This window comes from Streptomyces sp. NPDC030814, assembly GCF_055572155.1.
Genome location: NZ_JBVIDX010000002.1, coordinates 339,488 through 791,311 on the forward strand (window position 1 = coordinate 339,488; position 451,824 = coordinate 791,311).

Annotated in this window: 354 protein-coding genes, 3 tRNA genes, 15 pseudogenes and 1 riboswitch (1 of these 373 running past the window's edge); of the genes and pseudogenes, 214 read left to right on the forward strand and 158 right to left on the reverse strand. The window is 71.2% G+C overall.

What is annotated here, in order from left to right:
• The 4 genes from ACZ43N_RS04970 to mmpA all read left to right on the forward strand — a co-directional run.
• On the forward strand, window positions 1-163 hold the end of the coding sequence (locus tag ACZ43N_RS04970) for a WD40/YVTN/BNR-like repeat-containing protein (RefSeq protein WP_468095020.1). 884 nt of this gene lie to the left of the window's left edge; the window shows 163 of its 1,047 coding nt (coding positions 885-1,047); its start codon lies beyond the left edge, outside the window; the stop codon is at window positions 161-163.
• Window positions 164-254: 91 nt separating this feature from the next.
• Complete coding sequence (locus ACZ43N_RS04975; RefSeq protein ID WP_099966426.1) at window positions 255-578, forward strand: plasmid stabilization protein; 324 nt, start codon at window positions 255-257, stop codon at window positions 576-578.
• Between the two features lie 54 nt (window positions 579-632).
• Window positions 633-1,358 (forward strand): endonuclease V, encoded by a 726-nt coding sequence (locus ACZ43N_RS04980; protein ID WP_468095022.1) that lies wholly within the window; start codon window positions 633-635, stop codon window positions 1,356-1,358.
• 265 nt (window positions 1,359-1,623) lie between these two features.
• A complete protein-coding gene (gene mmpA, locus ACZ43N_RS04985) occupies window positions 1,624-1,767 on the forward strand; it encodes a morphogenic membrane protein MmpA (RefSeq protein ID WP_468095024.1) in 144 nt (47 codons plus the stop codon).
• A 61-nt stretch (window positions 1,768-1,828) separates the two neighbouring features.
• Here the strand turns inward: mmpA and ACZ43N_RS04990 are convergent, their stop codons facing one another.
• Window positions 1,829-3,007 (reverse strand): saccharopine dehydrogenase family protein, encoded by a 1,179-nt coding sequence (locus ACZ43N_RS04990; RefSeq protein WP_468095026.1) that lies wholly within the window; start codon window positions 3,005-3,007, stop codon window positions 1,829-1,831.
• A 92-nt stretch (window positions 3,008-3,099) separates the two neighbouring features.
• On the opposite strand from ACZ43N_RS04990, the gene ACZ43N_RS04995 reads away from it, so the two are divergent.
• From ACZ43N_RS04995 to ACZ43N_RS05010, 4 genes are all read left to right on the forward strand, one after another.
• Window positions 3,100-3,480, forward strand: a complete 381-nt coding sequence (locus ACZ43N_RS04995) for an MmcQ/YjbR family DNA-binding protein (RefSeq protein ID WP_468095512.1) — start codon at window positions 3,100-3,102, stop codon at window positions 3,478-3,480.
• A gap of 145 nt (window positions 3,481-3,625) precedes the next feature.
• Window positions 3,626-4,822 carry a CaiB/BaiF CoA transferase family protein gene (locus ACZ43N_RS05000; protein ID WP_468095027.1) on the forward strand — a complete coding sequence of 399 codons (1,197 nt, stop codon included), beginning with the start codon at window positions 3,626-3,628 and terminating at the stop codon, window positions 4,820-4,822.
• A gap of 62 nt (window positions 4,823-4,884) precedes the next feature.
• A complete protein-coding gene (locus ACZ43N_RS05005) occupies window positions 4,885-6,099 on the forward strand; it encodes an acetyl-CoA C-acetyltransferase (protein ID WP_468095028.1) in 1,215 nt (404 codons plus the stop codon).
• A 39-nt stretch (window positions 6,100-6,138) separates the two neighbouring features.
• Window positions 6,139-8,313 (forward strand): 3-hydroxyacyl-CoA dehydrogenase NAD-binding domain-containing protein, encoded by a 2,175-nt coding sequence (locus tag ACZ43N_RS05010; protein WP_468095030.1) that lies wholly within the window; start codon window positions 6,139-6,141, stop codon window positions 8,311-8,313.
• Between the two features lie 220 nt (window positions 8,314-8,533).
• On the opposite strand, the gene ACZ43N_RS05015 is transcribed toward ACZ43N_RS05010, so the two are convergent.
• On the reverse strand, window positions 8,534-9,259 hold the full coding sequence (locus ACZ43N_RS05015) for a MerR family transcriptional regulator (protein ID WP_468095032.1): 726 nt from the start codon (window positions 9,257-9,259) through the stop codon (window positions 8,534-8,536).
• 89 nt (window positions 9,260-9,348) lie between these two features.
• Here ACZ43N_RS05015 and ACZ43N_RS05020 point away from each other — a divergent pair, with 89 nt between their 5' ends.
• Both ACZ43N_RS05020 and ACZ43N_RS05025 read left to right on the forward strand, forming a co-directional pair.
• Entirely contained in the window at window positions 9,349-9,828 is a 480-nt protein-coding gene (locus ACZ43N_RS05020) for a macro domain-containing protein (protein ID WP_468095033.1), read from the forward strand.
• Between the two features lie 117 nt (window positions 9,829-9,945).
• Entirely contained in the window at window positions 9,946-10,422 is a 477-nt protein-coding gene (locus ACZ43N_RS05025; RefSeq protein ID WP_468095035.1) for a F0F1 ATP synthase subunit B family protein, read from the forward strand.
• 146 nt (window positions 10,423-10,568) lie between these two features.
• Here ACZ43N_RS05025 and ACZ43N_RS05030 read toward each other — a convergent pair whose 3' ends face one another.
• Window positions 10,569-12,095 carry a M1 family metallopeptidase gene (locus ACZ43N_RS05030; protein WP_468095036.1) on the reverse strand — a complete coding sequence of 509 codons (1,527 nt, stop codon included), beginning with the start codon at window positions 12,093-12,095 and terminating at the stop codon, window positions 10,569-10,571.
• 224 nt (window positions 12,096-12,319) lie between these two features.
• Here ACZ43N_RS05030 and ACZ43N_RS05035 point away from each other — a divergent pair, with 224 nt between their 5' ends.
• The 3 genes from ACZ43N_RS05035 (at window position 12,320) to ACZ43N_RS05045 (ending at window position 17,357) form a co-directional block, all read left to right on the forward strand.
• A complete protein-coding gene (locus ACZ43N_RS05035) occupies window positions 12,320-14,284 on the forward strand; it encodes a Xaa-Pro dipeptidyl-peptidase (protein ID WP_468095038.1) in 1,965 nt (654 codons plus the stop codon).
• Window positions 14,281-15,549, forward strand: coding sequence for a M14 family metallopeptidase (locus tag ACZ43N_RS05040; protein WP_468095040.1), 1,269 nt, complete (start codon window positions 14,281-14,283; stop codon window positions 15,547-15,549). Before ACZ43N_RS05035 ends, ACZ43N_RS05040 begins: the two co-directional genes overlap by 4 nt.
• A gap of 83 nt (window positions 15,550-15,632) precedes the next feature.
• Window positions 15,633-17,357 carry a BCCT family transporter gene (locus ACZ43N_RS05045; RefSeq protein ID WP_468095042.1) on the forward strand — a complete coding sequence of 575 codons (1,725 nt, stop codon included), beginning with the start codon at window positions 15,633-15,635 and terminating at the stop codon, window positions 17,355-17,357.
• Window positions 17,358-17,436: 79 nt separating this feature from the next.
• On the opposite strand, the gene ACZ43N_RS05050 is transcribed toward ACZ43N_RS05045, so the two are convergent.
• Window positions 17,437-18,387: an NAD(P)/FAD-dependent oxidoreductase gene (locus ACZ43N_RS05050; RefSeq protein ID WP_468095044.1), complete on the reverse strand. Its 951-nt coding sequence runs from the start codon at window positions 18,385-18,387 to the stop codon at window positions 17,437-17,439.
• Between the two features lie 66 nt (window positions 18,388-18,453).
• On the opposite strand from ACZ43N_RS05050, the gene ACZ43N_RS05055 reads away from it, so the two are divergent.
• Window positions 18,454-19,482: an oxidoreductase gene (locus ACZ43N_RS05055; protein WP_468095045.1), complete on the forward strand. Its 1,029-nt coding sequence runs from the start codon at window positions 18,454-18,456 to the stop codon at window positions 19,480-19,482.
• A gap of 130 nt (window positions 19,483-19,612) precedes the next feature.
• Window positions 19,613-21,253, forward strand: a complete 1,641-nt coding sequence (locus ACZ43N_RS05060) for an ABC-F family ATP-binding cassette domain-containing protein (RefSeq protein WP_468095047.1) — start codon at window positions 19,613-19,615, stop codon at window positions 21,251-21,253.
• 78 nt (window positions 21,254-21,331) lie between these two features.
• On the opposite strand, the gene ACZ43N_RS05065 is transcribed toward ACZ43N_RS05060, so the two are convergent.
• The 3 genes from ACZ43N_RS05065 to ACZ43N_RS05075 form a co-directional block, all read right to left on the reverse strand.
• Entirely contained in the window at window positions 21,332-23,704 is a 2,373-nt protein-coding gene (locus ACZ43N_RS05065) for a Tex family protein (RefSeq protein WP_468095049.1), read from the reverse strand.
• Window positions 23,705-23,883: 179 nt separating this feature from the next.
• Window positions 23,884-24,027 (reverse strand): LPFR motif small protein, encoded by a 144-nt coding sequence (locus ACZ43N_RS05070; protein ID WP_169800313.1) that lies wholly within the window; start codon window positions 24,025-24,027, stop codon window positions 23,884-23,886.
• Window positions 24,028-24,260: 233 nt separating this feature from the next.
• Window positions 24,261-25,130 carry an SCO6745 family protein gene (locus ACZ43N_RS05075; protein WP_468095050.1) on the reverse strand — a complete coding sequence of 290 codons (870 nt, stop codon included), beginning with the start codon at window positions 25,128-25,130 and terminating at the stop codon, window positions 24,261-24,263.
• Between the two features lie 149 nt (window positions 25,131-25,279).
• Between ACZ43N_RS05075 and ACZ43N_RS05080 the strand changes: the two genes are divergently transcribed.
• On the forward strand, window positions 25,280-26,239 hold the full coding sequence (locus ACZ43N_RS05080) for a GlxA family transcriptional regulator (RefSeq protein ID WP_468095053.1): 960 nt from the start codon (window positions 25,280-25,282) through the stop codon (window positions 26,237-26,239).
• A gap of 10 nt (window positions 26,240-26,249) precedes the next feature.
• Window positions 26,250-26,885 carry a DJ-1/PfpI family protein gene (locus ACZ43N_RS05085; RefSeq protein ID WP_468095054.1) on the forward strand — a complete coding sequence of 212 codons (636 nt, stop codon included), beginning with the start codon at window positions 26,250-26,252 and terminating at the stop codon, window positions 26,883-26,885.
• A 33-nt stretch (window positions 26,886-26,918) separates the two neighbouring features.
• Here the strand turns inward: ACZ43N_RS05085 and ACZ43N_RS05090 are convergent, their stop codons facing one another.
• Window positions 26,919-27,662 (reverse strand): enoyl-CoA hydratase/isomerase family protein, encoded by a 744-nt coding sequence (locus ACZ43N_RS05090; RefSeq protein ID WP_468095056.1) that lies wholly within the window; start codon window positions 27,660-27,662, stop codon window positions 26,919-26,921.
• Window positions 27,663-27,732: 70 nt separating this feature from the next.
• On the opposite strand from ACZ43N_RS05090, the gene ACZ43N_RS05095 reads away from it, so the two are divergent.
• Both ACZ43N_RS05095 and ACZ43N_RS05100 read left to right on the forward strand, forming a co-directional pair.
• Window positions 27,733-28,428, forward strand: coding sequence for an HdeD family acid-resistance protein (locus ACZ43N_RS05095; RefSeq protein ID WP_468095058.1), 696 nt, complete (start codon window positions 27,733-27,735; stop codon window positions 28,426-28,428).
• A gap of 173 nt (window positions 28,429-28,601) precedes the next feature.
• Window positions 28,602-29,108, forward strand: a complete 507-nt coding sequence (locus ACZ43N_RS05100; protein WP_468095514.1) for an ATP-binding protein — start codon at window positions 28,602-28,604, stop codon at window positions 29,106-29,108.
• Between the two features lie 9 nt (window positions 29,109-29,117).
• Here ACZ43N_RS05100 and idi read toward each other — a convergent pair whose 3' ends face one another.
• From idi to galE, 3 genes are all read right to left on the reverse strand, one after another.
• A complete protein-coding gene (gene idi, locus ACZ43N_RS05105) occupies window positions 29,118-29,711 on the reverse strand; it encodes an isopentenyl-diphosphate Delta-isomerase (protein ID WP_468095059.1) in 594 nt (197 codons plus the stop codon).
• A gap of 330 nt (window positions 29,712-30,041) precedes the next feature.
• A complete protein-coding gene (locus ACZ43N_RS05110) occupies window positions 30,042-30,980 on the reverse strand; it encodes a cation diffusion facilitator family transporter (protein WP_468095061.1) in 939 nt (312 codons plus the stop codon).
• A 138-nt stretch (window positions 30,981-31,118) separates the two neighbouring features.
• On the reverse strand, window positions 31,119-32,108 hold the full coding sequence (galE, locus tag ACZ43N_RS05115) for a UDP-glucose 4-epimerase GalE (RefSeq protein ID WP_468095062.1): 990 nt from the start codon (window positions 32,106-32,108) through the stop codon (window positions 31,119-31,121).
• A gap of 340 nt (window positions 32,109-32,448) precedes the next feature.
• On the opposite strand from galE, the gene ACZ43N_RS05120 reads away from it, so the two are divergent.
• The 20 genes from ACZ43N_RS05120 (at window position 32,449) to ACZ43N_RS05215 (ending at window position 53,704) form a co-directional block, all read left to right on the forward strand.
• Entirely contained in the window at window positions 32,449-34,254 is a 1,806-nt protein-coding gene (locus ACZ43N_RS05120) for a DUF5941 domain-containing protein (RefSeq protein ID WP_468095515.1), read from the forward strand.
• Window positions 34,251-35,003, forward strand: coding sequence for a phosphocholine cytidylyltransferase family protein (locus ACZ43N_RS05125; RefSeq protein WP_009339281.1), 753 nt, complete (start codon window positions 34,251-34,253; stop codon window positions 35,001-35,003). Before ACZ43N_RS05120 ends, ACZ43N_RS05125 begins: the two co-directional genes overlap by 4 nt.
• Window positions 34,991-36,055 carry an iron-containing alcohol dehydrogenase family protein gene (locus tag ACZ43N_RS05130; protein ID WP_107461799.1) on the forward strand — a complete coding sequence of 355 codons (1,065 nt, stop codon included), beginning with the start codon at window positions 34,991-34,993 and terminating at the stop codon, window positions 36,053-36,055. The genes ACZ43N_RS05125 and ACZ43N_RS05130 overlap by 13 nt, the downstream gene beginning before the upstream one ends.
• Before the next feature lie 28 nt (window positions 36,056-36,083).
• Window positions 36,084-36,812, forward strand: a complete 729-nt coding sequence (locus tag ACZ43N_RS05135; protein WP_468095064.1) for a CDP-alcohol phosphatidyltransferase family protein — start codon at window positions 36,084-36,086, stop codon at window positions 36,810-36,812.
• Between the two features lie 8 nt (window positions 36,813-36,820).
• Window positions 36,821-37,693, forward strand: a complete 873-nt coding sequence (locus ACZ43N_RS05140; protein ID WP_468095065.1) for a glycosyltransferase family 2 protein — start codon at window positions 36,821-36,823, stop codon at window positions 37,691-37,693.
• A 96-nt stretch (window positions 37,694-37,789) separates the two neighbouring features.
• Window positions 37,790-38,719 (forward strand): ABC transporter permease, encoded by a 930-nt coding sequence (locus ACZ43N_RS05145; RefSeq protein WP_468095066.1) that lies wholly within the window; start codon window positions 37,790-37,792, stop codon window positions 38,717-38,719.
• A complete protein-coding gene (locus ACZ43N_RS05150) occupies window positions 38,712-39,479 on the forward strand; it encodes an ABC transporter ATP-binding protein (RefSeq protein WP_468095067.1) in 768 nt (255 codons plus the stop codon). Before ACZ43N_RS05145 ends, ACZ43N_RS05150 begins: the two co-directional genes overlap by 8 nt.
• Window positions 39,480-39,885: 406 nt before the next feature.
• Window positions 39,886-40,788, forward strand: a complete 903-nt coding sequence (gene hpnC, locus ACZ43N_RS05155) for a squalene synthase HpnC (protein ID WP_468095069.1) — start codon at window positions 39,886-39,888, stop codon at window positions 40,786-40,788.
• Complete coding sequence (gene hpnD / locus ACZ43N_RS05160) at window positions 40,785-41,735, forward strand: presqualene diphosphate synthase HpnD (RefSeq protein WP_468095070.1); 951 nt, start codon at window positions 40,785-40,787, stop codon at window positions 41,733-41,735. Before hpnC ends, hpnD begins: the two co-directional genes overlap by 4 nt.
• Window positions 41,735-41,875 carry a DUF6380 family protein gene (locus ACZ43N_RS05165; protein ID WP_468095071.1) on the forward strand — a complete coding sequence of 47 codons (141 nt, stop codon included), beginning with the start codon at window positions 41,735-41,737 and terminating at the stop codon, window positions 41,873-41,875. Before hpnD ends, ACZ43N_RS05165 begins: the two co-directional genes overlap by 1 nt.
• On the forward strand, window positions 41,872-43,299 hold the full coding sequence (hpnE, locus tag ACZ43N_RS05170) for a hydroxysqualene dehydroxylase HpnE (protein ID WP_468095073.1): 1,428 nt from the start codon (window positions 41,872-41,874) through the stop codon (window positions 43,297-43,299). The genes ACZ43N_RS05165 and hpnE overlap by 4 nt, the downstream gene beginning before the upstream one ends.
• 59 nt (window positions 43,300-43,358) lie before the next feature.
• On the forward strand, window positions 43,359-44,426 hold the full coding sequence (locus ACZ43N_RS05175; protein ID WP_468095075.1) for a polyprenyl synthetase family protein: 1,068 nt from the start codon (window positions 43,359-43,361) through the stop codon (window positions 44,424-44,426).
• A gap of 136 nt (window positions 44,427-44,562) precedes the next feature.
• Window positions 44,563-46,557, forward strand: coding sequence for a squalene--hopene cyclase (shc, locus tag ACZ43N_RS05180; RefSeq protein ID WP_468095076.1), 1,995 nt, complete (start codon window positions 44,563-44,565; stop codon window positions 46,555-46,557).
• Window positions 46,557-47,204 carry a phosphorylase family protein gene (locus ACZ43N_RS05185; RefSeq protein ID WP_468095078.1) on the forward strand — a complete coding sequence of 216 codons (648 nt, stop codon included), beginning with the start codon at window positions 46,557-46,559 and terminating at the stop codon, window positions 47,202-47,204. The genes shc and ACZ43N_RS05185 overlap by 1 nt, the downstream gene beginning before the upstream one ends.
• A gap of 5 nt (window positions 47,205-47,209) precedes the next feature.
• Window positions 47,210-48,232: an adenosyl-hopene transferase HpnH gene (gene hpnH, locus ACZ43N_RS05190; protein ID WP_468095079.1), complete on the forward strand. Its 1,023-nt coding sequence runs from the start codon at window positions 47,210-47,212 to the stop codon at window positions 48,230-48,232.
• 4 nt (window positions 48,233-48,236) lie between these two features.
• The gene (ispG, locus tag ACZ43N_RS05195; protein ID WP_468095081.1) at window positions 48,237-49,394 is read left to right on the forward strand and encodes a flavodoxin-dependent (E)-4-hydroxy-3-methylbut-2-enyl-diphosphate synthase; all 1,158 of its coding nucleotides are present in this window, start codon (window positions 48,237-48,239) and stop codon (window positions 49,392-49,394) included.
• 40 nt (window positions 49,395-49,434) lie between these two features.
• Window positions 49,435-51,444, forward strand: a complete 2,010-nt coding sequence (gene dxs / locus ACZ43N_RS05200; RefSeq protein ID WP_468095083.1) for a 1-deoxy-D-xylulose-5-phosphate synthase — start codon at window positions 49,435-49,437, stop codon at window positions 51,442-51,444.
• Window positions 51,441-52,850, forward strand: a complete 1,410-nt coding sequence (locus tag ACZ43N_RS05205; protein ID WP_468095084.1) for an aspartate aminotransferase family protein — start codon at window positions 51,441-51,443, stop codon at window positions 52,848-52,850. Before dxs ends, ACZ43N_RS05205 begins: the two co-directional genes overlap by 4 nt.
• 103 nt (window positions 52,851-52,953) lie before the next feature.
• Window positions 52,954-53,589 carry a helix-turn-helix domain-containing protein gene (locus ACZ43N_RS05210; RefSeq protein WP_468095085.1) on the forward strand — a complete coding sequence of 212 codons (636 nt, stop codon included), beginning with the start codon at window positions 52,954-52,956 and terminating at the stop codon, window positions 53,587-53,589.
• Window positions 53,582-53,704: a DUF6126 family protein gene (locus ACZ43N_RS05215; RefSeq protein WP_468095086.1), complete on the forward strand. Its 123-nt coding sequence runs from the start codon at window positions 53,582-53,584 to the stop codon at window positions 53,702-53,704. The genes ACZ43N_RS05210 and ACZ43N_RS05215 overlap by 8 nt, the downstream gene beginning before the upstream one ends.
• A gap of 85 nt (window positions 53,705-53,789) precedes the next feature.
• Here the strand turns inward: ACZ43N_RS05215 and ACZ43N_RS05220 are convergent, their stop codons facing one another.
• On the reverse strand, window positions 53,790-54,590 hold the full coding sequence (locus ACZ43N_RS05220) for a tyrosine-protein phosphatase (RefSeq protein WP_468095088.1): 801 nt from the start codon (window positions 54,588-54,590) through the stop codon (window positions 53,790-53,792).
• 222 nt (window positions 54,591-54,812) lie between these two features.
• Between ACZ43N_RS05220 and ACZ43N_RS05225 the strand changes: the two genes are divergently transcribed.
• The 3 genes from ACZ43N_RS05225 to ACZ43N_RS05235 all read left to right on the forward strand — a co-directional run bounded on the left by ACZ43N_RS05225 (window position 54,813) and on the right by ACZ43N_RS05235 (window position 59,446).
• Entirely contained in the window at window positions 54,813-56,885 is a 2,073-nt protein-coding gene (locus ACZ43N_RS05225; RefSeq protein WP_468095089.1) for an alpha-galactosidase, read from the forward strand.
• A gap of 302 nt (window positions 56,886-57,187) precedes the next feature.
• A riboswitch (cyclic di-AMP (ydaO/yuaA leader) is annotated at window positions 57,188-57,346 on the forward strand.
• 4 nt (window positions 57,347-57,350) lie between these two features.
• Window positions 57,351-58,313 carry a M23 family metallopeptidase gene (locus ACZ43N_RS05230; protein WP_468095091.1) on the forward strand — a complete coding sequence of 321 codons (963 nt, stop codon included), beginning with the start codon at window positions 57,351-57,353 and terminating at the stop codon, window positions 58,311-58,313.
• Window positions 58,314-58,660: 347 nt separating this feature from the next.
• Window positions 58,661-59,446 carry an SGNH/GDSL hydrolase family protein gene (locus ACZ43N_RS05235; RefSeq protein ID WP_468095517.1) on the forward strand — a complete coding sequence of 262 codons (786 nt, stop codon included), beginning with the start codon at window positions 58,661-58,663 and terminating at the stop codon, window positions 59,444-59,446.
• Window positions 59,447-59,681: 235 nt separating this feature from the next.
• On the opposite strand, the gene ACZ43N_RS05240 is transcribed toward ACZ43N_RS05235, so the two are convergent.
• Window positions 59,682-60,290 (reverse strand): TetR/AcrR family transcriptional regulator, encoded by a 609-nt coding sequence (locus tag ACZ43N_RS05240; protein WP_468095093.1) that lies wholly within the window; start codon window positions 60,288-60,290, stop codon window positions 59,682-59,684.
• Between the two features lie 20 nt (window positions 60,291-60,310).
• Window positions 60,311-61,495, reverse strand: a complete 1,185-nt coding sequence (locus ACZ43N_RS05245; protein WP_468095094.1) for a glutamate dehydrogenase — start codon at window positions 61,493-61,495, stop codon at window positions 60,311-60,313.
• A 227-nt stretch (window positions 61,496-61,722) separates the two neighbouring features.
• Between ACZ43N_RS05245 and ACZ43N_RS05250 the strand changes: the two genes are divergently transcribed.
• From ACZ43N_RS05250 to ACZ43N_RS05265, 4 genes and pseudogenes are all read left to right on the forward strand, one after another.
• On the forward strand, window positions 61,723-62,946 hold the full coding sequence (locus ACZ43N_RS05250) for an MBL fold metallo-hydrolase (RefSeq protein WP_468095095.1): 1,224 nt from the start codon (window positions 61,723-61,725) through the stop codon (window positions 62,944-62,946).
• A gap of 118 nt (window positions 62,947-63,064) precedes the next feature.
• Window positions 63,065-63,304 (forward strand): annotated as a pseudogene (locus ACZ43N_RS05255) (IS630 family transposase); the annotation flags it as partial.
• A 167-nt stretch (window positions 63,305-63,471) separates the two neighbouring features.
• Window positions 63,472-63,702, forward strand: a complete 231-nt coding sequence (locus ACZ43N_RS05260; RefSeq protein WP_468095097.1) for a hypothetical protein — start codon at window positions 63,472-63,474, stop codon at window positions 63,700-63,702.
• 75 nt (window positions 63,703-63,777) lie between these two features.
• Window positions 63,778-66,093 (forward strand): ATP-binding cassette domain-containing protein, encoded by a 2,316-nt coding sequence (locus ACZ43N_RS05265; RefSeq protein WP_468095099.1) that lies wholly within the window; start codon window positions 63,778-63,780, stop codon window positions 66,091-66,093.
• A gap of 45 nt (window positions 66,094-66,138) precedes the next feature.
• Here ACZ43N_RS05265 and ACZ43N_RS05270 read toward each other — a convergent pair whose 3' ends face one another.
• Entirely contained in the window at window positions 66,139-66,900 is a 762-nt protein-coding gene (locus ACZ43N_RS05270; RefSeq protein ID WP_468095100.1) for a thioesterase II family protein, read from the reverse strand.
• A 435-nt stretch (window positions 66,901-67,335) separates the two neighbouring features.
• Between ACZ43N_RS05270 and ACZ43N_RS05275 the strand changes: the two genes are divergently transcribed.
• Genes ACZ43N_RS05275 through ACZ43N_RS05285 form a run of 3 tightly spaced genes read left to right on the forward strand, consistent with a single transcriptional unit; the run spans window position 67,336 to window position 69,919 of the window.
• Window positions 67,336-67,980: a DUF6875 domain-containing protein gene (locus ACZ43N_RS05275; protein ID WP_468095102.1), complete on the forward strand. Its 645-nt coding sequence runs from the start codon at window positions 67,336-67,338 to the stop codon at window positions 67,978-67,980.
• The gene (locus tag ACZ43N_RS05280; RefSeq protein ID WP_468095104.1) at window positions 67,958-68,818 is read left to right on the forward strand and encodes a tryptophan 2,3-dioxygenase; all 861 of its coding nucleotides are present in this window, start codon (window positions 67,958-67,960) and stop codon (window positions 68,816-68,818) included. The genes ACZ43N_RS05275 and ACZ43N_RS05280 overlap by 23 nt, the downstream gene beginning before the upstream one ends.
• Before the next feature lie 60 nt (window positions 68,819-68,878).
• Entirely contained in the window at window positions 68,879-69,919 is a 1,041-nt protein-coding gene (locus ACZ43N_RS05285) for a methyltransferase (RefSeq protein ID WP_468095105.1), read from the forward strand.
• A 50-nt stretch (window positions 69,920-69,969) separates the two neighbouring features.
• Here ACZ43N_RS05285 and ACZ43N_RS05290 read toward each other — a convergent pair whose 3' ends face one another.
• The 4 genes from ACZ43N_RS05290 to ACZ43N_RS05305 all read right to left on the reverse strand — a co-directional run bounded on the left by ACZ43N_RS05290 (window position 69,970) and on the right by ACZ43N_RS05305 (window position 92,778).
• A complete protein-coding gene (locus ACZ43N_RS05290) occupies window positions 69,970-70,521 on the reverse strand; it encodes an LmbU family transcriptional regulator (protein ID WP_468095106.1) in 552 nt (183 codons plus the stop codon).
• Window positions 70,522-71,148: 627 nt separating this feature from the next.
• Window positions 71,149-72,030 carry a siderophore-interacting protein gene (locus tag ACZ43N_RS05295; RefSeq protein ID WP_468095108.1) on the reverse strand — a complete coding sequence of 294 codons (882 nt, stop codon included), beginning with the start codon at window positions 72,028-72,030 and terminating at the stop codon, window positions 71,149-71,151.
• Window positions 72,031-72,178: 148 nt separating this feature from the next.
• Window positions 72,179-84,913 carry an amino acid adenylation domain-containing protein gene (locus ACZ43N_RS05300; protein ID WP_468095109.1) on the reverse strand — a complete coding sequence of 4,245 codons (12,735 nt, stop codon included), beginning with the start codon at window positions 84,911-84,913 and terminating at the stop codon, window positions 72,179-72,181.
• Window positions 84,913-92,778, reverse strand: a complete 7,866-nt coding sequence (locus ACZ43N_RS05305; RefSeq protein ID WP_468095111.1) for an amino acid adenylation domain-containing protein — start codon at window positions 92,776-92,778, stop codon at window positions 84,913-84,915. Before ACZ43N_RS05305 ends, ACZ43N_RS05300 begins: the two co-directional genes overlap by 1 nt.
• Before the next feature lie 254 nt (window positions 92,779-93,032).
• On the opposite strand from ACZ43N_RS05305, the gene ACZ43N_RS05310 reads away from it, so the two are divergent.
• From ACZ43N_RS05310 to ACZ43N_RS05330, 5 genes are all read left to right on the forward strand, one after another.
• Window positions 93,033-94,400, forward strand: a complete 1,368-nt coding sequence (locus ACZ43N_RS05310) for a class I adenylate-forming enzyme family protein (RefSeq protein ID WP_468095113.1) — start codon at window positions 93,033-93,035, stop codon at window positions 94,398-94,400.
• 23 nt (window positions 94,401-94,423) lie between these two features.
• Window positions 94,424-94,669, forward strand: coding sequence for an acyl carrier protein (locus ACZ43N_RS05315; RefSeq protein ID WP_468095115.1), 246 nt, complete (start codon window positions 94,424-94,426; stop codon window positions 94,667-94,669).
• A gap of 115 nt (window positions 94,670-94,784) precedes the next feature.
• On the forward strand, window positions 94,785-95,750 hold the full coding sequence (locus ACZ43N_RS05320; RefSeq protein WP_468095117.1) for an ABC transporter ATP-binding protein: 966 nt from the start codon (window positions 94,785-94,787) through the stop codon (window positions 95,748-95,750).
• Window positions 95,747-96,595: an ABC transporter permease gene (locus tag ACZ43N_RS05325; protein ID WP_468095118.1), complete on the forward strand. Its 849-nt coding sequence runs from the start codon at window positions 95,747-95,749 to the stop codon at window positions 96,593-96,595. The genes ACZ43N_RS05320 and ACZ43N_RS05325 overlap by 4 nt, the downstream gene beginning before the upstream one ends.
• Window positions 96,596-96,707: 112 nt before the next feature.
• Complete coding sequence (locus ACZ43N_RS05330) at window positions 96,708-97,547, forward strand: TetR/AcrR family transcriptional regulator (RefSeq protein ID WP_468095518.1); 840 nt, start codon at window positions 96,708-96,710, stop codon at window positions 97,545-97,547.
• Window positions 97,548-97,613: 66 nt separating this feature from the next.
• Here ACZ43N_RS05330 and ACZ43N_RS05335 read toward each other — a convergent pair whose 3' ends face one another.
• The 4 genes from ACZ43N_RS05335 to ACZ43N_RS05350 form a co-directional block, all read right to left on the reverse strand.
• The gene (locus tag ACZ43N_RS05335) at window positions 97,614-98,729 is read right to left on the reverse strand and encodes an SIS domain-containing protein (RefSeq protein ID WP_468095119.1); all 1,116 of its coding nucleotides are present in this window, start codon (window positions 98,727-98,729) and stop codon (window positions 97,614-97,616) included.
• A 35-nt stretch (window positions 98,730-98,764) separates the two neighbouring features.
• The gene (locus ACZ43N_RS05340) at window positions 98,765-99,508 is read right to left on the reverse strand and encodes an SDR family NAD(P)-dependent oxidoreductase (protein WP_468095120.1); all 744 of its coding nucleotides are present in this window, start codon (window positions 99,506-99,508) and stop codon (window positions 98,765-98,767) included.
• A gap of 62 nt (window positions 99,509-99,570) precedes the next feature.
• Window positions 99,571-100,800: a cytochrome P450 family protein gene (locus tag ACZ43N_RS05345; protein ID WP_468095122.1), complete on the reverse strand. Its 1,230-nt coding sequence runs from the start codon at window positions 100,798-100,800 to the stop codon at window positions 99,571-99,573.
• Between the two features lie 99 nt (window positions 100,801-100,899).
• Window positions 100,900-101,853, reverse strand: coding sequence for a chlorinating enzyme (locus ACZ43N_RS05350; RefSeq protein ID WP_468095124.1), 954 nt, complete (start codon window positions 101,851-101,853; stop codon window positions 100,900-100,902).
• A 451-nt stretch (window positions 101,854-102,304) separates the two neighbouring features.
• Here ACZ43N_RS05350 and ACZ43N_RS05355 point away from each other — a divergent pair, with 451 nt between their 5' ends.
• From ACZ43N_RS05355 to ACZ43N_RS05385, 7 genes are all read left to right on the forward strand, one after another.
• On the forward strand, window positions 102,305-110,101 hold the full coding sequence (locus ACZ43N_RS05355; protein WP_468095125.1) for an amino acid adenylation domain-containing protein: 7,797 nt from the start codon (window positions 102,305-102,307) through the stop codon (window positions 110,099-110,101).
• Window positions 110,102-110,103: 2 nt separating this feature from the next.
• Entirely contained in the window at window positions 110,104-122,913 is a 12,810-nt protein-coding gene (locus ACZ43N_RS05360; RefSeq protein ID WP_468095127.1) for an amino acid adenylation domain-containing protein, read from the forward strand.
• A complete protein-coding gene (locus tag ACZ43N_RS05365; RefSeq protein ID WP_468095128.1) occupies window positions 122,910-123,812 on the forward strand; it encodes an alpha/beta hydrolase in 903 nt (300 codons plus the stop codon). The genes ACZ43N_RS05360 and ACZ43N_RS05365 overlap by 4 nt, the downstream gene beginning before the upstream one ends.
• Entirely contained in the window at window positions 123,809-125,101 is a 1,293-nt protein-coding gene (gene kynU, locus ACZ43N_RS05370; RefSeq protein ID WP_468095129.1) for a kynureninase, read from the forward strand. The genes ACZ43N_RS05365 and kynU overlap by 4 nt, the downstream gene beginning before the upstream one ends.
• Before the next feature lie 80 nt (window positions 125,102-125,181).
• A complete protein-coding gene (locus ACZ43N_RS05375; RefSeq protein ID WP_468095131.1) occupies window positions 125,182-126,522 on the forward strand; it encodes a cation:proton antiporter domain-containing protein in 1,341 nt (446 codons plus the stop codon).
• An 86-nt stretch (window positions 126,523-126,608) separates the two neighbouring features.
• Entirely contained in the window at window positions 126,609-126,821 is a 213-nt protein-coding gene (locus ACZ43N_RS05380; protein WP_468095133.1) for an MbtH family protein, read from the forward strand.
• Complete coding sequence (locus ACZ43N_RS05385; protein ID WP_468095134.1) at window positions 126,821-127,381, forward strand: hypothetical protein; 561 nt, start codon at window positions 126,821-126,823, stop codon at window positions 127,379-127,381. Before ACZ43N_RS05380 ends, ACZ43N_RS05385 begins: the two co-directional genes overlap by 1 nt.
• Window positions 127,382-127,485: 104 nt before the next feature.
• Here ACZ43N_RS05385 and ACZ43N_RS05390 read toward each other — a convergent pair whose 3' ends face one another.
• Window positions 127,486-128,121: a DUF6875 domain-containing protein gene (locus tag ACZ43N_RS05390; protein WP_468095136.1), complete on the reverse strand. Its 636-nt coding sequence runs from the start codon at window positions 128,119-128,121 to the stop codon at window positions 127,486-127,488.
• Window positions 128,122-128,330: 209 nt separating this feature from the next.
• Between ACZ43N_RS05390 and ACZ43N_RS05395 the strand changes: the two genes are divergently transcribed.
• The 15 genes from ACZ43N_RS05395 to ACZ43N_RS05465 all read left to right on the forward strand — a co-directional run bounded on the left by ACZ43N_RS05395 (window position 128,331) and on the right by ACZ43N_RS05465 (window position 140,622).
• On the forward strand, window positions 128,331-128,525 hold the full coding sequence (locus ACZ43N_RS05395; RefSeq protein WP_358283414.1) for a ferredoxin: 195 nt from the start codon (window positions 128,331-128,333) through the stop codon (window positions 128,523-128,525).
• Between the two features lie 24 nt (window positions 128,526-128,549).
• Entirely contained in the window at window positions 128,550-129,845 is a 1,296-nt protein-coding gene (locus ACZ43N_RS05400; RefSeq protein ID WP_468095138.1) for a cytochrome P450 family protein, read from the forward strand.
• 114 nt (window positions 129,846-129,959) lie between these two features.
• A complete protein-coding gene (locus ACZ43N_RS05405; RefSeq protein ID WP_468095139.1) occupies window positions 129,960-130,289 on the forward strand; it encodes a transposase in 330 nt (109 codons plus the stop codon).
• A complete protein-coding gene (locus ACZ43N_RS05410; protein ID WP_468095140.1) occupies window positions 130,289-130,873 on the forward strand; it encodes an IS3 family transposase in 585 nt (194 codons plus the stop codon). Before ACZ43N_RS05405 ends, ACZ43N_RS05410 begins: the two co-directional genes overlap by 1 nt.
• A 355-nt stretch (window positions 130,874-131,228) precedes the next feature.
• A complete protein-coding gene (locus tag ACZ43N_RS05415; RefSeq protein WP_468095142.1) occupies window positions 131,229-133,436 on the forward strand; it encodes a sensor histidine kinase in 2,208 nt (735 codons plus the stop codon).
• An 80-nt stretch (window positions 133,437-133,516) separates the two neighbouring features.
• Window positions 133,517-133,948: a roadblock/LC7 domain-containing protein gene (locus ACZ43N_RS05420; RefSeq protein WP_468095143.1), complete on the forward strand. Its 432-nt coding sequence runs from the start codon at window positions 133,517-133,519 to the stop codon at window positions 133,946-133,948.
• Window positions 133,945-134,322: a DUF742 domain-containing protein gene (locus ACZ43N_RS05425; RefSeq protein WP_468095144.1), complete on the forward strand. Its 378-nt coding sequence runs from the start codon at window positions 133,945-133,947 to the stop codon at window positions 134,320-134,322. Before ACZ43N_RS05420 ends, ACZ43N_RS05425 begins: the two co-directional genes overlap by 4 nt.
• On the forward strand, window positions 134,300-134,899 hold the full coding sequence (locus tag ACZ43N_RS05430; RefSeq protein ID WP_468095146.1) for a GTP-binding protein: 600 nt from the start codon (window positions 134,300-134,302) through the stop codon (window positions 134,897-134,899). Before ACZ43N_RS05425 ends, ACZ43N_RS05430 begins: the two co-directional genes overlap by 23 nt.
• Window positions 134,896-135,453: a GAF domain-containing protein gene (locus ACZ43N_RS05435; RefSeq protein ID WP_468095148.1), complete on the forward strand. Its 558-nt coding sequence runs from the start codon at window positions 134,896-134,898 to the stop codon at window positions 135,451-135,453. Before ACZ43N_RS05430 ends, ACZ43N_RS05435 begins: the two co-directional genes overlap by 4 nt.
• Window positions 135,454-135,634: 181 nt before the next feature.
• Complete coding sequence (gene tdh, locus ACZ43N_RS05440; protein ID WP_468095519.1) at window positions 135,635-136,663, forward strand: L-threonine 3-dehydrogenase; 1,029 nt, start codon at window positions 135,635-135,637, stop codon at window positions 136,661-136,663.
• Between the two features lie 138 nt (window positions 136,664-136,801).
• Window positions 136,802-138,001 carry a glycine C-acetyltransferase gene (locus ACZ43N_RS05445; protein ID WP_468095149.1) on the forward strand — a complete coding sequence of 400 codons (1,200 nt, stop codon included), beginning with the start codon at window positions 136,802-136,804 and terminating at the stop codon, window positions 137,999-138,001.
• Between the two features lie 47 nt (window positions 138,002-138,048).
• Window positions 138,049-138,948, forward strand: coding sequence for a LysR family transcriptional regulator (locus ACZ43N_RS05450; RefSeq protein ID WP_468095150.1), 900 nt, complete (start codon window positions 138,049-138,051; stop codon window positions 138,946-138,948).
• A gap of 133 nt (window positions 138,949-139,081) precedes the next feature.
• Window positions 139,082-139,660: a helix-turn-helix domain-containing protein gene (locus ACZ43N_RS05455; protein WP_468095151.1), complete on the forward strand. Its 579-nt coding sequence runs from the start codon at window positions 139,082-139,084 to the stop codon at window positions 139,658-139,660.
• On the forward strand, window positions 139,660-140,217 hold the full coding sequence (locus ACZ43N_RS05460; protein WP_468095521.1) for a GNAT family N-acetyltransferase: 558 nt from the start codon (window positions 139,660-139,662) through the stop codon (window positions 140,215-140,217). Before ACZ43N_RS05455 ends, ACZ43N_RS05460 begins: the two co-directional genes overlap by 1 nt.
• A gap of 30 nt (window positions 140,218-140,247) precedes the next feature.
• Window positions 140,248-140,622 (forward strand): MmcQ/YjbR family DNA-binding protein, encoded by a 375-nt coding sequence (locus tag ACZ43N_RS05465; protein ID WP_468095153.1) that lies wholly within the window; start codon window positions 140,248-140,250, stop codon window positions 140,620-140,622.
• A gap of 187 nt (window positions 140,623-140,809) precedes the next feature.
• Here the strand turns inward: ACZ43N_RS05465 and ACZ43N_RS05470 are convergent, their stop codons facing one another.
• Window positions 140,810-141,730, reverse strand: coding sequence for a transketolase family protein (locus ACZ43N_RS05470; protein ID WP_468095155.1), 921 nt, complete (start codon window positions 141,728-141,730; stop codon window positions 140,810-140,812).
• Between the two features lie 64 nt (window positions 141,731-141,794).
• Window positions 141,795-142,514, reverse strand: coding sequence for a transketolase (locus ACZ43N_RS05475; protein ID WP_468095156.1), 720 nt, complete (start codon window positions 142,512-142,514; stop codon window positions 141,795-141,797).
• A gap of 186 nt (window positions 142,515-142,700) precedes the next feature.
• Here ACZ43N_RS05475 and ACZ43N_RS05480 point away from each other — a divergent pair.
• Both ACZ43N_RS05480 and ACZ43N_RS05485 read left to right on the forward strand, forming a co-directional pair.
• Window positions 142,701-142,774 (forward strand) — tRNA-Pro (locus tag ACZ43N_RS05480).
• A gap of 287 nt (window positions 142,775-143,061) precedes the next feature.
• Complete coding sequence (locus ACZ43N_RS05485; RefSeq protein ID WP_468095157.1) at window positions 143,062-144,093, forward strand: hypothetical protein; 1,032 nt, start codon at window positions 143,062-143,064, stop codon at window positions 144,091-144,093.
• Window positions 144,094-144,408: 315 nt separating this feature from the next.
• Here ACZ43N_RS05485 and ACZ43N_RS05490 read toward each other — a convergent pair whose 3' ends face one another.
• The 5 genes from ACZ43N_RS05490 to ACZ43N_RS05510 form a co-directional block, all read right to left on the reverse strand.
• A complete protein-coding gene (locus ACZ43N_RS05490; protein WP_468095158.1) occupies window positions 144,409-145,179 on the reverse strand; it encodes a class I SAM-dependent methyltransferase in 771 nt (256 codons plus the stop codon).
• Window positions 145,180-145,286: 107 nt separating this feature from the next.
• Complete coding sequence (locus ACZ43N_RS05495) at window positions 145,287-145,646, reverse strand: hypothetical protein (protein ID WP_468095159.1); 360 nt, start codon at window positions 145,644-145,646, stop codon at window positions 145,287-145,289.
• A gap of 6 nt (window positions 145,647-145,652) precedes the next feature.
• Window positions 145,653-146,852, reverse strand: coding sequence for an aminotransferase class V-fold PLP-dependent enzyme (locus tag ACZ43N_RS05500; RefSeq protein WP_468095161.1), 1,200 nt, complete (start codon window positions 146,850-146,852; stop codon window positions 145,653-145,655).
• A 4-nt stretch (window positions 146,853-146,856) separates the two neighbouring features.
• Window positions 146,857-148,191 (reverse strand): pyridoxal-phosphate dependent enzyme, encoded by a 1,335-nt coding sequence (locus tag ACZ43N_RS05505; RefSeq protein ID WP_468095162.1) that lies wholly within the window; start codon window positions 148,189-148,191, stop codon window positions 146,857-146,859.
• Window positions 148,188-149,687, reverse strand: coding sequence for a Y4yA family PLP-dependent enzyme (locus tag ACZ43N_RS05510; RefSeq protein WP_468095163.1), 1,500 nt, complete (start codon window positions 149,685-149,687; stop codon window positions 148,188-148,190). The genes ACZ43N_RS05505 and ACZ43N_RS05510 overlap by 4 nt, the downstream gene beginning before the upstream one ends.
• A 622-nt stretch (window positions 149,688-150,309) precedes the next feature.
• Between ACZ43N_RS05510 and ACZ43N_RS05515 the strand changes: the two genes are divergently transcribed.
• Window positions 150,310-151,764, forward strand: a complete 1,455-nt coding sequence (locus ACZ43N_RS05515) for a tetratricopeptide repeat protein (protein WP_468095164.1) — start codon at window positions 150,310-150,312, stop codon at window positions 151,762-151,764.
• 12 nt (window positions 151,765-151,776) lie between these two features.
• Here ACZ43N_RS05515 and ACZ43N_RS05520 read toward each other — a convergent pair whose 3' ends face one another.
• The 9 genes from ACZ43N_RS05520 to ACZ43N_RS05560 all read right to left on the reverse strand — a co-directional run bounded on the left by ACZ43N_RS05520 (window position 151,777) and on the right by ACZ43N_RS05560 (window position 168,862).
• A complete protein-coding gene (locus tag ACZ43N_RS05520) occupies window positions 151,777-153,279 on the reverse strand; it encodes a tryptophan 7-halogenase (protein ID WP_468095165.1) in 1,503 nt (500 codons plus the stop codon).
• Complete coding sequence (locus tag ACZ43N_RS05525) at window positions 153,276-162,356, reverse strand: type I polyketide synthase (protein WP_468095166.1); 9,081 nt, start codon at window positions 162,354-162,356, stop codon at window positions 153,276-153,278. Before ACZ43N_RS05525 ends, ACZ43N_RS05520 begins: the two co-directional genes overlap by 4 nt.
• Window positions 162,357-162,521: 165 nt before the next feature.
• Window positions 162,522-163,049, reverse strand: a complete 528-nt coding sequence (locus ACZ43N_RS05530; protein WP_468095522.1) for an NUDIX hydrolase family protein — start codon at window positions 163,047-163,049, stop codon at window positions 162,522-162,524.
• A gap of 86 nt (window positions 163,050-163,135) precedes the next feature.
• Window positions 163,136-163,876, reverse strand: a complete 741-nt coding sequence (locus ACZ43N_RS05535) for a GntR family transcriptional regulator (protein ID WP_468095167.1) — start codon at window positions 163,874-163,876, stop codon at window positions 163,136-163,138.
• A 33-nt stretch (window positions 163,877-163,909) separates the two neighbouring features.
• Entirely contained in the window at window positions 163,910-164,911 is a 1,002-nt protein-coding gene (locus ACZ43N_RS05540) for a proline racemase family protein (protein ID WP_468095168.1), read from the reverse strand.
• A gap of 23 nt (window positions 164,912-164,934) precedes the next feature.
• Window positions 164,935-165,849 carry a dihydrodipicolinate synthase family protein gene (locus tag ACZ43N_RS05545; protein ID WP_468095169.1) on the reverse strand — a complete coding sequence of 305 codons (915 nt, stop codon included), beginning with the start codon at window positions 165,847-165,849 and terminating at the stop codon, window positions 164,935-164,937.
• A gap of 70 nt (window positions 165,850-165,919) precedes the next feature.
• Entirely contained in the window at window positions 165,920-167,407 is a 1,488-nt protein-coding gene (locus ACZ43N_RS05550; RefSeq protein WP_468095170.1) for an FAD-dependent oxidoreductase, read from the reverse strand.
• On the reverse strand, window positions 167,397-167,696 hold the full coding sequence (locus tag ACZ43N_RS05555; protein WP_468095172.1) for a (2Fe-2S)-binding protein: 300 nt from the start codon (window positions 167,694-167,696) through the stop codon (window positions 167,397-167,399). The genes ACZ43N_RS05550 and ACZ43N_RS05555 overlap by 11 nt, the downstream gene beginning before the upstream one ends.
• Window positions 167,693-168,862 carry an NAD(P)/FAD-dependent oxidoreductase gene (locus tag ACZ43N_RS05560; protein WP_468095173.1) on the reverse strand — a complete coding sequence of 390 codons (1,170 nt, stop codon included), beginning with the start codon at window positions 168,860-168,862 and terminating at the stop codon, window positions 167,693-167,695. Before ACZ43N_RS05560 ends, ACZ43N_RS05555 begins: the two co-directional genes overlap by 4 nt.
• 194 nt (window positions 168,863-169,056) lie before the next feature.
• On the opposite strand from ACZ43N_RS05560, the gene ACZ43N_RS05565 reads away from it, so the two are divergent.
• Window positions 169,057-170,913, forward strand: coding sequence for a glycoside hydrolase family 15 protein (locus ACZ43N_RS05565; RefSeq protein ID WP_468095174.1), 1,857 nt, complete (start codon window positions 169,057-169,059; stop codon window positions 170,911-170,913).
• A 2-nt stretch (window positions 170,914-170,915) separates the two neighbouring features.
• Complete coding sequence (locus ACZ43N_RS05570) at window positions 170,916-171,386, forward strand: potassium channel family protein (protein ID WP_468095523.1); 471 nt, start codon at window positions 170,916-170,918, stop codon at window positions 171,384-171,386.
• A gap of 265 nt (window positions 171,387-171,651) precedes the next feature.
• On the opposite strand, the gene ACZ43N_RS05575 is transcribed toward ACZ43N_RS05570, so the two are convergent.
• The 4 genes from ACZ43N_RS05575 to ACZ43N_RS05590 form a co-directional block, all read right to left on the reverse strand.
• A complete protein-coding gene (locus ACZ43N_RS05575) occupies window positions 171,652-171,978 on the reverse strand; it encodes a DUF3140 domain-containing protein (RefSeq protein WP_468095175.1) in 327 nt (108 codons plus the stop codon).
• 50 nt (window positions 171,979-172,028) lie between these two features.
• Window positions 172,029-172,514 carry a Dps family protein gene (locus tag ACZ43N_RS05580; protein ID WP_468095176.1) on the reverse strand — a complete coding sequence of 162 codons (486 nt, stop codon included), beginning with the start codon at window positions 172,512-172,514 and terminating at the stop codon, window positions 172,029-172,031.
• 21 nt (window positions 172,515-172,535) lie between these two features.
• Window positions 172,536-172,838: a WhiB family transcriptional regulator gene (locus ACZ43N_RS05585; protein ID WP_055717376.1), complete on the reverse strand. Its 303-nt coding sequence runs from the start codon at window positions 172,836-172,838 to the stop codon at window positions 172,536-172,538.
• A gap of 107 nt (window positions 172,839-172,945) precedes the next feature.
• The gene (locus tag ACZ43N_RS05590) at window positions 172,946-173,755 is read right to left on the reverse strand and encodes an alpha/beta hydrolase (RefSeq protein WP_468095178.1); all 810 of its coding nucleotides are present in this window, start codon (window positions 173,753-173,755) and stop codon (window positions 172,946-172,948) included.
• Between the two features lie 207 nt (window positions 173,756-173,962).
• Here ACZ43N_RS05590 and ACZ43N_RS05595 point away from each other — a divergent pair, with 207 nt between their 5' ends.
• Window positions 173,963-174,736, forward strand: coding sequence for a sulfite exporter TauE/SafE family protein (locus ACZ43N_RS05595; RefSeq protein ID WP_468095179.1), 774 nt, complete (start codon window positions 173,963-173,965; stop codon window positions 174,734-174,736).
• Here ACZ43N_RS05595 and ACZ43N_RS05600 read toward each other — a convergent pair.
• The 3 genes from ACZ43N_RS05600 to ACZ43N_RS05610 form a co-directional block, all read right to left on the reverse strand.
• The gene (locus ACZ43N_RS05600; protein WP_468095181.1) at window positions 174,722-175,534 is read right to left on the reverse strand and encodes an HAD-IIA family hydrolase; all 813 of its coding nucleotides are present in this window, start codon (window positions 175,532-175,534) and stop codon (window positions 174,722-174,724) included. The two genes, ACZ43N_RS05595 and ACZ43N_RS05600, sit on opposite strands and share 15 nt — an antisense overlap.
• A gap of 154 nt (window positions 175,535-175,688) precedes the next feature.
• Window positions 175,689-176,459: a precorrin-6A synthase (deacetylating) gene (cobF, locus tag ACZ43N_RS05605; protein ID WP_468095182.1), complete on the reverse strand. Its 771-nt coding sequence runs from the start codon at window positions 176,457-176,459 to the stop codon at window positions 175,689-175,691.
• A gap of 175 nt (window positions 176,460-176,634) precedes the next feature.
• Window positions 176,635-177,162, reverse strand: coding sequence for a DUF309 domain-containing protein (locus tag ACZ43N_RS05610; protein ID WP_468095183.1), 528 nt, complete (start codon window positions 177,160-177,162; stop codon window positions 176,635-176,637).
• 100 nt (window positions 177,163-177,262) lie between these two features.
• Between ACZ43N_RS05610 and ACZ43N_RS05615 the strand changes: the two genes are divergently transcribed.
• The 3 genes from ACZ43N_RS05615 (at window position 177,263) to ACZ43N_RS05625 (ending at window position 178,419) form a co-directional block, all read left to right on the forward strand.
• Window positions 177,263-177,336: transfer RNA gene (locus ACZ43N_RS05615), tRNA-Pro, on the forward strand.
• 185 nt (window positions 177,337-177,521) lie between these two features.
• Window positions 177,522-177,662 (forward strand): hypothetical protein, encoded by a 141-nt coding sequence (locus ACZ43N_RS05620; RefSeq protein ID WP_468095184.1) that lies wholly within the window; start codon window positions 177,522-177,524, stop codon window positions 177,660-177,662.
• Window positions 177,663-178,032: 370 nt separating this feature from the next.
• Window positions 178,033-178,419, forward strand: coding sequence for a hypothetical protein (locus tag ACZ43N_RS05625; RefSeq protein WP_468095185.1), 387 nt, complete (start codon window positions 178,033-178,035; stop codon window positions 178,417-178,419).
• 145 nt (window positions 178,420-178,564) lie between these two features.
• Here ACZ43N_RS05625 and ACZ43N_RS05630 read toward each other — a convergent pair whose 3' ends face one another.
• The 3 genes and pseudogenes from ACZ43N_RS05630 to ACZ43N_RS05640 all read right to left on the reverse strand — a co-directional run.
• Window positions 178,565-178,792 carry a hypothetical protein gene (locus tag ACZ43N_RS05630; protein WP_468095186.1) on the reverse strand — a complete coding sequence of 76 codons (228 nt, stop codon included), beginning with the start codon at window positions 178,790-178,792 and terminating at the stop codon, window positions 178,565-178,567.
• 36 nt (window positions 178,793-178,828) lie between these two features.
• On the reverse strand, window positions 178,829-179,857 hold the full coding sequence (locus ACZ43N_RS05635; protein ID WP_468095188.1) for a trypsin-like serine peptidase: 1,029 nt from the start codon (window positions 179,855-179,857) through the stop codon (window positions 178,829-178,831).
• 872 nt (window positions 179,858-180,729) lie between these two features.
• Window positions 180,730-181,088, reverse strand: a pseudogene (locus ACZ43N_RS05640) (ISL3 family transposase); the annotation flags it as partial.
• An 855-nt stretch (window positions 181,089-181,943) separates the two neighbouring features.
• Between ACZ43N_RS05640 and ACZ43N_RS05645 the strand changes: the two are divergent.
• Window positions 181,944-183,941 (forward strand): ABC transporter ATP-binding protein, encoded by a 1,998-nt coding sequence (locus ACZ43N_RS05645; protein ID WP_468095189.1) that lies wholly within the window; start codon window positions 181,944-181,946, stop codon window positions 183,939-183,941.
• On the opposite strand, the gene ACZ43N_RS05650 is transcribed toward ACZ43N_RS05645, so the two are convergent.
• Window positions 183,929-185,794 carry a helix-turn-helix domain-containing protein gene (locus ACZ43N_RS05650; protein WP_468095191.1) on the reverse strand — a complete coding sequence of 622 codons (1,866 nt, stop codon included), beginning with the start codon at window positions 185,792-185,794 and terminating at the stop codon, window positions 183,929-183,931. The two genes, ACZ43N_RS05645 and ACZ43N_RS05650, sit on opposite strands and share 13 nt — an antisense overlap.
• Window positions 185,795-185,975: 181 nt before the next feature.
• Between ACZ43N_RS05650 and ACZ43N_RS05655 the strand changes: the two genes are divergently transcribed.
• From ACZ43N_RS05655 to ACZ43N_RS05705, 11 genes are all read left to right on the forward strand, one after another.
• Entirely contained in the window at window positions 185,976-187,730 is a 1,755-nt protein-coding gene (locus ACZ43N_RS05655) for an FAD-dependent oxidoreductase (protein WP_468095192.1), read from the forward strand.
• Window positions 187,731-187,748: 18 nt separating this feature from the next.
• A complete protein-coding gene (locus ACZ43N_RS05660; RefSeq protein ID WP_468095193.1) occupies window positions 187,749-188,693 on the forward strand; it encodes a dioxygenase family protein in 945 nt (314 codons plus the stop codon).
• On the forward strand, window positions 188,693-189,757 hold the full coding sequence (locus tag ACZ43N_RS05665; protein ID WP_468095525.1) for a maleylacetate reductase: 1,065 nt from the start codon (window positions 188,693-188,695) through the stop codon (window positions 189,755-189,757). The genes ACZ43N_RS05660 and ACZ43N_RS05665 overlap by 1 nt, the downstream gene beginning before the upstream one ends.
• A gap of 40 nt (window positions 189,758-189,797) precedes the next feature.
• Window positions 189,798-190,709, forward strand: a complete 912-nt coding sequence (locus ACZ43N_RS05670; protein ID WP_468095194.1) for a YceI family protein — start codon at window positions 189,798-189,800, stop codon at window positions 190,707-190,709.
• A 621-nt stretch (window positions 190,710-191,330) separates the two neighbouring features.
• Window positions 191,331-191,519 carry a hypothetical protein gene (locus ACZ43N_RS05675; RefSeq protein ID WP_468095195.1) on the forward strand — a complete coding sequence of 63 codons (189 nt, stop codon included), beginning with the start codon at window positions 191,331-191,333 and terminating at the stop codon, window positions 191,517-191,519.
• Window positions 191,520-191,672: 153 nt separating this feature from the next.
• On the forward strand, window positions 191,673-192,107 hold the full coding sequence (locus ACZ43N_RS05680; RefSeq protein WP_468095197.1) for a hypothetical protein: 435 nt from the start codon (window positions 191,673-191,675) through the stop codon (window positions 192,105-192,107).
• Between the two features lie 83 nt (window positions 192,108-192,190).
• A tRNA-Pro gene (locus ACZ43N_RS05685) sits at window positions 192,191-192,264 on the forward strand.
• A 293-nt stretch (window positions 192,265-192,557) separates the two neighbouring features.
• Window positions 192,558-193,868, forward strand: a complete 1,311-nt coding sequence (locus ACZ43N_RS05690; RefSeq protein ID WP_468095198.1) for an ABC transporter substrate-binding protein — start codon at window positions 192,558-192,560, stop codon at window positions 193,866-193,868.
• 70 nt (window positions 193,869-193,938) lie between these two features.
• The gene (locus ACZ43N_RS05695) at window positions 193,939-194,898 is read left to right on the forward strand and encodes a carbohydrate ABC transporter permease (protein WP_468095199.1); all 960 of its coding nucleotides are present in this window, start codon (window positions 193,939-193,941) and stop codon (window positions 194,896-194,898) included.
• Window positions 194,898-195,731, forward strand: a complete 834-nt coding sequence (locus ACZ43N_RS05700) for a carbohydrate ABC transporter permease (RefSeq protein ID WP_468095200.1) — start codon at window positions 194,898-194,900, stop codon at window positions 195,729-195,731. The genes ACZ43N_RS05695 and ACZ43N_RS05700 overlap by 1 nt, the downstream gene beginning before the upstream one ends.
• Window positions 195,732-195,829: 98 nt before the next feature.
• Window positions 195,830-197,017: an ABC transporter ATP-binding protein gene (locus tag ACZ43N_RS05705; protein WP_468095202.1), complete on the forward strand. Its 1,188-nt coding sequence runs from the start codon at window positions 195,830-195,832 to the stop codon at window positions 197,015-197,017.
• Window positions 197,018-197,164: 147 nt separating this feature from the next.
• Here the strand turns inward: ACZ43N_RS05705 and ACZ43N_RS05710 are convergent, their stop codons facing one another.
• The 5 genes from ACZ43N_RS05710 to ACZ43N_RS05730 all read right to left on the reverse strand — a co-directional run bounded on the left by ACZ43N_RS05710 (window position 197,165) and on the right by ACZ43N_RS05730 (window position 212,124).
• Window positions 197,165-198,223 carry an MDR family NADP-dependent oxidoreductase gene (locus tag ACZ43N_RS05710; protein WP_468095203.1) on the reverse strand — a complete coding sequence of 353 codons (1,059 nt, stop codon included), beginning with the start codon at window positions 198,221-198,223 and terminating at the stop codon, window positions 197,165-197,167.
• Entirely contained in the window at window positions 198,220-199,935 is a 1,716-nt protein-coding gene (locus ACZ43N_RS05715) for a phytoene desaturase family protein (protein ID WP_468095205.1), read from the reverse strand. The genes ACZ43N_RS05710 and ACZ43N_RS05715 overlap by 4 nt, the downstream gene beginning before the upstream one ends.
• A gap of 140 nt (window positions 199,936-200,075) precedes the next feature.
• The gene (locus ACZ43N_RS05720) at window positions 200,076-201,266 is read right to left on the reverse strand and encodes a cytochrome P450 (RefSeq protein ID WP_468095206.1); all 1,191 of its coding nucleotides are present in this window, start codon (window positions 201,264-201,266) and stop codon (window positions 200,076-200,078) included.
• Between the two features lie 83 nt (window positions 201,267-201,349).
• Window positions 201,350-210,871 (reverse strand): non-ribosomal peptide synthetase/type I polyketide synthase, encoded by a 9,522-nt coding sequence (locus tag ACZ43N_RS05725; protein WP_468095527.1) that lies wholly within the window; start codon window positions 210,869-210,871, stop codon window positions 201,350-201,352.
• A gap of 329 nt (window positions 210,872-211,200) precedes the next feature.
• The gene (locus tag ACZ43N_RS05730) at window positions 211,201-212,124 is read right to left on the reverse strand and encodes a sterol desaturase family protein (RefSeq protein ID WP_468095207.1); all 924 of its coding nucleotides are present in this window, start codon (window positions 212,122-212,124) and stop codon (window positions 211,201-211,203) included.
• 140 nt (window positions 212,125-212,264) lie between these two features.
• Between ACZ43N_RS05730 and ACZ43N_RS05735 the strand changes: the two genes are divergently transcribed.
• The gene (locus ACZ43N_RS05735; RefSeq protein ID WP_468095209.1) at window positions 212,265-213,293 is read left to right on the forward strand and encodes a hypothetical protein; all 1,029 of its coding nucleotides are present in this window, start codon (window positions 212,265-212,267) and stop codon (window positions 213,291-213,293) included.
• A 197-nt stretch (window positions 213,294-213,490) separates the two neighbouring features.
• Here the strand turns inward: ACZ43N_RS05735 and ACZ43N_RS05740 are convergent, their stop codons facing one another.
• The gene (locus ACZ43N_RS05740) at window positions 213,491-213,910 is read right to left on the reverse strand and encodes a MarR family winged helix-turn-helix transcriptional regulator (protein WP_468095529.1); all 420 of its coding nucleotides are present in this window, start codon (window positions 213,908-213,910) and stop codon (window positions 213,491-213,493) included.
• Window positions 213,911-214,184: 274 nt separating this feature from the next.
• Between ACZ43N_RS05740 and ACZ43N_RS05745 the strand changes: the two genes are divergently transcribed.
• Window positions 214,185-215,153, forward strand: a complete 969-nt coding sequence (locus ACZ43N_RS05745; RefSeq protein ID WP_468095210.1) for an alpha/beta hydrolase — start codon at window positions 214,185-214,187, stop codon at window positions 215,151-215,153.
• A gap of 163 nt (window positions 215,154-215,316) precedes the next feature.
• Here the strand turns inward: ACZ43N_RS05745 and ACZ43N_RS05750 are convergent, their stop codons facing one another.
• The 3 genes from ACZ43N_RS05750 to ACZ43N_RS05760 all read right to left on the reverse strand — a co-directional run bounded on the left by ACZ43N_RS05750 (window position 215,317) and on the right by ACZ43N_RS05760 (window position 220,148).
• Window positions 215,317-217,536, reverse strand: a complete 2,220-nt coding sequence (locus tag ACZ43N_RS05750) for an NADP-dependent isocitrate dehydrogenase (RefSeq protein ID WP_468095212.1) — start codon at window positions 217,534-217,536, stop codon at window positions 215,317-215,319.
• Between the two features lie 289 nt (window positions 217,537-217,825).
• Window positions 217,826-218,923, reverse strand: a complete 1,098-nt coding sequence (locus tag ACZ43N_RS05755; protein WP_468095213.1) for a mechanosensitive ion channel family protein — start codon at window positions 218,921-218,923, stop codon at window positions 217,826-217,828.
• A 274-nt stretch (window positions 218,924-219,197) separates the two neighbouring features.
• On the reverse strand, window positions 219,198-220,148 hold the full coding sequence (locus ACZ43N_RS05760) for a lysylphosphatidylglycerol synthase transmembrane domain-containing protein (RefSeq protein WP_468095214.1): 951 nt from the start codon (window positions 220,146-220,148) through the stop codon (window positions 219,198-219,200).
• Between the two features lie 147 nt (window positions 220,149-220,295).
• Between ACZ43N_RS05760 and ACZ43N_RS05765 the strand changes: the two genes are divergently transcribed.
• Window positions 220,296-222,173 (forward strand): ABC transporter ATP-binding protein, encoded by a 1,878-nt coding sequence (locus ACZ43N_RS05765; protein WP_468095530.1) that lies wholly within the window; start codon window positions 220,296-220,298, stop codon window positions 222,171-222,173.
• Window positions 222,174-222,412: 239 nt separating this feature from the next.
• Here ACZ43N_RS05765 and ACZ43N_RS05770 read toward each other — a convergent pair whose 3' ends face one another.
• From ACZ43N_RS05770 to ACZ43N_RS05790, 5 genes are all read right to left on the reverse strand, one after another.
• A complete protein-coding gene (locus ACZ43N_RS05770) occupies window positions 222,413-223,099 on the reverse strand; it encodes a DUF6766 family protein (protein WP_468095215.1) in 687 nt (228 codons plus the stop codon).
• A gap of 87 nt (window positions 223,100-223,186) precedes the next feature.
• Complete coding sequence (locus ACZ43N_RS05775) at window positions 223,187-223,615, reverse strand: hypothetical protein (protein ID WP_468095217.1); 429 nt, start codon at window positions 223,613-223,615, stop codon at window positions 223,187-223,189.
• A gap of 121 nt (window positions 223,616-223,736) precedes the next feature.
• Window positions 223,737-224,483: a metallophosphoesterase family protein gene (locus tag ACZ43N_RS05780; RefSeq protein ID WP_468095219.1), complete on the reverse strand. Its 747-nt coding sequence runs from the start codon at window positions 224,481-224,483 to the stop codon at window positions 223,737-223,739.
• Window positions 224,480-224,863: a BON domain-containing protein gene (locus ACZ43N_RS05785; RefSeq protein ID WP_468095221.1), complete on the reverse strand. Its 384-nt coding sequence runs from the start codon at window positions 224,861-224,863 to the stop codon at window positions 224,480-224,482. The genes ACZ43N_RS05780 and ACZ43N_RS05785 overlap by 4 nt, the downstream gene beginning before the upstream one ends.
• On the reverse strand, window positions 224,847-225,494 hold the full coding sequence (locus tag ACZ43N_RS05790) for a nucleotidyltransferase family protein (RefSeq protein WP_468095222.1): 648 nt from the start codon (window positions 225,492-225,494) through the stop codon (window positions 224,847-224,849). The genes ACZ43N_RS05785 and ACZ43N_RS05790 overlap by 17 nt, the downstream gene beginning before the upstream one ends.
• Window positions 225,495-225,830: 336 nt before the next feature.
• Here ACZ43N_RS05790 and ACZ43N_RS05795 point away from each other — a divergent pair, with 336 nt between their 5' ends.
• Window positions 225,831-227,165: a cytochrome P450 gene (locus ACZ43N_RS05795; protein ID WP_468095223.1), complete on the forward strand. Its 1,335-nt coding sequence runs from the start codon at window positions 225,831-225,833 to the stop codon at window positions 227,163-227,165.
• Between the two features lie 3 nt (window positions 227,166-227,168).
• Here ACZ43N_RS05795 and ACZ43N_RS05800 read toward each other — a convergent pair whose 3' ends face one another.
• Window positions 227,169-227,753 (reverse strand): GNAT family N-acetyltransferase, encoded by a 585-nt coding sequence (locus ACZ43N_RS05800; protein ID WP_468095224.1) that lies wholly within the window; start codon window positions 227,751-227,753, stop codon window positions 227,169-227,171.
• Window positions 227,754-227,803: 50 nt separating this feature from the next.
• Here ACZ43N_RS05800 and ACZ43N_RS05805 point away from each other — a divergent pair, with 50 nt between their 5' ends.
• From ACZ43N_RS05805 to ACZ43N_RS05820, 4 genes and pseudogenes are all read left to right on the forward strand, one after another.
• Window positions 227,804-227,959 (forward strand): hypothetical protein, encoded by a 156-nt coding sequence (locus ACZ43N_RS05805; RefSeq protein ID WP_468095225.1) that lies wholly within the window; start codon window positions 227,804-227,806, stop codon window positions 227,957-227,959.
• A gap of 332 nt (window positions 227,960-228,291) precedes the next feature.
• Window positions 228,292-228,612: a hypothetical protein gene (locus ACZ43N_RS05810; RefSeq protein WP_468095226.1), complete on the forward strand. Its 321-nt coding sequence runs from the start codon at window positions 228,292-228,294 to the stop codon at window positions 228,610-228,612.
• Window positions 228,613-229,122: 510 nt separating this feature from the next.
• A pseudogene (locus ACZ43N_RS05815) lies at window positions 229,123-230,025 on the forward strand (non-reducing end alpha-L-arabinofuranosidase family hydrolase); the annotation flags it as partial.
• 244 nt (window positions 230,026-230,269) lie between these two features.
• A complete protein-coding gene (locus ACZ43N_RS05820; RefSeq protein ID WP_468095227.1) occupies window positions 230,270-231,685 on the forward strand; it encodes a DEAD/DEAH box helicase in 1,416 nt (471 codons plus the stop codon).
• A 137-nt stretch (window positions 231,686-231,822) separates the two neighbouring features.
• Here ACZ43N_RS05820 and ACZ43N_RS05825 read toward each other — a convergent pair whose 3' ends face one another.
• Genes ACZ43N_RS05825 through ACZ43N_RS05835 form a run of 3 tightly spaced genes read right to left on the reverse strand, consistent with a single transcriptional unit; the run spans window position 231,823 to window position 232,975 of the window.
• Window positions 231,823-232,308 (reverse strand): DUF1360 domain-containing protein, encoded by a 486-nt coding sequence (locus tag ACZ43N_RS05825; protein ID WP_468095228.1) that lies wholly within the window; start codon window positions 232,306-232,308, stop codon window positions 231,823-231,825.
• A 26-nt stretch (window positions 232,309-232,334) separates the two neighbouring features.
• Window positions 232,335-232,439, reverse strand: coding sequence for a hypothetical protein (locus tag ACZ43N_RS05830; RefSeq protein ID WP_468095230.1), 105 nt, complete (start codon window positions 232,437-232,439; stop codon window positions 232,335-232,337).
• Complete coding sequence (locus ACZ43N_RS05835; protein ID WP_468095232.1) at window positions 232,439-232,975, reverse strand: RecQ family zinc-binding domain-containing protein; 537 nt, start codon at window positions 232,973-232,975, stop codon at window positions 232,439-232,441. The genes ACZ43N_RS05830 and ACZ43N_RS05835 overlap by 1 nt, the downstream gene beginning before the upstream one ends.
• A gap of 210 nt (window positions 232,976-233,185) precedes the next feature.
• Here ACZ43N_RS05835 and ACZ43N_RS05840 point away from each other — a divergent pair, with 210 nt between their 5' ends.
• From ACZ43N_RS05840 to ACZ43N_RS05860, 5 genes are all read left to right on the forward strand, one after another.
• Window positions 233,186-233,770 (forward strand): ArsR/SmtB family transcription factor, encoded by a 585-nt coding sequence (locus tag ACZ43N_RS05840; protein WP_468095233.1) that lies wholly within the window; start codon window positions 233,186-233,188, stop codon window positions 233,768-233,770.
• A 309-nt stretch (window positions 233,771-234,079) separates the two neighbouring features.
• Window positions 234,080-234,226: a hypothetical protein gene (locus tag ACZ43N_RS05845; protein ID WP_468095235.1), complete on the forward strand. Its 147-nt coding sequence runs from the start codon at window positions 234,080-234,082 to the stop codon at window positions 234,224-234,226.
• Window positions 234,227-234,879: 653 nt separating this feature from the next.
• Window positions 234,880-235,299, forward strand: coding sequence for an aspartate 1-decarboxylase (panD, locus tag ACZ43N_RS05850; RefSeq protein ID WP_468095236.1), 420 nt, complete (start codon window positions 234,880-234,882; stop codon window positions 235,297-235,299).
• A 49-nt stretch (window positions 235,300-235,348) separates the two neighbouring features.
• A complete protein-coding gene (locus ACZ43N_RS05855; RefSeq protein ID WP_468095237.1) occupies window positions 235,349-235,693 on the forward strand; it encodes a GNAT family N-acetyltransferase in 345 nt (114 codons plus the stop codon).
• A gap of 8 nt (window positions 235,694-235,701) precedes the next feature.
• Complete coding sequence (locus tag ACZ43N_RS05860; RefSeq protein ID WP_468095532.1) at window positions 235,702-236,328, forward strand: aspartate/glutamate racemase family protein; 627 nt, start codon at window positions 235,702-235,704, stop codon at window positions 236,326-236,328.
• A gap of 935 nt (window positions 236,329-237,263) precedes the next feature.
• Here ACZ43N_RS05860 and gndA read toward each other — a convergent pair.
• Window positions 237,264-238,703, reverse strand: coding sequence for an NADP-dependent phosphogluconate dehydrogenase (gene gndA / locus ACZ43N_RS05865; protein WP_468095238.1), 1,440 nt, complete (start codon window positions 238,701-238,703; stop codon window positions 237,264-237,266).
• A 399-nt stretch (window positions 238,704-239,102) separates the two neighbouring features.
• On the opposite strand from gndA, the gene ACZ43N_RS05870 reads away from it, so the two are divergent.
• The gene (locus tag ACZ43N_RS05870; RefSeq protein ID WP_468095239.1) at window positions 239,103-240,248 is read left to right on the forward strand and encodes a transglycosylase family protein; all 1,146 of its coding nucleotides are present in this window, start codon (window positions 239,103-239,105) and stop codon (window positions 240,246-240,248) included.
• Between the two features lie 41 nt (window positions 240,249-240,289).
• On the opposite strand, the gene ACZ43N_RS05875 is transcribed toward ACZ43N_RS05870, so the two are convergent.
• Window positions 240,290-241,426, reverse strand: coding sequence for a DMT family transporter (locus ACZ43N_RS05875; protein WP_468095240.1), 1,137 nt, complete (start codon window positions 241,424-241,426; stop codon window positions 240,290-240,292).
• Between the two features lie 228 nt (window positions 241,427-241,654).
• Between ACZ43N_RS05875 and ACZ43N_RS05880 the strand changes: the two genes are divergently transcribed.
• The 5 genes from ACZ43N_RS05880 (at window position 241,655) to ACZ43N_RS05900 (ending at window position 248,303) form a co-directional block, all read left to right on the forward strand.
• A complete protein-coding gene (locus ACZ43N_RS05880; RefSeq protein WP_468095242.1) occupies window positions 241,655-242,398 on the forward strand; it encodes a (2Fe-2S)-binding protein in 744 nt (247 codons plus the stop codon).
• A gap of 84 nt (window positions 242,399-242,482) precedes the next feature.
• Window positions 242,483-243,634, forward strand: a complete 1,152-nt coding sequence (glgA, locus tag ACZ43N_RS05885) for a glycogen synthase (protein ID WP_468095243.1) — start codon at window positions 242,483-242,485, stop codon at window positions 243,632-243,634.
• Between the two features lie 47 nt (window positions 243,635-243,681).
• Window positions 243,682-244,902: a glucose-1-phosphate adenylyltransferase gene (glgC, locus tag ACZ43N_RS05890; protein WP_468095245.1), complete on the forward strand. Its 1,221-nt coding sequence runs from the start codon at window positions 243,682-243,684 to the stop codon at window positions 244,900-244,902.
• A 224-nt stretch (window positions 244,903-245,126) separates the two neighbouring features.
• Window positions 245,127-246,473: a wax ester/triacylglycerol synthase family O-acyltransferase gene (locus ACZ43N_RS05895; protein WP_468095246.1), complete on the forward strand. Its 1,347-nt coding sequence runs from the start codon at window positions 245,127-245,129 to the stop codon at window positions 246,471-246,473.
• Window positions 246,474-246,800: 327 nt separating this feature from the next.
• Window positions 246,801-248,303 (forward strand): SDR family NAD(P)-dependent oxidoreductase, encoded by a 1,503-nt coding sequence (locus ACZ43N_RS05900; protein WP_468095247.1) that lies wholly within the window; start codon window positions 246,801-246,803, stop codon window positions 248,301-248,303.
• Here the strand turns inward: ACZ43N_RS05900 and ACZ43N_RS05905 are convergent.
• Complete coding sequence (locus ACZ43N_RS05905) at window positions 248,282-248,776, reverse strand: hypothetical protein (RefSeq protein WP_468095249.1); 495 nt, start codon at window positions 248,774-248,776, stop codon at window positions 248,282-248,284. The two genes, ACZ43N_RS05900 and ACZ43N_RS05905, sit on opposite strands and share 22 nt — an antisense overlap.
• Before the next feature lie 493 nt (window positions 248,777-249,269).
• Here ACZ43N_RS05905 and ACZ43N_RS05910 point away from each other — a divergent pair, with 493 nt between their 5' ends.
• A complete protein-coding gene (locus ACZ43N_RS05910; protein WP_468095251.1) occupies window positions 249,270-249,443 on the forward strand; it encodes a hypothetical protein in 174 nt (57 codons plus the stop codon).
• 53 nt (window positions 249,444-249,496) lie between these two features.
• A complete protein-coding gene (locus tag ACZ43N_RS05915) occupies window positions 249,497-249,979 on the forward strand; it encodes a GNAT family N-acetyltransferase (protein WP_468095252.1) in 483 nt (160 codons plus the stop codon).
• A 12-nt stretch (window positions 249,980-249,991) separates the two neighbouring features.
• Here the strand turns inward: ACZ43N_RS05915 and ACZ43N_RS05920 are convergent, their stop codons facing one another.
• Together ACZ43N_RS05920 and ACZ43N_RS05925 are read right to left on the reverse strand one after the other, a co-directional pair.
• Complete coding sequence (locus ACZ43N_RS05920; RefSeq protein ID WP_468095254.1) at window positions 249,992-251,338, reverse strand: amidase; 1,347 nt, start codon at window positions 251,336-251,338, stop codon at window positions 249,992-249,994.
• A gap of 156 nt (window positions 251,339-251,494) precedes the next feature.
• Entirely contained in the window at window positions 251,495-252,919 is a 1,425-nt protein-coding gene (locus tag ACZ43N_RS05925; RefSeq protein ID WP_468095255.1) for a lipase maturation factor family protein, read from the reverse strand.
• Between the two features lie 326 nt (window positions 252,920-253,245).
• Between ACZ43N_RS05925 and ACZ43N_RS05930 the strand changes: the two genes are divergently transcribed.
• On the forward strand, window positions 253,246-255,324 hold the full coding sequence (locus tag ACZ43N_RS05930; RefSeq protein WP_468095256.1) for a SpoIIE family protein phosphatase: 2,079 nt from the start codon (window positions 253,246-253,248) through the stop codon (window positions 255,322-255,324).
• 175 nt (window positions 255,325-255,499) lie between these two features.
• Window positions 255,500-256,369, forward strand: coding sequence for an Fpg/Nei family DNA glycosylase (locus ACZ43N_RS05935; protein ID WP_468095257.1), 870 nt, complete (start codon window positions 255,500-255,502; stop codon window positions 256,367-256,369).
• A gap of 93 nt (window positions 256,370-256,462) precedes the next feature.
• Here ACZ43N_RS05935 and ACZ43N_RS05940 read toward each other — a convergent pair whose 3' ends face one another.
• From ACZ43N_RS05940 to ACZ43N_RS05955, 4 genes are all read right to left on the reverse strand, one after another.
• Window positions 256,463-257,122 carry a hypothetical protein gene (locus tag ACZ43N_RS05940; protein ID WP_468095259.1) on the reverse strand — a complete coding sequence of 220 codons (660 nt, stop codon included), beginning with the start codon at window positions 257,120-257,122 and terminating at the stop codon, window positions 256,463-256,465.
• A 227-nt stretch (window positions 257,123-257,349) separates the two neighbouring features.
• Window positions 257,350-257,865, reverse strand: a complete 516-nt coding sequence (locus tag ACZ43N_RS05945; RefSeq protein WP_468095261.1) for a hypothetical protein — start codon at window positions 257,863-257,865, stop codon at window positions 257,350-257,352.
• Between the two features lie 147 nt (window positions 257,866-258,012).
• Window positions 258,013-258,558 (reverse strand): sigma-70 family RNA polymerase sigma factor, encoded by a 546-nt coding sequence (locus ACZ43N_RS05950; RefSeq protein WP_272170442.1) that lies wholly within the window; start codon window positions 258,556-258,558, stop codon window positions 258,013-258,015.
• 454 nt (window positions 258,559-259,012) lie between these two features.
• The gene (locus ACZ43N_RS05955; protein WP_468095263.1) at window positions 259,013-259,474 is read right to left on the reverse strand and encodes a universal stress protein; all 462 of its coding nucleotides are present in this window, start codon (window positions 259,472-259,474) and stop codon (window positions 259,013-259,015) included.
• Window positions 259,475-259,620: 146 nt separating this feature from the next.
• Here ACZ43N_RS05955 and ACZ43N_RS05960 point away from each other — a divergent pair, with 146 nt between their 5' ends.
• Entirely contained in the window at window positions 259,621-260,475 is an 855-nt protein-coding gene (locus ACZ43N_RS05960; RefSeq protein ID WP_468095265.1) for a polysaccharide deacetylase family protein, read from the forward strand.
• 60 nt (window positions 260,476-260,535) lie between these two features.
• Here ACZ43N_RS05960 and ACZ43N_RS05965 read toward each other — a convergent pair whose 3' ends face one another.
• Window positions 260,536-261,207: a class F sortase gene (locus ACZ43N_RS05965; RefSeq protein WP_468095267.1), complete on the reverse strand. Its 672-nt coding sequence runs from the start codon at window positions 261,205-261,207 to the stop codon at window positions 260,536-260,538.
• A 333-nt stretch (window positions 261,208-261,540) separates the two neighbouring features.
• On the opposite strand from ACZ43N_RS05965, the gene ACZ43N_RS05970 reads away from it, so the two are divergent.
• A complete protein-coding gene (locus ACZ43N_RS05970) occupies window positions 261,541-262,035 on the forward strand; it encodes a hypothetical protein (RefSeq protein ID WP_468095268.1) in 495 nt (164 codons plus the stop codon).
• A gap of 133 nt (window positions 262,036-262,168) precedes the next feature.
• Here ACZ43N_RS05970 and ACZ43N_RS05975 read toward each other — a convergent pair whose 3' ends face one another.
• The 3 genes from ACZ43N_RS05975 to ACZ43N_RS05985 all read right to left on the reverse strand — a co-directional run bounded on the left by ACZ43N_RS05975 (window position 262,169) and on the right by ACZ43N_RS05985 (window position 263,890).
• The gene (locus ACZ43N_RS05975; protein ID WP_468095270.1) at window positions 262,169-262,693 is read right to left on the reverse strand and encodes a hypothetical protein; all 525 of its coding nucleotides are present in this window, start codon (window positions 262,691-262,693) and stop codon (window positions 262,169-262,171) included.
• Window positions 262,694-262,980: 287 nt separating this feature from the next.
• Window positions 262,981-263,745 carry a bestrophin-like domain gene (locus ACZ43N_RS05980; RefSeq protein ID WP_468095272.1) on the reverse strand — a complete coding sequence of 255 codons (765 nt, stop codon included), beginning with the start codon at window positions 263,743-263,745 and terminating at the stop codon, window positions 262,981-262,983.
• A 16-nt stretch (window positions 263,746-263,761) separates the two neighbouring features.
• Window positions 263,762-263,890 (reverse strand): hypothetical protein, encoded by a 129-nt coding sequence (locus ACZ43N_RS05985; protein ID WP_468095273.1) that lies wholly within the window; start codon window positions 263,888-263,890, stop codon window positions 263,762-263,764.
• 10 nt (window positions 263,891-263,900) lie between these two features.
• Between ACZ43N_RS05985 and ACZ43N_RS05990 the strand changes: the two genes are divergently transcribed.
• The 4 genes from ACZ43N_RS05990 (at window position 263,901) to ACZ43N_RS06005 (ending at window position 268,978) form a co-directional block, all read left to right on the forward strand.
• Window positions 263,901-264,458: a hypothetical protein gene (locus tag ACZ43N_RS05990; RefSeq protein ID WP_468095275.1), complete on the forward strand. Its 558-nt coding sequence runs from the start codon at window positions 263,901-263,903 to the stop codon at window positions 264,456-264,458.
• 215 nt (window positions 264,459-264,673) lie between these two features.
• Window positions 264,674-265,669, forward strand: a complete 996-nt coding sequence (locus ACZ43N_RS05995; RefSeq protein WP_468095276.1) for an SCO0930 family lipoprotein — start codon at window positions 264,674-264,676, stop codon at window positions 265,667-265,669.
• A 364-nt stretch (window positions 265,670-266,033) separates the two neighbouring features.
• Window positions 266,034-266,846: an SAM-dependent methyltransferase gene (locus ACZ43N_RS06000; protein ID WP_468095277.1), complete on the forward strand. Its 813-nt coding sequence runs from the start codon at window positions 266,034-266,036 to the stop codon at window positions 266,844-266,846.
• Window positions 266,843-268,978, forward strand: coding sequence for a putative bifunctional diguanylate cyclase/phosphodiesterase (locus tag ACZ43N_RS06005; protein WP_468095279.1), 2,136 nt, complete (start codon window positions 266,843-266,845; stop codon window positions 268,976-268,978). The genes ACZ43N_RS06000 and ACZ43N_RS06005 overlap by 4 nt, the downstream gene beginning before the upstream one ends.
• 311 nt (window positions 268,979-269,289) lie before the next feature.
• Here ACZ43N_RS06005 and ACZ43N_RS06010 read toward each other — a convergent pair whose 3' ends face one another.
• Window positions 269,290-270,174 (reverse strand): LysR family transcriptional regulator, encoded by an 885-nt coding sequence (locus ACZ43N_RS06010; protein WP_468095281.1) that lies wholly within the window; start codon window positions 270,172-270,174, stop codon window positions 269,290-269,292.
• A 94-nt stretch (window positions 270,175-270,268) separates the two neighbouring features.
• Here ACZ43N_RS06010 and ACZ43N_RS06015 point away from each other — a divergent pair, with 94 nt between their 5' ends.
• The 5 genes from ACZ43N_RS06015 to ACZ43N_RS06035 all read left to right on the forward strand — a co-directional run bounded on the left by ACZ43N_RS06015 (window position 270,269) and on the right by ACZ43N_RS06035 (window position 275,570).
• Window positions 270,269-270,976 carry a succinate dehydrogenase gene (locus ACZ43N_RS06015; RefSeq protein WP_468095283.1) on the forward strand — a complete coding sequence of 236 codons (708 nt, stop codon included), beginning with the start codon at window positions 270,269-270,271 and terminating at the stop codon, window positions 270,974-270,976.
• A gap of 2 nt (window positions 270,977-270,978) precedes the next feature.
• A complete protein-coding gene (locus tag ACZ43N_RS06020; RefSeq protein WP_468095284.1) occupies window positions 270,979-272,937 on the forward strand; it encodes a fumarate reductase/succinate dehydrogenase flavoprotein subunit in 1,959 nt (652 codons plus the stop codon).
• Window positions 272,934-273,683 (forward strand): succinate dehydrogenase/fumarate reductase iron-sulfur subunit, encoded by a 750-nt coding sequence (locus tag ACZ43N_RS06025; RefSeq protein WP_468095286.1) that lies wholly within the window; start codon window positions 272,934-272,936, stop codon window positions 273,681-273,683. Before ACZ43N_RS06020 ends, ACZ43N_RS06025 begins: the two co-directional genes overlap by 4 nt.
• Before the next feature lie 236 nt (window positions 273,684-273,919).
• Window positions 273,920-274,702 (forward strand): GNAT family N-acetyltransferase, encoded by a 783-nt coding sequence (locus ACZ43N_RS06030; protein WP_468095287.1) that lies wholly within the window; start codon window positions 273,920-273,922, stop codon window positions 274,700-274,702.
• 4 nt (window positions 274,703-274,706) lie between these two features.
• Window positions 274,707-275,570 (forward strand): lysophospholipid acyltransferase family protein, encoded by an 864-nt coding sequence (locus tag ACZ43N_RS06035; RefSeq protein ID WP_468095289.1) that lies wholly within the window; start codon window positions 274,707-274,709, stop codon window positions 275,568-275,570.
• On the opposite strand, the gene ACZ43N_RS06040 is transcribed toward ACZ43N_RS06035, so the two are convergent.
• From ACZ43N_RS06040 to ACZ43N_RS06065, 6 genes are all read right to left on the reverse strand, one after another.
• Window positions 275,525-276,541: an LLM class flavin-dependent oxidoreductase gene (locus ACZ43N_RS06040; protein WP_468095290.1), complete on the reverse strand. Its 1,017-nt coding sequence runs from the start codon at window positions 276,539-276,541 to the stop codon at window positions 275,525-275,527. The genes ACZ43N_RS06035 and ACZ43N_RS06040 overlap by 46 nt on opposite strands.
• A 138-nt stretch (window positions 276,542-276,679) precedes the next feature.
• A complete protein-coding gene (locus ACZ43N_RS06045; protein ID WP_468095291.1) occupies window positions 276,680-281,875 on the reverse strand; it encodes a family 43 glycosylhydrolase in 5,196 nt (1,731 codons plus the stop codon).
• A 285-nt stretch (window positions 281,876-282,160) separates the two neighbouring features.
• Window positions 282,161-283,120 carry a GNAT family N-acetyltransferase gene (locus ACZ43N_RS06050; protein ID WP_468095293.1) on the reverse strand — a complete coding sequence of 320 codons (960 nt, stop codon included), beginning with the start codon at window positions 283,118-283,120 and terminating at the stop codon, window positions 282,161-282,163.
• A 540-nt stretch (window positions 283,121-283,660) separates the two neighbouring features.
• Window positions 283,661-284,389: an FAD:protein FMN transferase gene (locus ACZ43N_RS06055; protein ID WP_468095294.1), complete on the reverse strand. Its 729-nt coding sequence runs from the start codon at window positions 284,387-284,389 to the stop codon at window positions 283,661-283,663.
• Window positions 284,390-284,391: 2 nt separating this feature from the next.
• Window positions 284,392-285,114 carry an FMN-binding protein gene (locus ACZ43N_RS06060; RefSeq protein ID WP_468095295.1) on the reverse strand — a complete coding sequence of 241 codons (723 nt, stop codon included), beginning with the start codon at window positions 285,112-285,114 and terminating at the stop codon, window positions 284,392-284,394.
• A 10-nt stretch (window positions 285,115-285,124) separates the two neighbouring features.
• Window positions 285,125-286,468: a ferredoxin reductase family protein gene (locus tag ACZ43N_RS06065; RefSeq protein ID WP_468095297.1), complete on the reverse strand. Its 1,344-nt coding sequence runs from the start codon at window positions 286,466-286,468 to the stop codon at window positions 285,125-285,127.
• A 148-nt stretch (window positions 286,469-286,616) separates the two neighbouring features.
• On the opposite strand from ACZ43N_RS06065, the gene ACZ43N_RS06070 reads away from it, so the two are divergent.
• Window positions 286,617-287,306, forward strand: coding sequence for a response regulator transcription factor (locus ACZ43N_RS06070; protein ID WP_468095299.1), 690 nt, complete (start codon window positions 286,617-286,619; stop codon window positions 287,304-287,306).
• Window positions 287,303-288,748 (forward strand): sensor histidine kinase, encoded by a 1,446-nt coding sequence (locus ACZ43N_RS06075; RefSeq protein WP_468095301.1) that lies wholly within the window; start codon window positions 287,303-287,305, stop codon window positions 288,746-288,748. Before ACZ43N_RS06070 ends, ACZ43N_RS06075 begins: the two co-directional genes overlap by 4 nt.
• 8 nt (window positions 288,749-288,756) lie before the next feature.
• Here ACZ43N_RS06075 and ACZ43N_RS06080 read toward each other — a convergent pair whose 3' ends face one another.
• A complete protein-coding gene (locus ACZ43N_RS06080) occupies window positions 288,757-288,957 on the reverse strand; it encodes an SDR family oxidoreductase (protein WP_468095302.1) in 201 nt (66 codons plus the stop codon).
• Between the two features lie 36 nt (window positions 288,958-288,993).
• Between ACZ43N_RS06080 and ACZ43N_RS06085 the strand changes: the two genes are divergently transcribed.
• Window positions 288,994-289,374, forward strand: coding sequence for an SMP-30/gluconolactonase/LRE family protein (locus ACZ43N_RS06085; RefSeq protein ID WP_468095303.1), 381 nt, complete (start codon window positions 288,994-288,996; stop codon window positions 289,372-289,374).
• 174 nt (window positions 289,375-289,548) lie between these two features.
• Here the strand turns inward: ACZ43N_RS06085 and ACZ43N_RS06090 are convergent, their stop codons facing one another.
• Window positions 289,549-290,691 (reverse strand): hypothetical protein, encoded by a 1,143-nt coding sequence (locus tag ACZ43N_RS06090; protein WP_468095305.1) that lies wholly within the window; start codon window positions 290,689-290,691, stop codon window positions 289,549-289,551.
• A 116-nt stretch (window positions 290,692-290,807) separates the two neighbouring features.
• A complete protein-coding gene (locus tag ACZ43N_RS06095; RefSeq protein WP_468095307.1) occupies window positions 290,808-291,131 on the reverse strand; it encodes a hypothetical protein in 324 nt (107 codons plus the stop codon).
• A gap of 84 nt (window positions 291,132-291,215) precedes the next feature.
• Between ACZ43N_RS06095 and ACZ43N_RS06100 the strand changes: the two are divergent.
• Together ACZ43N_RS06100 and ACZ43N_RS06105 are read left to right on the forward strand one after the other, a co-directional pair.
• A pseudogene (locus ACZ43N_RS06100) lies at window positions 291,216-291,347 on the forward strand (MarR family transcriptional regulator); the annotation flags it as partial.
• 63 nt (window positions 291,348-291,410) lie between these two features.
• Window positions 291,411-292,109, forward strand: coding sequence for a 2-phosphosulfolactate phosphatase (locus ACZ43N_RS06105; protein WP_468095308.1), 699 nt, complete (start codon window positions 291,411-291,413; stop codon window positions 292,107-292,109).
• An 86-nt stretch (window positions 292,110-292,195) separates the two neighbouring features.
• Here the strand turns inward: ACZ43N_RS06105 and ACZ43N_RS06110 are convergent, their stop codons facing one another.
• Window positions 292,196-293,299, reverse strand: coding sequence for an NAD(P)/FAD-dependent oxidoreductase (locus tag ACZ43N_RS06110; RefSeq protein ID WP_468095309.1), 1,104 nt, complete (start codon window positions 293,297-293,299; stop codon window positions 292,196-292,198).
• Window positions 293,300-293,436: 137 nt separating this feature from the next.
• Here ACZ43N_RS06110 and ACZ43N_RS06115 point away from each other — a divergent pair, with 137 nt between their 5' ends.
• Window positions 293,437-293,925, forward strand: a complete 489-nt coding sequence (locus ACZ43N_RS06115) for a phosphatase domain-containing protein (protein ID WP_468095311.1) — start codon at window positions 293,437-293,439, stop codon at window positions 293,923-293,925.
• Window positions 293,926-293,931: 6 nt separating this feature from the next.
• Here the strand turns inward: ACZ43N_RS06115 and ACZ43N_RS06120 are convergent, their stop codons facing one another.
• From ACZ43N_RS06120 to egtA, 5 genes are all read right to left on the reverse strand, one after another.
• Complete coding sequence (locus ACZ43N_RS06120; RefSeq protein ID WP_055541560.1) at window positions 293,932-294,147, reverse strand: dodecin; 216 nt, start codon at window positions 294,145-294,147, stop codon at window positions 293,932-293,934.
• Between the two features lie 207 nt (window positions 294,148-294,354).
• Complete coding sequence (gene egtD / locus ACZ43N_RS06125; protein WP_468095312.1) at window positions 294,355-295,317, reverse strand: L-histidine N(alpha)-methyltransferase; 963 nt, start codon at window positions 295,315-295,317, stop codon at window positions 294,355-294,357.
• Window positions 295,314-296,123 carry an ergothioneine biosynthesis protein EgtC gene (gene egtC / locus ACZ43N_RS06130; protein WP_468095313.1) on the reverse strand — a complete coding sequence of 270 codons (810 nt, stop codon included), beginning with the start codon at window positions 296,121-296,123 and terminating at the stop codon, window positions 295,314-295,316. Before egtC ends, egtD begins: the two co-directional genes overlap by 4 nt.
• Window positions 296,123-297,469: an ergothioneine biosynthesis protein EgtB gene (egtB, locus tag ACZ43N_RS06135; RefSeq protein WP_468095314.1), complete on the reverse strand. Its 1,347-nt coding sequence runs from the start codon at window positions 297,467-297,469 to the stop codon at window positions 296,123-296,125. Before egtB ends, egtC begins: the two co-directional genes overlap by 1 nt.
• Window positions 297,466-298,740, reverse strand: coding sequence for an ergothioneine biosynthesis glutamate--cysteine ligase EgtA (egtA, locus tag ACZ43N_RS06140; RefSeq protein ID WP_468095315.1), 1,275 nt, complete (start codon window positions 298,738-298,740; stop codon window positions 297,466-297,468). Before egtA ends, egtB begins: the two co-directional genes overlap by 4 nt.
• 300 nt (window positions 298,741-299,040) lie before the next feature.
• Between egtA and ACZ43N_RS06145 the strand changes: the two genes are divergently transcribed.
• Window positions 299,041-299,889 (forward strand): TIGR02452 family protein, encoded by an 849-nt coding sequence (locus ACZ43N_RS06145; RefSeq protein WP_468095317.1) that lies wholly within the window; start codon window positions 299,041-299,043, stop codon window positions 299,887-299,889.
• 425 nt (window positions 299,890-300,314) lie between these two features.
• On the opposite strand, the gene ACZ43N_RS06150 is transcribed toward ACZ43N_RS06145, so the two are convergent.
• From ACZ43N_RS06150 to ACZ43N_RS06175, 6 genes are all read right to left on the reverse strand, one after another.
• Complete coding sequence (locus tag ACZ43N_RS06150; protein ID WP_468095318.1) at window positions 300,315-300,761, reverse strand: type II toxin-antitoxin system PemK/MazF family toxin; 447 nt, start codon at window positions 300,759-300,761, stop codon at window positions 300,315-300,317.
• 88 nt (window positions 300,762-300,849) lie between these two features.
• The gene (locus ACZ43N_RS06155) at window positions 300,850-302,253 is read right to left on the reverse strand and encodes a flotillin family protein (RefSeq protein ID WP_468095320.1); all 1,404 of its coding nucleotides are present in this window, start codon (window positions 302,251-302,253) and stop codon (window positions 300,850-300,852) included.
• 150 nt (window positions 302,254-302,403) lie between these two features.
• Window positions 302,404-302,628: a hypothetical protein gene (locus tag ACZ43N_RS06160; protein ID WP_468095321.1), complete on the reverse strand. Its 225-nt coding sequence runs from the start codon at window positions 302,626-302,628 to the stop codon at window positions 302,404-302,406.
• A gap of 43 nt (window positions 302,629-302,671) precedes the next feature.
• On the reverse strand, window positions 302,672-304,099 hold the full coding sequence (locus ACZ43N_RS06165) for an amidase (RefSeq protein WP_468095322.1): 1,428 nt from the start codon (window positions 304,097-304,099) through the stop codon (window positions 302,672-302,674).
• A gap of 190 nt (window positions 304,100-304,289) precedes the next feature.
• A complete protein-coding gene (locus ACZ43N_RS06170; protein ID WP_468095324.1) occupies window positions 304,290-305,333 on the reverse strand; it encodes a PucR family transcriptional regulator in 1,044 nt (347 codons plus the stop codon).
• Between the two features lie 245 nt (window positions 305,334-305,578).
• Complete coding sequence (locus ACZ43N_RS06175; protein WP_468095325.1) at window positions 305,579-306,556, reverse strand: alpha/beta hydrolase; 978 nt, start codon at window positions 306,554-306,556, stop codon at window positions 305,579-305,581.
• A 779-nt stretch (window positions 306,557-307,335) separates the two neighbouring features.
• On the opposite strand from ACZ43N_RS06175, the gene ACZ43N_RS06180 reads away from it, so the two are divergent.
• A complete protein-coding gene (locus ACZ43N_RS06180) occupies window positions 307,336-308,370 on the forward strand; it encodes a LacI family DNA-binding transcriptional regulator (protein WP_468095326.1) in 1,035 nt (344 codons plus the stop codon).
• A gap of 122 nt (window positions 308,371-308,492) precedes the next feature.
• Here the strand turns inward: ACZ43N_RS06180 and trxA are convergent, their stop codons facing one another.
• Window positions 308,493-308,879: a thioredoxin gene (gene trxA, locus ACZ43N_RS06185; protein WP_468095328.1), complete on the reverse strand. Its 387-nt coding sequence runs from the start codon at window positions 308,877-308,879 to the stop codon at window positions 308,493-308,495.
• A 129-nt stretch (window positions 308,880-309,008) separates the two neighbouring features.
• Between trxA and ACZ43N_RS06190 the strand changes: the two genes are divergently transcribed.
• On the forward strand, window positions 309,009-310,466 hold the full coding sequence (locus ACZ43N_RS06190) for a dihydrolipoyl dehydrogenase family protein (protein ID WP_468095330.1): 1,458 nt from the start codon (window positions 309,009-309,011) through the stop codon (window positions 310,464-310,466).
• A gap of 183 nt (window positions 310,467-310,649) precedes the next feature.
• Here the strand turns inward: ACZ43N_RS06190 and ACZ43N_RS06195 are convergent, their stop codons facing one another.
• Window positions 310,650-311,306, reverse strand: a complete 657-nt coding sequence (locus tag ACZ43N_RS06195; protein ID WP_468095331.1) for a peptide deformylase — start codon at window positions 311,304-311,306, stop codon at window positions 310,650-310,652.
• 188 nt (window positions 311,307-311,494) lie between these two features.
• On the opposite strand from ACZ43N_RS06195, the gene ACZ43N_RS06200 reads away from it, so the two are divergent.
• Window positions 311,495-312,904 (forward strand): PepSY-associated TM helix domain-containing protein, encoded by a 1,410-nt coding sequence (locus ACZ43N_RS06200; protein WP_468095333.1) that lies wholly within the window; start codon window positions 311,495-311,497, stop codon window positions 312,902-312,904.
• A 140-nt stretch (window positions 312,905-313,044) separates the two neighbouring features.
• Here the strand turns inward: ACZ43N_RS06200 and ACZ43N_RS06205 are convergent, their stop codons facing one another.
• The 3 genes from ACZ43N_RS06205 to ACZ43N_RS06215 all read right to left on the reverse strand — a co-directional run bounded on the left by ACZ43N_RS06205 (window position 313,045) and on the right by ACZ43N_RS06215 (window position 314,434).
• The gene (locus tag ACZ43N_RS06205) at window positions 313,045-313,392 is read right to left on the reverse strand and encodes a tetratricopeptide repeat protein (protein WP_468095334.1); all 348 of its coding nucleotides are present in this window, start codon (window positions 313,390-313,392) and stop codon (window positions 313,045-313,047) included.
• Between the two features lie 86 nt (window positions 313,393-313,478).
• The gene (locus tag ACZ43N_RS06210) at window positions 313,479-313,949 is read right to left on the reverse strand and encodes a MarR family transcriptional regulator (RefSeq protein WP_468095336.1); all 471 of its coding nucleotides are present in this window, start codon (window positions 313,947-313,949) and stop codon (window positions 313,479-313,481) included.
• On the reverse strand, window positions 313,946-314,434 hold the full coding sequence (locus tag ACZ43N_RS06215) for a MarR family winged helix-turn-helix transcriptional regulator (RefSeq protein ID WP_468095337.1): 489 nt from the start codon (window positions 314,432-314,434) through the stop codon (window positions 313,946-313,948). The genes ACZ43N_RS06210 and ACZ43N_RS06215 overlap by 4 nt, the downstream gene beginning before the upstream one ends.
• Window positions 314,435-314,619: 185 nt before the next feature.
• Here ACZ43N_RS06215 and ACZ43N_RS06220 point away from each other — a divergent pair, with 185 nt between their 5' ends.
• Window positions 314,620-315,585 (forward strand): pirin family protein, encoded by a 966-nt coding sequence (locus ACZ43N_RS06220; protein ID WP_468095338.1) that lies wholly within the window; start codon window positions 314,620-314,622, stop codon window positions 315,583-315,585.
• A 561-nt stretch (window positions 315,586-316,146) separates the two neighbouring features.
• A pseudogene (locus ACZ43N_RS06225) lies at window positions 316,147-316,773 on the forward strand (DNRLRE domain-containing protein); the annotation flags it as partial.
• Between the two features lie 105 nt (window positions 316,774-316,878).
• On the opposite strand, the gene ACZ43N_RS06230 reads toward ACZ43N_RS06225, so the two are convergent.
• Window positions 316,879-317,793 carry a glycoside hydrolase N-terminal domain-containing protein gene (locus tag ACZ43N_RS06230; RefSeq protein WP_468095533.1) on the reverse strand — a complete coding sequence of 305 codons (915 nt, stop codon included), beginning with the start codon at window positions 317,791-317,793 and terminating at the stop codon, window positions 316,879-316,881.
• Window positions 317,794-317,870: 77 nt separating this feature from the next.
• Complete coding sequence (locus tag ACZ43N_RS06235) at window positions 317,871-320,174, reverse strand: alpha-L-fucosidase (RefSeq protein WP_468095339.1); 2,304 nt, start codon at window positions 320,172-320,174, stop codon at window positions 317,871-317,873.
• A gap of 38 nt (window positions 320,175-320,212) precedes the next feature.
• Between ACZ43N_RS06235 and ACZ43N_RS06240 the strand changes: the two genes are divergently transcribed.
• Both ACZ43N_RS06240 and ACZ43N_RS06245 read left to right on the forward strand, forming a co-directional pair.
• The gene (locus ACZ43N_RS06240) at window positions 320,213-321,613 is read left to right on the forward strand and encodes an RICIN domain-containing protein (RefSeq protein WP_468095535.1); all 1,401 of its coding nucleotides are present in this window, start codon (window positions 320,213-320,215) and stop codon (window positions 321,611-321,613) included.
• A gap of 578 nt (window positions 321,614-322,191) precedes the next feature.
• The gene (locus ACZ43N_RS06245) at window positions 322,192-323,631 is read left to right on the forward strand and encodes a glycoside hydrolase family 43 protein (RefSeq protein ID WP_468095341.1); all 1,440 of its coding nucleotides are present in this window, start codon (window positions 322,192-322,194) and stop codon (window positions 323,629-323,631) included.
• 341 nt (window positions 323,632-323,972) lie between these two features.
• On the opposite strand, the gene ACZ43N_RS06250 is transcribed toward ACZ43N_RS06245, so the two are convergent.
• Together ACZ43N_RS06250 and ACZ43N_RS06255 are read right to left on the reverse strand one after the other, a co-directional pair.
• Window positions 323,973-325,481 carry an MFS transporter gene (locus ACZ43N_RS06250; protein ID WP_468095342.1) on the reverse strand — a complete coding sequence of 503 codons (1,509 nt, stop codon included), beginning with the start codon at window positions 325,479-325,481 and terminating at the stop codon, window positions 323,973-323,975.
• Between the two features lie 108 nt (window positions 325,482-325,589).
• Window positions 325,590-326,768 (reverse strand): oxygenase MpaB family protein, encoded by a 1,179-nt coding sequence (locus tag ACZ43N_RS06255; RefSeq protein ID WP_468095343.1) that lies wholly within the window; start codon window positions 326,766-326,768, stop codon window positions 325,590-325,592.
• A gap of 329 nt (window positions 326,769-327,097) precedes the next feature.
• Here ACZ43N_RS06255 and ACZ43N_RS06260 point away from each other — a divergent pair, with 329 nt between their 5' ends.
• Window positions 327,098-327,763, forward strand: a complete 666-nt coding sequence (locus tag ACZ43N_RS06260; protein WP_468095344.1) for a TetR/AcrR family transcriptional regulator — start codon at window positions 327,098-327,100, stop codon at window positions 327,761-327,763.
• Between the two features lie 432 nt (window positions 327,764-328,195).
• On the opposite strand, the gene ACZ43N_RS06265 is transcribed toward ACZ43N_RS06260, so the two are convergent.
• The 4 genes from ACZ43N_RS06265 to ACZ43N_RS06280 are packed head-to-tail and all read right to left on the reverse strand — an operon-like array spanning window position 328,196 to window position 331,967.
• On the reverse strand, window positions 328,196-328,864 hold the full coding sequence (locus ACZ43N_RS06265) for a response regulator (RefSeq protein WP_468095345.1): 669 nt from the start codon (window positions 328,862-328,864) through the stop codon (window positions 328,196-328,198).
• Complete coding sequence (locus ACZ43N_RS06270; RefSeq protein WP_468095346.1) at window positions 328,861-330,180, reverse strand: sensor histidine kinase; 1,320 nt, start codon at window positions 330,178-330,180, stop codon at window positions 328,861-328,863. The genes ACZ43N_RS06265 and ACZ43N_RS06270 overlap by 4 nt, the downstream gene beginning before the upstream one ends.
• A 24-nt stretch (window positions 330,181-330,204) precedes the next feature.
• Window positions 330,205-331,038 (reverse strand): ABC transporter permease, encoded by an 834-nt coding sequence (locus ACZ43N_RS06275; protein WP_468095348.1) that lies wholly within the window; start codon window positions 331,036-331,038, stop codon window positions 330,205-330,207.
• On the reverse strand, window positions 331,038-331,967 hold the full coding sequence (locus ACZ43N_RS06280; protein WP_468095350.1) for an ABC transporter ATP-binding protein: 930 nt from the start codon (window positions 331,965-331,967) through the stop codon (window positions 331,038-331,040). The genes ACZ43N_RS06275 and ACZ43N_RS06280 overlap by 1 nt, the downstream gene beginning before the upstream one ends.
• 329 nt (window positions 331,968-332,296) lie before the next feature.
• Between ACZ43N_RS06280 and ACZ43N_RS06285 the strand changes: the two genes are divergently transcribed.
• The 4 genes from ACZ43N_RS06285 to ACZ43N_RS06300 all read left to right on the forward strand — a co-directional run bounded on the left by ACZ43N_RS06285 (window position 332,297) and on the right by ACZ43N_RS06300 (window position 336,688).
• The gene (locus ACZ43N_RS06285) at window positions 332,297-332,830 is read left to right on the forward strand and encodes a 2,4'-dihydroxyacetophenone dioxygenase family protein (protein WP_436949512.1); all 534 of its coding nucleotides are present in this window, start codon (window positions 332,297-332,299) and stop codon (window positions 332,828-332,830) included.
• Between the two features lie 31 nt (window positions 332,831-332,861).
• Window positions 332,862-334,211: an MFS transporter gene (locus tag ACZ43N_RS06290; RefSeq protein ID WP_468095351.1), complete on the forward strand. Its 1,350-nt coding sequence runs from the start codon at window positions 332,862-332,864 to the stop codon at window positions 334,209-334,211.
• Window positions 334,208-335,371 (forward strand): 2,3-butanediol dehydrogenase, encoded by a 1,164-nt coding sequence (locus tag ACZ43N_RS06295; protein ID WP_468095352.1) that lies wholly within the window; start codon window positions 334,208-334,210, stop codon window positions 335,369-335,371. Before ACZ43N_RS06290 ends, ACZ43N_RS06295 begins: the two co-directional genes overlap by 4 nt.
• Window positions 335,372-335,731: 360 nt before the next feature.
• Entirely contained in the window at window positions 335,732-336,688 is a 957-nt protein-coding gene (locus ACZ43N_RS06300; RefSeq protein WP_468095354.1) for a helix-turn-helix domain-containing protein, read from the forward strand.
• Between the two features lie 191 nt (window positions 336,689-336,879).
• Here ACZ43N_RS06300 and ACZ43N_RS06305 read toward each other — a convergent pair whose 3' ends face one another.
• Window positions 336,880-337,503 carry a hypothetical protein gene (locus ACZ43N_RS06305; protein ID WP_468095355.1) on the reverse strand — a complete coding sequence of 208 codons (624 nt, stop codon included), beginning with the start codon at window positions 337,501-337,503 and terminating at the stop codon, window positions 336,880-336,882.
• A gap of 330 nt (window positions 337,504-337,833) precedes the next feature.
• On the opposite strand from ACZ43N_RS06305, the gene ACZ43N_RS06310 reads away from it, so the two are divergent.
• From ACZ43N_RS06310 to ACZ43N_RS06345, 8 genes and pseudogenes are all read left to right on the forward strand, one after another.
• A complete protein-coding gene (locus ACZ43N_RS06310; RefSeq protein WP_468095356.1) occupies window positions 337,834-339,177 on the forward strand; it encodes an enolase C-terminal domain-like protein in 1,344 nt (447 codons plus the stop codon).
• A 322-nt stretch (window positions 339,178-339,499) separates the two neighbouring features.
• Complete coding sequence (locus tag ACZ43N_RS06315) at window positions 339,500-339,937, forward strand: RbsD/FucU domain-containing protein (RefSeq protein WP_468095357.1); 438 nt, start codon at window positions 339,500-339,502, stop codon at window positions 339,935-339,937.
• Window positions 339,934-340,976, forward strand: a pseudogene (locus ACZ43N_RS06320) (zinc-dependent alcohol dehydrogenase). Before ACZ43N_RS06315 ends, ACZ43N_RS06320 begins: the two are co-directional and overlap by 4 nt.
• Before the next feature lie 24 nt (window positions 340,977-341,000).
• A pseudogene (locus tag ACZ43N_RS06325) lies at window positions 341,001-341,633 on the forward strand (SDR family oxidoreductase); the annotation flags it as partial.
• Window positions 341,630-341,914, forward strand: coding sequence for a hypothetical protein (locus ACZ43N_RS06330; protein ID WP_468095358.1), 285 nt, complete (start codon window positions 341,630-341,632; stop codon window positions 341,912-341,914). The pseudogene ACZ43N_RS06325 and the gene ACZ43N_RS06330, both read left to right, overlap by 4 nt.
• Window positions 341,863-341,991, forward strand: a pseudogene (locus tag ACZ43N_RS06335) (sugar kinase); the annotation flags it as partial. The gene ACZ43N_RS06330 and the pseudogene ACZ43N_RS06335, both read left to right, overlap by 52 nt.
• A gap of 222 nt (window positions 341,992-342,213) precedes the next feature.
• Window positions 342,214-343,107, forward strand: a complete 894-nt coding sequence (locus ACZ43N_RS06340; protein ID WP_468095360.1) for an amidohydrolase family protein — start codon at window positions 342,214-342,216, stop codon at window positions 343,105-343,107.
• A gap of 159 nt (window positions 343,108-343,266) precedes the next feature.
• Window positions 343,267-344,718, forward strand: a complete 1,452-nt coding sequence (locus tag ACZ43N_RS06345) for an MMPL family transporter (RefSeq protein ID WP_468095536.1) — start codon at window positions 343,267-343,269, stop codon at window positions 344,716-344,718.
• Between the two features lie 176 nt (window positions 344,719-344,894).
• On the opposite strand, the gene ACZ43N_RS06350 is transcribed toward ACZ43N_RS06345, so the two are convergent.
• A complete protein-coding gene (locus ACZ43N_RS06350) occupies window positions 344,895-345,845 on the reverse strand; it encodes an expansin EXLX1 family cellulose-binding protein (protein WP_468095362.1) in 951 nt (316 codons plus the stop codon).
• A 128-nt stretch (window positions 345,846-345,973) separates the two neighbouring features.
• On the opposite strand from ACZ43N_RS06350, the gene ACZ43N_RS06355 reads away from it, so the two are divergent.
• Window positions 345,974-346,357, forward strand: coding sequence for an RICIN domain-containing protein (locus ACZ43N_RS06355; protein WP_468095363.1), 384 nt, complete (start codon window positions 345,974-345,976; stop codon window positions 346,355-346,357).
• A gap of 275 nt (window positions 346,358-346,632) precedes the next feature.
• Here the strand turns inward: ACZ43N_RS06355 and ACZ43N_RS06360 are convergent, their stop codons facing one another.
• The 4 genes from ACZ43N_RS06360 to ACZ43N_RS06375 form a co-directional block, all read right to left on the reverse strand.
• Complete coding sequence (locus tag ACZ43N_RS06360; protein WP_468095364.1) at window positions 346,633-347,334, reverse strand: FadR/GntR family transcriptional regulator; 702 nt, start codon at window positions 347,332-347,334, stop codon at window positions 346,633-346,635.
• 78 nt (window positions 347,335-347,412) lie between these two features.
• Complete coding sequence (locus ACZ43N_RS06365) at window positions 347,413-348,456, reverse strand: ABC transporter permease (protein ID WP_468095366.1); 1,044 nt, start codon at window positions 348,454-348,456, stop codon at window positions 347,413-347,415.
• A gap of 2 nt (window positions 348,457-348,458) precedes the next feature.
• Window positions 348,459-350,054, reverse strand: coding sequence for a sugar ABC transporter ATP-binding protein (locus ACZ43N_RS06370; RefSeq protein ID WP_468095368.1), 1,596 nt, complete (start codon window positions 350,052-350,054; stop codon window positions 348,459-348,461).
• 147 nt (window positions 350,055-350,201) lie between these two features.
• Window positions 350,202-351,251 carry a sugar ABC transporter substrate-binding protein gene (locus ACZ43N_RS06375; RefSeq protein WP_468095370.1) on the reverse strand — a complete coding sequence of 350 codons (1,050 nt, stop codon included), beginning with the start codon at window positions 351,249-351,251 and terminating at the stop codon, window positions 350,202-350,204.
• Between the two features lie 867 nt (window positions 351,252-352,118).
• Here ACZ43N_RS06375 and ACZ43N_RS06380 point away from each other — a divergent pair.
• From ACZ43N_RS06380 to ACZ43N_RS06415, 8 genes and pseudogenes are all read left to right on the forward strand, one after another.
• A complete protein-coding gene (locus ACZ43N_RS06380; RefSeq protein ID WP_468095372.1) occupies window positions 352,119-352,970 on the forward strand; it encodes a fumarylacetoacetate hydrolase family protein in 852 nt (283 codons plus the stop codon).
• A gap of 11 nt (window positions 352,971-352,981) precedes the next feature.
• Entirely contained in the window at window positions 352,982-354,319 is a 1,338-nt protein-coding gene (locus tag ACZ43N_RS06385) for an L-fuconate dehydratase (protein ID WP_468095373.1), read from the forward strand.
• Window positions 354,316-355,089 carry an SDR family NAD(P)-dependent oxidoreductase gene (locus ACZ43N_RS06390; protein ID WP_468095374.1) on the forward strand — a complete coding sequence of 258 codons (774 nt, stop codon included), beginning with the start codon at window positions 354,316-354,318 and terminating at the stop codon, window positions 355,087-355,089. Before ACZ43N_RS06385 ends, ACZ43N_RS06390 begins: the two co-directional genes overlap by 4 nt.
• A complete protein-coding gene (locus ACZ43N_RS06395) occupies window positions 355,086-356,096 on the forward strand; it encodes an aldo/keto reductase (protein WP_468095376.1) in 1,011 nt (336 codons plus the stop codon). The genes ACZ43N_RS06390 and ACZ43N_RS06395 overlap by 4 nt, the downstream gene beginning before the upstream one ends.
• The gene (locus tag ACZ43N_RS06400) at window positions 356,093-356,404 is read left to right on the forward strand and encodes an L-rhamnose mutarotase (RefSeq protein ID WP_468095377.1); all 312 of its coding nucleotides are present in this window, start codon (window positions 356,093-356,095) and stop codon (window positions 356,402-356,404) included. Before ACZ43N_RS06395 ends, ACZ43N_RS06400 begins: the two co-directional genes overlap by 4 nt.
• A gap of 13 nt (window positions 356,405-356,417) precedes the next feature.
• Window positions 356,418-357,086: pseudogene (locus ACZ43N_RS06405) on the forward strand ((Fe-S)-binding protein); the annotation flags it as partial.
• A gap of 68 nt (window positions 357,087-357,154) precedes the next feature.
• Window positions 357,155-358,654 (forward strand): LutB/LldF family L-lactate oxidation iron-sulfur protein, encoded by a 1,500-nt coding sequence (locus tag ACZ43N_RS06410; RefSeq protein WP_468095379.1) that lies wholly within the window; start codon window positions 357,155-357,157, stop codon window positions 358,652-358,654.
• The gene (locus ACZ43N_RS06415) at window positions 358,651-359,286 is read left to right on the forward strand and encodes a LutC/YkgG family protein (protein ID WP_468095381.1); all 636 of its coding nucleotides are present in this window, start codon (window positions 358,651-358,653) and stop codon (window positions 359,284-359,286) included. The genes ACZ43N_RS06410 and ACZ43N_RS06415 overlap by 4 nt, the downstream gene beginning before the upstream one ends.
• Window positions 359,287-359,429: 143 nt before the next feature.
• Here ACZ43N_RS06415 and ACZ43N_RS06420 read toward each other — a convergent pair whose 3' ends face one another.
• A complete protein-coding gene (locus ACZ43N_RS06420; RefSeq protein ID WP_468095382.1) occupies window positions 359,430-360,452 on the reverse strand; it encodes a LacI family DNA-binding transcriptional regulator in 1,023 nt (340 codons plus the stop codon).
• A 210-nt stretch (window positions 360,453-360,662) separates the two neighbouring features.
• On the opposite strand from ACZ43N_RS06420, the gene ACZ43N_RS06425 reads away from it, so the two are divergent.
• On the forward strand, window positions 360,663-361,484 hold the full coding sequence (locus ACZ43N_RS06425) for a glycoside hydrolase family 16 protein (RefSeq protein ID WP_468095383.1): 822 nt from the start codon (window positions 360,663-360,665) through the stop codon (window positions 361,482-361,484).
• 140 nt (window positions 361,485-361,624) lie between these two features.
• Here ACZ43N_RS06425 and ACZ43N_RS06430 read toward each other — a convergent pair whose 3' ends face one another.
• Together ACZ43N_RS06430 and ACZ43N_RS06435 are read right to left on the reverse strand one after the other, a co-directional pair.
• Window positions 361,625-362,761 carry a glycoside hydrolase family 12 protein gene (locus tag ACZ43N_RS06430; protein WP_468095385.1) on the reverse strand — a complete coding sequence of 379 codons (1,137 nt, stop codon included), beginning with the start codon at window positions 362,759-362,761 and terminating at the stop codon, window positions 361,625-361,627.
• A 298-nt stretch (window positions 362,762-363,059) separates the two neighbouring features.
• The gene (locus ACZ43N_RS06435) at window positions 363,060-365,975 is read right to left on the reverse strand and encodes a glycoside hydrolase family 48 protein (RefSeq protein WP_468095387.1); all 2,916 of its coding nucleotides are present in this window, start codon (window positions 365,973-365,975) and stop codon (window positions 363,060-363,062) included.
• Window positions 365,976-366,655: 680 nt separating this feature from the next.
• Between ACZ43N_RS06435 and ACZ43N_RS06440 the strand changes: the two genes are divergently transcribed.
• Complete coding sequence (locus tag ACZ43N_RS06440; protein WP_468095389.1) at window positions 366,656-366,841, forward strand: hypothetical protein; 186 nt, start codon at window positions 366,656-366,658, stop codon at window positions 366,839-366,841.
• Between the two features lie 31 nt (window positions 366,842-366,872).
• Window positions 366,873-368,624 (forward strand): glycoside hydrolase family 6 protein, encoded by a 1,752-nt coding sequence (locus ACZ43N_RS06445; protein ID WP_468095391.1) that lies wholly within the window; start codon window positions 366,873-366,875, stop codon window positions 368,622-368,624.
• 269 nt (window positions 368,625-368,893) lie between these two features.
• On the opposite strand, the pseudogene ACZ43N_RS06450 reads toward ACZ43N_RS06445, so the two are convergent.
• The 6 genes and pseudogenes from ACZ43N_RS06450 to ACZ43N_RS06475 all read right to left on the reverse strand — a co-directional run.
• Window positions 368,894-369,508, reverse strand: a pseudogene (locus tag ACZ43N_RS06450) (TetR/AcrR family transcriptional regulator); the annotation flags it as partial.
• A 184-nt stretch (window positions 369,509-369,692) separates the two neighbouring features.
• A complete protein-coding gene (locus tag ACZ43N_RS06455; RefSeq protein ID WP_468095392.1) occupies window positions 369,693-371,357 on the reverse strand; it encodes a cellulase family glycosylhydrolase in 1,665 nt (554 codons plus the stop codon).
• A 237-nt stretch (window positions 371,358-371,594) separates the two neighbouring features.
• Window positions 371,595-371,837, reverse strand: coding sequence for a family 43 glycosylhydrolase (locus ACZ43N_RS06460; protein ID WP_468095393.1), 243 nt, complete (start codon window positions 371,835-371,837; stop codon window positions 371,595-371,597).
• A 723-nt stretch (window positions 371,838-372,560) separates the two neighbouring features.
• Complete coding sequence (locus ACZ43N_RS06465; RefSeq protein WP_468095395.1) at window positions 372,561-373,820, reverse strand: EthD domain-containing protein; 1,260 nt, start codon at window positions 373,818-373,820, stop codon at window positions 372,561-372,563.
• 100 nt (window positions 373,821-373,920) lie between these two features.
• A complete protein-coding gene (locus ACZ43N_RS06470; RefSeq protein ID WP_468095397.1) occupies window positions 373,921-375,207 on the reverse strand; it encodes an MFS transporter in 1,287 nt (428 codons plus the stop codon).
• A 314-nt stretch (window positions 375,208-375,521) separates the two neighbouring features.
• Window positions 375,522-376,463 carry a LysR family transcriptional regulator gene (locus tag ACZ43N_RS06475; RefSeq protein ID WP_468095399.1) on the reverse strand — a complete coding sequence of 314 codons (942 nt, stop codon included), beginning with the start codon at window positions 376,461-376,463 and terminating at the stop codon, window positions 375,522-375,524.
• A 130-nt stretch (window positions 376,464-376,593) separates the two neighbouring features.
• Between ACZ43N_RS06475 and ACZ43N_RS06480 the strand changes: the two genes are divergently transcribed.
• From ACZ43N_RS06480 to ACZ43N_RS06520, 9 genes are all read left to right on the forward strand, one after another.
• Window positions 376,594-377,589: a fumarylacetoacetate hydrolase family protein gene (locus ACZ43N_RS06480; protein WP_468095400.1), complete on the forward strand. Its 996-nt coding sequence runs from the start codon at window positions 376,594-376,596 to the stop codon at window positions 377,587-377,589.
• On the forward strand, window positions 377,586-378,551 hold the full coding sequence (locus tag ACZ43N_RS06485) for a cyclase family protein (RefSeq protein WP_468095401.1): 966 nt from the start codon (window positions 377,586-377,588) through the stop codon (window positions 378,549-378,551). Before ACZ43N_RS06480 ends, ACZ43N_RS06485 begins: the two co-directional genes overlap by 4 nt.
• 23 nt (window positions 378,552-378,574) lie before the next feature.
• Window positions 378,575-379,696 (forward strand): FAD-dependent oxidoreductase, encoded by a 1,122-nt coding sequence (locus tag ACZ43N_RS06490; protein WP_468095403.1) that lies wholly within the window; start codon window positions 378,575-378,577, stop codon window positions 379,694-379,696.
• Window positions 379,693-380,769, forward strand: a complete 1,077-nt coding sequence (locus tag ACZ43N_RS06495; protein WP_468095405.1) for an amidohydrolase family protein — start codon at window positions 379,693-379,695, stop codon at window positions 380,767-380,769. The genes ACZ43N_RS06490 and ACZ43N_RS06495 overlap by 4 nt, the downstream gene beginning before the upstream one ends.
• Window positions 380,770-380,795: 26 nt before the next feature.
• On the forward strand, window positions 380,796-381,734 hold the full coding sequence (locus ACZ43N_RS06500; protein WP_468095407.1) for a VOC family protein: 939 nt from the start codon (window positions 380,796-380,798) through the stop codon (window positions 381,732-381,734).
• A 113-nt stretch (window positions 381,735-381,847) separates the two neighbouring features.
• Window positions 381,848-382,819, forward strand: coding sequence for a fumarylacetoacetate hydrolase family protein (locus tag ACZ43N_RS06505; RefSeq protein ID WP_468095409.1), 972 nt, complete (start codon window positions 381,848-381,850; stop codon window positions 382,817-382,819).
• Entirely contained in the window at window positions 382,816-383,583 is a 768-nt protein-coding gene (locus ACZ43N_RS06510) for an SDR family NAD(P)-dependent oxidoreductase (protein ID WP_468095410.1), read from the forward strand. The genes ACZ43N_RS06505 and ACZ43N_RS06510 overlap by 4 nt, the downstream gene beginning before the upstream one ends.
• Before the next feature lie 955 nt (window positions 383,584-384,538).
• Window positions 384,539-386,836: a ricin-type beta-trefoil lectin domain protein gene (locus tag ACZ43N_RS06515; RefSeq protein WP_468095412.1), complete on the forward strand. Its 2,298-nt coding sequence runs from the start codon at window positions 384,539-384,541 to the stop codon at window positions 386,834-386,836.
• A gap of 314 nt (window positions 386,837-387,150) precedes the next feature.
• Window positions 387,151-388,746: an RICIN domain-containing protein gene (locus tag ACZ43N_RS06520; RefSeq protein ID WP_468095414.1), complete on the forward strand. Its 1,596-nt coding sequence runs from the start codon at window positions 387,151-387,153 to the stop codon at window positions 388,744-388,746.
• A 225-nt stretch (window positions 388,747-388,971) separates the two neighbouring features.
• On the opposite strand, the gene ACZ43N_RS06525 is transcribed toward ACZ43N_RS06520, so the two are convergent.
• Complete coding sequence (locus ACZ43N_RS06525; protein WP_468095415.1) at window positions 388,972-392,334, reverse strand: alpha-L-rhamnosidase-related protein; 3,363 nt, start codon at window positions 392,332-392,334, stop codon at window positions 388,972-388,974.
• A 402-nt stretch (window positions 392,335-392,736) separates the two neighbouring features.
• On the opposite strand from ACZ43N_RS06525, the gene ACZ43N_RS06530 reads away from it, so the two are divergent.
• The 3 genes from ACZ43N_RS06530 to ACZ43N_RS06540 all read left to right on the forward strand — a co-directional run bounded on the left by ACZ43N_RS06530 (window position 392,737) and on the right by ACZ43N_RS06540 (window position 395,754).
• The gene (locus ACZ43N_RS06530) at window positions 392,737-392,991 is read left to right on the forward strand and encodes a hypothetical protein (RefSeq protein ID WP_468095416.1); all 255 of its coding nucleotides are present in this window, start codon (window positions 392,737-392,739) and stop codon (window positions 392,989-392,991) included.
• Window positions 392,992-393,375: 384 nt separating this feature from the next.
• Complete coding sequence (locus tag ACZ43N_RS06535) at window positions 393,376-393,507, forward strand: hypothetical protein (RefSeq protein ID WP_468095417.1); 132 nt, start codon at window positions 393,376-393,378, stop codon at window positions 393,505-393,507.
• A 426-nt stretch (window positions 393,508-393,933) separates the two neighbouring features.
• Window positions 393,934-395,754 (forward strand): alpha-L-fucosidase, encoded by a 1,821-nt coding sequence (locus tag ACZ43N_RS06540; RefSeq protein WP_468095419.1) that lies wholly within the window; start codon window positions 393,934-393,936, stop codon window positions 395,752-395,754.
• Between the two features lie 527 nt (window positions 395,755-396,281).
• On the opposite strand, the gene ACZ43N_RS06545 is transcribed toward ACZ43N_RS06540, so the two are convergent.
• The gene (locus ACZ43N_RS06545; RefSeq protein WP_468095421.1) at window positions 396,282-397,190 is read right to left on the reverse strand and encodes a LysR family transcriptional regulator; all 909 of its coding nucleotides are present in this window, start codon (window positions 397,188-397,190) and stop codon (window positions 396,282-396,284) included.
• Between the two features lie 189 nt (window positions 397,191-397,379).
• Between ACZ43N_RS06545 and ACZ43N_RS06550 the strand changes: the two genes are divergently transcribed.
• The 10 genes and pseudogenes from ACZ43N_RS06550 to ACZ43N_RS06595 all read left to right on the forward strand — a co-directional run bounded on the left by ACZ43N_RS06550 (window position 397,380) and on the right by ACZ43N_RS06595 (window position 406,822).
• Window positions 397,380-398,915: a carotenoid oxygenase family protein gene (locus tag ACZ43N_RS06550; RefSeq protein ID WP_468095422.1), complete on the forward strand. Its 1,536-nt coding sequence runs from the start codon at window positions 397,380-397,382 to the stop codon at window positions 398,913-398,915.
• 8 nt (window positions 398,916-398,923) lie between these two features.
• Window positions 398,924-399,580 carry an MBL fold metallo-hydrolase gene (locus tag ACZ43N_RS06555; RefSeq protein ID WP_468095424.1) on the forward strand — a complete coding sequence of 219 codons (657 nt, stop codon included), beginning with the start codon at window positions 398,924-398,926 and terminating at the stop codon, window positions 399,578-399,580.
• Window positions 399,580-400,368 carry an SDR family NAD(P)-dependent oxidoreductase gene (locus ACZ43N_RS06560; RefSeq protein WP_468095425.1) on the forward strand — a complete coding sequence of 263 codons (789 nt, stop codon included), beginning with the start codon at window positions 399,580-399,582 and terminating at the stop codon, window positions 400,366-400,368. The genes ACZ43N_RS06555 and ACZ43N_RS06560 overlap by 1 nt, the downstream gene beginning before the upstream one ends.
• Window positions 400,369-400,417: 49 nt before the next feature.
• Complete coding sequence (locus ACZ43N_RS06565; protein WP_468095426.1) at window positions 400,418-401,035, forward strand: carboxymuconolactone decarboxylase family protein; 618 nt, start codon at window positions 400,418-400,420, stop codon at window positions 401,033-401,035.
• The gene (locus ACZ43N_RS06570) at window positions 401,032-401,904 is read left to right on the forward strand and encodes a fumarylacetoacetate hydrolase family protein (RefSeq protein WP_468095427.1); all 873 of its coding nucleotides are present in this window, start codon (window positions 401,032-401,034) and stop codon (window positions 401,902-401,904) included. Before ACZ43N_RS06565 ends, ACZ43N_RS06570 begins: the two co-directional genes overlap by 4 nt.
• Window positions 401,901-402,749, forward strand: a complete 849-nt coding sequence (locus ACZ43N_RS06575; protein WP_468095428.1) for a fumarylacetoacetate hydrolase family protein — start codon at window positions 401,901-401,903, stop codon at window positions 402,747-402,749. Before ACZ43N_RS06570 ends, ACZ43N_RS06575 begins: the two co-directional genes overlap by 4 nt.
• Window positions 402,750-402,760: 11 nt before the next feature.
• Window positions 402,761-403,546 carry an SDR family NAD(P)-dependent oxidoreductase gene (locus tag ACZ43N_RS06580; protein ID WP_468095430.1) on the forward strand — a complete coding sequence of 262 codons (786 nt, stop codon included), beginning with the start codon at window positions 402,761-402,763 and terminating at the stop codon, window positions 403,544-403,546.
• 44 nt (window positions 403,547-403,590) lie between these two features.
• The gene (locus tag ACZ43N_RS06585) at window positions 403,591-405,051 is read left to right on the forward strand and encodes an aldehyde dehydrogenase family protein (RefSeq protein WP_468095432.1); all 1,461 of its coding nucleotides are present in this window, start codon (window positions 403,591-403,593) and stop codon (window positions 405,049-405,051) included.
• A 56-nt stretch (window positions 405,052-405,107) separates the two neighbouring features.
• Window positions 405,108-405,503 (forward strand): SRPBCC family protein, encoded by a 396-nt coding sequence (locus ACZ43N_RS06590; RefSeq protein WP_468095434.1) that lies wholly within the window; start codon window positions 405,108-405,110, stop codon window positions 405,501-405,503.
• A 513-nt stretch (window positions 405,504-406,016) separates the two neighbouring features.
• A pseudogene (locus ACZ43N_RS06595) lies at window positions 406,017-406,822 on the forward strand (SGNH/GDSL hydrolase family protein).
• 224 nt (window positions 406,823-407,046) lie between these two features.
• Here the strand turns inward: ACZ43N_RS06595 and ACZ43N_RS06600 are convergent.
• On the reverse strand, window positions 407,047-407,622 hold the full coding sequence (locus tag ACZ43N_RS06600; protein ID WP_468095435.1) for a PadR family transcriptional regulator: 576 nt from the start codon (window positions 407,620-407,622) through the stop codon (window positions 407,047-407,049).
• Between the two features lie 118 nt (window positions 407,623-407,740).
• Between ACZ43N_RS06600 and ACZ43N_RS06605 the strand changes: the two genes are divergently transcribed.
• From ACZ43N_RS06605 to ACZ43N_RS06615, 3 genes and pseudogenes are all read left to right on the forward strand, one after another.
• Window positions 407,741-408,133: a nuclear transport factor 2 family protein gene (locus ACZ43N_RS06605; RefSeq protein WP_468095537.1), complete on the forward strand. Its 393-nt coding sequence runs from the start codon at window positions 407,741-407,743 to the stop codon at window positions 408,131-408,133.
• A 9-nt stretch (window positions 408,134-408,142) separates the two neighbouring features.
• Window positions 408,143-408,340, forward strand: a pseudogene (locus ACZ43N_RS06610) (transporter); the annotation flags it as partial.
• Between the two features lie 15 nt (window positions 408,341-408,355).
• Window positions 408,356-408,655: an FAD-dependent oxidoreductase gene (locus ACZ43N_RS06615; RefSeq protein ID WP_468095538.1), complete on the forward strand. Its 300-nt coding sequence runs from the start codon at window positions 408,356-408,358 to the stop codon at window positions 408,653-408,655.
• On the opposite strand, the gene ACZ43N_RS06620 is transcribed toward ACZ43N_RS06615, so the two are convergent.
• From ACZ43N_RS06620 to ACZ43N_RS06630, 3 genes are all read right to left on the reverse strand, one after another.
• Window positions 408,544-409,482, reverse strand: coding sequence for an NAD(P)H-dependent oxidoreductase (locus ACZ43N_RS06620; RefSeq protein ID WP_468095436.1), 939 nt, complete (start codon window positions 409,480-409,482; stop codon window positions 408,544-408,546). The genes ACZ43N_RS06615 and ACZ43N_RS06620 overlap by 112 nt on opposite strands.
• Before the next feature lie 90 nt (window positions 409,483-409,572).
• Complete coding sequence (locus tag ACZ43N_RS06625; protein WP_468095438.1) at window positions 409,573-410,466, reverse strand: alpha/beta hydrolase; 894 nt, start codon at window positions 410,464-410,466, stop codon at window positions 409,573-409,575.
• Between the two features lie 38 nt (window positions 410,467-410,504).
• Window positions 410,505-411,725: an FAD-dependent oxidoreductase gene (locus ACZ43N_RS06630; protein ID WP_468095440.1), complete on the reverse strand. Its 1,221-nt coding sequence runs from the start codon at window positions 411,723-411,725 to the stop codon at window positions 410,505-410,507.
• 201 nt (window positions 411,726-411,926) lie between these two features.
• Between ACZ43N_RS06630 and ACZ43N_RS06635 the strand changes: the two genes are divergently transcribed.
• The 3 genes and pseudogenes from ACZ43N_RS06635 to ACZ43N_RS06645 form a co-directional block, all read left to right on the forward strand.
• Window positions 411,927-412,835 carry a LysR family transcriptional regulator gene (locus ACZ43N_RS06635; protein ID WP_468095441.1) on the forward strand — a complete coding sequence of 303 codons (909 nt, stop codon included), beginning with the start codon at window positions 411,927-411,929 and terminating at the stop codon, window positions 412,833-412,835.
• A 46-nt stretch (window positions 412,836-412,881) separates the two neighbouring features.
• Window positions 412,882-413,207: pseudogene (cutA, locus tag ACZ43N_RS06640) on the forward strand (divalent-cation tolerance protein CutA).
• Window positions 413,208-414,212: 1,005 nt separating this feature from the next.
• Window positions 414,213-414,482 (forward strand): annotated as a pseudogene (locus ACZ43N_RS06645) (flavodoxin domain-containing protein); the annotation flags it as partial.
• 182 nt (window positions 414,483-414,664) lie between these two features.
• Here the strand turns inward: ACZ43N_RS06645 and ACZ43N_RS06650 are convergent.
• Window positions 414,665-415,792 carry a tyrosine-type recombinase/integrase gene (locus ACZ43N_RS06650; RefSeq protein ID WP_468095442.1) on the reverse strand — a complete coding sequence of 376 codons (1,128 nt, stop codon included), beginning with the start codon at window positions 415,790-415,792 and terminating at the stop codon, window positions 414,665-414,667.
• 121 nt (window positions 415,793-415,913) lie between these two features.
• Here ACZ43N_RS06650 and ACZ43N_RS06655 point away from each other — a divergent pair.
• A pseudogene (locus tag ACZ43N_RS06655) lies at window positions 415,914-416,078 on the forward strand (pirin family protein); the annotation flags it as partial.
• Window positions 416,079-416,267: 189 nt separating this feature from the next.
• Here the strand turns inward: ACZ43N_RS06655 and ACZ43N_RS06660 are convergent.
• The 9 genes from ACZ43N_RS06660 to ACZ43N_RS06700 all read right to left on the reverse strand — a co-directional run bounded on the left by ACZ43N_RS06660 (window position 416,268) and on the right by ACZ43N_RS06700 (window position 427,406).
• Window positions 416,268-417,458: a type III PLP-dependent enzyme gene (locus ACZ43N_RS06660; RefSeq protein WP_468095444.1), complete on the reverse strand. Its 1,191-nt coding sequence runs from the start codon at window positions 417,456-417,458 to the stop codon at window positions 416,268-416,270.
• Window positions 417,455-419,158 carry an IucA/IucC family protein gene (locus ACZ43N_RS06665; RefSeq protein WP_468095446.1) on the reverse strand — a complete coding sequence of 568 codons (1,704 nt, stop codon included), beginning with the start codon at window positions 419,156-419,158 and terminating at the stop codon, window positions 417,455-417,457. The genes ACZ43N_RS06660 and ACZ43N_RS06665 overlap by 4 nt, the downstream gene beginning before the upstream one ends.
• Complete coding sequence (locus ACZ43N_RS06670) at window positions 419,159-420,355, reverse strand: MFS transporter (RefSeq protein WP_468095447.1); 1,197 nt, start codon at window positions 420,353-420,355, stop codon at window positions 419,159-419,161.
• Window positions 420,352-422,091 carry an IucA/IucC family protein gene (locus tag ACZ43N_RS06675; RefSeq protein WP_468095539.1) on the reverse strand — a complete coding sequence of 580 codons (1,740 nt, stop codon included), beginning with the start codon at window positions 422,089-422,091 and terminating at the stop codon, window positions 420,352-420,354. Before ACZ43N_RS06675 ends, ACZ43N_RS06670 begins: the two co-directional genes overlap by 4 nt.
• Before the next feature lie 14 nt (window positions 422,092-422,105).
• Window positions 422,106-423,305 carry an ATP-grasp domain-containing protein gene (locus ACZ43N_RS06680; RefSeq protein ID WP_468095448.1) on the reverse strand — a complete coding sequence of 400 codons (1,200 nt, stop codon included), beginning with the start codon at window positions 423,303-423,305 and terminating at the stop codon, window positions 422,106-422,108.
• Window positions 423,306-423,391: 86 nt separating this feature from the next.
• Entirely contained in the window at window positions 423,392-424,411 is a 1,020-nt protein-coding gene (locus tag ACZ43N_RS06685; RefSeq protein WP_468095449.1) for an ABC transporter substrate-binding protein, read from the reverse strand.
• 87 nt (window positions 424,412-424,498) lie between these two features.
• Window positions 424,499-425,320: an ABC transporter ATP-binding protein gene (locus ACZ43N_RS06690; RefSeq protein ID WP_468095451.1), complete on the reverse strand. Its 822-nt coding sequence runs from the start codon at window positions 425,318-425,320 to the stop codon at window positions 424,499-424,501.
• Window positions 425,321-425,391: 71 nt separating this feature from the next.
• Window positions 425,392-426,441 (reverse strand): FecCD family ABC transporter permease, encoded by a 1,050-nt coding sequence (locus ACZ43N_RS06695; RefSeq protein ID WP_468095452.1) that lies wholly within the window; start codon window positions 426,439-426,441, stop codon window positions 425,392-425,394.
• Window positions 426,438-427,406: a FecCD family ABC transporter permease gene (locus ACZ43N_RS06700; RefSeq protein ID WP_468095541.1), complete on the reverse strand. Its 969-nt coding sequence runs from the start codon at window positions 427,404-427,406 to the stop codon at window positions 426,438-426,440. The genes ACZ43N_RS06695 and ACZ43N_RS06700 overlap by 4 nt, the downstream gene beginning before the upstream one ends.
• A 270-nt stretch (window positions 427,407-427,676) precedes the next feature.
• On the opposite strand from ACZ43N_RS06700, the gene ACZ43N_RS06705 reads away from it, so the two are divergent.
• A complete protein-coding gene (locus ACZ43N_RS06705) occupies window positions 427,677-428,546 on the forward strand; it encodes a (2Fe-2S)-binding protein (RefSeq protein WP_468095453.1) in 870 nt (289 codons plus the stop codon).
• A 3-nt stretch (window positions 428,547-428,549) separates the two neighbouring features.
• On the opposite strand, the gene ACZ43N_RS06710 is transcribed toward ACZ43N_RS06705, so the two are convergent.
• A complete protein-coding gene (locus ACZ43N_RS06710; RefSeq protein ID WP_468095454.1) occupies window positions 428,550-428,816 on the reverse strand; it encodes a hypothetical protein in 267 nt (88 codons plus the stop codon).
• A 245-nt stretch (window positions 428,817-429,061) separates the two neighbouring features.
• The gene (locus ACZ43N_RS06715; protein WP_468095455.1) at window positions 429,062-430,204 is read right to left on the reverse strand and encodes a substrate-binding domain-containing protein; all 1,143 of its coding nucleotides are present in this window, start codon (window positions 430,202-430,204) and stop codon (window positions 429,062-429,064) included.
• A 424-nt stretch (window positions 430,205-430,628) separates the two neighbouring features.
• Between ACZ43N_RS06715 and ACZ43N_RS06720 the strand changes: the two genes are divergently transcribed.
• The 7 genes from ACZ43N_RS06720 to ACZ43N_RS06750 all read left to right on the forward strand — a co-directional run bounded on the left by ACZ43N_RS06720 (window position 430,629) and on the right by ACZ43N_RS06750 (window position 437,120).
• A complete protein-coding gene (locus ACZ43N_RS06720; protein ID WP_468095456.1) occupies window positions 430,629-433,046 on the forward strand; it encodes a sensor histidine kinase in 2,418 nt (805 codons plus the stop codon).
• Entirely contained in the window at window positions 433,043-433,519 is a 477-nt protein-coding gene (locus ACZ43N_RS06725; RefSeq protein WP_468095457.1) for a roadblock/LC7 domain-containing protein, read from the forward strand. Before ACZ43N_RS06720 ends, ACZ43N_RS06725 begins: the two co-directional genes overlap by 4 nt.
• Before the next feature lie 25 nt (window positions 433,520-433,544).
• Window positions 433,545-433,988 carry a DUF742 domain-containing protein gene (locus ACZ43N_RS06730; RefSeq protein WP_468095459.1) on the forward strand — a complete coding sequence of 148 codons (444 nt, stop codon included), beginning with the start codon at window positions 433,545-433,547 and terminating at the stop codon, window positions 433,986-433,988.
• Entirely contained in the window at window positions 433,936-434,550 is a 615-nt protein-coding gene (locus tag ACZ43N_RS06735) for a GTP-binding protein (protein WP_468095461.1), read from the forward strand. Before ACZ43N_RS06730 ends, ACZ43N_RS06735 begins: the two co-directional genes overlap by 53 nt.
• Before the next feature lie 109 nt (window positions 434,551-434,659).
• The gene (locus tag ACZ43N_RS06740) at window positions 434,660-435,196 is read left to right on the forward strand and encodes a MarR family winged helix-turn-helix transcriptional regulator (RefSeq protein WP_468095463.1); all 537 of its coding nucleotides are present in this window, start codon (window positions 434,660-434,662) and stop codon (window positions 435,194-435,196) included.
• A 146-nt stretch (window positions 435,197-435,342) separates the two neighbouring features.
• Window positions 435,343-436,623: a molybdopterin-dependent oxidoreductase gene (locus ACZ43N_RS06745; protein ID WP_468095464.1), complete on the forward strand. Its 1,281-nt coding sequence runs from the start codon at window positions 435,343-435,345 to the stop codon at window positions 436,621-436,623.
• On the forward strand, window positions 436,623-437,120 hold the full coding sequence (locus ACZ43N_RS06750) for a hypothetical protein (protein WP_468095465.1): 498 nt from the start codon (window positions 436,623-436,625) through the stop codon (window positions 437,118-437,120). The genes ACZ43N_RS06745 and ACZ43N_RS06750 overlap by 1 nt, the downstream gene beginning before the upstream one ends.
• Before the next feature lie 196 nt (window positions 437,121-437,316).
• Here the strand turns inward: ACZ43N_RS06750 and ACZ43N_RS06755 are convergent, their stop codons facing one another.
• Window positions 437,317-437,934 (reverse strand): TIGR04282 family arsenosugar biosynthesis glycosyltransferase, encoded by a 618-nt coding sequence (locus ACZ43N_RS06755; RefSeq protein WP_468095466.1) that lies wholly within the window; start codon window positions 437,932-437,934, stop codon window positions 437,317-437,319.
• On the reverse strand, window positions 437,931-438,647 hold the full coding sequence (locus ACZ43N_RS06760) for a glycosyltransferase family 2 protein (protein WP_468095467.1): 717 nt from the start codon (window positions 438,645-438,647) through the stop codon (window positions 437,931-437,933). The genes ACZ43N_RS06755 and ACZ43N_RS06760 overlap by 4 nt, the downstream gene beginning before the upstream one ends.
• A 194-nt stretch (window positions 438,648-438,841) precedes the next feature.
• Between ACZ43N_RS06760 and ACZ43N_RS06765 the strand changes: the two genes are divergently transcribed.
• Window positions 438,842-439,429: a DM13 domain-containing protein gene (locus ACZ43N_RS06765; RefSeq protein WP_468095468.1), complete on the forward strand. Its 588-nt coding sequence runs from the start codon at window positions 438,842-438,844 to the stop codon at window positions 439,427-439,429.
• 87 nt (window positions 439,430-439,516) lie between these two features.
• A complete protein-coding gene (locus tag ACZ43N_RS06770) occupies window positions 439,517-440,647 on the forward strand; it encodes a sulfite oxidase (protein ID WP_468095469.1) in 1,131 nt (376 codons plus the stop codon).
• Between the two features lie 370 nt (window positions 440,648-441,017).
• Here the strand turns inward: ACZ43N_RS06770 and ACZ43N_RS06775 are convergent, their stop codons facing one another.
• Complete coding sequence (locus ACZ43N_RS06775; protein WP_468095471.1) at window positions 441,018-441,722, reverse strand: DUF4142 domain-containing protein; 705 nt, start codon at window positions 441,720-441,722, stop codon at window positions 441,018-441,020.
• A 240-nt stretch (window positions 441,723-441,962) separates the two neighbouring features.
• Here ACZ43N_RS06775 and ACZ43N_RS06780 point away from each other — a divergent pair, with 240 nt between their 5' ends.
• A complete protein-coding gene (locus ACZ43N_RS06780; protein ID WP_468095472.1) occupies window positions 441,963-442,298 on the forward strand; it encodes a YnfA family protein in 336 nt (111 codons plus the stop codon).
• Window positions 442,299-442,557: 259 nt separating this feature from the next.
• Here the strand turns inward: ACZ43N_RS06780 and ACZ43N_RS06785 are convergent, their stop codons facing one another.
• The gene (locus ACZ43N_RS06785; protein ID WP_468095473.1) at window positions 442,558-444,453 is read right to left on the reverse strand and encodes an SMI1/KNR4 family protein; all 1,896 of its coding nucleotides are present in this window, start codon (window positions 444,451-444,453) and stop codon (window positions 442,558-442,560) included.
• A gap of 298 nt (window positions 444,454-444,751) precedes the next feature.
• On the opposite strand from ACZ43N_RS06785, the gene ACZ43N_RS06790 reads away from it, so the two are divergent.
• Window positions 444,752-445,414, forward strand: coding sequence for a GAF and ANTAR domain-containing protein (locus ACZ43N_RS06790; RefSeq protein WP_468095542.1), 663 nt, complete (start codon window positions 444,752-444,754; stop codon window positions 445,412-445,414).
• A gap of 545 nt (window positions 445,415-445,959) precedes the next feature.
• Here ACZ43N_RS06790 and ACZ43N_RS06795 read toward each other — a convergent pair.
• The gene (locus ACZ43N_RS06795) at window positions 445,960-446,475 is read right to left on the reverse strand and encodes a YceI family protein (RefSeq protein WP_468095475.1); all 516 of its coding nucleotides are present in this window, start codon (window positions 446,473-446,475) and stop codon (window positions 445,960-445,962) included.
• A gap of 133 nt (window positions 446,476-446,608) precedes the next feature.
• Between ACZ43N_RS06795 and ACZ43N_RS06800 the strand changes: the two genes are divergently transcribed.
• On the forward strand, window positions 446,609-447,136 hold the full coding sequence (locus ACZ43N_RS06800; RefSeq protein WP_468095477.1) for a MarR family winged helix-turn-helix transcriptional regulator: 528 nt from the start codon (window positions 446,609-446,611) through the stop codon (window positions 447,134-447,136).
• A gap of 476 nt (window positions 447,137-447,612) precedes the next feature.
• Here the strand turns inward: ACZ43N_RS06800 and ACZ43N_RS06805 are convergent, their stop codons facing one another.
• Window positions 447,613-448,599, reverse strand: a complete 987-nt coding sequence (locus ACZ43N_RS06805; protein WP_468095478.1) for a zinc-binding dehydrogenase — start codon at window positions 448,597-448,599, stop codon at window positions 447,613-447,615.
• Window positions 448,600-448,676: 77 nt separating this feature from the next.
• Here ACZ43N_RS06805 and ACZ43N_RS06810 point away from each other — a divergent pair, with 77 nt between their 5' ends.
• Entirely contained in the window at window positions 448,677-449,075 is a 399-nt protein-coding gene (locus tag ACZ43N_RS06810; RefSeq protein ID WP_468095479.1) for a winged helix-turn-helix transcriptional regulator, read from the forward strand.
• Between the two features lie 55 nt (window positions 449,076-449,130).
• Window positions 449,131-449,421 (forward strand): GNAT family N-acetyltransferase, encoded by a 291-nt coding sequence (locus tag ACZ43N_RS06815; RefSeq protein WP_468095480.1) that lies wholly within the window; start codon window positions 449,131-449,133, stop codon window positions 449,419-449,421.
• A gap of 68 nt (window positions 449,422-449,489) precedes the next feature.
• On the opposite strand, the gene ACZ43N_RS06820 is transcribed toward ACZ43N_RS06815, so the two are convergent.
• Window positions 449,490-450,698, reverse strand: a complete 1,209-nt coding sequence (locus ACZ43N_RS06820) for a globin domain-containing protein (protein WP_468095482.1) — start codon at window positions 450,696-450,698, stop codon at window positions 449,490-449,492.
• 235 nt (window positions 450,699-450,933) lie between these two features.
• A complete protein-coding gene (locus ACZ43N_RS06825) occupies window positions 450,934-451,344 on the reverse strand; it encodes a pyridoxamine 5'-phosphate oxidase family protein (protein ID WP_468095483.1) in 411 nt (136 codons plus the stop codon).
• Window positions 451,345-451,824: the final 480 nt, after the last annotated feature.

Below are 451,824 nucleotides of genomic sequence, written 5' to 3' on the forward strand. Positions count from 1 at the left end.
GACCGCCCTCGCCGTCGGCCCCACCGGAACCGATCTCACCACCGACGGCGGCCGCACCTGGCGCACCGTCGACACGGGCTCGTACGACACCGTCGGCTGCACCCCGGACCGCGGCTGCTGGGCCGCCGGGGAGAAGGGACGCGTCGCCCGGCTGGAGAACTGAGGGAAGCGCCGGTGAACAGGTGGCGGCCGGGACTGGATCCCGCGCACCGGGATACCCGTGGGGCGTTCGCATCACGAAGGGAGTGATCGGCATGCCACGTGGTTCGAGCCCCAAGCGGGAACGTCAGTACGAGCACATCAAGGAGAGTGCCGAGGACCGGGGTGAGAGCGAGTCGCGCGCCAAGGAGATCGCCGCACGCACGGTCAACAAGGAGCGCGCCCGGTCCGGTGAGTCCAAGACCGCGAGCCGTACGTCCACGCAGGACATGTCGTCCGGCAAGCGCGGCGGACAGCGCTCCCACAGCGGGTCCGAGGGACCCACGTACGACCAGCTGTACGAGGAGGCCAAGCGGCGCAACATCCGCGGCCGTTCCGACATGAACAAGAGCCAGCTGAAGCGCGCCCTCGACAAATAGACGCGCAGCCCCGGGAGGCGTGCTCGCAGCGGGGATGCGTACGCTCGTCGGACCATGACGACCGTACGCATCCCCGCGGGCTGGCCCGCCACAGACGATCAAGCCCGAGCCGTGCAGGACGAGTTGCGCGGCAAGGTGATCCTCGACGAGACCGGGCCGCCGCCCGGCACCGGACATGTCACCGGCGTGGACGTCGCGTACGACGACGAGCGGGACGTGGTCGCGGCGGCGGCCGTCGTACTGGACGCGGCGACCCTCGCCGTGGTCGCCGAGGCCACGGCGATCGGGCAGGTGTCCTTCCCGTACGTCCCCGGGCTGCTGGCCTTCCGCGAGATCCCGACCGTCCTGGCGGCCCTGGACGCGCTGCCGTGCGACCCCGGAGTCGTCGTCTGTGACGGCTACGGCCTCGCCCACCCGCGCCGCTTCGGCCTCGCCAGCCACCTCGGAGTCCTCACCGGGCTCCCCACGATCGGCGTCGCCAAGAACCCGTTCACCTTCACCTACGACGACCCGGGCACCCCGCGCGGCAGCGCCTCACCGCTCCTCGCGCCCGGCGGATCGGGCCCCGAGGAAGTGGGCTGCGCCCTGCGCACCCGTGACGGGGTCAAACCGGTGTTCGTCTCCGTCGGTCATCGCATGACCCTCGACAACGCCTGCGCCCACACCCTCGCCCTCACCCCGGCCTACCGCGTCCCGGAAACCACCCGGCGTGCCGACACGCTCTGCCGCCGGGCCCTGCGGGAGACGGCGGGCCGGGCCCTCGGGGGCGCACATGACTAAGGGCTGTCCCGTAATCCCCGGCGGGCGCACGACGCCGGCTACGGCACCTCGCCGCGTTGTCGGAACGCCCGCATACATCCGATATGCGGACGCCCCTCCGCCTTGCGATGCTCCCCCACTGCCTGAACGGCGTGGGAGGTGCCCCCGGCATCCGACGCCGTGGGCTGATCCACCGCGGATCACGGGGCAGCCCTTAGGTGCGGGCTTCGTACCTGAGTACGAGTACGGATAGCGGCGCGTCGCCATGATCGGCAGGCTGGACCGCATGACGACGCACCGCGCCCCGAAGCCCGCCGCCAGCCCCAGCCAGCCCGTCGAGCGTGCTGTCACGGCCGGCCTGCTCCTCGCGCTGATCGCCGGAATCGCCTGGATCGGCGGGATGGTCTACACGCTGACGGGATGGGCCTGAGCAGCCCGAGGGCGGCGAGGGCGGTGTGCGCACGGCCGCCCCTGGGGGGCCGGATCCCGCGTCACCGGGAGGCGGCGACCCGGAACGTGATGCCCGCCGCGCGCAGCCGTTCGATCAGCGCGTCGCCCATCGCCACCGCCGTCGTGACCTGGCCCGCGGTGGCGGGAAGCTCGTCGAAGGCCAGGCAGAGCGCCGACTCGGCGAACATCTTCGCCGTCTCGCCGTAGCCGGGGTCGCCGCCCGCGACCTCCGTGAAGACCCGCCGTCCGCCCCCCTCGCCCACGAACCGCACCGAGAACCAGCTCTTGGCCCGCTTCTCCGCGCCCGGCCCCTCGCCGGGCTTGTGCAGGTTGCCCAACCAGCGCCGGGCGGGCGGCACTTGCGCGGCGGCGACGACCGCACCCACGAACGCGACACCGCCCACCGCGAACGGCAGGGTCCTGACGGCCGCGTAGTGGCGGTAGCGGAAGTCCGGTCCGTAGCGCCGCAGGGCGCGCGCCGATCGCTGCACCACCCGCGCGTCGATGGTCGGCAGCGGCAGCGCCCACGCACCGACCTCCTTGGCGAAGCGGGGCGCGCTCACCGGCGCGTGCGCTCGCCGCCCCACTGTCCGCGGCTCGTGCCGCTTGCGGTCCCGCGTGGCGGCGGCCATCTGCCGGGGCCGCGAAAAGATGGTCAGCGCGGAGTTGAACGTGCCGCCCGAGAACATCCCCGACGCCCGCACGAAGCCGTCGACGGTGATCGGCACGTCCTCCGGGAGTTGCTGCACCGTGAAGTACGCCCCAAGATCGTGCGGGATCGAGTCGAAGCCCGCCGCGTGCACGATCCGCGCCCCGGTCTCACGCGCGCGTGCGTCGTGCCGGACGAACATCAGGTCCACGAACTCGGGCTCGCCGGTGAGGTCCAGGTAGTCGGTGCCCTCGTCGGCGCAGGCGGCCACCAGTTCTTCGCCGTACGTGATGTACGGGCCGACCGTCGTGGCCACCACCCGTGCCTGCCGGGCGAGTTCACGCAGGGAAGCCGGATCCGACACGTCCGCGCGGAGCACGCCGATCCCCGCCCCGCCGGGCAGCCGCTCCCGCAGCGCGGCCAGCTTCTCGGCGTTACGGCCGGCCAGCGCCCAGCGCAGCCCCTCGGGCGCGTGCTCGGCGAGATACTCCGCGGTGAGCTCGCCGACGAACCCCGTCGCTCCGAAGAGCACGATGTCGTACGCCCGATCCGCCCTGCTCTGCGTGCTCATTGAACCCCTCAGCCCTCGCCCCCGCGCCGTTGTCGGTGGGTGAGGCTAGCGTGAGGGACGAGCAGTCGAACGCGCGGGATCCGGAGGTGGCCGTGGCCGTGCCCAGGAACGCCCTGAAAAAGTGGGGGACGGTACGTGAGTTCGCTCTCGGGATGCCCGGCGCGGCCGAGGAGTTCCCCTGGGGCGAGAGCGTCGCCAAGGTCAACAGGAAGGTGTTCGTGTTCCTCGGCGTGGACGACGGCAGCCACCCGCTGGGCGTCACCGTGAAGCTCAAGGACGAGGAGACCCACGCCCACGCCCTGACCTGCCCAGGAGCCGAACCCGCCGGATACGGCCTCGGCAAGGCAGGCTGGGTGCGCGTCCCGCTGGAGGAGCCGGGCGCCCCGGGCACGGACCTGCTCTGCGACTGGATCGAGGAGAGCTACCGCGTGATCGCCCCGAAGTACCTGATAGCGGAGCTGGACACCCACTGAGCCCGGCCGACGCGCGCCGGGACATCCGGCACGACCTTGGGCACAATGGCTAAGCGTTTGCTCACCCAAGACCTTGTGTGCGGTGGAACACGTTCTTAACATCACTGGTGTTACATCATCGGTGTCACAGAGCTGGGGGCTCCAGATGGCAGTGGCGAAGACGCCCGGGCACGGCCCGCTCGCCGGTGTGCGCGTGGTCGAACTCGCGGGCATCGGCCCCGGACCGTTCGCCGCCATGCTCCTCGGCGACCTCGGCGCCGACGTCGTCCGCGTCGACCGGCCCGGCGGCGCCGGCCTCGCCGTGAATCCCCTGTACGACATCACCAACCGCAACAAACGGTCCGTGATCGTCGACCTCAAGTCCGGCGACGGCCCGGACACCGTCCTCGCCCTCGCCGAACGGGCCGACGTCCTGATCGAGGGCTACCGCCCCGGGGTCGCCGAGCGCCTCGGCGTCGGCCCCGACACCTGCCACGCCCGCAACCCGGCCCTCGTCTACGGCCGGATGACCGGCTGGGGCCAGCAGGGCCCCCTCGTCCAGCGCGCCGGCCACGACATCGCCTACATCGCCCTGACCGGCACCCTCGGCATGATCGGCACCCCGGACCTCCCGCCCGTCGCCCCCGCCAACCTCCTCGGCGACTACGCGGGCGGCTCGCTCTACCTCGTCGTCGGCGTCCTCGCCGCCCTGCACCACGCCCGCGCCACCGGCACCGGACAGGTCGTGGACGCGGCCATCGTCGACGGCACCGCGCACCTCTCCACGATGATCCACGGCATGCTCGCCGCCGGCGGCTGGCAGGACCGCCGCGCCGCCAACCTCCTCGACGGCGGCTGCCCCTTCTACGGCACCTACGAGACCGCCGACGGCCGGTACATGGCCGTGGGTGCCCTGGAGCAGCAGTTCTACGAGGAGTTCATCGACCTCCTCGGTATCAAGGACCGTGCCCCGGCCCGCAAGGACGTCGCCGCCTGGGGCGAACTGCGCGAGACGGTCGCGGCCCGCTTCAGGACGCGTACGCGCGACGAGTGGACGGCGGTCTTCGAGGGCTCCGACGCCTGCGTGGCGCCCGTGCTGTCGCTGCGCGAGGCCCCGGACCACCCACACCTCGCGGCCCGCGGCACCTTCACCGACTTCGGCGGCATCACCCAGCCCGCCCCCGCACCCCGATTCTCCGCCACCCACACCTCCGTGCGCGGCGGCCCCGCGCAGCCGGGCGCCGACACCACGGACGTGGCCCGCGACTGGGACATACCCGGGCTCCTCGCGGATCGCTCCCCGGCCGCCGCCATGAATGTCTCCCTGACGGAAGGCATACCCGACGGCCAGGTCGGCGCCTGACGCCCGACCGACGCGCCCCCGACCGACACCGGCTCTCCACCGCCACCCGAAAGGCCAGACCCGTGAGCACCGAAGCGTACGTGTACGAGGCGATCCGCACCCCGCGCGGACGCGGCAAGGCGAACGGCGCCCTGCACGGCACCAAGCCCATCGACCTCGTCGTCGGGCTGATCCACGAGGTCCGGCGGCGGCACCCCGGCCTCGACCCGGCCGCCGTCGACGACATCGTGCTCGGCGTCGTGGGCCCCGTGGGCGACCAGGGCTCCGACATCGCCCGGATCGCCGCGATCGCCGCCGGACTGCCGGACACCGTGGCCGGTGTACAGGAGAACCGCTTCTGTGCCTCCGGCCTGGAGGCCGTCAACCTGGCCGCCGCAAAGGTCCGCAGCGGCTGGGAGGACCTGGTGCTCGCCGGCGGCGTCGAGTCGATGTCGCGGGTACCGATGGCCTCGGACGGCGGCGCCTGGTTCAACGACCCGATGACCAATCTGGCCGTCAACTTCGTGCCGCAGGGCATCGGCGCCGACCTCATCGCCACGATCGAGGGATTCTCCCGCCGGGACGTCGACGAGTACGCCGCCCTCTCCCAGGAGCGGGCCGCGGCGGCCTGGAAGGACGACCGATTCGGCGCCTCCGTCGTCCCCGTGAAGGACCGCGCGGGCCTCGTCGTCCTCGACCACGACGAGCACCTGCGGCCCGGCACCACCGTCGACTCCCTAGCCAAGCTGAAGCCGTCGTTCGCCGACATCGGCGAGCTGGGCGGCTTCGACGCGGTGGCCCTGCAGAAGTACCACTGGGTCGAGGAGATCGACCACGTCCACCACGCGGGCAACTCCTCCGGCATCGTCGACGGCGCGGCGCTCGTCGCCATCGGTTCCCGCGAGATCGGCGACCGCTACGGCCTGCGTCCGCGCGCGCGGATCGTGTCCGCCGCAGTCTCCGGCTCCGAGCCCACCATCATGCTCACCGGCCCCGCGCCCGCCACCCGCAAGGCCCTCGCCAGGGCCGGACTGACCATCGACGACATCGACCTCGTCGAGATCAACGAGGCGTTCGCGGCCGTCGTCCTGCGCTTCGTGAAGGACATGGGGATCTCCCTGGACAAGGTCAACGTCAACGGCGGCGCCATCGCCCTCGGCCACCCGCTGGGCGCCACCGGCGCGATGATCCTCGGCACGCTCATCGACGAGCTGGAGCGCCAGGACAAGCGGTACGGACTGGCCACGCTGTGCGTGGGCGGCGGCATGGGCATCGCGACGATCGTCGAACGCGTCTGACACCCGGCGGAACCACCAGACTTCTACGGAGACCCCCTCATGACCGAGAGCACCACCATCCGCTGGGAACAGGACCGCTCGGGCCTCGTCACCCTCGTCCTCGACGACCCCCACCAGTCCGCGAACACCATGAACCAGGCGTTCCGCGACTCCCTCGCCGTGATCACCGACCGGCTGGAGGCCGAGAAGGACTCCATCCGCGGCGTCATCATCACCTCCGCCAAGAAGACCTTCTTCGCCGGCGGCGATCTGCGCGACCTCATCCGGGTCACGCCCGACACCGCGCAGCAGCTGTTCGACGGCGGCCTGGAGATCAAGCGCCATCTGCGCCGCATCGAGACCCTGGGCAAGCCCGTCGTCGCCGCGATCAACGGCGCCGCCCTCGGCGGCGGCTTCGAACTCGCCCTCGCCTGCCACCACCGCGTCGCCCTCGACGCCCCCGGCTCCAAGATCGGCTGCCCCGAGGTCACCCTCGGCCTGCTCCCCGGAGGCGGCGGCGTCGTCCGCACCGTACGGCTCCTCGGCATCGCCGACGCCCTCCTGAAGGTCCTTCTCCAGGGCACCCAGTACAGCCCGCGGCGGGCCTTGGACAACGGCCTCATCCACGAGGTGGCCGGCACGCACGACGAGCTGATGGCCAGGGCGCGCGCCTTCATCGACGCCAACCCCGAGTCCCAGCAGCCCTGGGACAAGCCGGGCTACCGCATCCCCGGAGGCACGCCCGCCCACCCCAAGTTCGCGGCGAACCTGCCCGCCTTCCCCGCCACCCTGCGCAAGCAGACGGCCGGCGCCCCCTACCCGGCCCCGCGGAACATCCTCGCCGCCGCCGTCGAGGGCGCCCAGGTCGACTTCGAGACCGCCCAGGTCATCGAGGCCCGCTACTTCGTGGAGCTGGCCGCCGGCCAGACCTCGAAGAACATGATCCAGGCCTTCTTCTTCGACCTCCAGGCCGTCAACTCCGGCGCCAACCGCCCCAAGGGGATCGAACCGCGCCCGGTCCGCAAGGTGGCCGTTCTCGGTGCCGGGATGATGGGCGCCGGCATCGCGTACTCCTGCGCCCGCGCCGGCATCGACGTCGTCCTGAAGGACGTGTCCGCGGAAGCAGCCGAGAAGGGCAAGGGCTACTCGGAGAAACTCTGCGCGAAGGCCGTCGCCAAGGGCCGTACGACCCAGGAGAAGGCCGACGCGCTGCTCGCCCGGATCACCCCCACCGGCGACCCGGCCGACCTGGCCGGCTGCGACGCGGTCATCGAGGCCGTCTTCGAGGACACCGCCCTCAAGCACAAGGTGTTCCAGGAGATCGAGAGTGTCGTGGCCCCGGACGCGCTGCTGTGCTCCAACACCTCCACCCTTCCCATCACCACCCTCGCCGAAGGCGTGGAGCGCCAGTCCGACTTCATCGGCCTGCACTTCTTCTCGCCCGTCGACAAGATGCCGCTCGTCGAGATCATCAAGGGGGAGCGGACCGGTGACGAGGCCCTCGCCCGCGCCTTCGACCTGGTCCGGCAGATCAAGAAGACCCCGATCGTCGTCAACGACTCGCGTGGCTTCTTCACCTCCCGTGTCATCGGCCACTTCATCAACGAGGGCGTCGCGATGGTCGGCGAGGGCATCGAGCCCGCGTCGGTCGAGCAGGCGGCGGCCCAGGCGGGCTACCCGGCGAAGGTCCTCTCCCTGATGGACGAGCTGACGCTGACCCTGCCCCGCAAGATCCGCGCGGAGACGCGGCGGGCCGTCGAGGAGGCGGGCGGCACCTGGGAGGAGCACCCCGCGGAAGCGGTCATCGACCGCATGGTCGACGAGTTCGGCCGCACCGGGCGCAGCGGCGGCGGGGGTTTCTACGACTACGGTCCCGACGGCCGCCGCACCAAGCTCTGGCCCGGCCTTCGCGAGCACTTCACCCGGCCCGGCCACCGGATCCCCTTCGAGGACATGCAGGAACGCATGCTGTTCTCCGAGGCGCTCGACACCGTGCGCCTCCTTGAGGAGGGCGTCCTCACCTCGGTCGCCGACGCCAACATCGGCTCGATCTTCGGCATCGGCTTCCCCGGCTGGACCGGTGGAGTCCTCCAGTACATCAACGGCTACGAAGGCGGCCTGCCGGGCTTCGTGGCCCGGGCGAGGGAGCTGGCCGACCGCTACGGTGCCCGCTTCACTCCGCCGGCTCTGCTGGTGGAGAAGGCGGAGCGGGGGGAGAGGTTCGCCGACGCCTGACCGTCCCGGGGGTGCGGGGTTCGTTGCCGGCCGCGGGTTCGTTGCGGCTGGTCGCGCAGTTCCCCGCGCCCCTTGAGGGGTGGGGCTGGCGGCCAGGCCTTCATCCTGAAAAGCCCCTGAAAAGCACGGGGCGCAGCCCCGGCCGCTTTTCAGGGGCGCGGGGAACTGCGCGACCAGCCCCCACCCACCGGCGGACGAATCACACAGCCCGCGGGAGGGTTCACCCCTCCTTCAGCCACTCCCGCAGCTCTTCCCGCAGCGAGCGCTGGAAGGTCGTCAGCAGGGCCTGGACCACCAGGGGCTGCATATGGGCCGACAGGGACTTCACCGCCTGGGGATCGCGCTCGGCCACCGCGTCGCGGAAGAGGCCCGACAACTCGTGGGCCGCCGCCCGGGCGTGCTCGATCAGGACGTTCCGCGCGGCCAGGATCGACTCCTGGGACAGGGGTACGTCGAGGAGCTCCGCCCCCAGCCGCAGCAGACCGGGGTCCACCCGGAACCCGTCGCCGTCCCGTTCGACCAGGCCCATCGCCGTGAGCCGCTGCACATCCTCCTCGTCCAGGGGCCGACCGGCCCGCGGCTCCAGCTCCTCCCGGGTCACCGTCTCCACCGCGTCCGGCGCCCAGGAGGCCACGACGGCCCGCTGCAGGGCCAGATCACGCGGGGACAGGTCCGGCGGCAGCTGCCGCAGATACCGCTCGATGGCGGCCAGGGTCATGCCCTGTCGCTGGAGCTCCTCGATCAGGGCGAGCCGGGCCAGATGACCCCGGCCGTACCGGCCGACCCGACGCGGACCGATCACCGGCGGCGGCAGCAGCCCCTTGGTGCTGTAGAAGCGGACCGTGCGCACCGTGACCCCGGCCCGCGCGGCCAGCTCGTCCACGGTCAGGGCCCCCTCCTCGGTGTCCTCGGCCGTGTCGGCGCCTTCCCCGGTCCCGGTCGTCATGCACAGCAGTATCGCTGTCCCACCAGTACTGTGAAACCTTCAACGGCTGCTCGGGGCGACTGTCAGTGGTGGCCCGTACGGTGGGGGCCATGTCAGGGATCACCTACGTCAGGGGAGACGCCACGGTGCCGCTGGGCAAGGGCGTCAAGGTCATCGCCCATGTCAGCAACGACCTCGGCGGCTGGGGCAAGGGCTTCGTCCTCGCCATCTCCCGCCGCTGGCCGGAACCGGAAGCGGCCTACCGGGCCTGGCACCGCAACCGCGCGCACAACGACTTCGGACTCGGCGCCGCCCAGTTCGTCCAGGTCGGCCCGTACACCTGGGTCGCCAACCTGGTTGGCCAGCGGGGCATCCGCACGGGCAGCAAGGGCGTCCCCGTCCGGTACGAGGCCATCGACTCCGCCCTCGCCCTGCTCGCCGACAAGGCTCTGGAGCTCGACGCCTCCGTGCACATGCCGCGCATCGGCTGCGGCCTCGCCGGCGGCACGTGGTCACGAGTGGAGCCCTTGATCACCGAGCGGCTCGTCCGGCGGGGGATAGCGGTGACGGTGTACGACCACGGGGACTGACGGCCCGGCAGCGGACCGGGCCGAGCGACGGCTGTTGGGGTGAACAGCCGTCGATTACCGGTCAACTCTGGCGCAGACGTGCGATGCCTCGCGCGTGTGAACGGGTAAGCCATCGGTATGGACCTTCTCCCGGTGGACATCGGCCCGTTGAACCCCCCGGTTCCGGAACTCGTCGTCGCGGCGGTGCTGTTCGCGCTGGTCTTCCTCTTCTTCGTCCGGCTGGCGCCCCGGGTGCAGCGCGTACTTGACGAGCGGGAAGCGGCCACCGACGGAGCCGAGGCGCAGGCCGAGGCCGTCCGGCGGGAGGCGGAGAGCAAGCGGGCGGAAGCGGCCGCGACCCTGGCCGAAGCCCGCCACGACGCCGCCCGCATCCGCCAGCAGGCGTTCGAGGAGGGCACGACCCTGGTGGCCGAGGCCCGCGCGGAGGCCCAACGCGAGTACGCGACGATCCTCACCCGGGGTCAGGCCCGCATTGCCTCCGACCGCGCCGCGGCGGAGGCCGAACTCCGCGTCTACGTCTCGGAGCTGGCCTCGAACCTGGCGAGCAGGGTCCTTGGCGAACAGATCGAGGCAAGTGCCGAACCGCGCCTGTGACAGCGGGGGAGCGCAGCCCCCGCCGCCACAGGGGCGCGGGGAACCGCGCGGACGGCCACGCCGAACCCGCCGCCCCCACCCGACGACAGGACCCACTGCCGTGCCGGGCGTCGTGAGCTGTCCGGCAGACCTCTCCGGTCACAGCACTAGCGACCGTTACCGTGCCCGCCCTCACGCTCGTGCGCGTGCACGGAGTTCGTCGCCGCGATCTTCTTCCAGGACTTCGGTGCCTTCACCACCCCGGCCGCACGTGAAGCGATCCCCGCCCGCCCGGCCGCGGCGGCCCCCGGCTTCACCGGCCGGTACAGCCACGTGTCGAACAGCGTGTCCAGTGCCCGCCCCGACACCTCCTCCGCGTACGCGACGAAGTCGCCCACCGTCGCGTTGCCGTACGCGTACCTCGTGGGCCACCCCTTCAAGATCTCGAAGAACGCCGCGTCACCGATCTCGTTCCGCAGCGCCTGCAACGCCAGAGCTCCCCGGTCGTAGACGGCGATGTGGAACTGGTTCTCCGGGCCGGGATCACCCGGCCTGACCGTCCAGAAGGGATCGTCGGCCGCACGCGAGGCGTACACATGGTCGGCGATCTCCTGCGCCGTGCCCTCGTTCTCGTGCTCGGACCACAGCCACTGCGCGTACCGGGCGAAGCCCTCGTTGATCCAGATGTCCTTCCACCCGGCGACGGAGACGAGGTCGCCGTACCACTGGTGGGCCAGCTCGTGCACCACCACCGACACGTTCGAGCCGTTCGCGAACTGCCGGGGGCTGTAGAACGGCCGGGTCTGTGTCTCCAGGGCGTACCCCACCTCCGGGGTGTTGGGCACGTATCCGCCGAGGCCGCTGTACGGATACGGCCCGAAGTACTCGGACAGCCATGTGGCGACCTCGCCGGTCCGCTCGACGCTCACCCGGGCCGCGCCGTAGTCGTCGCCGAGGTCCTTGCTGTAGGCGTTGACGATCGGGATGCCGTTCTCGGTCCGCCCGGTCGTGATGTCGAACTTCCCGAGGGCGAGCGTGGCGAGATACGTGGCCTGGGGTTTGTTGGAGCGCCAGTTGTAGCGGGTCCAGCCCGCGCGGGACGAGGTCGACCGGAGCGTGCCGTTGGAGAGGGCCTGCGTGCCGTCCGGGACCAGTACCGAGACGTCGTACGTGGCCTTGTCGAGCGGGTGGTCGTTGCTGGGGAACCACCACCAGGCCGCCTCGGGCTCGCCCGCCGCGACACCGCCGTCCGGGGTGCGCAGCCAGCTGGTGAAGCCGTACGCCTTCTTGGACGACGGCACCCCGGAGTAGCGCACCACGACGCTGATCTCCGTGCCCTTGGGCAGCGGGTTCCTCGGCGCGATCTCCAGTTCGTGCTCGCCGGAGGTGGCGAAGGCCGCCTTGGTGCCGTCGACCCGTACCTCGCTCACGTCGAGCAGGAAGTCCAGGTTGAAGCGGGACAGGTTCTCGGTGGTGCGGGCCAGAAGGGTCGCGGTGCCCTCCAGCCGGTCCGTTTCCGGCTGGTACTTGAGCCGGAGGTCGTAGTGGGAGACGTCGTAGCCGCCGTTGCCGTAGGCCGGGTAGTAGGGGTCGCCGATCCCCGGCGCACCGGGCTCGTACGAGGCCGCCGATGCCGGGATCGCCAGCAGGAGGGAGGCCACGAACGCGCCCGGGGCGATGAGTCTGCGGTGCACGAATCACTCCAAGTCGTCGGTGAACGGTTCCGCTTGTCTGTCCGGAGCCTATTGAGTCCCGGTGAGCCCACCCGTGTCCATGACCCCCGCTGTCACACGATCGCCATTCGGCCGACATGAGTCACCCCTCCCGACGCTCCTTTCCGGCCAACCGTGTGGCCGAACTCCCGAGCGCCCCAAGCGGCCCTCTTTTGAGCGGGAGTTGACAGTTGTACCGTCCGCGCATGCCGATACCTGCGCGACGCACACGCCTTTCGACCTGGAGACCGCTCGCGACGGTCGCCACGTCCGCCGCCCTGATGGCCGTCTTCGTCACCCCGGCGGTCGCCGGCACCACGACGCCCCAGAAGAGCCGGCCCGTCTACGCGTACGACAAGGCGATACGCGAGGCCGTCTGGGTGGACACCGGACTCGACGGCGACCGCGACGGGAGGAAGGACCGCGTCGCCGTCGACATCGTCCGCCCGAGCGAACCGGCCCAGCGGGGCCGGAAGATACCCGTGATCATGGACGCCAGCCCGTACTACTCCTGCTGCGGCCGCGGCAACGAGAGCCAGCGCAAGACGTACGACGCGAACGGGAACGTCGTCCAGATGCCGCTGTTCTACGACAACTACTTCGTGCCCCGCGGCTACGCCTTCGTCGCCGTCGACCTCGCCGGAACCAACCGCTCCGACGGCTGTGTGGACGTCGGCGGCCGTTCCGACATCCAGTCGGCCAAGGCGGTCGTCGACTGGCTCAACGGCCGCGCGAAGGCGTACACCACCCGCACCGGCACCACCAAGGCCAACGCAGGCTGGACCAACGGCAGAACCGGCATGATCGGCAAGAGCTACGACGGCACCGTCGCCAACGGCGTCGCCGCCACCGGCGTCGAGGGCCTGGAGACCATCGTCCCGATCGGCGCCATCTCCTCCTGGTACGACTACTACTTCGCCAAGGGCGCCCCCCTCTACAACTCGGGCCCCGACTGGCTGTCCGACGCCGTCGAGAGCCCCGAGGCCCGCGCCAAGTGCGCCCACGTCCAGCAGGCGCTCGTGGACGGCGCCCCGCGCACCGGCGACTGGACACGGCTGTGGACCGAACGCGACTACGTCAAGGACGTCCGCAAGATCGACGCCAGCGTCTTCGTCATCCATGGCCGGCAGGACCTCAACGTCCGGCCCAAGCACTTCGGCCAGTGGTGGGACGCCCTCGCGAAACACGGCGTCGAGCGCAAGATCTGGCTCTCCCAGACCGGCCACGTCGACCCCTTCGACTTCCGCCGCGCCGCCTGGGTCGACACCCTGCACCGCTGGTTCGACCACGAACTCCTCGACTACGACAACGGCATCGACGACGAGCCCATGGCCGACATCGAACGCCATCCCGACCAGTGGGTGAAGACGAAGGTCTGGCCGCCGCGCACGACGAAGACCACGACCCTGCGCCCCGCCAAGGGCACTCAGGCCGGTGTCGGCGCCCTCGGCCTGCGCCAGCGCCCCGGCACCGAGACATTCACCGACAACCCCGCCCTCGACGAGACCGACTGGGCGGCGCACATCGACCGGTCCACCCCTGACAAGGCGGGCTTCGTCACCGCGCCGCTCACCAAGGACCTACGGCTGTCCGGCTCCGCCAAGGTGACCGTCACCGCCACGCCCACCACCTCCACCGCGCATCTCTCGGCGATCCTCGTGGACCTCGGCCCGGACACCATCCGCGACTACGCCACGGCGGGGGAGGGCATCACCACCCTCACCGACCGCACCTGCTGGGGCCCGAGCACCACCGGTGACAGCTCCTGCTACCGGGAGACCCGGGCGAAGACCGCCGCCGTCGACTACACGATCTTCAGCCGCGGGTGGGCCGACCTCGGCAACCACTCCTCCGGCACCGGCGCCCCGCTCACCCCCGGCACCCCGTACACCCTCACCCTCGACCTGCACGCGAGCGACCACGTCGTCCCCGCCGGCCACCGGCTCGCCCTCATCGTCGCGGGCACCGACAAGGACCTCATCGACCCGCCGTCGACGACCCCCACCCTGACCCTCGACCTCAAGCGCACCTACGTCAAGGTGCCGTTGGTCGGTGGACCCGCCGCCTTCAAGAAGGCGACCTCGGGCGCCACCCCCGCACCGAAGGGCGCCGTCCTCGACGGCGTCGGCGATCCGACCGGGCCCGCACGCCTCCCCGGTGACGGCGCATGAGGGCCTGGACCGCCGCGCTGATCGCCACCGTGCTCGCCGCGCCCCTGGTGTCGACCCCCGCGTACGCGGCGGACACCACGCCCCTGCCGCGTACGGGATTCGAGCAGTCGGGCGGCGCCCGGTGGACGAGCCAGCCGGAGGAACTGGAGTTCCTCGCCGCCGTGGACCGGGCGAGCGACCGGGTGTCGGTCAGCCGTATCGGCACCACCGCGCAGGACCGCCCGCTCCACCTCGTCCGTGTCGGCACCCGCCCCACCTCGCGGGCGGTGCTCCTCGTGTGCAGCCAGCACGGCGACGAGCCCGCCGGCCGCGAGGCGTGCCTCACCACCATCCGGGACCTCGCCCGGCCAGCGGACCGGCGGACCGAGCGATTACTGAAAACCACCACCGTGCTCGTCGTGCCCACCGCCAACCCCGACGGCAGGGCCGCCGACACCCGGGGCAACGGCGACGGCATCGACATCAACCGCGACCATCTGGCCCTGCGCACCGCCGAGGCAAGGGCGCTCGCCGCCGTCGTCCGCGACCGCAAACCGGACATCGTCTACGACCTGCACGAGTACGGGGCTGCACCCCCCTATTACGACAAGGACCTGTTCGACCTCTGGCCACGCAACCTCAACACGGACGCGGCCGTCCACACCGAGGCACGCACCCTGTCGCTGAACCACGTACGGCCGGCGGCGCGGACGGCGGGCTACTCGACCGGTACCTACGGCATCTGGACCGACCCGGTCACCGGCGAACCGATCCGGCAGGTCGCGGGCGACGGCCAGGAACGCATCCTGAGGAACATGTCCGGTGTGAAGCACTCCGTCGGCCTGCTCATCGAGAGCCGTGTCGAACCGCCGACGCAGGACACTCCTGAAGCGGTCAACAACCGGCGTCGTGTGGACTCCCAACGCGCCGCTCTCCGGGGCCTGTCCGGGTTCGCGGGGGAGCGGGGCCGCCAGGTCGACGCGGCGACCCGCGCGGCCCGCCTCGCCGGTCTGCGCGACAACGGACCGGTCTATCTCGGCGGCGCCGACAACGACCCCGCCGAACCCGCCGAGGTACTCCAGGACCCGCCCTGCGGCTACCGGCTCACCGCGCAGCAGTACGCGGAGGTCGGGGACGAGCTGGCCCTGCACGGCGTCCGTGCGCGCTCCGAGGGCGACGGTGCGATCGTTCCGTTGCGCCAGCAACTGCGTGCGCTCGTCCCGTTGCTCCTCGACGAGCGGGCGCCGTACCACCTGACGGAGGGAGAGCCCGAAACCACCTGTTGAAGAAGAAAGCACCGGGGTCACATGTGGTGGGGCTCGCTGGGCAGGAGTAGCTCAGTTCCAGCCACTCTCGAAAGGTTCCACCTGTGACGCAGGATCACACCACCACCCACCACGGGGGAGGCGTGCTTCCCGGCTCGGAAGCGGGTCTCCCCGGCGGCGGGCGGCCCCGGACCGATCGCGTCGTGTTCGGCGTGACGGCAGCACTGACGCTGGCATTCGTGCTCTGGGGCGCCCTCGCCACCGACTCGCTCGAAGACGTCTCCGGCAAGATGCTGAGCGGTCTCATCCACAACGGTGGCTGGGCGTTCATGCTGGCCGCCTCCTGTTTCGTGGTCTTCGCCCTGTGGCTGGCCGCCAGCCGCTACGGCCGTATCCACCTCGGCGTCGAGGGCGAGCAGCCCGAGTTCCGCACCGTCTCGTGGGTCGCCATGATGTTCAGCGCGGGCATGGGCATAGGCCTGATGTTCTACGGCGTCAGTGAACCCCTGGCGCACTTCACCACGCCTCCGCCGGGCACCACCCCGCAGGGTGCCGGTGAGCGCATGGAGACGGCGATGGCGACCACGCTGTTCCACTGGACACTGCACCCCTGGGCGATCTACGCGGTGGTCGGTCTCGCCATCGCCTACAGCACGTTCCGCAAGCGCCGCCGTCAGACGATCAGCGCCGTCTTCACCCCGCTGATCGGCGAGAAGCACGCCAACGGCACCGGCGGCCGGGTCATCGACATCCTCGCCATCGTCGCCACCATCTTCGGCTCGGCGGCCTCCCTCGGTCTCGGAGCGCTCCAGATCGGCTCCGGCGCACGGCAGCTGGACTGGATGGACAAGGTGAGCACCGGGCTGCTCGTCGGCATCATCGCCGTCCTGACCCTGGCCTTCGTCGCCTCCGCGGTGTCCGGGGTGGAGAAGGGAATCCAGTGGCTGTCCAACACCAACATGGTGCTGGCCCTGGCGCTGCTCCTCTTCGTCTTCGTGGCCGGCCCGACGATCCTGGTCCTCGACCTCCTGCCCACCTCGGTCTTCTCCTACCTCGGCGACCTGCCGCAGCTCGGCGGCCGCACCGAGGCGTCCGGCGGCCAGGGCGTGGCGGACTGGCTCAGCAGCTGGACGGTCTTCTACTGGGCGTGGTGGATCTCCTGGACGCCCTTCGTCGGCATGTTCATCGCGCGCATCAGCCGCGGCCGCACCATCCGCCAGTTCATCGGCGGTGTCATCCTTGTCCCCAGCTCCGTCAGCCTCGTGTGGTTCGCGGTGTTCGGCGGCACGGCCATGAAACTCCAGGACCAGGGCCGGCTCGGCGACGAGTCCACCCCCGAGGGCCAGCTGTTCGCGGTCCTCAACCAGTTCCCGGCGGCCACCGTCAGCTGTCTGCTGGTGATGGTGCTGGTCGGCATCTTCTTCGTCTCCGGCGCCGACGCCGCCTCCATCGTCATGGGCACGCTCTCCCAGCGCGGCGCGCTGGAACCCGGGCGCTTCGTCGTCGTCTTCTGGGGCGTCCTGACCGGAGCCGTAGCCGCGATCATGCTCCTCGTCGGCAGCGGCCAGGGTGACGCTCTCACCGGCCTGCAGAACCTCACGATCCTGGCGGCCGCCCCGTTCGTCCTCGTCATGATCGGCATGTGCGTGGCGCTGATGCGCGACCTGCGCCGCGACGCGGTGATCGTGCGCGAGGAGATGGCCTCCGAGGCCGTCGAACTCGCCGTCATCGAGGGCCACAAGCGCTACGACGGAGAGTTCGAGATCAGGGTCGGGCCGGGTCAGGGAACGGAGGTCGAGGGCGACCCCATCGGGCACCGGCAGGAATGAGTTCCGCGAGGAGGGGGCGGCGGAGCGCGGCCGAGGATGCGCTCGTGAGCCGCTCGCTCAGCCCCGCGCCCCCTCACGGTCACCCGGCGGCGAGTCGCGCGGCCTCCCGGGCGCATCCCCAGGCCACCGTCACGCCCGCCCCGCCGTGCCCGTAGTTGTGCACCAACAGCCGCCCGGCCCCCAACCGCTCACTCTCCAGCCGCACGACGGGCCGGGACGGCCGCAGCCCCACCCGGTGCTCGATCACCCGCGCCCCAGCGATCTCCGGCCGCACGCCCGCACACCGTCGCACGATCTCCTCGGCGGTCGCGGGATCGGGTGTCATCGACCACGCGTCCTCCTCGGCCGTGCCGCCGAGGATCAACCCGCCCGGCTGCGGGATGAAGTACGTGCTCGTGGCGCCGGCGTGGTCCACCGACGTCATCCACGTGGTGACACCCGGGTTCTCCACCACGACCAACTGCCCCCGCACCGGACGCACGGACGGGTCCGGCACCAGGTCGCGGGCGCCGAGCCCCGTGCAGTTGACGACGACGCGGGCGTCGACCACGGTCAGGTCCGTGACCGCGCGCTCCTCGACCGTGCCGCCCGCCGCGACGAACCGCTCGCGCAGCCACCGCAGATGGACCGGCATGTCGATCACCGGCAGCCGAGCCCACAACCCCGTCCCCGCGTACTCCTCCGCCGTCGCGGCCCGCAGCCCCGCCACCCGCGCGGCCCAGGCACCGAGTCCGTCCAGTGTGGTCTCGCCGTGTACCCCCTCGACCAGGCGTACGCCTGTCTCGTCGGGCCGCGCCGCCAACTCCTCGTACACCGCGAGCGAGGCGAGCGCCCATGCGCCGACGAGCGCCTCCGGCTCGATGCGGTACGGCCACCACAGCCCGCCCGCGACGGCGGACGTGGTCCGCTCCGCGGGCTCCCGCGCCCAGAGGCGGACCTGTTGGCCGCTCTCCGCCAGGGCGACGGCGGTCGTCAGACCGACGATGCCGCCACCGACCACGATCACATCGCTGTTCGATTCCTTGCTCACGCAGGGACGTTAACGGAATATGTCATGCCGTGCTCACAAGTCTGCCTTTGTGGGGATACTCACACCATGTCTGCCGAGTACGCGACCTTCGGCCTGGCGCCGGCGATCCGAGCCGGTGGCGTCCTCGCCGACGGTGCCTACCAAGCCCACCGGGACTTCGTGGACTTCATCGTCGACGGACGCCCGCTGCTGTTCCAGCTCTCCGACCTCGACGCCGTCTCCCCGCTCGCCTCCGACATCCCTCCCTCGATCTTCACGGCGCAGGTGCGCAGCCTGCTGCTGGACGCCGACGCGCCCCTGCCCGGCGGCCGGTACGTCATCTACGGCTGCCCCGAGTGCGCGGATCTCGCCTGCGGAGCCGTGACGGCGGTGATCGAGCGGGACGGCGACGACTATGTGTGGCGGGACTTCGCCTGGCAGACGGAGGAGGAGGCCGACCTCAAGCTGAACGCCTACACCGGCATAGGCCCCTTCCGGTTCCACGGCTCCGAGTACCGGAGCGCCCTGCAGTCGCTGTTGCGCGAGTCCGCTGACGAGGTGCCGCCGCGCCGACGGGTCCTCCTCATCGGTGCCCGCGTCGCGGTCCTGACCAAACTCGCCGCCGCCCTGCGGGCCGTCGGGATCGGCGCCGACCTGGCGCACGACGCCGCCGGCGTGCCGGACGAGGAACTGCGCGGTTACGGCGCGGTCGTCTTCGGCCGGGCCGTCGGTGAGGCGGACCGTGCCGCGGTGCGGCGGGCCTTCGACCGGGCGGGGGTGCGGGTCGCGTACGTCGACGGGCTCGCCCCGATCATTCCGCTCCTCGTCGCACAGATCGAGAACGCGCTCGACCGCAGTCCGGCGGAGCAGCGCCGGCTCACCCGGCTGATCGCGGCGGACGGGCAGGCCGGTGTCGAGATCACCTCCACCTGCCGGGTGGAGCTGATCGCGTACCGCCTCGACCGGTTGTCCCGGACGCGCACGTACAGGTTCTTCGACGGGATCCTGCCGGCGGGACGGCACCGGATCGGGCTGGACGCGAAGTCGGTGAAGGGCGAGTCGTTCATCGTGGCCCGGACCGCGGGGACGGTGTTGGTGGAGCCGATGGGGCGGTGACCGGCCGCGGGCTCGGCGGGGGCCGCCGGACGCCCGGCCCCCCGCGCCCCTTCGCGGCGCTTCACCGGCGCCGGCCGGATGGCGGCTCGGCGTGAAGGACATGGTGTGCGGGTCGTTAGGATCGCACCCTGTGACCGCCACCCTCGTCGTCAAGAACCTCGCCGCCGGCCACGGCGACCGCTCGCTCTTCTCCGGGCTCGATCTCGTGGTCGCGCCCGGAGATGTGATCGGGCTGGTCGGTGCCAACGGCGCGGGCAAGTCCACGCTGCTGCGGCTGCTCGCGGGGCTGCTCCCGCCGGAACAGGGGGAGCTGCGGCTGTCCCCGCCCACGGCCACCGTCGGACACCTCCCCCAGGAGCCGGAGCGTCGTGAGGGAGAGACGGTCCGGGAGTTCCTCGCCCGGCGCACGGGGGTCGCCCAGGCCCAGAGAGTGATGGACGAGGCCACCCAGGCCCTGGTGGACGGGGCGCCCGGCGCGGACGACGCGTACTCGACCGCCCTGGAGCGCTGGCTCGACCTCGGCGGCGCCGATCTGGACGAGCGGGCGGCGGAGGTCGTCGACTCCCTCGGCCTGGCCGTCGATCTGGACCAGCCGATGACCGGCCTCTCCGGCGGTCAGGCGGCCCGCGCCGGCCTCGCCTCCCTCCTGCTCTCCCGCTACGACGTCTTCCTCCTCGACGAACCCACCAACGACCTCGACCTGGACGGCCTCGAACGGCTCGAACGCTTTGTGCGCGGCCTGCGCGCCGGCACGGTCGTCGTCAGTCACGACCGCGAGTTCCTCACCCGCACGGTCACCAAGGTCCTCGAACTCGATCTGGCGCAGCAGCAGATCAACCTCTACGGCGGTGGCTACGAGGCCTACCTGGAGGAGCGCGAGACGGCCCGCAGGCACGCCCGCGAGGACTACGAGGAATACGCCGACAAGAGGGCCGCGCTCCAGGACCGCGCCCAGATGCAGCGCTCATGGATGGACAAGGGCGTCAAGAACGCCCGGCGCAAGGCGGGCAACGACAACGACAAGATCGGCCGCAAGTTCCGCAGCGAGGCGAGCGAGAAGCAGGCCGCCAAGGCGCGGCAGACCCAGCGCATGATCGAGCGGCTCGACGTCGTGGAGGAGCCGCGCAAGGAGTGGGAGCTGCGCATGGAGATCGCGGCGGCCCCGCGCTCCGGCGCCGTCGTCGCCACACTGCGCGACGCGCAGGTCACACGGGGCGACTTCGCCTTCGGCCCGGTGTCGCTCCAGATCGACTGGGCCGACCGCATCGCCATCACCGGTGCGAACGGCGCGGGCAAGTCCACGCTCCTCGGCGCCCTGCTGGGCCGGATCCCGCTGGACTCGGGCCACGCCTCGCTCGGTTCCGGAGTCCTCGTCGGCGAGGTCGACCAGGCCCGTGCGCTCTTCCACGGCCCCGAGTCCCTCCTCGACGCCTTCTGCGCGGCCGTGCCCGACACCGAGCCGGTCGAGGTACGTACTCTCCTTGCCAAGTTCGGCCTGAAGTCCCACCACGTCCTGCGCCCGGCCGTGACCCTGTCACCCGGTGAACGCACCCGCGCCGCCCTCGCCCTCCTCCAGGGCCGGGGCGTCAACCTGCTGGTCCTGGACGAACCCACCAACCACCTCGACCTGCCCGCCATCGAGCAGTTGGAGTCCGCCCTCGACGCCTACGAGGGCACGCTGCTTCTCGTCACCCACGACCGCCGCATGCTGGACGCGGTACGGGTCACCAGACGCTTCGCGGTGGCATCGGGCAAGGTCACGGAGAGCTGAGCCGCGGGCCCACGGCCTCGCGGTACACCGGTGCCGGACACCCCCACGACCGGGGCGCCCGGCACCGGCACGATCACCTCAGCGCCGCTTGGGGTCCAGCAGCCCCGCCTTGCGCAGCGCATCCGCCATCGCGCTGTTCGACGGAGCCGGCGCCGAGCCCTGCTGCCGGGAACCGCCGCCACCGCCACGGCCCTGCCGCTGCTGAGGCGCCCGAGCACCCCGCTGCGGCCGCGCACCCCCGCCGGACTGCGCCTGAGGCGCGGCCTCGTCGTCCAGCCGCAGCGTCAGCGAGATCCGCTTGCGCGGAATGTCGACGTCGAGCACCTTCACCTTGACGATGTCGCCGGGCTTGACCACATCGCGGGGATCCTTCACGAACGTCCTGGACATCGCGGACACGTGCACGAGCCCGTCCTGGTGCACCCCGACGTCCACGAAGGCCCCGAAGGCCGCCACATTCGTCACGACCCCTTCCAGCACCATCCCGGAGACCAGGTCGGAGATCTTCTCGACGCCCTCCTTGAACGTGGCCGTCTTGAAGGCCGGTCGAGGGTCGCGCCCCGGCTTCTCCAGCTCCTTCAGGATGTCCGTCACGGTCGGCAGACCGAACGTCTCGTCCACGAAGTCACCGGGCCTCAGTGACCGCAGCACACTCGTGTTGCCGATGAGCGACGCGACCTCGCTGCCCGCCGCCTTCACCATCCGCCGCACCACGGGGTACGCCTCGGGGTGCACGCTGGAGGTGTCCAGCGGGTCGTCGCCGCCCCGGATGCGCAGGAAGCCCGCACACTGCTCGTAGGCCTTCGGGCCGAGCCGCGCCACGCCCTTGAGCTGGGAACGGGACGTGAACGGACCGTTGGCGTCCCGGTGGGCCACGATGTTCTCGGCGAGGCCGGAGGAGATGCCGGACACCCGGGCGAGCAGCGGCGCGGAGGCCGTGTTCACGTCGACGCCGACGCCGTTCACACAGTCCTCGACGACCGCGTCCAGCGAGCGTGAGAGCTTCACCTCGGACAGGTCGTGCTGGTACTGGCCGACGCCGATCGACTTCGGGTCGATCTTCACCAGCTCGGCGAGAGGGTCCTGCAGCCGCCGCGCGATCGACACGGCACCGCGCAGCGAGACGTCCATCCCGGGCAGCTCCTGCGAGGCGAACGCCGACGCCGAATACACCGAAGCGCCTGCCTCCGACACCATCACCTTGGTGAGCTTCAGCTCCGGGTGTCTGTTGATCAGCTCACCGGCGAGCTTGTCGGTCTCCCGGGACGCCGTGCCGTTGCCGATGGCGATCAGCTCGACCGCGTGCTCCTTGGCGAGACGGGCCAGCTTGGCGATGGCCTCGTCCCACTTGTTGGCCGGAACGTGCGGGTAGATGACGTCGGTCGCGACCACCTTGCCGGTCGCGTCGACCACGGCGACCTTCACGCCCGTACGGAAACCGGGGTCGAGGCCCAGCGTCGCGCGGGTACCGGCGGGGGCGGCGAGCAGCAGGTCGCGCAGGTTCGCCGCGAAGACGTTCACCGCCTCGTCCTCGGCGGCCGTGCGCAGCCGCAGCCGCAGGTCGATGCCGAGGTGCACGAGAATGCGGGTCCGCCAGGCCCAGCGGACGGTGTCCGTGAGCCATTTGTCGGCGGGGCGCCCACGGTCGGCGATCCCGAACCTGTGGGCGACGATCCCCTCGTACGACGACGGGCCGTCCGTCGGCTCCTCCGGCTCCAGGACGAGGTCGAGGACGTCCTCCTTCTCGCCCCGCAGCATCGCGAGGATGCGGTGGGAGGGCAGTTCGGTGAACGGCTCCGCGAAGTCGAAGTAGTCGGCGAACTTGGCGCCCGCCTCCTCCTTGCCCTCCTTCACCTTGGCCGCCAGCCGGCCCCGCACCCACATGCGCTCGCGCAGCTCGCCGATCAGGTCGGCGTCCTCCGAGAACCGCTCGGTGAGGATCGCCCGCGCGCCGTCCAGCGCGGCCTGCGCGTCGGCGACACCCTTGTCGGCGTCGACGAAGGCCGCGGCGGCGGCCAGTGGCTCCACGGTCGGATCGCCCAGCAGCCCCTCGGCGAGCGGTTCGAGCCCCGCCTCGCGGGCGATCTGCGCCTTGGTGCGCCGCTTCGGCTTGAACGGCAGGTAGATGTCCTCCAGCCGCGCCTTGGTCTCGGCGCCGCGGATCTGCGCCTCCACCTCGGGCGTCAGCTTGCCCTGCTCACGGACCGAGTCGAGGATCGCCGCACGCCGGTCCTCCAGCTCGCGCAGATACCGCAGCCGCTCCTCGATCGTGCGCAGCTGCGCGTCGTCGAGCATCTCGGTCGCTTCCTTGCGGTAGCGGGCGATGAAGGGAACGGTCGAACCGCCGTCGAGCAGTTCCACCGCGGCCTTCACCTGCCGCTCCCGTACGCCGAGTTCCTCGGCGATCCTGCCTTCGATGGACCCTACTTCGATGGATCCGGGTGTCGTCACGATCCCGTACCGCCTTCTCCACTGAGGTTGCGCGGCAATTGTGGCAGGTGACGCCGACAACGGGGGATCAGGGCGGCGCGTGCCGGTCATCCGACCCGGACGGGTGGGAGCCGGATCCGGACGGACGAGGAGCCGGACGCGCCCGCGTCCGGCTCCCTCGGTCAGCGGCTCGGCCGGGATCAGGCCCGACGGGCGCGTCCGGTGCGGCGCGTGGAACTCGAGGCGCCGCCGAACAGCCGGGCCACAGCCCGGAACGGCAGGGTCACCACCGTGGCGACGGCCCCTCCGATCTGCCGCAACACATCTGCGATCGCACGGAACACGTACTTCCCCTTTCCTCTCCCGGCCGACCGGGCCGGGAGAGGACGGGTACCGCGTCCGGCTTCCTTCATGCGTGAACGGGGCGGCCGCCTGCGTGAACCGCCCGCTCGGCCGGCGCGAGGACCAGATCGGCCGACGCGCCGCCCCCGGCCTGCCCCGGCCCGCTGCGCCCGCCCGCGCCGATCACGCGCCGGTCCCCCGCCGATCAAGCGCCGGCCCGCAGGTCACCCGCCGGTCACTTCTTGCCGATCATGCCCGCCGGGAACGCCCCCGCGCCGAGCATCGTCGTCACGATGCCGCCCATCAGTTCGGTGAGTCGTTCCACGCCGGCCGCGCCCAGATGCTCGTACGGGGCCCGGTCGAGGCGGTCCGTCGCTGTCTCGATCTCCTCGCGCAGTGCGACACCGGCCTGCGTCAACTCGCCCTCGCCGTCGATCAGCCCGCGCTCCTGGAGCCGCCCCTGGGCCGCCTCCCAGTCGGCCCGCGTCCAGCCGCGGGTGCCGAGCATCCACTTCGGGGACATGCCCTTGCCGGTGGCGGTGTGGCTGACCAGGGCCTCGACCGGGTCGAGACCGGCGCCGAGGAGGACCGTGAGGTGCCCGTCGCCACGGTGCTCGCGCAGCAGCGTGGCCGCGTGCCACAGCGCGAGGTGCGGGGGCTCGGGCACCGGCAGGTCGGCGTGCGCGGCGTACAGGGGGCGTGCCGTCCGCACGCACGCCTCGGTGGCGCGCAGGGCCAGCTCGGCCGCCTCCGCGACCTCCTTGGAGCCGATCAGCTCCTCGCCGAGCAGCCGCCGCATCGTGGCGTCGGCGACGCGCTCGCGGGCCGCCAGTACCACCGAGGGCGAGGCGGTCTCCCACACGGCGGGCACATGCCTCGCCACCAGCTCGTGCCGGAAGTTGAAGAACGTCGCCGTCACCACGCCCGGTCCGACCGGGCCCATGGCGGCGGCCCGCACCGCGAAGTACGCCGCGCTCGGGTGCTCGACCCCCACCGCGCCCAGCTCCTGCCCGAGTTCCGGGGAGAAGTAGTGCGCGGAGTGGAACGGGTTGAGCAGGTTGTGGCAGCGCCGTTCGGCGCGCTCCGGCAGGGAGGTAGACGTCATGCCCCGCAGGTTACCGACTGGTCGGTTCGTGAGGTGGGGGCGACCCCACGTGCCTCTGCTCACATCGCGTCGGCCGGGCCGTCACCCATGGCAGGAAAGGTGGGGAACTCGTCATTGCGGCCATCACCGGCTCTCCCAAGAATCGAGGCATGCGAACAGTCCTGGTCGTCCTCTTCGACGGCGTGCAGAGCCTCGACGTCACGGGTCCCCTGGAGGTCTTCCAGGGCGGTGAGCTGCACGCCCCGGGCTCGTACCGCATCCGCACGGCCTCCCTCGACGGCGGCCCCGTGCGCACCTCCAGCGGCCTGACGATCGTCCCCGACCAGGCGCTGACGGCAGCGGTGGTCCCGCACACCCTGCTCGTCCCCGGCGGTCAGGGCACCCGGCACCCGGCCCCGGACGTCGTCGCCTGGCTGCGGGAGCACGGACCGCGCGCGGAGCGCCTGGTGTCGGTCTGCACCGGCGCGATCCTGCTCGCCGAGGCGGGCCTCCTGGACGGCCGCCGGGCCACGACCCACTGGGCGTACTGCGACAAGCTGGCCCGCGACCACCCGTCGGTCGACGTCGACCCGGACCCCATCTACGTCCGCGACGGCCAGGTCGCCACCTCCGCGGGTGTCACGGCCGGCATCGACCTGGCCCTGGCCCTCGTCGAGGAGGACCTCGGCCGCGAGGTCGCCCTCGGCGTAGCCCGCCACCTGGTCGTCTTTCTGCGCCGCCCCGGCAACCAGGCCCAGTTCAGCGCCCAGCTGGCCGCGCAGACCGCGCGCAGGGAGCCACTGCGCGAGGTGCAGCAGTGGATCACCGAGCACCCCGGCGGCGATCTGAGCGTCGAGACCCTGGCCGCCCGGGCCCGCCTCTCACCCCGGCACTTCGCCCGCGCCTTCCACGCCGAGACCGGCATGACCCCGGGCCGCTATGTCGACCGGATCCGCCTCGAACACGCCCGCCGACTGCTGGAGGACACCTCCGACGGCGTCGAGGAGATCTCGCGCGCCTGTGGCTACGGCACCTCCGAGGCCATGCGCCGGGCCTTCGTCAAGGCCCTCGGAACGGCCCCCGCGGAGTACCGCCGCCGCTTTCGACCGGCTTCCGCGCCCACCCACTGAAGGGAAACCCATGCAGATCGCCATCGTCCTCTTCGACCGCTTCACCGCACTCGACGCCGTCGGCCCCTACGAGACCCTCGGCCGTCTCCCCGACGCCGACCTGGTCCTCGTCGCCGAGGAGACCGGTCCCGTCCGTGCCGACACCGGCGCCCTCGCGATCACGGCGGACAGGACGCTCGCCGAGGTCCCGGCTCCGGACGTCGTCGTGGTCCCGGGCGGCCCCGGCCAGTTCGCGCAGATGGAGAACGAGACCCTCTTCGCGTGGCTGCGCGCGGCCGACCGCACGAGCACCTGGACGACCTCCGTCTGCACCGGCTCCCTGATCCTGGCCGGCGCCGGTCTCCTCGAAGGCCGCCGGGCCACCTCGCACTGGCTGGCGCTGGACTTCCTCAAGCAGTACGGGGCCGAGCCGACGGGGGAGCGGGTCGTGACCGACGGCAAGTACGTCACCGCGGCCGGGGTCTCCTCCGGCATCGACATGGGCCTCACCCTGATCGGCCGGATCGCGGGCGACGAGCACGCCCAGGCCGTCCAGCTGATGACCGAGTACGACCCGCAGCCGCCGTACGACGCCGGCGCCCCGCACAAGGCGCCCGCCCACCTCGTGGAGGAGTTCCGCACCAACAGCCGCTTCGCCCTGATGTGACCCCCGCCCGCCCCGGGCCTCATGTCACGGCTCTCACACCGTCCAGGTGAACCGGGGCTGACGGCGCTCCAGGAACGCGGCGACACCCTCCGCGGCGTCGCCGCTCCCGCGTGCCTGCTCGGCCCAGTGGGCGTCCCGGTCCGTCCGGCCGGCGGCGAACTCCTTCGCCGCCGCCTGGGTCAGCCGGGAGCGCGAGACCAGCACCCGGGTGAACTCCGCGACCCGCTCGGCCAGCCCGCCGCCGGGAAGCACCTCGTCCACCAGCCCCGTACGCAGCGCCCGCTCGCTGTCGATCAACTCACCCGAGAACAGGAGGTACTTGGCGGTGCCGGGTCCGACCAGCGACACCAACCGCCGGGTGGAGGACGACGGATAGACCAGCCCCAGCTTCGCGGGGGTGATCCCGAACAGCGACCCCTCCTCCGCGAACCGCAGATCACACGCCGCCGCGAGCTGCGACCCCCCGCCCACACAGTGCCCCCGGATCGCCGCGAGCGTCGGCTTGGGAAAGGCCGCGAGCGCCTCCTCGGCGCACAGCGCAAGACCCTGGGCCTCGCCGGGGGACTGCCGTAGCGTGGAGATGTCGGCCCCCGCGCAGAACGTCCCGCCCTCCCCGGTCAGCACCAGCGCTCGTACGGAGGGATCGGTGGCCAGCCGGTCGAGCAGCGGCGGCAGCGAACGCCACATCCCGGCCGTCATGGCGTTGCGCTTGGCCGGGTGGTGGATCACGACCGTCGCGACCCCGTCGGCGGTGGAGTGCAGCAGTTGAGGGTCCATGCACGGGATGCTAGCCACCCCCCGCACCCATACGATCAAGAAGGGGGCCCGAACGCGAGGGAGGCCCCGCATGCCCAGATCCAGGCACTCCAAGGACACGCACACCACGCGAGGCACGAACCCCGCCACGGGCGGGCGCAAGGACGCGGAAGCCGAGACGGCCAGGCTCGGAAGGGACTTCGGCTGGATCGCCGCCCTCGGGGTGATCCTGGTGATCGCGGGTCTCGTCGGGCTGCTCTACGCGGGAGTCGCCACCCTGACCACCATGATCCTCTTCGGCTGGCTGCTGCTGATCGGCGGCGTGATCGGCCTGCTGCACGCGGTGCAGGCCCGCGGCACCAACTTCTTCTGGCTCGGTGTCGTGGTCGCCGCGCTGAACATCGCGGCCGGCGTGGTCGTGCTCAAGACCCCGGAGGCGGGGGCCGAGGCGCTCACCATGTTCGCCGCGCTGCTGTTCCTCACCGGCGGACTGTTCCGGCTGGTCGGCAGCCTCGTCGTGCGCGGCCCCCAGTTCGGCTGGTCATTGCTCCAGGGAGCCTTCGACCTGCTCCTCGGCATCCTGGTGCTCGCCGCCTGGCCGAGCAGCAGCAAGTACGTCATCGGCACCTTCGTCTCGCTCGCCCTGCTCTTCGACGGCCTCGGGCTGATCGCCACCGGGTTCGGCGGACGGCGCATCGTGGGGCTGGTCTCCGAGAAACTCACGGAGAGTCACCGGCCGGCCGGCGGGAAGAGCGGGCACGGCGCCGAACCCGTACAACCCGAATAGTGCCCAAAGCGGCATGCGCCCGCCAGGACCGGTCATTCCATCAATGGATCCGAACGCAATCAGTTGCAAACTCGTCGATACGTGACGACTTGCGTGCAGGCAGTCGTGGACGGCGCCGAGTCGCCAACACTTAACGTGTGGTGACAATCGAGCGCAAGGGCGGCGACCGGACCATGGATGACCCAGGGCGCGGGAGCGACCCACGCCCTGGCGGCGGGCACGCTCCCGACGACCAGGGGCCGCCGAAGCCGCTGCCGTACGAAGGGGTCTGGCGGTTCACCGCGGCCGCCGTCGACGCCTCGGTGCCGCATGCGCGGCGCGCCGTCCGGGAGTTACTCGCCCGCCAGGGCGTGCCGATCTCGGACGGCCTCGTCCACGGGGTACTGGTGATCGTCTCCGAGCTGGTGACGAACGCCGTCAAACACGCGGCGGTGCTCTCGCCCACGCTCGCCGTGGAGGTCGCGGTCGGAGCGGAGTGGGTGCGTGTCGCGGTGGAGGACAACCACCCCTACCGCCCGACCGCCCTGGAGACCGACCACGGCCGACTGGGCGGCCGGGGGCTGCTGCTGGTGCGTGAGATCACCAGGGAGGCCGGCGGGGTCTGCGATGTCGAGCACACCGCGAGCGGTGGCAAGGTGATCTGGGCCGCCCTGCCGCTCAAATCCGCGCATCCCCTGTGACGGTCGCGGTCACCAGCCCGCGGACGGGCCCGTCAGTTCCCTGACCGCGGGACGAGCCGCGTCCAGCACCGTCATGAACCATGCCGAGAAGGTGTCCTTGGCGTGCCGCTCCGCCAGCTCCGCCGGGGTCACGAAGGCCGTGGCCCCGACCTCCTCCGGGTCCGGCCGCAGCGGGGACCGCACCAGCCCGACGAAGAGATGGTTGAACTCCTGCTCCACCAGTCCCGAGGCCGGGTCGGGGTGGTTGTAGCGGACCGTGCCCGCCTCGCCGAGCAGCGCCGGGGACGCCCCGAGCTCCTCGTACGTCCGCCGCGCGGCCGCCGCGAAGGGGGACTCGCCGGGGTAGGGGTGGCCGCAGCAGGTGTTCGACCAGACCCCGGGGGAGTGGTACTTGCCGAGGGCGCGCTGCTGGAGCAGCAGCCGGCCGCGCTCGTCGAAGAGGAACACGGAGAACGCCCGGTGCAGCCGCCCGGGCGGCTGGTGCGCGGAGAGCTTCTCCGCCGTGCCGATCGTCGTGCCCTCCTCGTCGACCAGCTCCAGCAGGATCGCTTCCGTGGTGCTGTCCGGTGAATCGTGCATCGCGGTGGCAGGTGTGATCGGCATGCCCATCCTTCGCTTCGTTCCTCGAGCCCCAAGTCTGCCGCAGGCGAGCGGCACACCTGGCACTTCACGCCAACCCGCATGTCCTACCCCCGCACCCCCCGCGGGGACACCCACGGATCGCGGGCCGGCCTTCAGGAGCGGACGAACACCTGGTCGTCCGGGGTTCGGGCGTCCGGTGAGGGCTCGGTTCCAGATCCCGTACGGCCGGGCGCGACCGTCGAAACCCGGCCGGATGGCGTACCCGGATGCACCTACGAAGCAGGCAGGCGGACCCGTGGCGCACCGCGTGTCCGACGGCGGAGGCCGGCTGCGGAGGCCGGTGGCCGGTGATCAGTGGCAGAGCTTCGCCTCGTGCGCCGCGTGTCCGCCGGGCTCCAGCTGGAAGGTGCAGTGCTCGACGTCGAAGTGGTCGCCGATACAGCCCTGGAGTTCGTGGAGCATCTTCTCGTTGCCGATGGAGTCGAGCGTCTCGGAACCGACCACGACATGGGCGGACAGGACGGGCATGCCGGAGGTGATGGTCCAGGCGTGCAGGTCGTGGACGTCCTCGACGCCGGGCAGGGCGAGGATGTGGGCCCGGACCTCCGCCATGTCGACGTTCTTGGGGGCCGCCTCAAGCAGGACGTCCAGGGTCTCGCGCAGCAGCTTCACCGTGCGCGGCACGATCATCACTCCGATGATCAGCGAGGCGATCGGGTCGGCGGCCTGCCAGCCGGTGAGCAGGATGACCAGGGCAGAGACGATGACCGCCAGCGAGCCGAGCGCGTCCGCGGCCACCTCCAGGAAGGCGCCCCGTACGTTCAGGCTCTCCTTCTGGCCCCGCATCAGCAGCGTCAGCGAGATCATGTTGGCGACCAGGCCGATCGCGCCGAACACGACGGTCAGACCGCCCTCGGTGCCGACCGGGGTGATGAAGCGCTGGATCGCCTCGAAGAGCACATAGCCACCGACGCCGAGCAGCAGCAGGCAGTTGGCGAGTGCCGCGAGGATCTCGGCGCGGGCGTAACCGAAGGTGCGGTTGCCGCTGGGCGGGCGGTTGGCGAAGTGGATCGCGAGGAGCGCCATGCCGAGGCCCACCGCGTCCGTCGCCATGTGCGCCGCGTCCGCGACGAGTGCGAGCGAGTCGGCGAGGACCCCACCGACGATCTCGACCACCATGACGGTGAGCGTGATCGACAACGCGATCCGCAGCCTCCCGCGGTACGCCGCTGCCGCCGTACCACTGGTCGGCGCATGATGCGCGTGCCCGTGATCGTGCCCAGCCCCCATGGAGTCCGCCCTTCCGTGTCCGTGTGTCCGGCTCCGGGACCACAGTCAACTACGGGCGGGGGGTATACGGCAACGCGGCACTGAACACCGTTGTCATGTGCTCTGACCTGCGGAAACGATACGCAGGTCAGAGTGGTGTCATGATCGGGAACCGGGCTGGAGACCGCGGTGCAGGCGCCAGCCCGCCCATGCCGACTCGACCATCTCGCGCACCCCGCGCCGGGCCGTCCAGCCCAGCTCCCGCTCGGCCAGCGCGGCGCACGCGACGGCGCGCGGCGCGTCACCGGGGCGGCGCGCTTCGACGAGCGCGGGCCGGCGGTCGCCGGTCACCTCACCGACCAGCGTGACCAGTTCGCGCACCGAGACGCCCTCGCCACGGCCGATGTTCACGGTCAGGTGGTCGGTCGTGTCCAGCGCGGCGAGCCGTCGGACCGCGGCGAGGTGCGCCTCGGCGAGGTCGGCGACATGGATGTAGTCGCGGACGCAGGTGCCGTCCGGGGTCGGGTAGTCGTCGCCGAAGATCCGGGGTGCCTCGTCGCGGGTGAGGCGGTCGAAGACCATCGGGATCACATTGAAGACGCCGGTGTCGGCGAGCTCGGGCTCGGCGGTGCCCGCCACGTTGAAGTACCGCAGACACACGGTGGCCATGCCGTGTGCCCGGCCCGCCGCGCGGACGAGCCACTCCCCGGCGAGCTTGGTCTCGCCGTAGGGACTCATCGGGGCGCACGGGGTCTCCTCTGTGATGAGGTCCACGTCCGGGTTGCCGTACACGGCGGCGGAGGACGAGAACAGGAACCGTCTCACTCCCGCACCGGCCGCAGCGTCGAGCAAGGTGGCCAGTGCGCCCACGTTCTCCTGGTAGTAGCGGATCGGCTGGGCCACCGACTCGCCGACCTGCTTGCGGGCCGCCAGATGCACCACACCGGTCACGGCGTGCTCGGCGAGAGTCCGCTTGAGGAGGTCGCCGTCCAGGGCGGAGCCGTGGACGAGCGGGATGCGGTCGGGGAGGCGGCCGGGGACGCCGGTCGAGAGGTCGTCCAGGGCGACCACCTGTTCTCCGGCATCGGCCAGGGTCCTCGCCACGTGTGCGCCGATATATCCGGCTCCGCCTGTGATCAGCCAAGTCATGGGCACCTACCTTAACGGTGCCGCCCTGGCCTCGTTGATAGTTTCTGTTGGTTGATGTTGAAGATTGTTGACTCTGTGGCAGTCGGTCGCGGGCTTCGTCGTATATCGCCTATGAGCCGATATGCGAACCGGAGTTTGTGGCGTGGCCCCCGAATCCCCGATGATGATCGCGGCGGAGCCCCAGCAGGCCCACCTGATCGGGCCGTGAACGGGCGGTGAATCCTCGTTTCCCTTCATCCGATAACCTCTGCCGACACGCCGCCGGACCGTAGCGGGCCGGGGTCTCTCCACCACGCACATGCCCGGCGCGGTCGCGTCGGCACCCAGGGAGTGAGTTCGTCTGTCGACCGCCATCCTCACCGGTCAGCCGGTCCCCGGATCGTCGCTGGAGGGCGATCTGCGGTCGCTCGGCTTCGACGTGCGGGTCGCCTCCGACGCCGGTGACGCCGAAACGCTCCTGGCCACCGTTCCCGCCGGTCAGCGGGTCGCGATCGTCGACGCCCGGTTCGTGGGACACGTCCACGCGCTGCGCCTGGGCCTCACCGACCCCCGGTTCGAGGCCGCCGCCCTGCCGGGCGCCGTGACCGTGCAGGCCGCCGCACGCCAGGCCCTCGACCGGGCGCTGGCCCGCGAGAACTCCGACGCGGGCGGCACCACCGCCGTCGCCGTGGACAGCATCGCCGACCGGGTGGTCGCCGCGCTCGATGCCGACGGCGTCCCCCTGTACCGGCCCGACCTCGGCACCCTGGTCGCCGTGGTCCCCGCCGACCCGCAGACCCGCGACGAGGCCCGCCAGGCGGTCGCCGCCGTCGACGACGAGGCAGTCCGGCTGCGGACGGCCGTGAAATCCCGCGACGGCTTCTTCACCACGCACTTCATCAGCCCCTACTCCCGCTACATCGCCCGCTGGTGCGCCCGCCGCGGTCTCACCCCGAACCAGGTCACCACGGCCTCACTCGTCACCGCCCTGATCGCGGCGGGCTGCGCGGCCACCGGCACCCGCGGCGGGTTCGTCGCGGCCGGCCTGCTGCTGATCTTCTCCTTCGTCCTGGACTGCACCGACGGTCAGCTGGCCCGCTACTCGCTGCAGTACTCGACGCTCGGCGCCTGGCTCGACGCCACCTTCGACCGCGCCAAGGAGTACGCCTACTACGCGGGCCTCGCGCTCGGCGCCGCCCGGGGTGGTGACGACGTGTGGGCGCTCGCCCTCGGCGCGATGGTCCTGCAGACCTGCCGCCACGTCGTCGACTTCTCCTTCAACGAGGCGAACCACGACGCCACCGCCAACACCAGCCCCACCGCCGCCCTCTCCGGCAAGCTCGACAGCGTCGGCTGGACGGTGTGGGTACGGCGCATGATCGTGCTGCCGATCGGCGAACGCTGGGCGATGATCGCGGTCCTGACGGCGGCCACCACGCCCCGTATCACCTTCTACGCGCTCCTCATCGGCTGCGCGTTCGCTGCGACCTACACCACGGCGGGCCGTGTGCTGCGCTCGCTGACCCGCAAGGCACAGCGGACGGACCGGGCGGCACGGGCACTGGCCGACCTCGCCGACAGCGGCCCTCTGGCCGAGGCTCTCTCCCGCGTCATGCCGAGCCGCTACCCGGTCCTCGCCAAGCTCCTGGCCCTCGCGGGCGCCGCCGTCCTGGTGCTCGCTGCCTGGATCGACGGGCCCGGCTGGTCGGTCGTCCTCGCCGCCGCCGTGTACGTCCTGGTCTCGGCGGACGCCGTCGCACGTCCCCTCAAGGGGGCCCTGGACTGGCTGATTCCCCCGCTGTTCCGCGCCGCCGAGTACGGCACCGTTCTTGTACTGGCGGCCAAAGCCGAGGTGAACGGAGCCCTCCCCGCGGCATTCGGGCTGGTGGCGGCTGTCGCCTACCATCACTACGACACGGTGTACCGCATCCGCGGTGACGCCGGCGCGCCGCCGCGGTGGCTGGTGCGGGCGATCGGCGGTCACGAAGGCAGGACGCTGCTGGTCACCGTCCTGGCCGCGCTGCTCGCGCCCACAGAGTTCACAGTCGCGCTCACGGTTCTCGCCGTGGCCGTGGCGCTCGTGGTGCTCCTCGAGAGCATCCGCTTCTGGGTGACCGCCCATAAAACCGGCGCACCCGCCGTACACGATGAAGGAGAACCCGCATGATCGGCCTCGTGCTGGCGGCCGGCGCCGGACGGCGTCTGCGCCCCTACACCGACACCCTGCCCAAGGCTCTGGTGCCGGTCGGCCCGGAGGGGAACGAGGACAGCCTCACCGTTCTCGACCTCACGCTCGGCAACTTCGCCGAGATCGGCCTGACCGAGGTCGCGATCATCGTCGGGTACCGCAAGGAGGCCGTCTACGAGCGCCGTGAGGCGCTGGAGCAGAAGTACGGCCTGAAGATCACCCTGATCGACAACGACAAGGCCGAGGAGTGGAACAACGCCTACTCCCTGTGGTGCGGCCGTGACGCCATCAAGCACTCGGTGATCCTCGCCAACGGCGACACCGTGCACCCGGTCTCCGTCGAGAAGACCCTGCTCGCCGCGCGCGGCGGCGACAAGAAGATCATCCTCGCCATCGACACCGTGAAGTCGCTGGCCGACGAGGAGATGAAGGTCGTCGTCGACCCCGAGAAGGGCATGACGAAGATCACCAAGCTGATGGACCCGGCGGAGGCCTCCGGCGAGTACATCGGCGTCACCCTCATCGAGGGCGAGGCCGCCGACGAGCTGGCCGACGCGCTGAAGACGGTCTTCGAGACCGACCCGCAGCAGTTCTACGAGCACGGCTACCAGGAGCTCGTGAACCGCGGCTTCAAGATCGACGTGGCGCCCATCGGTGACGTCAAGTGGGTCGAGATCGACAACCACGACGACCTCGCCAAGGGACGTGAGATCGCGTGCCAGTACTGACGAGGCTCATCCCCTCGCCGGTCGTCGTGGACATCCGTCCCGGCGCGCTCGATGACCTGGCGACGATTCTGTCGGACCAGCGCATCGCGCCGTCGGGCCGGATGGCCTTCGCCATCAGCGGCGGCTCCGGCCAGGCGCTGCGCGAGAGGTTCGCCCCCGCGCTGCCGGAGGCGGACTGGTTCTGCGACGCCGACGGCACCATCGACGGCGCCGTACGGCTCGCCGACTCGATCAAGAAGGGCGGTCACTACGACGCCGTGATCGGGCTCGGCGGCGGCAAGGTCATCGACTGCGCCAAGTACGCCGCGGCCCGGGTGGGCCTGCCGCTGGTCGCGGTGGCCACCAACCTCGCCAACGACGGCCTGTGCTCCCCGGTCGCCACGCTCGACAACGACGCGGGCCGCGGCTCGTACGGTGTGCCGAACCCCATCGGGATCGTCATCGACCTCGATGTCATCCGTGAGGCCCCGGTGCGCTTCGTGCGGGCCGGCATCGGCGATGTGATCTGCAAGATCTCCGCCGTGGCCGACTGGGAGCTGTCCAGCCGCGAGACCGGCGAGAAGGTCGACGGACTGGCCGCCGCGATGGCCCGCCAGGCCGCCGAGGCCGTGCTCCGCCACCCCGGCGGCATCGGCGACGACGACTTCCTGACGACCCTGTCCGAGTCCCTCGTGCTGTGCGGGATCTCCATGTCCGTGGCCGGCGACAGCCGTCCCGCCTCGGGCGCCTGCCACGAGATCAGCCACGCCTTCGACCTCAGCTTCCCCAAGCGCAACGCCCTCCACGGCGAGCAGTGCGGACTGGGTGGCGCCTTCGCCACGTTCCTGCGGGGTGACAAGGAGATCGCCGGTCAGATGACCGAGGTCCTGCGCCACCACGGGCTGCCCGTCCTCCCGGAGGAGATCGGCTTCACCATCGACGAGTTCGTCAAGGTCGTGGAGTTCGCGCCGCAGACCCGGCCGGGCCGCTACACCATCCTCGAACACCTCGAACTGAGCACCGAGCAGATCAAGGACGCATACGCCGACTATGCCAAAGCCATCGGTAGCTGAGCTCCGACCGGTCGTTCACCCCCCGGGGGTGAAGGACCGGCGGAGCGGCGAGCACTGGGCCGGCCGGCTCTACATGCGCGAAATCTCCCTGCGCATCGACCGGCACCTGGTGAACACCCGGGTCACGCCCAACCAGCTGACCTACCTGATGACCGTCTTCGGCGTCCTCGCCGCCCCGGCCCTGCTCGTTCCGGGCATCTGGGGCGCCGTCCTCGGTGTGCTGATGGTCCAGCTGTACCTGCTGTTCGACTGCGTCGACGGGGAGATCGCCCGCTGGCGCAAGCAGTACTCGATCGCCGGCGTCTACGTCGACCGGGTCGGCGCGTACCTCTGCGACGCGGCCGTGCTCGTCGGCTTCGGCCTGCGCGCCGCCGACCTGTGGGGCACCGGCCGGATCGACTGGCTGTGGGCCTTCCTCGGCACCCTCGCCGCTCTCGGCGCCATCCTGATCAAGGCGGAGACCGACCTCGTCGGAGTCGCCCGGCACCAGACCGGGAAGCCGCCGGTCCAGGAGTCGGCGTCGGTGCCGCGCTCCTCCGGCATGGCACTGGCCCGCCGGGCCGCCGCCGCGCTCAAGTTCCACCGGCTGATCCTCGGTGTCGAGGCGTCCCTGCTGGTCCTGGTCCTCGCGATCGTCGACCAGGCCCGGGGCGACCTCTTCTACTCCCGGCTCGGAGTGGCCGTCCTCGCGGGCATCGCCCTGCTGCAGACCCTGCTGCACCTGGTGTCCATCCTCGCCTCCAGCAGGCTGAAGTGAGCGGCGGCATGAAGGTCGGCGCGGTCATCATCACCATGGGCAACCGCCCCGACGAACTCCGCGCCCTCCTCGACTCGGTCGCCAAGCAGGAGGGCGACCGGGTCGAGGTGGTCGTCGTCGGCAACGGCTCACCCGTCCCGGACGTCCCCGAGGGCGTCAGGACCGTCGAGCTGCCCGAGAACCTCGGCATCCCCGGCGGCCGCAACGTCGGCATCGAGGCGTTCGGCCCCGGCGGCCGGGACGTCGACGTCCTCCTCTTCCTGGACGACGACGGTCTGCTCGCCCACCACGACACTGCCGAGCTGTGCCGCAAGGCCTTCGAGGCCGACCCGCGGCTCGGCATCATCAGCTTCCGCATCGCCGACCCCGACACCGGTGAGACCCAGCGGCGCCATGTGCCCCGGTTGCGTGCCTCCGACCCGATGCGCTCCTCCCGGGTCACCACCTTCCTCGGCGGCGCCAACGCCGTACGGACCCGCGTCTTGGCCGAAGTCGGCGGGCTCCCGGACGAGTTCTTCTATGCACACGAGGAAACCGACCTGGCATGGCGGGCCCTCGACGCGGGCTGGATGATCGACTACCGGTCCGACATGGTGCTCTACCACCCGACGACCGCGCCCTCCCGGCACGCGGTCTACCACCGCATGGTCGCGCGCAACCGCGTCTGGCTCGCGCGCCGCAACCTCCCCGCCCTGCTCGTGCCCGTCTACCTGGGCGTCTGGCTGCTGCTGACCCTGCTGCGCAAGCCCTCGGGCCCGGCCCTGAAGGCGTGGTTCGGCGGTTTCAAGGAGGGCTGGACGAGCGCCTGCGGTCCCCGCCGGCCCATGAAGTGGCGTACGGTGTGGCGCCTGACCCGACTGGGCCGACCTCCCGTCATCTGACAAGCTCGATATCTGAGAGCATGCGGCGGTACCCGGTCCCAGGTTTCGGCCTCGGCCCGACCAGGCTGCGCACTTTGAGGACGAAAGTATCCATTTGTGAGTGAGACAACGCATGACGGCAGGCTCGCGGTGAGCGACCGCCCGTCGCCCGATGACGGGCTCTCCGCGGCGGAACTGGCCGCCAAGTACGGGCTGTCCGTGAGCGGTGCCCGTCCCGGACTCGCCGAGTACGTCCGCCAGATGTGGGGGCGGCGTCACTTCATCCTCGCCTTCTCCCAGGCGAAGCTCACCGCGCAGTACAGCCAGGCCAAGCTCGGCCAGCTGTGGCAGGTGGCCACCCCGCTGCTGAACGCGCTGGTGTACTTCCTGATCTTCGGCCTGATCCTCGACGCCGACCGCGGCATGTCCCGCGAGGTCTACATCCCGTTCCTGGTCACGGGTGTGTTCGTCTTCACCTTCACCCAGAGCTCGGTGATGGCGGGCGTCCGCGCGATCTCCGGCAACCTCGGGCTGGTGCGCGCGCTGCACTTCCCCCGGGCCTCCCTGCCCATCTCCTTCGCGCTGCAGCAGCTCCAGCAGCTGCTGTTCTCGATGATCGTGATGTTCGCCGTGGCGATCGGCTTCGGCAGCTACCCCAAGCTGTCCTGGCTGCTGATCCTCCCGGTGCTGGCGCTCCAGTTCTGCTTCAACACCGGCCTGGCCCTCGTCTTCGCCCGCATGGGAGCCAAGACCCCGGACCTCGCCCAGCTGATGCCGTTCGTCATGCGCACCTGGATGTACGCCTCCGGCGTCATGTTCTCCATCCCGGTGATGCTGGCCAAACATCCCCAGTGGATCAGCGACGTCCTCCAGTGGAACCCGGCCGCCATCTACATGGACCTGATGCGCTTCGCGCTCATCGACGGCTACGGCTCGGAGAACCTGCCCCCGCACGTGTGGGCGGTCGCGAGCGGCTGGGCCGTGCTGGTCGCGCTCGGCGGTTTCGTGTACTTCTGGAAGGCGGAGGAGAGGTACGGCCGTGGCTGACACCCGAGTCCCCACCGTCATCGCGGACGAGCTGCACATCGTCTACCGCGTCAACGGCGCCAAGACCGGCAAGGGCAGCGCCACCGCCGCACTCAGCCGCATCCTGAAGCGCGGCGAGGAACGGGGTGTCCGCAAGGTGCACGCCGTCAAGGGCGTCTCCTTCGTCGCCTACCGCGGCGAGGCCATCGGCCTCATCGGCTCCAACGGCTCCGGCAAGTCCACCCTGCTGCGCGCCATCGCCGGTCTGCTCCCCGCGGAGAAGGGCAAGGTCTACACCGACGGCCAGCCCTCCCTCCTCGGCGTCAACGCCGCCCTGATGAACGACCTCACGGGCGAGCGGAACGTCATATTGGGCGGCCTCGCGATGGGCATGTCCCGCGAGCAGATCAAGGCGCGCTACCAGGAGATCGTCGACTTCTCCGGCATCAACGAGAAGGGCGACTTCATCACCCTGCCGATGCGCACCTACTCCTCCGGCATGGCGGCGCGGCTGCGCTTCTCCATCGCGGCGGCCAAGGACCACGACGTCCTGATGATCGACGAGGCCCTCGCCACGGGTGACCGCAAGTTCCAGAAGCGCTCCGAGGCCCGCATCCGCGAGCTGCGCAAGGAGGCCGGTACGGTCTTCCTCGTCAGCCACAACAACAAGTCGATCCGGGACACCTGCGACCGGGTCCTGTGGCTGGAACGCGGCGAGCTGCGCATGGACGGTCCGACCGAAGAGGTCCTGAAGGAGTACGAGAAGTTCACGGGCAAGTAGCCCGTCACGACGCCGGGCCCCGCCGGAACTGCTCCGGTGGGGCCCGGCGTCTGCTGAGGAGACGGGAGCCGGGCGTCCGCAAAGGAACGGCCAAGTCCGGCAAGGAACAGTCAACTCCGGCCACCCAGAGGAACCTTGGGGGCAATCGGTGCTTTCTTGTGATGCGCGGGACACCCCGACGGAGCACGGTGCGTTGTAGAACGTAAGCTGTACCGGTGCCGAATCGCGGCAAGTGGGTCCATAATGCGCGACACCCGGCATCCGTCGCACACGCTGACTATCGGGCGGCGTGTCCGAAATAGTGCGTATTGGGTCGGCAGTGTAGAACGGGAGATGTGACGGCCATGGCTTCGGAAACTCCCCAGCTCAACAACGCTTCCGCCGTCCCCGCGCCGGGTGACGGGCGGTGACCGATAGCGGGACGGCGCGCACCGGCGACCCGGAGCGCGACACCCTCCACAAAGCCGCGGCCGAGAACTTCCCCGTCGCGCCGTTCTTCCTGCCCAGGGCCTGGCGTGACGACCTGACGGCGCTCTACGGCTTCGCCCGCCTCGTCGACGACATCGGCGACGGCGATCTCGCCCCCGGTGGTGCCGACGCCCGCCTCCTGGGAGTCTCCCCCGAGGACGCCGACGACCGGCTCCTCCTCCTCGACGCCTTCGAGGCCGACCTTCGCAAGGTCTTCGACGCCACCCCGAGCCACCCGCTGCTGCGCGGCCTCCAGCGCACGGTCCGCCGCCACTGCCTCAGCCCCGAGCCCTTCCTCGGCCTGATCGCCGCCAATCGCCAGGACCAGCTGGTCAAGCGGTACGAGACCTACGACGACCTGCTCGCCTACTGCGAACTGTCCGCCAACCCCGTGGGTCACCTGGTGCTCGCCGTGACGGGCACCACCACCCCCGAACGGACGCGCCTCTCCGACGCCATCTGCACCGCGCTCCAGATCATCGAACACCTCCAGGACGTGGCCGAGGACCTCCGCCGCGACCGCGTCTATCTGCCCGCCGAGGACCTGAAACGCTTCCATGTCCAGGAAGCGGACCTCGCCGCACCCGTCGCGGGCGCATCGGTGCGCGCACTGGTCGCGTACGAAGCGGAACGCGCCCGGAACCTCCTGGACGAGGGCACCCCGCTGGTGGGGAGCGTCCACGGCAGGCTGAGGCTGCTCCTCGCGGGATTCGTGGCGGGAGGAAGGGCGGCCGTCCATGCGATCGCCGCCGCCGGATTCGACGTACTTCCCGGCCCACCCAAGCCCGGCAGGCTCCGGTTGCTGCGGGAAGTGGGCGCGGCCCTGCGAGGAGAGGGGTGATCCGGACCGTGGAGTCGGAACCACACGCGTCCGCGCCGGTACTCGCCGCCTACAGTTACTGCGAGGCCGTCACCGGACAACAGGCCCGCAACTTCGCCTACGGCATCCGGCTGCTGCCGACGCCCAAGCGCCGTGCGATGTCCGCTCTCTACGCGTTCTCACGACGCGTCGACGACATCGGTGACGGCGCGCTCGCCGCCGAGGTCAAGACGGCCCGGCTGGAGGAGACCCGGTCGCTGCTCGACCGCGTCCGCGCGGGCACCGTCGACGAGGACGACACCGACCCCGTGGTGGTGGCCCTCGCCCACACCGCGAGCCGCTTTCCCGTCCCGCTCGACGCCCTCGACGAACTCATCGACGGCGTCCTGATGGACGTACGCGGCGAGACCTACGAGACCTGGGACGATCTGAAGGCCTACTGCCGTTGCGTCGCCGGCGCCATCGGACGGCTCTCGCTCGGCGTCTTCGGCACCGAACCCGGGGCGCGGGGAGCGGAGCGCGCGCCGGAGTACGCCGACACCCTCGGACTCGCCCTGCAACTCACCAACATCCTCCGGGACGTTCGCGAGGACGCCCAGGGCGGCAGGACCTATCTGCCGAGCGACGACCTCGCGAAGTTCGGCTGCTCGGCGGGGTTCGCCGGGCCGCTCCCGCCGGCCGACTCCGACTTCGCGGGTCTGGTGCACTTCGAGGTGCGCCGGGCCCGCGCCCTCTTCGCGGAGGGCTACCGACTCCTGCCGATGCTGGACCGGCGCAGCGGAGCCTGTGTCGCCGCCATGGCCGGTATCTACCGGCGGCTGCTCGACCGCATCGAGCGCGAGCCCGGGGCGGTGCTGCGCGGTCGTGTCTCGTTGCCCGGCCGCGAGAAGGCCTATGTCGCGGTGCGCGGCCTCTCCGGTCTGGACACCCGCCATGTGTCCCGGCGTACCGTCAGGAGGCGCGTCTGATGGACAATGCAGGCAAAGGTGAACTCATCGTGGACAAGGGGTACGCAACCCTCCGCACCGCGAGGGCGTCCCTGACTGCGACGGCCTGTCGCGGACCGATCCCTGGCCCCGGCCGGCCGGCAGGGGAGGGTGCGCGATGACCGACGGAGCACAGTCCTCAGGACTCCCGGGCGAGGACCGGACGGGCCGGCCCCGCAGCACGGCCGTAGTGGTCGGCGGGGGACTGGCGGGCGTCACGACCGCGCTCGCACTCGCCGACGCCGGTGTGCGGGTCACCCTGCTGGAGGGGCGGCCGCGCCTCGGCGGACTGGCCTTCTCCTTCCAGCGCGGCACCCTGACCGTCGACAACGGCCAGCATGTGTACCTGCGCTGCTGCACCGCCTACCGCTGGTTCCTCGACCGGATCGACGCGGCGGCGCTGGCTCCGCTGCAGAACCGTCTCGACGTGCCGGTCCTCGACGCGCGGGGCAGACCCGGCCGGCGGCTCGGCCGCCTGCGGCGCGACCCGCTGCCCGTCCCCCTGCACCTCGGGCGCAGCCTGGCCACGTACCCGCACCTCTCGCTCGCCGAACGCGCCAAGGTGGGGCGTGCCGCGCTGGCGCTCCGGACACTCGACCTCGACGACCCGGCACTGGACGAGCGGGACTTCGGCGGCTGGCTCGCCGCACACGGCCAGTCCGCGCGGGCCGTCGAGGCACTGTGGGACCTCGTGGGCGTCGCCACCCTCAACGCGGTGGCCCGGGACGCCTCCCTCGGCCTCGCCGCGATGGTCTTCAAGACGGGCCTGCTGTCCGACCCCGGCGCGGCCGACATCGGCTGGGCCCACGTCCCGCTGGGCGAGCTCCACGACCGCCTGGCCCGCAAGGCCCTCGACTCGGCGGGCGTCCGTACCGAACTGCGGACCCGCGTCACCGGCGTCGCCGCCGGCGAGAACGGCGGCTGGCAGGTCGAGGTGGTCGGCGAGAGCCTGCACGCCGACGCGGTCGTCCTCGCCGTACCGCAGCGCGAGGCGTACGACCTGCTTCCGCAGGGTGCGCTCGACCACCCCGAGCGACTGCTGGACCTCGGCACCGCGCCGATCCTCAACGTCCATGTGGTGTACGACCGGAAGGTGCTGAGCCGCCCCTTCTTCGCGGCGCTCGGCTCGCCAGTGCAGTGGGTCTTCGACCGCACCGAGGCGTCCGGGCTGGGCGAGGGCCAGTACCTGGCGCTGTCCCAGTCGGCCGCGCACGACGAGATCGACGAGCCGGTGGCGGTGCTCCGCGAGCGTTATCTGCCCGAACTGGAGCACCTGTTGCCCGGCGTGCGCGGCGCGCGGGTGAAGGACTTCTTCGTGACCCGGGAGCGCACCGCGACCTTCGCTCCCACCCCCGGCGTCGGACGGCTCAGGCCCGGCGCCCGCACCAAGGCACCCGGCCTGTACCTGGCCGGAGCGTGGACCGCCACCGGGTGGCCCGCGACCATGGAGAGTGCGGTCCGCAGCGGCGTCGGCGCGGCGGACGCCGCCCTCGCCGCACTGGGCCGGCCCCGGGACCATCTCTTCGACTACGAGGAGGCAGCGTGACGCTCCAAGCGCACCCGAACGGTTCCCGCACTCTCGGCACCGCAACTAGAGGAGAGACTGTGCCCACTGTGCCCCCGGCCGCGACGGCAGCCGACGCGGTGGACGTGACCGCGCTCCTGGAGCGCGGGCGGACCCTGGCCACGCCCGTGCTGCGGGCGGCGATCGAGCGGCTGGCGCCCCCCATGAACACCGTCGCGGCCTATCACTTCGGCTGGATCGACACCCACGGCAACCCGGCCGACGGCGACGGCGGCAAGGCCGTGCGCCCCGCACTGGCCGTCATGTCCGCGGAGGTCACCGGCGCCGCCCCCGAGGTCGGCATCCCCGGCGCGGTCGCGGTGGAGCTGGTGCACAACTTCTCGCTGCTGCACGACGACCTGATGGACGGCGACGAACAGCGCCGCCACCGGGACACCGTCTGGAAGGCGTACGACCCCGCCCAGGCCATCCTCGTCGGCGACGCCCTGATGGTCCTCGCCAACGAGATCCTCCTCGAACTCGGCACCGCCGAGGCGGCCCGCGCCACCCGCCGGGTCACCACGGCCACCCGTGCGCTCATCGACGGACAGGCCCAGGACATCTCCTACGAGCACCGTGAGCGGGTCACCGTCGAGGAGTGCCTGGAGATGGAGGGCAACAAGACCGGCGCCCTGCTCGCCTGCGCCTGCTCCATCGGCGCGGTCCTCGGTGGCGCGGACGACCACACCGCCGACACGCTGGAGAAGTACGGCTACCACCTCGGGCTCGCCTTCCAGGCCGTCGACGACCTGCTGGGCATCTGGGGCGACCCGGTCTCCACGGGCAAGCAGACCTGGAGCGACCTGCGCCAGCGCAAGAAGTCCCTGCCGGTGGTGGCCGCGCTCGCGGCGGGCGGCCCCGCCTCCGAGCGGCTCGGTGAACTCCTCTCCGCCGACGCCAAGAGCAGCGACTTCGAGAACTTCTCCGAGGAGGAGTTCGCCGCCCGCGCCGCCCTCATCGAGGAGGCCGGCGGCCGGGCGTGGACCGCCGAGGAAGCGCGCCGCCAGCACGCCATTGCCATCGAGGCGCTCGACTCGATCCGGATGCCCGAGCACGTACGCGACCAGTTCGCGGCGCTCGCCGACTTCGTCGTCGTGCGGCAGAGATGACCGCCATCGACCGACCGCCGACCGCCATCGGTCGCATAGCCCCCGCGTAGTCGCCGGCCGGTGCCTGTTCACCGGACACGCACCGGCCGACGGCCGACCCACCGCAGAGATCCGTCCACTGCACGAAGGGGAAGCCATGACAGCGACGACCGACGGAAGCACCGGGGCACTGCCGCCCCGCGCTGCCTCGGCCAGCGAAACCGACACCGACACCCCGGTGGCGGCAGGGGTCCAGGACGCCGCCGAGCGCGCCCTGCGGCGTGCCACCGAGTTCCTTCTCGCGCGTCAGGACGCCCGGGGCTGGTGGAAGGGCGACCTGGAGACCAACGTCACCATGGACGCGGAGGACCTGCTGCTCCGTCAGTTCCTCGGCATCCGCGACGAGGAGACGACCCGGGCCGCCGCCCTCTTCATCCGGGGCGAGCAGCGCGAGGACGGCACCTGGGCGACCTTCCACGGCGGTCCGCCCGAACTCTCCGCGACCGTCGAGGCGTATGTCGCGCTGAGACTGGCCGGTGACGATCCGTCGGAGCCGCACATGGCGAAGGCGTCCGCGTGGATCCGGGAGCGCGGAGGGATCGCCTCGTCCCGGGTCTTCACCCGGATCTGGCTCGCCCTCTTCGGCTGGTGGAAGTGGGACGACCTGCCGGAGATGCCTCCGGAGATCATCTACTTCCCGAAGTGGATGCCGCTGAACATCTACGACTTCGGCTGCTGGGCACGGCAGACCATCGTGCCGCTCACGATCGTCTCCGCCAAGCGCCCGGTCCGGCCCGCGCCGTTCCCGCTCGACGAACTGCACACCGACCCCGTCCGGCCCAACCCGCCGAAGCCCCTCGACCCGGTGGGCACCTGGGAGGGCGCGTTCCAGCGGCTCGACAAGGTGCTGCACGGCTACCACAAGGTGGCGCTGAAGCGGCTGCGCAGGGCGGCGATGAACAGCGCGGCCCGCTGGATCATCGAGCGACAGGAGAACGACGGCTGCTGGGGCGGCATCCAGCCACCGGCCGTGTACTCGGTCATCGCGCTCCATCTGCTCGGCTACGACCTCCAGCACCCGGTGCTGCGGGCCGGCCTGGAGTCACTGGACCGGTTCGCCGTGTGGCGCGAGGACGGCGCCCGCATGATCGAGGCCTGCCAGTCGCCCGTGTGGGACACCTGCCTCGCGACCATCGCGCTCGCCGACGCCGGTCTGCCGGCCGACCACCCCCAACTGGTCAAGGCCGCCGACTGGATGCTCGGCGAGGAGATCGTCCGCCCCGGCGACTGGTCGGTCAGACGCCCCCAACTGCCGCCGGGCGGCTGGGCCTTCGAGTTCCACAACGACAACTACCCCGACATCGACGACACCGCCGAGGTCGTGCTCGCCCTGCGCAGGGTGAGGCACCACGACCCCGAGCGCGTCGAGAAGGCCGTCGCGCGCGGGGTGCGCTGGACCCTCGGCATGCAGTCGAGGAACGGCGCCTGGGGCGCCTTCGACGTCGACAACACCAGCATGTTCCCCAACAAGCTGCCGTTCTGCGACTTCGGCGAGGTCATCGACCCGCCCTCCGCCGACGTCACCGCCCACGTCGTGGAGATGCTCGCGGTCGAGGGCCTCGCGCACGACCCGCGCACCCGGCGCGGCATCGAGTGGCTGCTCGCCGAACAGGAGCCGTGCGGAGCCTGGTTCGGCCGCTGGGGCGTCAACTACGTCTACGGTACGGGGTCCGTGGTCCCCGCGCTGGTGGCCGCCGGGCTGCCCGCCGCGCACCCGGCGATCCGCCGGGCCGTGGGCTGGCTGGAGACCGTACAGAACGCCGACGGCGGCTGGGGCGAGGACCTGCGCTCCTACCCCGACCCCGCCGAATGGGCGGGCAAGGGCGCCTCCACCGCCTCCCAGACCGCCTGGGCGCTCCTCGCGCTGCTGGCCGCGGGGGAGCGGGACGCCAAGGCCGTGGAGCGCGGCGTCGCATGGCTCGCACAGACCCAGCGCGACGACGGCGGCTGGGACGAGCCCCACTTCACGGGGACCGGCTTCCCTTGGGACTTCTCCATCAACTACCACCTCTACCGGCAGGTCTTCCCGCTCACCGCCCTCGGCCGGTACGTCCACGGCGAACCGGGCGTACTGCAGGCCGGGGCGAGCTGATGGACGCGGCCGCCGCCCCGGCCCCGCTGCTGATCGCCTGCGCGCTCGGCATCGAGCAGTTCGCCCTGCGCAGCGGCGGCGACCGGGGCGGCGCCGGCGGACCGGTCACCGTGCTGCGCACCGGCATGGGCCCGAAGGCCGCCGAGCGCGCCGTCACCCGGCTCCTCGCCGACCCGGCGCTGGCCGGGGCCGCCGTACTGGCCACGGGGTTCTGCGCCGGGCTCGCCCCCGGTATGCACCCCGGTGACCTCGTCGTCGCCGAGGAGACACGCGGCCCCGGCGGCGCCGTCACGCCGTGCTCGGGCATCGAACGACTGGTCAAGGAGCTGGAAAGGGGAGTACCCGGGCGCACGGTCCACACCGGCCCGCTCACCGGATCCGATCACGTCGTACGCGGTCAGGAGCGGTCGGACCTGTTCGCGACCGGAGCGATCGCCGTCGACATGGAATCCGCGGTCACGCTCCACTGCGCCGTGCGATCGGGCGCACGCCCGGTTGCGGCCGTCCGAGTGGTCGTGGACGCTCCAGAACATGAACTGGTCCGGATCGGCACGGTACGCGGTGGAATATCGGCTTTCCGCGTTCTCCGTGCCGCCCTCCCCGCTTACTACGAATGGCACCGTTCCTTGCTGCTCCCCAGGAGGTGAGCCAGATGGCCATGCCGCTCCGCCAGTCCATCAAGGTGGCGACGTATCTCGCTGAACAGAAGCTCCGCAGGCGCGACAAGTTTCCGCTGATCGTCGAATTGGAACCGCTCTACGCCTGCAACCTGAAGTGCGAGGGCTGCGGCAAGATCCAGCATCCGGCCGGGGTGCTCAAGCAGCGCATGCCGGTGGCCCAGGCCGTGGGCGCCGTTCTCGAATCGGGCGCGCCGATGGTGTCCATCGCCGGCGGTGAGCCGCTGATGCATCCGCACATCGACGAGATCGTGCGGCAGTTGGTGGCCCGCCGGAAGTACGTCTTCCTCTGCACCAACGCGCTGCTGCTGCGCAAGAAGATGGACACCTTCAAGCCCTCGCCGTACTTCGCGTTCGCCGTGCACATCGACGGGCTGCGGGAGCGGCACGACGAGTCGGTGGCCAAGGAGGGCGTGTTCGACGAGGCCGTGGCCGCCATCAAGGAGGCCAAGCGGCGGGGCTTCCGGGTGACCACCAACTCGACCTTCTTCAACACCGACACCCCGCAGACCATCATCGAGGTCCTCAACTTCCTCAACGACGACCTGAAGGTCGACGAGATGATGATCTCGCCCGCCTACGCCTACGAGAAGGCCCCCGACCAGGAGCACTTCCTCGGTGTGGAACAGACCCGCGAACTGTTCAGGAAGGCGTTCGCGGGCGGCAACCGGCGCCGCTGGCGCCTGAACCACTCGCCCCTGTTCCTCGACTTCCTGGAGGGCAGGGTCGACTTTCCGTGCACCGCGTGGGCGATCCCCAACTACTCGCTCTTCGGCTGGCAGAGGCCCTGCTACCTGATGAGCGACGGCTACGTCCCTACCTACCGCGAGCTGATCGAGGACACCGACTGGGACGCGTACGGCCGCGGCAAGGACCCGCGGTGCGCCAACTGCATGGCCCACTGCGGCTACGAGCCCACCGCGGTCCTCGCCACCATGGGGTCGCTGAAGGAGTCGCTGCGCGCCCTGCGCGAGACGGTCTCCGGGAAACAGGGGTGATGTCATGACCGCCGTGCCCCTCGGCGTTCCCGAGATGCCCGTCCGGCCGGTCGCCGAGCGCCGCCCCTCGCGGCGTATCCAGGTCGGGTCGGTGGCCGTGGGCGGCGGGGCCCCGGTGTCGGTGCAGTCGATGACGACCACCCGTACGTCGGACATCGGTGCCACCTTGCAGCAGATCGCGGAACTCACCGCGTCCGGCTGCCAGATCGTGCGCGTCGCCTGCCCCACACAGGACGACGCGGACGCCCTCGCCGTCATCGCCCGCAAGTCGCAGATCCCGGTGATCGCGGACATCCACTTCCAGCCGAAGTACGTCTTCGCCGCGATCGAGGCCGGGTGCGCGGCCGTACGGGTCAACCCCGGCAACATCAAGCAGTTCGACGACAAGGTGAAGGAGATCGCGCGGGCGGCGAAGGACCACGGGACGCCGATCCGCATCGGGGTCAACGCCGGGTCGCTCGACCGGCGGCTCCTCCAGAAGTACGGCAGGGCGACCCCCGAGGCGCTGGTGGAGTCCGCGCTGTGGGAGGCGTCCCTGTTCGAGGAGCACGACTTCCGGGACATCAAGATCTCCGTCAAGCACAACGACCCGGTCGTGATGGTCGAGGCGTACCGGCAGCTCGCCGCCCGCTGCGACTACCCGCTGCACCTGGGCGTCACCGAGGCCGGGCCCGCCTTCCAGGGGACCATCAAGTCCGCCGTGGCCTTCGGGGCGCTGCTCGGTGAGGGCATCGGCGACACGATCCGTGTCTCGCTGAGCGCGCCGCCGGCCGAGGAGGTCAAGGTCGGCATCCAGATCCTCCAGTCGCTGAACCTGCGGCCGCGGCGGCTGGAGATCGTGTCCTGTCCGTCGTGCGGACGGGCGCAGGTCGACGTCTACCGGCTGGCGGACGAGGTGACCGCCGGGCTGGAAGGCATGGAGGTGCCGTTGCGCGTCGCGGTCATGGGCTGTGTCGTCAACGGGCCCGGGGAGGCGCGGGAGGCGGACCTCGGGGTCGCCTCCGGCAACGGCAAGGGGCAGATCTTCGTGAAGGGCGAGGTCATCAAGACCGTCCCCGAGTCGAAGATCGTGGAGACCCTCATCGACGAGGCGATGAAGATCGCCGAGCAGATGGAGAAGGACGGCGTCGCGTCGGGGGAACCGGCGGTCACCGTGAGTTGACGACACGGGCTGAAGAGCACGGATCGAGAGGGGGCCCGACGTGACGATTCTGGAGAACATCCGGCAACCGCGCGATGTGAAGGCGCTGACCGAGGCGGAACTCGGTGCACTGGCCGAGGAGATCCGGGAGTTCCTGGTGCACGCGGTCGCCAGGACCGGCGGTCACCTGGGGCCCAACCTGGGAGTGGTGGAGCTGACCATCGCGCTCCACCGGGTCTTCGAGTCACCCGTCGATCGCATCCTGTGGGACACCGGTCACCAGAGCTACGTCCACAAGCTGCTGACGGGGCGACAGGACTTCTCCAAGCTGCGCGGAAAGGGCGGCCTGTCCGGCTATCCCTCGCGCGAGGAGTCCGAGCACGACGTCATCGAGAACAGTCACGCCTCCACCGCCCTCGGCTGGGCCGACGGCCTCGCCAAGGCCCGCCAGGTCCAGGCGGAGAGGGGCCACGTCGTCGCCGTCATCGGTGACGGGGCGCTGACCGGCGGCATGGCCTGGGAGGCGCTCAACAACATCGCCGCCGCCAAGGACCGGCCGCTGATCATCGTCGTCAACGACAACGAGCGCTCCTACTCACCGACCATCGGCGGCCTCGCGAACCACCTCGCCGCTCTGCGGACCACCGACGGCTACGAGCAGTTCCTCGCCTGGGGCAAGGACGTCCTGCTGCGCACCCCCGTCGTCGGCCACCATGTCTACGAGGCGCTGCACGGGGCGAAGAAGGGCTTCAAGGACGCGTTCGCACCCCAGGGCATGTTCGAGGATCTGGGTCTGAAGTACGTGGGACCGATCGACGGCCACGACACCATGGCGGTCGAGTCGGCGCTGCGCCGCGCCAAACGGTTCCACGGACCCGTCCTCGTCCACTGTCTGACCCAGAAGGGCCGGGGGTACGAGCCCGCCCTCGCCGACGAGGAGGACCACTTCCACACGGTCGGCGTCATGGACCCGCTCACCTGCGAGCCGCTCGGTCCCATCGGCGGACCGTCCTGGACCTCGGTCTTCGGTGACGAGATCGTCCGGATCGCCGACGAGCGCGAGGACGTCGTGGCGATCACGGCCGCGATGCTGCACCCGGTGGGCCTCGGCAGGTTCGCCGAGAAGTTCCCCGACCGGGTCTGGGACGTCGGGATCGCCGAGCAGCATGCGGCGGTGTCGGCGGCCGGCCTCGCCACCGGCGGCCTCCACCCGGTCGTCGCCGTCTACGCCACCTTCCTGAACCGGGCCTTCGACCAGCTGCTGATGGATGTCGCCCTGCACCGGTGCGGGGTGACCTTCGTCCTGGACCGGGCCGGGGTCACGGGCGTCGACGGGCCGTCGCACAACGGCATGTGGGACATGTCCGTCCTGCAGGTCGTACCCGGGCTGCGGATCGCCGCGCCGCGCGACGCGGAACAGCTGCGGGCACAGCTGCGGGAGGCGGTCGCCGTGGACGACGCGCCGACAGTGATCCGGTTCCCGAAGGAGTCGGTGGGGCCCGAGATCCCGGCCCTGGAGCGGGTCGGCGGCATGGACGTCCTGCACCGCCCCCCGGCCTCCGGGGAACCCGGGGTGCTGCTGGTCGCCGTCGGCGTCATGGCGCGGGTGTGCCTCCAGGCCGCCGAGCTGCTGGAAGCGCGCGGCATCGGCTGCACCGTCGTCGACCCCCGCTGGGTCAAGCCGGTCGATCCGGCGCTGCCCTGGCTCGCCGACGAGCACCGGCTGGTGGCGGTCGTGGAGGACAACAGCCGTGCGGCCGGGGTCGGTTCGGCGGTCGCCCTGGCCCTGGGGGACGCCGACGTGGACGTACCCGTACGGCGGTTCGGCATTCCCGAGCAGTTCCTCGCGCACGCCAAGCGGGGCGAGGTGCTGGCCGACATCGGGCTGACGCCGGTCGACATCGCCGGACGGATCAGCGCGACTCTGGCCGGGAAGGACGCGTTCGAAAAGGGGGCGGTCGCGAAGGACGCGCTCCAGGGGGAGGAGTCCGCGCAGAGGGCGCCGGCGAGGGGCGCACCGTCGACGGCAGACCCGACCGACGCCGAACCCGCCGAGGAGACACCGTCATGACCACCGCCGAACCCGCCGCCGGAGCCAGGGAGTTCGACCTCGGCAGACTGCTCGCCGAGCGCGGCGCCGAGCGCTACGAACTCCACTCCCGGCACCTCAACCACCAGCTGCCGCGCATGTTGCACACCATCGGCTTCGACAAGGTCTACGAGCGGGCCGAGGGCGCGTACTTCTGGGACTCCGACGGCCTCGACTACCTGGACATGCTCGCCGGGTTCGGGGTGATGGGCCTCGGCCGCCACCACCCCGTGGTCCGCAAGGCGCTGCACGACGTCCTCGACGCGCAGCTCGCCGACCTCACCCGCTTCGACTGCCAGCCCCTGCCCGGACTGCTCGCCGAACGGCTGCTCGCCCACAGCCCGCACCTGGACCGGGTGTTCTTCGGCAACAGCGGCACGGAGGCCGTCGAGACCGCCCTGAAGTTCGCCAGGTACGCCACCGGCCGGCCCCGCGTCCTCTACTGCGACCACGCCTTCCACGGGCTCACCACCGGCTCGCTCTCCGTGAACGGCGAGAACGGCTTCCGGGACGGCTTCGCCCCGCTGCTGCCCGACACCGCCGTACCGCTCGGTGATGTCGACGCACTGGCGAAGGAGCTGAAGAAGGGTGACGTCGCCGCGCTGATCGTGGAGCCCATCCAGGGCAAGGGGGTGCACGAGGCACCGCCCGGCTATCTGCGCGCCGCCCAGGAACTGCTGCGCGGTCACAAGGCGCTGCTCATCGCCGACGAGGTGCAGACCGGGCTCGGGCGGACCGGTGACTTCTACGCCTACCAGCACGAGGAGGGCGTGGAGCCGGACCTGGTGTGTGTGGCCAAGGCGCTCTCCGGCGGATATGTACCGGTGGGCGCTACCCTCGGCAAGGAGTGGATCTTCAAGAAGGTCTACTCGTCGATGGAGCGTGTCCTCGTCCACTCGGCGAGCTTCGGCTCCAACGCCCAGGCCATGGCCGCCGGGCTCGCCGTCCTGGCGGTGATGGAGAACGAGGAGCTCGTGGCGAACGCCCGCGCCACGGGAGAGCTGCTCAAGAGCCGGCTCATGGCGCTGGTCGACACGTACGAGCTGCTCAGTGACGTGCGCGGCCGGGGTCTGATGATCGGCATCGAGTTCGGCAGGCCGAGGTCGTTGAAGCTGCGCGGCCGGTGGACAATGCTCCAGGCGGCGCGCAAGGGGCTCTTCGCGCAGATGGTCGTCGTGCCGTTGCTGCAACGGCACCGCATCCTCACCCAGGTCTCCGGCGACCATCTGGAGGTGATCAAGCTGATCCCGCCGCTGATCATCGGGGAGCGGGAAGTGGACCGGTTCGTTGCGGCCTTCACCGAGGTGATGGACGACGCGCACAGCGGCGGCGGGCTGATGTGGGACTTCGGCAAGACCCTGGTGAAGCAGGCGGTGGCCAACAGGTAGGGCCCGCCGAGCGGCTCTTGGCCCGCAGGCAGGAGCGGAAGAGTTGCTTTGCCTCTGAGGCAAGAAATTTGCCCCCAAGGCAAAGTCGCGGCTGAATGGGGGCATGAGCCCTTCCGAGGGTACGGCCCCTCCCGAGCCCACGGCGGACGCGGACCTGCCCGTCGTCGCCCCCCAGCTGCGCGCCCTGCGCCGCCGCGCCTCCCTGACACTGGAGGCGGCGGCCCGGGCCGCCGGGCTGTCGCCCGCGCACCTCTCCCGGCTGGAGACCGGGCAGCGTCAGCCCTCGTTGCCGATGCTGCTGGCCCTGGCCCGGATCTACGGTACGACCGTCTCCGAACTGCTCGGCGAGACGGTCGCCGGACGGGACGCCGTCGTGCGGGCCGACGACATGGAACCCACTGGGGCCGGCGGCTGGACCTACTGGCAGGCGGGCGCCCCAGGACGCGGGATGCAGGCGTTGCGCGTCCATGTGCCGTACGGCTCGCAGGGCGACATCGTGCGGGTCCACCCGGGCGAGGAGTGGCTGTACGTCCTGAAGGGGCGGCTGCGGCTGCGCCTCGGGGACACCGCGCATCTGCTCGCGCCCGGGGACAGCGCGCACTTCGACTCGCTGACCCCGCACCGTATCGCCGCCGCCGATCATGACGGCGCCGACCTGCTGTTCGTCCACACCCTGCTGCAGAGCCCGACCGCCGCGCTGTGCCTCGGGCCGACCACCCCGGAGACTTCCCATGAGTGACCTGGAAGAGAAGTTCCCCCGCGCCCTGTGGGTGCGTCTGATCATCTACATCGCCGTCGGGCACCTCTTCGCGGCCTTCATCTATCTGCTGTTCGAGGTGGGCGCCAAGCAGTGAGCGACGGACCGGCGCCGGCGGACCTGCGACCCGGCGATCTCCTCCCGTGGGGGCTCCCGGCCAGGGCCGGGAGCCCCCACGGGGTTCAGTTGTCGAGCAGTCGCTCGCGCAGCCGCTCGCGGTTCTCCGGGCTCAGCTTCAGGCCCTGCTCCAGATAGGTGTCCACGTCGCCCCAGGTCTCCTCGACCGTGTCGAAGGCCGCCTGGAGATACTCGGCGCGGGCGTCGAACAGGGGGCTCAGGAGCTCCATGACCTCGGGGGAGTAGGCGCTCGGGGAGCTGCTGCTGCGGCGTACCTTGTAGCGGCGGTGCTTGGCGTTCGACTCCAGGTAGTCGGAGACGATGGCCTCGTGCTCCACGCCGACGGCGAGAAGCGTCACGGCTATGGAGAGGCCCGCGCGGTCCTTGCCCGCCGCGCAGTGCATCAGCGCGGGCACGCTGTCCTCGGCCAGCGCGTGCAGCACATGGGAGTGCTCGGCCGTGCGCTGCCTGATGATCGTGCGGTAGGAGGCGATCATCCGGCCGGCGGCCTTGCCGTCGTCCAGCAGCGCGCGCAGCTGGTCCACATCGCCGTCGCGGACCATCTTCCAGAACTCGGCGCCGTCCGCCGGGTCGGACAGCGGCAGGTTCACATTCCGCACGCCGGGCAGCTCGACGTCCGGGCCCTCCAGCTTCTGGTCTGCGGCATTGCGGAAGTCGAAGATCGTGTGCAGACCCAGGGAACCCAGAAACGCGGCGTCCTCGTCGGTGGCGTGCGCGAGATGCCCGCTGCGGAACAGCACTCCCTGACGCACCCGACGGCCGTCCACGGTCGGCAGGCCACCCACATCGCGGAAGTTGCGCACTCCGGTCAGCTCGGGCTCGGTCGACGGGATCTGCTGCGTCACGGGGGCTCCTCCCATCCGGCCGTCGGCGCCGATCGTCGACGGACACGCGCTCGGCATCGAGACGCCCCATGACGATACGACATGGGTGCGTACCGCAATGAGTTGTCCACAGGCGCTCACGGCGGGGCCGGAGGCGGTTTTCCACAGGCGGCGGGGCGCCCGCGCGGCGACCTGCAATGATGTTGGAGCACGATCGCGCCTGTTCGAATTTGTGAGGCCTTGATGTTGGACATCGCCACGGACGGCCGGACCTGGCTTCTCGCGGGCCCCCGGAGCAGCTACGCCCTGCGGCTCACCCAGAACGACGAGCTGTTGCACCTGCACTGGGGTCCGAGGATCACCCTCGCCGAGGCCGAGGAGCTGGGCGGCCGGCAGGAGTTGCCCTACTGGCCTTTCGAGGCCCCCGTCGACGGACATGAGGAGTACCCCGTCGAAGGCGGCCCCCGCTTCACCCGCCCTGCCCTCTCGGTCCGCACCGAGGAGCGGCGCGGTACCGAGTGGACCTTCCAGGAGTACGAGGCGGACGGTGACGAGCTGCGCCTGCGGTTCGCCGACGACGGTCTGCGGATCACGCTGCACTACCGGATGCGCGACGACATCGTGGAACGCTGGGTGACCCTCGCCAACGAGGGGCCGGCCGTGGAGCTGCTGAGGGCCGACTCGGCGACCTGGACGCTGCCCCGCCGCGAGGAGAGCTGGCGACTGTCCCAGCTGCACGGCCGGTGGGCGGCTGAGTCCCGGCTGGTGCGCGGCGAGCTCACCTACGGCGAGAAGGTCATCGGCAGCCGCCGCGGCCACACCGGGCACCAGCACCTGCCCTGGGTCGCCCTCGACACCGACGCCACCGAGGAGCACGGCGAGGTCTACGGCTGCGCCCTCGGCTGGTCGGGCTCCTGGCGGATCGCCGTGGCCCAGTTGCCGGACGCGCGGGTGCAGATCACCGGCGGCGCCGGGTACGACGAGGCGGGCCTGCTGCGGCTGGAGCCGGGGGAGACGTTCACCGCGCCCGTCTTCGCCGGACTGTGGAGCGACCGCGGCCACGGCGGGGCGAGCCGGGCCTGGCACGCCTACCAGCGGGCGTACGTCATCCCGGACGCCGACCAGGACCGGCCGGTGCTGTTCAACTCGTGGGAGGCCACCGAGTTCGACATCTCGGAGGAGCAGCAGAGGGCGCTCGCGCAGCGGGCGGCGGCCATCGGTGTCGAGCTGTTCGTGGTCGACGACGGCTGGTTCGGGGCGCGCACCAGCGACCGGGCCGGACTCGGTGACTGGACGCCCAACCCGGACCGCTTCCCCGCGGGCCTGAAGCCGCTCGCCGACCAGGTGCACGCCCTCGGGATGCAGTTCGGTATCTGGGTCGAGCCCGAAATGGTCAACCCGGACAGCGAGCTGTACCGGGCGCACCCCGACTGGGCACAGTTCCAACCGGGACGAAAGCGGACGGAATTCCGCAATCAGCTGGTGCTCAACCTCGCTCGGCCGGACGTCCAGGAGTATCTGTGGGAGAAGCTGGACACCCTGCTCTCCAGTGCCCCGATCGACTATGTGAAGTGGGACTTCAACCGCTGCTTCACGGACGCGGGCTGGCCCGGTGAGCCGTACCCGCAGAAGCTGTGGGTCGAGCACGTGCACGCCTTCTACGCCCTGCTGGACCGGCTGCGGGCCGCTCACCCCGGCGTCGCCTTCGAGTCGTGCTCGGGTGGGGGCGGCCGGATCGACTTCGGGGTCATGTCGCGGACCGACCAGGTGTGGACCTCCGACAACACCGACCCGCTGGACCGGCTCGCCATCCAGCACGGGTTCAGCCACATCCATCCGGCGCGGGTCATGGCCGCCTGGGTGACGGACAGTCCGAACAACCAGCTCAACGGCCGGGTCAGCTCCCTGCGTTTCCGCTTCGTCAGCGCCATGGCGGGTGTGCTCGGCGTCGGCGGCGACCTGACGAAATGGAGCGAGGAGGAGCTGGCCGAGGCGCGCGAGTGGGTGGAGCTGTACAAGGAGATCAAGCCCGTCGTGCAGCGCGGCGACCTCTACCGGCTGCGCCCGCCGAGCGGAGGGCTGAGCGCCGTGCAGTACGTCCACGGTGACGAGGTGGTCGTCCTCGCATGTCTCCAGGCCCAGCACTACGGCGAGCCGTTGCCGCCGCTCCGGCTGCGCGGCCTCGACCCCGCGAAAACCTATGAATGCCGTGAAACGGGCGAAACGTACGGAGGGGCGGTGCTGTTGCACCACGGTCTGCGGACGGGGCTGCGCGGTGACCTCGACGCGACGGTTGTCCGTCTGCGTCGCACTTGAGCGACTTGTCCGAAATGATGCCGTTAATCCAACTAGCCCTGGAATAAAGACTACTGAGGCGTAGGCGCGTGAGCAGCGTCATACCCGTGACGCACTGTCGCCGCCATGTTCATGTAATCTGCACGCTTTTTCAGGGCGGTTGGAAATGGAGATACGGCACTCCTTTACGGAGCGTAATCGGGATTCGGTGTAAGGATCACGCAGGGAGACGCCCGGGAAATGCCGATGGTTGTCTCTGTGGGGACAAGTCGCTTACGTTCAGCCTCGATCCGGACGGACGCCCAATCCTGCCGCCGACCGGAGCCGCGTACCGACCCGATCCACGGCAGGAGCGGGGGACCCACAGGAAGTACCGCCTGTTCCGGTCTCCGGAACGGCTAGGGGTAAAGCCGGGCGCAAGCCCGGCCGGGCATCTCCAGTCCGCACCCGACAGCTCACCTCGCAGGCGCCGGAGAGGAATTCGCCATGCCCGCGAAGGGTAAGCATCGCCGTCCCAAGTCCCAGCGCTTCACCCGCTCGATCGCCGTCGCCGGAACCGGTGGAGCCGCGCTCGCACTGCCCCTGATGGGGGCCGCCGGCGCCCATGCCGCGACCCCCACGGCCGCCGTTTCCGGGGTTTCCGAGAAGACGGTCACGGCCGCCCCCGAGAAGGCCGTCGGCAAGCAGTCCGCCGCCAAGAAGAAGACGACCAGGACCTACACGGTGAAGGCCGGCGACTACCTCGCCAAGATCGCGGACGAGCAGGACGTCCGGGGCGGCTGGAAGCGGCTCTACTCGGACAACCGTTCCGCGATCGGCTCCGACCCCTCGCTCATCCACCCGGGTCTGAAGCTCGTCATCGGCGGCAAGTCCGCTTCGGGCGCGCCGTCGCACTCGTCGACGAAGACACGGTCGTCACAGTCGTCGACGAAGACCCGGTCGTCGCAGCCGTCCAAGCCCTCCACGGCGTCGAAGACCTCCCAGTCCACGACGAAGGAGACGACGGGTACGTCCGCCGGTCAGGCCGCCGAGTCCAGCAGCTCCGGCTTCACCCTGCCCATCCAGGGCGCCACCGTCGGTACCGCTTACAAGACCGCAGGCAGCATGTGGTCCAGTGGCTACCACACCGGTGTCGACTTCGTGGCCCCGACCGGCACAAGCCTCAAGGCCGTGGGCGCGGGCACCGTCGTCTCGGCCGGCTGGGGCGGCGCGTACGGCAACCAGGTCGTCATCAGGCTCGCCGACGGCTACTACGCCCAGTACGCCCACCTGTCCTCGATCGGCGTCTCCGCCGGCCAGTCCGTCAGCGGCGGTCAGCAGATCGGCCTCTCGGGTGCCACCGGCAATGTCACCGGCCCGCACCTGCACTTCGAGATCCGTACGACGCCCGACTACGGCTCGGACATCGACCCGCTGGCCTACCTGCGGTCGAAGGGCGTCAGCGTCTGACGAGCAGCGCACCCCCGGCTCAGTGCCGACGAAGGCCGGACCCCGCGGTTGGGGTCCGGCCTTCGTCGTGCCCGGGCTGGGCGAGAAGCCGGGCCGCGCAGCCGGAGCGGCGGCGACGGTCCGCCGCGGGCATTTCGCCTTCCGGACGACCTGGAGTCACTTCCGGATCCAGGACTTCCGGGTATGGAGGTATGGAGGCTGTCCTGACCTGGCGTATTCCTGGATTGATCGATTCTTGAAGCGTGGTCTATCTCACCGCCCGTCAACCCCTTATTACGGTCGCGTAGGTCACATACGAAGGTGAATCATGTGCCGATGTGGCAGACGATTCGAAGAACAGCAGATCAGTGATCGGGTCGTACGTGGCGGTGGGGGACAGCTTCACCGAGGGCGTCGGCGACCCCGGCCCCGACGGGGCGTTCGTCGGTTGGGCGGACCGGTTCGCGGTGCTTCTCGCGGACCGGGTGCCCGAGGGCGACTTCAAGTACACCAATCTCGCGGTGCGGGGAAAGCTCCTCGACCAGATCGTCGAGGACCAGGTGCCGAGGGCTCTCGACCTCGCGCCCGATCTCATGTCCTTCTGCGCGGGCGGGAACGACATCATCCGGCCCGGCACCGACCCCGACGAGGTCGCCGAACGGTTCGAGCGGGCGGTGGCCCGGCTCACCTCGGCGATCGGCACCGTGATGGTGACCACCGGGTTCGACACGCGTGATGTGCCGGTGCTCAGGCATCTGCGGGGCAGGATCGCGACATACAACGGGCATGTGCGGGCGATCGCCGACCGGTACGGGTGCCCTGTGCTCGACCTGTGGTCGCTCAGGACCGTGCAGGACCGGCGCGCGTGGGACGACGACCGGTTGCACCTGTCGCCCGAGGGACACACGCGGGTCGCTCTGAGGGCCGGGCAGGTGCTCGGCCTGGAGGTGCCGGCGGACCCCGAGCAGCCGTGGCCGCCGCTGCCGCCGCGGGGGACGTTCGAGGTGCGCCGGGACAACATCCACTGGGCCCGGGAGTATCTCGTGCCGTGGATCGGACGGCGGTTGCGCGGGGAGTCGTCCGGTGACCATGTGTCGGCGAAGGGGGCACTGTCGCCCGACGACATCAGGATGCGGATCGGGTCCGTGGCCTGACGGTTCCTGACGGTTCCTGACGGCGCCTGCGGCCTGCGGCGCGTGGCGGCAGGGGTCGTGCCGGTGCGTCAGCCCGTCGCCCGGTGCCCTACTGCTCGGGGGAGAGTAGGGACATGGGGCGCGGTCCCCGGGCCGCCGTACCACGGGCTCGACGCACTGGCACGAACCCTTCCGCTCGGGCTCGACGCACTGGCACGAACCCTTCCGCTCGGGGGCGGCTGACGGGCCGTCGTGGTCAGTTCGTCGGCGACTGCGGCAGGTTCAGTTCGCGGGCCAAGGCCTCGTCGGCCCATTGCTGGGCCTTCGTGTGGGAGACCGCTCCGCCGTAGGACGTCAGTTGGACGGCCAGGCCGTCCAGGAGCGCGGTGAGACGCAGGGCCGAGGCCTGGGGGTCGGGGCAGTGGAACTCGGCGGCGGCCACGCCCTCCTGGATGAGGCCGGTCAGCGCGGCCTTCCACCGGAGGTCGAGGTCACGGGTGACCTCGCGGAGGGCGGGGTCCCGGAGGGAGACCGCCCAGCCCTCGATCCACAGGCGCCAGCCCTTGGCCTGACCGGTGGGGGCATACCAGCGGACGGCTGCCCGCAGGCGGCGCAGTGCCGTCGTACGGCGGGCGAGCAGCCGGCGGAGGTGGGCGAGGTCGTCCTCGGCGGCGTAGCGGAAGGCCTCGGCGACCAGCTTCTCCTTGGTCGAGAAGTGGTACAGCACCAAGGCGTTGCTCACGCCGAGGGACGAGGCCACATCGGCGATCCGTACCGCCGCCACACCCCGTGACTCGATCTGTTCGATGGCCGCCCGCAGCAGCTCCTCGCGCCGCTCGGCCACGCTCAACCTGACCCTGCCCACACGGCAACCCTACCCAGGGGTCAGATCGGGCGGCGGCGCCCATGGCGTGCCTCGATGACGGGGAGGCGGTCGGTGGCGATCGCGTGGGCGGCCGCCCGGGGAGTCGTGCCGTCACTCTCGGCGCGGGACAGCGTCAGGTCGACCAGGGCACGCATGGAGCGGCGGATGTGCTCGAAAGCGCTGTGTGCCTCCGGAGCGATGTCGCCGAACAGGGTCCACCACCACCAGGCGTTCGTGGCGGAGTTGACCACCACGTCGGGGAGGACCGTCACCCCGCGGGCGGCGAGCAGGGCCTCAGCCTCGGGGAGGACCGGCATGTTGGCCGCCTCGACGATCAGGCGGGCGGTGATCAGCGCATGGTTGGCCGCGTCGATCGCGTACGAGACGGCCGCGGGGATCAGGACGTCGGCGTCCGCGGTCAGCCAGGCGTCCGAGGAGGTCTCCCGGTCTTCCGGGCGGAGGGCCGAGCGGTCGACCGTGCCGTGGGCGTCGCGGGCGGCCAGCAGCGCCTCCACGTCCAGGCCGGCGGGGTTCGAGACCGTGCCCTTGATGTCGGCCACGGCGACGATCGTGAGGCCCGCGCGGGCGAGGAAGCGGGCGGTGGCGCCGCCCATGGTGCCCAGTCCCTGCACGGCAACTCTGGTGCCGGCGTACGGCCTGCCGGTCCGGTCCAGGGCCGTCAGGACGGATTCGGCGACACCGCAGCCGCCCACCAGTTCGTTGAGTCCGATGCCGTCCACCTGGACGGTGAACGCGTCCGCCAGCCGTCGCCGGGCGGCCCGCTCGTCGTCTAGGAGGGGGTAGACGGCCTGGACGGTCGAGACGAGGCCCGCCTCCGCGGCCGCCCGGTCCACCAGGTCCTGGGTGAGCCCGAGGTCCTCACCGGTGGTCCAGAAGGCCTCGATGTACGGGCGGGTCGCGCGCAGGTAACGCACCAGGACGCCGTACGCCTCCGGGTGCCGGGGGTCGCAGTCGATACCGCCCTTGGCGCCGCCGAGCGGGACGTAGCGGCCCTCGGGGTCGTAGTGCAGCGCTTCCTTCATGGACATGCCGCGGGCCAGACCGGCGACCTCGTCGAGCGTGCAGCCCGGCCGCATCCGCAGACCACCGCTGGCCACGCCGCGCACCAGCCGGTCCACCACGAGGAAGCCGAGACGCCCCGTGACGTGATCGGTCCAGGTGAGCGAGAGATAGGGGGTGGTCATGCGGGGCTCCTGAAGGACGGCAGGGGGAAGTGGCGGTGGCGGGCGGGAACGGATCGGGGGCGGATCGGGTTGTAGGAAGCAGGCGCCCGATCGGTGGTCCCCGGGGGGGAACAGACGGTTCTACTGAACCGTTGGTCAGTATGTCACCGTGCCCGACGGATCGGGCGCGGTGCTGTCAGAGGGGCGGACCATAATGGAATGCCTCAGCGAATCCACCAGGAGGTGCCGTGTCCGGTTCCCGTTCGCAGAGCTCGGGGCTGCGCGTCCAGCCAGCCGCCTTCGGTGCGGTTCCGACCGGCGCCAGGCTGGAGCGGATCCGCCGGTCCCCGCATTTCGCGAACGGCGCGTTCGTGAACCCGGAGGGAGCCCGCATCGGCCCCTCGCGCGGTGTCGCGCTCGAGATGGCCAAGGGGTACTTCCGCAAGGACGAGCGTGTCCGCCGCGCCCCCGCCGGTCTGATCCCCGTGCACTCCACGACCCTCGCCGACCTGGCCAGACCCCCGGCGAGCGGTCTGCGCATCACATGGATGGGCCACTCCAGCGTGCTTGCCGAGATCGACGGACACCGGGTGCTCTTCGACCCCGTCTGGGGTGAGCGCTGCTCCCCGTTCGCCTTCGCCGGGCCCAAGCGGCTGCATCCCGCGCCGCTGCCCCTGGCCGCGCTCGGCCCGGTCGACGTCGTCGTCATCTCACACGACCACTACGACCACCTCGACATGCCCACGATCAAGGCGCTGGCCAGCACGGACACGGTCTTCGCGGTCCCCCTCGGTGTCGGCGCCCACCTGGAGCACTGGGGTGTCTCCGAGAGCCGCATCCGCGAGCTGGACTGGAACGAGGCGACGCAGGTCGGCGGCCTCACCCTGACCGCCACCCCCGCCCGGCACTTCTGCGGCCGCGGCCTGCGCAACGCCCAGCAGACTCTGTGGGCGTCCTGGGTCGTCGCCGGTGACGAGCACCGGATCTACCACAGCGGCGACACCGGCTATTTCCAGGGCTTCAAGGACATCGGCGGCGAGCACGGCCCGTTCGACGTCACCATGATCCAGATCGGCGCCTACAGCGAGTTCTGGCCCAGGAACCACACGGATTCCACGCCGCTGCCGGGGGCGTGGCCGGACATTCACATGAACCCCTCGCAAGGGGTCCAGAGCCACCTTGACCTGCAGCAAGGCCGACCGGGCGGTGTCATGCTGCCGATCCACTGGGGAACATTCAACCTCTCGATGCATCCCTGGGCCGAGCCGGGGGAGTGGACGCTGGCCGCAGCCGGCGCGGTCGGACAGGCCGTCGCCGCCCCTGTTCCGGGCCAGCCCTTCGAGCCCGCTGGAGACCTCCCCACGCGCCCGTGGTGGCGGGATGTGTCCGCGCCACTGAACCGCAAGTGGCCTGTTCCGGAGATCAGGCCGGAGGCGTCTCGTGAGGATCTCGACCTTGTGGGTGAGGGCTGACCGTGGATGAGCTGAGGCGCGTGACGGAAGTCTTTGCAGCCATGTCGGAGGCCGAGCGAGAGCAGGTCCTGCGGCTCATCGATGGGCCGCCGCGTCGGCATAGCCAGGAACGGGTGTTGGAGTGCTCGCGGCGGCCCGTGGAGCCTGGCTCGTCTTCGAGGAGGAAGCCGGCTTCTCCATGACGCCGCCGCAGGCGAAGACCTGGTCGCAGCGCGGCCGAACCCCCGTGGTGCGGGTCCGGGGCCGTTCCCGCAGACGAGTGTCGATTGCCGCGCTGACCTGCTCCAAGCCGGGCCACCGGTCCCGGATGATCTACCGGCCGCGCCGGGACGACGGCCGGCGTGACGGCCGCAGTGCGGGCTGACCTCGCCGCGCTGCTCTTTCTGGGCGCGTTCTTCGGCTTCCAGTTCATCATCACCACAGGCGTACGTGTTGGCGGCGACTTCCGCCCGAGCCGCCGCATGGTCCCAGCTGGTGTACCGTCCACCGACACAGCACTGGTCGTAGGGAAGTTGGGGCCGCTCGGTGATCGCACTGAAGATCCCGGAGATCTACTGGGACGACGAGAAGGCTGTGCGCCTGCTGGTCGAGTACTTCACCCGGCGACGCTCAAGCGGTGACCTGTTCTACACCCGCGCGTTTCAGGCGCTCAACCGGCTCCACTCGGCGGGACACGATCCACCTGGCCGTTGTGGTTTCACCTGCCACAAGCGGTACCGGCGCCTCGCCGACTCCCTTCTAGGCGCGTGCTTCTGAGAACTGGTTAGATCGGTCCGGGCGAACGGGGGATGAGGACGTGACGGCGGCCCGGGCGTGACAGAGGGAGACAGAATGAGCATGGCCGCGAGGACGGACACGACGTCGAGCGCGCCGCGTTGTATCGCCGACAGCCACGACATGATCCGCGTGCAGGGCGCGCGGGTGAACAACCTCAAGGACGTCAGCGTACAGATCCCGAAGCGGCGGCTGACGGTGCTGACCGGCGTCTCCGGATCCGGTAAGAGTTCGCTGGTGTTCGACACGATCGCCGCGGAGTCGCAGCGGCTGATCAACGAGACGTACAGCGCCTTCTTACAGACCTTCATGCCGACGCTGGCGCGGCCTGAGGTCGACGTGCTGGAGGGGCTGACCACGGCGATCATCGTCGACCAGGAGCGGCTGGGCGCCAACGTCCGCTCCACCGTCGGCACCGCGACCGACGCCAACGCCATGCTGCGGATCCTCTTCAGCCGGCTCGGCGAGCCGAGCGCCGGGCCTGCGTTCCACTACAGCTTCAACGTGCCTGCCGGCGCGTGCCCCCGGTGCGAGGGCACGGGCCATGTGACCGACCTCGATCTGACGCAGTTCTACGACGACAGCAAGTCGCTCAACGAGGGCGCGATCACCGTCCCCGGCTACAAGGCGGGCAGCTGGTTCGTGCGGATCTTCGCCGGGTCGGGTTTCGTCGACCCCGACAAGCCGGTCCGTGACTACACGGAGACGGAACTGCACGACTTCCTGCACCGCGAGCCGACCAAGGTGAAGGTCGACGGCATCAACGTCACCTACGAGGGACTGATCCCCAAGGTGCGCAGGTCGATGCTGGCCAAGGACAAGGACGGGTTGCAGCCGCACGTCCGGGCGTTCGTGGAGCGGGCGGTCACATTCGTCATCTGCCCCGACTGCGACGGGACCCGGCTGGGCGAGGCGGCCCGGGCGTCCAGGATCAAGGGGATCAACATCGCCGACGCGTGCGCAATGGAGGTCCGGGACCTGGCCGCGTGGGTGGGCGGGCTGGACGAGCCGTCAGTCGCACCCCTGCTGGCGACACTGCGGCAGACCCTCGACTCGTTCGTCGAGATCGGGCTCGGCTATCTGTCGCTGGAGCGGCCCGCCGGCACACTGTCGGGCGGTGAGGCGCAGCGCGTGAAGATGGTGCGCCATCTCGGCTCCTCGCTCACCGACGTCACCTATGTCTTCGACGAGCCCAGCACTGGTCTGCACCCCCATGACATCCAGCGGATGAACGGCCTGCTGCTGCGGCTGCGGGACAAGGGCAACACCGTGCTCGTGGTGGAGCACAAGCCCGAAGTCGTCGCCATCGCCGACCATGTGATCGATCTGGGACCCGGCGCCGGGACGGCCGGTGGCACCGTCTGCTTCGAGGGCACCGTCGAAGGGCTGCGCACCAGCGGAACGCTGACCGGCCGTCACTTCGACGACCGGACGTCGCTGAAGGAGTCGGTGCGCAAGCCGGACGGTGCGCTGGAGATCCGCGGGGCGCGGGCGAACAACCTCCAGGGTGTCGACGTCGACGTCCCGCTCGGGGTGCTGACCGTGGTGACCGGGGTCGCCGGGTCCGGAAAGAGTTCGCTGCTGCACGGGTCGATCCCGGCGGGCGCGGGTGTGGTGTCGGTCGACCAGGCGCCCATCCGCGGCTCGCGGCGCAGCAACCCGGCCACCTACACCGGTCTGCTGGAGCCGATCCGCAAGGCCTTCGCCAAGGCCAACGGCGTCAAGCCCGCCCTGTTCAGCGCCAACTCCGAGGGCGCCTGCCCCACCTGCAACGGCGCAGGTGTGATCTACACCGACCTGGCGATGATGGCCGGAGTCGCCACCACCTGCGAGGAGTGCGGGGGCAAGCGGTTCCAGGCTGCGGTGCTGGAGTACCGGCTCGGCGGGCGGGACATCAGCGAGGTGCTGGCGATGCCAGTCAAAGAAGCGGAGGAGTTCTTCCGCGCCGGCGAGGCGCGCGTCCCCGCCGCCCATGCCATCCTCGGCCGGCTCGCGGACGTCGGGCTCGGCTACCTGACCCTGGGCCAGCCGCTGACCACGCTCTCCGGCGGTGAGCGGCAGCGGCTGAAGCTGGCCACGCACATGGCGGACAAGGGCGGGATCTACGTCCTGGACGAGCCGACCACCGGTCTGCACCTCGCCGACGTCGAGCAGTTGCTCGGGCTGCTGGACCGGCTGGTCGACTCCGGCAAGTCGGTCATCGTCATCGAGCACCACCAGGCGGTGATGGCGCACGCGGACTGGATCATCGACCTCGGCCCCGGCGCCGGCCACGACGGCGGCCGTATCGTCTTCGAGGGCACCCCGGCCGACCTCGTCGCCGCCCGCTCCACCCTCACCGGCGAGCACCTGGCCGCCTACGTCGGCGCCTGATCCGTCGGTCTCTCCCGTGCGTCTCCGTGCGGGCCGCCGTCGGCATCAGCGGCGGTCCGCCGTGGGGGAGGGGGTGAGGTGCCTGCGCAGGATCTCGCACACGCGGTCCCGCTCGGTGTCCAGGAAGAAGTGGTCGCCGGGCAGTTCGTGGAACGCGAAGTCGTGGCGGGTGAGGCGGGACCAGGCGGCTGCCTCCGAGGGCCGTACATACGGGTCGGCGGTACCGATGAGGCTCACGATCGGGCAGTCGAGGGTGGGCTCGTCGCTCCGGCCGTACGTCTCGATGGCCCGGTAGTCGGCCCGAATTGCGGGCAGCAGGACGCCGAGCAGTTCACGGTCGGCGAGGATGGCCGGATCCGTCGCGCCCAGGCGCTCCAGTTCCGCGGCCAGCAGGCCGTCGGGCAGGGAGTGGACCCCGCGGTCGCGGCGGGCCGCGGGAGTGCTCTGGCCCGAGACGAACAAGGTCCGCAGCCGGTGGCCGCGGGCCTGGAGCCGGAGCGCCACCTCGTAGGCCACGGCGGCTCCCATGCTGTGCCCGAAGAAGGACAGGGGCTGGTACAGGAGCGGACACACCGCGTCGGCCACGCGGTCGGCCAGCTCGCCGACCGTGTCGACGAGCCGCTCCCGGAAGCGTTCTTGTCGGCCCGGGTACTGCACGGCGAGGATGTCGACGTCCGGAGCGAGCGCCGTCGCCAACGGACGGTAGTAGGCCGCGGTGCCGCCGGCGTGAGGGAAGCACAGGAGTCGCACGGGCGCGGTAGGCGCGAGGCCGAAGCCGCGGATCCAGGAATCGACCGGGAAGAGCACGTGTTCTCCGAGGTGTTTCGGGGCATGGTGGGCATCGCATTTCCATGATTGCGGCCGGGGCATTCCGTGTCCCGCCGGCGGGACACCCAACTGCATTTCCGCTCGCCAGGCCGGGGGTGTGCCCGGTGGCGCTTCCCTTGATGCGTCTTTCCGTCCGCCGATATGGTTTCGCGAGCCAATAAGAGCTCCGAACAAAAGGGGAGTCCGATCAGCTTGCGGCGTGTGGTGCGTGCGATCGCAAGGCGCCGGAAGCTCCTCGTAGCGGAGCTACTAGGGGCTTTCGGCAACGCGGCGAGCGTGCGTGCCAGACGCCGCGAGCCGGGCTCCCCTTTTGTTCGGAGCTCTAAGTCGGTGCGGGACACGTCGGCGAACGCCTGCGTTCATTTCTTGATGGTGCCGTCGGAGGGGAAATCGACAATAATGTCAATCGATGTGTTGGCAGTCGACGTGGGGAAAGCCCTCGACAGCGTCGACGAATGGCTGAACTCCTATATCTCCCAGCCCCATGAGCAGCTCGGTCGGTCCGGCGCGGTGTGTCCGTTCGTGGCGCCCGCCCGGCGGGTCCACGCGGTCGAGACGGCGGTGCGGCTGGTGGGTCCCGTCGCCAGTCTGTCGTTGATCAAAGAGGTCATCCGCTGCGGTCTGGACGAGTTCGAGCAGCTCGACTGGCAGACGTCGAACCCGACCCTGCGGTCGCTGCTCATCGTGCTGCCGGATCTGCCGCCCGATGCGTTCGTGCTGCTCGACGAGGCGCACGCGCAGGTCAAGACCGAGAGCGTGGAACGCGGCCTGATGATCGGCCAGTTCCATCCGGACTGTGACGAACCAGCGGCCCGCAACCCGGCCTTCAAGGTCAGCCGGTCCCCCGTCCCGCTGGTCGCGGTGCGGGCGATGGCGGTGCACGACATCCTCTTCCTCGGTGAGCGGGCGGACTGGTTCGCCGAGTACCACCGCCGCTTCGGCGAGCGGTACCGGTCCCGGCCGCACGGCATCGCCCCCCTGCTGACGACGCTGTACCACAAGGCCCTGACCCTGCACGGACCCGGAGGGACGCCGGATGACCGCCGCGCGACCGGGTGACGGGCAGGACGACGCGGCGGTGACGCGCTGCCCCTACGGCGGGGCGGCGGACGCGCCCCCGACGGCGTACGCCGAGTACGCGGAGATGGACGCCCTCCTCGCGTTGCAGCATCCCCGCACGGCGGCGGCCACGGAGCCCGGCTTCATCATCATGAGCCAGGTCATGGAACTCCTCTTCAAGCTGCTGCACATCGAATTCACGACGGCCCGCGACCGGCTTGCCGACGACGACGTGGACGCCGCGTTGTGGGCGTTGCGCCGGGCCGCTCGGGTGCAGCAGGTGGCCTTGTCGTCGTGGGATTTCTTCAGCGCGATGACGCCCGGGGAATTCGCCGAGTTCCGCGAGGTGCTGGGCACCGCCTCGGGTTTCCAGTCCGCCTCGTACCGGCGGCTGGAATTCCTGCTAGGGAACAAGAATCCGCGCATGGTGCTGCCGCACCGAGATGCGTCGAGCCATGAGGCGGTGTCCCGGCAACTGCACGAGCCGAGCCTCTACGACACCGCGCTGGCCCTGCTGCACCGCCGCGGCCTTCCGGTTGCGGACGCCGTGCTGGCGCGCCCGTACGAGGCGCCGTACGAACCCCACGACAGTGTCGAGCGGGCCTGGCGCGAGGTGTACGAGAACTGCGCCGCCAACCGGCCGCTGTTCCTCCTCGCAGAGGCGCTGACCGATGTCGCCGACTCCTTCGCCCGATGGCGCTACACCCACCTGACGGTGGTGCAGCGCGTGCTCGGGGGCAAACCCGGCACGGGCGGCACGGACGGCGTGTCGTGGCTGGAGCGGATCAGTGGGCACCGGTTCTTCCCGGAGCTGTGGTCCGTGCGGTCGCTCCTGTAGGGCGGGCTGCCCGCCAATCCCGCTGTCACCCATCGATCACCGACCCACGAGGGAGCCCATATGGCCAAGGCTGGCCCCGTCGACCACGAAGACCTGACCCGGATCCTCTTCGGCGCCTCCGCCTTCCACCTGCTGCATGCCGGCTGCGAACTCGGCCTGTTCACCAGGCTGTACGAGGATGGGCCGCTGACCGCGGAGCAGATATGCGCCACGCTGAAGCTGGAACCGCGGGCGACGCAGATCCTGCTGCTGGGCACGACCTCGCTCGGTCTGACCGTCCGCCACAGTCGCCGCTATCGCAACGCCGAGCTGATTGACTCGATGCTCTCCGACGACACCTGGAGCATCATCGAGGACATCGTGCGGTTCGAGGACCGGATCGCGATGCCGGCCGCCGCCGACCTGGTGGAGGCGCTGCGGCAGAACACCAACGTCGGCCTGCGCCGCATCCCGGGCGAGGGCGGCGACCTGTACCACCGGCTGGCGTCTCAGCCGGAACTGGAAGCGCTGTTCTACCGCTGCATGCGCTCGTGGTCGCGCCTGTCCAACCCGGTCCTGGTGGACCGGGCCGATCTGAGCGGGGTGTCCCGGGTGCTGGACGTCGGCGGCGGCGACGGGGTGAACGCGATCGCGCTGGCGGAGGCGAACCCGGAGACGTCCTTCACGGTGGTCGACATGCCCGGCGCGCTCGACATCGCGAGCCGGAGGATCGCCGAGCGCGGTCTGGACGACCGTATCTCCGTACGGGCGGGGGACATCTTCGCCGACGAATTCCCGTCGGGACACGACTGTGTGTTGTTCGCCAACCAGCTCGTCATCTGGTCGCCCGAGCAGAACGCGGCCCTGCTGCGCAAGGCGTTCGACTGCCTGCTGCCGGGCGGGCAGGTACTCATCTTCAACGCGTTCTCCGACGACACAGAGGACGGGCCGCTGTACGCCGCGCTCGACAACGTCTACTTCGCCACGCTGCCGGCGCCGGACAGCACCCTCTACCACTGGGGGCAGTACGAGGAGTGGCTGCGCGAAGCCGGGTTCCAGCGGGTCGAACGGCTGCCGGGTGAGACGTGGACGCCGCACGGAGTGCTGCGCGCCTGGAAGTAGGGCAGACGGGGGGGAGACAGGCGGGCGCCTGCCTCCCCCCCCGGCGGGTGTCACCCGGGAAGGCTGGCCAGCGCCGCCTCGTCGAGAGCCCGGAGCACCCACTGCTCGAACTTGTCACCGGAGAGTTCGGCGGCCTTGCGCCACCGCTGCACCCGCTCGGCCGGGGCGCTGAGCTTGGGCAGGTAGTCCTTGGGCGGTTCGCCCTTGCCGTTGCTCTGCCGATGGGAGCGGATGTTGCGGCGCAGTTCGTTGCGTGACCAGTTGAACTCGTCGGCCAGGTCAAGCCACTTGTCCTGCTCGCAGGGCGGCAGCGAACTCACCTCGGCGTGGTGTTGGAAGCTCAGCGTCTCACGCCGGCGACTCAGTTCGAACTTGCGGGCGACCCACGCGTAGTTGCGCAGCGTCTGGTAGTCGAGGCCGCAGGCCTCGATCGCCCGCAGATACCGGTCGGAGAACTCCTCCTGGCCGTACACCAGCCAGTCGCCGAGGCACCAGGACGAGGAGTCGACGATGCGTGAGATCTGCGAACCGGCATGCTGCCATCGTTCGAATGTGAGGGCGGCGGGGATCCTCAGTCCGACGCGCGTCGTGAGGACGTCCATGCCTTGCTGTCCTCTGTCGGTTCCGTTCCTCCGAAGGGGCGCGCTGGTACGCGGGCGGTTTCGCTGAGCGCGGTCCACGGAGTGCTGCATACGAACCTCTCTTCCGGCGTCGGTCATGCCTCTGGGCGTGCAGAGGCCGCATGGTTGAGGTGATTCGGCGACGGACGCGGCGAAGCGCTGGTGGGCGCCGGATGCCGACCGCGGCCGTGCACTGGAGTGGCCGAGCGCTGAACAGCGGTCGGCTTTTTGGGTGGGTCTTCGCGATGGCAGCTGTCAGGAGGCGTGGAGAGGTCGAAGCCCGCCCGCTGCGAAATGCGCGCCAAAGGGCGCGATATATGGGATGGGTCTGATTGCCCGCGATGATCGAACCAAAGGAAATACCCCCGTTGAAATAGCGGCCTGTCGACAAACCGCGTCGCCGCCCGGTTGGCTGACGCCAACTGGCTTTGCCATGCACATATTATCGGATCAATGCCGACGATGGGGCTGAGCGTAGCAAGAAGTTCCGCTCTCCAGCAGGGGGCGTTGATCGGTTGGCTTGATAGTGATTCACGGTCATGACCGCGCCGGAAAACGAACGACCGGGACGCGCCGGCGGACGGCGCGTCCCGGTCGGGGAACGGCGGGTCAGGAGGCCTGGGCCTGCGCCTCCGCGAGGCGCTCCTGCGCCTCCGCGAGGTCCTCCGCGGTAGGGGCGTCGTCCTGGGTGAGCTTCAGGCGCCAGTAGCCGGAGAACTCGATCCGGCTCTTCGGCATGCCGCGGTCGTCCACCAGGTGCCGCCGCATCCGGCGCACCAGACCGGCTTCGCCGGCGATCCAGGCGAACCCCTCGCCGTCGGGCAGCGCGGCCGCCCGCAGCGCGTCGGCCAGCGCCTCGCTGTGTCCCGGCTCGATGGTGCCGCGGTGCAGCCACGTGGTGGTCAGATCGGCCTCGGTATGCAGCGGCTGCTCGTCGGCCGAGGCCTGGACCTCGACGAACGCCAGCGCCCGCTTGCCGGGCGGCAGGCTCTCGACGATCGTCGCCATCCCGGGGACGGCGGCGTCGTCACCGGCCAGCAGCACCCAGTCGGCTTCCGTGAGCGACGCGGACAGCGGCTTGGGGCGCGCGAAGTAGTCGCTGGGCCCGAACACGCCGAGGCAGTCGCCCTCCGTGGCATCCATCGCCCATCGTGTGGCCGGTCCGGCGTGCCGGTGCAGGACGAAGTCGAACGTGAGGGAGTTCGTGGCCGGGTCGTGCGCGCGGATCGTGTAGCTGCGCATCCACGGCCGCTCATCCTCCGGGATGGCGCTGTACGCCTGGTACCACGTCGTGAGGTCGGTGGTCTCGGTGACCTCAGGCAGGACCGGCCGGGGCTGGCCGGGGCGCGGAAAGTAGAGCTTGACCTGTTGGTCGGGTTCTGTGAGGGAAAAGCCCCGGACATCGTCGCCGGTGAGAGTGATGCGTGCCATATGTGGGGTGATCTGCTCTGTCCGGCTGACGTGCAGGAGCCAGATCGGCAAGCTGTTCATGGATTCCTTCGCGCGATAGGGGCGGATGGCGAGCGGGTGTCGCCCGGCCGGTGCCGCCGCCCCGGCCGTGACATCTCCCGCGACCCTCTTGCCCACAACACTTTACGGCATAAGGAGCTGTTGGCGCAGGACTGCGAGGCGGCACCGGTCACCCCTGGCCATCGGTGTACGCGGCGAGTTTCTCCCCGACCAGCCGGCCGATCGCCTCCAGCGAGGCCTCCCGGTTCAGCAGGGTGCCGTGCTCGCCCGGCAGGGCGTGCCGCTCGATGCGCCCCTCCACGTACGGCGTCCACGCGCGGTGGGTCCGCGACGGCTCCTGCTGGTCGTCGGCGGTCAGCAGCAGCAGGTCGGCGGCCAGACGCTCGGGGCGGTAATCGATGAGCAGCCGGGTGTTGTTGGCGGAAATCTCCATGATCGCCCGCAGCTGCTCCTCCCCGAGGTTCGCCAGCGCGCTGCCCCGCTGCCGCAGGATCTCCTTGGTGCGTTCGAACGTCAGCCGTTCCCCCTCGCCCAGTGCGAACGACTCGTCGACCAGCCCCACGAGGTAGGTGAGATGCTCGTGCAGATCCTCCTCGTCCAGTTCGGGGACGTCGTCATGGGTCAGCCCCTTCCAGCCCGGGCAGGCGTCCACGACGGCGAGCACCCCTACGCGCTCCCCGCGGCGCCGCAGCTCCACGGCCACCGCGTAGGCCGCCACCCCGCCGAACGACCAACCGAGCAGGTGATAGGGGCCCGCGGGCTGGACCCGCTGGATCTCGTCGGCGTAGTCGGCCGCCATCGCCTCCAGCGTGTCCGGGCGGGGCCCGGGCTTGCCCAGACCGCGCGCCTGGAGCCCGTAGACCGGCCGCTCGGGGTCGAGATGCTTCAGCAGACCGGCGTAGGACCAGCTGATGCCGCCGCCGGGATGCACACAGAACAGAGCCTCGCGCTCACCCCGCGGGCGCAGCGGCAGCATCACCTCGTAGCCGTCGCCCGTATCGGCGGTCCGGAGGCGTCCGGCCATGCCGGACGGGGTCGGCGTCTCGAACAGCGCGCGCAGTCCCACGTCCACGCCGAAGGCCGCGCGGATCCGGGCCTTGAGCCGGGCCGCCAGCAGCGAGTGGCCGCCCAACTGGAAGAAGTCGTCGTCGACCTGGACCCGGGGCAGGCCGAGCACCTCGGCGAACAGCTCGCACATCAGCTCTTCCTGCGGCAGCCGCGGAGCACGGCCGTCCAGGCCGGAGTCGAGCTCGAGGGCGGGCAGCGCCGACAGGTCCAGTTTGCCGTTGCGGGTCAGCGGCAGCCCGCTGAGCGGCACCACCGCGCTGGGCACCATGTACTCCGGCAGCTGCCGCCGGGCGTGCTCGAGCACACTGCCCACCAGCGCGCCCGCCGCCCGCGCGGTCAGCGGCGCCCGTACCCAGCGGGTCAGCGGCGTGCCGGCGGCCAGCGGGGACCGCGGCCGGTACAGGTCGACCAACGGATACGCGGGATCCGGCTCGGTGAACACCACGTCCAGGCGGCAGGGGTCGGCCGACCAGGTCACGTGCGCGGCGAGGCCGAGCCGGGCGGCCAGCTCGTCCACCCCCGCGAGCGGCGGAGCGTCCTGCGGCACCTCCGGGTCGTGTTCGTGGATCGCCGCCTCGACGGCCGCGTCCTCGGCCAGGCGCTCGTTCGGCACCCCCGTGACCCGCAGCGGCGAGCGCGCTCGGCGGAGCGCCTCGTCCAGACCTGCCAGCCCGGTCGCGTCGTCCCACCCGACGACGGGCATCTCGCGCGCCGAGGTGAGCGGCGTACCGCCGTCCTTGAAGAGGGTGACGTCGTAGCGGTACCGCGTCAGCTCGTTGGCGAAGGTGCCCCGCTTCACCTCGACCCGGGCACCCGCGAGGCCGTCGACGTGCTCGCCCAGCACGGTGAACAGCTCGGGTGCGACCAGCAGTTCCTTCTCCATCACCAAGGCGCGCTCGACGGCCTGCCGCAAACTCGCGCGGTCGTGCCGGTCGTGCACCTTGCGGGCCAGCGCCGCGGAGGTGAGCATGCGGTGCAGACGCAGATCGCGTACGTCGCCGAGGAACAGGGCACCGCCCGGAGCCAGCAGCCGCATGGCCGACTCGATCACCCGCAGCAGATACTCGGCGCTCGGGAAGTACTGCACGATCGAGTTGAGCACGACGGTGTCGAAGTGACCCTCCGGCAGATCCCCGGTCTCGTGGGCGGCCAGGACCTGCAGCCGCACCCGCTCGCGCAGCTGCGGATCGCACGCCACGTGACCGCGCAGCGTCTCGACGACCGCCGGGGAGAAGTCCGTGGCCCAGTACTCCCGGGCGTCCCGGGCGAGCCGCGACAGCAGCAGACCCGTACCGGCGCCGATCTCCAGCACCCGGCGCGGCCGCAGCCGTCGGACGCGGGCCACCGTCTCGCGACGCCACTCGCGCATCTCCTCCAAGGGGATGGGTGCGGAGTCGTAGCTGCTGTTCCAGCCGGAGAAGTCCTCGCCGAACGCGGCCGTCGGCGCGGCGTACAAGGACTCGTAAATCCCCTGCCAGGCCTGAACCTGGTCCTGCTCGGCGGTCTCGTCGTGCCCCGCGGCCTCCGGGTCGGCGACCACGTACGCCACCAGGCGCGGATCGCCCGGCCGGTCCTCGCGGACCAGCACCGCCGCCTGCCCCACGGCCGGGTGGCGCAGCAGCACGCTCTCCACCTCTCCCGGCTCGACACGGAAGCCACGCAGCTTGACCTGGTCGTCGCCGCGCCCGACGTAGTCCAGGGCGCCGTCCGCCGTCCACCGCACCAGGTCCCCGGTCCGGTACATGCGCGTGCCCGGCTTGCCGAACGGATCGGCGACGAAACGCCGCGCGGTCAGACCGGCCCGGCCCGGATAGCCCCGGGCGAGTCCGGTACCGGCGATGTACAGCTCGCCGACCACCCCGGGCGGGACCGGGCGCAGGTCCGGATCCAGGAGGTACAGCCGGGTGTTGGCCATCGGGCGCCCGATCGGCACCGACGTGGCGTCGGCGGGCAGCACGTCGACCGGCCAGCTCGCCGCGAAGGTGGTCGTCTCGGTCGGCCCGTACCCGTTGACGACGAGCAGTCCGGGGCAGGCCGCCAGCACGGTGCGCACCGCGTGCGGCGACACCGCCTCACCGCCCGTCCACACCTGCCGGACCGCGGACAGGCACGCGGGCATGCTCTCGGCGACCAGCGTGAACAACGAACTGGTCAGCCACAGACCGGTGACCCGCTGCCGCACGATCGTGTCGGCGAGCGCGTGCAGGTCGAGATCCCCGTCCGGGCCGATCACCACGGTGCCACCGGTGAGCAGTGGCACCCACAGCTCGTACGTCGACGCGTCGAACGCCGGTGACGAGTGCAGCAGCACCCGCCGCTGGGCGTCGGTGCGCCAGCGCGGGTCGGCCGCCAGCTCGGCCACGTTGCGGTGGGTGACCCCGATGCCCTTGGGGCTGCCTGTGGAGCCGGAGGTGTACATGATGTACGCCAGATCGTCCGGACCCGGCCGCTCGGCCGGGGCGGGGCCGGGAGTGCCCTTCGCCGAGAGGAAGCCGTCACCGAGGTCGGTGCCGGCGAGGACGACCGTGGTGCCCTCCGGGAGCGACTCCGGCGCCGGTGCCCGGTCGGTGATCAGCACCCGGGCCCCCGTCTCGGCCAGTACCGTCCGCGTCCGGGCCGCCGGGTAGCGCGGGTCCAGCGGCACATAGGCGGCGCCGGCCTTGAGGATGCCGAGGACCGCGGCGACCATGCCGGGGGAGCGCGGCATGAGCAGCGCCACCGTGCCCGCCCGGCGCACACCGCGGCGCGCCAGCACCGCCGCGACGTGCTCGGCGGCGTCGCGCAGTGCCCGGTAGCCGATCTCGCGGTCGCCGTGCACCAGGGCCGGCGCGTCGGGGCGCTCGGCCACTTGCGCGTCGAACAGCTCCGGCAGACCGGCCTCGACCGCGGGCCGGTCGGTGTCGTTGTGCCGCTCCAGCAGCAGGCTCTCCCGCGCGGTGAGCAGATCGGCCGAACCGATCGTCCGGTGCGGCGCCGTGACCAAGGACGTCAGCAGCCGCACCCAGCGGTCGAACAGGTCGGTGACCGTGCCGGCGTCGTACAGGTCGCTCGCGTACTCGACCACACCGGTGATGCCCTGCGCGCCACCCGTGTCGTCGAGGTGTTCCGACAGGCTGAAGAACAGGTCGAACTTGGCCGAGCCGGTGCGCCCCGGCTCGATGTCGACGCGCAGCCCGGGCAGCTGGAAGGAGCCGGCCGGCGCGTTCTGGAGCGCCAGCATCGTCTGGAACAGCGGATGCCGGCCGAGCGAACGCGGCGGGTTCAGCTTCTCCACCAGGTACTCGAACGGCACGTCCTGATGGGCGTACGCGCCCAGCGCGGTGTCGCGCACCCGGGCGATCAGCTGGCGGAAGCTGGGCCGCCCAGAGGTGTCGGTGCGCAGCACCAGCGTGTTGACGAAGAAGCCCACCAGGTCGTCGAGTTCCTGGTCGGTGCGTCCGGCGATCGGACTGCCGACGGGGATGTCCGTGCTGCCGCTCAGCCGTGACAGCAGCGCCGCCAGCCCCGCCTGGAGCACCATGAACACCGTCGCGCCGGACTCCCGGGCCAGTTCCGCGATCCGCCGGTGCAGCTCCGCGTCGATGCCGACCCTGACGTAGTCGCCCCGGTAGGAGGCCACCGTCGGCCGCGGACGGTCGGTGGGCAGCCGCAGTTCCTCCGGCAGGTCGCGCAGCCGCCGCACCCAGTAGTCGAGCTGCGTGGCGAAGAGGCTGTCCGCGTTGCCCTGGTCGCCCAGCAGGTCGTTCTGCCACAGCGTGTAGTCGGCGTACTGCACCGGCAGCGCCGCCCAGGACGGGGCCTCACCCCGGCACCGCGCCTCGTACGCCCGGGCCAGGTCGCGGGCCAGCGGGCTCAGCGACCATCCGTCACCGGCGATGTGGTGCACCACCAGCAGCAGCACGTGCTCCTCGGCGGACAGCGCGAACAGACGTACCCGAAGCGGCGGTTCGGCGGCCAGGTGGAAGCCCTGGCGGGCGGCGGCGTCCAGCCGCGCGGACAGGCCCTCCTGGTCCGTGGCCACCACATCCACCGCCGGGATCGCCTCCGCGGGATCCAGCACCCGCTGCCACGGCACCCCGCCGCTCTCCGGGAAGACCGTGCGCAGGCTCTCGTGGCGCGTCACCACATCGGCGAGGGCCGCCCGCAGCGCCTCATGGTCCAAGGACCCGGTCAGGCGCAGCGCGAGAGGGATGTTGTACGTCGGGCTGGGCCCCTCCAGCTTGTGGATGAACCACAGCCTGCGCTGGGCGAACGACAACGGCAGCCGCTCGGGCCGGTCCCGGCGGGCGAGCCGCAGCCGGCTCGGCGCGGCGCTGTCGAGTCTCGCGGCCACCGCCGCCGGGGTGGCGTCCTCGAACAGCGCCCGCAGGGCCAGCTCGACGCCGAACGTGGCGCGGATCGCGGCGATCAGCCGGGTGGCGAGCAGCGAGTGCCCGCCCAGCTCGAAGAAGCTGTCGTCGGCACCGACCCGGGGCAGGCCCAGGACCTGTGCGAACAGATCGCACACGATCTGCTCCTGCGGGGTGCGCGGTTCGCGTCCGGTGCCGCCCGCGGTCAGCATCGGCGCGGGCAGCGCGGCCCGGTTCAGCTTGCCGTTGGCGGTCAGCGGCAGTGCGCTGATCGGTACGAAGGCGCTGGGCACCATGGAGGCCGGCAGGGTCCGCTCCACGTGCCGGCGCAGCCGACCCATCAGCGTGCCACTGGTGCGCGGCACCATCGGGTCGCTGGTGAGGGCCGACAGCACGGTGCGTGGACCGGACGCGGACGCCGACGGGCAGGTGCCGGTGAGCGGGGCGTCCCCGCGGGCCAGCACGAAGTCGACCAGGCCGGGATCCGGCGACCAGGCCGCCGCCGTGCGGTAGCCCAGCTCCGCACCCAGCCGGTGCAGGTCCGCCAGGTCCACGGTGGGCGCAGGCACCACCTGGCTGTCCCCGGTGCGGACAGCCTCGGCCAATGCCAGTTCGGCCGCGACCCGGTCGTTCGGGACACCGGTCAACCGCAGCCGCTCCGGGCGCCGCTCGGCCAGATGCGCGCGGACCGCCGCCAGGTCGCCGAGGTCGTCCCAGGGCTCCGCGGGGGCGTCCCGGACGTCGGTCGTGCGCGCGCCCCGGTGGTGCAACGTCACGTCGTAGCGGTAGCGGCTCAGCTCGTTGTCGTAGGAACCCTCCTTCAGCGACACGCCCACCCCACCGATGTCCGGGAGGCGCTCGGCGAGCGCGGTGAAGAAGTCCGGGTCGACGAGGAGTTCCTTCTCCGTCATCAGATCGTGCTCGACCTCTCGGCGCAGCGCGGCGAGGTCCGGCGGCGCGGACATCCGGTGCGCGTGGACACCGGCCTTCAGCGCCCGCAGCAGCCGCACGTTGCGCACGTCGCCGACGAACAGCGTGCCGCCGGGCGCCAGCAGGCGGGTCGCGGCGGCGAGGACCTCGATCAGGTAGTCGGCGCTGGGGAAGTACTGGACGACGGAGTTCAGCACGATCGTGTCGAAGTGCCCGGCGGGCAGCCCGCTCGGGTCGTGCGCCGCCTGCACCCGCAGCGTGACCCGCTCGCGCAGCGCCGCGTCGGCCGCCACGTGTCGGTCCAGCTCCCCGATGACGTGCTCGGAGAAGTCGGTGCCCCAGTACTCCGCGCAGTGCGGCGCGACCCGGGACAGCAGCAGGCCCGTGCCCACACCGAGCTCCAGGACGCGGCGAGGCCGCAGGTCCAGGATCCGCCGCACCGTGTGCGCCCGCCACTCCCGCATCTCGGGCAGCGGGATGGGCTCGCCGGTGTAACTGCTGTTCCAGCTGGCGAAGTCCTCGCCGAACGGCGCTTTCGCGGCCCCCGCGTACACCGAGTCGTACAGCAGCCGCCAGTCCTCCAGCTGATGCCGCTCCGCGCCCTCTTCCCGCGCGTCCGGCGTGGCACCGGGCACGACGTACGCCACCAGCCGCCGGTCGCCGGGCCGGTCCTCGCGCACGGTGACGGCGGCCTGCCGCACCCCGGGCTGCCCGTCGAGGACGCGTTCGATCTCGCCGAGCTCGATCCGGAAGCCGCGCAGCTTGACCTGGTCGTCGGCGCGGCCGGCGAACTCCAGCTGCCCGTCGCCGGTCCAGCGGGCCAGGTCCCCGGTGCGGTACATCCGCTCACCGGGCGCCCCGTGCCGGCAGGCCACGAAACGGGAGGCCGTCAGGCCCGCCCGGCGCAGATAGCCCTGGGCCAGTCCGGTCCCGGCGAGATACAGGTCCCCGACGACACCGGGCGGTACCGGTCGCAGACGCGCGTCGAGCACATACGCCCGGGTGTTGTCGATCGGCGTGCCGATCAGCGGGGGCCGCGTCCCCGGCTCCCGGCTTGCGGTCGACCAGATCGTCGTCTCGGTTGGCCCGTACAGGTTCAGCACCTCGCCCAGCCCGGCCAGGTCCGCCGCCAGCCGCTCGGGCAGCGCCTCGCCGCCGGTCAGCACCCGCAGCCCGCGCAGCGGCGCCGGGTCGTGCGCCACCAGCGTCCGCCACAGGGAGGGGGTCGCCTGCATGACGGTGACCCCTTGCGTGGACACCCACTCCAGCAGCGCCGACGGCTGCCGCACCACGTCCCGGGGAGCGAGGACGACTCGGGCGCCCCGCAGCAGCGGCAGCCAGATCTCCAGGGCGGCGATGTCGAACGAGACCGTGGTGACGGCCAGCAGCCGGTCCTCCGGGGTGAGCGGAACCAGCCGCCCCATCGCGTGCAGGAAGTTCGTCAGCGCCTCGTGTGGTACGACCACGCCCTTGGGGGTGCCGGTCGACCCCGAGGTGTAGAGGACGTACGCCGACTGCCGCGGCGCGATCCGGATCCGCGGTGGGGTCTCCGGGCGGGCCGACAGGGCCTCCACCGTCCTCGGGTCGTCCAGCGTGATCCGCGCCAGGCCCTCGACATCGGGCACCAGCTTGCCGGTGGCCTGGGTGGTCAGCAGCACCGCGGGCCGGGCGTCGCGCAGCATGAAGTCCAGCCGGGACGCCGGGTACTCGGAGTCGAGCGGCAGATAGGCCGCGCCGGTCCGCAGTACCGCCAGCAGCGCGACGGGCAGCACCTCCGTGCGCGGCAGCGCCAGGGCGACCACCGTGCCCGGCCCGCCGCCGTGCGCCAGGATCTCCCCGGCCAGCCGGTTCGCCCGCTCGTCCAGCTCGCGGTACGTCAGCGTGGCGCCGTCGGCCACCACGGCGACGGCGTCGGGCGTCGCCGCCACCCGCTCCGTCAGCAGCGTCGGCAGCGGCTGCGGCGCGACCGGCACCGAGGTGTCGTTCCACGCGCGCAAGACCTGCTCGCGCTCGGCGGCCGTCAGCACGTCGACGTCCGCGATCGGCCGGTCCGGGGCGTCGGCGACGGCGGCCAGCAGCCGCTGCCAGCGGGTGAACAGGGCGCGGACCGTGGCCGGTTCGTACAGGTCGCCGGAGTACTCCACCGCGCCTTCGATGCCGTCCGGCGCCCCGTCGTCCGTCGTGCGTTCCACCAGGCTGAAGAACAGGTCGAACTTGGCGGTGCCGGTGCGCGCCTGGGAGACGGTGACCTCCACACCGGGCAGCTCGAACCGGCCCTCCGGCGCGTTCTGCAACGCCAGCATCACCTGGAACAGCGGGTGATGGGCCAGCGAGCGGGCCGGGTTGAGCACCTCCACCAGGTACTCGAACGGCACGTCCTGATGGGCGTAGGCGTTCAGCGCAGTCTCCCGCACCCGCCGCAGCAGCTGGGTGAACGTCGGGTTGCCGGACGTGTCGGTGCGCAGCACCAGGGTGTTGACGAAGAACCCGATCAGATCGTCCATGGCCTGGTCGGTGCGCCCGGCGATCGGGCTGCCGATCGGGATGTCCGTGCCGCAGCCCATCCGCGTCATCAGCGCGGCCAGACCGGCCTGGAGCACCATGAACACCGTGGTGCCGTTGCGCCGGGCCAGCCCGGCGAGGGCGCGGTGCAGGTCCGCGTCCAGCCCCACCTCGACATAGTCGCCGGCGTACGAGGCGGCTGCCGGGCGCGGCCGGTCGCCCGGCATCGTCACCTGCTCGGGCAGGCCCTCCAGCGTGGCCCGCCAGTAGGCGACCTGCCGGGCGAGCAGGCTGTCGTCGTTGTCGTGCTCGCCGAGCAGGTCGTTCTGCCACAGCGTGTAGTCGGCGTACTGGACGGGCAGCGGCGGCCAGGCGGGTTCGGTCCCCTCGGCGCGCGCGGCGTAGGCGTGGGTGAGGTCGGCCGCCAGCGGGCTCAGCGACCAGCCGTCGCCGGCGATGTGGTGCAGGACCAGCAGCAGGACGTGCTCGTCGGGCGCGAGAGCGAACAGCTCGGCCCGCACCGGGCATTCGGAGTCCAGCACAAACGCGTGCCGGGCCGCCGCGGCGAGAAGGTCCGGCAGGGTCTTCGCGGTGGCCGGGGTGACGGGCAGCGGCGGGACGGCCTGCTCGGGGGCGAGGACGCGCTGGGTGGGGACGCCGCCGGTCTGCGGGAAGACGGTGTGCAGGCTCTCGTGGCGGGCGACGACGTCACCGAGAGCGGCTCGGAGGGCGGCGTGGTCGAGAGTGCCGGTGAAGCGCAGCGCGAGCGGGATGTTGTACGTCGCGCTCGGTCCCTCCAACTGGTGCAGGAACCACAGCCGCCGCTGGGCGAACGACAGCGGCAGCACTTCCGGGCGCGCCCGCCGGGTCAGCGCCGGGCGGGCCGGGCCGCTGTCGTCCAGCCGCTGCGCCAGCGCGGCCGGGGTGCGAGCCTCGAAGACGGCGCGCACCCCGGTCTCGGCGCCGAAGGTGGCGCGGATCCGGGCGGCGAGCCGGGTGGCGAGCAGGGAGTGGCCGCCCAGGTCGAAGAAGTCGTCGTCGGCACCGACCCGGGGAAGGCCCAGGACCTGCGCGAACAGATCGCACAGGATCTGCTCCTGCGGGGTGTGCGGGTCCCGGCCGGTGCCGCCCCGGGTGAGGTCGGGTGCGGGCAGGGCGGCGCGGTCGAGCTTGCCGTTGGGGGTGAGGGGGAGGGCGGGGAGGGGCACGACGGCCGCGGGGACCATGTAGTCGGGCAGCCGGTCCCGCAGGAAGCCGCGCAGGACGTGCGGGTCCGGCGCGCGGTCCGCGACGGGCACGACATAGGCGACCAGCCGCTGATCGCCGGGCTGGTCCCGGCGCACGAGGACGGCGGCCTGCGCCACCTCGGCGTGCTCGGTCAGCGCCGCCTCGATCTCGCCGGGCTCGATGCGGAAGCCGCGGACCTTGAGCTGGTCGTCGGCGCGGCCCAGGAATTCCAGCTGCCCGTCCGGCGTCCAGCGGGCGAGGTCGCCGGTGCGGTACATGCGGTCGCCGGGCCGGCCGTAGGGGTCGGCGACGAACCGCTGGGCCGTCAGCGCGGGCCGGTCGAGGTAGCCGCGGGCCAGGCCGACCGTGTTGGTGTACAGCTCGCCGGTCGCGCCGGGCGGCACTGGGCGCAGGGCGTCGTCCAGGAGGTAGACGCGCACGTTGTCGATGGGCCGTCCCAGGGGCGCGACGGCGGGCCATCCGGCCGGGTCGGCGGGCAGGGTGTGGGCGGTGAGGACCTGGGCCTCGGTGGGCCCGTAGTGGTTGTGCAGGTGGCGCGGAGTGTGCTCGTGGAAGGCACGCAGCTGCCGGCTCAGCGTGAGCGCCTCACCGGCCTGGGCGATCTGCCCCAGTGACGGGATGCGCAGGCCCGCCTCGGTGGCCGCCTCGGCGAGGGACTCGAGGACGGTGCTGGGGGCGAAGATCTCGTCCACCCGGTGCTCGGTGAGCCAGGCGGCGAAGCGCCGCGGATCGCGGCGGGTGTCCTCGTCGGGCACCACCAGCGTCTTGCCGAACAGCAGCGCGGAGAGCACCTCCTGCACGGACACGTCGAAGCTGATTGCGGTGAACTGCGCGGTGCGGGTGCCGGGGCCGCCGCCGAGCTGGTCGTGGTGCCAGCGCAGCATGTTCGCCACGCCCAGCCCGGTCATCTGCACCGCCTTCGGCCGGCCCGTCGACCCCGAGGTGTAGATGACGTACGCCGGGCTCGCGAGCGTCAGCGGCCGCGGCCGCTCGGCGGGGGAGGGGTCGGTGTCCGGGCAGTCGCCGATCCGGGCGGCGGTGTGCGGATCGTCCACGACCAGCAGGGGAGTCGGGTCGTCGTCCGGTATCGCGGCCCGGGTCCCGACGCCGGTGAGCAGGACGGCCGGGCGGGCGTCCGCGAGCATGTACCGGATGCGCGCGGCTGGATGGTCCGGGTCGAGCGGCAGGTGCGCGGCGCCGGCCTTGACGACGGCCAGCAGGGCGACGATGTGTGCGGACGAGCGGGGCAGGGCGAGCGCGACGATGCTCTCCGGTCCGACCCCGCGCCGGATCAGGGCGTGCGCGAGCCGGTTGGCGCGCCGGTTCAGCTCCGCGTACGACAGGGTCTCGTCGCCGAAGCGGACGGCGAGCGCGTCCGGAGTGGCGGCGACCTGCGCCTGGAACCAGTCCGGCAGCAGCGGCAGTTCCCCCTCGCGCCGGGTGTCGTTCCAGGTCTCCAGCAGCAGACGGCGCTCCTCGGGGCTGGTCACGTCGACCCGCCCGGTGAGCGTGCCGGGGTCCTCGGCCACGGCGGTGAGGACCAGGCGCAGCCGGTCCAGCAGAGCCTGCGCGGTCGCCCGGTCGAAGAGGTCGTCGCGGTAGTCCAGCCGCAGGTACAACCGCCGGCCCGGGGCGGCGACGAGGGTCAGCGGAAAGTGGGTGGCGTCCCGGCCCCGTTCCAGGGCCGGAGCCACCCGCACCTCGGTGCCCAGACCGGTGGCGACGTCCTGTGCGGGCCCGTCCCACGGGTAGTTCTCGAACACCATCATCGTGTCGAACAGCTCCGGCACACCCGCCGCCCGCTGGATGTCCGACAGCCCCAGATGGTGGTGCGCGGTCAGTGCGGACTGGCTGCGCTGCACCTCGCCGATCAGCTCCGACAGCGACCGCTCCGGCGCGACCCGCACCCGCACCGGGACGATGTTGATGAACAGGCCCACCATCGACTCGACGCCGGGCAACTGCGGAGTACGGCCGGAGACGATGGCGCCGAACACCACGTCCCGGTGCCCGGTCGTACGGCTCAGCACCAGCCCCCACGCGGCCTGGAGCAGGGTGTTCACCGTCACCCCGAGTCCCTGCGCCCTCGTTCGCAGCGCCGCGGTCAGCTCCTCCGGCGCCTCGGTCACCACCCGCTCGGGCAGCCGGGGAACGCGCGCCGGATCGGCCGGGGCCAGCCGGGTCGCCTGGTCCACCCCGGCCAGCTCCCGCCGCCACGCCTCCTCGGCAGCCGCCCGGTCCTGCCGGCCCAGCCAGGCCAGATAGTCCCGGAACGGCGTCACCTTCGGCAGGGCGCCGGCGTCCCCGTCACCGGCGTACAGGGTGAGCAGCTCCCGCACCACGATCGGCGTCGACCAGCCGTCCAGCAGGATGTGATGGCTGGTCAGCATCAGGCAGTGCCGCTCCGCCGCGAGCCGGACCAGCGTGAACCGCAGCAGCGGGGGCTGCGCCAGGTCGAAGCGGCGCCGGTGGTCCTCCCGGCCCAGCCGGTCCAGCTCCTCACGCGCCTCCGCCTCTGGCAGCCCGCTCAAGTCCACCTCGGTCCACGGCACGGTCACCTCGGCCGGGATCACCTGTACCGGCTGACCGTCCGTCACCTGCGGAAAGGCCGCGCGCAGATTGGGATGCCGGGCCACCAGCGCCTGCGCCGCGGCGCGCAGCCGCCTTGGGTCCAGCGGACCCGTGAGGTCGAAGACCTGCTGCACCATGTACACATCGGGGCCGTCCAGGTCGTACAGCGAGTGGAAGAGCATGCCCTCCTGCATGGGTGTCAGCGGGAGGATGTCGACCAGATTGCCGCGGGTCATTACCGAGTCCTCCACATGTCCTCGAGCTGTTCGACATCGTGCTGAGCGAGTCCGACGAGCGGGAAGTCGGACGGGGTGAAGCCGCCGCCCCCCGGTTCGGAGCCGTTGCGTGCCAGGCCGCGCAGGGCCTGGAACCAGTACTCCGCGACCGTCCGTGCGTCCGTCTCGGGCCACATCCCGGGCGCCCACCGCCACGTGGCCGTCAGGCGCGGCCCGTCCGGGTGGTCGCGCACCGCCGCGTCGACCTCCAGGCCGTGCGCCAGCGGGAGGGCGGCGTCGCTGCCGCCGACCAGCCCGATCTCGTCCGCCACCCGCCAATCGGGGTGCTCCCGGACGATCGCGGTGCCGGGCGCCGGGAACCGGCCCACGTAGTTGAAGCCGACCTGCGGGACGGCTGCCGTGGCCAGCTCGGCCGCGGTGCCGGGATTCAGGTAGCGCAGCAGGCCGAAGCCCCGGCCGTGCGCGGGGACGGCGCGCATCTGCTCCTTGACCCGTTTGACCGCGGCCGCCGTGACGGGCGCACCGGCGGTCACGTCCTCCCACGCGTGCGCGCCGGGGTCCAGCCGGACCGGATACAGGCTGGTGAACCAGCCCACCGTGCGGGAGAGATCGAGCCCGCTGCCGTCCTCGTCGCGGCCGTGCCCCTCCACGTCGATCAGGACGGCGCTGCCCTCGTCGCGTCCCCGCTCGCGGCGGAAGTGGCCGAGCGCCAGGGACAGTGCGGCCAGCAGCACGTCCTGCACCCCGGCGTGGAACGCGGTCGGCACGCTGGTGAGCAGGGGTTCGGTGACGTCGGGCGGCAGGGTGGCGGTGAACTGGGCGGCGGTGCCGGTGAGGTCCCGTGCCGGGTCCAGTGCGCGTGCGGTCAGCAGGGGGTCCGGTTCGCGCACGATCCGGGCCCACCACGCCAGTTCGCCGACCGTCTCGGGCTGCCGGGCCCGGGCGTGCAGACTCCGCGACCAGGTGCGCACGGAGGCACCGACCGGGGGCGGCGGGGTCCCGTCCAGCGCGGCCAGCAGGTCGGGCACCAGGACGCGCCAGGAGACCCCGTCGACCGCAAGGTGGTGGATCACCATCAGCAGCCTGCTCTCCCGGCCGGGCCCGGCGTCCAGCCAGACGAACTGGGCCATCCGTCCCTCCTGGGGGGAGAGCCGGTCCGTCGCGGCCTCGGCCTCCCGCTCGACGGCCGCCCGCAGGACGTCCGCGGTCCGCTCCGGTACGTCGCCCGCGTGGCCGGGGCCGGCGGACGGCAGCTCCGCCACGTGGACCAGATCGGCCGGGTCGACGGCGTCCGCGGGGCGGATGTCCAGGGCCCAGCGGTCCCCGTCCGGCTCCCGCGTCAGGCGGGCGCGCAGGGCGGCGTGACGGTCGGTCAGGGCGGCCACGGCGGCGGTGAGCCGGTTCCCGTCCAACCGGTGGGGTGCCCGCAGCAACAGGGACTGGGAGAACCGGTCGATCGGGCCGCCGCGGTCCTGGAGCCAGCACATGATCGGGCTGGGCGGGACGAGTCCGTTGCCGGATCCGGAGTCCTCGGCCGGGGCTGGCGCCGTCAGGTCGCCGACGGCCTCCGCCAGACGGGCGGCCGTACGGTGCTCGAAGACGTCCCGCACGCCGGCGTCCAGGCCGGCGGCGCGGGCCTGGGAGACCAGCCGGATCGAGAGGATGCTGTCGCCGCCGAGGGCGAAGAAGTCGTCGTCGGCACCCACCGGGTCCCGGCCGAGCACCTGGGAGAACAGCTCGCACAGCAGCTTCTCCCGGGGTGTGCGGGGCTCCCGGTGGTCCGTCACGGGCAGGGCCGGTTCCGGCAGGGCGGCCCGGTCGACCTTGCCGTTGGGCGTCAGGGGGAGTGCGGGCAGCGGGACGAAGGCGGCGGGGACCATGTAGTCGGGCAGCCGCTCGGCGGCGTACGCCCGCAGCGCGGCGGGGTCGGCCGTCGTACCCAGATAGGCGACCAGCCGCGCACCGCCGGTGTGGTCCGGGCGGGCGAGCACGGCGGAGCGGACCACGTCCGGATGCCCGGTGAGCACCGCCTCGATCTCGCCCGGCTCGATCCGGAACCCACGGATCTTGACCTGGTCGTCCGAGCGCCCCGCGAACTCCAGCACCCCCGCGCTGCTCCAGCGCACCAGGTCGCCGGTGCGGTACATGCGGGCGCCGGGCGGGCCGAACGGGTCGGCGACGAACCGCTGGGCGGTCAGCGCGGGCTGCCCGAGGTAGCCGCGGGCCGGCCCCGAACCGGCGATGTACAGCTCGCCGACGACTCCCTCGGGCACCAGGTGCAGACCGGCGTCCAGGACGTAGGTCCGGGTCCCGGCCAGCGGCCGGCCGATCGGCACGGCCGGGGCGTCGGCCACGAGGTCGCGCACGGCGTGGCTGGTGGCGAAGGTGGTGGTCTCCGTGGGGCCGTAGCCGTTGACCACCACCGTCCCGGGGCAGGCGGCCAGCACCCGGCCGACCGCGGCCGGGGACAGCGCCTCGCCGCCCGCCCACACCTGCCGGACAGCGGCGAAGCTGCCGGGGTCGTGCTCGGCCATCACGTCGAACAGCGCGGCGGTCAGCCACAGACCGGTGATCCCCGACCCCGTGATCAGCCCGGCCAGCGTGGGCACATCCAGGTCGCCGGGCGGCGCCACCACCACCTGGCCGCCGCGCAGCAGGGGCACCCATAGTTCGTAGGTGGATGCGTCGAACGCCAGCGGCGAGTGGAGCAGCACCCGGTCGTGCGCGGCGCCCGACCAGCAGGGATCCGAGGCGAGCGCGGCGACGTTCGCGTGGGTGACGGTGATCCCCTTGGGCCGGCCCGTCGAACCCGAGGTGTACATGACGTAAGCGGCGTCGGCGGGTGACGCCGGGAGGCGGAGGTCCGCCGCCGGTCCGGCCGCCGGCTCGGCGGCCGTGGCCGGGTCGTCGAGCTCGAGGCGGGGGACGCCGTCGAGCGAGGGCGCGCCCCGCGTGGTGAGCAGCAGGGCGGGCCGGGTGTCGCGCAGGATCAGCTCGGTCCGCGCCGCGGGCTGCCGGGGGTCGAGGGGCACGTAGGTGCCGCCCGCCTTCAGTACCGCCAGGATCGCCACGACCGCGTCGACGGACCGCTCCAGGCGCAGGAGGACCGCGTCGCCCCGCCGGACACCGCGGGCCCGCAGCACGCGGGCGAGCCGGTTGGCCCGGGAGTTCACATCGGAGCGGGTCAGCCGGGTGTCCCCGGCGACCAGCGCCACCGCGTCCGGATCGGCCGCGGCACGCGCCTCGAACAGCGCGGGCAAGGGGAGGTCCGGGGCCGGCTGGTCGGGGCCGGTGCCGTGGCGGAGGATGCGCTCCCGCTGCGCCGGGGTGAGCAGGTCGATACCGGCGACGGGGGCGCCGGGGTCGGTGACCGCGGCGTCGAGCAGCCGCATCCAGCGCTCCCACAGCGTCAGCACCGACTCCGGGTCGAACAGGTCGTCGGCGTACTCGACGAGCCCGTGGATCCCGGCGGGCCGCCCGTCGCCGTCGTACTCCTCGCTGAGGCTGAGGAACAGGTCGAACTTGGCGGTGCCGGTGCGGCCCAGCTCCGAGCGCACCTGGAGACCGGGCAGATCGAAGGAGGCGTCCGCGGCGTTCTGGAGGGCCAGCACGACCTGGAAGAGCGGATGGTGGGCCAGGGAGCGCGACGGGCTGAGAACGTCGACCAGATGCTCGAACGGCACGTCCTGGTGGGCGTGGGCGGCCAGCGCCGTCTCCCGCACCCTGGCCACCAGCTCGGTGAACGACGGGGTGCCGGAGGTGTCGGTGCGGATCACTTGGGTGTTGACGAAGAGGCCCACCAGGTCGTCGAGCGCCTGGTCGGTGCGCCCGGCGATCGGTGTGCCGACGGGGATGTCGGTGCCGGCGCCGAGCCGGGTCAGCAGGGCCGCGAGGCCCGCCATGAGCACCATGAACAGGCTGGCGTTCGCGGCCCGTGCCGTCTCCAGCAGCCGCCGGTGCAGGTCCGCGTCGATCTCGGCGGCGAGGTAGTCCCCGCGGTGCGAGGCGACGGCGGGCCGCGGTCGGTCGGTGGGCAGATCCAGGCATTCCGGCAGCCCCGCCAACTGCCGTCGCCAATAGGCGACCTGAGCGGCGAACACGCTGTCGGCGTCCTCGGGGTCGCCGAGCAGGTCGCGCTGCCACAGGGTGTAGTCGGCGTACTGCGCCGGCAGGTCGGGCAGCTCGGGCCGCTCACCCCGGCTGCGGGCGCCGTAGGCGGTCGCCAGGTCGCGGGAGAGCGGCCCGATCGACCAGCCGTCCGCGGCGATGTGGTGCAGGACGAGCAGCAGGACGTGCTCGTCGGCCGAGAGATTGACCAGCTCGGCCCGCAGCGGCGGCTCGGCGGCGAGGTCGAACCGGCGCCGGGCCGCCTCGGCCACCCGGTCGGACAGCTCCGCCGGGTCGCTGTCCCGCGCGGTGAACGGCGTCTTCACGCCCGACAGCACGACCTGGTACGGGACGCCGTCCCGCTCGCGGATCACGGTGCGCAGGCTCTCGTGCCGGGCCACGACGTCATCGAGGGCGGCGCGCAGCGCGGCCCGGTCCACCGGGCCGGACAGCCGCAGCACGAACGGGGTGTTGTAGGTGGCGTCCGGCCCGTCCAGCCGGTGCAGGAACCACAGCCGCTGCTGCGCGAACGACAGCGGCAGCACCTGCGGACGGTCCCGCCGCGTCAGCGCCGGGCGGGCCGGTGCCGCGTCGTCCAGCAGCCGGGCCAGCGCGGCCGGTGTCGCCGCCTCGAACAGGGCGCGCAGGCTCAGCTCGACGCCGTACGCCGTGCGCAGCCGCGCGGTCAGCCGGGTCGCCAGGACCGAGTGACCGCCGAGGTCGAAGAAGTTGTCGTCCGCCCCGACCCGGTCCACGCCGAGGACCTCGGCGAACAGATCACACACGGCCTGCTCGCGCGGCGTCCGGGCGGGCTGGTGCGGGCCGCGCGCCGACACCCCGTCCGGGGCGGGCAGCGCGGCCCGGTCCAGCTTGCCGTTGGGGGTGAGGGGGAGCCGGCCGAGCAGGACCACCGCGGCCGGCACCATGTGCTCCGGCAACCGGTCACGGGCGAACGCGCGCAGCTCCTGCGGCCGCACCACGGCTCCGGCGGCGGGCACCACGTAGGCGACCAGCCGGTCGTCGTCGAGTCGGCCCCGCCGGACCAGGACGGCGACCTGGGCGACGCCCTCGTGCTCGGCGAGGGCCGCCTCGATCTCACCGGGTTCGATGCGGAACCCGCGGATCTTCACCTGGTCGTCGGACCGGCCCAGATACTCCAGCAGCCCGTCGGCGGTCCAGCGGGCCACGTCCCCGGTGCGGTACATCCGCGTGCCGGGCGGCCCGTAGGGGTCGGCGACGAACCGCTGCGCGGTCAGCTCCGGACGGCCCAGATAGCCGCGGGCCAGTCCGGCCCCGGCGACGTGGAGTTCGCCGGGGACGCCGGGCGGCACGGGGCGCAGCCCCGCGTCCAGGACGTAGGTGCGCAGGTCGCTCAGGCCCGTGCCGATCACGCTCGTCTCGGCGGTGGCCGCCTGGTCGCGGTCCAGGTCGAGCCGGGTGACGTGGACGGTGGTCTCGGTGATGCCGTACATGTTGACCAGGCTCGGCGCGGTGTCCGGGTGGCGCTCGTACCAGGGGCGCAGCCGGTCCGGGCGCAGCGCCTCACCACCGAAGACGACCGTGCGCAGCGCGAGGCGGTCGCCGTGCGCGGGCTCCTCGCGGTCGGCCTGTATCAGCTGGTAGAAGGCGGACGGCGTCTGGTTGAGCACCGTCACGCCCTCGTCGGCCAGCAGCCGCAGCAAGCGCGCGGGGGTACGGCTCACGTCGTACGGCACGACGACCAGGCGGGCCCCGTGCAGCAGCGCACCCCAGATCTCCCAGGTGGAGAAGTCGAACGCGGCGGAGTGGAACAGGGTCCACACGTCCCGCTCGTCGAAGGCGAACCGCTCCCGGGTGGCGTCGAACAGGCGGACCACGTTGTGGTGGGTGACGAGGACGCCCTTGGGCCGGCCGGTGGAGCCGGAGGTGTAGATGACGTAGGCGGGATGGTCCGGCCTCAGCGGGCGGGTCCGGTCGCCGTCGGCGGGGTCGGTCGCCGGCTGCGCGTCGAGCAGGCGGGTGGTGGCGCCCTCGTCCAGGACGAGCGTGGGAGCGCCGGACGGCAGCGACGGCGCGGTGTCCCGGTCGGTGACCACCAGCACCGGGGCGGCGTCCGCCAGCATGAACTCCAGCCGGGAGCGCGGATAGGCCGGGTCCAGCGGCAGATAGGCCGCGCCCGTCTTGGTGACGGCGAGCAGGGCGACGATCAGTTCGACGCACCGGGGCAGCGCCACCGCGACGATCTTCTCCGGCCCGGCGCCGTGGGCGACCAGCAGGCGCGCGAGCCGGTTGGCCCGGGTGTTCAGCTCCGCGTAGGACAGCCGGATGCCGCCGAGGGAGACGGCGGGCGCGTCCGGGGAGGCCTGTGCCCGCGCCTGGAACAGCCCCGGCAGGGTGGCGCGGCGCGCGGGGACCACGGCGGCCGGGGCCGGCAGGAGCCGGCGGCGTTCCGCCGCGGTCAGCAGGTCGATCCGGCCGATCGGGGAGTCCGGGTCGGCCTCGGTGACCGCGTTCAGCAGGGCCACGAACCGGTTCTGATGGTCCGTCAGTGTCTGCCGGTCGCAGACCTCGGGGTGGGCGGTGAGGTCGATCTGGAGGCCGGATCCGTCCCGCCGGTCCCACACGGCGATCGCCAGGTCGCCGACCAGGCCGGAGGAGAGGTTGTGCACGGTCGCGGGGTGCTCGCCGAACCGCAGGTCGTAGTCGAACGACATGACGTTGACCAGCGGCGCGTACCGGGCGGCGGCCGTGTCCGGCAGCGCGATGTCCCGGTGCAGGTCCTCACCCCGGTACCGCTGGTGGGCCACCACGTCACGGACCCGGTCGCTCACCTCGCGCAGCAGCCCGGCGACGCTCAGGTCCGGCCGTACCGGCACCCGCAGCGGCAGAACGTTGGAGGTCATGCCCGGGGTCTGGCGCACCACGACGTCCGTGCGCGCCGCGACGGGCAGGCCGACCACCACGTCGTCGGCGCCCGTCATCCGGTGCACGTACGCCGCGGCCGCCGTGATCGCCAACTGGGACCAGGGCACCCGGGCCCGGCGGGTGATCTCGCGGATGCGCTCCAGACGGTCCTGGCCGAGTCGGGTGGTGCTGCGCAGCAGCTCCGCCGGCGTGCTCCGCGACGGCACCACGAGCCGGGGCGTCGGCGGCCGGTCGGCGAACAGGCCGGTCCAGAACGCCCGGTCCCGGGCGAACTGTTCGGAGGAGCGGTAGGCGGTGTCGCTGTGGACCAGCCGGCGCAGGGACCCGAACGGCGACGCCTCGCACGGCCGTCCCTCGGCGAGCGCCGTGTACACCGCCGCCACCCGCCGGGCGATGAGCTGGGCGCCGAACGCGTCCATGACGATGTGGTGGTAACTGTGGTACCAGATGTGGCAGTCGTCCCCGAGGCCGATCAGCGCGTGCCGGAACAGCGGCCCGCGGGCGAGGTCCATCGACCTGCGGAGGTCCCGCTCCATCCACGCGGTCGCCGCCGCAGACGGGTCCGGCCGGTCGCCGACGTCCACGTACGGCAGCGGCCAGTCGGCCACCTGCCGTACGGACTGCCGGGCGTCGTCGCCGGACTCGGCGAACCGGACGTGCAGCGCGTCGGCTTCACCGACCGTCTGTCGCAGCGCCCGTTCGAACAGCGCGGTGTCGAGCGGGCCGTCGATCCGCACGTACTCCCCGACCCGGTAGACACTGTTCGCCGATTCCAGGCGCTGTTCCGCGAACCAGATCTCACGCTGTGCGGCCGACAGGGGCAGAATCGCACCCTCGGGCTCACGACCAGACAATCTTCAGCCTCCGGTTGCGTAGCGCCGCCTGATTTCGATATGTCGGCGGGAAGAATGCAAGCGGTTGTTGTGCGAGCCGGTTTCCCGTTGTCCGGGCACCGCCCGAACCTAACACGGCGGTTCATGGAGTCAATGTCGTGAGCAGGCCCGCGGGCAGCGTCGGTTGTCCCGCCGGCGGGACAGTGAATTTCCGTCTGGTGCGCCCATAATCACCCTGTTGACTTCCCGATTCTTCCAGCCGGTGAGGGAGAGGCATGGCAATCGCGTCCTGGTGGGGTGAATCATTGCTGGACGCCGGTGCGGACCGGCAGCCCTGGGCAATTTCACGCACTGCGGAATCCAGATCCGAACTGCGTTCCGCGGTGGCCGAACTCGGTCGCGCCTTCCGCGAACAGGGAATAGGTGAGAACAGTACCGTTCTGCTCCGCATGAGGCCGAGCCTCAGCTATGTGCGGGTGCTGCTCGCCCTGTGGAGCCGGGGCGCGCAGGTCCTCCTGGTCGACTTCCGGGCGACACCCGCCGAGTACGAGCCACTGGCCGAACTGCTCCAGCCCCAGTACGTGATCGACTCCGACGGGCATCCGGGACCGGCGACCGGCTTCGAGGAGGAGGTCGCCTTCCGTGTCGGCGCCAGGCCGTCCGGGCGCCCCGCCGCGTCCGACGCCTGCCTCGTCCAGTTCAGCTCCGGCTCGACCGGCCGGCCCAAGGTGATCGGCCGCACCCCCGCGTCGCTCCTCGCCGAACTCGACCGTCACGCCGCCCTGCCGGAACTGCCCGGCGCCGGCGACCGCCTGGTGCTGCTCAACTCCCTCGTGCACACGATGGGCCTGGTCACCGGCGTGCTGCACGCCCTGCGGCAGGGCGCGACGGTGGTGCTGCCGCCCCTGCCGACGCCGGCCGAGGTGCTGCGGACGGCCCGGGAGGCCGGGGCGATGGCGATCTACGGGGTGCCGGCTCACTTCGAACTGCTGACCAAGACCCCGCAGGTGCCCCCGCTGCCCGCGCTCCGGCTGGCCGTCACCGGCGGCGAACGGCTGCCCGTCGAGGTGTACGAGGAGTTCCACCGCAGGTACGGGGTCCGGGTGAGCCAGGTGTACGGCGTGACCGAGACCGGCCTGCTCGCGGCCGGGCTGCACGGGCCGCGGCCGCCGGTGCTGGGCAGCACGGTGCCCGGGGTCGAGACAAAGATCGTCGACCAGGAGCTGTACGTACGCCTGGACCGGTCGCCGTATCCGCTCGACGACCAGCCGGACCGCTACGTCGACGGGTGGCTGCGCACCTTCGACCGTTTCGCCGCGGATGACGTCACCGGCGAGCTGAGCATCCTCGGCCGGCTGGACTCGCTCGTCACCATCGGCGGCCTCAAGGTCGACCTCGCCGAGGTGGAGACCGTGCTGCGGGCGCACCCCGCGGTCGCCGAGGCGGTGGTCCTCCACCACGAGGTGATCGAGGCGTACGTCGGGGGCGAGCCGGCACCGGAGGCGGGCGAGTTGATCGCCTGGTGCCGGGAACGGCTGAGCGCCGTCAAGGTCCCCAAGCGGTTCTTCGTCGCCCGCGCCCTGCCCCGCAACAAGACCGGAAAGCTCGTCCGCGACCGGAACGCGATCCGCGCCGGTCTGTGACCCCACCCGGAGGGAAAACGTCAGTGATCAGCAAGGATGAGATCAGAGAGATCCTCTCCCAGAGCCGCTCGTTGGCGCTGTCCGCCGACGTCGGCGACGACGCGGAGTTCGTCATGGACTCCTTCACCCTGGTCACCCTCCAGGCCTCCCTGGAGGACCGGTACGGCATCCGTCTCGACCCCCGGTTCGAAGAGCTCCAGACGCTGAACTCGGTCGACGACATCCACGCGTACCTGCTCGACCGCTTCCCCGGACAGGTGGCCGGCTGAGGCGGCCGGCCGCGCCCCTCTTCCCCTCCCCGGTCCCGGCGCCGCGCCGGGACCGGGGAGGGGCGCGTGCTAATGTTTTACGCCGTAATGAGATAGCGGAAGGAGGGGGAGTGACATGAGTGCGGACACGGCGGCAGAGCCCGCCATCGAGGTCACCGACCTGCGCATGAGCTACGGATCCACGACCGTCCTGCACGGGGTGACCTTCCGGGTCGCCAGGGGTGAGGTCGTCGCACTGCTAGGCCCCAACGGCGCCGGGAAGACGACGACGATCGAGATCCTCGAGGGCTTCCGGATGCGCTCCGCCGGTGAGGCGCGGGTGCTCGGCACCGATCCGGCGCACGGCGACGAAAGCTGGCGGGCCCGCCTCGGCGTGGTCCTCCAGTCCTGGCGGGACCACGCCAAGTGGCCCGTCCGCGAGTTCCTGGCGCACTACGGCTCCCTGTACGCGCCCTACTCCACCGAGCGGATCACCCGCCCGCGTGACGTGGACGAACTGCTGGAGGCCGTCGGGCTCACCGAGCAGGCCGGCCGACGCGTCGGACAGCTCTCCGGCGGCCAGCGGCGGCGGATGGACGTGGCGATCGGCATCGTCGGCCGCCCCGAGGTGCTCTTCCTCGACGAGCCGACCGTGGGCTTCGACCCGGAGGCCCGCCAGGAGTTTCACGCGCTGGTGCGCCGGCTCGCCGAGGTCGAGGACACCACGATCCTGCTGACCACCCACGACCTGGACGAGGCCGAGAGGCTGGCCGACCGCATCGTGATCCTGGCCAGGGGACGGATCGTGGCCGATGCCACCCCCGAGGAACTGGCCCGGCAGGTGGAGACCGGCGCCGAGGTGCGCTGGATCCGCGACGGCGAACGGTTCACCACCTCGACCCGGACCCCGACCCGGTTCGTGCGTGAGCTGTTCGCCGCGCACGGCGCCGACGTCGACAAGCTCGAGGTCCGCCGGGCCACCCTGGAGGACACCTACCTGGCCATGGTGCACGCCGCCGAGTCCGGCCGGGACGGCGCCGGACTCCCGGAGCTGGGCGCATCCCGGGCGGCTGTCGAGCGGGTGGCGGAGGTGTCGTCATGAGCGTGACCGCGACCGCGACCGCCGTCCGCAGCGGACTGGCGGCGGGCCGGATCGAGACCCGCCAGTCGCTCTCCAGCGTCCAGGACGTCCTCGGCATGCTGTTCATCCCGATCGTCCTGCTCGTTGTCGCCCTGCTGCGGCGCGGCTCCGACATCGGCGGCACCGGCTTCTCGCTCGGTTCCACCACCCTGGCCGGCCTGCTGGGTCTGACGCTCGCCTTCAACGGCTTCCAGGCCGTGGCCTTCAACCTGCTGATGGAACGGGAGGACGGCACGCTGCTGCGGGCGAAGGCCGCCCCGAATGGCATGGTCGCCTATCTGATCGGCAAGATCATCCACTCGGCGGCGACGACCCTGATCACCACCGCCCTGCTGCTGGTGCCCGGCCTCCTCCTCTTCGACGGGGTGCGCCTGGACAGCGTCGGCGCCTGGTTCACGCTGGCCTGGGTGCTCGTGCTCGGGATGCTCGCGACGATGCCGATCGGCGCCGTCCTGGGGTCGGTGCTCACCAGCCCGCGCAACATCGGCGTCGTCATGTTCCCGCTGCTGGCGCTCTTCGGCGTCTCGGGCATTTTCTTCCCGGTCACCGAGGCGCCGGAATGGCTCCAGTGGATCGCCCAGGTGTTCCCCGTCTACTGGCTCGGTCTCGGAATGCGTTCCGCCCTGCTGCCGGACGAGTTCGTCGCCGTGGAGATCGGCAATTCCTGGCGATATGTCGAAACATTCTGCGCACTCGGCGCGTGGGCCGCCCTCGGTCTTTTGCTGGCACCCGTGGTACTGCGGCGAATGGCGCGCAAGGAATCCGGCTCGGCCGTCGAAGAGCGCCGGAAAGCGGCCATGCAGTGAAAGCCGTCGCGGGGCCGTCAGGTGTTTTCGCGGCCCCGCACGAAGGACGGCCGCCGAGTGGCCGTGCGGTAAGGTAATGACCGTCCAGTCCGGCGCCAGTCAAGGGGATGTGGTGGTGGTTTTCGCCGGCCAGGGGGATTTCCGTCGTTCCTTGGCCCTGCTGTGGCGCACCCCCGGTGAGGCGGTCCCACGGAGCGGTCCGGGACCCCGGCCCGGACTGACCGTGGACGCGATCGTGGACGCCGGGATCGGCATCGCCGACGCCTCTGGGATCTCCGCGGTCTCCATGCGCGAGGTGGGCAAGCGCGTCGGGCGGACCGGAATGGCGCTGTACACCTACGTGCCCAGCAAGGACGAGCTGGTCGACCTCATGTACGATCGCGCCCTCGCCGAACTGCCCACCGGCTACGACCTCACGGACGGCTGGCGCGCGGCGCTCTCGGCCTGGACGCACGACTACTGGGCGTTCTGCCTGCGCCACCCCTGGACCCTCCAGGTCTCCCAGGCGCGTCCCGTGCTGGGGCCGAACGAGAACGCCATGCTGGAGACCGTCCTGCGCATTCTCTTCGCGACCGGGCTCAGCGCGCAGGTGCTGCGGCGGGTCGTCGGCACGCTGATCAACCACGTCCGGGGCGCCGCGCAGACGGTGGTCGACTCCCGGCAGGCCGCCGCCGCGACGGGTGTGTCCGACGAGGACTGGTGGGCCGCCCGCTCCGCGGCCTTCGAGGAGGTCGTGCCCGACTTCGCCGAGCGCTTCCCGACGGTCGTCCGGCTCGCCGAGGAGGCCGCCGCGGCTCCGCCCGAACCGGAACTGCCGTATCTGGAACGGGAGGCGACCGAGACATTCGACGCCGGACTGGCGGTCCTGCTGGACGGGATCGAGGCCATCGTCCGCCGCAGCGCGCAGGACGTGCCGGACGCCCGGGGCACGCGGGTGGCGGAGGGCGCGTAAGGCCCGCCGTCCGGATCGCGCCGGTGTAGCGGGCCCTGACACGGGGGCCTCGGTTCCTTCCAGGGGTCAGCCGGACGTCTTCGCCATTCCGGCCTCGGCCAGGATGGCGGTCGTGTGGTACCACGGGTTGCCGGCGGACTCGGAGATCAGGTCGCGGGACTTGGTGTCGTAGAGGCGGCCCAGCTGCAGCGCCGTGTGCTGGACGAACTCCAGCGCGGTGAAGTACTTGCGCATGAACGTCGGCTGGTCGAGCGCGAACTCGGTCACCGTGATGTTCCGGTTCTGCGGGATGTCGCGGGTGAGCAGACGGACGAGGTTGTCCATCTTCTGTCGCGTGTAGGCGTCGTCGTCGCTGTCCCGGAACAGCAGGACGCTGTGCGGGCGGTCCGGGTCGGAGAGCGCGGCGACCTCGCTGTGGCAGAACTCGTGGAAGAAGTTCCGGGTCGCCGGTGCCATCGCCATCTCGTTGAAGTGCATCTTGGCCAGCTTCAGCAGGCTCATGTACCACTTCGGCGACGCCAGCATGATGATGTTCGCGTCCTTCGAGCGCAGCGCGGTCGCGCGGGCCAGCTCCTCCAGCTCCGGTGTGAAGTCCGCGGCCAGATGGCCCGCGAGCGCGGCGACCTCCGCGCGGTGGTCCTCCTTGATCAGCCCCAGCCGCGGGAACATGTCGAGCAGGATCGCGAAGTACTGGCCGACGTGGAAGAGCGGGTACTCCCGGTCCGGCTCGCTCAGTTCCCAGCGGGCCACCGACACCCCGGCCTGCCGGCCCAGCTCGGCCAGCCTGCCGCCGGAGGTCAGCAGCAGCGTGCGGTGGTAGCGGCCCGCGAGCTGGTGGAAGACCCGCACCGGTTCCTCGGAGTGGCCGCTGTAGGAGCTGATGACGAACAGTGTCCCCTCGTCGTCGACCACCGACCGCGGGACGAGGTAGGGGAAGTCGTAGTCGTTGAAGACAAGGACCTCCACTCCCGCACCCGAGGCGTTGAGGAACGTCCCGATCACATCGGAGACGATGGCGGAGCAGCCCATCCCGGAGAAGACGATGCGGTGGAACTGCCCGCTCTCGATGCGCTCGCGCAGTTCGGGAGTGACCTCGGCGAGGGAGTACTCGCCGGACTTGAGGAAGTCGGAGCGATACCTGATCTTGAGGAAATCGGCATACCGGTCGAGGCGTGCGAACATGAAAGGCTCTTCTCTCTCGGACATGGCGGTGACCGCTACCACATGAACTGGCCACCGTCGACGATGAGTTTCTGGCCGGTGATGTAGCGGGCCCCGTCGCCGACCAGGAACTCCAGGGCGTCCGCCATCTCCTCGGGCGAGCCGATCCGCCCCTGCGGAATCTCGGCGAGCAGCTCGGCGCGCGCCGTCGGATCGGCGACCCGGTACCGGGTGCGCATCTCCTCGGTGTCGATCATTCCGGGAATCAGGCAGTTGACCCGGACGGCCGGGGCCAGCTCCAGCGCGAGGCACTTGGTCAGATGCAGCAGTCCCGCCTTGCTCGCGCAGTAGTTGACGCCGTTCAGCCGGGGCCGGATCGCGGTCGTCGCCCCGACGTTGACGACACTGGCGCCGCCCTCCAGGCCGAGCATGGCCGGGGCGAACGCCTTGGTCAGATAGAACGGCCCGGACAGGTTGGCGTCCAGCACCTGCCGCCAGTCGTCGTCCGCCATCTCCAGGAACGGCCCGTCGATGTTGCGGCCGGCGTTGTTGACCAGCACCTGGGGCGCGCCGTGCGCGGAGAGCACCCGCTCGGCGAAGGCGGTCACCGCCTCCGGGTCGGCGACGTCCAGCCGGACCGTCTCGACCCGGTCGCCGAGTTCCTCGCTCAACAGGTCCGCGGCGGCCTTGTCGGCGCGGTACACCGCGACGACGTGATGGCCGAGCCGGGCCAGCCGCCGGCTGAGCGCGACCCCGATCCCCTTGGTTCCTCCGGTGACGACAGCGGTGCGGTTCGGCATGGTCCTCTCACGTGTCCTCGGCGCGTCGGCGGACAGTCGGGCATACGGAGGCCCCGTCCCGGTCATCCGAGGACGACCGGCAGTTCGCGGAAGCGGGTCCACAGCGGCATCGGCTCCAGGTCCAGTTCGTCACGGCCGACGGCGAGCGATAGGCCGGGGTGCCGCTCGAACAGCACCTGGAGCGCCACCCGGGCCTCCATCCGGGCCAGGTTGGCGCCGAGACAGAAGTGCACACCGTGGCCGAAACCGAGGTGCGGGTTGGGGGAGCGGGTGACGTCGAAGCGCTCCGGCTCCTCGAACACCTCCGGGTCCCGGTTGGCAGCCGCGAGCAGCGGCAGCACCGACGCCCCCGCGGGCACGGTCTGCCCGTGCCATTCGATGTCCTCGACCGCGGTGGCCGGCCGGGTTCCGGTGATCGGCGGCAGATAGCGCGCCACCTCGTCGACCGCCGACCGCCACAGCGACTCGTCGTCCGGCGCCGCACGCAGCAGGTCCAGCTGGTCCGGGTGGTCCAGGAGGGCGGCCACCGCGTTCGTGATCAGGTTGTACGTCGTCTCGTAGCCCGCCGTCACCAGGCTGAACACCATGGCCACCAGCTCGGTGTCGTCCAGCCGGTCGCCCGCCTCCTCGGCCTCGATCAGGCCGGTGACGAGGTCGTCCGCGGGCTCGGCCCGCTTGCGGGCGACCAGGTCGCGGGTGACGTCGACGAGGTCGCGCACGTGCGCCTCCCAGTCCTCCCGGGAGCCGCTGAACCCGCTCATCAGCGCCGTGACGCCCTGCTGGAAGCGGACGCGGTCCTGCTCGCCGACGCCGACGAGGTCGGCGATGACGGTGTAGGTCACGGGGAGCGCGAAGTCCTGGCGAAGGTCGATCGGGCCGCTGTCGCCGCCGAGCGCGTCCAGGCGGCGTTCGGCGAGCACCCGGACCTGCTCGCCGAGATGGTCGATGCGTTTCGGCGTGAAGGGAGCGGCCACCAGGGAGCGCAGCCTGCGGTGCTCGTCCTTGTCCTTCATGTCCAGGGTGGAGCTGACCAGGCGGATGTGCTCGGGGATCTCGACGCCCGGCGGAGGCCCGTACGGGGAGCGCAGCAGGCGGGGGTCGGTGAGCATCGCCTTGCAGTCCGCGTAGCGGGAGACCACCCAGACGTCCTGGGCGAAGGCGCCGAAGTCCAGCCGCACCTGCCCCAGCGGGGAGTTCTCCCTCAGCCAGGTGTAGTGGGCGGGCGGATCGGCGGCGAACTCCGCACCCCCCATGACGATCGGCAGGGTGACGGAGCTTGGGGTGACGGTCATGCGGGTGCCCTCCTCCAGGCAGGGGTGCGCGGCACAGGCCGGCTGGAGGCGCACCCGCGAGGGGCACTCCTTCAGTCGGCCGGGGTGCAGGGGTCCGACTCAGCCCAGGAACTCGGAGATCGGTGTGCCGCGCAGCGACTCGCGCAGGAACTTGTTGTGGCCGGTGTCGTCCTCACCGCTGACGAGGACCGCGCCCCACTTGTCGAGCGGGATGCTCCCGCCGTACTCCTCGACCCGGTCGGTGTCCGGGTAGACCCGCACGCTGGTCGGGACGTAGCGGGTGGCGAAGCCCATCCGGTGACTCTTCGTCGTGATGTTGGGCAGCGACGCGTGCATCAGGGTGGACCAGAAGATCACGCATTGGCCGCGCCGCATCACCAGGTCGAAGGCGTCCTCCTCGGTCGGCTTCCAGTCCGGGTCGATCTGGAGCTCGCGGTAGTCGTAGCCGAAGAAGCCGCGCGGAACGCCGTCCTTGACCTTGGAGTTGATCTGCGAGGTGTCGTAGGTCATCCGCTTGGTCTCGTCGTAGTTCATCCGGTGGTGCGAGCCGGGGATGACCTGGAGACAGCCGTTGTCCCGGGTGGCGTCGGTGAACGCCGTCCACACGGTGAGGGTGCCCTTGCCGAACTCGGTGTCGGTCTCGCCGGGCCACAGGATCTGCGGTTTGCCGCTGGCGTTGGCGAAGGTGTCCGCCTGATGCCAGTCGGTGCCCTCGTCGCCCGGGTACTTCGGGAAGAACTCCGTGCGCCAGCACAGGACGTTGGGCCCCAGGATGGACGCGACCCGTTCAGTGATCTTCCGGTTGCACACGTGCTGCATGAGCAGGTCGACGTCGAGGTGACGGTCGTAGTTCGCGATGTTGGTCGCGCCCGACATCGCCTCGTCGACCGGGTAGGCGGCGTGCGAGCGGTCCATGACCTCCCGACGGGCCCGGCGCCACAGCGCGTCCATCTCTTCCGGGGTGTAAATCGTCAGCGGCCCGATATAACCGTTCTCCCGGAAGAAGTCGAGCTCGGTATCCGAAAGCTGCCACTGCTGGGTGTCAGGTGTCATGCTGGATTCTCTCCGGGTGCGTCCTCGAATTTCTGGCGGACGATTGCGGGACGCGTTGGTCAAAACCATGGGGGAGGGTGCAGGAGTTTCGACGTCCCGGGTGTGCTCGGTGTTTCCGTGTGATCGGAACCTAGCCGAGCGCTCGAGTCATTGTCGACGCGTCGGCCGACCGGAAAGAGCGTCGTGGTGTCCCGCCGGCGGGACACACAGTCCGCCTCGGCACCCCGTATGACCTGCCTGTCGGCGTCCGATGCGGCCGGCCGCCGCCCATTCCTCCGCGCGATCGCCGGGCTTGTACGGGGCCCGATGCGCCGTTACGTTCGGCCGGAGCGAATTCGCTGTATCGATTGTTCATTCCCCGGCCCGCCCGTACCGGCTTTATGCGCCGGATGATTCGGTTCCCGGGTGGTTCCGCGCTTCCAGTAGGAAATCTCGGAGGTCGTCGATCTTGTTGAACGCCGACACAATGCTGCCCCTGCTGGCAGCGCAGCGTGAGATCTGGTTCGCCGAACAGCGGCTGAGCGACGGCAATTCGGTGTATCAGGTCGGCGAGTACGTCGATGTGCAGGGCGAGTTCGACACGGAGATCTTCGAGCGCGCGTTGCGGTCGGTCGTCGCCGGCCTGGACACCGTGCACAGCCGCTTCCACCAGGACCGCGGCCGGGTGGCGCAGAGCATCGACCCGGACCGGCCGTGGGAGCTGCGCGCCGTCGACCTGTCCGGTGCCGACGATCCGCAGGCCGAGGCCGACGCGTGGATGCGCCGGGAGCTGTCCCGGCCGACCGATCTGACGGGCGGTCCGCTGTTCCGTTTCGCAGTGCTCCGCCTCAGCCCCGAGCGGCATTTGTGGTACCAGAACTACCACCACATCGCCATGGACGCCTACGGCTCCTCCCTGGTCTCCCGCCGGGTCGCCGAGGTCTACACGGCGCTCACCGAGGGGCGCGACCCCGGCCCCAGCCCGTTCGGCACGCTGCGCGAACTCGCCGACGAGGACGCCGCGTACCGCTCCGCGCCGGACTTCCGGCAGGACCGGGACTTCTGGCTCGGGCAGCTGGGCGGCCGGCCGGCGCCCTCCCCGCTCGTCAGCCGGTCCCGGGGGGCGGCCGCCACGTTCCGCAGCGTGACGCGATGGCTGTCCGAGGAGCGGTTCGACGCCGTGCGCGGGACCGCCCGCAGCGTCCGGGTGCCCTGGCCGGTGGTCGTCACGGCCGCCGTGGCGCTGCACGTCCAGCGGCGGACCGGGGACGAGAACGTCCTCCTCGCCTTCCCGCTCTCCGCCCGCGCGAGCCAGCTCGCCCGGCAGACCCCGGCGAACCTCGCCAACGTCCTGCCGCTGCCACTCACCGTCCGCCCGGACATGACCGTCACCGCCCTGCTGGAGCACGTGGCCGAGCAGATGGCCGCGGCCGTGGCACACCAGCGCTACCGGGGCGTGGACCTCCAGCGGGACCTCGGGATGGCTCATGCCACGTCCCTGCTGCCGGTCGTCAACGTCATATCGCACCCCTACGACCTGCGGTTCGGCGCGGCACGCGGCACGATGCGCAACCTGTCCTCCGGTCTGGTGGGCAACCTGCTGTTCATGCTCTGGGACCGCCAGGACGGGCAGGGCCTCCAGGTCGACGTCAACGGCCGTGACGACCTGGGACTGGCCGACCACCGCGACGCGTTCACCGCGATGCTGGAGGCGCTCACCGCCACGGATCCGTCCCAGCCGGTGAGTTGCGTCGGCGGCCCGACTCCGGCGCCCGCGGACCCGGCTCCCCCGGCCCCGGCGGTCACCGCCGTCCCCGGTGCTGCCACCCTCCCCGAGCTGTTCGCCGCGCAGGCCGCCGCCACCCCGGACGCCCCCGCGCTCACGGCGGACGGCACCACCTGGTCGTACCGGGAACTCGACGAGCGGTCGAACCGGCTGGCCCGCGCCCTCATCGCCCGCGGCATCGGCCCGGAGGACGTCGTCGCCGTCGCGCTGCCCCGCTCCGCGGACCTTGTCCTCGCCCTGCTCGGCGTGCTCAAGTCCGGCGCGGCCTATGTCGCCGTCGACCCCGACTACCCGCCCGCCCGTATCGCGTACATGCTCCAGGACGCGGCGCCCGAGCTGCTGATCACCTCCTCGGCGGCCCGGATCACCACCGACCAGGACCACCTGCTCATCGACGCCCCGGAGTTCCGCGCCGACGCCGACGGCCGCGACCCTCGCCCGGTGGCCGCGGACGAACGGGTCCGGCCGCTGCGGCCCGGCTGCCGCGCCTACCTGACCTACACCTCCGGGTCCACGGGCCGCCCCAAGGGCGTGATCACCTCCCACGAGAACGTCGTCCGCCTCTTCACCACCACCCGCGAGCCACTCGGCTACGGCCCCGGCGACGTGTGGACGCTGTTCCACTCGGCCGCCTTCGACTTCTCCGTGTGGGAGATCTGGGGCGCCCTGCTGCACGGCGGCCGGCTGGTCGTCGTCCCCTTCGAGGTGAGCCGCTCGCCGCAGCGGTTCCTGCGGTTGCTCGCGGACGAGCGGGTGACCGTCCTCAGCCAGACGCCTTCGGCGTTCTACCAGCTCACGACCGCCGACCAGGAACTGCCCGAGGTGAGCCGCCGACTGCGGCTGCGCACCGTGGTCTTCGGCGGCGAGGCGCTCCAGCCCGCCCGCCTCGCCGACTGGCGCCGCCGCCACGGCGGCACCGGACCGGCGCTGGTGAACATGTACGGCATCACCGAGACCACGGTCCACGTCACCCACGTCGAGCTGGGCCCCGAGCAGGGCCCGGACAGCGTGATCGGCGTCCCGCTCGCCGACCTGACGGTCCATCTCCTCGACGAACGGCTGCGGCCGGTGCCGGTCGGCGCGATCGGCGAGATGTACGTCTCCGGGCCCGGCCTGGCCCGTGGCTACCTCGGCCGCCCGGGCTTCACCGCGCAGCGGTTCGTCGCCGACCCGCACGGGCGGCCCGGCGAGCGCATGTACCGCACCGGCGACCTGGCCCGCCGTGACCCGGCCGGCCGGCTCACCTTCGTCGGGCGCTCGGACGACCAACTGAAGGTCCGCGGCTTCCGGATCGAGCCCGGCGAGATCGAGGCCGCGCTCGCCGAGTGCCCCGGCGTGGCGCTCGCCGCGGTCGCCCTGACCGAGGAGCGGGAGGACGACCGGCGCCTGGTCGCCTTCGTCGTCGCCGAGGACGGAGCCGACCCCGCGCCCGAGGAGATCAAGGAGGCGGTCCGCGCCCGGCTGCCCGAGTACATGGTGCCCGGCCGGATCGTCCGCACCGACGCGCTGCCGCTCACCGCCAACGGCAAGCTCGACCGCGCCGCCCTGACCACGGCCACGAACCCCGCGCACACCCCGGCCGGTGGCGGGCTCTCCTCCCGGCTCGACATCATGTGCGCGCTCTTCGCGCTCGTGCTCGACGAACCCGAGGTCGGCCCCGACGACGACTTCTTCGACCTCGGCGGCCACTCCGTGCTCGCCACCACACTGATCACCCGCATCCGGTCGACGTTCTCCGTCGAGGTGGACCTGCGCGTCCTGTTCGACGACCCCACCCCGCGCGCGGTGACCGCCGCCCTGGACGACGCCGGACTGGCCCGCCCGCCCCTGGTGCGGCGGGAGCGGACCACCGAGCTGGAGGCCTCCTACGCGCAGCGCCGGATGTGGTTCCTCCAGCAGATGGACGGCCCCGGCGGCGCCTACAACATCCCCTCGGTGCTGCGCATCGACGGCCCCCTGGACGTCGCCGCTCTCAGCGCCGCCCTCGGGGACGTCCTAGCCCGACACGAGAGCCTGAGCACCGTCCTTCCGTACGTCGACGGCCGCCTCCTCCAGCAGGTGCTGCCGCCCACCGCGCCCGCCCTGGCCGCGACCCCCGTCACCGAGGCCGAACTCGACGAACGCCTCGCCGCGGGCGCCCGCCGCCCCTTCGACCTCGCCGTCGAACCGCCGCTGCGCGCCGAGCTGTTCAGCACCGGAGCCGACGCGCACGTCCTGCTGCTCGTCCTGCACCACTGCGCCTGCGACGCGCTGTCGATGCGGCTGATCGCCCGCGACCTCGACCGCGCCTACGCCGCCCGCGCCGCCGGCCGCGCCCCCCGGCTCGATCCGGCACCGGTGCGCTACAGCGACTACACGCTCTGGCAGAACGAACTGCTCGCCGCGGACGGCACCGGCGGCGGCCTGCTGGAGACGCAGGTGGCGTACTGGCGCGAGCAGCTGGCCGGACTGCCCGAGCAGATCGAGCTGCCCACGGACCGGCCGCGGCCCGCCGTCGCCTCCTACACCGGCGACCACATCAGCGTCTCCCTCGACGCCGAACTGCACCGTCGCCTCCTCGACCTGGGCCGGGCCTCGGGAGCCAGCCTGTTCATGGTGCTGCACGCCGGCCTGGCGGCTCTGCTGTCCCGCCTCGGCGCCGGTGACGACATCGCCGTCGGCAGCCCGGTCGCGGGCCGGCTCGACCAGGCGCTGGACGACGTGGTCGGCGCCTTCGTGAACACTCTCGTGCTGCGCACCGACGTGTCCGGCCGCCCGGCCTTCACCGATCTGCTCCAGCGGGTCCGCGAGACGGCCCTGGCCGCCTACGCCCACCAGGACGTGCCCTTCGAGTACCTCACGGACGCCCTCGCGCCCGAGCGGTCGCTGGCCCGCCACCCCTTGTTCCAGGTGATGCTGGGTCTCCAGGACACCGCTCCGGCCGGTGAGTTCACCCTGCCCGGCCTCACCGTCTCCACCGAGCTGGGCCGCACCGGGACCGCCAAGTTCGACCTCTTCCTCAGCCTGGTCGAACGGCGCACGGCCGACGGCGACCCGGCCGGCCTCGACGGCTACGTCGAGTACGCCTCCGACCTGTTCGAACCGGAGACCGTGCGCACCCTGTTCGACCGATTCGCGCGGCTGCTCGCCGGGGCCGCCGCCGACCCCGGCCGCCCCGTCGACCGGATCGACCTGCTCACGGCCGACGAGCGCGCCCGCCTGCTGACCGCGGGGACCCCCGGCACGGCGGACCTGCCCGAGGCGACCGTCACCGGCCTCTTCGCCCGGCAGACCGCCGCCACCCCGGCCGCGATCGCGGTCTCGGCGGACGGCCGCGACCTCACCTACGCCGACCTCGACGCGCGCGCCGACCGGTGGGCCCGCGCCCTGGCCGGGCACGGCGTCCGCGCCGGGGACACGGTCGCCGTGGCGCTGCCGCGCTCACCGGAGTTGGTGGTCGCGCTGCTCGCCGTACTGAAGGCCGGCGCCGCCTACGTACCGATCGACCCCCGCTATCCGGCCGCCCAGGTCGCGTCGATGCTCGGCGAGACCCGGCCGAAGGCCGTGCTCACCTCCCGCGACGCCGACGTCCGCCACCTGCCGGACACCGCGGCGCCCCGCCTGCTGCTGGACGACCTGGAGGCGGCGCCGGAACCGGCGGAGCGGGACGCGGCCCCGCCGCACCCGCTCTCGGCCGCCTACGTCATGTACACCTCTGGCTCCACGGGGCAGCCCAAGGGCGTCGTGGTGACCCACCGCGACATCGCCGCCCTGGCCACCGACCCGCGCTTCGGCGACGGTGTCTGCGCCGGCGTCCTCGTGCACTCGCCCGCCGCCTTCGACGCATCGACGTTCGAGATCTGGGCCCCGCTGCTCCGGGGCGGCCGGCTGATCCTCGCCCCCGCGGACGCACTGGACGCCGAGGAGTACGCGGACCTGATCGTCCGTCACCGGCCGAGCGCGCTGTGGCTCACCGCCGCGCTGTTCGCCGTCGTCGCCGAGTACCGGCCCGAGTGCTTCGCGGGTGTCCGCCAGGTGTGGGCGGGCGGCGAGGAGATCGCGCCGTCGATGGTGCGGCGGGTGCTGGCCGCCTGCCCGGACACGGTCGTGGTCAACGGCTACGGCCCGACGGAGACCACCACCTTCGCCACCAGCCATGCCGTACGCGACCTCGCACCCGAGGCCCGCAGCGTGCCCATCGGCCGCCCGCTCGCCGGCATGCGCGCCTACGTCCTGGACGCCGGTCTGCAACCGCTGCCCCCGGGCGCCACGGGCGAGCTGTACCTGGCCGGCGCCGGGGTCGCCCGCGGCTACCTCGGCCGGCCCGCGCAGACCGCGGAGCGGTTCGTCGCCGACCCGTACGGTCCGGCCGGGGAGCGCATGTACCGCACCGGCGACCTCGCCCGCTGGACCCCGGACGGCGTCCTCGAGTACCGGGGGCGCACCGACCGGCAGGTCAAGCTCCGCGGCTTCCGCGTCGAACCCGGCCACGTCGAGGCGGTCCTGCGGGAGCACCCCGCGGTCGCCCAGGCCGTGGCCGAGGTCCGCCGCGAGGGCGACGGGGAGCCCCGGCTGGTCGCCTACGTCGTACCGGCGGAGGGCGGACGGCCCACCCGTGACGCGCTGCGCGCCTTCGCCGGGCGCCGCGTGCCGCAGTACCTGGTGCCGCACGAGATCGTCGTCCTCGACGCCCTGCCGATGACCGCGCACGGCAAGCTGGACCGCGCGGCCCTGCCCGCGACCGTCGCCCGGCCGGGCGGACGCACCCCCGCCGGCCAGGCCGAGCACCTGCTGTGCACGCTCATGGCCCGGGTGCTCGGGCGCGACACGGTCGGTGCCGACGACGACTTCTTCGGTCTCGGCGGTGACAGCATCTGCGCGATCCGACTGGTGAGTGCCGCCCGTGCCGAAGGGCTCACGTTCACCGTGCGGGACGTGTTCGCGCACCGGACCGCGGCGGAGCTGAGCCGGAGCGCCGGCGCACCGGACGCCACCGCGGACGGCGAGGCCGACGACACCGGCACCGGCCCGGTCCCGGCCACCCCCATCGTCCACTGGCTGCGCGAACGCGGCGCCCCGGTGCATCGCTTCGCCCAGTCCCTGCTGCTGTCCTGCCCGCCCGGCCTCTCCGAAGACGCGCTGCGGGCCGCCGTCCGCGCGGTGACCGACACTCACGACGCGCTCCGCCTGAAGCTGGTCGACCAGGACGACTCCTGGACCCTGGAGGTCCAGCCGCCCGGACGGACTCCCGACGCCGGCCTCGTGCGCCGCGTCGACGCCACCGGCCTGGGCGAGGACACCCTCGCCGACCGGGCCCGCGCCGAGGTGTCGGCCGCGGCCGACCGGCTCGACCCGCACGCCGGGCGGATCGCACGGCTCGTCTGGTTCGACCGGGGGCCCGAGACGCCCGGCCGGCTCCTCCTCGTCGTCCACCACTTGGCCGTCGACGGGGTCTCCTGGCGCATCCTCACCGACGACCTGATCCAGGCGTACAGCCAGGCGGCCGCCGGTCGCACGCCGGACCTGTCGCCGGTCGGCACCTCGCTGCGCCACTGGGCGCGGCGCCTCACCGCGCAGGCCACCCAGCCCGACCGGCTCGCCGAACTGCCCCGCTGGATGGACGTCCTCGACGCCCCCGACCCGCTGCTGACGCCGAAGCCGGCCGACCCCCGGCTCGACCTCGCCGCCGACACCGTCGACACCGTCGCCACGCTCCCGGAGGACGTCGTCGGCCCCCTGCTGACGACCGTCCCGGCCGCCTTCCACTGCGGCGTCGAGGACGTGCTGCTGACGGCGCTCGGACTGGCCGTGGCCGCTTGGCGCCGCGACCGGGGGGACGACACGGCCGACGGCGTGCTCGTCGACGTCGAGGGCCACGGCCGCGAGGACGTGGTCCCGGGCGCCGACGTGTCGCGGACGCTCGGCTGGTTCACCACCCTGCACCCGGTCAGGATCGACCCCGGTCGGATCGCCTGGGCCGAGGTCACCTCGGGCGCTCCGCGCCTGGGCGACGCCGTCAAGCGGGTCAAGGAGCAGGCGTGCGCGGCGCCGGACGGCGGCATCGGATTCGGGCTGCTGCGCCACCTCGCCCCCGGCTGCCGCGAGGTGCTCGCCCGCCTCGGCACCCCGCAGATCGGGTTCAACTACCTCGGGCGGTTCGCGGCCCCCGGCGCCCCGCTGGGCGGTGAACCGGGCTGGGGCATGGCCCCCGAGGCGGTCATGGTGACGACCACCGACCCCGGCCTGCCCGTCGCACACGGCCTCGAGGTGCACGCCGTCGTGCACGACGCCGCCACCGGGCCCCGGCTGACCGTCACCTGGACCGGAGCGCGGCGGCTGTGGTCCGACGCCGACCTCACCGACCTCGGCGAGCGGTGGACGACAGCCCTCGAAGGCATCGTCCGGCATGCCCTCTCCCCGGACGCGGGCGGCCACAGCCCATCCGACTTCCCGCTGGCCGACCTGACCCAGAACGACATCGACGACGTCGAAGCCGCGTGGTGACCATGGTGAAGCCGTCCCGCCTGGAAGACATTCTGCCGCTCAGCCCGATGCAGGAAGGGCTGCTGTTCCAGACCGAGTACGACCGGTCCGGACCGGACGTGTACGCCGTGCAGCACGCGATCGAGGTCGAGGGCCCTCTCGACGCCTCGCTGCTGCGCGGTTGCGCCGGGGCCCTGGTCGACCGGCACGCCGTCCTGCGCACCGGCTTCCGCCGGGCCCGCTCGGGCCGCTCGCTCCAGGTCGTGGCGCGTACCGTGCCGCTGCCGTGGACCGAGTCCGACCTCGGCGGCCTGCCGGCCGCGCGGGCGGAGGCGGAGGGCGAGCGTCTGGCGGCGGCGGACTTCGCCGAGCGGTTCGACCTGTCGAAGCCGCCGCTGATCCGCTTCCGCCTGCTGCGATACGGCCCCGCGCGCCACCGCCTCGTCGTGACCAGCCACCACATCGTCCTCGACGGCTGGTCCACCCCGGTTCTGCTGCGCGAGCTGTTCACGCTGTACGGCGACGGCGGCGACCCGCGCACCCTGCCGCCCGTCACGCCGTACAAGGAGTACCTCGACTGGCTGGGACGCCAGGACCGGCGTGCCGCCGAGCGGGCGTGGCGGGCGGCGCTCGGCGGGATCGACACGGCGACCCGGATCTCCGCGGCCGACCCCCGCTCCCCGCTGCTCCCGGACCGCATCGTCCAGCCCGCGGACGCCCGGCTCACCGCGGCCCTGGAGGACACCGCCCGCGGCCTCGGCGTCACCCTCAACACCGTCGTGCAGGCCGCCTGGGGCCTGGTGCTGGCCCGGGCGACCGGCCGTCAGGACGTCGTCTTCGGCGCGATCGCCTCCGGCCGGCCCCCGCATCTGCCCGGGGTCGAGTCGATGGTCGGTCTGTTCATCGCGATGCTCCCCGTACGGGTGCGGTGGGCGCCCGCCGAGTCGCTGCGCGACCTGCTGACCCGGTTGCAGGCCGAGCAGTCCGCGCTCGCCGACCACCACCACCTCGGACTGACCGGCATCCAGCGCGAGGCACCGGTCGCCGACCTCTTCGACACCGCCGTGGTGTTCGAGAACTACCCCTTCGCCGACCGGGCCATCGACGCAGGGGACGTCCGGTTCCGGCTGGTCCTCGGCGCGAGCCGCGACGCCACCCACTACCCGCTCACCCTGCTCGCCGCCCCGGGCGAACGGCTGTACCTGCGCCTCGACCACCGCGCCGACGCGGTCGACCGGGCGGCCGCGCAGACCCTGATGGACCGGCTGCACCAGGTGCTGCGTACCCTCGCCGACCACCCCGAGCGCCCGGTCCGCGCTGTCGACGGGCTGCTCGGCTCCGAGCGGCGGCGCGTCCTCGACCGGTGGAACGCGCCGGGTGAGGCGGAGGAGGGCGCACCGGACGGCACCGGCGAGCCGGAGGGCCTCGCGAGCCACCTCCCCGAGCTGTTCGAACGGCAGGCCGCCGCCCACCCGGACGCCGTCGCGGTGACCGGCGACGGGCAACAGCTCAGCTACGCGGGGCTGAACGCCTCGGCCAACCGTATGGCCCGCGAACTCGTCGCCCACGGCGTCGGCCCGGAGACCGTCGTCGCGCTCGTCCTGCCCCGCTCGCCGGAGCTGGTGACCGCGGTGCTGGCCGTGCTCAAGGCGGGCGCCGCCTACCTGCCGGTCGACCCCGAACTCCCGGCCGCGCGCAGGGAGTTCCTCCTGAGTGACGCCGTTCCACACCTGGTGCTCACCCACACGCGCCTCGCCGGCGACCTGCCCACGGGCCTGCGACAGCTTTTCCTCGACGCCCCGGACACCCGCGCACGCGTCGCCGCCCGGGCGCCCGGCGACCTGTCCACCGCCGATCGCACCGCCCCGCTGACCGCGGACCACCCGGTCTACGTCATGTACACCTCGGGCTCCACGGGCACGCCGAAGGCCGTCGTCATGCCCGGGACGCCCCTGATGAACCTGATGCGCTGGCATCAACGCCGTATCGGGGGAGGAGTGGGCACCCGGGTCGCGCAGTTCACCGCGATCGGCTTCGACGTGTCCGCCCAGGAGATCCTGTCGGCGCTGCTCGCCGGGAAGACGCTGGTGGTGCCGGACGACGAGACGCGGCGGGACGCCGCGCGCCTGGCCGCCTGGCTCGACGCCATGGAGATCACCGAGCTGTACGCGCCGAACCTCGTCCTCGACGCGGTCGCCCAAGCCGCCCTGGAGCAGCGCCTGGACCTGCCGTGGCTGCGCCACGTGGCCCAGGCCGGTGAGGCGCTGACCCCGTCGGACGCGCTGCGCGCGTTCTTCGCCCGCGTCCCCGGCCGCCGCCTGCACAACCACTACGGGCCCACCGAGACCCACGTCGTCACCGGTACGACGCTGCCCGCCGAGCCCGCCGACTGGCCGACGGCACCCCTGCTCGGCCGCCCGGTCGCGCACACACGGTGCTACGTCCTCACCGCCGACCTGCGGCCGGCCCCGCCCGGCGTACCGGGCGAGCTGTACCTCGGCGGCGCGGCCCCGGCCCGCGGATACCTGCGCCGGCCGGGCATGACGGCCGGGCGGTTCGTCGCCGACCCGTTCGGCGAGCCCGGCGCGCGCATGTACCGCACGGGTGACCTCGCCCGGTGGACGGGGCAGGGCGAGCTGGAGTACCTGGGCCGCGCGGACCACCAGGTCAAGATCCGCGGATTCCGAGTCGAACCGGGTGAGATCGAGACGGTCCTCGCCCACCATCCTGGCGTCGGCGGCGTGGCCGTCGTACCCCGCACGGACGGCGGCCACCGGCGCCTCGTCGGCTATGTCGTACCGGCCCCCGGAGCCACTGTGCCGGTGGAGGAGCTGCGCCGCCTCGCCCAGGACCAGCTCCCGGAGTTCATGGTGCCGTCGGCGTTCGTGCTGCTGGACGCGCTGCCGCTGACCCCGAACGGCAAGCTCGACCGCGCCGCCCTGCCCGCCCCCGAACGGACCGCCGCCCTGGCGCGGGCCGGGCGCACACCGCAGGAGCAGATCGTCTGCGAGCTGTTCGCCCAGGTTCTTGCACTGCCCCGGGTCGGCGTGACCGAGAGCTTCTTCGACCTCGGCGGGCACTCGCTGACCGCCACCCGGCTGGCCGCCCGCCTGCGCCACACCTTCGGTGTCGAACTGGGCCTGCGCGACCTGTTCGAGTCGTCCACCCCCGAGGCGGTCGCCGCCCTGCTCGGCACGGCGGGCCCGGCCCGGCCCGCCCTGGCGCGCCGCCCGCGCCCCGAGGCGCTGCCGCTGTCCTACGCTCAGCGCCGACTGTGGTTCCTGCACAAGATGGAGGGACCCAGCCCCACCTACAACATCCCGATGCAGCTGCGGCTGACCGGGGACCTCGACCAGGCGGCCCTGGAGCAGGCGCTCGGCGACCTGGTGACCCGGCACGAGAGCCTGCGGACCGTGTTCCCGGAGGCGGGTGGCGTCCCCTGCCAGCGGATCCTGCCGCCGCACGAGGGGGCACCCCGGCTGGTCACGACGGCCGTCGGCGACGACGAACTGCCCGAGGCGCTGCGCCGCGGCGCCCGTTGCGCCATCGACCTGATGATCGAACCGCCGCTGCGGGCCCACCTGTTCCGCACCGGACCGCGCGACCACGTGCTCCAGCTGGTGGTCCACCACATCGCCGGGGACGGCTGGTCGCTCGCCCCGGTCGCCACCGACCTGGCCCGCGCCTACGCCGCCCGTACCGCCGGTGCGGCGCCCGACTGGGACGAACTGCCGGTCCAGTACGCCGACTACACGCTGTGGCAGAACGAGATCCTCGGCGAGCAGCACGACCCCGGCAGCCTCCTCGCCCAGCAGGTCTCCCACTGGACCGGCCGGCTGTCCGGGCTGCCCGACGAGCTGGCGCTGCCCACCGACCGGCCGCGCCCCGACGTGGCCTCCTACCGGGGCGACTACCTGACGGTGGAGTGGGACGCCGACCTGCACCGCGCGCTGGACGCCCTGGCCCGGCGCTGCGGCGCCACCCTCTTCATGGTGCTCCAGGCGGGCCTGGCGGCCCTGCTCTCCCGGCTCGGCGCGGGCCACGACATCCCGATCGGCAGCCCGATCGCCGGCCGTGCCGACCAGGCGCTCGACGACCTGGCGGGCTTCTTCGTCAACACCCTGGTGCTGCGCACCGACACCTCCGGCGAGCCGACCTTCGAGGAACTGGTCCGCCGGGTCCGCGACACCGCCCTGGACGCCTACGCCCACCAGGACGTGCCGTTCGAATATTTGGTGGAGGTGCTGAACCCGCCCCGCTCCCTGGGCCGCCACCCCCTGTTCCAGGTGATGTTCGCCCTCCAGAACGCGCCCGAGGCCCGCTTCCGGCTGCCCGGTCTGGAGGTCGAGGTGTCGTCCGGCCGGACCGGCACCGCCAAGTTCGACCTGTTCTTCAGCATGGCCGAGCACCGGGACGCCACCGGCGCGCCGTCCGGCATCGAGGGGGCCGTCGAGTACGCCACCGACCTGTACGACCCGGACACCGTGCGCGGCCTGTTCCGCCGGTGGACCCGACTCCTCACCCAGGTCACCGCCGACCCCTCGCAGCGGCTCGGCCAGATCGACCTGCTCGATGCGACCGAGCGACGCACGCTGCTCCACGACCGCAACGCGACCCGAGCCGAGGGCGAACAACCGCCGTACACCGAGCTGTTCGACCGGCAGGCCGAAAGGACGCCGCACGCCGTGGCGGTCATCGCCGATGACGCGGAACTGACCTACGGCGCGCTGCACGAGCGGTCGAGCCGGCTGGCCCGGGTGCTCGCCCGGCACGGCGCCGGGCCGGGCCGGCTGGTCGCCGTCGCGCTGCCGCGCTCGGCCGACCTGGTCGTCGCGCTGCTGGCGATCGCCAGGACCGGCGCCGCCCACGTCCCCCTCGACCCGGCCCACCCGGCCGCGCGGATCGGGCTGATCCTGCGGGAGGCGCGCCCCGCGCTGGTCGTGGGTACCAAGGCGACCCTGGCGGATCTGCCCGACGAGGGCGGGACATCGCTGGCCCTCGACGACCCGCGGGTGCGGGCCGCCGTCGCCGAGGGACCCGACGAGGCCCCAGACGTACGGCCCGGACCCCGGGACGCGGCGTACGTCATCTTCACCTCCGGGTCCACCGGCCGCCCCAAGGGCGTCGTCGTGGAGCACGGCGCGCTGACCAACCTGCTGCTCGGCATGCGCGACCTCGTGCCGACGGGCCCCGAGGACGCGCTGCTCGCGGTGACGACGATCGCCTTCGACATCGCCGCTCTGGAGATCTTCCTGCCGCTGACCGGCGGGGCACGGGTGGTGCTCGCGGCCGAGGAGACGGCCGCCCGGCCCGCCGCCCTCGTCGAACTGATCCGGCGTACCGGGGTGACCGTCGTCCAGGCGACCCCGTCCTGGTGGCAGATGGTCGCCGCGCACGACCTCGACGCGCTGCGCGGACTGCGCATGCTCGTCGGCGGCGAGGCGCTGCCGGCGCCCCTCGCCGCCCGCCTGCGCGAGACCGGCCGCGAGGTGCTCAACGTCTACGGCCCGACCGAGACGACGATCTGGTCCACCGCCGCCGCCCTGTCCGGCCGCACCGACACCGTCATCGGCCGCCCGATCCGCAACACCCGCGTCTATGTGCTGGACGCGTCACTGCGCCCGGTGCCCCCCGGCACGCTCGGCGAGCTGTACCTCACCGGCGATGGACTGGCCCGCGGCTATCTCGGCAGGCCGTCCCTGACCGCCGGACGCTTCACCGCGGACCCCCACGGCCCCGCCGGAACCCGCATGTACCGCACCGGCGACCTGGTCCGCTGGACCGCCGACGGTCACCTGGAGTTCGCGGGCCGGGTCGACCACCAGGTCAAGCTCCGCGGCTTCCGCATCGAACTGGGCGAGGTCGAGTCGGTGCTCGCCGCGCACCCGGAGGTCGCCCAGGCGGCGGCCGTCGTCCGCGAGGACCGGCCGGGTGACCGGCGCCTGGTGGCCTACGTCGTGCCGGACGCCGGCGGCGTCTCGCCGGACACCGGCCGTGACCGGGAGCACGACCAGCTCGACGCCTGGCGGGACCTCTACGACACGGTCTACGCCGCCTCCACCCCGGTGCCCTTCGGCGAGGACTTCGCCAGCTGGAACAGCAGTTACGACGGCCGCCCCCTGCCGCTCGACGAGATGCGCGAGTGGCGCGACCGCACGGTGGAACGCATCCGCGAACTGCGGCCCCGGCGCGTACTGGAGATCGGCGTCGGCACCGGCCTGCTGCTGTCCCGGCTCGCCGCCGACTGCGAGACGTACTGGGGCACGGACATCTCCCCGTCGGTGATCGAGACCCTGCGCGGCCATGTGGCCGCCGACCCGGAACTCGCCGAGCGGGTCCGCCTGCTGGTGCGCCCGGCGCACGACATCGAGCACCTCCCCGAGGAGCACTTCGACGTCGTCGTCCTCAACTCGGTGATCCAGTACTTCCCGCACGCCGACTACCTCGAGCGGGTGATCGGGGGGGCGCTGCGGCTGCTCGCACCGGGCGGCGCCGTCTTCCTCGGCGACGTACGCGACCTGCGCCTGCAACGTACCTTCGTCACCGGTGTGCAGGCCGCCCGCGGGCGCACCGGCGACAACCCCGACGAACTGCGCCGGGCCGTCGAGCACGGTGTGATCCTGGAGAAGGAACTCCTGGTCGACCCCGGCTTCTTCACCGTGCTCCAGCACCGGATGCCCGCACTGACCGCGCACACCGTCCAGGTCAAGCGGGGCCGGGCGCACAACGAGATGACGCGCTACCGGTACGACGTCGTCCTGCGCAAGCAGGGCGCCCCGGCCCACCGGATCACGGAGACCGCACAGCGGCCCTGGCCCGACGACGGTACGGCCGGGCTGGCCGCGCTGCTCACCGGCGAACACCCCGCGGCCGTGCGCGTCACCGGCATCCCGAACGGACGTATCGCCGCCGAGGCGGCCCTCGCGCAGGCGGTGCGGGACGGCACCCGGCCGCACGCGGCACCGGCCGGCGACGGCGTCGAACCGGAGGACCTGTACGACCTGGCGGCCGCCCACGGCTACCGGGTGTGGGTCACCTGGTCGGCGTCCGACCCGAACGCCCTCGAGGCCGTCTTCGCCGATCCCGCGGCCGTCCCGGCCGCGCACCCGGCCGCCGGGCCGCCGGCCGGTCTGTACCGGCCGGCCGTCTCCCCGTCCTCCCGGGCCGGCCTGTCGTCGTTCACCAACAGCCCGCTGACCGCACGCGACACCGGCGCCCTCATCGCCCGGCTGCGCGAGCACCTGCGCGAACGGCTCCCCGACTACATGGTGCCGTCGGCGTTCGTCCCGCTGAACGCCCTGCCGCTGACCCCCAACCGCAAGCTGGACCGCACGGCGCTGCCCGCGCCGGACATCGTCGTCAGCGGTTCCTCGCGCGAGGCGCGCACCCCGCAGGAGCACATCGTGTGCGACCTGTTCGCCCAGGTGCTCGGTCTCGCGCGGGTCGGGGTGCACGACGGCTTCTTCGACCTCGGCGGCCACTCGCTGCTCGCCACGCAGCTCATCGCCCGGCTGCGCGCCATGTTCGGCGTCGAACTGCCGCTGCGGGTGCTGTTCGAGGCCTCCACCCCGGCCGGGGTGGCCGCCCGGCTCGACGAGGGCGGCGCGGCCCGCCCGGCCCTCGAACGCCGGCCACGCCCGGAGGTGCTGCCGCTGTCGTACGCCCAGCGCCGCCTGTGGTTCCTCCACCAGATGGAAGGCCTGGGCGGGATGTACAACATCCCCCTCGGTCTCAGGCTGACCGGCACGCTGGACCGCCAGGCTCTTCAGGCCGCGCTGACCGACGTCGTCGCCCGCCACGAGAGTCTGCGCACGGTCTTCCCTGACGACGGGGGAGTGCCCCGTCAGATGATCCTCGCCCCCGAGTCGGCGAAGCTGGTCCTGCACGAGCGGGCGGTCACCGAGCGGGAACTGCCGACCGCGCTGGAGGGGGCCGCGCGCTACCCGTTCGACCTCGCGACGGAGCCCCCGGTGCGCGCCGGCCTGTTCCGGCTAGCACCCGACGAGCACGTCCTGCTCCTGGTGGTGCATCACATCGCCGGGGACGGCTGGTCTCTCGGCCCGCTCGCCGGAGACCTGGCCCGCGCCTACGCCGCCCGTACCGCCGGTGCGGCGCCCGACTGGGACGAACTGCCGGTCCAGTACGCCGACTACACGCTGTGGCAGAACGAGCTGCTCGGCGACCACGACGACGCCGACAGCCTGCTCGCCCGCCAGCTCGCCTACTGGACACGCCAGCTGGCCGGTGCCCCGGCGGCACTGGAGCTGCCCACGGACCGCCCCCGGCCTCCGGTGGCCTCCTACCGGGGTGACTACGTCACCGTACGGATCCCGGCCGCGCTCCACGAGCGGCTGGCCGACCTCGCCCGGCAGACCGGCGCGACCCTGTTCATGGTGCTCCAGGCGGGCCTGTCCGCCCTGCTGCACCGGCTCGGCGCGGGCACCGACATCGTCACCGGCAGTCCGATCGCCGGACGCACCGACCAGACCCTGGACGAGCTGATCGGCTTCTTCGTCAACACGCTGGTGCTGCGCACCGACCTGTCCGACGACCCCACCTTCGAGGAGCTGGTGGCCCGGGTCCGGGAGACCGCGCTGGCCGCCTACGCGCACCAGGACGTGCCGTTCGAGTACCTGGTGGAGAAGCTGAACCCGCCGCGCTCACTGGGCCGGCACCCGTTCTTCGGCGTGATGTTCGCCCTCCAGAACGCCTCCGAGGGCGCCTTCCAGCTCCCCGGCCTGAACGTGGAGATCGCCCACGGACGCACCGGCACCGCCAAGTTCGACCTGTTCTTCAGCCTCGCCGAGCAACGCGGCGCGCAGGGCGCGGCCGACGGGATCGCCGGAGTCGTCGAATTCGCCGACGACCTCTACGACGCCGCGACCGTACGCGACCTCTTCGCCCGCTGGGTGCGGCTGCTGGAGTCGGCGGTGGCCGGGCCGAGCAGGCGGGTCAGCGGGCTGGACCTGCTGGCCGCGCACGAACGGCACGAGATGCTCGCCGCCGCGTCCGGACCCGCCCTGCCCACCCGCTCGGCCGGACTCCCCGAACTCTTCGCCGTCCAGGCCGCGGCCACCCCGGACGCCGTCGCGGTGGCCGACGACGACACCGCCCTCACCTACGCCGAACTCGACGTCTGGTCCGCGCGACTGGCCGCGGTCCTGGCCGAACGGGGTGTCACCCGGGGCAGCGCGGTCGCTCTGCTCATGCAGCGCTCGCCCGCCCTGGTCGCCGCCATCCTCGCGGTGCTGCGCGCGGGGGCGGCCTACGTCCCGCTCGACTCCCGCTACCCCGCCTCCCGCCAGCGTCTCGTCCTGGCGGAGACCGGCAGCGTGCTGCTCCTGACGGACCCTGCCTCCGCGGCGGGCCTGGACGACTTCGGGACCCCGCTGCTCGTGCTCGACGCGCGGCCGGACCACCGCACGCCGCCCGCACCGCCCGTGGTGGAGACGGACGGCGACGATGCGGCGTACATCATGTACACCTCCGGATCGACGGGCCGCCCGAAGGGCGTGGTCGTCACCCACCGCAACATCGCCGACTTCGTCGCCGACCCCTGCTGGCACGGTGGCGCCCAGCGCCGGGTGCTGCTGCACTCACCGCTCGCCTTCGACCTGTCGACGTACGAACTGTGGGTGCCGCTGCTCACCGGTGGCCGCATCGAGCTGGCGCCGCCCGGCGAACTCGACGCCCACACCCTCGCCGACGTCATCACGCGGCGGCGGATCACCTCGCTGTGGCTGACCAGCTCCCTGTTCAACCTGATGGCCGACCTGGAGCCGGGCTGCTTCGCCGGCGTCGAGCAGGTGTGGGCCGGCGGCGAACCGGTGTCCGTCGCCTCAGTACGGCGCCTGCTGGAGGCCCATCCGCGGCTGCTGGTGGTCGACGGCTACGGCCCCACCGAGGCGACCACCTTCGCCAGCTACCACCCCGTGCCCACCGCCGACGCCGCCGCACTCGGCACGTCGGTGCCGATCGGACGGCCGATGGCGAACATGGGCACTTATGTGCTCGACGCCGCGCTGCGGCCCGTCCCGCCGGGCGTGGTCGGTGAGCTGTACCTGGCCGGGACCGGCGTCGCCCGCGGCTACCTGGAGCGCCCCGCGCTGACCGCCGAACGGTTCGTCGCCTGCCCCTTCGGGGCGCCCGGGCTGCGCATGTACCGCACCGGCGACCTCGCCCGCTGGACCCCCGACCACGTCCTGGAGTACGCCGGCCGCGTCGACCAGCAGGTCAAGCTCCGCGGCTTCCGCATCGAGCCCGGCGAGGTCGAGGCCGTCCTGCTCGACCACCCCGGCGTCACGCAGGCCGCGGCGGTGCTGCGCCGCGACCTCGCCGAAGAGGCGCAGCTGGTCGCCTACGTCGTACCCGGCACTGCCGAACGGGACCGGCAGGCGGAGACCGAACAGGTCGGCGAGTGGCTTCAGGTCCACGACTCCCTGTACGGATCCGAGCGGGACGAGCGGGACGTGGCCCTCGGCGAGGACTTCACCGGCTGGGTCAGCAGCTACGACGGACAGCCCATCGCCGGCCACGCCATGCGCGAGTGGCGCGAGCGCACCGTCGAACGCATCCGCGAGCTGAACCCCGGCCGGGTCCTGGAGATCGGTGTCGGCACCGGCCTGCTGCTCGCCCGCCTGGCCCCCGACGCCCAGGAGTACGTGGCCACCGACTTCTCGCCGACGGTCGTGGAGACGCTGCGGCGGCGGGTGGCGGCCGACCCCGCCCTGGCCGGCCGCGTCCACCTGCGGACCCAGGCCGCGCACGAACTCGCCGGCCTGCCCGAGGGGCACTTCGACACGGTCGTCGTCAACTCGGTGGTGCAGTACTTCCCGAACGCCGACTACCTGACCGACGTCCTCGCCACGGCCCTGCGGCTGCTCGCCCCCGGCGGCTCCGTCTTCGTCGGTGACGTGCGCAACCTGAGGCTGCTCGACGTCTTCGCCGCCGGGGTCCAGGCCGCCCGGACGGGCACCCATGACCTGTCCGCGCTGCGCGACGCCGTCACCCAGACCACCCGGCTGGAGAACGAACTCCTCGTCGACCCGGACTACTTCACGGCCCTGCGGGACCGGCTCCCGGACCTGGGAGCGGTGTCCGTACGCCTCAAGCGCGGTCGGCACGACACCGAACTCACCCGCTTCCGCTACGACGTGGTCCTGCGCAAGCGGGACGGCCGCCCCGGCCCGGACCTCGCCCCGCAGACCGCGGAGTGGACGGCTGTGACCGGGCGGTCCGCGGTGGCGGAGCTGCTCGCGTCCACCCGGCCCGCGGCCCTGGTCGTCAAGGACGTGCCCAACCCCCGCGTCGCCGCCGACGTGGCCCTCGCGGGCGCCCTGCGCACCGGCGAGCTGTCACCCGCCCCCGACGCCGACGCCGACGCCGACGCCGACGTCGACGACTGGTACGAGCTGGGGGAGCGGCTGTCGTACCGGGTCGCCGTCACCTGGTCGGACACCGCCCGCGACCGGGTCGACGTGGTGTTCGCCGACGCCGCAGCCCTGTCCGACGCCCCGGATCCGCTGCCGGCCGTGCTCGGTTCCGCACCGCCCGCGCCCGGTGCACCGGAGCCGGCGGCGCGCTTCACCAACGACCCGACCGCGGCCCGCGGCGACGCCGCCCTGGTGACGTCGCTGCGCGAGTTCGCGCAGGAGCGGCTGCCCGCCTTCATGGTCCCGTCGATGTTCGTCCCCCTGGAGGCGCTGCCGCTGACCCCGAACGGGAAGCTCGACCGGGCCGCCCTGCCCCGGCACGACCCGCGCATCGGCGCCGCGGCCCGCGCCCCGCGCACCCCGCACGAGCAGGTGGTGTGCGAACTCTTCGCCGAACTCCTCGGCGTCCCCTCCGTCGGGCTCGACGACAACTTCTTCGACCTCGGCGGGCACTCCCTGCTCGCCACCCGGCTCATCGCCCGGATCAAGTCGGCGTTCGGCGTGGACGTCGGCCTGCGCACCCTGTTCGAGTCGCCGACCCCGGCCGGGATCGCCGCCCGGATGGACATGGACGACGCCGACAGCGGATACGACGTCATCCTGCCGCTGCGCGCCACCGGCAACGAACCGCCGCTGTTCTGCGTGCACCCCGGTGGCGGCATCGGCTGGTCGTACATGGGCCTGATCCGCCATCTCGATCCGGATGTCCCCGTCTACGCGGTGCAGGCCCGGGGCCTGGCCCGGCCGGAGGACGAACTCCCGGCCGACATGGCGGAGATGGCCGCCGACTACGCGGACCACCTGGAGGCCACCTTCCCCGAGGGGCCGTACCGCGTCCTGGGCTGGTCGTTCGGCGGACTCGCCGCGCACGCCCTCGCCACCGAGCTGCAAGAGCGCGGGCGGACGGTGCAGTCGCTGACCGTCGTCGACGTCCACCCCGGCTGGCTGGGCCTGACCCACGACGACGTGCCACCGCTGGACGACCGGAACATGCGCCCCCACCTGGAGTACCTGATGCGGCTCGTCGGTCTCGACCCCGATCTGTTCGACGCGGAGGTGTTCGTCTTCGACGAGGTCATGAAACTGCTGCGAGAGCGCGGCAGCGCCCTGGGAGCCCTGGACGAGGAACGGCTGCGCGCGATCACGGCGATCTCTGCCAACAACAACCACCTGATGATCGACTACCGGCCCGCGGTGTTCGACGGGGACATCCTGCTCCTCGCCGCCACCGACCAGCAGAAGCCCGAGGCCACCGCCGCCGCCTGGCGCCCGTACCTCACCGGAGAGGTCCGCACCCACGTCGTCCCCGGCGACCACGGCACCCTGCTGTCGCGCCCCGGCTCGCTCACCCAGGTCGGCGCCCTCCTCTCCGCGGCCCTGCGCGGAACGGGCGTCTCATGATCGCGCCCGCACCCCTGACCGGGGCCCGGCTGGACCGCGCGTACTCGCCGAGCCACCTGGTGCCGAGCCTGCGGCACTACCTCGACGAGTACGCCGCCCTCAGCGCGCGGGCCCGCCGCGCCTCCGGCGTCCGCACCGGACTGCGCTACGGCCCGGGATCCGCCGAGAAGCTCGACTTCTGGCCCGCGCGTCCGGCACCCGCTCCGGTCCAGATCTTCGTGCACGGCGGCAACTGGCAGGAACTCACCGAGCGCAGCTCGGCGTTCGCGGCGCTCGCCTTCCGCCGCGCCGGCGCCGCGTTCGCGGCCGTCGGCTACGGGCTCGCCCCGGCCACGCCGCTGGACGAGATCGTGGCCGCCGTGCGCCGGTGTGTCCGCTGGATCCACGAGAACGCCGACGACCTCGGCGTCGACCCGCGCCGCATACACCTCAGCGGCACCTCGGCCGGCGCCCACCTCGCCGCGATGGCCCTCGTCCCGGCCGGACCGGGCGAACCCGCGGCGGTCGGGCTGCTCGCCGGTGCCACCCTGCTCAGCGGGATCTACGACCTCGAACCGGTCAGCCGCTCCTACGTCAACGAGGCGCTGCGGCTGGACGCCGACGCGGTCCGCCGCAACAGCCCACCCGATCTGCTGCCGGACGAGTTGCCCCCGGTCGTCCTGGCCCGTGGCGGCGTCGAGACCGAGGAGTACGTGCGCCAGCACGACCTGATGGCCGAGGCGCTGCGCCGCCGCGGCGCGCTCGCGGCGAACGTCGTGGAAGCGCATCGCAACCACTTCGACCTGCCGTACGACCTCGCGGCCCGAGCGACGCCGCTCGGCCGCGCGGTCCTGGCACAGATGCGGCTCCCCGACGGCCGGGACGACCGCGACGACCCCTTCGCAGAGGTGACCGCATGACGACCGACATCCTCCCCTCGCCGGTCAGCCGCTTCGATGGCACCCGCGAGGAAGCGGAACGGTACGACCAGGCGGACCCGCTCGGCTTCCTGCACGACCGGTTCGTGCACGCCGAGCCCGACCTGCTCTACCTGGACGGCAACTCGCTGGGGAGGCTGCCCGCCGACACCCCGGACTTCGTCGCCGACGTGATCCGGGACGGCTGGGGCCGCGGCCTGATCCGCTCCTGGCACGACTGGATCGACTGGAACCGGCGGATCGGCGACCGGCTCGCCGAGCACGTCCTCGGCGCCCGCCCGGGCGAGGTGGTGCTCTCCGACTCGACCACCGTCAACCTGTACAAGCTGGCCTGGGCCGCGCTCGACCACGCCCCCGGCCGGCGCGTCCTCGTGGTGGACGCCGACGACTTTCCCACCAACCGGTACGTCGCCCAGGGCCTGGCCCGCCAGCGCGGCCTCGACCTGCGCCTCGTGCACTCCGACCCGGACCGGGGCCTGGATCCGGAGCGACTGCGGGCCGCACTCGACGACCAGGTGGCGCTGGTCGTCCTGTCGTACGTGGCCTACCGCAGCGGGGCGCTGGCCGACATGGCCGCGGTCAACGCCCTGGCCCGGGAGGCCGGGGCACTGGTGCTGTGGGACCTGTCGCACGCCGCCGGGGCGGTCCCGGTCCGGCTCACCGAGGACGGGGCGGACCTCGCCGTCGGCTGCACCTACAAGTACCTCAACGGCGGCCCCGGATCGCCCGCCTTCCTCTACGTGCGCCGCTCGCTCCAGCGGCGGCTGCGCCAGCCGATCCAGGGTTGGTTCGGACAGCGCGACCAGTTCGCCATGGCGGCCGACTTCGACCCCGTCGAGACGGTCGACCGTTTCCTGACGGGCACGCCGCCGATGCTCTCCACCGCCGCGCTCGTGCCCGCGCTCGCCCTGGTCGAGGAGGCGGGCGTCGAACGGCTGCGGGCCAAGGGGCGGCTGCTCGGCGAACTGGCCGTGGACCTCGCGGCCCGCTGGCTCGCACCGCTCGGCTTCCGTCTGGCATCACCCGAGGACCCGGACCGGCGCGGCTCGCACGTCACCCTGTGGCACCCCGACGCCTGGCGGATCTGCCGCGCCCTCGCCGACGAAGCGGGCGTCGTCTGTGACTACCGGGAACCGGACCGGCTGCGCATCGGACCGTCCCCCGCGTACACCCGTTTCACCGACGTGTGGGACGCCCTGGACCGCACCAGGCACCTGGTGGAGAGCGCCCGGTACACCCGGCTGCCGCGTGCGAAGGCACGCATCACCTGACGCCGCATCCGACCGCCCGCACACGGCATGACGACTGACGACCGCAGATCACCGAACCGCGTCATCGGGAGCGTACGGCTATGAGTACCCATCAGATGACCATGCTCTTCCTCGCCCTGGCCGCAATCTCGCTCCTGGCCTTCGCCGCCGGCGCCCTGGCCCGGCGGTTACGGCAGCCTCCCGTCATCGGCGAGGTGCTCCTCGGCGTGCTGCTGGGGCCGACACTGCTGAACGGCACCGTCTCCGACGCTTTGTTCCCCGAGGACATCCGGCCCTTCCTTGCCGCCCTCGCCAACATCGGCGTGGCCCTGTTCATGTTCGCCGTCGGCGCCGAGCTGGACGCGGGTCTGATGCGCGGACGCCGGTTCGTGGCGGGCACCGTCGCCGTCGGCTCCATCATCCTGCCGTTCCTGCTCGGCGCCCTGCTCGCCCTGTACCTGTTCGGCAACCACCCGACCGACGACCGGACGGGGTTCGTGCTGTTCATGGGAGCGGCGATGTCCGTGACCGCGTTCCCGGTGCTGGCCCGGATCCTCACCGACCGCGGCATGCAGCGCACCTGGCTGGGCACGGTCGCGCTGGCCTGCGCGGCGATCGACGACGTCCTGGCCTGGACCCTGCTGGCGGTGGTGGTGGCGATGAGCGGGGCGGGCACCGGCTCGCAGTGGCTCCTGCTGCTGTTCGTGCCGTACGTCGTGCTGATGTTCACCGTCGTGCGGCCCGGGCTGCGCCGCCTCCTGGAGCACCGGCGGCTCACCGGACCCGGCAACCCGGCCGCGATGGTCCTCACCCTCAGCGGCCTGCTGCTGTCGGCCGCCTTCACCGAGTGGATCGGCCTGCACTTCATCTTCGGCGCCTTCGTCTTCGGCGCGGTCATGCCGCGGCGCACCACCCGGGGCGAACCGTCGGACGTCACCGGCCAGGTACGTGAGCGCATCTCCTCCCTCAACGACTTCCTGCTGCTGCCGATGTTCTTCATCGTCGCGGGCCTGAAGGTGGACCTGTCCGGCATGAACGGCACGGACCTGCTGGAACTCGGCCTCATCCTGGCCGTCGCGGTGGGCGGCAAGTTCGTCGGCGCCTTCGCCGCGGCACGCGCCACCGGTATGCAGAACCGTCCGGCGACCGCGCTCGCCGTGCTGATCAACACGCGGGGCCTGACGGAACTCATCATCCTCACCGTCGGACTGCAACTGGGAGCGCTCGACGGCGAGCTGTACTCCATCATGGTCGTGATGGCCCTCGTCACCACGGCGATGGCCGGTCCCCTGCTCCAGGTGATCTACCCCGTACGCCCGGTTCCCCCGGGCACCGGCCCGGCTGTCCCGCCGGCGGGACGGACCGGTGGGGGACAAGAGACCTTCCTCACCGGCCCGGCGCCGGATAATGTGAATTCCGAGAACGCGCCGATCAGGGAATGACCGGCGCCCTGCGAACGTCATTTCCGTCGCCGCGATATTCCGCGGGAGAAATGCGTGTGTCCGCCGCCCTACTGAGGGAGCAGAGAATGTCCAATCCTTTTGACGACCCCGATGGCACGTTTCTCGTGCTCGTCAATGAAGAAGGCCAGCATTCGCTGTGGCCGGCCTTTGCCGAGGTGCCGGCGGGCTGGAACGTGGCCCTCGCGGAGACCGACCGGCAATCGTGCCTGGACTACGTCGAGGAGAACTGGACCGATATGCGCCCGCTCAGCCTCGTACGCCAGATGGGAGAAGCGTGATGGGCGACACCGTGGAGCCGTTCCTGCTGACCGAGGACGATCTCGAGGAGTCGTTCTTCGGCGAGGAGCCCAGCGTCGCGTACGACCCCGTCTTCCTCTCCGGTGACGAGTCCGGCCGGGTCCTCATCGATCTGATCAACACGCTCACGCACGGCTCCCACCCGGAGGCGGTGGACCACGCCGCCGGGCTCTACACCAACGTCGTCGGCTCGGTGGTCTTCCACCACGTCGCGCGGTTCCGCGGTGACACTGCCCAGCGGATCCTCCAGAAGTTCGCGGAAGCCCTGCACAAGTGCGACAGCTACCGCATGCAGCTGAACGACGGCATGCAGTTCGACGTGACCAAGGCTGCCGTCGAACCGCTCGAGAACACTGCCGGCGAGGGCCTCGTCACCCGGTGGGTGACGACCAGCGACGGCTACCGGATCGAGGGCTCCTGGGCGGTTGCCGTCAGCGGCGACATCCTCTCGTTCGTCAACGTGCGCCTGCCCGACCCGGCCGGGATCCACCGGCTGGCCCGCACCGCCCTGGAGCGCGTCGAGGCCGGGACTGCCTCCTGACCGGCGCGCACGGTTCCACCGGGCAGCGACCGGCCTCGGCGCGGTCGCGGACACGCGAGGCGGCGGGCCCCGAACCGGGCCCGCCGCCTCGGCGTTTCCGCGCGCTACGTCGGGTAGCCGTACGCCTGGGCCGCCCGCCGGTAGTGCTCCACCCGGAACCGGTCCTCGGTCTCCATCGCCTGCGGGGTGTAGAACTGCCCGAACTTCTCCCGGTACTTCTCGAACCAGTGCCGGTGCTCGGCCAGGAAGAAGATGTCGTGCAGGGCGATCGCGCGGATCGCCAGGACCGGGACCGGCGCCTTGCTCACCGCGAAGTCGGGGTTGCGGGCCGCCGGGACCTCACAGTTCTCGTGGAACTGTCCCACCATGAGGCCCTGCGCGACGAAGTCGTCCTTCACTCGCAGCTGCGCCTCGTCGAGCAGCTTCGTGTCCTCGGAGCGCAGGTCGGGCAGGGCGACGACCATCGCCCGCAGCATGGGGTTGCGGCCCTGCCAGGAGATGAGCCCGTACTCGCGCAGACTGCTGCGCGCGATCTCCTCGATGAGTTCGAGCGTGGGCGACTGACCGACGAACCGCATTCGTATCTCCATCGTCCGGTTCTTGCGCGAGGGCGCCACGAACGGGCAGATGGGGCCGATGCGGCCGATCTCCGGATGGCGGGCCGAAATGTATTCGGTCAGCCACGAGTCGACGGCGGCGAGCGTGGAGTCAATACTGACGGCACTTTCACCGGAACTCATGAAATGCAGCCTCTCAATCAGCGCTGGCGGGCATGAATTGTCTGCGGCTTGTCCCGCTGGCGGGACAAGCCGGATTGGCCCGGGGTGAGTCACGGACCAGCTTGCCCGATCGAAACTCACTGCACTAGCGTCGACCGCACGGTGCCGATATCGATGAGACGGCAAAATTCGTGCCCCTGCCCTCCAGAGAATTAAGAGGAGCCGCACACGTGCGCATCAGCATCGATCGAGACGGCTGTATCGGCAGCGGCCAATGCACGCTGACCGCCCCCGCCCTGTTCGCCCAGGACGACATGGGAATCGTCTACGTGCTGCCCGACGGCGCGGACGGCACGGAGGACCCATCGGTCCGTGAGGCCGAACTGGCCTGCCCCGTGCAGGCCATCACCGTCGCCGAGGACTGACGTCACGAGGAGAAGCCGAAGCGCATGTCCACGTCTCCCCCCGTTCCGCAGAACGACCTCGACGCAGAACCGCACGCGATGCACCCGGACCTGATGGCCGATCCGTTCGGCGGCTATGGACGCCTGCGGGAGCGGGCGCCCGTCGTGCACGGACGGTACCTCGACGGCACACCGGCCTGGTTCGTCACGCGCCACGACGACGTCCGCGCGCTGCTGCACGACCGCCGCCTGGTGAACACCCCGGCCTCGGTGCCCGGTGCGACGGGCGACGACCCGCGGCTGAAGATGATGGACATGCTCGCCATCCCCGAGGAGCTGCGTCCCTACCTGCTCGGTTCGATGCTCGACACCGATCCGCCCGAGCACACCCGGCTGCGTAAGCGGGTGCTGCGCGAGTTCACGGCCCGCCGGGTGATGGACATGCGGCCCCGGATCGAGGAGATCGCAGGCCGGCTGCTGGATGCCCTGCCGCGGCACGCCGTCGACGGGGCCACCGACCTCCTCGCGCACTACGCCTATCCGCTGTCGATCCAGGTCATCTGCAAGCTGGTGGGCGTCCCGGAGGCGGACAGCGACAGGTGGCAGCAGTGGGGCGAGGACCTGATCGCCATGCGGCCGGAACGCCTTGCCACCTCGTTCCCCGCGATGATCGAGCACACCCACCGGCTGATCGAGAAGCGCCGTGCCGACCTCGGCGACGACCTGCTCAGCGGACTCATCCGGAGCCAGGACGCGGCGGAGGTCGGCATCAGCGACATCGAGCTGGTCACCTTCGTGGTGACCCTGGTCCTCGCCGGCCACGAGACGACGGCCCACCTCATCAGCAACGGCACCGCCGCCCTGCTCTCCCACCCCGACCAGCTCGCCCACCTGCGCTCCCACCCCGAAGGGATGCCCGGCGCGGTGCACGAGCTGATGCGCTGGTGCGGGCCGGTCCAGACGAGCAGGCTGCGCTACGCCGCCGAGGACCTGGAGATCGCCGGCACCCGGATCCCGCGCGGCGACGCCGTGCTCCTCGTCTTCGTCTCGGCCAACTTCGATCCGCGCCGTTACACCGATCCAGACCGCCTTGACCTGCGCCGGCACCCCTCCGGCCAGGCCGAGAACCACCTCGGCTTCGGCCACGGGATCCACTACTGCCTGGGCGCCTCCCTCGCCAGGCTCGAAGCCGAGATCGCCTTCGGCTCACTGTTCGACCGCTACCCGGACGTCCGCCTCGCCCTGGAACCGGCTGAACTGGAACGGCGCGAGCGCATGCAGCTGCCCGGGCAGTGGCGCCTGACCCGGCTGCCGGTGGTTCTCCAGCCCGACCGTCCCTGAGCCCGGACTCGACGTGGGACTACGGCGAGAGTCCCACCGGAGCTGGTACTCGGCCAAGGAGGGACGTCGGATGGTCTGCCCTGGGTCTGATGGAGTCGGGTTGCTGGACAATTGATGATCCAGCAGCGTTCGGAGGCCGTGATGCCCCGCAGTTGTCCGCCCGAATCTCGCCGCAAGGTTCTCGATCTCGTCGCATCCGGAAGGAAGGTCGCTGAGGTCGCCCGGCTCCTGGGCATCAGCGACCAGACGATCTATGTCTGGCGTCGCCAGCACCTCATCGATACGGGGCAGTTGCCCGGCACGAACAGCAGCGACCTGTCCCAGCTCGCTGCGGCCCGCAAGCGTATCGCCGAGCTGGAGGCTGAGTTGGCCATCCACCGGCGGGCTGCCGTACTGCTGGGTGAGGTGACGTCCCCAAAAGGCGGTTCGAAGCCATCCGCGTGATGGCCCGTGAGCACCTGCCGGTGCAGCTGGCCTGCCGGGTGCATGTCGCCGAGTCCGGGTACTACGCCTGGCGGGACCGTCCGCCGTCGAACCGGCTGGTCAAGCACGCCTGCCTGACCGAGGCCATCGTGGGCATCCACACCGCCACCCGTGGTACCTGTGGCTCCCGCCGGGTGCACGCCGAGCTCCGTCTGGGCCTGATCATCCATGTCAACCACGGCACCGTGGAACTGCCGATGCAGCGCGCGGCCCATCTCGACCTCCAGGGCCGCCGGCCCAGCGGTGTGCTGCTGCAGGTCGGCCGCCGGGCGACGGACCGCCACCACGGTTCGGCCGGCGGTGTGCTGCGCGGCTCGAACGGCTCGCCCGGCCGCGGCGTGGCCAGGGTCACCCCCGCCTCGTGCGCGGCCCACATCGAGCGCTCGCCGGGCTCCGCCCAGGAGTGCATCGCCAGGTTGAACGTCGCGGCTGGACCGCGTGGCCCCCGGTCGGGGAACAACTCGACCTGGTCGCGGAGAACTGACCCCCCGCAAAAAGGGGCGACCGACATCGTCAACGCCGTGGGAATTCTCCCGACAGGGTGATTTCTGGATTGACGCCGAGGGTCGGGGAGCGCATTGCTTCCCGACCTTCGCTGTTTTTTGACGACCCGTTCTGAACGGCTCTGATCGACATGTTGTCGCACCAAGCACGCTGCAGGAACGCCTGTCCGAAGAATCATCGGTCTGTCGTGCGAAGCCTCATATCAGAGCGGCACGCTTTCCGGGGGTCTTTGTCAACTGCGCACCGCACATGACGCGTTGGCGACTACTGTGAGTTGCCGTCGGGCGACGCAGGGCCGAACTCCTCGACTCTCCCGACCGACACGCGATGGCGTATGCCCAAGTCGCCCAGACGCGGCACCCCCCCACAGCCAGACGGACCAGTACGAGGACGCTGATGTCTCACCTTCGCGCACCGGGCGCACGCGCAGACCGCCGTGAGGGCGGGCGGCACGGGCGGTCGGCCACCCGTGCCGTCCCCGTGCTGCCCGAGATCCACATACGGCCACAACTGCTGCGTCTGGCGGTCCTGCCCCCCACCGCGGTGGCCCTCAGCGCCTGTGCCGCCGTGCTCTTCACCGTCCGCGCCGGCGAGCACCGTCCCGGCGCCACGCTCTGGGCGGTGCTCGCCGGCACTGCCGCAGTGGCCCTCGCCGCCGTGCTGATCGCCGCCGTGGCCGCCGGCCGCACCGCCAGGTCCGTACGCGAACGCCTCGGCGCCCTGCGCGAGTCGAGCGCCAAAGGGGAGGAGGACCTGCGGGCCCTCGTCGAGGCACTGCGGCGCGGCGAACAGCCGCCCGCGCGCGGTCCGCGCCCCAAGACCGGCCCGGACGCCGACGACTTCGGGCTCCTCGCCGCCGAACTGGCCCGCTCCCACGACAGCGCCGTCACCGCCGTGGTCCAGGCCTCCCAGCTCTCCAGCCACGCCGGCAGCGAGCAGAAGCTGGAAGTCTTCGTGAACCTCGCCAGGCGCCTGCAGTCGCTGGTGCAGCGCGAGATCTCCATCCTCGACGACCTGGAGAACGACATCGAGGACCCTGACCTGCTCAAGGGCCTCTTCCACATCGACCACCTCGCCACCCGCATCCGCCGCCACGCAGAGAACCTCGCCGTCCTCGGCGGCGCCGTCTCCCGCCGCCAGTGGAGCAACCCCGTCCCCATGACCGAGGTGCTGCGCTCCGCGATCGCCGAGGTCGAGCAGTACTCACGGGTCAAGCTGGCGCCCCCCATCGACGGCACCCTGCGCGGCCACGCCGTCGCCGACGTCATCCACCTGCTGGCCGAACTCGTGGAGAACGCCACGGTGTTCTCCGCCCCCCACACCCAGGTCCTGCTCCGCGCCAACCTCGTCACCTCCGGACTCGCCGTCGAGGTGGAGGACCGCGGCCTCGGCATGCCCGTCACCGAGCAGAACAAGATGAACGCCCTGCTCGCCAACCCCGACCAGGTGAACGTCGCGAGCCTGCTCCAGGACGGCCGCATCGGTCTCTTCGTCGTCTCCCAGCTCGCCCGCCGCCACGGCATCCAGGTCCGGCTGCAGAGCAACATCTACGGCGGCGTCCAGGCCGCCTTCGTCGTCCCACAGGGACTGCTCGGCACCGAGCAGTCCGCCCCCGGCGACGTACCGCAGACCGAGTCCCGGGCCCGCCGGCCCACCGGCGTCCGGCCTCCTGCCAGCGGCCCGCGCCACGCGCCGCCCTCCTCCGGGCGGCGGACGGCCGCGCCCGGACCGTCGGACGGCTCCGCCGCCGCCCAGCAGTTCCCGACCACCTCGTCCGGCCGGCCGACGCAGTCCGCAGGCCCCGAGTCCGGCCCCGCCGCCCCGACTCCCGCCCGCCCGTCGGTGCCCCGGCAGCAGGGGCCGGGCAGAGGCGGTACGCAGCAGGGCTCGCACGCGGGCCGGGCCGACGGCGTGCAGAGCCCGGGCACCGGCCGGGGCAGTGGCCGGCAGGGTGCCGGCCGGGCCGGTGGCGGCATCACCCCGCTGCCCGTGCGTCGCGCGCGCGAGAACCGGCCCAACCCGTCCGAGGCGGTTCCCGGGGTCCGCCCCGAGGACCGGCGGACCGTGGACGGCAACACCACGGCGCCCCCCACCCCGCGCGTCGGCGGCACGGTCCGCGGCACCATGGGCAAACCCCAGCTGCCCCGACGCCGTGCGCAGCAGCACATCGTGCCTCAGCTGCGGGACGGCCCCCCGCCCACGTCCCGCCAGGACCCCGAGCACTACGTCGGTCACGACCCCGGGCTGATGGCCGCGTTCCAGCGTGGCATCGGCCTCGCCGAGGCCCGCCAGATGGAGAGCTCCGACTGGGACGCCGCCATGCTGGGCACGGCCTCCATGGACCTGACGCCCCCGCACACCGTCCCCCGCGGCGAGGCCGGACTCGGGGACCAGGACCGCAGGGACGCGACGTCACACCCCGGCGCGGACCCCACGGAAGCTCACCACAGGGAACCGGCCCCCATGGACCCGCGGCACAAGGACGCGACCCACCCCCTGAGCGGTCCCACCAGAGGCGCCGCCCCCGTAGCCGTACCGCCGTCGGCCCTCGACGCGGCACCCGATCTGACGACCCGGAATGACGGGAGCTCACCGGCCGGATGAACACCCCCCTGCCCACCCCCACCGCAGCCTCCACCCCCTCCGCTCCCGCTGACCTTCGGACCCCAAGGAGTCGATCCACCATGGCGAGCGATGCGCCGACCGGCCATGTATCCGATCTCGACTGGCTGATGAGCGGTCTCGTGCAGCGCGTACCGCACACCACGAGCGCGGTGCTGCTGTCCTGCGACGGGCTCGTGAAGTCGGTCCACGGCCTAGACCCGGACAGCGCCGACCACATGGCGGCCCTCGCCTCCGGCCTGTACTCCCTCGGACGCAGCGCGGGCGTCCGCTTCGGCGACGGCGGCGAAGTACGTCAGGTCGTCGTGGAACTCGACTCGGCCCTGCTGTTCGTCTCCACCGCGGGCTCCGGCACCTGCCTCGCCGTCCTCGCCGGACGCGAGGCCGACGCAGCGGTCCTCGGCTACGAGATGGCGATGCTGGTCAAGAGCGTCCGCCCCTATCTGGTCACCCAGCCCCGCCAGGCCGTCGAACCCTCGGCGATGAGGCCTTGAACGCGGCCGCGTCCGGCGACGGGCCCCTGTACGACGACGCCGCCGGGCGTCTCGTGCGGCCCTACACGGTCATCAACGGCCGGACCCGGCCGACCACCGCGCTCGATCTCCTCTCACAGGTGATGGCCACCGGGGCGACCCCCCTCGGCTATCTCGGCCCCGAACACGCACAGGCCCTCGACCTGTGCCGGGCACCTGTCTCGGTCGCCGAGGTCGCCGCCCACCTCAAGCTGCCGGCGGCGGTCACCAAGGTGCTGCTGTCCGACCTGGTCGACTGCGGGGCTCTCACCACGAAGCCCCCGGCCTTCCACCACACCCCGACAGACCGGTCTCTTCTGGAGGCAGTGCTCGATGGACTACGACGACAGCTCTGACCCCTTCCCCACCGCACTCAAGATCCTGGTGGCGGGAGGGTTCGGGGTAGGCAAGACGACCTTCGTCGGCGCGGTGAGCGAGATCGCCCCGCTGAGCACGGAGGAACTGCTCACCACGGTGAGCGCGGCGACCGACAGCCTCGAGGGCATCGAGAACAAGGTCGAGACGACCGTCGCCATGGACTTCGGCCGCATCACGCTCGACCCGCGGCATGTGCTCTATCTGTTCGGCACACCCGGACAGCAGCGCTTCTGGTTCATGTGGGACGAGCTCTCCGAAGGCGCCCTCGGCGCGGTCATCCTCGCCGACACCCGGCGTCTGGAGGACTGTTTCGCCGCCGTGGACTTCTTCGAACAGCGCGGCCTCGGATTCATCGTCGCCGTCAACGAGTTCGACGGGTCCTACCGCTACGACACCGAGGAGGTGCGGGCGGCGCTCGACCTCGACCCGGAGATCCCGGTCGTGTGCTGCGACGCCCGGATCTCCAGCTCGGGTGTGCAGACCCTGCTCACCCTGGTGCGGCACCTCCTCGCGCACACCCCGGCGCACCTTCCGACCCGTGGGGCCCACACGTGACGTACGACCCTCCTCGTCCCGTCGGCAGGCTGCTGCTCACCCCCGAGGACCGGGACGCCCCCGAGCGTGTGCGGCGGCTGCGCCGGCTGAGGCTCGGCGAGCACCCGGAGCCCGCCTTCGACGCCTTCGCGGACAGACTCGCCGCGGTCGCCTCGGTGCCGTATGCGATGGTCAACTTCATCGACGAGAACCGCCAGTTCTTCGCGGGCCTGCATGCCCCGTCGGAGGCCACGGGGGACGGCCCGGCGCTCGGGGCGGTCCGCCATCTGGCCCGCGACCAGGGGTTCTGCCCCCATGTGGTGGTCCGCCGCAAGGCGCTCGTCCTCGAGGACGTCTACGACTACCCGAGATTCGCCGGCAATCCGGTCGTCGACGATCACGGCATCCGCTCCTATCTGGGCGCACCGCTCATCGACCGTACGGGCCTCGCCCTCGGCACGGTCTGCGTGCTCGACGTACAGCCCCGGCCGTGGGGCAGGGGCGGCCTGGAGACCATCAAGGCGATGGCGGCGGAGCTGGCCGGGCGGATCGCGGTCCGGGACGCCCACCCCTGAGGACGCTCTTGCCCGGAGGAGCGGGCGGGGTGTGAAGGAAAGCTGCGGCGGAGGTTAAGAAAACCTCGATGGACCCCGGGTGCCGTCGTACGGCAGATTGCTCGGTGATCCCACCCCTCTCCCCGGTACGGGCGTGCTCGTCGTGCCCTGCCGCGGGACCGCACCCACAGGAGCCGTGGCGTTGAAGGCGCTGGTCAAGGAGAAGGCGGAGCCCGGGCTCCGGCTCGTGGACGTACCGGAGCCGGAGATCGGCCCCGGCGACGTACTGATCAAGGTGCTGCGGACCGGTATCTGCGGTACCGACCTGCACATCCGGTCCTGGGACGGCTGGGCCCGGCAGACCATCCGCACCCCGCTCGTCGTCGGCCACGAGTTCGTGGGCGAGGTCGTCGAGACCGGACATGACGTCGTGGACATCAAGGCCGGAGACCGGGTCAGCGGCGAGGGCCACCTGGTGTGCGGCAAGTGCCGCAACTGTCTCGCCGGGCGCCGCCATCTGTGCCGGGCCACCGTCGGCCTGGGCGTGGGGCGCGACGGCGCGTTCGCCGAGTACGTGGCGCTGCCCGCGTCCAATGTGTGGGTGCACCGGGCCCCCGTGGACCTGGACGTCGCGGCGATCTTCGACCCGTTCGGCAACGCCGTGCACACCGCGCTGTCCTTCCCGCTCGTCGGGGAGGACGTCCTCATCACCGGGGCGGGGCCGATCGGTCTGATGGCCGCCGCCGTCGCACGGCACGCCGGGGCCCGGCACGTCGTGGTCACGGACGTCAGCGAGGACCGGCTGGAGCTGGCCCGCAAGATCGGCGTCAGCCTGGCCATCGACGTCTCCGGGTCGAGCATCGCCGAGGGGCAGCGCGAACTCGGGCTGCGCGAGGGCTTCGACATCGGCCTGGAGATGTCGGGCAACCCCGCCGCGATGCGCGACATGATCGCCAACATGACGCACGGCGGCCGGATCGCCATGCTCGGACTGCCGTCCGAGGAGTTCGCCGTCGACTGGTCCCGGATCGTCACCTCCATGATCACGATCAAGGGCATCTACGGCCGCGAGATGTTCGAGACCTGGTACGCGATGTCGGTACTCCTGGAGGGCGGCCTCGACCTCGCCCCGGTGATCACCGGCCGCTACGGCTACCGCGACCACGAGGCCGCGTTCGCGGACGCGGCGAGCGGACGCGGCGGCAAGGTCATCCTCGACTGGACCGCGTGAGTCACCGGCCACCGCGGCGAGCCGGGTTCGTGAGCCGTCGGACCGTGAGCCGCTGGACGGCTTGAGCCACCGGACCACGTCAAGCCATCTGTATCTCCGGGCCCGTACCGCCGGGTCCGTATCCCTGGGAGCCTTCCGATGTTCGACTCCGTGCGCGACGACCTCCGCGCCACCCTCGACGAGATCCGCGCCGCCGGACTGCACAAGCCCGAGCGTGTCATCGGCACCCCGCAGTCCGCGACGGTGAACGTCACCGCGGGCGGCCGCCCCGGCGAGGTGCTCAACTTCTGCGCGAACAACTACCTCGGTCTCGCCGACCACCCCGAGGTGGTCGCCGCCGCCCACGAGGCCCTCGACCGCTGGGGCTACGGCATGGCCTCCGTCCGCTTCATCTGCGGAACGCAGGAGGTGCACAAGGAGCTGGAGGCCCGGCTGTCGGCGTTCCTCGGCCAGGAGGACACGATCCTGTACTCCTCCTGCTTCGACGCCAACGGCGGGGTCTTCGAGACCCTCCTCGGCGCCGAGGACGCGGTGATCTCCGACGCCCTCAACCACGCCTCCATCATCGACGGCATCCGCCTGTCGAAGGCACGCCGTTTCCGCTACGCCAACCGCGATCTCGCCGACCTGGAACGTCAGTTGAAGGAGGCGACGGAGGGCGGCGCCCGCCGGAAGCTGATCGTCACCGACGGCGTCTTCTCCATGGACGGCTATGTGGCCCCGCTCCGCGAGATCTGCGATCTCGCCGACCGCCACGACGCCATGGTGATGGTCGACGACTCGCACGCCGTCGGCTTCACCGGTCCCGGCGGCCGCGGCACCCCCGAGCTGCACGGCGTCATGGATCGCGTCGACATCATCACCGGCACCCTCGGCAAGGCGCTCGGCGGCGCCTCCGGCGGTTATGTCGCCGCGCGCGCCGAGATCGTCGCCCTGCTGCGCCAGCGCTCCCGCCCGTACCTGTTCTCGAACACCCTCGCCCCGGTGATCGCCGCGGCCTCCCTGAAGGTCCTCGACCTCCTCGAATCGGCCGACGACCTGCGGGTCAGGCTCGCCGAGAACACCGCGCTGTTCCGACGCCGGATGACCGAGGAGGGCTTCGACCTCCTCCCCGGCGACCACCCCATCGCTCCCGTGATGATCGGGGACGCGGCGAAGGCGGGCCGACTGGCGGAGCTGCTCCTGGAGCGCGGTGTGTATGTGATCGGCTTCTCCTACCCGGTCGTCCCGCAGGGCCAGGCCCGTATCCGCGTGCAGCTGTCCGCCGCGCACTCGACGGACGACGTGAACCGGGCGGTGGACGCGTTCGTCGCGGCCCGGACCGAGCTGGAGGGCTGAGCGGGACCCGTTCAGGGGAAAAGCGGGGATTTGAGAGAATCGGTCCCATGATCGAGGCGCGGCGGCTCCACATCCTCCGTGCGGTGGCCGACCACCGTACGGTGACGGCGGCTGCCGCCGCGCTCTATCTCACCCCCTCCGCCGTCTCCCAGCAGCTCACCGCGCTGGAGCAGGAGACCGGCCACCGGCTGGTCGAGCGGAGCGCGAAGGGCGTACGGCTCACCCCGGCCGGCGAGATCCTGCTGAACCACACCAACGCCGTCCTCGCCCAGCTGGAGCGGGCCGAGGCGGAGCTGGCCGCGTACAGCTCCGGTGCGGCCGGTACGGTCACGGTCGCCGCCTTCGCCACGGGGATCGCACAGGTCGTCGCGCCCGCCGTGGCGCGCCTCGCGATCTCGTCCCCCGGCATCCGGATCCGCGTCCAGGACGCCGAAGGGGACGCCAGCCTTCCGATGGTCCTGGACCGGCAGGTCGACATAGCGGTGGCCGTCGAGTACCGGGGCGCCCCGGCCGCCGACGACCCCCGCCTCACTCACGTCCCGCTCTACGCCGAGCCCTTCGACGCGGTCGTACCCCTGACCCATCGGCTGGCCGACGCCGAGGAGGTGCCGCTCGCCGAACTGGCCAAGGACCCGTGGATCGGCCCGTACCCCGGCAACCCCTGCCATGACGTGGTGGTCCTGGCCTGCGAGAACGCCGGCTTCCAGCCCCGCCTGGAACACTCCTCCGACGACTTCCGCGCCGTCGTCGCCCTGGCCTCGGCCGACGCGGGTGTGGCCCTCGTTCCCCGCTCCGCCCTGCGCGGCATGGACCTGACCGGGGTGGTCGTCCGCCCGGTCGACGGCGTGGCCCCGACCCGACGTGTCTTCGCCGCGGTGCGGCGCGGCGCCGAGGGGCACCCGCTGATCAGCCCGGTGCTGGAAGCGCTGGGGGAGGCGGCGGGGTAGGCGGCGGAGGCTGCCGCAGCCTACGGGTCGGAGGCAGAAGGCCGGCCAGTGCCGCTCGGCGAGGGGCGCCGGGAGCGCGCGTGGTGCCCGGCCCCTTCATGTCTTGTCTCGTTTCTGGGATAGCATCCCGAATATGGGAACGATGGAAGAGGTGCTGGATCCTGTCGACGTCCGCCTCGGCGCTCGTCTCGCCGAGCTGCGGGCCGAACGCGGCTGGTCCCTGGGGGAACTGGCGGAGCGCAGCGGGGTGAGCCGTTCGACGTTGTCCCGAGCCGAGCGGGCCGAGACCAGCCCGACCGCAGCGCTGCTGAACCGCCTCTGCCGCGTCTACGGCCGGACCATGTCCCAGCTGCTCAGTGAGGTGGAGGCCGAGCCCGTCACCGTCGTCCGCGCCGCCGACCAGGCCGTATGGGAGGACAAGGCTTCCGGCTTCGTACGGCGGTCCGTGTCGCCGCCCGCGGCGGGACTGTGCGGAGAACTGGTCGAGGGGCGGCTGAAGGCGGGCGCCGACCTGGCGTACGACGGCCCGTCCGTTCCCGGTCTGGAACAGCACATCTGGGTCCTCGATGGAGCCCTCCGAGTGACCGACCGTGGCGTGGAGCACCAACTGGCCGCCGGTGACTGTCTGCGGATGCGCGTCTGGGGGCCGGTGCGGTTCAGATGTCCGGGGCCGCAGGACGTGCGGTACGCGCTGGTGGTGGTCGAACCGTGATGGCGATCGAGCGGCTCGACGACCATCCTCGACTGCTGTCGGTCGTCGGGGAGTTGGCCGATCTGCTGGTCCGCACCGTCAACGGCGGAGCCTCCGTCGGTTTTCTCGCGCCGCTCGACCGCGCGGCGGCGGTCGCCTGGTGGCGGGGGCGCGTCGAGGCGGTCCGGACGGGTGAACTCGCCGTATGGGTGGCACGTGACGACGACCGGCTGATCGGCACGGTGAGCCTCGCCTTCCCGGACAAGCCCAACAGCCGCCACCGGGCCGAGCTGGTGAAACTGATGGTCCACCCGGACGGGCGAGGGAGGGGCGTCGGCAAGGCACTGCTCGCGACCGCCGAGCGGGCGGCCCTCGACGCCGGCGTCACCCTGCTCCACCTGGACACGGAGACCGACAGCCCGGCCGAGTACCTCTACGCGAAGGCCGGTTGGACCCGGATCGGGGCGATCCCCGACTACGCGGAGGACCCGCACGGGAGCCTGCGGCCGACGTCGATCTACTACAAGCGGGTCGGGGCGGCCGGTGACGCAGCGGGGGCACCGGCTCCCACCGGGTGATTGTCAGTGGTGGCGGCTACTGTGCGTCGCATGCCGGATGCTGAAGACGTACGACGTGTCGCCCTCTCGCTGCCCGACACCACCGAGAAGGTCGCCTGGAGCATGCCCACCTTCCGGGTCGCGGGGAAGATGTTCGCCACGCTGCCCGAGGACGAGACGTCCATCGCGGTGCGCTGCCCCAAGGAGGAGCGCGACGAACTGGTGCTGGCCGAGCCCGAGAAGTTCTGGATCGCCGATCACGAGGCCGGTTTCGCCTGGGTGCGGGTGCGGTTGTCCGCCCTGGAGGACGAGCCGGAGCTGCGGGACATCCTCGCCGACTCCTGGCGCCAGGCGGCCCCGAGCCGACTCCTCGACGCCTACCCGGATGTGGGGATACCGGCTGCCGACCAGGAGCAGCCCGGGTGAGCTTCATGGTTGAGCCGCAGGGGTTTGCGCGGCCCCTTCGGGGGCCGCTGGAGTGATCGTTCGCGGCGCCGTCGCAGGGATGGACGCGCCGCCGCGCGTACGCCTCTGACCGGTCGGTCCGTGCCACGGGGGGCGGCGTCGGTCGGGCCCGGCCTCAGGGGGCCGGGCCCGGTGGCGGGGTGGGGCGTCAGACGCCGACCCGTGCTTCGACGAAGCCGCCGATCCGCTCCCGCAGCGAGCTCGCGTCCAAGCCGTGCGCGGTCACGTGCTCCTCGATCTGCCCGTACCGCCGCAGCTCCGGGCGACCGACCCCGAGTCCCAGCACCCGGTGCGGCACATCGGCGAGCGCGTCGTTCGCGGCAGCCGTGGAGGTGCCCGCCAGATACGGCTCGACGAGCACCACATCGGTCCCGGCACCCTCGGTCGCCCGGCGCAGCGCCGCCGCGTCGAAGGGGCGCACGGTGGTCGCGTAGAACACCGTCACATCGAGACCCTCCGTCGCCGCGAGGACGGCGTCGAGCATCGGCCCGACGGCGACGACGACCCCGCGGCGTCCCTCGCGCACGGTGAGGAACCGCTCCCCGTCCACTGCCAGTGCCCGCCCGTTCGACTGCACGGACAGCCGGACGTACACCTTGTCGTCCTTGCCCTCGCCGGCGCCGACGGCGTGGCGAAGCAGCGTCTCGGCCTCGTCGGGATGGCCCGGCACATGCACCGTCCAGCCGTCGAGTGTGTCGAGCAGGGCCACATCGCCCGGTGCCATGTGCGTGTAGCCGCCGGCGGGCCAGTCGAAGGAGGCGGCGGCGCTGACCAGTACCGCGCCCACGGCCTGGTGCCCGAGATCCAGCTTGACCTGTTCGAAGGGCCGCTCCACCAGGAAGCTGGCGAAGGTGTGCATCACCGGTCGCATCCCGGTCAGGGCGAGTCCCGCGCCCGCGCCGATCAGCAGTTGCTCGCGGATGCCGACATTGACGACCCGGTCCGGATGGCGCCGCTCCGCCTCCGCGAAGCCGTCCCTGCCGATCTCGGCGAGGACCAGCGCGACCCTGGGGTCCTCGTCGAGCAGCCGGGAGACGACAGGGGCGAAGCGTTCACGCATGGTGTCCATGAGCGCGGAGTGTCCTTTCGGAAGAGTGGCGACAAGGGGAGGGGAGCGGGAGGGGCGGCAGGTGTCAGGTCTGCCGCGGGCCGGGGGCGTTCTTGGGCTCCACGCGGGCCACCACCACTCGGGGGCGGCCCGGATGCGGTGCGGTGAAGGCGGCGTGGAGCGCCTCGTGGTCCCGGCCGTCCACCGTCTCGGCGGACCAGCCCGCCGCCTCGAACCGCGCGGCGATGCCGCCGGGCCGCGCATGGCTGGCGGACGAGTTGTCGATCACGACGGTGTGCAGCCGGTCGAGCCCGGCCGGTCCGGCGAACGCGATCGCCTCGTGATTGCTGCCCTCGTCCAGCTCGGCGTCCCCGATGAGCACCCACACCGCAGGATCGGGCCGCCCCTGGGCCCGCAGACCGAGCGCCGTCCCCACCGCGAGCGGCAGGCCGTGCCCGAGCGAGCCGCTGCCGATCTCGGCGCCCGGCACCAGCACCCGGTCCGGATGGTGGCCGAGCCGGGAGTCGTACGAGCCGAAGCCGGGCAGCCAGTCGACCGGCACGAAGCCCTTGGCGGCCAGCACCGCGTAGTACGCCATCGGCCCATGCCCCTTGGACAGCAGGAACCGGTCGCGGCCCGGGTCGTCCATCCGCTCGGGCCCCACCCGTAGCACCCGGTCGTACAGCACCCACAGCGCGTCCAGCGTGGACGTGGCCGCCGGGCCGTGCTTCTCGGCGCCCGTCATCAGCGCCATCAGTGCGGGTAGATCCGTGAAACCGTAAGTACGTTCCGTCGTGGTCGTCATGCACACGAGCGTGCTACCTCAACCAAACTTGAGGTCAAGTGGTGATCGGGATTCGTCCCTCGCCGGCCGTTCGCCGCCCGGCGCCGGCCCGCTCCGCCCCGATAAACGGGTGCGCGATCACCGGCCCGAGTGCGGTATTGTTTCCGTGCGCGTTCGGCCAGGGGAAAGCCCAGGTCAGGCGGGCAACGGGACGTGGCGCAGCTTGGTAGCGCACTTGACTGGGGGTCAAGGGGTCGCAGGTTCAAATCCTGTCGTCCCGACTTTGCGAAGTCGGAGGCCAGGGGCCGTTTCAGAGGAGATCTGAAACGGCCCCTCAGCCATTCCTGGGGACCGGTTGGGGACCGGCGAATGACGGTCCCGTGCGTCCCCGCGGACCACCTGGCTCGCGCGAGGCGGAGGGCCGGCGCTGTCTCCTCGCTTACGCAGTACGAGTGAATGAACCGATGGTTCCGTTCGGGGCCGGTGGCGAGTCCTTACGGTTTCTGAGTGGATCAGGGGACTGCGGGGGAGGCCCTGCGGACGGGGGACCGGTGGAAAGGCGCAGGTGATGTCCGCGTTGGGAAAGTTGCTGGACGTGCCCAGGCTCCGGGCGGGCCGCTGTCATCGGACCTGGCCACGGACCTGGGGCGCGGTCGGCGTGGCATGTGTGGTGGGGACCCTGCTGACGTTCGGCGGGCCGTGGGCGGCCGGGAGCGGAGCGGAGCGCATGGTGGCGTTCGGGCCGACCGCCGGTTGTTGGGGGCTGGCGGCCTCCTTGCTGTTCCGCGCGAGGGGAACGAGCGGACGGGTACGGACACGTGTGCTGCTGTTGGGCGGTTCCGCCGTGGCCGGAGGTGTGTACCGGGGCGCGGTCACCGTGCTGTCGGCGCAGCCCGCGGCTTCGGAACGGGACGCGCGATCGTTGCTGGGTTTGGTGGTGGTCACCGGAGTGACCCTGACGGTCGGCCTGGGGATGGCAGGTCTGGTGGTCGCGGCCGATGCCGGTACGGGACGGCACGTGCTGCTGCGGCGCGTGCTCGACGGGGTCGTCACAGCCGGAACCGTGTTCATGACGGTATGGGTACTGCTGCGGGGGGCCGGTGACGGCTGGCGGCTGGGCACGGGGATGGTCGGTGTCCTGTGGGCCGCGGAAGTCGTGTTCCTCAGTTTTCTGTTCGCCCTGCGCCGTCTCGTACGGAGCGACCAGAGAGCCACCGTGTGGGTCGGGATCGCCGGCCTGTCCCTCATGCTGATCGGCGACACCCTGCGACTGTCGACGGGCTGCCCGCGCGCACCCCAGGTGATGTCCTGTCAGCTGGTCGACGCCTGCGCAACCGCGGGACTGCTGGTAGCCGCAGTCAGCCCTTGGGTGCCCGGCGGGGCGAGCGCCCTGGGCACCACTCAGCCCGCGCTGCGCTGGGGGATGGAGGGTGCGGCGGCGTTCGTTCCCCTGACGGTCTGCACGGCCACGGTGCTGGGATACGTGCTGGCTCCGCCTGCCCGAGACCCCGTGCCGCTCTTGGTCGGCGGAACGGCACTGCTGAGCCTCTGGGCCCGCCAGAAAATCCTGCCCAGGGAGAACACCGGACACGACGATTGAGTCCTTGTGCGGCGGCTGCCCTCCTGCCACAGGTCGACACCGGGTGTCGGTGGCCCGCTCCCGGAAGTGGGGCCCCGCCGGGCAGCGCTCCGCCGTTCGTCCCCGGGCCGGACTTCCCCGCCTGGAAGGGGCAGTCGTTCACCGAGTACGGCGAACCGGACGTGCCCGGGAGGGGTGCTCCGCGACGCTGCGGCTGACGCCCGCGCCGGGCACTGCGACGGTGTGGGTGTTCGGCCACGCCGACGGCCCCGCGCACGTTCGCCGCACGCTTTCTGCGTTTCGGCTGAGCCGCCGGGGCCCGGGCCCTGCCAGCGGTCAGTCCTTCAGGGCGACCAGGACATGGCTGTGGCCGTACTGCCAGACGGGGCTGGTGTGGGCGAAGCCCGCCGTGCGCAGGAGTTCGACGTGGCACGTCAGGGGCAGGTCGTTGTCGTTGCCGTCGTGGTTGCCGGACGCGGCCCGGCGCCTCTCGCGCCGGGCGAACAGGTCGGCCAGCTCCGGGTCCTCGGCGGCCGCGCTCCACCAGGACCGCCAGTCCTCGTGTTCGCCGGTCCGCGACCGCTCGGCACACCGCCGTCCCACGACGGCGGTGAGGTCCGCGCACCGGAGGTCGTCCAGGGCGAAGTGGTCGCCATTGACGAGGACGCCACCCGGTCGCAGCAGCGCGTGCAGGCTCCGGTACGTACGCAGCAGGGTCCGCTCGGAGAGGTAGTGGAGGGCGGTGGTGGAGACGACCGCGTCCAGTGGGCGCTCCAGACCGAGGACGTCGGTCCAGCCGTCGTCGCCGATGACGGCGTCGACGAAACGGGCGGCGTCCGCGTGGTGCGTGCGGCCGAGTTCGAGGAGCAGCGGGTCCATGTCGACGGCGACGATCTCGGCGTCCGGGAGCCGAACGGCCAGCCGGGCGGCCATCGACCCCGGGCCGCAGCCGAGGTCGAGCAGGAGCGGTCGGGTGCGGCCGGTGGTGAGGTGCTCGACGACATCGGCGATCACCGTGAACCGTTCCTCGCGAGCGACGGCGTAGTGCTGCTGCTGGCGTTCCCAGCGCTCGATCCACAATGCGGCCGTCTCCATGCTCACGCCCATGACCTCGCGTCGCCTCTTCCGTCTAGCCTCGCCGGTTGCGAACAGAACCTATCGACTATTGGAAATGGTTTCCATTCACGCTGGGGATCGTTGACCGGAGCGTCGACCTACGGGTGGTGACGACGGGCCCTCAGACGCAGCAGCGGCATGTCCCGGTCCGTCGTCGTGCGGCCGTCCGCGCAGGCGTCGAGGGCGAGAGCCGTGCCGCAGCCAGGCGCTTGTCGCCGATGGACTCGTCTCAGGACGGCCGGCACATGCGTCAGCTCGCTCCATTCGTGGCACGGGTCGGGCCTGCCGATGTTCCAGCTCTCCGCATCGGTGGCCAGGAACGGCAGCAGGGAGCGGTGGGTAGGGCCGGCGGCCCTGCCACACCACTGCGAGAGCCCTGGGTTCAGCCGGCCGTCGGGAATCTCGACCTCCTGACCCGCCTTGGGTGCCGCCCACGTCCACCGGCGGCCCGCGCCCACGTCGATTCAGCTCAACCCGGCCAGTACGTTCAGCAGATCGTCGATCTCCCGCGCCGTGTTGTACACATGGACGCTGACCCGTACCGAGCCGTCCCGCTTGTCGGTGCCGGCCTGGCAGAGATTGTCGGCGCGGACCATGAAGCCCTGGCTGTACAGGATGAAGCCGAGGTCGTCCGAAGGGATGTCACGGTGGCGGAAGGTGACGATGTCGTGGCGCCGCTGGACGGGCGAGCCGGCGGCCAGACTGGCCTGGCAGCCGAGGATCTCGTACGGAGCCAGGCGGCGCAGCCCGTCCGTGAACCGGGCCGTGAGCGCCGTGGTCCAGCGGGCGATCCGGTCCGTGCCGACGGCATCCAGCCAGTCCAGCGCGGCCTCCAGCGCGGCGACCCCCACCGTGTTGGGGGTACCCTGCCAGCCGCCCGGCCGGAACTCCGGTCCGCGACCGGGGGAGTTGCGGGCCCATACGGCCCCGGAGCCGGGCAGGGCCAGTGCCTTGTGCCCGGAGAAGACCACGAAGTCCACGTCGAGCCGGTCCACGGACAGCGGCAGATGGCCGACGCTCTGCGCGGCGTCCAGACAGATCGGCACGTGCGGGCCGACGGCCTCACGGACACGGTGCACGTTCATGTCGCCTCCGTACACGTGGTGGACATGGGTGACGGCGACGAAGCGGGTGCGCGGCCCGATGACGGAGGGCAGCGCCCGGTGGTCGTAGTCGCCTGACGACTCCTGGTACGGCAGCGGCCGCACCCGTACGGTGACACCCCGCCGGGCCAGCAGGTCCCGGACCTCCAGCCACGGGTCCAGGTTGGCCCGGTGGTCGGCGAACGGCACGAGGATCTCGTCACCGTCCGAGAGGCGGCCGGGCAGCCAGTCGAGGGCGATCCTCCGCAGCCCCTCGGTGGTGCCGCCGGTGAAGTGGACGCCCGAGCGGTCCGGCTCCGGGTCGCCGAGGAAGTCCTTGACGCGCCGCCGGGTGCGCTCCACCAGGGCCGTCGTACGGTTGGCCCAGGGGTAACCGCCCCGCCCGGCATTGGCGTTGGAGGTCGTGAGATACGTCTGTACGGCGTCCAGGACGGCCCGCGGTTTCTGCGTGGTGGCCGCACTGTCGAAGTAGGTGAGGTCCGGGTGCGCGGTGATGATGGGGAACTGCTCCCGCACCTCCCGCTGCCAGTCGGCCAGTTGCTCCAGATCGGTTCCCGGCACGGGTTCAGTCCCTCACCAGCGGGGCCCCGGCGTCACGCCACGCGACGATCCCGCCGGACAGACTGCGGACGTCGGGATGGCCCATACGGGTCAGCAGCGCGGCATACCGGGCCGACTTCTCGCCGACCGGGCAGGCCAGCAGCACCGGCTGCCGTTTGCCGAACGGCAGCCCCCCGCGGACGAGTTCCTCGAACAACTCGTCGGTGATGTTGACCGACCCGTCGATGTGCAGCGCGGCGTACGCGTGCGGCCCGCGCAGGTCGATCACCAGGGGCCGGGGCTCCCCGTCCTCGATCCACCGCCGCGCGTCGGCCGGGCCGATCACCGTGGCCTCCGCCCGTACCTGGGCTTCGGACAGTGCCGTCGCGGAGTGCGGTCGGACCTGCCGGCCCAGCAGCTCGGGGCGGCGCTGCCGTACATACCCGAGATAGCTCTCGGCGCGGTCGCAGACGATGAAGACCGCCGTGCGCCGCTCGCCCTCCGCCAACTCCGCGTCCGCCGTACGCAGATGGCGTACCGCGCCGTGGAAGGCGGCGCCGCCCGTGGGACCGGTCAGCAGTCCGCAGCGACGGATCAGGGTCAGCATCCCGTCGATGGCGTCGTCGGCGGTCACCGACTCGATCGTGTCGTACGTCGACGGGTCGAACAGACCCACCTGGTGCACCTCGTCGATCGTGCGGATGCCGGGGATGAAGTCCGACTTGTGGGCGACGAGGCCGACCACCCGTACCCCGGGATCGTGTTCGCGCAGCACGCGCGCCACGCCGGTGGAGGAGCCGGCCGTGCCCACACAGGCGATGAACCAGTCGGGGGCCCGCCCGTCCAGGTCCTTGACGATCTCCGGCCCGGTGCCCACCGTATGGGCCTCGATGTTGCGCGGGTTGAAGTACTGGTCGGTGTGCAGATAGCTGTCGTCCGGGCCGCTGAGGGCCTGGTGGAAACGGGTCAGCGGGTCGTCGGTGTCGGTCGGGTCGAGACACTCGCTCCGGCCGGGCAGCTCCTCGATCTCCGCACCCATCAACAGGAGCAGCTCCTTGATCTCGGGCACCCGCATCCGGTTGGTGACGCTCTTGAAACGCAGCCCGTGCATACCCGCCAGCAGCGCCAGGGCCTTGGCCGTGTTGCCGCTCGACAGCTCCACGACCGTCGCACCGCGCTCCACCGCCGAGGCGAGTCCGGGGCGGGCCATGTGCCAGGCGGCCCGGTCCTTCACCGAGCCGAACGGATTGAGCATCTCCAGCTTGGCGTACAGGTCGATGTGGCGCAGGCCGTGCACGGCCGGGTCGATCCGCACCAGCGGCGTGTTGCCGATGGCGTCCGTGATGCTGTCGTACCTCATGAAACCGGTCCACCCGCTTCCGTGATCGGCCAGTACTCCTCGTCGAGGCGCCAACTCCAGGAGTCCCGCTCCGCGGTGACGGCGACCGTGCGGGCGAGCGGCTGCCGTTGCGCACGGTGGGCGTGGAAGTCCATCGCGTATCCGGCGGTGTTGGCGAACGCCAACAGGTCGCCCGCGCGCGGCAGCCGGGGCAGATGGACCTTGCGGCGGGTGATCAGATCGGCCTCCAGACAGAGATTGCCCGCGAGATAGACCCCCACCGGTCCCTCGTCGGTGGTGTCCGTGGGCGTCCCGGGCCGGGGGACGAGGACCGGGTCGACGAGCACACCGTGCTCCTCCAGGCTCACGTCACCGGCGTTCATGCCGAGCCGTACCAGGAGGTCGCCCGAGTCCGCGCCGGCCCGGCGTATGTCGAGGACCCGCGCCAGCGTCAGCCCGCACTGGTCGACCAGGGCCCGGCCCGGCTCGCAGGCCAGGTCGTAGAGGTGTTCCAGGAGCAGGGTGGCCGACGGGCGGCCCGACGCGGGGGCGGGATGGCGGAGCAGTTCGTCGAGGTAGCCGGGGCCCGCGGTGGGGCGGTGGGCCGGGTAGAGCGCCGGTGCCCCGCGCAGGGTGCCGCCCTCGTTGCGCAGCCCGTAGCCGTGGCCGCGCCACGTCAGGGCGGGGCGGGTGCCGAGCACGGCCTCGGCGAGCTCGGTGGTGTAGCGCTCCCACTGGCCGGCGTCGGCGACGTACCCGACACCGAAGCCGCCCCCGATGTCGACGACCCGCGGGTCCAGGCCCCGGGCCCGGCACTCGTCCATGACCGCGACACACGTCTCCAGCGCGACGGCCTTCTCCGCGATGCCCGTGGTGTCCAGGTGATAGGCGACCCCCGTCAACCGCACCGCGTCCGCGTGCCGTTCGACCGCGTCGACCAGGGCGTCCACCTCGCGGACGGGTGAACCGAAGCGGCTGCGCCGGAAGAGGACCCGGGTGCCCGAAGCCGCGGACGCGGACGCCTCGAACTCCGCCAGCCGCAGCAGGACGTCGGTGCGGGGCAGGCCGTACTTCCTCACCAGCCCGGCCAGTTGATCCAGCTCGGCGGGGGAGTCGAGGTTGACGCAGGTGCCGGTGCGGGCGGCCAGCCACAGGAACTCGGGGTCCTTGGGGCCGGTGGCCATGATCCGGTCAGGGGTGAAGCCGCACTCCAGCGCGTGCCGCAGCTCGCCCAGCGAGGCCACGTCGATGCCCACCCCCGCAGGGTCGGTCGCCGTCAGCCGCCGGACCAGGCTGTGCGCCTGGTTGGCCTTGTGCGCGTAGTACACCCGGCCGCTGAGGTGGTGCCCGCGGTACACGGCGCGGAAGCCGGCGACGTTCTCCGCGATCCGGTCGGGCAGCAGCACGTTGAGCGGTGAGCCGAGCGCGTCGGCGAGGGAGTGCAGGAAGGGTGTGGCCTCCAGTAACGCGTCGAGCGGTGGTTCCAGTCGTGGTCGCAGATACAAAGGCGTACGCACGGCAGGCGGCCCCTTCTGGTGTGCACCCGGCGATGGCGGCTCCCGGCAGTCGAGCACCGCCGGGGAGTACCGGCAGGCCGCACAGCCGTTCGGGGGTCAGCATTTCCCGTCGAATATCCCTTTAAGCCCCGGGATACACCGCGGTCTTTGCCGTCCCTTGGTGCCGTCGAGGCCCTGCCGCAGCCCTCGAAGCGCGTTCCGAAGGCGGTGCCGGCCGGGGTGTGGACGCAGGCAGCGAGGATGATCGCGGGGCCTTCCGCGGCCGGGATCGGACAGACCGGTGGTGTAGCCGGCGGTCCGGCCGTCCGTCCGGTCCACCACGACCTGCGGCGCCGGCCAGGCGAAGGCGCGCCGCGCGGCCGGGTGGGTCCCCCGGTCCCGGGCAGTCGGCCGGGCGGTACGACTCCTGGCATGCGGCCGTGTCCCCCTCCGCGAGGGGCGCACCCCGCCCCAGCCGTCCGCGGGGCGCCGACAGGGGGCGCACAGTGGCGGTTCGCGTCGCTTCGCGTGTTCCCGGTGGACCGGACGGAGCGCCGCTCGCTTTGATGGGGGTGGGCGCGGGCCTCCGTGCCGCCACAGGGCCCAAGGGCCCCCACCGCACACGCGCCGGAGTGGAGCTGCCATGGTGACGGATCGGTACGGCAACCCCCTGTTCGAGTGCACCGCCGAGGCGGCTGCGCATCTGGACCGGGCCGTGGAGGGGCTGCTGTTCTTCCGCCCCGAGTTCCCGGACGCGGTCGCCGACGCCGTCGCGGCGTGCCCCGCAGCGCCGTTGGCCCAGGCGTTCTCGGCGTATCTGGGTGTGCTGGGCACCGAGCCGCGCGACGCCGTCGAGGCCCGCCGCCGGTTCACCGAGTACGGCGCCGACCTGGACCGCCCGGCGCTGCCCCGCCGGGAGCGCATGCACCTCGCGGCCGCGGAGGCCTGGCTCGGGGGCGACCTGCGCAGGGCGGCACATGTCCTCGAAGAGCTCGTCGTGGAGCACCCCCGCGACCCGCTGGCCCTGGCGGTCGGCCACCAGCTGGACTTCTTCACCGGTGACGCGACCCGGCTGCGGGACCGGATCGGCGGAGCCCTCCCGGCCTGGGAGGCCGACGACCCCCACCGCGGGCCCCTGATGGGCATGTACGCGTTCGGGCTGGAGGAGTTCGGGTACTACGACCGCGCCCAGGAGGTCGCCCTCGCCGCCGTGGAGCAGAACCCCCGTGACGTCTGGGCCATCCATGCCGTCGTCCACGTCCACGAGATGCGCGGCCGGTTCGCCGACGGCATCGACTACCTCGACGCACGACTCGACGACTGGGCGAGCGGCACCCTGCTGACCGTGCACAGCTGGTGGCACTACGCCCTCTACGCGCTGGAGGCCGGCGACACCGACACCGCCATCCGGATCTACGACGCCGTACTGCACCACGAGGACTCCAGCGGGTTCGTGATGGAACTCCTCGACGCCGCCTCACTGCTGTGGCGGTTCCTCCTCGCCGACCTGGACCAGGACGCCCGCTGGCAGGCCCTCGCCGACACCTGGGCGGCCCGCGCCGACCCGCCGTACTACGCCTTCAACGACGTCCACGCCGTCATGGCCCTGGCCGGAGCGGGCCGGCTGGCCGAGGCGGACGCGTTCCTCGCCGAACGGCGACGCTGGCTCGAACGGGACGACGCCCGCCGGACCACCAACCACACGATGACCGCCGAGATCGGACTGCCCGTCGGCGAGGCCCTGGTTGCCTACGTCCGAGGGGACCACGAGACGGTCGTCGACCTGCTGTGGCCCGTCCGCCGCCACGTGCACACCTTCGGCGGCAGCCACGCCCAGCGGGACGCGGTCCAGCGCACGCTCCTGGAGTCGGCCCTGCGCGCCGGTCGAGCCGACCTGGCCCGCCTGCTCCTCGGGGAACGCACCGGACTGAGTCCCCACAGCCCCTACAACTGGCTGGGCCGGGCCAGGCTCGCCGACGCGCTGGGCGAGGCCGGCCGCGCCGCCGTCGCCCGGGACACGGCGAACGAGCTGGCGGCCCCCGCCGTGAACCGGCTGAACCGGCGACGGCACCGGCCCTACCTCGACCGCACCCCCTGAGCGTCCGCCGCTTCAGGACGCGGCGACCGCCCACCCCAGCCCGTCCTCCGAGGCCACCAGACCGCCCGGCCGCAGCGGCACCTCCTCCTCCAGCGGTCCGCCGAAGAGGCCGCGCTCCTGGAGCACCGACCCCTCGTGGAAGGTCTGACGGAACGCGGCGGACTCGTAGAGCGGATTGCGGTGCCCGTCGGAGTCGGGCAGACGGCCCACGACCCGGTCGAGGTCCGAGGAGGAGGCGGCCAGCCGCGCACCCGCGTCGGCGGGCGCGGCGAGCGCCGCGTCCCCGGACGCCAGCCCGCCCACCAGCTCCACGAACGCCTCCAGCTCCGGCCCGCCGACGTTGGTGACCTTGCGGGCCTTCCAGAAGTACGACCGCTCGTCCTGGTGCAGGTCGTAGAACGACATCAGGAACTCGTGGAACAGCCCGTATTCGTGACGGTAGCGGGCCTGGAACTCCCCGAAGCAGCGGGCCTCGTCGAGGGTGCCGTCGAGCGTGCTGTTGATCGCTCGAGCTGCCAGCAGGGACCCGTACGTGGCCAGATGCACACCCGACGACAGCACCGGGTCGACGAAACAGGCCGCGTCGCCCACCAGCACCATGCCGGGCCGCCACAACCGGGACTTCCAGTACGACCAGTCCTTGCGCACCCGCACCTGGTCGTAGGGGGCCTCGGTGGCCTGCGGGGCGCCGTCGACGAGGTCCCGTATCTCGGGGCACGCGTCGATCAGCCGCCGCCAGGCCGCCGTCGGATCTCCCTGCACCGCCGCCGCGTGCTCCCGGCTCACCACCGCGCCCACGCTGGTCAGTTCGTCCCGCAGCGGGATGTACCAGATCCAGCCCTCGCCGAAGGTGGCGCAGAAGATGTTGCCGTCGTTCGGCTTCGGCAGCCGCCTGCCCCCGGCCACGTACCCGAACACCGCGATGTTGCGGAAGAAGTCGGAGTACGTCCGCTTCCCGCCGACATGCGCGTGGATCCGGCTGGTGTTGCCCGAGGCGTCCACGACGTACCGGGCCCGCGCCTCGCGGCTCCCGCCGCCGGGCCCGGTCCAGCGCACGCCCCGCACCCGCTCCTCGTCGGCGACCACGTCCGAGACCCGGCAGCCCTCCCGTACGTCCACGCCGACCCGGCGGGCGTTGTCCAGCAGGATCGCGTCGAAACGGTTCCGCTCGACCTGGTAGGCGAACGACGTCGGGTCGGACAGCCGCGGGGACAGCGCGAAGGAGAACTGCCAGGGGTCCCGGTTCCGGCCCCAGCGGAAGGTCCCGCCGCGCTTCGGCTTGAACCCGGCCCGCGCGATCTCGTCCTCGACGCCGAGGATGCGGCACACCCCGTGCACGGTCGAGGGCAGCAGCGACTCCCCGATCTGGTAGCGGGGGAACGTGTGCTGGTCCAGCAGGAGCACCCGGTGGCCGCGGAGCGCGACGGCCGACGCGGCGGTCGACCCGGCCGGGCCCCCGCCGACGACGATCACATCGAACTCCTCCGAGGGCGTCTCGGGTCGCGTGGCAGTCACTGGTCTCCTTCAGGGATCGATGCCGGCGGGGCGGCCGGGTCAGCGGCGGACGAGGCGGCCGGGGCCGGTGAGGGAGGGGTGATCGGGGTCGGCGCAGACGGGGTGCTCGCGGTCCGCGGCGGTGGCGTGCCCATGGTTCGCCCCCGTGCGGTGTCCGTCCGGTCGAGCGAGCCGAGCCAGCGGCGGATGGCCGCCACCGTGGCCGGGGCGTGTTCCCGGCTGAGCGAGAAGTGGTCGCCGGGGACGTCGACCACGTCGTGCGGCAGCGGCCAGGACGTCCGCCAGCCGTCCCCGCCGGCGCCCGCCGCCATCTCCGGCGTCGGCTCCATGGCCCGGACCAGCAGGGTGGGGGTGTCGACGGGTTGAGGCTGCCAGTCGAGGAACATCCGCGTGTACGCGCCCATCGCCGCGACGGCGCCGTCCTCGTCCCCGGTCGACGGGCCCCCGGCCAGCCGCGGGGCAACGGCCGCCGGCAACGCCAGGAGCCAGTCCGTGCCGCGGTTGTCCCGGTCGACGCGATACGTGTCCAGCAGCACCAAACCCACCGGCGCCGCCCCCAAAGTCTCCAGCCGCCGGGTCACGATGTGCGCGACGGCGCCCCCGGTGGAGGACCCGACGACCACGAAAGGACCGTCGCCCACCAGCCGCAGTACCGTCTCGGCATGCGTACGGGCCAGTGTCTCCAGGTCCTCCGGTACGGCCGCACCCTCGTCGACACCGGGATGCCGTACCTCCCACACGTCCAGGTCGTCCCGGAAACAGTCGTGGAAGGCGGCGGCTCCGCCACCGGGCCCGGGGAAGGCCGGGTGGTAGCCGTCGAGGAACACCACCACCGGGCCGTCACCCGATCCCTCGGCCCGTCGCAGCGGCGGCAGCGCATGCCGGTGGCAGGCGGACGCGTCGAAGGTCGGCACCGCCCACGACGCGGTGACCAGCATGTGCATCGCCGCGACCACCTGACCCGCCTCGCACACCCGCCGGTAGAGGGCGGACAGGCTCCGCACGGGCCGTCCCTGCGACGGCTCGGGGCCGACGGCGGGGGCGGTTCCGGGCGCCCTTGCGGGTGCCGATTCGGGTTCCTTCGCCGCAGGCTCCGGCAGGTCGTCGAGCAGGCCGAGGACGTGCCGGGCCAGACCGTCCGCCGTGGGGTGTTCGAACACCAGCGCGGCGGAGAGCCTGAGCCGCAGTGCCAGGCTCAGCCGGTTGCGGACCTGCACCGCCATCAGCGAGTCGAAGCCCAACTCGTCGAAGGTCCGGCCGGCGGGCAGCGCCTCGGCGCTCGGGTACCCGAGTACGGCGGCCACGTCGGCCCGCATCAACTCCGCGAGGGCTTCCGCCCGCCGGTCGGAGGGCAGTGCGGCGAGGATCGTCCGCCAGGCACCGGGCTCCAGCATCTCCGGGGTGTCGGCTGGTGCCTCTGCGCCCGCCGCGGCCACCGGTCGGCGCGGACGCGACAGCCCCCGCAGAGGCGGCGGCACCGGGCCTCGCGCGGACCGCAGGGCGACCCGGTCCAGCGGCATCGGAGCCAGGAGGGGCCCGCCGTCGCGCACCGCCGCGTCGAAGAGTGCCATACCGTCCCGTACGGAGAGGGCCCGCAGCATGTCACCCTCGCGCGCCGTCCCATCGAGTGGTGCCGCCGCCATGCCTCGGTCGTGCTCCCAGGGGCCCCAGGCCAGGGACAGCGCGGGCAGCCCCTGTGCGGCGCGACGGTGGGCGAGGGCGTCCAGGAAGCTGTTGGCCGCCGCGTAGTTGCCCTGCCCCGGGCGGCCCAGCAGCCCGGACGCCGACGAGAACAGGACGAACGCCGACAGGTCCAGATCCCGGGTCAGCTCGTGCACCTGCCAGGCCGCGTCCGCCTTGGGCCGCAGCACCGCCGCCATCCGCTCGGGCGTCAGCCCGGCCAGTACGCCGTCGTCCAGGACCCCGGCCGCGTGCACCACGGCACCCAGGGCGGGCTCGCAGCCCTGGACCACCTCGGCCAGCGCACCCCGGTCCGCCACATCACAGGCCACGATCCCCACCTCGGCGCCCAACGCCTCCAGCGAGGCCCGCAGTTCCCCGGCGCCGGGCGCCTCCGGGCCCCGACGGGAGGTGAGCAGCAGATGCCGTACCCCGTGCGAGGCCACGAGATGGCGGGCGAGTTCGGCGCCCAGCGCGCCGGTGCCGCCGGTGATCAGTACGGTGCGGTCGGGGTCGAAGAGGCGTCGGCCGGACGCCTCACGCGGTTGCGCGGCGACCGTCTGCACCGCCGGTACGAGCCGGGGCGCCCGCATCTTCCCCGCGCGGATGGACAGTTGGGGTTCCCCGCTGGCCACCGCCGCGGCGAGCAGGCGCTCGGATGCGGGCTGTCCGTCCGTGTCGACCAGTACGACCCGTCCGGGCAGCTCCGCCTGGGCCGTGCGCACCAGACCCCATACCGCCGCGCCCGCCAGGTCCGGTTCCGCCGCGGTGGCGTCCCGGGTCACGACCACCAGCCGTGACCCGGCCGACTCCGGGTCGTCCTGCCAGTCCTGCAGGGTTCGCAGCACCTGGCCGGTCAGCAGGTGTACGGCGGCCATCGGCGTCTCTTCGTCCGTCACCGGAGCCACAGCGGTGACCACGAGGGCGTCCGCTGCCATGGCGGCGTCGGCCGCGGCGGTGTGCCCGACGCTCACCCAGCCGGGTCGCCACAGTGCCCGCCGCACCATGTCGTGCACCGAGTCGGTGGCGCCGCCGGGAAGCTCCCGCATGGTCAGCGAGTCCACCCGGGCCACCGGGCGGCCCGTCGCGTCCGCGAGCGTCAACGCGACCGCGTCCCTGCCCGCCCGACGCACCCGGACCCGTAGCTCGTGCGCGCCCGACGCGTACAGACGCACACCGTTCCACGCGAACGGCACCCGGATCCGCTTTGCGGCCTCCACCTCCACCTCCACATCCGCCTCCGGTTCCGCGCAGGTCGCCGCCGTTGTGCCGAGCAGCGCCGCGTGTGCCGCCGCGTCCAGCAGCGCGGGATGGAGCCCGAAGCGGTCTGCGTCGCCCAACTCCCCTTCAGCCGGACGGACTTCGACGTAAAGGTCATCGCCGAGCCGCCAGGCCGCCCGTACTCCCCGGAAGGCGGGGCCGTAGGCGAGGCCGTCGTCCGCGAGGGTGTCGTAGGCGTCGGCGAGGTCGATCTCGGTCGCGCCTCGGGGCGGCCATTCCGCGAGTCCTGCCGCCGCCTGCGCACCCGGACCGGGCACCGGGACGGCTTGCGCCTCGGCCGCCGGCCCCGGCGCCGAAGCGGCGACCGCCCGGGATTCCGGCGCCGACGAGGACGCGGTGGCCGTGCGGGTCAGCAGCCCGGCCGCGTGCCTCGTCCAGGTGGGCTCGGGGCCGTCGGTGTCGCCGTCGGCGGGTGCGTCCGGACGCGCGTGGATGCCGACCGTGCGCCGCCCTGACTCGTCGGCCCGGCCCACCACGACCTGGATGCTCACGCCGGTCCGTGGGGGCAGGGGAAGCGGCGCCAGGACCACCAGCTCGTCGAGGGTGTCGCAGCCGACCTCGTCGCCCGCCCGGACGGCCAGCTCCACGAACGCCGTCGCCGGCACGAGGACCGTCCCGGCGATCACATGGTCGCCGAGCCAGGGCTGAGCCGTGGCGGACAGGCGCCCGGCGAGCACGGTCCGGTCGGTGTCCGGCACCGTGAACGCGGGCCCCAGCAACGGGTGTCCGTCGTCCTCCGTCGCGCGGGCCGGAGGGCGGGGCGCGTCCAGCCAGTACCGCTGCCGCTGGAAGGCGTACGTCGGCAGCTCCGCGCGACGCGCACCGGCGCCCTCGAACACGGTGGGCCAGTCGACGTGTGCCCCGCGCACATGGAGCCTGCCCACCGCCGACAGCAGCGTCTCCGGTTCGGGCTCGCCGCTGCGCGCGGCGGCGGTGAAGAGGGGAGCGACGGTGCCGGTCAGGCAGTCCTCGGCCGCCGTGATGAGCGCAGGGTGCGGCCCGACCTCCAGGAAGGCCGACACCCCGTTGTCGCCCAGCCACCGCACGGTGTCGGCGAACCGGACGGGCAGCCGGGCGTGCCGCACCCAGTACTCGGGCGAGCACAACTCCCCGGCCCCGGCGAGACGGCCCGTGACCGCCGAGACCAGGGGGATCCGGGGCGGGCGGAACGTCACCTTCTCGGCGACCCGGCGGAAGTCGTCGAGCATCGGCTCCACGAGCGGCGAGTGGAAGGCGTGCCCCACCCGCAGCCTTACGGCCCGGCGTCCTCGCGCCTCGAACCCGGACGCCACGGCGAGCACCGCGTCCCGCGCACCGGAGATCACCACCGAGCGCGGCCCGTTCACGGAGGCGATCGTCACCGGGCCCGGCCCGCGCGCCTTCCGTACCGACGCGGCGGTCACGCGGCGCGCGGTCTCCCCGCGGCCACCGCCGCGTGTGTTCTCGAACTCGGCCAGCGCCGCCAGTACTTCCTCCTCCGTCGCGTGCAGCGAGACCATCGCGCCCCCCTCGGGGAGCGCCTGCATCAGCCTGCCCCGCGCCGCGACGAGGGTGGCCGCGTCGTCGAGGTCCAGGACTCCGGCGACATGGGCGGCGGCCAGTTCACCGACGGAGTGCCCGGCCAGATGGCCGGGGCGCACTCCCCAGGACTCCAGCAGCCGGAACAGTGCGACCTCGAAGGTGAACAGCCCCGCCTGGGTGAAGTCCGTGCGGTCGAGCAGAGCGGCCTCCGCGGAGCCGTCCGCGGCGGAGAGCACCACGCCGAGCGGTAGGTCGAGGCGGGCCTCCAACGCCCGGCACACCTCGTCGTGCGCCGAGGCGAAGACCGGGAACGCCGACCGCAACTCGACGCCCATGCGGGCACGTTGGGCTCCCTGCCCGGTGAAGAGGAAGGCCGTACGGAGGGTCGGGTCCGCGACGGCGCGTTCCACGCCGGTGACAGTGGTGACGTCGATGCCAGTAGTGACGCCGGTGCCAGTGGTTACGCCGGTGACGGGGGTGGCGCCGGACACGCTGATGGCGCCGGAGACGCTGGTGGTGCCGCAGACGCTGGTGGTGCCGGTTGGATCGAGGGTGCCCGTTGCTCCGGTGGCTCCGGTGGGATTGTCGGCGAGTGCCTCCAAGCCGGCCAGCATCCGGGCCGGTTCACCCGCCGGCACCATCGCCCGGTGCGTCGACGCGGACCGCGTCACGGCCAGGGAGACACCGACGTCGGCCGACGACAGCTCGGGCCGCGCTATCAGATGGTCGGCGAGACGGCGGGCCTGGGCGCGCAGCGCGGACTCGCCTGCCCCGGAGAGCAGCCAGGGGACGCCATGGGTGTCGGTGTCCGGCTTCCCGGCAGCGACGGGGGCCGGTGCGGCGGGCGCCTCCTCCACGATCACATGCGCGTTGGTCCCGCCGATACCGAACGCGGACACCCCCGCCCGGCGGGGCCTCCCACCGGTCGACGGCCACCGCCGTGCGGCGGTGAGCAGCTCCACCTTGCCGGAGGCCCAGTCGACGTGCGGTGAGGGTGTCCCGGCGTGCAGGGTGCGGGGCAACTCCCCGTGCCGTAAGGCCTGCACCATCTTGATGACACCGGCGACCCCGGCGGCCGCCTGGGTGTGCCCGAGGTTCGACTTGACCGACCCCAGCCACAACGGCTCCTCGCGGTCCTGCCCGTACGCGGCGAGCAGGGCCCCCGCCTCGACGGGGTCGCCCAGCGTGGTGCCCGTGCCGTGCGCCTCCACCACGTCGACGTCGGCCGCGCGGAGCCCGGCGTCGGCCAGCGCCCTTGCGATCAACCGTTGCTGGGCCTGACCGTTGGGCGCGGTGAGGCCGTTGGACGCTCCGTCCGAGTTGACGGCGGAGCCCCGCAGCACGGCCAGGACGGGGTGGCCGTGCCGCCGGGCGTCGGAGAGCCGCTCCAGCAGCACGAGCCCGACACCCTCGGCCCAGGCAGTGCCGTCGGCCGCCGCCGAGAACGACTTGCAGCGGCCCTCGGGGGAGAGCCCCCGCTGCCGGCTGAACGCCGTGAACGGCTTCGGCGTCGCCATCACCGTGACCCCGCCGGCCAGCGCCAGGGAGCACTCGCCCGACCGCAGGGCCGCGGCCGCCCAGTGCAGGGCCACCAGAGAGGAGGAGCACGCGGTGTCGACCGTGATCGACGGTCCGCGCAGACCGTACACGTACGAGATGCGGCCGGCCGCCACACTGCCGGAGGTGCCCAGCCCCAGATGGGCCTCCAGCTCGTGGTGGACGAAGCGCGCCGAGTAGTCGGCGTGCATCATGCCGACGAACACTCCGGTGTCGCTCTCGCGTACGGCGGCCGGGGCGATCCCGGCCCGCTCCCACACCTCCCAGGAGGTCTCGAGCAGCAGCCGCTGCTGCGGATCCATCGCCAGGGCCTCCCGCGGGGCGATCCCGAACAGACCCGCGTCGAACTCCGCGGCCCGGTGCAGGAATCCGCCCCGTCGGGTGTACGACGTGCCGACCCGGTCCGGGTCCGGGTCGTAGAGGGCGGCCAGGTCCCAGCCCCGGTCGGTCGGGAAGTCCGAGGTCGCGTCCCGGCCCTCGGAGACGAGCCGCCACAGGTCCTCCGGCGAGTGCACGTCACCGGGGTAGCGGCAGCCCATGGCGACGATGACCACCGGGTCGTCCTCGGCCACGGCCCCGCCGGTTCCCGGCGCGGTGGCGGGCGTCGCGCCGAAGAGGGTGCTGTGCAGGGACCGTGCCAGCTCCGCCGGGCTGGGATGGTCGAAGACCATGGTCGCCGGGAGGCGTAGCCCGGTCGCCGCGCCGAGCCGCTCGATGAGCGCGACGGCGCCCACGGAGGTCAGCCCCAGATCGCTGAACGGCGCCTCGGCGGCGAGGCGTTCGTCCGGCCCGCTGCCACACACCTCGGCCGTCTCGGCGAGCACCGCTTCCCGCAGCGCACGCTCCCGCCCCTCCGCCGACAGCCCCGACAGCCGCTGCCGCAGTGCCCCCTCGACCGACGAGGCCGCCGAGGGCGACACGAGGCGCCCGCCCGCGGACTCCGACACGGACCCGGCCGAGAACTCCGGCGTCACCGCCCCCGGCACGGCCTCCCCGGGGGCTTCCGGCACCGCTCTGCCCGGGAGCTCCGGCGCAGCCTCGCTCGAGGCTCCCGGCGCTGCTACGCCCGGCGGACCCGGCGCAGGCTCGCGGAGAGATCCCGGTACCGCCTCGCCCAGGGACTGGGGCCCGGTCTCACCGGCGGAACCCGCCCCCGCCCCCGCTTCGGCGAGGGAGCCTCCCACCGCTTCCGCCAGGCACTCCGGCAACGCCTCACCGACGGAGCCCGGCACCGCTCCGCCGCTGGAGCCCGTCATCGTTTCACCAGGGGACCCCGGCACCCCTGAGCCCGAGCCCCCCACCCCGGCGCCCGAGCCCTTCACTCCTGAGCGCGAGCCCTTCACCCCTGAGCCCGAGTCCCTCACCCCTGAGCCCGAGTCCCCCACTCCGGCGCCCGAGGGCCTCACTCCGGCGCCCGAGCCCCCCACCCCGGCGCCCGTCGAACCCGTGCCGTCGGGCCCTCGGGTCGCCGCGGCGGGGACCGCGTGTCGGGCGATCTTGCCGGACGCCGTCCGGGGCACCGCCGCTATCTCGTGGAACTCGACGGGCAGTTTGTACTCGGCGAGCAGCGTGCGGCACGCCGCCAGCACACGGCGGGGGTCGAACCCGTCGGGGCCGGGCACGACGTAGGCCACCGGAACCTCGCCGAGTACGTCGTGCGGCCGGCCCACCACGACCGCGTCCGTCACACCGGGACTGCGCAGCAGAGCCTGTTCGATCTCGGTGGGATGGATGTTCTCGCCGCCGCGGATGATGAGTTCGCTGACCCGCCCGGTGAGGCGGAGGTGGCCGTGCTCGACCCGGCGGCCGAGGTCACCGGTCCGGTACCAGCCGTCCGACAGGGCCTTGCTCGTGGCCTCGGGCTGCTGGTGGTAGCCGGTCATCAGGCCCGGCCCTCGGACCCAGATCTCCCCCTCGCCGCCGTCCGCGACATCGTTGCCGCCCACCGGATCGACGACACGTACGACCACCCCCGGGACCGGCGGCCCGCAGGAACCGTCGACCCTCGGCCCGTCCGGCCGGTTCACCGCGATCATCCCGCAGGTCTCGGTGCTGCCGTAGGCGTCGAGCAACGGCGCCCCCAGCGCCTCCTCCACCGCGTGGCGCAAAGCCGGGGAACTGGGCGCGCCCGCCACCACACAGGTGCGAAGCCCCACCGGCAGCGTCGCGCTCCCGGCCGCCGCCAGCAGCCGGTGATACACCGCGGGCACCCCGGCCAGCACGGTGTAGGGCCCGCCCAGGGCCCGGTGCGGGTGGTGCAGTTCGCGCCACAGACCGTCGGGAGGCAGCAGGTCACCGGTGATGCGGGCGCTCGCGCCGACCGCGGTGACACCGAGGATCGCCAGCGAGTGCCCGAAACTGTGGAACAACGGCAGGGGCCACAGCAGCCGGTCCTCCGGCGAGAGCCCGAAGACCGGCGCATAGCACGCGGCCACCGACCACAGCGCGGCCCGCTGCGTGGACACCACACCCTTGGGCCGGTGGGTCGTACCGGACGTGTAGAGCATCCAGGCCGGATCGTCGAGACCGAGATCGTCCCGGGCAGGGGCCTGGCCGGGCTCGTCCGCCCCGGCGACGGCGTCGAGGAGGACCGTGCCGTCCGGAGCGTCCGCCGGGGCCGGCCCCGTCCCCGTCAGCAGCACGCGCGGGCCGGGCCCGCCGGCGGCCGGGCGAACCCGGTGCAGCCGTACGAGCCGCGCAGGATCGGTGATGACGACCGAGGCGCCGCTGTCCCGAAGGAAATGGGCGAGTTCGGCGTCGGAGGAGCGGGGGTTGAGAGGGACGCCGACGGCACCGGCCCGGACGGCGGCGAGCACACCCTCCACCATCTCGACACGGTTGCCGAGGCAGATCGCGACCCGCTCGCCGCGTTCCAGTCCCGTACCCGCGAGATGGGCGGCCAGCCTGGCGGTGCGGCGCTCCAGCTCCGCGTAGGTGACGGCCCGCGCGTCGTCGGCGAAGGCCACCCGGGACGGTGACCGCTCGGCATGCGCCTTCAGCAGCTCCGGCAGCGGCCGTATCAGTGCGTCCTGGTGCATGTGCCGCCGCCTCCCCGGCCCCGCGGGACCACCGTCAATCTCCTTGCGGAGCAACGGAGTTGAGCCTAAGGGGCGGACGACCGAAGGTCCGAACATCTCGACCGTCGGCGTTTCGGACCCCGGCGGCACGCGGACGCGCCGCCGGGACCCCGCGCGACACACCTTCTAGGACACGCAGCCGACATGGGCGAGGGCCTGCTTGAGCAGGACTCCCTGGCCGCCCGGCATCTCGTTCTGCACCGACGGCGACGCGGCCTCCTGCGGGCTGAACCACACCAGGTCGAGCGCGTCCTGCCGGGGACGGCAGTCGCCGGACACCGGGACGATGTAGGCGAGCGCCACCGCGTGCTGCCGGGGGTCGTGGAACGGCGTGATGCCCTGTGTCGGGAAGTACTCGGCGACCGTGAAGGGCTGCAGCGAGGCCGGGACGCGGGGCAGCGCCACCGGGCCGAGGTCCTTCTCCAGATGACGCAGGAGCGCGTCGCGCACCCGCTCGTGGTGCATCACGCGGCCGGACACCAGCGTGCGGCTGACCGTCCCGTCCGGGCCGATGCGCAGCAGCAGTCCGATGCTGGTCACTTCGCCGCTGTCGTCGACGCGCACGGGCACGGCCTCGACGTACAGGATCGGCATCCGGGCACGCGCCGATTCGAGTTCGTCGGAAGTCAGCCAGCCAGGCGTGGTTTCGGTCATGTCAGACATTGGCCGATCATACTTTCCACGTCACCGGGCGCGCGCGTCGCTCTGGTCACACGCGTCGCGCCCGTGTCGCGTGCCGCTCAGTCGTGGGCGGCCCACATGCCCCGTACATGACCGAGGTGGCGGGTCATCACCGTCCGGACGCCGTCCTCGTCGCGGTCGAGGAGGGCGTCGAGGAGTTCCAGATGTTCCTCGGCGGACGCCAGGAGACGGCCGGCCTCGACGAGCGCGTTCAGCCCGTACAGGCGGGAGCGTTTGCGCAGGTCGCCCACCACCTCGACCAGATGCGCGTTGCCCGCGAGGGCCAGCAGGCCCAGGTGGAAGCGGGTGTCGGCCTCCACGTACGCGATGAGGTCCCCGGCGGCCGCGGCGGCGACGATCTCCCGTGCCGCGGGCCGCAACGCCTCCAGGGAGACGGGGTCGGCGGTGCGGGCCAGGGCGGCGGTGGTCGGGATCTCGATCAGGGAGCGGATGTGGGTGTACTCGTCGAGCTGTTTCTCGGTCACGGCGGTGACCCGGAAGCCCTTGTTGGGCACGGTGTCGACCAGGCCCTCCTTGGCCAGGTCCAGCATGGCCTCGCGCACCGGCGTGGCCGAGACCCCGAACCGGGCGGCGAGCGCGGGCGCCGAGTACACCTGACCCGGCCGCAGCTCACCGGCGATCAGTGCGGCCCGCAGCGCGTCGGCGACCCGTTCGCGATAGCTGCTCTTCTTGCCGCCGAGCACCGGCAGGGCCGGCGCCGGGGGAGCGGCGCCGTGGGCGGCGGAGGCGGCCGGCGACAGGGAGGGACCGCCGGTGCGCTGCGGGGCCGTGGGGGTCATGCGCTCTCTCCTGGAGTCCTGGAGCCCGGAATCCTAGAGGACGAATCCGGCGGGGAACGGGTCGGTCGGGTCGAGCAGATACTGGGCCGTGCCGGTGATCCAGGCGCGGCCGGTGAAGCTGGGCAGCACGGCCGGGATCCCGGCCACCTCGGTCTCGCCGAGGAGGCGTCCGGTGAAGTGGGTGCCGATGAAGGACTCGTTCACGAACTCGGTGTGCAGCGGGAGTTCGCCCCGTGCGTGCAGTTGCGCCATGCGCGCGCTGGTGCCCGTACCGCAGGGCGAGCGGTCGAACCAGCCGGGGTGGATGGCCATCGCGTGCCGCGAATGCCGGGCGGTGGCACCGGGCGCGTACAGATGGACGTGGTGGACGCCGTGGATCGACGGGTCCTCGGGGTGGACGGGCTCCTCCTCGGCGTTGATGGCGTCCATCAGGTCGAGGCCCGCGCGGAGGATGTCGTCCTTGCGGGCGCGATCGAAGGGCAGCCCGAACTCCGCCAGCGGCAGAATGGCGTAGAAGTTCCCGCCGTACGCCAGGTCGTAGGTGACCGTCCGCCCGTCCGGCAGGGTGATCTTGCGGTCGAGGCCGACGGAGAACGAGGGCACGTTTCGCAGGGTGACCGCCTTCGCCGCGCCGTCCTCGACCGCCACTTCGGCGACGACGGGCCCGGCCGGGGTGTCGAGCCGGATGGTGGTGACCGGCTCGACGACCTCGACCATGCCGGTCTCGACCAGGACCGTCGCCACCCCGATCGTGCCGTGGCCGCACATGGGCAGATACCCGGAGACCTCGATGTAGACCACGCCCCAGTCGCAGTCGGGGCGGGTGGGCGGCTGCAGGACCGCACCGCTCATCGCCGCGTGACCGCGCGGCTCGTTCATCAGCAGCTGCTTGACGTCGTCCCGGTGTTCACGGAACCACAGCCGCCGTTCGTTCATGGTCGCGCCGGGAATCGTGCCGATCCCGCCGGTGATCACCCGGGTGGGCATGCCCTCGGTGTGCGAGTCGACGGCGTGCAGGACGAGCTTGCTGCGCATGACCGTTCTCCTTTCCGCGCGCGTTACGCGAGCCCCGCGGCGACGGCCTTCTCGGTGGCGGACCGGATCACGGCCTCCTGCTCCGGCAGCAGTTCCACCCGCGGCGGCCGGCAGCGCCCGCCGTGCCGGCCCACGATGTCCATGGACAGCTTGATGGCCTGCACGAACTCGACCTTGGAGTCCCAGCGCAGCAGCGGGTGCAACTGCTCGTACAAACCCTTCGCCGTCGCGAGGTCCCCGTCCACCGCCGCGTGGTACAGCTCCACGGTCGCGGCGGGCAGCGCGTTCGGGTAACCGGCGACCCAGCCCTTGGCGCCCGCCAGCGCGAGCTCCAGCAGCACATCGTCGGCGCCGATCAACAGATCCAGCTCGGGGGCGAGTTCGGCCAGCTGGTAGGCCCGGCGCACATCCCCGGAGAACTCCTTCACGGCCCGGATGTACCCCTCGCCGTACAACTTGGCCAGCAACTCCGGGACCAGGTCGACCTTGGTGTCGATCGGGTTGTTGTACGCCACGACGGGTACGCCCGCCTTCGCGACCTCCGCGTAGTGCGCCAGCACCGAACGCTCGTCGGCGCGGTACGCGTTCGGCGGGAGCAGCATCACCGAGGCGCAGCCGGCGTCCCGGGCCTGCTCGGCCCAACGACGGGACTCCGCGGAACCGTACGCGGCGACGCCCGGCATGACCCGCGAGCCGCCGATCGCCGCCACGGCCGTCTCCACGACCCGCGCGCGCTCCTCGGGCGTCAGCACCTGGTACTCGCCGAGGGAGCCGTTCGGAACCACACCGTCACAGCCGTTCTCGACCAGCCAGGCGCAGTGCTCGGCGTACTTGTCGTAGTCCACCGACAGATCGTCGCGGAGGGGTAGTGCGGTGGCGACGAGGACGCCTCGCCAGGGGCGGATTCCGGTACCGGTCGAGCGCGCGGAAGTGGTCATCTGCGGTTCCCTCCATGGGATGTGACATGGTACTGGCGACTGTTCGGACGAGCGGCTTGTCGACGACGGCTCACTCCACGGGCGGACCTCCCGACTCCCCGGTCTCCCCGGCGCGCGCCAGCACACCGAGCGGCACGGGCCGCGCGAACGGCCGCCGGGCCACTTGCTCCGCGCACCCGGCGAGCCCCACGACCGCCGGCCCGCACATCCGGCCCTGGCACCAGCCCATCCCGGCCCTGGTGAGCAGCTTCACCGTCCGGACGTCCCCGGCCCCCAGCTCCCCGACGGCCTCACGGACCGCCCCGGCGGTGACCTCCTCGCACCGGCAGACCACCGTGTCGTCGGTGACCTGCTCGGCCCAGTGCGCCGGCGGCACATACACGGTGTCGAGCGCGGCGAAGAACTCCCGCAGCCGCGTACGGGACCTGGCCGCCGCCGCCCACTCCCGCGGATCCGGTTCCCGGCCGTGGAGCCGGGCCGCCGCCGACCGCCCGGCGACATGCCCCTCGGCCAGGGACAGGGCCGCGCCGCCGATACCGGTGGCCTCGCCCGCCGCCCAGACGCCCGGCACGTCCGTGCGCTGCTCGTCGTCCACCGCCACCTTCGTGCCGTGGGCGTCGACAACACGGCAGCCCAGGGACTCGGCGAGGTCGGTGTGCGGGACCATGCCGTGCCCGACGGCCAGTGTGTCGCAGCGCACGCGCCGTTCACTGCCGGGCCGGACCCGCCCCTCGGCGTCCAGCGCGGCCACGGTCACGGCCTCCAACCGGTCGGTGCCGTGCGCCTCGACCACGGTGTGGCGTACGAGGGTCCGCACCCGTCGGCGCACCAACTCGACCGCGTACCCGGCCCCTTCGGCCAGCTTGTCCACCCGGCCCGCGAACCTCCCGGCCCGCCGGACGAGCGCCGTGGGATCGGCCGACTCGACCAGCGCGGCCACCCGGACACCGGCCGCCGCGAGCCCGGTCGCGACCGGCAGCAGCAACGGCCCCGTCCCGGCGACGACCGCCGTACGGCCGGACACCACGAGCCCGCCCTTCAGCATGGCCTGCGCGCCCCCGGCGGTGACCACACCCGGCAGGGTCCAGCCGGGGAAGGGCAGTACCTTCTCGTAGCCGCCGGTCGCGAGCACGACGGCGTCGGCCCGCACCTCGACGGGTTCCTCCTGGCCGGGGCCGAGCAGGGCGTGCACGGTGAAACCGCCGGGGGCGTCGGCGGGCCGCCGACCCGGGGACCCCTCCGGCCGCCGCTCCACGCACCACACGTGGTGGTCGGGGAGATGGGTGATGTTCCCGGCGGCGACGTGCTGGGCGAAACCCTCGCGCAGCCGCCGCCAGGTCCGCCACTGGTGGTGGAGCGACTGCGGACGCCGAGCCCCGAGCGCCGCGGCGGGCTGCCGGTAGAACTGGCCGCCGGGCGCCTCCGCGGAGTCGACCACCGTCACGTGCACGCCCCGCCCGGCAGCGGCCAGTGCCGCGGCGAGGCCCGCCGGCCCCGCGCCGACGACCGCGAGACGGGGCGGCGGTCCACCGCGCGGCCCGACCGCTTCAGTGCCCATGCCCCGTCCCCTCCTGTGTGCGGATCGCGTCGCCCGGCCGGACCGGCACCAGACAAGCCCGTTGGTTGGGGCGGTCGTTGACGGTCACCAGGCAGTCGAAGCAGACGCCGATACCGCAGAACACCCCGCGCGGGCGGCCCTCGCCCCGGGTGGTGCGCCAGGACGTCACCCCGGCGGCCCAGAGCGCCGCCGCGACCGTCTGACCGGGCAGAGCCTCCAGTTCACGACCGTCGAAGGTGACGGTGAAGGCGGGGCCCGGTTCGGCCTCCGCCAGCTCCAACGGATTCATGCCCCCTCCTCCTCCTCCTGCGCCGCGAAGCGTTCCGGGCGGAACGGTGCGAGGTCCAGATCGGGGGTTCCGCCGCCGAGCACCTGGGCGATCAGCCGACCCGTCCCGGTGGCGAGCCCGATGCCCGCCCCTTCGTGCCCGCACGCGTGGAACAGCCCCGGCACCCGCGGGTCCGGCCCGATCGCCGGCAGATGGTCGGGCAGGTACGGCCGGAACCCCACGTACGTCCGCATCGCGCGCACCCGCTCCAGGAACGGGAACAACCGGGTCGCGCCCGCCGCGAGCGCCCGTACGACGGGCAGCGAGAACGACCGGTCGAAGCCGACCCGCTCCCGGCTCGCCCCGATGAGCACCGGCCCGGCGGCCGTGCCCTCGACGACCGGGGAGGTCTGCAGTGCCGCCGAGTCGCTGGCCACGTCGGCCACGTAGTCGGCGGCGTACACCTTGTGCCGTACCAGGGGCGGGAGCGGCTCGGTCACGAGGACGAAGCCACGCCGGGGGAGCACGGGGAGCCGGACCCCGGCGAGCGCGGCCACCTCGCCGCCCCAGGTGCCGGCGGCGTTCACCACCGCCGGGGCGTGGATCTCGCCCCGGTCGGTCCGTACGCCGCGCACGGCGCCGGCGGGCGTGCGCGGCACCTCGGTCACCGTGCGGCCGGTGAGCAGGCGGGCGCCCGAGGCCCGGACGAGTTGGGCTGCGGCCAGGGTCGGCATCACCTGAGCGTCCTGCGGGTAGTAGACGCCACCCGCGAGACCATGGGCCAACTTCGGTTCGAGATCACGGAGTTGCCGGTCGGTGACGGTCTCCGCCGCGACCCCGGCGGTGCGCTGCCCGGCCGCGAACTCCTCCAGCGCGACGAGTCCCTCGGACGTCGAGGCGACCACGAGCCCGCCCTTCGGGTCGTACTCGAACGCCGTCCCGAGGCCGGGTTCGCAGGCCAGCTCGGTCCACAGGCGGTGGGAGAGCAGGGCCAGTCCGAGCTCGGGGCCGGGTTCCTTGTCCGAGACCAGGAGATTGCCCTCGCCCGCCCCGGTCGTGCCGCCGGCCACGGGGCCGCGGTCCAGCACGGTCACGTCCAGACCCGCCCGGGCCGCGTACAGGGCGCAGGCCGCGCCCACCATTCCCGCTCCGACAACCACGACGTCGCAGGTCAGTCGCTCGGTCACGTCAGTACTATGTCACATGGCGCTGGGTCTCGGAATAGCACGGACGAAGACACGACGGACGTCGTCGTCCCCGCCGCCCCCGCGTCCCGACCCGGGGTACGCCCCGCGCTTCTCGGGCTCCCGCGTCCTCACCGCGGCAACTCGAACGCCCCACCCCGCATGCCCCCGCTCCCACCGGCCCCGACACTGACCCCATGCCAGGACAAGCCCCCGGCGCCCGGTCGGGACCCAGCCCCATCGAGGACTACGCCCTGATCGGCGACCTCCTCACCGCGGCCCTGGTCGCCAAGGACGGTGACATCGACTGGCTCTGTCTCCCCCGCTTCGACTCACCCGCCTGCTTCGCCGCCCTGCTCGGCGACGAGGACAACGGCCGCTGGCGCGTCGCCCCCGAGGGGCAGAGCGGCGCGGTGGCCCGCCGCCGCTACCGGGAGGACACGCTCATCCTGGAGACGGAGTGGGAGACTTCCGCCGGCCGGGTCCTGGTCACCGACTTCATGCCGCCGCGCGGCGAGGACGCCCCCTGCGTCGTACGGATCGTCGAGGGCCTCTCCGGCGCCGTGGACATGCGCACGGAGCTGCGACTGCGCTTCGACTACGGCCGGATGCTGCCCTGGATGCGGCACAAGGACGGACAACTGACGGGCATCGCCGGTCCCGACGCGGTGTGGCTGGGCACGCCGGTCCCGCTGACCGCGCACGGCACCTCCCACCGCGCCACTTTCCGCGTCGCCCCCGGCGAGCGCGTTCCCTTCGTGCTCGTCTGGCGCCCCTCGCATCTGCCGGCCCCCGAACCGGTCGACGCCTTCGACGCGCTGGCCGCCACCGAGACGTACTGGCGGCTGTGGCTGCGCCGACTGACCTATGCCGGCGCGTACCGCGACGCCGTCGCCCGCTCCCTCATCACGCTCAAGGCCCTCACGTACGAGCCGACCGGCGGCATCGTCGCCGCCCCGACCACCTCCCTGCCCGAGGAGATCGGCGGCGTCCGCAACTGGGACTACCGCTACTGCTGGCTGCGCGACGCCGGGATGGCGCTGGAGGCGCTGCTGCGCAGCGGGTTCACCGCGGAGGCGGACGCCTGGCGCGGCTGGCTGGCCCGGGCCCTCGCGGGCCGGCCGGAGGACGCACAGATCATGTACGGCATCGCCGGGGAGCGGCGGCTCACCGAGTGGGAGGTCGACTGGCTGCCGGGCTACGAGGGGTCGCGCCCGGTGCGGATCGGCAACGCGGCCGCGGCCCAACGGCAGCTCGACGTGCCCGGTGAGGTGATGGACAGCATCCATCTGTCCATCGGCTGCGGCCTGCGACCGCGTCGGCACATGATCGAGCTCCAGGCGGTCCTCCTCGACCACCTGGAGCACGCGTGGACCCAACCCGACCAGGGTCTGTGGGAGATGCGCGGCACCCCACGCCACTACACGCACTCCAAGGTGATGTGCTGGGTCGCCTTCGACCGGGCGGTCCGCCTGGCGGAGGCACCCGACCGCCCCGGCCCGGTGGAGCACTGGCGCCGGATCCGGGACCGCATCCACCGCGAGGTCTGCGAGCGCGCCTTCGACCCGGACCGGGGCACCTTCACCCAGTCGTACGGCTCCCGCGAACTCGATGCCGCACTGCTGCAGATCCCGCAGACCGGGTTCCTGCCGCCCGACGACCCCCGCGTCGTCGGCACCGTCGAGGCGGTACGCCGCGAACTCCTCGTCGACGGCCTCGTCGCCCGCTACTCGGCGGGCGGCCCCGACTCCCCGGACGGTCTCACCGGAGGCGAGGGCGCCTTCCTCGCCTGCTCCTTCTGGCTCGCGGACGCCCTGCTGTCGATCGGCCGCGAGGACGAGGCGCGCGCCCTGTACGAACGGCTGCTCGGCCTGCGCAACGACGTCGGGTTGCTCGCCGAGGAGTACGACCCCCGCGCCCGCCGCCAGCTCGGCAACTTCCCGCAAGCGTTCACGCACGTGCCGCTCATCAGGGTCGCCTACGAACTCGACGGGCACGCCACCCATGCCCGCCGCGGCCACCCCGAGGCCCCGCCAGCGGCGGGGGAGGGGTGACCGTGCTGCCGGGATTCCTCACCAGGGCGGTCGACCTCCTGCTCGGCCGGGACGGCCGGAGCCGCCCCCTGCACCTGAAGGCGGCGGGCGGCGCCACCGTCGTCCTCGTCGTGGTGATGCTCCTCGGCTCCTGGGCGGTGACCGCCGCCGAGCGGGGCGCCGCGCGCGCCAACCTCACGTCGTACCCGAAGGCTTTGTGGTGGTCCATCGAGACGGCCACGACCGTCGGCTACGGCGACTTCTACCCGGTGACCTTCTGGGGCCGGGTCGTCGGCGCGGTCGTCATGGTCGTCGGCATCACCACGTACGGCATGGTCACGGCGGCCATCGCCACCTGGTTCGTGGGCCGGGAGCAGAAGCGTCATCAACTCGCCCATCACGCACACGACTTGTGCGACGAGACCGCCCGCGCCCTGCACGAGCGCTTCGACCGGCTGGAGGGAATGCTCACCCGTGGAGGGGATCCCGACTGAGCCCCCGTGACCACTCCTCAAACATCCGCTTGACGCGGGCCCACCGGAGATCGACACCCCGTCGCGGGACATTTCCTGGTGAACAGGTAGGAGATGAATAGGTAGGGGATGATGGGGGCTTGGAGCGGGTGGTGACTCGTGTGCGCACGCCGGCAGTCCCCCCCGCTGACCTCCCGCCGTCACTTCGACCTGCTGCGCGTCCGCAGCGTCCACGCCGAGGCGGCGCCCGCGGCTCGCGGGCGCCGCCGATGGGGGGCAGGGGACCCTACGCCCTGAGCGGGTCGTGTCCGAGCGTCATCAGCCGGTGGCGGCGGTGCGTGCCGTCCGCGTCCGGCTCGTGCTCCCGGTGCGCGTCGACCGAGTCCACGACCTCGTACATCACCCGGATGTCGTCCTCGGTGAGATCCGTGATCCGCTTCTGCAGGATCTCCAGCACCTGCCGGCCGGTGGGCGACCCCGGCCGCCCCGCCGACGGTTCCGTCTCCTCAGCGGCGTACCGGGTCCGGAGCCAGACCTCCAGCTCCTGCGAGGTCATGTTCACCACGCGGTGGAACTCGTCCCACAGCGCGTCCCGTTCCAGGGCGTCGGTCATCGCAGCCCCCTTCGCTGCTCGGTGCTTGCATGCGGCCTCGCGTGCCGGGCTCAGGCGTCCTCGCGCGGCCAGTTCTCCGCCTCGAACATCCAGCGCTGCTTCTCCAGTTCATAGGTGATGGAGATCAGGAGGTCCTGTGTCACCTTGTCCGTGTCCTCCGTGGCGTCGATGCGCTCCCGCAGCCGTCCGACGGCCGCCTCCAGCGCCTCCACAAGGAGCCGCACGACCTCGTTGTCCCGCAGCCAGCCCTCCTTCGGGCCCTGCAGGGCGAACCTGGCCGCGACGGTCTCGGGACGGCCGTCGGGCGCGACACCGAGCGCCGCCGCGCGCTCCGCGACCTGGTCCGCGAAAGAGCGGGCCGTGGAGACCACCTCGTCGAGTTGGAGGTGGATCGAACGGAACCTCGGGCCCACGATGTTCCAGTGGGCCTGCTTGCCGATCAGCGACAGTCCCAGCAGGTCGACCAGGGTCTCCTGCAGTGCGTCCCCCGTGACCCGGAGAGCCGGCTCGGGCAGTGTGCTCCTCACTATCGTCATCAGGCGCAACTCCTCATCGCATCAATGGCGCGTCATCGCTTCATGGCGCGTCGCCCCGTGTCGCGCCAACGCTTCGTGCCGGGCCGCCTCGACGCTCCCGGCCGTGCGGAGCAGTGCGGTGCGTTCCGCCTCGCACATACCGCCCCACACGCCGGACGTCTGCCCGCTGCCGAGCGCCCAATGCAGACACTCGCGCAGCACGGGGCACCGGGCACAGACGCGCTTGGCGGCCTCGATGTCGTCGAGCGCCGGTCCTGTGGTGCCCACGGGGAAGAACAACTCGGGGTCCTCGCCCACGCAGGCCGCTTGCCGCAACCACTCCATGCGAGGCCGGGTGCCCAGGACGGATAGGGGGAAACGCGGCGAGTCACAGCCGTGGACGCAGGTCTTCCGCCTCCCGGCGCACCCGCGCCCCGGACACCGTCCACTCCTCAGCGCGCGAGCACGCCGTCCACGAACTCCCTGACATCCGCGAGGACTTCGTCCCGGTTCGTCTCGTTGAACACCTCGTGCCGGGCACCCGGGTACACCCGCTCGGCCCACACCGTGCCGCGCAACTGCTCGATGCCGGTACGGGTGCCGGGCAGCGGCACGATCCGGTCGTCGTCGCCGTGCACCCACAACAACGGCAGCGCACCGACGCTCCCGTTCTCGGAGATCGCCACGAGCGTGCGCTCGAAGGCCTCCAGCGTCACCCGCTTGAACGGACCGTGCCACACCAGCGGATCGTTCGCGTACGCGGTGCCGACCGCCGTATCCCGCGACAACTGCTTCGGATCGAGCGGCACTTCGGGCACCTCCGGCGGCGCGAGCAGCGCCCCCGGTACCTTCCAGTCACCGATCACCGGCCCGGACAGCACGAGCGCGGCCAGCCCGGCACCGTACCGCTGGGCGTACCGGGCGACGATCAGACCGCCCATCGAGTGGCCGATCAGCACCACCGGCACCCCCGGGTACGCGGTTCTGGCCAGTTCCTCCACCGTGTGCACATCGGTGACCACGTCCTCGAAGTCCTCGATCAGCACCCGCTCGCCCGCCGACCTGCCGTGCCCCATGTGGTCCGGCCCGAACACCGCCGCGCCGTGGGCGACCAGGGCGTCCGCCACATGCTCGTACCGGCCGATGTGCTCGCCGTAGCCGTGGACCAGGAGCGCCACGTACCGCGCTCCCTGCCGCGGCCACTCCCGTGCGGTGACACCACCCCGGACACCGGCGAAGGCGTGCTCCCGCGAGTCGGCCATGACTCCTCCCACTGCGTCGGTGAAGGTGACCCGGTGGATCTTGCCAGGCGGCTCGGCGACGGTCCATGGGCCGACCGGGACCGCGGTGTCCCGTCCGCACGGACCCCGGGCCGTGCCGGACGATCCCGTCAGCACGGTCCCGCTCGGGGCCGACTGGCGAGACGGTCCTGTCGGGGACCGATAGGTGCGCATAGCATCGGTCCCCGCATGAACACGATCTCTCTCTGGCACCTGTCCACGGCCGAGTTCGCCGCACTCGCCTTCGCGGCCCTGCTCGTCGGCTTCTCCAAGACCGCCGTGAGCGGCGCCAACACGGTCAGCCTCGCGATCTTCGCGGCCGTGCTGCCGGCCCGCGCCTCGACCGGCGTCCTCCTGCCGCTCCTCATCGTCGGGGACGTCCTCGCCGTGCTGACCTACCGCCGGCACGCCCACTGGCCCACCCTGTGGCGGCTCTTCCCCGCCGTCGGGGCGGGCGTCGTGTTCGGCACGCTGTTCCTGATGTGGGCCGACGACCGGATCGTACGGACCTCGATCGGCGCGATCCTGCTGCTGATGACGGCGATCACGGTGTGGCGCCGCCGTACCCCCGACCAGGACGACGAACCGGACTCCGTCATGACCCGCGCCGGCCGCGTCAAGGCCCGCTCGTACGGGGTCCTCGGCGGCTTCACCACCATGGTCGCCAACGCCGGCGGCCCCGTGATGTCCCTGTATCTGCTGTCGGCGGGCTTCCGGAAACTCGGCTTCCTCGGCACGTCGGCGTTCTTCTTCCTGATCGTCAACGTCTCCAAGGTCCCCTTCAGCGTGGGCCTGGGCCTCATCGACGGCCCCTCCCTGCTGCTGGACGCGGCACTCGCCCTGTTCGTCGTGCCCGGCGCCCTGCTCGGCAAGTGGGCGGTGCACCGCATCAACCAGCGCCTCTTCGAGCAACTGGTGATCGCGGCCACAGTCCTCGGCGGCCTCCAGCTACTGTTGCGCTGACGACGTCCCCTCGCCGAGCCCCAGCAGCTCGGGCAGATCCGCGAACGAGTCCACCACATGGTCGGGGCTGCCGCTCGCGGCGCGATGCGTCTGCGGCAGATACTTCCCGGTCCTGACGAGCACCCCCGTGATACCCGCCCGCTGCGCCGCCAGTACGTCCGACTCGATGTCGTCCCCGACCATCAGCGCGTCCCCGGCCCCGACGCCGAGGTGTGCCAGCGCCGCCTCGAAGAACGCGCCCGACGGCTTGCCCGTGATCTCGGCCTCCACCCGCGCCGCCCGCTCCAGCCCGGCCACGAACGCCCCGGCGTCCAACTGGAGCCCCTCGTCCGTCCGCCAGTAGAGATTGCGGTGCATCGCGACCAGCCGGGCCCCGCGCTGGAGATGCCCGAAGGCCCGGTTGAGCGCCTCGTAGTCGAAGCCGGGCCCCGCACCGCCGACGATCACCACATCCGGATCCCCCTCGTCGTCGCCGGTCAGCCGGACCCCGGCGAGGTCCTCGCGGATGTCGTCACCGCTGTTCAGCAGCGCGCAGCGCGCTCCGGGGCAGTGCCGGGCGAGATACGCGGCGGTCACGGCCGGCGCGGTCAGGATGTCGTCGGCCGCCACGGGGAACCCGGCGCCCGTGAGGACCCCGGCGATCGACGCCCGCGTACGGGACGTCGTGTTGGTGACCAGCGCGACCCGCAGACCGGACCCGCGGATCTCCCGCAACGCCTCGACCGCGCCCGGCAGCGGTTTCCACGAGACGGTGAGCACGCCGTCGATGTCGACCAGAACAGCATGTTTCGAGGGCATACCGGGACGATACCCAGGCGGCAGCCGCAGTCACGGGCGTCGACACCGGGCACCGCGCCGGACGGGAGCCCGGCCCCGTCCGTCCGGCCGCTCTCCCGTCAGTTCCATACCGGAACGCTCCGCGCGGTTACCGCAGGCGCCCACCGTGCCGGACTCATCCCTCGCGGTGCCTGCGCAGCAGATACGTGTCCATGATCCAGCCCTTGCGTTCCCTGGCCTCGGCGCGCAGCCGCTCGATCCGGGGCGCGGTCTCGGCCAGGGGACCGGAGACGAGGATCTCGTCCGGGGTGCCCAGGTAGGCGCCCCAGTAGACGTCGATGTCCTGGTCGGCGTACCGCTTGAAGGCCTGGTGCGCGTCGAGCATCACGACGACGTCGTCCACGTCCTCGGGGAACCCCTCGGCGAGCCGTCGCCCCGTGGTGATCTGCAGGGGCCGGGCGACCCGGTTGAGCCCCGTCCGATGCCGTGCTGCCAGCGCCGAGACACTGCTGATCCCCGGCACCACGTCGTACTCGAACGCCACGGTGCCCCGCCGCAGCACCTCCTCCAGGATGCCGAGCGTGCTGTCGTACAGTGCGGGGTCCCCCCACACCAGGAACGCGCCCGTCTCCCCCTCACCCAGTTCCCGCTCGATCAGCCGCCCGTAGAGATCCGCACGCGCACCGCGCCAGTCCCCGACGGCGGGGGAGTACGCCGCACCCCCGGCGCTCCGGTCCCGCTCCGGGTCCCGTGCCTCCACGAGCCGGTACGACCCCTCCGGCACATGCGCGTCCAGCATGTCCCGACGCAACCAGGTCAGCTCCGCCTTCGCCTCCCCCTTGTCCAGCAGGAAGAACACATCGGTCCCCCGCAACACCCTGACCGCCTGCAACGTCAGCTGCTCCGGGTCACCCGCCCCGATCCCGACGACATGAATCCTCCGCACACCGAGAGTCTGCCGCACGGCCCGGACAGCGGAGGAACCGCGTCCGCAACGGCCTCCGGGTGGGCAGGGGAGAGGGGGCTCGTGCCGGTGCCGCTGGGCTCGGCCGGCGAACCGCTCGACACCTCCCGCCTGACGGGGACCGCGCCGGGAGGTCGGTCCACCGGCCGCCGCGCCGCTACCGGGGCCCGCCTCCCCGCAGGCGCGGCGCCCAGGTCTCCGCGTCCACCGGCTGCCCTTCCCCCTCCACGACTCCGGCCAGCTCGCGCGCCCAGGCCGCCACCGACGCCAGGTCGATGCCGTACGGCCGCTCCCGCCCCTCGGCCCCGGCCCACTCCTCGACCGCCCCCGCCCCGCGCCGTAGCAGCCGGGCGCCGCCCTTGGCGTTTCCGCGTGCCGAGTGCGTGAGCCCGACGGCGAGCTGGGCGAGCCCCCGCCACAGGGCACGTTCCTCCTCGGGCCCCGACTTCCAGGCGTCCTCGAAGACCTCGTGCGCGTGAAACGGCTTCCCCGCGTCCAGCAGCGTCTGCGCCTCCGCGACGGTCTCCTGCGGCCCCCGTACGACTCCCTCCGGCTGCCGCTCCACACCATCCGCGCCGTACGGCAACGGTCGCCCCAGCCCGTCCCGCGGCCGCGCGTTCCGCGCGCGCCCCTCCGGGTCCCGGTCCCGCCGCCGTGTCGCCCCGCCGTCCGAAGTCGCGTCCATGCCCCGATTGTCCCTCGCCCCTCACCGGCCACAGGGCACCGGCCGACGTACGGTAAAGTTCTGTCTGCGCGATCACGCGGTTCCACCGCGGACAGCGCACCGGGACGTGGCGCAGCTTGGTAGCGCACTTGACTGGGGGTCAAGGGGTCGCAGGTTCAAATCCTGTCGTCCCGACTCGTATGAGTCGCAGGTCAGGGCCGGTTTCGGAGGCATCCGAAACCGGCCCTTGATCATTTTTGGGGACCAGTTGGAACAGCGTCACCGGGTCCAACGCGTGACGCAGCTCCAGCTTCGGGATCTTCAGCGCGGCCCAGGTCTTGGGGCCCGGGATCCCGTCCGGGCAGCCGCAGCGGGCTGCCGTGCTGGGCCAGATTCTGGAGGCACACCAGTCACCGGAGGACCAGGCCACCGTCATCGACGTGCCCAGAGGCATGCTGGAGGAGATCCTCCCCACCCCGAAGACCGTACCGGCGGTACCCGTCGGTAGTGACTGGCCCTGACCGTCCGGGCCGCGCAGCGCGCGCGTGCGGCTCTGGGGAAGCGAGTTCGGCGCCTCGCTCAACCGGCCGGTTCCCCCGCCGGCGAGCGGGGCCTGCCCGGCACGATCTCGGTGTCGATGGCCCCGGGGTCCGCCGACTACGCCACCACCTCGGGGGCCGGCGGGCGCGACGACAAGGCGCGCGACACGTCCACCGTCTCGCCCACCGTCTCGGCCCCGGTGTCGACCGCTTCGGCTCCCAAGGCGACGGCCTCAGGGACCGGTGACGCTCAACTGCCCCAGGGCCGAAGGACACGGATTCCGGCGACCTGCTGACTCCGGACGGTATCCGCACCACGATCACGGGGTTCAAGGAGGAGACCGGCCGGAACATGTTCGGTGACTTCTCGGTCTACCCGGACTTCGTTTCGGCTCAGCTCATGGGCAAGGGCAGTGACACGAAGTACGACACCTACACCTACCGCCCGGGGCAGGGCGTGGAGAAGGGCATCATCAAGGGCACGCTCGTCGGCGGCGAACAGCCCGTCACTCTCGACGACTTCGATCGGGACAAGGTCCCCGCGCCGCTCGAGGAGGCGGACAAGAAGCTCGACGTCGACGATCCCGAGAACCGTTACCTGCTGGTCAGACAGCCCAACGACATCTTCGACACCTCGGCCGGGATGGCCGTCCACCTGAGCGACGCGTACAACCGTCCGGGCTATCTGGAGGCGGACACCAACGGCAAGGTGACCCGGGTGATGCCCTTGGAGGGCTGAACCCGGGCCTGGGAGCCGGTGCGGCGCGCTCATCGGCTCCTCGGCCTTCGGGAGCCGACGCGCAACGCCCCGGGGCTGCGGGGGAGGGTGTGATGCCACCCGCCCGCGCCCCGGGGCGCCGTGCTCGTGCCGGACGCGCCGGCCGTCAGTTGTCTTTCGGCATGGGCGCGTCCTGGGCTTTCCTCATCCGCTCAGGCGTCCAGTAGTCCCGGACCTTCTCCGGATCCTGCCGTACCTCGTTGACGGTGGTGCCCGAGTCGGGCTGCGGCTCGGGTTCTGCCGCGGTGGCCGCGGTGCGCCAGGCGGTCACCGCGACGACGGCTGCGACGAGGGCGGCGGCTGCCGCCCAGCGGCTCAGACTGCTGCGACGCACAGGACTTCTCCTTGTCCGATTCCGGTGTCGGATCTGTCAGGTTACGCCGCCCTGGGCGTCGTACATGCCCTTGACGCCGTCATCGAAGTAGGAAGACCTGTTCCAGCCGTCGGAGTTGACCGTGCTCGTCACCCCGTTGACGGAACCGAGTCCGTTCGAGTCGTTGAACTCACGCAGCCATGGTCCACCACTGGAACCGCCGCCGAAGTTGCACTGGAGCTCGATGCGACCGTCACTGACTGCCCGTGTCGTGCCCGTGCACGCCCATTGGATCTCCCCGCCGTCGTGGTTCCCGGGGTAGCCGAGGATCGTGACGGCCTGTTGGCGTGAGAAGTTCCAGCTCATTCCGTGACCGCCGGTGACATTGACGATCTTGTTCCCGTTGAGCGGCCAGGTGGTCACCATCGCCACGTCCCGCCTGAGATCGCTGTCATTGATCCAGGCGGTGAAGGTACGCATCTGCTTCGCGGCGAAAGTGCCGAAGGGACGCGCCCCGGAGCGGTAACGCGGTACGTAGACCCAGTTGGTCATCCAGGTACCGCCCCTGCCGCCGTGCACGCAGTGCCCGGCCGTGACCACCATCTGCTTCGAGCTGCTGTTCAGCGCGCTCGCCGAACACGCGTAGGTGCCGCCGTTGCTGGGGTCGGTGAAGAACACCTTGCCCACCGCGGCGGATTCGTTGATACGCGGTGCCTTGATGTCGGAACGCGCTGGGGCGGACGGAATCGATCCCGGCTTCCCGGTGGGGCCGGCCGACTTCGCGGCGTCCGGGGTCGGCGCGGCGGGCGCCTTGTCGAGCGAGACGGCCTTCGCCATCCGCTCCGGCGTCCAGAAGCGCTCCAGCGCGGCGATGTCCTTCGCCGAGTCAACCGGAGCGCCGTTCGACAGCCGTGCCGACCGACCGACGCTCGCCGCCTCGCTCCCCGAGGCGGTGAGCGCACCGGCGGTGGCCCGACTCTTTGCCGCGGCCTGGGCGGGTGCCGCCTCGGCGGCCGTTCCCGCACCGGTCAATGCCAGTACGGTGGCCGCGGCCAGCGGGAGTATCGAGTGTCTGAGACTGCGCACTAACTGCTCCTTCGATCGTCGTTGGAGTGCGTTCGTTGCGGTGCGCTCGCTGCACGGCTGTCGTCGCCGTGCGTGCGTTGCACAGCTGTCGCCGCCGTGCCTGCTACTGAGGCATGGCCGATCAGCGTGTGGAGAACAGCGAACCTAGGTGGGTCGAGTACATGCCAAACAGCCTCAGTTCGGCCGCGCTGCTCCCCGCCGCGAGGGCCCCATGTATTCGGTCGGTCCGAATCGCCGCTTGCTTCACGGATCGCCGAGTCCTGGGCGATGCCGTGTCGTCGGTCGTGCACGCTCTCGGGTGAACAGCATGCGGACGGGCAGGTTGCGCCCGGGGCGATCGGGACGGTCACGCCCGGCCGACACCGATGACACACCGATGACGGCACCGCGGTCGCACGTCGGTCTGACCGCTAATCGGCCGGGCACGAGGTGCGTCAGGGCAACCGTGACGAACACCAATGGCTGGTTTACGCCCTCGGTGGACGGTCCGGTCCTCGCTCCCGAGCGTGGAGGGCGGATGTCACAGTAGGTACGACATCAGCGAACTTGGGGACCCATTCGGGTTGGACGCAGGCAAGTTGCCAGTTATCGGCGCCAGTTGGCACATCACGGTGTGTAGTGCTGTGCGGTGTCCGGATTTCACCCGTACGGAGCGACAGCGTTGACCCTCGCGCGGCAGGGGGTCGAGATCACGCTCGTCGCGTTGAGAACGTCTTGGGGTCGCCTTGGGAGCGTCTTGGGATCGCCATGGGGTCGTCGTGGAGAAGTGCGTTCAGCGCCGGTCGGGACAGGGGCTGGACGGGCCGGTCAGCTCGGGTTCCCGACCTGCTCGCCGCGACACCCGGGGGCCCGATCCGTAACCGCGTCACCGTCATGCGGTGGGACGGGAGTTGCAGGGCGCGCAAAGACGTGTAACGCGACAGACCCACCGCGGGTATCGCCGGCAGACGTGCCCGGCCCGGCCTGCCAACTCCTTGACCACAGCCTTGACCTGCCTGGTCAGACGGGTCGTACGCCGCTGGTGTCGGTCAAGTACGCCAGGCACCTGCTCGCGGAAGGTCTGCCGGCAGCCGCGCGTGGGGCACACCAGGCGCCTCACCCGCACACGGACCACCCCCCGACGCTCGTCGACCGGCACATCGGCCACCGTCCGCCAGTGACACCCGTGCACGCCTCCGGACGAGATCCCGTACACCGGGCAGACCGCAGTGTCCTGCGGTGTCCGAGTTCTTGCGCAGGTCGTGCAACGTCCGGTTCGACCCCAGCAACGCGTTGGCCCGGCCGAACATCGCGCGCGCCGCGTGGTGGGTCAGCGGCTGAAACGGCGGCCGCAGCGTCCACCACAACCACCGCCCCGCACTTCGCGGCACCCCCGCCCGCCACGCCTCCTCCTGATGCAGGCGCAGCCACACGAACGCGTCGGCTGACGACGGCATCTGCCGGCAGGCGAAGCCGAGCTGACCGGCTCCGTGACGACCATGAACGAAGCTGTCCGTGCCCGCCGGGACGTGCTGGCTACGACCGGTCGTCGCCACAGTGAATATGATCAGCGCCTTCCGGCTCGGCCGGTACCGTCGAGGCCAGAGGCGCGTTGAAGGATGCCCTTTGAGTCTCTGCCTGACTGAGCGGGGACCCCTTGCAGAGAAGGCGCAAGGGCTTCGTCGACCCTGCTGCTGTGGGGACCAGTTGGGGACCACACGACGTGCGTGACCCTGAAAAGCACGCGCGCGGATGCCTGTTCTTCACGGTAGTTCTGCCCGTTATGTGCAGGTAGTTCCTGCGGTCATCACTCCTGGGGGTCAAGGGGGCGCAGGTTCACATCCTGTCGTCCCGACGGTGCAGGAACAGCGGGTCCGCCGAACACGGCGGGCACGCTGTTCGTTTTGCCGCCGCGAACGACATGGCCGGATTGAATCGCATCCGTGTGCGGCCCGTCGCCGACAGGGGGAAAAGGCTTGGACCTCGTGCGTCCCGGCACGGAAGACTTCGGTTCCTGCCCTGTTTGTACGCGTATGGCGCCGCCGTTCAGGCAGGGCATTCCCCCAAGAGGCTCGTGGCGCACCGCCACACGACACACAGGGGCGGAATGGGATCACCTGAATCACGCACAGCACTGCCGGGCAAGGGCCCGGTCCTCCTCGCACTCCGCTACTACGGACGGGAACTGGCCCGGCTGCGGTTGCTGGCCCTCCCCGGCATGCTCCTGCCGGCCCTCGGCAACATCGGCATCTACTACGTCGCGCCGCTGGTCGTCGCCAAACTCGTCGGCCGTATCGCCGACGACGCCGATGTCACCGTCGGCTCGACGCTGCCCTACATCCTCGGCTTCGCGGGCGTCCTCCTGTTCGCCGAGACGCTCTGGCGCCTCGGCCTGCACTGTCTGAACCGTCTCGACGCCCTCGGCATCGAGCGCCTGTACATCATCGGCATGGACGAACTGTTCGCCAAGGACGCCGCGTTCTTCCACGACAACTTCGCCGGTTCACTGACCAAACGGGTCCTGAGCTTCGCCTCCCGCTTCGAGCAGTTCGTCGACACCCTGACGTTCTCCGTCCTCGGCAACTTCGTGCCGCTGCTGTTCGGTGCGGTGGTCCTGTGGCGCTACGAACCGCTGCTCGTCGCCGGGCTCCTGGTGATGATCGCGCTGACGGCGGTCTGCGTGGTGCCCCTCATCCGCCGCCGCCAGGCCCTGGTGGGCCGGCGCGAAGAGGCCATCGCCCGGGTGTCCGGCCATGTCGCGGACAGTCTGATGAACATGGACACGGTCCGCGCCTTCGCCGCCGAGGAGCGGGAGGCCGCGGAGCACCGGTCCCGGGTCGCCGAGTCCCGGCGGCTCTCCCTGCGCTCGTGGGACTACGGCAACCTCCGCATCGACACCCTGGTCGCCCCGCTGTCCGTGCTGACCAATGTGCTCGGCCTGGTGCTCGCCATCGCCCTCGGTGCGGGCGGGAACGGCGTGGAGGCGGTGGTCGTCGCCTTCACCTACTACACCAACGCGACGCGGATCATGTTCGAGTTCAACCAGATCTACCGCCGTATGGAGAGCGCGATGACTGAGGCCGCGCAGTTCACCGACCTGCTGCGGGACCCGCCGACCGTGCTCGACCCGGCGGAGCCGGAGCCGCTGCGGCCCGGCCCCGCCGACGTGCGCTTCGAGAAGGTGACCTTCGCCCACGCGGGCGCCGAACCGCTCTTCCGGGGCCTCGACCTGACGGTGCCCAGCGGGGCGAAGGTCGGTCTCGTGGGCCGGTCCGGCGGCGGCAAGACGACGCTCTCCCGGCTCCTGCTGCGCATGACGGACATCGATGCCGGCCGAATCCTCGTCGGGGGCCAGGACATCAGCCGGTTGCGCCAGGCCGACCTGCGCAGCCTCATCGCGTACGTGCCGCAGGACCCGGCGATGTTCCACCGCACCCTGCGGGAGAACATCGCGTTCGCCCGGCCGGACGCCACCGAGGCCGAGATCCGCCGGGCGGCGGAGGCGGCCCACGTCACGGAGTTCGCCGACGCCCTGCCGGACGGCTTCGAGACGCTGGTGGGCGAGCGCGGCGTCAAACTGTCCGGCGGACAGCGCCAGCGGGTCGCACTCGCCAGGGCGATCCTGCGCGACGCGCCGATCCTGCTGCTCGACGAGGCGACCAGCGCCCTCGACTCCGAGAGCGAACTCCTCGTGCAGGAGGCACTGTGGCGGCTCATGGAGGGCCGCACGGCGCTCGTGGTCGCCCACCGGCTGAGCACGGTCGCCGGCATGGACCGGCTCGTCGTCCTCGACCGCGGCCGGATCGTCGAGCAGGGCACGCACCAGGAACTGCTCAGCTCCGACGGCGCCTACGCGAAGCTGTGGCAGCACCAGTCGGGCGGCTTCCTCGACGACGGCCCGACGGACGTCGCCCTGAATGCCCCCACGGACGACAGTTCGACCGACGACAAGCCCATGGACAACCAGCCCGCCGACATCCAGCCCGCCGACATCAGGCCGGCCGATGTCGAGCCCGCCGCAATCAAGAGCCCTGATCGCCCGTCCCCCGACGAGACCCCCGCCCCCGACCGGCCCGCCGATCCGCTGGGCGTTCAGCCCCGGTAGCCCCGTAGCTTCCGGTACAGCGTGGCGCGGGCGATGCCCAGGGCCGCTGCCGTACGGGCCTTGTTGCCGCCGTGGCGGTGGAGGGCGTCCAGGATGGCGGCGCGCTCGGCGTGCTCCATCGGGCTGAGTTGTCGGGCGGCGGGGCCCTCCCGTACCGGGTCCGGCAGCTCGGCCCGCCGGACGGGTCCCGTGGCCCGGCGCTGCTCGGTCAACGCCCGCACCAGGTGCACCAGTTCGGTGACGTTGCCCGGCCACGGGTACCGTTCCAGAGCGCGCAGCGCGTCCAGGGTCCAGGTGAGCGGCGGTTCCCCCGGCGCCGGCAGGGGCGTGAGGGAGCCGAGCAAACCCCTGATGTCCTCGGGCCGTTCGCGCAGCGCGGGCAGGGTGACCGAGCGTGCCGCCAGGCTGTCCAGCAGCCGTTGGAGGCAGGGGCCGGGAGGGCCACCGGGAGTGTAGGTCACCAGCAGGGGCGCCACAGGAGACGCTTCGAGGAGCGCGTTGAGGGCCGCCACATCACGCTGCGTCAGGCGCTCGGCATGCCGGAGCAGTACTGCCTGACCGCCCGTCAACGCGTCCAGCGCCGCATCGACCTTGCCCTCCGCCGCGTCCGCCGTCAGCAGCGGGCCCACGGCCAGTTCCCGGGCGAGAGACGCCTTCCCGGTGCCGCGCTCCCCGACGAGCAGCAGCGGCTCGGACGACGACCGCGCCAGCTTGGCCGCCCGGTCGACAGCGTGCCGCCAGGCCACCGAACGCCCGGCCGCCACGTCGCCCCCGACACCGTGCCCGCCCGCGGATCCGCGGCCCCGCTCCTTCGCCCCGGCAGCCGCCCGCCCCACCGGCTCCAACACGGCGACCACCCCGATCACCGCACCCCGGTGCGTCACCGGGGTGAGGGTCGCGCGACACTTCGCCCCCTCCGGCAACGGGACGGAGTAGGAGGAGGGGGCCGCCACGGACGGGGACGGCGAGACGGCGAAGGCCACCCCTCCCACCGCGGCGACGGCACTGCGCTCCAGTGCCTCCAGCCCCTCCGGCGACAGCAGCCGCCCCGCGGCCTCGCTGACCAGCCGGCTGCGTCCGTCCAGGGCGACGACCGCACGCCCCGACCCCGGGCGCCCGCGCCCGCCGGACTCCCGCCGCCGACCCGCCTCACCCTCCTGCCCGTGGCACCCGGCACCCCCCAACGCCGCCACATACGCGTCCAGCAGCACCCGTTCCGCCCTCTGCGACCGGGCGAGGAGTTCCGCCTCGACGGCGTCGGCGGCGGCCTCGGCGAGGGCGGCGCCGGGATGCGGGCCGCACTCCGCGCAGAGCGTGGAGGCCACGGTCACCGTGCCCAGCGGCCGCCCGGTGCCGGGGGTGAGCACCGGCACGCTGACCGCCGAGACGTCCTGCCAGAGGTCGAGGAAGTGTTCGGGTCCGTGGACCTCGGCGCGTCGGCGGGTGCTCAGCGCACGGGCCGCGCTGTTGACGCCGACCGCCTGCTCGGAGAGGTCGAAGCGGCAGAGGTCGTCCCGTCCGCCCCCGGTCGCCCACAGCACCCGCAGCCGCTCGTCGGTGAGCAGGAGGGCCGCCTGTTCCGCGCCGAGGGCGGGCGCGATCCGTTCGAGGACCGGCCGGGCCGCCGCCAGCAGGGCCGACTCCTCCGCTCGTACGGGAGGCCGGGCAGCATGAGGGAACGGGTCCCGCACGTCGTGTCGTACGCCGAAGAACCGGGCACGCTTCCAGGCGGCGACGACCTCTTCCGGTACGTCGTCCGGCAGTTGCCGCCCCAGCAGGAACAACTCCCGGGCCCTGCGCAGCGAGGTGAGGGTGGGGCGGACGGAGACGGAGGGGGGCTCTGTGGTGGTCACGACACCACTCACCGTACCGGCACAGGTTGAATGAGCAACAAGCACCCCGTTGCCGTACTCCGTGGCGTGGCAGCCCGACGCGGACGCCGCACTGTCTCGAATTGAGACACCCGGGGTCCCGGACACCCGCCCATGATCTTGGACGGTCGGTGCCTGTTCTCATGTCCTTGGAGCGTTCCCCGTGCACACCGTCGACCCCGATGTCGTGACCGACGTACTGATCGTGGGCAGTGGCCCAGCGGGCGCCTCCGCCGCGCTCGCACTGAGCACGTACGGCGTGCCGAACACCGTCGTCACCCGCTACGCGCGCCTCGCCGACACGCCCCGCGCGCACATCACCAACCAGCGCACCATGGAGGTGCTGCGGGACCTCGGTGTCGAGGACGAGGTCATCGCGAAGGCCACCCCACAGCACCTGATGGGCGACACGACCTTCTGCACCAGCCTCGCCGGCGAGGAACTGGGCCGGGTCCGCTCCTGGGGCAACGACCCGCTCGTACAGGCGGCGCACGACCTCGCCAGCCCCACCCGCATGTGCGACATGCCCCAGCACCTCATGGAACCCGTCCTGATCGACGCGGCGGTCGCCCGCGGCACCAACCTGCGCTTCAGCACCGTCTACAAGTCCTTCGTCCAGGACGCCGACGGCGTCACGGTCACCGTCGAGGACCGGCTGCGCGGCGACGAGTACACCATCCGCGCCAAGTACCTGATCGGCGCCGACGGCGGCCGCTCCCAGGTCGCCGAGGACGCGGGGCTGCCCATGGGCGGCCAGATGGGCGTGGCCGGGAGCATCAACATCGTCTTCGACGCGGACCTCACGAAGTACACCGCGCACCGGCCCTCCACCCTGTACTGGGTGCTCGCGCCGGGCGCCACCGTCGGCGGCATCGGCGCGGGCCTCGTGCGCTGCGTCCGGCCCTGGAACGAGTGGCTGATCGTCTGGGGGTACGACGTCACCGCCGGCGCCCCCGACCTCACCACCGAGTACGCCGAGTCCGTCGTCCGCAAGCTGATCGGCGACGACGAGATCCCGGTGACCATCAAGTCGTCCTCCGCCTGGACGGTCAACGAGATGTACGCCGAGACCTACTCCAACGGCCGGGTCTTCTGCGCCGGCGACGCCACGCACCGCCACCCGCCGTCCAACGGCCTGGGCTCCAACACCTCCATCCAGGACTCCTACAACCTGGCCTGGAAGCTCAAGCTCGTCCTCGACGGCACGGCCTCCCCGAAGCTCCTGGACACCTACACCGCCGAGCGCGCCCCGGTCGGCCGACAGATCGTCACCCGCGCCAACAAGTCCATCGGCGAGACCGCGCCCGTCTTCGAGGCACTCGACGGGCTCTCCCCGCAGACCCCCGAGCAGCTGTGGGCCAACATCGCCGCCCGCAAGGACGCCACCGCCGCCGAGAAGCAGCGGGCGAGACTGCGCGAGGCCATCGCGTTCAAGGTGTACGAGTTCAACGCGCACGGCGTCGACCTCAACCAGCGGTACACCTCGGAGGCGATCGTGCCCGACGGCACCCCCGACCCCGGTTTCGACCGCGACCCCGAGCTGTACCACCAGCCCCGCACCCGGCCCGGCGCGAAGCTCCCGCACGCCTGGATCACCTCCGGCACCCGCACGCTCTCCACGCTCGACACCGTCGGACAGGGCCGCTTCACCCTGATCACCGGCATCGGCGGCGACCACTGGACTCGGGCGGCCGAGGCCCAGGATCCGGCGATCGCGACCGTCGTCATCGGCCCCGGCCGGCAGTACGAGGACCCGTACGGCGACTGGTCGCGGCTCAGCGAGGTGGCCGACGGGGGAGCCCTGCTCGTCCGCCCCGACGGGTACGTCGCCTTCCGGCACGCCACGGCGGCCGCGTCCGCCGAGGACGCCGAGCGGTTGCTGACGGAGGCGGTGCGACGGATCCTCGGACATGCCTGACGGGAAGGATGCCCGGACATGACCACCGAATTCACCACCCGGATCACCGAAGCGGTCGTCGACAGCCTGGACGGCACTCCCGACCCCCGCCTGTTCGAGCTGCTGGCCGCCCTGACCCGCCATCTGCACGCCTTCGTCCGTGAGACCGAGCCGACCATGGCGGAGTGGGAGCAGGCCATCGCCTTTCTCACCGCGACCGGACAGGCGTGCACCGACACCCGGCAGGAGTTCGTCCTCCTCTCGGACGTACTCGGCGTCTCGATGCTCGTGGAAACGATCAACAGCGAGCGGGCAGCGGACGGGGGCGACGGGGACGGCAACGGCGAACGGGGCGAGCCGGGCGACGGGGAACGCCGGCGCGGTGGCGTGACCGAGTCGACCGTCCTCGGCCCCTTCCACATGACGGAGTCCCCGGCCCGTGCCCTCGGTGCGGACATCGACCTGGTCGGCGGCGGCGAACCATGCGTGATCAGCGGGCGCGTGCTGTCACGGGACGGCACCCCACTGCCCGGCGCGGTCCTCGACGTCTGGCAGGCGAACGCCGAGGGCTTCTACGACGTGCAGCAGCCGGACGTGCAGCCGCCGGGCAACGGGCGCGGACTGTTCACGACGGACGCCGAGGGCCGCTTCTGGTTCCGCACCTGCGTGCCGAGCCCGTACCCCATCCCGACGGACGGCCCGGTCGGCGCCCTCCTCCGGGCCACGGCCCGCCACCCCTACCGCCCGGCCCACATCCACTTCATCGGCTCGGCCGAGGGGCACCGGACGGTCACCACGCACATCTTCGTGGCGGGCAGCGACCACCTCGACTCGGACGCGGTGTTCGCCGTCAAGGAGAGTCTCGTCCAGGACTTCGCCGAGACCGACGACCCCGCGCTGGCCCGGGAGTTCGGCACCCCCAACCCGTTCCGGCACGCCCGCTTCGACCTCGTGCTCGACACCCTCGACCGGGAGGGACCGTGATGGAGTTCGTCCACGAGTCCCCGCCCATGCGGGTCGTCCTGCGTCCCGGCGCCTCGGTGACCGCCGTGCCCGGAGAGGCCGAACACCTGGGTCTGCGACGGCTGTTGGTCGTGTCCGGCCCGCGGGGCGCGCGGACCGCCCGGGCCGTCGCGGACTCACTGGGCGGCGCCTGCGCCGGGCTGCACACCGAGGCCCGTATGCATGTGCCCGTCGAGGTCGCCGAACGGGCCGTGGAGGTGGCGCGCGCCGCCGGTGCCGACGGTTGCGTGGCCGTGGGCGGCGGCTCCGCGATCGGCCTGGGCAAGGCCATCGCCCTGCGCACCGGCCTGCCGCTGATCGCGGTGCCGTCGACGTACTCCGGCTCGGAGATGACCCCCGTCTGGGGCCTGACCGAGCACGGTGCCAAACGCACCGGCCGCGACCCGTCCGTCCTGCCCCGCAGCGTCGTCTACGACCCCGAGCTCACCCTCTCCCTCCCCGTGCAGCTGACCGTGACCAGCGGCATCAACGCGGTCGCCCACGCGGCGGAGGCCCTCTACGCTCCGGACGCCACCCCGCTGGTGTCGCTGACCGCGGCGGAGGGCGCACGGGCCATGACACGCGCGTTGCCCGAGCTGGCGGCCGACCCGCAGGACGTCGACGCCCGGGGCAGCGCGCTCTACGGCGCCTGGCTGTGCGGCGCCGCGCTCGGCGCGACCACCATGGGCCTGCACCACAAGCTCTGCCACGTCCTCGGCGGCACCTTCGGCCTGCCGCACGCCGAGACCCACACGGTCGTCCTCCCGTACGCGCTGGCCCACAACGCGCCCGCCGCTCCCGAGGCCCTCACGGAGCTCGGCCGGGCCCTGGACACCGACGACGCCCCGTACGCCCTGTGGGAGCTGTCCGGCCGCCTGGGCGCTCCCCGCTCCCTCGCCGAACTGGGCATGGAGAAAGCCGACTTGGCCGTGGTCGCGACCCAGGTGGCGGGACAGGCGTACCCCAACCCCCGCGAGGTCACCGAGGCGGGCGTGCTGGACGTACTGAGAGCGGCGTACGCGGGCGGCCGGCCGTCACCCACCTGACCCATCCCCACCGACCATCGAGAACTGAAAGGTGAACAGCATGCCCCTCGGACTGCTCCGGCGGCGATCATCCAAAGCCACCCGGGGAGCCGCGGGCCTGACGCTGCCGGTCCCGCCCGGCGCGGGTGCCCTCGTCCGTGAGGTCCTGGACCCGGTGAACCATCCCATGGGCGCGGCCGAGGTGACGGTGACGGAACTGCCGAGCCACCGGGTCGCGGCGCGCGGCACCACCGACCCGTACGGCTACTTCATGGCCGTCCTGCCGCCGGGCGGGTACAGCCTGCTGATCGTGGCCGAGGGGCTCGAACCCCACCGCGAATCAGTGGAGATCCTCCCGGACATCGGCCCGGTCCCGGAACGCGTCTGGCTGCGGTCGGCCCGCCAACTGGAACTCCCCGTCCCCGGCACCTGGCTCTTCGACCCGCCGCACACCGCGATCCGCTTCATCGCCAAGCACGTCGGCATGGCCCACGTCCACGGCCGCTTCGAACGTTTCGAGGGCGGACTGCAGATCGCCCGGGACGTCACCGAGTCCCGCGTCCACGTCCGCATCGACGCGTCCAGCATCAACACGGGCAACAACACCCGTGACACCCACCTGCGTTCGGCCGACTTCCTCGACGTCGAGCGCTTCCCCCACATCGACTTCACCAGCCATCGCTTCGCCTACCGGGGCGGCAGCAAGTGGACGCTCCAGGGCAGCCTCACCATGCACGGCGTGAGCCGTTCCGTCTCCCTCGACACGACCTACCTGGGCACGGTCAACGGCGGCTACGGCGAGGAACTCCGCTGCGCCGCCCTCGCCAAGGGCGAACTCCACCGAGAGGACTACACCCTCAACTGGCGCACGATGCTCGCCCGGGGCATAGCCGTCGTCGGCCCCACGGTCCAACTGGAACTCGACGTCCAGGCGATGTACCGCACCCACGACACGCCTACGCCGCCGGAGTAGCGCTCTGAGCTGGGCGTTCACCGAACATGACGAGGGGGCTACCGCTATCGGCAGCCCCCTCGCGGTCGCTGTCCGGCTCGGCGATCGCACCACTCAGACTGCACGAAGCGCATGATCCACTTTTCGCGGGGAGGATCTGGGGAGATCTTTCAGGAATCCGCTCCGGCCTCGAACCAGGCATCCATCGCGGCCCTGCCGCGGCCGGCCGACTCCACGCCGAGGCGGAAGGCCGCGCCACCGACGGCCCCGCACTCGGCGGTGACCATGCCCTGACGCGGGCGGTCACCCGCGGGCAGCCCGTCGACGCGGGCATCGAGCCCGGGTCACCTGACGCGCCCCCGGGCCGCGAGGCCTCGGGTTCAAGGCCCTGTGGGCGGTCACGTCCCCAGGGCCGCTGTCGTCGCGTGCGCACTCGCGGTCGAAGGCATGTCTGAGAGCGGTGGCGACAGGGTAGGACCCCGATGCCGTCGGTGCGGCGCGGCACGGTGGGGGGCACCTTGGAGCAGCCGTATTTCTTTCTCAGCTACGCCAGGCTGGACGACCGGGCGGCCGGACGGCACCCGAGCCGCTCACGACCGGCACCGGCGCCTCCCCAACGGCGCTGGGAGCCACAGCCGTGTCATGGAAGGGCTGGACCGGCTGGGCGCGTCCCGGTACAGCCACCTCTACGTAGGCCTTCTGTGCACCATCGACCTCGCCAACGACCCGGTCGGCACCTATGAGGCACTCCTTGCCTCACGCCCCCCTCGCGTCGACCTCCTGCTGCCGCACGGAACTTGGGACGCCCCGCCTCCCGGACTCGCCGACTGACAGCACCGTGTCCCCGCCGTCGCTCCGCTCACCGCCGCCGGAGTACCGGCCTCTGGAGAGGAGACGCCGTACGCCGACTGGCTGCGGCGGGTCTTCGACCGCTGGTACGACGCGCCCGCGCGTGAGACGGGTCTGCGCCTCTTCGAGGAGCTGATGGCCGGTGTCCTCGGCGGCTCCGTGCGCACCGAGTCCGCGGGGCTGGCGCCGGCGACCCTCGCCGTCATCGAGACCGACGGTTCGATCGAGCAGTCCGACTCGCTCAAGGTCGCCTATGCAGGTGCCCCGGAGACCGGCCTCGACGTCTTCCGTCACAGCCTCGACGAGGTCCTCCACCATCCCTTGGTCCGTCAGCGCCAGGCTGGGGCGAGGGAACTTGGTCCCACCTGCACCGACTGCCCGCTGCTCGCCGTGTGCGGCGGCGGACTCTTCGCCCACCGGTACGCCTCCGGCAGGGGTTTCCGCAATCCCTCCGTCTACTGCGCCGACCTGACCGCGCTGATCCTCCACATCGAGGCCCGCGTGCGAGCCGATCTGGGGGCCCCGACCCCACGACGCGCCGTCGCACCGACCGAGGCCCAGCGGTGGTGAGTCGGGTGCCGGCCCATTTAGGGTAGGGTTTACCTGCGCGTTCACACGGAGCACCAGCAGTGCGAGCACCGTGGGGGCCGCGACGGGACGTGGCGCAGCTTGGTAGCGCACTTGACTGGGGGTCAAGGGGTCGCAGGTTCAAATCCTGTCGTCCCGACTTGCGGAGCAGCGAGTCGGAGGTCATTTCCGGTTGACCGGAAGTGGCCTCTTCGTCGTTTTCGGGGACCGGATGGGATCCGAGCGCCATGGCACGGTCCGGTGATACACCACGGCACCCCTTCCCTCCGGGGCCCGCACATCCCCCCGCATCGGGTTCGCCAACATACCCATGGGTGATTTGATGCGCTATGTGCTTGATGTTCCCTTTTGCGGTCTTTAGTGTTCGCGGAGAGGCACAAGCTGTGACGTCCGAATCCCGTGCCACCGTCCCGGAAGCGAGGTGTGGAGCTCGTGCAGGTAAGGGGCGGCTGCCAGCCGGTTTCGGGTCGGAAGCGGCGTCACAGGGGCACGCGATGGCTGAGGACGTTCGCCGCGCTGCCGCTGCTGGCCTCGGTGCTCGCCGCGTGCGGCAGCGACGAGGGCTCCGGCAGGCCGACCCTCAACTGGTACAACTTCCCCGACGACTCCGGCGCGCTCCAGAAGGCGGCCGATCGATGCAGCCAGGCGTCGGGCGGCCGCTACAGGATCAGCTACAACAAGCTCCCACGCGCCGCCGACGGACAGCGCCAGCAAATGGTCCGCAGGCTCGCCGCCGAGGACGACTCGCTCGACATCCTGGGCCTGGACGTCACCTGGGCGGCGGAGTTCGCCGAGGCGCGCTGGATCCGGGAATGGACGGGCACGGCGAAGCGGCAGGCCACCGAGGGCACCCTGCGCGTACCGCTGCAGACCTCGACCTGGAAGGGCAAGCTGTACGCCGTCCCCTACAACACCAACACCCAGCTCCTGTGGTACCGCAAGGACCTCGTACCCAGGCCGCCCACGACCTGGGCCGAGATGCTGGAGATGGCCGACGCCCTCGCCCGCCAGGGCAAACCGCACTTCGTGGAGATCCAGGGCGCCCAGTACGAAGGCCTGACCGTCTGGTTCAACACGCTGATCAACAGCGCCGGCGGCACCATCCTCAACGCGAGCGCCACCGAGCCCTCCCTCGGGCCTCCTGCCGTACGGGCCGCCGAGGTCATGCGTGAGCTGGCGAACTCCCCGGCCGCGGACCCCTCCCTCCCCAACCAGATGGAGGACCAGAACCGGCTCGCCATGGAGTCGGGAACGGCGGCGTTCGAGCTCAACTACCCGTTCGTGTATCCGTCGATGAAGGCGAACAACCCCGGGCTGTTCAAGAACTTCCGCTGGGCGCCATACCCTCGGGTCGACGCGGACCGCCCGGCACGGCCCACGATCGGAGGCATCGATCTGGCGGTGAGCGCCTACTCGCGCCACCCCGACCTGGCCTTCGAGGCGGCACTGTGCCTGCGCAACCGGGAGAACCAGCTCGCCGCCGCGCTCGAGGGCGGTCTGCCCCCCACGCTGCGCGCCCTGTACGACGAGCCCGCGTTCATGAAGGAGTACCCCTTCTCCAGGGACGTGCTGGCCGCTCTGGAGGCGGCGAGCGTGCGCCCGATCACTCCGGTCTACCAGAACGTGTCGATCGCGGTCTCCCACACCCTGTCTCCGCCGTCCGGGATCAAACCCGAGAGCTCGGTCGACACCATCAAGGAACAGATCGACGAGGCCCTGCGATCCGAGGGTGTGATCCCGTGAACCACCTCCTCCCGCACCACTGTGTGCACCGGCGATCCAGTGCGCCGGCCGTGTCCTCGGACGGCCCGAGATGAGCACGCGGGCGCAACCGGCCGGAGTCCCGCCACCACCCGCGACGCGGGCGGGGCAGGCTGAACCGGACCGGGCGGCACTCTCGGCGGGCGCCAGACAGGAGCGTCGGCTCGGCTGGCTGCTCTGCGCGCCTGCGGTCGTCGTGATGATCGCCGTGACCGCGTACCCCGTCGGATACGCCGTCTACCTGTCCCTCCAGCGCTATGACCTTCGCTTTCCCGGACGCGCGGAGTTCGTGGGACTCAGCAACTACGGGGCGGTGCTGTCCTCCCCGTTCTGGTGGGACGCCTTCTGGGTCACGCTGTTCATCACCGCCGTGTCCGTGGCGATCGAACTGGTCCTCGGGATGGGGCTCGCCCTGGTGATGCACCGCACGATCTTCTGGCGTGGCGTCGTCCGCACCTCGGTCCTCATCCCGTACGGGATCGTCACCGTGGTCGCCGCCTTCTCCTGGCAGTACGCCTGGACCCCGGATCTCGGATACCTCGCCGAGTTGCTGCCCAAGGGGGAGGCCCCACTGACCGAGCAGTGGCCCGCCCTCTGGCTGATCATCCTCGCCGAGGTGTGGAAGACGACACCGTTCATGGCCCTGCTGCTGCTCGCGGGCCTCGCGCTGGTCCCCGAGGAGACGCTGAAGGCGGCCATGGTGGACGGCGCCACCGCCTGGCAGCGCTTCACCAAGATCATGCTGCCGCTGATGAAACCGGCCATCCTGGTGGCCCTGCTCTTCCGCACACTGGACGCGTTCCGGATCTTCGACAACATCTACGTCCTGACCGCGGGCGCCCAGGGCACCGGCTCTGTGTCGATCCTGGGGTACGACAACCTGTTCACCGCGCTGAACCTGGGCATCGGGTCGGCGATCTCGGTCCTGATCTTCATCTGCGTCGCGATCATCGCCTTCACCTTCGTCAAACTGTTCGGCACCGCCGCACCCGGCGCGGAGGTGAAGCGCTGATGGCCGCCGTGGGCAAGACGCATGCCGCCCGATGGGGTGTCATGAATGTGCTGGTCGTGCTGTACGCCCTGTTCCCGGTGGGGTGGATCGCCGCACTGTCGTTCAAGGACCCCAGCACCCTGACGGACGGCAACTACGTCCCCACGGACTGGACCTGGGAGAACTACCGGGGCATCTTCGAGACCAGCGAGTTCACCCGGGCGCTGATCAACTCGATCGGTATCGCCCTGATCGCCACGGTGATCGCGGTGGCGCTGGGCACCATGGCCGCCTACGCGGTGGCCCGGCTGCGTTTCCCGGGCAAGCGGGTGCTCATCGGCATGTCACTGCTGATCGCCATGTTCCCGCCGATCTCCCTGGTGTCGCCGCTGTTCAACATCGAGCGGATCATCGGGATCTTCGACACCTGGATCGGGCTGATCATCCCGTACATGACCTTCTCCCTGCCTCTGGCGATCTACACGCTGTCGGCCTTCTTCCGGGAGATCCCGTGGGATCTCGAGAAGGCGGCCAAGGTCGACGGGGCGACGCCCGCCCAGGCCTTCCGCATGGTCATCGTGCCGCTGGCCGCGCCGGGCGTGTTCACCACCGCCATCCTCGTGTTCATCTTCTGCTGGAACGACTTCCTGTTCGCCATCTCGCTGACCTCCACCGAGTCCGCGCGTACGGTGCCCGCCGCGATCGCGTTCTTCACCGGGAGCTCCCAGTTCCAGCAGCCCACAGGGTCGATCGCCGCCGCCGCCGTGGTCATCACCATCCCCATCATCGTCTTCGTCCTGCTCTTCCAGCGGCGGATCGTCGCCGGACTGACCTCGGGAGCGGTCAAGGGGTGAACACGCCGACCACGGCACGCAGACCACCGGTGCGAGGGGCCGACCGCAGTACCCCGACCCGGACTGCATGAAGGTATGAAGGCAAGGAGGCACCATCCATGGCCGAGATCATCCTCGAGGGAGTCACCAAGCGCTTTCCCGACGGGGCACTCGCCGTGCAGGACGTGGACCTCGAAATCGCCGACGGCGAATTCGTGATCCTCGTCGGTCCCTCGGGATGCGGCAAGTCCACCACCCTGAACATGATCGCCGGCCTGGAGGACATCACCGAAGGCACCCTCCGCATCGGAGGCCGAGTCGTCAACGACCTCGCTCCCAAGGAACGCGACGTCGCCATGGTCTTCCAGAGTTATGCCCTGTACCCGCACATGAACGTCCGGGAGAACATGGGCTTCCCGCTGCGCCTGGCCAAGGTGGACAAGGCCACCATCGACGCCAAGGTGACGGAAGCCGCGCAGATCCTCGATCTCACCGAGCACCTGGACCGCAAGCCCGCCAATCTCTCGGGCGGCCAGCGTCAGCGGGTGGCCATGGGGCGGGCGATCGTCCGTGATCCCAAGGCGTTCCTGATGGACGAGCCGTTGTCCAACCTGGACGCCAAACTCCGGGTGCAGATGCGCACGCAGATCTCCCGGCTGCAGCGGCGCCTCGGTACGACCACCGTGTACGTCACCCACGACCAGACCGAGGCGATGACGCTCGGCGACCGGGTCGTGGTCATGCGACAGGGGCTGGTCCAGCAGATCGGAACACCTGCCCAGTTGTACGACCTGCCGCGCAACATCTTCGTCGCGGGCTTCATCGGTTCTCCGGCGATGAACTTCCTGAACGCCACCCTGGAGGGCGGTGTCCTGCGCTCACCCCTGGGCGACCTGACCCTCGGCGACCGTACGAGACGGGCGCTGGAACAGCAGAACGCGCCACGCGAGGTCATCGTCGGGCTGCGACCGGAGGCATTCGAGGACGCGGCCCTGTCGCACGACCGGGACCGGACGGGCCCGGTCTTCACCGTCACCGTGGAGGTACTGGAGTCGCTGGGCTCCGATGTGTACGTCTACTTCACCGCGGAGGGCGGGCCCGCCACGACCACGGAGCTGGAGGAACTCGCCAAGGACTCGGGACTGCGCGACACCGGCGCCGACACCCGTCAGATCGTGGCCCGTCTGGACGCCGCCACCCGCGCCCGCGAGGGTGAACCCGTGGAGTTGCAGGTCGACATGGCCAAGGCTCACGTGTTCGATCCGGTGAGCGGAGCGAACCTCACGCACCCGGAGAGGGCGGACTGACGGCGCACCCCTCGGATCGGGGCACGGTCATCCGAGTGCCCGGCTGCCGCGGAGGGCGCGCTGTCCGGTGTCGGACGTCCGGCCGGAGGCCGTCCCCCGGTGGGACAACGGCCCCCTCATGAGGGGGCCTGGCTGGCCCGGCCTCGGTCAGACCTCGACCAGCACCTTCCCCCGGCTCCCCTCCCGGTTCACATAGAGGCTGCGGTACGCCTGCGGGATCGCGTCGAAGCCGTGGTGCACGGTCTGGTGATAATGGATCTCACCGCCCCGGACCAGTCCGCCCAGTTCCTGGTGCATCTGCGTCAACAGCGGCTCATGGAACCACTCCTGGGCGAAGATGCCGCGGATCGTCGTGCGCGGGAACATGATGTACGGCAGCAGCCGGGGCCCGGTCAGTTCGCCGTTGACCGTGGTGGCCCACTGCCAGCAGACGGCCACCTGGCTGCCCACGTTGAGCATGGTGAACACCGCGTCCGTGACGGTCCCGCCCAGGTTGTCGAAGTACCGGTCGACCCCGTCCGGGGCGGCGAGCAGCAGCGCCTGCCGCGCCTTCTCCGCGTCGTCGGCCTGGGCGTACAGCACCACCTCGTCGAAGCCCAGCCCGCGCAGGTAGTCGATCTTGCCTGGTGAAGAGGTGGTGCCCACCACCCGGGCGGCGCCCGCGCGCCTGGCCAACTGGCCCACCAGGGTGCCGACCGAGCCGGACGCGCCGCTGACCACCACCGTGTCACCGGGGCGTACCGTCATGAACCTGGTGAGCGTGCCCCACGCCGTCATCCCGGGCGCACCCATGATGCCGAGCGCGGTGGACAGCGGAAGCCGCTCGTCGTACCGGTCCGGATCCAGCCGGCGGTAGGCCGGCAACACCATCGGGAAGGTGCCCGTCCGCCACACCTCCTCGGCGCCGTTGTGGACGACGTGGCTGCGCCAGCCACCGAAGCCCTGCACAAGGTCGCCGACCTGGAACGCGGCCTCCGGCCCCGCCTCCAGCACCTCCATGATCGAGTCCGCGCCCATGTGGTGGCCGATCGGCGTCTCCAGGGCCAGCCCGTTCTGATACGGGTCGACCGAGACGTACCGCGTGCGGAACAGCATCTCGTCCGGGCGCAGGCCGACCTCCACGTCCTCCACCGTCTTCTCGAAGATCCGGTCGACATCGGGGACTCCGCCCAGGTGTTCACGGACGACCCACTTCTCGATCCTCATGTCAGTGCTCCTGTCTCGGTGTTCGCCGGATCACTCGCCGCGTTGCCTCCATCGGCCGTCCGTGCCTGCCGGGGTGGCCCGGCGACCGGGATGACCACATGGGTCGGCGGCGGGGCGCTCCGGTCGATGTCGGCGGTGAACTCCAGGCCGTCGTCCCGGCAGATGAACTGCATGACGTGCCGGCCGGCGGCGGCCGCCCGGATCAGGCCGCCGATGGTCGCCCAGACCCCGGAGAGGTAGAAGTCCGACAGCCCGGGCAGCACCGGGCCGCTGCGTTTGATCTCCTCCTCCACCGTCTCCGCGCCCTCCACGAACGGGTTCCAGCCCGGGAAGGTGCCGTCGTAGACGCCCGTGTAGCGGACCTGGGTCAGCGGCGTCGAGACGTCGGCGACGGCCACCGCGTCCCTGAAACCGGGGAACCGCTCGTCCAGGAAGGAGACGATGCCGTCGCGGACCCGCCGCTTGGCGGCCAGGTACTCCCTGCCGTGCCGGACCGGCAGGGTGTGCAGTTCCTGGCCGCGCCGCACCCGGGAGGACCGCTCCGGTCCCTGGTGCAGTTCCCGCCAGGGGCCGATGTCGGAGAAGTACGTCGCGAACACCACCGTGGAGTCGCGCGGCGCCAGCTCCGGGTAGTGCCGGGTGCGGAACTGCACGTTCATCGACGGGCAGCGGATCCCGGTCAGCTCGCTGGCCTGCCGCTCCGTCAGCAGATAGGTCGTGCACGGGTCGCCCTCCGGGAAGGGCTTGCGCAGTCCCAGGAAGAGGGACACGTAACCGGGTGACAGCTGGCCGGGCTGGTCGATCAGGGAGGTGTAGAGCCTGCGGTAGGTGTCGTTGAGATACCTGCCTCCCAGCAGTTTCATCACCGTGGTGTGACCGTCGGCCGCCGAGACCACGATGTCCGCCCGGTACTCCCGGCCGTCGCTGAGCCGCACGCCCACCGCCCGGTCCCGCTCGACCAGGATCTCCTCGACTCTGGCGTTGTAGGTGATCGAGCCGCCGAGCCCCCGGTACCGCTCCTCGACCGACCGGGCCAGCCCGAGTGAACCGCCCTCCGGGACCCCCGCCGCGTGATTGGCGTGCGAGGCCAGCTGGAAGTGGAACGGCAGCACCGGGAAGGCCGGATGCTTCTCGTACAGGATGAAGTTGAACGCCTCGCGCAACAGCGGGTCGCGGAACCGCTGCGCGTAGTCGGTCATCAGCACGCTGATCGACTTGCGGATGGTGGTGAAGTACGGGACGAAGGAGGCCATCATCCGCCACCGCTCCCACCGGCCCATCAGCCCGACCGGCTTGAGGAACGGGTAGACAGCCAGCGCCTTGCGGAAGGTCCGGATGCCCGCGCAGAACTCGCGGATCGGCGCGGCGTCGGCCGGTGAGATCGTCAGCAGGTGGGCCTCGAGCCGGTCCGGGTCGGAGTAGAAGTGGACCGCCCTGCCGTCCCGGCCCCGGACGATGTTGAACACGTCGAAGTGCCGCATCTCCTTGCCCTGGAGCGCGCCCAGTTCGAGCCAGATCTGGTACATCTCGTTGCCCGGCCCGTTGCCGAGGAGCCAGCTGACGCACCAGTCGAAGGTGAAGTCGCTGCGGTCCCAGCCGGTGCACGAGCCGCCGGGAATCTCGTGCATCTCGAAGATCTGGGTCCGGTAGCCGTTCATCCGGGCGTAGCACCCGGTGGAGAGACCGCCGAGACCACCACCAATGATGATCATGGTTTCTCGTCGGCGGCCGGTACCCGTCCTTGTGCCGGCCCCCGTGCCCCCACTCGTGTCCGTGCCTTTCTGCCGCGCCAATTCCCTCGCCTTCCTCGTCGTACCTGTCTGACGTGCCCGGCTGCGGTTCGCCTTCCCGGTCACCAGGCGACCGGGAGTGCCTGGAGACCGTTGACCATCGCGTCCTGCTTCCAGCGGAGCTCGCTCTCGGGGACGGCCAGCCGCAGGCCGGGCAGCCGGTGCAGCACCCGCTCGATCACCACCTGGAGTTCCAGCCGGGCCAGATGGGCGCCGACGCAGTAGTGCACGCCGTGGCCGAAGCCGATGTGCGGGTTGACCGGGCGGTCCATGACGAGGCGTTCCGGCTCCTGGAAGACCCCCGGATCGCGGTTGGCGGCGGCGGTGGCGATCATCACCGCCTCGCCGGTCCGGATCGTGATGTCGCCCAGCTCGACGTCAGCGGTCGCGTACCGGGCCAGGTTGAAGCCCGTGAGCAGCGGCACGTAACGCATCAGCTCCTCGACGGCCTTCGGGATCAGCTCGGGGTGCTCCCGCAGCCGCGCCATCTCCGCCCGGCGCGTGAGGAGTTGGTGGAAGAAGTTGCCGATCTGGTTGGTGGTGGAGACGAAGCCGGCGATCAGCAGGTCGCAGGCGATCGACAGCAGCTCCTCCTGGCTGATCAGACGGTCCTCGTGGCAGGCCCGGACCAGGGCGGTGAGCAGGTCGTCGCCCGGCTCGCGGCCCCGTAGCTCCAGCACGCCCACCATGTACTCCATGAAGGCCCGGTCCTCGGTGACGAGCACCTCCTCCGGGGTTGTGGCGGAGAGCACCGTCTCGGCCCAGTGCCAGAGCATCCGGTGGTCCTTGGCCGGGATGCCGAGCACCTCGCAGATGATGGTGGTCGGCATCGGGATGGCCAAGTCCTCGACCAGGTCCGCCGGCTGGCCCGCGGCGACGATCCCGTCGAGCAGTTCGTCGGCCAGTTCGACGGCCCGCGCGCGCAGCGGCTCGACCCGGCGGGCGCTGAACTGCCCGGCCACCAGCGAACGGAGCCGGGTGTGCTCGGGTGGCTCGGTGGAGAACAGACCGGCGCCGGTGCGGGCGACGGGGCGCATCCGCGGCTGGTCCCTGCCCATCGAGGCGGCCAGGCTGAAGCGCGGGTCGGCCAGCACCACCCGGACGTCCTCGTACCGGGTGACCAGCCAGGCCTCATCGCCGTACGGCATGCGGATCCGGGCGGGTGCTCGCTCGCGCAACCGCGCGTACGCGGGGTCGAGTTCGAGCCCTCGGGGAGCGAAGGGATAGGGAAGTGGGAGGTGCTGACCGGGCATGGGGGGATTCCGTTCGTCGTATGGGGGCTGTGGTGGGGGTGTGCAGCTTCGGGCGGCGGCGGCCGGGCGGGCCGCTGCCGGGGTCACGACGCATGGGGTGGGGCTCCGGTGAGGAACGACCGGGTGAGCCGGGCGTTGTGAGCGGTGAACTCGTGGTCGAGCATCTCGGCGTGGGTGCCGAAGCCCTTGAGGACCGTCGTCCGGGTCGCCGAGCTGCCGTACCAGGCGCCGTGGTAGCCGGCCTCGTGGAGCGCGGTCTGCTCGGCGTCGGAGATGACGCCGATCTCCGCGGTGACCACCCCGAGGTTGGGCGTCCGGCTGCAGAACCGCAGATAGTCGCGGGCCTGTGCACGGGTCTCCTCGGCGACCACGGCCGAGCCGGTGTGCCGCCACAGGTGCTCCGCCAGCTCACGTTCGAAGGCCTCGACGTGCTCGTCCGCCAGGTCGAAGGGCTCGGCGATCCGGTGCGAGTCCACGATCACCACATGGGACACCGTCCGCCCGCGCCGCTCCAGCTCCTTGGCCACCTCGAAGGCGAGGTTGCCGCCGAGCGAGTAGCCGAGCAGCGCGCAGGGCCCCTCCGGCTGCAGCGAACCGACCAGATTCGCGTACGCGTCGACCTTGGCGTCCCCCGGCACATAGTTGAAGGCGACCAGCCGGTACTCCGGCAGGTGCCGAGCGAACTGCCGGTACACCAGGCCGTGACCGCCGGCCGGCGGGAAGCAGAACAGGGTCTGCCGCTGCTCCCGGTTGAACCAGAGGTACGGCCGGCCGCCCTCCAACCGGCCGGTGATGATGTGCTCGACGGTGCGGGCCATCCCGTGCAGGGTGGTGACCTCGAACAGCCGGCTCACCGGGACGGTGATGTTGAACTCGGTCTGCAACCCGTGGATCAGCTCGATCAGCCGGATCGAGGAGCCGCCGCAGTCGAAGAAGTCGTGCTGGAGCCCCGGCTTCTCGATGCCGAGCAGCGTCCGCCAGTGCTCGGCCATCCGGACCTCGTAGAGGGTGGCGGGCGGTTCGGCCGTCTGCTCCACGCCGTCCGCCGCGGGGGCGGGCAGCGCGGCGAGATCCACCTTTCCGTTGGCCGTGAGCGGCAACGCGGGCACCTCGGTGAAGTACGCCGGGATCATGAAGGTCGGCAGACAGCCGGCCAGATGACGGCGGAGCGCACGCCGGTCGACGGTCCGGCCGGGGGCCGGTACGCAGTAGGCACAGAGCATGCTCTCGCCGCGCCGGTCGGCCCGAACGGTGACCACGGCCCGGTCCAGCTCGGGCCACTCGGCGAGCCGGCTCTCGATCTCCCCCGGCTCGATCCGGTGGCCCCGCACCTTGATCTGCGTGTCGGCCCGGCCGAGCAGATGCACGCGGCCGTCCGCGTCCCAGCGGGCGAGGTCACCCGTGCGGTACACCCGGACCGGTTCGGTGCCGTCGGCGCTGCCCAGCGGCAGGGTGGCGAACCGGCCGGCCGTCCCCTCCTCTTCGCCCACGTAGCCGAGAGCCACACCGGAGCCGCCGATCCACAGCTCGCCGGTGACCCCGGGCGGGACCGGGCGGCCGTGCCGGTCCAGCAGATGGAGGGTGCTGTTCGGGAAGGGCCGCCCGATGGGGACCATCCGGCTGGGCTCCAGCCCGTCCACCGGCCCCTCGAAGTACGCGCTGTCGATGGTGGCCTCGGTGAGGCCGTAGGAGTTGACCAGTCTGGTCCTCGGCCCGCCAAGGGCACGCAGCCGCTCGTACTCCTCGACCTTCCACACATCCGAACCGACCACCAGCAGCCGCATGAAGTCCAGCCGCAGCCCGGCCCGTTCGCAGTGCTCGGCCAGGACGCGGGCCACCGCCGGGACGAACTCGGCGGCGTCCACCCGTTCGGCGCGCATCACCTCATGGAGCCGGGCCGTGTCGAACAGCAGCTCCCGGCCGACCAGCACCAGGGTCCCGCCCGAGCAGAGCGCACGGACCACGTCCCCGGTGAAGACGTCGAAGGAGGGGGCGGCCATCTGGAGGTGCACCCTGGCGTCGGTGTCCAGCCGGTACTCGACGAGCCAGGCCTGGTACGCCGAGGCCAGGTTGCCGTGGGAGACCCGAACGGCCTTGGGCCGACCGGAGGACCCGGAGGTGTGGATGACGTACGCGGGGGTCTCCAGGGTCACCGGTACGTCGATGTCCCGCCGGACCGCCGGGTCGTCGAGGCCCACCGGTACGTCCGTGAACGTGGTTTCCGCCGTGTCCAGTTCACCCGGAGTGACCAGCCGGACATGCAGTTCGTCGAGCCGGTCGTGGCCGTCGGCGATCAGCAGCTCGGCTCCGGTGTGCTCGACCATGAAGGCCAGCCGGTCGGCCGGGTCGCCGGGGGCGAGCGGGAGATAGGCGGCGCCGGTGCGGAGCACCGCGAGCAGGACGACGATCAACTCCGGTGACTTCTCCAGGCACAGGGCCACCACCGAGCCGGGCCCGGCGCCCAGCGCGCGCAGCCGGGCGGCGGCCCGCCCCGAGCGTTCGGCCAGCTCGCCGTAGGTGAGGCGGGCGGCCGGGCCCGGCTCGGCCGGCATCACCACCGCGAGCGCCGCCGGGTCGGCTGCCGCCGCACGCAGGATCAGCTCGTGCACCGGCTCGTCGTACGCGACCCTGCGGTCCGCGCCGCTCCACCGCCCGAGCACCAGGGCCCGTTCCTCACGGCCGAGCAGTTCGAGGCCGGTCGCCGAGCTCTCCGGACCGGCCGTGGTCAGCGCCGTCAGCAGGTTGACGTAGTGCCCGGCCAGCCGGGCCACCGTCTCCGGCCGGAAGAGGTCGGTGTTGTACTTGAGCACGCAGTGGAACCGATGCTCCGACTCGTCCTCGTACGCGGACAACGTGAGGTCGAACTGCCCTTCCTCCTCCGGCAGTTCGATGTACTCCAGCCGGTAGCCGTACTTTTCGGTGGCGACCTTGTGGTGAAGCAGGATGAACATCGCCTGGAAGACCGCCGAGCGGCTCGGGTCATGCTGCAGCCCAAGCTTCTCCACCAGCAGCACGAACGGGTAGTCCTGGTGGTCCAGCCCGCCCAGCACGGTGGTTCGCACCCGGTCCAGCAGCTCGGCCACGGTCGGCTCACCGGACAGTGAGACATACAGCGGCAGCGGGTTCACGAAGTAGCCGTAGACGCCCGCGAACCGCTCGTCGGTGCGGCCGGTCACCGGGCTGCCGACGATGAGGTCGTCCTGGCCCGAGTACGCGTGCAGCAGCAAGTAGTAGGCGCTGAGCAGGACCATGAAGACGGTCACGTTGTGCTCGCGGGCCAGCGCGTGCACCCGGGCGCTCAGCTCCTCGTCCAGGACGAAGAACTCCGAGGCGCCGTTGTGGGTCTGCACCGCGGGGCGCGGCTTGTCGGTGGGCAGTTCGAGGGCCGGGACCTCGGCCGGCAGTCGCGAGCGCCAGTAGTCGAGCATCCTCGACGCCTCGTGCCCGGCCAGGAACTCGTTCTGATGGTTCAGGAAGTCCAGGTAGCGCGCGGTGACCGGGGGCAGTTCGGACGCCTCGCCCCGCCGCAGCCCCTCGTAGACCGCGAGCAGCTCCTCGATGAAGGTGAACGTGGAGATCGCGTCCGAGACGATGTGGTGGACGGCCTTCATGATCACCCACCGGGCCGGACCGCGCCGGAACAGCCGGAACCGCACCAGCGGGTCGCGCTCCAGGTCGTACGGCCTGCGGTACTCCCGGACGATCATCGCGTGGATCTCGTCCCAGTCCAGGTGCTCGACGTCGACGACCCCGAAGTCCGGCTCCACCGCCTCGGAGATCCGCTGCACCGGCCCGCCCTCGTCGAGCACGAAGGTGGCCCGCAGACCCGGATGCCGCTCGACCATGGTCCGGAAGGCGATGGCCATCAGCTCGGGCTCCAGCTCCACCCGGACCTCGACCGCGCCGCCGATGTTGTAGGCGAACCCGTCGGGGTCGAGCTGCTTGAGGAACCACAGGGCTTTCTGGTTCTGCGTCAGCGGGTACACCGACGCGTCCTCGAACCGCTCGACCAGAGCCCCTCCCCGGGTGGACCGCCCCTCGTGGAGCAGCTCGGCCAGCGACCCGTGAAGCTGGGCCACCAGGTCGGCCACCGGCGCGTTGCTCAGCAGCGCCACCAAGGGGAGGGCGGTGCCGAGTTCGGTGGTGAGCCGGGCCCGCAGCTCCATCGCGAGCAGCGAGTCCAGACCGAGGTTGCCGAGTCCCGAGCCCGGTTCGATCTGCTCGACCGGCACCCGCAGCACGCCGGCCACCAGCGCGGTGAACCACTCGGTGAGAAGCGCGGGGCGCTCCTCCTCCCCGGCCGCCCGCAGAGTCTCCAGCAGGCCGGTCGGCTCGGCCGCCGGTGCGGCCTCCCGGGCGGTCGCGGCCAGGTCGGCCACCAGCGGCGGCGGGTCCGGGTACCAGGAGAGGAAGAGCGGCCAGTCCACCACGGTGGCGATCAGCAGCTGGGCCCGGTCCTGCCCGAGTACCCGTTCCAGCACGGCCATCCCGGTCTCGGGGGCGAGCGAACTCATGCCCCGGCTGCCGCGATAGTGGTCGATCAGACCCAGTTCCTCGATCATCCCGGTGGCCCACGGCCCCCAGTCGAGGCTCAGCGCGGGCAGACCGAGTGCCCGGCGGTGATGGGCCAGCGCGTCCAGGAAGGCGTTCCCCGCGGCGTAGTTGGTCTGTCCGGCGGTGGTCAGCAGCGAGGCGATCGAGGCGAACATTACGAAGTGGTCCAGTGGTTCACCGGCCAGCTGCCGGTGCAGGGCGAGAGCGCCGAGCACCTTCGGGCCGTACGCCGCGTCGAACGTCTCCCGGTCCAGCTCGGCGACCAGGGTGTCCCGGACCTGGCCCGCGAGGTGGAAGACACCACGGATCGGCGGCCGGTCCAGCCGCCGGTACTCGGCCAGCCAGCAGGCCAGCGCGGACTCGTCGGTGATGTCCAGCCGCGCCGGGACCGGCTCCGCTCCCAGTGCCTCCAGCTCCCGCAGGAAGGCGACGCGCCGCCCTTCCGGGCCGGTCGGGTCCAGGTCGCGCCACTCCTCGCGCGGCGGCAGCGGGCCACGGCCCACCAGGATCAGCCGGCGGGCACCCCGCCGGACGAGCGTGCGGCACAGCAGTCGGCCGAGCGCGCCGAAGGCACCGGTCACCAGGTACGCGGCGTCCGGGCGGAGCCGGGGCGGCAGCGGTCGGCTCAGTCCCTCGGCACGGCGCAGCCGGCAGGTGAGCCGACGGCCCTCGCGCAGCGCGATCTCCTCCTCGTCACCCAGCGTGAACTCGCACAGCAACGCGGCCGCCTCGTCGTCGGCGGCCCCGACCGGGCCGAGGTCGACCAGCTTGCCCGGATGGCCGGGAAGCTCCTGGTGGCGCAGCACCCGGCCGATCCCCCAGGCGGGCGCGCCCAGCGGCTCGACCGGCTCACCGGCGCCGGTGGCCTGCGCGCACCGGGTCACGATGTGCAGCCGGCTGCCCGGCAGTTCTGTCTGCAGCAGCGCGGCCAGGACGACCAGGCTGTAGGCGCCGGGGGAGGTGTGGCCGGCGGTGGTGGCGGGCCCGGCGGAGGCGGACAGTTCCGGTCGGTCGAGGTTCCAGAGGTGGACGACGGCAGCGGGGTCCGGTGTGCCGCAGGCCCGGCGGTCGGACAGCAGACGGGCCAGGTCGGCGGTGGAGCCGGGATCGACGACGGCCGGGCTCTCGCCCTCGGCGGGCCGGTACCCGGCACCCGGCCGGACGAGCTGGCAACGGCCGCCGCGTGCGGTGATCCGCTGGGCCAGCGCCTCGGCGACACCCTGCCGGTCCGCGAACACCAGCCAGTGGTCGGCGTGCCCGAGCGGCGGATCGGAGGCGTCCGACAGGCCGGGGGCGTCCGGCAGCCGCGTCCAGACCGGCTCGGCGAGCCAGCCGTCCATCGTCGCCGGGCCGACGGCCGTGGCGGCCTGCTCGACGTCGGCGGCCCGGAACCCGGTGATCCCGCCCAGCGGCGCGCCCCGCTCGTCGTAGACCGCGAGGTCCCCGACCAGTTCGCCGCCGGTGTCCCCGGTGACGGTGGCGTGCACCCACAGGGGACGATCGCCCACCGCGTCGAGCCGTACCTCCTCGATGGCGACCGGCAGCCGGATGGCGGAGCCCGTGGGGCCGGCCGTCGACAGCTGCGGGGTCAGCAGGCTCTGGAACAGCGCGTCCATCACCACCGGATGCACCAGATGGTCCGCTCCCCGGTCGGGTACGGCCGACGTCGGCCGCACCCGGGCCAGTGCCTCGCCGGGGGAGACCCAGACCTCCTCGATGCCCTGGAACGCCGGGCCGTAGTGGTACCCGAGCGCGGCCAGCTCCGCGTAGCACTCCGGCCCGGACAGATGGCGAACGGCCCGCTCACGGAGCGCCTTGGCGTCCAACGGCCGGTCGGGACCGCGGCGTTGGCACGGTCGGACGGTGCCTACGGCGTGCACGGTCCGCTCGGTTCCCTGCCCGGCGGGTGTGGCGACTGTGAAGCCGCCGTGCTCCGTCGAGAGGGTGAGCTGGACGGCGCGGCTCTCCTCGTCGGGCAGGAAGAGCGCCTTGCGCAGTTCGATGCCGGCCAGCGTGGCGTCGGTGCCCCCGGTCAGCGCGCGCACCGCCTGGACGGCCATCTCCAGATAGCCGGCCGCGGGGAAGAGCACGCTGCCCTGGATGCGGTGGTCCTCCAGGTACGGCAGCACCTCGGCGTCCAGCCGGGCCTCCCAGGCCGGTTCGGCGCCCGGCAGCCGTCGGCCGAGCAGCGGATGGTCCACCCGGCCCTGGCGGACCAGTGCCACCGGGTGGGGCTCGACCCAGTGCCGGTCCCGCCGGAAGGGGTAGCGCGGCAGCGGGACGGTCCGCCCGGAGGGCTGCAGCACGGACCAGTCGACCTCGACACCGAGGTTGTGCAGGGCCGCCAACGACGCGGTGAACGTGGCCCGTTCGTCCTCCTGACGGCGGATCGACGGCAGGGTGCGGATATCGGGGAGATCGGCCGCGGCGGTGCGGACGTCACCGGCCGGACCTGCCGCCCGGTGCTCGACCGTCTCGGCGATCGACCGGCCGAGCACCGGATGCGGGCCGATCTCCAGGAACAGCCGGTACCCGTCGTCGGCCAGCCGCTCGACCGCCTGCCGGAAGCGGACACGGTCACGGACGTTGTGCCACCAGTAGCCGGCGTCCAGTTCGGTGCCGAGCGCGGTGCCTTCCCGCCCGGTGAGATAGAGCGGAACCCTGGCCGGGCGGGCCTTGAGATCGGCGAGCGACTCCAGCAGCTCGTCCTTGATCATCTCCATCCGGGCGCTGTGGTACGGCACTTCGACGGCCAGCGGGCGGACGAAGACCTGCTCGGCGGTGAGCGCGGCGGCCAGCTCGGCCAGAGCGGCACGGTCGCCGGCCAGGGTGAGCGAACCCGGGCTGTTGACCGCGGCCACCGAGACCGCGTCGCCGTACGGGCGGAGCCGGCGGACCGCCTCGGCCTCGCCGAGCGCGACGGCGAGCATGCCTCCGGTGCCGGCCAGCCGCTGCTGGAGCCGGCTGCGGTGCACCACCACCTTGACCGCGTCGGCCAGGTCGTAGACGCCGGCCTCGTGGAAGGCGGCCACCTCGCCGGTGGAGTGGCCGACGACGGCGTCGGGGCGGACCCCGCGGCTGCGCCAGAGGGCGGCCAGGCCCACCTGCACGGCGAAGTTGGCGGGCTGGGCGAGCCAGGTCTCGGCCATCCGGGAGTCCGTCTCGTCGGCGGCGAGTTCCTCGGTCAGCGACCAGCCGGTCAGCTCGGCCATGAGGTCGGCGCAGCGCTCGACGGCCTCCCGGTACACCGGCTCGGTGGCGAAGAGCTGTCGGCCCATCGCCCACCACTGCGGGCCCATGCCGGTGAAGACCCAGGCCAGGCGCCGGTTCCGGGGCTCGCGACGGTGGTCGGTGAGCACCCGGGGGTGGGGTTCGCCGCGCAGATAGGCGCAGAGCGCCTCGTCCAGCGATTCGCGGGCGGCGGCGCCCCGGGAGTCGTAGACGATCGAGAGCCGGGCGTCGTGGTGCTGGCGTCGATGAGCCAGGGTGTGACCGACGTCGGCCGGACGGGCCGGAGCACCGCCCCCCGCACCGGCCAGCTCCCTCTGGATGCCGGTGGCCACCTCGGGGAGGGCGGTGGCCTCCCGGGCACTGAGCGGAAGGACCGTCCACAGAGGCTGCCCGGGGCCGTCCTGGGCGTTGAGGGCATCGGCCCCGGTGCCCTCCCGCGCGGGCGCTGCGGCCCCCAGGCGCTCTTCGGTCCCAACGCCTTCTTCCGCCCCGCCCGTCTGCCTGCCCGGCTCGGCGAGCGACGGCTCGGGGTCCGGTTCGGGCGCGGCCTCCAGCAGGACGTGCGCGTTGGTGCCGCCGAAGCCGAAGGAGTTGACGCCTGCTCTGGCCGGCCCCCGGTGCGCGGGCCAGGGGGTGGGCTCGGTGGGGATCTCATACGGCAGGGCGGCCGGGTCGATCGCGGGGTTGAGCCGCTCCAGGTTGATGTGCGGGGGGATCAGCCGGTGCTTCAGCGCCAGCGCCGACTTGATCAGCCCGGCCAGGCCGGCCGTCGACTCGGTGTGCCCGATGTTGGTCTTCACCGAGCCGACGTAGCAGCGGTCTCCGGGCCGGCGGCCCACCGACAGGGCACGGGCCAGCGCCGTCGCCTCGATCGGGTCGCCGACGGGGGTGGAGGTGCCGTGCGCCTCCACGTACTGGAGGCTGCCGGGGACGATTCCGGCCTCGGCGCAGACCCGCTGGATCAGGGCGACCTGGGCGTCCGGATTGGGCACGGTGATGCCGTTGGTGCGGCCGTCCTGGTTGACGCCGCTGCCGATGATGACGGCGTGCACGGGGTCGCCGTCGCGGAGGGCGTCGGAGAGCCGCTTGAGGGCGACGACCGCGACGCCTTCGGCGCGGACGTAGCCGTCGGCGGCGGCGTCGAAGGTACGGGAACGGCCCTGCGGGGAGAGGAAGCCGCCCTTGGTCTCGGCGATGGTGTACTGCGGCGCGATGTGGAGCAGGGTGCCGCCCGCCAGGGCGAGGTCGGTCTCGCCGCGGAGCAGGCTCTGGCCGGCCAGGTGGACGGCGACCAGGGAGGAGGAGCAGGCGGTGTCGAGGGAGACGCTGGGGCCGCGGAAGTCGAAGCAGTGCGAGATGCGGTTCGACACCATCGTCATCATCGTGCCGGTCGCGGTGTGCGCGGCGAGCGTGTCGAAGGAGAGGTCGGAGAACTGGACGATCTTGTAGTCCAGGGTGAACGCGCCGATGTAGACGCCCACTTCACGGCCGGCCAGCTCGGCCGGTTTCTGACCGCCGTCCTCCAGGGCCTCCCAGGCCACCTCCAGCAGTTTCCGCTGCTGCGGGTCCATGTGGTCGGCCTCGCGGCCGCTGATGCCGAAGAAGGCGGGGTCGAACTCGTCGAAGCCGTCGATGTAACCGCCCCGGCCGCCGACCAGCCGGCCCGGCTTGGCCTTGTCGCGGCTGCCCAGTGTGGTCACGTCGTACCGGCTGCGCGGGGTGGGGGTGATGCAGTCCTTGCCGTCGACCAGGTTCCGCCAGTACGAGCGGTGGTCGTTGGCCCCGCCGGGCAGCCGGCAGCCGATCCCGATGATCGCGATCTTCTCGCGTTCGTCGCCGGGAAGGCCGCGGAGCGGGGGACGGCCGGGGACGGCGGCAGGGTCGGGGGTGGGGGCGGGCGTGGGGTCCGGGGAGGGAACGAGGCATGAATCGGTCACGGGCGAGTCCTTCGGACGCTTCGTTCGCGCGGGCGGCTCGGATCAGGGAGCGTGCGCACGCACAGGGGACAGTGGTCGGCCGCGCCGCGGAGCCGCCCCGGCCGGAGGCCGTGGCAGCCGAAGGGGCGGACCGCAGAGGTCTGGTCGAGCGGACAGTCGGACGATGACGATGAGGTGGCGGCCCGGCCGGGTGTGCCGGGCGGACCGGGGTACTACGGGGCTGGTCGGCTCACCCCGGCCGAGCCGGTGGGGGAGCGGTCGGGACGCGCGGGCCGGCGCCAAGCCTGGAGGTGGCTCGCGAGCACCTCGTCGGTCCGGGGGAAGTCCGCCGGGTTCCGCAGCCCCACGGCGACCGGCCGTCGGCCGGGCCGCCAGGTGAAACTGCCGAACGCGTGGTCCCAGACAGAGAGCTCGGAGCCGTAGTGACCGGCCTCCGACAGGTCGACGCTGTGATGTAGCCGGTGCTGTTCGGGTCCCGCGAGGACGTGGTTGAGCGGGCCGATCCGGACGTCGATGTTGGCGTGCACGAAGTAGCCCTGGGTGACCACGAACAGGCCGATCACGAAGACTGCGGCGGCCGAGAATCCCGCCAGGGCGAGTGCGCACTGCACCACGCCCTGCGTGAGCACGACGTCCAGCAGGTGGTTGACCCCGTTGTTCCCGACGTTCACCTTGTCGGGCACATGGTGCACACCGTGCAGCCGCCAGAGCCGGGGGCTGGTGTGGCACCAACGGTGAATCAGGTAGTTGACCAGTGAGCCGAGCAGCAGCGCCAGCGGGATCTCCGCCCAGAGCGGCAGTGCCGGGTGCCGCGGCGCGGCCCAGCCGACGACGGTCGCCACCGGCAGCTGGGCCACGGCCCCGCCGATCGTCGTGAGGACGAAGTAGACGCCGTACCAGCCCCATTCACGCGCACTCGGTACCCATTCCGGTTCGTACGGGATCAACCGTTCGAGCAGCGTGAAGTAGGCGATGGTGCCGAGGAGGAAGAGCAGGCTCACCCGGCCGAGATCCCAGCGCAGGTGCAGGGCGGCTACCGCGGTGGCCACCAGGGTGACCAGCAGGGCCGGGTACGCGACATGGCGCAGCAAGATGCGGAACTGGCCGCGCATGTAGCCCCCCTGGCTCGCGGTCATCACCGACAGTGTTCGTTCCGATACTAAGGGTGGTCATTGCTGGAGGCGAGGGTCTTCCGGCGAGAATCGGAAAGGGTGGTTTTATCCGATAATCATCACGCGATGTGCGAGGTTGCTCGGGCCGGTGCAGTCTGAGGACCATGCCAGGCAAGCGGGTGGGACGCCGGGAGGCCGACGGGCGCGACCGGCCGGACGTACCCGACGTCGGGGCGGTGCTCGACGAGCTCTACACGACCCCGCCGTCCGACTTCGTCGCCCGTCGGGAGGTGTGGGCGGCCGCCGCCAGGACATCCGGTCGCGCGGACGACGCGCGGGCCATCCGGGGTGCGCGTCGGCCCACCCTCGCGGCCTGGGTGGCCAACCTGCTGCTGCGCTCCCGGCCCGAGGAGAGCCGGCAGTTCCTAGAGCTGGGGGAGTCGCTGCGCGAGGCGTACCGCACGCTGGACCCGGACGGGCTCAGAGAGCTGTCCGACCAGCGGCGCCGTATCGTCGCGGCGCTGTCCCGGGAGGCCGCGGGGCTCGCCCGTGAGGCCGGGCAGCGGCTGTCCGGCGCGGTGCTGCAGGAGGTCGAGTCCACGCTGCGTGCCGTGCTGGCGGACGCGGATGCCGCCGAGCGGTGGGCCGAAGGTCGGCTGGAAACCGCCCTTGCCCCACCGTCCGCCTTCTTGTCCGACGCCGAACCTGCCGTCGTCGCCCCGGCGAAGGCGAAGCGGCCCACCCCTGCCGAGGCGCCGGCAGCGCCGGCGCGGGACCCGGCGAGCAGGGACGAACTCGCCGAACGGCGCCGTGAACGACAACTGCGGCTGGAGCGGGAGCAGCGGCTCGAGGCGGCCCGAGAGGCGGCCGAGGCCGCCGAGCGGCGGCTCCGTGACGGGCGGACGGAAGCGGAGGACGCCGATGCGTCGCTGCGCCGGACCCGCGAGGGCCGGGACCAGGCGCGGCGCGAGGTGTCCGCCGCCGAGCGACAGCTGCGCAAGGCGCGGGAGGAGCTCGAACGTGCCGAGGAGCGCATGGGCCGTGCGGAAGAGGACCTCGACCGTGCCGAACGGGAGCAACGGCAGGCCGAGCAGCGTCGGCGGGCCGCCGCCGAGGGCCTGTCCGAGGCCGAGCGGGACGCGCGCGACACCGCCCGGGCCCTCCGGCGCCTGAGCGGCTCACGCCGCGAGTAGCCCGCCGTCCCGCGGCGGGGCGCCGCCCGCTTCCCGCCGGGCGGGTCGACCTGTCGCGTACACGCTTGACTTCGCGCGCTCTCCCGTCTGAGGACTCCTCCCGTGGCCCGGTGGGTGGCCTGAGGGGGAGGTGTCCGTACGACGGGCTCGACGCGGCACCGGACGGGTGTGCCAAGGCCGCCCGGGCCGTACGTCGGTCAGCTCCGGCTGACGTTCGCGGTGAGCAGGCGCAGCAGCTGCTGGGCGAGGGTGTGCTGCTCGGAGGTCAGCCCCATGGCGGCGCCGATGTCCACCGGCACGGTCCGGGCCCGCTCCTTGAGCTGGGCCCCGGCCTCGGTGAGGCGGATGGCGACGGAGCGCTCGTCGTCCCGGCGGCGTTCGCGGCGGAGCAGGCCGCCTGCCTCCAGCCGCTTCAGGAGCGGGGAGAGCGTGCTGGACTCCAGCTGGAGCGCGGCACCCAGATCGCGTACGGAGATCGAGTCCTGCTGCCAGAGGACCAGCATGACCAGGTACTGCGGATAGGTCAGGCCCAGCTCCTCCAGCAGGGGCCGGTAGCGGGCCGTGACGGCGCGCGAGGCGGCGTACAGCGCGAAACAGAGCTGGTCGTCCAGGAGCAGCGTGTGCCCCTGCGCCGGTTCCGCTCCGGCGGTGCTCACGAGTTCGCCGACTGTGCTCACGGTGTTGCTCCTCCGTCCCGTGCTCTGCATGACGCACCCTCACCCTACCGGCAGCCGTGCATATGCATCGAGCCCTAAGGAGTCGATGACTATGAAATCGCTCGCAAATTAGTTGTGCTCAACTTAATCGCGCGCTACTTTCTGAGTGTGCTGCCTCCCCCGGCCAACCACGCGGGCCGTACGTGCCTGCCGCACCCCACCCGAGGAGATCGCCATGTCCGAGACCACCGCCCTCCGTCCCGTCCTCGAACCCGCCGCCACGGCCTTCGCGGAGGCGACCGCCAACCCGCCGTACCTCTTCGATCTCGGCCCGGTCGAGGGGCGCAAGGTCGTCGACGAAGTGCAGTCCGGCGACATCACGAAACCGGACGTCGACGACGAGTGGGTGACCGTGCCGGGCGGGCCCACCGGCGAAGTCAGGGCCAGGATCGTCCGGCCCGCGGGCGCCCGGGGGATGCTGCCGGTGATCCTCTACATCCACGGCGCCGGCTGGGTCTTCGGCAACGCCCACACCCACGACCGGCTGGTGCGCGAGCTCGCGGTCGGCGCACGGGCGGCGGTCGTCTTCCCCGAGTACGACCTGTCGCCCGAGGCCCGCTACCCGGTCGCCGTCGAGCAGAACTACACGGTGGCCCGCTGGATCGTCGAGGAGGGCGCCGGACACCACCTCGACGCGGTCCGTATCGCGGTGGCCGGTGACTCGGTCGGCGGCAACATGGCCGCCGCCCTGACCCTGATGGCGAAGGAGCGCGGCGACGTCCCGCTGGTGCAGCAGGTGCTCTTCTACCCGGTCACCGACGCCGCCTTCGACACCGGTTCCTACCGGCAGTTCGCCGAGGGCTACTTCCTGCGGCGCGACGCGATGCGGTGGTTCTGGGACCAGTACACGACCGGCGAGGAGGAGCGCGCGGAGATCACCGTGTCGCCGCTGCGGGCCTCCACAAAGCAGCTGACGGGACTGCCGGCGGCGCTCGTCATCACCGCCGAGGCGGATGTGCTGCGCGACGAGGGCGAGGCGTACGCGAACAAGCTGCGCGAGGCCGGTGTCCCGGTGACCGCCGTGCGCTACCAGGGCGTCATCCACGACTTCGTGATGCTGAACGCCCTGCGGGAGACGCAGGCCGCCGAGGCCGCGATCGACCAGGCGATCCACACACTGCGGACGGCCCTCGGCACCGCCTGACCGCACCGGCGCCGGACCGTTGCCGCGCGGACGGCGACAGCACGCCGCCCCGGCCGGGAGTGATCCCGGCCGGGGCGGCGCGGTACGTGGCCTGCGAGGGAGGCCGACCTGGGGACCGTGGGCGAGCCGCGGTCCCGTCAGGGCGACCGGATCGGGCGGAGCGTCAGGCGAAGTTCGCCAGCGCCTCGTTCCACGTGGCCGACGGGCGCATGACCGCGGCGGCCTTGGCCGGGTCGGGCTGGTAGTAGCCGCCGATGTCGGCCGGCTCGCCCTGGACGGCGATCAGCTCGTCGACGATCGTCTGCTCGTTCGCGGAGAGGGTCTCGGCGAGCGGGGCGAAGGCCTTCGCCAGGTCGGCGTCCTCGGTCTGCGCGGCGAGCTCCTGCGCCCAGTACAGGGACAGGAAGAAGTGGCTGCCGCGGTTGTCGATGCCGCCGAGGCGACGCGAGGGGGACTTGTCCTCGTTGAGGAAGGTCGCCGTCGCGCGGTCCAGGGTGTCGGCCAGCACCTTGGCGCGGGCGTTGCCCGTGGCCTCGGCGTACTGCTCCAGCGACGGCACCAGGGCGAAGAACTCACCGAGGGAGTCCCAGCGCAGGTAGTTCTCCTTGACCAGCTGCTGGACGTGCTTCGGGGCGGAGCCGCCGGCGCCCGTCTCGAACAGGCCGCCGCCCGCCATCAGCGGGACGACCGACAGCATCTTGGCGCTGGTGCCCAGCTCCAGGATCGGGAACAGGTCGGTGAGGTAGTCGCGCAGGACGTTGCCGGTGACGGAGATGGTGTTCTCGCCGCGGCGGATGCGCTCCACCGACAGCTTGGTCGCCTCGACGGGGGCGAGGATCCGGATGTCCAGGCCCTCGGTGTCGTGGTCCGCCAGGTACGTGTTGACCTTGGCGATCAGGTTGGCGTCGTGGGCGCGGGTCTCGTCCAGCCAGAACACCGCCGGGTCGCCGGTGGCACGGGCGCGGGTGACGGCCAGCTTCACCCAGTCCTTGATCGGGGCGTCCTTGGTCTGGCAGGCGCGGAAGATGTCACCGGCGGAGACGGTCTGCTCGATGACCGCGACGCCGTTGCCGTCGACCAGGCGGACCGTGCCCGTGGTCGCGATCTCGAAGGTCTTGTCGTGGGAGCCGTACTCCTCGGCCTTCTGCGCCATCAGACCGACGTTCGGGACGGAGCCCATCGTCGACGGGTCGTAGGCGCCGTTGGCACGGCAGTCGTCGATCACGGCCTGGTAGACACCGGCGTACGAGGAGTCCGGGAGCACCGCGAGGGTGTCGGCCTCCTGGCCGTCCGGGCCCCACATGTGGCCGGAAGTGCGGATCATGGCCGGCATCGAGGCGTCGACGATGACGTCGGACGGCACGTGCAGGTTGGTGATGCCCTTGTCGGAGTCGACCATCGCCAGCTCCGGGCCCTCGGCGAGCTCGGCGTCGAACGACGCCTTGATCTCGGCGCCCTCGGGCAGGGCCTGAAGGCCCTTGAAGATGCCGCCCAGACCGTCGTTCGGGGACAGACCGGCCGCCGCCAGCGTCGCGCCGTACTTCGCGAACGTCTTCGGGAAGAAGGCGCGCACCACGTGACCGAAGACGATCGGGTCGGAGACCTTCATCATCGTGGCCTTCAGGTGCACGGAGAACAGCACGCCCTCCGCCTTGGCCCGGGCCACCTGGGCGGTGAGGAACTCGCGCAGCGCGGCGACGCGCATCACGGAGGCGTCGACGACCTCGCCCGCGAGGACCGGTACGGACTCACGCAGCACGGTGGTGGTGCCGTCGTCGCCGACCAGCTCGATCCTCAGCGCGCCGTCCTCGGCGATCACCACGGACTTCTCGGTGGAGCGGAAGTCGTTCTCGCCCATCGTCGCCACGTTGGTCTTGGACTCGGAGGTCCAGGCGCCCATGCGGTGCGGGTGGGTCTTGGCGTAGTTCTTGACCGAGGCGGGGGCGCGGCGGTCGGAGTTGCCCTCACGCAGGACCGGGTTCACGGCGGAACCCTTGATCTTGTCGTAGCGGGCGCGGATCTCGCGCTCCTCGTCGGTCTTCGGGTCGTCCGGGTAGTCCGGCAGCGCGTAGCCCTGGCTCTGCAGCTCGGCGACGGCGGCCTTCAGCTGCGGGATCGACGCCGAGACGTTCGGCAGCTTGATGATGTTCGCCGCGGGCGTCTTGGCCAGCTCGCCCAGCTCGGAGAGGGCGTCGGGGATGCGCTGGTCCTCCTGGAGGTACTCCGGGAAGACCGCGATGATGCGCCCGGCCAGCGAGATGTCACGGGTCTCGACGGAGACACCGGCCTGCGAGGCGTACGCCTTGATCACCGGCAGGAACGAATACGTCGCCAGGGCCGGGGCCTCGTCAGTGTGTGTGTAGATGATGGTCGAGTCAGTCACCGGGTGCTCCGCTCCACGTCTGCAACATTGCTCGACATCAAGATATCTCGTGCCGGGGTGGGACGGAGCATGGGGCCTGGCCGCGGTCGGGCTCGGCCGCGGGGTGCGTGGGCGGGTGCGGGTGGTCCGTGGTTGCTCGCGCAGTTCCCCGCGCCCCTGAAAAGCGTCCGGGGCTGCGCCCCGTGCTCTTCAGGATGAAGGGTGGGCCGCAGGCCCGAACCCTTCAGGGGCGCGGGGAACTGCGCGACCAGCCCCCACTCACCCGCACATACGCACCCGGCGGCAATCCCTACGGCACCTCGACCGAGCCGTGCGACGCCTCGCGCTGGTGCGGGATCTCGACACCCGCACCCCCACCTGGGCCCGGTTGGAGCGTCACCGTCCGGCGGGGCGCGGGGATGTGGATGCCCTCGGCCCGGTAGCGCCGGTGCAGGCGCTTGATGAACTCGTGCTTGATCCGGTACTGGTCGCTGAACTCCCCGACCCCGAGGATCACGGTCATACCGATCCGCGAGTCGCCGAACGTGTGGAAGCGCACGGCGGGCTCATGGTCCGGCACCGCGCCCTCGACGTCCTTCATGGTCTCGGCGATGACCTCGTTGGTCACCCGTTCCACGTGCTCCAGGTCGCTGTCGTAGGCGACGCCCACCTGCACGAGCAGGGTCATGCCCTGCTCGGGCTGGTTGAAGTTGGTCATGTTCGTGCCGGCGAGCTGCCCGTTCGGGATGATCACCAGGTTGTTGGAGAGCGACTTGATCGTCGTCTGCCGCCAGTTGATGTCGACGACATACCCCTCCTCGCCGCTGCTCAGCCGAATGTAGTCGCCCGGCTGGACCGTCTTCGACGCGAGGATGTGGATGCCCGCGAAGAGGTTGGCGAGCGTGTCCTGAAGGGCGAGGGCCACCGCCAGACCGCCGACACCGAGGGCCGTGACCAGTGGCGCGATCGGGATGCCCAGGGTCTGCAGGATCACCAGGCAGCCGAGTGCGAGGACCGCGACCCGGGTGATGTTCACGAAGATGGTCACCGAGCCGGCGACCCCGGCCCGCGACTGGGTCACCGTACGGACCAGACCGGCGATCACCCGGGCCGCGGTGATCGTGGCGACCAGGATCAGCAGCACCGTCAGTGACTGGTTCACGTTGTGGTGGACCGTCCGCGTGAGCGGCAGCGCCGCCGCCGCGGCCGCCGCGCCGCCGACGAACGCGCCCCAGGGAACCAGGGAACGCAGCGCGTCGACGATGACGTCGTCACCGCTCCAGCGTGTCTTCGTCGCGTGTCCGCCGAGCCAGCGCAGCAGCAGGCGCAGCAGGAAGGCGGCCACCAGTCCCGCGGCCAGAATGATTCCGGCCACGAGGCAGTCGTCGAGGGTGAGGGCCCGGGTCATCGGTCGCCTCCCGAGGGGTGCGAAGAGCGGTCGACGGGCCGTATGTCATGTCCCGCGGACCGTATGTGATGTGTCGTCACCTTGCCACCTGCTCGAATCCGGAATGCACGATCACGCTTGCCCGGACGCGTGTGCGACGTCGGGCGCGACCGTTCATCCTGCCGCACTCGTCCGACTGATCGGCACCGGACCTGCGTGGACCGGCCATTGACGACCCGTCGGACGCGACGGAATGTCTGATACGTACCATCGGGCCCGAAGGGTGTTCGCCCGCTCAGAGCACTCTCAGCCGCACCAGCGCCCCCAGCGTCAACGCCCCCGGCAGTAGCGGCAGCCAGAGTGTGATGACCCGGTACGCCAGCACCACCGCCGTGGCCACGGCCGGCGGAGCGCCCGCCGCCATCAGGGCGACCACGAGCGCCGCGTCCACGGAACCGAGGCCGCCCGGCGTCGGCACGAGGGCGACCGCGGTGGTGGCCGCGAGGTATGCGACCGCCATGTGGAGCACCGGTATCCGCAGCCCCAACGCCAGCCCGACGGCGGCCAGTCCGGCCGCCTGGAGCGCGGGGAACGCCAGCGAACCGCCCCACAGGGCGAGGACCCGGGCCGGCCGCGTGTGGACCGAGCGGGCCTCGCTCAACGCCGTGCGCACGAAGCCGGACACGGCCGTACGCAGCCGCCGTACGAGCAGCAGGGCGAGCGTGGCGGCGCAGACCGCCCCGGTGACGGCGGCCAGCAGGGGCGCGGCCGACCCGCCCGGGAGGAGCGGACCGAGGCGCAGCGCGCCGGGGAACGCCAGCAGCAGGGCCAGCAGCAGACCCAGCCGGGCGACGGACTCGGCCAGCAGATACAGGGCGAGCGCCGCCGAGGAACGGGCCGGCGGCACCCCGCACACCGTCATGAACCGCAGGTTCACCGCGCCCGCCCCCAGACCGGTGGGCAGCAGATGGTTCGCCGCGCCCGCCGCGAACTGGGCGGCCAGCAGCCGCCGGGCAGGCAGCCGCTCCACGAGCGCGCCCTGCCGGGTCACGGCCGCCGCCACCCAGGTCAGGCAGGTCGCACTGGCCGCCGCCACCAGCCAGGGCCACCGCGCGGTCGCCAGCTGCCCCAACCCCTCGGCGAGGACGGAACGATGGCGCACGGCGAGGACCAGGACCAGGGCGAGGGGGAGCAGGCACACGATCCGGCGGACCGGAACACGCCTGGGGAGCCGTATCGCTGTCACACCGGGAGAGGTTCTCCGTCACGCCCCAACGGCGGGTTTCGGACGCGGGGACGGGCGGTGACCGGCGCGGGACTTCATCACACGGACGTCCCCGGGAAACCTCTTGACCTCAAGATTGGTTGAGGTTCTAGCGTCCTTCTCATGAGTATGGAGATGACCGCCTGGAGCCAGCTGCAGGGCATGTCGAACGCCCGACGGCCGAGCCGCCCCTTCGCCCGGACGACGCTACGGCGCGTCGGCGCCTTCGCCCGTCCACATCGTCGCCGTATCGCGTGGTTCGTCGCGGTCAGTGTGGTGACCGCCCTTCTCGCCGTCGCGACACCAGTGCTCGCGGGGAACGTCGTAGACGTGATCGTGTCGGACGGGGACGAGGCGCTCGTCGTCCGCCTTGCCGTGCTCATCGCCCTCATCGCCGTCGCCGAGGCGGCCCTCGGGCTGCTGGGCCGATGGCTGTCGGCGAAGCTCGGCGAGGGCCTCATCCTCGATCTGCGGACCGCCGTCTTCGATCATGTGCAGCGCATGCCGGTCGCGTTCTTCACACGTACTCGTACGGGAGCGCTCGTCAGTCGTCTCAACAACGACGTCATCGGCGCCCAACGGGCGTTCAGCAACACCCTGTCCGGAGTGGTCGGCAACCTGGTCACCCTGGTGCTCACCCTCACCGTGATGCTCACCCTGTCCTGGCAGATCACCCTGCTGTCACTGGTCCTGCTGCCCGTGTTCGTGATCCCCGCCCGCCGGACGGGCGCCCGGATGGCGCGGCTCCAGCGGGAGGCCGCCGACCTCAACGCGGCCATGGGCACCCGGATGACCGAACGCTTCTCGGCACCCGGCGCCACCCTCGTCAAACTCTTCGGACGCCCGGCCGACGAGTCCGCGGAGTTCGCCGAACGGGCCCGCCGCGTGCGGGACATCGGCGTGCGCACGGCCATGGCCCAGTCGGCCTTCATCACCGCGCTCACCCTGGTCTCCGCCCTGGCGCTCGCCCTGGTCTACGGCCTCGGCGGCTGGTTCGCGCTGCGCGGCACCCTCGAAGCGGGCGCGATCGTCTCCCTGGCCCTGCTGCTGACCCGCCTCTACGCCCCGCTGACCGCCCTCGCCGGTGCCCGCGTCGAGATCATGAGCGCCCTGGTCAGCTTCGAGAGGGTCTTCGAGGTGCTGGACCTGAAACCGCTGATCGACGAGAAACCGGACGCCCGCGAGGTGCCCGAGGGCCCGGTGTCCGTGGAATTCGAGGACGTCCGTTTCGGTTACCCGGCCGCCGACAAGGTCTCCCTCGCCTCCCTGGAGGAGGTGGCCGCGCTCGACACCCGGGGCGGCACCGAGGTCCTCCACGGGATCTCCTTCCGTGCCGAACCCGGCCAGACGATCGCCCTCGTCGGCTCCTCAGGCGCCGGCAAGTCGACCGTCGCCCAGCTCCTGCCCCGCCTGTACGACACCGACGCCGGCCGCGTCCGTATCGGCGGCGTCGACGTACGGGACCTGAGCGCCGAGTCCCTGCGCGGCACCGTCGGCATGGTCACCCAGGACGGGCACCTCTTCCACGACACCGTCCGCGCCAACCTGCTGCTCGCCCGACCCGGAGCCACCGACGACGACCTGTGGGAGGTCCTGCGCCGGGCCCGCCTCGACGACCTCGTCCGCTCCTTGCCCGACGGCCTCGACACCGTCGTCGGTGAACGCGGCTACCGGCTCTCCGGCGGCGAACGCCAGCGCATGACCATCGCCCGGCTGCTGCTGGCCCGCCAGCGCGTCGTCATCCTCGACGAGGCCACAGCCCATCTCGACAACACCTCCGAGGCCGCCGTCCAGGAGGCCCTCACGGAGGCGCTGGACGGCCGGACCGCCCTGGTCATCGCCCACCGCCTGTCGACCGTACGCGCCGCCGACCAGATCCTCGTCGTCGAGGCCGGCCGGATCGTGGAACGCGGCACCCACGAGGAACTGCTCGCGGCCGGCGGCCGGTACGCGCAGCTGTACCGCACGCAGTTCACCAAGGACAGGCCGACGGTGACGGTCGCCTAAGGGCTGTCCCGTAATCCCCGGCGGGCGCACGACGCCGGCTACGGCACCTCGCCGCGTTGTCGGAACGCCCGCATACATCCAGTATGCGGACGCCCCTCCGCCTTGCGATGCTCCCCCACTGCCTGAACGGCGTGGGAGGTGCCCCCAGCATCCGACGCCGTGCGCTGATCCACCGCGGATCACGGGACAGCCCTTAGGGAGCCGCGTGAACCCCGGCCGGTCCCCCGACCGGTCGGGGTTCAGCCCTCCACGCCGGTCGAGGTGTGGGCGGAACCGACCGGTTTGGACTCCGGGGAACCGCGCTGGCGCAGATAGATCGAGAGGATCGCCATGGAGGCGATGGCCAGGAACTCCGACTGCCAGTTCTGCAGTGTGCGGTTCCAGAAGTCGGCCGCGAGGACGTACTGACCCCATGTCAGGGGCGCCTGGAGCTGCCTCAGCTGCTCCTCGTTGTACGCGGCGACACCGGTGATCGACTGGGCGAGCCAGGACAACACGAAGATCGCGCCCATCACATACCCCAGGGAACTGGCGTACAGCTTGAGGCGCACGCCCCCGGCCGCCGCCCACCGCGGGGAGTCCGGCCCGGCGTGCGGCCCCACACGCTGCTCCTCGTCCGACTCCACACCGATCTTGTCCAGGCTCTTGGACTCCGGGGAACCGCGCTGGACCAGCCAGACGGTGAGGAAGAGGAACAGGAAGAACTGGAGGTACTCGGACTGCCAGTTCTCCATGAGGTCGACGGCGAAGTCCGAGGACGTGACGTACTCGCCGAGGGTGATCTCCTGGAGGTCCTCCGCCGCGAGCTGGTTGTTGAAGTCGGCGAGACCCGCGAACGCCTGCCCCACCACGGCGAGGGCGAACAGCGTCAGGAAGGTCAGCCCCAGCCCGTTGTCCCGCAGGAACCGCCGTACGGAGCCGCTCACCGGTGCAGCACCCCCAGCGTGACGCAGTAGGCCAGACCGCCCGCGATGACGAGCAGGCACAGGACGAACATGGTGCGCACGGCGTCGTCACCCGCCCTTCAACAGACACTGGTAGGGCCGCTGCGGGCGAGGTGTGCATCCGGCGGCGGCGACCTTCCAGCCACCGGAGAACCGGGACAGGAACAAGGTGTCCCCGGGGAACTCCACGCGGGCTTGCCGCCCGTGCACGTCGACGCCTCCGACCCGTGCCCCGGCCGCCTCGACGGACGGTACGTCTTCCTCCAGGACGCCCTCCTCGCACGTTGTGCCGGCGGACAGCTCGACCTCCTCGCGGACGGCCGGGGCCAGTACCCCGCACAGGGCCGCGCCGTCGCGCGCGCCCAGAGCGCGTTCGAAGTCGAGGGCCGCGTCCAGGGCGGCCGTACGCCGTTCCTCGACCGTGCCGCAGCCGGTCGCCAGCGCCAGGGGTACCAGCGCGGCCACCGCCGCCGCTCGCCACCGCCATCGCCAGGGCATCCCGCGCCTCCCGTTCGACCGTCCAGGGACGTGTCGACGGAAGGTAACCCCGCCTCGCCGTCCGGGACGGGCGCCGCGCGACGAGCACGGACCCGCCGTCCCCCGGCTGGGGCAACCGGCGCTAGGACCCGGCGGCGCGGGACCCGTCCGCCGACAGCCCGTAGACCGCGAAGGCGCGCCGGATGACCGGCTGGGCGACATTGCGCACCCGGACGCCGCCGCTGGTGATGCCGTGCTCGGTGCCCAGGTGGGCGTGGCCGTGGACGGCGAGGTCGGCGCCCGACTCGTCCATCGCCTCCGCCAGCAGATAGCTGCCGAGGAACGGATAGATCTCCAGCGGCTCGCCGACCAGCGTGTCCGGTACGGGCGAGAAGTGGGTGAGCGCGATACGCACCGCGCATCCGTCCGCGGCCAGCTCGTCGAGAGCCCCGCGCAGACCGTCCGCGAGCCCCCGGGTGTGCCGGACGAACGCCTTCATCTCGGGTTCCCCGAACTCGCTGCCGCTGCGCCCGGCGAAGCCGCCGCCGAACCCCTTCGTCCCGGCGACGCCCACCCGGACCCCGTCGACCTCGACGACGGCCCCCGCGCCCTCCAGCACGGTCACGCCCGCCGCCCGCAGGACGTCCGCGACGTCGTCGGGGCGCTCGGCGTGGTGGTCGTGGTTGCCGAGGACGGCGATCACCGGCACCGGCAGCCCCGCCACCTCGTCGGCGACGACCTGCGCCTCCTCGGGAGTGCCGTGCCGAGTGAGGTCACCGGCCAGCAGCAGGAGGTCGGCCTGCCGGTGGAGGGTCTCGAACGCGGGGCGGAGCAGACCCCGGCTGTCCGGCCCCAGATGGATGTCCCCGACGGCGGCGACCCGGATCACGACAGATCCTCCGGGTGGTCGGGCGCGGTCACGTCGGCCAGTGCGATGTCGGCCCGGACGGCGATGCCCGGTAGCTCCTCCGCCGCCAGACGCAGGATCGCCTCGCGGTCGTGGGCCGTGGCCGCGGTACCGGTGATGTGCACGGAGTCACCCCGCGCCTCGATCCGCATACCGAGTTCGGCCAGATCACCGGCGGCGAGCCGTTCGCCGAGGTGGGCGATGCGGTACTCGGTGTTCGGCGCGGAGCGCGCGGAGTGCGCGGAGTGCGCGGAGTGCGAGGGGGGCGCGGGGCCGGTGGCGGGCTCCGGGCGTGCGCCGGGTCCGGCGCCCGGTCCGGCACCCGGTCCGACGCCCGTACCGTCGTCAGGTCGTGTCGCCATGGCCGGTCTCCTCCGGCTCGATCACATGAAGGCGTTCCAGGAGGTACAGGAAGGCCGCGGGCATCGGTACGGCACCGCACTCCCGCCGCACCCGGACCCAGTCGATCTTCTCCCGCAGGGTCCGGGCGATCGGCAGCGCGGAACCGAAATCGCAGTAGTGCTCCGAGAACGACATCAGCCGCCCGATGAGCAGATCCGTCGCCGACAGCACGGGCATCCACACGGACTGGACCGACAGCACCTCCGCCCGGTCCAGCAGCTCACGGCTCACCGGGACCCGGGCCGGCCGGAAGATCAGGTCGACTTCCTGGCCGTGGCTGCGGGTCTTCAGCAACCAGTCCTCCGGAGGCTGGACCACGACCAGGCCCGCTGATTCCAGGGTCACGGTCACGGAGTCGATGTCCTCGGGCAGGACGCAGAAGTCGACGTCGTGCTGGAGGGTGCCCGGGCCGCCATGGGCGTACACGGCGACGCCGCCCGCCAATGCGAAGGGGTGCCCGCCCGCCTTGAGCAGCGAAGCGACCTCCTTGGCCGCTCCGAGAATCGCCTGGGTTCGGTCCGGGGGGAGCCCGTCGTCGTTCGGGTCGGCGAGATCGCCCGCCGACCGGACTCCGCCGTTCCGCGTCTTCACCCGCGGCCTCCGGCCGCTGCGAAGAGTGCGGAGCACCGCTGGAGCACGAACGGGTTCCCCATGCTTTCCACCATAGTGCGGCTCCGGCCGATGGCGAGGCGGACGACGGGCGCGGGCGGCAGGCCGGGAGACATGGCCGGAGGGGAGCGCCTTCAGGTATGCGGAGCGCCGCCCGGTACGCCGAGCGCCGGGTCCGAACGGCCGGAGCGCCGCGCGTTGACGCGGAGCGCCGCGCATTGACGCTCCAGGCGGGCTGTCACGGCACGTCGCGGCTCCCGTACAGTCCGTGCTGCGCCCTGTGGCGGCCGTGCCCGGCGGTCGGCCAGGAGAGGAGACATGGACACCGAAGCCGGTTCCGGCCCCATCCCGTCCGTCCCCGGATCGGGCCCTCGGCCCGTACCCGAAGCCGAGCCCGAGGTCGTCGAGCGGTGGCGGTCGGGTGGTGGGGAGCTGGTCGAACTGCTGACCGAGGTGCGCGCACGGCTCGGTGGTGTCGCGGCCTTCCGCCTCGGACCGTCACCCACCGTCCTCGTCACCGCCCCCCAGGCGGTCCAGCACGTACTCGCCCGGCACCCGGAGCGGTACGTCAAACGCTCCCACCGCGCCCGTCTGCTGGTCGGCGACGGCGTCCTCGCCGCCACCGGCGCGGCCTGGAAAAGCCAACGCCGCTTGCTGCAGTCCCAGTTCACCGGCACCGGCATGCGCCGCCACGAGCATCGGATCACCGCCGCAGCCCGGACCACCGCCGACCGCTGGGACGCGTACGCCCGCACCGGCCAGAGCCTGGACGTCGGCCGTGAGATGCGCCGCTTCGCCCTGGACGCCATCTGGCGCGCGCTCACCGGACACCCCCTTGACGACGCGACCGAGCACGAACTGAGCGCCGTCGCCACCGTGGGGGCCGCCCTCCCGACGCTGCCCGCCGATGTCACCGCCGCCCGGGAGGCCGTCGCCGCCGATCTCGCGCGGATCGACGCGGTCGCCCGGCACGCCATCGAGGCCGCCCGGAAGGGAGAGGTCGGTCCCGACGGTCCAGGGGTGCTGCACGTCCTGCTCGACTCCGCCCGCGAGCACCCCGAGTACGGCGACCGGTTGATCCGGGACGAACTGGTCACGCTGCTCGCGGCCGGGCACGAGACCACCGCCACGACCCTGACCTGGTTGTACCTGCTCCTCGACCGGTATCCCGGCGCCCGTGACCAGGCGCTCGCCGCGGGCGGCGACGGCTCGCCGGAACGCCGTCAGGCCGTCCAGGCCCTGGTGCACGAGACCCTCCGGCTCTACCCGTCCGCCTGGATCCTGCCCCGCCACGCCGCCGAGGCCGACACCCTGGCCGGCCATTCCGTGGCGGCGGGCACCGACATCCTGGTCTGCCCGTATCTGACCCACCGGGATCCCGAACTCTGGCACGACCCCGAGGAGTTCGACCCCCGGCGCTTCACCGCCTCGGGCGGCCGTCCCACCCACCCCGGTGCCTACTACCCCTTCGGCGTCGGCCCCCGAGCCTGCCTCGGCCTCCAGTTCGCCCTCCGCGAGTCCACCGCCCTCCTCGAACACCTGCTGCCCGGCCCCACCGTGGCCTTCTCCTCCACCCCCACGAAGACGGCGTACGGCATCACCGTGCGCCCGGACGGCCCCACGCCCGCGACCCTGCGACCGCCGGTCACCTGACAGCTATGCCTCACGCAACCACCGGGCCATGAAGAGCGCCTGTTCGCCGGCCGACTCGGTGCCGTCGTAGAGCGAGGTGTCCAGTCCGCAGAAGACGAAGCCCAGGCGGAGGTAGGCGCGAATGGCGGGAACGTTGACGTTGCTGACCTCCAGCCATACGTGCCCTGCCCCGCACTCCCGGGCGAAGTCGAAGGCGTGACGCATCAGGGTCCGCCCGATCCCTCTGCCGCGCCAGGCAGGCGCGACCTCGATGTCACAGATGGTCAGCCGACCGTTCCACGCGTCGAAGGACGCCTCCACGAACCCGCACAACTCGTCCCCGGCGTAGGCGACCACCGTCCGGCTCGGCCCGGGTGCGGTGTCGTCGGCACTGTCGTCCCCGAGGGGGAAGACCTTGCGGAGGGGAGGATCCACCGGGGTCTCCCGCATGGTGAAGCCTTCGGCCGTCATGGTCACTTGGAACACCGCGTCCGTCGTGAACGACCCGTCCAGCCCGCTCAGGGCCTCGTCGTCCTCCGGCCGGGCCGGCCGGTAGACGACGGTGCCCGTCGTGTGGCTCGCCGCCGCGTCGTCCGCTGTCGTCTCCATCGTCCGACCGTACGTCCATCGTCACGTGGGCGATCGGTGACGATGGCTCCATGCCGCTCTTCGCTCGGGTTCACGTCCGGCTGCCTCATGGCACCCGAGCCGATGCCGCGCCGGCCATGGGGGTGTTCGTACGGGTGGCGCTCGTGGCCGAGGGGCAGTGGCTGCGCGGCGCCGGGGACTCGATGGCTTCGCCGGCCGTGTCCTGACTGCTGATCACGGCGGTGTGCGGCGCGCTGCTGTTCCGGTGCCGTCACCCGGTGGTGGTGGCCTGACCCAGGGGGAACGAGGCCGCCGGCCAGGCAGTCCCGACCGAGTCGGCCGAGATCGACGGCATCGCCGCGGTCAGCCCCGCGCTGCCCTCGGACGACGGCGGCGTGTCCAGCGTGATCGTCTACCCGACGACGGCACCGCAGGCCGAGGGCACCGCTGACCCCGTGCACCGGCTGCGCGACGACGTGGCGCTGGAACTGGAGCGCGCCACCGGTGCCGACATCCTGGTCGGCGGGGCGACTGCCGCCTCCAGGACTTCGCGGACACGGTGGCGAAGCGGCTGCCGCTGTTCGTGGCCGTCGTGGTCGGAGTGTCGTCGCTGCTGCTCATGGTGGGCTTCCGGTCGGTGCTGATCCCGATCAGGGCGGCCCTGCTGAACCTGCTCTCGATCTCCGCAGCGCTCGGGCCGATGACCCTGGTCTTCCAGCACGCTCTGTTCGGCGTGCCGACCGGACCGATCGAAGTCTTCCTCCAAGGCCGGTGTGGGCCGCAGGAACGCCGCCATGGCCGGTGGGTTCTGCCGGGTCGTCATCAGGACGGATTCTCGAAATATTTCGATGGTGCTGACGAATCTTGCGAGAGGTATTGACGCCGCTCACGGGCCGCCTATGCTCCGAGTTGATCGACACTTCGCCCCTTGTTCGATATCACGCACAGGCCGCACGTCGCAGGCACCGTCACATTGCGCGCTTCGCTCGCAGGGTGGGGCACCGCCCGGGATGCGCCCACCGAAATGTTCGAGTCGCAGGGAGTACGTCGCTCATGTCTATGTCATGCCCTCGTCAGCTGACTCAGGCGTACAGGTGGGGCGCGCGTAGGCCCAGGTCACCCCCGGTGCGCCAGCAGGGCGTGGGGCCCGGGAGGCCGCAGGGAGTCGGCCGAACGGTGCTCGCGGATCGCGACGAACCGCACCACAACGACAGTCCGGACGGCCTCCGGCGGGGCCGACCGGAACCGCTCACTCACGAATCAAGAGGTCGTCATGCGCAGAGGAACTTTCAGCCGCAAACGTCTGTCCGTGGTGCTGGCCGCCGCGGCTGCGGCCCTGATCTCGGCGGCGTCGCTCGTGGCCAACCCGGCTCAGGCGGCCACCAGTGCGTGCTCCCTCCCGTCGACGTACCGGTGGACGTCGACGGGTCCGTTGGCGCAGCCGGCGAACGGATGGGCCTCGCTGAAGGACTTCACCAACGTGACGTACAACGGCAAGCACCTGGTCTACGGGACGAACTTCGGCTCGAACTGGGGCTCGATGATGTTCAGCCCCTTCACGAACTGGTCGGACATGGGCTCGGCCCGCCAGAACAGCATGAGCCAGTCCGCGGTGGCCCCCACGCTGTTCTACTTCGCACCGAAGAGGGTCTGGGTGCTGGCGTACCAGTGGGGCGCGTGGCCGTTCATCTACCGCACGTCGAGCGACCCGACCAACCCCAACGGCTGGTCCGCGCCGCAGCCGCTGTTCACCGGAAGCATCTCCGGCTCCGACACCGGCCCGATCGACCAGACCCTGATCGCCGACGGCCAGAACATGTACCTGTTCTTCGCCGGTGACAACGGCAAGATCTACCGGGCGAGCATGCCGATCGGGAACTTCCCGGGCAACTTCGGGTCGTCGTACACGACGATCATGAGTGACACGAAGGAGAGGCTGTTCGAGGCGCCGCAGGTCTACAAGCTCCAGGACCAGAACCAGTACCTCATGATCGTGGAGGCCATGGGGGCGAACGGGCGCTACTTCCGCTCGTTCACGGCTTCCAGCCTGAGCGGTTCGTGGACTCCGCAGGCCGCCAGCGAGAGCAGGCCCTTCGCGGGCAAGGCCAACAGCGGTGCCACCTGGACCAACGACATCAGCCACGGTGACCTGGTTCGCAACAACCCCGACCAGACCATGACCGTCGACCCCTGCAACCTGCAGTTCCTCTATCAGGGCAAGGCCCCCAACTCGGGCAGCCTCCCCTACAACCGCTGGCCGTACCGGCCGGGTGTGCTCACCCTGCAGCGCTGACCTGCCTGATCCAAGAAGCCGATGAACGGGTGCCTGACGGGAGCCCTCCCAGGTCAGGCACCCTCGCGCGGGCGTATGGATGAGCCGATGCGCCGCGTGTTAGCGTCATGCGTTTGCGTGGTCGACGCGGTGGGCCGTTCTGCGTGACGCGATGGACCGTTCTGCGTGTTTCGGTTCCGCTTGTGCGTGGGCTGTTCGATCCTGCCGGGCCTTCCTCGGTATGTTCCTCTGCGGAAGGCTGTTCATGAAGTACCCCGACGATTCCGGCATGGCTCCCGCCGCCCCGGCCCAGCCCGAGTCCTCGAACCCGGCGCCGCCCCCGCCCGGCTCCTTCGCCGGTCTGGGACTGCCGACGGAGGTGTTGCGGACACTGAGCGGCCTCGGGGTGCGCGAACCCTTTCCGATCCAGGCCGCCACCCTGCCCGACGCTCTGAAAGGGCGCGACGTCCTGGGGCGCGGGCGCACCGGCTCGGGCAAGACGCTCGCCTTCGGTCTGCCCCTGCTGACTCGTACGGCCGGGCGGCGCGCCGAACCGAAGCAGCCCCACGCCCTCATCCTCGTGCCCACCCGGGAACTGGCCGAACAGGTCACCCAGGCGCTGGCGCCGTACGCCGAGGCGCTGCGGCTGCGGATGGCCACGGTCGTCGGCGGCACGTCGATCGGCCGGCAGATCGCCGCGCTGCGTCAGGGCGCCGAGGTGGTCGTCGCCACCCCCGGACGCCTGCACGACCTGATCGGGCGCAGCGCCTGCCGCCTGGGACGGGTGAGGATCACTGTCCTGGACGAGGCCGACCAGATGTGCGACCTCGGATTCCTGCCCCAGGTGGTCGACGTCCTCGACCAGGTGCACCCCGACGGTCAGCGGATGCTGTTCTCGGCCACTCTGGACGGTGATGTCGATCAGCTGGTCCGCCGTCACCTCGACGACCCCGTCGTCCACTCGGTCGACCCGTCCGGGGGCACGGTCACGACGATGGAGCACCACCTTCTGGTCGTCCACGGCCCTGACCGCTACGCCGTCACCACGGAGATCGCCGCCCGCGACGGGCGCGTACTTCTGTTCCTCGACACCAGGCACGCCGTCGACCAGCTCACCGGGCATCTGCGGGCCAGCGGGGTGCATGCCGGGGCCCTGCACAGCGGCAAGTCCCAGCCGCAGCGCACCCGGACCCTGGCCCAGTTCAAGAACGGTCGGATCACCGTCCTGGTGGCGACCGACGTCGCGGCCCGCGGCCTGCACGTCGACGGCCTCGATCTCGTGGTCAACGTCGACCCGCCCACCGACCCCAAGGACTATGTGCACCGGGCGGGCCGCACCGCCCGCGCCGGTGAGTCCGGGAGTGTGGTCACCCTTGTGCCGGCTGGCCGGCGCCGAGAGGTGAGCCGGATGATGGCCGACGCCGGCGTCGACGTGACCGTCACCAAGGTGCGCTCGGGGGAGGCGGAGCTGAGCCGGATCACCGGAGCGAGGGCTCCCTCCGGTATCCCCCTGGACGGCGGGCCCGCCGTCCCCCGGCCCAGGAACACCAACACTCCCTTCCGCGGCCTCGGCACCAGCAAGGACACCTCCCGTGGCACCGGCGGCAAGTCCCGAAAGGCCGACGAGGCCCGCAGGCTGGCCGAAGCCCGCAAGGCGGCCCGCGTGCGCCGCAACGGCTGATTCCTGAGAGCGGAAGAGCGGCGGCCGAGCCGATTCCCGCACAGGAGTCGTGAGACGGCGAAGCCCCGGCGGGGCTTCTGAGTGGAGTCCAGCGGCTGGCGCGGGCACCCTTGTACTCCGGCTCTCCGCGGTCCCGGTCAGTCGTCCCCGGTGGTCCGGCCCACCAGCGCGCTGTACGCCAGTTGCAGCGCGTCCGCGCCGGCCAGTGCCGCGAGCGCGCCCATGGCGGTCCGGGTTGCCCGCGGCCACAGCAACTGACCGGCGGTCAGGGTGGACACCACCCAGACGCTCGTGCAGAACGGGCAGGTCACCAGCTCGCCGACGGTGTCCCTGCCGCCCTCCGGCTCCGCCTCCTCGTGCAGCTCGGCGGGGCCCTGCGGGCCGACGTACCGCGTGAAGGGCGCCCGCAGCGGACTGGTGACGGACGCCTTGGTCAGGAGCCTGCTGAGCCGGAAGGTGGCGACCGAGGTCAGGACCACGTCCCAGGGCTGGGGCCGGTCGGGCAGGGGACGCCCGCGCAGCCGTACCGCCGTGGCCCAGGCCGCCGTGTATGCCCCGAATCCCGTCATGGACGCGAGATAGCCGCCCAGCGGCCGGTCGTGTCCTATGTTCGGCCCGGTCATGGCCTGGCCCGGTCGCCGGGCGCGCATCAGGTGCCGCCCAGCAGGTCGCCCTCCTGCACGGCTGTCAGGGACAGCGTCTTGTAGCCGACCTGCTCGAACAGTACGACGAGGCGGTCCTCCTCCGTGCGCATCACCGTGCCCGCACCCCACTCGGGGTGGTGCACCCGGTCGTTCGGCTCGTAAGGCCCGCCGTGCCCGGGCGGGGGAGCGGCGTCCCGCGCCCGCCGTGCCCGGGCGGGGGAGCGGCGTCCCGGTGTCCGGACCCGGTGGCGGGGTGCTCGTCGTCGCGGTCGCACACGTCGCACCGCCCGCACGGTGTGTCGAGCTGCTCGCCGAAGTAGCCCAGAAGGTACTGGCGGCGGCAGGTGGGCGTCTCGGCGTAGCCGCGCATCATCTCGATGCGCGAGCGGTCGACGCGGCACCGCCGCTCGAACGCCCGTGCCGCCTCTTCGGTGGCCTCGTCCGCCGTGTGGCCAGGCAGAGCACGGACTGCGCGGCGCCTGCCCTCGACGGTCACCGCTCCCGCCTCCTCCAGCAGGTTCAGTAGATCGCTGGTCTTCCGGCGCGACAGGCCGGACAGCCGCGCGGTCCTGCTACGGCTCTGCGGGGCGTCCTGGGCGAGCAACGCCATCGCGGGCACCACCTGCGGCTCGGGCCTCCATCTCATCGGCGGCTACATCCCCCTTCATGCGGTCCGGGGACGTCATCGGTCACGAGTTCCTGGGGGAGGTCGTGGAGGTCGGCGCCGGGGTACGCCGACACATGGCCGGGACCGGGTGGTGGTCTGCTCGTTCGTCTCCTGCAGAGCGCAGTCATTCTCGAATCCGATGCAAAGATTGCGTTGCAAGCACTCCTTTGCATCGCTATCTTTGTAGGCATGAACGAGCCCCAGGACTCGCACGTCCGCAATCTCGATGCCCGATCCCTGCGCGGGCTCGCACACCCGCTGCGTATGCAGCTGCTGGACGCCCTGCGCTTCGGTGGCCCCGCCACCGCGTCCCAACTCGCCGAAAAGCTGGGCGAGTCAAGCGGTGCAACCAGCTACCACCTGCGGCAGCTCGCCGTTCACGGCTTCATTGAGGACGCCCCCGAGCACGGCAAGGGCCGGGAGCGGTGGTGGAAGGCGGCCCACAAGGGCCTGCGCTTCGACGACGCACTGCTCACGGACACCAGCCCGGACGTGCGCGGGGCCGCCGACATGTATCTCCACGAGGTCGCCACCACTCAGACCCGGGACCTGTCGACCTGGCTCGGCAACCGCCAGACATGGCCGGAGGAATGGAACCGCACCTGGGACATGAGCAGCGCGACACTGCGGCTGACACCCGAACTGACCCAGGAACTCGTCGAGAAGATGCATGCGCTCGTCGACACCTACCGCGACCGGGCCGCTGACGAAGACGACGCCAACACCGCCCAAGTACGCATCCACACGCACGCGTTCCCCCTCACCACGGAATGAAAGGCCACGGCCCGATGCGTCCCGAGATCCACCTTGCCCTGCACCATGTCCGCGCCACTGAACTCCGTGCCGAAGCCGACGCGTACCGTCTCGTCGCAGCGGCCCGGCGCCCCCGGTACCTCCGTACCCGTCTCGGCTGGGCCCTCGTAGATGTCGGCCTGCGGCTGGCTGCCACCCCCAAGCCGGCAGCCGCCATTCCTTAGTGCCGTTCGCGACCGCCGTCCTCGTGGGAAAACGTGACCGCGAGGATCGTGACCGCGAGGATGGGGAATTGGCTGAGGCCGAACCCACCTGAGGTGGGGAAATTGCATGACCGTCGACAGGCTGGCGGCCGGAGAGCTGAGCACGGCCCACCTGGCGACCCATACCGTGCCCCTGGACGAGGCGCCGCGGGCATACGAGATGTTCGAGAAGAACGACGGCTGCGTGCGCGCGGTGATCCGGCCGGGCGGCTGACCGTGGTCCACCGCAGGCGGCCCTTGTCCCGTCCGCGCAGATGTGGACCCGGCCCACCATGAGCACAACGCCACGCCGTCGCCCCCGGATGCGGCAGAGCCGGGTCTTGCAGCTGCTGGACCGCCTGGAGCGTGAAGCCCGGAGCCGACGTGGTGACCGAGCGGTCCGCAAGGGCGTGCAGGCCCTCCCGCCCGCGTTCCACGGCCGGATCACCGGCCATGCAGGAGATGCGCTTTTGGCGTCCGCCGGTCCTCTTTCCGACAAGGAGGTCGTTTCCCATGCGCTGGGGCGGCAGCGTTTTGTCCTGGCGGTGCCGGCCGACGGCCGGCCGCCGTGGCCTTACCAAGGGGTGGGCTACTCCCCAAGTACCGGGTCGGGGGAAGCGAGCGGTCCGGAAGCGAGACGGCAGAACACGGCCACCGTGGCTGGGGGTACTGCCGTCGCCGGGGACCCAGCTCGAGCCCTCGCGGCCGTGGCGCACCCGCAGCCGGCGCAGCCCGCCTGATGACGCGTCGCAAAAGTCAGCAACGGGTCAGTGTGAGCCCTGAAACACCTGAGGACAGCTGACCGAAGAAGCGAACGGTTGTACTCTCCAGAGACCGCCCTTGACCTGCATAAAGCAGGCAGGGAGCAGACAAATCGGGAGTCTTGCCGTGTTTCGTACCATGTTCAAGTCCAAGATCCACCGAGCCACCGTCACCCAGGCCGACCTGCACTACGTCGGCTCCGTGACCATCGACGCCGATCTGCTCGACGCCGCCGATCTGCTGCCCGGTGAGCTCGTGCACATCGTGGACATCACCAACGGGGCCCGTCTGGAGACGTACGTCATCGAGGGTGAGCGCGGCTCCGGGGTCATCGGCATCAACGGCGCCGCGGCCCATCTCGTGCATCCCGGAGATCTGGTGATCATCATCAGTTACGCTCAGGTCTCCGATGCCGAAGCCCGGGCGATGAGGCCCAGGGTGGTGCACGTGGACGGCGACAACCGGATCGTGTCCCTCGGCGCGGACCCGTCCGAGCCGGTACCGGGTTCGGACCAGCGGCGCAGCCCCCAGGCCGTCCCGGCCTGAGTCCCTGAGCGGCTGCCCGGCGACGCCGAACGTACGCGAGGAGAACCGCATGAGCGACATCGAGATCCGCGACGACCGGGCCGGCGGCCGCCTGGAGGCCTTCGCCGGCGACGAACTGGCCGGACACATCCAGTACTTCGTCCTGGAGGCTCCGCAGCGCGCCCTCGTCCCGGTCCACACGATCGTCGAGCCCGCGTACGAGGGCCAGGGGATCGCCGGTTCGCTGGCGCGGCGGCTGTACGTCACGGCCAAACGCGAGGGCCTCGTCGTCGCGCCGCTGTGCCCGTACGTCGTGAAGTGGGCGGAGCGGCACCCCGACGAGGCCCCGGCGGCCGACCCGGAGCTGCTGCGGGCGGCCAAGGAGTGGCTCGTCGCCCACCCGGAGGGGTTCTGATGGGCGGCGTGCTCGCCCTGCTGCACACCTCCCCCCTCCACGTCCCGGTCTTCGACGCCCTCCGCGACGAGGCCCATCCGGGCCTGGAGCTGAGGCACTTCGTCGCCGAGGACCTGCTGACCCGCGCGGGCACCGACGGTCCCGAGTCGGTCGCCGGCGAGGTGCGGGCCCTGCTCGACGAGGCCGTCGCCGAGGGCGCGACGGCGGTGCTGTGTACCTGCTCCAGCATCGGCGCCGTCGCCGAGGCGACCGGCGTCGGCGTGCCCGTGCTCCGCGTGGACCGCCCGATGGCGGCCGCGGCCGTGGCCGCCGGCCCGCGGATCGTCGTCCTCGCCACGGTGCACAGCACCCTGGCCCCGACGGTGGCCCTGATCGAGGAGGAGGCCACGGGCCCGGTGGAGATCCGCACTCTCCTCCTCGAACAGGCATGGGCACTGTTCGGCGCCGGTGACACCGAGGGCTGTGCCCGGGTGATCGCGGAGGCCGCCGACGACGTCACCGACGCCGACGCGATCGTCCTCGCCCAGGCATCCATGACGCCCGCCCGGCGACTGACCACGACCACGATTCCCGTCCTGTCCAGTCCCCGGCCGGGGCTGGCGGCGGGCGCGGCGGCGGCGCGGCCGAACGGGTGACTGTCCGTGGTGCCGAGGGGTACCCGGGGCACGAGTCCATGGCCGACGTATCCATGGCTGGAGGACACGATGACTCACCCAGAACCGGACCCCGTGCGGCCCGGCCCCACCCCCGGCCCGGGCCCCGACCGCCCCGAACCCGTCCCGGCCCCGAACCCCTACCCCGACCCGGTCCCCCCACCGGAGCCCGCACCGACCCCGGAACCGGACCCGGTCCCGCAACCCCCGGGCCCTGACCCGATCCCGGGAGAACCGACGCCCAAGCCCCTGACGTAGAGGCAGGAAGAACGACGAGTGGCCCGGCGCGAACCTCGTCACGCCGGGCCACTGCCATGCCGCCCGAAGGGGGGTGTGGGGAACAGCGAGACCGGCCACGGCCGACCGGCCCTCGCCGAGGGCTTGCCGCGGTCGGCCGAGGAGGGACCGACCGCGAATCGGCCAGCCCCCGCCGACGCGCCGCCGGGCAGTCGGGGCGGGCCCCATCGGGCCATCTGCCGTGGCAGGGCCGATGGCCCAGCAGGTGGGAGTAATGGCCCAGCAGGTGGGGGAGCACCGGGAGGCCGCCGCGGTCGGCCCGTGCGAGAGCGGCCACGTCCGCTCGGCCCGTGCCGACGTCCGCCGCGGTCGCTCCGTGAGGGACCGGCCGCAAGCCGACCCGCCACCCCCTCCCGCGGGGGCCGCTCCGCGCGAGTCCGGCCACGACCGACCGACCCTCGCCGGGGCCCGCCCGCCGGTTCGCCCGAGATCGGCCGTGAACCGGCCGGGCTCCGTCGACAGGTGCCGCGGTCGGCCCGCGCGAGACCGGCTCCCGCCGGGGCCCTGCGGTCGGCGCGGCAAGACCGCCCCCGGCCGGGGCCCTGCGGCCGGTCCATGCGCAACCGGCCGCAACCGCACCGGCCCTGTCGACGTCCCCCGCGGTCGGTCGCGGTCCCCTCTTACGCCTCGACCTCGGACCGGTCGCCACCCCACAGCGTGTGGAACGACCCCTCCCGGTCCACCCTCCGGTACGTGTGGGCCCCGAAGAAGTCCCGCTGGCCCTGCGTGAGCGCCGCGGGCAACCGCTCCGCGCGCAGCGCGTCGTAGTAGGCGAGGGCCGCCGCGAAGCCCGGCGTCGGCACGCCCTGCCGGGTGGCTGCCACGATCACCTCACGCCAGTCGTCCTGCGCCGCCGCGATCTCCTGGGCGAACGTCTCGTCGGACAGCAGGCTCGGCAGGTCCGGCCGGGCGTCGTACGCGGCGCGGATACGGTCGAGGAAGGCCGCGCGGATGATGCAGCCGCCGCGCCAGATGGAGGCGACCTTGCCGAGGTCGATGTCCCAGTCGTACTCGGCGCGGGCCGCGTCGATCTCGTGGAAGCCCTGCGTGTACGACACGATCTTGGAGGCGTACAGCGCCTGCTCCACGCGGTCGGCGAAGGCGCCCGCCTCGGCCTCGCTGAGCGGGGCCGCCTTCGGGCCGGCCAGCGAGCGCGAGGCGTCCCGCAGCGAGGCGTGCCCGGACAGCGAGCGGGCGAAGACGGCCTCGGCGATACCGGAGACCGGCACACCCAGGTCCAGCGCGATCTGCACGGTCCAGCGGCCCGTGCCCTTCTGCTCCGCCTGGTCGACGACGACGTCCACGAACGGCTTGCCGGTCGCCGTGTCCACGTGCGCCAGCACCTCGGCGGTGATCTCGATCAGGTACGAGTCGAGGCGCCCGGTGTTCCAGGTGCGGAAGATCTCCGCGATCTGCGCGGGGGAGTAGCCGGCCACATCCCGCAGCAACTGGTACGCCTCGCCGATCAGCTGCATGTCGGCGTACTCGATGCCGTTGTGGACCATCTTCACGAAGTGCCCGGCGCCGTCCGGACCGACGTGCGTGACGCACGGCGCCCCGTCGGCGGCCTTCGCGGAGATCTTCTCCAGCATCGGGCCGAGGGAGTCGTACGACTCGGCCGGGCCGCCCGGCATGATGCTGGGGCCGTTGAGCGCGCCCTCCTCACCGCCGGAGATGCCCGCGCCGACGAACAGGATGCCCTGCTCGCGCAGCGCGGCCTCACGACGGCGGGTGTCCGCGAAGTGCGCGTTGCCACCGTCGATGATCATGTCGCCGGGCTCCAGCAGCGGCGCGAACTCCTCGATCACCGCGTCCGTGGGGCCGCCGGCCTTCACCATCACCACCAGACGCCGGGGGCGCTCCAGCGCCTGTACGAATTCCTTGGCGGTCTCGGCCGCGATGAAGTCGCCCTCGTGCCCGTGCTCCTTCACCAGCGCGTGGGTCCGCGCCGCGGTGCGGTTGTGGACGGCGACCGTGTAGCCGTTGCGGGCGAAGTTCCGGGCGAGATTGCTCCCCATGACCGCGAGGCCGGTGACGCCGATCTGGGCTGAAGTGCTCATGCGGTGGGCTCCTATGGATCCTGGAATCAGTGGTGCCGGTGTATCGGTCAAGTCGTGAGGCACAAGTAGTGCCGGTAGGTCCTCATATCGGTGCTGCCGTCGGTGCTCGCCAGTATTGCCCTTCCGGTCACCCTGGCGTGCGGCGGCCCCTTGCGCACCGCCCGGCGCGTCGTGCTTGAGTACGTGGAAAGGGCCCCACCTGCCTCAATGGACCGCGCATCCGGCGCCATTCACGCGTCGCACTCACTCACGCGCGCGCCGGACGGGCGTACTTACGCGCCGGGACAGGTCGCTTCCACGCCACTCACGGGGTTGCTGCGGCTGGATTTTCGTCTTGTCATGGCCGGTTCGCGGCGCTTACTTTTGCGGCTTCGTGGCAGAGGCGAGGGGGGCTACTCCATGGCCGTACGCGGCCGGCACCGCCGGTATCAGCCGAACAGGATCAACCGTGCTTCACTCACGGTCACAGCCGGCGGCGCCGGCATCGCACTCCCGCTGATCGGCACGGGAGTCGCCGAGGCGGCCGACGTGGACACCTGGGAGAAGGTCGCGGCCTGCGAGTCCACCGGTGACTGGGACATCAACACCGGCAACGGCTACTACGGCGGTCTCCAGTTCAGTCAGTCCACCTGGGAGGCGTACGGCGGGACGGCCTACGCCCCGCGCGCCGACCTGGCGACCAAGGAACAGCAGATCGCGATCGCCGAGAAGGTGCTGGACGGCCAGGGCCCCGGCGCCTGGCCCCACTGCTCGGTCCGCGCGGGCCTCACCCGCGGCGGCGACGCGCCGCGCACCATCGAGGACGTCAAACCGCAGACCACGCCCCAGTCGCAGGCGGGCAAGGTCGAGATGTACACGGTCGTCCGGGGCGACACGCTCTCCGAGATCGCCGAGTCCCATGAGGTCAAGGGCGGTTGGCGCGGGCTGTACAACGCAAACCGACGGATCGTCGGCTCCGACCCGGACCGCATCCTCCCGGGCCAGCGGCTGAGCCTGAGCTCGGCCGCCCCCAAGAAGGAACACAAGAAGGAACAGCCGAAGAGGGAACACAACAAGGAACAGCCCAAGAAGGAGCAGGCCAAGAAGGAAGAGAAGAAGGAGCAGAAGCGGGAGCAGCGGACCGACACGCGGCAGCAGTCCGGGTCCCGGGTCGCCCCCGTGAACGCCTCCCTCGGCACCCCGTACCGCGCCTCCGGTTCCTCCTGGTCGAAGGGCTACCACACGGGGGTCGACTTTCCCGTGCCGACCGGCAGCACCGTGAAGGCCGTGGCCTCCGGTGAGGTCGTCACGGCCGGCTGGGGCGGTTCCTTCGGCTACCAGGTGGTGATCCGGCACGCCGACGGCCGGTACACGCAGTACGCCCATCTGTCGGCGATCTCCGTGAAGGCCGGGCAGAGCGTGAGCGCGGGCCAGCGCATCGGCCGCTCGGGGTCCACGGGCAACAGCTCTGGCCCGCATCTGCACTTCGAGGTGCGGACGGGGCCCGGCTTCGGCAGCGACGTCGACCCGATCGCCTACCTACGGGCGGGCGGGGTGCGTCTCTGACACGCTGACGTACCGGGGGAGGCCCGCTTCGGGCCTCCCGCTCATGAAGCGACATGGTCCCGTCGCCGGTCGGTATGGGCATGGGGCCGCGGCACGTACAGCTCGCCGTGGAACGGTCGCAGCTCCAGTTCGGGCGGACCCTCGTCCCCGGAGCCGCCGCCCCTGCGGAACGGAGCCGGTACGACCACCCGCCGGTCGAGGCCGAGCGAGCCGTCGGCCGCTGCCGGCAGCTCGGCGGACCGGGAGGGAAGCCCCGCGAGGAGCCGTTCGACGGCGAGGGCCGCCTCCCGGTCGGCGACCGTGGACGCGTCCTTCGGGGCGTCTTTCCCGACCCGCTCGGGCCGCGCCTCGTCATCCAGCCGCTCGGTGGTGAGCAGGATCAGCCCGCCCGCCGCGACGACTCCGCTGGCCAGTGCGAGGAGGGTGCCCGTGGTGCCGTAGCGGAACGTCTCGCCGAACATCGTGATGCCGACCGCCGCCGCCACCACCGGGTTCACGACGGTCAGGGTGGCCAGCGGGGCCGCGAGGCCGCCGCTGCGGTAGGAGGCCTGGGACAGCAGCAGACCGGCCGTGGCGAAGACACCGATGACTGCGAGGGTCGGCACGTCGCCGAGCGCGACACCGTCCGTCCAGTCGACGGCGACCGTCTTCGTGAACACCGATGACATGCCGAACGCCACACCGGACGCCACCGCCAGCAGGATGCTGCGCGTCGTCGGATGTCGGTGCGCGGCGTGGGCCGCCGTCATCAACGCCACCACGGCGCCCGCGCTGACCACCGCCACCAGCACGCGCTCGGCGGTGTCCAGGGACCGCGCGTCGGCCGTGCCGACCAGGGAGAGCAGCCCCGCGAGGCCCACCGTCGCCATGATCGCGCCCCGCCAGGCCGTCGCCCCGGCCCTGCGACCGACGAAGAGCGCCGCCATGGGCAGGGCGAAGACGATGGTCAACGCGCCCAGCGGCTGCACCAGGCTCAGCGGGCCGTAGGCCAGGGCGACCACGTGCAACAGCCCGCCCAGACCGTTGAGTGCGACGGCGGCCCACCAGCCCGGCCGGCGCAGCGGCGCGTAGGTCCGGCTGGGGGAGGTCACCGCGACACGCTCCTGCACGATCGCACCGCCTGCGTAGGCCACGGCGGAGACGAACGACAGCAGCACGGACAACGCGAGGGCGCTCATGAGCGGCTCCTCTGCGAGGGGCGGGGGCGCTCGGCCCGCCGCTGCGAACGGTCGGCTTTCATGGTGACCACGATGCCTCGCGAACGTGTTCGCGTCGTCGTACCTGAGCACTCAATGAGTCGTACTGCCGATGGAGTACGACCCGCCGCCGGTCATCCTCAGGAGGGGCGACACGGAGTGCACCCCTCGGCTCGGAAGCGCCGATGGGTCCTGGTACTACTCGACCTCGTGGATCACGCCCCCGGCCTCACCGACCTCTCCGCCCTCGGCGGCTTCTTCGTACTACGTACGGGGGAACCGTCGCGGGGGCCGCTGCCCACCCTCGCGCAGGCGTACGCGGCACGGGATGCCGATGTGAAAAAGGAGGTTTACGCGAATCCCGTAATTTTCCGTGTCCGCAAGGTGGCGGACGGCACTCGGGCCCCCGAGCCACGCGTCGCGGCCTCCATCGCCCACCTCGGTCTCGCCGCCAGGCTGTGGTCGGTGGTCCTGGGCGCCGCCGCGCTGTACGACCGCGTCCCCGATCTGGACCCTCGGCTGCTGCGCTGGGACCCGGGCGCGAGCGCTCCCGACGAGCTCTGGCTGACCGAGGTACGGATGCTGCCCGCCGACGAACTCGGCGAGGTCGTACGGGAGGCGCATCTCGTCCCGCTGGCGACAGCCCTGTGCTCCCAGCTGCCCGTTTCCCGCCGTCTGCTCCGGGGCAACGCGGCCTCCGCGCTGATGGGAGCCGTACGGCAGATCGACCGCTGGGCCGCCGCGAACGGCCGTACGGAGGTCGCGGGCCGGGCCCGGCGGCTGGCCGCCGCACAGCTCACGCATCCCGCTCTGGCCGGCACCCTCGACCCCGTCACCCACCGCCGCCGCAGCTGCTGCCTCTACTACCGGCTGCCCGGCGGCGGACTGTGCGGCGACTGCTGCTTCGACCAGCCGCCCGCCCGGACCCGGCCGCCGGGCGCCGCGGGCCCCTAGGCCCACGGGAAAATCGTGGTCTTCCCCAACCGCCCCGTCTGGGTGACCATGTGGGAACACGTCATGTGAGACAGGGGGTTCCGGGTGCGAGTCGGCCTGTTGACCCGGGAGTATCCGCCCGACGTCTATGGTGGCGCGGGGGTCCATGTCGAGTTCCTCGCACGGGAGTTGAGACCCCTCGTCGACCTGGACGTGCACTGCTGGGGTGAGGGCGCCGCGGGCGGCGTCGTACGCCACCGGCCCTGGTCGGCGCTGGACGGCGCCAACGACGCGCTGCGCACGTTCTCCGTGGACCTGTCCATCGCCGCCGGGCTCGAAGGCCGCGAACTCGTCCACTCGCACACCTGGTACGCCAATCTCGCCGGGCACTTCGGCAAGCTGCTGCACGGCATCCCGCATGTGATGACCGCCCACTCGCTGGAGCCGCTGCGCCCCTGGAAGGCCGAGCAACTGGGCGGCGGTTACGCCCTGTCCAGCTGGGCCGAGCGCACCGCGATCGAGTCCGCCGACGCGGTGATCGCGGTGTCCGGCGCCATGCGCGACGACATCCTCGGCTGCTACCCGGCCCTGGACCCGGCAAGGGTGCGGGTCGTGCACAACGGCATCGACACCTCCCTCTACCAGCCGGACCACGCCACGGACGTCCTCGACCGCATCGGCCTGGACAGGGCCCGCCCCTACGTCCTGTTCGTCGGCCGCATCACCCGCCAGAAGGGCGTGCCCCATCTGCTGCGCGCCGTGCGGGACATCGACCCTGACGTCCAGGTCGTGCTGTGCGCCGGCGCCCCCGACACCCCGGAGATCGACCGGGAGTTCCGCGACCTCTTCGAGGAGCTGAGCCGCGTACGCGAGGGCCTGCACTGGATTCCGCAGATGCTGCCGCGCCCGGAGGTGATCCAACTCCTCACCCACGCTGCCGTGTTCGTCTGTCCCTCGGTGTACGAACCGCTCGGCATCGTCAATCTGGAGGCCATGGCCTGCGGGACGGCGGTGGTCGCGTCACGGGTGGGCGGTATCCCGGAGGTCGTGGAGGACGGCGTCACGGGACTCCTCGTGTCCACCGAGGACGACTTCGAAGCTCAGCTGGCCCGCGCCCTCGACTCGGTCCTCGCCGACCCCGCGACCGCCGCCCGCATGGGTGAGGCGGGACGGGAGCGCGCGGTGCGCGAGTTCGGCTGGGACGCGGTGGCCCGGCGGACGGTCCACCTGTACGAGGAAGTCCTCAAACAGGGGTAGGCACACAGGACAGAGCACGGCACAACCGGGCGTAGAGGGGCGACGGCATGCGGCGCGGTGGACCTTCGGTGCTGGGAATCGTACTGGCGGGCGGTGAGGGCAAGAGGCTGATGCCCCTGACCGCCGACCGGGCGAAACCCGCGGTGACCTTCGGCGGGACGTACCGTCTCGTGGACTTCGTACTCTCCAACCTCGTGAACGCGGACATCCTGAGGATCTGCGTCCTGACCCAGTACAAATCGCACTCCCTGGACCGGCACATCACCACCACCTGGCGGATGTCGAGCCTGCTCGGCAACTACGTCACCCCGGTCCCCGCCCAGCAGCGGCTCGGCCCGCGCTGGTACCTGGGCAGCGCCGACGCGCTGCTGCAGTCGCTGAACCTGGTGCAGGACGAACAGCCCGAGTACGTCGCCGTCTTCGGCGCCGACCACGTCTACCGCATGGACCCCCGGCAGATGCTGGCCCAGCACATCGAGGGCGGCGCGGGGGTGACCGTCGCCGGGATACGTGTGCCCCGCACCGAGTCCTCCTCGTTCGGGGTGATCACCCCCGGCTCCGACGGCCGGTCCGTGGAGCGTTTCCTGGAGAAGCCCGCCGACCCGCCCGGCCTCGTCGACGACCCCGAGTGCGTGTTCGCCTCGATGGGCAACTACATCTTCACCACCAAGGCCCTGGTCGAGGCGCTCCAGCGGGACGCCGAGGACGAGAACTCCGTCCACGACATGGGCGGCTCGATCCTGCCCCAGCTCACCGAGCGGGGGGAGGCTCAGCTGTACGACTTCAGCGCCAACCACGTACCCGGTGAGACCAACCGCGACCGCGGCTACTGGCGGGACGTCGGAACCCTCGACGCCTACTACGACGCCCATATGGACCTCATCGCCGAACGCCCCGCCTTCAACCTGTTCAACCGCAGCTGGCCCATCTACACGAGCTCCGGCCAGCTCTCCCCGGCCCGCTTCAACGCGGGCGGCATCGCCAGCGAGTCGATCATCAGTGCGGGGTGCCTGATCCGCGGCCAGGTGACCAGGTCCGTGCTGTCGCCGGGCGTCGTGGTCGACCCGGGCGCCGTCGTCCAGGGGTCGGTCCTGCACGACAACGTCCACATCGGCCGGGGCGCGGTCGTCCGGGGTGCGGTCCTCGACAAGAACGTCCAGGTCCCCCCGGGCGCCACCATTGGCGTCAACCCGGAGCGTGACGCCGAGCTGTACACGGTCTCCAAGGGCGGGGTGATCGCCCTGGGCAAGGGTCAGCAGGTGTCGTAGCCCTGTGCGAAGGTGCGTCGAGCGGCTGTGCGGTTCGTCACGCCACGCTGGGCCGGGTGGGTTGAGATGACCCCCGGTGACGGCAGATGTCCCCCAGGTCCCGCCTCTTCCCAGGAGGCGGGACTTAATCTGCTGTTAACTGAGCGTAGCTCGATCGTACTTGACCGTAATCGGCCAACGGCGATTGACTGCAGACTCACCCGTCGTCGACGCGAGGCAAGCCATTGACTTCTGACGAGCTCGCACCACTCGACCTGGCCTTCTGGAACATCGAGACCGCCGAACATCCCATGCATCTCGCCGCCCTCGGCGTCTTCACGGCGACCTCGCCCACCGCCGGGTCCCACGCCGCGGACCTGCTCGCGGCGCGCGCCGCCGCAGTGCCCGCGCTGCGCATGCGGATCCGGGACGTATGGCGGCCCGACATGCGGCTACCGCTCACCTTCGGTGGCGCGACCCGTGAGCCCGTCGCCCACTTCGAGCCCTTCGATCACGTCCGGCTGCACGCGCCCACACGCGACTTCCACGCGGTGGCCGGGCGGCTGATGGAACGCCCCCTGCAACGCGGCAGGCCGCCGTGGGAGGCGCACGTCCTGCCGGCCGAGGACGGCACCTCCTTCGCGGTGCTGTTCAAGTTCCACCACGCCCTGGCCGACGGACTGCGGGCGCTGACCCTCGCCGCCGCCGTCATGGACCCCATCGACATGCCCGCGCCCCGGCCCCGCCCCGCCGAACCCGCGCGCAGCCTCCTCGGTGATGTGCGCCGGCTGCCCACCCTCTTCCGGGACACCCTCTCCGACCTGGGCCGGGCCCTGGACATCGGCACCTCCGTCGCCCGCACCACGCTCGACGCGACGCTGGGCGCCCGGTCCAGCGCCGCCCTGACCTCCGAGCCCAGCGGTACCCGCCGTACCGCCGGGGTGGTCCTCGACCTCGACGACGTACATCGCATCCGCAAGACGGTCGGCGGCACCGTCAACGACGTCCTCATCGCGGTCGTCGCCGGCGCGCTGCGCCGCTGGCTGGACGAGCGGGGCGACGGCAGTGAGGGGGTCACGCCCCGGGCCCTCATCCCCGTCTCCAAACGCCGGCCGCGCACCGCGCACCCCCAGGGCAACCGGCTCTCCGGCTATCTGATGAAGCTGCCCGTGGACGACCCCGACCCGCTCGGCCGTCTCCGTGCGGTCCGGACGGCCATGGACCGCAACAAGGACGCCGGGCCCAATCGCGGGGCCGGGGCGATCGCGCTGCTCGCCGACCACGTGCCGCCGCTGGGACACCGCCTGGGCGGGCCTCTGGTCAGTCAAGCCGCGCGCCTCTGGTACGACATCCTCGTCACCAGCGTCCCCCTCCCGAGCCTCGGCCTGAAACTCGGCGGCTGCCCGCTCGCCGAGGTGTACCCGCTGGCCCCCCTCGCCCATGGGCAGTCGGTGGCCGTGGCGGTGTCCACGTACCGGGGGAGCGTCCACTACGGCCTGGTGGCCGACGCGAAGGCCGTGCCGGATCTGGAGGTGCTGGGCAAGTCGGTGACGAGAGAGTTGGACGAGCTGCTGGCGGCGTGCGAGAGCTGACCGAGGGCGCCTTGTGGCTCGGGGGCGCGCGGTTCGCCGGCGGGTGCGGGTGGTGTGTGACTGGTCGCGCAGTTCCCCGCGCCCCGGAAAAGCCGAGGGCTGCGCCCCCAGGCTTTTCACCTGAAGGCCGGGCCGCAGGCCCGAGCCTGCGGGGGCGCGGGGAACTGCGCGAACAACCCCCACGTACCCGCACCCGTCGGCGAACCGCGCACCCCCGAGCTACTGGGCGCCCTGCGTTTGGTCAGCCGCGCTTCCGACCGTAGAATTCCGCGTTCGGTGACGGGCGCGAGTCGGCGCGCCGCGGGTGATCAGGGAAACGGCAGCGCGATGACGGTGACAGAGGACGGCCCGGCGACGACGGACGAGGCCGTGTACGGCCCCGGTATCGACCCCGAGCGGCTCGCCGTCTGCCTCAGCGTGCTCGAGGAACTCGACACGCTGGACGTCGACCACCCGGACGCGATCACGGTGCGCCGCGCCACCGCCGCCATCTACCGCACGGTGAAGCAGCGCCGCCGGCAAGAGCGCCGTGCCGCGAAGACCGCCCACGACAAGGCGGTCACCGAGGCCACCGCCACCGGCTCCGCCCAGCGCATCGACGACGAGACGGAGGGCATCCTGCCGTCGTCGGTGACCGAGACGGGACAGATCGCGGGGATACTCCAGCGCCCGCGCTCCTGCTACGTCTGCAAGAGCCGCTACGTCGAGGTCGACTACTTCTACCACCAGCTCTGCCAGGACTGCGCCGCCGAGAATCGCGCCCGCCGCGACGCCCGCGCCGACCTCACCGGCAAGCGCGCCCTGCTCACCGGCGGCCGCGCCAAGATCGGCATGTACATCGCCCTGCGGCTGCTGCGGGACGGCGCCCACACCACGATCACCACCCGTTTCCCGAAGGACGCCATCCGCCGCTTCAAGGCGATGGACGACTCGGCCGACTGGATGCACCGCCTGGAGGTCGTCGGCATCGACCTGCGCGACCCCGCCCAGGTCGTCTCCCTCGCCGACCAGGTCACCGAGGCGGGCCCGCTCGACATCCTGATCAACAACGCGACGCAGACCGTGCGCCGTCTGCCCTCCGCCTACGCCGCCCTGGTGGAGGGCGAGCGCGCCCCGCTCCCCACCGGCGAGCTCCCCGCCCACCACGTCATCGGCGCCTTCAACTCCGGAGCGGTGGACCGGCTCACCGGTCCGGCCGAGCTGCCCGCCGGCACCAGCGGCCTCGACGCCCAGCGGGTCGCCGACCTCGCCCTCGTCGCGGGCAACGCCAGTGTCGCCCGGCACCTCGACGGCACCGCCATCGACGCGGGCGGCCTCGTCCCCGACGTCGTGGACAGCAACACCTGGGTGCAGACCATCGAGCAGATCTCCCCGGTGGAGCTGCTGGAGACCCAGCTGTGCAACTACACCGCGCCGTTCATCCTCATCAGCAAGCTCCGCCCGGCCATGGCCGACGCCGCGCGGAAGGCGTCGAGCGGACGGGCGTACGTCGTGAACGTCTCCGCGATGGAGGGCGTCTTCGGCCGCGGCTACAAGGGCGCGGGCCACCCGAACACCAACGCCGCCAAGGCCGCGATGAACATGGTGACGCGGACCAGCGCCCAGGAGATGTTCCAGACCGACGGCATCCTCATGACCTCCGTCGACACCGGCTGGATCACCGACGAGCGCCCCCACTTCGACAAGCTCCGCCTCGCCGAGGAGGGCTTCCACGCCCCGCTCGACCTCGTCGACGGCGCGGCCCGCGTCTACGACCCTGTCGTCCGCGGCGAGCAGGGCGAGGACCTGTACGGCGTCTTCCTGAAGGACTACGCGCCCGGCAAGTGGTGAGACGCCCTCGCCCGGCCCGACACCAGCTCCAGCACCGTCCGCCAGTCCTCGAGCACCCCGGCGTCCACCCCCGGGGTCCGGCCCGCCTCGTCCGCGTCCCGCAGCGTCAGCACGTCCTCGACCAGGGCCGCGTCGGCCCAGCCGCCCGCGTGCAGCCGTACGAGGTCGTCGGGGCCGAGGGCGTGCAGGCGTATGAGACGGGCGACCCGCTCGCCGAGCAGGGGGCGCACCGCATCGGCGGCCAGATCGGCGTGGCCGGTGTCGTCCCCCGGACGGAGCAGACGGCCGAGGCCGCGCACCAGGCCGGCCACCTGAAGCTCCTTGTCGGCCGGCCGTGCCCGGCGCAACAGCGCGGCGGTGCGCAGCGCGTGCTCGTGCCGGTCCCCGAAGTCGCCGCAGCCACCGGGCGCGTCCCTCGCCCCCCGGCACGCGTACAGCAGATCCATCAGCTCGTCGATGCCGCGCAGCTCCATGCGTCGGTCCTCCCGAGTCCGCCCGCGAGAAATGCCGTTGCGGCACAGGAGCAGATCATGGTCGGCTTGCTATTCGGCCAACGGGACCTGAACTGCGTGCCGAGGATGGCGATCCGCCGAAGCCCTGGTACGGCGCTCAGTTCGGTAACTAGGCCGGTCGGGTGGTAGCAAAACGTAATGAAATGGGGCGAATCGCTGCACGGTGGCCTGCTGAACACGGAACGACTCAAGACAGTTACCTCGTGTTTTCAGCCCCATCGAGCGGGCACCCGCTCATTTGGTTACTCTGTATCGGACGGACAGCTTTAAATGGGTTCCACCCACACCCACGGTCCGTCCCGGGACAAGCCGGTCACCACGGCCTGCTCTCACCCAAATGAATCCGGCGCCACCGCGTCCGAACTGACATCGACTCAGACCCGAGCGGACGTCAGGCGCGCAGCGGCAGGCTGGGCCGACGTCCCGAGGGTGACCGACACATAAGGAGTGCGCGGTGACACCAGAGAAGACGAATCGCGATCAGCGCCCCAAGGAACGCACGGAGCGCGCCGGCCGGTCGAAGAAGGAACTCGGCAGCCTCGACGTGTGGGCCAGGTCCGCCCCCATCCGTCTGGCGGGCTACGAGGACGACCTCGCCGAGCCGCACATCCTGCCCAGCGTGGACTGACCCGTCAGGGCCATCGCGATCGCCGTCTGCATGGGCGTGCCAGACTCACGCCCATGCAGATCAGAGAAGCCACCGCCGAGGACTGGCCGCGGATCTGGCCGTTCTGGCACCGTGTAGTCGCCGCCGGTGAGACCTACACCTGGGACCCCGATACTTCCGAGGAAGCCGCCCGCGCCCTGTGGATGGCCCCCGCCAAGCGGGTGTTCGTCATCGAGGACGGCACCGGAGCGGTCGTCGGCTCCGCCTATCTCACACCCAACTACGGTGGTCCCGCCGCTCGTATCGCCAACGCCGGCTTCATGGTCGACCCCGACCACGGCGGTCGGGGCATCGGCCGCGCGCTCGCCGAGCACGTCCTGGCCGCGGCCAAGGCCGACGGCTACCGCGGGATGGTGTTCAACGCCGTCGTCGAGACCAACCCGGCCGTCCGTCTGTGGACCTCCCTCGGCTTCACCGTCCTGGGCACCGTGCCGGATGCCTTCGAACACCCGCGGGACGGCGCAGTGGGGCTGCACATCATGTACCGGGCCCTCTGAGGCCGGGCCCCGTCAGTCGAGCGGTGCCGTCCGCCGCCACGGGTGCAGCTCCTGCAACTGCTCCGCCACGGCGAGGAGTTCCAGTTCGGAGCCAGGGCGGCCCACCAGTTGCACCGCGCAGGGGGCGCCCGACGGGAGCGTGCCGAACGGCACCGACATCGCCGGCCATCCCGTGAGGTTCCACGGCGGGGTCAACGGCGAGTAGTTGGTGTTCACCAGCAGATTGCGCAGCCAGCCCCGCTCGTGCCAGGGCGCGGCGGCCGGCCCGCGCCGGGCGAGCGCCGGCGTGAGCAGCACATCGTGCTCGGCGAAGAACGGCTCCATCCGCCGGCGCAGCTGCTCCCGGCGGTCGCCCGCGCGGACCCCCCTCAGGAAGCGGCGCCCCACGGCGGCGTGCACACGGGTGCGACGGGCCAGCAGCGCCGGGTCGAGGTCCTCGGCGTCCACCGCCGTGCCCGCCGTCCAGTGGGCCAGCGACGTCGTGCCCAGCCAGAGCGGGTACGGCGGATCGGCGGGCCGCACACGGTGGCCCACCCCGGCCAGCGCCTCGGCGGCCCGGCGCGCGGCATCCGCGTACGGACGGGTGACGGCCACCCCGACCAGGGGGCTGCGCACGGAGAGAGCGATGGTGCGGGAGGAGGGGGACCGGGGCGGCTCGACGGGCTCCGTGCCCGCCAGGACCTGGAACATCAGCCGGGCGTCCTCGACGGTCGTCGTGAGCGGGCCGTTCTCCGACATGCCGAACCAGTCGCCGTGTCCGATGTCCGCGGGGATGACGCCGAAGCCCGGCTTCAGCCCTATGAGGCCGCAATTGGCGGCCGGTATGCGCAGCGATCCCATCCCGTCGTTGCCGAGTGCGATCGGCACCAGGCCGGCGGCGACCGCGGCCGCGCTGCCGCCGGACGAGCCGCCGGTGGTGCGGGTGAGGTCCCATGGGTTGCGGGCGGTGCCGTGCACCCCGTCTGTCGTGCCGAAGACGCACAGCTCGGGCACGTTCGTCAGACCCACGACCACCGCGCCCGCCGCACGGAGCCTGGCCACCGTCACATGGTCCTCGGCCGCCGGGGCGTCCGGTGTCGCGGCCGACCCGTTGCGCGTGGCCTCGCCCCGTACGGCGAGGTTGTCCTTGACGGCCACCGGTACCCCGGCCAGCGGCAGACCGCCCAGCTCGGCGCGGGCCGCCACCTCGTCCGCCTCGGCGAGGGCCGCCTCCGCCCGGACCGCGCGGAACGCGCCGATCCGCCCGTCCAGCGCCGCGATCCGCGCGAGATGCTCCGCCACCACCTCGCGCGGCGTCACCCGCTTGTCCTGTACGGCGGTGGCGATCTCGGTGGCGGTCCGGCCGGCCCAGCTGGTCACGGGGGCTCCCTGTCGGTCTGAGGTACGTGGCAGCACTGTGCCCGCTGCTGCGGCGCCGCGTCGAGAGCCGGGACCGGGGATCCCCACGGCGGCGCGCGCGGGCAGCCTGGCGGGATCGCGGGTGCGCGCTCCACGGACCATGACAGGGGGTGGGACTCAGCGGTCCCGGGCCGCCGGGACGACCAGCCGGGTCGGCGGCATGAACTCCCGGACGTACGTCCGCTCCCAGCAGGCCCCCGTCGCCCGCAGTTCCCGCCAGGTCGTGTAGCGGTAGCGGAAGAGACGGGCGCGGACGAAGCGTGGCGGGGCGTCGGCGGGGAAGGGGGAGCGGCGCAGCAGCCGGAGGGTGTCGCGGTCGTTCTCCAGGAGGCGTTCCACCAGGCCGCCGAACCAGGGGTGCGCATACGCGGGGGAGAGCGCGGCGAACCACATCAGCCAGTCCAGCCGCAGATGGTACGGGGCGAACTGGCGCGGCCAGTGCCGGGGGTCACCCGGCTTGCCCCGGAACTCGTACTCCAGCCAGCCCTCGTCCTCCCGCGGCACCTCGTCCGCCGTCCCCTCCACCACCACCTCGTACCGCACGCGGCTGACACTGCCGAAGGCCCCGTAGGTGTTGACCAGGTGCAGCGGGTCGAAGGACCGGTTCATCACCTGGCGGCGGGAGATCATGTTGCGGACCGGGTGGTAGCTGAGCCAGAGCACCAGCGCGGCGACGGCGAGGACGACGATCTCGTACCAGAGGGGCGCGTCGGGGACCTCCGGCGCGCCCGTTCCGAGGTCCACCGCCGACAGGGCCAGCACGATCGTGATCCAGTTCAGCCAGCTGAAGTTGCCCGACAGCACCAGCCAGAGCTGGGTCAGGATCATCAGTGAGGCGGCGACCGTCGCGACGGGCTGTGGGGTGAACAGCAGGAACGGGACGACCAGCTGGGTGACGTGGTTGGCGGCCACCTCCGCCCGGTGGAGCGGCTTCGGGAGATGGTGGAAGAACCAGCTCAGCGGTCCCGGCATCGGCTGCGTCTCGTGATGGTGGTAGAGGCAGGTCAGCTTCCGCCAGCACTCGTCGCCGCGCATCTTGATCAGGCCCGCGCCGAACTCCACCCGGAACAGCACCCAGCGCAGCAGGAACAGCACGACGATCGGCGGGGCCACCTCGTCGTTGCCCAGGAAGACCGCCAGGAACCCCACTTCCAGGAGCAGCGACTCCCAGCCGAACGAGTACCAGGTCTGGCCGACGTTCACGATCGACAGGTACATCACCCACGGCACCAGCCACAGCAGCATGCCGCCCCACAGGGGGAGCAGCGAGTCCGCCCCGGCGACCAGCGCCGCCGACACCGCGCAGCCCGTCCACGCCCACGCCGCGAAGAACCGGTCCGAGTAGTGGAGGTGGAACACGCTCGGTGACCGCCGCCAGGGCATCCGCGCGACGAAGCGGGGGACCGGCAGCATGCCGCGCTCCCCGAGCAGTGCCCGGAACTGCAGGGCCGCGCCCAGAAAGGCCACCAGGTAGAGCACGGCGAGGGAGCGCTGGAAGAGCAGTCGGCCGAGCCAGTAGTCGGGTGCGGTGAACCAGTCCATGGCAGTCGCGCTCCTGGATCGCGCGCCGGAACGGGGGGCGGTACCGACACTAAGGGCTGTCCCGTAGTCCCCGGCAGGCGCACGGCTTCGGATGCGGCACCTCGCCGCGTTGTCGGAACGCCCGCATACATCCAGTATGCGGACGCACCTCCGCCTTGCGATGCTCCCCCACTGCCCGAACGGTGTGAGAGGTGCCCCCAGCATCCGGCGCCGTGCGCCGATCCATCGCGGATTACGGGACAGCCCTTGTGACCGGATCCACGAGGGTGAAACAGGCCGGATCGCCCCCACTCGAATAATCGGGCAAACCCTGGCAAAGTGGCCCCATGGTTGATCGGGGAGCGAGTGAGCTGCCGCTGCCGGACGATTGGCTCGCCCACCCGGACCCCGTCCTGGCGCTCAATCTCATGGGCAGCTTCGACTGGGACCTCGACGCCGGGGTGATGCACATGGACGCCACGGCCCACGAGGTCTTCGACCTGCGCCCCGACGAGTACGACGGCGATCCCGGCACCCTGACCGTCCGGGTCCCCCCGATGGAGGGCCGCAGGCTCGACACCCTGGTGTCACAGGCCCTCAAGGACGGCAGCGAGAACTACGGCGCCTACTTCCGCATCCGGCTGCGCGACGGGACCCCCCGCTGGACGCACACCCAGGGCTACATCCGCCGCGACGAGACCGGCCGCCCGTACCGGGTCATCGGCATCGTCCGCGACGCCACCCGGGAGCTGCGCGAGATCGGCGAGCGAACGGAACAGGCGGCCCTGGACGAAGCCCGCCTCAGACGCACCGATGTCGTGCAGGTCATCACCGCCGCCCTGGCCCACGCCCGGACCGTCCAGGACGTGATCGACGTCCTGGAGGACACCGACGGCATCACCCACCTCGGAGCCACCAGCCTCGTCATGGGCCTGGTCGAGGCCGGCCGCATCCGGATGATCGCCGCCGGCCCCAGGGCCAGCTACGTACCCGGCACGCGGATCACCCGCCTCGACGTGAAGTACCCGATGAACGAGGTCGTACGGAGCCTCGTCCCGCACTTCATCGAGTCACCGGAGGAGTTCGCCGAGTCGTATCCGCTGCTCTGGCCGCACATCACCGACCTCCAGATCACCTCGGCCGCGTATCTGCCGCTGATCGTGCAGGCACGGCCCATCGGCGCCATGGGGCTGCTCTACAACGACCGGCGGGGCTTCACCCGGGAGGAGCGCGACGTCCTCGTCGCGCTCGGCAGCAGCATCGCCCAGAGCCTCCAGCGGGCCATGTTCTACGAGGGGGAGAAGGACCTCGCGGAGGGCCTCCAGCAGGCCATGCTGCCCCGGTCCATCCCCAGCGTGCCCGACGCCGACATCGCCGTCCGGTACCGGGCCGCGTCGTACGGCGGCTCGCTCGGCCGGGACATCGGCGGCGACTGGTACGACCTCGTCCCGCTGCCCGGCGGCCGGGTCGGCGCGGTCATCGGCGACGTCCAGGGCCACGACACCCATGCCGCCGCCGTCATGGGCCAGCTGCGCATCGTCCTCAAGGCGTACGCCACCGAGGGCCACACACCCGCCACCGTCATGTCCCGCGCCTCCGTCTTCCTCCAGGATCTCGACACCGACCGCTTCGCCACCTGCCTGTACGCGGAGGCCGACCTGTCCACCGGAGTGGTCCAGGTCGTCCGGGCCGGACACATCGACCCCCTGATCCGGGCACCCGACGGCGCCTGCCGGCGGGTGACCGTCGACGGCGGCCTGCCGCTCGGGCTGTCCGCCGAGTTCGGCAGCCTGGAGTACCCCGTGAGCACGATCGAACTGGACCCCGGGGACACGCTGCTGCTGTGCACGGACGGCCTCATCGAACAGCCCGGCGCCGACCTCGACGACGGCATGCGCACGCTCCAGACACTGATCACCACCGGCCCCGACGACGTCGACGACCTCGCCGACCGGCTCATCGACGTGGCCGAGGAACGCGGCGGCGACGACGACGTGGCCCTGCTCCTGCTGCGCCGCCGCAGCCGCAGCGCCGAGCAGCCCGCCGGACGGCTCCAGCAGCATGTCGCCCCCGGCGACGCCGAGGCGCTCACCGGGGCCCGGCACATGATCGGGGCGGCCGTCCGCGCCTGGGGCGCGCGGGAGCGGGCCGACGAGATCGAACTCGTCGCCGACGAGCTGATCACCAACGCGCTCATGCACACGGAGGGCTCCGCGATCGTGACGCTCCGGGCGCTGACCGGGACGGAACCACGGCTGCGCGTGGAGGTCGAGGACTCCTCCAGCGCGCTGCCGCGCCGCCGGGAGGCGGGGGAGTCGGGCGTCTCGGGGCGGGGGCTGCTGCTGGTGGACCGGCTGACGGACGTGTGGGGGGTGGAGGCGAGGGGCGGGGGGAAATGCGTGTGGTGCGAGTTCGTGTTCGGGTGAGCCGTGGGTGCGCCCAGTGGCTCGGGGTGCGGGTTCGTCCGGCGGGTGCGGGCGAGTGGGGGTGGTTCGCGCAGTTCCCCGCGCCCCTGAAAGGTAGCCACCCGCCGACGAACGCGCACCCCCGAGCCGCGAGGCGCCCGGCCGAGGTGCGGCCGCGGACAACTACGCTGGAGGCATGCCGGAACTACCGGAGGTCGACGCCCTGCGGGACTTCCTGGTCGGCGCTCTCGTCGGCCATGAGGTCGTCCGTGTGCTGCCCGTGGCGGTCAGTGTGCTGAAGACGTACGACCCGCCGGTCACCGCCCTGGAGGGGCGGGAGGTCACTGCAGTGGGTCGCTACGGGAAGTTCCTGGACGTGGAGACGGACGGCGGCGAGCTGCACCTCGTGACCCACCTCGCCCGCGCCGGCTGGCTGCACTGGCGGGACCGGCTCCCCGACGGGACGCCCCGGCCGGGCGGGAAGAGCCCGCTCGCGCTGCGGGTCGCGCTGGAGACCGGAGAGGGCTTCGACCTCACGGAGGCCGGCACGCAGAAGAGGCTCGCGGTGTACGTCGTACGGGACCCGCAGAGCGTCCCCGGAATCGCCCGGCTCGGCCCGGATCCCCTCGCCGACGACTTCGACGTGGACCGCTTCGCCGAGCTGCTCGCGGGTGAGCGCCGGCAGATCAAGGGCGCCCTCAGGGACCAGAGCCTGATCGCGGGGATCGGCAACGCGTACAGCGACGAGATCCTGCACGCCGCCAGGATGTCGCCCTTCAAGCTGGCGTCGTCGCTCAAGCCGGAGGAGGTCCGGCATCTCCACGAGGCGCTGCGCACCACGCTCACGGAGGCCGTCGAACGCTCACGGGGCCTGGCCGCCGGGAGGCTGAAGGCGGAGAAGAAGAGCGGGCTGCGGGTGCACGGCCGAACTGGTGAACCCTGCCCGGTGTGCGGGGACACCGTCCGTGAGGTGTCCTTCAGCGACTCCTCGCTCCAGTACTGCCCGACCTGCCAGACCGGAGGGAAGCCGCTCGCCGACCGGCGGCTGTCACGGCTGCTGAAGTAGCGCGGCCGTGGCCCCGAATCGTCGACGACCATGATCCGCAACCATTGAAGGTACGGACCAGGTGCCGTCCCTGCGGTCGGTGCCGCGGACGGCTCAACGCCAGGCCGGAGCCCGCAGTTTCACCAGGAGCTCACCCTCCTGGCTGCGCACCTCGAAGTGGCTGATGTCCTCGCGCTGCATGGAGGTGCCGCCCTGCATGGTGGAGGGGCCGGCGGCGTCGTCCGGGGACTTCCAGTTGGCCGCCGTCTCGTGCGAACCGTCCTTGCCGATCACGATCAGCCGACAGGCGTGGGCGCCCTCGGCCTCCTTGACCTTCAGCTGGATGTCGCTGCCCCAGATCCGGTCCTCTGCCTTGACCTCGGCCCACACGCCCGTGTCGGGGTCAGTGGCGGCCACCCTGTTCGGCGGGGCGCCCGGACCTGCGAGAACGGCGACGGCGGGGCCGCCGAGGGCGATGATCACGGAGGCGGCGACCGCGAACAGCCAGCGCCTGCGACGTGCCCGATGGCGGGCCGCCACCTCGTCGAGCAGCCGTCCGAGCAGCTGGGGGCCGGGTGCCGCGAAGGGATGCACGGCGCGCGGTGTCGCGTTCCGGTACAGCATCAGCTGCCGGGCGGCGGGACGGAACTCGGTGACCTGTACCGCGCACTGGGGGCAGCCGCGGACATGGTCCTCGAAGTGGAAGGACTCCACCTCGTCGAGCACGCCCAGCGAGTACGCGCCGACGTCGTGATGACGATCCTGGGACCACATGGCAATTCCTCGGGCCGGTGTGCGGTGGGGGTTGCTTCCTGCCCCCACCGGTACGGACCAGACCGGAGAATCACTCAAGCCCCGCGACCAATGCCAACCAAAAGATTCGGAGCCGTTGCCGCGGCGGATTGGTCGCAGACCGAGAAAAGTTCCCCCCGGTTGCCGAACAGGCAGTTCACCGCACCGCCATGCCCCGGTCACCCGGAGTGTCCGCAGGGACGGCGTCGTCAGAAGAGATGGATCGCCAGATGGCCGAGCGGCAGACCGAGCCGCCAGGCCGGTGTCCAAACCTTTGGACCGTCGTCCTCGCCGAGCACCGCGCCGCCACCCGGCACCGCGTCCAGGTCGGGCGCGAGCAGCTCGGTCTCCTCCAGCCACCGCCAGGCCGCCGCCGCCAGTTCCAGGTCCGGCGCGGGCCCGCCCACCTCCAGCGCCTCGGCGGTCAGGTGGGCCATGCGCTCGCACACCCAGTCCTGCCACGGCTGGTCGTACGCCGTCAGCGACAGCCAGGTCTCCAGCTGGGTGACGACCCGGATGCCGGAGAGCTCACCGCCGGAGTCCGCGAGGAAGATGGTCAGCGCCAGGGCGTCGCGCCCCGCACGGAACTCGAAGGACGTCGGCGGCATCAGGTCGCCGGTCCGCAGCAGTTCCTCGGCGATGTACTCGGCGTAGAACCACGCCATGGGGACGGTCAGTTCGCCGCCGCCGGCGCCGTCCGTGCTCTCTTGACCTCTGTGCAGCATCCCTTCCTGCCTTCCTCCGGTACGTGCGCGTCGCCCGACACCGGGGCCCGGGCAGGGCCCCCATCCGGAACACGGATGAGGACAGCTGATTGCTCAACAGCGGTCCTCAGCAAGGCGCTTTACGGAGGTTTGACTCGGCCATGGGTTTCACCGCAGGTCGGCCGCGTATCCCGGAAGCACCCGGCGCAGGGCGCGCAGCGCGTAGTAAGCGCGCGACTTCACCGTACCGGGCGGGATTCCCAGTGCTTCGGCGGCTTCCGCCACACTCGCCCCCTGGAAGTACACCTGCACCAGTACTTCTCGGTGTTCCGGAGTGAGTGTCTTCACAGCTTCGCGCACATCGAGGGTGGCGACGGACCGTTCGGCGTGGTCCGCCATCACTCGGGCGTTCTCCAGCACCGCGTCCCCCACCTCCGCCGGCCGCGCCTGCCGGGCCCGCCGCGCGTCGATGGCGAGCCGCCGGCCGACGGTGAGCAGCCAGGGGCGTACGGAGTCGAAGTCGTCGGCGCGCAGCGCCTCGGGGTGCTGCCAGGCGCGTACGAAGGTCTCCTGCACGAGGTCCTCGGCGCGATGACGGTCCCCGTCGGAGAGCCGCAGCATCAGGGCGAAGAGGGGGCGTCCGTGTTCACGCTGGATCTCGGCCAGTTCGTGTTCGGCGGTCGTCCCGTTGGTGATCGTGGTTCCGGCCGTCATGGGCGTATGGGAACGCGGGGCGCTCCGCGGGGACAGGGGCCGGTCACGGGTGTGCGGCGGGCGGTCGAAGCTGTCGACGAACGGTGCGACGAACGGTCCGCCGGGGTTTCGGAGGCTCTGCCTCCGTACCTCCGCCCCGGCCTCCGGCCCCGCCCCTCGAAGATCGGACTGGCTGGATACCCGCCGTCCGTCCGTGTCGCCCGGGTGCTCCTCAGGCCTGGACGCCCTCGGAATGAGGAGCCGACCCCCGGCGCCGCGATCGCGTTCCGTGGCAGGGCGGACCCCGGGAGCTTACGGAACGATCCGTGCCGTCGACCGTCCGCCGGGGCGCGGCCCGGGACGGGCCCCTGACGGGCCCTGGGCCACGGGACGGCGTGGGGGCCCGCAGCGGTCCTGGCCGACCCTCTGCCGATGGCCCCAGCGGCCACCGTACGGCTCTCACCGCTCGGTGCGGCTACGGCACCACCGTCACCGGCCAGCGGCCCGCCTTCACCAGGCGGACGGCGACCGAGCCGACGATGCGGTGGCCGGCCTGTTCCGAGGCGCCCACGACGACCGCGTCGGCCTTGAGGTCGTCGGCCGCCCCGACCAGCCCGTTGTACGGATCGCCGCGGAAGGTGTGGAACTCCCAGCGGGTCTCGAAGACACCCTTGACCTGCTCGGCGGCCTCGCGGATCTGCGCGACGAGGTTCTCGGCGATCTCGTCGGTCGTCCCGGCCACCGGCACCCCGAGCGCCGCGCCCGCCGCCATCAACGGCTGCACGTAGACGATCGCCAGCAGCGCCCGCTGCCGCCGGGCGAGACCTGCCGCGTAGGCCACGGCACGCAGGGAGGAGTCGGAGCCGTCCAGCCCGACGAGGATGACCTTCGGTCCGTCGGTCCCCCGCTCGAACTGGTGCGCTTGCTGATCCGTCACGGTGGTGAGGCTATCCGAGCGCTCCGGAACCGGCGTGCGCCGGGCGGTCACAGGGGGCGCGGAAAATTACTCCCATTGGGTGTTTCCATGCCGCCGCACCGGTGTCGTGGTGGTGCGCCGTCCCTTGCTTGGTCGACTCATGAGTCATGACGAAGGACCAGATGTTCACGCGTCGCCGCCTCCTGGTCGGCGGTGCCGCCCTGCTCGGCGCGGCCGGTGTCGCGGGCACGACCTCTCTGCTCAGCGGCGAGGGGAGCCCCGGACCGGCCGGGAGCGCCGCCACGGCCGCCGGTCCCGGCGCCCGTCCGGCACTCAAGCCCTCCACGTACCGGTTGCGGCCCATCGCCGGATACGGCGCTCCGCCGCTCAGGCACCGCACCCTCGTTCCCGCCACCATCCGCAGCCGGCCGTACCTGCGGGTGGACGGACGGGGCAGGACCATGGTGCTGACCTTCGACGACGGCCCGGACCCGCGCTACACCCCGGACATCCTGCGCATCCTGCGCAAGCACGGCGTCCGCGCGATGTTCTTCGTGTGCGGCCAGATGGTGGACCGGCACAAGGACCTGCTGGCGGAGATGGCGGACGACGGCCATGTCGTCGGCAACCACACCTGGTCCCACCCCCTGCTGCCCAGCCTCTCCCGGTCCCGGATCCACACCGAGATGGCCCGCACCAGCGAGATCATCGACAAGGCCTACGGTGAACCGCCGCTGTGGTTCCGGGCACCCTACGGCGCCTGGAACCGGGCCACCTTCGAGTTCGGCGCCGAGCTCGGCATGGAACCCCTGGCCTGGACCGTGGACACCCTCGACTGGCGTGCCCCGAGGGCTGCCGCCATCGCGGACCGCGTGGAGAAGGGCGCCGCACCCGGAGTCGTCGTGCTCTCCCACGACGCGGGGGGCGACCGTTCGCAGAGCGTCCGGGCACTGCGCGCCTATCTCCCCGAACTGCTCGACTCGGGATATCGGATCACGGTGCCGCGGCGGAAATACGCGTAACGGCGCAACGCCGGAAAAGAGAATCGGCTTCGGGCCTTCGCCCGCCCGGTCGGGGATCGCTCAGCGAACCTCGACCAGGCGGGCGAACACGACGACGTTCCCGTCGTAGCCGTTCTGCTTGGAGAAACCACCCCCACAGGTGATGACCCGCAACTCGGGAATCCCGCTGTTGCCGTAGACGCGGTCACCGGGGAAGTCGTTCTTCTCGAAGACCTCGATCCCGTAGATCTCGAACACGGCGGTCTTCGCGTCGCCGCGCTGGATTTCGACGCGGCTGCCCTTCTTCAGCGCACCGAGACCGTAGAAGACGGCGGGCCCCTGATTGTTGTCGACATGGCCGACGACGACCGCGGTGCCCTTCTCGCCCGGAGAGACCGCGCCGCTGAACCAGCCGGCGAGGTTGGGGTCCTCGGCGGGCGGCGCGTCGACCCAGCCCTGGGCGTCCAGCCCGACGGGCACAACCGGCGCGTCGACCTGGATCGAGGGGATCCGCACCCGGTCGACCATGGCGTACGGCAGGGGGTCGGGCACATTGGTGAAGGTGCCGTGGGGGGTGATGCGACTGTCGGCGGCCGCCGCCTGGGCGGGCTGCGGCGGTCCCACGTCGAATTCCCCCGAACCGTTCCGGATGAGAGCGAGACCGGTCAGCAGAACCAGCGCTATCACGCCCCAGGGCGCGCGCTTTCTCCGCCGCTCCTCCTCTTCGGCCTCGGCCGGCTGGGACCAAGACATTCGCCATCCCCTCTCGACACGGCCGTCGCCGCGTCAGTCGCGCATAGGGAAACGCTAAGCGCGCCGCACCAGGACGGCGACGGGGCAGGTACGAACGGGTGGCGGCCGGACGAGGTCCTGCGCCATCCGAGTTGCCGCGCACAGGATTTTTCTGACGGTTCGTGACCTGCGGCGATATCCCGCGACGGGGAGATATCACGGTGTCTCCGCTCACCAGGACGGACCAGTCTCGAAATGCGGCCCTGTGCACGGCATCTGAGGGTCTTTCCTGGGAGGCGCTTTCTCGCCGATCGACCGGGGACGGGTCCCGGGGCGTCTTCCGCGGAGGATCACATGCGTACTACTCGTGCCCTGGCGGCCTCGGCCGTCGCGGTCACCCTGGTCGGCCTCGGCGCCCCGACGGCCGCCGCCTGGGACCAGCAGCCCAAATCGGTCACGGCCGCCCCCCAGGTCATCGCCCGCGGCGGCCAGCTCGTCCTCACCGTCAGCGGCGGCAGCGCGTGCGCGACAGCGGGCAGCACCATCAGCTCGAACGCGTTTCCCACGACCAACCTCACGTCGATGGGCGGTAACACCGCCACGGCGACGGTGCGGGTCAACTCCAACGCCAGCCCCGGCCCGTACAGCGTCACCACGCAGTGCGGGGGCCAGAGCAGGACGTTCAACGACGTCTTCACCGTCATCGGCGGTGTCCGCGGCGGTCTGGGCGGCAGCAGCTCCACCGGAGCCACGCCGACCGACATCGCGATCGGCGGCGGGCTGGTGGCCGCCGCGGCCATCGGCGGCGGCGTCTTCTGGATGCGCCGTCGCTCGGAGAACAGGATCTGAGGCCACGACGACACAGGCCCGAGAACAGGATCTGTCGCTCACCCCCTTCGCAGCACGGGGCACCCGCCGTTCAGCCTTTCGCCCCGGTATCCCACGCGGGACACCGGGGCGAAAGGCTGAACGGCGGGTGACGTCAGGTGTGGCTGCCGTCCTCCGGGCGGCGGCGTGACCAGTGCCACGCGACACCGAGGGAACCCGCGACGAGCGCGGCGCCGAGACCGATCTCCCCCAGGTCCAGGCCGGCGACGGTGCCGCCGATCCCGGCGTGGGAGCCGCGCGTGGGGTGGGAGTCGTGCGTGGGGTGATGGTCATGGCCGCCGGTGGCGATGGTGAGGTCCGTCTGGCCGCTGTCGTTGCCGCACTGGAACGTGACCTCGTACACCGCTCCCGGCTTGGCGTCCCAGTCGACGGTGGCCTTCGCCGACGACTGCCCCTTCGGGATGGTGACCGTGTCGAACACCGCCGAGGACACGGTCGTCCGGGAATGGCAGCCGTCCACACGCAGGGTGACCTCACCGCCGGCCGCGATGGTCGAGGGCAGGACGCTGAAGCCGAACGGCGTGAGGTCGCCGACGGGTGCCGCGTGCGCCGCGGGAGCGGTGAAGGAAAGGGCGGTCACGCCCAGCAGAACGGCCGAAGCGACGCGTATCGCGCGCATGATGAGCCTCCGGGTCCCCGAGGAGCCTGCTGCGGACCTTTTCCGCCTGCGCCTGACATGCACCTCGATGAGCGAAACGCTAGGAAGGCTCGCCCGGGGCCGCGATCGCAGTCGCGCGAACGGGTCAAGCGTGTGCTCCGCCCAGGGGACGGGCCCGCCCACGACCGGGGGACAGGCATGGGGACCAGCACGGGTACGGCCGGATGACGGAAGGGGCATGCGTACGGTCGGGGGACGGGCCCGCTGTGATCCCCGTCCCCCCGGCCGCGGGCCGCTCGGAGCGGCCGTCAGACCTTGATGTCGGGGAAGAGGGCCATGAAGGGCTCGGTCGAAGCCGTCAGCCCCCGGCTGTAGGGCGCGTCGAAGTCCCAGACCAGGAAGAGCAGGAAGGCGATGAGGGCGGAGAACAGGCCGGCGAGGATCAGCTCGCGCGCCGTACGCCGGATCTGCAGGGCGAAGACCATGCCGACGGTCACGACCGCACCGGTGATCAGCCCGAACCACACCACCCCGGGCATGGTCTCGCCGGTGGCGTCCGCACGGGAGTTGCGTGCCGCGTCGGCCGCCGCCATCTGGTCGAGCAGCGGCTGGTAGGCCTGCGCCTCGAAGTCGTTCCCCGGCTGGTAGTCGGTGACGTCCCGGCGGACGGTGTCGAGCAGCTCGTCGCCGCGCTCGGTCATCTCGCCCTTCCGCGCCATGACCTTCCACTCGGTGGACACGACATGGCCGACATACGTGTCGATGTCGTCGCGGATCCGGTCGCGCACCTCGTCCGGGTACACCCGCACCCGCTCGCTGATCTCGTGCAGTGCCTGCGCCTCCGCCTGTACGTGGTCCTGGGCGGCGCTGCGGGCCTCCCAGACACCGGCGATGGCCAGACCCAGGACGATCGCGTACACCACGCCGATCATCATGGTGATGTACTCGATCACGTCCGGAGTCTCGGACGGGTCCTCGTCCACCGGTGCGGCGTGATGCCGTACGACGGCCACGATGAGGACGACAAGACATGCCGCCCCCATCGCGAGGGTGAGAACAAGCCATTCCGACAAGAGGTTCCTCCTGGGGTCAGCGCGGGCGCAGCGCGGCGACGGCGAACACCGCGGGCGCGGTGATGAGCAGGGCGAGAGACACGAGGGACGGCCCCGAACGCTTGGTCCGCGGACGGGTCGTCGCCTTGTAGGGCGGGTAGTGCACCGGACTCGGCGTGACCTCGGGCGCGGGGCTCGGCGGCGGCTTCGGCGCGGGGGCCGGGGCGTGGGGCGGGGTGGGCGCGGGCCTGGGCGCCCTGCTGACGGGCGGCGGCGGTGGCGGAGGCTCGGGCCGGGGTGTCGGCGTGGGCCTGGGCCGGGGCGTGGGCGTCGGTTCGGGGGTCGGTTCGGGCGTGGGCTTCGGCGGCTTCGGCCGCGGCGGGGGAGTAGGGGTGGGTGTGGGCTCCGGGGGGCACGAGGGTGTGGGCGTGGGCGTCGGGGTGGGCGTGGGCGTCGGGGTGGGCGTGGGGGACGGTGTGGTCGCCGGAGCCGGCCGGCAGGGGCCGGTGGTCACGAGCGTCAGGGCGATGGCGCTGCTGCCGTCCGGTCCGGTCGAGGCGTACGCGCAGGCGTCGGCGACGGCGGTGCCGCCCGGCGCTCCGGTGAGGAGCCAGGTCAGTGCGAGCAGGGCCGACAGTCGCAGGGCGAGAGCGGAACGGGTCCGCGGGGGTCCTTGCACGTCGGAGATCATCCGTGGCGCGCGCGCCCGCGTACGCGTGAGCTCATCAGGTTGATCCAAAGGAGCGAAAACGGCGCCACGAAGGTTTGACCGGAGCCCCGATCGCTGACCGGCTTTTCGATGCTTTCGCAGGCCGCGCCGGGGCGTCTGAGCAGAGTTTCGAAAGAAATCTGTGTTCCGTTGAACACTTCGGCCACCCCCGCCCGTACCTAGGGCCAGCGAGCGGCGCAGTAGGGCGCTGCAACACCCAAGGATTGACGGGGAGTTGGAATGAACACCTCCTGGCGGAGCGCTTCACTCGTAGCCTCAGCTGCGGCTGTGCTGGCGCTGACGACGGCGTGCGGTCAGGAACAGGGCTCCACGTCCTCGCAGAACGTGGGTGCCGCTTCCACCCCGACGCTCGGCGCCGGCACCATCGCCGGGGCCGGTACGGCCGGAGCCGGCGCGGCCGGGTCCGGTACGTCGGACCAGGCGGCCCAGTCGACCACGGCGGCCTCCGCGGGCCAGCTGACGGTGTGGAACAGCGACGAGTACGGCAAGGTCCTCACCGACAGCGCCGGTCGCACCCTGTACCGCTTCGACAAGGACTCCTTCGAGCCGCCGAAGACGACCTGCGAGGGCGAGTGCGCCACCACCTGGCCGCCGGTCCCGGCCGCCGGCGCCACCGCCGCCGACGGCGTCGACAAGGCGCTGCTCGGCGAGATCACCCGCCCCGACGGCACCAAGCAGCTGACCGTCGGCGGCTGGCCGATGTACTACTTCGCCAAGGACACCAAGGCGGGTGACATCAAGGGCCAGGGCCTCAAGGGCACCTGGTTCGCCTCCGCCCCCAACGGCAAGAAGGCCTCCACCAAGGGCGGCGGCGGCGCCGGTGCCGCGGGCGACGCCGGTGGCGAGGCGGTCGAGCAGGCCGGCCTGACCACCCGCAACGACCCCAAGCTCGGCGAGATCGTCGTCGACAAGAACGGCATGACGGTCTACCGGTTCCTCAAGGACAAGCAGTGGCCGATGTCGACCAAGTGCACCGGCGCCTGCCTCGACAAGTGGCCCGTGGTCGCCCCGGTCGACAAGAACGACACCAAGGGCATCCTGCTGAAGGGCTACACGGTCTTCGACCGGCCCGACGGCATCAAGCAGCAGACCATCAACTGCATCCCGCTCTACACCTTCGCCGGTGACAAGGCCCCCGGTGACACCAAGGGCCAGGGTGTGGGCGGCACCTGGTTCGCCATCAACGGCGACGGAGAGCCGATCGGCGCGCAGTAACAAGGATCACCTTCCCCAGGGTAGATCGCCTCGCCATTCGACAAACCACCGCACGCGGAAGGGAGTGGACGAGCAGCAGAGTGCCGGACGCACCACATCAGCGCGGCCGATCCAGACCCGCCCCCTCCGCACCGCATCGGAGGGGGCGGGTCGCTTGGCATGCCCGTCGTGCGCGGTCGCGGCAACCGGCGGCGCTCGGGCGTGAACAGGCATGACCGGGGCGCCGGTTGGGCACGCGCGGGCGGCAGCGAACTTGAACGGACGGTCAATTTCCGTTTTGGCTCGCCCGTGTGGCGGACGATCAGTAGCCTCTGCTCGAACACCGGATCGCCTACGCCGCCCCCGACGCGTTGGAGTCACAGATATGGAGCGTCCCGCCTGGGTTCCACGGAGCATCGACATCTCGATGCCGTCCGTGGCCCGCATGTACGACTACTACCTGGGCGGTTCGCACAACTTCGAGGTCGACCGGGAAGCGGCGCGCAGGGCCATGGAGTTCGTGCCGGGCCTGCCCAAGATCAAGCAGGCGAACCGCGCCTTCATGCGCCGCGCCGTGCGCCACGCGGCCCGAGGGGGTATCACCCAGTTCCTGGACATCGGATCCGGAATCCCCTCCTTCGGTAACGTGCACGAAGTGGCGAGGGAGACCGCCCCCGGCGCGCGCGTCGTCTACGTCGACCACGACCCGGTCGCCGTAGCACACACCCGGGCCGTTCTGGAGGGCGCTGACGACGCGGATGTGGTCGCGGCCGATCTGCGCAAGCCCCGCGACATCCTCACGAGCCCCCATGTCGAGCGACTGATCGACCTGAACCGGCCAGTGGCCCTGCTCCTGGTTGCCATACTGCATTTCGTGGAGGACACGGACGACCCGTACGGAGCGGTGGCCGAGCTGCGCGACGCGCTCGCGCCCGGCTCCGTGCTCGTCGTCACACATGCCTCCTACGAGGGAATTCCGCTTCCCCGGGAGCGGATCCAGGGCGCGGTGGACGTGTACGAGGACATCCGCAATCCGCTGATCATGCGCTCTCGCGACGAGATCGCGCGGTTCTTCGAGGGGTACGACATGGTGGAACCCGGACTGGTGCCGATGGCGAAGTGGCGGCCCGACACGGCTCCCGAGGACGAGGATCCGTACGCCTTCTCCGGGTTCGCCGGCGTGGGGACCAAAGCGTGAGCGCGGAACCGGACGGGCCGGAGGACAGACTGCGCCGGTTCGCGACGATCTGGAGCCGCGCGGTCTTCCCGGTCACCTCCACGTCGCTGACCCGCCCCGAGTTCGAGAAGCTGCTCCTGCCGCTCGCCCGGCGCCTGAGCGAGGCGCTGCGGGCCAGGACGTACGACGCCGACGAGGGCAGGGCCGTGGGCGCGGCCCTCGTCGAGGCGCACTGCACCGAACCCGAGGCCCTCAGCCAGACGCTCGACTGCGTCGATGCCTATCTGGTGCTCTACTGCGGCGGCGACGGCCACCAGGAGGATCTGCGCGCCCGCGCCGCGCGGCTGCAGTCCGCGATGGCCGCCGGATACGCCGAGGCGCTGCGGCAGCGCACCCTGGCCGAGCAGGAGGCGATCGCCCGCGCGGCCCTGGAGGCGCAGGGCGCCGTGGCCCGGGCGCTGCACGCCACCGAGGCCCGCTTCCGGGCCGTGTTCGAAGGCGCCGCCATAGGCATCGGCATCGCCGACCTCGAAGGCAACATCCTCCAGGTCAACGGCGCGCTGCTGCGCATGTTCGGTGTCACCGAGCAGACGATGCTCGCGCGCTGCGTCACGGAGTGGACGCACCCGGAGGACGCCCCGCAGGTCTGGCGCCTGTACGAGGAACTGGTGCGTGCCGAGCGCGAGCACTACCACACGGAGAAGGCCTTCCACCGCCCCGACGGAACGGTCCTGTGGACCAATCTGACGGTGTCCCTGCTGCGGGACCCGGACGGCAACCCCCAGTACCAGCTGGCGCTCATGGAAGACACCACCGAACGCCGCCTGCTCAACCTCCGCCTGCGCTACGAGGCCACGCACGACGCGCTCACCGGACTGCCCAACCGCACCCTGTTCTTCGAGCGACTGGAGAAGGCCCTCGCGGCGGGCGACGGCCAGCGGTTCGGTCTGTGCTACCTCGACCTGGACGGCTTCAAGGCCATCAACGACAGCCTCGGCCACGCGGCCGGCGACCGGCTGCTCGTCGAGGTCGCCGACCGGCTCCAGTCCTGCGCGACCGCCCCCGGCGAGATGGTCGCCCGGCTCGGCGGCGACGAGTTCGTGGCGCTGACCACCGGCCCCGACACCGAGAGCGAGGTCGACGACCTCGCCGACCGCATCATGAACGCGCTGGTCACCCCCGTCCGTATCGACGGCCGGGAACTGCTCGTACGCGGCAGCATCGGCATCGTCGAGGGCCCGGCGGGCGAGCGGGGCCCGGCGGAGGTGCTGCGCAGCGCCGACATCACGATGTACCGGGCCAAGTCGGCGGGCGGCAACCGCTACGAGGTCGCCGACGCGGAGGCCGACGCCCGCGCCATCACCCGGCACGGACTGACCACGGCCCTGCCCGCCGCGCTCGACCGCGGCGAGTTCTTCATCGAGTACCAGCCCCTCGTCCACCTCGGTGACGGCTCCGTGCGCGGCGCGGAGGCGCTGGTCCGCTGGCTGCATCCGCAGCACGGTGTGCTCGGCCCCGACCGCTTCATCCCGCTCGCCGAGCGCACCGGTCTGATCGTGCCGCTCGGCCGCTGGGTGCTGGAACAGTCGGTGCGCCAGGCCCGCGAATGGCAGCTACGGCACGGCGGCACACGTCCACTGCGCGTCAACGTCAATCTGTCCCCGTGCCAGCTCACGCATCCAGGGCTGGTGCAGGACACCGTGGAGATCCTGGAGCGGGCCGGCCTCGAACCCGACGCGCTCTGTCTGGAGGTGACCGAGTCCGCCCTGATCGGCGCCGACGACGATCTGCTCAAGCCGCTGCGCAGGCTGTCCGAGATGGGCATCGACATCGCCCTCGACGACTTCGGCACCGGCTACTCCAACCTCGCCAATCTGCGGCGGCTGCCGGTCCGTGTCCTGAAGCTGGACCGTTCCTTCACCCAGGGCATGCAGCAGTTCCCGGCCGACCCCGTCGACCTGAAGATCGTCGAGGGCATCGTGTCCCTCGCCCACGGCCTCGACCTCGCGGTCACCGTCGAGGGCGTCGAGACCGGCGCGCAGGCCGAGCAGTTGCGGGTCCTCGGCTGCGACACCGCGCAGGGCTGGTACTACGCCCGCCCGGGGCCGCCGGAACGCCTGCACGAACTGGCACTGGTCGACGCGACGGGCTAGTGCCGTGACCGGAAAGGTTCACCGGCTCGCGACGGCCGGCACGGCACCTCGCCGCGTTGTCGCATCACCCGCGTACCTCCAGTACGCGGGTGATACTCCGCCTTGCGATGCTCCCCCACTGCCTGAACGGCGTGGGAGGTGCCCCCGGCACCGGACGCCGCGAGCTGTCCGGCAAACCTTTCCGGTCACAGCACTGGGGGCGCGGTAGCGTCCCCACCTGGGTGCGGGGAACTGCCGATCGGCCCCAGCGAACCCGCAGTCCCGTACGGCGGTTCCGAGACGACGGCACGACCGGGAACATCAGCGAACGCTCACCGCTCCACCAGCATCCGCTGCAGTTCCCGCGCGGCCCGAGGCGGAGCCACATCGCTGCGGTGGGCCAGCGCGATGGTCCGGTGCAGACCGGGACGGGCCAAGGGGGTGACCCGTAGGCCCCGCCCCGAGCGGGTCGCCACCATCCGCGGGACCACGGCCACGCCCAGCCCCGCCCGGACGAACCCCAGCACCGCGTCCATCTCACCCCCCTCCACCGCGAAATCCGGCTCGAACCCAGCGGAGCGGCACGCGGCGACGGTGAGCTCCCGCAGGTCGTAGCCATGCCGGAACATGACCAGGCGCTCGCCCTCCAGATCGGGGATACGGACGGTACGGCGGCCGTCCCCCGGTTTCGGCGCGTCAGGGGAGGAGACCACGACCAGGTCCTCCCGCAGCAGCTCCACCGTGGTCAGCGCGGGGGACGGCGTGGGGAGGGGCAGCACGACCAGGGCCAGGTCGAGCGCGCCGCGCGCGAGCTGCCGTACGAGGTCGTGGGAGCCGCCCTCCTCGATGAGCAGCCGGATGCCGGGGTAGCGGTCGTGGAAGGCCCGCAGCACATCGGGGAGCAGACCGGTGCACAGGCTGGGGGTCGCGCCCAGCCGGACCCGGCCCCGGCGCAGCTGCACCAGCTCCTGCACCTCCAGCCGGGCCGTGTCCGTGTCGGCCAGGATGCGGCGGGCCAGCGGCAGCAGGGCCTCGCCGGCGTCGGTAAGGGTGATGTTGCCGCGCGCCCGCAGGAACAGATCGGCCCCCAACTCCCTTTCCAGCGCCTTGATCTGCTGAGACAGCGAGGGCTGGGCGACATGGACCAGCTCGGCGGCGCGGGTGAAGTGCCGGGTCTCGGCGACCGCCACGAAGTACTGGAGCTGCTGGAACTGCACCCCTCCACGATACGGGACGATAGCTTCCGGCTATCGAATCGAGCCGCATCATGTCTTGGACCGATGAGGGGTACCGGTCCTAGCGTCTTTTCCCATGGCTCTGGCAACGCGGACGGACCGAAAACCGTCCATGGCACGCACCGTGTGGGACAGCTCCGTCGGCAAGAAGACGGTGATGGCCGTCAGCGGTCTGATCATGCTGGCGTACCTGGTCGTCCACATGCTGGGCAACCTCAAGATCTTTTTCGGCTCGGACGAGTTCAACGGCTACGCGCACTGGCTGCGCACCCTTGGCGAGCCCTTCCTGCACCACGAGTGGGCGCTGTGGATCGTCCGCGTGGTCCTCGTCGCCGCGGTCGTGGCCCATGCCACGGCCGCCTACCAGCTCAGCCGCCGGGACACCAGGGCCCGGCCCGCCAAGTACGTGCACAGGAAGCGCCGGGCGAGCTACGCGACCCGCACCATGCGATGGGGCGGCGTCATCCTCGGACTCTTCATCGTCTGGCACATCCTCGACCTGACCACCGGCACCGTCCACCCGAACGGCTTCCAGTCCGGTCACCCGTACCAGAACGTGATCGACACCTTCTCGACCTGGTACGGCAACGTCATCTACCTCGTCGCGATGCTCGCCCTCGGCCTGCACATCCGGCACGGCTTCTGGAGCGCCGCGCAGACCCTCGGCGCCGGCAGCCGCACCCGTGACCGGGCCCTGAAGACCACGGCGAACGTCCTCGCGCTGGTGCTGACCGTGGGCTTCGTCTCCGTACCCGTCGCCGTCATGACCGGAGTGGTGAGCTGACCATGAGTACGTCCTCCGAGTACGCGGACTACACGACCGGGGCACCGGTCGTCGACACCAAGGCGCCCGAAGGCCCGATCGCCGAGCGCTGGGACCGGCGCCGCTTCGAGGCCAAGCTGGTCAACCCCGCCAACCGCCGCAAGCACACGGTCATCGTCGTCGGCACGGGGCTCGCCGGCGGCTCGGCCGGCGCCACCCTCGCCGAACAGGGCTACCACGTCGTCCAGTTCTGCTACCAGGACTCCCCGCGCCGGGCCCACTCGATCGCCGCGCAGGGCGGCATCAACGCCGCGAAGAACTACCGCAACGACGGCGACTCCGTCCACCGGCTCTTCTACGACACCGTCAAGGGCGGCGACTTCCGGGCCCGCGAGTCCAACGTCCACCGGCTCGCGCAGATCTCGGTGGAGATCATCGACCAGTGCGTCGCCCAGGGCGTGCCGTTCGCCCGGGAGTACGGCGGTCTGCTCGACACCCGCTCCTTCGGCGGCGTCCAGGTCTCCCGGACCTTCTACGCCCGCGGCCAGACGGGCCAGCAGCTGCTGCTCGGCGCCTACCAGGCCCTCAGCCGGCAGATCGCCGCCGGGAACGTGGAGATGCACCCGCGCACCGAGATGCTCGACCTGATCGTCGTCGACGGGCGCGCCCGTGGGATCGTCGCCCGGGACCTCATCACAGGGAAGGTCGACACCTACTTCGCCGACGCCGTCGTCCTCGCGTCCGGCGGCTACGGCAACGTCTTCTACCTGTCGACCAACGCCATGAACTCCAACGCGACCGCCGTCTGGCGTGCGCACCGGCGGGGCGCGCTGTTCGCCAACCCCTGCTTCACCCAGATCCACCCGACGTGCATCCCGCGCACCGGCGACCACCAGTCCAAGCTGACGCTGATGAGCGAGTCGCTGCGCAACGACGGCCGGATCTGGGTACCGAAGGCGAAGGGTGACCAGCGGCCCCCGCACCGGATCCCCGAGGACGAGCGCGACTACTACCTGGAGCGCATCTACCCCTCCTTCGGCAACCTGGTGCCCCGCGACATCGCCTCCCGCGCCGCCAAGAACGTCTGCGACGAGGGCCGGGGCGTCGGCCCCGGCGGGCAGGGCGTCTACCTCGACTTCGCCGACGCCATCGAACGGATGGGCCGGGCGGCCGTCGAGGCCAAGTACGGCAACCTCTTCGACATGTACCAGCGGATCACCGACGAGGATCCGTACCAGGTCCCCATGCGGATCTACCCGGCCGTGCACTACACGATGGGCGGACTGTGGGTCGACTACGACCTCCAGACCACGGTTCCCGGCCTGTTCGCGATCGGCGAGGCCAACTTCTCCGACCACGGGGCCAACCGGCTCGGCGCCTCCGCGCTGATGCAGGGCCTCGCCGACGGGTACTTCGTCCTCCCGGCGACGATCAACGACTACCTCGCCCGCCATCCCCGCCAGGAGGAGATCGGCCCTGAACACCCCGTCGTGCAGGAGGTGCTCGCCGAGACCGAGGACCGCCTGAACCTGCTGCTCGCCGTCGACGGCGACCGTACGCCGGACTCCTTCCACCGGGAACTCGGCGAGCTGATGTGGGAGTTCTGCGGCATGGCCCGCACGGAGAGCGGCCTGCGCAAGGCACTGGAGCGGATCCCGCAGATCCGCGAGGAGTTCTGGCGGCGGATCAAGGTGCCGGGGACGGGTGAGGAGTTCAACCAGTCCCTGGAGAAGGCCAACCGGATCGTCGACTACCTGGAGCTCGCCGAGCTGATGTGCCTCGACGCGCTGCACCGCGACGAGTCGTGCGGCGGGCACTTCCGCGAGGAGTCCCAGACCCCGGACGGCGAGGCGGAACGCAAGGACGACACGTTCTCGTATGCGGCCGCCTGGGAGTTCACGGGCACCGGCACCGCCCCCGTCCTGCACAAGGAAGACCTCGTCTTCGAGTACGTCCACCCCACCCAGCGGAGCTACGCATGAAGCTCACCCTGCGCGTCTGGCGACAGCGCGCCGCCGACGCCGAAGGCGCCATGTCCACGTACGAGGTCGACGACATCTCGCCCGACATGTCCTTCCTGGAGATGCTCGACACGCTCAACGAGGAACTCATCCTGCGCGGTGAGGACCCGGTGGCGTTCGACCACGACTGCCGGGAGGGCATCTGCGGGGCGTGTTCGCTGGTCATCAACGGGGACGCGCACGGGCCCGAGCGGACGACCACCTGCCAGCTGCACATGCGGTCCTTCACGGACGGCGACACGATCGACGTGGAGCCGTGGCGGGCCTCGGCGTTCCCGGTGATCAAGGACCTCGTGGTGGACCGGTCCGCGTTCGACCGGATCATCCAGGCCGGCGGATACATCACGGCGCCGACCGGGTCCGCGCCGGAGGCACACGCCACGGCCGTGCCGAAGCCGGACGCGGACTTCGCGTTCGAGCACGCCGAGTGCATCGGGTGCGGGGCGTGCGTGGCAGCCTGCCCCAACGGCGCGGCGATGCTGTTCACGTCCGCCAAGGTGAACCATCTGAACGTGCTGCCACAGGGGGCGCCCGAGCGGGAGACCCGGGTGCTGGACATGGTGGCCCAGATGGACGAGGAGGGGTTCGGGGGGTGCACGCTGGCCGGGGAGTGCGCCACGGCCTGCCCCAAGGGCATTCCGCTGGTGTCCATCACGAACATGAACAAGGAGTGGCTGCGCGCCACGCGGAAGGCCGGAAAGCGGTAGCGGGGCACTGATCGTTCGCCGACGGTGCGGACGGGCGGGGCCGGGAGTGGTGCTCATCCCCGGCCCCGTCTGGTTTTCGCGGGGGCGTCCCGGTTCGTTCAGCGAGCGCACATCCGCGCTCCCGCCCTCGGTCACGCGTCGGCCAGACGGCCTCGGGAGAACAGGTACGAGCGGGCCGTACCCGACCGGCCCGTTCTTCCGCTCAGGCCGAACCGGCCCGTGACCTGGAGTGAGCCATGACCGCCGTACCCGCTCTGGACACCCCGCCCCTGCCCTCTCCCTCAGCGGTCCCCACCCGCTACACCGTCGCCCTCGCCCGCGACGAGGCCGACGTACGTGCCGCGCAGCGGCTGCGGCACGATGTGTTCGCCGGCGAGCTGGGCGCCCTGCTGGCCGGCCCGCAGCCGGGGCTGGACGTCGACGCCTTCGACGCCTACTGCGACCACCTGCTCGTCCGGGAGACACTGACCGGGCAGGTCGTCGGCACCTACCGGCTGCTGCCGCCCGAGCGCGCCGCCGTCGCCGGACGCCTTTACTCGGAAAGCGAGTTCGACCTCGGCCGCATCGACGCGATCCGCCCGAACCTCGTCGAGGTCGGCCGCTCCTGTGTGCACCCCGACCACCGGGACGGCGCCGTCATCGGCCTCATCTGGGCCGGCATCGCCCGCTACATGCTCGACCACGGCCACGAGTGGCTCGCCGGCTGCTGCTCCGTCCCCCTCGCCGACGGCGGCGCCCTCGCCTCCGCCACCTGGGACCGGGTCAAGGACAAGTACCTTGCGCCGGAGGAGTACCGCGTACGCCCACTGCTGCCGTGGGTCCCCAAGGCCGAGGCCCCGGCCGAGCGCGTCGAGCTGCCCCCGCTGCTGCGCGGTTATCTGCGGCTCGGCGCATGGGTCTGCGGCGAGCCCGCGCACGACCCGGACTTCGGCGTCGCCGACCTGTACGTGCTGCTGCCGATGCGCCGCGTCAACGCGCGCTACCTGCGGCACTTCCTCTCCCTCGCCCCGGCGGCCTGACGCGATGAGCGTGTGGCTGCCCGGCGCGCCCTGCACCCCGCGGGCGTGCGTGGACGCCGCGAGGTCGACCGCCGCCGTGCCACGGGCCGTACTGCGGCTCACCGCGGTGGCGGCCCTGATCCTCGCCGGGATCCTCCTGAGCGGCCTCGGCCCCCGGATCCCTGCGGGCGCGGTACGGCACTGGTGCCGGTGGCTCGTACGGGCCTCGGGGGTCCGCATACGGATCACCGGCGCCGCGCCGCCCACCGGCGGTCTCCTCCTCGTCGCCAACCACATCTCCTGGCTGGACATACCGCTCCTCGCCGCGGTCCGCCCGGCGCGGATGCTCGCCAAGTCGGACATCCGGCACTGGCCCGTCGCCGGCACCCTCGCCGAGCGGGGCGGCTCCCTGTTCATCGAACGGGACCACATCCGCGAGTTGCCCGGGACCGTCGCCCGGATCGCCGACGCCCTGAGCGCCGGCACGGCGGTCGCCGTCTTCCCCGAGGGCAGCACCTGGTGCGGCCGGGCCCAGGGACGCTTCCGCCGGGCCGTGTTCCAGGCCGCGCTCGACGCGGGCGTCCCCGTCCAGCCGGTGCGCCTGCGCTACCGGTCGGCCGGGGGAGGGGCCAGCACCGCGCCCGCCTACGTCGGGGACGACTCGCTGCTCACGTCCGTGTGGCGCGTGGCCACCGCGCGCGGAGTCGTCGCCGAGCTGGACGTGCGGCCCCTGATCGACCCGGGCACCCACGCCGACCGGCGCGCCCTCGCTGCGGCCGCGCAGACGGCGGTCACCGACGTGGAGGCCAGGACCGCGCATGTGACGGAAGGACTGGAGGGTGCTCAGGCAGGACTGCCGAGGCCCGCGATCCGGGCCAGCCTCCGGTAGGAGTCCAGCAGCGCCGCACGGTCGTACGTACTGGTCGTGACCAGTACCTCCTGGGCGCCCGTCTCCTTGATCACGGACTCCAGTTCGTGCGCGACCTGCTCCTCGGTGCCGAAGACATGGCCGGTGAGCCCGGACTCGTAGGAGCCGCGCTCCCTGGCTGTCATGGTCCGCCGCTCGATCTCCTCCGCGGGAGCGAGCGGTGGGAACGTGCCGTGGGTGCGGGAGTGCGCCATCGCCCAGGCCTCGGGCAGGAGGAGGCGGTGGGCCTCCTGCGGGGTCGCGGCGACGGCGACCGTGCCGGAGACGACGACGTACGGTTCCGCCGCCCACGGGGACGGCCGGAACTCGGCGCGGTAGCGTTCGATGCCGCGCAGCATCCTGTCCCGGGCGCGCAGGTCGCCGATCACCATCGGCAGGCCCGCGCGCGCGGCGATCGACGCGCCCTCGCCCATCGCCAGCACGAACGGCGGCACGGTCAGGCCCTCCGGGGGACGCGCGTGCACACCGGTCGGGGACGTCCCGAGGAACCAGCCGAGCAGTTCGTCGAGCTGCCCCGCGAAGTCGGCCGTGTCGGCGGCGTCCTTGTCCCGGCCCAGCGCCCTGCGCACACCGTCCGTGAAGCCCACGGAGCGGCCGATGCCCATGTCGACGCGCCCCGGGAACAGGGACTCCAGCACCCCGAACTGCTCGGCCACGACCAGGGGGCGGTGGTTGGGCAGCATCACCCCGCCGGTGCCCACCCGGATGGTGCGCGTGGCCGCCGCGACGGCCGCTGCGAGGACCGTCGGCGCGGAGCCGGCCACCCCCGGCACCCCGTGGTGCTCCGAGACCCAGAACCGGTGGAAGCCAAGCTCCTCCACGGCCCGCGCCAGCCGCACGGTGTCCCGCAGGGCCTCGGACGCCTGATGGCCCTCCCGGACGCGGGAGCGGTCGAGGACGGAGAAACGGGTGGAGGAGAGCACGGAGGTCACAAGGGGTTCAACGCTCCGGGCCCGTGGTGATTCCCGACGCCCCCGACCTGCGCGGGGCCGGCCCCGCGCAGTACCGTCCCGGACGCGCGGAGGGGCGCCCGGAAGTGTCCGGGCGCCCCTCGGTGGAGCGTTCACTGACTAGCGGCCGACGGTGATCCCCCTCGTCCTGGCGGCCTTGGTGTTCTCGTAGACGACCTTGCCGGTGGACTTCTTCCAGATCTTGATCTTGAAGGTGTCCGGGCCGTCGGTCGCGGTGATCCGGAAGGCGTAGCCACTGGCGCCGCCGACCTTGCCCGAGCCCTGGTAGACGGCCTTGTCACCGGTCACCACGAGCCAGTCGGAGCTCGTGGAGCGGAACTTCAGCCCTGCCGTGCCGAAGGCGAAGGAGGCCCTGCCCGTGGGGACGGTGGCGTTCTTCGCGTACTTGGCGAGGAAGGAGAAGGCCGCCTTGCCGGTCAGACCGGCCTTGGCCGGGTAGGCGCCCGCCGGGGAGGTGAACTTCCCGGCACCGCTCGCGGAGCCCGCGGCGCGGTCGTAGACGATCAGCTCGGGGAGCTTGGCGCTGTCCGAGGCGCCGTCGTCGTCGGTGACCGTGACCACCGGGCGGTGGATACCGGCCTTGCGGTAGACGTGCTCGGCCTTGCAGACACCGGCGGTGACCTTGCCGGCCGTCGGCTTGCTGCCGTCCTTCCAGTCGACCTTGCAGGCCTGCTGGTCGGCGGTGCCCGGGTCGGTGAACTGCACCGTGACCGAGGTGCCCCTGCCCGCCGCCACCGGCGACTTCGGGCCGGTCGCGGAGGTGATCACCGGGGCCGCGTTGGTGACGGTCACGGTGGCCTTGTCGCTGCTCCGGCCGCCGGTCAGGGTCACCGTGTAGATGCCGTTGTCGGCGCAGGTGATCGTCGTCCTCGCGGAGGAGGCGTCGGCGAAGACGCAGGGCGCGCCCACCTCGACGGTCCACTTGGGGGTGGCCGCGCCGGAGACGGTGCCGCCGAGCTCGATGCGGTCACCCTCCTTGCCCTTGGCGTCCTGGCCGGCCCGGGCGATGGTGACCGGGTCGATGCTGCCGAGGGTGGGGACGACCTTCTTGATCAGGCCGTCGGCGTCGAACTCCAGCTTGTCGATGGTGGTTTCGCGGTGGGTGCCGTCTCCGCCGGGGATGGCGAAGCGGTGGTAGGCGATGTACCAGTCGTCGGTGTTCGGGACGTGGACGACCGAGTGGTGGCCGGGGCCCTTGATACCGAGCGAGAGGTCCTTCTCCAGGATCACGCCCTGCTTGGTCCAGGGGCCGGTGGGTGAGGAACCGGTGGCGTAGGCGACCCGGTAGTTCTCGTCCCGTGTGTCGTTCTCCGACCACATGAAGTAGTAGGTGCCCTTGCGCTTGATGACGAAGGTGCCCTCGTTGTAGCCGCTGGGGGTGATGTCGGTGACCTTCGAGGTGTCGAAGGAGATCATGTCGTCGTTCAGGGGGACGACATAGGCGCGGCCGTTGCCCCAGTAGAGGTACGAGGTGCCGTCGTCGTCGGTGAAGACCGCCGGGTCGATCATCTGGCCGCGGTGGTCGCCCGCCTTCAGCAGCGGCTTGCCCAGCGCGTCCTTGAACGGGCCGGTCGGCGAGTCGGAGACCGCGACACCGATGTTGGCGTCGGCGCAGAAGTAGAAGTAGTACTTGCCGTTCTTCTCCTCGATGGTCGGCGCCCAGGCCCTGCTGTCGGCCCAGGAGACGTCCGGTCCGAGGTCGAGGATGACGCCGTGGTCCTTCCAGTGGACCAGGTCCTTGGAGGAGTACGCCTTGAACTGCGTGCCGCTCCAGCCCTCGAAGCCGTCGGTGGTCGGGTAGACGTAGAAGGTGTCGCCGAAGCGGACGATGTTCGGGTCGGCGTTGAGACCCGGCAGGACCGGGCTCTTCATGATCAGTGCCGAGACGGTCCAGGTGCGCTTCTTGCCGTCGGAGCCCGTGACCTCGTACGTCCTCGGCTCGCTGAAGTCGCGCAGGGTGCCGGAGGCGGGGCTGATGCTCGCGCCGTGGGCCAGGATGAACTCCGGTGCCAGGGCGGTGACGTCGCTGCCCTCGGTCAGCGGCAGGACGATCCTGCTGTCCTTGTCGTCGATGATCGCGTCGACCTTGAGCGCCGGGTGGGTCGCCGCGGCGATCCCGGTGGTGTTGCCACCGAGCTCCAGGACCTCGGCGGGCGTCAGGGCCCGGTTGTAGATCCGGAAGTCGTCGACCTCGCCCCCGAAGTACGGGTCCGGGGAGTACAGGGACTTGCCGATGTAGCCGGAGTGGTCCTTGGCGGAGTCGTACAGGTCGGAGGGCTTGATGGTGACACCGTTGACGCGGGCGACCTCGGCGCCGTCCACGTAGAGGATCGCCGTCTCGGTCGCGCCGTCCAGGGTGACCGTGAGGTGCTTCCACTCGCCCTGGGTGAGCGGGGAGCCGCCGATCATCTGCTTCTCACCGGACCAGGTGGCCTTGGTGATCGCGGAGAACAGCTTCCCGGCGCCGTTGGACGGGGTGGCGAAGAGGTACTTGTTGTTGTCGGGTCCGAGCCCGAACAGCCACTGGAAGTTGTCGCCGCCCTTCCACTTGACGTACGTGGAGACGGTCACGGCGTTCGCGCCCTTGAGGACCCCGTTCGGGATCTTCACGTACGGCGAGTTCGAACCGCTGTTGCCGCCGGACATCTTGAACGAGCCGCCGTCGACGCCGGTCCCGAAGTCGGGCGTGCGGACGTAGGTGCCGTGGTAGCCGTGGCCGCTGGAGTCACGGGCGATGCTGCCGCCGGTCTCGTCGAAGTCGTAGTGCAGCACCAGGTCCGCCGGGACGTCCGGTCCCTTCTCGGAGACGGTGACCTCGGCGCGGACCCCGGTCGTGGCGTCGCCCGGCAGGGTGCCTTCGACCGTGAACGTGCCGGCCTGCGCGTACTTCGACGCGTCCACGTCCGCCCAGGTCACCGCGATGGGCTTCTTGGCGCCGTCGGCGTACTCGGCGATGACGGTGGCGGGCAGCACCGGGGCCTCACCGATGCGCGTCTCGACCTTGATGTCCTCGACGCTCTTGACGATCTGGTCCGGCTGGTAGGTGCTCAGCAGCCGGTCGTACTCGGCCTGCGTCACCGGCAGCACCGTGCCGTGCCGCGGTTTGGCCGGCAGGTCGTACGAGCCGGACGGCGTCCACACCCCGGAGGCGAGGTCGGTGGTCTCGAAGGGGATGTAGCCGCGTCCGCCGAACTCGTCGAGGAACGCGTACCACTTGTCCTCGGTGTTCGACTTGAACACCAGCGGGCCCTCGGCCGCGCTCATCGCGCCCTTGCCGATGCCCTCGGCGACCGGGTCCCAGGACAGGTCGAGCAGCGAGTCGCTCTTCTCCTCGAAGATGAACTTGCTGTTGGGGGTGGAGGAGCTGTTGTTCCGCTCGTCCTTGGAGAGGCGGAAGTACGTGCCGTCGTGCTGGATGACCGTGGAGTCGATGACCGAGTAGCCGCGGTCGATCCAGACCTTGGGCTCGCTGAAGGTGTAGAAGTCGCGGGTCGTCGCGTACATCATGCGGTTGTACGTGTCGCCGGTGTGCGCCTCGTTGTCGTACAGCTTCGACGCCCAGAAGACGACGTACTCGCCGAGCTTCTCGTCGTAGTACGCCTCGGGGGCCCAGGTGTTGCCGGCCGCGTCGGGGGAGACCTTGACCAGGCGCTGGTTGGTCCAGTTCACCAGGTCGGTGGACTCCCACACCATGATGGACTTGCTGCCGGAGCGCTGCGAGCGGTCCCAGTCGCCGTTGCCGTAGATCTTCAGGTCGGTGGCGATCTGGTAGAACTTGTCGCCCTCGGGGGAGCGGATGATGAACGGGTCGCGCAGGCCCTTCTCGCCGAGCGAGGAGGTGAGGACGGGCTTGCCGTCGTTCAGCTCACGCCACTTCAGCGGGTCGTTGCCCTTGCTGAGCGCGAAGTAGAGCTGCTCGCCGTCCGCGGTGCCCTCGCCGGTGAAGTAGCTGAACATGTAGCCCTTGCGGGCTTCCTTCTTCGGCAGCTCCGGCACCTTCGCGGTGAAGGCACGGGTGGTCTTCGCGTCGTTCTTGGTGACGGTCGCGGTCAGCTCGGCGGTCGTGCCGCCGTCGCCGTGCGCCGGGCGGTGCACCACACCGTCGTCGGTCACCACGTCCGGGTCCGCGGAGGACCACGACACCTTGGTGCCGAAGTCACCGGACGTCGGGAGCGTGAGGTTGCCGCGCGCGTCATCGAGGTTGTGGACGGTCAGCGCCTCGGCGGCCTGCTTCACGGCCGTGGTGTCGTCGAAGGACGGCAGGACCGTGACCTCGAAGGCCTTGGTGTCCGTCACGGAGCCCCGCTTGAGGGTCGCCGTGAGGGTGGCGTGGCCGTTCGGCTCACCGGCGGCCGGGCGGGTCACCGCGCCGGAGTCCGCGACCACCGAGGTGTTGTCGCTCTTCCAGCTGATGGAGGAGCCCCCGGCCGTACCGGTCTTCGGCAGGTCCAGGTCGGCGGTCACCGCACTCGTGTCACCGAGCGTGAGAGCGGCCTTGTCGGCGGCGACGCCCTGGACGGCCACGGGGAGCGAGAGCTGCTCGACCTCGGTGGCGGCGAGGGCTCGGTTGTAGACCCGGAAGTCACGGATCTTGCCCTTGAAGAGCTTGTCGCCGGTGTAGACCGACTTGCCTATGTAGTTGGCGGTCGTGGTGCCCGAGCCGATCGACCCGGGCGTGATGGTGACCGACGAATTGCGGCCGACCTCGACCCCGTCCTCGTACAGCACGCCCGTGGTGCCGGTCTGCGTGTACGTGAGCTGCTTCCACACCGAGCGGGTCAGGTTGTGCGAGTCGCCGGGCCGGGTGTTCTGCTCGGTCGACCAGTTGCCGGACGCGATGGCGGTGCGCAGCGAGTTGCCGGTGGCGAAGAGGTAGCCGTTGCCCGTGCCGCCGCTGGTGTTGCCGAATCCGTAGATGAAGTACGGGCCGGCCTGCGACTCGTCCATCAGCACGTCCATGGAGACGCTGATGGAGCTCATGCCCTTCATGACGTCGTTCGGCACCTTGACATAGGTGTCCGAGCCGTTGAACGCCAGGCCCTGGCCGTCGCCCGTCCAGCCGGCCTCGCCGTTCACCGTGCCGTCACGGCCGTTGCCGGAGGCGTCGGTCACCGTGGTGCCGGAGGTGGCGTCGAGCTTGTACCAGAGGGCCAGCCCGTCGGTGAGGTCCGTGCCGTCCGCGACGGCGGGGGCGACCGGTCCGGCGAGGCCCAGGAGCAGTGACGCGGTGGTCAGCCCGGCGAGCCGGCCTGCTCGGCGTCTCGCGCGGCCGCGTGGACCTGCGTTGTACGTCATATGGAGTTTCCCTGCTGAGAGCACGGCTGATGAAAGGGCGGAACAAGGAAAAAGGGGGAAGGCCGAGGGCGGAGGACCCCGTCCCTGGGTGCCCCGCCGTTTCGGCTGTGTGACGTCGTGTTGCGAGAGTGTCAATCGAGGCGTGGCGGGGCGTCAAGAGGTATCGAACAATGTCCGACCTGCCGAACAAGCCGGAGCGCGGTTCGCCAAGAACCGCGATACGCAGCCGCGTTGATGTGGTGCCGTGCTACCGATTCAGCGCTTTGTCGACAGCCTCGCGGCTGCTCATGCCACGGGGCGGACGAGCTCCCAGGTGTCGACCGCGAAGTCCAGCTTCATGCCGTGCCGCTCGTACAGGGCGAGGGCGCCGGTGCTGTTGTCGGTGTCCACACCGAGGCCGATGCGGTCGCGGCCCCGTGCCGCGTAGTGGCCGAAGGCGTGGCGCAGCAGATGGCTGCCGAGACCCTGGCCGCGGACCTCGGAGAGGACGCCGAGGGAGGCGATCCAGGCCATGGTCACGCGGTCGTCGCGGGTACGCAGGGCCGCCGCGTCGCCGAGACCGTCGAGGTGCGCGATCCAGACCAGTGACCAGTCGACGTTCTCGGCGTCGATGCCGTCCAGCCACTGCTCGTAGGTGCGCGGCTGGAAGTCGAAGTGGTCGGTGAAGGAGGCCTGCAGCAGGGCGTGGGCCTGCCTGCGGTCCGCCTCGCTCACGCACGGCCGCAGCGTCACCCCGGGCGGCGGCGCGGGGAGCGTGTCGGCGGGGGAGAGGGCGCGGTCCAGCACGTGGTAGCGGCGGACCGGGCGCCAGCCCCGGCCGCGCAGGGCGTCGAGGTCCGTGGTGGGCGCGGTGTTGAGGTGCAGATGCACCACCGCGCGGTCCGCCCCGTTGGCCGCGGCCCGCTCGACGGCGCGGGCCTCCATCAGCTCGAACAGGTGCAGGGCGCCGAGCGGTCGGTCCGGCAGCGCGTAGTGGTCCATGTCGATGCGCTCACCGCCCGACTCGTCCCACATCAGGCCGTAACCCACCAGCAGATCCCCGTCGAACAGCAGCCAGGAGTCGCGCTCCAGGTCCACCTCGGGGTGCTTCAGGTCCGCCTGCACCTCGGCGAGTTCCGTCTCGGCCCGGCCGATCTCCAGCCGGTCCACCTCGTTCAGCAGAGCGCACACCGCCACCGCGTCGTCGAGGCGTGCCGGGCGTACGGTCATACCGGCCGGCAGCGCGGCGGGGTGCGTCGTCGTCATGGGGCCACTGTCGAAGGCGCCGGAAGCCCCCCGCAACGCAATTTCTGCCGCCGGGCACTCCAAGGCGCCGCGGCTCAGCCCCTCAAGGGGCGCGGGGAACTGCGCGAAGAACCACGAATCACCCGCAGCCGCGGTACGCCAGGCGGCCCGGAGCTGGAAGGCGCCGACAGCCGCCCGGTACGTATGGCACCGGAGCCCCACGATGAAGGGGCGCGGGGAACTGCGCGAAAAGCCACGAATCACCCGCAGCCGCGGTACGACAAGCGGCCCCGAGCTGGAAGGCGCCGACAGCCGCCCGGTACGTACGGCACCGGAGCCCCACGATGAAGGGGCGCGGGGAACTGCGCGAAAAGCCGCGAATCACCCGCAGCCGCGGTACGACAGGCGGCCCGGAGCTGGAAGGCGCCGACAGCCGCCCGGTACGTATGGCGCCGGAGCCCCACGATGAAGGGGCGCGGGGAACTGCGCGACCGACCACGAGTCACCCGCAGTCGCCCTACGACACGCAGTCCCGAGTTCTGAGGCGCCGCAGACCGCCCCTCAGGTCCTCGTCGCCACGGGCAACCCCGGCGTCCGGTGCACCTTCCGATCCGCGTCGACCGCGAACACCTCGCAGCCCTCCCTCGATGCCGCCCACTCGATCCCCTCCACCCCCATCGCGAACGCCGCCGTCGCGGTGGCGTCGGCCTCGGTGAGGGACGCCGCGACGACGGTCAGGCTCAGCAGCCCCGTCGCCGGGCGCCCCGTGCGGCCGTCGAGGATGTGGTCGCCCCGTTCGTAGCGCGCGGATGTGGCCACCGCCCCGTCGCCGACCTCAAGGACCGTGCAGAGCCGGTCGGCCCGCTCGGGATGGCGTACGCCGACCCGCCACGGACCGCCGGTCACCGCCACGTCCCCGCCCGCGTTGAGACAGAGGCGCTTCGCGCCCCGCTCCGCGAGCAGGTCCGCGGCCCGCTGCACGGCCCACCCCTTCACCATGGCGCAGGGGTCGAGCCCGCGCCCCGGCAGCCGTACGTCGAACGCGCCACCGGTCGCCACGCGGTACTCCTCGCACAGGTCGAGGACCTCGGCCAGGTCCGGGCTGAGCTCGTGTGGGGCGAGCTCACCCCGGTCCAGCCGGGACACCTCGCTGTCGGCCCGGAACGGACTGAACCGCGCGTCGACCTCGCGCAGCCAGTCGAACGCCGGCTCCGCGGCCTCGGCGGTCGTGCCCTCGTCCTCGATGAGCAGGGAGATCGGGAAACCCATGATGTGTTCGACGCGGCGCATGATCAGCCCTTCGCGTCGAGGGCGGCCTGGAGGGACTCCCGGTAGCCGTCGCTGGTGATGGTCGCGCCGGAGACGGTCTCGATGTCGGCGTCCTGGGCCTTCAACGTCTCCTCGATGAGGACCGGCACCGCGGCCTCGGTCTGCGGGTGGTTGGGCTGCTTCAGCATCTTCACGGCGCTGATCTCGTCGCCCTCGAAGGTCACCTGGACCTGGACGTCGCCCTTGGAGGTGCCGACCGTCGAGCCGGCGACCGTCCGGCTGCCGCTCTCCTCCGACGAACCGGACGAGGAGGAGCCGGAGCCCGAGGCGGAGTCCGAGGAGGACACCGACGCGTCCTTCTCGTCGATCGCCGCCTGCAGGGACTTCCGGTAGGCGCCACTGGTGATGGTGGCGCCGGAGACCGTGTCGATGTCGGCGCTCTGCGCCTCCAGCGTCTCCTTGATCAGCTTCGGCACCGCCGCCTCGGTCTGCGGGTGGTTCGGCTGCTTCAGCATCCTGACCGCGGTGATCTTCCCGCCCTTGAAGGTCGCCTGGACCTGGACGGGACCCTTCTCCGTGCCGATGGTGGGCCCCGAGACCACGGTGGAGTCACCGGAGGTGGACGTGGAGGCCGACGGGGCCGGTTCGGCGGTCGCCGTGGTGGTCGTCTCGGTCGAGGGGGTGTAGCGCCACACGGGGACCAGCGCGGCGGCGCTCAGGACCAGGGCGGGTATCGCTCGTTTCACGGTGTCTTCCTCATCCCGCCAGGCTGAAGCGTTCGAAGTGGATCTGCGGCTTGGGCACGTCCAGCTCGCGCAGGCTGCCCAGTACGGCGTTCATCATCGGCGGCGGCCCGCACAGGAACACGTCGCGGTCGGCGATGTCCGGGACCATCCGGGCCAGCTCGCGCGGTGCGAGGAGGTCGGGGACGGCCGGACCCGAGACCAGGTGCAGCTCGGCGCCCTTGTCGAAGGCGAGCTGCTGGAGCTCCTCGTAGAGGACGGCGTCCTGCCTCGTGCCCACCCGGTAGATCACCACGGCGTGCCCCTGGATCTCCTCCAGCAGCGCCCGGATCGGGGTGACGCCGACGCCGCCCGCGATCAGCACCGACTCCGGCCGGGTGCGGTGCATCGCGGTGAACGCTCCGTACGGGCCCTCCGCGAACACCCGCGTGCCGACCTTCACATGACGCAGGGCGGCGGAGCCCGCACCGGCCGCCTTGGCCGTCAGACGCAGCTGCTTGCCGTCGGGCGCCGCCGACAGCGAGAACGGGTTGGCCTGCCACCAGCGGTCCCGGGTCAGGAACCGCCAGAGGAAGAACTGGCCGGCCCGCGCGGGCATCCGGTCCAGGTCACGGCCGCTCATGTAGATGGAGACGACCTGGTCGGACTCGTGCACGACGGCCGTGACGCGCAGCTGGTGCCGCCAGTTCCGCCACAGCGGCAGCACCAGCCGGCCCAGGAACACCGCAGTCAGGGCGCCGCCCCACAGCGCGTACCAGTACGCCGTCGCCACCTCCGACGAGGCGAACGTCGTCCCCGCCGCGACCTGGTGGGTGAAGGCCAGCACCACCGCCACGTAGGTGTACAGGTGGATGAAGTGCCAGGTCTCGTAGGCGAGCCGGCGCCGTGCGAAGCGGGCCGAGACCACGCCGATCACGATGATGATGCCGAGCGCGACGATGGCGCGGAGCACGCCCTCGGTGGTCTCGGCGAGGTCGATCACCTGGTTCACCGGGTCCATGTCCGAGGACTGGGCGTATCCGAAGGCGATGAACACCCCGTGCGCCACCAGCAGCCACAGCACGGAGAACCCGGTCCAGCGGTGCCAGGAGGTCAGCCGGTCCATGCCGATGCGCCGGTCGAACCACGGCAGCCGCGCCACCAGCACCAGTTGGAAGGCCATCAGCAGCGCCCCGTACAGGCCGGTCAGGCGACCCAGCACGATCAGGGCGTTCGAGGCGAAGCCGGCCTGGACGAAGAAGAGGGCCACCACGGCGACGTTCGCCGCCAGCACCGCGTACAGACCGGTGCGGGCGACCACTTTGGGGCGCGCTCCCGAGCGGCTCGCGGCCGCGGGGGGTTGTTGGACAGTGGTCACGCTGACAGCTCCTTGATCGGGTCCGGGGTACGAGCTTGGCCGGAAGGCGCTGTCGTTTTGCTGTCGGTCAACTTTCAAGTTTTTATCGATCTTCTGGCGAGCTGTGAGCGGCTATGGCGGAAGGCGATCGGTGCCGCAGTATGAGCACGTGGAAAAAGTGCGACTTCTCGTGGTGGACGACGATCCGCCCATCGCGGATCTGGTGGCGACCGTCGCCCGCTACGAGGGCTGGGACGCGGTCACGGCGAACTCCGGTGAGGAGGCGCTGCGACAGGCCGCCGAGTTCCATCCGGACATCGTGGTCCTCGACCTGATGCTGCCCGGCCTGGACGGCTTCGGCGTGCTCGACCGGCTGCGCCGGTCCGGCACGATGGTGCCCGTGGTGTTCCTGACGGCCCGCGACGGCGTCGCCGACCGTGTCGCGGGACTGACCCGTGGCGGTGACGACTACCTGGTCAAGCCCTTCGCCGTGGAGGAGCTGATGGCCCGGCTGCGCACCGTCCTGCGGCGCAGCACCGGCCCAAGCTTCCAGCGTTCCGTGCTCCAGGTCGCCGACCTGACGATGGATGAGGACACCCGCGAGGTCCGCCGCGGCGAGAAGCTCCTCACCCTCACTCCCACCGAGTACGAGGTGCTGCGCTATCTCATGCGCAAGTCGCCGACCGTCCTCACCAAGGCGCAGATCCTCGACCACGTCTGGGAGTACGGCTTCGGCGGCCGCTCCAATGTCGTCGAACTCGTCGTCAGCCGGCTGCGCCGCAAGCTCGACGACAGCGGTGAACCGCTCATCCACACCGTGCGGGGCTTCGGATACGTGCTCCGGCAGGCCGCCGAGTGATCGCCCGTCTGAAGGAGACCTACCGCGGCATGCGCCTGGGCACGAGGCTCGCCCTCGGCCTGGGCGCCCTCGCGCTCGTGGTGTTCGCCGTCGTCGGCAGCGTTCTGACCATGTACATGCGCGGCTACCTGTCGCGACAGCTCGACGAACAGCTCCATGTCGCGCAGGTCGCCCAGTCCAAGAGCATCGCCGACGACGGCACGCTGGAAGGCAAGAAGTACTGGGGCTGGTACTACGCCGTGTACGACATCAAGGACGGCACCCCCGAGCTGCGGACCCCCAAGGACTCGGTCGACCTGCCCCGGGACGTCGACGCCTTCACGCGCCTCGCGGCGGACCAGGCCACATCGGAGAAAGAGATCACCCGCACCGAACCCCTGGAGGGGGCCGGTCTGTACCGGCTGCGGGCCTGCGAGGCCGAACCGGGGGTGATCCTGGTCGGCGCCGCCCCCATGGAGGAGATCGAGGACACCGTCGAGCAGCTGGTCACCATCCAGGTGATCGCGTTCGCCCTCGCCCTCGCCGTCCTCGTCGTGTTCGGCCGGGGCATGCTGCGGCGCGGACTGAAGCCCCTGAGCGACATGGCGCACACCACCCGCGGCATCACCTCTCACGACCTGACGGACTCGGCACGGCTTCCGGTGCGCCATGACGGCCGCGACGGCGGCCCCGAGGTGGAGGAACTGCGCACGGCCTTCAACAGGATGCTGGAGCACATAGACGACGCGTTCGCCGTCCGCACCGCGGCCGAACAGCGCCTGCGCCAGTTCGTCGCCGACGCCTCGCACGAGCTGCGCACCCCGCTGATGTCCGTACGCGGCTACGCCGACCTGTTCCAGTACGCCGCCGCGCACAGCCCCGAGGAACGTGACAAGCACCTGGCCCGGCTGCGCGCCGAGGCCGCCCGCATGGGGGTACTGCTGGACGACCTGCTCATGCTGGCCCGCCTCGACGCGGCCGACGTCGAGGCACCGCTGCGGTGGGAGGAGGCCGACCTGGTGGAGCTGGCGCAGCAGGCCGGGGACGCCTTCCGGGCCGGGCACCCCGGCCACCCGCTGACCGTGGGCATGGGGCCCGACCGGGTACGGTTGCGGCTGGACCCGCTGCGGGTGCGTCAGGTTCTCGACAACCTCCTGACCAACGCCGCGGTGCACACCCCGGCGGGCACCAAGGTCCAACTGGAGGTGTGCGTCGTCTCCGGCATGGCCGAGGTGCGGGTCACGGACGCCGGGCCGGGCATCCCGGCGGACGACCAGGAGCGCGTCTTCGACCGCTTCTACCGCGTCGACAAGGCCCGCAGCCGCGACCGGGGCGGCAGCGGCCTCGGCCTCGCCGTGGCCCACTCCCTCATCCGGGCCCATGGCGGCACACTCACCCTGACCAGCGTCCCCGGCGCGACGACCTTCAGGGTACGGCTTCCCCTGGGCGGCCCCCCGGAGTAGGGCGTAGCTCAGACGGCGGCCCAGGCGTCGTCCACGGGCAGGACCACGCCGTTGACGAAGGCGGCGGCGTCGGAGGCGAGGAAGAGGACCGCGTCCGCCTGCTCCTCGGCCGTGCCCAGGCGGCCGATGTTCGCGCCGATGACCGCTGGGCCGTGCGCCTGCTGGTCGGCGTCCACCTTGAGGTTGGTCAGGGTCGGGCCGGGGACCATGGCGTCCTCGCCGATGGGCTGGACCGGCCCACGGACGTGACCTTCGACGCGCGGGGCCGCTGCTACGTCAGCGAGGAGCGGCTCGGCTCCGTGCTCCGCCTCGACGGGCCCGGCAAGGCGGTCGTCGTGGCGGACGGGCTCGGCGCGCCGCAGGGACTGGCGCTCCTGGGCGAGGAGTTGTTCGTGGTGGAGACCGAGCACCGCCGGCTGTACGCGATCTCCCTCACCACGGGGGAGCGCCGCGTCGACGCCGAGGACCTCCCGGTGGGAGCGCCCCCGGGCGTCGTCCCCCGTGCCGAGCCGACGCTGTTCGCGGCCGGTATGCCCGGCACGGCCCGCCGCTTCGCAGGGCTCGCCGCCGCCCCGGACGGGAGCCTGCTGCTGTCGGCCCACGGGAGGGCACCGTGCTGCGGTTGACCCCAAAGCCGGAGCCGGAACCGCATCCCCAGCCGGAGAGGTCAAAGGAGGCTTTGACGTCGGTGCCTCAGCCGGAGCGGCAGAGCGCCCTCGGCAGTTCGACGGCGATCGGCTCCGCGCGGTGCACCGGCCGGTGGGCGACCCAGGGCCGCGGGTACGGGCGGGCGGCGGACCCTAGGGCTCCGACCTGGCGGAGGTCTCCGTCTCCTCGCTCGGGGGCGCGGGGGCGGAGCGCCAGGTCTTGGTGCCGCCCTTCAGCCGCTCCAGCGTGCGCGTCAACTGCTGCAAGGGCGAGGTGGTCTGCGACCCGGACGGCTGCCGCTCCACGGGGGCGGCCCCGCCGGACTCGCGGTACGCGGCGAGCGCCTCGTGGGCACGCTCGGCTGCCTCCCGGTACAGATCCCGGGACTGCGTCATGGCCTCCAGCGCCTCGGCGTACATCGCCACCAGCTTCCGCTCGCGGACGAGTTCCTCCTGCAGGGTGAGCAGTTGCCAGTCCTCGCGCAGCGCGGTGAGGGCGTCGTCGGCACCGTCCGGCAGGGGCCGCGGCAGCGCGGCGAACCGAGTCACCGCCGCGATGAGGTCGGTCGGTTCCGAACCGTCCAGGAACACCGCGCGCACGGCGAACTCCCCGGCGTCGTGGTCGGCGGGCGCCGGGTCACCGGGGAGCACCACGGCGCCGCCGCGCGGGATCTCCAGGTCGAACTCCCGCAGCGCCCAGTTCACCACCCGCAACTGGTGCGGCGCGGCTCGGTGTTCCACCACGCGGTGACGCAGGCCCGGCGGCAGCCATCGGGCGAGGGGCAGCCGGCCGCGCTCGTCGGTGGTCATGGCCTCGTGGACGACCACGTGGACGCACCATCCGGCGTGCCCGGCGTCCCTGAGCAGACGGCGGGCTTCCTTGTCGTCCTCGGGCAGGGCGTTGATCCTGCTCAGCGACAGGCCCGTGGCCGCGTCGTGGTCCCAGTCGCCGTACTCCGGCCAGAACCGGGTGACGGGGGAGGGCCACGCCGGGTCCCACGGCTCCTCCGCCTCCGCGAGGATCGTCCACTCCCGCCCGGCTCCGAGGTCCGGCGCGAGGCTCAGCCGGGCGCGTACCGTCACCTCGCCCGGGACGCGCCAGCGGGCCTGGAAGACCCGCTCGGGGGAATCGCCCCCGGGGTCGGGCAGTTCCAGGAAGTCGTCGATGACCCGGCTGTCCTTGAGCCGGCACAGGGTACGGCGGAGGACGTCCTCCGCGTCGGGGCCTACGTGGCGGCCGCGAGCCGGCCACACCGTGGGAGGCGTCGTGGGACGGGCTGTGGGGGAGGTCGGCATGAGTCCATCGGGGAGCAGGGGCACGTGCGCATGCCAGTATCGTCGTCGCGGCCCGGCGGAGATCACCCGGGGTCCCGCCCGCCCCCGCGTCCGCCCCGCGACCGTCTCCGAGGTACCTACCGCTCCTCACCTCCCCGGCCGGTGTCCGGTTCGCGTCCCGAGACGGCGTCGGTCACGCCGGACTCGTCCGCCGTGTCGTCACCCGGACGGGGTGTGCCGCGCCCGCCCGCCTGGCCTCCGCCGGTGCTGCCGTAGCCTCCCGGCACGCCGGGCACGCTGTCCGCGTCAGCCTGTTCCCGGCTGATGTGCCGGGTGGCGCGCACGCCCGCGCGGCGCTCGGGGTGCGGATAACTGAAGGGACGTGCGGCGGCGCGTGCCTCCTCGGCAGCCTCCGCCTGCTGGGCCCTCTCCTTCTGGTCCGGTGCCTTGCCGTCAGTCATGCGCTCCGCGTACCCGCCCCCGGCCGTGCCATGTGGCATCGCGGGGTCTGCAATTGCTGCTCTTCAAATTCGAGTGAGTGAGCAGCTCCGGCCCACTGGTCGTCCGAGGAACTCGGGCAGCTCGCCGGCCTGTTCCACCGGATGGTGGACGACTTCCTCGCCCATGCCGACGACTCCGCGGACCAGCAAGCCGCTGAGCCCGCGCACCCCGGCTGAGGCGGGTGAGCAGGGATCTCCCCGAGGCCGACGCCATGATCGCGGGGACGTCATCATGGTGCGATGGACCATCACTTCGTCGGCATCCCGGAGTTGACCGGCGTCCCCCCTGTCGCGGTCGTCATCGACGTCATGCGTGCCTTCACCGTGGCCGCCTGGGCCTTCTCGCTCGGCGTCGAGAGGATCGTTCTGGCCCCGACGGAGGACGAGGCGCTCGCCCTGAAGGAGAGCCGCCCGGGTTGGCTGGCCCTCAAGGACGGACCTCCGGCGGCGGGCTTCGACGCCGTGAACTCGCCCGCCCTGCTCAGATCGTGCGATCTCGCCGGGCGCACGCTGGTGCAGAAGACGACGGCGGGAACCGTCGGCGCGCTGGCCGTCGCGGACTCCCCGCTGGTCCTGTGTGCGAGCTTCGTGGTGGCCGGTCCGACCGCGCGATTCCTGCGGACCCGGGCGTCCGGTCCGGTGACGTTCGTCGTCACCGGCGAGGAAGGCCGGGCCGAGGAGGACCTGGCCTGCGCCGAATACATCGGCCGGCGCATGGCCGGCGGTGAGGTCGAAGCGGCTCCGTATCTCCACCGTGCGAGGACCTCCCGCGCCGCGGCTGACCTCGCCGCCGGGCTGCGCGGCGGATACCACCCCGACGACGTCGACCTCTGCCTGGAGGTCGACAGGTTCGGCTTCGCGATGACGGCGCGTCAGCAGGGCTCCCTGACGGTGCTCCATCCTGTCGAGGTGCCCGACCCACCGTCCGGTACTCGCTGACCGGGGGCCTCGGCGTCGGGCCCGGGCGGCCCGACGACCGGAGTCGTCGGAGCCCGGGCCCGACGAGCGGCCGGGACGGCCCGGCCTCAGGCGGTGTACCCGAGTTGCTTCCGCACGTACGGCGTCATCAGTGTCCTCGCTTTGGCGAGGGTGCTGGTACGGCCGCCCAGCACGGCCGTCTCGCCGCCGGGCACCGGGATCAGGGTGAGCCCGTCGCCCGGTCCGAACGGCACGATCAGCGGAGTGCGCCAAATCGGCCGGTACAAGTGCGGCTCCTTGCGGTGCTTGCCCGAACTCCCCAGGTAGGTACGGATGTTGTGGGCGGCGATGTCCGCCTGGGCGATCGCGGCGGGGGAGATCTTCAACTCGGTGACATCGTTCACGTCGCCGACCGCGAACACGTCGAGCCGCCCTTCCACCCGCAGTGTCCGGTCGACCTTCACGTGCCCCGAGGGGTTCAGCCAGTCGCCGTGCCCGGCCAGCCGCAGCCAGAGCGTGTTCGGGGTGGTGCCGGTCGCCCAGAACGACAGATCCGCCTCGATGACATGCCCCCGGCCGTCCCGGTACGTGCCGAAGTCGGCGCCGGGAGAGACGAACGAGTCGAGACGCACCTCCACGTCGTGCGACTCCAGCCACGCCAGCGCCCGCCGGCCGGCCCACTTGCTGCCGGTGGAGCTGAGCAGCGCCGACCCGGCGTGCGCGAGCGTCACCCGGGCGGTGGGCCGGGCCAGCCGGATCTCCGCGGCGAGCTCCACCCCGCCGGGTCCGCCGCCCACGATGAGCACATGTCCGGCCGCGGCGATGTTCTCCTGGTGCGCCGTGAACGTCTTTGCCGCCTCCTCCGTGGTCGTCCCGAGGAAACGGGCGGGCTCCGGATAGTCGGCGCCGGTCGCGATGACGACCACGTCGTACGGCAGCCGCTCACCGGTGGCGAGCTTCACGTACCGTTCGCCGGTGTCGATGGCGACCGCCTTGTCCACCAGCACCCGGCCGTTGCTCAGCAGCCGGTCGTAGGGGATGAAGGGCGCCGTCGTCCATTCCTCCTGCACGCCGGCGCGCAGTGCGGCGATGCGGTGGAAGAAGACCTCCTTGCGGTCCACGAGGGTGACGCGCGCGTACGCGTCCAGTTGTTTCGCCAGCCGGATGCCCCCGTATCCGCCGCCGATCACGATCACTTCGCCGTCAAGCACAACGATTCTCCTGTGCTGTGTGTGGGGGGAGAGACGATGAGCCTAACGTTTGAAACATAAAGCTATGGGAGGGGTTTGTGTTCCTTGTGTGAAGCGACGACGGACGACACGAGTAACGCCGTGCCTACCCTGGACCGGTGACGGACGACAGCAGACCCCTCGCCGTATTCGATCTCGACAACACGCTCGCCGACACGGCGCACCGGCAGCGGTATCTGGAGCGCAGGCCGCGCGACTGGGACGCGTTCTTCGCCGCCGCCCCGCACGATCCGCCGCTGGCCGAAGGGATCGCACTGGCGCTGCGGTACGCACAGGAGTGCGAGGTCATGTATCTCACCGGGCGCCCCGAACGCTGTCGCCGCGACACCGTCGACTGGCTCGCCGCCCAGGGGCTGCCCGAGGGTCGGATCTGGATGCGGCGGGACGCCGACCGGAGGCCCGCCCGCCGTACCAAACTGGAAATCCTCCGGCGGCTCGCCCGGACCCGCGAGATCTGCGTCCTCGTGGACGACGACGAACTGGTCTGCGAGGACGCGGAACGGGCGGGTTTCCCCGTCGTGCGGGCGCGCTGGGCCGCCGCCTCCGCCGAGCTGAAGGTGGCGCAGGAACGGGAGGGCCGTACCTGAGGGCGTTCAGTCGGTGCCTTCGAGCCGGAAACCGACCTTCAGGCCGACCTGGTAGTGCGCGATCTCGCCGTTCTCGATGTGCCCCCTGACCTGCGTCACCTCGAACCAGTCCAGGTTGCGCAGGGTCTGGGCGGCACGGGCGATGCCGTTGCGGATGGCGTGGTCGACGCTCTCACCGGAACTGCCGACGATCTCGGTGACCCGGTACACGTGGTCGGACATACGGCTTCTCCAATCGGGACATCTCGCCGTGGCCGGCGGCCACACGTCCCCTCCACCGTGCCGCATGGTGCGCCGGCGCGCGAGATGTCACTGCCGGGCGCCTGGTGACCCCCGGGACACGGGTCCGCTCGGCGGGTGCAGGGGGCGTGTGTTGCGCGCGCGGCTCCCGGCGTCCCCCAAGGGGCCGGGAGCCGCGCCCCGCCCTGCTTACGCCGCCGCGCTCAGGGACAGCGCGAAGCGGCCCTCCGCGTCCGTCCACCACCGGGTCAGATCGAGCCCGGCGGAGGCCAGTTCGGCCGCCACGCCCTCCTTCCGGAACTTCGCCGACACCTCGGTCCGCAGCTCCTCCCCGTCCGCGAAGTCGACCGCGAGATCGAGCGCCGGGATCTTCACGGTCTGCGCGGCCAGCGACCGCAACCGCATCTCGATCCACTCCCGCTCGGCGTCCCACAGGGCGACATGCTCGAAGGCGCCGGCGTCGAAGTCCGTCCCCAGCTCACGGTTGATGACGGACAGCACGTTCTTGTTGAACGCGGCGGTCACCCCGGCCGCGTCGTCGTACGCGGCTACCAGCACCCCCTCCTCCTTCACCAGGTCCGTCCCCAGCAGCAGGGTGTCACCGGGCGCCAGCAGGGCCCGGACGGAGGCCAGGAACGCGGCCCGCTCCACGGGCACCAGATTCCCGATCGTGCCGCCGAGGAACGCCACGAGCCGGGGCCCCGGAGTCTCCGGCAGCCGGATCCCGGCGGTGAAGTCGGCGATCAGGGCGTGCACCTCCAGCCCCGGCCGCTCGGCGACCAGCGCCGCACCGGCCTGCCGCAACGCGCTCTCGCTCACATCCACCGGCACGTACGTGTGCAGCTGTGGCATCGCGTCCAGCAGATGCCGGGTCTTGTCGGACGAGCCGGAACCCAGCTCCACGAGCGTGCGCGCACCGCTCGCCGTGGCGATCTCCGCCGCCCGGCCGAGCAGGATCTCCCGCTCCGCGCGGGTCGGGTAGTACTCGGGCAACTCGGTGATCCGCTCGAACAGTTCACTGCCGTGCGCGTCGTAGAACCACTTGGGCGGCAGCGTCTTCGGAGTACGGGTGAGGCCGTCCAGGACGTCGGCGCGCAGGGCCGCGCCCGTGGTGTCCTCGGGCAGGGTGCGGGTCAGGCGGAACGGGCTCACGCAGGGGACTCCTTCGGTGGTACGGGGACTGGGTCGGCGCCCGGGAGCCCGGCTTCCTCCGGCTCCTTGAGCGGGGTGAGCAGGACGTCCGTGCGGCTTGCCGCGAGCAGCGTGCGGTCCGGCACCTCGACCCAGTGCGGGTCGTCGTCGAACGGCTCGGACGCCACGACGGTGCCGTGACCGGGCCGGGCGAGGTACCACAGCGTGTCGCCCCAGGCAGTCGCGGTGATGGTGTCGCCGCTGCTGAGCAGCAGGTTGAGCCGGGACCCGGGGGCCGCCCGCGCGACCTCCAGGACCGTGTCGGCCAGCGCCTGCCCCTCCTCGTCACCGGCCCGCAGCCGGTTCAGGACCAGGGCCCACACGAACGCGGAGTCGTTGCGGGCCTCCATCGACAGGATCTCCACGGCGGGCAGCCCGCCGGCCAGCGGCGCCAGGGACCGGGGCCACCCGGTGACCGCCCCGTTGTGGCTGAACAACCAGGGCCCTCCGGCGTACGGCGCCGCCGCGGCCTCGTTGTCCGCGCCCGGCACCGTGGCGTCCCGTACGGCGGCGAGCAGCGCCCGCGCGCGCACCACCCGGACGAGATCCGTGAAGGACAGATCGCCCCAGATGGGGCCCGCCCGGCGGTAGCGGCCCGGCACCGGGTCGCCCTCCGCATACCAACCGACCCCGAAACCATCGGCGTTGACCGTCCCGTGCCGCTGCCGCCGGGGCGCCCACGACTGCCGGAACAGACTGTGCGGCGGCTCCACCAGGACCGTGCCGAGCGGCACCTCCGGTCCCAGATAGGCGAGGTGACGGCACATCAGACGGACTCCGGGGACGCGTCACGGGCCGTGCGGAACCCGCTGAAGATCTGCCGCCGGATCGGATGGTCCCAGTTGCGGAACGTCCCCCGGCACGCCACCGGGTCCACGGCGAACGAACCACCGCGCAGCACCTTGTACTCGGGGCCGAAGAACACCTCCGAGTACTCCTTGTACGGGAACGCCGTGAACCCCGGGTAGGGCAGGAAGTCGCTCGACGTCCACTCCCACACGTCACCGATCAGCTGTCGTACGCCCAGCGGGGACGCGCCCTCCGGGTAGCTGCCGGCCGGGGCCGGGCGGAGGTGCCGCTGGCCCAGATTGGCGTGGTCGGGCGTCGGGTCGGCGTCGCCCCACGGGTACCGCGTGGAGCGCCCGGTGACCGGGTCGTGGCGGGCGGCCTTCTCCCACTCGGCCTCGGTGGGCAGCCGGCGCCCCGCCCAGCGGGCATACGCGTCGGCCTCGTACCAGCACACGTGCAGCACCGGCTCGTCGGCCGGTACGACCTCGGTGACACCGAAGCGCCGCCGCAGCCACTGCCGGCCGTCACGCCGCCAGAACAGCGGCGCGGTGATGCCGTGCGAGCGGATGTGGTCCCAGCCCCGGGCTGTCCACCAGCGTTCGTCCTCGTAGCCGCCGTCGTCGATGAACGCCTGGTACGCGCCGTTCGTCACCGGAGTGGTGTCGATGTGGAACGGCGGGATGATGCGCCGGTGCGCGGGCCGCTCGTTGTCCAGCGCCCACGGCTCGGTCGAGGTGCCCATCAGGAACTCCCCGCCCGGCACCAGGACTTCCGCGGGCCCCGGGAACAGCGGCGCCGGCCCGGGGTCGGGCGCCGACAGCGCGGCCGGGCCCCTGCGCAGCTGATGGGTGATCAGCATCGTCTCGTCGTGCTGCTGTTCGTGCTGGGCGATCATGCCGAAGGCGAAGCCCGCCTCGGTGAGCCGGGTGCCGTGGAAGTCGGTGCCCTCCAGCACGTCGAGCGCCCGGCCGCGCACCTCGGCGATGTACCGGCGGGCTTCCTCCGGCGGCAGCAGCGGCAACGAGGGCCGCTCGGCGCGCGGATGCTCGAAGGCGTCGTACAGCCCGTCGATCTCGGGCCGCATCGCCTCCCGGCCCGCGACGTTCCGCAGCAGCCACAGCTCCTCCTGGTTGCCGATGTGGGCGAGGTCCCACACCAGCGGGGACATCAGCGGAGAGTGCTGCGCGGTGAGGTCGGGTTCGTCGACGGCGGAGGTGAGGAGCGCGGTGCGGGCGCGGGCCGTGGTCAGCGCCGCCAGCGCCCGCTCCCGCAGTATGTCGGGGTCGGCGTCGTGCGTCGGGGCCGGCGTCTCGGGCGCGGTCATGCGGAGAGGTCCTTCCCGTGCAACTGGTCGAGCAGATCGTCGGCGGGGCAGCGGCCCCGGGCCACATGGCGGTCGTCGAACTCCGCGACGAGGTCCAGCACCCTGGTGCTCGCGCCGAGCCTCGGCAGTGCCTCGGCCGCCGCGGCGAAGCAGACGGCCGCCGCCTCCCGCAGCTCGGGGTCGGCCAGTCCCGAACGGGCGGCCGCGATCCACAGCGGATTGCGTGGCGCCCGCAGCGAACCGGCCCGCTCGGCAAGGGGCTTGACCGCCCGGTAGGCGACCTCGGCTGCCTCCGGGTCCTCGAACAGCGCCACCGTCACGGCGAGCGGGACGATCCAGCCGTCCTCGCCCGGCTGGGCGTCGATCATCCGGAGTTCCAGGTGGCCGCGCGGCCGCACCGGCGGGAACAGCGTCGTCATGTGGTAGTCGAGATCGGCGCGGCTCGGCGGGGTGCCGGATCTGGTCCACTCCCGGAACGTCATCGCGCCCGGGACACCCCAGGGCCCGTCGTCGGCCCGGATGCACATCACCGGCGCGTCCAGCACCAGCCGCGCCCAGGCGCCGCGCGGATCGCCGTCCAGTTCCGGGGCCGTCGTCCGGCCCGGGTCCATCGCCGCCCACAGCGACTGCCGCGTCGAACGCCAGCCGGTGACCTGGCCGCGCGCCAGCGGGGAGTGTGCGAACGCGGCCACCAATACCGCCCCGAGCTGGTGTGTCAGCCACCAGCGCCGCTCATGGCCGAGGGGGCCCGGTTCCTCGTATCCGGCGTCGAGGCACACCTGCACCGACGCCGACGAGCACATCATGGCCCGGCCCTCGGGCCCGAAGCGGTCGAGGTACACCTCCATCGCGTCGTACCGGGGCTCGCGCAGATACCGGATCGGGGGGTTCCAGGGATCGTGGCCGAAGCCGCTGATGCCGAGATCCGCCTCGCGCAGCGTCGCGCGTACGGCGTCCAGGTCGGCGGAGACGGACCCGATGCACTCCATGAGGGAAGCGGCAGGAGCGGAGCTGAGCTCCAGCTGGCCGCCCGGCTCGATCGTCAGCGACGACGCCAGGGGCAGGGTCCGCAGTGCGGCGTAGGCCGCTTCGAGACGTGCGGGTGTCGCGGGGAGCCGCGGATCACGCAGCTCGTGGACGTGCCATTCGAGTTCGACACCGAGGGTGCGAGGTGGTCCGGTCTTGAAGCAGATGCCCCGTACCAGGGCCTCGACCTCCGCCTCGGTGACCGGGGAGCGCTGCTCCGTACAGCCACTGGCCGAATCTGACATGTCGGGATCCTCCTGAGATTCCACCATGTCGCCGATCCGCTGCCGCGAGGGTCGGACCGGCGCTGCTCGTCCCACCCAAACCCCTGGGCGACCGTTCGCACAAGGGTGCAGATCGTGGCAATGCGGATCGTCGATCTCTGTTTGCAGGAACTTCAGGCACCCCTTCCCGGACCCGTCGAGGGCCATTCGCGCCAGGAAAACTCCGTTGCGGTCACCACCCAGCATCGCCCACGATGCGTCCATGAGCACGACGGGGGAGCGCGCGCGGCCGACGTTCGTGGCGTGCACGGGGGTGGCGCCATGAGCGCCCGCCTGCGGGGTATCGCACGGGAGACCGAGGACATCGTCGCGGCGGGGCGCTATCGCGCACCGGACGGCCGCGAGGTGTCGATCGCGGCGCAGATCGAGGCCGCGCGCACGGGAACGCGCCTGTACGGCCCGGACCCGGTCCCGACGCCACCCGTCAGCCCCGTGCGGACCCGGATCGAGGTCACCGGCGAGAGCAGTCTGGAGGCCGCCCGCCGCCTCACCGGCGCGGCCCCCGTCGCCGTCCTCAACTTCGCCTCGGCCCGCAACCCCGGCGGCGGCTACCTGAACGGCGCCCAGGCCCAGGAGGAGGCTCTCTGCCGGGCCTCCGCCCTGTACGCCTGCGTACGCGAGGCCCGCGGCTTCTACGACCACCACCGCGCCCACCGCGACCCGTTCTACACGGACCGTGTCATCCACTCACCCGCCGTACCCGTCTTCCGCGACGACAAGGGCGACCTGCTGGCCGACCCGTACACGGCCGGCTTCCTGACCTCCGCCGCCCCGAACGCGTCGGTCGTCCTGCGGACCGCGCCCGAGCGCGCCCCGCAACTGCCGGGAGCCCTGGCCGTGCGCGCGGAACGGGTCCTGGAGACGGCCGTGGCGAACGGCTACCGCAGGCTGGTCCTGGGCGCCTGGGGCTGCGGTGTCTTCGGCAACGACCCGACGCAGGTGGCCACCGCCTTCCGCGAGCTCCTCACGGCCGGCGGCCGCTTCGAGGGCCACTTCGCGCACGTGGTGTTCGGCGTACTGGACCGCACGAGGGGCGCGACGGTCCGGACCGCCTTCGAAAGGGCGTTCCAGGCTGTTCCCTCAGAACGTGGCAGCGCCCGAGGCTCCTAGGGCCTTTCGTTTGGATCAGGCCGACTTCGGGCCACGGTGCCTCGACTCCGTCGGTGAGCGGGGCGTGGCGCGTGCAGCGGCAAGGTGGAGGAGGGCGTCAACGCGATGGGGTCCCCCCCGCGCGAGGTTGTTCGAGCGTGGGGGAGTCGGCGACCGACGACAACGCGGCAGATGCGCGTGCCACGCCCCGCGGCCCAGCCGCGTCACCAACCTGCCCGGACAGCACGCCTGGTGCTGTGACCGGAAAAGTTCACCGGTTCGCGACGCCCGGCACGGCACCTCGCCGCGTTGTCGCATCACCCGCGTACCTCCAGTACGCGGGTGATACTCCGCCTTGCGATGCTCCCCCACTGCCTGAACGGCGTGGGAGGTGCCGCCGGCACCGGACGCCGCGAGCTGTCCGGCAAACCTTTCCGCTCACAGCATTAGCGCCACCCGTACCGTTCCCGCAGCCGGTGCACGACGGAGTTGAACCGCATCCGGTCCAGGGCGCACGCCTCCCGCCGCATTCCCGCCTCGTGCAGCCGCAGCACCCGGTCCACATCCACCCAGGACGCCCGCCCCGACCGGTCCCACGGTCCGCTGCCGATCGGCACCCATTCCCGGTCCCCGTCATGCCGCCGGCTCGACAACTGCACGGCGAGGAACGTCCCGGCCGGCTCCCGCGCCACCACCAGCACCGGCCGGTCCTTGCCCCGCCCGTCGTTCTCCTCGAACGGCACCCAGGTCCACACGATCTCCCCGGGGTCGGGGTCCCCGTCGTGCGCTGGCGAGTACTCGGTACGCACCGGTCCTACCCGGCGGGGGTCGGCCTCGGTGGTGGCGGAAGGGCCGTAACGGCCCGGTACGTCTTGATCGGCGAACGCAGTCACGGGGCAACGCTAACCCGCGCCCCCTTTGGGGCGCGGGCCGGTAGCGGTGTGCGCGCCACGCCCCGTGGCCCGCGCGGGACTGTCAAACCTAGGGCTCCCGGTCCACCGGTACCTTCTCCACCGGCGTCCCGTTGACCGCGGCCGTGCCGCCGGCCGGCGTCCCGTTCTGGTTCATGGACGCCAGCAGCTGGCGGGCCAGCCCCAGCCCGGTACCGCCCATCGTCAGCGCCTTGGCGAACATGTCGGCCATCCCATCGGCGCCGTTGAGCACCACCATGTTGTCGACGTTCCCGAAGGCGGACGCTCCCGCCTGCACGATCTCCGGCCACTGTTCGGCCAGTTGCTGTGCGATCACCGCTTCCTGGTTCTCGGCCAGTGCGGCGGCCCGCGCCTTGATGCCCTCGGCCTCGGCGAGCCCCTTGGCGCGGGCGGCCTCGGCGGCGGCGAGCCCCTTGGCCTGCCGGGCGGCGGCCTCGGCCTCACCGGTGGCGCGGGTCGCGTTCGCCTCGGCGGCGGCGGCGAGTTCGGTCTCCTTGGCCTTGGCCTGCGCGGCGGAGATACGTGCGTCGCGCTCGGCCTCGGCGAGGGTCCGCTTCTCGTAGGCCTTGGCGTCGGCGGGCTTGCGCACGTCCGCCTGGAGCTGCTGCTCACGCCGCGACGCCTCCAGCTCCGCGACCCGGGTCTCCTGGACGACGACCTCCTGCCGGGCGCCCGCCTCGGCGAGGGGTCCGGCCTGCTTGGCCGTGGCGGCAGCCTTGTCACGCTCCGCCTGGTAGCCGGCCTGGAGGATCTCACTGTCCCGGGTGGCCTCCGCCATCCGCGCGGCGGCCTGCTGCTCGGCCTCGGTGGCGAGCCGGTTCGCCTCGGCCTGCGCGATCCGGGCGTCCCGCTGGACGGCCGCCGCGTGCGGCATGGCGAGGTTCTTGATGTAGCCGGTCGGGTCCTCGATCTCGTGGATCTGCAACGAGTCGACGATCAGCCCCAGCTTCTCCATCTCCGTACCGCAGGCCGCCCGGGTCTGCCCGGTCAGCTTCTCGCGGTCGCGGATCATGTCCTCGACCGTCAACCCGCCCACGATGGACCGCAGATGGCCCGCGAACACGTTGTGCACCCGCTCCGAGACCCGTTTCTGCTGGTCGAGGAAGCGGCGGGCCGCGTTGGCGATGGACACGAAGTCGTCGCCGACCTTGAAGATGACCACGCCCCGGATCTTCAGCGGAATGCCCTGGTGGGTCACGCACTCCACGGCCAACTCGGTCTGGTTCAGATCGAGCGAGAGCTTGCGCACCGCCTGCATCCCCGGCAGCACGAGCGTGCCGCGCCCGGTGACGATGCGAAAGCCCATGCCCTCCTCCAGGCCCTCCATCTTGTGCTTGGAGCCGGAGATGATCAGCGCCTCGTTGGGTTCGGCGACCCGCCACATCAGTTTGAACAGGCCGATCAGTACCAGGACGGCGACGAAGGCCGCCCCCGCGATGATGCCGATGAACATCGGCACACCCCCCTTGGCCAGGTGCCCTTGCGGCACCGAACGTCGGGAGTGTCCCAAGGCGCCCGGCCGGGGTACAGAGCCGCACGGACCGTTGTTGCCGTCTTGATGCGAACCGCCGCCGCGGAAGCGGCGAGTGCCCCCGACGGGCCGTCAACTCTCGTACGCCGCCGATACATAGACCGTGCGCGGCGGGAGGTACTCCATCACCATCACCAGGGTTCCCGGCTCGATCCGGTCCTTCGCGGAGGCGGGGTACGCCAGGAAGTGCTCGGCCCCGCCGCGCACCCGGACGATCACCTCGCCGACGAGCCCGGGACCGACCGCACCGGTCACCCGTCCCATCAGCCCGACCATCGACGCTTCGTCCATGGTCACAGCGTACGGGTCACAGCCCGGCCCCCGAACCCGCTCGCACCGCTCACACCACGGGGGACTCGGCGGGGGTCGTCGCGTCCGGCGGCCACAGTTCGTGCCAGCGCTGGTCCGCCTCCAGCTGCGCGGCCAGCGACAGCAGCAGCGGCTCGCTGTTCGCCGGGCCGAGCAACTGCGCGCCCACCGGCAGCTCGTCGCCCACGAAGCCCGCCGGTACGTTCACCCCGGGCCAGCCGAGCACGTTCCACGGCCAGGCGTACGGGCAGGCGGCGATCATCGCCCGGTCGGTGCCGAACCCGCCTAGGTCGATCATGGAGCCGACGCGCGGCGGGGGAGCGGCGGTGGTCGGCGCGAGCAGCACGTCGTAGGTGCTGAACAGCGCGCCGATCCGCTGGTGGAGCGTGGCCTCCGCACGGCGCGCCAGCCGTAGCGGCGCCCCCGCGAGCAGCCGGCCGAGGCGGGCCGCGTCGCGGGTGCGCCGGTCCAGGAGGTCCTGCCGGGAGATCGCGCCGACGAGTTCGGCAATGCCCGCGGTGGCGCGCGGGACGAAGGTGAGCCCGATCTGTCCGTAGCGGGGCTCGGCCTCCTCCACCTCGTGCCCGAGCGCGGCGAGCCGTTCCGCGACCGCCCGGACCTTGTCCCTCACCCGAGGATCCAGCCGTGCGGGCAGCGCGGTGAACGGCGGCTTCAGGGACAGCGCGATCCGCAGGCGCCCGGGATCACGCGTGACGGCCCCACAGGCGTCGACGGCGTCCGGCCGGTGCAGGTCGCCCTCGTGGTTGCCGGCGGCCGCGTCGAGCAGGAGGGCGGCGTCGGCGACCGTGCGGGCGAGGGTGCCGTTGACGGTGATGCCCTGGAAGGACTCCGGGCGCGGCCACGTGGAGATACGGCCGCGCTGCGGCTTGATGCCGATGAGATGCGTCCAGGAGGCGGGGATACGGATCGACCCCGCCCCGTCCGACCCGAGCGCGCCCGGCACGAGCCCCGCCGCGACGGCGGCCGCCGATCCGCCCGAGGAGCCGCCGGGGGTGTGGTCGGTGTGCCAGGGGTTGCGGGTGGTCCCGAAGGCGGGTCCCTCGGTGAAGGGCCACTGCCCGAGTTCACAGGTGTTGGTCTTGCCGACCACGATGGCCCCGGCCGCCCGCAGCCGTCGTACCGCCTCGCCGTCCTCCGGCAGCGACGGGAACTCGCCCTGACAGCCGAACGCGGTCGGCTCGCCCGCCACGTCCATGTCGTCCTTCACGGCCACCGGCACCCCGAGCAGGGGCCGCCGCCCGCCCGCCGCCAGCTCCCGGTCGGCCGCCTCGGCCTCCATCAGCGCCGCCTCGGCCCGTACCCGCCGGAAGGCGTTGACCGTCGGCTGACTCGCCTCGATCCTGGCGAGGGTCCGCTCGACCAGTTCCCGTGACGTCACCTCCCCGGCGGCCAGCGCGCGGGCACACTCCGCCAGACCCGGGGAACGGTCGGCAGCCATACGGAACACCTCCGGAAGCAGCTCGTCTACCGAACGGTAACGTCCGGGTGCGGGAAGCGGTACGGCAAGGACGACTTCCCTGGTGACCACGGCGGTTCGCGGCAGACCCAAGCGGTCCACCACGAGGACGGCCCCCGCCCGGCCGACCGCGCCCCGCACGTGCCGCGCCCCGCGGCGCCCGGCCCTTTCGCTATCCGCGGGCCAAGCGGCGCATGGTGAGGGCCAATTGCAGCCGCAGCCGTCCGTGTGGGTCGCGCACCGGCCAGCCCAGCAGGGCCTCCGCGTGGGTCAACCGGTCCTGGAGTGTGGAGTGGTGGACGTTGACCTCGGCGGCCGCCGCCCGCAGGCTCGCCGTGGACGCGACCGCGTGCAGCGTGGCCAGCATCCACGGCGCGTCCGCCGCGGCCTTCTCCAGCTCCCGCACATCCGGCGGCGGTTCACCTCCCGGAACGACCGACTCGGCGAGCAGCGCCAGCCCGCCCAGATCCTCCGCGTGCACCACTTGCTCCCCGGGGTCCCGGGCCGTCCCCTCCGCCGTGAACCGCAGGGCCACCCGGGCGGCGGCCCACGACCGGGGCAACTCCGGCACGGGCACCGCCGGCCCGACTCCGACCCGCCCCTCGATGCCCTGGACGTTCTCGTCCGGGACGCCGCGGGGAGGTCCGTCGGGCGGCCCCGCGGCGCCGAGGACCAGGACGCGGGGCCGCCCGCCGTGGGGAGCCACGACGCGGGCGCGGGCGTCGGGCGCGAGACCGAGGCGGCGTGCGGCGTGCAGGCGGGCCTGTTCGGCGGCGGTGGCGTCGAGCAGGGTCTCCACGAGGGCCGGGTCGTCGGCGGGGGAGACGGGCGCGCGCCCGCGCGTACGGTCGAGCACCAGCCGGAGGGCGCCCGCGGCCCGCTCCAGGATCACCGCGTCCACGACGCTCGGCTCACCGCTCCCGGCCCGCTCCAGCCACAGCGCCGGGGCCCCGTCCGGGACCACCGCGGCGGAGGGCCAGCCCGGCTCCGGCGGCAGGGGGCTGTCCAGCCGCCGGCCGTCCGGCTCCACCCGCACCCGCACGCGCCGCTCGTCGTCGACCAGCCGCGCGGGACATCCCGCCAGTACGGCCGCGCCCCGCACCAGCGCCTCCAGGCCCGCCCGGGACTCGGCCAGCGCGTCGAAGTAGGCGATGACCCGGACGGCGGCGCCGGCATCCGGATCCACGGCGGTAAGCCGCCCCGCCAGCTCTTTCATGGCCCCATGGTGCGGCATGAGGTGGGTGTGGGGGGAGGGCGTTGCCCGTCCGTGGACGGGTGGGGGTTGTCAGCGCGGTTCCCCGCGCCCAGCAAGAGCGACCGGGGCCGCGCCCCCGTGCTTCTCAGCTGAAGGGCGGGGGCGCAGGCCCGTCCCTTCAGGGGCGCGGGGAACCGCGCGACAGGCCACAGCGGACCCGCACCCGGCACAACGACCCGCACCCCCGAGCCATGAGGCGCCGCGCCCTACTCCCCGAGCAGCCGCCGCAACCACCTCACATGTGCTTCCCGGCAGTCCTGTGACAGCGCTGCCTGGGGCGCGAACCCGTCGAACCCGTGGAACCCCCCGGGCCAGACATGCAGCTCGGCCTCTCCGCCCGCCTGCCACAACCGTGACGCGTACGCGACGACCTCGTCCCGGAACGTCTCCGCGGAGCCCACGTCGAGAAACGCCGGCGGCAACCCCGACAGATCCTTCGCCCGCGCGGGCGCCGCGTACTCGGACACCTCCGGCCCGCCCCGCAGCTCACCCAGCAACGCCGTCCAGCCCGTCTCGTTCGCGGTCCGGTCCCACACCCCGAGCCCCGCCATCTGGTGCGCCGACGGTGTGTCGTTCCGGTCGTCGAGCATCGGACACAGCAGCATCTGCCCGATCGGCCGCGGCCCGCCACGGTCCCGCGCGAGCAACGCCAGCGCGGCGGTCAGCCCGCCGCCCGCGCTGGCGCCCGTGATGACGATCCGGTCCGGGTCCCCGCCGATCTCCTTCGCGTTCCCGGCCGTCCACAGCAGTCCTGCCCAGACGTCGTCGATGGGCGCCGGATGCGGGTGCTCGGGGGCCAGCCGGTACTCCACGGACACCACGACCGCGCCCAGCTCCTGCGCCCAGGCGAGCGGCGCGTCCACCCCGACCCGGTTGTTGCCGACGACCATGCCGCCGCCGTGCACGTTGTAGAACACGGGCAGCGGGCCCGGCCGCACCGGTTCCCTCGGGCGGCAGATCAGCAACGAGATCTCGGGGGCGCCCTCCGGCCCCGGCACCAGCCGGTCCTCGACCTCGAAGGTCCCGCCCATCGTCAGGTCCAGCTGGGCCAGGAGTTCGATGCCCGGCCCCTGACGCAGCGCCGCTATGTCGTCCATGGTGAACTCGCGGGGCAGCATGTCCTTGATGACTTCCAGTACTGCCGAGAGTTCCGGGTCGAACGGGGGCGGGACCATGGTGCTCATGGCTTCTCCTCTGCGGTGCCGTGCCAGTGGTTCGTACCGCGATGATGCGCGCGCCCGCAAGCGGCGAGGAGGCCGTCGTACGGCGGCCGATCCCCGCCAAGTGGCGGGTGCCCCCACCGAACCCCACCGCAGTCCACCGCGCCGAGGCGGCAGCCCCGCACCGCGCCCCCTGCGCACGAGGTGACGGAATCCGCCCCAGCCGCATGGCGCCGCGACGCCGACGGCCCGCCATGTCCGCACCCCGCCGTGACAACCGGCCGCCCCGGCGCATGTTCAACACACAGATCACGCCATAGCTTTGGCGTGTTTCGCGGACGTGGCGCCCGCATGAGCCCCCGGCGCGCGCCGACAACGCGGTCCCCGGCACGCCTGTCGCGGAGAACGGGGCGAGAACCGGCACCCGTCGTCTCGCGTGTGCGGCGCAGCCCGCTCTCCGCGCCTCCCGAACAGCCGACCGGCCCTGTTGCCAGCGCAACCGCGCCCCGCGCGCCGCGCCGGGACAGCACGCGCTCCCGGACCGAGGGCGGCCGCGTACGGGCGGGGCCGGTGTACGACCGTCCGGCGGTCGTCCGCACAGCGCCGCGATCACCCCACCTTCACGGAGATGGCGCGAAATGGTTGCACGACTGAACAGGTTTCGAACATATTCGCCAAACTGCCCAGCCACAAAGATCGGTCGCCCGAACCGAGCCCCCGCACGGCCCGGACCCGAGCTCCCGTGTGGCCGGAAGTCCCCCGGCCGGTAAGCCCTTCACAGCCTCTGCAAGGATGCCGTCGTCATGGTGCAGATACCGAAAGAGCCCGCCCCGCCCGCGCCGCTGCAACGGTCCGTGCCCACGAGCGCCGATGTGGCCCGCCTGGCGGGTGTGTCCCGAGCGACCGTCAGTTATGTCCTCAACAACACCAGCGCCGTCCGCATCAGCGAGCCCACCCGCCGCCGGGTCCACGAGGCCGCGAAGGAGCTGGGGTACGTACCGCACGCGGCGGCCCGCAGCCTGCGCGCCGGCCACAGCCGCATGGTGCTCATGCCGACCCCCAACGTGCCCATAGGGCCGCTCTACAGCCAGTTCATCAACGATCTCCAGTGGGCACTCAGCCGCCTCGACTACACCGTCGTGCAGTACGGCGGTGTGGGTCTGCGCGGCGACGAGGCGGCACGGGCCTGGGCCGAGCTGCGCCCGGTCGCCGTCATCGTCCCCGGCGAGGGGCTCGGCCCGCAGGGTGTGGCCATCCTGAAGCGTTCCGGCGCCCGGGCCGTCGTCACCCTCAGCCCCGAACCCGTCGAGGGCGCCCATGTGCTGCTCCTGGACCACGGCGTCGTCGGCGAGAGCGCCGGCCGGCATCTGGTCGAGCGCGGGCGCCGCCGTATCGGTGTCGTCGTGCCCGAGGAACCCGGCCTAGGGGTGTTCTCCCGGCCCCGGCTCGCGGGCGTCCGGCGCGCGGTGCGGGGCACCGAGGCGACGGTCACCGAACTGCCCCTGGCCTACGAAGAGGAGGCGGCGGGCCGGCTCGCCGCCCGCTGGCGCTCCCTCGGTCTTGACTCGGTATTCGCGTACAACGACGAATACGCGATGCTCGTGATGCGGGCGTTGCGGGACGAGGGCATCGGCGTCCCCGACGAAACGGCCGTCGTCGGGGCCGACGACCTCATGCTGGGCCGTCTGCTGCGGCCGCGCCTCAGCACGGTCCACATCGAACTGCCGTCCGGCCGCGACCTCGCGGAACTGGTCGACCGCGCGGTTCGCGACCCCGCCCTGCTGCCCACGACCCACGATGTGCTCGGCGCGCGGATCGTCCACCGCGAATCGAGCTGACAGGGCGATGCCCGGACGGCGTCCGGATGCGCGGGGCCCCGGCCGAGCTCACCCGGCGTCGACCCGCGGCGCGCGGACCGGCGACCACCCGTGGCCGCCGCCGTCGCCCCGGGCCCGCCGGTTCACTGCCCGTTCTGCTCGACCTGCGCCTGCTGGGCGGCGACGGCCTTGCGGACCTCGTCCATGTCCAGCTTGCGGGCCTGCCCGATCACATCGGTCAGCGCGGCCTCGGGCAGCGCGCCCGGCTGCGCGAAAACGGCCACCTGGTCACGGACGATCATCAGCGTCGGGATGGACTGGATGCCGAAGGCCTGTGCCAGCTCGGGCTGAGCCTCGGTGTCCACCTTGCCGAACACCAGGTCCGGGTTGTCCTCGGCGGCCTTCTCGTAGACCGGCGCGAACTGACGGCACGGCCCGCACCAGGACGCCCAGAAGTCGATCAGGACGAAGTCGTTGTCCGTGACCGTCTGGTCGAAGTTCTCCTTGGTGAGCTCCACGGTGCTGCTCATGGCGTGCATCCCTCTTCCTGGGTGTCGGTGCTCGGGGTGAGCCGCTGTTCGTCAACGCCACCAGGCGGTGGCGTATTCCGCGCGCGTACCCATGTGGCCACGGCGCACACCACCAACCAGACTGACCCCATGACGGATACGGAACACACCGAAAACGACGAGGACACCACAGGGACCCGGTACGACGTGGTGGTGCTCGGTGCCGGACCCGTGGGGGAGAACGTCGCCGACCGCACCCGCGCGGCAGGCCTGTCCACCGCGGTCGTGGAGAGCGAACTCGCCGGCGGTGAGTGCTCCTACTGGGCGTGCATGCCCAGCAAGGCCCTGCTGCGCCCCGCGATCGCCCGGGCCGACGCCCGCCGCGTACCCGGCCTGCGCCACCTCGTCGAGGGCCCGCTGAACGCCGCGGAAGTGCTCGCCCACCGCGACTACGAGGCCGCCGGCTGGAAGGACGACGGCCAGGTCGCGTGGCTGGAGAGCATCGGGGCCGACTTCCACCGCGGCCACGGACGGCTGGCCGGGGCCCGACGGGTCGTCGTCGACGCCCCCGACGGCGGACGGCGGGTCCTCACCGCCCGGCACGCGGTGGTGATCTCCACCGGCAGCCGCGCCCTCCTGCCCGATCTGCCGGGGCTGGAGAAGGTGAAGCCCTGGACGAGCCGTGAGGCCACCAGCGCGAAGCAGGTGCCCGGCCGGCTGATCGTCGTCGGCGGCGGTGTCGTCGCCGTCGAGATGGCGACCGCCTGGCGCGCCCTCGGTTCCGAGGTCACCGTCCTCGTCCGCGGCAAGGGCCTGCTGCCCCGTATGGAGCCCTTCGCCGGTGAACTGGTCGCCGAGGCGCTCACCGAGGCGGGCGCGGACGTCCGCACCGGTACGTCGGTGACCGCGGTGACCCGCGAGAACGGCACCGTGGTGGCGCTCACCGACACCGGGGACCGGCTGGAGGCCGACGAGATCCTCTTCGCCACCGGCCGCGCCCCGCGCACCGACGACATCGGCCTCGACACCATCGGCCTGGACCCCGGCTCCTGGCTGCCCGTCGACGACAGCCTTCGGGTGACCGGCAGCGACTGGCTCTACGCGGTCGGCGACGCCAACCACCGGGCGCTCCTCACCCACCAAGGGAAGTACCAGGCCCGCATCGCCGGGGCCGCCATCGCCGCCCGCGCGGCGGGTGTCCCGATCCTGGAGAGCGACCCCTGGGGCGCCCACGCCGCCACCGCCGACCACCGCGCCGTTCCGCAGGTCGTCTTCACCGACCCGGAGGCCGCCTCCGTCGGCCTCTCCCTCGCCGAGGCCGAGCAGGCCGGACACCGCGTCCGCGCCGTCGACGTCGAGTTCTCCTCCGTGGCCGGGGCGGGGCTGTACGCCGACGGCTACCGGGGCCGCGCCCGGATGGTCGTCGACCTGGACCGCGAGATCCTCCGCGGTGTCACCTTCGTCGGCCCCGCCGTCGGCGAACTCATCCACTCGGCCACGATCGCCGTCGCCGGTGAGGTACCCGTCGACCGCCTGTGGCACGCGGTTCCCTCCTACCCGACGATCAGCGAGATCTGGCTGCGGCTGCTGGAGGCGTACCGGGGCTGAACCGATCCGCAGGGCCACTCAGAGCCTGTGTCATATCCCCGGCCGGGCGCGCGGCGTTTGGCACGCACGCTCGCCGCGTTGCCGAAAAGCCCTAGTAGCTCCGCTACGAGGACTTTCCGGCGCCTTGCGATCGCACGCACCAGACGCCGCGCGCTGATCCGACCGGGGATATGACACAGGCGCTCAGTCGGGCAGCAGGAAGCCGAGGGCGCGGGCGGCGCGGGCCGGGGTGGGGTCGTTCCAGCGATCGGCCATCGCCTGGTTCGAGGACAGGGAGCGCAACTCGGCACGGTCGAGGTAGAGCGTGCCGTCCAGGTGGTCCGTCTCGTGCTGGACGATCCGGGCGGGCCACCCCGAGAACTCCTCGTCCACCGCCCGCCCCCGCTCGTCGAGCGCCCGCAGCCGGACCCTGGCGTGCCGAGCCACCACGGCCTGCCACCCCGGCACGCTCAGACAGCCCTCGAAGAACGCGTCACGGTGCGGACCGACCGCCTCGTACGACGGGTTGACCAGGACACGGAATGGCTGCGGGACCCGCCCCCGGGCCAGCCGTACCTCCTCCGGCACCGGCGCCGGGTCCTCGATCACCGCGATCCGCAGCGGTACCCCGACCTGCGGCGCGGCGAGGCCGACGCCCGGGGCCGCGTGCATGGTGGCCCGCAGGGCGGCGACGAAACGGGCCAGCAGGCCGGGGCCGAGCTGGCCGTCGAAGGGCTCGGCCGTGCGGCGCAGTACCGGATCGCCCGCGGCCACGATCGGCAGCGGGCCCTCGTTGGCGAGGAGTTCCTCGACCAGGTCGCTCAGGGGGCGGGACTCGACGCGCTCTCGTTCGGAAGCCATCGCGCCAGCATGCCAAGCGGGATGACCCGATGCGAGGCGGCTCTCGCGGCCCGCGCGCCATGGGGCAGGCCGGGTCGTGAACCGGCTCTGTGACCCACGCCACACAAATCTCCGGGAACTCGGCGCCTTCGCCTTCCGACTACTGAACCGCCACGACGTCCCCGTACCCGTACCCGGAGCAGCCGCCGATGACCATCGCCCCCTCGACCGAGACGGACGAGACCCGAAAACCCGTCACTCCCGACGGCGCGACGAAGAGCGCCTGGGCCTCCCTCAGGCCGCTCGTCCTGCGGCTGCACTTCTACGCGGGCATCCTGGTCGCCCCGTTCCTGCTGGTCGCCGCCCTGACGGGCGGACTGTACGCCGCCTCGTTCCAGATCGAGAAGGCCGTCTACGCCGACGAGATGACCGTCGCGAAGGTGGGCGACGAGAAGCTGCCGGTCTCCGAGCAGGTGGCCGCCGCCCGCAAGGCGCACCCCGAGGGCACCGTCTCCGCCGTACGCCCCTCGCCCGAGGACGACGCGACGACCAGGGTGATGCTGTCCGGGGTCAAGGGCGTCGACGAGAGCAACACGCTCGCGGTCTTCGTCGACCCGTACACGGCACAGGTGCGCGGGGCGCTGGAGCAGTACGGCGCGACCGGCGCGCTGCCGCTGCGGACCTGGATCGACAAGTTCCACGCCAACCTGCACCTAGGCGAGAGTGGCCGTCTCTACAGCGAACTCGCCGCCAGCTGGCTGTGGGTCATCTCGGCCGGCGGTCTCGTCCTCTGGTTCGGCCGCCGTCGCGCCCAGCGCAAGGTGCGTGGCACCAGCGGCCGGCGCCGTACCCTGGGCCTGCACGGCACGGTCGGCGTGTGGGCCGCGGCGGGGTTCTTCTTCCTCTCCGCGACGGGCCTGACCTGGTCGGCGTACGCCGGCGCCAACATCGACGTCCTGCGCACCGAACTGCGTCAGGCCACTCCGGCGATCTCGGCCGCGGCGGGCGACCACGGCGGCCATGACACCGGCGCGGCGCAGGGAGGGGCCGCCGCGGAGGGCGACCTCGACAGGATCCTCGCCGCCGCCCGCGCGGAGGGGCTGGACGACCCGGTCGAGATCGTGCCGCCCGCCGACGCGTCCTCCGTGTACGTCGTGAAGCAGGTCCAGCGCAGCTGGCCCACCAAGCAGGACGCGGTGGCCGTGGACCCGGCGACCGCCGAGGTCACCGACACCCTCCGGTTCGCCGACTTCCCGGTGCTGGCCAAGCTCACCCGCTGGGGCATCGACGCCCACACCGGCGTCCTGTTCGGACTGGTCAACCAGCTGCTGCTGATCGCTTTGGCGGCCTCCCTGGTCCTGCTGATCCTCTGGGGCTACCGCATGTGGTGGCAGCGCGGCCGGGCCTCCGCCTTCGGCCGCCCGATCCCGCGCGGCGCCTGGCAGCAGGTGCCGCCGCAGATCCTCGTCCCCGCGCTGGCGGTCGTCGCCGTCCTCGGCTACTTCGTCCCGCTCCTCGGTATCCCGCTCGCGGCGTTCATCGTCGTGGACGTCGTGCTGGGCGAGATCGCCCACCGGCGGGGCAAGCGGACGTACGGGGAGCGGGCGGAGGCGAAGTAGGGCGCGGGGAAGCGCCGGCGCGGACGTACCCGGCACCAGGCGGTGGCGCACGACGTACGGAGGCGGTGAGGGGTGTGTCCCGACCGGGGCACACCCCTCACTCGCTGTGACGACTTCCTCCTGCTCACGCTTCCTCTTGCTCACGGCCGTTCGAAGTCGCCCGCGAGCGCGGAGGCGATCCGCAGGTGCGGCTCCGCCTCGTCGTGCCGGGCCTGCCGCTGCAGGGTGCGGCCCAGCAGCAGCCGGGCGTAGTGCTCCACCGGGTCACGCTCGACGAGTATCCGCAATTCGGCTTCGGCGCGGCGCAGTTGGGCGGAGTGGTAGTAGGCGCGGGCCAGCAGCAGCCGGGGGCCGGTCTGCTCGGGCACCTCCTCGACCAGCGCGCCGAGGACGCGTGCTGCGGCCGCGTACTCCTCGGCGTCGAAGAACATCCGCGCGCGCTCCCAGCGCTCGGCCGGTGTTCCGTGGTCGTAGTACGTCGTGTCCACTGTGACCTCCTTCGACGCCTACAACCGGCCATGGATGTTGAACATTCCACTACCTTTGCCGGGTCAAGCCGGCCGGCCGCCGCCGGCTACCGCAGGGCGACGAGTTCCGCGTTGGCGCGCTCGGTGACGAGGTCCAGCACCCGCCCGGCGATCGCCAGATCCTCCGCAGGGATGCCGGCGTAGATCCTCGCGGAGATCACCGCGGTCTCGGCGGTGGTCCTCGCGTGCACCTCCCGCCCGGCGTCCGTGATCCCGACGCTGGACGGCTCGGCAGGGTCGGCCGCCATCAGCCCGGCGGCGATCAACTCGTCCACGACGCCTCGCGCTTCCGCCTCGCCGACCTTCAGGGACCCGACGACCTGATCCACGATCCGGTCACGGGCGACGGGCCCTTCGCCGACCGCGACGAGCCGCAGGGTCACCGACTGCTGGAACGTCAGGCCGTGGCCGACGAGCACGCTCTCCGCGACGGCGCGGCCGGCGTAGTGGGCGAGCCCGATGACGCGGCCGTTGACGGTGGCGGTGGCGGTGGGCGCGGTAGTCGCTGTGGTGGTCATGACTGCTCCTCGTCGTGCTCGGTGGAAAGGGAAGGGTCGAGGGGTACGTCGAGCAGGGTCGTCAGCTCGCGTGTGAACTCCCGTGTGCGGGCGCCGTCGAGGCCGCCGAGCGGCTCCAGGAACTGCTGCAGCAGCCCTTGGACGACCTTGATCGCACGCCGGGCGACATCGCGCCCCTCCTCGGTGAGCGCCAACTGCACGGCGCGCGGGTCGCGCGGGTCCCGGGCGCGTTCGAGCAGCCCGGCCGTCTCCAGGGCGCGGGCCAGCTTCGACACATACAGCGCCTCCAGCCCCGTGTGGTCGGCGAGCTGCCGCTGACTCGGCCGCAGCCCGGCCCGATGCATGCCGTGCAGCGAAGCGACCAGGACGTACTGCGCGTGGGTCAGCCCCAACGGGGCCACGCCGCGGTCGACGGCGACCCGCCACTTCATGGAAAGCCGCCACACGAGGAAACCGGGCGTCGCGCCCTCGAAAGCCGAACTCATGGCGGATACGGTACATGGCTACTGTAGCTATGGCTACTATTTATGGGTGGGCCGCGCCCCGGCGGGCCCCCGCACGGCGGCGGCACCGCAGGCAGGGCAGACGGCTGGAGCCGCAGGGGAGCGGTCGGTTTGACGGAGGGGTCGACCGGGCGAACGTTGTCTGTTGGTGCACTAGGTTGAGCGGTATGAGCAATCTTGACCGTCAGGCGGTGCCGAGTGTGTGCGGCGGCCGGGGATTCGTCGTCGCCGAACCCGTGCGGGAACTGCTGAGCCCCCGCCGTGTGCGGCTCGGCGAGTCCACGGAGGTGCGGCGTCTGCTGCCGAACCTGGGGCGTCGCATGGTGGGCGCATGGGCGTTCGTCGACCACTACGGGCCGGACGACATCGCGGACGAGCCCGGTATGCAGGTGCCGCCGCACCCGCACATGGGCCTCCAGACCGTCAGCTGGCTGCACCAGGGCGAGGTGCTGCACCGCGACTCCACGGGCAGTCTGCAGACGATCCGCCCGCGTGAGCTGGGTCTGATGACCTCCGGGCGGGCCATCAGCCACTCCGAGGAGAGCCCGAAGTCGCACGCCCGTTTCCTGCACGGTGCCCAGCTGTGGGTCGCCCTGCCGGACGGGCACCGGCACACCGACCCGCGCTTCGAGCACCACGCCGAGCTGCCGGTCGTCACCGCGCCCGGCCTGAAGGCCACGCTCATCCTGGGCTCGCTCGACGGCGCCACGTCACCCGGCACCACGTTCACACCGATCGTCGGCGCCGACCTCACCCTCACCCGGGGCGCAGACCTCCGTCTCCCCCTCGAACCCGACTTCGAGTACGCGGTCCTCTCCATGTCGGGCGAGGCCCACGTCGACGGCGTGCCCGTCCTGCCCGGCTCCATGCTCTACCTCGGCTGCGGCCGCGCCGAGCTCCCCCTTCGCGCCGAGTCCGACGCGTCCCTCATGCTTCTCGGCGGCGAGCCCTTCGAGGAGGAACTGATCATGTTCTGGAACTGGATCGGGCGATCTCAGGAAGAGATCGTACAGGCCCGTCAGGACTGGATGGAAGGTTCGCGGTTCGGTGAGGTGAAGGGCTACGACGGGGATCCTCTGCCCGCACCGGAACTGCCGCCGGTGCCGTTGAAACCGCGGGGGAGGGCGCGATGACCTGCGGAAACGCGTCAGTGTAGGTGGTCGCAGGGCGGAAGGCGGCCGGGTAGTTCTCACTGACTTCCACCTGCTTGCCGGAAGGCGTCCAAACAGCCGGCTGGCTCAGGCCGGTGTGGTTGGGGATTCCACGGTGTGGCTATCTGTGGGCGGCTGTGGCAGGACTCTTGCTGACCTACCTCTCTCTCCGACACCGGTGCCGCCCTCACGCCCGACACCGCGGCCGCCGACATCAAGGTCTCTGACGGTGGGGACACCGCCCTCGCCTCGGTCTCCGAGGACGGCAGGACTTTCGGGCTCGGCTGGGCGGAGAAGCTGCCCAGCCCCACGGTGGACGGTGACACCGCCTCGTACGACATCGGCGCGGGCGAGACACTCGAAGTCGCCGCGCTGCCTCAAGGGTTCTCGCAGAACGTCCTGCTGGAACAGGCACCGGCCGAGCCGGTGTCGTACCGGATCCCGCTGGAGCTTGACGGGCTCACCCTCGCCGAGGCGGACTCCGGGCATCTGCTGCTGACGGACCCCTCCGGAGCGCTGGTCGCCGAGGCGCCCGCGCCGATGATGTGGGACTCCAGCCGGAACGAGCTGTCCGGCGAGCCGGAGCGCCAGGCCCAGGTCGACGCGGACGTCGAGACCGCCGCCGACGGCCGCCAGACCCTGGTCCTCACCCCGGACGCCAGTTTCCTCGCCAAGGCCACGTACCCCGTGACGGTCGACCCGCCCTCCACCCTCGCGGTGACCACGGACACCTGGGTGGCCACCAATTACACCGACTCGCAGGTCTCCTCCACGGAGCTGAAGTCGGGGACGTACAACGCCGGTGACACCAAGGCCCGGTCGTATCTGAAGTTCGACGTCTCGGACTTCGCGGGCAAGCACATCACCGACACCAACCTGGCCCTCTACTCGTACTGGTCCTCGTCCTGCTCGACCGCAGGCCCCGGCACCCAGATCCGGCGGATCACCTCCACCTGGTCCTCGTCGACCGTCACCTGGGACGAGCAGCCGTCAACGACTGCAACGGGCGCGGTCACCAGCACCGCCGCCAAGGGCTACTCGGACGACTGCCCGGCCGGCACGGTCAACTTCGACGTCGACGACATCGTGCGGGACTGGGCCGACGGGGCCACCAACTACGGCATCCAGGTGCGCGGCGCCAGCGAGACCGACTCGCTGACCTGGCGCCGTTACCGGTCGGCGAACTACATCTCCGGCGACGCCGCCGTCGAGCCGCACCTGACCGTCACCTACAACTCGTACCCGAGCACGGCCGCCCAGATCCTGCCGCTCGCCTCAGCCGTCACCCCCGACGCCACCCCCACCCTGTCGGCCAGGGCGAGCGACGCCGACGCCGACCAGCTCCGCTACACCTTCGAAGTCTGGGACAACGGCCTGACGACCCGGAAGACCACCGGCAACTCCCAGTACCTTCTCCCCGGCCGGACCGGCACCTGGACCTCGGGCACGCTCGCCCCCGGCACCTACAAGTGGCGGGTCAAGGCGTACGACGCGACCGACCTGTCCCAGTCGTGGTCGCCCTGGCGGACCCTGACCGTCGACCCGACGGCACCGGCAGCGCCCGACATCACCAGCACCAGTCACGCCTCGTGTCGCCGGCAGCAGTTCATGGACGATGACCTTGTCGGCGCGGGAGGCGAAGGCGTGGCGCTTCCAAGTGCCGTACTGGTCGGTCCAGGTGTGGGTGACCTCTCCGCTGCGGAAGTCGGTGATCCGGGCGTAGTCGTTCACCGTGGTCATGCCCGGCGTGCTCAGCCGCAGCTCGTACCCGGGGTGGTACGTCTGCGTCCAGCGCAGGTTCCAGCCCGAGGCGAAGCTCGACTGCGCTCCGGCGTAGTCCCCGGCCAGCGCCTTGTCCCGTACGGACGCCAGACGGCCCGAGATCACCGGTGGCAGTGTGTCGCGGGTGCCGTTGGGCAGCACGAACCGGTGGTGGTTGACGATGACCTTCTCCAGCGTGGGCACCCCGTACAGGACGGCGCCGTACTCGCCGTTGCCGGTCACGAAACCGTCGGTCCACGACGACGCGGTCCCCGTGTCGTAGATGCCCCGCTCGGGGAGGTCGACCTGGGGCGGCACGGCCGCGGCAGCCCGCCCGGGCAGAAGCCCGGGAAGCGTGACGGCCCCGGCTGTGAGTGCCGCGGCGGTCAGGAACCGTCTGCGGTCGAGAGGCTGGTCGGACAGGCACATGGCGTTGACTCCGGATGCGTTTCAGGGAGAGGGGGGCGGGGGCACGCCGCACCGCGGCGCGCCCCCGCTTGGCGCCGTTACAGCGCGACGAGCTGCCAGTCCTGGTTGGCCCCGTTGGTGGGGGGCCATTGGATGATCGGGACGTTGTCCTCGGTGGAGGCGTCCTTGACGTCGGCGCACCAGCCGTTGCGGACGTTGACGAGCCGGTAGTAGCCGCTGGTCTGGGAGGGGACCAGCTTCCACCACTGGTTGTCGCCGCCGTCGTCGGTGGCCTGCTCCAGGGTCGCGCCCTGGGCGGAGCCGTCCGGGCTGCCGAGGACCTTTCCGCTGCGGACGTTGGACAGCCGGTAGGAGCCGTCGCTGTTCGGCTGCAGTTTCCACTTCTGGTTGGGGCCGTCGGTCGAGGGCCACTGGATGATGTCGGCGCCTTCGAGGGTCGAGGCGTCCTTGACCTCCAGGACCTTGCCGCTCTTGCGGTTCACGAGCCGGAAGGTGCCGATGTCCGCGGCGATGGGCCGGTCGAAGACCTCCAGGCTGCGGATCGAGGCCCAGACGTTGCTGGGCAGTCCGGTGACGGTCACCCGCACATACCGTGCCTGCGCATGGAAGGCGGAGACCTGCACCTGGCTGGTGCTGGTGGTGGCGGTGCGGTCCACCAGGGTGGTCCAGTTGGTGTTGTCGGTGGACCCCTCGATCTTGTACTGGTAGTTCTTGCCGTCGAGTTCCCAGGCGATACGGGCGCCGGTGAGGGACTTGGTCGTGCCCAGGTCCACCTTCAGCCAGTTTCCGGTGTTGCCGTTGTTGGCACACCAGCGGGTGGCGGTTGAGCCGTCGACGGCCTTGGCCGCGGTGTTGCCCTTGGAGGTCTCCTCGCTGCTGGCGGTGGCGGTCTTGCCCGCGGCGATGTTCGCCGGCTGCACGGAGCGGTCCAGCGTGACGCCGACGATGCTGTCCTCGGGGATGCGGGTGCGGTTGATGCCGGTGATGGCCACCCTGCCGTCCGCGCCGGCGGTGTACGGCAGGTCGGTCCCCGTGGCCACGTCGAAGACGCGGGTGACCTGCGCGTCACCGATGGAGGGGGTGGTGAAGGAGGTGCCGCTGTAGCCGGGCAGCAGATGGGCGTAGAAGGTGTTGTCCTCGTACGTGAAGCCGTACTGGCCGTCCACCGGTTCCCACGGTCCGCTGCGTGTGCCGTAGACGGCCTCGCCGCAGATGGACAGGAAGGAGCCCACCCTGCGCACCACCGCGGCCTGGTCGGCGGGGATCACTCCCGTGCGGTCGGGGCCGACGTTGAGCAGGACGGTCATGTTGCGCACCCAGGAGTTGACCAGGATGTTCATGATGTTGCCGTAGCTCATCACGGGTGCGCCAGCCTTGTAGCCCCAGGTGCCGCAGATGGTGAAGTTCTTCTCTACCACCCGCCCGGTACGCATGGCGCCGGAGGGGATCGAGCCGCCCTCCTCGCTCTGGTAGTCGCCCATCCAGCCGGAGCGCAGGTTGACCACGATCTCGGGCTGGTGCTTGCGGACGACGCCCATCACGCCGAGGGGTTTGCCGGTGGCGGGGTCGGTGTCGCTGTAGGCGGCGTCCACCGGCCACTCGTTGGTGCTGTCGCGGAGCTTGCCGCTTTCCCAGAAGTAGGCGGCGTCCGCGTCGGAGCCGCGCTGGCCCAGCCAGCCGCCGTCCCAGTAGATGTCATCGATCTTGCCGTACTGGGTCATCAGCTCCTTGACCTGCTGGTACACCTCGTTCTTCATGATCCTCGCGTTCTCCTTGTGCGCGGGATCGGTGGTGTAACCCCATTTGTTCGGCAGGCAGTTGGTGCCGTTGACGTCGTAGTAGCCCGGGTAGCGCCAGCTCATCGGGGAGTAGTAGAGACCGACCTTGAGACCGGCGTTGCGCACGGCGGTGACGTACTCACCGATCAGGTCCCGCTGCATCGGTGCCTGGCCGGCGTGGAAGGCGTTGGGGTGGGTGGACGGCCACAGGGCGAAGCCGTCGTGGTGACGGGCCGTGAGCACGGTGTACTTCGCGCCCATGTCCTTGGCCAGCTGGGCCCAGTCGGCCGGTTTGTAGGCGCTCGCCGTGAACTGCTCGCTTGTCGCGTCGGTGAAGTACTTCTTGTAGTTCTCGGGCGTGACGGCGGCGTTCTCCATGTACCACTCGCCCCTGGCGGGCCCCGAGTAGACGCCCCAGTGGAGGAACATCCCCAACTTGGCGTCCTGCAGCCACTGGATCCTCTCGTCAGACTGCTGCTCGATGCCCAGGTCCACTTTGGGGATCCGCAGCGGGAGAAGGGGCAGCGGCGGGGCGGTGGTGGCGGCGTGGGCGGGTGTCGCCAGGGTTGGTGAGACGGCGGCGGCAACCGTCATGGCGGCCATGCCGGTCAGCACTGTGCGGCGACTGATCGGTCCTCTTCCTGGGCGTGTTCGCGCTGTTGGTCGGCGGCGTGCCGGCTCAGGCCGCCACGGTCACCGTGACCAACGGGACGCAGTTCACCGACACCACGGGAGCCGTGGTGCACGCCCACGGCGGCGGGGTGATCAAGGTCGGCTCCTCCTACTACTGGTTCGGTGAGAACCGCAACGCCGACAACACCTTCAAGGCCGTCTCCGTCTACCGCTCCACGGACCTGAGGAACTGGGAGTTCCGCAACCACGCGCTGACGCAGGCCAGCGATCCTGAGCTGGCGGTCGCCAACATCGAGCGGCCGAAGGTGATCTTCAACAGCACCACCGGCAAGTTCGTGATGTGGATGCACAAGGAGAACGGCAGCGACTACACCCAGGCCCGTGCCGCGGTCGCCGTCTCCGACACCGTCGATGGTGACTACACATGGAGGGGCAGCTTCCGGCCGCCGTCCGGCACCACGTCCCGGGACATGACCCTGTTCAAGGACGACGACGGCACCGCGTACCAGATCACCTCCGCGGTCGGCAACGCCGACCTGCACATCTACAGGCTCACCGCCGACTACACCGGTTACGGCAGCCTGGTCGCCAACCCCTGGGCGGGCACTTTCAGGGAGGCACCGGCGCTGTTCAAGCGGGACGGCGTCTACTTCATGCTCACCTCCGGCAACAGCGGCTGGAAGCCCAACCAGCAGAAGTACGCGACCGCGACCAGCATCACCGGTCCGTGGACCGCGATGGCCAACGCCGGGGACGACACCGGCTACGGTTCCCAGACCACGTTCGTCCTGCCCGTCCAGGGCACACAGGGCACTTCGTACCTGTACATGGGTGACCGCTGGGGCAACTCCATGGGCGGCACGGTCAACGACTCCCAGTACGTCTGGCTGCCGCTGACCTTCCCGACCCGGACCACCATGAACCTGCCGTGGTACCCGCAGATCGCCATCGACACCGCCGCCGGCACGGTCAGCGGAGTGGGCGGCGGCCCCTACTACAACCTGGTCGCCCGGCACAGCGGCAAGTGCCTCGACATCACCGACAACTCGGCCGCCGACAGCGCGGTCGCCCTCCAGTACACCTGCGGCGGTGGCCTCAACCAGCAGTGGCGGCTGCAGGACGCGGGGGGCGGCTACGTCCGTGTGCTCGCCCAGCACAGCGGCAAGTGTCTGGATGTCGGGGGCAACTCCACTGCCGACGGTGCCTTCGTCAATCAGTACCGCTGTACGACGGGCACCAACCAGCAGTGGCGGTTCGAGGACCAGGGAGGCGGCTACTACCGCATGGTGGCCCGGCACAGCGGCAAGTGCCTGGACGTCAAGGACGCCTCCACCGTCAACGGCGCTCGTCTGATCCAGTGGCCCTGCGGCACCGGCACCAACCAGCAGTTCCGACGCCTGACCGGCTGAACCGGCTGGCACGGGCCGGTGCCTGCCATCGACACAGGACCGGGCCGGGTTCGCTGTCGTCGCGGTGGAAAGGGTCCGGCGAACGGCGGGGTACCACGGAGGTGACCACCCCGTGGTACCCCGCCTGGGCCGTACCGGTCATGTCATGACCGCCGCTGGGGGCGTGCCGCGCACACGTGGGGAAGTCGGGAGCTGCCGAGCGGGTGTCAACACCTTGCGCGGAAACACGTTGAAGATCCGTGCGCTCGGCCACCAACCACATCCATCGCCCCTCAGTGGCCGGACCGCGTGCTGCGTCACCGCGCTCGCCGAGCGCAACCGCCCCCTCGGGTCCGCGAACACAGTTGGCAAAGGTATTGACGCGTCCCTCTCCTCCCATTTGAATATGCCCGACTTTACGAACGATGTCCGAGGTTTCGAACAAAACGCTGGCGTCGCGCCCCTCCGACGGCCCCCTGCGCCTCGGTGGAGAGAAAAGTCGTCCGGTAGCCGCGTAGTCCCCTCAACACCGAGCCGCCCATGCCATCCCACTGCTCTTCTCACCCGACATTGGCATGGTAGAACGACAGGAAATGCGCATGTCCGCTGTTTTCGCACGGCTGTCGGCGATATTGGTCGCCGCCTGCCTGCTCTTCACCTCCCAAGTCCTGGCCACACCCCAGCAGGCGGCCGCCGCCGACCCGGGTTACCTGATGGCGCACTTCATCGGGGAGGGGTCGAACGGTCAGCAGATCTACTTCTCGCACAGCATCGACGGCCTGCACTGGAACGACCTCAACGGCGGGGGAGTGACCCTGCGCTCCACGGTCGGCACGAAGGGGGTGCGTGACCCCGCACTGGTCCGCTCACCCGACGGCAGCAAGTACTGGATCATCGCGACCGACCTGTGCATCGCCTGCGGGCAGTCGTGGGCGGACTCCATCAACAACGGCAGCCGCAACCTGGTGGTGTGGGAGTCGACGGACCTGGTCAACTGGTCGCAGCCGTGGCTGCTCAACGTCGCCGGCGCGATCCCCGACGGGCGCAACGCCTGGGCGCCGGAGGCGATCTGGAACCCGGCCACCAACGACTACGTCCTGTACTGGGCGACGAACGTGCCCCTCAACGGCGCGACGAAGCACCGTATCTTCTACGCCCGCACCAGCGACTTCCGCACCATCACCACCCCGCAGATCTACATCGACCGCCCCGGCAGCCAGGAACTCATCGACACCCAGATCGTCGAGGTGCCGGCCGGTGTGGGCAACTACCGCTACGTGCGGGCCTCCGGTGACGGCCAGATCACCCTGGAAGGCAGCAACTCGATCCTCGGGACCTGGACGCATCTCGGCAACCTCTCCGGCATCGGCCTGACCGGCACACAGGGACCCGGCAACACGGTCGAGGGCCCGATGTGGATGAAGTTCCGCGACCGCAACGAGTGGGCGCTCTACCTCGACCAGTACGCCACAGGACGCGGCTACATGCCGGTCACGACGACCAACCCCTCCGCCCCCGGCACCTACCAGATTCCGGCGGCGGGCAGCTACAACATGGGCGGGACGAAGAAGCGCCACGGTTCGATCCTGAACCTGACGGCCGCCGAGGAGAGCCGCGTGCTCGCCCGCTGGTCCGCGGCCAACCGGCTCCAGTCGTACAACTTCCAGGACCGGTACGTGCGGCACGCCAACTTCGACGTGCGCATCGACCAGAACATCACCAGCGACGACGCCAAGTTCCGACTGCGGCCCGGCCTGGCGGGCTCGGGAACCGTCTCCTTCGAGTCGGTGAACTACCCCGGGTACTTCCTGCGCCACTCCAACTACGACTTCCAACTGGTCCGCAACGACGGCACCGCCCAGTTCGCCGCCGACGCCACCTTCCGCCAGGTCGCCGGCCTCGCCGACTCCACCTGGTCCTCCTTCCAGTCGTACAACTTCCCCGACCGCTACATCCGCCACTACGCCTACGAACTGCGGCTGGACCCGATCACCACCGCGACAGCACGCAGCGACGCCACGTTCCGCGTGTCGAGCTGACCCCGCCGACAAGGAGGCCGACGCTCTCGGGCGACCTCCAGCCTGCCGCCCGCTCTCCCACCGGGGACGGGCGGCAGGCGGCATCCCGCAGTCGTTGCGAATCACCTGGTCAATGGGCCTGTGGGTGATTCTGGTATGGCTTCGGCGGGGGTCTAGTCGCCGCGCGCGATGCCCGTAGCGGGCTGGTGCGCTCGACCAGGATGCCGGTCGCCCACCTCCGTCGGCGGCCGACGCCCCACGTCGGCTGTACGACTTCCCGCCGCAGAGGACCGGCGACGCCGGCGCGCCCAAAGGGCCGAACCGACCCGTTGCACCGGGTCGGTTCGGCCCTTTCTCGGACGTCACATGTGTACGACGGGGGCGGCGTCCGGGTCCTGCTCCGGCACGCCGCGTCGGTAGAGGATGACGCTGATGACCAGTCCGACGGCGAAGAAGACGGCCGACCACCAGTAGGCGGTGGAGTAGGCCTCCAGGCCCGCATGGGCCTGCACCGCGGGGTCCCTGGGGTCCTTGCCGGTCAGATAGCCGGTGGCGGCGCTGGTGGCGAGGGTGTTGAGCAGGGCGGTGCCGATGGAGCCGCCGACCTGCATCATGGCGTTGACGGTGGCGGAGGCGACCCCGGAATGCTCGGCGTCCACGCCTGTGACGGCCAGGCTCATGCCAGGGGGCATCACCAGGCCGAGGCCGAGACCCACCACGACGAGAGTCGGCAGGATGTCCGTGACGTAGGAGCTGTGCAGTTCGAGGGCGGTCATCCAGACCATGCCGGCGGCGGCCAGGCCCATGCCGAGCGGGACCACCGGCTTGGGGCCGATGCGGGGGATCAGCACACTGGTGGCAAGGGTGGAGCTGATCACCAGCGCGCCGGTCATGGGCAGGAAGGCCAGCCCGGTCTCGAAGGGCGTGTAGCCGAGGCTCTGCTGCAGGTAGTAGGTGAGGAAGAGGAACACCCCGAACATGCCGGCGCCGCTGATCAACACGGCGATGAAGGAGGCGCCGCGGTTGCGGTCGAGCAGCACGCGCAGGGGCAGCAGAGGATGGGAGGACCTGGTCTGCCACACGGTGAACGCTGCGAGCAGGACGACTCCGGCGACCAGCCAGCCCCACGTTTGCGGCGAACTCCAGTCATGGCTCTCGGCGTTGGCGAAGCCGTAGACCAGGCTGAACAGGCCGCCGCCGACGAGGATGGCGCCGGGGATGTCCAGGCTGGTGGTCTTGTCGCGGTGGGAACGGCGCAGAAGGAGGGCACCTCCGAGGAACGCCGCACCGGCGAAGACGAGGTTGACGTAAAGGGTCCAGCGCCAGTCGAGGTGCTCGGTGAGCACACCGCCGAGCAGCAGGCCGATGGCACCGCCGGCGCCGGCGACGGCGCCGTAGACACCGAAGGCCCTTGCGCGCTCCTTGGGGTCGGTGAACGTCGTGGTCAGCAGCGACATCGCGGCCGGGGCGAGCAAGGCCCCGAACAGGCCCTGACCGACGCGCGCGGCGACCAGCATCTCGAAGCTGTTCGCGGCGCCGCCCAAGGCGGAGGCCCCGGCGAAGCCGACCAGTCCGACCAGGAAGGTGATCTTACGGCCGAACAGGTCGGCTATGCGTCCGCCGAGCAGCAGCAGGCTGCCGAAGGCGAGGGCATAGGCGGTGACGACCCACTGCCGGTCGCCGTCGGAGAAGCCCAAGTCCTTCTGGGCCGAGGGCAGGGCGATGTTCACGATCGTCGAGTCGAGCACCACCATGAGCTGGGCCACGCCGATGACGGTGAGGATCCACCAGCGATGGCGAGGTGGTGCGCCGGAGGACGGGAGCGGGGACACGGTGGCCTCGGCCGGTGTGTCGAGGGACGTTTGCGACATGACGAAGTCTCCAGAAAAGTGGTCAAGGAGCAGAAGGTGCGGTGATGTGATGCGGACGGCTGCTTCGTTGGAGCTCGTCACGTGACGCGGTCTGTGATCGCGTAGCCGTCAGGCCGCCGGCGTACCTGAGCGACGGACTCCCGCACGGCGCTGAAGAGCGACACCGAGGGGAAGGACAGCCGCGATCGGTTGCGATTCGGGCCCGGGCTCTTCGGCGGCCTGTCGGCGGGCTGCCTGCGCCGAGGCGGGGGAGAAGGTCTGCCAGTACCGGGCCTGCCGGTTCAAGGTGCTGATCAGCGGCATCAGGTCGGTCGCGGCCGGGACGTCGGGGATGCCCAGCCGGTCTGCTGCCGTGTTCCCGAGGGACCGCCGCAGCACGCGGTGGATGAGGTCTTCCAGCTGCTCCTCGGACAGGACCGCGCCCGGCGCGTGAGCCGTCGCGTGGGCCTGTGCGCCGATCATGGCGGCTGTCGCAGCGCGTGAGGTGTCATCGGGTGTGGCCGTCATGGTGTTCAGCAGGTCCTGCAGACGGCGGGCGTCGGCGTGGTCGGTGACGTCCTTGTACAGGCACGCGTCGAGCCCGAGGAGGTGGGCGACGTAGGACCAGTACCGGTAGAGGTGCTTCTCCTCCTCGGCAGTGATGTCGATGCCGACGGCTGCCAGGGCCTGGAAGGCGAAGAGGGTGAAGCCGAGCCAGGTGCGTGCCATGTCGAGCTGTCCGATCGGCAGACCCGGGACGCCCATGTCCCATTCCGTGAGGGAGGCGGCCCGCATGCGGGCGTGGCGCAGCCGAACCTCGACGGTGGCCACGTACCCGGGCCCTCCACGCAGCAGCCCACCCGGTCGGATGGCCTGCCGCACCCACACCCCGGTCTCCGCGAGCCGAGGCGAAACGGTCGGCGTGGGCCTGTCGGCTCGCGTCAGCAGCCGTGCGGTGGCCGGGGATGCGTAGGTGTGCGCCAGCGCGCTGGTGATCGCGCACAGCCCGAACCACATGGGCGGGACCGACAGGCTCACGACATCGCCGCGGTGGAGCATCAGAGGGTCGACCCAGGAAGGGGCCGTCTCCACCTGCTCCAGCAGCTCGGCGACGGCTTCCGGGGGCTGCTCGCCGAGACCTGCCAGCCCTTTCCTGAGACCGGCGTCGAGAGCCTGCCGCGCCTCGGGGCCGTAGAGGTCCAGTTCGGCGATGACGGCGTCGGCGAGCGGATCCCCGGCGGTGACCAGCGGCGCCAGGCGGTCGGCCTTCAGGGAGGGCCGGCGGCCCGCCGCTTCCAGGGCAATCACTCGTTCGAAGGGTGTGTGGGGGGTGTGGTTCGCGGGCATGTGGCTCTCTCACTTCCGGCAAGGTGCGACCAGGGCGTCGGACGCACTCAGTTCCCCGTGCCGGTCGGGAAGGTGGGGATGTCCGTCACGAACAACCTCTGACACCTGTCAGATTAGTGTCAATCTGACAGGTGTCAAGTAAGCTTTTTCTCGTGGCCCCAGGGTTGGGCTGCCGGCAACCCCCGCAGGCGGCCGAGGCAGGTCTCTTCGGGAAGAGCGCGAGGCCGACGAACGACGCCTGTGAGGTGCACGCCGCGCAGGACCGAACCACAGCAGTCATGGAGGCAGTGATGGGAGTACGAACCGAGTCCGTCAGGCGGCCGGGGCGCCCAGGGGCCGGCACTCCGGCGGTGCCCGAGGAGGAGAGCATCCTCCAGCGGGGCCTCGAGGCCTTCGCGGAGCTGGGCTACGACCGTGCCTCCGCACGTGAACTGGCCCGCCGCCTGGGCGTCAGCCACAACTTCATCAACGACCGGTACGGGTCGAAGGCGGCCTTCTGGCGTGCGGTCATGGACCATGCGCTGGGCCCGCAACTGGAGGGCCTGCTACAGGCGGATTCCGGGATCGACGATGCCGAGCGGCTGCGCCAGATCGTCACCGGCTTCTACCGCGCCGCGGCGGACACGCCGTTGATCGGACGCGTCTTCGTCGACGAGTCCTCCCGGGACACCGAACGGCTGGATTACCTGTACGAGCGCTTCGTCGCTCCGACCCTGCAGCTCATGACGCCCAGCATCGAGCGGCTCGTCGCCTCCGGACGCATGGCGCCCATTGCGAAGGACGTGCTGTTCTTCGCTGTCATCCCGCCCGTCGCGGGAATGGTGGAGGGCCCCCTGGCGCGGCGCCTCGGCCGACCGGAATCCGTCTCGTCGCAGCAGCTCACCGACACAGCGGAGGCGCTGGCGACGCTCGTGGTCAACGGACTCCTCGCGACGGGGGCGCCAAGGGACCGGTGAACTCGGCCGGGTGCCCGTCCGGCGGATCTTGGAGCCGGTAGCAGGCTCGATGCACAGATCGGCCGGGGCGACCCGCTGCAGCCGGCTCCGACGGCCGGCTCGCCACTCCAAGAGGGCCATGCCGTTCCCGCTCGGCACCGACGGCGTGGAGGCCACCGGCCGGAACGTCGCCGTCGGCGGCCGTACCCGCGTGCTGATCCTCGCGACCTACGCGTCGGGCACCGGCGTCAGGTACTTCGGTGCGACGGCCGTCCCCTCCTGCAGGCCCAGGGCACCGGTGACCAGCGGCTCGGATATCCGTGCGGGAACCCGTTCGCCAAGCCGGACCACGGAACGGGTGTCGCGCGAGCAGGTGCGCCGCTCACCGGATGTCGACGTCCGCTCCGGCCCGCGGCTGACGGCTCGGAGCGGTCCGCGGCAGGTATTGGTCGGCTACGACTTGGCTCTGACCAGGCCGGTGTCGTACGCCGTGATGACGGCCTGGATGCGGTCGCGGGCGCCGATCTTGGCGAGTACGCGGCCCACGTGCTTCTTGACAGTGGATTCGGTCAGGACGAGGCGCTCGGCGATTTCGGTGTTGGTCCAGCCCTGGCCGATGGCGACGAGGACTTCGCGTTCGCGGTCGGTGAGGGTCTTCAGGCGGGGGTCCTGGGCGGGTGGCCTGTCCGCGGGGGCCAGGACCCGGTTGGTGTAGGCGTCCAAGAGGCGACGGGTGAGGCGGGGGGAGACGACGGCGTCGCCGGTGGCGACCGCGTGGATGCCGGCGACGAGTTCCTCGGGGCGGGCGTCCTTGAGCAGGAAGCCGCCGGCGCCGGCGCGCAGGCCGTCGTAGGCGTACTCGTCGAGGTCGAAAGTGGTGACGATGAGGACGCGGGTGCGGCCGCCCGCGGCGATGATGCGACGGGTGGCCTCGATGCCGTCCATGCCGGGCATGCGGATGTCCATGAGGACGACGTCGGGGCGCAGTTCGGCAGCCAATCGGACGGCCTCTGCGCCGTGTCCCGCCTCGCCGACCGGGGTCAGGCCGGGCGTGCCCTCCAAAAGCATACGCACGCCCATGCGTTGCAGGGGCTGGTCGTCAGCTATGAGGACGGTGGTCATGGCTGATGATCTCCTGGGGGTACTTCGAGGACGACGTCGACGAGCCAGCCGTGGCCGGCGGCACGCGGGCCGAGGGTGACGGTGCCGCCGTACATGGCGGCCCGCTGGCGGATGCCGACGAGGCCGTGCCCGGCGTCGCCGGACCGCGCCCCGGCGGCGGCTGCGCCGGTGTCGGCGACCTTGATGTGCACGGTGTCGGTGTCCGTGGTGACGGCGACATCGGCCGTGGCGGCCGGCCTGGCGTGTTTAAGGGTGTTGGTGAGGGCTTCCTGGACGATGCGGTACACGGTGAGCTGAACGCCGCTGCCGAGGGCGTCGAGGTCGCCCGTCGTCCGGTAGGTCACGGGCAGCCCCGCCGCTCGAACGCGCGTCAGCAACGCGTCCAGGTCCCGGATGCCGGGCTGTGGGCCGAGCAGCCGCTCGTCCTCTTCAGGGCCCCGCTCGTCGCGCAGCACGCCGAGGACCTGCCGGAGTTCGCTCATCGCCTGGCGGCCGGTGTCGGCGAGGATGCGCAGGGCGTCGGCGGACGTCTCGCCGCGGTTGGCGGCGAGGGTGGCGGCGCCGTCGGCGACGCTGACCATGACGGAGAGGTTGTGGCCGACGATGTCGTGCATCTCCCGGGCGATGCGGGTGCGTTCGGCGGCGGTGGTGAGCCGGATGCGCTGGACCTGCTCGATCTCCAGGCGTGTGGCCCGGTCCTCGAGTGCCGCGAGGTAGAGGCGGCGGATCCGCAGCGTCAGGCCGATGGCGATGGCCGCCGTCGCCGTGCCCATCAGGAAGAAGAGACCGAGGAACGGGTGCTCGACAGGGGCCAGTAGCCCCACCGCCATGGCCAGTTCGGCCGTGGTGAGAGCGGCGGCCACGCCGAGCGCGCGCAGTGATCCGTGCAGGGCAAGGCTGTAGAGGGCGATGAGCGCGGGCATGCCGGTCTGCTGCCACACACCCAGCGACCACTGAGCCAGCAACACCGCGGAGATCACCCAGTACGTGGCGGCCGGGGCCCTGCGGCGCCACCACAGCGGTACGACGAGCGCGACGGCGAAGGCGACCAGCACCGGCATCGGCAAGTGGCTGCGGTCCGTCGTGTCCCCGAAGGGGCCGTGGCGGCTGGGTGAGAGCAGGTCGGGGAGGCTGAACAGGGCGACGACGAGGACGACCGCGGTGTCGAGCACCCACGGATGCCGCTGGTCCAGTCGGCGTCGGGCGCTCCGACCGCGCAGTATCCGGCCCAGGAGGGGGTGTGCCCAGGCGTCGGCGAGCCCGGGGGACGGCGCGGTGGTCGTCCCCCGGGTGATGGTCGCGGGCGTCTGTCTCATGATCCCACTGTCTCGCACCGCCGTTCAGGCGTCGTTCTTGAGGAGCCGCCAGGCGGCTCCGGCGAGGGTGAGGGCCACCCACCCGGCGAAGACGGCGAGTCCCGCTCCGGGGGACAGGGCGTCGGAGGAGTCGTGCAGGGCGTACATCGCCGAGCCCGCGTTGCTGGGGAAGTAGGGGTTGATGTTGTCGTAGAGGGAGTCGGGCAGCAGGGAGGCCAGGCCCGGGAGGATGAGCAGGACGCCGACCAGGACCGCGATCGCCCCGGCGCTGGAGCGCAGCAGCATGCCCAGGGCGACGCCCGCGACGGCGACCAGGGCGAGGTAGAGGCCGGCACCGGCCAGGCTGCGCAGTACACCGTCGTCGCTCAGGGACAGGGCGATCTTCTCGCCGTCCAGGCCCAGGGTGCCCAGTTGGAACGCGGCGAGGGCGCCGAGCGTGGTCAGGACCAGGATGACGGCGCCGATCACGGCGGCCTTGGACCACAGGACCGGCAGGCGGCGGGGGACGGCGGTGAGGGTGGAGCGGATCATGCCGGTGGTGTACTCGCCGGCCGACAACAGGACGCCGAGCACACCGACGGCCAGCGACGCGAAGGTCACCCCGAGCAGGGCGAGGCTGACCGCGTCCTGCTCGCCGGAACCCGGTCCGGGCGGTCCGTCCTGGGCAGGCGCGTCGGGGCTGTAGGTGGCGGAGGCGATCGAGCCGAGGGCGATTAGCAGGACCACGGCGACAGCGAGGGTGATCCAACTGGAGCGCAGCGACCAGAACTTGGCCCACTCCGCGCGCAGCACCCGTGGACCGGTGACCTTGTAGGCCGGGGTGTTGGTCCGGGCGGGGGAGAGTTCGGTGACGGTCATCAGGCTGCCTTTCGCTCGGTCTCGACGGGATGGCTCTGGTACTCGACGACGTCCCTGGTCAGGTCCATGAACGCCGCCTCCAACGAGACGGCCTGCGGGGTGAGCTCGTACAACGCCACCCCGTGCTCGGCCGCGATCCGCCCTATCTCCCGGGCATCGCGTCCAAAGACCAGGAGTTCCTCGGCGGACGAGGAGGAGATCGTCATGTCCGGCCCCGCCAGCAGCGAGCGCAGCCTGCCGGCCTCGGCGGAGGCGACCTTCACGCCGCCGCCGCTTGCCTCCCGGGTGAAGTCGTCGACGGTGGTGTCCGCGAGCAGCCGCCCACGGCCGATGATCACCAGATGGTCCGCGATCATCGCCGTCTCGCTCATCAGGTGCGAGGAGAGCATCACCGCCCGGCCCTCGTCGGCCAGCGAACGCAGCAGATTGCGCACCCACAGCACGCCCTCGGGGTCCAGGCCGTTGACCGGCTCGTCGAGCATGACGATCGCGGGGTCGCCGAGCAGGGCCGCCGCGATACCGAGCCGCTGGCCCATGCCGAGCGAGAAGGCCCCGACCCGCTTACCGGCCACGCTGGTCAGTCCGGCCAGTTCGATGACCTCGTCGACCCGGCGGCGCGGAATGCCGTGCGTGTACGCGAGCGCCATCAGATGGCTGAACGCGCTGCGGCCGGGGTGGACCGACCTGGCCTCCAGCAGGGTGCCGATCTCGTGCAGCGGTGCCATGTGCTTCGCGTACGACTTGCCGTTGACCGTCACCGAGCCCTTGGTGGGGGAATCCAGGCCGACGATCATGCGCATGGTGGTGGACTTGCCGGCACCGTTGGGGCCGAGGAAGCCGGTGACCTCACCGGGCTTGACGGTGAAACTCAACTCGTCGACGACGGTCTTGTCGCCGTACCGTTTGGTCAGCTCACGCGCTTCGATCATGGGAGTGGGCCTTTCCCCTCGGACTCGGCCGGGCGAGCGCCGCGGCCTGTGCAGTCGACGTTAGGAGCGCGGCCATCCCGAAGCCTGGGACTACGGGGGACACTTGCCCGCCCCAGTGGTACCGCGGTGCCACTCGGCGCTGATCACTTGTACGCCTCAGGTATGACACCCCGGCGGGTAGGTGGGGGAGCCGGCCCACCGCCGCGCACTGGAGGTCGTGGAGGCGGCGCATGTCCCAAACAGGCAATCCGCCATGTCTCCCACGGGAAAGACCTGGCCACGGCTCTAGGGGTTCACTATCGGCCACCTCGACGAAAAGGAGCCGAAACATGCCCGAGGAAGCCAGGTCGGAATTCTGGAAGGGCCTCAAGCCGATCACCGACTCGGTGAAGCCCGACGCGCAGCCGGAGGTCTATCTGTCCCAGGTGGCCACCGACGACGACCGGTACTACGCACCGCTCAGCGAGACCGTCGGCTCGCGCCCGCTGTGGATCAACGTCAAGGACAACTCCTGGGCCGACATCCTCTGCGCCAAGCAGGCCGGACTCGTCAACCGGCACTACCACCCGCACGAGGTGTTCGCGTACACGATCTCCGGCAAGTGGGGCTACCTGGAGCGGCCCTGGACCGCGCGGGCCGGTGACTTCGTCTACGAGGCCCCCGGCGAGGGACACACGCTGGTGGCCTACGAGAGCGACGAGCCGATGAAGGCGTTCTTCATCGTCAAGGGGCCGTTGATCTGGCTGGACGAGGACGGCAACACCACCGGCTACTTCGATGTCCACGACTACATCGAGCTGTGCAGGAACCACTACGAGAAGGTCGGCATCGGTGCCGACTACGTCAACTCACTCTTCCGGTGACCCCGGTCCCGCCGCTCCGAACGAGGTTCCGATGTCACGTATCCGTACCCGTGTGCGGCCCGACGCAGAAGCGCCCGCGGACACCGACGGTGCAGCACACCGCTATGAGAACCGGCTGCTGCTGATCCTCTTCCTGGCCTTCGGATTCGTCTTCTTCGACCGCCAGGCGTTGCCGTTCCTTGCCCCGTTCATCAGCAAGGAGATCCATCTGTCCAACACCGAACTGGGCACCCTGTCCGGAGTGCTGGCCCTCACCTGGGCACTGTCCGGGCTGGTCGCCGGCCGGCTGTCGGACAAGCTCGGCAGACGCAAACCCATTCTGATCGCCGCGGTGGTCCTCTTCTCCTGCTTCTCCGCGGCGGGCGGGCTGATGACGGGCTTCCTCGGCCTCCTCGTCGCCCGGGCCCTGATGGGCGTGGCGGAGGGAGCCGTGCTGCCGCTGGCCCAGTCACTGATGGTGGAGGCGTCCCGGGAGAGCCGTCGCGGTCTCAACATGGGGCTGCTCCAGGGCTCGTCGGCAGGCCTGATGGGCGGGATCCTCGCCCCGCTGGCGGTGGTGTGGCTGGCTGAGCTCCATGGCTGGCGCACGGCCTTGCTCGTGACGATCGTGCCTGGTCTGCTCATCGCGGTCTGGATCGCCAAGTCGGTCAGGGAGGTGCCGCCCGGCGGCCGGATCCAGGTCGCCACCGTCGATGCCGAGGCCGTCCCCGAGACGACGGCCGCCTCCAAGCCGTCGGTGCGGGAGGTTCTGGGACACCGCAACATCGTCCTGTGCATGGCGATCGCGTGCTGCTACCTGACCTGGTTCATCGTCATCGTCACCTTCACCCCTACGTACCTGCTGACCGTCAAGGGTTTCTCCCCGAGCACCATGAGCGGCGTCATGACCTGCCTGGGAGTGGGGTGGGTCCTGTGGGGGTTCCTCACCCCGGCCGTCTCCGACCGCATCGGCCGCAAGGCGACCATGATCGCCTTCTCCGCGACAGCGGCCCTGTGTCCGCTGGCAGTGGTCTACGTCACCGATCCTGTTGTGCTGGGCCTGGTCATCGTGCTCAGCTACACCGGGCTCGGCTGTTTCACCCTGTTCATGGCCACCATCCCCGCCGAGACGGTGCCCCGTGGCGCGCTGGCCACCGCACTCGGCCTGGTCATGGGAGTCGGCGAGCTGGCCGGTGGCTTCCTCGCTCCGGTGATCGCCGGGCGCGCGTCGGACGTCTGGGGCCTGCAGACGGCCATGTTCATCTCCGCCGGCGGCGCCGTCGCCGTCGTTCTGCTCTCCCTCGGCCTGCGGGAGACCGCGCCGGGCGTGCTGCGTCGGCGGGCCGCCCGGGCCGAGGCCGCGGTCGGCCCGGGCGCGGTGGTGGCGGGAGCGGCCGAATGAGGGCCGACACGCGGCGTATGCGGGCCGCTGTCTGGTACGGAGCCGGGGACGTCCGGATAGCCGAGGTGGACGCTCCCACACCCGGGCGCGGCGAGGTGCTCATCAAGGTCGCCTACTGCGGCATCTGCGGCAGCGACCTGCACGAGTACGTCGACGGACCACACGCGATCCCCGTCGCGAAGCCGCATCCGGCTTCCGGCGTCACAGCTCCGCTCGTCCTCGGCCACGAGTTCTGTGGGACCGTAGTGGCCCTCGGGGCGTCGGTGACCGACCTGACGGTCGGCGACCGGGTGGCGGTCGAACCGAACTACCGGTGCGGGGAGTGCCCACGGTGCCGGGCAGGTGAGTACAACATCTGCCGACACTTCGGGTTCGCCGGGCTGATGGGGAACGGCGGCATGGCCGAGTACGCCGCCATCCCCGCCTATATGGCGCACCGCCTCCCCGAGAACGTGTCGCTGGAGCAGGCCGCGCTCTTCGAACCAGCCTCGGTCGCCCTGCACGCCCTACGGCGCGCCGGGGCCCTGCCCGAGACAGTGGCGGTGGTCGGCCTGGGCCCGGTCGGCCTGCTCACCGTCCGGCTCGCCGCCGAACGCGAGGTGCGGCGCATCGTCGCCGTCGACGTTTCCCCGGCTCGCCTGCACCGCGCCGCCGGGCTGGGCGCCACCGATCTGGTCGACGCCGGCGTGGAGGAAAGAGCCGGGGAGCGGATCCGTGAGCTGACCGGCGGTGAGGGCGTCGATGTCGCGTTCGAAGTGGTCGGATCCGAGAGCGCCCTGCGCACCTGCCTGGCCGCGACCCGGGGCGGCGGCCGGGTCGTCCTCGTCGGGCTGGCCCCTCAGGTGTCCCTGGACACCTTCGCACTGGTCAACAACGAGCAGTCGATCGTCGCCAGCGTCGGCTACCGCGAGACCTATCCGGAACTCATCCGGCTCGTCGCCGAGCGAGGGCTGGACCTGACACCGGTCGTCACCTCGACCATCGCCCTCGACGCCCTGGTCCCCCACGGCTTCGAGGCGCTGCTGGACGGTCGGGGAAACCAGGTCAAGATCCTGGTCGACCCCGCCGCACACCGTGACGGCCTCGACCACCTCGTCCCCTGCACGGCGTCAGCCGAGACCGCGACGCATACGACCTCGGCTAGCGGGAGGAGGTGCTGACCTGGGCTCACCGCGATCGTGCAGGCGTGGGCCGGCCGGCGCGCCCCCGGCTCGCACTCCGGCCGGCCCCGGGACGGCGCCTCCCGACTGACCGGTCCCGGCCGGCCGAGCACACGACGGACGGCAGCCGCGTGAACGCGCCGGCACCGGGCTCGGACGCCGTGCCCCCGCCTGCGCGAGCCGTGACGCGGCAGCGCACCGGGAGGTACTCTCGCCCGGAGACAGCACCAGGCACCTCCGACGGCCCCTCACGTCAGAGCACGAGGCCCAGCCCAGCGGCCGGATCGACTCCCTGTTGTCACGGCAGAACAGTCCTGCACCACAGTCATCAGGGAAGCACGGGCCGGAAAGGAGACTCAGGTGAACCTGCCTATCGTCTCCCGCGTGTCCACGCAGTCGGTCGATCCGGCGGACCGCATCGACTTCTGGGAGGAACACAACCGCCAGGCTCTGGTGGGCTTGACATGCTCGTCGTACTCGCGGGAGGGCCTGCTGGCCACGGAGACGAACGTCGAGCTGGGGGACCTGCGGCTGGCCGAGATCGCCGGCAACGAGCACGTCATCGAACGGACCCCACGGACCTGCCAGGCCCTGCCGAAGGACTCGATCTTCGTCACGCTGTTGACGGCGGGCAGCGGGGTGTTCTTCCACGAGGGCGGCTGCGTCACCCTGCGGACGGGCGACCTGATTCTCTACGACACGAGGCGGCCCTATCTGTTCGGGTTCCCCTCTCCCATGCGTCAGTTGCTGGTGGACATTCCGCGTGAGGTGTTCGCCGCGCAGTGTGCCTCCGGCGAGGTGTCCGCACCGATACTGCTCGGCACGGGGTCGGCCGCCGAAGGTGCCCAGGCTTCCGCACTGGAGGCGGTACTGGCCGACTGGGTCACGGGGCAGGGCGGCGAGGACTCGGTCAGCACTCAGGCCACCGTGCTGGACCTCGTCCGTACGCTGGCCGCACCGAGGCTGGGCGGTTCCGCGTCGCCCGCCATGCTCTCCCAGCTGGCGGTGGCCAAGGACTACATAGCCCGGCACCTTACCGACCCCGGGCTGAGCTCGGGGATGGTCGCGGAGGCGATCGGAGTGTCCGCGCGGCACCTCAGCCGTATCTTCCAGCCGACCGGGGTGAGCCCCTCCCGATACATCCTCGAACAGCGGCTCGGCAAGGCCCGGCAGGTGCTCGCCGATCCGAGCTCCCGCCATCTGACGATCGCCGAAGTCGCCCATTGCTGGGGCTTTGCCAGTCAGGCCCACTTCACCCGGGTCTTCCGGAGCCGTTTCGGCCGCACACCCGGAGAAACGCGCCCGTTCAACAGCTGAACCGGTGTCTGCGGGACAGTGTGCGTGCACCCATCGGACGGCCACGAGCTGACCGCTGTGCCCGGCCCTGGGCCCGACGATCTTACGAATGACCGTCTCGGGCCCACGCCTGGACGGTAGGACAAGCTCAGACATGCACGTCACCGGCGACCGAACGATGTTCCCCTGGCCGGACCGGCCGAACTCGTCCGTCAAGCCGAGCTGATGGAGTCCTGCCGCCCCGACCCGGTCCCGCTGCTGCGGCCGGCGATGTCGACCCCGCATAAATCCCCAAAGGTGCGGATGCGAGTACGCAGGCGTGCATTCCGGTCGTCTGCTGGTGACGGGCGTGGTCCAGGTTGCGCTGGTGGGCCGGGGCGGTCCGGGCGGCGGTGAGGAGCTTGCCGGGCACGGCGGTGTCGATGTCGGTACCGAGCGAGGGCGCGGAACAGCCCGGCGGCGCGCACGGCCTCCCAGCCGGGTGCGGGTTCCCCGCCGCTCTGGTGCATCGAGACGGCGAGCCCGCGTGCCGCGCCGACGTGGGAATAGGCCACCGCGGCCTCGGGGGGAGGAACACTGCGGGCCCTGGACCGCCATGCCCAGGGCCCAACGTTGTGGCACCAGTCGCCGAGGGTGGTCGTACCGCAGTCGAGCTGGTTCAGTGCGCCGGCGAGGTTGCTGATGCGCATGTCGGACGGGGTGTCGTGCCCGACGCGCTCGCCGTCGAGGTGGGTGAGGTACTGCATCAGCGTCCAGTCGGCGCCCACGGAGCGCAGCGCGGTCTGCCAGGTGTGCGGGTGGGCGTTGACCAGGCCCGGGATGACGGGAATGTCCATCAGTGGGCAGGAATGCAAAGCCTTTGACGCTGTCGGGCATGCCATGTCCTACCGGCGTCCGTGGCGAGTTCGCGCTACGGAGTAGCGGAGATTGGTTGGATGCTTCTTGCGGGAGCGCCTCGTGGCCTGCTCGACGGAAAACGATTTGACCTGCTCCTTTCCTTGCACTCTGGACGGCAGGGCGTGTGAGGCTTTATAAATACATCCTATCTTTAGTGGGTGGTGTTCCCCAGGCCATCTCGCGCATCGCGACGGGCCAACCGGCCTCCTCCGCCGCCCACATCTCGTCGTCAGAGGCCGCATCGCCCCTGCCCGCACTGGAGTTGCGCCATGCCATCCGCCCCGTCCGCTTCCCCGGCACCCCCGACCCCTGCCCGTATCACCGCCCTGGACGTGCTGGACGTGCGTTTCCCGACGTCCGAGCACCTGGACGGGTCGGACGCGATGAACCCCGAACCCGACTACTCCGCCGCCTACGTCGTCCTGCGCACCGACGCCGGCGACGGACTCGAGGGCCACGCCCTGGCCTTCACCACCGGCCGCGGCAACGACGTTCAGGCCGCCGCCATCGCGGCCCTGGCCCCGCACGTGGTGGGACTCTCGGTCGAGGAGGTCTGCGCCGACCTCGGCGCCTTCTCCCGCTCTCTCGTCCACGATCCCCAACTGCGCTGGCTGGGACCCGAGAAGGGCGCCATCCACATGGCCACCGGCGCGGTCGTCAACGCCGCCTGGGACCTGGCCGCCAAGCGTGCCGACAAGCCCGTGTGGCGCTTCCTCGGTGAAATGTCGCCCGAAGGCCTGGTCGCTCAGGTCGACTTCCGCTGGCTCAGCGACGCCCTCACCCCCGAGGAGGCCCTGGACATTCTCAAGCGCGCCGAACCGGGCCGTGGCGAACGCGTCAACCGTCTGCTGGAGGGCGGTTACCCCGCCTACACCACCACCCCCGGCTGGCTCGGCTACTCGGACGAGAAGCTGGCCCGCCTGGCCCGCGAGGCCGTTGCCGACGGTTTCACCCAGATCAAGCTGAAGGTCGGCGCGGACCTGGAGGACGACGTACGGCGCATGCGCACCGCCCGTGAGACGGTCGGCGACGGCATCCGCATCGCGGTGGACGCCAACCAGCGATGGGACGTGCAGCCCGCGATCGACTGGATGAGCGCCCTGGCCCCTTACGAGCCCTATTGGATCGAGGAGCCCACGTCCCCCGACGACATACTCGGTCACGCCGCCGTCCGCAGGGCCGTGGCCCCCATCAAGGTCGCCACCGGCGAGCACATCGCCAACCGGGTCGTCTTCAAGCAGCTGATGCAGGCCGGGGCGGTGGACATCGTGCAGATCGACTCCGCCAGGGTCGGCGGCGTCAACGAGAACATCGCGATCCTCCTGCTCGCCGCCAAGTTCGGCGTGCCGGTCTGCCCCCACGCGGGCGGGGTGGGCCTGTGCGAGATGGTCCAGCACCTGTCGATGTTCGACTACGTCGCCGTCTCCGGCACCACCGAGGACCGCGTCATCGAGTACGTCGACCACCTGCACGAGCACTTCGTCGACCCGGTCCGCATCGCCGACGGCCACTACCTGGCGCCGACCCTGCCCGGACTGAGCGCACAGATGCACCCCGAGTCCCTCAAGGAGTACGCCTACCCCGACGGCCCCGTCTGGACCACCCGTGTCTGACGCCCCTGGTCGACGCCCTTCATGCGCGGGACTCGGGCCGTCTCCTCACCGGCGGGGTGAGTCCTGTCACGCGCCCAGCCGGCGCCTCTGCGGCGTCGACGCCCTCCGGCGGTCGCGCCCGCTCCTCGCTTCGCGGAGGCCGGCGAGCGCCGGCCTCGTCCGGCCTGGTCCCCGACTGCGCACCGCACGGAGATGGTCCCGGAGACGGGCCGCACAGCCGCGAGGTGTCGGCCGACTCTTCGTCGGCGAGCGCCGGGCAGCGCTCTCCGCTACGGCGACCACCTTCCACAGACCGCCCCGACAAGAAGGACGAGGACGCCTCGTGCTGCTGACCGAACTTCTGCACCCCGGCATCCTCGAAGCCATTGCCGGAGCCGGCCACGGCGCCCGCGTCCTGCTCGCCGACGGCCACTACCCGGCGAGCACCGCCATCGGCGAGCGCGCCAGGACCGTCCACCTCAACCTGGCCCCCGGCCTGCTGGACGTCACCACCGTCCTCGACGTCCTGCTGCGCGCCCTGCCCGTCGAGGCGGCCCACGTCATGGTGCCGCCCGAGGGCGAACCGGAGCCGCCCGCCATCGCCGAGTACCGCTCGATGCTCGCGCCCGTCCCGGTCGACACGCTGGGGCGCTTCGAGTTCTACGACGCCGCCCGCTCGCCCGACCTGGCGCTGGCGGTCGTCACCGCCGACACCCGTACCTACGCCAACCTGCTGCTGACCATCGGCGTCCGCGCTGAAGGGACACTGACGACACGATGACACTCGCCGTCCGTTACATCTCCGCCCGCGCCCTCGACACGGCTGCCGCGGGGCCTTCCTCTCCCGGACCGGGTGAGGTGGAGGTGGCTCCCGCGTACGTCGGCATCTGCGGCACCGACCTGCACATCTTCCACGGCGACATGGACGCCCGGGTGGCCGCGCCCGCCGTCCTGGGACACGAGATGGCCGGCCTGTCCTGCGCGTCGGCCCGGGCGTCGAGGGCTGGCAGCCGGGCGACGCGGTCACCGTGATGCCGCTGCGCTGGGACGACACCTGCCCCGCCTGCCGCAACGGCCACCAGCACATCTGCCAGCACCTGGACTTCATCGGCATCGACTCTCCGGGCGCGATGCAGCAGCGCTGGACAGTGCCCGCCTCGACGCTCATCCGGCTGCCCGACTCCCTTCCCCTGGACCGTGCCGCGCTCGTCGAGCCGACGGCGGTCGCTGTGCACGACGTGGGCCGGGCCCGGGTCGCCGAGGGCGAGAAGGTGGTCGTGGTCGGCGGCGGCCCCGTGGGCATCCTCATCGCGCTGGTCGCGCGAGCCGCGGGCGCCGAGGTCCGGGTGGTGGAGCTGAGCGCCCACCGGCGGCTGCTCGCCGAGGAGTTGGGACTGACGGCGTGGAACCCGGCCGACGTCGACGTGCCGCGGCTCGTGGAGCAGTGGACCGGGGACGTGGGCGCGGACGTCGCCTTCGAGGTGTCCGGCGCGGCGGCCGGCGTCGACACGGCGGTCGACGTGCTGGGCGTGCGGGGCCGCCTGTGTCTTGTGGCCATCCACTCCCGCCCCCGTGAGGTCAACCTGCATCGCTTCTTCTGGCGCGAACTGACACTCGTGGGCGCCCGTTTGTACGACCGCTCCGACTTCGAGACGGCGGTGACCCTGGTCGCCGACGGCACCATCCCGGCCGACCGGCTGATCAGCAAGGTCGTGCCGCTCACGCGGGCGCCCGCCGCCTTCGAGGCCCTGGAGGGCGGCGGCGACGTGATGAAGATCCTCGTGGACTGCACCGACGACGCTCAGGGAGCCGCCGTATGACCGCCTTCGACCTCACCGGAAAGGGAGTCCGGCAGTGCGGTGGAGAAGGACGTCCTCGCCGCCGGCCGCACCTTCGAGGCGATCCGCACCGACTTCGCCGACCCGGACGCCGTACGGGCCCTCGGCGCGGACCTCGCCGGGCGCGCGCGGCCGGTGGACATCCTGGTCAACAACGCGGGCACCATCCGCCGCGTGCCGACGGCCGAACATGCCGACGCGGACTGGGAGTTGGTCCTCCAGGTCAACCTCAGCGCTCAGTTCGCTCTGACCCGGGCCGTCGGCGCGGCGATGGTGGCCCGCGGCCAGGGGAAGGTCATCTTCACGGCCTCCCTCCTCAGCTTCCAGGGCGGTATCACCGTCCCCGGCTACACCGCCGCCAAACACGGCATCGCCGGTCTCACCAAGGCGCTGGCCAACGAGTGGGCGCCGCACGGCGTCAACGTCAACGCCATCGCCCCGGGCTACATCGCCACCGACAACACCCAGGCCCTCCAGGACGACCCGGTGCGCAGCAAGGCGATCCTGGACCGCATCCCGGCAGGCCGCTGGGGCAGCGCCGACGACCTCGCGGGCGCCACCGGCTTTCTGGCCTCGGACGCGGCAGCGTACGTTCATGGCACGATCCTTCCGGTCGACGGTGGGTGGCTGGGCCGATGAGCGGCGCCGACCTGGCCTCCGTGCTGGCCGGCGCCCGGTGCGCGGAGGTCACCTTCCGCACAACCGACGCCGAGCTGGTGCTCAATGAGATGGCCGCCCACGGCGGCCTGGCCGTCGGCGCCGGTACCGTCCTCACTCCGCAGCAGGCGGAGCGTGCGGTGCGGGCCGGGGCACGGTTCGTCGTGTCACCCGGCTTCGACGCGGAGGTAGTCCGGAGATGCCGTGAGCCAGCCTGGAACGCGCCCTGGTCTACGGCACCGCCCACGGCGCGCTCACCATGACCACGCCCGGAGACGTCTCCATGGCCTCGCTCGCCGAGGTCGAGGCGCTCATCGCGGGCGGGCACGTCAGACGCTGACCGGCGCCCCGCCCACGCATCCCAGGAGCACGTCTTGCACCAGCGGAAGATCCGGAACACGTCCGTCGCCCTCATCGAGGTGGGCTTCGGGGCGTCGGTGACCGGCAACCACCACCCAGCGCACAGAGCTGGGATTATGCACAGATCTGTGCTGAGCCTCCGAAGATCCGGTCGTGGCGTCACTGTCCGCATCGGATCGCACGACCTCCAACCGGAGAGACCATGACCAGGATCGACGCACATCATCACATCTGGCGGCCGGTGTCCGCCTCTCGCACGGTGGCGGACACCGGCCCGCGCCGCCGCGCGCACCACTGGCTCGACAAACCGGACATGGCCCCGCTACGGCGGGACTTCACCCTGGAGGACCTGGCACGGGAGGCCGCGGCGGTGGGGATCGACCGCGCGATCCTGGTCCAGGTCCTGCCGGAGACCGACGAGAGCGCGGAGTTCCTGACCCTGGCCGCGAGGACCGGTCTGGTGGCAGGGGTCGTCGGCTGGGCCGACCTGACCTCCAACCGCCTCTCCCACACGCTGTCCGCGCTGCGGACAGCGCCCGGCGGCGAACTCCTGGTGGGACTGCGCCACCTGGTCCAGAGCGAACCGGATCCCGACTGGTTGACCCGACCCGACGTACACCGGGGCCTGCACGCGGTCGCGACCGCGGGCCTCACCTACGACCTGCTCACCCTCCCGCACCAACTGCCCGCCGCCATCGCCACCGCACGAGCGCTGCCGGAGCTGACGTTCGTCCTCGATCACCTGTCCAAACCCCCCATCGCCCGGGGAGAACTCCAGCCGTGGGCGTCACTGATCCGTGAGCTGGCGGCGCAGCCCAACGTGTTCTGCAAGCTGTCCGGCATGGTCACCGAGGCCGAGTGGGACCACTGGAGCGCCTCCACGCTGCGGCCCTACGCCGACGTGGTGCTGGACGCCTTCGGACCGGAGCGGGTGATGTTCGGCTCGGACTGGCCGGTGTGTCTGCTAGCAGCCTCGTACGACCAGGTCGTTGCCGCCGCCGAGGAGCTGACCGTGGGCCTCACCGAAGCCGAGCGCTCCGAGGTCTTCGGCGGTACGGCGACTCGCGCCTACCGACTGAGGAGGGAGGACCTGTGAAAGTGCGTTTCGCCCACGGGCGTGTGGGGGCTCGATATCGACGTGGAAACGCGCGCGGCGACCGTTCTCATGCCGTTTCGCTGAGGCAGCCGCGGACCAGACGGCCGTACTGCGCTCGGCGCTGCACAACCCCCGTCGCCGGGCCACCCATTTGAGGGCATCGACTACGTCCTGTTCATCCTCTCCCGCCACCGCCAGCAGCTCGCCCGCGGAGCCGACCCGCAGGAATCCATCGCGCTGGCCGACGGCACGGCCGGAAGCGCGGTCGTCTTCGCCGGCAGCACCGTGATCATCGCCCTCGCCGCACTCAGTGTCATCGGCATCCCGTTCCTGACCACGATGGGCCTCGGCGCCGCCAGCGCCGTCCTCATCGCCGTCCTGGCCGCGATCACGCTACTTCCGGCTCTCGCTGGATTCCTCGGCGCCCGGCTGACCCCCAAGGCCGGCAGCAAGGCGGCCCGGCGGGCCGTCGACTCCGGCGAATCCAGGGGAAGGGCCGCGTTGGGCACCCGCTGGGTGAAGTCGGTCGCCAAGCCCCTGCTGACCGTTCTGGCCGTCGCCGGCATCCTGGTGGCGCTCGCACTCCCGGCGGTGGACCTGCGTCTCGCCCTGCCGGACAACGGCTCGGCCCCGGTGAGTTCCACCGAGCGCAAGGCGTACGACGTGGTCGGCGACAAGTTCGGCCCCGGCTTCAACGGCCCGCTCCTGGTGCTGACCGAGACCCACACCGGGCCCGGTGAGCAGGCGGGCACTCAGGTCGCGCAGAAGCTGCGGGACGTCAAGGGTGTCAAGGCGGTGCTGCCCCCCGTGCCCACACGCGATCCCGCGCAGACCGTCATCCAGGTCATCCCCGAGACCGGTCCCGACAGTGCCCGCACCGGCCGCCTCGTCCGCGACATACGGGCCGCGGCCCCGGACATCCGCGAGACGACCGGAGCGAGGGTCGCGGTCACCGGAACCACCGCCGTCAACATCGACGTCTCCAACCGGCTCAGCGACTCCCTGCTGCCGTTCATGGCGATCGTCGTCGGGCTGAGCCTGATCCTGCTGACCATGGTGTTCCGCTCGCTGCTGATCCCGCTCAAGGCCGCCGTCGGATTCCTGCTGTCGGTCGGCGCCGCGCTCGGCACGGTCGTCGCCCTGTTCCAGTGGGGCTGGCTGGCGGACGCCTTCGGCCTGGACCACACCGGTCCGGTCGTCAGCTTCCTGCCGATCATCCTGGTCGGCGTGCTGTTCGGACTCGCCATGGACTACGAGGTGTTCCTCGTCTCCGGGATGCGGGAGGAGTGGGTCCACACCGGCGTGGCCCGCGGGTCGGTGATCGACGGCGCGCGGCACAGCGTACGGGTCGTCACCGCGGCCGCCCTGATCAAGCCCATCGCCTTCGCGCTGGCCGTCGGCGTGGCCATCGACGCCTTCGCCGTCCGCATGACCCTGGTCCCCGCCGTCCTCGCACTCGCCGGACGACACGCCTGGTGGCTGCCCGCCTGGCTCGACCGTGTCCTGCCCGACCTGGACGTCGAGGGCACACGTCTGCAGAAGGCCGTAGCAAAGCCCAGCGAGCCCGCCTCGGAACCAAAGCCCGCCTCGGAACCCGAGCTGGTGTCCTGAGCCGGGACGCATCCCAGTCACGCGGGCGGCTGCACAGCGACGCTGTGCAGCCGCCCCTTACGCCGTGCGGCGCGTGCGTCACACTGTCGGCAACGGCCGGCCGCCGGTGCGCGGCCGTCGCCCATGCCATCAGGACGTCGAGGGAAACCGTCGGTGGCTTCGGACGGGCGGTGGGCTCAGTGCCGGGCGAACTGGACCTGAGTAGGTTGGACGACGTTCGGCCGCACCGTGAGTCCGGTGATGGTCAGCCGTTCGCCGTAGATGTCGGTGAGTCTGATCGCACCGCCGCACCCGCTGCCGTCGGCGGAGGTGAAGTAGTTGTAGGAGGTGCGGGGCAGTTTCCGCCAGCCGCCTGCGGTACGGACCTCCAGCCCGGTGACCGGATTCCTGTGGTTGATCGCCTGGATGGCGCACCAGTACTGGCTGGACCCGGTCTTGTACCTGATGGAGATCGTGCCGACCGTGCTCGGGCTGACCAGGCTCCAGGTGATGGGGAGTCGGCCGACTTTCAGGTCGGCGAGTTTGGCGAAGGCCTGTTCACTGAGGTCGATCTGCCCGGGGGCGCAGGGCGAGGGGCATTCGTTGGTGATCCGTACCGTGACGGACTTGCCGTTGGCCGCCCGGACGAGCACGTACGCGCCGCATGCCTTGGACGTCTCGTAGTCGGTGGTGTTCATGGCCGCGATCATGAGGTCGGGGCTCGGGCCGAACAGGCAGGCGCCGTCTCCGACGCCGGCCTTGTAGGCGGTGGCGACGCCCTGATAGGTCGCGCCGGGCTTGATCCGTCCTGCTGACGGGGTCGTGGTCGACGCCTCTCGCGGGGGCTGAGAGGTGTCTTCGGGCGACGGCGCCGCTGTCGTCGTCGCGGAAGCCTTCGGGCTGGGGGAACCGCTCGGGCTCGCTGTCGCGCTCGGGGTGCTTGTCTTGGTGGCTGGGGCGGTGGCGGCCTTCTTGTGGGAGGTGGCGAAGGGGGCAGCCGCGGCAGGTTTCGCATCCTCGGTGCGGTCGGGTGAGGACCACATGAGCAGGTAGGCGAGAACGCTCACGGCGGTCAGCGCCACCGTGCTGCCCAGGATGAGCCTGCGTCTGTGTCTGTGCTGCCGCGCGGCCTGCCTTGGAGTGTTCATTTACTGTCCGTTTCGGAAGATCGAGACGTGGTGCACTACTCAGTGACCGCGGGAAGCGAAAAGGTTGCCGATGATTTCTCGGAGCCCTGGCGCCGACCCGGCTTGGCGACGGAGCGCCCCCGGACGGTGTGGTCGGCGCCATCGCCACCGGCGGTTACGCCAACGTCAGCGGATTGCGCCTCGGCGGCCGCACCGCCAAACCGGCACTGGTGTCCACCACGCTGCCCGGCAACGGCAACGGCAACGGCAACGGCAACGGCACGGCACCGTCTACCGGCTCGTCGCCCGGCACAGTGGCAAGGTCGCCGACGTGGAAGGCGGGGCCCATCCGGGCGGACGCCACCCAGCAGCACTGGGCCATCACGCTCACCGGTGACGGCTACTACGTCCTCATCAACCGCTACAGCGGGCTCTGCCTCGCCGTCGACGAGGGCAGCACCGCCGACGGAGCCGACATCGATCTGCGTCACGCACGGTTGTCGGCGATACGGTCGTCCCCTGCACTGACGTGAACAACGTCCAACTCGCCTCACAGCAGGGCCACTTCCTGGGACGCCGGAACCGCACCGCCGGCTGCCGTCGCTTCGGGCACCGACCTCTGCTCGGTACACGCCTGGGCCGGTCATGCCGTCCCCATGGGTTAGGGGTCAGGGCTGGAGTGCTGTTCGGCAGAGCAGTGGTGTGCCACTTCGGTATCGCCCCGTACGTACGACGTCCCCATGACTGCCGCCCGGCCGGCATGGGAGGGGGCGTCGGGCGGCGGCGGGAGCACGGGGGACGGGCGCGGTCAGCCCGCGAGAGGTTCCTCCGGTGCCTCGCTCAGACTGGCCGCCAGCCACTGTTCGACGGCGGTGATGTGCACCGTCGCGGCCGAGGCGGCCAGCAGCGCGTCGCGTGCCTGAAGGGCGCCGAGGATCTGCTGGTGGTCTCGGTGCGCGTTGTCCACGGTGCGCCGGGCCTGGCTGCCCCGGACGATGCGTACCCGCTGGGTGCGGGTGGACAGCACGCGCAGCAGCATGGACAGCACCGGGTTGCCGACGGCTTCGACGATCCTCACGTGGAAGGCGATGTCGTGGACGATGAACTCCTCGACCGTGGCGGCCGACTTGGACCGCTCCAGAATGTCGCCGAGTTCCTGCAGGTCCTCGGAGGTCAGCAGGGCGGCGGCCAGCCCGGTCGCCTGTGGCTCCAGGAGTCTGCGCACCTGGAGCAGTTGCAGGGCGGTCCGTCCCTGGGAGACGTCCGAGGCGAAGGAGAGCGACTCGAGGAGGAGATGGGGCTCCAGGCTGGACACATAGGTGCCGTCCCCTTGCCGCACGGTGAGGATGCGCATGGCGGTGAGCGCGCGGACGGCCTCGCGCAGCGAGTTGCGGGACAGGCCCAGCTGCGCGGCGAGTATCTCCTCCTTGGGCAGGCGGGAGCCGGGCGCGAGTTCGCCTGCGACGATCATCGCCTTGATCTTGTCCATCGCCTCGTCGGTGAGTGCCACGTGTGTGCCTTCCTGCGCGGGGGACGTACGAGCGCCGCTCCGCCACTCGGCACGGGGCCGGGGCGGAGGGGGCGACCGCTACTCCTGCTTCTCGCCGGAGGCGAATCGGGAGATGATCAGGGCGACGATGATGATGGCGCCGTTCAGGAACTGGTTCCACAGCGCCGGTACGCCCGCCAGAGTCATGACGTTGACGACGAGCTGGAGGGTCAGGACTCCCGTGAGGGCGCCGAACACGGAGCCCTTTCCGCCGTTCAGGCTCACCCCTCCGATGACGGTCGCGGCGAAGACCTGGAAGATCCAGCCGCTGCCCTGGGTGGCGGAGATGGAGCCGTAGTGGCCGCTGTAGAGGATGCCGGCGAACGCGGCGAGCAGGCTGCCGAGGATGAGGACGGCCCACACGATTCGGTCGACGCGGATGCCGGCGGTGCGGGCCGCCTCCGCGTTGCCGCCGATGGCGTACAGCGCCCGGCCGTGCCGCAGCCAGGCCAGCGCGCTGCCCCCCGCCGCGAACAGCACCGCGCAGATCCAGATGGCCGCGGGTACGCCGAGCCAGGACGCCTTGCCCAGGTAGGTGAACGAGGACGGTAGCTCCACGATCGACTGGCCCTCGGAGAGGGCGACCTGGAGGCCGCGCAGCATGGTCAGACCGCCGAGGGTGACGATGAACCCGTTGAGGCGCAGCTTGAGGATGAGGAAGCCGTTCAGGACGCCGATCGCCCCGCCGACCAGGAGGCACAGCGGGACCGCCGTCCACTCGGGGAAGAGCCCGAGCCCGTTGAACCGTCCACCGCTCGTCGGCAGGACGAGCCATACGGCGATGACCGGGGCAACGCCGATGGTCGACTCCAGCGACAGGTCCATGCGCCCGCAGATGAGGATGAGTGCGGTGGCCAGGACGAGCAGGCTCAGTTCGGTGGACTGCTGCGCCACACCGATGAGGTTGTCGGCGGTGAGGAAGGCCGGCGAGACGATGAAACCGATCAGACCCAGCACGAGGATGGCCGGGACCAGGGACAGTTCACGGAAACGACCGAGATCGAGCCGGCGCCGGGCGGTGTCCGCCGCGGCCTGCTCCGTTGTGCTCGGTGCGGGCTCCGTGACATCTGTGGTGGCGGACATGTCTACCTTCCGTGCTGGTGAGTGCCGGACGCCGCGGACGCGGCGGATGCAGTGCTGGTGTCGGCGACGCCCTCGATGGCGGCGACGAGGTGCTCGTCCTTCCAGCCGCGGTCGAACTCGGCGACCACCCGTCCGTGAAACATGACCACGACGCGGTCGCAGGTTCTGAGGTCGTCCAGTTCGTCGGAGACGATCAGGGCGGCCTTGCCCTCGTCGGCGGCCCGCCGGATCCTGCCGAGCAGGAACTCCTTGGACTTGACGTCGACGCCGTTGGTGGGACGGATGGCCACCAGGACGTGAGGGTCGGTGGCCAGGGCGCGGGCGACGACGACCTTCTGCTGGTTGCCGCCGGAGAGCGCGGAGACCGGGGTGGCGGCCGCCGGGGTCTTGATGTCGAGGTCGCGGATCATGCGCTGGGCGAAGACCCTGGTCCGGGCGGGCAGGACGGTGCCGAACGGGCCCAGCTGGTCGGTGACGGTGAGCGTCGCGTTCTCCGCCACGCTCCGGTTGTTGACCAGGCCCTGCAGATGGCGGTCCTCGGGGACGAAACCCACTCCGGCGGCCAGGGCGGACGGCACGCTGCCGGTGCGCACGACTCTGCCGCCGACGGTGATCCGGCCGTCCTTGGCACGGTGCAGACCGGCGACGGTCTCGCCCACCTGCACATTGCCGCTGGCCGTGGCTCCGGCGAGCCCGACCACCTCGCCGGAGCGGACCGCCAGGGAGACGTCCTCGCAGGCGCCGGGCAGGGTGAGGGCGTCGATGCGCAGCAGCTCCGTGCCGTCGGCCGGTGCGGCCGGGGAAGCGCTCGCGGGGCCTGCGGCGACGGTGGCCGCGTCGCCGGTCATGGCCTCCACGAGGGAGTGGTGCCCCAGTTCGGCCACGGGTGCGGTCAGGATGTGGCGGGCGTCGCGGTAGACCGTGACGGTGGTGCAGAGGTCGTAGACCTCCTGCAGGTGGTGGGAGATGAAGAGGAAGGCGACACCCTGCTCCTGCAGGTCCCGGAGCTTGTCGAAGAGGCGGCCGATGCCGCGGGCGTCGAGCTTCGCGGTCGGCTCGTCCAGGATGATGAAACGGGCACCGAAGGACAGCGCGCGGGCGATCTCCACGAACTGCCGCTGCTCGACGGTCAGGTCCCTGGCCCGTGCGGCGGGGTCGACGGCCACGCCGTACTCGCCGAGGAGTTCCTCCGCACGCTGCCTGAGCTGCTTCCAGCGGATGGGACGCACCGCGCCGGGACTCTGCCGGTTCAGGAAGAGGTTCTCGGCGACGGTCAGATCACCGATGACGGTCGACCGCTGGTAGACGCAGGCGACCTTCGAGCGCCAGGCGTCGATGTCGCCGTAGGCGGGCGCCGGCGCACCGGAGAAGTGCAGCGAACCGGTGTCGGGCTGCTGGAGGCCGGTGAGGATCGACACCAGCGTCGACTTGCCGGCGCCGTTGCGGCCCACCAGGGCGTGCGCTTCGCCCTCGGCGATGCTGATGCGGGCGTCGCGCAGGGCGACGGTGGCGCCGAATCGTTTGCTGATGCCGGTCGCCTCGGCGACCGGGGCCTGGGTTCCGGGGCCGCTCGCCGGGCTGGTGGCGGTGTCCGCCATGGTGGATACCGTCCTTCGGGTACGGATGGTGGGGGCCGGGGATCGGGAACCGGGAGCAAGGAGCCGGCCGGATCCGGGTCGGGGGACCGCGGCCGGGGGAGGGGAATGAGGTCCCCCGGCGCTGACGCGGCCGGTGGCTGCCGGTTGTCAGCCGACGTTGTTGCCCCACAGGGACTTGTCGTCCACGTTGTCCTTGGTCACCAGCGGGGCGGGCAGCTGGTCCTCCAAACCGTTCGGGATCTTGACAATGGTGGAGTCGTGGTCGGTCTTGCCCGGCTTGAAGGTCTTGCCCTCGGCCGCGGCCTGGGCGTAGTAGAGGGCGTACTTGGCGTAGAGGTCGGCGGGCTGGGAGACGGTGGCGTCGATCTGACCCTTGCGGATGGCGTCGAACTCCTGCGGGATGCCGTCGTTGGAGACGATGCTGATGTGGCCCTTCTGGCCCGCCGGCTTGAGCAGCTTCTTCTGTTCCAGCAGTGCCAGGGTGGGCTGGAGGAAGACACCGCCGGCCTGCATGTAGATGCCGTTCAGGTCCGGGTGCTGGGCGAGCAGCGACTGGAGCTTGGCGGAGGCCACGTCGCCCTTCCAGTCGGTGGGCAGCTCGAAGACCTTGATCTTGGGGAACTTCGTCTTCATGCACTCGGCGAACGCCTCGGAGCGGTCGCGTCCGTTGATGGAGTCCAGGGCGCCCTGCAGCTCGGCGACCTTGCCCTTGCCGCCGAGTTGCTTGCCGAGGAACTCACATGCCTTGGTGCCGTACGCCCGGTTGTCGGCGCGGACCACCATGTAGACCTCACCCTTGTCGGGCCTGGTGTCGACACTGACCACGGGGATCTTCTTGGACGCGAGGGTGTCGAGGGTGGAGGCGATGGCGCCGGTGTCCTGGGGCGCCATGACGACGGCCTTCGCTCCGGTGTTCTCGAAGACCTGGACGTTGGCGACGAGCTTGGTGACGTCGTTCTGCGAGTTGCTGATCGGCAGGGCGTTGACGCCGTCCGTCTTGATGCCCTTCTTCAGGTACTGCGCGTAGGAGTTCCAGAAGTCGGAGTCCGAACGCGGAAGGTCGATGCCGATGGCCGGCTTGTCACCGCCCGAGCCGCCCGACTCCGAGCCGCTCCGGTTGCACGCGGTGGCGAGGGCGAGGACCGCGAGCACGGCGGTGGCGGCTGTGGCAGTGGAGCGGGTGCGAGTGAGCTTCATGGCCGTGTTGTCTCCTTTGACGGGGCGGAGGACCGCGAGACAGCGATGAGAGGGAGGCGTACTCGCCTGCCGGAGAGGACGGGCGAGGCCGCGGGCCGGGCAGAGGGTGGCCCGGCACAAGGCAGTGCGGGACCGCGCCCGAGGGGGACGGGAAGGAGGGAGAGTCTGCCCGAAAGACGCAGGCCAGAGGCTGTATCCGACCGTTCGGAAGGGCGCCGGGGCCCCCGGGGCCATTCCTCCGATGTCTCTCGGACGTCGAGGACGTTACGACGGGGTTGCCGAAGTTGACAAGACTACGTGGCCGTTGAATTGGGCAGCAGGGCGAAACCATGCCGAGCGGCCCCGTACGAACGCGTCAGACGGACTGGTGAGCCAGCCTGTGACCTGTGCCTATGCCCAGGCAGTCGATCGGGTTGCACCGAGCGGCCGCGCCTCACGATTCGGCAACGGCCGCTGCGTCCGCTGGGCCGTCACGCCGACGGAACGGCGCCGCCGGGCTGCTGTCACCCACTCCGGCCAGGGTCGGCGGCACACGGCCAGGGCTCCCACCAGCGGAGTCTCCCCCATCTGGCTCGCACGGAGTCATCGGATGAAACATCGGTGGCCACCCCCGCATCAGCGGCGAGCAGGGTGTAACTCCCCGTCATGTCCGAGTGAACGCTCAGGTCAGGGAAAAAACATCCGAGGAATCCGTTGTCAGCGAGTTTCCTTACGTCTACAGTCTCGATGCCGCCATTCATCCGATGACTGAGGGAGGGGCCGCTGCCGAGGCTCTCCACCCGGTCCGGTCGGGGCGCCGCCGGCGGCAATGGCCCTACGACCGACCGTCGCTCCCTCCTCAACCCGCCTACGGCAAGGGAAACGCCAGTGAAACTGCTACGAGTCGGCGCCCCCGGCGAAGAGCGGCCCGCTGTCCGCACCGACGACGGCCGGCTGCTGGACCTGTCCTCCGTGACCTCCGACGTCGACGGCGCGTTCCTCGCCTCGGACGGCATCGACCGTGCCCGTGCCGCGGTCGCGGCAGGAGCCCTCCCCGTTCTGGACGCTGACGGCCTGCGGATCGGTCCGCCCGTCGCCCGCCCCGGAAAGATCGTCTGCGTCGGTCTCAACTACCGGGACCACGCCGCCGAGACCGGTGCCGCGATCCCGGAGCGGCCCGTCGTGTTCATGAAGGACCCGCGAACCGTGGTCGGGCCCTACGACGAGGTGCTCGTCCCTCGGGGCTCGGTGAAGACGGACTGGGAGGTCGAGCTCGCGGTCGTCATCGGCCGCCGGGCTCGCTACCTGGACGGCCCCGAGGCCGCGCACGCCGTCATCGCCGGGTACGCGATCAGCCATGACGTCTCGGAGCGTGAGTTCCAGCTGGAGTACTCCCCGCAGTGGGACCTGGGCAAGTCCTGCGAGACCTTCAATCCCCTCGGGCCCTGGCTGGTCACCGCCGACGAGGTCGGCGACCCGCAGGACCTCGGGCTGCACCTGAGCGTCAACGGCGTCAAGCGGCAGAACGGGCACACCCGGGACATGATCTTCCCGGTCGACCACGTCGTGGCGTACCTGAGCCAGTACATGGTCCTGGAGCCCGGCGACGTGATCAACACGGGTACGCCCGCGGGCGTGGCTCTCGGCCTGCCCGGCACGCCCTACCTCCGCTCCGGCGACACCGTCGAACTCTCCGTCGACAGGCTCGGCAGCCAGCGCCAGACCTTCGGCCAAGCGTGAAAGGCACCCCCTTGACTGCCAACTCAGCCCGGATCACCGCGGTCGACACCTACGACGTCCGCTTCCCCACCTCGCGGGAGCTGGACGGTTCCGACGCGATGAACCCGGACCCCGACTACTCCGCCGCCTATGTCGTGCTGCGTACGGACGCCGGTGACGGGCTCGAAGGCCACGGTTTCACCTTCACCATCGGACGCGGCAACGATGTGCAGGTCGCCGCGATCGGAGCCCTGGGCCACCACGTCGTGGGCCGTTCCGTCACGGAGTTGTGCGCCGACCCGGGCTCGCTGAGCCGCGACCTGATCGGCGACAGTCAGCTGCGCTGGCTCGGCCCCGAGAAGGGCGTGATGCACATGGCGATCGGCGCCGTCGTCAACGCTGTGTGGGACCTGGCCGCCAAGCGAGCCGGTCAGCCACTGTGGCGGCTGCTCGCCCACGCCGAACCGGAGTGGCTGGTCTCCCAGGTCGACTTCCGCTACATCGCCGACGCCCTCACCCCCGAGGACGCCCTCACCCTCCTGCGCGAGGGCCGCACGGGGCTCGACGAGCGCGAGGCCGTGCTGGTGAACCGCGGATACCCGGGCTACACGACCTCGCCCGGCTGGCTCGGTTACTCCGACGACAAGCTGACCCGGCTGGCCAAGCAGGCGGTCGCCGACGGGTTCACCCAGATCAAACTGAAGGTCGGCGCGGACCTGGCGGACGACGTCCGGCGTCTGCGCACCGCCCGTGCCGCCGTCGGTGACGGCATACGCATCGCCATCGACGCCAACCAGCGGTGGAACGTGGACGAGGCGATCCGGTGGACCGACGCGCTCGCCGCCTTCGACCCGTACTGGATCGAGGAGCCCACCAGCCCCGACGACATCCTCGGACACGCCGCCGTGCGTGAAGCGGTCGCGCCGGTGAAGGTGGCCACCGGCGAACATGTGCAGAACCGCATCATCTTCAAGCAGCTCCTCCAGGCCGGAGCCCTGGACGTGCTCCAGATCGACGCCGCCCGCGTCGGCGGGGTCAATGAGAACCTGGCCATCCTGCTGCTCGCCGCGAAGTTCGGGGTGCCGGTGTGTCCGCACGCCGGCGGGGTGGGGCTGTGCGAGCTGGTGCAGCACCTGTCGATGTTCGACTACCTGGCCCTGTCCGGTACCACCGAGAACCGCGTCATCGAGTACGTCGACCACCTCCACCAGCACTTCACCGTGCCCGTGGTGATGCGCGACGGGCACTACACCGCGCCTCTCGCACCGGGTTTCTCCGCCACGATGAAGGAGGAGTCCATCGCCGAGTACCGCTACCCGGACGGGACGTTCTGGGTGACCGACCGCGCCGGACGGGAGGAGGTGGCATGACCGGGATGTCAGGCCTCAGAGCCATCGTCACCGGCGGCGGGTCCGGCATCGGACTGGCCACGGCCCAGACGCTGGCCGCGCAAGGCGCGGCGGTGGCCGTGCTCGACCTGGAACCGTCCGCGGTGCCGGAGCCGCTGTACGCCCTCAAGGCGGACGTCGGCGACGACACCTCGGTCCGCCGCGCCGTGACGGAAGCGGCCGCGCGGCTCGGCGGCCTGGACATCCTCGTCAACAACGCGGGCACCGGCGCCGTCGGCACCGTCGAGGACAACCCCGACGAACAGTGGCACCGCGTCCTGGACGTCAACGTCCTCGGCATGGTGCGCACCACCCGCGCCGCCCTGCCGTACCTGCGGCGCGCTGCCACCGCCCGCCCGGGCACCGCGGCCGTCGTCAACATCGGCTCGATCGCGGCCACGGCCGGCCTCCCGCAACGCGCCCTGTATTCCGCGAGCAAGGGCGCCGTGCTGTCCCTCACCCTGGCCATGGCCGCCGACCACGTCCGCGAGGGCATCCGCGTCAACTGCGTCAACCCGGGCACCGCGGACACCCCCTGGGTGGCCCGGCTCCTGGGCGCCGCCGACGACCCCGAGGCGGAACGTGCCGCCCTGAACGCACGCCAGCCGATGGGCCGCCTGGTCACCGCGGACGAGATCGCGGCGGCCGTGGTCTATCTGGCGTCCCCGGCCGCCGCCTCCGTGACCGGTACGGCCCTCGCCGTCGACGGCGGCATGCAGGGGCTCAGACTCCGCCCGGCGGCCGGCTCATGAGGACAGTGCCCCTGGGCGGCACCGGTGTCCGGGTCACCGAACTTTCGTTCGGTGCCGCGGGCATCGGCAACCTCTACCGCCCGGTCACCGCCGAGGCGGCCTTCGCCGCCGTGGACGCCGCCTGGGCCGCGGGCATCCGCACCTTCGACACCGCCCCCCACTACGGGCTCGGCCTGTCCGAGCGCCGCCTGGGCACCGCCCTGTGCGACCACCCCCGGGACACGTACACCGTGTCCACGAAGGTCGGACGGCTGCTGGAGCCGAATCCAGGGGGCGGCGGGGGCGACGACCTCGCGCACGGCTTCGCCGTCTCTGACACTCATCGGCGTGTCTGGGACTTCAGCGCCGACGGAGTGCTGCGCTCCCTGGAAGCGAGCCTGGACCGCCTCGGTCTGGACCGCGTCGACATCGCCCTCCTGCACGACCCCGACGACCACGCCGAGCAGGCCCTCACCGAGGCGTATCCGGCGCTGGAGCGGCTGCGGGACGAAGGTGTCGTCAAGGCGATCGGCATCGGAACCAACCACTGCGCGCTGCCCGCCCGCTTCCTGCGGGAAACCGACATCGACGTGGTCCTGCTCGCCGGCCGCTACACCCTGCTGGAACAGGAGGGGCTCGCCGAGGTACTGCCCGGGGCCGCCGCCCGCGGAAGGAGCGTGATCGTCGGCGGGGTGTTCAACTCCGGGCTGCTGACCGATCCGAGGCCCGGTGCGACGTACGACTACGCGCCCGCCCCGCGGTCCGTCCTGGACCGGGCCCTGCGGCTCAAGGCGATCGCCGCACGCCACGGTGTGCCGCTGCGCGCCGCCGCCCTGCACTTCCCGTTCGGCCACCGGGCGGTCGCGAGCGTCCTGAGCGGAGCCCGTTCCGCCGAGGAAGTGCGCGACACCGTGGACCAGCTGCGGCACCCGGTCCCCGCCGCACTGTGGGACGAACTGCACGCCGAAGGACTGCTGGCCCCGGACACGCCGGTCCCCACCGCCACACCGTCGAAGGAGGCGCCATGAGAGTCGCCCTGCACACCAAGGTCCGAGCCGACCGCATCGCGGAGTACGAGGCGGCGCACCGCGAGGTCCCCGAGGAACTGACCGCGGCGATCCGCGCCGCGGGGGTCAGTGAGTGGACGATCTGGCGCAGCGGTACCGACCTGTTCCATCTCCTGGAAGTCGAGGACTACCCGGCGATGATCGCCGCACTCGAGAAGCTGCCGGTCAACATCGCCTGGCAGGCGAGGATGGCCGAACTGCTGGACGTCGTACACGACTACTCCGCCGACGGAGCCGACGCCTCACTGCCCGTGGTGTGGCAGCTGTGACCGGGAACCACCCATGCGCATAGCCCTCTTCATCACCTGCTTCAACGACACGATGTTCCCGGACACCGGCCGGGCGGTCACTCAACTCCTGGAACGCCTGGGCCACACCGTGGAGTTCCCGCAGGGCCAGACGTGCTGCGGCCAGATGCACTTCAACACCGGCTACCGCCCCGAGACCCTGCCGATGGTGCGCCGGTTCGCGGAGGTCTTCACGGGCTACGACGCCGTCGTCGCCCCCTCCGGCTCCTGCGCGGGCATGGTCCGCGACCACCACCGGGTGGTCGCCGCCCAGTACGGGGACAGCGCCCTCACCGAGGCGGTCGAGGAGGTGGCGCCGACGGTGTACGAACTGTCGGAACTCCTCGTCGATGTCCTCGGCGTCACCGACGTCGGCGCCTACTTCCCGCACCGTGTCACCTACCACCCGACCTGCCACTCCCTGCGCATGCTGCGCGTCGGCGACCGGCCACTGCGGCTGCTGCGCGCCGTGAAGGGCATCGACCTCGTCGAACTGCCCGCCGCCGACACCTGCTGCGGCTTCGGCGGCACCTTCGCCCTGAAGAACCACGAGGTCTCCAACGCCATGCTGGCCGACAAGATGCACCACGTCCAAGGCACCGGCGCCGAGTTCCTGTGCGCCGGCGACAACTCCTGCCTCACGCACATCGGCGGCGGCCTGTCCTGACTCCGCACGGGCATCGGAACCCGGCACCTGGCCGAGATTCTGGCCGCCACCGAGGGAGACACACGGTGAGCGGCGCCGACAACGTCGTGTGGCTGGGCACCCCGGCCTTCCCCGAGGCCGCCCGAGGGGCGCTCGCCGACACCCGGCTGCGGGCGAACCTGCGACGCGCCACCGGCACCATCCGGGACAAACGGCTGAAGGCAGCGGCCGAACTCCACGACTGGGAGGAACTGCGCGAGCGGGCGGCGGCGGTCAAACGCCGCACCCTGCGCCACCTCGACCAACATCTCCTGCGGCTGGAGAAGGCGGTGACCGCCGCGGGCGGTACGGTCCACTGGGCCGCGGACGCCGCCGAGGCCAACCGCATCGTCACCCACCTGGTGAAGGCGACCGGCGAGAGCGAGGTCGTCAAGGTCAAGTCGATGGCCACTCAGGAGATCGGCCTCAACGAGGTGCTCGCCGACGCGGGCATCCGCGCCTACGAGACCGATCTCGCCGAACTCATCGTGCAGTTGGGCGGTGACCGCCCCTCCCACATCCTCGTGCCGGCCATCCACCGTGGCCGCTCCGAGATCCGGGAGATCTTCCTGCGGGAAATGGGGGAGTGGGGCAGCCCGGCCCCCGAGGGGCTCGGTGACGATCCAAGCGAGCTCGCCGAAGCCGCCCGACTGCATCTGCGCGAGAAGTTCCTGCGGTGCAAGGTCGCCGTCTCCGGTGCCAACTTCGCCGCTGCCGACACCGGCACGGTGGTGGTCGTGGAGTCGGAGGGCAACGGGCGGATGTGCCTGACCCTGCCGGACACCCTCATCACCGTCATGGGCATCGAGAAGGTCCTGCCCTCCTTCGCCGACCTGGACGTCTTCCTGCAACTGCTGCCGCGCTCCTCGACCGGCGAGCGCATGAACCCGTACACATCGCTGTGGACGGGGGTCACCGAAGGCGACGGCCCCACGAACTTCCACCTCGTACTGCTCGACAACGGCCGCACCGCCACCCTGGCCGACGAGGTGGGCCGCCAGGCGCTGTCCTGCATCCGCTGCTCGGCCTGCCTGAACGTCTGCCCCGTGTACGAGCGCACCGGCGGTCACGCCTACGGCTCCGTCTACCCCGGCCCCATCGGCGCCGTGCTCACCCCGCAGCTCGTCGGCGTCGAGAACGCGGCTTCCCTTCCCTTCGCCTCGACTCTCTGCGGCGCCTGCTACGACGCCTGCCCCGTGAAGATCAACATCCCGGAGGTGCTGGTCCACCTGCGCGCCGAGGCCGTGGAGGCCAAACGCCGTGGTCGGTTCCTGCCCACCGTCGAGGCGCTCGCCATGAAGGCCGCCGGATCGGTTCTGTCCTCCCCGACGCGGTTGGCGGCGGCTCAGCGGCTGGCCGCGCTCGGCGCCCGTCTCGTGGCCCGGGACGGCCGGATCGGGGCCCTGCCGGGTCCATTGGCCCGCTGGACGGGCACCCGGGACACGCCGGCGCCCCCACGGGAGTCACTGCGCGCGTGGTGGCGCAGGACGAAAGCCGTGAACGGAACAGAAGACCATACGACGACGAATGAGGAGGCGCGCCGGTGACCGGCCGTGACGCCGTTGTGCGGGCGGCGAGGAAAGCACTGACCGACGTGCCCCGCTCCGAGAGCCCCGATGACGCACCCTCTTCACCCGCCCACCGGACTGACCACGCGGCGCCGGACATCGTCGGGCTCTTCAGCGAACGCACAGCCGAGTACCGTGCCACGGTGGTCCGTGTTCCGGTGGCCCGGGCCGCCGTTGCGGTCCAGGACGCGCTGGTGCGGACCGGAGCACGTTCGCTGGTCGTCCCGCCGGGCCTTCCCGCCGACCTGATTCCCCAGGGACCCTGGTCCCGGCTGCAGGACTCCCCGCCGCTGACGCCGGGGCAGCTCGACGCGGCGGACGCGGTGCTCACCACCGCCGCGACCGCCATCGCCGTGACCGGGACCGTGATACTCGACCATGGCCCCGGCCAGGGGCGCCGGGCCCTGACCCTCCTTCCGGACCAGCACATCTGCCTGGTCCGCGAGGGCCAGATCGTCTTCGATGTGCCCGAGGCTCTTGGCCGCATCGATCCGTACCGGCCCCTGACGCTCGTGTCCGGTCCCTCGGCGACCAGCGACATCGAGCTGGACCGCGTCGAGGGCGTGCACGGACCGCGGACGCTGGACATCATCGTCATCGGCGCCACGTAGCGGCCGGATCCGGGTGGCAGCAGGCGCCTGGCGGGCGATGTACCCGAGCGGTGGGCCGCCGGCACGGCGCAGCGAGTGGGAGCGCTCCCGAAACCCGTGGCGGCTGTCTCCGGCTCGGGACACCCGACGGGCGACGACGCTCGTCACGCCGATTCACGGACCTGCAGCTGCGTGCGGAGGATGACGTGGCGGTAGGCCACCGACGGCTCGTCCATGTCCTCCAGGAGCAGCCGGATCATGGCCCGGCCCATCTCCTCCAGCGGCTGACGCACGGTGGTCAGAGGCGGATCGGTGCGCTGAGCCAGCGGAAAGTCGTCGAAACCGATCACGGCGACATCCTCCGGTACGCGCCGTCCCGCCGCACGCAGTACATGCAGAGCCCCCGCCGCCGTGGTGTCCGATGCGGCGAGGACGCCGTCGATGTCCGGGTGCCGTTCGAGCAGTTCCGCCATGGCGCGGCGCCCGCTGTCCTCCGAGAAGTCGCTTTCGGCGACCAAGGACTCCTCGTACCTCAAGCCGGCAAGCGTCAGAGCATCCCGGTAGCCGCGCAGCCGGCACTGGGCGACGTACATGTCCTGCGGCCCCGTGATGGTGGCGATCGTTCCGCGGCCCCGTGCCAGCAGGTGGGAGACGGCGCTGCGGGCACCGCCCACGTTGTCCGCGTCCACGTAACTGACGTACTCGTCGCCCGAGCGGCGGCCCAGCATCACGGTCGGCAGCCGCGCCTCGGCGAGCATGTCCGGGAGCCGGTCTCCCGCATGCACGGACAACAGCAGGACCCCGTCGACCCGACCGCCGCGCGCGTACTCCAGGAAGCGCTTGCGCTCGATGTCCGAGCGCACCAGGGTCAGCAGCAGTTGCATCCCGGTGTGCGCCAGCGCGTCCCCGAGCGAGCGGACGATCTCCGAGAAGAACGGCTCGGCGAACACGCGCCAGTCGGGCTCCGTCAGGACGAGAGCGACGGCATCCGTTCGCTGCCCGGCCAGGGAGCGCGCCGCGAGATTGGGAACGTACCCCAGCTCCTCGATGGCTCGCTGCACGGCTTCGCGCGTCGACTCCCTCACACCGGCCGCGTTGTTGATGACGCGAGACACCGTGCCACGCCCCACCCCGGCGTGAGCGGCGACCTCTTCCAGCGTTGGCGTACCGGGGCGTCGCCTGCCCATGACCACCTCCCCCACGAGATCATCCGATCTTACGGGGCGAAGGAACGGGGCACACGGCTTCCCGGCGTGACCCGTGCTGTGTCGGCCAGGTGACGACGTCGCGTTCGCGTCATTCATGAGTGAACGTGCTGTGCGCATCGCCGGCTTCGTTCCGCGCACCGGGGGAGCAGCGCCGACACGGCAGGGGCCGCCGTCCGGGACGATGGTGGCATGGGTGAAGATGTCCTGCTGCTCCCTGATTCTCCGGCTCGTGAGCCTGACTTCGAGGACGATTTCGCCGGTCCGCAGCTCAGGAAGGATCGCTGGGTCGATCACTATCTGCCTCACTGGACGTCACCCGAGCGGTCTCGGGCACGCTACGACATCGACGATTCGGGACTGCGGCTGCGTATCGACGCCGACCAGCCGGACTGGCGAGAGGAGGACGCTCCGCTCCGTGTGTCCAATGTGCAGACCGGGGTGTTCTCCGGCCCGGTGGGCTCTCACCGGGGAACACACCGACACCGTTCCGACGGACTCGCCGTCCGCACGGAGACCCCCGAGCGGTTGCTCTGGGCGCCCACGGCCGGACGGGTGGAGGTGACGGTGAGCGCGAGCGTGGACGAGGGATGCATGCTCGCGGCGTGGCTCGTGGGCACGGAGCATCTGTCGGAGGGGGAGAGCGGTGAGATCTGTGTCTTCGAGATCGACGCCGACGCCGTCGGCGAGGGGCGGAGTCACGCCCGGTGCGGGGTGAAAGCGCATTCGGACAGGCGGTTGACAACCGACATGACGGAAGTCGTCCTTCCCCTGGACGCCTCGAAACCCCACACTTGGACGGCTGTGTGGGGGCCATCGGGCACGATCATCGGCTGCGAGGGCGTCATAGTGATGCGGACGCGTCGGGCTCCCACCTACCCGCTCTTCTTGATGATCGACCTGTTCGAGATCGGCCCACGCTCGGACGCCGAGACCTCCTTTCCGAAGACCGCTCATGTCCACGGTGTGCGGGGGTGGAACGCACTCGAACAGTCGCAGACGGCTGCCTGGTGAGAAGGACGGGACCCGCCCGTCAGGCACGAGCCTGGCGGGCGGGTCCCGGGTGAGCGGATGCGACTCGGGTCCGGTGTGTGCTCGGCAGTGGGGCGGCCGGCCGACCGGCGGCTCGGGCCAGGTGAGTCATCCTGAAGACATCACGCGGTGGTGCACTGAGTGCCGTTCAGGCTGAAGGCGGTCGGCTTGGCGAAGCTGCCGCTGTAAGAGGCCTGGAAGCCGAAGGAGACCTGGCCGCCAGGCGCAAGAGACGCGTTGTACGCCAGGTTGCCGGCCGTGACCGCTCCCGACGACGGAGAGATCCCGGCGTTCCACGCGCCGGTGATCGTCTGCCCCGCGGGCAGGGTGAACGCGAGATTCCAGCCGTTGACCGGCGAGGAACCCGTGTTGGTCAAGGTGACATCGGCGGTGTAGCCGCCCTGCCACACGCTGGTGCTGTAGGCCACCTTGCATGCCGCGGGTCCGCTGGGAGTGCCGGGGCCGGGTGTGCCGCCGCCGAGGTTGACGGTTGACGAGAAGGAGTTCACCGCCAGCCCCGCGCCGTTCCGCCAAGGCTCGAAGCCCGCCTGAACACTCGTCAGGTACCAGTCGTTCTGTGCGAGTCCGCGGGAGACGGCCTGCCGGACGAAGTCCATCGCGTCGAAGCTCCAGCTGTCCATCGCCGACGGCGCGACGAAGGACAGCACGTCGTTGGAGCCGTTGCTGCCCGACCACACCTGCCAGCTGCGTCCGCCCACGCTCGCCGTGCCGACCTGGGAGCCGATGGGCTGGATCGGGCCCACCTTGTTGAGCCAGATCATGATCTCGGTCCGGTTCACGCCGTCGGTGCGGGGCGTCGGGTCCAGCCAGATGTCGTACGAGGCGTTGTACGCGGCGTCGCCGCCGACGTAGCCGTAGGAGATGCTCGTGGGAGCGTCGGCGATCGAGCTCAGCCGTGCCGGGAGCTTCGTGCCGGGGGAGCAGTTGGTGTAGTGGCAGCCGTTGTACACGGACGGGTAGGACTTCGGGGCGCCGTTCGTCGGGACCGAGCCGTCGGCCTGGGTAACCCTGAAGCCCGAGTCCGCGACGGCGATGCACTGGGGCTGACTGGTCCCCCAGCGGTTGTTCTGCACAACGTAACGGCCCTGGATGGTGGTGGAGCCGAACGGCTCGCAGATCGTTGTGTCGGCGTGCGACGTCGAAGCGCTTGTGAGAAGCGCTGCCAGCGCGACGAGTGAGGTGAGCAGCGCACCGGTCAGGGCGCGCACCCTGCGGGCTTGATGACGTGATGGTTGCATGCGGCTCCTCTGCAGTGGATGTGGGGGAGAGGAGCACTCAGAATGGGAGCGCTCCCAGTTCCTTTTGAGGGGGACTTTAGGAGAGGGGCATGTACCTGACAAGGTGGGTGCAGCCCTCTCGTGTGGATCCCGCGACTGCGGGTCGTTCACGCGGAGGACAAATCGATGCCAGGCAGACAGGCTCATGGAGCGGTGGAGAAACGGGCGGTCACCGGGCGGCCCCCGTGTGGCTGGGGGCCGCCCGGCGGGTGACCCCGTCTCCTTGTGACGGGGTCGCGCACGCGGGCCTCGGCGGGGGCTACTCGAGGAGTTCCGCGTACGAGCCCATGGCCAGGGCGATGTCCGCCTGAGCCCAGAACCGGTGGTACGTGAAGGAGGGGACGGCCCCGCCCTTCAGATAGGCCTCGATCTTCGACCAGGCCGGGTCGCTCTTGTAGAAGGACCGGATCGACTCGAACGTCGACGACGCGTTGATCGCGTCACCGTTCGGCATGGTGCCCGTCCACCCGCTCGGGAGGTAGACACCGTCGTCGAAGCGGTTGTAGTCGGTGCGGGTCTCCGGTACGGCGATGCCCAGGGCGTCCTGGTAGTTGGTCCACATCCCGTCCAGCAGTTTCTTCGCCGCGGACGCGGCCTCGGTGTCGCCGGACCGGTCGGCGTAGTACGTCAGGGTCTTGGCGTACGCGGCCGCCACACCGACGTCGTTGGTGTAGTCGGCGACGGTGACGTGAAGTCCGCTATTGGCCCCGGGGCTTGACGGGTTCCAGGTGTCGGGCTGGCCCGACCACTGGAGTGTCGACGGGATCCGGTAGGTGCCGTCCGGGTTGAACGTGGTCTTGGACAACGCCCACTTGACCCACTTGTCCAGAACGGTCTTCGCGGTCGCGTTCCCCGTCTGCTGGTACAGCTCGGCGACCCGCTCCATCGACCACGCCTGGAAGCCGAACCACTGGTTGGACGGTGGGTCGTGGTAGACGGGCTTCTCGTCGTAGTACATGCCGTAGAAGGTCGACTTCCCGGCCGGCGGCGTCGCGTACCGGCCCTCCCAGCTGTTGGTCGCACCGCCGGCGATGGCGCCCTCGTTCGACTGCAGCCAGCGGTAGAACTCCATCTGCCGCTCCAGCGACTTGGCCCAGTCCGCCTGCCCCGTCGCCGACTTCGGCTTCAGCGGTGCGTAGTTTGCCAGTGCGTAGGCCGCGAGGGGGTTCTGGTAGCCGCTGTGGGAGTGGCTGGAGCCGATGCGCCAGGCCCAGCCCGCCGAGGTGTCGGTGGCGCCACCCCAGGCGTAGTACCAGGACAGCAGGTAGTGCGAGGCGTCCTTGCCGGTGCCCGCCGGGCAGGCGGACGGGCCGACGCAGTTGCCGATCTTCTTGAAGTACTTGTCGTACATCGCGTACCGCAGGTAGTCGCCCATCTTCGCGGCCTTGCTCACGGTCGCGGAGACGTCCGACCCCTTGCCCTGCTGCTTGGCCCAGATATCGGCCCAGTACGCGGCCTGCACCGCACGCGCGTCGGCGTCCGGGGCGTTGGTGAACTTCCACTGCTTGGCGTAGGAGGCGTCACCGGTGAACAGGTCCAGGTAGCCGTTCTTGCCGCCGTACTTGAAGGCGTCGCAGGTCGGCTGCGGCACCGTCTCCCACACCGACTCCTGCGCGCCGCGCTGGAAGGTGTTGATGTACGACGGACCCGTGTCCAACGGACCCGCCTCGCACTTGCCCGGCGAGTTGCCGAAGCCGTAGATGTTGTCGACGTCCTGCAGCCAGTGCATGCCGTAGACGTCGTCCGTGCCGTACGCGCTCTTCAGCTCCGCCGCGATCGGGTCCCGGCCTGCCGCAACGGACGGGTCGAGCTTGGCCGGGTACTCGTTCGGGGTGTCCAGCTCGGGCGCGTACGTCGCCGGCTTGGACGCGTTGTAGAAGGAGTTGGTCGGCTGGTCGGCGTGGGTCGGGATCATGTACTTCTCCATGATCTCCCAAGCACCGTTGAACTTCGACCAGTCACCCGTGACCTTGCCGTACATCGCCTGCAGCCACAGCAGGTAGCCGTAGGCCTCCGACGTGGTCTCGTGACCGTGGTCCGGCGCCTCGACGATCAGCGTCTCGACCGAGTGGTAGGGGATGCCCTCGGGCGAGAAGTAACCGTTCGCCGGGTTGGTGATCTTGCCGTACAGCTCCAGGAAACGGGCGTCGTACGCCTTCGTCGCTCCCAGCTGGGTCACGGTGACCGAGGCCTTCGCGTGCCCGGGGGCCGTCGACTCGAAGGTCGCGGCGCCGGTACCGGAACTGTCGGCGGTGATGGTCACCTTCTGCGCCGTGTTCCAGTTCTGCGGCGTGAAGGTGAGCGAGGCGCCGCCGGTCACCGACAGACCTGAATTACCGCCCGTCCGGGCCGTGTTGACGGTGACGTTCGAGGACGGCTGCTTCGACAGCTTCACCTCGTACGTGTCCGTCTTGCCCTGCTGGATACCCAGTTGGGTGGGCGTGGCGACCACAGTGGGCCCTGAGGCGACCGTGATGCCCACGGGCGTGGACGACGCGGACGCGCCGAGGCTGTCGTAGGCCTTCGCGACGAGTGAATGACTGCCCACGGTCAAACTTGAGGTCGAGAGCGAGTACGGCGCCGTGGTGTCCGTGCCCAGCAGGGTGGTGTCGTCGTAGAACTCGACCTTGCTGATGGTGGCGTTGTCCGCGGCCGCGGCGGTGGCCGCGAGCGGCACCGCGTCTCCTTGTGTGTAGACGGCGCCGGCCGCCGGGCTGGTGAGCACGGTGATGGGGGGTTGGTGGGCGCCGGTGCAGCTGGTGCCGTTGATCGCTAAGTTCGTGGGGGCGGCGTTGGTGCCGCTGTAGCTGAACTGGGCGCCGGTCGACACGGCGGCTCCGGCGGCGATCCGCCCGTTGTAGCCGGCATCCTTCACGGTGATCGCCTGGCCCGACTGGGACCAGGTGCCGTTCCAGCCGTTGCTGAGCTTCTGGTTGCCCGCGTAGCTGTACGTGAGGGTCCAGCCGTCGATGGCGTCCGTACCGCGGTTGGTGATCGTCAGGTCCGCGGTGAAGCCGGAGCCCCAGTCGTTCGTCTTGTAGTCGACACTGCACCGAAGTGCGGCTGCCTGGGCGGGAGTCGAACCCGTGGCCAGCAACGACAGGGGCAGGGTTAAGGCGGTCGCCACGGCGGTCCACACCCGCCGAACGGCTCTGCGTTTGCGTCCGGGATCCATGAACTGGTTCCTCCTAGCGGCTTGCGGCTCGGGGAAGGACAAGTCCTGGCCAGTGGGAGCGCTCCCATCATGGGGATGCGGGCAGTGGCGGTCAAGACGCTTGAAGAGTCGAAGGCGCTAAACCGGTTGGTTCTCGAAAAGTTTCGCTGCACCTCTGGGCAACCGCGCCACTCGGCGCTACCTTCCTTCGCACCAGTGGGAGCGGTTCCAACCAGGCGACGCATCGGTCACGGCGCGCTCAACTGCAAGGAGTCGCTCATGCGACACCCCCCACCTTCGTTATCAGCCGTTGCGGGCGCCGACACGCTCGTCGCCACCACGGCCGTCCCGATGGTCTCGGCCCAGGGAGCAATGCGTCCCCAGGCCGAGGGAGCACACCGTCCACGGCCAGTGGGACAACGGCTTCCACGGATCAGCGCAAAGCACCGACAAGTCCGCCGCGTCGCACAGTCGGACACAACCGTTCGACTTTCACCGACGGTCGCAAGCTCACCCAGGACCGGAACACCGCCCGGTCCCGCTCCGGCACGACTGTGCCCGCCATGACCGAGGGCTCCGAGCCGACCGGCTGCCTCGTGCGAGGTCGCCGACACGGACCTGATGGACGCTCATGTGCGCTCCGTCAGAGCGAAGAACGTGATCCTGACGGGTGGACCGGCATACCCCGGCAACCTCGAGCTGTGGCTACTGACGAGCCCACCGACCTGGCGGGTGATCCGGTCGCTCCCGTCGCGAACCGCCCCACCTGGGACGGAGCGGGAACCCGGCACCGCTCCTGCGCCCCGTCCCCGGTCTCGAACCATGACGCTACGCCCACCCTGCACGCCATCGGACCGCGCAACCGCCTGCGCGGCCGTGATCAGTAGAAGAATGTCGAAGGAGAAGGAACCCGCATTCATGAGTCGCACCAGGACCTCACTGCTCGCCGCCCTCGCGCTGCTCACCGGAAGCTCAGGGGCTGCGCTTCTCACGGCACCGGCCGGTGCCGCCACCGCCTCCGTACCCTGCACGGTGGACTACAAGGTGCAGAACCAGTGGGACACCGGCTTCACCGCTGCCGTCACCATCACCAACAACGCGGCTGCCAAGTCGGGTTGGTCGGTTAAGTGGTCGTACGCGGTCAATCAGAAGATCACCAACGGCTGGAACGCGAAGATCAGCCAGAGCGGCGCCGCCGTCACCGCGGCCAACGAGAGCTACAACGGCACGCTCGCCACCGGCGGTTCGGTCAGCTTCGGCTTCCAGGGCACGTACAGCGGCACCAACGCCGTCCCGGCCACGTTCACCCTCGACGGCGTGACCTGCAATGTCGACGGAGGCGGCGACCCCACCGACCCGGGCCCGACCGACCCGGGCCCGACGGACCCGGGCCCGACGGACCCGGGCCCGACCGGGCCCAAGGCAGGCAACCCGTACTCCGGCGCCAAGGTCTATGTGAACCCGGAGTGGTCCGCGAAGGCCGCCGCCGAACCGGGCGGCAGCCGTATCGCCAACCAGCCCACCGCGGTCTGGCTGGACCGGATCGCCGCGATCAACGGTGTGAACGGCGGCATGGGTCTGCGCGCCCACCTCGACGAGGCGCTGAAGCAGAAGGGCAGCGGCGAACTCGTCGTCCAGCTGGTCATCTACGACCTGCCCGGCCGTGACTGCGCCGCCCTCGCCTCCAATGGCGAACTCGGACCGAACGAACTCGACAAGTACAAGAGCCAGTACATCGACCCGATCGTCTCGATCCTCGCCGACCCCAAGTACGCGGGCCTGCGGATCGCCACGGTCATCGAGCCCGACTCGTTGCCCAACCTGGTCACCAACGCCGGCGGCACCCCGACCACCACCGACGCGTGCATCACCATGAAGAACAACGGCAACTATGAAAAGGGCGTTTCCTACGCCCTCGACAAGCTCGGCGCCCTCGCGAACGTCTACAACTACGTCGACGCAGGGCACCACGGCTGGCTCGGCTGGGACAGCAACCTCGGCCCGTCGGTGCAGGAGTTCCACAAGGTCGCCACGACCAACGGCGCGAGCGTGAAGGACGTCGCCGGGTTCATCGTCAACACCGCGAACTACAGCCCGGTCAAGGAGCCGAACTTCAAGGTCACCGACACCGTCACCGGGCAGACCGTGCGCCAGTCGAAGTGGGTCGACTGGAACCAGTACGTGGACGAGCAGTCCTTCGCCCAGGCGTTGCGTGACAAGCTCGTCGCGGCCGGCTTCGACTCCGGCCTCGGCATGCTCATCGACACCTCCCGCAACGGCTGGGGCGGCACCGCCCGGCCCACCGGCCCCGGACCGATGACCTCTGTGGACGACTACGTCAACGGCAGTCGCATCGACCGGCGCATCCACGCCGGCAACTGGTGCAACCAGAGCGGCGCCGGCCTCGGCGAACGGCCCACCGCGGCACCGGCCGCCGGCATCGACGCCTACGTGTGGGTCAAGCCGCCGGGGGAGTCCGACGGCTCCAGCAGCGCCATCCCCAACGACGAGGGCAAGGGCTTCGACCGCATGTGCGACCCGACTTACGGCGGCAACCCACGCAACGGCAACAACCCCACGGGTTCACTGCCGAACGCGCCCGTGGCGGGACACTGGTTCTCCGCCCAGTTCAGGCAGCTGATGCAGAACGCTTACCCGCCGCTTCCGTAAACCCTTGACGCGGTGAGCGTCCGCCGGGGTCGGTCTGGCCCTGCCGGAGGGCCGGGCCCCGGCGGATCGCGCTCTGTACTCGGTTCTCGTGTCCGAGGAGCACAGTGCAGCGCGGCCTGGTCACTCTGGCCCAACTGGGCCGAATCCATACGGATGGCGACGGTGCCACCCGCTGGGGCCGGGCGAGCGGGAATGAGCGCTGAGCAATCAGGCGGACGGCCGTGGTCGGCAGGCCAACCGCTCGACGCAGCTCCTTCGATGAGGTCACGAGGTACGGCGACCATCTCCACGCGACCGCCGGCGAGGGCCAGCGTGGAGGAGATCAAGGCATGGAGACAGGACAGTTCTGCCTCGTCGTCGGGGTGCGTCAGGTGCTGCAGCACGAGTCCGTCGAATCCGGCGAGGAAAAACCGCGCGACCGTGCTCGCCGGCTGTGCGAGCTGCCGGCCGGCGCGCTCGGCGGCGTCCGTCACAAGCTCCGATGTCACGCTGAGGACACCGAGGTTGTGCGTTTCGAGAGCCCCCCGGAGGTGGGGCGACCGGAGCGCGAACAGGGTCAGTTCGGTGAGCAATTGATAGCTCTTCGGCTGGTCACGGACCGTGCGCCACAAGGCGGAGGCAAGCACTCCCACGGTTTTCTCGAAGCCGGCGTCGACCGGTGCGGCCTGCCGCACCTGGCTCTCCATCTCCTGGGTCAGGTGCTGGATGACGGCACGGTACAGATCCTCCTTCGTGCCGAACGTGTAGTGCACCGTGGCCTGCGCGACGCCGAGCTCGGCGGCGATCGCACGGGTACTTCCGGCAGCGACTCCCTCTCTCGCCATGAGTTCGATGGCTGCTTTGATCAACTGAGGGCGGCGCTCGGCCGCTGGGACGTGAGCCATTTCCTACCCTACCGACTTGATTGCCTGATGGAGTCACTCGAACGACTCGGATTCTCGCAGGTCGCCGCGTGGCGATCCTCTGCCCGGTGAGTTCAGCCAGGGCAGCCCCGGCCGGGTGGGCGACGTGCACGAGGAACCGGTGCGGAGCCGGGAGAGCGGCTCCGCACCGGGTGTGGTGGGTGGATCAGGCTGCGGAGCCCGTGACAGCGGTGCCGTTGCGGGTGACGTGGTAGGTGACCTTCGCGCCGCTCCAGAATTGGAAGGTGAGGGTCGCCTGTCGGCCGTCCTTGAGCGCGGACAGGAAGTCGGACGTCAGCGTCAGGGTGCCCGCCGGGTGGTCCGGGACGAAGGCCCTGCCGTACTCCTGGTAAGGCGTCCAGTCGGCGCTGCCGGCATTACTGCCGTCCGCGTACCTGGCCTCCATCGTGGCGAGCACGTCTCCGCGGTACCGGGTGGGGATGGTGACGGAGCCGCTGGTGGTGCCGTTCGCGCTCGACAACACGGGGACGTCGCTGGAGATGATGTCGATCCGCCAGGGGACACCCGCCGAGAACCTGGCCTCCAGCGTCGCCTTGACGCCGTAGGCCCGGTCACCGGCCAGGCGGGTGAGCGCGCTCGCGGCCAGTGTGAGCCGGTCGCCGGACACGGTGTAGTCACGGCCCGCGACGAGTCGTGAACCGCCCTGCCACAGCCCGCGGAAGGGGGTGCCGTTGAGGTCGAGGGTGAGCGTCCGGTCGGTGATGGTGCCGGACGCGGGGACGAAGACCTGGTTGGAGGAGGCGGTTCCGGACCGGGTGGTCCAGCTGGAGGTGATCTGGTTCATCAGGGTGGGGTACCGCCACTGGAGGGTGTTGCGGTTGATGAAGGACCCCGCGTCCCACAGAGCCGTGGTGACGCCGTTGACGCGCGCGTCGTAGCCGAGGCGCTCGAAGTACTTCAGCGCCTCACCCGGCTGGACGTTGGTGTAGGGCTTGGTGTAGTCGGGGTAGCTCAGCAGGCCGTACTCGCCGAGGTACACGGGGATGCCCTTGGCCACGAAGACGTCACGCATCAGGCCGAAGGCGGTGTCCATGTCCCTCTTCGAGGTGTCCTCGAAGGTGGTGTAGCCGGCGATGTTCGCGCTGAACGGCCAGAAGCCGTAATAGTGGACGGTGGCCACCAGGTTGTTGTCGTTCAGCGAGGACATGGTCGTGACCAGGTCGTCCATCAGCGGCTTGCTCGGAGTGGTACCGAGCGTGGGCAGCACCAGCAGGCGGGTGCCGTTGCCACCGCCGGAGCTGCGTACGAGCTGGTGGAAGGAGGTGTTCAACTCATTGAGCAACTGGGTCTTCTGCGCGTCGGTGGCGTTGTTGAACGCCGGCTCGTTGACGCTCTCGAAGAGCAGCAGGCGCGGTTCGTCCTTGAACGTGGTGGCTATCTGGTTCCAGGTGGCCTTCCACCGCGCCAGGACCGTGTCGTGCTGGGCGGGCATGTCCGCGATCCACTGCCAGGAGTCGTGGTGGACGTTGAGGACCACGTACAGACCGTCGGCGATGGCCCAGTCCACGATCTGCCTGACCCGCTGCATGAAGGCCGGGTTGATGGTGTACGGCGCGTCGGCGGACTGGTGACTGCTCCAGCTGACCGGGATGCGCACGCTGCGGAAACCCTTCGCCTTCACGGCGTCGAACAGGGCTTTCGTGACGGGTGGGTTGCCCCAGGAGGTTTCGTCGGGGATGGCGTCCAGGGTGTTGCCCAGGTTCCAGCTGGGCTGCATGTCGGCGACGACGGCCATGCGGTTGTTGTTCACCGGAGGTTTGGGTGCGGCGAACGCGCCCGAGCCCCAGGCGAGTTGGAGGACAGCGGCCACCCCGAGCAGCAGACCGAGGGTGCGGTGGAGTCGGCGGCCTCGTGGGGGACGCTTCTGGCCCCCCTTGCGGGACGGTGCGTTGTCTGGTGTGCAACGTGGTTTCCCTTCGGACGTGCGGGTGTGGGGGACCCGCCGCGGTCGGCCGGTGGCGTGCCACGGCGGGGGACTGTGTGGGGGATCAGTTGCATGTCTGGGACCACGGGGAGCGGTTTCTTCGCGGCGGGGCGTCGCAGTGCGCTACGGCGGCAGCACCGTGACGCCCCTGGCCTCAGCCGGAGATCGGCAGGTACTCGAATCGAGGGCGTTGCCGATCCGGGTCGAGTTCACCAGGTCGCGGCCGTGAAAGACCGGGATGCCGGGAGAGCGCTCGAAGCTGGAGCGCACGCGGTAGCAGTCCTCGCCCACGCGGCAGACACCCGGCTCGGGGCGGAAACCGGGGATCACCGGAGTGGCCGAGGTGGCGGAGGGATGCGTCTCCATGGCGTCAGGCCGTCCTTGGCAGATCGATGGGGCGGGCAGTTCGGGGCAGGCATGGGCGCGGCGGTCGTCCAACGCGTTGAGCGAGGTCGGCGACATTGGGCGTCGGCGGGCGGTGGGGTCCGCCTGGGGAAGGTCCCCGGGGTGGGTTCGGCCGTGCGAGCGGACGGTGCTACTACGGGTGTTGGTGCACGGCGTGCGCCGCGCCGTCCGTTCGGAGCGGGGCACGCCACCGGCCTCAGGGGGTGAACGTCAGCGCGGCCAGGCGCTGCTCTCCGGCGAGGACGACGGTCAGCTCGTGCACGCCTTCGAGGGGTTCCGCCAAGTCGGCCTGGACGGTGGTCCAGGGGGAGCGGTCCTGCGTGAGCCGGGAAGCAGGTTGCAGCGGAGGTGAAGCCCTTCGACGCTGGCACGGGTTCCCAGGAGCGTCAAGAGAAAGTTTCTTGGAAAATTTGGCCTGTTCGCGCTTTCACTTTTCGTTGCCCGGGTCTTGTCCATCTTTCGCAGCGGCCCTTAATCTCCCCCAGGTGTTGAAGCGCTTCGACTGCTGCGAACGGGGATGCGGCCCTCCGGCGTCCCGACAGCGGGCCGAGCAGCTCGCGTTCTCTCGCGTGCACCGCCCGTTCCTGCACGACGCTCGTCACGGATCCCAGGGAAGGGTCGCCCACCATGAGCATCCCAGTGAACCGCAGAGTCTTCATGAACGGCGGCCCGGCCGCCGTGCTGCTACCAGCCGCGCACCTCGGTCGAGCCCGCCGTCCCCTCCGTCAGAGGGGACGGCGGTCGCCCGCACCGACCCCGGCTACCCGACCTACCCGTCGAGGAAGCTGCCGGACTACATACAGCTGCCGAGCTGGTGGAACAACAAACCTCGGATCTGGACGATCCGCAGGTAATCCCGGAACTGGACGAGATGTTCCCCTGGTACGAGTCGGCGACAGGCCGCCTGGACGCTACAACCGCATCTCGTTGTGGCGGGAGCTGACCGGCGACGACGGCTCGACATCGACTCATGGGCGACCCGGCTGGCCGACCGCCCGCAGGAGGCAGCGGAATGACCACCCACTCGGCCCACCCCGCCCCGGCTGCCGGGTACGGCCACCGCCCCCGAGCTCCGGCAGCAGGCGCTGGTGCTCCATCTGGCGAACTCCGCCCTCGGCTCCTGGGTCGTCGGCAGCACGAATTCCTCTTCGAACGGATCCGTGACATGCGGACGGAGCAGCCCTGGACAAGTGCCCGGCGGCTCAGAAGATGGTCACCTCGCGGCTGTAGAGGGCGAACGAGCGGGACGGGTCGTAGAAGTCGCCGGTCGCGGCGGACCGCTCTCGCAGTGACCGCTCGTACGAGGGGAAGTGGGTCAGAGCTGTCGTCCTGGGAGTCGTAGTACAGGGCGGCGACTCCCAGGTACGCGGGTTCGTCCCCGCCGCCGAAATGGCGCAGCGCCCTCCCGGCCCCCGGCACCTTGCGGTGTTGGACGTATCCCCGCAGCGCCTTGGCCTGGGTCTCCTCCGCGTCGAGCACCTCTTCGTGGGCAGCCTGCCACCGCTCGGCGACCTCGTCCGGGACCGGTCCTTCGGGCTTGTGGACGAAATGGAGTACCTTCACGTGGCTTTCGCCCGCGTCGGATGCCGGCGGGGCCATGAGCACCGTGGGGCGGGCCAGCAGGGCCAGGGCGCTGGGCAGGTCGTTGAAGTGGGCGCCGTCGGGGCCTATGACCTCGCGCGAGTACGGATCCGACATCGTGGCGGTCAGCGCCTCCATGTTCTCGAAGCGCAGCTCGGTGACGGAGTCCCGGCCGAACTCGGTCAGGTACGTCAAGTCCCCCTCGCTGCCGAAGGACGCGTCGAAGACGTGGTTCTGGACGTAGCGACGAATCCGGAGCGGGTTGGCGGCGGCCAGGGAACCGTGCACGTGGTGGAGGTAGTGCAGGAATGCCCGATGAGTCATGCCCGGCTTGCGACGGATGGCGGCGATCAGGTTCAGCATGGATCTCCGGTGGGACGAGTGGTGTGATCGGCATCGTGGGGACGGCCGCGACGCCGATCCTGACGGTGTGGTCGTCGCGGCGGATCCGCGTTGTGGCAGGTCAGCCCGCCATCTGCTGGACCGGTTCCGGGCCGGCGCCGACCCGGCGACGCCGGGCCGCGAGGCCGAGTGCGGCGGCGGCGACGGCCCCGGCGAGGGCGAGTACGCCCATGGCGCCCTCAAGGGTGCCGACGACTGAGGTGAGGGCGAGTGCCACGAGCGGGCACAGGAACTGACCGAGGAAGAAGGTACCTGTCCACAGGCCGATGCCACGACCGCGGTCGGCGAACTCCAGCTTGGACATGGCGAGGGTGAGCAGGCTCGGCAGCATGATGCCGCCACCCAGGCAGGTGATCACGGCACCGAGGGTCAGCACGACGGGGTTGGGAGCGAGCCAGACCACCGCGAAGCCGAGGGCGCACAGGCCGAAGGCGGTGGGCAGCCAGGCTTGCGGGCTGCGGCCGGCCTTGGCGAACGTGGCGGAGCCGACCACGATCGCGGCACTGGTGATGGCGGTGGCCAGCCCGATGATGCCGCTCTCGGTCACGCCCATGTCGTCCAGGAGGAACGCCATCTCCACCTGGAGGGTGTAGAAGAGGACGGCGCCGAAGACCGTCAGCGCGCATGTGCCGACCAGCGGACGCCAGGGGAAGGGCCGCCTGGCCATCGGTTCCGAGACGGTGGGGGAGGGGGCGCCGGCGTGGTCGTCGGGTCGGGGCCGGGGCAGGAAGGCGGCCATGGCGGGGGCGAGCAGCAGGCTCACGGCGTAGGCCCAGAACGGTGCGCGCCAGCCGGCCGATCCGGCCACGCCGCCCAGCACGAAGAAGGCCGTCGCGGAGATCGCGGCGCACATCGTCTGCATCGCGAGGTAGCGGTCGCGTTGCCGGCCGGAGTAGTAGTCGCCGAGCAGGGTGGTGCAGCAGGTCATGATGGCGGCTTCGGTGACGCCGACGAGGGCGCGGCTGGCGACGATGGCGCCGAGGGAGTCCAGCCACAGGGGGGCGGTGCCGAGGATCGCGTACAGCACGGTCGAGACGACGAGCAGGCGTTTGCGGCCGAGCCGGTCCACCAGGACGCCGGCGAAGGGGGCCAGCAGCGCCAGCGAGAGGGCGGGGATCGTCAGGGCCATGGGGACGAGTGCGTCGACGCCCGGCACGTCGGCGAAATGATCCTGCATATGTGGCAGGACCGGGGCGATGAGCACGGCGCCCAGGATGGGCAGACAGGCGCCGGCCATCAGCAGCGTGAGGCGAAGCCGGTGGCCGGGACCGGACACGGTCTCCTCGGCCGCGGAGTCCGTGACAGCCTCGGACGGTGGGGATGGGAGCGGGGGCACGGATGCAGGCATGCGGGAACTCCACGGGGCGTGTCGGAGGGAAGGGAACGGCGCGGCCGTCGCGGTCGGGCCACCCGGTGTCCGTGGCAGCGCACGCGACAGGGGTGCCGATGCTGTTGGGCGTCGCCGGCGGGCTGGCTCGTCGGGCGCCTGTGCGAGCCCGGCGGCGGGTGAAGGTGCGGCTCGTGTAGCGGGTAACAGGTGCGGTCCGGCGCCGGGTTGAGACGACTATGGGCCAACGGGCAGGTTCTGCCTAGCCCCCGTCCGATCGAGATCGAAGATGTGGATCATCCGGGACCTGGATGCTGGGCACCTGCAGGAGCCGGTTATCTCGGTGCGGGCGTGGCGATCCGGCCGGGCTGGGAAGCGGCCAGCTCCGCTCCCACGCGGGCCGCGGTCTCGCGCAGCCAGATGTGGGCCGCGTCGTGGGTGTGCACCGGGTGCCACCACAGCGCCTCCTGGAGAGGGACCGCCCCGTAGGGCGGTTCCATGAGGCGCACGGCGGCCACCCCGTTCAACAACTCGGCCAGGCGCTGCTGTACCAGGGCGATCCGGCGGGTGCCGGCGACCAGGAAGGGCAGGGCCTGGAAGCTGTCGACGGAGATCTCCACCTGGGGATCGACGCCGAGCATGCTCAGTTGCCGGGCGGCCGGGGCGTCGTAGGCGCGCTGGTAGACGACCCAGGGCAGCCGTGCCAGGTCGTCCATGGTCAGCTGGTCGCCGACCTCGTCGTTGGCCTCGGCGACCAGGAAGGCCCAGCGGTCGGTGAACAGGTCGACGGCTGGGAAGCCGCTGATGATGCCGCGCGGCATCAGAAGCCCGTCGGCCGTGCTGAGCAGTGGTGCGGTGTCCTCCGTGACGTCGAGGGGCGTCCGCTGGAAGCGCAGCCGCACCCCTGGGGCCTCGGCGTGCACGGTCCGGGCGAGCTCCGCGCCGAACACGGTGAGGGCGTAGTCGGAGGTGAGCAGGGTGAACTCGTGCTCCTCGCTGCCCGGGACGAAGTCGGCCCTGCTGCTGAAGACCCGTTCCAGCAGGTCGCAGGCGGTCGAGGTGCGGTCCAGCAGAGCGCGGCCGAGGGCGGTCAGTTCGTACTGTTTGCCGACGCGCGCGAGCAGGTCGTCGTCGAAGTGGCGGCGCAGGCGGGCCAGGGCCGCGCTCATCGCCGGCTGACTGAGCCCGACGCGCTGCCCGGCGCGGGTGACGTTGCGTTCCTCCAGTAGGGCCCGCAGGGCCAGGACGAGGTTGAGATCGAGGCCGGAGAGGGACACGACGCCTCCAGAGCGAGGGCACTTGCGGCAGCTGTATCTGCACTGTGGATGATCAACATCTAAACAATCTATTTCCCAGATTACGCGGTGGGGGTCACATTGGTCGCACCGCAATCTGGAGGACATTCCCGTGAAACCCGCAGCCGCTTCCGCGTCCTTCTCCGGACCCTTCGCCCTTGGCGTTCTCTCCGCCCCTGACCAGGCGTCTTTCCCCGGTCTCGTGATCCCTGGGGGGCGCGTGCTGGATCTTTCCACGGCTCTCGGAGAGCCGGCCCTGACGACCCGGGGGATCCTCGAGCGCTGGGACGAGATGCTCCCTCGCCTGCACGAGCTCGCGGCCGATAAGACGGCCGACTGGCGGCCGTTTGAGCACCTGCGGGTGCACGCGCCGGTCGAGCCCCGGCAGATCTTCCAGTCCGGCGCCAACTACCGGCAGCACGTCATCGACCTGGAGGTCGCCCATCGTGCCCCCGACGACCCCCGCACGGTCGAGGAGGCGCGCGCCGAGATCGCCGCCGTCATGGACCGCCGGGCGGCCGAGGACCTGCCGTACGTGTTCATCGGCCTACCCAGCGCGGTCACCGGCCCGTACGACGATGTCGTACTCCCCGCCTGGGCCGAACAGCCCGACTGGGAACTGGAGTTGGCGGCCGTCATCGCCAAGCCCGCCTACCGGGTGTCCGTCGAGGAGGCCATGGAGTACGTCGCCGGGTACACGATCGCCAACGACCTCACCGACCGCGCCACCGTCTTCCGCCGCGACATGAAGGCCATCGGCACCGACTGGCTGCGCAGCAAGAACGCCCCCGGCTTCACCCCGCTCGGCCCGTGGATCGTCCCCGCTGAGTCGATCGCCGACCCCGGCGACCTGCGGGTCACGCTGAAGCTGAACGGCGAGACCATGCAGGACGAGTCCACCAAGGACATGCTCTTCGGGATCGCCCGTCTGGTGGCGTACATCTCCCGGACCGCCAGGCTGCTGCCCGGCGACCTGGTGCTGACCGGCAGCCCGGCCGGCAACGGCATGCACTGGGGACGGCTGCTGCGCGACGGCGACGTCATGGAGGGCTCCATCACCGGCTTGGGCGTGCAACACACCCGCTGTGTGGCGGAGGAGACATCGTGAGCCTGGACCGCCACGACCCCGAGGGTGCGATCACCGAGGCCGCCAAGGCGTACTCCAACTGGGGACGTTGGGGTGAGGGCGACGTCCTCGGCACACTGAACTTCCTCGACGAGGCCAAGCGCCGGGAGGGTGCCGCCCTTGTCCGGCGGGGCGTGAGCTTCTCGCTCTCGCAGCGGTTCGACATGAACGGCCCGCAGAAGGGCTGGCGCCGCCGCACCAACCCCGTCCACACCATGCTCGACACCGGCACCGACGCGGCGCTGGCCAACCAGGGCTTCCCGCACGGCTTCGGCGGCGCGGACGACGTGGTCGCGATGCCGCTGCAGTGCTCCACCCAGTGGGACGGACTCGGGCACATCTTCGACCACGGCAAGGCGTGGAACGGACGCGACGCCGCGAAGACCGTCACCTCCGAGGGCGATCTGGTCACCGGCATCGAGCACATGGCCCCGTACGTCGCCGGGCGCGGAATCCTCCTCGACGTCGGCCGGGTGATCGGCGACGAACGCGGGGAACTGCCGGACGGTTTCGCGATCACCGAGGAACACCTGACCGCGACGGCCGAGGCGCACGGCGTGGCCGTCGGCCGCGGGGACATCATCGTCATACGGACCGGGCAGCTGGCGCGCGCCCGCCGCGAGGGCTGGGGCGACTACGCCGGCGGAGACTCGCCCGGCCTGTCCTTCACCACCGCCGGCTGGCTGCACACGAGCGAGATCGCCGCCATCGCCACCGACACCTGGGGCTTCGAGGTCCGGCCGAACGAGTTCGACGGCGCCTTCCAGCCGCTGCACCAGGTCGCCATCCCCAACATGGGCCTGCTGATCGGCGAGATGTGGGACCCCGACACCCTCGCGGCCGACTGCGCCCGCGACGGCGTGTACGAGTTCTGGCTCACCGCCGCACCCCTGCCCATCACCGGAGCCGTCGGCTCCCCCGTCAATCCGGTCGCCGTCAAATGACCCGTCCAACAAAGGAGTTGGCCATGGAAGGAAAGAGAGTCCTGGTCATCGGAGGGGGCACCTCCGGCAACGTCATGACCGTGCTGCTGCGGCGGGCCGGCATCGACGTCGACCTCGTCGAGGCCAGACCGGACTGGAACGTACGCGGCTCCGGCATCACCCTTCAGGGCAACGCCCTGCGGGTGCTGCGCGAGATCGGTGTCTGGGACGAGGTCCGCGAGCACGGCTTCGGCTTCGACGCACTGGGGCTGACGACGCCCGACGGCACCGTGCTGCACGTCGGCGAGGTCCTGCGCACCGGCGGAGACGACCTCCCCGCCACCCTCGGCATGCAGCGCCCGGTGCTCCAGCGCATCCTCGTCGACGCCGTCCGGGCATCCGGCGCGAACGTCCGGCTCGGCACCACCGCCGAGATCCTCACCCAGGACGAGACCTCGGTGACCGTCCGCCTCAGTGACGGCACCGAAGGCCGCTACGACCTCGTCGTGGCCGCCGACGGCCTGCACTCCGCGACCCGCGCCGCCATCGGCATCGACGCCAAACCCGAGCCGACCGGCATGGGCATCTGGCGTGTCCCGGCGCCCCGCCCGGCCGGAGTGGAGCGCAGCGATCTCGCGCACGGCGGGCCCTGCTACATCGCCGGCTACACACCCACCGGCAAGGACACGATTTACGCCTTTCTGGTGGAGCCCAGCCGAGACCGCGCCACGATCCCGCCCGAGTCCTACGCGCAGGAGATGCGCCGCCTCTCCGAGGGCTACGGCGGCGCCTGGGACGAGATCCGCGACTCGATCACCGACCCGGCGCAGGTGAACTACACCTGGCTCGAACGGATGCTGGTCGAGGGGTCCTGGCACCGAGGCAGGGTCGTCCTCGTCGGTGATGCAGCGCACTGCTGCCCGCCCACGATCGCCCAGGGTGCGGCGATGGCGCTGGAGGACGCCTGGGTGCTGTCCCAGATGCTGACCAGCGGATCCGCGTGGGACGAGGAACTGCTCAGGCGCTACTACGAACGGCGGATCGATCGGGTCCGGCCGGTCGTCGAAGCGTCCGTGCAGATCGGGCAGTGGCAACTCGACGGCGTCCGCGGTGACGTGCCCGGGCTGATGTACGCCACCATGACCGCTCTCAAGGAGCTGCCGTGACGGCCCTCCCTCCCTCAGATCCCGCCGGGAGGTGCCCCGAGCCCGACGATCGCCCCTCGCCGAGCGCCGCCGCGCGCCGTTCCCCGACCGTCGACGTACACGCGCACGTCCTGATCCCCGACGTCGAGGCGCTGGTGTCGCAGCTGCCGGGACTGGCGGAGGCCAGGGCCCTCGACGCCCGGCGCAACGGGCCCGCCGCTCTCGCCGTCAACGGCCCCATGGTCCGCGAGCGCATCCCGAAGATGACCGACGTCACGGTGCGGCTGGCAGCGATGGACGCGCAGGGCGTGGACGTCCAGCTGGTCAGCCCGTCCCCGTCGCACTACCACTACTGGGCGGACGAGGAGACGGCGGAGAAGGTGTACCGGCTCGCGGGCGAGGCGACGGCCGCGCACTGCGCACAGGCGCCCGACCGGCTGCGGGGGCTCGGCCTTGCCCCCCTCCAGCATCCGGAGCAGGCCGTGCGGGCCCTGGAACACGCTCAGGATCAGGGCCTGTTGGGTGTCGAGATCTCCAGTCACGCACCGGGCCGCGAGCTGTCCGACCCCGCGTACGAACCCTTCTGGACCCAGGCCGAGGAGACGGGCGCGATCCTCTTCCTGCACCCCTTCGGCTGCACACTCGACGAGCGCCTCGACCAGTGGTACCTGTCCAACACCGTCGGCCAGCCCACCGAGAACGCCGTCGCGCTCTCGCACCTGATCTTCTCCGGGGTGCTGGACCGGCACCCGGAGCTGAAGGTGATCGCCGCGCACGGCGGCGGCTATCTGCCCACCCACATCGGCCGCTCCGACCACGCCTGGTCGGCCCGCTCCGACGCGGGCGCGGGCTGCGCCCACCTGCCCAGCAGCTACCTCAAGCGCCTGTACTTCGACTCCCTGGTCCACGATCCGCACGTCCTGAGGGCGCTGATCGGCGCGGCCGGCGCGGACCGTGTGCTGCTCGGCTCCGACTTTCCCTTCGACATGGGCACCGAGGACCCCGTCGGCGCACTGCGCGCCGCAGGCCTGCCCGACGACGACTTCCACGCCGTGCGCGGCGGCAACGCGACAACGCTGCTGCGCCTCACCTGACCCCCCACACAGGAGGACACCCCACCATGAGCGCACGCCTGCTCACCCATCTGCGGCACGTCGATCTCGCCGTGCCCGACTACGACAAGCAGCTCGACTTCTACGCCGGCGTCTGGGGCCTGACCAAGGTCGCCGAGGACTCCGGCATCTCCTTCCTCGCCGCCGAGGGCTCCCCGGAGCAGTACGTGGTACGGCTGCGCAAGGCCGAGGAGAAGCGCCTCGATCTCGTCTCGTACGGCGCCGCGAGCGCGGCGGACGTGGACACCCTCGCCGAGCAACTCCTCGCGGGAGGAGTGCAGTTGATCTCCCAGCCGGGCAAGATCGACACACCCGGTGGCGGCTACGGCTTCCGCTTCTTCGACGTCGACGGCCGCACCATCGAAGTGTCCGCCGATGTGGACGTACGTCAGCACCGCAAGATCGAGGAGAAGGAGTCGATCCCGGTCAAGCTGTCGCACGTCGTGCTGAACTCGCCGGACCTGGACAGGACCCGTGAGTGGTACGAGACCCACCTCGGTTTCCGGCTCTCCGACACCCTCAGCTCGCCGCACATGGGTGAGGTCATGCACTTCATGCGGATCTCCAGCCAGCACCACTCCATGGCCATCGCGAGGGGTCCGCACACCTCCCTGCACCACGTCTCCTTCGAGATGCGCGGCCTGGACGAGTACATGCGCGGCTCCGGCCGTGTGATCCGCGCCGGCTTCAAGAAGGTCTGGGGTCCTGGCCGGCACATGGCGGGCGACAACACGTTCACGTACTTCCTGGACCCGCACGGCAACACCGTCGAGTACACGACGGAACTGGAGCTGCTGGACGAGGACACCTGGCACCCGAGCGTCTACGACTTCTCCCAGCCCGAGGTCGCCGACCAGTGGGGCACCGCCAATCCCATGAACGAACTGGTCGCCAAGGAGTCCTTCAACGACGTCGACCGCGGCTGCTTCGTCGCCCCGCCGGTCTGACCGGGAAACCCCCCAGTCCCCGGGGACGCGGTGGCCCTGTCAACCGCCCTGACGCCCTTGCCGCGTCCCCGGCCTTCCCCGCTGTCGAAGACCGCCGGAGCCTGGAGCCGTGCATGCGTTTCGCCACCTATGAACACCGACACCGGCGCCGGGTCGCCGTCGTGGAGGAGGACGGCACCCTCCGCCCGATTACCGGCGCGCGCTCGCTCACGGAGCTGATCCGCTCCGGCGACGGACTCGACGCGCTCCTGCGCGCCGGCGCCGCCACGCTCGACGTCCCGCCGGGCCCTCACGTGTCCGAGGTGCGGCTGCTGCCACCGCTCCAGCCGCCCACCGTGCGGGACTTCGTCACCTTCGAGGAACACGTCGAAGGGGTACGGCGGTCGGTGGACGGCGTCGGCGGGGTGCCCGAAGCCTGGTACGACGCCCCGACGTTCTACTTCACCAACCCGTACGCCGTCATCGGCGCCCACGACGACGTCCCGGTGCCGCCGGGCAGCGAAGTCCTCGACTTCGAGCTGGAGGTCGCCGCCGTCATCGGCCGGGAGGGGCGGGACCTGACGCCGGAGCAGGCACGGGACCACATCATCGGCTACACGGTCTTCAACGACTGGTCGGCTCGCGACCTGCAGTCCCGCGAGATGCAGGTCCGCCTCGGCCCGTGCAAGGGCAAGGACACCGCCGCCACCCTCGGCCCGTACCTGGTCACCGCCGACGAACTGGAGCCGTACCGCGACACCGACGGCTTTCTGCGCCTGGCGCTGACCGCCTCGGTGAACGGCGAGGTCGTCGGCAAGGACCTGCTGTCCAACATGAGCTGGACCTTCGAGGAGATGGTCGCCTACGCCTCACGCGGCACCGTCGTCCGCCCCGGCGACGTACTCGGCTCCGGCACCTGCGGCAACGGCGGCTGCCTCGCCGAACTGTGGGGCGTCCGGGGCGAGCAGTCCCCGCCCTCACTGAAACCGGGAGACACCGTCACCCTCACCGTGGAGGGCATCGGCACCGTCTCCAACACCGTGGTCCCGGGCAGGGATCCGCAGCCGCTGCCGACCGCCCGCCGCCGCACCAGGGAGCGGCCGTGAACGACCCGCACCCCAGGAGACTCCTCGGCAAGGTCGTCGTCGTCACCGGCGCCGCGCGCGGCCAGGGCGCCGCCGAGGCCGAGGCCCTGACCCGCGAGGGCGCCCGCGTCATCGCCACCGACGTGACCGAGGCCCCCGGCTGCCGCCGCCTCGACGTCACCGACGAGGAGCACTGGGCGGAGCTGGCCGCCCAACTGCGGGAGTCGTACGGCCAGGTGCACGGCCTGGTCAACAACGCGGGCATCACCTGGCGCGCCCGCCTCGACGAAGTGACCCCCGACGACTTCGCCCGCGTCCACGCCGTCAACGTCACCGGCCCGCTCCTTGCCATCCAGCACCTGACGCCGCTGATGCCACCCGGCTCGTCCATCGTCAACGTCGGCTCCACCGCCGCTCTCACCGCCCACTACCCGGTCGCCTACACGACCAGCAAATGGGCACTGCGCGGCCTGTCGAAGACCGCCGCCACGGAGCTCGGCCCGCGCGGCATCCGCGTCAACACGATCCACCCCGGCTTCATCGAGACCGAGATGACCGCCTCCGCCGCCCCCGCCTTCCGCGAGGCGAACATCCGCGAGACCCCGCTCGGCCGCACCGGCACGGTGGACGAGGTCGCCCCGCTCGTGGTCTTCCTCCTGTCCGACGAGTCGTCCTTCATCACCGGCGCCGAGATCCCGGTCGACGGCGGACTCACCACGCACGGCGGCGTCAAGTCCATCTCGGACACCTTGAGTTCGACTGCTGCGGGCCCGGCGGCGAACTGAAGAAGGCTGGTGGGCAAAGCGGTCCTGGCGTCGGCACGAACCGCGGTCAGAGACGCGCGGTGGCGCCGTGCCTCGCGACCGCGGGTATGACCGCAGTCGACGGCGGCCTGCGATTCGGACACGCGCCGGCGACGCTTGCGGCGGCACCTGCATTCCGTGCGTCGGCGAGTGGCCGACGATCCACGTCGCCGGGCCGCGCGCGGTGGGCGGCCGCGGCCGCGTCATCACCGTGAGGTCCACAGCCGCCCTGACCGGTTCGCTCACCGACCGGGGGACCGCACTCACCGAGCTCTCAGGTGCACTCCCCGTGGCGTCCAAGAGCCCGGTGACCGCGACGCTCGGTGGCCGACTGCCGAGGGAGCCCGCACGGCATCTGTGGATCGTCCGTGATGGGCAGGGCCGACCCCATGTCCCGGAGCACGGCTCCTTCACACAGCGACGGCGACCGCGCCCTCGCTGTGCCGACGCGCACACCCCGACGGCCTCGAGCTGCTTCCCCTGATTCCGTCCCTCGGAGTGTGAACCGATCGAGGCTCTCTTCCGTGCTCCTGATAGATCGGATGTCTTGTTCGGTTCATGGAGTGGGAGGAGGGCTTCTGTCCGGCAGCCTCACGTGGGCGGCCGCGAGGGCGGGTCGGCCGCCACCTGGTCTGTGAGAAACATTGACGCCGAACAAAATCGCCCATACCTTCGGCGCCCGAAGCTTGACGTTGTCTGGATGCCGGACGAGCCATCCGCGATGAACGGGCCGTTTTAGCAGTTCAGGTGTCGGCTGTGCGGAAGCTCATCACTCGTCCACTGACCTGCTCTCCTCAACGAAATCCGTCATGGACAAACAACCCCAGGAGAACGGATGCTGATGCGCAGACACCCGCGCACTGGGCGCGACCTACGCCGCCGCCTACCGCGGACACTCGCCATGATGTGCGCGCTCGTCATCGCAATGATCGGATCCATGCTCACCGCCGCCCCGGCCCAGGCCGCGACGTCGATCACCCTCGACGGCGCATCGGGCGGGCGTACCTTCGACGGCATCGGTGCCATCAGCGGTGGCGGGGGAAACAGCAGACTGCTGATCGACTACCCGGAGCCGCAGCGCAGCCAGATCCTGGACTACCTGTTCAAGCCCAACTACGGCGCCAATCTGCAGATCCTCAAGACGGAGATCGGCGGCGACACCAACTCGACCAGCGGCGCCGAGCCGAGCATCGAGCACACCAGGGGCACGATCAACTGCAACGTCGGCTATGAGTTCTGGCTGATGGAGCAGGCGGTCGCCCGCAACCCCGACATCAAGCTGGCCGGCCTCGCCTGGGGTGCGCCGGGCTGGATCGGCGGCGGCAACTTCTGGACCCCCGACATGATCGACTATCTGATCTCCTGGCTGGGCTGCGCCAAGTCGCACGGCCTGAACATCAGTTACCTGGGCGGCTGGAACGAGCGCGGCTACAACATCGGCTGGTACAAGAGTCTGCGTTCGGCGCTCAACTCGAAGGGCTACTCCTCGGTCAAGATCGTGGGCTCGGACGACCACAGCTGGGACATCGCCAACGACATACTCGCGGACCCCACGTTCGCCTCCGCCGTTGACATCATCGGCGCCCACTACCCGTGCGGCTGGCTCACTCCCCAGACCTCCTGCCCGAGCTCCGCGAACGCCAAGGCAACCGGCAAGCAGCTGTGGGCCAGTGAGAACGGCTCGCACGACCACAACAGCGGCGCCGCACCCATGGCTCGCGCGAACAACCGGGACTACATCGACGGCAGGATGACCGCGACCATCAACTGGCCGCTCATCGGCGCGATGACGCCCAACCTGCCCTACGCGACGACGGGCCTGATGGCCGCCAACCAGCCCTGGTCCGGCTGGTACTCCACGGGTCAGAGCCTGTGGGTCACCGCTCAGACCACCCAGTTCACCTCGCCGGGCTGGAAGTACCTCGACAGCTCCACCGGCTACATCGGCGGCAGCGCCTCCAACGGCAGCTACGTGACCCTCAAGTCCACCAACAACCGCGACTACAGCACCATCATCGAGACCACCCAGGCATCCGCGGCGCAGACGCTCGACTTCAGGGTGACCGGCGGCCTGTCCACCGGGACCGTCCACGTCTGGTCGACCAACGTCAACTCCACCGACTCCTCGACCGCCATGGTGCGCCGCAGCGACATCACCCCCTCCGGGGGTGCCTACTCGCTCACCGTCCAGCCGGGGTACGTCTACACCATCACCACCACGACAGGGCAGGGCAAGGGCACCGCCGCCAGCCCGGCGAAGGGCTCCCTGGCCCTGCCGTACGCCGACTCCTACGACAGCTACCCGACCGGCACCCAGGCGAAGTACGTCCAGGACCAGCAGGGCGCCTACGAGGTCGTCGGCTGCGGGGGCGGACGCTCCGGAAAGTGCGTCCGCCAGATGTCGGCCCAGGCGCCGATCACCTGGGCGCCCCTGTCACACCCTTACGCACTCTTCGGTGACCTGGGCTGGAAGGACTACCAGGTCTCCAGCGACGTGCTGCTGGAGAGCGCGGGCTTCACCGAGCTGATCGGCCGCGCAACCTGGCAGCACTCGTTCGGTCCGGAGGGCCTGAACGGCTACTACCTGCGGGTCAGCAATACCGGCGCCTGGTCCATCCTGCGCAACGACACCGACAACAACTTCGTGACGCTGGCCGGCGGTACGGTCGCCGCGCTGGGCACCAACTCCTGGCACAACCTGAGGCTGGGCTTCCACGGCAACAGGATCACCGCCTGGATCGACGGCGTGAAGGTCGGTGCGGTCAACGACAACACCTACACCGAGGGGCAGGCCGGCTACGGCAACAGCCAGGGACAGACGGGCCAGTTCGACAACCTGTCGATCGGGTCGACCACGAAGGTCGTCGGCGTCGGGTCCGGCCGCTGCCTGGACGTGCCGGGCTACAACGAGACCAACGGCACCCTGATGCAGCTGTGGGACTGCCACGCCGGTGACAACCAGCAGTGGACCTTGACCTCGGCCAAGGAGCTGCGGATCTTCGGCGACAAGTGCCTGGACGCGAAGGACCACGGCACCTACAACGGCACACCCGTGGAGATCTGGTCCTGCAACGGCGGCGGCAACCAGCAGTGGACCGTCAATGCGAACGGCACCGTGGTGGGAGTCGAGTCGGGGCTCTGTCTCGATGCCGTCGAGGGGCGCACCGCGAACGGCACCGGGATCCAACTCTGGTCGTGCCACGGCGATAGCAACCAGCGGTGGACGCGGAGCTGATCCGAGCCACGCACCGGCTGCTGCCGACGTGACCACGGCTGCGGCGCAGGGCCGCCTTCGTAGGCCGGGCCGCGAGGCATGACGCCCACCCCCGTGACGCGGCAGTTGCCACATCCGGCAAGACCCGAGGTTCCGCCCGAGCCGGCCCTTCAGGCGGCTCGGGCGGTTCCCCCGGCGTGCCGACTCCTCCGGCGAGACGGAGCCGAACGGCTCCAGACGGAGGCGTCGGCTTCACCGTCACCCGCATGACCGATGAGGAGAAGCACGACATGCAAACAGGGCTGATGAGAAGGCTTCGGACCAGGATGGCTTCCATGGGAGCCGCGGCTCTCGCCGTCCTGGGGCTGTTGCTCGTCCCGGCCGACGCGGCCACCGCCGCCACCGGACCGCAGGACGGCCATGTGTACGCGCTGACCGCGGCGCACAGCGGCAAGAACGCACAGGTCCAGTCGGCCTCGTCGGCCGACGCGGCGAACGTGGTGCAGAACACCGCCTCCGGCGGTCCCAGCCAGCTGTGGCAGGCCGTCGCCGGCGGAGACGGTTCGTTCTCCCTGGTGAACATCAACAGCGGCAAGTGCATCGACGTGAACGGTGCTTCCACCGCGGCGGAAGCACAGGTCATTCAGTGGCCGTGTACCGGGAACGAGAACCAGCGCTGGAGATTCAACGGCTCCGCGATCGTTTCCGTTCACAGCGGAATGTGCCTCGACGTCCCCGGCAACTCCACGGCCGACGGCACGGCGCTCATCCAGTGGCCGTGCACAGGCAACCCCAACCAGCAGTGGAGCCTCACCGAACGCCCCCGGATCGTGGCCTTCGGCCCCGGCATGACCGCCGGCGGTGAAACCTTCTCCGAACAGACACTGCGGATGGTCGTCCACACCAGTGTCGCCGGTTCCGGGGTGCGGATCCGGCTGTCCAACCTGCGCAGCACCACGCCGCTGTCCGTCGGCGCCGTCGATGTGGCCGTGCGCTCCAGCGGCGCCGCAGCGGTACCCGGCACCCACCGCACCGTGACCTTCGGCAGATCCGGCAACCCGACCATCCCCGCCGGGGCGGAACTCACCAGCGACGTCATCCCGATGACGGTCACCGCGGGGCAGGATCTCCTGGTGAGCGTGTACCTGCGGGGCAACACCGGCGCCTCCACCTTCCACCGTGACGCCTACCAGACCTCGTACCGGTCGGCAGCCGGCTCCGGCAATCACGCCGGCGAGGACGCCGCCACCAACTTCACCACCTCCATGTGGAGCTGGCACTACCTGTCGGGCGTGGACGTCGTGCCGGCCGCCGTGACCACCGGAACCGTAGTGGCCTTCGGCGACTCCATCACCGACGGATACGACACCACCTTCGACGCCAACCGGCGCTGGCCGGACCGCCTGGCCGCCCGGCTGCAGGCGGAGAGCGGCGGCCAGCGGTTCGCTGTCGCCAACGCGGGCATCGGCGGCAACATGGTGCGCGCCGATGCCGGTTGGGCTCCCCAAGGCCTCGCCGCCAGGGCCCGTTTCGCACACGACGCCCTCGGCCAGCCGGGCGTACGAAACGTGATCTTCATGGAGGGCATCAACGACATCAACAACAACCCCTCCCTCACCGCCGACCAGCTGATCGCCGGTTACCAGGACATCATCGCGCAGGCACACGCCGCAGGCGTGAGGATCATCGGCGGCACCATGCTGCCCTACTCCTCGCACAACACTGCACAGGCCGGCATCCGGACAACAGTGAACAACTGGATCCGCACCAGTGGCGCGTTCGACGCGGTCGTCGACTTCGACGCCGTCATCCGGGATCCGAACAACCACGCCCGGATGCTGCCCGCTTACGACAGCGGCGACCACCTGCACCCCAACGACGCCGGAATGGCAGCCATGGCGAACGCCATCGATCTGGCCGTGCTGCGCTAGTGACCTGAGTCAGATGAAGGGTCTGGGGTGTTCGTTCCAGTCGGCGAGCGACTTCCTTGTCCAGCCGCGATGGGTGAAGGCAACCGGTTCCTACTGGGGTAGTGGGCGGCGGAGACTGCTGCTTGTCACCGCCCTGACCGTGGCGTCGTTGTCTCCGCGGCCGCGCGCGCGGCGGTGAGGTCGTGGTGAGGGACCAGCACCGCCGCCCGTTTCGGGATGGGCCTGCTACTTGATGCGGATCTCGGCGAGTTGGAGGCGGTGCCTGGTGGTCTCGTCCGAGGCGGGCTTGCCGAGCTTGGAGACCTTCAAGCGTACGTAGCGGCCGGTGGCGGACGTGAGGGTGTAGGTCTGAGCGGCTCCGTTGGGGTTGGGTTCGGCGGTGATGGTGCGGGCGGTGGTGTAGGTACTGGATCCGGCGGGGCGGGTCTGGAGCGTGAAGTCGACGGGGAAGCCCGCCGTTCCGCCGCCCGCGCCGCCGGTGTCCGTGCGGGGGTGAAGAGTGACGGAGCCGATGGCCCGGTCGGCACCGAGGTCGATCTCGATCCACACGGGGGTGTCGCTGACGTCGGCGGAGGGGAAGTCGATGCTGGTGAAGCCCTTGGCGCCGGTCACGCTGGTGAGCTTGCCGTCGAGGAGGCGTGTCTTGCCCCAGTCGCCGTTCTCCAGCGTGTAGTTGGCGGTGACGGTGGTCGCGGCGGTGGGGACGGTGAGTTCGGCGAGCTGGAGGCGGTATTTGGTGGTCTCGTCGACGGGAGGGGTACCGAGCTTGGTGGCTTGCAGGCGGACGTAGCGGGCGGTGGTGGTCTTGAAGCCGTACGTCTGCACGAGCCCGCCCGGGTTGGGTTCGGCGGTGACCGTGCGGGCGGTGGTGTAGGTGCTCGACCCGTCGGGGCGGGTCTGGATGGTGAAGTCGACGGGGAAGCCCGCTGTGCCGCCGCCGACCGCCGGCGTGTCGGTGCGCGGGAAGAGCCGTACGGCGTCGAGGTCGGTGTCGGCGCCGAGGTCGATCTCGACCCAGACGGGGTTCGCGCTGACGTCGGCGGAGGGGAAGTCGTTGCTGGTGTAGCCCTTGGCGCCGGTCGCGCTGGTGAGCTTGCCGTCGGTGAGCCGGTTCTTGCCCCAGTTGCTGTTCTCCAGGCTGCTGTTGCTGGTGACGGGCCGGCCGAGGGCAAGGTTGTCCAGGCGGCCGGCGCCGGCGACCGTGAATGTCCAACTGCCCGGCTGGAGGGTGAAGTAGACGTACGAGGAGTCCATGCTCGCGTAGCTGAGCCCCGAGACGCTTCCGGTGGAGGCGCCCCCCGTGAAGACCGTGGTTCCGTTGGCCTTGATGACCGGTGAGGAGCCTCCGTACGTCGGAACACCCACCCGCGCGGTCGTCGCACTCGGGGAGGCGAGGGTCAGGGTGACCTGGTCGCCGTCGCGTGTGATGCCGAAGCGGATGTCGCCCCTGACGGTCGGCGTGACCGTGTTGATCTTCGTGAGGGTGCCGGTCTGCGGGATGACGTCGTACGTGGTCCAGCCAGGCTTGGTGGGACGGACACCGGCGGCGTACGCGGACAGCGCGTACAGGGGGCCACCGTTCCAGGCATGGTTGTCGGTGCCACCCGACTTGTCCCAGATCTCCCACAGGGTGTAGCAGGTGGGGTCGGCGACCTGGGCGGCGTAGCGGTTGCGCATCCGCTCCTCGGCGACGGTGGCCGCTCCCATGAGGTAGAGCGCTTCCAGGACGTAGAACTCCATGTAGGGGCTGGCGTTGAGGTGGGTGCGCAGCACCTCGGTGACCGCCCGGTGGCGGGAGGCGGGCGCGAGGCCGGCGACGACGGCGAGACCGTTGGCGCGGTCGTCGGTATCCTTCGTGTAGCCGGGTGAGCGGTACTCGTTCTTGGACGTGTTCCACAGAACGCGGTCGAAATTGGCCTTGATGCTGTCGCGCTTGGCCTGCCATGCGGCGACGTCGCCGCTGTTGCCGCTGAGACCGGCGAGGGTGATGGCCGTGTCGAGGGCGAGGTAGTACCAGCAGTTGTCCAGGACGCGGGCGTCGATGTTGGTGCCCCAGTCCTCCCAGTCCCAATCCCCGGCCCGGTGGTTGACCAGACCGTCGGCGTCCAGGCTCCACAGGTTCAGGTAGGCCTTCACCGCCGGGTAGGTGTCGGAGACCGCGTCGGAGTTGCCCGTGTAGAGGTGGTACGTACCGAAGGCCCACACCGAGGCGAGCATCTGGACGGGCAGTTCAGCGGTCCAGATGGTGGACGGCATGGGCGAGTAGAGCACGCCGCTGGGCTTCTGCCAGGCGGTCAGCTCGGCGATGGCCTTGGCGCCGAGGGCGTGGGAGCGGGTGTCGAAGGTGTAGAAGCCTTCTTTGAGCTGGTTGACCACATCGCCCCACCACTGGGCGCGCTCGCGGGTGGGGCAGTCCATGTAGGTGTCGCGCATGTTGACGTACATCGTGCGCGCCGCCTTGCCCCACAGGGTGTCGAAGAAGGCGTCATTGCTGTTGAACGATCCGGCGAAGTCGGTGTCGTAGCCGGACTCCCTGTACTTCAGATCCAGAATGTTGACACCGGTGGGCACCGTGTACTTCACCGCCGTGCCGCTCATCCAGGCCAGCGCCTCGAACTCCTGGACCCCGCCCTTGCAGACGTAGGTGGCGCGAATGTTGTTCTCCGCCCCGGGTGTGAGGCCGGTCAGGCCATCGCCGTCTGCGTAGTGGTCGGTCTGGACGCCGATCACCGCGCCGGCTGGAGCGTCCACCTTGAGATATGGCGTGACCTGGAGGTTCGAGGGCAGGGTGGCCGTGATGGCGGTGGCGCCCTGTCCCGTGGACGGCAGCGATGAGGCGTTGCCGTAGGACTTCAGGCCCGAGTACCGGAACTGCGGGACCGGCCGCCGGACGAGACCGTTCCAGGGTGCGGCACCGGCGGCTCCGAAGTCGGTGGGGGCACCCCACGCGCTGTCGTCGAAGCCGGCCGACTCCCAGGCGGTCATGGCGGTGGCGTTGCGGGCGTCGTAGTAGACGTTCGACTCGGGCAGACGGAAGTTGACCTGCGTGCCACTGGTGTTGTTGGAGTAGCCCGGGTGGACGGTGTGCTTCCAGCTGGTGTCGCTGACGAGCCGGGTGGTCGTGGAACCGGTGGTGATGTCGGACTGGAACAGCAACCCGCCCTTGCCGCTGCTGCTGTGCGAGAAGCCCTGCTTGCCGAAGTACCACACCAGCAGCGCCACTGTATTGCTGCCGCTCGTGAGGTACGGGGCGAGGTCGATCTCGTCGTAGTAGGTGCCGGTGCGGTTGGGGCCGCGCTTGAGCTGCCCGTCGAAGACGACGAGCGTGCCGTTGACCCAGAGCCAGTACTTGGAGTCCGCCGCGATCTGCGTCACCGCCTTCGACGGTGTGGAGCCCAGGGTGAACGATCTGCGGAACGCCACCCACTGGTTCGTCGAGCTGGACGGAGCCCAGATCCACTTCGCGGTCCAGGAGACGGCGGCCGACGCTGCGGGAGCGAGCCCCGGCAGAAGTGCCGAGCCGAGGGTGGGCGCGAGCGCGACGGCTATCGCCGAGCGCAGGACGGACCGGCGAGATGCAGAGGGCATGCGGGCTCCTACTGTCTATGTGCGGTGATGGGTGGGGCGGGGAGAGGCGTCCTGGGGATCGGGAAAGCGGGATTCACCGGACGTCCGTCTTGAATCGTTTCATTAGCGTGTTTGCAGCGGGAATTCTTTGTCGCCGAGCGAGAGGGTGTCAAGGCTTGTGCAGGCGACATGCGGCAGGAGGGGGGTTTGGCCCGCACCAGTGCGGTTCTGTGGTCTGCCGAGGAACTCCCCGAAGCGCCGTCGGCAGTGGCCGCTGCCTGGTGCTGTCCGGGTCGAGTGGGCCAGGGCAGGCCCGTCGAGGGCCGCGTTGGCAGCCCTCGGCCGCGTCGCGGACGGCATCGTCGCGGCGGGGGATGCGGCCGTGGTCCGGGGAACGCGCGCCGTCCGCACTGGACCAACGCGGTGGAGCAGGCGCGGGTGGCGGCGGCCGCACTGCTGGGGGAGGACGTGGCCGAGGCGGCTCTTCCCGCGTACTTCTGGACCAACCAGTTTGGCGTCGACGTGAAGATCGCCGGGGAACCGGCCGGACTCGGTGAACCGGGTCTGGTCGACGTCGACGACAGCTCGATGCTTCTGCGCTGGTCGGCCGTTGCGGCGGCGACCGTGAACCACACGATGCCGGTCCGCAAGATCTGGCAGCTCGCCTCTGTCGCGTGACGGGTCGTGCACCTGCGGGCGGCGGGCAGGGTTCTGCGCCACCGGCGTGCCGGCGTGTTCGCCGCCGGCGACGGCCCTTCCGGTCCAGTGTCGTTCTCTCGGACCGTAGTAGGACGACTGGCTTCTGGTCCGAGGCTCCGGCCGCTCCACGCGATCGCCGGCCGTGCGGCGCTTACCGGCGCACCCGCGACCTGGCGGAGTGGCTGAGCCGAGGGATGCAGCAGATCCACTCCCGGCGGGTGGACATCGGCACGCGCTGTCCACACCGCTGGGGCGGTCGCTCAGTGACCGCACAGCGCACCTCGGTGCACGCCCGGCAGGCGGGACCCCGACGGCCTGGACATCGGCCCCAGACGGCTCCGCTGCCGGCCACCAGCCAGGCTGATGCGGCCCCTCGCGGACGCCGACGTCCCCCTGTACTGGCCGCAGGACGACCGGCACCAGCGGCAGTACGCGCTGGACACGGCCGGACCGGGGCGGATCCATCGCAATGGCCTGGGCCGGTATGTCTCGTAGTCGCGAGTCGGACGGCGGTGGCGCACCAGCCGGCCGTAGGGCCGCTCGACATGTCGATGCCAAGGGCGGCGGCGTGCTGGACCCAGTGCTCGCGGGTAGCCGCCGTCGTCGCGTGCGGCACCCGCGGGGCCGCGAGCCGCTCCGTCATCGAAGGCGGTGGTGCCCGCAGGACTCGCCACACCTCCTATGTATGGGGGCGTCTAATCATCTGCATGCGGATGTCCAACCATCGAAGATCACGCGAATGTGGGGGTCATCGGATTGAACCGGCTGAAACTCTGGACAAGCGGGGCGGCGATGGCCGTTAATACATCCGATGTCCAACGAGGTCACTTCGAGCTCGGCGGGCATGAGCCGCCGTAGTCCGCTGTCGGTGTTGCGTGCAGACAAGCGGCCGGCATCCCTCGCGTCACCAGGAGCCGCACCATGTCTTCCGCACCCCTCAGCCGACGCTCGCTGATCAAGGCCGCCGCGCTCGCCGGCGGTACCGTGGCATTCGGTCTGCCGCAGGCCCTGTGGCCCGCCACCGCCGAGGCCTACACCGTCCCCTCGAAGATGGACTGGTGGTACCAGGCCCGCTTCGGCATGTTCATCCACTTCGGGTCGTACGCCCACCTCGGGAAAGGCGAGTGGGAGTTCAGCACGGGCTGGAGCAAGTCCGCCTGGCAGACGCAGGTCACCCAGGGGTTCAACCCGGTCAGCTTCAACGCCAACCAGATCGCCGATCTGGCCAAGAACGCCGGCATGAAGTACATCGTGATCACCGCCAAGCACCACGAGGGCTTCGGCATGTGGGACTCCAACGTCTCCGGTTTCACCGACACCACCGGCACCAAGCTGTACAACCTGCGCGACTACATCGGCTTCCAGCGGGACCTGCTGGGCGAGCTGAAGGCCGCGTGCGACGCCCGGGGCATCAAGTTCTGCCTCTACTACTCGATCCTCGACTGGAACCACCCCTCGCAGACCATCGACAGCAACTTCTCCACCATGTCGTCGATGACCGCCCGCACCAACTACATCAACGACATGAAGGCCCAGCTGACAGAGCTGATGAACGCCTACAACCCGGCCCTGCTGTGGTTCGACGGCGACTGGAGCGGCAACCCCTCCACGCCGACCCTCACCGACTGGTGGACCGCGGCCGACGGCCAGAGCCTGTACAACTGGCTGACCCAGACCTGGCCGAACGTCATCGTCAACGATCGCGTCAAGCGTTACCACGGCCTGGGAGACTACGAGGTCGCGGAGTTCGGCTTCCCCAGCGCGCCGATGAGCCGGCAGTGGGAGTACTGCGCCACCATGAACGATGCATGGGGCTACAACAAGGACAAGGAAGACGATTACCACTCGCTCCAGTACATCCTCCAGCAGATGGTCACCTGCATCTCCCGGGACGGCAACTACCTGCTCAACATCGGCCCTGATGGCGGCTTCAACGCCGACGGCTCCGCGAACGACGGCCACGTCCCACAGCAGCAGGTGAACATCCTGAACGGCCTGGCCTCCTGGATGGCGACCTACTCCGACAGCATCCACGGCACCAGCGGCAGTCCCTTCGCCACCGAGCCGTCCTGGGGCATGATCACCAAAAAGAGCGGCAAGCTCTTCGCCCACGTCTTCACCTGGCCCACGAACGGCACCCTGCAGATCCCCGCGGTACACAACACGATCAACCGCGTCTACCTGATGAACAACCCCTCCGTCTCGCTCAACTACTCGGTCAGCGGCGGCCAGATCAACGTCCAGGTGCCGACCACCGCGCCCAACGCGAACGACTCCGTGGTCTGCGTGGAGGTCACCGGCATGCCGGCCGTTCTCGCCAACGGCGTCTACACGTTCGTCTGCGCCCACAGCGGCAAGGCCCTCGACAACTCCAACACCACCCAGGACGGCAACCAGTGCGTCCAGTGGACCCCTAACAGCGGTCCCACCCAGCGGTGGACGGTCACCGACCTGGGCCACGGCTACTACAAGCTGGTCTCCGTCCACAGCGGCAAGGCACTCGACAACAACAACAGCACCTCCAACCAGACGACGGTGGTGCAGCGGACCGACCACAGCAGCTGGCAGTGGCAGCAGCACTGGGCCATCGCCGCGCTCGGCAACGGCAGGTACCAGCTCGTCAACCGGGCCAGCGACAAGGCGCTGGACAACGCCAACACCACCCAGGAAGGCAACCCGGTCATCCAGTGGACCAAGGGCACCGGCCCCACCCAGCAGTGGACCGCGACCAAGGTCGGCTGAGCACCCGGTGAACGGATGAAGGAGCCGGTCGGGGCCGCGAGAGGCCGCGACCGGCTCCGGTGGTGCGCGCACGCGGCGGTCCCCGGCTGAGCGGGCGCGACGCCACCGCCCACGAGGGATCCAAGGCTTGTGGCGCGTATGTGCGTGTTCACACGGGCCAACGGCAAGTCCACAGGTCCGGATCGACGCCGAGAGCGACTTGTCGAGGCGCTTCGACACTCGGTCAGCTGCGACGAACCCGGGCAACGAAATCCCCGGCGGCGGTGGCTCGTCGCTGCCGATACGGCTGCAACTCACCCCCGCGCCCGACCAGGAGGACGACGCGTGTGGGACACCGAGGACCACAAGACAACGCGCATTCGGCACGGCGCGCCAGGCCCGGTCGGCGGCGGCTGTCGAGACCGCGGTCGTCGTGCGGACGCGATCACCGCTGGCTGCGGAACACTGCCGCCGGAGCCAGATCGGACGTCTCGGACAGCAGCTCGTCACTGATCCCCGGACACAGTCCGAGCTCGCACTACTCGAACTCAGGTGCTCCCCCCGGGCAGGCGGGTGAGCGCGAGACGCAGGAACGCCTGCGCGGCGGGTGAGGTCGGAGCCGGATCACGGTGGACGAGGGCCAGAGGTTGGAGCGCCTGCGGGTCGTCGAGGCACAGGATGCAGTCGGCGTGATCGGCGGGGACGACCGCGTCCGCAGCCGGGCGGGGTACGACGGTCACCCCGATGCCCTCGAACGCCAGTGAGGCGAGATCACCCGCGCTGCGCAGCGCGCAGACACCTCGGCGACGGGCCCGCGCCCGATCGAAGGCGGCGTCCACCTGCGCGCGCAAGCCCGTGTCGGGAACGCATTCGAGGAAGCGTTCGTCGGCCAGCCTGCCCAGGTCGGTGACGCCGGCCCCGCGCAGCCGGTGCTGCCGGCCCACAACGGCCACCAGCGGCACCACGGTCAGCAGGTGGTAGGCGATGCCCGGGGGCAACTGGTGCTCGTGCAGGGCGACGACGGCGACCTCCAGTTCACCGGTGAGGAGCTGGGCGGTGGCGTGGACACCGTCGGAGTCGGAGAGAGTGACCTCGACTGCGGGGTATGCCTCCTGATAGTCCCGCAGCAGGCCGAGTTGGTCGATGTTCCCCGCCGTGAGCGTCACCGAGCCGATCCGTAGCCGCCCTCGCACGGGCCCGTCGAGCGAGGAGATCTCGGCGTGCATCTCCTGGACCGACTTGAGTACCCGCCGCGCGCAGGCGACGAAGATCTGCCCGGCCTGGGTCACGCGGACGCTACGGCTCGTCCGTTCGAACAGCCGGGCACCGACCTCCCGCTCGAGCTGGGTGATCTGGTGGCTGAGCCCGGACTGTCCGATGCTGCAGCGGGCCGCGGCCCGGGTGAAGTTGAGCTCGTCGGCGATGGCCACCGCGTACCCCATCTGCCGCAGATCCATCGCATTCTCCGATCGTTTCGTGCGTGTTTCAGTGTTGGACGCCGATGACGCCCCGAGGACATGATGGTCAGGAACAGCTGATCGGCTCGGTTCAAGCTTTCCCTGCGCCCCTTCTCGCAGCAGAGCGCCGCCAGCAAGGAATCAATCACATTCTTCGCTTGATCCGACCTTGCCACAGAGGAGAGAGCCATGGCCACTGCAACGACGCAGTCCGAGGGGACACCCGGGCGGCAGCCCGTGGGCACCCAGCTACCCCCGGAGACCATGCAGTTCCCGGACACGCCGAAGTTCAGGGGGTTCTTCGCCCCGTCGCGGATCGAGGCGGACGTATACGACCTGGAGGTCGAGGGCCGTATACCTCCCGAGCTGAACGGTGCCTTCTACCGTGCCGCCGCGGACACCCAGTACCCGCCGCGGTTCCCGAACGACGTGTACATCAACGGCGACGGCATGATCCACATGGTGCGGTTCGACAACGGCCACGCGGATCTGAAGACGCGCTATGTCCGCACCCAGCGCTTCCAGCTCGAACGCGCCGCCCGCCAGGCCCTGTTCGGCGCCTACCGCAACCCCTACACCGACGACCCGTCCGTCGCCGGCATCGACGACGGCAACGCCAACACCTCGATCATCTGGCACGCGGGCAAGCTGCTCGCGCTCAAGGAGGCGGCGCTCCCGTACGAGTTGGATCCGGCGACGTTGGAGACCAAGGGTGTCTACGACTTCTCCGGCCAGATCCCGGGCCGTACCTTCACCGCGCACCCGAAGCACGACCCGCGCACCGGTGAGCTGATCGCCTTCGCGTACAACGCCAGCGGTCTGCCGGACAAGCAGATCCACATCTACGAGATCTCCGCGGACGGCAAGGTCACCCGTTCCCAGACCTTCGAGGTGCCGTACTCGTCGATGGTGCACGACTGGCTGGTCACCCGGGACCACTTCGTCTTCACGATCTCGCCCATGGTCGCCGACCCGGAGCAGATGAAGACGGAGGAGCAGTACTTCGTCTGGGACCCGAACCAGGGGACCTACGTCGCGATCATCCCGCGCGACCAGGGGGTGAGCGGCATCAAGTGGTTCCGCAGCGAGCAGCTCATGGAGACCCACACCCTGAACGCCTGGACGGACGGCGACACCCTGGTCGGCGACCACTTCGTCACCAAGTCCGGCTGGTTCTCCCAGTTCCCGAAGACGACCGTCGGCCTGCTGCCCGAACTGCCGCCGATCCTGCACCGCTGGACGTTCGACCTCACCAAGGGCGCCGCCCACTGGGACGACGCCACCGACACCTACCGCAGCGAGCAGCTCCTCGCCTCGCCCGGTGACATGCCCCGGGTCGACCCCCGTGTGCTGATGGAGAAGAACCGGCACTCCTGGGTCGGCGGCATGCACCCCGATCTGCCCATGCCCGAGTTCGGTCCCATGGGCCCGCCCTTCAACTCCATCATCCACCGCGACGAAAGCACCGGTGCGACGGCCATCTGGGCCGGCGGCGAGCACGCCGCGCCCGAGGAGCCGGTGTTCGTACCGAAGTCCGCGGACGCCGACGAGGGCGAGGGCTATCTGCTGGCGCTGGTCGGCCGGCGCGACCAGATGCGGCACGACCTGGTCATCCTGGACGCTCTCGACATCGCCGCCGGCCCGATCGCCACCGTGAAGATCCCCTTCCGGCTCCGGTACGGCTTCCACGGCACCTGGGTGCCCGGCAGCGAACTGGGAAGGTGAGCACACCCATGCGACTCACCAGGTGCGGCCACGCCTGCGTCCGGCTGGAGCAGGACGGCGTCGTCATCGTCATCGACCCCGGCAATTACTCCGACCCGCACGCGCTCGACGGTGCCCACGCCGTGCTCGTGACCCATGAGCACGTGGACCACTTCGCCGAGCCCGTCCTGCGTGCGGCGGCCGAAGCCGACCCCGGCCTGCGGATCTGGGCCAACCGGTCCGTGGCGGACCAGCTCGCCGGGCTCGGCGGCGGCCGGGTCAGTGTGGTCGGTGACGGGGACGCCTTCGACATCGAGGGCGTCGGCGTGGAGGTGCACGGAGAACTGCATGCCGTGGTCCATCCGGACCTGCCGCGGGTCACCAACGTCGGCTTCCTCGTGGGAGACAAGGACACAGCCACCGTCTTCCATCCGGGCGACGCGTTCACCGTGCCCGCGCGCCCGGTGGACACGCTCCTGTTGCCCGTCCACGGCCCGTGGTCCAAGACGGGCGAAGTCATCGACTACGCCCGCGAGATCAAAGCCCGCAGTGCGTTGTCGATCCACGACGGCGGTCTCAGCGGGAGCGGGAACGCGCTGGCGGACAACATGCTGGAAATGTGCCTGAAGGACGTCGGAACCGACTACCAGCGGGTGGCGGCCGGGTCCGGAATGGAGCTCATGTGATGGCTTCGTCGACACAGACACAGAGGCCGTCCGTCGGGTGGCTGGGATTTGAGGGGCGTGGCGCGCTCGTCATCGGGGCCGGAGGACTGGGCGCCGCCTGTGTCCGGGGCCTGGCGGAAGCGGGCGCACGGCTGACGGTGGTCGACGCGGACGAGGCCCGGCTGGAGGCCCTGCGCGACGATCCGGCCTGCGCGGCCGCCGTCGTACGGACCCTCACCGCGGACCTGACGTCGTCCGAGGCGTGCGAGCGGGTGGTCGCCACGGCGGCTCGCGAGCTCGGTGGCCTGGATGTGCTGGTGCACGCCGTGGGCACGAACGACCGCCGTCCCGTGGTGGACACACCGGACGAGCTGTGGGACCGCATCCTGACCCTGAACCTGTCGACCGCGTTCTGGACCGGACGCGCCGCGGGCCGGCTGATGCGCGAGGCCGGTCACGGCAGCATGGTGTTCTTCTCCTCCGTCTCCTCCCTGCTCGCGCACCGCCATCACGGCCCGTACGCGGCCTCCAAGGGCGGCCTGGACCAGCTGGTGAAGGTGATGGCCCGCGAGTGGGCCGCCGAGGGCGTCACCGTCAACGCCGTCGCCCCGGGCTACTCGGAGACCGAGCTGACCCGCGCGTACCTGGCAAAGCCCGGCATGCGTGAGGAGCTGACCGCTCTGGTCCCCGCCGGGCGCCTGGGACAGCCGGAGGACGTGGTCGGAGCCGTGCTGTTCCTCGCCTCCGCCCGCGCCTCGTACGTCACCGGGCAGGTGCTCTACGTGGACGGCGGCCGCACGCTCGTCTGAGGCCTCGACTCCATTGGACTCCCCTGGACCTGCCTCGAAGGGAGTGCGGATGACTGCACGCCTTGCCGGACTGCTGCCCGGCGAGTTGGACGAGCAGCAGAGCGAGGTCTACCGGGCCATCACCGCAGGCCCCAGGGCTACCGGACCACAGACGTTCCCCCTCGTCGACAAGGAGGGCCGACTGCGCGGCCCGTTCAACGCCATGCTGCTCAGCCCGCCCGTCGGGCTGGCGGTCCAGGCGGTCGGGGCGGCGGTGCGCTACGAGTCGGTCCTGACCGACCGTGTGCGCGAGATGGCCATCCTGGTCGTCGCCGCCCACTGGGGGAGTGCCTTCGAGTGGGAGGCGCACGAGGCCGTGGGCCGGACGCGCGGTATCACCGAAACCGAGCTGGACGCTCTGCGCGCCGGCGGACTGCCGGACCTGCCGGACCCGGCCGAGCGGACCGCGCTGCTCGCGACCGCCGCGCTGACCCGAGCCGGTGCGCTGAGCGACAAGGAGTACTACGACACGGTGGCCGCGTGGGGAGAGCGAGGCCTCTTCGAACTCACTGCCCTGGTGGGCTACTACGCGCTGCTGGCCCTTCAGCTGCGGGTCTTCGCGGGAGAGGGCCCGGCGGATCAGGCGGAGCACCGCCACACACCACACACCGAAAATGGGAAACCATGAAACTGATCACCTTCGACGACGGCCGCGTGGGCAGGCTTGAACTGGAGGAGCGGCTCGTTCTCCCCCTGGAAGTCGCCTCGACCCGCGAGTACTTCGAGCGGGACGGCCGGGTGACGGAGACCGGCGAGCGGCTGTCGCTGGACGACGTGAAGCTGCGTGCGCCGATCGTGCCGAAGAAGTTCTTCCACACCTCCGGCAACTTCCGTGAGCACGAGGACGAGTCGAAGAACGTCGACTGGTCGCACCCCATGCACAAGGGGATCGTCTTCTTCCAGAACGTCGACGCGATCGTCGGCCCCGACGAGCCGGTGATCTACCCCGAGCACCTGACCAGCGAACTTGACTACGAGCTGGAGGTCGCCGTGGTCATCGGCAAACCCGGCAAGTTCTTCGGCGTCGACGACGCGCCCGACCACATCGCCGGCTACGTGGTCTTCAACGACATCAGCGCGCGCGACATCCAGCGCCGTGAGATGGAGTCCGGCGTCTTCTCCTTCTGCAAGGCCATCGACACCTTCTGCCCCGTCGGCCCGTACATCGTCACCGCCGACGAGATCCCGGACGCGCAGAACCTCGACATGGAACTGCGGGTCAACGGCGTGGTCCGGCAGAAGTCGAACACCAACCGCATGTCCGTCTCCATCCCGCACCTGGTCGCCTACCACTCCCCGCAGGGCTACAGCGCGGGGGACTTGATCACCACCGGCACCGTGCAGGGCGTCGCCGGCTTCAGCGGTGATCCCGACATGTACCTCAAGCCCGGTGACGTCGTCGAGGCGGAGGTCGAACGGCTCGGCGTGCTGCGCAATCCCATCGTCAGCTGGGAGCAGGGCCACGGCACGCCTGTACCGAAGAAGGTGGACTGGTGAGACTCGGCGTCATCCACGGCCGGGCCGTCGTGGTCCGCGGCGACCGGGCCGCGGATGTCGGCTGGGCCTCGCAGGGGCGGCTCTCGACCGACCCGATGGCCCTGCTGGAGCAGTGGCGATCCTTCCGCGACTGGGCCGCCGCTCTGGCTGACGAGGCGTACGACATCGAGGTGGACCCGGCGGCTCTCCAGGCCCCGGTGCCCCGGCCCCGGCAGGTCTTCGCCCTCGCCCTCAACTACCCCCCGCATGCCGCCGAGGCCGGATTCACCCCGCCCGAAGAGCCGCTGGTGTTCACCAAGTTCCCGAGCTGCATCACGGGCCCGCACACCACGGTCGAGCTTCCTGCCGGCAAGGTGGACTGGGAGGTCGAGCTGGTCGCGGTGATCGGCGTGTCCGCTCACCGCGTGCCCGTCCACCGTGCCTGGGAGACGGTCGCCGGGCTCACCATCGGACAGGACCTGTCCGAGCGTGTCGCCCAACTCCGGGGAAAACCCGCACAGTTCAGCTGCGGAAAGTCCTTCCCCGGCTTCGGGCCGACCGGTCCTGTCCTCGTCACACCGGACGAGTTCGACGACCCCGACGATCTGGGGATCACCGGGCTGCTCAACGGCGAGGTCGTCCAGCACGACCGCACCAAGTCCATGATCTTCCCGGTGCCGGAGCTCGTCGCCCGTCTGTCGGCCGTAGTGCCGCTGATTCCGGGCGACCTGGTCTTCACCGGCACCCCGGCCGGGGTCGGCAACCGGATGGACCCGCCCCGCTATCTCGCCGAGGGCGACGAACTCGTCAGCCGTATCGAGGGCATCGGCGAGCTCCGCCAGCGCTTCACGGCCGTACACCTCTGAAGGGACGTCCCATGACAGAGCAGAACACTCCCCGTCGCTTCGAAGGCCGTACCGTCCTGGTCACCGGTGCCGGCACCGGCTACGGCGCCGAGATCGCCGTACGTGCCGCCCAGGAGGGCGCCCGGGTCGCCGTCCACTACCGCAGCTCCGCGGCCGGAGCCGAGAAGACGGTCGCCCGGATCAAGGAGGTCGGCGGCGAGGCGTTCACGGTGCAGGCCGACATCGCTGTCCACGCCGATGTCATCCGCATGGCCGAAGAGGTGTTCGGCCGTTTCGGCGGCCTGGACGTGCTGGTGAACAACGTCGGTGACACGGCGGGCGACCAGATGTCCTGGCGGGAACTCACCGAGGAGTCCATCGACCACGTCCTGGCGGTGGACGTCAAGGGAACGATGCTGTGCGTCCACGAGTTCGGCTCCCGCATGCTGGAGCAGGGCCACGGCGCGATCGTCAACATCGGCTCCACCGTGATCGTGCGTGGCAGCGCCCGCGCTCCGCAGTACGCGGCCGCGAAGTACGGCCTCCTCGGCATCACCAAGTCCTACGCCCAGGCGTTCGCCCCCGCCGTGCGGGTCAACACCTTCGCCCCCGGTTTCATGGAGACCGAGATGCTCCTCAACCGTGCGGACTGGAAGTCCGGCCGCCGCGAGGAGTTGATCGCCAAGACCCCGATGGGCCGTATCCCGGGCCCCGCCGAACTCGCGGGCACCGCCCTCTTCCTCGCCACCGACGACGCCGCCCACATGACCGGCGTCTACCTCAACGCCGACGGCGGCTTCAACATGATCGGCGCCTGACCCGCAGGATGCACGCCGGCCTTAGCACACAAGGAGACGACCCCGTGCCACTTGACCGTAACCTTCTGATCGGCGGCAAGGAGACCCCGGCCGTCTCCGGCCGGACCACCGCCGACATCAGCCCTTGGACCGGCGAGCCCTGTGCGTGGGTCGCTGCCGCCGGCCCCGAGGACGTACGAGCCGCGGTGGACGCGGCGGATACCGCCTTCGCCGAGTGGGCGGCGCTCGCACCCTTCGCCCGGCGGAAGATCTTCCTGCGCGCGGCGGACCTCATGGAAGAGCGCCGTGAACAAGCCGTTGAGCTGATGGCCGCCGAGACGGGCGGAACCCGGGGGTGGGCGCTGTTCAACGTCGGGGTGGCCGCCAGTATGCTGCGCGAGGCCGCCGCGGCGATCACCGCGCCACGCGGGGACGTGCTCACCACCCAGGAGCCGGGCGGGCTGAGCCTTGCCGTCCGCGAACCCCTCGGTGTCGTGGCCGCGTTCGCGCCATGGAACGCGCCGGTCATCCTCGGCACCCGGGCGGTCACCGCCCCGCTGGCGGCGGGCAACACCGTGGTGGTCAAGGCGAGCGAGGACGCCCCGATCGCGTGCGGCCTGTTCGTCGCCGACGTGCTGCGCGACGCGGGACTACCCGACGGCGTCCTCAACGTCATCACCAACGACAAGGCGGACGCCGCGGGCATCGCGCGGACACTGATCGCGGATCCGCGTGTCCGTGCCGTCAACTTCACCGGCTCGACAGGCGTCGGGCGGATCATCGGTGCCCTCGCGGCCGAGCACCTCAAGCCGGCCGTGCTGGAACTCGGTGGCAAGAACTCCGTGATCGTGCTGGAGGACGCCGACCTCGACCACGCCGTGAACGCCGCTGCGTTCGCCGCGTTCATGAATTCCGGCCAGATCTGCATGTGCGCCGACCGCGTGCTGGTGCACACCTCGCTCGTGGGCGAGTTCACCCGGCGGTTCACCGCGAAGGTCGCCGGTCTGCCGAGCGGTGATCCGGGCCTGCCCGGCACCGTCATCGGCCCGCTGGTGGACGAAGCCGCCGCGTGGCGGGTCGCCGCCTTGGTCACGGACGCGGTCGGCAACGGCGCGCGCGTCCTGACCGGCGGTGGCAAGCCGCAGGGAGCCCTGTATCCGGCGACCGTGCTGACCGACCTGCCCGAGGCCGCGGAACTGCACCACGCCGAGGCCTTCGGACCCGTCGTCACCGTCAGGGCCTTCTCGGACGACCACGAGGCGGTGGCCCTGGCCAACGACACCGAGCACGGCCTCAGTTGCGGCATCCTCACCGAGAACGGCACCCATGGCCTGAAGGTGGCACGCCGTATCCGCACCGGCATCGTGCACGTGAACGACCAGTCGGTGGGGGACGAACCGCAGGCCCCCTTCGGCGGGTTCGCGGCCTCCGGTTACGGCCGCTTCGGCGGACGCTGGGGCATCGAGTCCTTCTCGAACACCCGCTGGGTCACCCTCTCCACCGAGCACTCCCGCTACCCCTTCTGATCCCGCCGCGTACGGCGCCTGCCCGGAGCCGTCATCACCACAACCAGGGAGTCCCTATGGCAACGTTCCGCTTCGACACCCGAGTCGCACAGGACCCCGACCGCGTCTGGGCCGTCCTCACCGACGTGAGCATGATTCCGCAGTGGTTCCCGGCCGTGCGGGAGGCACACTTCGACGGCACGCACCGCCACCTGACCACGGCCGAGGGCACGCTGAAGTCCCTCGTGGTGACGAAGAACGACGAACTGCGCCGCTTCCAGTACCGGTTCGTCGAGGGCATGCCCCAGCCCATCGACTTCCACCTGGGCACCATCGACGTGCTTCCCGACGGGGACGGTTCACGTGTGGTCTACAGCCAGGAGATCCTTCCCGAGGCCCTGGCACCCATCGTCGAGGGAGCCGTGAGCGAGGGGATCGAGGGCATTGCCCGGTACTTCGCCGCACACCCCTGACGCGGCAGGGGCGCACGAGGTGAGAGCCGGGCCGGCGGCGGTGACGCAGCAGGACACGCCGGTGCGGGCCGGGTCGGGTGACCTGGCCCGCCTCCCTGTACCAGGCGGGCCTCGGAGCCACGGGGTGGGCGACGCCGCGCTGAGCGCAAGCTGCACGCCTCAGGGGCGCACTGCCGAGGCTTTCCGCACGCGCGCTGTCGGCGTGGACTTCCGCCAGGTCACGGACGGTGAACCGGAGTTGCTGCCACTCCAGGTGCTGGGGCCGGCATCTGCCTGCAGGCGGAGACCCGCACGGCTACAGCAGGGGCGCGCTGCTGCTTGCACCCGGGTGCGCGGTGGACCAGGGCGGTGGACCGCTCTCGACGGCCTTGGCTCCTCTCAGAGGAGCGTCACTTTGCAGGAAGGTGAGCCGGTAGCTACCCTCCTATTGAACAATGCGATTAGGTGTCTAGTTGTCCATCGGCGATCGTGTGCTACTTCCATCATCAGCGTTGACGAGAGGCGGTCAGCTCCGTGTCGAGCAGTGCGTATCTGCGCTATGTCGCCTTGGGTGACAGTCACACAGAGGGGCTCGGGGACGGCGACGACGTCCGTGGTCTTCGGGGCTGGGCGGACCGGCTCGCCGAGCAGGTCGCTCGCCACAGTCCCGGCTTGCGCTACGCCAACCTCGCGGTGCGCGGCCGTAAGGCCGGTCAGGTGCGCGCCGAGCAGCTCGGTCCGGCTCTCGCGATGAGGCCCGACCTCGCCACCGTGGTGGCCGGGGTCAATGACGTGTTGCGTCCGAGCTGCGACCTCGACGAGGTGGCCGGTCATGTTGAGGCGATGTTCGCCGCCCTCACCGCGCAGGGCGCCACCGTCGCGACCCTCATGTTTCCCGACTCGGGCGTATCACGTCGTTGGCCCGCCCGATCGGTCACCGTGTTCTCGCTCTCAACGCGCGCATCCGGGAGGCCGCAGACCGCCACGGCGTAGTGGTCGCGGAGACGGCCGCGTACGCGGCGGCGACCGATCCGCGGTTGTGGAGTGCTGACCGGCTGCATGCAGGCCCGCTGGGACACGCGCGCATCGCGGCTGCCGTGGCCCAGGCGCTCCGTCTGCCGGGCAGCGACGACAAGTGGGCCCTTCCTCTTCCGGCCGCGGAGACAGATTTCTCTGCCTGGAGAGCCGTGGGTGCCGAACTGCGCTGGGCCAGCACCTTCCTCGGCCCTTGGATCGGCCGCCGCCTGCGCGGTCGCTCCTCCGGCGACGGCCGCCAGGCCAAGCGGCCGACGCTGCTTCCGGTGGCGGCGTCCGCTGGGGACACCTCCCCAGCGGTGTGATGTTCTGGCTTGCGACGACGCCGGATGCTCCTCGTGCTGAACCCTCTTCGTCGGACGGTAGTTGGACAGAGTGCAAGCCACGCAGGCCGAGCTGCCCGTTGCCGTGCTCATGGTGTCGGCCGACCCGGCCGTGGCGTAGGTCGGGGACGGGCATCCGCTCGACTCGCGAAGCGGCCCGGGCCTGAGTGCCTTCTACTGCTGACTCCAGGTGGGACCGCTGCCGGTCAGCTGTCGGCCCGAAGCGCGGCCGTGCGCTGTTCGAGCCTGCGCAGTGCCATATCTCCCCACTGGAGATTCTCCCGCTCGAAGGACATTCCGCGCAGCAGGGTGAGGTACGGGCCGATGCGCTCGGCCTCGGCGAAGTACGCCTCCTCGGAGCGCCCGTCGAGCAGACGTTGCCGGAGCCGCTCGTAGCGGGCCAGCTTGGCGGTGGCCCACTCCATGCGTTCGGCGATGGCGGTGCGGACCGCTTCCATGTCGCCCGCGTCCAGGCACTGCACCTTGACCATCAGCTCGTCCCGGATCACCGCCGGTCTGCCCAAGGGCACGGCGGTGTAGGCGTGGACGGCCTTCCGTCCGGCCTCCGTCAAGGAGAACAGTCGCTTGTTGGGGCGTCGCTCCTGCTCGACGAGGCGGGCCGTGACGAGCCCTTCAGCCTCCATGCGCTCCAGCTCCCGGTAGAACTGCTGGGGCGTCGACATCCAAAAGTTGGCCACCGTCGCGTCGAACGCCTTCGCGAGGTCGTACCCGGACGCCTCGCCCTCCAACAGTGCGGCCATCACCGCGTTCCGCAAAGCCATGGACACACGCTACGACCGCTGTGATTACTCAACGAAGTGAGTAATAGTTCCCCCGGGCCTTGCAGACAAGCCCTGAATGGCGCACCTATTCAAATTATTGACTATAAAAGGTGGACTCGTGCATCCCTTCCGCAAAGCTGTCGAGAGCGGCGACCTGGACGCCGTGGCCGCTCTGCTGGCCGACGACGTCGTCTTCACCAGCCCCGTCGCCTTCAAGCCGTACCCGGGCAAGGCCATTACCGCCGCGATCCTGCGCGGTGTGTCCCGCGTCTTCGAGGACTTGACCTACGTCCGCGAGATAGCCAACCCCGACGGCCGCGACCACGCCTTCGTCTTCACCGCCACCGTCGCCGGCAAGAAGCTCCAGGGCTGCGACTTCCTGCACTTTGACGACAACGGCAAGATCGACGAGTTCACGGTGATGGTGCGCCCGCTCTCCGCCGCCCAGGCACTCTCCGAGGCCATGGGCGTCCAGTTCGAGCAGATCGCCCGAGAGGCTGCCGAACAGTGACCGCGACATATCGAGGCGGATGTGCAAGACCTCGTCTAGGCGCACATGGAGACGATGCTGGGGGTGCGGTTCCTGGCGAGCGAGTACGTCGACTGTGTCGATGGCGGGCGGATTGACTCGCTGGGAGTCGACGAGAATTTCGCACCTGTGGTCGTCGAATACAAGCGGGGGGTCGATGCCGGCGTCATCAACCAGGGCCTGTCTTACTCGACTCTCTTCCCGGTGGCCGTACGCCGCCTGGAGCCGGCGGAGCCCTGGACCACCAGCAGGGTCACGTTGCTCGGCGACGCCATTCACGCCACGCCGCCCAGCTTCGGCGCCGGCGCCAACAGCGCGCTGCGGGACGCCGCCGCCCTGACCCGGGCGCTACGGCCGCGGCCCATGGTTCCCGAGAGCCCGCGAGCGGTCCTCTACGGCCGTGGTGGGCGCAGGACGGGGACGCTGTCGCGGAACGCGGCGGCGTGCCTGTCGATCTCCTGGGGGTCCGGCTCCAGTGAGGCGGCGCTCAACAGTTCCCGGTAGTGCTCCTCCAGCTCCGTGAGAGTGTGGACGGAGGAAGCGGTGCCGGCGGCGGAGAAGTCGACCCGGACGTCGCCGTCCTCGACGACGAAACGGCCCGCGGCCCCACAGGTGCCGCATTCGGCGCGGCCGCCGCGCAGCACGATCAGGTCGAGGTGGCACATCGGGCAGGTGCCGGGCTCCCCCAGGAAGCGGACCTCGTCGTGGGGCAGGCCGAGCTGCCGGGCAACCGCGCCGCCCAGCCGCTCGGCGCGCAGCACAGCCGCCGGGTCGGTGGCTATGCCGCCCAGGCCACCGGGGGTGGGGACTTCCACCTGGTCGGCGACGGCCATGTGCAGGGGGAAGGCCAGGGCGTGCAGAGTGGGCAGCGTCAGCGTGCGCCAGTGGGGTGACGGGCAGCCGCCCACGGCGATGAAGCCGGCCACGCGCGGCTTGAGGACCCGCGGGTCGGGGGACGTGTCGAGGCCCAGAATGCCGCGAGTCCCCTTCTGCTCGGCCCGGCCGTGTTCGCGGTGGGCGAGGGCCTCACGGACGAAGACCACGTCCGTGCGCGGACCGAAGGCGCGGTCGATGAGGAGCTTCAACGCGCCCGGTGCGCTGCGGGTGTAGGTGGGGGAGCTGACGATCACGCCGTCCGCGTCGAGCAGCCGGTCGCAGAACCAGGCCGCGTCGTCCCCGGCGTCCGCGGTGGCGGCGGTCACCAGGGACAGGTCGGTCAGCCGTACCATCTCGACGGCTGTCCCCTCGCGCGCGGCCGCGGTGAGCGCGGCCTTCAGCAGTACCTCGGCACTGCCGTCCTCCTGCCCGCAGGCAAGTCCGAGCAGACGCATCGACGACACCTCTCTGTGTTCGGGGGATGGGGACGGCCCGCCGGGCCATGCGGGCTCCGGCGGACCGGACGGGAGCGGATGGAGGGGCGGTCAGCCGCGCAGGGTGGCGGCCAGCCAGTCGGCGCTGCGGGTGATGATCTCGGGGAAGTGGTGCGAGAGGATCTCGTAGTGCTGGCCCGGGTACTCGATGACCTCCTTCGGGTCGGGGATCCGCTCGTACATCTCGCGGGCCTCCTCGATGGGGGCGACGGTGTCCTTGGAGGCGAGGATCATCAGGACCGGGGCGGTGATGCGTTCGGCGTAGGCGCGCACCTCCATCTCGAAGATGCGGTCGAGGGTCGAGATGGTGATCTCGTTCCGGAAGCTGGGCAGTCCGTGGATCATGTTCTCGACGAATTCCAGACCCTCCTGGTCGCTGAACATGACCGGGTCCCCGGGTTCCGGGACGCCGTGCAGGCGGATACTCGCGGCCGGCTCGCCGCGCAGCTGGGCCTGACGGTCGGCGGGAATGAGAGCTTCCAGCTCCGCGAGCGTGTCGGCCGGTTGCAGGGTGCGCGCGCTCCAGCCGCTGACCGGGGGGATGATGCTGACGACCGCTTTGACCCGGCGGTCGGTGGCGGCCGTGAAGAGGGAGTTGGCGCCACCGATGCTGATGCCCCACAGGGCGATGCGGTCGGGGTCGATGTCCTCGCGCAGGGTCAGATGGGTGATGACGTCGCGCAGGTCCCGGCACTGCTGCCAGGGATCGAACTGCTGACGGGGTTCGCCGTCGCTGTAGCCGGTGTTGCGGTGGTCGTAAATCAGGCAGGCCAGACCGGCGTCGGTGAAGCCCCGGGCCATGGCGAACATGGATTCCGCGGGACCGCCCAGGCCGCCCTGGAGGATGGCGACGGGCGGACGCTGCGGGCCGTCGGTCGGGCGGAACAGTTTGCCCCGCAGGGTCAGTTCCGACACTCGGAACTCGATGTCTTCGGTGGCGGGCATGGTTCTCCTCGTGGTGCGGCTCGTGTCGGGGGCGGCGATCAGGTGTGACTGACGGGGAGGTCGTCCGGCAGGAAGTCGGCGTCGAGGCCCCGCGGGTCGGCCGAGGCGCGCAGGATGGGGAAGACCTCGGCGCGCATCTCGGTCTCGTACTCGGCCACGGCCTCCGCCACGGGGGTGTCGCCGTGGGCGGCGCGCTCCAGGGCCCGGGCGAGAGCCGCGGCGTCGCGCAGTGCCGTGTTGGCACCGGAGCCGAACGAGGGAGGCATGGCGTGGATCGCGTCACCGAGCAGGGTGACACGGCCGGCCGGCCAGGGATCTGCCGGCTGCAGGTGACGCGTGGACACCGGGAAGATCGTCGACGCGTCGACGTGCTCGACGAGATCGGCCAGCGCGGGATCCCAGCCCCGTACCGCGGTGCGCATCAGCGCGTGCAGGGTTTCAGGGGAGCTGTGCCACAGGTCGGGAGCCCCGGCGGCGACAGGGCTGCCGGGCGGAAGGCCGAGGTTGACCATGATGTACGGGTCGACGGGATCGACGGCGGCGCCGGGCGCCAGTTCGGCCACCGCCTCAGCGACCGGCCTGCGCGGTCGGTACACGCCGTACGCGAACATCGCGCCGTTCGGCCCCCCGGCGATGGCGAAGCCGTCGAACAGTGCCTCGGGCAGGCTCGCTGCCAGATCGTCGGTCAGCGGTGCGGTGGAGTAAAGGCCACGACTTCCGGTGTCCACGACCGCAACGTCGGGCAGCAACTGCCTGCGCACGACGGAGTTGATGCCGTCGGCGCCCACCAGTACGTCCCCGGTCTCACTCGTGCCGTCGTCGAGCAGCACCCGCACCTTCTCGCCGTCCGTCTCGAAGCCGGTGACGGTGCTGTCGTAGCGGACGATGTCCTCCAGGCCCACGCCCATGATCTGGCGCAGCGTGCGCCTGTTGACCGCTGTGTGCGGCCGGCTTGGGTCGTTGGGCGGGCCGATGTGGGGGCGGGCGCCCAGTTCGCGGGCCTGATGGTCGAGCACGACCATGACCTCACGGCGCGGCGCCTCGCGCGAGGTCTGCATGTACAGCTCGAAGAGGGCATCCGGCAGGCACTGCTGGAGAGCGCGGCCACCCGCGCCGTTCATGTGCAGGCGGTAGCCGGCCCGCCCGATGCCCGGCGCGCTCTCGTAGACGGTGCAGCCGATGCCCGCGCGACGAAGACCCTGCGCCAGACAGAGCCCTCCGATGCCTCCGCCGGCGATCAGGACATGGAACGACGGCATTGTCGCCTCCTTGATGAGCTCGGAACACCTGCATCGATCGGCGCAGGCCCGAGCATGCGAACGTCTGGGGTGGTGGCGGTCCGTCTGACACGAGGTCCGCCGAGCCGTGCCACCACTCTTGCGTCCGCCCCTGGGATCAGGGAAGCCGAAATCGCTTATGCTCGACATAGACAGGACTGATGATCATTCAAGGCGGGTGCCGTGACTCTGGACCTCAACCTGCTGCCGCCGCTGGACGCGCTCCTCCAGGAGCGCAGTGTGACGCGGGCCGCACAACGGCTCGGTCTGAGCCAGCCCTCGCTGAGCGCGGCCCTGGCCCGGCTGCGCCGGCACTACGGCGACGAACTCCTCGTCAGGGTGGGCAACAGCTACGAGCTGACCCCTCTGGCGGAACGACTCGTGGAACACACCGGGCAGGCCCTGAGCTGGGCCGACCGGGTCCTCCAGACGCGCCCCGACTTCGATCCCGCGCAGGCCAGGCACGAGTTCACCGTGATCATGGCCGACTGCCAACTACCCACGTTCGGAAGGGCCTTGGCCGACCTGGTCCGCACGGCCGCGCCGAACGTGCGGCTGCGATTCCAGCACAGCACCGAACGGGTCGTGCAGCAGGCGCTGGACAACCTGCGCACGGTGGACGCCCTCGTCCTGCCCCAGGGCATCCTGTCGAACATCCCCACCTTCGACCTGTACAAGGACCGCTGGGTGTGCGTGATGTCCGCCGACCGCGCCCCGGCCGTCCTCGGGCGGGAGGAACTGGCCGAACGCCCTTGGGTGCTGCCCTACCGTCACCCCTCGCCGGTCTTCTCCCCTCTGAATCGCCTGCACGCCGAGGGCGTCGAACCGCACGCGGAGATCGTCACGGAGAACTTCCTGGCCATTCCGCACCTGGTTGCGGGGACCGACCGGATCGGCCTGATGCCAGAACGGGCCGCGATCCCCGCCCTCTCCGGACAACCGATCACCGTCGTCCGGACCATCTTCGAGATCGGCCACTTGGTGGAGTCCCTGTGGTGGCATCCCCTCCATGAGCGGGAACCGGCCCACATATGGCTGCGCCGTATCGCCGCTCAGGCCGGCCAGGCAGTCGAGAGCGGCCCTGTGGTTTAAGCCGGCTGGGTCGGGTCGTGGTACACCGACTAGGAGGAGCAGTTGCATGGCGAGCGGGATAGTGGTCGCCCAGACGACCATCGACGACGAGGACAAAGCGATGGTGCTGCGAGAGGCGCGGTGGAGCACCAGCTTGCGGCCGGTGCTCACATCGACCCGCCGCTGACTGCGGTCTACTGGTGGCAGGGCAAGATTGAGACCGCCCGGGAGTGGCGGATCTCGTACAAGACGACCACCGATCGCCTGCCAGAGCTTGCGGCGTGGGTAGCCCAGGAACACAGCTATGAGGTTCCGGAGTGGGTCGTTCTCCCGATCACAGGGGGGTCCGAGGCATACCTGGCGTGGGTGGTCGAAGAGTCGACGGCGAAGTAAATCCAAGGTTGAGCGTCCGGTCGCACTTACGGCCCGGACATTGACGTAGGTGCCGGGTGAGTTCACGCTCGCTGTCGGGGAGCCGAGCAGCAATGGTCTGGCCGCGAGCCTTACCCATGGTGTTCGGCCGAGCCTCAGCGGCAGTCGCGAACTGGCGTGCCACGTAGACACCTTGTTCCCTGTCGCCTCCGCGCAACAGCGCGGAGGCCAGGTCGCCGAGGACGACAACGCCTGAGTCCGGCAGATCCTTGCCGAGACGACTCACTGCGATGTCCGCAGTCTCGGTCAACTCCTTACGCCCGAGCGACCCATAGACCGACAGCGACAACGAGTTTCGAGGCGGTAGGGGGTCATGAAGCCCACCCATGGCTGTTCGTTGGTGTGGTCGGCGAAGTCGTACACAACGCGGGCACGTCCAGGGCTCGCAGGGCACCCGTGTTGTCTCCGGAATTCGCCGCTCCCTCCGCGTAGCGGCCGTGGATCCAGGCGGCAGCGGTGGCGTTGCCGTGACCTCGTACATCCCGGGCTGCTCGGGCCAGAAGGTTCACTGCCTTTTGAGGGGTAGTGGCTCCGTAGCTGGCATAGGCCAGGGCCAGGGCCCGCAGCGGCGGGTGCCCGGCTTCCTCTGCACAGTCCGTCGTGCCTCATAGTAGGCGCACGCCTTCTCGTACTCGCCCAAGTCCCAAGCCGCCCAGCCGGCCAGGGCGGCTGTCTCGCCGGCGGCAATAGTCAGTGCTCGCTGGTGCTCGCCGGTCTGCGGTAGCACGGCAGTGATCGCGTCAAGGGGAGCCTCCACCCTGCCCTGTAGGGGGAGGGCCGTGAGGTGATTCTCGCGCACATGAAGGGCAGCAGCGCGATTGATGAGGGCGTCCGCTGCGACCGAATCGATCTTGGATCCCCTGCCGAGGGCATGCGCGAGACGGCCCCAAGGTTCGGCAGCGGCGGCTGCGCAGAGCACGGCGCCGCCGATCAGCGTGCGGCGTTTCACGTCGTCCAGGTCCTCCCCTGGTCGAACGCCCGCTCTGGCTCTTCAGCAGCGGCCCACTCGACTCCTCGGCTTCGGAGCGGGACATCCCGCCCGTACCCGGTGTGAAGAAGGCCATGGACCGGCTCGACGCCGAGGAGCACGTCACCTTCGGGGGCTGCCAGGAGGAGGGAGCGAAGGGATGGGTCGCCCGGATGATCCTGCGCAACGGAAAAGGCGGGGACTTCCGGGACTTCACGCAGATCGAGGAGTGGGCGGGGCGCATCGGGAGGGAGCTGACCGGTGAATGAGCCGAACGGCGCGACGAGCGGTACGGCACCTCGTCGCGCCGGGCCACGGCCGGCGGTTCGCCGAACTCAGACCGATGTCCTCTGAGGCGTGCAGCTGCCACACCGGCTAACCCGGAAGCGTCATTTGCCCAGACGTGCGTGCGGCCTCCGCCTCGCGTCGTAGACGCTTGCTTCGGGGCGTCTTATGCGGCGAGGTGGAGGTTGAGGATCTTGGCGGCTGTGCTGATGGAGCCGGGCATGAGGTGCCGGTAGATCTTGAAGGTGATCTCGATGGTCTTGTGGCCCATCCACTCGGCGACGTCGGTGATGGGAATGCCGTGGGTGAGGCAGTTGGAGGCGAAGAAGTGCCGCATGCCGTAGACGACCATCCCCTCGGGGATGTCGACCTCGCCCGCCTTCTTGATCCGCTGCCACTGGTTGGCGATGTGGTAGTGCGGGAACGTCCGGGACGGGTCACTGGGGTGACGCAGCAGGTAGCCGTCGACGGTGCCGTGCTTGTCGGCGTACCACTCGATGGTCTGCCGCACCCGCTCCGGCAGGGGCACGTCCCGGTACTCGCCCACCTTGCGGTGCTTGAGCCGCTCGTAACGGCAGGTGGTCCGGTTGACCTGCTCGGTGATCCGGTAGACGTCGTCGGCGACGATGTTGTTGAGATTCACCGCGAACGCCTCGCCGTTGCGCATACCGCACCCGCTCATCAGATCGGCGACCAGCAGGAAGCTGTCGTCACCGGCGGTGCGTATCCGACCCAGCTGCTGCGGTGAGGGGATCACCACCCGCTTGGGGTCGTACTGCGGCGGCTTCACCCCGGCCACCGGGTTGTCGTCGAACAGCCCGAGCCGGTTCGCGTCCAGCAGGATCGCCTTCAGCTTGTCGAAGGCGTTCGCCTGGGCGGCCAGGCCGATGCCGTTACGTTCCAGGGTCTGGATGAAGCCTTCGACCACCTTGTGGTCGAAGGAGTTCATCCGCCGGCTGCCCAGCAGCGGCAGCAGATGAATGTTCAGCAGCGACTCCAGGTGCACCACCGACGCCGGCCCCGGATCCCGCTGACCGGCCTTCCACTCGCCGGCGTACTCCTCGAACCGCATCTCGCCGTACCGGGCGATCCGCTCCGCCTTCGCCTGGCCCCGAGGGGCCGCCTTCTTCGCCTTGTAGATTTCCGTCAAACGCTCGATGGCCGCATCCTGGGTCGCGAACCCGGACTCCTCCAACTGCCGCCCCGCCGCCGACCGGTACCGGATCCTGTAAGGGTGAGGGCACTTCGACCACCGCGACCGCGGATGCTCACACTCCTTGAAAAACGACCCCATCCCACGAACCAGGACAGCGGAACCCATGGCTGCTAACTCCTCCACGACCGATGCTGGCAGCTTGCTGACCCTCACCGGTGCGGAACAGCGCTGACCTGCGGAAAAGCGCGCAGGATCCGCTATGTTCTGGAACTGGATCGGGCGGTCGCAGGAGGAGATCGAACAGGCGCGTCAAGACTGGATGGAAGGCTCCAGGTTCGGAGAGGTGAAGGGGTATGACGGGGATCCGCTGCCGGCTCCCGAGCTGCCGCAGATGCGGCTGAAGCCGCGAGGAAGGTCCCGCTGACCTGCGGGAAATCCAGCTCTACGCGCTGCTGGTCTTTCCTCACATGGTCTTCAGCACCTACGGAACCCACATAACGGGGGGCGGCCGGCTGCGGCAGCGCGCACAGGAAGGCCCAACACACCGCTATGGATGTGAGCCCGATGTGCAACGGAGACCGGGGGAGGTCCGGTCAGGGAGCGAACGGCGGGTTCAGTCGAGGAAGTGGAAGCCGGGGTGCGGATGCATCAGGAAGTCGTGGTGCGAGATGTTCCACGCGTACGCGCCCGCGACCGAGAAGGCCACTCGGTCCCCGGCCCTCAGCCCCGGCGCGTGGACGTTCCGGGCGAGGAGGTCCTTCGGGGTGCACAGCTGTCCGGTGAGGCTGACGTGCTCCCCTCCGGCCGCCGGGCGCGGCCACGGATACGGCCACTTCTCCACCGCCAGCACCGAGCAGGGCTGGTCGTGCCCCTTGGTCGCAGGGGTGCGCAGGTGGTGGGTGCCGCCCCGGACCACGGCGAAGTCCTCACCGCGGCTGTGCTTCACGTCCAGCACCTCGGTGGCGTACCAGCCGCAGTAGGCGGTCAGGGCCCTGCCGGGCTCGATACGGAGAGTCAAGTCCGGGTGCGCTTCGGCGAGTCGCGCCATTCCCTCGCCGTACGTCTTCCAGTCGAAGCGGCGCTCGGGGTTCGCGTAGTCCACGGCCATGCCGCCGCCCACGTTCACTTCGGTGAAGGCGGCGTCCAGCCCTGTCGCCCAGTCCACGATCGAGCGGGCGACTGCCAGTTGCTCGGGGGCTTCGAGGCCGCTCGCCAAGTGGGCGTGGACGCCGCGGAGTTCCAGGTGCGGATACGTACCGTCCGTGAATGGGCGGAGAACCTGCGGTGCCTGTGACGGGTCAAGGCCGAACGGGGTGGGCCGTCCGCCCATCGCGAGGGAGCTGCCCGCCAGGGCCCCGCCCGCCACGGCCAGGTTGAAGCGGAGCAGCACACCCACGCGTGTGCCGGGGGCCACCTGCCGTGCCAGTTCGGCGAGCACGCGCAGGTCGTGCTCGCTCTCGACGTGGAAGCGCTCGACGCCGTGTTCCAGGGCGGCCCGGATCTCGTCCGGGGTCTTGCCGGGGCCGCCGAAAGCCAGCGGGCGGCCCGGGACGGCCTTGGCGACGTGGGCGAGTTCGCCGCCGGAGGACACCTCGTAGCCGTCGACACAGGGGCCGAGCGCGGCGAGGATCTCCGGCTCGGGGTTGGCCTTGGCCGCGTAGTACAGCTCGACGCGCTCGGGAAGAGCGGAGCGCACGGACTCGGCGTGCTCGCGCAGCGCGGCCAAGTCGTAGACGTACGCGGGGAGTTCGTTGTGCGGCAGGGACAGGATCCGGTCGCGTACGGCGGGGGTCGGGTCGGTCATCGGGTGCTCCAGCGGAGGATGTCTTCGGCCAGGGGGGAGGGGAGGCGGACGTAGCCGGCCTCGCGGTCGGCCTTGCGTTCCCAGCGGGTGAGCAGGTTGGCCTTCGCCGGCAGGGGCACTCCGGCGAGGAGGGCGGCGAGGCGGGGCGGGCAGCTCTCCTCGTCGGCGTAGGTCCTGATGACGGCCCGGACGGCCGCCCACAGATCGGCCTCCGTCTCGGGGTGCAGGTCGGCGAGTGCGGCGAGCAGCTCGGCGACATGGTTGACCAGCAGGCAGTACACGACCCGGTCCCAGCCGCGCTGGGCGTCGTACGACATCGGGCCGGCGACCTCGGGCGGGAGGGCTGCGAGGGCGTCGGCGTGGTGGTCGGGGACGAGCTTGGTGCCTTCCAGATCGCGGAAGAGGACTTGGGCGGGCATGCCGTCGGCGTCGACGCAGATCAGGACGTTCTGGAGGTGGGGTTCGAGGACGAGGCCGTGGTCGAAGTAGGCGGACAGCACGGGCGGGACGAGGAGACGGAGATATGCCTTCCACCAGTCCACGGCGGCCTCGGGGCCCGCTCCGTCGAGGAGTCGGGAGATGTGGGCGGCGCTGGTCGGGTACTCGTCGGCGACGGCGGCCGCGAGCAGCGGGGTCGTGCCGGGCAGCAGCCGGCGGGAAAGGCCCTCGCGGACGATCACGCCGAAGCCTTCGAGGAGGGCACGGTCGGGGGTGCCGTCGGGGCCGGGGAGGGCGAGGCTGCGGTAGGCGGGTTCGCGGAGCATCGCGCTGCCGGGGAAGCGGCTCTCCAGGTCGGCGAGGGCCGGGGCGAGGAGGCGGGTGAGGGCGACGGCGCCGGACAGTTCGTAAGTGGCGTTCTTGCGCAGGCAGTTGGTGATGCGGACGTTGAGGCTGAACTTCAGGAAGGAGTCGCCGTCGAAGAGGGTGCGTACCGAGGCGGTGGCGGCGTACTCCCGGTCGCCCGGGCCCAGGTCGAGGATGTCACCGCGGCCGAGGGCCTCGCGCAGTGGGCGGTGCTCGTGGAGCATCTCGTACTGCCAGGGGTGGGCGGGCAGCAGCCGGTAGCCGTCGGGAACGTCGTCGCGTTGCGCGTCGAGGACGGCGGTGGCGTCGGGTTCGGCGCTCTCCTCGGCGATCAGGTCCTCGCGCACGGCGAGGTGGCGCAGCGGGAAAGCGGCTCCGGCCTCGGGGGCGTACGACTGCCAGGCGTCGGCGTCGCCGGTGCGGGCCTTGGGGGTGGGGTGGAAGCGGTGCCCGAACAGCAGGGACTGTTCGGAGGCGAGGTAGTCCGGGAGGCCCTGCGCCGCGACCTCGCGGGTGGCCAGCGCGGCGACGACGGTGCGGTGGCTGGAGTCGATCTGGTCCAGGAACTCGTCGTTGCTGACACCCGTGCGCAGGGATAGTTCGTCGTGCGCGTACTCGGCGAGGCGGCGCCAGTCGAGCTCTGTCCAGCCGGTCTCGGACTGCTCCTGCACGGGGCCGGTGAAGCGGTGGGCGCCGAGCAGGGACGTGCGGCGGAGGGCGACGCGGAGCAGGAGGCCGCGGCGGGGCAGGCGCAGCAGCAGGTGGCCGTCGCTGACGGCGGTCTGGTGTTCGGGGCCGGAGACCTCGCGCAGCAGGCAGTTGAGGAGGGTGTGGGCCACCGCGTCGTCGGCGGTGGGCAGGTGGGCGGTACCGAGCGAGTCGGTCAGCGGGGGCATTCAGTGGCTCCAGCGGGTTCGCGGGTGTGGGGGCAGGAGGGTCGCGAAGACGGTGAGGGCGGCTGTGCCGCCGCCTATCAGCACGGGCGCGGCGGGTCCGAATGTGGCGCTGCCCACAGCCGCGGTCACACCGGCGGCGACGGCGCCGGCCTTGGAGAAGAACTCCAGGGAGCCGAACATCCCGCCGGGGGCACGGCCCCGGGCACAGTCGGCGGCCAGGACCGACAGCCCGATCATGCCGAGGGTGAGGCCCGCGCCGAGCAGCAGCCGTACGGCGATCAGCGCGGGCAGGGTGTCGGCGACGCCGTGGCCGGCCAGACCGAGCGCTATCAGCGCGAAGCCGAGGGCTATGCCGTGCCGGGGGCGGGTACGTAGCGCGCGGTGCACGGCCATGGCAGACACGAGGTAGCACAGGTGCGGCAGGGCGAACAGCAGGCCGGAGAGAGCGGCTGAGGCGTCCGGGAGGCGTTCCTCGACGAGGGATATCAGGTACGGGAAGGAGATGACCGTGGAGAACACGAAAACGAACTCCAGCGCGTAGAGCCTGCGCAGCGCCGACACGGGCGCCACGTCGAGGGGCTCCGCGTCCTCCTCCCGCTCCGCCTCGGCGGCGTCACCCGGCTCGGGCAGGGCCGCCAGGAGCAGGGCCGCGGCCAGCGGGAGCAGGGCGAGGAGGGCGTACTGACGGTGCGGGGACATCCAGGGCGACAGTGTTCCGACGACGATCGGCGCGAAGACCAGCGCGGCCCGCGCACTGCCCTGCATCAAGGTGAGCGCCTTCGACAGGCGTGGGCCCTCCAGGGCCGCCCCCAGGTAGCCGTTGGACGCCGCGAACGTGCCGCCGAGGATGCCCTGGAGCACCAGCGCCACCGTGAACATGGTCAGCGAGTCCGCCCACCCGGCGAGCAGGAAGGAGACGGCGAGCCCCAGCTGGGCCCGCAGCAGGAGCCGTTTGCGCCCGAAGCGGTCGGCGAGCCGACCCCACATGGGTGCGGCGATCGCGCTGAACACGGTGGGTACGACATACAGCACCCCGGCCCAGCGGGCGGTGCGGTCACCGAGCTCCGGCAGGATCTGCGTGAAGTACGGCGGCAGCCCCAGCGCGGCGAACGACGCCACGAAGTAACAGGCGGCCACGGCATGCACGTGGCGTCGACCGAAGGTGGCACGTGACATCGGGAGCGCCTCGGCCGTCATGCCGAACCACCATCCCGAAGCAGGTAGTTGGGACCGGTTGTGTAGTGCTTATTGATGTCGGTGGCGCCCGATCGCTCCTTGCTGAGCAGGGTCCCGGCGGTCACCATCGCCTTCACCGGCAGTTCGGGCGCGTTCAGCACCCGCTCGCGCAGGACGGCCGCCGCGTCCCCGCCGAGCCGGTCCACGGCCTCGGTGAGCCGGTCCCGCACGAGGTCGAGCAGCACCGGCAGCGGGGCGCGGCCGTGCCGGGCGAGACCGAAGGCGTATGCGCCCGCGCACAGATGGACGGTGATGGTGGTGAACACGTCGGCCACTGCCCGGTCGCCCGGGGTGAAGGTGCGCCCGTCGTCGAAGCCCCAGGTCCCGCCGCCGAGCGTGGCGGCCAGCCGGGTGCTGTTGACGCGCGGCCCGTCGTTGTCCTTCAGCAGCAGCCGCAGGGCGCCGGGTTCGGGGCCGAACACCAGGGAGACGTTCTGCTGGTGGGACTCCAGTGCTATGCCGTACCCGAAGAGCGTGGTCTGCCAGTCGAACAACAGGGTGAGCACTGCATCGAGCAGGGCTGTCACGTCACCGCCGTGGAAGCGGTCGGCGAGACGGTCGACGACCAGTCCCCCGCCGGGGGCCTCGGCGAGGAGGGCGGCCATGGGGACGACGACCGAGTCGTCGAGGCCTGCCGGGTAGCGGCGGCACAGGACGGCGAGCAGTTCGTGCCCGGCGTGCGCGTACACGGTCTCGTCGGCGTGCAGCACCCTGTCCCGGAAGCGGGGCTCGCGGTCGATCACCGCTTCCAGCAGCCGCTGGCCGGCCGCGCCGTCGACGAGGGTGCCGGGCTTGATGGAGCGCTTGTTGCGCAGGCCCAACGTAGCTGTGGCCAGCGGCAGTTTGAGGTGCAGTGAGGGGGCTGCGGTCGGTGCGACCGTGCGCATCGACAGGGTGGGTACGACGTCGAGGTACGCCCAGTCGGCGAGTACGGCACGGTCCGCGAGCCCCGTCTCACTCAACGCGGCGTCGAGGGGGGCTCCCACCGTCAACGGGTGGACGGGCAGGGCGACATGGGTACGGTCCAGGTCCGCGAGACCTAGGGCGGAGGGGGTCGGCCAGCCGTCCGGCAGGTGCCCGGTGACGGTGACCGACTCGCGGGGCAGGGCGAGCCACTGGAGGGCGAAGGTCGGGTGGAACTCCGGTGCATGGTGCCGAAGTTGCGCCTCGTCGAGCCCTGAGCGGCCGCGCGCGGTCGGGTAGACCGGGTGGTCGAGCCGCGCGGCGAGGGTCTCGTACGCCAGGCCGCCCCGCAGGCCGGTCCAGTCGGCGGGGTCGGTGCCGTAGAGCTCGGTGAGCCCGACGGTGACCTCCTCGCCCGTCGCCTCGTGCAGCCTCATTGTCGCGAGCGTCTGACGGCACTCCTCGGCGAAGGCGTCGAAGCCGTCGCGGTCGACGGGGTCGGCCAGTGCGCACAGTTCGGCGAGGACCGCCTCGCAGGTCGTGTACTCGGTGCCGTCCGACTCCTGTACGAGAAGTGGCAGTCGAGCGGCGTAGGCGTGCTGGAACCCGTCCTCGGTGACGGGCAGCAGCAGAGCGTCGTCGCCGTCGACGGACAGACGCAGCCAGGGACCGTCGGGCCGCTCGACGAGCGTGCCGCGGGCGCGCAGGCCGGCGACGTCCTCGCGGAGCAGGGCACTGAGCACGCGCGTGAGCAGTTCGGCTTCGGCGGTGTCGACGGACGCGGGCTTCTCCATGGCGGCGACGGCGGTCACGACTGGATCTCCCAGCGCTGCCCGGCGAGGAAGTCCGCCACCACCCGGTCGACGGCCTCCTGTCCGGTGCCGGTCGCGCGGAGGACGCCGAGGTAGTCGCGGTTGGTCCGGTACAGCTCGTGCCGTTCGCCGATCTCGCGCAGTGGACGGTAGGTCAGGTTCACACCGCTGACGGCGAGTTCGCTGGCCCGGGGGGCCGCGACGAGAGTTCCGGCCCGGTCGGCGCACGGGTACTCCAGGCGCGCTGCGCCGTCGCGCCGGAACTCCAGGTCGGCGGGGAGCGCCTCGCCGAGGTGGGTGCGGAGGATGTGCTCGAAGAGCGGGAGGTCGAGGAGCTGGGCGAGGAGCAGGTCGCACTGGTCGCCGATGGCGCGGTAATTGACCTCGATGATCCGGGCCCGGCCCTCGTGGACCACGAACTCGGTGTGGCAGACGCCGAAGCCGACGCCCAGCGCGTCGAGCTGGGTGAGGATCTGCGCGACGACCGGTTCGGGATGGGCCGGGACGAAGGTCAGTCGCTCCTCGATGAAGTAGGGCGGCGGGGACAGCACGGTGTGGAAGCCGCCGAGGACGTGCCGGACGGTGCCGTCGCCGAGAGTCTCCAGGGTGTACAGCTCGCCGGGCAGGTACTCCTCGACGACCAGGGTGGCGCCGGGGCGGCGGGTCAGGATCTCCTTGCCGCGGGCGACGAGGTCGGCGGCGGTGCCGACCAGCACGACGTCCTCGCTGGCCACGCCCTCGCGGGGCTTGATGACGCAAGGGTACGGCGCCTCGTGGACGGCCGGCCCGGTGAGGTCGGCCGGTTCGGTGACCTCGGCCGACCAGACGGTGTCCACACCGGCGGCGGCCAGACGGCGGCGCATCTCGCCCTTGTCCTTGCAGCGCAGGGTGGCCCGCCAGTCCTTGCCGGGGAGCCCGAAGTACTGGGCGGCGAGGGCGGCCTGCGTCTGGAGGTGGTCGCTGTTGGTGAAGACCGCGTCCGGGCGGTGGTGGGTGGAGATCCGGGTGACGACGGCGCGGAAGTCGCGTACGTCGCAGTCGAGGACCTCGATGTCGGGATACTCCGGGTAGGCGGCGCGGTGGGCGTCGGGCTGGTCGGTGAGGATCGTGACGTCCAGGCCGAGCCGGGCGGCGGCGGGCAGGAAACCCTCGGTGACCGAGTCGGTGGGGTTCAGTGCAAGCAGGTACAGGCGCATGGGGTGATGCACGACTTCCGCTAGCGGGTGGGGGGCGGCGGGGCGGGCCCGGCTCGTGGTGGGGCCCGCTCCGAGTACAGCGGGAGTTACTTCTTCGGCAGCTCGACGCCGGTGGCCTTCGCCACGTCGGCGAGCATCTCCTCGGCCGCCTGGACGCCGATGCCGGACATCCAGGTCTCGTCCGGGACCTCGAAGACCTTGTCGTCCTTGACGGCGGGCAGGTCCTTCCAGACCGGGTTGGAGGTGACCTGCTTCTGCTGGGTCTTGTCCGGGGTGTCGGCGGTGGTGACGAAGATCAGGTCGGCGTCGGCCTGGTCGATCTCCTCCGGGCTGACGTCCTTCATGGTCACGGCCGGGTCGTCGGAGATCTGCGACTTCGGGCGCTGGAAGCCGATGTCGTTCAGGACCACGCCGCTGTAGGAGTTGGAGGCGTACAGGCGGGTCGGGCCGGCGACGAAGCGGACCACGGAGACGGTCGGCAGGGCGCCGTCCTTCTTCTTGATGGCCTCACCGAGCGCCTTGGCCTGCGTCTCGTACTTCTCGAGCTTGGCCTCGGCCTCGTCCTCCAGGCCCAGCGCTTCGGCGTGGACCTTGAGGTTCTCCTTCCACACGCCGCCGGTGGTCTCGGTGAAGACGGTCGGGGCGATGGCGCTGAGCTTGTCGTAGACCTTCTCGTGCCGGACCTTGGAGGACAGGATCAGGTCGGGCTTGAGCGAGGCGATCTTCTCCAGGTTCGGCTCCAGCAGCGGGCCGACGTCCGCGGTGTTCTTCAGGTCGCCCTCGAGGTAGGTCGGGAAGCCGCCCTCGGTCTTGAAGTGCGGGGCGACGGCGCCGACCGGGTCGATGCCGAGGAGGGTGACATCGTCCAGCTCGCCGGTGTCGAGGACGACGACCTTCTTCGGCTGGGACGGGATCTTGACGTCACCCATCACGGTCTTGAGGGTGCGCGGGAAGGCGGCGGTGTCGGCGCCGGCCTTGGCGGCGTTGTCGCCCTCCTTGGTGGAGTCGTCGTTGCCGCAGGCGGCCAGGACTCCCGCACCGAGCACGAGGGCGAGCAGCGCGGCGACGGGCCGGCCGGTTCCGCGCAGGGGAGATCGCTTGAGCATGAGGGTGGTCTTTCTCTCGACGTACGGGTGTACGGGTGAACCGGGTGTGCCTGGGTCTCAGGAACGACCGGATGGAGGGGTGAGCGGTCAGGTGGACGCGGACGCGGCGGTGTGCCGTGCCGCGCTGCCTTTCGGGACGACCAGCGGTGTGCCGGTCTCCGGGTCGGGGATGACCCGGCAGTCCACGTCGAACACGGACTTGACGAGCTCCGCGTCGAGCACCTCGGCCGGTGGACCGGCGGCGGCGAGGCTGCCGTCCTTCAGCACGACCATGTGGTCGGCGTAACGGGCGGCCTGTCCGAGGTCGTGCAGCACCATCACCACGGTGCGGCCGGCCTCGGCGTGCAGGGCGGCGACCAGGTCGAGGACGTCGAGCTGGTGCCGCAGATCGAGGAAGGTGGTGGGCTCGTCGAGCAGGAGCAGCTCGGTGTCCTGCGCCAACGCCAGGGCGATCCAGGCGCGTTGGCGCTGTCCGCCGGAGAGCCGGTCGACGGGCTGGTCCCGCAGCACCGCCGTGCCGGTCCGTTGCAAGGCCTCCTCCACGGCCTGCTGGTCGGCGGCCGACCAGGGGCTCAGCAGCCGCTGGTGCGGGTACCGGCCGAGCCGTACGAGTGCCTCGACGGTGATCGCCTCCGGGGTGACCGGCTGCTGCGGCAGCAGGCCCATCCGCTGGGCCAGCGCCCGGGCGGACATGCGGTGGATGTCGGAGCCGTCGAGGGTGACCGTGCCCGCGGTGGGTGCGAGCAGTCGGCTCAGGCCCCGCAACAGGGTTGACTTGCCGCAGGCGTTGGGTCCGACGATCGCGGTGACGGCGCCGCCCGGGAGCGTCAGGTCGAGCCCGCCGACCACGAGCCGGTCGCCGTAGCGCAGGTCGAGGCCCTGCGTGGAGAGCTGGTTGGTGGTGGGCATGGGGAGCTCCTGGAAGCGAGCGGGGGACGGCGGGTTTTCAGGGGCGGCCTCGGGAGACCTCTTCGGCCCACTCATGCCTGGCTCCCCCGCACCGGCTTGCTCTGCCGCAACATCAGCACCAGCAACCAGGGCGCGCCGAGGGTGGCGGTGACCGCACCGACCGGCAGTCCCTCGATCGGCAGCAGGTGCTGGACGACCAGGTCCGAGGCGAGCAGCAGCACGGCTCCGGTGAGGGCGGCGAGGGTGAGCGTCGCGGCGGTGGGCGGGCCGGTGAGGAAGCGGACGATGTGCGGTACGGCGAGGGCGACGAAGGTGACGGGCCCGGCGAGTGCGGCCGCCAGCGAGGCCAGTGCGACGGCGACCAGGAGGAGTTGAAGGCGGGCGGCGGAGGTGTTGAGGCCGAGGGCCCCCGCCGAGTCGTCACCCAGGTCGAGCACGGCGAGACGGCGGTGGGTGACCAGCGCGGCGGCCAGGGCGAGTACCACGGCCGCGCCCGCACCCCACACCTCGGTCCACGTCCGCCCGTACACCGACCCGGTGGTCCACTGCAGTGCCGAGCCCGCGAGCTCGGCGGGGAAGCGCACGATCATCAGGTTCACCGCTGCGGCGAGGCCCGCCTGGACGGCGAGGCCGGTGAGGACGAGACGGGTGACGGCGAGCCCGGAGCGCCAGGCGAAGACGCCGAGCAGCAGGGCGGCCAGCAGGCCACCGGCCAACGCACCGAGGGGGATCAGCAGTTGGGAGGCGCCCGCAGCGAGCAGTGCGACCGCGCCGAGCGAAGCCCCGCCGGTCACGCCCATGACGTCCGGGGACGCCAGGGGGTTGCGGAAGAGCCGCTGCAGGACGCAGCCGGCCGCGCCCAGACCGGCTCCGGCCACGATGGCGGCGACGGAGCGCGGCGCGCGGAACTCCTGTACCACCAGTACATCACCGGGATCGCCGAGTCCGACGAGCGCTCGGAGCGCGACGGACGCGGGCATGCCCATCTCCCCTGTGGAGACGGAGACCGTGAGCAGGACCAGGAGGACGCCGAGTCCGATCGCGCCGTACGCGAGGAGGCGGCCGTGCCCGGGCGAGCGGCGTGCGTCGGGCCGTACGACCGCCTTGTACGTCAGCGTCATCGGGCGACCTTCCTGGCGAGCAGGGCCAGCAGCGGTGCGCCCAGGAACGCGGTGACGATGCCGACCTCCAGTTCCGCGGGGCGGATGACGAGGCGTCCGAGGATGTCGGCCGAGAGCAGGAGCAGGGGCCCGGCGATGAGGCAGCCGGGGAGCAGCAGCCGGTGGTCGCCGCCGAGCAGCGGGCGGACGAGGTGGGGTGCGGCGAGCCCGATGAAGGCGACGGGTCCGGCGACGGCCACCGCCGATCCGGCGAGCAGGACGACCGCGATGCCGCCGGCGAGACGGATGCGGGTGACCGGCACACCGAGCGCCTGGGCCGAATCGTCGCCCAGGGCGAGGGCGTTGAGGGCGGGGGAGACGGCCAGGGCGAGCACCAGACCGAGGACGAGGGTCGGCAGCACAGGCCACAGGGTGTCGAGTTGGCGTCCGGCGATCGATCCGGCCAGCCAGAAACGGGCCTCGTCGAGGGTGCGCTGACTGGCCAGCATGACCGCCGACGTCCAGGACAGCAGCACGAGTTGGAGGACGGTGCCGCCGAGCGCGAGGCGTACCGGATCGATGTCTCCGGCGCGTTGCGCCAGCGCCTGGGCGAACAGCGCGGCGCCGGCGGCACCGGCGAAGGCGAACCACACGTACTCGACGGGGTCGGTGAGTCGCAGGGCGAAGATCGCGACGACGACGGCGAAACCCGCACCCGCGTTGATTCCCAGGGTGGTTGGGGACGCGAGCGGATTGCGGGTGATCCCCTGGGCCACGGCACCGGCCACCCCGAGCGCGGCCCCGACCGCGAGACCGATGACCGTGCGCGGTAGCCGAAGCCCTGTCACCACCAGTGCGTCACGGCCCTCGTGGTGCCCCGAGAGGGCGTCGAGCACGGTGGTCAGGGGCACGGAGCGGGCGCCGAGGGCGAGGCTCAGCGCGGCGCAGAGCGCCAGGGCGCCGAGGCCGCCGAAGAGCAGGGGCATGCGCTTCAGGGCACGCATGGGCACGCCGGACGGCGCGGCCCGGTCGGTCACAGTCACGAAACGTGAACTTAGGTTAGGCATTCTTTACTTTCAACGGCTGTACGTTCTCTGTGACTCATATCGCTTTTGGTTGCCTCGCCAGTAACTAGGCTGGCCGGTAAGGCGCGTCACGATCTGCGCGACCATCCGGCCACCGAAACACGATCTTATCGATAAGGTAAGGCTTACCTGCTCGACCCGCCAAGACGTCCTCACGCTTTGGAGTTGCCGATGACCGCGGCCCCTCCGGCACTCCTCCAGGCCGGCACCGCCACGCATGTCCCGGGTCTCCTCGCCGCCGCCTACCGCCGTGTGGACGCGGTGTGCGAGGCGCTGTCCGTACGCGTGGCGGAACCAGGGCAGGCGACGGCACTCTCACGCCAAGGTGCCTCTGACAGAGTGCAGTTGACGGAGAGCCGGCACAGCATGGAGGCCTTCGTCGACGCCGAGGCCGCGCGCATCCGGGACCGCTACGACCACAGCGCGCCACGGCATGTCGCCGCCTCCCGCGCCCTCCACGACTACGCGTGGTCCGTCGGCCTGCTGATGAGCGGTGTCTGGTACCTGGAGCGGCGGGTGCCGCGCATCGCCCCCGGCGACATACGGGTCGACCTGGCGTCGGGCACCTACGAGATCAGCCCCGGCACGGATGTCGCCTGTCTGCCGGACGACCCGGTGGCGGCGCTGCCCGGCACACGCCCCGTCGCCCACCGGGAGGATCTTGCGGCCGAGTTGCGGACAGCGGTCGCGGACCACATGGGACCGGTGCTGGACACGATCGGCCCGTACGTCCGCCGGGGCTCGCGGGCGCTGTGGGGCATGGTCTCCGACGACCTGGTCTCCGGCCTCTGGTACCTCGGCCGCATGCTCGGCGAGGAGGCCGCCGGGGTGCGGGCCGCCTCCGAGGTCCTGCCCGGCGCCCGCACCCCCTTCCCCGGCGGCGCCGACTTCCGCACTCTGCGCACGGGCGACGGCCGCGAGCACCCGACCCGTACCCGTATGGGCTGCTGCCTCTACTACACGATCCGCCTGGCCGAGGCCTGTTCCACCTGCCCCCGCATCTGCGACGCGGAGCGGCTGCGGCGGTTGGAGACGGGGTGAGCCTCAGTACCCCCTGGCGATCCGCTCCTCGAGGTGAGGTGCCTCGTCACCGACGGTCGGGACTCGCCGTGGCCGGTGCGGACGACCGGGTCCGGCGCCAGGGTCAGCGAACGCTCGCGGTGTCGTCACGGTCCGGCGCAGCACGTCGTGCGCGGGCAGGTTGTGGACGAACGCGAGCCGGCGCGCCTCGTTCTTGAACACTGTGGTCATGTGTTCCGCGATGCCCTCGCGGCCGTTGCCGTTGGCCAGGAGGGAGGGCCGGGCGGGCACCCGCGGGGGAGGGTAGGCGCCCGGGCCCGGCATACGCCGGGGAGAGGCGCCCGGGCCCGGTACGGGTTGTGGCGGGGCACGACGGGGATCGGGTGCCGGCCCCCGAGCTGCCGCCGACGCCGCTGAAATCACGGGGAGGGCCCGTTGGCCTCCTGAGGACGCTGACTGGTCAGCGAAGGGAGGCTGACTTGTTCCTTGGCGCCTCCCGTGCGGAGAGCTCACTGATGGCGTCACCCCGAGGGGAGCTACTTGTCCCAGATCTTGCGGTAGGCCCGGCGGTAGCCCTCGGAGTCCCAGGACAGCGCGCCGCCGCTGTTGGCTGCGGTGGTGACGTGGACGGGGGCGACGTACGCGCTGGCCGGTTCGCCCGCGAAGGCGCGGTTGAACTCGTCGATGATCTGCCATCCCTGCTCGTTGAGGGGCTCGGGCACGGTGGCGGCCTGGTACTGCTTGCCGTTGATGCGCTGGAAGGCCGACGGGTCGCCGTCGCCGGCGCCGATGTTGAACGGTGCGCCGTCGCCGTTCTGGCCGGCGGCGCGCAGGGCGGGTGCGGCGTGGTCGAAGTACAGGTCGTTGATCGCGGCGGAGTAGGTCCACCTGTCGCCGAGGCGGGAGTGCAGGGAGGAGACCTTCTCGACGGTGCGGGTGTTGGCTTCGGGGATGGGGATGTCCTCGTAGCTCAGCAGGTCGACGTCGGGGCAGGTGGCGAGTTCCTTCTTGATCAGTTCGGACTTCCGCTTGGCGAAGGGGATCGAGGCGTCGGTGAACAGCACCACGCCGGCCCGGCCGTTGGACCGGGCGATGATCCAGTCGGCGCTGATCTTCGCGACATCCTCGACCTTGGTGGTGATGTTGCTGAAGAGCCTGGGTTTCGTGCTGGGGCCGGGGACGGCGGTGGCGTGCCAGCCGATGAGGGGGATTCCCGCGCTGTCGGCCTGTTGGACCTGCTTGGCCACGGAGCCGGGGTCGAAGCCGCCGATGACGATGCCGGAGGGCTTGAGGGCGATTGCTTCGGCGAACGCGGCCCGGATACCGGCGGGTGTGCCCTGCCCGTCGATGGTGCGCACGTCCCAGCCGATCACCTTGGCCGCTTCCTGAACGCCCTTGGCGACGCCGGAAACACCGGGGTTGGTCATGGTCTGGGCGACGTAGGCGATGGTCCTGCCGGAGACTGCGTCGGGCCCGGTGGTGGGGCCGCTCCAGGGGGCGTTGACGTCCTCGGCCGCCTTGACGGCCTGCTTCGCCTTGGTGAGGACCGTGGGGCAACCGGGGCCCTGGGATGCAGTGGGTGCCGCCGCGGTGGTCGAACCGCTCTCGCAGCCGGTGGTGACGGTGGCCGCGGCCAGGAAAGCGACGGCTGCCGCGGTCGCCTTGCGGGTGGGGTGCACAGGGGTCTCCTCAAGGGCGGGAGGGGATAGGGGCATCACGTGGGGGGAGGAGACCGATCCAGCTTGGTGGCTGGAAGCACGACGGTCGTGACGGTGCCCTGGGCTGTGGCCGGGAGGCCGTCGGGGTGGGAATGTAGCAGGGCTCCGACCTGCGTCTCCACGGCGAGGTCATCGCTCGGTAGGCGACCGTGAACATTTTGTAATCACGTATTGATTACGTAGAGCCTCAAAGCGATCACATGGACGATAGGCTCCCGACGACGAGATCCGGACACGGTGACGTGAATCAGTCGCTCGCGTCGCGGGTCCGGTCGTTCACGCCCGGCGGCCTGCCGCGCAAGCACCAGGCATGTCCCCCGGGCGTCGACGGTCCGGCGGCCACAGCACCTTGACCGCCGATCAGCACACACCCAAGGAGACCAGCGTGCCCGCGAACACAGTGGAGCCGCCGCCCGGGCACATGGACGGGACTTCTCCGCTCCGCCGGAAGGCGGGCTCCGTTCTCGCCCGGTGGCCGTTCCGGCGGAAGCTCAACGTCCTGGTCGTCGCGCCCATCGCGGTCGTCGGTGTGCTGCTCGCCGTCGGTGTCACCGGACAGATGGAGCAGGCCCGCGACGCCGACCGGGTCGCCGAACTCGTGCGTGACAGTGAGCAGGTCGCGACGCTCATCAACGACGTACAGGCCGAACACCGGTTGGCTCTGCTGCTGTCCGTGCAGTACGAGGCGGCCCGCCCCGGAGCCGCCCGGCCGTCGACCACCGCCTACCGCGAGGCCCAGCAGGCCACCGACGCGCAGGTCGCCACCGTGCGGTCCGCGTTCGGTTCCAGCCTTCCGGCAGAGGAGAAAAAGGCACTCGCCTACATCACCGGTCTGGACGTCCTGCGGGAGAAGCTCGGCCGTGACTACGTTCCTGCCGCCAACATCGACCCCGCCTACGCGGCCGCCGTCGGCTACCTGATCGACGGCATCGGGCTCGACCGCTTCTCCGCGACCTCGGCGTCCTCGGTGACCAATCTGCTGGACGCGATCCTGCGTGCCGACGCCGCCCACGCGGCGTTCGAGAGCGCCGTGTTCTCCGCCCAGACCCGAGACGCGAACGCCCTCACCGAGTACACGCGCGCGGCAGGCGCCCACGAGCTCTACACCCACCAGTCGGACCGCTTCGGCCGCATCGCCACACCGGCGCAGGTGTTGGCCATGGGCGGCATCGAGCGCGCCGCCGAACAGAACGACCTCACGTCCCAGTTCGCCGAGCTCCAGATCGATCCGGGCGCCCTGCAGTCGCAGAGCGCCCGCGAACTGCGCGAGAAGATCAGCGCCGGCGAGCGACAGGCCGAGACCCGCCTCGGCATCACCCGGACACTGATCGAGCAGACTGCCGCACAGGCCGACTCCGCCTCCGCGAGCGCCCTGAGCAAGGCCTGGATCATGCTCGGTGCGGCGCTGCTGGGCTTCGCCGCCTGGCTGGCCTTCTGCGTCCTGGTCCGGCGCTCGGTCATCCGTCCCCTCACCGTCCTGACCGGCTCCGCCCGGCAGGTGGTCGAAGCCGCCGACGAGGAACTCGCCCGGGTCGCGGACGACGAACTCGTCGACAGCACCCCGTTCCGGCCGCGGGCGATACCGGTCCCGGTGCGCGACGAGATCGGCCAACTGGCCGAGGCTTTCAACCGGGTGCAGGTCACCGCCGCCGCGCTGCTGGAGCGGCAGGTGCTCAGCCGCCGCAACGTCGCCGAGATGTTCGGCAACGTCGGACGCAGGGTCAGCAACCTGACGACCCGGCAACTGCTGCTGATCGACGCAGTGGAGCGGCAGGAGACCGATCCCGACCTCCTGGACCGGCTCTACCGCATCGACCACCTCGCCGTGCGGCTCCAGCGCAACGCCGACAGCCTGATGCTGCTCGCCGGAATCCGCGAGACCGACGTCGAGGCCCGGCCGATCACCCTCGCCGACGTCATACGTTCGGGTCTCGGCCGCATCGAGGGATACCAGCGGGTGTCGCTGCGTTCCGAGACGGACATCACCGTGGGGCCCGACATCGCCGGCGACCTGACGTTGATGCTGGCCGAACTGATGGAGAACGCGGTCGCGTTCTCCCCGTCCGACACCCCCGTCGAGGTGGTCGTCCGGCCTGGTACCGACGTCACCAAGGACGGCGGTGCGCTGATCGAGGTCATCGACCACGGCCTCGGCATGAGCGCGGAACGCCTCGCCGAGGAGAACGCCCGCCTCGTCCGCCGGGAACGCCTCGACCTCGTACCGACCAAGGTGCTCGGTCTCTTCGTGGTCGGCAACCTCGCCCGCCACCTGGGTCTGCGGGTCACCTTGAGCCGCACACCGGGCGGTGGTGTCACCAGCACCGTGTGGATCCCCTCGGCGCTCCTGAGAGTGATGACCCCCGGGGACGCCCCGCCGCCTCCCGCCGGCCAGGCCGGCACCGTGTCGGTCCTCGCGCTGAAGGCCGCCGCGCCCGCAGCGGCCACCACCGCTCCCGAACGGCGGCCGGTCGCCCTGTCCTCGACCGGTGACCTGCCCCGGCGCATCCCCCTCCGCGCGACCACGGCCACGACCGAAGCCCCCGAGGGGCCCTCCCCGTCGGGGAGGGCCAGGCCACTGCGGCGGCGAGTGCGGGGAGCGACGCTCGCCGTGACCACCACCGCCGTCGAACGGAACATCCCCGCCGCGCGACAGCCCGCCGACGCCGACGCCGTCCGCGCGGAACTCGACGAGTTCGAGGCCGCCGTACGCAGGGCCGAACAGGACAGCGCCGCGCCGCCGGACCCGGACCGCATGACCGCAGTACGAGAAAACCCCAGAAGGCCAGAAGGAGACGGGCAGTGACCACGTCGACAGATGACAGCACCCCCGAACAGTCGAAGCCCACTGACCTGCGCACCGCGGCGGCCGACTTCACGTGGCTGCTCGACCGTTTCGCCACCGAGACCGCCGGCGTCGTGGACGCCATCGCGGTGTCGTCCGACGGGCTGCTGATCGCGGTCTCCCAACTGCGCGACAGGGCCGACTCGGAGCGGCTCGCCGCGATCGTGTCCGGCGTCACCAGCCTCGCCGCCGGTGTCTCCGGCAACTACAGCCTCGGCGGCCTCAACAAGGTCATCATCGACCTGGAAGGCGGCCACGTACTGGTGTCCGCCATCGGTAACGGCGCCGTGCTCGGCGTGGTCGCCTCCAAGGAGGCGAAACTGGGCAACATCGCCTACGAGATGACCCTCTTCGCCAACCGTGCCGGAGCCGCACTCACCCCGCAGCTGGTGATGGAGCTGAAGAACAGCGTCGGCTCCCCCGTGGCCGGCTGACCCATCCGCGAGGCAGGAGGTCGTCATGGCCGTCAGTGGAGAACCCCATGAGACAGAAGAAGGGACGTGGGACGACTCGGCGGATCCCGTCGGTCGTGCTCCCGCGGTCCGGCCGTTCCTGCTGACGGCCGGCCGGGTGTCGGGGGGCGGCGCGGCGGCGCCGATCCCGATCGAGACCCAGATCGTCGCGACGGCGGACGGGCTCTCCGTCCTCGGCAAGCTCGCCTTCGAGCACCACGACATCGTCGCCGCCTGCCGACGGCCGCAGTCGGTCGCGGAACTGGCCGCCCGCCTGCGACTGCACCTCAACGTGGTCCGGGTGCTCGCCGAGGACCTGTGTGCCGCAGGGCACCTGGCGATCTACGTGCCGCACGCCCGTGCCGCCCAGGACATCTCCGTACTGCGAAGGGTTATCAATGGTCTTCGTGCCGTCCCCGACTCACGGGGCACACTCCGCGACAGCGGTTGAACAGCCGCCACTGCCGGTCAAGCTGGTCATCGCCGGCGGCTTCGGGGTCGGCAAAACCACCACCGTAGGGTCGATCTCCGAGATACGCCCCCTCACCACCGAGGCCGCGATCACCGAGGTCGCGGCGGGTGTGGACGACCTCACCCACACGCCGGACAAGACCACCACCACCGTCGCCATGGACTTCGGGTGCATCACCCTGGACCCGACCCTGAAGCTGTACCTGTTCGGGACACCGGGCCAGGACCGCTTCGGGTTCATGTGGGACGACATCGTCGACGGCGCTGTCGGCGCCCTGGTCATCGTCGACACCCGCCGCCTCGACGACTGCTACGCCGCCGTGGACTACTTCGAGCACAAGCAGATCCCCTTCGCGGTCGCCGTCAACGCCTTCGACGGACAGGTCGAACACGACCTGGACGAAGTGCGGTGGGCACTGGACATCGCCGAACACGTGCCCCTGACCGTCTTCGACGCACGCCGGACGGGCTCGGTCCGTGACGCACTTCTCGTCGTACTCGGCGTCGCCCTGTCCCGTGCCGAAGCGACCGCGTCACCCTGACTTCCGTTCGCCATCGCCCTGTGACCGAACCGCCGCCTGCTGACTGGAACGCAGGGCATTACCCGGGGCGATTGAGTGTGCGGGCGCCGCAGCGCGTACAAAGGGAGGCATGGCGGAACGCGAGGCCCCCGTGGTGGGCATGGACGATGTCGATGCGGTCACTCGTGCGGTGCTGACCGCGTCGCGGTTGCTGGTGGCCGTCTCGGCCCGGTCCCTGGCCGAGGTCGAGGAGCGTGTGACGCTTCCGCAGTTCCGGATGCTCGTGGTGCTGTCGAGCAGAGGTGCCACCAAACTCGTGGTCCTGGCGGATCTCCTGCAAGTGGCGCCGTCCACCGCGATGCGTATGGTCGACCGGCTGATCGCCGCCGGGCTCGCCGACCGCCAGGTCAATCCGGACAACCGCCGGGAGACCATGCTCACGCTCACCGACGAGGGGCGCCGCACCGTCGCGGACGTCACCGCCCGCCGCCGCACCGAGATCGCCGCGATCGTCGAACGGCTCGCGCCGGACCAGCGAGCGGCACTCATCGCGGCGCTCGCGGCGTTCAACGAGGCGGGCGGGGAGCCCCAGGCCCCGGTGGCGGACGAAACGGAACCCTATCCGCTGGGCTGGGTCGTGGACACGACGGCGGGGCGGGGCGCCTGACGGTGCGCAGGGCGCGGCGGAGACCCGCGATCCACGTTTCGTGGCATGGGGCCGGGGGCCGATGCTCGCTCGACCGGTGCGGACGTCAGCGTTTCGTCATGAGTCGCGCACCCTCTCATGGGGTGCTCCGGGCCTAGCGTCGGGGCATGGAACGGTCTCCTTCCTCGCCCGCCTTCTGGCGCAGCCCGCTGCGCGGCCCCTGGTTCACCTCCGTTCTCGGCGTGGTACTGCTCGCCGGGATCACGGTGCTGTTCGTGACGGGGCTGCTGTCGTACGCCGCATACAACCCGGGTCTGTCGCCGGTCAACGACAAGACGCCGGACAAGGGCCTCCTCGGCTTCTATCTGTTCCCCTGGCCGACGGACCCGCCCTGGCTGTACAGGCTCACCCAGGGCGTCCACGTCACGCTCGGGATCGCGCTGGTCCCCGTCCTGCTGGCCAAGCTGTGGTCGGTGGTACCGCGCCTGTTCCAGTTGCCTCCGGCGCGGTCCGTCGCGCACGCACTGGAGCGGATCTCGCTTCTTCTGCTGGTCGGTGGCGTGCTGTTCGAGTTCGTGACCGGTGTGCTCAACATCCAGCTCGACTACGTCTTTCCCGGCTCCTTCTATCCTCTGCACTTCTACGGGGCGTGGGTGTTCTTCGCCGCGTTCGTGGCCCATGTGGTGCTCAGGGCGCCGACGGCCGTACGCAATCTGCGCCGGCTGCGGGCGGGCGAAGGGGACGGGGACGGGGACCGGGAAGGGGCGCCGCCACCGGTGTCGTCCGAGGAGCCCTCGCTGGTGTCCCCGGACCCGGCCGAGCCCACCGTGTCGCGGCGGGGTGCCGTGTGGCTGGTCGGAGGCGGATCGCTGCTGCTGTTGGGGACGACCGTGGGGCAGAGTTTCGACGGCCCGCCGCGGCGCACGGCTCTCCTCGCCCCGCACGGTGGTGCCGAGCCGGACAGCGGGCCGAACGGTTTTCAGATCAACAAGACGGCCGCGTCGAGAGGGATCAGCGCGGCGGAGACGAGTGAGGAGGCGTGGCGACTGGTCGTCAACGGGCCTTCCGGGACCGTCCGGTTGAGCCGCACCGAACTGCTGGAGCTGCCCCTGCACAGCGCGGCCCTGCCCATCGCCTGCGTCGAGGGCTGGTCTACCTCCGACCAGTGGTGGCGGGGCGTACGGCTGCGGGACCTCGCCGCCCTCGTCGGACATGAGCCCGAGGCCGCCCCCGATGTCCTCGTGGAGTCCCTCCAGCGGCGCGGCGCCTTCCGCCGTGCCGCGCTGCGTGCCAACCAGGTCCGCGACGCCCGTTCCCTGCTGGCCCTGGAGGTGAACGGCGAGCGGCTGTCCCCGGACCACGGCTTCCCGGCCAGGATCATTGTTCCCGCCGCGCCTGGTGTGCTCAACACCAAGTGGGTGGCCCGGATGACGTTCGGAGACCTGTGATGGGGAAGTACCGCCTGCCGCTGGGCAGCCCCTTCCAACTGCTGCTCCTTGCATGTTCGTTCGCGCTCGCCGGGTACGCGGGGGTGCGGCTGTTCGGGGACGACTGGTTCGACGTGGCACTGTGGTTCGTGGGAGCCGCGGTGGTGCACGATCTCGTCCTGCTGCCGCTGTACGCGGCGGCGGACCGTGCGCTCGTCCGTGCGGTGGGCGCGGCCGGCCCCGAGGAGGGGGCGCCGTCCGCGCACCCCTCACGGGGGCCGGGGAGGGCCGCGTACGTGCGGGTGCCCGCCGCCTTGTCCGGGCTGCTCCTGCTGGTGTGGTTCCCGCTGATCACCGGGCGGGTGGCGGACCGCTACGAGTCCGCCACCGGGATGCCGGCGAGCGGCTTCCTCGGCCGCTGGTTGCTGATCACGGCCGTACTGTTCGGCGTGTCGGCGGTGCTGCTGGTACTGCGGACGCGCCGGGCGGCGAAGGAGCGCCCGCCCGCGGTCCGCTGATCGGCCCCGCGCGGCCGAGCGGGCGGGCGTGCCGTAGCAGATCCGGTGAGCCGAGCCGCGCCCAGGGGACGCGGCCCCGGCCCCGGCGCGGCTCACCAGGCGGACATCGGCAGGCTCCACCTCGGGTGAGGGCCTGACCACCGAGCCGCCGGGCGTTGGCGACAGTGGCCCCGCCGGCGTCGATGCCGAGCACCGGTCATCGGCCGCTGACCGCTCGCAGCCGGGCCAGTTCCACCGCGAACCGGCTCTGCGGCGCGACCGCGGCGACGGCTTCGGCGTCGTCGGCCGTGTCGACGTCCCTGAGGACCGGCAGGTCGCGGACCCGCAGACCGGCGGCGACCAGCCGGGCGCGCTGGACGGCACCGGTGACGGACGTCGACATGGGCACCCCACGAAGGAGTGCGGGGTCCGGTTCGGTGAGCCCGAGGGCCCAGAAGCCGCCGTCCTCCGCCGGACCGAAGTACGCGTCGCATCCGCCGAGGTCCACGGTCAACAACTCCGGTGTGACCTGCGGGGTGTCCATGCCGATGAGCAGGGCGGGCCCGTCGCAGCCGGCGAAGGCGGCGGCGAGCCGTTCGTCCAGGCCGCCGTCCTGCTGCGGTACGACCTCGAAGCCGGGCGGCAGCCAGGGGCCCGGCTCCCCGGCCAGCACCAGGACGCGACGATCCGCGGGCGTCGCGGCCACCGCGCGCAGGGTGTCCACGAGCGCGGCCTCGGCGAGCGCCGCCGCCTCGCCAGGGGTGAAGGGCGGACACAGCCGGGTCTTCACCCGGCCCGGCCTCGGCTCCTTGGCGATGACGAGCAGCGTGGTCACCGGCGGATTCCCTCCGTCTCCACGGGTGCCGACGTCTCGTTGAGGACGCGGCTCATGTCCCGTACCGCCTGCCAGGTGCCCCGCCATGTACCCGTCACCTTCGAGGTCCCGGTGCGCGGCCGGTACGGCACGTCGTGCTCGGTGACGCGCCACCCCGCGTCGGCGGCCCGCACCACCATCTGCAGCGGATAGCCGCTGCGTCGGTCGGTCAGCCCGAGGGCGAGGAGCGGTTCGCGGCGGGCGGCGCGCAGTGGACCCAGGTCGTGCAGGCGCAGGCCCGTGCGGTGGCGCAGCATCCGGGCGAGCGCCAGGTTGCCGACCCGGGCATGCGCGGGCCACGCGCCCCGGCCCTGCGGGCGCCGCCTGCCGAGCACCAGGTCGGTCCGCCCGTCCGCGACGTCGCGGACGAAGGGGACGAGGAGTGACGGATCGAGGGAGGCGTCGCAGTCGCAGAAGCACACGATGTCGGCCGTGGCGGCGGTCAGCCCGGCGTGGCAGGCGGCGCCGAAGCCGCGGCGAGGCTCGTGCACCACATGCGCGCCCAACGCCCGGGCGATGTCCGCCGAACCGTCGGTCGAGCCGTTGTCGACGACCAGAGCGCGCCATCCGGCCGGGATCCTGGCCAGCACCCAGGGAAGGGCGTCCGCCTCGTCCAGGCAAGGCAGCACCACGTCGACGCCCGGAGGCGGGGGAGAGGAAGTCACGGCTTTCACCTTACGAGGACGAAGCTCGCATACCGGATGCCACCTTCTTACGAAACGCGGACGTCAAGGGCCCTTCGCGCGGTCACGGTGAGCAGGCCCGAGGCGTAAGGATTTCGTCATCGGCCGAGCCGGGGCGGAGGAACCACGTAGTGCGTTGAATGGGGATGACGACACGGACTCCCGGAACAGGAAGAAGGAACGGCATGGGGCGTACGCGTAGGAGGCCGCTGATCACCGGGCTCGTGGCGTTGGTGGTCATGGGGATGACCGCCGGGTTGTACTGGTTCCAGCCGTGGAAGCTCTGGCAGGACGAGACGGTGACGGAATCCCTGCCCGGCCTGGTCGTGGAAGCCTCCCGGAGCCCCGAGACGAAGCCGGAAGCGGCGCCCTCGCCGTCGGCGCCGACCGGGCCGGTGACGGTGGCGAGCGGCGAACTGATCAGCCACGAGCACACGACGACGGGCACGGTGAAACTCGTCCGGCTCCCCGACGGCACCCACGTGGTCCGGCTGGAGCGGCTCGACACCAGCAACGGCCCCGACCTGCGCGTGTGGCTGACCGACGCGCCGGTGAAGGAAGGGCGGGCCGGCTGGCACGTCTTCGACGACGGCGCGTACGTCAGCCTCGGAAAGCTCAAGGGCAACAAGGGAAGCCAGAACTACCCGCTGCCCGACGATGTCGACCCCTCCCGCTACACCAGCGTCACCATCTGGTGCGACCGCTTCGACGTCTCCTTCGGTGCCGCGGAACTCGCTGGCGCCCGGGATGCCGTCGGACCGGATGAGGTGTGACAGCGGACCGCATCCTCGGGAAGGTGACGACGCGGGGGCGCGCACACTGCCCTGCGCGTATCGCCTGAGAAGAGGATAATGCGGGGCATGGGGCGTCGGCTCGGGGATGTGAGCGCACCATCCCGGCTGGCTGAGCCGGACGAAGGCATCGGCCGGGACGAACTGGCGCTCGCCACCCGTAATCACGGCCTCCCGCTGGAGGCCCTGCGGTACGACCTCACCCCGCCCGGACTCCACTACGTCCTCACGCACTACGACATCCCGTACGTCCCAGACGAGGCGTCCGCGTCCTGGGAACTGGCCATCGAGGGTGGCGTCCGCCGTCCGATGCGGTGCACCCTGGCCGATCTGCGCGCGTACCCGGCCGTCACCCTGCGTGTCACCCTGGAGTGCGCGGGCAACGGGCGGGCCCTGCTGACGCCCCGGCCGGTCAGCCAGCCATGGCTGGTCGAGGCCGTCGGCACCGCGGAGTGGACAGGTGTCCCACTGCGACTGCTGCTCGCCGACGCCGGGATCGAGGACGGTGCTGTCGATGTCGTCTTCACCGGCGCCGACCACGGTGTGGAACGCGGCGTCGAACAGGACTACCAGCGTGCCCTCCCGGTGGAGGTGGCCGCCGACGAGGAGGCCGACGTGCTGGTCGCCTACGAGATGAACGGTGCCCCGCTGCCTCCGCAGCACGGCCGCCCGCTGCGCTTGGTGGTCCCCGGCTGGTACGGCATGGCGCATGTGAAGTGGCTGCGTGGGATCGCCGTGACCGACAGGCCGTTCGCGGGTTTCCAGCAGGCCGTGGCCTACCGGCTCAGGCAGCACCCGGACGAGGAGGGCGAGCCGGTCACCCGCATGGCGCCGCGTGCCCTGCTGATCCCGCCCGGCTTCCCGGACTTCATGTCCCGGGCGCGGGTCGTTCGGCCCGGCGCTCTGACGCTGGAAGGGCGCGCCTGGTCCGGGCGGGCGGCGGTGTCGCGGGTGGAGATCAGCACCGACGGCGGACTCGGTTGGGCGCAGACGGAGGTCGAACCGGCGGGCGGGCATCGATGGGCCTGGCGCCGCTGGCACTTCACCTGGACGGCCGCCCCCGGCGACCACGTCCTGACGGTGCGGGCCACCGATTCCGAGGGCCACGTCCAGCCCCTGGGCCAGCCCTGGAACCGCGGCGGTTTCGCCAACAACCTGGCCCAGCGGGTCCCCGTCATGTGCCTGGAGGGCGACGGCTGAACGGGCACGCCGGCAGGCTCGGTCGCCGCTGCCGGCCCCGAAGCCGCCCGCGTGGTCCACGTGGGCGCGCTCCGGGATACGGACCGCAATCGCTCCCCGGAACGGGGTGACGTGGCGGGGGCCTGCCGACGGCCGACGTGTTGCCCTTGCCGCGTAACCGTGCCGGTGTCACTCCTGGGCGCCAGGTGACAGCCGGCCGTCGGTCGGCTCCCCGGCCAATTATTGCACAGTGCAAATATGGTCGCCAGTGGGTCTGCCCGTCCGACTCCGTTCACGTGGTGCTTCGTTGCGCGACGCCTGTGCGGCCACCAGCCCCTCGCACAGGCGGCTGCCGGCTCCTCGACGCCGACGGGGCCGGTGGCTGGGCCCCCTACTTGGGGGCGACGGCCTTCTCGACTTCCTCGAGGGTCGAGGCGTCGACCAGCCCCGTGTCCTCCAGGACCTCCATGTGGTCCAGGACGGTCTGGTTGGCCTGGCGGGCGTGGCGGCGGATGAGATCGTTCTGGGTGGCGGCCCGGACCTCACCGATCGTGGCGAAGATCTTGCCGTGGGAGGCGCGAAGAACATTGGCGAACAGTTTGTCGAACTCCTCGCCCCGGGCGTTCTCCAGGTCCCTGACCCACTGCTGCTGTTCCGCGGTGGCCTCGTTGGGGAGCGCGACACCGAGGATCTCGGCGTCCTCGCGGACCAGTTGGTCGAGTTTGCTGTGCCCGTCGATCAGATGCTGCCCGGCGCGCTTGACGGTCTCGTTGGAGGCGTTGGTCTGGGCGAGACGGCCGGCCGGGATCTCCCACAGCCCGGCCTGACGGACCTTCACCAGGAATTCGCGGTCCACGTCGGTGACGGTGAGGCTGTCCGTGCCGTTCTGGCCTGCCGCCGCCTGTCCGGCGCCGCCCGTGACGACATGCCCGCCGGCGTGCTGGGCCTGGCCTGCGGCCGTCGGGTTCGCCGAGGCTTCGTCGCCGCCCACCCTGAGCGCGATGACGGTCGCGGCCACCAGGGCGCACACGGCGGTGATGATCGTGACCGTACGCCTCGATACCCGGGTGGGTACCGCGTGTCGGTTCGCATGCATGAGTTCTCCCGGTCGGGTAGAGAGTGATTCCTCCCTGGCATTCGGAGTGGACACCTGTTGCGGCTGGCACGGCACGCAGCCAGAGGTACGGACGGGGTCGCGACAACGTTCAAGGAACGGTCAAGTCGGATGCTCCGCTGGGGGGACCGCTTCGAGAGACGAGGGCGCTGGGAAAGGGCGCATCGTGAGGTGAAGGGATGGCCGGAGGAACGCTACGACCCCGCCGGTAATGTCACGCCCATGGTCGTCGCTCGCTCCGCTGCGCTGTTCCTCCTCGCCGCCCTCTTCGAGATCGGCGGTGCCTGGCTGGTCTGGCAGGGCATCCGCGAGCACAAGGGCTGGGCCTGGATCGGTGGCGGAGTCATCACCCTCGGGCTGTACGGCGTGGTCGCCACCTTCCAGAGCGACGAGAACTTCGGCCGCGTCCTCGCCGCCTACGGCGGCGTCTTCGTGGCGGGCTCCATCGCCTGGGGCATGGTCGCCGACGGCTACCGCCCCGACCGGTGGGACGTCATGGGCGCGCTGATCTGCCTGGCGGGCATGGCCACCATCATGTACGCCCCGCGCGGCCAATGATCTCCGGGGTGGCGCCGCCCGGGGGTACGAGCGACTCGGTGACCGATCCCTGCCGCCCCGGAGCCCAACAGTGAGGGGTGGGGCGGCAGAGCCCTTCGGGGTCCTTTCACTGTGCCCACCCGGGTCACGTGGTCCGGCACCGCACCACGCCGCGTTGCCCAAGGGCCCTGGTAGCTCCGCTACGAGGACCTTCCGGCGCCTTGCGATGCACGGCACGAGACCACGCGACCTGATCGGACGCTCATAGTGAAAGGACTCCTCAGCCCAGACGAATGACCATGTAGGCCTCTCCGTCCAGGGGCGGCCGGATCCAGGTGCGGGTGGTGAAGGTGTGCAGCCGCCCGCTCACGATCGCGTGACGCGGCAGAGACACACCGAACTCCTCGGAGATCGCCTCCAGCACAGGCCGTTCCGCCTCCGCGGCGCCCGCCGGGTCGCCGAAGAAACGGCTCGGGTCCAGCGCCTCCGGTATCTCCCCGCTGCGCCGTATCTCGCCGTCGGCGTAGGTGAGGGCGTACTCCTCGGCGCCGTCCCGCGCCACCGAGAGGTGGAAGCAGGGCTGGTGCTCCGACCTCAGATCGCTCCACACCACCACCGCTCGGGTGCCCTCGCCGGCGGTCACGGCCGGAGAGACGAACCGCCGCCGGTCGAACGGGGCGGGTTCGCCGTCGAAGGCGAAGCTCCAACCGGTGCCGGCCCGGCCCACTGCCATGAGCGCCCTGTCGTCGAAGGACGAGAACTCCCTGCGGCCCTCCAGCGACCTGCTGCGCGCATCCCAGAGGGTCATGGGTTCGCTCAGCGTGGCGTCGTCCCCGTCCGCCAGCCGTGCGGGAACCTCCTCAGGCTCCACTCCTTCCATGAGGACGAATCGGTAGGACGTGCGGTTGTTCCCCGGGTCCGGCTCCGCCAGCCACGCCAGGCCGCCCGGGTCCAGCCCGGCCGTCCGTCCCGGTACCGCACCGGCCTGTCCGCCCCTGGGTGTGGCCAGCAGCTCCCGGCCCCGCTCCTGGGTCAGCACCGGCTCGAGCACCGGGTCGGCCACCCACCCCAGCGGAGCCAGGTGATCCGGTCCCAGCGGCTCCCACAGCGGCAGCGCACCGATCAGCGCGCGCCAGGCCCCGTCGGTGTCTCCCCACCGCGCCAGCTCTCGTGCCCGCTCGACCGCCTCCCCGAACGGTCCGGCCGGCGTGTACCGGTAGGTACCGTTCCTGATCTGTTCCAGCGTCGTGCGCGCCCGTGACATCAGCTCCTCGTCGGCGCGCCGCAGATGGAACTTCAGGGTGGAGTCGCTCCGGTGCGCGTGGGCCGCGCGCTCGGCGACCAGCGGCGGCAGCAGGTCGGGCTCGTACCGAGGCTGCGTCACCAAGTCCTCGAAGTACAGCATGTCGGTCTGTCCGAGCAGGCGGCGCATCTGGTCACCCAGTCCTGCGGCCCGCGGTCTGCCGTACTCCTTGGCCTCGTCCAGCACCGTCAGGGCCTGTTGCCATTCGCCACGCAGCGCCTTCAGCCGGGCCTCGTCCATCCGGGCGTCCAGGCTGCGCGTCGTGTCGTTGACGAAGTCCGGTCCGCCGTCGTCCCTGTGTGTCCGCAGGCGGTGGAACTCACGGTGCATCTCCCGCATGAACGCGCGGAAGTCCGCGTGCCGCTCGGGTGGCGCGGCCCGCCAGCTCGCCCACGTGTACACCGCCCATTCCCCGTTCTCGTCGACGTCCTCGGGGTCCAGCAGGACGTGGGTGGCGTCGGACTCGACGTCGATCTGCAGGCCGCGTCGCCAGAGGTCCGCCTCGTGCCACTCCTCGGGCGCGGAGTCCTCGTCCAGGTACTCCTCGAAGATGTCCGCGAGTCCCGACTCGTTGTCGTGCCAGCGCGCGTGCTCCGTGCCCGCCAGCAGCCACACGAACCCGCCCGCGTGCCGCCAGCCGTCAGTGACCTGCAAAAACTCCCGGTACGACGGGGGCATCCGTCGCCCGAGGCGCTCCTCCATGGCCGCGATCCGCTCCTCGGACGCGGGCGGGAACCCCAGCCATCGCGTCTCCCGGGCGGTCTCGTCCCCGTCGTCCTCCACGTCGTCGTCCGGCAGGGAGTCCGCCCACTCCCCGCTCCACTCCCGCAGAAAGGACTGCCAGTCGAATGCCGTGCTGTCCGTGTCGGTCATGGGCCTGATGCTGCCAGCCGCCACTGACAGGGCCCCGTTCCCTCGGGCACGCCGGTCATGGGCACAGAGTGGTCGTCGAGTGGTCGCGCTCGTCCGCGCCGGGCGGGCACGGGCGGCACCCGGGGGCGTGCCGAGGTGGCCCGCCCCGGCTGGGGGCGCAGCATGGTGGTGTGGGGCGGTGCGCCTCGTGTTCCTCGGTGGCACCGCGACGCATGGGTGGCAGGCTGGGTACGAGGTCTGCTCGGGCGGAATCAGGATCGCGGAGGTCGACGTGGACTGGGGACGGTTCGCGCAGCAGATGGCGACGATGGCGCGGGATCTCCTGGCTCAGGAATCGGTGAAGGAGACGCTGGAACGGATCACGGCGTCGGCCATCGAGCTGGTCGAAGGCTGTGACGCGTCCGGCATCCTCGTCCTGCACGACACGAAGGTGGAGACCCTCGCGCCCACCCACCGACTGGTCACCGAAAGTGACGATCTGCAACAGCAGCTGGGGGAAGGGCCGTGCTTCGACGCGGCCCGCAGCTCGGAGGGCGAGCGGGTCTTCCGTATCGCCGACCTCACCGCCGAGCACCAGCGCTGGCCTGCTTTCGCTCCCCAGGCCCGCGCGCTCGGCGTGGGCAGCATGATGGGCTTCCTGCTGTTCACCGACGACGAGGACTTCGGCGCGCTGAACCTCTACTCCCGCCGCCCCGGCGCGTTCACCGAGGCAAGCGAACTGGCAGGCTGGCTGCTGGCCTCCCACGCGGCGATCGCCTTCTCCAGCGCCCGTACCCATGCCCAGATGGAACAGGCCGTCGCCACCCGCCATGTCATCGGGGAGGCCATGGGCATTCTCATGGGCAGCCGCCACCTCACCGAGGAGGAGGCGTTCGACGTGCTGCGCCGCTACTCGCAGCAGAGCAACATCAAACTCCGTGAGATCGCCCGCCGCGTCTGCGAGCAGGGCGGTCTCATCTGACCTCGGGACCACGGCTCCTCCAGCTCGCTGCTGAACAGGAGGAGCCTGAACCGGGCCAGTCCCCGGGAATGCAGCTGGACCCGGCCTGCACACCAAGTCCCCAGACTGGGCCCTCCGACACCTGGCGCAGCCTGATGGGCGGCTTTCCGGTGGCCGCTGCGGGACGATCGGCCATCGCCTCGGAGACGGACGGTTCCGGCATCGTGTCGAAGCGGTGCGGCGGTGCTCGCCGACGCAGGCGAGATTTGGGTGCTGTCGGGGGTGTGGCCGGTCCGCGCGGTGAAGGCCGGGTCCGTGCTGCGGACGGCCGGTGCGCTGCCACCGGCGCGCAGACGCTTCAGCCGGGCGGCGGCCACGACCCGCACATCGCTCCGGAGCCGGGACGGGTGCCCAGGTCGGGTCCCGCGAGGACGACACCGAAACCGAAACCCGTCACCGACATCCATGACCGTCGGGATGTGTGACCGTGCGCCTCCGGCCGGGCCGGCCCGGCCCCGGAGCGCGTCCTCGTCCCGGGCCCGTGGGGGTGGACGCCCCGCGGCCGGTCAGGTGTCGGTCCGGACGAAGCGCAGCGTCGCCGTGACGGTGGCCATGCCGCGCATCATGCCCAGCTGGTTCCAGCCCATGCCGAACTGCTCCCGGTCGACGGTGAACTCGGCATCCAGGGTGAGCGCCTCGGTGTTCGCCTCCTTCAGCCGTGCCGTGAAGGAACGCGGCCTGCTGATGCCGCGCACGGTCAGCTGGCCGACGACGTTCACCGTGTCGCCGTCCCGGAGTTCTGCGCTGCGGACGGCGAAGGTGATCTCCGGGTGGTGGTCCACGTCGAAGAAGTCGGCCGACCTCAGGTGCTCGTCCCGCTTGGCGCTCTTGGTGTCCAGGGAAGCGGCGTCGAGGGTCACGACTCCTACGGCCGACCCGTCGGGCCGTACCTCGCCCTGGCCGCTCACGGCACCGAAGGTTCCCTTCACGTTGACCAGGCCCCACATCGTCCTGTGCTGGAGGGCGACGGTGGAGGCGGTGGTGTCGAGCTGCCACAGTCCGGTTTCCACGGCGACGGTCATGGGAGTTCTCCTGTCGAGCGGTCGAGCGGTCACGATCAAGCGATCGTCCAAATTTGCATGACCGAAGCTAGCCGGTTATTCGAAATTGGACAACCATTTCTTTCAAAATTGGACAACAGTTACACTGGGGACCATGGCCGACCACGACGAGCACCCCGCCCACCTGCCCGAATGCCCGTCCGTACGGGGGGATGGCGGCCTGCTGGCGGCCGAGCTGCACGCCTGGATGCTGCTGCTGGGCGCGACGGGGGCGGTGGAGCAGCGGCTGCGCGCGGTCGTGAAGGAACGGCTCGGCGTCTCCCACGACGAGTTCCTGATCCTGTGTCTGCTGGCCACGCAGCCCGACAACGGTCTGCGCATGACTCGTGTCGCGGAGCTTCTCGGTCGCCCCAAGACCCGGCTCACCTACCAGATCGCCTGCCTCCAGCACTCCGGCCTCATCACCCGCGCCTCGGTGTGCGGCGACAAGCGCGGTATCCAGGTCGCGCTCACCGACAAGGCGCGACGTCTCCTGAAGGAGGCCTCCGACGAGCTCGCCGAGACCGTGACCGACGCGCTCGGCCGGTTCATGGGGCCCGCTCAGCGCGAGGCGCTGCGGGGACTGCTGCCGGACCTCGTCGACGAGTGTCCCGCCCAGACACCCGACCCGGCCTCGGCGTGACCCCGCCGGTCCTCCCGGCCCCTGCGCAGAACCGACCGGTCCTCACGGGCGGTCAACCGCAACCGACGGCCCCCGGCGGCCTCGGGGCGCCGTCGCCCAGCAGTCGACGGAGCGGGCCTGGGCCGGGCCGACGGTCCGCCGAGCGGGTGCCGGCAGGCGACAGGTCGGCGTACGGGTGCAGGCCGGCTCCGGCAGTGCCTCCTCACCCGACGCCATGCCACCGTCGTCGCGTGCGGAGCGTGTGCTCATGTCGCCGCCGGAGCGTCGCCCCGTAACCGCTCGGCGAATCGGCGACATCGATCACGCCGGCCGGCCAGGCCGGGACCGATGCCGCGTCGCTCCCGCACACACCCGAAGCAGCTTCTCTCAGCGCCTCATCCGCAACCCGGTGAATCGTCTCCACTCACACCGGCTCGTCCTTCAACACCCCACCCGTGCAGGCACAATGTCCGCCGCTGAGCCCTCTGCGCCGCCCATCAGTCCTGCGGAGGAAACGTCGGCGCGTGTCGCTGGTCCTGAGGAGGAGACGCCGGCGCGTGTCGCTCATCGCGTGACACCTGCAGAACCGTCTTTCCTGAGACACGGCGTCCGCGGAGGGCCTCGGCGGCTTCGGTGAATCGGTCCCATGACCCCTGCCAGCCGATCTCGACAGCGACGGATCCCTCAGCGGCCAGCTCGGTGAGAGCGGCCAGGTCCGGTCCGGTATCGCCCTCGATGACGAAGGATGTCAGCGACTTGGACGGGCCGACGGTCGCATACGGAGGAAAGACCGCCGGCTCACCGGAAGTCCAGCCGACGCTCTGCACGCTGCCCCCCGGAGCGAGCAGGTTCCACGCCGCGACCAGTTGGGGGCCGCCGACACTGTCGATGACCACGTCGACCAGTCGGTCGAGTCCTTCCAAGCCGATCAGCACCTCGTCGGCGCCGGCCTCGACCAGCCCCTCCCCGCGGGCCGACGAACCCACGGACGCGATCACGTGGGCGCCGGCACGCGCCGCCAGCTGGACGGCGAACCGGCCGACCCCGCCGGAGGCCCCGGTGACCAGCACCCTCTTGCCCGGCCCGAGGCCGGCGGCGCGCAGCGAGCGGAGTGCCGCGACTCCGGCGACCGGCAGAGCGGCCGCCTTCGCCAGGTCCAGGCTCCCGGGTACCTCGGCAAGCGCACCCGCATCGATCGCGACGCGCTCGGCGAACGCCCCTGAGGTCAAGGCCACCACCCGGGTGCCCACTGCCGGGCCGGTTCCGTCAGCAGCGGCCTGAACCACCACCCCGGCGGCGTCCGAACCGAGCACCGCACCCACAGGGACTCGACCGGAGCGGGCGTCGTTCAGGTCGCCGTAGTTCAGGGAAGCGTGGGAGACGTCCACCAGGACCTGGCCCGGCCCCGGCGCAGGGTCGGGAACCTCGGCGAGGCGGACGGCGGCGGGTGCGGACGGATCAACGACGAGAGCACGGACAGGCATGTCTTCCCCCTTGGTGCACGATCTGTAACAGCACTCATGATCGGTAACCTTGCTCTTCGGCGGAAGGAGGCACATTCATGTCACGCAGTCACATGCGTGTTGCAGAAGCGGTGATGGACGAAGCCTGCCCGGTCAGCGAGGTACTCGACCACGTGGCGGGCAAGTGGAGCATCGGCATCCTGACCGCGGCCGCCCACGGCCCGGTCCGCTTCACCGAACTCGAACGCGCCATCCACGGCATCAGCCGGCGGATGCTCACCCTCAATCTGCGCAGACTGGAGCGGGACGGGCTGCTCACCCGCACCGTCTATCCGACCGTGCCGCCGAAGGTCGAGTACGACCTCACCCCCATGGCCCGGGAACTCCACGCCTCGCTGACCGGACTGGTGGGCTGGGCCGAGCGTCACCGGTCATCCATCGCCGCGGCCCGCGCCGCCTATGACACCGCGGCGGAGCGGTCACCCGAAGTCGGCTGAGACGGGCCCTGACCGGTCCCCGGGCTCGACAGTGAGAGGAGGGGGCCCCGGCGTCATGGCGGTGGGGGACCAGGTCGGCGTGCTGGAAATCCTCGTGGCCGATGACGAGGCCCGCGGTGCCGAAGCCGGGCAGGCCCTTGTCAGGGCCGTGCGCGAGCGTCTCGCCGAATCGGGTGTCCAGGCCATGAAGATCTCCGTCATCGTGGGCAACGATGACGCCCTGCGCTTCCACCAGCGGGAAGGCGCCGTCGGCTGCGTGAAGACGCTGGTCATGCCTGTCTCGGGGTGGACGGCGCAGACCGGATCGGTGCCCGCGACGACGACGCCGCCGGGTGCGCAGCCGTAGCGTCCCGGTGGACTCCACGCCACCTGCGCCGTACAGGTCCCCGACACCGAGCCGGACCGGCCGCTCCCTCAGGAGCCGGGCAGCCACAGGTCGGGGCCGAAGACCTCGTAGCGGATGCTGCGGGCCGGTATCCCCGCGCCCAGCAGCTGGGCACGCACCGCCCGCATGAAGGGCAGCGGGCCGCACAGGAACACGGTGGCGTCCTCGGGCAGTTCGAGCCCGTCGAGGTCCATCAGCCCGTTCCGGGTGTCCGGTTCGGCCTGTCCGGGCTGCTCGTACCAGAAGACGGCGCGGGCACCGGGCATCCGGCCGACGAGTGCGCGGGTCTCCGCGCGCAGGGCGTGGTCGGCGGGGGAACGGTCGGCGTGCAGCACCAGCAGCGGACGGGTCGAGCCGACGGCGGCGAGATGGGCCAGGATGCCGGTCATCGGGGTGCAGCCGATGCCCGCGGAGACGAGGACGACCGGGGTGGTGGCGTCGGCCGGGTCGTCGAGGAAGACATCGCCGAACGGTGCGGACAGCGTCAGTTCGTCGCCCGCGGACACCCGCTCGTGCAGCAGGGTGGAGACCTCGCCGTCCGGTGCGTCCTCCGCCGCGGCGACCCGCTTGACGGTGATCCGTCGCAGACCCTCGCCCGGGTCGGAGGAGAGGCTGTACTGCCGTACCTGGTGCACACCGTCCGCCATGCGCACGCGGACGCTGACGTACTGGCCGGCCCTGGCCCGCGGCGCGGGGCCGCCGTCGGCGGGGCGCAGCACGAACGACACCGTGTCCGGGGTCTCGGTGCGGCGTTCGACGACCGTCCACGGTCGCCATACCTGGCCGGGCTCGACGCCGGCGTCCTGGTAGAGGCGGGCCTCGCGGCCGATGAGCGCGCCGGCCATCAGCCAGTACACCTCGTCCCAGGCGGCGGCCACCTCCGGGGTGACCGCGTCGCCGAGCACCTCGGCTATCGCGCCGAAGAGGTACTTGTGGACGATCGTGTACTGGTCGTCGGTGACCCCGACCGCCGCGTGCTTGTGGGCGATGCGGTCCAGGAGTGTGTCCGGGCGGGTGTCCGGGGCGTCCAGGAGGGCGGTCGCGAACCCGGCGATCGACCCGGCCAGGGCCCGGCGCTGGGCGCCGCTGGCCTGGTTGCCGCGGTTGAACATCCCGTCGAGCAGTTCCGGACGGTCGCGGAACATCGCTCCGTAGAAGCGGGTGGTGATCTCGTCGAGCGCTCCGGCGACGGCGGGCAGGGTGGCACGGACGACAGCGGCGGACTCTTCGGACAGCATGAGACCTCCCAGGAAGGGCGGAGGGGGTGGGGTCGGGCGCCGCGTCCCATCGGGGCGCCGGTCTTCTGTGTATCAGGCAACGGTCCGCGTTTCGGCACCGTTCGCCCGCTTCCGGCGAAGCAGGGACCAATGGCCCCATCAAGTCGGGAGCATCGGCCCAACGACCGCCGCCGACCCGGGCCCGTACGGCCCCGACACGACCTCCGAAGAGCCCTGTCGCAGCGCTGTCGTCCGCTCAGTGAGTGCCGAGTTCGCGGCCGGTGACCATCTCGGACGCGATCCGCACGAAGACCTGGTCCTGCATCGGCATCCAGGAACCGGGGCCGCTGCGGGACAGTCGCTCGTGCTGGGTGGGGTCGGTCACCACATCGGCGCGGCCGGTGACCACGACGCTCCAGCCTGACCGGGTGGCCGTGTCGAATTCGTCGCCCTCGAATGCGACGACGACACCGTCGATGGCCCGCACCAGGTCGGAGGTGGCCGATGTGCACAGCAACACCGAGGCGTCGTCGTCGAGCGCGAAGTTGACCGGGAGCACCGCGGGGAGCGCCTGCCGGGTGTACACCACCCGGCCGACCGGCACCTTGGCCAGCAGCCTCAGGCACTCCTGCCGGTCGAGGGTGCGGAAAACATCGTTCTGAACCATTGGTCCATCGTCCGTGCGGCGGTCGGACACGAGTAGGGCCGGTCGGCCCGTTCTCCGGCCCCGGACGGATGCGGACCACAGGAACCGCACGGCTGACCCGCAACGAGCAACCACACGGAAGTCCCGCACGACCGCCCCGTACGGACGCACCACACGGACGCCCCATACGGACATCCGCACAAAGGAACCGTGCGGACATCCGCACAAAGGAACCGTGCGGACATCCGCACAAAGGAACCGCGCGGACATCAGCACAAAGGAACCGCGCGGACATCAGCACCCCGCGCGGACACCGCACGGTGGCCCCGCGCATCAGCCCCTGCGCAATAAGGGGTCCTTTCACTACTGATCTTTTCGTAAGTTCGGTGGATGTGGTGGGTGGATGGTCAGGCCGGTGTGGGCGAGGAATGACCATGGCAGTTGTGGGTTTCGGTTGATGCGGTGGATGCCTTCTTCGGTGGCGTCGGCGACATCGGCGAG

Coding starts and splice junctions, on each gene's coding strand:
- ACZ43N_RS04975 (WP_099966426.1), top strand. CDS start 255: ATGCCACGTGGTTCGAGCCCCAAGCGGGAACGTCAGTACGAGCACATC.
- ACZ43N_RS04980 (WP_468095022.1), top strand. CDS start 633: ATGACGACCGTACGCATCCCCGCGGGCTGGCCCGCCACAGACGATCAA.
- mmpA (WP_468095024.1), top strand. CDS start 1,624: ATGACGACGCACCGCGCCCCGAAGCCCGCCGCCAGCCCCAGCCAGCCC.
- ACZ43N_RS04990 (WP_468095026.1), bottom strand. CDS start 3,007: ATGAGCACGCAGAGCAGGGCGGATCGGGCGTACGACATCGTGCTCTTC.
- ACZ43N_RS05000 (WP_468095027.1), top strand. CDS start 3,626: ATGGCAGTGGCGAAGACGCCCGGGCACGGCCCGCTCGCCGGTGTGCGC.
- ACZ43N_RS05010 (WP_468095030.1), top strand. CDS start 6,139: ATGACCGAGAGCACCACCATCCGCTGGGAACAGGACCGCTCGGGCCTC.
- ACZ43N_RS05015 (WP_468095032.1), bottom strand. CDS start 9,259: ATGACGACCGGGACCGGGGAAGGCGCCGACACGGCCGAGGACACCGAG.
- ACZ43N_RS05020 (WP_468095033.1), top strand. CDS start 9,349: ATGTCAGGGATCACCTACGTCAGGGGAGACGCCACGGTGCCGCTGGGC.
- ACZ43N_RS05025 (WP_468095035.1), top strand. CDS start 9,946: ATGGACCTTCTCCCGGTGGACATCGGCCCGTTGAACCCCCCGGTTCCG.
- ACZ43N_RS05035 (WP_468095038.1), top strand. CDS start 12,320: ATGCCGATACCTGCGCGACGCACACGCCTTTCGACCTGGAGACCGCTC.
- ACZ43N_RS05040 (WP_468095040.1), top strand. CDS start 14,281: ATGAGGGCCTGGACCGCCGCGCTGATCGCCACCGTGCTCGCCGCGCCC.
- ACZ43N_RS05055 (WP_468095045.1), top strand. CDS start 18,454: ATGTCTGCCGAGTACGCGACCTTCGGCCTGGCGCCGGCGATCCGAGCC.
- ACZ43N_RS05075 (WP_468095050.1), bottom strand. CDS start 25,130: ATGACGTCTACCTCCCTGCCGGAGCGCGCCGAACGGCGCTGCCACAAC.
- ACZ43N_RS05080 (WP_468095053.1), top strand. CDS start 25,280: ATGCGAACAGTCCTGGTCGTCCTCTTCGACGGCGTGCAGAGCCTCGAC.
- ACZ43N_RS05085 (WP_468095054.1), top strand. CDS start 26,250: ATGCAGATCGCCATCGTCCTCTTCGACCGCTTCACCGCACTCGACGCC.
- ACZ43N_RS05090 (WP_468095056.1), bottom strand. CDS start 27,662: ATGGACCCTCAACTGCTGCACTCCACCGCCGACGGGGTCGCGACGGTC.
- ACZ43N_RS05095 (WP_468095058.1), top strand. CDS start 27,733: ATGCCCAGATCCAGGCACTCCAAGGACACGCACACCACGCGAGGCACG.
- ACZ43N_RS05100 (WP_468095514.1), top strand. CDS start 28,602: ATGGATGACCCAGGGCGCGGGAGCGACCCACGCCCTGGCGGCGGGCAC.
- idi (WP_468095059.1), bottom strand. CDS start 29,711: ATGCCGATCACACCTGCCACCGCGATGCACGATTCACCGGACAGCACC.
- ACZ43N_RS05110 (WP_468095061.1), bottom strand. CDS start 30,980: ATGGGGGCTGGGCACGATCACGGGCACGCGCATCATGCGCCGACCAGT.
- galE (WP_468095062.1), bottom strand. CDS start 32,108: ATGACTTGGCTGATCACAGGCGGAGCCGGATATATCGGCGCACACGTG.
- ACZ43N_RS05125 (WP_009339281.1), top strand. CDS start 34,251: ATGATCGGCCTCGTGCTGGCGGCCGGCGCCGGACGGCGTCTGCGCCCC.
- ACZ43N_RS05140 (WP_468095065.1), top strand. CDS start 36,821: ATGAAGGTCGGCGCGGTCATCATCACCATGGGCAACCGCCCCGACGAA.
- ACZ43N_RS05165 (WP_468095071.1), top strand. CDS start 41,735: ATGGACAATGCAGGCAAAGGTGAACTCATCGTGGACAAGGGGTACGCA.
- hpnE (WP_468095073.1), top strand. CDS start 41,872: ATGACCGACGGAGCACAGTCCTCAGGACTCCCGGGCGAGGACCGGACG.
- shc (WP_468095076.1), top strand. CDS start 44,563: ATGACAGCGACGACCGACGGAAGCACCGGGGCACTGCCGCCCCGCGCT.
- ACZ43N_RS05185 (WP_468095078.1), top strand. CDS start 46,557: ATGGACGCGGCCGCCGCCCCGGCCCCGCTGCTGATCGCCTGCGCGCTC.
- hpnH (WP_468095079.1), top strand. CDS start 47,210: ATGGCCATGCCGCTCCGCCAGTCCATCAAGGTGGCGACGTATCTCGCT.
- ispG (WP_468095081.1), top strand. CDS start 48,237: ATGACCGCCGTGCCCCTCGGCGTTCCCGAGATGCCCGTCCGGCCGGTC.
- ACZ43N_RS05205 (WP_468095084.1), top strand. CDS start 51,441: ATGACCACCGCCGAACCCGCCGCCGGAGCCAGGGAGTTCGACCTCGGC.
- ACZ43N_RS05210 (WP_468095085.1), top strand. CDS start 52,954: ATGAGCCCTTCCGAGGGTACGGCCCCTCCCGAGCCCACGGCGGACGCG.
- ACZ43N_RS05215 (WP_468095086.1), top strand. CDS start 53,582: ATGAGTGACCTGGAAGAGAAGTTCCCCCGCGCCCTGTGGGTGCGTCTG.
- ACZ43N_RS05225 (WP_468095089.1), top strand. CDS start 54,813: ATGTTGGACATCGCCACGGACGGCCGGACCTGGCTTCTCGCGGGCCCC.
- ACZ43N_RS05230 (WP_468095091.1), top strand. CDS start 57,351: ATGCCCGCGAAGGGTAAGCATCGCCGTCCCAAGTCCCAGCGCTTCACC.
- ACZ43N_RS05245 (WP_468095094.1), bottom strand. CDS start 61,495: ATGACCACCCCCTATCTCTCGCTCACCTGGACCGATCACGTCACGGGG.
- ACZ43N_RS05265 (WP_468095099.1), top strand. CDS start 63,778: ATGAGCATGGCCGCGAGGACGGACACGACGTCGAGCGCGCCGCGTTGT.
- ACZ43N_RS05280 (WP_468095104.1), top strand. CDS start 67,958: ATGACCGCCGCGCGACCGGGTGACGGGCAGGACGACGCGGCGGTGACG.
- ACZ43N_RS05285 (WP_468095105.1), top strand. CDS start 68,879: ATGGCCAAGGCTGGCCCCGTCGACCACGAAGACCTGACCCGGATCCTC.
- ACZ43N_RS05290 (WP_468095106.1), bottom strand. CDS start 70,521: ATGGACGTCCTCACGACGCGCGTCGGACTGAGGATCCCCGCCGCCCTC.
- ACZ43N_RS05295 (WP_468095108.1), bottom strand. CDS start 72,030: ATGAACAGCTTGCCGATCTGGCTCCTGCACGTCAGCCGGACAGAGCAG.
- ACZ43N_RS05300 (WP_468095109.1), bottom strand. CDS start 84,913: ATGACCCGCGGCAATCTGGTCGACATCCTCCCGCTGACACCCATGCAG.
- ACZ43N_RS05310 (WP_468095113.1), top strand. CDS start 93,033: ATGGCAATCGCGTCCTGGTGGGGTGAATCATTGCTGGACGCCGGTGCG.
- ACZ43N_RS05320 (WP_468095117.1), top strand. CDS start 94,785: ATGAGTGCGGACACGGCGGCAGAGCCCGCCATCGAGGTCACCGACCTG.
- ACZ43N_RS05325 (WP_468095118.1), top strand. CDS start 95,747: ATGAGCGTGACCGCGACCGCGACCGCCGTCCGCAGCGGACTGGCGGCG.
- ACZ43N_RS05335 (WP_468095119.1), bottom strand. CDS start 98,729: ATGTTCGCACGCCTCGACCGGTATGCCGATTTCCTCAAGATCAGGTAT.
- ACZ43N_RS05340 (WP_468095120.1), bottom strand. CDS start 99,508: ATGCCGAACCGCACCGCTGTCGTCACCGGAGGAACCAAGGGGATCGGG.
- ACZ43N_RS05345 (WP_468095122.1), bottom strand. CDS start 100,800: ATGACCGTCACCCCAAGCTCCGTCACCCTGCCGATCGTCATGGGGGGT.
- ACZ43N_RS05350 (WP_468095124.1), bottom strand. CDS start 101,853: ATGACACCTGACACCCAGCAGTGGCAGCTTTCGGATACCGAGCTCGAC.
- ACZ43N_RS05360 (WP_468095127.1), top strand. CDS start 110,104: ATGGTGAAGCCGTCCCGCCTGGAAGACATTCTGCCGCTCAGCCCGATG.
- ACZ43N_RS05365 (WP_468095128.1), top strand. CDS start 122,910: ATGATCGCGCCCGCACCCCTGACCGGGGCCCGGCTGGACCGCGCGTAC.
- kynU (WP_468095129.1), top strand. CDS start 123,809: ATGACGACCGACATCCTCCCCTCGCCGGTCAGCCGCTTCGATGGCACC.
- ACZ43N_RS05375 (WP_468095131.1), top strand. CDS start 125,182: ATGAGTACCCATCAGATGACCATGCTCTTCCTCGCCCTGGCCGCAATC.
- ACZ43N_RS05380 (WP_468095133.1), top strand. CDS start 126,609: ATGTCCAATCCTTTTGACGACCCCGATGGCACGTTTCTCGTGCTCGTC.
- ACZ43N_RS05385 (WP_468095134.1), top strand. CDS start 126,821: ATGGGCGACACCGTGGAGCCGTTCCTGCTGACCGAGGACGATCTCGAG.
- ACZ43N_RS05390 (WP_468095136.1), bottom strand. CDS start 128,121: ATGAGTTCCGGTGAAAGTGCCGTCAGTATTGACTCCACGCTCGCCGCC.
- ACZ43N_RS05400 (WP_468095138.1), top strand. CDS start 128,550: ATGTCCACGTCTCCCCCCGTTCCGCAGAACGACCTCGACGCAGAACCG.
- ACZ43N_RS05405 (WP_468095139.1), top strand. CDS start 129,960: ATGATCCAGCAGCGTTCGGAGGCCGTGATGCCCCGCAGTTGTCCGCCC.
- ACZ43N_RS05410 (WP_468095140.1), top strand. CDS start 130,289: ATGGCCCGTGAGCACCTGCCGGTGCAGCTGGCCTGCCGGGTGCATGTC.
- ACZ43N_RS05415 (WP_468095142.1), top strand. CDS start 131,229: ATGTCTCACCTTCGCGCACCGGGCGCACGCGCAGACCGCCGTGAGGGC.
- ACZ43N_RS05420 (WP_468095143.1), top strand. CDS start 133,517: ATGGCGAGCGATGCGCCGACCGGCCATGTATCCGATCTCGACTGGCTG.
- ACZ43N_RS05430 (WP_468095146.1), top strand. CDS start 134,300: ATGGACTACGACGACAGCTCTGACCCCTTCCCCACCGCACTCAAGATC.
- ACZ43N_RS05445 (WP_468095149.1), top strand. CDS start 136,802: ATGTTCGACTCCGTGCGCGACGACCTCCGCGCCACCCTCGACGAGATC.
- ACZ43N_RS05450 (WP_468095150.1), top strand. CDS start 138,049: ATGATCGAGGCGCGGCGGCTCCACATCCTCCGTGCGGTGGCCGACCAC.
- ACZ43N_RS05455 (WP_468095151.1), top strand. CDS start 139,082: ATGGGAACGATGGAAGAGGTGCTGGATCCTGTCGACGTCCGCCTCGGC.
- ACZ43N_RS05460 (WP_468095521.1), top strand. CDS start 139,660: ATGGCGATCGAGCGGCTCGACGACCATCCTCGACTGCTGTCGGTCGTC.
- ACZ43N_RS05465 (WP_468095153.1), top strand. CDS start 140,248: ATGCCGGATGCTGAAGACGTACGACGTGTCGCCCTCTCGCTGCCCGAC.
- ACZ43N_RS05470 (WP_468095155.1), bottom strand. CDS start 141,730: ATGGACACCATGCGTGAACGCTTCGCCCCTGTCGTCTCCCGGCTGCTC.
- ACZ43N_RS05475 (WP_468095156.1), bottom strand. CDS start 142,514: ATGACGACCACGACGGAACGTACTTACGGTTTCACGGATCTACCCGCA.
- ACZ43N_RS05485 (WP_468095157.1), top strand. CDS start 143,062: ATGTCCGCGTTGGGAAAGTTGCTGGACGTGCCCAGGCTCCGGGCGGGC.
- ACZ43N_RS05490 (WP_468095158.1), bottom strand. CDS start 145,179: ATGGGCGTGAGCATGGAGACGGCCGCATTGTGGATCGAGCGCTGGGAA.
- ACZ43N_RS05505 (WP_468095162.1), bottom strand. CDS start 148,191: ATGAGGTACGACAGCATCACGGACGCCATCGGCAACACGCCGCTGGTG.
- ACZ43N_RS05515 (WP_468095164.1), top strand. CDS start 150,310: ATGGTGACGGATCGGTACGGCAACCCCCTGTTCGAGTGCACCGCCGAG.
- ACZ43N_RS05525 (WP_468095166.1), bottom strand. CDS start 162,356: ATGCACCAGGACGCACTGATACGGCCGCTGCCGGAGCTGCTGAAGGCG.
- ACZ43N_RS05530 (WP_468095522.1), bottom strand. CDS start 163,049: ATGACCGAAACCACGCCTGGCTGGCTGACTTCCGACGAACTCGAATCG.
- ACZ43N_RS05535 (WP_468095167.1), bottom strand. CDS start 163,876: ATGACCCCCACGGCCCCGCAGCGCACCGGCGGTCCCTCCCTGTCGCCG.
- ACZ43N_RS05540 (WP_468095168.1), bottom strand. CDS start 164,911: ATGCGCAGCAAGCTCGTCCTGCACGCCGTCGACTCGCACACCGAGGGC.
- ACZ43N_RS05545 (WP_468095169.1), bottom strand. CDS start 165,849: ATGACCACTTCCGCGCGCTCGACCGGTACCGGAATCCGCCCCTGGCGA.
- ACZ43N_RS05550 (WP_468095170.1), bottom strand. CDS start 167,407: ATGGGCACTGAAGCGGTCGGGCCGCGCGGTGGACCGCCGCCCCGTCTC.
- ACZ43N_RS05555 (WP_468095172.1), bottom strand. CDS start 167,696: ATGAATCCGTTGGAGCTGGCGGAGGCCGAACCGGGCCCCGCCTTCACC.
- ACZ43N_RS05565 (WP_468095174.1), top strand. CDS start 169,057: ATGCCAGGACAAGCCCCCGGCGCCCGGTCGGGACCCAGCCCCATCGAG.
- ACZ43N_RS05575 (WP_468095175.1), bottom strand. CDS start 171,978: ATGACCGACGCCCTGGAACGGGACGCGCTGTGGGACGAGTTCCACCGC.
- ACZ43N_RS05580 (WP_468095176.1), bottom strand. CDS start 172,514: ATGACGATAGTGAGGAGCACACTGCCCGAGCCGGCTCTCCGGGTCACG.
- ACZ43N_RS05585 (WP_055717376.1), bottom strand. CDS start 172,838: ATGGAGTGGTTGCGGCAAGCGGCCTGCGTGGGCGAGGACCCCGAGTTG.
- ACZ43N_RS05590 (WP_468095178.1), bottom strand. CDS start 173,755: ATGGCCGACTCGCGGGAGCACGCCTTCGCCGGTGTCCGGGGTGGTGTC.
- ACZ43N_RS05595 (WP_468095179.1), top strand. CDS start 173,963: ATGAACACGATCTCTCTCTGGCACCTGTCCACGGCCGAGTTCGCCGCA.
- ACZ43N_RS05600 (WP_468095181.1), bottom strand. CDS start 175,534: ATGCCCTCGAAACATGCTGTTCTGGTCGACATCGACGGCGTGCTCACC.
- ACZ43N_RS05610 (WP_468095183.1), bottom strand. CDS start 177,162: ATGGACGCGACTTCGGACGGCGGGGCGACACGGCGGCGGGACCGGGAC.
- ACZ43N_RS05625 (WP_468095185.1), top strand. CDS start 178,033: ATGTTCGGTGACTTCTCGGTCTACCCGGACTTCGTTTCGGCTCAGCTC.
- ACZ43N_RS05645 (WP_468095189.1), top strand. CDS start 181,944: ATGGGATCACCTGAATCACGCACAGCACTGCCGGGCAAGGGCCCGGTC.
- ACZ43N_RS05660 (WP_468095193.1), top strand. CDS start 187,749: ATGACCACCGAATTCACCACCCGGATCACCGAAGCGGTCGTCGACAGC.
- ACZ43N_RS05665 (WP_468095525.1), top strand. CDS start 188,693: ATGGAGTTCGTCCACGAGTCCCCGCCCATGCGGGTCGTCCTGCGTCCC.
- ACZ43N_RS05670 (WP_468095194.1), top strand. CDS start 189,798: ATGCCCCTCGGACTGCTCCGGCGGCGATCATCCAAAGCCACCCGGGGA.
- ACZ43N_RS05675 (WP_468095195.1), top strand. CDS start 191,331: ATGGAAGGGCTGGACCGGCTGGGCGCGTCCCGGTACAGCCACCTCTAC.
- ACZ43N_RS05680 (WP_468095197.1), top strand. CDS start 191,673: ATGGCCGGTGTCCTCGGCGGCTCCGTGCGCACCGAGTCCGCGGGGCTG.
- ACZ43N_RS05695 (WP_468095199.1), top strand. CDS start 193,939: ATGAGCACGCGGGCGCAACCGGCCGGAGTCCCGCCACCACCCGCGACG.
- ACZ43N_RS05700 (WP_468095200.1), top strand. CDS start 194,898: ATGGCCGCCGTGGGCAAGACGCATGCCGCCCGATGGGGTGTCATGAAT.
- ACZ43N_RS05705 (WP_468095202.1), top strand. CDS start 195,830: ATGGCCGAGATCATCCTCGAGGGAGTCACCAAGCGCTTTCCCGACGGG.
- ACZ43N_RS05710 (WP_468095203.1), bottom strand. CDS start 198,223: ATGAGGATCGAGAAGTGGGTCGTCCGTGAACACCTGGGCGGAGTCCCC.
- ACZ43N_RS05715 (WP_468095205.1), bottom strand. CDS start 199,935: ATGATCATCATTGGTGGTGGTCTCGGCGGTCTCTCCACCGGGTGCTAC.
- ACZ43N_RS05720 (WP_468095206.1), bottom strand. CDS start 201,266: ATGCCCGGTCAGCACCTCCCACTTCCCTATCCCTTCGCTCCCCGAGGG.
- ACZ43N_RS05730 (WP_468095207.1), bottom strand. CDS start 212,124: ATGACCGCGAGCCAGGGGGGCTACATGCGCGGCCAGTTCCGCATCTTG.
- ACZ43N_RS05735 (WP_468095209.1), top strand. CDS start 212,265: ATGCCAGGCAAGCGGGTGGGACGCCGGGAGGCCGACGGGCGCGACCGG.
- ACZ43N_RS05745 (WP_468095210.1), top strand. CDS start 214,185: ATGTCCGAGACCACCGCCCTCCGTCCCGTCCTCGAACCCGCCGCCACG.
- ACZ43N_RS05755 (WP_468095213.1), bottom strand. CDS start 218,923: ATGACCCGGGCCCTCACCCTCGACGACTGCCTCGTGGCCGGAATCATT.
- ACZ43N_RS05765 (WP_468095530.1), top strand. CDS start 220,296: ATGGAGATGACCGCCTGGAGCCAGCTGCAGGGCATGTCGAACGCCCGA.
- ACZ43N_RS05775 (WP_468095217.1), bottom strand. CDS start 223,615: ATGCCCTGGCGATGGCGGTGGCGAGCGGCGGCGGTGGCCGCGCTGGTA.
- ACZ43N_RS05785 (WP_468095221.1), bottom strand. CDS start 224,863: ATGGCGACACGACCTGACGACGGTACGGGCGTCGGACCGGGTGCCGGA.
- ACZ43N_RS05795 (WP_468095223.1), top strand. CDS start 225,831: ATGGACACCGAAGCCGGTTCCGGCCCCATCCCGTCCGTCCCCGGATCG.
- ACZ43N_RS05800 (WP_468095224.1), bottom strand. CDS start 227,753: ATGGAGACGACAGCGGACGACGCGGCGGCGAGCCACACGACGGGCACC.
- ACZ43N_RS05805 (WP_468095225.1), top strand. CDS start 227,804: ATGCCGCTCTTCGCTCGGGTTCACGTCCGGCTGCCTCATGGCACCCGA.
- ACZ43N_RS05820 (WP_468095227.1), top strand. CDS start 230,270: ATGAAGTACCCCGACGATTCCGGCATGGCTCCCGCCGCCCCGGCCCAG.
- ACZ43N_RS05825 (WP_468095228.1), bottom strand. CDS start 232,308: ATGACCGGGCCGAACATAGGACACGACCGGCCGCTGGGCGGCTATCTC.
- ACZ43N_RS05830 (WP_468095230.1), bottom strand. CDS start 232,439: ATGCGCACGGAGGAGGACCGCCTCGTCGTACTGTTCGAGCAGGTCGGC.
- ACZ43N_RS05835 (WP_468095232.1), bottom strand. CDS start 232,975: ATGAGATGGAGGCCCGAGCCGCAGGTGGTGCCCGCGATGGCGTTGCTC.
- ACZ43N_RS05840 (WP_468095233.1), top strand. CDS start 233,186: ATGAACGAGCCCCAGGACTCGCACGTCCGCAATCTCGATGCCCGATCC.
- ACZ43N_RS05845 (WP_468095235.1), top strand. CDS start 234,080: ATGACCGTCGACAGGCTGGCGGCCGGAGAGCTGAGCACGGCCCACCTG.
- ACZ43N_RS05855 (WP_468095237.1), top strand. CDS start 235,349: ATGAGCGACATCGAGATCCGCGACGACCGGGCCGGCGGCCGCCTGGAG.
- gndA (WP_468095238.1), bottom strand. CDS start 238,703: ATGAGCACTTCAGCCCAGATCGGCGTCACCGGCCTCGCGGTCATGGGG.
- ACZ43N_RS05870 (WP_468095239.1), top strand. CDS start 239,103: ATGGCCGTACGCGGCCGGCACCGCCGGTATCAGCCGAACAGGATCAAC.
- ACZ43N_RS05875 (WP_468095240.1), bottom strand. CDS start 241,426: ATGAGCGCCCTCGCGTTGTCCGTGCTGCTGTCGTTCGTCTCCGCCGTG.
- glgC (WP_468095245.1), top strand. CDS start 243,682: ATGCGGCGCGGTGGACCTTCGGTGCTGGGAATCGTACTGGCGGGCGGT.
- ACZ43N_RS05900 (WP_468095247.1), top strand. CDS start 246,801: ATGACGGTGACAGAGGACGGCCCGGCGACGACGGACGAGGCCGTGTAC.
- ACZ43N_RS05905 (WP_468095249.1), bottom strand. CDS start 248,776: ATGGAGCTGCGCGGCATCGACGAGCTGATGGATCTGCTGTACGCGTGC.
- ACZ43N_RS05915 (WP_468095252.1), top strand. CDS start 249,497: ATGCAGATCAGAGAAGCCACCGCCGAGGACTGGCCGCGGATCTGGCCG.
- ACZ43N_RS05925 (WP_468095255.1), bottom strand. CDS start 252,919: ATGGACTGGTTCACCGCACCCGACTACTGGCTCGGCCGACTGCTCTTC.
- ACZ43N_RS05930 (WP_468095256.1), top strand. CDS start 253,246: ATGGTTGATCGGGGAGCGAGTGAGCTGCCGCTGCCGGACGATTGGCTC.
- ACZ43N_RS05935 (WP_468095257.1), top strand. CDS start 255,500: ATGCCGGAACTACCGGAGGTCGACGCCCTGCGGGACTTCCTGGTCGGC.
- ACZ43N_RS05940 (WP_468095259.1), bottom strand. CDS start 257,122: ATGTGGTCCCAGGATCGTCATCACGACGTCGGCGCGTACTCGCTGGGC.
- ACZ43N_RS05945 (WP_468095261.1), bottom strand. CDS start 257,865: ATGCTGCACAGAGGTCAAGAGAGCACGGACGGCGCCGGCGGCGGCGAA.
- ACZ43N_RS05950 (WP_272170442.1), bottom strand. CDS start 258,558: ATGACGGCCGGAACCACGATCACCAACGGGACGACCGCCGAACACGAA.
- ACZ43N_RS05960 (WP_468095265.1), top strand. CDS start 259,621: ATGACGAAGGACCAGATGTTCACGCGTCGCCGCCTCCTGGTCGGCGGT.
- ACZ43N_RS05965 (WP_468095267.1), bottom strand. CDS start 261,207: ATGTCTTGGTCCCAGCCGGCCGAGGCCGAAGAGGAGGAGCGGCGGAGA.
- ACZ43N_RS05970 (WP_468095268.1), top strand. CDS start 261,541: ATGCGTACTACTCGTGCCCTGGCGGCCTCGGCCGTCGCGGTCACCCTG.
- ACZ43N_RS05975 (WP_468095270.1), bottom strand. CDS start 262,693: ATGCGCGCGATACGCGTCGCTTCGGCCGTTCTGCTGGGCGTGACCGCC.
- ACZ43N_RS05995 (WP_468095276.1), top strand. CDS start 264,674: ATGAACACCTCCTGGCGGAGCGCTTCACTCGTAGCCTCAGCTGCGGCT.
- ACZ43N_RS06000 (WP_468095277.1), top strand. CDS start 266,034: ATGGAGCGTCCCGCCTGGGTTCCACGGAGCATCGACATCTCGATGCCG.
- ACZ43N_RS06015 (WP_468095283.1), top strand. CDS start 270,269: ATGGCTCTGGCAACGCGGACGGACCGAAAACCGTCCATGGCACGCACC.
- ACZ43N_RS06020 (WP_468095284.1), top strand. CDS start 270,979: ATGAGTACGTCCTCCGAGTACGCGGACTACACGACCGGGGCACCGGTC.
- ACZ43N_RS06025 (WP_468095286.1), top strand. CDS start 272,934: ATGAAGCTCACCCTGCGCGTCTGGCGACAGCGCGCCGCCGACGCCGAA.
- ACZ43N_RS06030 (WP_468095287.1), top strand. CDS start 273,920: ATGACCGCCGTACCCGCTCTGGACACCCCGCCCCTGCCCTCTCCCTCA.
- ACZ43N_RS06035 (WP_468095289.1), top strand. CDS start 274,707: ATGAGCGTGTGGCTGCCCGGCGCGCCCTGCACCCCGCGGGCGTGCGTG.
- ACZ43N_RS06045 (WP_468095291.1), bottom strand. CDS start 281,875: ATGACGTACAACGCAGGTCCACGCGGCCGCGCGAGACGCCGAGCAGGC.
- ACZ43N_RS06050 (WP_468095293.1), bottom strand. CDS start 283,120: ATGACGACGACGCACCCCGCCGCGCTGCCGGCCGGTATGACCGTACGC.
- ACZ43N_RS06055 (WP_468095294.1), bottom strand. CDS start 284,389: ATGCGCCGCGTCGAACACATCATGGGTTTCCCGATCTCCCTGCTCATC.
- ACZ43N_RS06080 (WP_468095302.1), bottom strand. CDS start 288,957: ATGGTCCCCGGCCCGACCCTGACCAACCTCAAGGTGGACGCCGACCAG.
- ACZ43N_RS06090 (WP_468095305.1), bottom strand. CDS start 290,691: ATGCCGACCTCCCCCACAGCCCGTCCCACGACGCCTCCCACGGTGTGG.
- ACZ43N_RS06095 (WP_468095307.1), bottom strand. CDS start 291,131: ATGACTGACGGCAAGGCACCGGACCAGAAGGAGAGGGCCCAGCAGGCG.
- ACZ43N_RS06105 (WP_468095308.1), top strand. CDS start 291,411: ATGGACCATCACTTCGTCGGCATCCCGGAGTTGACCGGCGTCCCCCCT.
- ACZ43N_RS06120 (WP_055541560.1), bottom strand. CDS start 294,147: ATGTCCGACCACGTGTACCGGGTCACCGAGATCGTCGGCAGTTCCGGT.
- egtC (WP_468095313.1), bottom strand. CDS start 296,123: ATGTGCCGTCACCTCGCCTATCTGGGACCGGAGGTGCCGCTCGGCACG.
- egtB (WP_468095314.1), bottom strand. CDS start 297,469: ATGACCGCGCCCGAGACGCCGGCCCCGACGCACGACGCCGACCCCGAC.
- egtA (WP_468095315.1), bottom strand. CDS start 298,740: ATGTCAGATTCGGCCAGTGGCTGTACGGAGCAGCGCTCCCCGGTCACC.
- ACZ43N_RS06145 (WP_468095317.1), top strand. CDS start 299,041: ATGAGCGCCCGCCTGCGGGGTATCGCACGGGAGACCGAGGACATCGTC.
- ACZ43N_RS06155 (WP_468095320.1), bottom strand. CDS start 302,253: ATGTTCATCGGCATCATCGCGGGGGCGGCCTTCGTCGCCGTCCTGGTA.
- ACZ43N_RS06165 (WP_468095322.1), bottom strand. CDS start 304,099: ATGGCTGCCGACCGTTCCCCGGGTCTGGCGGAGTGTGCCCGCGCGCTG.
- ACZ43N_RS06170 (WP_468095324.1), bottom strand. CDS start 305,333: ATGAAAGAGCTGGCGGGGCGGCTTACCGCCGTGGATCCGGATGCCGGC.
- ACZ43N_RS06175 (WP_468095325.1), bottom strand. CDS start 306,556: ATGAGCACCATGGTCCCGCCCCCGTTCGACCCGGAACTCTCGGCAGTA.
- ACZ43N_RS06180 (WP_468095326.1), top strand. CDS start 307,336: ATGGTGCAGATACCGAAAGAGCCCGCCCCGCCCGCGCCGCTGCAACGG.
- trxA (WP_468095328.1), bottom strand. CDS start 308,879: ATGAGCAGCACCGTGGAGCTCACCAAGGAGAACTTCGACCAGACGGTC.
- ACZ43N_RS06190 (WP_468095330.1), top strand. CDS start 309,009: ATGACGGATACGGAACACACCGAAAACGACGAGGACACCACAGGGACC.
- ACZ43N_RS06195 (WP_468095331.1), bottom strand. CDS start 311,306: ATGGCTTCCGAACGAGAGCGCGTCGAGTCCCGCCCCCTGAGCGACCTG.
- ACZ43N_RS06200 (WP_468095333.1), top strand. CDS start 311,495: ATGACCATCGCCCCCTCGACCGAGACGGACGAGACCCGAAAACCCGTC.
- ACZ43N_RS06210 (WP_468095336.1), bottom strand. CDS start 313,949: ATGACCACCACAGCGACTACCGCGCCCACCGCCACCGCCACCGTCAAC.
- ACZ43N_RS06215 (WP_468095337.1), bottom strand. CDS start 314,434: ATGAGTTCGGCTTTCGAGGGCGCGACGCCCGGTTTCCTCGTGTGGCGG.
- ACZ43N_RS06220 (WP_468095338.1), top strand. CDS start 314,620: ATGAGCAATCTTGACCGTCAGGCGGTGCCGAGTGTGTGCGGCGGCCGG.
- ACZ43N_RS06230 (WP_468095533.1), bottom strand. CDS start 317,793: ATGTGCCTGTCCGACCAGCCTCTCGACCGCAGACGGTTCCTGACCGCC.
- ACZ43N_RS06235 (WP_468095339.1), bottom strand. CDS start 320,174: ATGGCCGCCATGACGGTTGCCGCCGCCGTCTCACCAACCCTGGCGACA.
- ACZ43N_RS06245 (WP_468095341.1), top strand. CDS start 322,192: ATGTCCGCTGTTTTCGCACGGCTGTCGGCGATATTGGTCGCCGCCTGC.
- ACZ43N_RS06250 (WP_468095342.1), bottom strand. CDS start 325,481: ATGTCGCAAACGTCCCTCGACACACCGGCCGAGGCCACCGTGTCCCCG.
- ACZ43N_RS06260 (WP_468095344.1), top strand. CDS start 327,098: ATGGGAGTACGAACCGAGTCCGTCAGGCGGCCGGGGCGCCCAGGGGCC.
- ACZ43N_RS06265 (WP_468095345.1), bottom strand. CDS start 328,864: ATGACCACCGTCCTCATAGCTGACGACCAGCCCCTGCAACGCATGGGC.
- ACZ43N_RS06270 (WP_468095346.1), bottom strand. CDS start 330,180: ATGAGACAGACGCCCGCGACCATCACCCGGGGGACGACCACCGCGCCG.
- ACZ43N_RS06275 (WP_468095348.1), bottom strand. CDS start 331,038: ATGACCGTCACCGAACTCTCCCCCGCCCGGACCAACACCCCGGCCTAC.
- ACZ43N_RS06280 (WP_468095350.1), bottom strand. CDS start 331,967: ATGATCGAAGCGCGTGAGCTGACCAAACGGTACGGCGACAAGACCGTC.
- ACZ43N_RS06285 (WP_436949512.1), top strand. CDS start 332,297: ATGCCCGAGGAAGCCAGGTCGGAATTCTGGAAGGGCCTCAAGCCGATC.
- ACZ43N_RS06290 (WP_468095351.1), top strand. CDS start 332,862: ATGTCACGTATCCGTACCCGTGTGCGGCCCGACGCAGAAGCGCCCGCG.
- ACZ43N_RS06295 (WP_468095352.1), top strand. CDS start 334,208: ATGAGGGCCGACACGCGGCGTATGCGGGCCGCTGTCTGGTACGGAGCC.
- ACZ43N_RS06305 (WP_468095355.1), bottom strand. CDS start 337,503: ATGGACATTCCCGTCATCCCGGGCCTGGTCAACGCCCACCCGCACACC.
- ACZ43N_RS06310 (WP_468095356.1), top strand. CDS start 337,834: ATGCCATCCGCCCCGTCCGCTTCCCCGGCACCCCCGACCCCTGCCCGT.
- ACZ43N_RS06330 (WP_468095358.1), top strand. CDS start 341,630: ATGAGCGGCGCCGACCTGGCCTCCGTGCTGGCCGGCGCCCGGTGCGCG.
- ACZ43N_RS06340 (WP_468095360.1), top strand. CDS start 342,214: ATGACCAGGATCGACGCACATCATCACATCTGGCGGCCGGTGTCCGCC.
- ACZ43N_RS06350 (WP_468095362.1), bottom strand. CDS start 345,845: ATGAACACTCCAAGGCAGGCCGCGCGGCAGCACAGACACAGACGCAGG.
- ACZ43N_RS06365 (WP_468095366.1), bottom strand. CDS start 348,456: ATGTCCGCCACCACAGATGTCACGGAGCCCGCACCGAGCACAACGGAG.
- ACZ43N_RS06370 (WP_468095368.1), bottom strand. CDS start 350,054: ATGGCGGACACCGCCACCAGCCCGGCGAGCGGCCCCGGAACCCAGGCC.
- ACZ43N_RS06375 (WP_468095370.1), bottom strand. CDS start 351,251: ATGAAGCTCACTCGCACCCGCTCCACTGCCACAGCCGCCACCGCCGTG.
- ACZ43N_RS06390 (WP_468095374.1), top strand. CDS start 354,316: ATGACCGGGATGTCAGGCCTCAGAGCCATCGTCACCGGCGGCGGGTCC.
- ACZ43N_RS06395 (WP_468095376.1), top strand. CDS start 355,086: ATGAGGACAGTGCCCCTGGGCGGCACCGGTGTCCGGGTCACCGAACTT.
- ACZ43N_RS06400 (WP_468095377.1), top strand. CDS start 356,093: ATGAGAGTCGCCCTGCACACCAAGGTCCGAGCCGACCGCATCGCGGAG.
- ACZ43N_RS06420 (WP_468095382.1), bottom strand. CDS start 360,452: ATGGGCAGGCGACGCCCCGGTACGCCAACGCTGGAAGAGGTCGCCGCT.
- ACZ43N_RS06425 (WP_468095383.1), top strand. CDS start 360,663: ATGGGTGAAGATGTCCTGCTGCTCCCTGATTCTCCGGCTCGTGAGCCT.
- ACZ43N_RS06430 (WP_468095385.1), bottom strand. CDS start 362,761: ATGCAACCATCACGTCATCAAGCCCGCAGGGTGCGCGCCCTGACCGGT.
- ACZ43N_RS06435 (WP_468095387.1), bottom strand. CDS start 365,975: ATGGATCCCGGACGCAAACGCAGAGCCGTTCGGCGGGTGTGGACCGCC.
- ACZ43N_RS06445 (WP_468095391.1), top strand. CDS start 366,873: ATGAGTCGCACCAGGACCTCACTGCTCGCCGCCCTCGCGCTGCTCACC.
- ACZ43N_RS06460 (WP_468095393.1), bottom strand. CDS start 371,837: ATGGAGACGCATCCCTCCGCCACCTCGGCCACTCCGGTGATCCCCGGT.
- ACZ43N_RS06465 (WP_468095395.1), bottom strand. CDS start 373,820: ATGCTGAACCTGATCGCCGCCATCCGTCGCAAGCCGGGCATGACTCAT.
- ACZ43N_RS06470 (WP_468095397.1), bottom strand. CDS start 375,207: ATGCCTGCATCCGTGCCCCCGCTCCCATCCCCACCGTCCGAGGCTGTC.
- ACZ43N_RS06490 (WP_468095403.1), top strand. CDS start 378,575: ATGGAAGGAAAGAGAGTCCTGGTCATCGGAGGGGGCACCTCCGGCAAC.
- ACZ43N_RS06500 (WP_468095407.1), top strand. CDS start 380,796: ATGAGCGCACGCCTGCTCACCCATCTGCGGCACGTCGATCTCGCCGTG.
- ACZ43N_RS06505 (WP_468095409.1), top strand. CDS start 381,848: ATGCGTTTCGCCACCTATGAACACCGACACCGGCGCCGGGTCGCCGTC.
- ACZ43N_RS06515 (WP_468095412.1), top strand. CDS start 384,539: ATGCTCACCGCCGCCCCGGCCCAGGCCGCGACGTCGATCACCCTCGAC.
- ACZ43N_RS06520 (WP_468095414.1), top strand. CDS start 387,151: ATGGGAGCCGCGGCTCTCGCCGTCCTGGGGCTGTTGCTCGTCCCGGCC.
- ACZ43N_RS06525 (WP_468095415.1), bottom strand. CDS start 392,334: ATGCCCTCTGCATCTCGCCGGTCCGTCCTGCGCTCGGCGATAGCCGTC.
- ACZ43N_RS06535 (WP_468095417.1), top strand. CDS start 393,376: ATGCGGCCCCTCGCGGACGCCGACGTCCCCCTGTACTGGCCGCAGGAC.
- ACZ43N_RS06540 (WP_468095419.1), top strand. CDS start 393,934: ATGTCTTCCGCACCCCTCAGCCGACGCTCGCTGATCAAGGCCGCCGCG.
- ACZ43N_RS06545 (WP_468095421.1), bottom strand. CDS start 397,190: ATGGATCTGCGGCAGATGGGGTACGCGGTGGCCATCGCCGACGAGCTC.
- ACZ43N_RS06550 (WP_468095422.1), top strand. CDS start 397,380: ATGGCCACTGCAACGACGCAGTCCGAGGGGACACCCGGGCGGCAGCCC.
- ACZ43N_RS06555 (WP_468095424.1), top strand. CDS start 398,924: ATGCGACTCACCAGGTGCGGCCACGCCTGCGTCCGGCTGGAGCAGGAC.
- ACZ43N_RS06560 (WP_468095425.1), top strand. CDS start 399,580: ATGGCTTCGTCGACACAGACACAGAGGCCGTCCGTCGGGTGGCTGGGA.
- ACZ43N_RS06565 (WP_468095426.1), top strand. CDS start 400,418: ATGACTGCACGCCTTGCCGGACTGCTGCCCGGCGAGTTGGACGAGCAG.
- ACZ43N_RS06570 (WP_468095427.1), top strand. CDS start 401,032: ATGAAACTGATCACCTTCGACGACGGCCGCGTGGGCAGGCTTGAACTG.
- ACZ43N_RS06580 (WP_468095430.1), top strand. CDS start 402,761: ATGACAGAGCAGAACACTCCCCGTCGCTTCGAAGGCCGTACCGTCCTG.
- ACZ43N_RS06590 (WP_468095434.1), top strand. CDS start 405,108: ATGGCAACGTTCCGCTTCGACACCCGAGTCGCACAGGACCCCGACCGC.
- ACZ43N_RS06600 (WP_468095435.1), bottom strand. CDS start 407,622: ATGGCTTTGCGGAACGCGGTGATGGCCGCACTGTTGGAGGGCGAGGCG.
- ACZ43N_RS06620 (WP_468095436.1), bottom strand. CDS start 409,482: ATGCGTCTGCTCGGACTTGCCTGCGGGCAGGAGGACGGCAGTGCCGAG.
- ACZ43N_RS06625 (WP_468095438.1), bottom strand. CDS start 410,466: ATGCCCGCCACCGAAGACATCGAGTTCCGAGTGTCGGAACTGACCCTG.
- ACZ43N_RS06630 (WP_468095440.1), bottom strand. CDS start 411,725: ATGCCGTCGTTCCATGTCCTGATCGCCGGCGGAGGCATCGGAGGGCTC.
- ACZ43N_RS06650 (WP_468095442.1), bottom strand. CDS start 415,792: ATGGGGTCGTTTTTCAAGGAGTGTGAGCATCCGCGGTCGCGGTGGTCG.
- ACZ43N_RS06660 (WP_468095444.1), bottom strand. CDS start 417,458: ATGACCGACCCGACCCCCGCCGTACGCGACCGGATCCTGTCCCTGCCG.
- ACZ43N_RS06665 (WP_468095446.1), bottom strand. CDS start 419,158: ATGCCCCCGCTGACCGACTCGCTCGGTACCGCCCACCTGCCCACCGCC.
- ACZ43N_RS06670 (WP_468095447.1), bottom strand. CDS start 420,355: ATGACGGCCGAGGCGCTCCCGATGTCACGTGCCACCTTCGGTCGACGC.
- ACZ43N_RS06675 (WP_468095539.1), bottom strand. CDS start 422,091: ATGGAGAAGCCCGCGTCCGTCGACACCGCCGAAGCCGAACTGCTCACG.
- ACZ43N_RS06680 (WP_468095448.1), bottom strand. CDS start 423,305: ATGCGCCTGTACCTGCTTGCACTGAACCCCACCGACTCGGTCACCGAG.
- ACZ43N_RS06685 (WP_468095449.1), bottom strand. CDS start 424,411: ATGCTCAAGCGATCTCCCCTGCGCGGAACCGGCCGGCCCGTCGCCGCG.
- ACZ43N_RS06690 (WP_468095451.1), bottom strand. CDS start 425,320: ATGCCCACCACCAACCAGCTCTCCACGCAGGGCCTCGACCTGCGCTAC.
- ACZ43N_RS06695 (WP_468095452.1), bottom strand. CDS start 426,441: ATGACGCTGACGTACAAGGCGGTCGTACGGCCCGACGCACGCCGCTCG.
- ACZ43N_RS06700 (WP_468095541.1), bottom strand. CDS start 427,406: ATGCCCCTGCTCTTCGGCGGCCTCGGCGCCCTGGCGCTCTGCGCCGCG.
- ACZ43N_RS06705 (WP_468095453.1), top strand. CDS start 427,677: ATGACCGCGGCCCCTCCGGCACTCCTCCAGGCCGGCACCGCCACGCAT.
- ACZ43N_RS06730 (WP_468095459.1), top strand. CDS start 433,545: ATGGCCGTCAGTGGAGAACCCCATGAGACAGAAGAAGGGACGTGGGAC.
- ACZ43N_RS06735 (WP_468095461.1), top strand. CDS start 433,936: ATGGTCTTCGTGCCGTCCCCGACTCACGGGGCACACTCCGCGACAGCG.
- ACZ43N_RS06740 (WP_468095463.1), top strand. CDS start 434,660: ATGGCGGAACGCGAGGCCCCCGTGGTGGGCATGGACGATGTCGATGCG.
- ACZ43N_RS06745 (WP_468095464.1), top strand. CDS start 435,343: ATGGAACGGTCTCCTTCCTCGCCCGCCTTCTGGCGCAGCCCGCTGCGC.
- ACZ43N_RS06750 (WP_468095465.1), top strand. CDS start 436,623: ATGGGGAAGTACCGCCTGCCGCTGGGCAGCCCCTTCCAACTGCTGCTC.
- ACZ43N_RS06765 (WP_468095468.1), top strand. CDS start 438,842: ATGGGGCGTACGCGTAGGAGGCCGCTGATCACCGGGCTCGTGGCGTTG.
- ACZ43N_RS06770 (WP_468095469.1), top strand. CDS start 439,517: ATGGGGCGTCGGCTCGGGGATGTGAGCGCACCATCCCGGCTGGCTGAG.
- ACZ43N_RS06775 (WP_468095471.1), bottom strand. CDS start 441,722: ATGCATGCGAACCGACACGCGGTACCCACCCGGGTATCGAGGCGTACG.
- ACZ43N_RS06780 (WP_468095472.1), top strand. CDS start 441,963: ATGGTCGTCGCTCGCTCCGCTGCGCTGTTCCTCCTCGCCGCCCTCTTC.
- ACZ43N_RS06785 (WP_468095473.1), bottom strand. CDS start 444,453: ATGACCGACACGGACAGCACGGCATTCGACTGGCAGTCCTTTCTGCGG.
- ACZ43N_RS06790 (WP_468095542.1), top strand. CDS start 444,752: ATGGCGACGATGGCGCGGGATCTCCTGGCTCAGGAATCGGTGAAGGAG.
- ACZ43N_RS06795 (WP_468095475.1), bottom strand. CDS start 446,475: ATGACCGTCGCCGTGGAAACCGGACTGTGGCAGCTCGACACCACCGCC.
- ACZ43N_RS06800 (WP_468095477.1), top strand. CDS start 446,609: ATGGCCGACCACGACGAGCACCCCGCCCACCTGCCCGAATGCCCGTCC.
- ACZ43N_RS06805 (WP_468095478.1), bottom strand. CDS start 448,599: ATGCCTGTCCGTGCTCTCGTCGTTGATCCGTCCGCACCCGCCGCCGTC.
- ACZ43N_RS06810 (WP_468095479.1), top strand. CDS start 448,677: ATGTCACGCAGTCACATGCGTGTTGCAGAAGCGGTGATGGACGAAGCC.
- ACZ43N_RS06815 (WP_468095480.1), top strand. CDS start 449,131: ATGGCGGTGGGGGACCAGGTCGGCGTGCTGGAAATCCTCGTGGCCGAT.
- ACZ43N_RS06820 (WP_468095482.1), bottom strand. CDS start 450,698: ATGCTGTCCGAAGAGTCCGCCGCTGTCGTCCGTGCCACCCTGCCCGCC.
- ACZ43N_RS06825 (WP_468095483.1), bottom strand. CDS start 451,344: ATGGTTCAGAACGATGTTTTCCGCACCCTCGACCGGCAGGAGTGCCTG.